The sequence below is a fragment of the Gemmatimonadota bacterium genome, from assembly GCA_040388535.1.
Lineage (GTDB): Bacteria > Gemmatimonadota > Gemmatimonadetes > Gemmatimonadales > GWC2-71-9 > Palsa-1233.
Map to the genome: position 1 here is coordinate 420,821 of JAZKBR010000001.1, position 345,360 is coordinate 766,180.

The window sequence follows — 345,360 nt, forward strand, 5'->3', positions numbered from 1 at the left end:
CACCACCGCCATTCTAGGGACGGCCGATTCGTTCTAAAGCAGCACCGCGTTCCGCCGCGCCGCGCCGCGGTCTTGCTCGAGAGCATTGCGCGCGGCCCGGCCGGCGCGATCGCACTCCATCGGATTTTCGAGCCAGCGGCACCACTGCTCCACCAGCGCAGCGACGGCGTTGTGCCGCGGGAGGCGGACCAGGCCACCGCCGGCAGCCAGCATCGCGGCGTCGCGGCTGCCGCGGTCATTCGGGCCGATGATCACCGGCCGCGACCACGCGGCAGGCTCGAGCACTGAATGAATCCCGCGGTGACCGAAGCCGCCGCCCACGTAGGCCATCGCACCCGCGGCATAGAGCTTCGAGAGCATCCCGACGCGATCGATCACGAGAATCTCCGGTTCGTCACCGGGGGCAAGTGATGCGAGCGGCACTGGCGGGCGAAGCGCGCCCGGAACGAAGGCCGCTTCGATATCGAGCAGATGCGCGAGCGTGGGCTCGTGCGGCACCAGCATCAGCCGGGCATCGGGAAAGCGCGCATGCACGTGACCCATTGCTTCCATCAAAATCTTTTCGTCTTCGGGCCAGGTGCTGCCGGCCACCAGGACATTTTGTATCGGTCCCAGTTCGACCGGAACGGGTTCATTGCTCGCGGCCCACATCACTTCCAGAACAGAATCGATTCGCGGATCACCAGTCACGGTGACCTTTTCGGGATCGCAGCCGAGGGCGATGAGCCGGGCGAGATCGGGCTCGGCGATTGCTCCGACAAAGTGGAGGGCGGCGTACCCCGGCGCGGTCAGCGATTGCGACGGCCAGCGCAGACGATTGCTGTCTGCCGAGACCGTGCCGGCCACCATCGAGACGCGACACCCCGCCGCAGCGGCCTGGGTCGCGAGTTCGGGCCAGAGATCGAGCTTGGTGAAGACGAGCAGATTCGGCCGTACAGCGCGCAGCACGCGCTGTACATCATCGGCCCGATCATAGGGCAGATATCCAGCCCACTCGGCGCCGATCGATGCCGCAAACGACTCGGCCGATGGCGAATAATGAGTGTAGATGATCTGGTCATTCGGGTTCAAGGTGCGATACGCCTCGAGCACCGCGCGCGCCTGCAATCCTTCACCCACCGATGACGCGTGGAACCAGGCCAGATCGCGGCTCATATCCCGATGCTGACTCGCCCACGCCTCGAGCGCTGCCGGCGTCGCCAGCCGAGCCGCGTGGGCTGCACGTTGCCGCGCGTCGCGCAATGCCAGCGGCACGAGTGGAACAGCGAAAGACGCGAACGCGCGATAGAGCGGAGAGGTGGGCACGGGGGGAAGGATAGCGAATGGGAGGAGGGAGGGGGGAGGTTAGGAGCCCTCCGGAGATCCCGGTGGTGCCGCGCTTGCGCGGCACCGGTCCCTGCCCCGCGACTGCTCTCGCTCAAGGGGCCCTCTGTGGTACCGCGCTCGCGCGCCACCCGTTGCGTTCGAAGCCTGCAGTCCTTCTGTCCCCTCGTCAGTCAATTCCTCCATGCCCATCGGCCGCCGACTCCCCGACTTCGACTATGCAACACCGGGATGGTACTTCGTCACGTGCGTTACCGAGGGGCGACGACAGTTGCTTGGCGAACTTGAAAAGGACGGCGTAGTGCTCAGTCGGATCGGCCGAGTCGTGGCGGATGAGTGGGAATCAACTCTCCGTGCCCGCTTCTGGATCAGCTGCACCGCGTCGGTGGTCATGCCGGATCACTTCCACGCGCTCATTGGGTGGAACGACGTCCCGACAAATCGCTGTGGGACCCTCGGTGGGCTGATGGCTCATTTCAAAGGCAACTCAATTCGCCGCTTGCGCCGGGAGCGGTTGGTGGCGCCTTGGGAAACCATCTGGCACCGCCGGTATTGGGATCAGGTCATTCGAGGGCGTCGTCAACTCGAAGCGACCGCGCGGTATATCGAGAATAATCCGGCTCAAGCGTGGCTTCGTCGATCGCAGAGACCCGTGCCGCGCTAGCGCGGCACCACCGACGGGGTTCGGCGCGGGCGATCGGGGCCTTGGCGCGGCGCGACGACCGGTGCCGCGCGAGCGCGGCACCACCGACGGGACGCTCGCGCGGTTACCCCTCCCTGAGCGCCACCGTCGGGTCGGTCGCGGCGGCACGCCGGGCCGGGAGCCAGGCGGCGAGCGTCGTCACCGACAACAACAGCACCGCCGCCGCGAGGTACGCCACCGGGTCGGTCGCACCGACGCCCACCAGGATCGCGCGCGTCAGTTGCGCGACACCGAGCGACGCAATCACGCCAATCAGCATCCCGACGCCGGTGAGCATCAGCCCCTCGCGCATCACGCCGCGCACCACATCGCCCGGGCGCGCGCCGATCGCGATCCGGATACCGATCTCGCGCGTCCGCTCGGCGACACCGAACGCCACCACGCCGTAGAGTCCGACCACGGCCTGGATCAGCCCCAGCAAGCCGATCGCGACGGCGACGATGGCGGCAATCTTCGGAAAGAGGAAGGCGAGGCCGCCCTCCAGGTGCACCTGCATCGTACGCACATCGCCGACCGGCATATCGGGATCGAGCTCGTGGACCAGGCGCCGGATCGCGAGCATCGCGGCGGTCTCGTTGCCCGGGGCAAGCAGTTCGAGTGTCATCTGCGAGCGGTAGCGCTGCGCCATCGGCATGTAGAAGTACGGCTTCGGCGATTCGTTCACGAAGGTGTATCGCCCGCTGCCCACCACCCCGACCACCGTGAACCACGCGCCGTCCTTCTCGAGACGGAACCGTCGGCCGAGGGCCGACGCCCCAGGCCAGTACTGCTTCGCCATCTGGGCATTGATCACGACCACCCGGTCAGCGCTGCTGTCATCACGGACAACGAAGTCGCGTCCTTCGAGGAGGCGGTAACCCAGCGTCGCGAAATAGTCCGGCGACACAACGTTGTAGCCGACACCAATCCGGTTGTCGGGAACCCCGATGTCGTGATCGAGATAGAGATCGTGCGAACTGTTGTTGTAACCGAGCGGGATATCTCGACTCAACGACGCCGACTTCACGCCGGGCAGGGCCCGCGCCTGGGCCAGCAAGTCGCGATAGAAGCGCTCGGTGCGGGGGCGGTCGTAGCGCAGGATCTCGGGATCGCTGGTCCCCATCACGACGCCAGCCGGACGGAAACCGAGGTCGAGCGTGGTGGCCGCCTGCACGGAGCGCGCAAAGAGCGCGGCACACACCAGCAGCACGAAGGACACCGCGACCTGCGCCCCCACCAGCAGGGTGCGCGCGACCCTTCGCTTCTTCCCACCGCTGCCACCGCGTCCACCATCCTTGAGTGTTTCCTGCAAAGGCAACCGCGCAGCATGAAGCGCCGGCGCGATGCTGGTCAGCAGCGCGGCGATCACCGCAATGCCAAGTGCCACGGGGAGTAGCCCCCACGTCGGCTCGACCGAGAAGCGCACCGGGAAATCGGTCTCCATCCGGATGCTGCTGAACGACCGCAACATCAGCCAGGTCAGCGGCGCCGCGAACACCAGGGCGAGCAGGGCCAGCACCATCGATTCAGTAACCACCAGTCGGACCATTCGCCCCGTCGTCGCACCGAGCGCACGACGCACCGCGATCTCACCGCGGCGGGCGGAGGCACGAGCCAGGAACAACCCGGCGACATTGGTACAACCGATCAGCAGCACCAGTCCGGTGAGCACCAGGAAGATCGCCGCCGCCCAGGGAATGATGCCGGACACGGCGATATCCGGCCGGGTGCGCGTCTCCCATTCAATCATCAACCGATGGCCCGGCGAGAGGTTGGCGTGCTCCTGCCGCTCCTGGGCGCTCAGCGTGACCAAGGCCGCGCGCGCGGCCGCGAGCGTGACGCCGGGTTTCAGCGTCGCCGCGACGCGTCCGTGCGAGTCGGCGGGAATGTTGCCGTCGCCACCGGTCAGCGCGAACTCGGTCGTGAACGGCAGGAAGCCCGAAGCGTGCAGCAGCGACTGTCGCATCCCGGCGTATCCGGGAGCCGCCACGCCGATCACCTGGAACGGCACACCGTTGAATTGCACCTGCTTCCCGATCACATCGCTGGCACCCGCAAACCGCGACAGCCAGAACGCGTGAGTCAGCACGACGACGCGAGCGCGCTCCGTCTCCTCCTGCTCGGTGTAGCCGCGACCAAGGAAGAGCGGCACGCCGAAGGCGCGGAAGTAGTTGCCGCTGGTAGTCTCGAACAGATTCACCGTCGGCTCGGCACTGCCGACCCGGAGACTCAGCATCGTGTTGTCGAAATAGACCGCGTCATCGAAGAGATCAGTGCGGCTCTTGATGTCGCGATAGTTGCTGTACCAGACGGAAGATGGCGTGGTGTTCGCGGCGCTCTGCTCGGCGACGACGACGAGCCGCTTCCCTTCCCTGAGCGGCAACGGTCGGAAGAGATAGCCATCGACCAGCGCCCACACGGCGAGCGTGGCCGCGATGCCGAGGGCGAGGGCGAACGCCGCCGTGAGGGCAAACGCGGGGCGATGCCAGAGCGAGCGCACCGCGAGGCGGAGGTCCTGCCGGAAGTCGATCATCTGTTCCATCCTGGTGACGGCGCGCTCGCGTCGAGAGGCGAGCTGGGTGCATTCGTGGCTGATCTGGCGGACGCTGCCGAAGCGTTCGGTGGCCGCGCGGTGTGCCGCGTCGGGCGTGAGCCCGCGGGCGCGATAGTCGGCCTCGCGCATTTCGAGATGGAAAGCGAGTTCGGCGTCGACGTCGGCGCCGCTGTCGCGCCGGAAGAGCGAGCGCAAGCGACGCCACGCCGCACCGCCAGCGCCGCGCAGCTCTTCGCGCTCAGGCGACATCGGGCGTCGCCTCGAATGCCTTGAAGATCGCCCGCGCAAACATGGTGAAGTTGTGGGTCTCGGCCTTGAGCTGGGTGCGGCCCGCGCGGGTGAGCTTGTAGAAGCGAGCCTTCCGGCCGGCATCGGAGACGCCCCATTCGCTCTCGACCCAGCCGCGACGCTCGAGACGATAGAGCGCCGGGTAGAGCGACCCTTCCTCGATCCGAAGCGCGTCGTCGGTCACGCTCTCGATCCAGCGGGCCACGCCATAGCCGTGAGTAGGGCCCCAGGTCAGGGCCTTGAGGACCAGCGCGTCGAGCGCGCCGCGAAGGAGGGTGACGGTATCGGCCACGGGGCTTCCCTTAGAGAGTCTAGGGGAGAGTACGGGGAGGCGATACCTAGGGTTTCAGGGGGAGACGGGGAGGCGGGGGAGAATGACGGTGGTGCCGCGCTCGCGCGGCACCGGTCTTCGCCTTCAACCAGACACGGCCTCAAGCGAGGCGGTAGTTCGTCAGTTCAAGGGGAACTTGGTGCAAATCGGAAACCGGTGCCGCCCAAGGGCGGCACCACCGGAAATTACGCGTCAGGACCGTTCGCGCGGCGCGAGCTAGCTCAGGGCTGAAACCCCACCCCGAACGAGAGAATCGACGGCTTCACCCCGCTGTACGACATCCGGTCATAGGCGGCGCGGATCGAGATTCCGCTCAGCAGCGTCAGATCGATCCCGCCGCTGATGCCGAAATGCGAATCGGTGCCGGTCGTGATGTTGCAGCAATCGATGTTCGGGTGTCGCAGGATGTCGATCCGCGGCGCGACCCATGGCTTGATCGAAATCCCCGGGGACGGAATCGTCGCGGCAATGCCGAGCGAGATCGGAACATGGGTGTACTTGTAGTCCCCGATAGACCAGTGCGACACTCCGGCCTGCACCATCACCCGGAGCGGAATCAGCGGGCCGCCGAAGATGCGCAGCGAGCCGCTCACGCCAGGTGCCCACACGCCGTCGCCCACTTTGGGATTGTAGCGCGCGATGGTGCCGGTGACACCGAAGAAGCCGAGACCGACCGACGCACTCGCGCCGACGGTGGTGGCCTTGCCGGCATCGGCGTTCGAGAAGCCGGCGTCGACAGCGAGGTTGATGCCGGTCGGCACGCCGTTATTCACGACGGGAAGGCCGAGCGACTGGGCGGCGGCTGGGGCGGAAACGAGCGCGCCCCCGAGCAGCGAGAGCACGAGGGCGCGAGAAAACATTTACGACTCCTGAGGTCTAGCGGAGGAAGGCGACCGTAAAGCCGATGCCGTCACGATCACCGAGCGCCGCACTGAAGCGGAGGTCGAGTCGTGGATTGATCCGGGCATCAACGCCGAAGCCAAGCGAGAAATCGGTCCCGCTGCCGTCACCGAAGATCGGCGTCAGCACCGGATGCACATACGGCACCAGCGACACGTTCGACCCTTCGAGCAGCACACGGCGTCCCATCGAGAAGCCGATCGGGAGATAGCCGACGGTGAAGCCATCGCCGCTCTGAATTCCGAGGCCGAGCGTGAACGATCCATCGAGCGGGAACGATTCGTTGTGATCGAGCACCCGGGCACGGAGATCGGCGCCGAGCAGGATGTCGGTGCCGTTGCGCCCCGAGCGATCGGTGAAGCCGCCCCGGAAGCCGAGGTCGATCTTCTTCGAGAACGAGGTGCGGTACGACCCTTCGAGGGCGAAGCCATCGCCCGGATCGGAAAGCGAGAGGCCGATCTCGCTCTTGGCGAAGGCGCGGTACGGCGCGGCGTAGATCGGCGTCCCGGTGGACTGGGCGGCGACGGAGGCCAGCGGGGCCACGGCCAGCACGGCAAATGCCGCTGCTGCGAAACGATTCTTACGCATCAGATACTCCCTGCACATGTTCGGCCAGAATGCGGACACTGTTCTGGACGACTTGCAGGAAGCCGCCTTGCACATGGAAGCGACGCACGCCGCCACCGGCCCGCACCTTGAGCTCGCCCGTGCCGAGCACCGTCATCAACGGCGCGTGATTCGCCAGGATGCCCAGTTCACCGTCGAACGCCGGCGCAATGACGGAATCCGCCTCGCCGTCGAAGACAGCGGCTTCGGGAGAGATGACCGTGACGCGCATCAACCCTGCAGCTCCTTGGCGCGCTTGATTACGTCATCAATGCCGCCCTGCATGTAGAACGCCTGCTCCGGGAGGTGGTCGAACTCGCCAGAGAGCACCCGCTCGAACGAGGCGACGGTCTCTTCGAGCTTGACGTACTTGCCCGGGAAGCCGGTGAACTGCTCGGCGACGAAGAACGGCTGCGACAGGAAGCGCTGGAGGCGACGCGCCCGGCCGACGACCAGCTTGTCTTCCTCGGAGAGCTCGTCCATGCCGAGAATTGCGATGATGTCCTGGAGCGCCTTGTAGCGCTGCAGGGTGCGCTGCAGGCCGATCGCGACGTTGTAGTGCCGCTCACCGATGAACTGCGGCGCCAGGATGCGCGAGGTCGAGTCGAGCGGGTCAACGGCCGGATAGATGCCGAGCTCGGAGATGGCGCGCGAGAGCACGACCGTCGCGTCGAGGTGGGCGAACGCCGTCGCCGGCGCCGGGTCGGTCAGGTCGTCGGCTGGAACGTAAATCGCCTGCACCGATGTGATTGAACCGTTCCGGGTCGAGGTGATCCGCTCCTGCAGGTCGCCCATCTCCGTCGCCAGCGTCGGCTGATACCCTGCCGCGCTCGGCATCCGCCCGAGCAGTGCCGACACTTCGGCACCCGCCTGGGTGAAGCGGAAGATGTTGTCGACGAAGAGCAGCACGTCCTGGCCTTCGACATCGCGGAAGTACTCGGCGATGGTGAGGCCCGACAGCCCGACGCGCAGACGCGCACCCGGCGGCTCGTTCATCTGACCGAACATCAGCGCCACGGAGCCGAGAATCCCGGCTTCCTTGAACTCGAGGTAGAGGTCGTTCCCTTCGCGCGTGCGCTCACCGACGCCGCAGAAGACCGACTTGCCGCCGTGTCCCTTCTGGACGTTGTTGATGAGCTCCTGGATGACGACGGTCTTGCCGACGCCGGCGCCGCCGAAGAGGCCGATCTTGCCGCCCTTCACGAACGGGGCGATCAGGTCGACGACCTTGATGCCGGTTTCGAGAATTTCGGTCTTCGGCTCGAGCGCCGTGAAGGCCGGCGACGGGCGGTGAATCGGCCACCGCTCGACACTCTTCTCGATGGCAGGACCGCCGTCGACCGGATCGCCAAGCACGTTGAGGATGCGTCCGAGGGCAGCGTTGCCGACCGGCACCGAGACCGCTGCGCCCGTGTCGATGGCCTGCATCCCGCGCGAGACGCCGTCCGTCGAGCTCATCGCGACCGCACGCACCTGGTTGCGTCCGATGTGCTGCTGCACCTCGGCCGTCAGCCGCACCGGCAGCGGGCCGCTGGTGTCGTCGACCGTGACGGCGTTGTAGATCTCCGGCAGCTGGTCGGGCGGGAACTCGATGTCGAGCACCGGGCCGATGATCTGGACGATGGTGCCAATGGTCTTGGTCGCGGTAGCGGTCATGAACTCTCCGTAAATCCCGAATCTCGGTGGTGCCGCGCTCGCGCGGCACCGGTCTTAACGTCGCTTGAACTTCAGTACTCCCAGCCTGCTTGAAACCGGTGCCGCGCAAGCGCGGCACCACCGGGGTCGCCGCCTACAGGGCGGCGGCCCCGCCAACGAGCTCCGCGATCTCCTGCGTGATCTGCGCCTGCCGCTGACGGTTGTACGTCCGCTTGAGCTTGTCGATCAGATCACCGGCGTTGTCGGTCGCGTTCTTCATTGCCGTCCGGCGCGCGGCCTGCTCGGCCGCCACCGTCTCCACCAGGCCGCGATAGACCATGTTGCGGACGTAGAGCGGCAGCACCTGCTCCAGCAGCGTCGCCGGATCAGGAGACAGGATGTAATCGGGGCGATACCCCTTCTTCCCCTCTTCCACCTTGTTCGCCGGTGGCTCGATCGGAAGAATGCGCACCGTGGTCGGTGGCGTGGTCAGCACGCTGATGAACTGCGACTGGATCAGCTCCACCACACCGAGATTCCCTTCGGCGTACTCGACCATCAGATCTTCGACCAGAGACGACGCGTGATCGGCCGTCGGGCGATCGCCGATGTCAGGGCGTTCGCTGCGGAACTTGCGACCGATGTAGCGGAAGAAGCCGACGCCCTTCTTGCCGACGCCGACGAGCTCGACCTGATAGCCCTCGCCCTCGAGCGCCTCGATCCGGCGGCGCGCCTCCTTGATCAGGTTGGCGTTGAAGCCACCCGCAAGGCCGCGATTCGAAGTGAGCAGGATGATGACCGCGCGCGCGGGACCACCCTTGCTCGGCGGCAACGGCCGACGCAGCAGCGGGAACTGGTCGGCGAGATCGGGCGTCACCAGGTCGGCGATGACCTGCTGCAACGCCTGCGCGTACGGGCGCGCTGCCACCACGCGATCCTGCGCGCGCTTGAGCTTGGAAGTGGCGACCAGCTCCATCGTCCGCGTGATCTTGCGCGTGTTGGTGACGGAGCGGATGCGCCCCTTGAGCGCACGATTCGTTGCCATCTTACGCCGGCGAGAACATCGGGATGAACGCTTCGATCGCCGACTTCAGCTCGGCCTCGACGTCATCGGTCAGCGCCTTCTTCTCGCGGAGCAGTTCCAGGACCTGCGTGCGCGACGTGCGCACCCACGCGAGGAAGTCTGCTTCCCACTGACGGATGTTCTTCACGTCCACCGCATCGAGGTGGCCGTTGGTGACGGCGTAGAGCGAGGCAATCTGCTCTTCGACCGGCACCGGCTGGTACTGCGGCTGCTTGAGGATCTCGACCATGCGGGCGCCGCGCGCAAGCTGACGCTGCGTGGCGGCATCGAGGTCGGAACCGAACTGCGCGAAGGCCTCGAGCTCGCGGTACTGCGCCAGCGAGAGACGCAGCGGACCGGCGACCTTCTTCATCGCCTTGATCTGGGCGTTACCACCGACGCGTGAGACCGAGATGCCGACGTCGACGGCCGGACGGACGTTGGCGTAGAAGAGGTCGGTCTGCAGGAAGATCTGACCGTCGGTGATCGAGATCACGTTGGTCGGGATGTACGCCGAGACGTCGCCGGCCTGGGTCTCGATGATCGGCAGCGCCGTCAGCGAGCCACCCGGCACCTTGATGCGCGGATCGTTCTTCGTCAGCTCCGGATCGGTGCTGATCTTGGCGGCGCGCTCGAGCAGACGGGAGTGCAGGTAGAAGATGTCGCCCGGATACGCTTCGCGGCCCGGCGGGCGGCGGAGAATCAGCGACATCTGGCGGTACGCGGCGGCCTGCTTGGAAAGGTCGTCGTACACGCAGAGGGTCGGCTTCCCCTCTTCATACATGAAGTATTCGGCGATGGCGCAGCCGGTGTATGGCGCGATGAACTGCAGCGGGGCCGGGTCGGAGGCCGAGGCGACGACGACGACGGTGTAATCCATCGCGCCGGCATCCTTCAGCTTCTGCACCACGGTGGCCACGGTCGAGCGCTTCTGCCCGATGGCGACGTAGACGCAGACAACGCCGGTGCCCTTCTGGTTGATGATCGTGTCGATCGCGATGGCGGTCTTGCCGGTGCCACGATCGCCGATGATCAGCTCGCGCTGGCCGCGGCCGATCGGAATCATCGCATCGATCGCCTTGATGCCGGTCTGCAGCGGCTCGGTCACTGGCTGACGCACGATGATGCCCGGCGCGATCATTTCGACCGGACGCGCATTCACCGTGTCGATCGGTCCGAGACCGTCCACCGGCAGGCCCAGGGCGTCGACCACGCGGCCGAGCATCTTCGGGCCGGTCTTGATCTCGAGGAGGCGGCCGGTGCAACGCACCTCATCGCCTTCCTTGAGCTTCAGGTAGTCGCCCATGATGGCGGCGCCGACCGAGTCCTGCTCGAGGTTGAGCACGAGGCCGGTGATGGTGTCGCCGGTCTCCCGCGCGGTGAACTCGAGCATTTCGCCCGCGATCGCCCGCTTGAGGCCATAGATGAGCGCGATGCCGTCCTTCACTTCGAGGACGGTGCCGACGTCATTGACGTCCATCGAGCCGAGGTCGGCTGCCTCGATCTCCTTGAGGAGAATGTCCTTCAGTTCGCCGGGGCGGAGCATCGAATCCGTCGCCATGGTACTCGGTCGGAAGAGGGGTGAATCAGGTTCCTGTACAGCTTGTGAAAATAGTCACAAAGCCACAGTCCATACAAGCCGCAGGTTACGCCCAGCCGGCCGGGGGGCCGTCTCCCTGCAGGGCCGCGGCGAGATGGCTCCCGTCGAGCAGGGCCAGCCCCCGAGCCGAGACCCCGAAGGTCCGCCGCGCGGTCCGCTGCAGCAGCGATACCGAAGAAAATCCGAGCAATTGCGCCACATCGGCGACCCGGTACCCGGGATTCCCGAGCAGCTGCCCGGCGGCCACCAGCCGGACCGCGTCGATTGCCCGCTTGAGCGAGGGCGCCCCCCCCGCTGCAAAGCTCCGGGAAAGGGTCTCTCTCCGGACCTTGAGTCTACGCGCCAGTACCGCCGTCGTGAGTCCCCCCGGAGCCCCCGTCACGACCTCGACCCAGGCCCGCTGCTGCAGTGGCTCTAGCAGGCCGAGGCGGGGGCCGAGCGGGATCAACTCCTCCTGGCGCCGGGCAGTGAGCCCGTGTCGGCGGACCAGGCGGCCGAGCACCGGCTCATCGAGCCCCTCGAGGGCGAGCGCCGCGACCCGATCGCGGTGTGCTCGCAGCACCAGGTCGGCGTCATCCGATCGCAACGGGGCATAGAGGAGGAGCGGCACCCCAGGGAAATCGCGCCGCAGCGATTGCAGCACCACGCCGCGCACCGATTCCGGTCCGAGGATGATCGCTTCGAGGATGTTGCGGGAGAGGAGTGCGGCAAGATGCGTTGGTGAACGCGCTGTCAGCAGCTTGGCAACCGATGCGGGGAGCGCTCGCCGCAACGCGAGGATCGCGGGGCGCCGCTCGAGCAGCGCGGCGACGACCGGCAGAGATCCCCTCGAAGGTGAGCGCACGCAGAAACTAGAGACTAGAGAATAGTGACTAGCGACTAGAGAGCATTACTGGCGGGGGGGATTGGTGCGGGCCGTCCCTTCGGCCGCCCCTGCCCGACCGCGACCAGGGTACGCGCCATCTCGGCGCCGCGCCGCAGCACGCCGCGGGCATTGTCGTAGCTGAGCACCTCGAGCGCCTTGTCGAGCACTTCCCAGCGCACCGCCGTGATTCCCTCATCGACCTGCGGCACCGCGTCGCCAGCCGGAGACTCGAACAGGAAGAAGTGGCAGAACTTGTGGATGTAGCGCCCGCGAAAGCGGAAGTGCCAGTCGATGATCCGGATCGGGCCCTGATGAATCAGCTGCTCGAGGCCGGTCTCTTCCCGGGTCTCGCGCATCGCCGCATCGGCGGGCGTCTCCTCGTCCTCGAGGTGCCCCTTGGGAAAGCCCCAGTGCTGATAGGAATCCCGGATCAGGAGGAAGCGCGCGGTCTGGTCGGGATCGCGTCGGAACACGATGCCGCCAGCCGAGACTTCTCGCTCTGCGCGCTTCTTGGACGCCATGAAATGCCTTTGGAATTACTGTGAATAGTTTGTCACCCTGAACGAAGTGAGGGGACAAAGTGTCGCTGTCGCCCTGAGCGCAGCGAGGGGGCGGAGCATGGTACCGCGGCGATGCCTTGCCCCCTCGCTTTGCTCAGGGCGACAACCTCACATCGGCGCTCCGCCCCCTCGCTACGCTCAGGGCGACAACTAGAAGACAGAGAAGCGGAAATACCTGCGCGGGTTAACCTGGATATCGGCGAGCAGTGTCCGCAGCTGCACCACCGTCTTCGTGGCTTCACGATAGAGCGTCGAGTCGGTCGAGAGCAACCCCAGCGTCCCCTGCCCCGACTGCAAGCGCGTCAACACACTGTCGGTACTGGTGATGATATGAACCAGGCGTTCGCGCTGATCCCGAGCAGCCACGGTGAGTTGCCGCAGGTCGCCGCTGGAGGCCTTGAGCTGTGCCGTGGCATCGCGGGCATCGTGCACCATTGCGTTGAGTTCGCCGGACGCCGTCGACGAATCGACGCGCGACAGCGTCGCCTGCAAGTGCTGGCTCGCCTTCGCGATATCATCGGAGCTGTTGGCGGCATTGCCAACCACCTTGTCCATCGCACTGGTCTGGCGCTGAGTGAAGTTCACCAGTTGATCGGCCATCCGCCGCAGGTCGCGCACCGAACCGCGAATGTCGGCAATCGATTGCGAGTCGACAGCGCCCGAGACCCGGTTCGTCACCACTGCGATGTCGCTGGCTATCCGGCTGGCCTGCGCGGTGAGCTGGCCGATGTCGGGAAGCGTCGCCCCCGGCCAGCGCCCCTTCGCGCCGATTCGTGCCTCGGCAAGTGCCTGACGCACATCGGGATCATTCGGTGCGCGTCCGGAATCAGTGACCGCGATCTGCCACTCGCCAAAGAGTGAGGCCGAGACCGCAATCGCGACCGGCTGATCGGGGATCTCGTCCGGCGCGACCATCCGCAGGTCGGTCTCGACCCAGTCGCCCTCGGCGAGCCGCACCGCTTCAACCCGCCCGACCTTCACACCGCGCAGCACCACCGGGTCGCCGGCCTTCACGCCGCCCACGGTGCGGAAGCGCGCCGTGTAGAGTGACTTCGGTCCGCGCGGCCCGATGCCACCGAGCCAGAGCGCTGCGGCGATCACGACGACAATCGCGCCGACCACCGAGGCACCCACCGTGAAGTCGCGTGACCGCGTCATTCCGGTCGCCCGTTGATGAATTGCTGGACCAGCGGATCGGTCGACGCCTGCATCTCCGCCACACTCCCCTGGGCCCGCACGCGTCCTTCGTGCAGCATCGCCAGGCGATCGCCGACGGTGAATGCCGAGCGCATATCGTGGGTCACGATCAGGGAGGTGACGCCGAGTTCATCTCGGGTTCGGCGCATCAGGAGATCCATCGTGGCGGAGGTCACTGGGTCGAGGCCGGTCGTCGGTTCGTCCCAGAGAATGTAACGCGGCTGCAAGGCGATCGCGCGGGCGATCCCCACGCGCTTGCGCATCCCGCCCGAAAGTTCGGCCGGGTGCCGCTCGAGCACATCGGGAAGGCCAACAATGCCGAGCGACCGGGTGACCCGGGCATTGATCTCGTCGGGGTCGAGTTGCTGCCGCAGCAGACCGAGGCGGATGTTCTCTTCGATGGTGAGGGAATCGAAGAGCGCAGCCGACTGGAAGACAAAGCCGATCTCGCGGCGCAGCGCCGTGAGCGCCTCGGTCTCGAGCGTCTCGACTGCGCGGCCGTCGACTTCCACCGAGCCGCTGTCGGGTCGCAGCAATCCCACGACGTGCTTGAGGGTCACGCTCTTGCCGGAGCCCGACGCACCGATGAGCACGGTGGTCTTGCCGTCGGGCACGTCGAGCGAGAATCCGTTGAGCACGACGCGACTACCGAACTGCTTGTGCACATCGAGAAAACGGATCACAGCAGCACCAGCGCCCAGAAGGCATCGAGCACCAGGATCGCTTCACAACCCAGGACCACGGCGCGCGTCGTCTCGCGACCAACGCCCTCGGCGCCGCCGGTGGTGGAGAGGCCGCGATGGGCGCCCAGCAGGGCGACGGCGAAGCCGAACGACGCGCTCTTGAGCAGGCCGAACCAGAGGTCCTTGAAGTGGTAGAAGAACTTCAGTCCCTTGGCGAACTCGAAATTGGAAAGGTCGAGCAGTGCCGTGGCCGTGATCCAACCCGCACCGATCCCGACGATCACGGCGAAGGCGGTCACCACCGGGAACATCACCGTCGCCGCGATGACCCGCGGCACCACCAGATAGGAATCGGGATTGTACGCGAGCGTCTCGAGGGCATCGACCTGTTCGGTCACCTTCATCGTGCCGATCTCGGCCGCGATGTTGGCACCGACCCTGCCGGCGAGCGCCATCCCGGTGAGGACGGGCCCAAGCTCCATCATGATCGTCTTGCCGACGAGGGCGCCGACGAAGTAGCGCGGCACCGAGCCGGTGAAGATGTACGACGCCAGCAGGGCGAGGACGATGCCGGTGAAGAGGGCGATGAAGAGCCCGATCGGCACCGACTCGACTCCGAGCCGCTGCATCTGGCCGAGGAGGAGTGGGCGCCAGGTGGCGGTGTCGCGCAGGGCACGCGCCGCGCGGCGGGTGGAGGAGCCTACGGACGAGAGGAGATTGTCGAGGGACGGCACACCCAAATGTACGACGAGGAGGGAGGAGGGAGGAGGGAGGGTGTCGCCCTGAGCGAAGCGAGGGGGTGGAGCTCCGCTCCCTCGCTTCGCTCAGGATGACACACTATCCGTCATCCATCATCCGTCATCCGTCATCCCTTCTGTTACGGCATCAACACCTTATCCACCACATGAATCACGCCATTGCTCTGCATCACGTCGGCAATCGTCACGTGCGCCACGTTTCCCTTGGCGTCTGTCACCATCACCATCTGCATCTTGCCCATCATCCCGGTGGAGAGCCAGAGCGACTCGCCCTGTACCGTCTTCACTTCGGCCTTGCCGCCGCCGGCCTTGATCGCGGCCATCACCGACTTCGCGTCCCACTTCCCGGCGACGACGTGGTAGGTCAGGATCTTGGTGAGGGTCGCCTTGTTCTCGGGCTTGAGCAGTGATTCGACCGTGCCGGCCGGGAGGGCCGCGAACGCCTCATTCGTGGGGGCGAAGACCGTGAACGGCCCCTTCCCCTTGAGAGTCTCCACCAGTCCGGCGGCCTTCACCGCAGCGACCAGCGTGGTGTGGTCCTTCGAGTTCACCGCGTTGTCGATGATGTCCTTGGTGCGGTACATCGCGGCGCCGCCGACCATCGGGTTCTGGGCCTGGGCGGCGGGAACAACGGCCAGGGTCAGCGCGGCCAGTGCCATGAAGCGAGTAAACATCTGAATTGAGCTCCGGTGCGTGTGGGAAGTTGGTGCTGCAGCGGAGTTACGACGTGACGTTGAGATTGGATCTACAGCAGGGGAAGGGGGAAGGGGGAAGGGGGAAGGGAGAGGGGAGGAGGGGCTACGCGGGCGTTGCGTCGTGGGCTCCCTCGCAGCGGCCTCATGCAGTCCCGCGCACCAGCTCTACCGTCGCTAGCGCGATCGCCGTCGGGCCAGTGCAGCCGCGGAGAGGGAGCCCACGGCGGAACGGCCGGTGCGGCTGGATGCTTGGTGCGGGATCTGGTGCGTCTCGGAGACCGGTGCCGCCCAAGGGCGGCACCGCCGGAAATACCCTACGCGGCGTAGCTCGCGAGCGCCCGCCCGACATCCCCTTCCTTGAGCCGCTTCAGCGCGCGATCGCGCAACTGGCGCACGCGCTCGCGGGTCACGCCGAGCATCGAGCCGATCTCTTCAAGGGTATGCTCGCGGCCGCCATCGAGGCCGAAGTAGAGACGCAGCACCTTCGAGTCGCGCGGCGGCAGCGTGCGCAGGGCGAGATCGATCTCTTCAGTGAGGAAGCGCTCCATCACTTCCGTTTCCGGATCGACGTAGTCCTGGCCGACGAAGCGATCGATGAGGGAGCGATCACCATCCAGGTCGAGCGGCGCGTCGAGGCGCACTTCCGCCACGTTGAGCGACGCGAGCGACTGCACCACATCGAGCGCGAGCCCGGTGGCGACGGCAAGCTCTTCGGGAGTCGGTTCGCGACGCAAATCCTGTCGCAGTGACTCGGCAGTGCGAATGATCCGCGACAGGTCGGCGGTGCGATTGAGCGGCACCCGCACGGTGCGGCCCTGGCGCGCGAGCGCGGCGAGGATCGACTGGCGAATCCACCACACGGCGTAGGAGATGAACTTCACGCCCTGGTCGGGGTCGAACTTCTTCGCCGCCGTCATCAGGCCGAGGTTCCCTTCGCCGATCAGGTCGGTGAGGGCCATGCCGCGATTCTGGTACTTCTTTGCGACCGAGATGACGAAGCGGAGATTGCGCTTGACCAGCTCCTGCATCGCCTCTTCGTCGCCCCGGCGAACGCGGCGGGCGATGGCGACTTCCTGGTCGGAGGTCAGCAGCGGGGTGCGGGAGACCTCAAAGAGGTACTGGTCGAGATTGTCGTGATCGGCGTCGCGCACGCCGAGGGAGCGGGCGGTTTCCCGTTTGCGGGGCTTCCGCTTCGCGGTGCTCTCATCCGCCAGAATCTCGGCGAGGGAGGCCTCGTCGGCGAAGGAGGTCGTCCGGGGGACGCGGGGCGCTGGAGTAAAGGCGTCGGACAAGCGATTTCCTTGACACTATTTGGCGCGCCGGATAGGTTGTCGTGCTACCTCGGCGCGCGCCCGAAGTTGAAGCGCGGCAAGGTAATGGGGGCGTAGCTCAGTTGGGAGAGCGCGTGAATGGCATTCACGAGGTCAGGGGTTCGATCCCCCTCGCCTCCACTCCCGGAGCGGTTTTGGCCGGGTCTGGAGTAGTTGCGAAGGAGGGCTGGCGCGGGTAGGTTCGGCGTCCGCTCAGGTGCTGCGGGAATAGCTCAGTTGGTAGAGCACAACCTTGCCAAGGTTGGGGTCGCGGGTTCGAGTCCCGTTTCCCGCTCTGGGTACCAAGGAATTCGAGGACTCCGAAAGGATCCTCACACGGAACGACGCGGGGTGGAGCAGTCTGGTAGCTCGCCGGGCTCATAACCCGGAGGTCGTGGGTTCAAATCCCACCCCCGCCATGCTTGATGCGACGGGCAGGAGGCCCTTGGGTCGCCTGCCCGTTGTTCGTGACCGGGCGTTTAGCTCAGTTGGTTAGAGCGCCACGTTGACATCGTGGAGGTCACAAGTTCGAGTCTTGTAACGCCCATCAAGTGCGAGAAGGGAGAAGGGAGAAGGGAGATTTCAGACGGCTAGATCGGAAATCGGGGCTGCGACCCCTTCTCCCATCTCTCTTCTCCCTTCTCTTGTAGTCTGGGTCCATAGCTCAATTGGATAGAGCATCTGACTACGGATCAGAAGGTTGGGGGTTCGACTCCCTCTGGGCCCATGAGTAAGCGCCAACCGTCGGCGCACAATGGAATAGACGGGGCGTAGCGCAGCCCGGTTAGCGCGCCTGCTTCGGGAGCAGGAGGTCCCCGGTTCAAATCCGGGCGCCCCGATGTTAAAAGTCAGTATCAACGAACGCTCCGCGAAGACCTCGCGGAGCGTTTCGTTTGCCGGGTGTAGATCGGAAGCCAATGGCCTACGCATTCACCCTTCCGTCACCGTTGCCGGAACATCGCACGAATCGCAGCTGTCCCCGCGCGACTGGCGGTCACCGAGTCACCACTTCGCATCACAATGCGCACCCGACTCCCAGGCAGGCTCTCAATCGCCCGGACGTAGTCCAGATTGACGATGTGCGATCTATGCACCCGCACGAAACGGGATCCGTCGAGTTGATTGGCCAGTCGGGAGAGACGCTCGGACGCGAGCACCCGTCGACCATCGGCGAAGACTGCGACGTAGTCATCGCAGCCTTCCAGCCGCTGGATGGCGCTGACGGGAATGACCTCCGTCCGCATCCCGATGCGTACGGGTATGTGCGCCAGCGGAGGGTGCTGCACCGGACCCTGTTGCAGGGGCACACCCTCGCCTCTCTCGTTCCGCAGGCAGATGATGCTCGCCACCGCCACGAACGCAAGGTAGACCGAGAAACCGGTGATCGCCTGCCATGGCAGTGCTTGCGAGGTCATCAGCGCATCGGCCACGCCGCGCACTCGAAATGGATTGAGCGCGTACTGGAGCCAGATCCATGCGACCACGAACACCGCCGCGCCGCCCGCGTGGCGCACGAGAAAACCGACCTGAACATCCCGTGACCACCGGGTGCGCAGCGCAATCTCCCAGACTGGAACGCCGAGCACGATGGTCAATCCGGTGGCGAGCCCTCCGATGATCATCGCCCGCTCGCCCAGCGCCCCTCGGCTTGCCGCGAACGCGGCGATCCAGCCCGGAATCAGGGGCGTCAACCCGAGTCCGAACCCTTCGTATCGCCGCCGCAAGCCGCCGACCGAGAAAACCTCACCGTTCACCGATTGAGTCATTGTCTCCTCACGCTGGTCGAACGTTGTTCAGGCGAACTCCATCCTACGAGGAAGATCAATGCGACGGTTTCGCCTGCTCATCATCGCCGCGTCCTGCGGACTCCCGATTCACGCAGCGTCGGCGCAGGCCGCTGTGGTTACCCGGCCCGATACGCTTGGTGCCGCGTTTGACGCAACCCGGACCGGCAAGGGTACACCGACGGACTACGATTTTCTCGTCGGCAGCTGGACTTTCCGCTACCAGGCTCGGGATCCGAACGATGGCAGTTACAGTCCGGTCTTCACGGGAACCTGGACGGCCGTCAAGGCGCATGACGGCCTGGTGCTGGAGGATGAGTTTGCCCGGCCGATCCCTACCGGCGGCCGGGGCATCACGATGACCTACCGCGTGTTCAATCCCAGGGACAGTGTCTGGAGTATCCAGGGAATCTTCGCCGCGCGAGGGATCTGGCAACCTGGCATCAGCTGGAGCGACGGTCACGATCGCTTCCTGGTGCAGGACAACCCCGACCGCCACACGCGGGTCCGGATCCGGTACTACCAGATCACCCCGAACCATTTCCTTTGGCGCGCGGACGGGTCTCCGGACGGCGGGAAAACGTGGATGCGCGACGTGATGCTGATCGAGGCGACGCGCGCCCGTTGATCGCACGAGTCGTGGCCTCGACCCTCGAGAGGAAGACGCCGCCCTTCGGTCTCGGGCGGCGTTTGGCGTTTCACCCCTCTTTCGTTGCGATACTACCGCCGACCGCAGCGGATCTGTTGCGCAGCCGGGGTCGCGGCTACGCCACGATTCGCCAGTACCCACCACCGCCTCGCTGGAGATTCAAGCACCACCATCCGTGCAAAGCTCGATGTCCGGCACGTCGTCTCAGGGAGCAGTCACTGTTGTTTCACACCACACCAGCGGCACGGGGCTTAACATGGCGACGACCAGAAAGAAGACACCGGCTAAGGCTCGGGTGAAGAAATCGCCGGCCAGGCGAACCGGAAGTCACACCATCAGCGCCAAGAGCATCAAGGAGAAGGGGCAGCATCTCCTGGCCGATACCAAGGATGCCATGAGCCGGGCGCTGAGCAAGCTTGAACATGCGGTGGAAGTGAAGAAGAGCCGGTCCCTCACTGTCCGCCTGCAGAAGCTCGAGAAGGCCGCACCCAAACTGGAGGCCGCGGCACGCAAGGCGCTGGAGACGGGGCTGAACAAGGCCCGGGCCGAGCTGGCAGCGGCGACCCGCAAGGTGAAAGAGGCGGAGAAGGCACTGAAGGATTTCAACGTGTCGGAGCAGAAGGTCGCGCGGGCATTCAATGCCAGGCACCGGAAATAGGGCGATCAACGGCTGTCGCAGTCGAGAGGAACATGCATGACAATCAAGAAGCTGGACCACATCAGCGTCGTCGTCGACGACCTCGCCCAGGCCGTGGCCTTTTTCACGGCCCTCGGCATGACCTCCGTCGGCGAGGCACCCATCGAGGGAGAATGGGTGGATCGCATCAACGGATTGCAAGGGATTCGCGTCAACATCGTGATGATGCGGACGCCCGATGGCCATGGCCAGCTGGAACTCACGAAATTCCACAGCCCGGAGCTGGTCACGCTCGACCCGGCGATCGCGCCGCCCAACGCCCTGGGACTCAGGAGTGTCATGTTCAACGTGGAGAACGTCGACGAAACCGTCGCTCGACTGCGCGCGCACGGCGCAACGCTCCTCGGCGAAGTGGTTCAATATGGGGATCAGTACCGGCTCTGCTACGTGCGAGGGCCTGCAGGCGTCATCGTCGCGCTCGCCGAGGCGCTTTGAGCGGCGGTCGGTCATCGATCGGCGAATCGCGATTTACTCTAAAACAGTTTGCGGCCTTGTTCGTCGCGAGGGCGATCGGATCGACCCACCGGTCAGTGCGCATCGTCCAATGTCCTCGCTGAAGATGGCAACGTCAGGTACGATATCAGACATTGCCGGCTTACGGGATTACCCCTGGGTCCTCGCCCATTCGACCGCGATATCGCCCCCGATTGACTTCATGCGGGGCAGCAAGTCAGGCGGATGTGACCAGTCGATCGGCCCCACGTCGAAGCGGTACTGGAGCGCGGCACCAACCCAGGTCCACGCGCCGAGGAAATAGCGGTACACCTGTTGCCACTCCTCACCTGCGCCGAACCCGGACTGCTGGATCGTGACCCGTGTTGCCCGCGGTGACTCAGCGGCGAGCGTGATCTGCAGAAACGTTCGTTGCGCGCGCGCCATCGGGAATTTGGGTGGCGCGTCCCACGTGGTGGTCAACATGCGCAAGGGCTCAAATGCCAGTACCACGTTCCCCTCGGCACCACGGGAACCGGGCTTCGCGTTCGGATCGAACTGTATCTGAAACTCGCCGAAGGTGCGGAGCTCGATACGGGATCCAGGCCCGAAAAACGAGCGGAGACCGCGTTCGGTTGTCCACGCGGCCCACACAGAGTCACGGGGCGCGGCGACGGTGAACTCGTACCGTACGACCGGGTCCGGCGAGGTCGAGGCTGGGCTGGCCAGCAGTGCGGCGATGATGAGGAACGACATCTGGTCAGGACTCCGCTGGTGTGAGGGTGATCCAATCGTTGAGCCAAACGAGAATGCGCGTCCAACCCTCGCGGTATCCCGCCCGATCTGCATCCGAACCAAAGCCGGTCTGGGTCACGCGCACGAGCGTGCCTCGCGGTGTCGGCAGCAGGCTGTAATCCACTCGTGTCTCGCCAGAGTCGTCCCAACTCGCGTTCCAGGTATAGGCGAGATGCCGAGGGGGATCGACCGCAAGAAAGCGTCCGCGGACCGTCATCTCCGGGGCGCCCGGGGCGGTTGCCAGGCAGATGAACTCGCCGCCAACCCGGAGGTCGACAACCCAGGTGGTGCGATACATCGCGTCGCTGCCCCACCAGCGCCGGAGTTGTTCGGGCTGCACGAGGGCCTCGAAAACGCGCGCCGGCGGCGCGGCGATCTCAAGCTCCTCAACAAGCTCGGCGGGGTTGGTCATGGCACAGCTCTCGTTCAGAAGTTTGGGTCGGATTCGACGAATGTCTTGAGTTCATGGAGCCGCGACTGCCAGTAGATCCGATAGGTGGCGATCCAGCGATCAACAAGTTGCAGGGGAGCGGGCGCGAGCGAATAGAAGCGATTGCGCCCGTCGCGGCGCTCGCGCACGAGTCGCGCACGCCGCAGGACGCGAATGTGCCGCGAGATCGCTGGACGGCTCACCTGGAAGGGCGCGGCGATGTCGCCAGCCGCCACTTCGCCTGAACGAAGTCGGGCAATGATGGCGAGGCGCGTGGGGTCGGACAACGCGCGAAAAATGGCGGCAGTACGGGCGTCCTTCATATGCGTAACCATTATATTACGCGTTTGTTGACCCTGCAAGACCCCACCGCGTGCGCCCCGTGCGGACCCGAGCAGCTGCTCAGCGAAGCCCCGGGCCTTGCGCACTTCCCCACCCGACGCTAACGTACAACCATATGGTTGCACGTTACCGTCTCGCCAATGCGGAAATCGACCTCCTCTTCCGCGCCCTCGCCGACTCCACGCGGCGCGATATCGTCGCGCGGCTCGCCGACGCCCCGGCGTCGGTCTCGACCCTCGCGGCGCGCTACGACATGTCGTTCGCGGCGGTGCAGAAGCACGTGGCCGTCCTCGAGGAGGCCGGCCTGGTCACCAAGAAGTCCCTCGGCCGGGAGCGGATCGTGACTGGCAACCCCGCACAACTCGCCCGCGCGCGCGCCGCGCTCACCCAACTCGAGGGGCTCTGGCACTCTCGATTCAGCCAGCTCGATGCCGTCCTGGCCGAGCCCACGACGAAGAGGAAATAGTCATGCCGATCACGTCGATCACCTCCGATCCCTCCATGCTGACGATGACCGTCATCGGCGAATACTTCGTGTCGGTCGAACGGCTCTGGGAGGCGTTCGCCGACCCGCGCCAGCTCGAGAAGTTCTGGGGGCCGGTCGAGTGGCCGGCGACTTTCACCCGCCACGATATGTCGGTTGGCGGTTATTCCCATTACTACATGACCGGGCCCGATGGAACACAGTCGCGCGCCTGGTTCCACTTCCTCAAGGTGGAACCGCTCAAGATGTTCGAGGTGGAAGACGGCTTCAGCAACGCCGACGGGTCGCGCAACAACGAGATGCCGGTGATGCGGATGGTCTTCAACTTCGAGCCCACGTCAAAGGGCTCCCGCTACACCCTCGTCACGCACTTCGACGATGTCGACGCGATGGAGAAGATCATCGGGATGGGAATGATGGAAGGGATCAAGTCGGCCACCAGCCAGATCGATGCGGTGGTCGCCGACCTCAGGTCATACGCCACCAATCTCCCGGCTGCAGCACAACTCCTCAACGACACACAGGTGCGGGTGAGTCGTGTGATCCGCGGCACGGTGCCGGATGTCTGGCGGGCGCATCACGAGCCCGCCCTCCTCAAGCGCTGGCTCCTCGGCCCCGATGGCTGGACGATGCCGGTCTGCCAGGTGGCGACTGCGGTGGGCGAGAGCTGGCGGAACGAGTGGGAGTCGGCTGACGGTACCCGTCGCTTCGGCTTCGAAGGTGAGCTGCTCGAAGTGGCTGCTCCTCATCGCGCCGTGACCACCGAACGAATGATGGACACCGCAGGGCCGAGCACCCACAACGTGCTGACCCTCGTTGGAGTCGGTGCCGGCACGCTCCTGACGCTGGTGATCACCTATCCGACCAAGGAACTGCGCGACATGATCCTCGGCACCGGCATGGTGGGCGGGATGGAGGCGAGCTACGCGAGGTTGGAGCGTGAGGTGCTGGCGTAGTCGCCCTGGGGGTTGTCGCCCTGAGCGCAGCGAGGGGGCGGAGCTCCGATCAAAAGTTGTCGCCCTGAGCGCAGCGAGGGGGCGGAGCATCGCTTCAGTACCAAGCTCCGCCCCCTCACTTCGTTCAGGGTGACAACCCTGAAGAAGAGCCGCGCGCCTGCCGCAGTACTTCGTAGGCAGCAATGGCCACGCTGGTCGACAGGTTGAGCGACCGCACCAGCGTCGACTTCATCGGTATCGCGACCAATCGGTCGCGATACCGTTCGCGCATCTCCAGCGGCAGCCCCACGGTCTCGCACCCGAAGACGAGCACCACTTTTTCGGCGTCACCGAGCGGCGCGTCCCAGAATGTGCGTTCGGCTTCGCTCGAGAAGAACCAGGCCTCACCGAGCGTGGGGAGCGTCTCCGCGAACGCCTCCCAGTCGGGCCACACCCGCACATCGACGTGCTCCCAGTAGTCGAGTCCTGCGCGCTTGACCTCACGCGCATCGAGACTGAAGCCCAGCGGCTCGATCAGGTGCAGCGTGGCGCCGACCGCCAGCGCGGTGCGGCCGGCGTTGCCGGTGTTCCAGTGGATTTCGGGGTGGACCAGGACGATGTGCATGGCGTCGAAGATAAAGAGTGTCGCCCTGAGCGCAGCGAGGGGGCGGAGTGCCGATCAAAGGCTGTCGCCATGAACGCAGTGAGGGGGCGGAATGCCGATCAAAGGCTGTCGCCCTGAGCGTAGCGAGGGGGCGGAACATGGAACCGCAACGATGCCTTGCCCCCTCACTTCGTTCAGGGTGACAACGCTCAGGGTGACAACTGATCCCACCCCCACTCGACGCTCAGGTCCCGCCACTCCGGGTTACTCGCCTCAATCAGTTCAAGCTTTCGGATGCGCTTCCACCGCTTCAATTCCTTCTCCCTTCGGATCGCGTCCATGATCGTCGTCGCTGCTTCGACGAGCACCAGTCGATGGATTCCGTGTTCACGAACATGAACCGATCCCTCACCGCTCCGATGCTGCTGCCACCGCCTGCAGGGGTTGGCCGTGACTCCGATGTAGAGCTCGCGTGAATCGCTCGCGAGGATGTAGACGTATCCGGTTTTGGGCATGCGGGAGGGTATGCGCGGTCATCAAGACTGCGGAGCCTGGAGACTGCGGAGAGGGGCTCCATTTTGCGAGTCGCCCTGAACGAAGTGAGGGGGCGGAGCTTGGCACCACAGCAATGCCTTGCCCCCTCACTTCGCTCAGGGTGACAGCACCTAAGGTGAGCCTTGCCCCCTCGCTGCGCTCAGGGCGACAGCACCAAAGGTGAGCCTTGCCCCCTCGCCACGCTCAGGGTGACAGCACCTAAGGTGAGCCTTGCCCCCTCGCTACGCTCAGGGCGACAGCACTAAAGGTGAGCTCCGCCCCCTCACTTCGTTCAGGGTGACAGCTCCGTCCCCTCGCTGCGCTCAGGGCGACAACCGTGGTAGTATTTCGACGTCCCCCCACCCGCCTCTCGCCGAGATTTCTGATGACGACGCACACTCGCGACGCGATGGCGACCGCACTCGTGGTATTCCTCGCGGCGGGCGGGATCTGGTGGGCAAGGAGAGCCGCCGCGGTCCAGCCACGTGCGGAAATCGGCACGGCGACGACACGACACTCGTCGCTGCACGACACCTCCCCGGCGCTGGGCACGATGTCGGTCGACCGCGCTGGCGAGGTCGATCTGGCACGAGAAGCCGAACGAGAGCTTCCGCCCGATGCTGTCGCGCCGCCCGCGGACCAAGCTGTTGAGTCGGCGCAGGAACAGCGCGACACAATCCGGATCGTCTCGCCGGCAGGAGCACGCGCGGTCGAGCAAACTTTGATGGGGACGAAGCCCGCGGCTCGACTCGTCGCCAACATCGAGGGCGCAGGTCTTGGCTTCACCGGCCCGCAGGGAAATGGCCGCGGCGGACTCGACTACTCGCTGGCCGTCGGCCCCAATCACATCGTCGCGATCGTGAACGGCGGCGGCCTCCACATCTGGACCAAGCGCGGACGGCCCGACGCGAAGAGCGGGCGCCCAATGTTTGACAGCACCGGACGCGTGCTCTACGGGCCCGTGAACGTGCGCCAGATCTGGAAAGGATTCGGCGGACAGTGCGACACGCGCGGCAGCGGCGATGCCGTGGTCCGCTATGACCAGCTCGCCAATCGCTGGCTCGTGGTTGTCCCCCTCTTCAGCCGATATCCGCACATCGCGGGTCAACAACCGTATCCCGAGATCGGCGTCCCCACGGTGAGCCGCCGCGGGCAAGCCAGCCAGCCGGGCGGCGCGCTCACGCTCGACGCCCCCGACTCCGCAGCCCAGGCTGCGAATGCGCCAGTTCGTCGACCCTCCGCCAGCACGACGGATTCTGCGGCTCGCGCTCGCGCAGCCACTCCGACTCGTCGCCCCGCCCTCCCTCCCGATGGTGTTCCACCTGCGCCGGACACTACTGTCGGCACCTACGGCATCTGCTACGCCGTGAGCACGTCCGCCGACCCGCTCGGCAGCTACTATCGCTACGAATTCATCCGGCCGTATTTCCCGGACTATCCTCGGCCCGCCATCTGGCCTGACGGTTACTACATCCCCACCAGCACCAGCGACGACTTCATCCAGAAGCACGCATGCGTGGCCGACCGTGCGAAAATGCTCAAGGGCGAGGATGCGACCGAACAGTGCATCATCGTCAACGGCATCCCGTTCCTCAACATGGCCGATCTCGACGGCACGCAATTGCCGCCCCCCGGTGCGCCGAATCCCGTGCTGGCCGCGGGCGGCAGCCAGTTGCGCGGCGCCCTCGAAGACTCGGTGCTCTATTCGTGGCAATTTCACGTCGACTGGAAAGAGCCGGCCAACACCAGGCTGACTGGTCCGGTGATGATCCCTGTGGCACCATATCACTTTCTCTGCGATGGGCAGCTGACGCAGTGTGTGCCGCAACCGGAGAACAAGACTCGACTCGACCCGCAGGGTGACAAACTGATGGCGCGGGTGACGTATCGTCGCATCGGGAATGTCGAGCACCTGCTCGCAGCGCATTCGATCAACACGTCGCTCAATGGCGGCGGAGTACGCTGGTATGAATTGCGAATCGATCGAGATCGAGCGCTGCGTCTGCATCAGCAAGGGACCTATGCGCCAGGCATGGCGAAAGACTCGCTCTATCGCTGGCTGCCGAGTGCCGCGATGGACAAGTTCGGCAACATCGGCATCGGCTATTCCTTTGGTGGCCTGCCCCACCACGTCGGGATCCGCTTCGCCGGCCGGCAACCGGGCGATCCGAAGGGTCGGCTCACTCTGGCCGAGGCGATCGTGATCGAGGGCGGAGGATCACAGACGGCCTCCCGATGGGAGGATTACACCCAGACTGCCGTCGACCCGGATGATGACTGCACCATCTGGCACGTCGGTGCCTATGTGCGGGCTGGGACTACGGCTTCCTCGTCGAGGATTTCGGCGTTCAGGATGCCGGGGTGCAAGTGAAGTCGCCCTGAACGAAGTGAGGGGGCGGAGGGCCGAATCAAGGTTGTCGCCCTGAACGAAGTGAGGGGGCGGAGGGCCGAATCCAGGTTGTCGCCCTGAACGAAGTGAGGGGGCGGAGAGCCGAATCAAGGTTGTCGCCCTGAACGAAGTGAGGGGGCGGAACATGGAACCGCCGCGATGCCTTGCCCCCTCGCTGCGCTCAGGGCGACAACACTTGGGGTGAGCTCCGCCCCCTCGCTGCGCTCAGGGCGACAGCGCTCAGGGCGACAAGGCTCAGGGTGACAACCCAACCCAGCCAGCAATCCCGACGTATCCTTCCTGACCTCCCCGTTACAGCGAACCACCAAATCGGATCTGCCATGATCTCTGCCACGAGCCGTTTCCGCGCTGCGCTCTCACTGACCGTAGCCCTTGCGCTGACACAGTTCAGCGCTGCCGCAGCCCAGAATCGCGGCGGCCCCCCCGGACCACCACCCGCTTCAGGGATCGGCCCCAACGGCAAGCTCGCCCCGATCGTGAAAGACGGGATGATGCAGCCCGTGCTCGAATTCGCCGACACCAGCCAGATCATCCGGCAGTCGCTCTGGGTCGAGACCAATTTCGACAGCGACCACGACGGCAAGCTCGATCGGGTACACGTGCAGGTCACCCGACCCGGCGCCGCCGAGAAGGCCGGGCTCAAGATCCCGACGCTGATGCTCTCATCGCCGTACATCGGGCCGACCAACGGCAACTCGGTCGATTGGGATGTCAACCAGGAGCTGGGTGCACCATCGCCGGCGCGCATCCTCACACCGTTCCGCCCCTTCAGTGACAGCATGCGCCTGAATCCGGGGCCGACCAACTGGGTGTCGCGTGGCTTCGCCGCGGTTGCGGTGGAGAATGCCGGCACCGGCCTGTCGTCCGGCTGCCCAACTGTGGGTGACGGTATCGAGAACATCACGCCGAAGTTTGCCATCGACTGGCTCAATGGCCGCGCGAAGGGATTCACCACCATCGATGGCAACGTGCAGGTGTACGCATCCTCGTGGTCGAGCGGCAAGGTCGGGATGACCGGCACGTCGTATGAAGGGACGATGCCTCTCGCCGCGGCGGTCACCGGCGTCGAGGGACTCGAGGCGATCATTCCGATCTCGCCCAACACATCGCAATACCGCTACTACCGCTCGAACGGCCTGGTCCGTTCACCCGGCGGCTACCTCGGCGAGGACGTGCACGCGTTGTACGACTTCGTTCACTCGGGTCGCGTGCGCCAGGCGTGTGACAGCATCTGGCGCGATGGCATCTTCGCCCAGGCCGATCGTCAGAGCGGCGACTACAACCAGTTCTGGGCCGATCGCGACCAGACGCCGCTGGTGAAAAACATCCACGCCGCGGTGCTCTTCGCGCACGGCTTCAACGACTGGAATGTGATGCCGGAGCATACCATCCGGATGTGGGACGCGCTCAAGAAGCGGCTCCCGTCTGCGAAGCTCTACATGAGCCAGGGTGGCCACGGCGCGCCACCGCCACAGGAGATCCAGGCCAAGTGGTGGGCCCACTATCTCTATGGCGTCAACAACGGCGTCGACACCCTGCCGCGCGTGATGATTGTGCAGTCCAACGCGGTCGCGGCGCCTGCGCCTGAGGCAGCGCCTGGCCGCCCGCGATTCACCCCGACTCCGGCGCCGGCATTCTTTTCGGATTACCCGCTTCCTGGCTCGGCCGCGGTGGAGCTGCATCTCACCAAGGGAGGCAGGGCCGTGGGCACGCTGCAGTTTGCAAAGGCGGGATCGCAGGGCAGCGAGAAGTTGACCGACGACGTCCACGTCTCTCCTGCGACGATGGCGCTTGCCGGCTCTTCGCCCAACCGCCTGCTCTACGCGCTCCCGGCGCTCAAGGAGGCCGTGCATCTCTCGGGTCGCACTGTCGTCACGCTCAAGCTTGCTGCGAGCAAGCCGGCCGTGAACCTCTCGGTATATCTGGTGACGCTGCCGTATGACTCGACGCGCATTGGCAGCGCAGGACAGGTGGGAGTGGTCACGCGTGGCTGGGCGGATCCGCAGAACTACAAGTCACTCACCAGCGACGCAGACTACACCTCCAAGGAGAAGGGCACGCCGCTCACTCCCGGCAAGTTCTACACGATGACCTTCCCGCTGCAGGCGGATGACCAGGTGATCCTCCCCGGACAGCAGCTCGCGTTGATGATTTTCTCGAGCGATGCGGGGTTCACCCTGCACCCGGCGCCGGGGAGCGAGATCACCATCGACCTCGATGGATCATCGTTCACGATTCCGGTGGTCGGTGGTACGGCGGCGCTCAAGGCCGCGCTGGGCAAGTCACCCTGAACGAAGTGAGGGGGCGGAACATCGAGTAGAGAAAGTCACCCTGAGCGAAGCGAGGGGGCGGAGCATCGTTTCAGTACGACACTCCGCCCCCTCACTGCGTTCAGGGTGACTGCGTCAGTTCTTGATGACGATGATCGGCCGCTCTTCCGGCTCCACTTCGACCGTCCGCTCAGTCTTGACGGTGGTCTCCTTCTTGTATTTGCTGTCACGGCCCAGATCGGAGTCGTGCTCGGTCTCGGTGGTCACTTCGGTTGTCTCGATAACTTTCTTGTCGTCGCTCATTGGCTGGACTCCTGCAGAATGGTGGACTTCAGGCAAGGGGACGGCGGAGCGGGGATTCCAGACACGCCAGATGCAGCATTGCGCGTGTGATGACGCGCGAGTGCCTGAATCGTCGAGGTTGCTCACTGCAACGGTCGGCGGTACCGGGGGTGGACCAATACCGTCGTGATTCGTTAAGGTGCGTTGGTCGCCGTGTTCCCCGGCTGCAGGAGAATCTGCATTGCGCCTCTCACTTCGATTCGTCGCCCCCCTGCTGATTGTCCTGGCGCTGCTCGCCTGGTTTGTGGTTCCGCTTGCCGACCAACTCACCCTGCGCTGGTTCGTCCGCGACCTCGATATCCGCTCCCACCTGATAGCCACGACGGTGGAGGATCCCCTCCAGGACCTGCTGGCGACCGGCAACCGCACGCGGATGGTGCAGTACTTCACCCGGATCGGACAGGACGAACGCCTCTACGCCCTCGCGTTCTGTCCGGCAAATGGCGACAGCCTGTTCGGGACCGCCACCTTTCCTGCCGACATCCAGTGCGGTAACCTGGCGCATTTCACGACCCTGGAAAGTCGCTTCATCACCGGCGCGCACGGACCACTCCTGGTCTCGCTGGAGCCGCTGGAATCCGGCGGGGGGACCGCCGGCACCCTGGTGCTACTGCACGATATGGGGTTTGTCGCGCGCCGGAGCGAAGAGACGCGGCAGTATCTCTTCTTCTTCATTGGCGGACTCGCGCTGGTGGTGTCCCTGATCACGGTCGTGGTCGCGCAATTGAGCTGGCGCGGCTGGGAGCGAGGCTTTCGGGCGCTCACCCGTGGTGAAGGGCTGCTGCGACCCTCGGTCGAACCCAACATGCCGGAGCTGCGCCCGATTGCGCGCGACCTCCGGGCATTGATCGCCGACCTCGAGGCCGAGCATCGCGCCCGGGACGTCGACCAGGTCACCTGGACCGTCGATACGCTGCGCGGAATCCTGCGCGACGATTTGCCGGGGCAGGAAGTGATGGTGGTATCGAATCGGGAACCGTACATCCATATGAAGACGCCGGATGGTGTTGAGGTCTGGCGACCCGCGAGCGGCCTGGTCACCGCACTCGAACCGATCATGCGGGCCTGCTCCGGGACCTGGATCGCGCACGGGAGCGGCACAGCGGACCGCGAGACGGTCGACAGCCACGATCGCATCGCCGTGCCACCCGACGCACCGAGCTATCGGCTGCGGCGCGTGTGGATGACGCCGGAAGAGGAAGCGGGATACTACTACGGCTTCGCCAACGAGGGACTCTGGCCCCTCTGCCACAACGCGCACGTGCGGCCGGTATTCCGGACCGGCGACTGGGACGAATACGTCCGGTTGAATCGTCGCTTCGCCCACGCGGTGGTCGCCGAGTCAGGCAAGCCCGATCCGATTGTCCTGGTGCAGGACTATCACTTCGCGCTCTTGCCTCGGATGATCAAGGAACTGCTTCCGGATGCAACGGTGATTGCCTTCTGGCATATCCCCTGGCCGAACCCTGAAGCGTTCGGCATCTGCCCCTGGCGCGATGAACTGCTCGACGGCATGCTTGGCAGCTCGATCCTCGGCTTCCATACCGGTTTCCACTGCAACAACTTCGTCGACACCGTTGACCGTTACCTGGAAGCGCGCGTCGATCGGGAGATGTTCACCGTCTCGTATCGCGGGAAGCTCACGGCCATCAAGCGATATCCCATTTCCATCGCGTGGCCGCCAGCCCCTGAATTGCTCGACACCACTGTCTCCGATTGTCGCACGGCCATCCGGCATCGTGACCTGTTGCCGGCCGACCACGCGGTCGGTGTCGGCGTGGATCGCCTGGACTATACCAAGGGGATCGAGGAGCGCCTGCGGGCCGTGGAACGCTTCCTGGACCTGCATCCCGCGTGGGTCGGTCGCTTCACCTTCGTGCAGATCGCGGCGCCCACACGGGTGAACATCGGGGAGTACCGGGACTACGAGAGCCGGGTCCGGGCGCTGGCCGCGCAGATCAACGCCCGGTTCGCTGGCGACCACCCGCCGGCCATCATTCTCAAGGTCGAGCACCATCAGCCGCGGCAGGTCTACGAGTACTATCGCGGCAGCGATTTCGCGCTCGTCAGCAGTCTGCATGACGGCATGAATCTGGTGGCCAAGGAGTTTGTCGCGGCGCGCGACGACGAGCGCGGGGTCCTCATTCTCAGTCAGTTCACCGGTGCCGCGCGCGATCTCCCGGAAGCAATCATCGTCAACCCGTATGACACCGAACAGTGCGCGGCGGCGATCGCGATGGCCCTGGCCATGCCCCCCTCGGAACAGCGGGTCCGGATGCGGCTCATGCGAGGCCTCATCCAGGAATTCAATGTCTACCGGTGGGCCGGACAGATGCTCATCGACGCGGCACGAATGCGACGCCACAGCCGGTTGATTGCCCGGGGAATGAACGACGACTCCCGCACCACCATCTCCGCAGCGAGATCACGGTGATTTCGCCACTGCGTCGGTCGCGGGCCCGACTCCCGCCCCCGAACCGACTGGCGACGGAAGATCGCGCCTACTTTCTGGACATCGACGGCACGCTGCTCGAAATGGCGGCCTCCCCCGGGCTGGTGCGGGTCGACCGCGACGTCCGCGATGCGATCGAGCAGCTCTTGCAGAGCGCGGGTGGTGCGGTCGCCCTGATCAGTGGCCGGACGATTGCCGACATCGATCACCTCTTTCCGTCGCATCGCGTCGCCGTCGCGGGACAGCATGGCGCCGAACGGCGCGATGCCAGCGGCGTCCGCACAACGCCTCGCGCACCGTCCCGTCTCTGGGAAGAGGTGCGCACGCAGCTGCGCGCGGTCGCGGCGCGTCACCCCGGCCTGACGGTAGAAGACAAGGGGATGTCGCTCGCCCTGCACTACCGCCGGGCCACCTCACTGGCGAGTTTCGCGCATCAATTCATGAAGTTGCTGCAGCTGGAGCTTGGGCCCGACTTCATGACCCAGCGAGGGAAGCGCGTGATCGAGCTCAAGCCGGCGGGGACGGACAAGGGGGCAGCCATCGTCGCCTTCATGTCCGAGGCGCCCTTCGCAGGCCGGGTCCCCGTCTTTCTTGGGGATGATGCCACCGATGAATACGGCTTCGATGTCGTCAACGGCCTGGCTGGTGTCTCGGTGAAAGTCGGTGCCGGCGCCACCATAGCACGGTGGCGCCTGGAGGATGTCAGCGCCGTCCGGGAGTGGCTCGAGCGAGAAATCCAGGTAACGGAGAGCGCCAGGTGAACACGCTTGATCTTGCGCTGATCGGCAACGGCACCATCGGTCCGCTGGTGGACGCCCTCGGGAGTGTCGTGTGGGGCTGTTTCCCGCGCTTCGACGGCGACCCGGTCTTCTGCTCGCTCCTGCAGGACGGCACCGTTGCGGCGGTGCCCTGGGGATCCTACTCGATCGAGTTGCTGGACCTGGACCGTCACGAGCAGGCCTACCAGGAAAACACTCCGATTCTCGTCACGCGACTCTGGGATGCGCACGGCAGCGGCGTCGAGATCACCGATTTCTGCCCCCGCTTCCGCCTGCACGACCGGGTCGTCGCCCCGATGATGCTGATCCGGACCATTCGCCCGCTCGGGGGAACACCACGCATTCGCATCCGCGTGCGCCCGGCGCGCGACCACGGCGCTGCACCAGCGCCGGTGATCTTTGGTAGCAATCACCTGCGATATCAGGGCACCGGGCTCGCGCTTCGGCTCACCTCTTCCGCGCCGGTCACGGCCCTGCTCGAGGAGCGGCCGCTGGTCGTCGATGGCCCGATCACGCTGATTCTTGGCCCCGACGAAACCATCGACGAGTCGATCAACGAACTCGGGCGGCGCCTCGCCGAACAGACGACGCAGTACTGGCGCGACTGGGTGCGCAGTCTCGCGATTCCGTATGAATGGCAGGAGGCGGTGATCCGTGCTGCCATCACCCTCAAGCTGAACACCTTCGAGGATACCGGCGCCATCGTTGCGGCAGTCACCACGTCGATCCCGGAGGCGCCGAGCAGCGGCCGCAACTGGGACTACCGCTACTGCTGGCTGCGCGACGCGTATTTCGTGGTGGGCGCACTGAACCGGCTCGGGGCGACGCGCATCATGGAGCGCTATCTCCGCTACATCGTGAACGTGGTCGCCGGGTCGCCGAACGCCGAGCTGCAGCCGGTCTATGCCGTAAATGGTGGGGTTGTCCCCGACGAAATCATCTGTGACACGCTTGCGGGTTATCGCGGCATGGGACCGGTGCGCCTCGGCAACCAGGCCTCCGCCCAGGTGCAGCATGATGTCTATGGCGCGGCGATCCTCGCCGCGAGCCAGATGTTTGCCGATCGCCGGCTGGCGCATCCCGGGGACGACGCGCTGTTCCGGTTGCTGGAACGGCTGGGAGACCGCGCGGTCGCAAGCTTCGATCAACCTGACGCCGGCATCTGGGAGCTGCGCGGCATCGCCCGCATCCACACTTACTCATCCGCGATGTGCTGGGCGGCCTCTGATCGGCTCGCCCGCATTGCGCGACGACTCGGGCTGGGTGAGCGGGCGGACCACTGGAGGGCAGAGGCGGACCGAATCCGTGACGTCATCCTCCGGCGCGCATGGAACGCCGATCTCGGGAGCTTCACCTCGACCTTCGACGGGAAAGACCTTGACGCAGCCCTGCTCCACCTGCATGCGATCGGTCTTGTCGCGGGAGACGACCCGCGCTTCATCGGCACCGTGGACGCGATCGATCGGCAGCTGCGACGGGGCGATTTTCTGTTGCGGTATGATGAGCAGGACGACTTCGGCTACATGACCAGCGCGTTCCTGGTATGTACCTTCTGGCATATCGAAGCGCTGGCGGTGATCGGACGGCACCAGCAGGCGCGGCTGCTCTTCGAGAAGGTCCTGACCTATCGCAACCGGCATGGGCTGTTCGCCGAGGACATCGATCCGGCGACGGGCGAGCAGTGGGGCAACTTTGTCCAGACCTACAGCATGGTCGGGGTGATCAATTGTGCCCAGCGCCTTTCCCGCTCCTGGGAGGACGCGCCCTGACGCGCCCGCGCGCGCCCAGGTTCTTCTCCGCAATCGCATAGAGAATCAGCAGGAAGCCCACCACACGCAGCAGGTACGCCAGGCCGCGGCGCGGATCATCGACCTCGATCAGGTCGGCCAGGGCCTGATTGAGGGCGAGCAGCAGGAATGCCCCTGCGAAGCTCAGAAAGAGCCGGTCGCGCGTCCGCCGCCAGAATTTCAGGAAGAAGACGCCGGCGATGATGTAGGTCGTCGTGACCGCTCCGGCGAGGAAGGCAATCGCGGCGCTCACCGGCGCGACTCCGACGCCGATTCCCAGATGAAGCCGTAGAGGAGGAAGAGCATTCCCACCAGGGCCGAGGCAAGACGGTAGATCCGCAAGTCGACCGACGGGATCAGGACGAGGTCGACGAAGAGGAGCACGTTGTTGATGGAGAGACCCACGAAGCAGAGGGCGCTCCAGAGCAGCAACCGGCTCCGTTGCTTGCGGTACTCGCGATAGAGAAGGAGCGTGCACAACAGGCACGTCAGGGTCGCCAGCAGGTAGAGAATGACCTTGATACTCTCCATCTAGGGCTTCCTGATCCGGAATGCATTGGCAAAAGTGTCGAGGGCCTTGGCGTCGGCGATCGCATAGATGGTGCGGATCAGGGTGACGGGCCTTTCGTTGTAGGCGCGGACGATATGCTCCGCGGCGATGGCGAGCTCCGGCGTCGAGGGCAGGTACTGGAACCCGGTCGCGGGGTCACCGACCGCGAGCCCGCACGAGCGGAGGGCATCGAGGAACCCCACCACCGTGGGCTGTGCGACGGTGGTGCCCTGCATGGCCGCCCGGACCTCCTGCAGCGACCAGACCCGGTCTGGCGACGAGGAGAGCAGGATGAATACTTCCAGTGCGTCCGTGCTCGGCACGCACGACCGCAACAGCGAGCGGACGTCCTCGCGGTCAAGATCCGCCACGCACGTCCCCTCCGCACGCGCCGGATGCCGATAGACTACTCACGGCGCCTCCCAGGTGAGCCCTCACAATGCAGATTGAACCTGCGTCGCCGCCTTGTCAACTGTGGTGCCGGTCGACCAGAGGGTGTCACCTCGCCCGGATTACGCGTCCTACATCCGGACCTCATTTCCGGCTCGCAGCCGACATCTCAACCCGGAGCATGAATATGGCGAAGAACACCATCTGCGTCTGGTACGACAAGGACGCCGAGGCGGCGGCACGGTTCTATGCCGCGACCTTTCCCGACAGCCGCGTTGACGCGGTGCACAAGGCGCCGAGCGATTATCCCAGTGGCAAGGCAGGCGACACCATCACGGTGGAGTTCACCGTCGCAGGCGTGGCCTGCGTCGGCCTGAATGGCGGTTCGTACTTCAAGCAGACCGAGGCCTTCTCGTTCCAGATCTCGACGGAAGATCAGGCCGAGACCGACCGCTACTGGAACGCGATCGTGGGCAATGGCGGCCAGGAGAGCGAATGTGGCTGGTGCAAGGACAAGTGGGGCGTCTCGTGGCAGATCACGCCCCGCGTCCTCACCGAGGCAATGGCAGCCGGCGGTGAGGAGGCCAAGCGCGCCTTCGACGCGATGATGACGATGAAGAAGATCGACGTCGCCACCATCGAGAAGGCGCGCAAAGGGTGAGCTGAGCTACTTCTTGACCATCACCTGACCACGCGTCTCGCCGTTGGGGTACTTGGCCGTGTGGACATTGACATAGGCATTGCCATTGCCGAGCAGCGTCATCAGCGAGTCGCCGGTGACGCTGGCTGTGGCGCTCATCTTGAGGTCAAAGGTTCCCTCGGCGATGGCGCCGTTCTTTCCCACACCCGACTTGATGTCGAAGGTGAAGACCGGCGGGCCCGCCACGCCGGCCGCACCGACGTGGATATGCGCCGCCGTCGCCGAACCGCTGAGACCGTTCACGCGGACGACGTAGTGGAGCTTGTTGTCTGCCACATGAAACGTGGCCGTCCCGGTAGCGCCGGAGCTGTTCGCAGGAGTTTCCTGGGAGCTCGTCATATTGGCGACGAATTCTGGAGAAGCCGCGGTGCGGGAAGCGGTGCCGGTCCAGGCGGTTCCCACGACGGCGGTGATGGCAAGAAGAATGGCTTTCGGTGACATGGGGTACTCTCGTTGAGAAGTGGTGACGGATGACAGATGACAGATGACAGATGACAGATGACGGAGGCTGCAGCCCCGAGCGCAGGGCATCTGTCATCAACCATCCGCCATCCGTCATCCTGTTTTTCAGGTCAGTATCGCAATCAGGATGATGATCGGAATCGGAACTCCGAGAAACCAGAGCAGCATCGACTTCACAGGAACCTCCAGAGATTGAGTGGGTGAGCGTCAGACGCGCTGGACCAGATCACGAGTGCGGCCACCGAGCGTCGCAGCGAGACTTGCACTGAACGCGCCGACGAGGAGGCCGAGGAAGACCCAGAGCAACGAATGGCCGACGGCATCCTTGGCCGATTCGGCGGCCTTGGCGGCCATCGCGACCACATCGCTGGCGCGCTGTTCACCGGCTGACTGCGCTACGCCGGTCTGCTGGCTGATGATCCGCCCGGCAGCGGCCTTGTCATCGCTCGCAAAGGTTGCCATCAGCAGGGTACGGGCAAGAATGCGTTCGAGCTCGCCGCGCACTTCGGGGGATGCCGGCGCGGCGGCGGGGGTGCTCGGCCGCAGCATCACATCGACGAAGTAGGCGTTGGTCGATGCTTCCTGCCTGGTGTCGGGAGGGGATGCGGAGGCACCGCCGGCGAGTACGGCCGACCCGGCCGCGAGGAATGCAATCGTGCCGCAGAGGGCGAGGCCCCACGCGAGGAAGCCGTGCACGGTATCGCGGAAGTAGGCCTCGTCGCCGTGGATGCCGAGCCAGCGATTGCGGAGGCGGCCGGCGAGGTAGCCGCCGAGACCGCCGCTGATGATCTGCATGATCACCAGCCAGGCGATTGTGGCCATGCCGATGACCTTGGTGGTGTCGCGTGGTGCCGACCATGGGGTCATCGACGAAAGGCCGAGGCCGGCGCCGAGGGCGAGGAGGATGAACGACATCGAGGCGACGACGATCGCCCCGCCGAGCACGGCGCTCCAGCTGATACCGGTACTGTAGGTGTGATCGTCGAACGCCGGGGCAGGACGCAGCCCGGTGTCGGCGAGAGACGGATAGGGAGCAGGATTCATGGGAGTGACCCAGGGTTGAAGGACCAGAGGATGCCGAGGCATCGGTGTGCTCTCGGTGACGGTCTCCTCTGCCATCGTTACACATCGCGCGTTCGCCCTGCTGTGTCGCGCGGCTCCACAGGGAGCGTCCTACTCACGAAGCGATCGGAATTTCTCCAACGTGGATGTGCAGCATGACCGACAAGACCAAGCCCGAGCCCAAGTTCGACAAGGCGAAGGAAGAGGCGAAGGAAGAGAAGGCGCAGACCATCCGGAAGCAGCACGCGCACGATGCGCCGGAGACGCGGAACACCGAGAATCGTGGCCGGACGGCGTCGAATCGGGGGAAGTGAGGAAAAGCAGGATGATGGATGACGGAGGACCGATGACCGATGACCGATGACAGATAATGGATAGGCGAGGGAACCGCTGGCGCCGGATCGGGCGGGCGCTGCTCGCGATCCTCTTCATCGGCGCGGGCATCCTGCACTTCACTCGGCCCGCTGCCTACATCGGCATCGTGCCCTCGTACCTTCCGGCGCATGCATTCCTGGTGGCTCTCAGCGGCGTCGCGGAGATTGCTGGCGGGGTCGGATTACTCATCCCCGCCACCCGTCGTGCAGCAGGCTGGGGACTGCTGCTCCTGCTCATCGCGGTCTTCCCTGCCAACATCGAGATGCTGCGACTCTATCGCGCACGCGGCGTTCCCTTCTGGGGCGAAGCGCTGCTCTGGTTGCGGTTGCCGCTGCAGCTGGTGTTGATGTGGTGGGTGTGGCGGGTGAAGGATGACCGATGACCGATGACCGATGACAGATGACAGATGACGGAGTTTGTCATCCTGAGCGGCCTGCCCTGAGCTCGTCGAAGGGTAGTGAGCCGGAGGCGAACGCAGTCGAAGGGGCGACACTCAACGGGGCAGAGATTCAGCGCCGCTCCTCATCCAGCGCCTCGGCCTCTTCCGCCACCTCGGCAGCCGCGAGGGCGCGGTCGCGGAGGGCATCGTGTGTATCCGAGTCGGAGTACTCGGCCGACAATGCAAGATCGAGTGCCACACGATAGAGCATTGGAAGGTCACTGATTGGCACCCGACCGTCGCGCTCACGACGGAAACCCTCGAGTGAGCGGAGCAGGCCGGGAAGGCCACCGACGGCCTGCAGCAATCCGTAAGCTTCCCTTGTGATCGCCTCGATGCGTACCATCGCCTTGAAATCTTCCGGGCTCCCAGTCCCGCCATACAAAAACCGATACACTCTCGCCACGTCGGGCCCGGACAGCGGGCGACCGTCAGGCAAGTCGTACAGGGTGACATTGGTTGCTTCTGGTGCCCAGGAGATGGTCACGTCGGGAATCGCGACCTGCGAAATGCGAAGCCGCCGCCCATTGGCCAGTGTGAATCGGAGAATGCCGACCTTTCGCCGGATCAGCGGTTCGAGAAAGAAGAAGTACGGGAGCATCGCGGCCATTCCGAAAAGCCCGTACTTGAGGTGGTCCCATCCGGCGACGAAGTAGAGCCAGACCGTGGCCACAAGTGCGAGGGTGGCACTGACAGGCAGCGTACCTCGCCAGGTGCGCTCACCGTACATCTTCTTGGAAAGCGCCGTGACGAACGCGACCAGCGCATAGAGCTGTATCATCCCTATCGGCACGATCCAATCGCCGTTGCTTGACCAGAAGAGCACTCCCAGGACAGCGAGCCCGGTCACTCCGAGGAGGAATGGCACCCATCGAAGCTGTCGCGCGCGTCGGTCGGCCTCTCGCTTCAGGCGCAGCGCCGCACGGCTCGGCTCGCTGTCCTCGGCAGGCGGTCCAAGTCGCAGCAGTTCCAGTCGGTCGCTGACGCGAGCTGGAGCCAAGGCAAGTTGGGGCAGCGTCGCCGGCACCGCCGATGCAAAGCGCGCTTCAATCTCCGGCAGCGCCGCGGCCGAGGCCTCGGGGCCGAGGAGGTTCCACTCCTCGCAGGAGGCGCAAATGCGCCAGACCCGGCGATGGGCCGGGTCGAAGGCGATCTTGCTGGCATCGGGGATCGAGGCGAGTTCGCGATTGGCCGCGAAGGGCTTGCCGCATGTGATGCAGGTCGAAGGGGTGGGGGGCATGCCAGGAATCTAGGGGATCTCCCGCCGCCGCGAAGACCGGTGCCGCGCAAGCGCGGCACCACCGGTCAGCTCGAGGCGAGGCAGGTATCGCCCATCGCCCATCGCCCATCGGCTAGTCCTTGATGCCGTCTCCGTTTTCGTCGCGGAAGACGTGAAACGACGCGCGGATATTCTGTTCGATTCGCGAACGACCCTGCTGCGTCAGTGTGAGCGGGTTCACGAGCGAGGCGCCCCCGTCGGCGAGGAACCAGTCGCGCACGTCGAGCTTCAACGTGAGCGCGGTGACGTCGCCGCCCGTTACCTCGATCACTTGCGGGAAGGCGATCTCGACCACCGAGGTCAGCGGAGTGGTGAACGTGAACGGAGTGGTATTGAAGGTGCCGGTTACCCTGATGCTGACGCCGGAGAAGTCGGGATTGGCCGAGAGAAAGGCGGCGTCCTTCGAACCGGCCGGCTTGTGGATCTGCAGTGTCATCTTGTCGTAGGTGCCGATCGGGACGTCAGCCGTGAAGCTCGCCGCGACTCCGGCGATGAGTGGCGGGGCGATCAACATCGGGCCAAGCCGGAGATTGGAACACTCGTCCGTGCCCGCTTCATCGGCATCGGTGCCGCTGGTTTCGTCGACCACCGGTGTCGGACAACTGCCGTTGACTCGCTGCAGCTTGATCTTCCGCGCCACCAGCTGCACATCCTCGATCAGGATGACGTCACCCCCGAGCGTGACGCTGAGGCCAGGGGCCATCAATGACGCACCGCTGCTCCCGGCCGGAATGGTTGAGAGTTTGAGGGCAACTCGCCCCGTGTTGTCGGAGGACGAAGTACCCGAACAGCCGGCGGCCGCGGCGGCAAGCAGGAGCAGCGGCGAGAGAGCTGCGAACGATCGCATGGGAGGACTCCTGAGAGGGCACTGATTGATTCCTTGGTAGTAACGCCTGCGAGGGCCTCCACCAGCACACTGACTAGAAGTCATACAGGGACGCGGGGATTCGGGAATTTGTCATCCTGAGCGAAGCGAGGGAGCCGGAGCTCCGCCCCCTCGCTTCGCTCAGGGTGACAGACTGATCCCCCTCCCTCCCTTCTCCGTTACCCGTCACCCATCACCCTCCGAAACCAACCATCCCAACGCCCGTATTGTCTAAGACTCTTAATAAAGCTCCTTTACCCGGACTTCCCCATGCCCCTCCCAGTCGTCAAAGGGACCCTCGATGTCCTCGTCCTCAAGGCCCTCTCCTGGCAGCCGATGCACGGCTTCGAGGTGACCGCCTGGCTCGAGGCCCGGAGCGGCAAGCGGCTCGCCCTCGAAGACGCCGCCCTCTATCAGGCGCTCTACCGGATGGAGAAGAAGGGGCTCGTGAAGGCCGAATGGGGTGTCACCGAGCACAATCGTCGGGCCCGCTACTACCGCGTCACAGATCTGGGTGCCGAGCAGTTGCTTCAGCAGATGAACGACTGGCTCGAGTATGCCGACACCGTGACCAGCATCCTCACTGACCCGCACCCAGCGCGCTGACCGATGCCATTTCTCCGCCCCGGGATCCGCAAACTCCTCCGCCTCGGCGATGGTCGCGAAGTAGATGACGAGATCGCGCTCCATCTCGAGTTGCGGATCGAGTCGCTGATGCGCGATGGCCTCACGCGCGAAGAGGCAGCCGCCGAAGCCGCGCGACTCTTCGCCGCGAGCGATGCATCACTCCGCGCCCTTCACGCCACCGCCAACGACCGAGACGACCGGATGCGGCTGCACGAACGCCTTGAGAGCGCGCGCCAGGACCTGCGCTACGCCGCGCGCCGCCTGCTCCGCGAGCCCGCCGTCACTCTCTTCATGGTGCTCACCCTCGCCCTCGGCATCGGCGCCAACGTCACCGCCTTTTCGCTCATCGACCGGATTCTATTGCGAGGGCCGGAGCACATCGTTGATGGCGATGGCCTCTCGCGGATCTTCCTGCACACGCAGGGGCCGCCGTTCGGCGAGCAGACGATGGGGTGGATTCCCTACCCCATCTATTCCGCACTGCGCACCTCGATGCAGGGCGCGACCGCGATGGGTGCCTATCGCGTTGACGACCGGATGATCGGTATCGGCGCCGCCGCCCGGCCACAGCGCGTCGGCACCGCCGATGGCGCGTTCTTCCCGCTGCTCGGTGTCAAGCCGCTGCTCGGGCGCTTCTTCGGTCCGGCCGACGAGGCCGAGGGTGGCGCGACGCTCGCGGTGCTGAGCGAAGCGACCTGGCGGAATGACTATGGCGCCGATCCGAATGTCGTGGGCAAGAGCTACACCTCGAGTGACATTGTGCACACGATCATCGGTGTCGCGCCGGCGGGATTCACTGGCGCGTCACTCGGCCGAGTGGATGCGTGGACGCTGATCAGCGAGAACGGCAAAGGAGCGAGCAAGCGCTCAAACAACTGGAACATCATCGTTCGTCGCAAGCCGGGTGTCACCGCCGCAGTGATTGGCAGTGAGGCCGATGCGATCCATAGCCGCAATCCGGATGTCGGCCCCAAGTGGACGCGCGACGTGAAGCTCCTCGCGGCACCGATCAGTTTCGACGACACCGCCCGCCCCGCGCTCGAGAGCGTGCTCGCGCGCTGGCTCGGCGCGATCTCGCTGATCATCCTGCTGATTACCTGCGCCAATCTCGTGAACCTGCAACTCGCGCGGCTCGCGCGTCGGCAGCAGGAGCTGGGCATTCGCGTGGCACTTGGTGCCGGGCGTTCGCGTGTGGTGCGACTGCTGGTGCTCGAAGGGATGCTGCTCGCGGGAGCTGGTGGTGCCGGGTCACTGCTGGTAGCGCGGCTCACCGAGCCTGTGCTGCGGCGGGTGCTCTTCCTCAATGCGGGGTGGAGCAGCACGGTGGTCGATGGTCGCGTGCTGCTTGCGGTGGCAGCAATCACCCTGCTCACGGCGCTGGTGGTGGGGGTGATTCCCGCGCTGCGTGCCGGCGGCACCGGATTGACTGCATCGCTCAAGAGTGGCGTGCGGGTGAGTGGTGGCCGGTCACGCGTCCGGTCGGCACTGACGGTGGTGCAGGCAGCGTTGAGTGTGCTGCTGCTGGTGGGAGCGGGGTTGTTTCTGAGGTCTCTCGCGCAGGTGCGTGCGCTCGATTTGGGCATCGATGCCGAGCATGTGATTGTGGCCGAGGCGCAATTTCCGGCGAGCGCGGGGCCGTTCGAGGAACGTTCGGCGCTCGAGCGGTCGCGCTATCGCGAGTTACTCGAGGCGGTGCGTCGCGAGCCGGGTGTGGAGCGTGCGGCGCTCACGATCGGGCTGCCGTTCTACGGGTCGTTTGGTGTGGGGATCTGGGTGCCCGGAATGGATTCGATTCCTCAATTGCCGGGGGGCGGACCGTACATCACCGCGGTGAACAGCGAGTATTTCGCGACGATGGGGACGCGTCTCGTGCGTGGCCGAGTCTTTGGTGATGCCGATCGCGAAGGGAGTGATCCGGTGGTGATTGTGGGTGAGGCGATGGCGCGGATGCTCTGGCCCGGCAAGGATGCGCTGGCGCAGTGTCTCACGCTCTTCGAGAAGACGGCGCCGTGTGCGCGGGTGGTGGGTGTCGTGGCCGACATTCATCACAGCGGCCTGCACGAAGAGGCCTCAATGCAATACTACGTCCCGATTGGTCAGGAGCGCGGCTTCAGCGGGATGTCGCTGGTGGTGCGGCCGCGGGATGGGGTGGCGTTGAGCTGGCCGGCGCTGAAGGCGACGCTGATGCGGGCGAATGCCGGCATTGCCGCGATCGATGTGAAGAAACTCGGCACGGCGCTCGACGGGGAGTTGCGGCCGTTGCGACTCGGGATGATCACCTTCGGGCTGAGCGGCGCGCTCGCGCTGGTGGTCGCCGCGCTCGGCCTCTACTCGGTGATGGCGTATATGGTCGCGTGGCGGACGCACGAGATCGGGATCCGGATGGCGCTCGGTGCGACGGAGGGGTCGGTCGCGTGGCTGGTGGTGCGCAGCGGGGCGATTCTGGCTGGCAGCGGCGTGATCATCGGGCTCGGGTTGGCGTACGCGGGGCGGAAGCTGATCCAGCCGCAGCTCTTTGATGTCTCGGGGAGTGATCCGCTGGTCTTTGGCGGGGTGGCGGCGGTGATCCTGGGGGTGGCGTTGCTGGCGGGGTGGTTGCCGGCGAGACGGGCGGCGCGGATCCGGCCGACGGAGGCGTTGCGCGCCGAGTAGCCCGGAAAGGTTGTCACCCTGAGCGAAGCGAGGGGGCGGAACTGCTTTGTCGCCCCGGGCCATCGGGCAGCCGGGTGAATGGAGAAGCGACGCCTGGGGCCCCCGAGGTCGTGTGGGCCGGACCGCAGTCGGAGCACCTCGGGCCGCACCCGTGGCGCCCAAGCCCGGCTTCGGGCATATTAGGCGCCGCAGGATTGGGGTCCGTAGCTCAGCTGGATAGAGCGCTTGCCTCCGGAGCAAGAGGTCGCGCGTTCGAATCGCGCCGGGCCCACTAACGAAGTTCATATCCCACCGTACGTTACGTTCGGTGGGATTTTGATTTCGATCTCCCACGGAACCCGTGGTGCCAAGGTGTGGTGCCAAAGTTGAGCCCGCTGCCCCGACACCCCAGATTCAATGTCCGCCAGCCGGACATCTCCCCCCATGTCAGGACCATATGGCCGCCGACCTCGTAGCAGTCGAAAAACATCTCTGGGCCGCCGCTGACGAGCTCTGGGCCAACACTGGTCTTAAGCCTGCGGAGTTCTCCACCCCCGTTCTCGGGCTCATCTTCCTGCGGTATGCGGACAAGCGGTTCACCGAACTGACTCAGACTTGGGCTAGGGAGGGGACGCCAACGGATGAGATCGAAGCCGTGGATTACCAGGCGGAAGGTGTGCTCTTTCTGCCGGACGAGGCCCGCTTCTCCCACTTGGTGGGGCTCACCGAGGGGAGCAACCTGGGCAGGGCCATCACGATTGCGATGTCGTTGGTCGAAGAGTACAACCCAGAACTGAAAGGTGTCCTCCCCCGCGGCTACAACCTCCTGCCAAATGCGACGCTGGGTGAGCTGCTCCGTTTGTTGGCGCCGTTGGACTTGGAGGGCGATGCCTTCGGAAAGGTCTACGAATACTTCTTAGGCAACTTCGCCCTTAAAGAGGGACAGAAAGGCGGGGTCTTCTACACTCCACCCAGCATAGTCAGGCTGATCGTCGAGATCCTACAGCCGTTCCACGGTCGAATCTTCGACCCTGCTTGCGGCTCAGGGGGGATGTTCGTGCAATCGGCCGCTTTCGTACAGCGCCATCAAAAGAATGCGACGCGGGAGCTCACCGTGTTCGGGACCGAGAAGGCCAGCGACACCGTGAAGCTGGCCAAGATGAATCTCGCGGTTCACGGGCTGTCAGGGGACGTCCGCGAGGCCAACACTTACTACGAGGACCCCCAGAAGGCGGTGTCGAGCAAAGGTGGTCGATTTGATTTCGTGATGGCCAACCCGCCATTCAACGTATCCGGCGTCGATAAGGACAGGCTGAAGGATGACCCCCGCTTCCTGCTTGGGCTGCCGACTACCGACAACGCGAACTACCTGTGGATCCAGCTTTTCGGGGCCAGCCTTAACCAGAACGGCCGTGCCGGCTTCGTCATGGCAAACTCAGCCGGCGATGCGCGTGGCAGCGAGCAGGACATACGCAAGAAGCTGATCCAGAGCGGAGTGGTAGACGTGATCGTCACCGTGGGCTCCAACTTTTTCTACACGGTCACACTCCCCTGCACCCTATGGTTTTTCGACCGCGCGAAGGCACGCGGGCCGCGCAGAGACAAGGTCTTGTTCATCGATGCTAGGCCGTTCTTTGTGCAGGTAAGCCGGGCCATTCGAGAGTTCGCTCCTGCGCAGTTGGAGCTCCTGGCCAACATCGTGCGACTGTACCGCGGGGAGGAACCGGAGTACGACCAAGGAAGCAAGGCGATGGTGAGCGAGCACTTCCCCGGCGCGACGTACACGGACGTTGCCGGTCTCTGCAAGGCCGCTACCCTAAATGAGATCGAGGCCAATGGTTGGAGCCTGAATCCGGGGAGGTATGTCGGCATCGGTGCTCGCGCCGCCGATGAATTCGACTTCGCAGAGCGACTCCAGGAATTGAACGAGGAGCTGCAGAAACTGGATCTGGCGGCAATTCCGCTTCGGGAAGCCATCGACCAGGGAGTACAGGAGTTGCTCGCATGAGCTGGATGCGCGGCCGGCTCGGTGATTTGGCGGATCTCTCCCTCGGGAAAATGCTCGACAAAGTAAAGAATAAGGGAGTGTTGCGCCCATACCTAGCCAACGTAAACGTGCGATGGGGAGCGTTCGACTTATCGGCACTCCGAGAAATGCGGTTCGAAGAGCGCGAGCTCGAGCGGTATGGGATTCGGAGTGGCGATATCGTGATGTGCGAGGGTGGCGAGCCGGGGCGTTGTGCCATTTGGCGCGAACAACTCCCTGGGATGATGTTGCAGAAGGCGCTGCACCGTGTGCGGGCGGGGGCCGGCATCGACCACAGATTCCTCTTCTATAGCCTGACACATAAAGGGCAGACACGGGCCCTCGACCAGTACTTCACCGGATCAACCATCAAGCACCTCCCCAACGAAAAACTGGCTCTAGTTGAAGTCGAATACCCTCCGATCGAAGAGCAGCGTCGAATCGCTGACATCCTTTCGGCTTACGACGACCTGATCGACAACAACACGAGGCGGATCGTTATCCTGGAGGAAATGGCTAAGCGCACCTTCGAGGAGTGGTTCGTCAGGTTCCGCTTCCCGGGGCACGAGCGAGTGCGAATGCGCGCTTCGGACGATGGCCTTGTTCCGGAAACCTGGGAACGATCGCATCTGAGCGATCTCTGCAAGTCCATTGAAGACGGTGATTGGGTCGAATCGAAGGATCAGGGGGGTGAGGACTTTCGGCTGCTCCAAATTTCCAACGTCGGGATCAACCGCTTCGTTGAGACAGGTAACTACCGGTTTATTTCTCGGGACACCTTCACACGGCTCCGTTGCCGCGAGATCGTGCCTGGTCAGATCCTCATTGCACGTATGCCCACTCCGATTGGTCGGGCTTGGCTCGTAACCCCGAAGCCATGGAAAATGATTACAGCAGTGGACGTAGCGATCGCTGAGGCAGAAGTCTCTCGGACGTCCCCTGAATTCCTGCTCCACTTCCTCAACTCTGAAGCGACACTCGCAGCGTTCGCAACTCAAGCATCTGGGACGACGCGACTTAGGATAACCCGTCGCCAAATCGCGGCGATGCGTGTACTGGCACCTCCACCTACGTTGGCGCACCAATTCAGCAAGGTCGTCGGCCCCATGAACGCGCTGGTCGAAGTGCTCACGAGGAGCAATGAAGAGCTTCTCGTCGCCCGCAACCTTCTGCTGCCCAAACTCATCACCGGAGAACTGGAGGTTTCTGCAATGTCGGTCTCCGGGACCAACGCCCCATGATTCCGCCTCCCGGGGTGAAGGGGGTCTCCGCAGGCTACGGCGAACTGGAGCTGGTTGAGTTGCCGGCGATCAACCTACTTAAATCCTTGGGCTGGATGTATACCAATTTATTCACCGAGACCTTCGGGGAATTGGGGAGCGAAGGGCGCCAGAGCGAGTCGCAAGTCATCCTGACCCGTCGCCTACGCGACGCGCTCGAGGTGCTGAACCCCGGGCTGCCACTCGACGCCTATGGTCAAGCGGTTGAGCAACTTGCACAGGACCGGTCCAAGCAGATCGCCGTCAATGCCAATCGTGACTTCTACCGGCTCCTGAAGGACGGCGTCAAAGTAAAGGTGCCCGACGAGCACGGCACACACAGCACCGAGACTCTCCGTGTTATTGACTGGGATGCTCCGGGCAACAACGAGTTCTTCCTCACCTCGCAAATGTGGGTCGCCGGCGACATGTATCGCCGCCGATGTGACCTCGTAGGCTTCGTCAACGGCCTGCCGTTGGTGTTCATTGAGCTCAAGCAACCGGCGGTCCCGCTGAAGAGCGCATTCGACGATAACCTGCGCGACTACCGCGGCCAGAGCATCCCGCAGCTCTTCCACCCCAATGCGTTCATCCTGCTCTCGAATGGCTCCGAGACAAAGGTTGGCACGCTGACGAGCGAGTGGGAGCACTTCTTCGACTGGAAGCGGGTGGCCGACGAAGGCGAGGTCGGAAAGGTGAGCCTGGAGCGGACACTTCGGGGATTGCTGGAACCGGGCCGGCTCCTCGACTACATCGAAAACTTCACGGTGTTCGAGGAGGGAAAGGGCGGCTGGATCAAGAAGATCGCGAAGAACCACCAACTCCTCGGCGTGAACAAGTCCATCGCGCGCCTGGTGGAGCTGCGGAAGGGCGAACGCCATGAGAGCAAGAGACTCGGGGTCTTTTGGCACACCCAGGGTTCGGGAAAGAGCCTCTCGATGGTGTTCTTCACCCAGAAGGTCCTCCGCAAAGTCTTAGGAAGTTGCACCTTCGTGATCGTCACGGATCGCGAGGAACTCGACGATCAAATCAGCAAGACCTTCAAAGCGACCGGGGCCACCTCCAAGGAGGATGTGCGGGCTACCAACGGGGACCACCTGAAGGAGCTGCTCCGCGGGAACGAGCGCTACATCTTCACCCTGATCCAGAAATTCAGGAACGAACTCGGTCGGCCCTACCCGATGCTCTCGGATCGATCGGATGTGATCGTGATTACCGACGAGGCGCACCGGAGCCAGTACGACATCTTCGCCCTCAACATGCGGAACGCACTTCCGAACGCCGGCTTTATCGGGTTCACCGGCACACCGCTCATCAAGGGAGAAGAGGAGAGGACTCGGGAGGTCTTCGGCGACTATGTCAGCGTCTACGACTTCGCCCGGTCGGTCGCCGACGGCGCGACGGTGCCACTCTACTACGAAAACCGGATCCCAGAAGTACAGCTGACCAACGCGGAGTTGAACCGGGACTTGGAACTCCTGCTGGAGGCCGCTGAGCTGGACGAGGAGCAAGAGAAGAAGCTGGAGCGGGAATTCGGACGCGAGTACCACATCATCACCCGCGAAGATCGGCTCGATGCTATTGCCAAGGATATCGTGGCCCACTTCACCGGTCGCGGATACCGTGGCAAGGCGATGATGGTATGTATCGACAAGGCGACGGCGGTCCGGATGTACGGCAAAGTCCAATTCTACTGGAAGGCCGAGGTTGCAAGGCTTATCGCCGCACAGGCTCAGGCCCTTGGGGATGCCCTCGAGGCCCTGACGGAGCGCATCCGGCTGATGGAGACCACCGATATGGCTGTGGTGGTCTCGCAGGGCCAGAATGAGGTGGCGGACCTCAAAGCCAAAGGCCTGGATATCCTCCCGCACCGGAAGCGGATGCTGAAGGAGGATATGGACGAGAAGTTCAAGGACCCAGCCGACAACCTCCGATTGGTCTTCGTTTGCGCGATGTGGATCACCGGCTTCGATGTGCCTACCTGCTCGACCATCTACCTCGATAAGCCCATGAGGGCACACACCCTGATGCAGACCATCGCCAGGGCAAACCGTGTAGCCCCCGGCAAAGAGTCGGGGCTGATCGTCGATTATATCGGCATCTTCCGGGCACTGCAGCGCGCCCTCGCCACCTATGCCCAGCCCGAGCCCGGCGAAGCGTCGTCCGAGGGCCGTGGACCGATCCTGGACAAGACCGAGCTCGTGGCCGCACTCCAATCTGCGTTGAGTGAGGCGACCGTGTTCGCCGAGCTGAGGGGGGTGCGTCTAAGCAACATCTCTCATGCGCAGGGATTCGAGCGGATCGGGCTGATTGATGACGCAGTGGAAGCCTTCCTGGCGAGCGAAGCGGAGAAGCAGAACTTCCTGCAGCTGGCGAGTCGGGTGGCCAGACTGTTCAAGGCGATCCTTCCCGACCCACTGGCCAACGAACTGGCCCCCCTCGCAGTACTCGTCGCATACATTGCCGCGAAGATTCGTTCGGAGACCGATCCGGCCGATATCTCGGATGTTATGGGCGAGGTCGAGGCTCTCCTGAACGACTCGATCGCGACTGAGGGGTACCGGATTGGGCCAGCCAGTCAGCCGGCCGCGCTGATCAACCTTTCCGAGATCGACTTTGAGGCACTGCAGGCGAAGTTCACTGCCGGTCACAAGCGCACGGAGGCAGAGAAGCTCAAGCGGCTGATCGAGGGGCAGCTCCACCAGATGCTCGCGATGAACAGCTCTCGAGTTGACCTGGCCGAGAAGTTCCAGAAACTGATCGATGAGTACAACGCCGGCAGCCGGAACATCGAACAGTTCTTCCTCGAGCTGAAGGAGTTCGCGCGGGCGCTGACCGAGGAGGACCGTCGGGCGATGGCGGAGGGGCTCAGCGAAGAGGAGCTCGCGCTCTTCGATATTCTGACCAAGCCGGAGCCGGTCCTGACCAAGGCCGAGGAAGCTGATGTGAAAAGGGTGGCCCGGGAGCTCCTTGAGACCCTGAAGCGAGAGAAACTCGTCCTCGATTGGCGAGAAAAACAGCAAGCGCGAGCCGCGGTGATGCAGACCCTGAAGCTCGAGATGCGGGGATTACCTGCGCGGTACACCCTGGAGCTGCGGAAGGCGAAGGTCGACCGGGCATACGCCCATGTGTTCGACCACTATTTCGGGGCTGGGGAGAGCGCGTACAACACACTGAGGCGAGCGGGGTAGCGTTCGCCAGAACTGTTCCCTTCGCGGCCCGGCTCGGCCAGCGAATGAGGGGGTGGTACGCGCGCGCGCGTGCGCGAGGTTCATACTCTTCGCTTGCGCGACTTCGCAGTCTGCTCCCGCCGCTTCTTCCGCAGACACTCCAATTCCCCGCAGCAGAGCCGCACCCGCCGCTTCTTGTATTCCCTGCGCGGCTGTTTCACCGCCCCCTGGTATACCGTTTCGCAATAGGCACAAACACCCAGTCGGGGGCTTCCGACGATTGCATCTTGCATGGCACCTGCCAGCGCGCCCCACGCCGCACCCGTGTAGTGAACTTCCACAAGGCCTGACTCCCCGCGCATGAGCCTCGGCCGCACCTCACCCTCTCTAGTCCAAATCTCGAACACCTCCAGGACCCGCTGAACTTGCAACGCCCTCCACGCGGCTCGAAGATCACCGCTACTACCCCGATGTTCGATGGGGAGTGGCTGATCGTGACGCTGCCAGATGCTCGTGACATCCACCGGGGAGCAGACCCGCTTAAACCGAGCGATTAAGTGTGCATCTGTATGGTTGAAGAGAAAGTCCGCAACCAGTTGAACATCCGCAGGGTCAGGCTTGAGCTTGCCAACCAAGGCCAGGTGAAGCCGGAGGGTACTGCGGACCAGTAAGGAGGCTACCACGTAGTCCTTCAGCGATTCGCGATAGACGTTGTCCGTCCCGGAGGGTCGCATCGGCAGAGGCTCGCCGAACGGAGAAATCAGCAGCCCGTGATTCTCCACAAACTGTTGCACGCCTCGACAATTACGCTCAAACGAACTGTCACGCGTGATCGCGAGAAAGTCCCTGAGGACCGTATCGGTGGCGGGCTCCGGGAGCTCATCGAAGATCGGGTAGCGTGCCGCGACCACTTCGCGGTTCGTGTCAACTTCGACCGCAAGGGGTCGAGCCCAGGGAACAGTCGGCCGAGCGGAACCGCGGGTTGCGGGAATCATCAATTCCTCACCGGGAAATACCTTTGTGATGCTGTAAGCGATACTGCGAACATATCTATCTAGCGCCCTCTCGCGCCAACCCCGAAGTTGACACGAACCCTTTACGAGGGGGGTGGCATGCAGGAGATCGAGGGGGTGATGGGATTGGTTGCTCGTCCAGATTCTGGCTCTCCCGGCGGAAAAAAGGGGCCGATCCCGCAGCACGCGAACGGCGCCTCCAATTATTGGAGATTGGCCCCCAGCGTACGGTATTGGGGGCTTATCGCCAAGACGGGCCGACGGCAAGCAAACAGTCCCCTTGTCCCATCGAGTGGAGCAATAACCTGTGCACCGGACACCTTGAGGAGGGGTGACTTTTAGAGGAGAAATAGTGAGGAGACCAAGGGGAATCACTCACGGCACATCAAGCGGTCTAACACACCAAAAGCGCACTGCACTTTGAGGCCCGCCGCGGCTATCCGGATCGTGTGCGCATCCGGGGGATTGGTAGCATAGGCAGAGGCCGTACGATAGCGCCGGACTTCGTCCAGTTCCGAAAAGATCGACTGGTCTACCTGCCGGGTTGTCGGGCTACCGTATTGATCCGTACCACCGACACTCGTGGTCAGTGTGAGCTGTCGTGCTGTCGGACATTCAGTCGCCGCGGCCCATACAGTTGATCCGATCTCGAGTGCAATCTGATTGGCATCTGTGGATCGCACCACAACTCCACGATCGATAGAAGCATTGCCTCTCCCGCAAGCATCCGAATGACTCTCGGCCGTGCCAGCACCTGAGGCTGAAGCAGCGGCCGACGGTAGCGGCTGCTCATCTCCGCTGCTCTTCTGCCCTCCGGTAGGAGCGATCAAGATAACGACGACAATAATTGTGAAAACAGCGCCGAAAACCCGCCAAAAGGACGAGCGGGTCCCCCACCCCGGTCTTCTCGTGAACGACCCTTGAGTCGGTGGCAGCACCGCATGAGGGATCGCGGTCGAGCCCTCATGAGAAATCCTTCGATTTCGCCATTGGCGCACTCCCCAACGAGCTCCGAAGCCGACGAAGGCAAAAATGACCGCGACCAGCAGTATCGGAACGATCCAGTTGGTGCTAATAGTGCTCGCGGGCGGGAAGTTGGCGGCGGGGACCGCCACCGGTAACGCCGAAGCCATGGGCGCAGCCGGGGCCGCAGTATCCCGCGCCGCGAGCTGGGTGGCCATACACGGTAAACCATCAGGCGGAATGGTGTCGGTGTGGACAGATCCATCAGCACCCACCGAATGTCGGAGGAAACCACTAGTCCGATCAGTGAGGCTGAGTGACCAGAGAAACGTTGCCACGAACGGCGATGATCCAGGACAGGCATGGGGCGAATACCACCTCGCGTCCGTCTCGGTAAACTCAGGAACACGTGGTGTGAGCACCGCTGTACCGCCGTCCCACGGCTCTACCACACCCTGCGCCTCTGCCCTGGAAGTCAAGTCCAGAATGTATATCAGCGACGCCCCATCAGCAGTGATCTCGATGGCGCCGTCGCGGACGGAAGGCATCGCTTTCCATTCAACCGCCCGGCCGGGCCGCCACTGAAATCTGAACCGCTCCTGGTTGGTAGAATCGACCGCGAATCCCCTGACGAGGGTGTCCGAAACGAAGCCGGGCATTCGCAACACCTCAATCCCAGCCAGTGTGTCTCGCTCCGACCCCACAACGGAAACCACGCGCCATACCGTGACGTCTTGACCAGCAACATCATCATGAAATTGCCGACTGGTCGAAAGCTCAACCACCCGCGGCGGACGCTGGGCGGGTGCCGGCAAAGCGACAGCGGCCGCGAGCAGCAATGCCTGGGCTGCGATGTATAGTCTGTGCGCCAAGCTAGGCTTCAGGTCCACCGGTGCTCTCCCCATCGTGCAGGTTGCTCGAAGTGAGTCGAAACGTACGCCGGGGAATCAGGACGCAATGGCAAATCCGTCAGTCTACGTTGCGACTCTCTTTGACAGGCCCGCGACGGCCGAACATTTCCTCGACAACGCACCGGGAATGGAGCCCGCCCAAGCGGCAACCCAGCGCGCAAAGCAGCGATCAAGTCGACTGAGTACGGCCCGCCTCCCTCATTCCCCTGAGAGTTCAGCACATGGGACTTGACTTTGGCGATTGCCACAAGCGCAGCGACCTGTAGCGTGCCACCTACGGAATAGGGTATGGTCACTATCTCAGCATGACCTCTAGCGCTCAACCCGTTCCGATAGCACCGAGTACGGGTCAGCGGACGAAAACGAAGAACGGAATGGGCGCCGCATCCCGTCGGAAATTGGTGAGTGCCGGGTCAAGCTCCTCACTGGGTCGCGCGATTCTCTGCCGGGCAATCACCTGAGGAGGCTCGCCTTCACGCCGGTTGGCGAAGGGATTTCCGGAGGCAAGGTGCTGTCGCCGCTTTAAGTAGGCGAGACACTCCCCGAAAGTACAAAGGACCGGACGCCACCTAGGGCTGTCGTTGGGCCGAGCAATTGCCACGGGCAGCTCTGCGCCAACGTTCTCACGGGCTACGGACCAGGGTAGGTACAGTTCGATTCACTGTAGTACCGTCTCCCAGCTGGCCGAACTCATTCAGCCCCCAGCAATAGAACTCTCCTGTCACAACTCTGCCGCACGTTTGATTGCCGCCCGCATACACAGTCACAAAAGAAAGCCCTCCGAGAACCAAGGTGGGGACGGACCGCGAGACCGTCGTACCGTCCCCGAGGGCGCCATAAAAGTTCTCTCCCCAACAGTACATTGCCCCAGCTCCGGTGATGCCACACGCTGTGCCACCTCCCGAGGCAAGACTTGTAAAGGTCAGATTACCGGCCACTCGCGTCGGGACAGATCGATCGATTGTCGTGCCATCTCCAACGGAACCCGACGAATTGGCCCCCCAACAATAGGCGACTCCGTCGAGAGTGAGCCCACAAGTGCTCGCTGAACCCGCCCGTATTTGCGAGAACCGAAGTCCACCGGCCACTGCGGTTGGAGTGGCGCGATTCTCCCGGGTACCGTCTCCGATATTCCCATACAAGAAATTCGCCCCCCAACAGTACGCCTCTCCGGTTACGATCAATCCACAAGTCGTAGGAGAACCTGAGTTCCCTGAGAGTGAAGTGAACACAAGGCCCCCTACGACAAGGGAGGGCGCAAGAATATCCTGGCTGTTACTGCCCGAACCGCTTTGGCCTACATTGTTCTGCCCCCAGCAATAGGTGCTCCCGGTGGCGGTGCGACCACAATTTGCGCCTCCTAGTGACAGTTCGACAAACGAGAGCCCTCCCGCCGTTGGGACTGGGACATCACTCCACGACGTCGTCCCGTTCCCAATTAATCCATAGTTGTTGTTCCCCCAGCAGTACGCGCTGCCGCTATTGGTGAGCCCGCACGACACTCCACCGCCCGAGTAGATACGAGCGAATACATGGTTGCCAGCTACGAGCGTCGGGATTGTTCTCGAAGTATTGGTCCCGTCTCCTAATTGGCCCCATATGTTCCACCCCCAACAGTAGCCTACCCCGCCCTGCGTCCTTCCACACGAAGTCTCTCCACCAGTGGATATGTCGACCAGCCCGGGCCTCTGCGCTACGACGAATGTTACCGCTACTTGCTGGGGGCTATTAGTTATCCCAGTCGCTGTCGAACTAATCGGAACAATTGCATTGTACGTCCCTGATGAAAGGCTGCCAGGGAGCAGCGTGAGCGTCAACCCCGCAGGCGCCGTTGTAGCCGTCAGCGCCGTGTTGAGCCACCCTGTGGGCTGGCCGGGCGCGTAAGTCACTGACCCGATACTCAGTCCATTGAGCGTACCGGAACCGCCGTTGGTGATGTTCACCACCTGCCTCCCTGGAACCGGTCCGCCAACCGTATATGTGAACGGCACAGTCGTTCGGTCCAGAGTGATGCTAGGTGACGTGGCCGCGGCGGTGGTGAAGCTGTTCGTCGCCGAGTACTGCCCTTGCGTAGTCGGCGAGGTCGAGTTGTTGAACGCCTGCACCTTCCAGTAGTAGGTCGTCCCCCCGCTCAGTGCTACGATCGCAGAGCCACCATTTGGGAAGGCGTTCGGGAGCGAATGGCTTGTCGTGGTCGTGAACCCAGCCATCAGGCATCCGGGACAGGTGCTCGCTGCTGGATCGGTAGGGAACGCGCTCGGGCTCGTCGCGATCATCAACCAGTAGCCATTTGCACCGGCGACAGCAGACCAGCTAAATGTGGGCAGAGTCGAACTTCCGGAGGTTCCGTTGGGCGGCGCCAAGAGCGATGGCGGTGGGAGAAGCCCAGGCGGCTGAGTCAGCGGAGAATAGGTGATGGCTAGGCTCTTCGTTTGGCCGGGCAGGAGCCTAACACTCGGCCCGACCCCATCGGTGCCGGACAAACTCACGGTCCGTCCCGGAAGCACGGCGGGAGTGATGGTATAGGTCGTCCCGCTGGCGCCTGGCCTGACGGAATACGAGGCGGTCAGGCCCGAGCCTGAAAGTCCGCCGGGAGTGATCGTCCAGGAGGTAGCGGTATTGGAGGTGACGTCGAGCTGCGCAGGTGTCAAAGCCGTGCAACGCGCCTTCAGCTTGTTCGCCTGGGCCTGTAGCGCCCCAATGATCACTGCCTCGGTTTCCACTTGAGCCAGATAGCTGCCTTGGATGTCATGGAGACTGAGTCCGTGTAGGACAGCCATAACAAAGAATGACGAGGAGAGCTTGTACGATGCAGAGAGGGAGTTGGACACCGAGGGCGTGGAAGCGTCGGCGATGGAGAAAAGCGAGAGGATGTCCTGCGCGACACCATCGCGAATGATCATGTCTGTAACTTGGTCACCCCAACCAATTCGGGGGCGTGGAGGAGCGATCGATACAACCCCCACACAGCTTGCAGCGACCAGAGGGGGGCTTTCAGTCTGGAGGATGCTGAGCGCTTGCTCGGTAACCAAGTTCCCCTGTGAATGTGCGATGACGATCACCGCGTTCCCAAGCAAGTACTCCGCACGGATACGATCGGCGAGTCGCCTGGCATCTTCGGTGACCCTGAGAATGGGCGGGATGAAATACTGTGTGGCGGATTCGCCGAGGTCCGCCAACGCGGTTACGCCTTGATAGGAGGCAAGGCATTGGAATGCGGCGGCAACCGAACTGAGCTGAAGCGGTAGCGCCGTGAGGCAGTTCCACGCTTGAACCGCGTCAGTGCCTTCATCGAGGCCGCTGCGATTCAGAACAAAATCGACGGTCGGGCTGGGAAACCCCGCACGAACGATCGTAGGGGTGAGGTAGTATTTTAGTGTTATCGGTGGAGACTTAGCCGGGGTGAAGACCCCATTACTGAACAAGAAGGTCACCGGAAGGGGGTCGAGCTTGCCTGCCGTGATCTTGGCCAGGGGAGCTGCCCGCAGAGGGGGGGATGACGTCGCCTTTTGAAGGCTATCCAAGATTCGGACCGAAGCCAATCGAAGCGCCTTAGCATCCCGTGCCGGGTCAAATGCGGAATTGAAAGCGGCCTGAATCCGCTGAGCTGCCTCGGCTCTGGGAAGAGTGGAATACAATTGGTCTGCCGCCGACTGAAAGGCAAAGTAGCCCGGCAGCGGATTGGAGCTCGTGAGCATCTGCCTGATTGGCGAGACGAGCGATGCTTGATCCGCAGGAGCCACCAGCAGCACCGAATCAGCAACCGCTAGCAGTCTCATGTCCCGGCTGAGCGATATAGTCCCAGTTGGCGGAACAGTTATCGTATCCCGGCGAACCAAGAGGTGCTCGTACCCCGGCTTCAATTGGAACTGGTAAGAGACTTGTGAGTTGCTCGGGTAGGAGCGCTCGCCTGTATCCGGAATAGCTACGACTCCGGGGCCGACCACCACGGTAAGGGTATTCGTGACCTGCAACACTGTGATTGTGGCAGAAGCCATCTTCCGTGGGTCAGCCTTTGCCGTGGCGACGACCGTAGCTGCGCCCGGGGCGACGCCAGTGACCACACCGCTCGCGCTCACTGTTGCGACAGGGGCGTCGCTTGTGGACCACACTACTTCGTTCGACACCCCCACACCGGCGTCTACGTGGACCGTGAGCTGGGCCGTCTCGGCAGTCTTGAGTGTAATGCTTGCCGGTGTGACTGCCACAGAATTGACGCCACCGACTGACGGCGGCGTGACCCCATCGCCACCCCCGCAGGAGGCAAGTGCACTTGCGGCACCGATGGTCGCGCACAATTGGCGCAGCACGCTCAGGCTCCTGACTCGAAAGCCGGTCACAGCGGGCTCGCTGTCTTGGGATTGATGTAGGCGGAAGGCAAAGATCGCTTCGGGCCGTCATTCCGCCGTCAAACCGCACCCCGAAGCCCCAAAACCGGATAGTGGCTCGGCCCAGCGAGCCTCGATATGAGCGGGTGTGTTGCCAATGATCACCCAAGGACATTCCGCCCCCAGGGGACGAAAACCCCCTGGGTTCGTTCGACTGAGGGCTCGGATGGCGCGAGGCGTGGTGCCGGTCCCCACGGGGTAGGAACGGTGCTCTCGTCCCCTGACCCCTCCTCCGAATTCACTGAGCGCGTAAGGATTAGACGCCCAACAGCACTCGTGGCGTGGCCTCCGGAGCATCTGCCTGATGCCCAGCAGGCCCCTTCACATATTGATAGACTCCGGCGAACCGCCGGAGATTCTTGGGCTATTCCCCCGTTCTTACGGGCAGCAAATTTGTGATTCCTGCACCCTTTTCTGGCGCGGACCAACCTCCCTAGAAGCAACTGTCTCGAGCTATGGAGTGGATACGCGAGTTGGCAGACTTCTGGAGATATTCGTCCCATCGCCCAGTTGGCCATCGCTGTTGTATCCCCAACAGTAGGCCACCCCTCCAACCGTAATCCCGCACGTGTGTCCCTCACCCCCGGTGAGCCTCGTGAACACCAAGCCGCCCGCAACCGGAGCAAATGTGCCGCGAGAGATTGTCGTTCCGTCGCCTAGCTGCCCGACACCGTTTTCGCCGGAGCAATAGGCCGTCCCCGTCGCCGCAAGACCGCAAACGAAATTCCAGCCGGCAGCGAGGCTAGTCAGTGCTGGGGCACCCGCAACTGAACTCGGTGTGGTCACCACACCGTTCCCCGGGTATATGCAGTACGCTCCCCAGCAGTAGGTCGCACCAGCTTGTGTAAGGCCCCAGGTGGAGTATTGATCCAATTGCACTTTGGCGAAGGCGACACCGCCGATTGTTAACACTGGTGCGATGCGCGGAGTTGTCGTGCCGTCCCCGAGTTGTCCATTGTTGTTCCACCCCCAGCAATAAACTGCTCCGACCGATGTTCTTCCGCAGGAATGAAACACACGTGCCTCAATCGTGGCGAAGACAAGGCCCCCCGCAACCGGGGTTGGTGTGTGGCGCTCCTGCGTTGTGCCATCGCCGAGAACACTCCCTCCCAGAGCCCCAGAAGACCCCCAGCAGTAGCCAGTTCCGACAGTCGTCACCCCGCAAGTATGTCCGCTGCCTCCAGACAGCTGTGCGAAGGCCAGTCCGCCACTAACAGGCACGGGGGTGAACTGACGATCAGCTGGCTTGCCATCGCCAAGCTGGCCCCAGCGGTCATCTCCCCAGCAGTAGGCGGCCCCAACAGATGTCAACCCACATGTATGGTATCCACCGCCGGTGAGACTGATAAACGTCAGACCGCCCGAGACCAACACGGGGGTGGTCCGGTCAGTCGCCGTGCCGTCGCCGAGCCCACCAAGTGGGTTCCCGACGCCCCAGCAATAGGCTGCTCCGGAGGCGGTCAGACCGCATGTGTGGCGGCTTCCTGCAGTGAGGCTAACGAAGGTCACCGGGGCGGCGGAAACAACTAGGCCGACCGTGATCGTTCGCGGCCCGCCAGTGAGTCCCGGCGCGGTGGAGGAGAGTTGAACCGTGGCGGAGTAGTTCCCCACCGGCAGAGATGAAGGGTTGACCGTGAGGAATAGCAAAGTGGGCGCCGTCGTGCCGGTCAACGCGGGGTTGAACCACCCCGTCGGCTGGCCTGGTGCGTAAGTCACGGAACCGATGCTGAGTCCATTAAGTAGCCCGGTTCCGCCGTTGGAGATGCTTATCACCCGGGCTGTCGGAGGAGAATTGCCTTGGGTGTGCGCGTACTGTACGATGGTGCTATCCACTGTGATGCTCGGCCCGGCGGCAACCGCTGTAGTAAAGCTCCCCACCACAGAATAAGGGCCGCCGGCGTAAAGCCCTGGGATTGTCGGCGTAAGCGCCTGGACGGTCCAGTAGTACTGTGTCCCCGGGTTTAGCGTGGTTGAAGGAGTACCCCTCGGGAAAGGGGCGGGCAAAGTGTGGCCGGTGGTGAGCGTCGTGTCCGAGATGACACAACCGGCACAGACATGCACATTCACATCGGCCGGAAGTGTACCTGGGGTAGTCGCCACGTTCAGCCAGTAGCGAGTGGCCCCGGTGACAGCTGACCAGCTGAAGGCCGTGGAAGTGGATACTCCCGTCGCGCCGTTTGTCGGTGCGATCAGCGTTGGCGTGCCGGGGAGGGGCGTCGCACTCACTGTATACGTTACGCTCACGGTGGTCGAGGCCGCTCCTACCGCGCTTAGCGGAACGGTTGCGCTATAGGTGCCGGCAGCAAGACTTGTGGTGTTCGGTCGCAGAGTCAAAGTCGATGGCGTCGTCGAGGAACTGAGCGTCGGAGTCGCCAACCACCCTGGAGTCCCGGTGTAAGTAACAGTCCCAACCGAGAGGCCGGTCAGCGAGCCCCCACCCGTTGTGATCGAGAGCAGTTGAGCGGCAGGAAGCGCTGCCCCAGTGACCGCGCTGAAGGAACTGCTTGATGGGGTGGCGACAATCGTCCCGGGGATCGGAGTAGTGATGATGAAGGTGGAGGAAGTGGCCGAGAGACCGACCGCCGTAGCACGGAGCATGTACCCTGTGCCGACCAGGTCAATAGACAAACCAGAAAATGTCGCCCTTCCGTCCACTGCGGCCGCTGTCTTCGACCCACTCAGATTCGCGCCATTCGAATTACCCAAGAGCGCAATTGTGACCTGATGAGTCGAGCTGAGGAGGCGCTGACCAGTGCCATCGCGAAGTTCCACCGTCACACTAGGACTTATCGACTGAAGGCTCGGCGTGCTGGTTGGTTGCTGGACAAAGGCAAGCGAGACAGCCCCGGCGCGTTCGATGAGCTGTTGGAGCCCCGATGCCAGTAACCCGTATAGCTGCGACTTCCCCGTCTTGAGGTCCGTGTGATCAAAGCCCGTCAGCTCGTCGTGCAGTACCGCGCCGAGTGCGCCAAACTCCTGAGGCCGGGACGAATATGTTGGAACTACTCCGTCGCTCGCACAGGCGGCAGAGGAGACCAGGCAGAGGGTGCCTGAGGTCAGCAAATACTCCAGGCTAGGAAAGCCCGAAAAGCGTCCACCAAAGGCGTACAAAGGGGTCCGTTCGCCCCGATCCAACCGGGACGTAAGAGATTGTGCTCCAGCCGACCTAATGGCCGGCTTAAAGGTCCCTAATATCCCGATTGCTCCTCCTCCGGCAACTCCAGCGAGACCGTTGGCATCCCAAAGTCCTGAAAGCGGGGTGCCAAGGTGAGGGGTGCCCAGCGAAATGATGCCCAGAATGGTTTGAGCATTTCCGAGAGGCTGGAGCTCGATGTCGATCGCTGCCTCCCTCGAGACTAGTCCCCCCATGCTGTGCCCGACAAGAACGAACTGCTTAACACCACCGGAACGTCGGGCTTCGCTATTCAACGCGGCCACGAGCTCCGCCCCCGAGTCATGGAAGTCTCGGTAGGACTGGTAGTCGAAGATGTAGACCGGGCTACTCGAGAATCGCGCATCCTCCTGCAATTTGGGGAGAAGGTCCGCGAAATAGACTTGCCCCGGCAGAGAGGCAGAGAGTCGCAACATTGGATCGATCGAGCAGGTCGAAAGGAACGGCCAGATCAGCCCGCACCGGATTCCCTGTGCGAGATAATAGGAACGCCAATCAGCGATGTTAGGTGACCACCCGTGGACGAGTACAACACCAATCTGGCTTCCGGCGCCCGAGCCACCTGGGCGTGTCAGCCGAAGCCTCCCGGAGCTGCATGGGGCGAAGAAATCAGACGGAACGCCCGACGGTGGGATCGGGCAGTTCTCCACCAAGCGGGAGAGAGCGGTTGGTGCCCGGAAGCCCGTGGAAGCTGGTGTTCCAAGGGGTGCAGCCTCCGGCGCATCGACGGCTTCAACCTCGAGCACCGCGTCTAGAGTGTCGAGACCAAAACCGGTTTTGAAATCCAGGAATCCGCCCGACGGGATCGTCAATGTGACCCGTCCCCCCGCGGCCGGGAGGACTGCGGCCCAGAAGTATCCAGAAACCCCCTTAAACTTCGCCCGGACGTAGTTGGTTGAGCCCGGCACTTGTGCGGCGCTGACCGGAAAGGAGATGACAACGCTTCCACCCTGTTGAAATGAGCCTCCATTCCCGTTCACCGGGAGCACCATTCTGATCGCACCGTTGGACTGGACCGGATAGGTGGGATCTACTGGGACGGTGTCATTCACCTGAACGGGCAACGCTCCCGAGACCGCGCCAGGGGAGAATGACACCGTTGTCCCGACTACAGTGGTCGCAACAGTCCCTCCCTGCGGGCCAATCGTTCCCGAGGACGACAAACCAACAGTGATCGTCGCCACCCCCGAGATGGTTTCGGACGTCGCAGTAACGCGAACCGGCCCCCCTGCCGAGATTGCGGTAAGGAGGCCGGTTCCGGAGACCGACGCGACGGCTGGGTTGTCCCCGGACCAGGCCACCGAGCGCCCCGTGAGGGCATTCCCCGCCGCGTCGCGCACGGTGGCCGTGAGCTGAAGCGTCGCACCAACCAGAAGCGATCCAGCATCCGGGGTGATGCTGACAGTGGCTACGGGCGACGGAGGCGGCGGAGGCGGGGGGGTGATGGGGTTGCCCCCTCCACCACAGCCGAGACCGAGGAGCAAGGCAAGACTCGGTACTAAAAAGCATGGGGCTCGGAGCATGGGGCGCCCGCTTAGGATTGGGGGGTAGAAACGTCCTAGGTTAGCCCTGCTGCGTCATTCGGCCGTCAAAGGGTACAGCGAAGTGCCGGAGTCAGACAGGTGGAGTGAAGTACTGGGAGGTAGCCAGCCGACGTGAGGCCCAATTCTGACCTGGGCTCACTCGAGCAGTTCCCGCTCACTTCGGACGCACCTACAGCGGATCGTTCAACAAAGGCGGCGATGGTGCCGAGGAGTGGTGCCAGTCCCCACGGGGTAGCACAAGCGCCCGAGTTCCCTGACCCTCCCAATTGGCTGAGTGCGTCGGTAGTTGACGCTCAACAGCACTCGTGGCTTCGCCTCCACGGCAAGAGGCGACTCGTCCACAGCGAGCGGAGAAGCGATTGCCTCCGTCGAAGCGAGCCACGCGAAGGTGCAGGGCACGATAGGGGCCAGTCACTCCGGTTGGCCGCGGTTACAAGGCGCGTGGGTAACCATGAATCGGGCGCGGCAGGAACGGGCCGAGCAAATCACCCGAGAAGCCGAGAACATGAGGCTCAATCCGCACGCCTTTACGGCGGCACGTGATGTCGCTGAGACCGTACAGGTCACGCAAGCAACTCTCAACGAGCTGAGAGCGCGCGTGAACCGCCCCTACGAGGACTTGATGACCCAGATCGGATTGCTTGGGAGCGTCCTCTCACAATTGAGTGACGGGATCGCAGCGTTACAGGCTGCTCCCGCCCGAACTACCCGAGTGAAGACGGCGGCTCCTCCACGCAAACCGAAACCCTAGAGTGGAACGCGGAATGGGCGTATCTGCTGCATGGCGAGGAATCCCCGTCGGCCCGACAGCCCGTGGTGAACTGGCGGCCTATACATGACCGGCATTCCTCCGCAGCCTCCTGCCCCCCCCACTATTCTCGATGGCGCTGTCCGCTTTTCCGATCAAGGCTTGACACTTGTCGATGAGCTCACAAGGAAAAGTCCAGACAGCCATCGCGCGATCGGTATGTATGCCGAGGGCGTCCGTGCTCTCCAGCGAGACGACGGTCCGGAATCCGTCCACGTCGCCGCATATGAGTTTCGCGAGCTGATGAGCATACTTCCCGCGATCTTGAACGTTCCTCGGGCCAGTCATGAACAATTGAACGGGCAAGCAAACGCGCTCGGGGAAGCTTGGCGCCATGCTCGCACCAACAGCGTGTGCTACCGCACCGGGGACTGGACAGGAAGCATCGACCCAGCCCTGTTGGCCTTCTTGGTTCGATGTGGCGCATTCTTTCTCTGGATGGAGCAAAACGTCCCGACGAGGCGCGCTGAGACAGCTCAGATGCTCACCCGCCTTAATCCTCCCGGGAGCCCGATGCCACCATCCGTAATGGATGTGCGGACCAGCAAATGGGCGGAGATGCTACGGTTTTTTAATGGGGTTACGCACCATGCCGACTCCGCCACGCGGCAGCGAGTGGAGGAAGAGCTAGGGCGCCTCGAAGTGTTCTTACTTGAACACTTGGTTCCAACGCCGATCGATGACGAATCCGATATCGATCAGCTGATCTCCGATGGCGAGGCTCCCGCATGATATCTGACGAGACGATCACCAAAGCGATTGCGTTGATTCAGAAGGGACCGACAAACGCGGAATATTTTTTTGAAAAACTGTCGTCCCCAGCCTGGATAGAACCGCTACGGAGGAAGAATCTCTTCGCGCCCTACCCCGCCGAGCGGCGGGGTGACATGATCTCGTTTCCATTTTGGTCGCCGGGCAAGTATCTGGTCCGAATGGCGGCGAATGCGGAAGCGCGTGGCGCAGTCGCCTCCATCCTGAAAGTGCTTCCGACTTCAGACAATCCGCGCGTGTATGAGGATGTTGCCGATGCGGCACTGGCCTTACCGCCTTCGTTGGGCGCGCAGTTAACCACAACCCTACTGGCGGGGCTCTCAGGTAAGTTTCAGTTGCTCCTACCGGGCAAGGCTGCGAAGGTGATCGTGAAACTCGCGGATGCTGGCTTCGCGTCCCAGGCGATCACGTTGGCGAGGGCCCTGTTTGCGCTCACTCCATCAACACCGGTGCCACCTGATGATGACGGCACCTCCTCATTGGTACGTGGAGAAGCGAAGGGGCGCTTTGATAGTTACGAGTATGGCGAGCTACTTGACGTGTGCGTCCCAGGCCTGGCGGCCTCGGACGCCCTTGGAACCGTGGCTCTACTGTGTGATTTGCTTGAAGTCGCTGTGGAGAGTGGCTCCCTGTCCCAAGCCGATGGGGCCGAGGACTACTCATACATCTGGCAACCGCTGATTCGAGTTGCCGAAGATCGCCGGAACAGTATCCGGAACGACCTGGTCGTCGGCCTGCGCGACGCAGGCGAGACAATCGGCAACCATGCACCTGACAGACTGCCTGCTGTCCTTGCTGAGATAGCGGGGCGGCCCACGAATGTGTTTCGGCGCATCGTCTTGCATCTGCTATCACTCTTCGGCGAACGCCTGCTGCCAGAGGTGCAGCGATGGTTGGAAGACTCTGCGGTCCGCGATGATCACGGCCTGAGACCTGAGTACAACATCTTGTTGGCGCGCTTTTTCGGCGATTTGCCTGGCATCGTGCAGCAGCACTACTTGGAATGGGTGAATGCCGGACCGGATGTCGACGAATACGTGGCATGGCGGCAACGCCTGGATGGAACCACACCTGACGAGGTCGACAAGGCCGGTTACGTCGGAGTGTGGAAGCGTGACCGGTTGGGAATCGTGCGGATGTTCTTGGGGACTGGCTCGCACGCAACGACACTTGAGCGACTAGAAGCGGAGTATGGCGCTGCTCCCGAGCCGGGGCCGCTTTCCCGCGGGGCGATGACCTGGGTCGGCGAAAGAAGCCCGCTCACCCAAGAGGAGGCGGACCAGTTGCCATGGCCTGCCCTCCTGGGGTACCTGAGGACATGGAAGCCGTCCGACGATCCCGAAGGCCCCAGCGAGGCCGGATTGGCGAACGCGGTCAGACAGAAAGCTGTAAGTGACGCAGGGGGAGCTATTGTCGCCCTCGCTCAGGCAGAGGAACTCCATGCAGCCTATGCGGTTGCGCTAGTTGAAGGCATCGCGGGAGCGAGGCGCGACGGCGCTGTCATTGATTGGGCTGGGCTGCTGGATTCCTTGTACGAAATCACCTCTGAAGCGCAGACCGCCGACGGCCTTGGCGGTAACGATCGTCAACTGGTCGGGGTGCGCCGGTCCGCCATTTCACTCGTGGAAGACGCGCTAAGCCAGACGCCGGACGTCATCCCATTCGAAAACCGAGCGCTGGTATGGAAACTGATCGTCAGAGTTACGGACGACCCTGACCCGACGCCACAGCATGAGGATCGGCACGGCGGCAACCCTCTGGACGCCCTTACACTCAGCCTAAACACTGTTCGGGGCAAAGCGTTTCACGCCGTCGCGAAGTACGCATTGTGGGTACGGCGCAATATCGCCGTGCTTTCGGGCGATACGACGACGTTCGATTCGATGCCTGAGGTGCGGGCGGTGCTCGAAAGTCATCTCGATGCGAGCAACGATCCGTCGCTGGCGGTCAGGGCGACATACGGACAGTGGTTTCCGTGGTGGGTGCTATTGGATGAGGAGTGGGCCAAGTCGCATCGAGACCTAATCTTCCCCGACGCCCAGCTGCTCCAGGAGTATTGGCACGCGGCGTGGGAGGCATACATTGTCTATTGCAGTCCCTATTCCACGATTCTGCCAATCCTGCACCCTACTTACGCGAAGGCAATCGCCGAGCTTGCCGCACCCTCGGCGTCCGCTCCGAAGCCTTTCGAGAGCCCGACTGAGCATCTAGCACAACATCTGATGGCCTATTACTGGCGGGGTGAGCTCGGGCTAGAGGAGGGAGGCTTAGTCCGTCAGTTTTTTGCCAGAGCGGCCGAGGATCACAGACGCAAAGCACTGAAGTCGATCGGATGGTCGCTCCACAGAGCGGAAAGTGCCCCGGGGGAAGAGGTGACCGCGCGGCTCCAGGCGCTATGGAACTGGCGGATGCAAGTCGACATCAGGGCGGAGCTAGGGGCGTTTGGCTCATGGTTCGGATCGGGACGCCTGGACCTTCCGTGGTCTCTGTGGACGCTCGAAACCGTCCTGTCTAAGTCAATCCTTCCCACACCTGGGCATCAAGTTGTGCAACGACTTGCCGCCATCGCACCCCAGTACCCTGCCGCTACGATTCGATGCTTGGCCTGGATGGTTGAACTAGCGTCTCACGACTGGTCCATCCATGGGTGGATAGATGAAGCACGGGTAATACTTCGGGCCGGTTTGAACTCTGACGACGATGATACCAAGGCTCGTAGCGAGCAGCTGATTCAGAAGCTCGTAGCCATGCGATATCGAGATTTCCGAACCCTGTTGGTGGAAGCGGACTCGGCTGGCCGGGAGGGTCGTGCAGACGCAGGATGACTACGGCGACTCTCGGCTGTCCCGCGCGCGTATTAGCGCCCTAAGCAATGCACTCTCGGACAGCTTCGATGGATCTCGATCACCGATCCACCCATTCAATGGGGGAAGCCCAAGCTTTGTCACCGCGCGGAACTCAACTAGCCATCGATCAGCGCCCGGCACGTGTCCAGTCGCTGTACCAACACCAGTTCCTAGCGACACGACCTCCCAGAGCGTTCCTTCGTGTTCGATTTGTCGATTCATGTATGAACTTCCAATTCGAAAGGAGTGCGTCGCGGGCGCGTGATCGTATCGCCTCACCAATCAGGTGAAATGCTGTCTCGGGGTCGGGCGGAGATACATACCGAGACTCAACGCGTCATAGCGGTTGAAAAAGGTCTCAAAATGAAAAATGTGATGGTCTCCTAAGTCGTCCGCGAGCATGATTTCGGCCTCCCCGAGCGAGCCCCCCGACTGCCCGCCGCAGTAAGCAGACACCTGCCGAAACATGGCCACCTCGGTGATCTTGCTGAACTTCGTCGCGAATGATGGTGACTGGATGAAATAGCGACATGGAGCCAATGGATTCCAGTTGGGACGCCGTCGACTCACATGGGGATGGTCGGAGATCATGCCGACCATCGGCCGATCTGTCCCTGCAAGCTCCACAAAGCGGTGCAGTGTTGTAGAGATCGTGTTTCCGAATTTCGTTCCAAGAACTTTCACCGCATCGATACACGGGGTCAGCGAGCGTGCCTCCTCGCGGAAGCGGTCTTGGAGGAACAGCAACCGCCCCGCGCCAAAGTTCGCCTCAGACTCAACTTGGTCATGGCAGTCCTGCGACAACGTGGCCACGTTGTCGCCAAGCATTGTGTCGATGTGCCACGGTAACAGGCTGTGTACTATCTCATGAGTCTCGTTCCATCGGTGTTTCTTCTCAGGAAGTGCAGCATCGAGCAAGATGCGCTTGCTGTCGGGAAGGTACAGCGCCTTGAGCGAGAGCTTACGAACAACGTCGATGACTATTGTGGGTCTACGGTAGACTTGAATACCCGCGACTCGTATTCTATTTACGACTTCGCCCAACACGCCTGGGTCATCGACTGTATAGAATGATCGGTCCAATTGCAGGAGCTCTCGAACATCCTCCAAGCGCAATGGAGGCTCGGGGTAGTCAAGCCCGCGCAAGACACGCTCGACACGCTTGTCGATGTCATTGATCGTCTTGGGTGGGAGAATGCGGTTCTTGCTCAGGTGATCATCCCGGGCTCGCCCTTTCGTTCAATATGACTACGAATGCCTCAAGCGCGGCCTGTTCTTCTCGCGTTAGAGCTGCAACGGACTCCGAGCGGGCCGCAAATCGGATAGCCTCATTGAACAGTTTCGCGTCATCAGGGGCCATTAGCCCGGAGACCTGAAGAAGTGCCCCCTGTGGAACTCGGAAGTAGGATGCGAGCTGATACACCGATCGCAACTGAGGTTTGTGCCGGGGATCTTCCTCAATGCCGACCAATTCAAATACTTCCACGTCAGCGTCGTCAGCGAGCTTCTCCAAGGTAAGCCCGTGACGACGCCGCATTAGCTGCACAAAGCGCCCAAATGCCGGATTGATGTCTTCATGTGTAGGCGGTGTATGAGGGGGGGCGTACAAAGCCGTTGGGGCACGTGCAAGCACACCCGCTCCAACCTCGGCGCCTGCCTCGAGCTGAGCCATTCGCCGGCACCATTCTTCAGTAATGTCGTGCTTCATGGTTGGTCCCCCTTTGCAACAAAGGCGTGCGCCTGATCCGAAGTCATCTCGAAGTATCGCATCCTGTATTCTGCGTCGAATCCCAGATCGGTCATGCCGCAGCTGGTCCCATAGAAGTCGTTCGCTTGCGGAAGTGAGTGGAGCCCAATTCGCCCCTTGAAGCCCTCTTCCAGGCTCAAGTCAATCGCGGCGCGCATTAGGAGAGATCCAACACCGGAATAGCGAGGTGGTTCGTACAAAAGGCGTTGGTTCCAAGGGGCGGCCTCAACGTACGAAACATACACAAGATGCTGGCCGCGTTGGCTGTCGATACGACACCGGTTCACGGCCGTATCGACCACCATCATGCCTTGAGTCATTCCTTCGCAAACAAGGCTAAATCCGCGTCGTGCTAGGACGTTTTGCAGCGCCTCCGCCTTTTTCCGCCAATTCCAGTGGCTGCTCTGCGGCTCGCGCGCGTTTGCATCCGCCTTCTTGAGCCGTTGCACCCCTTCGAGCATCGCCGGAAGCCACTCGCTTTTCCAGTCGACAATTTGCGCCTCTCCAATATTGTCGAAGAGCTCCGCCGCGACCATTTCTTGGCTTTGCAGCTTCCACAGCGAAACCGGAATGCCTCCAGTCATAGCATCATCACTTCAGCCTTGTCCTTCGTGAGTTCATGCTCGAAATACAGCTTCTCCCCCGCTTCCAGCCGCACCTCTACTAGCTGATAGAGACGAAGGGCCTGGCGCAGAACTGACGTCTTGGTCAGGTCCTTCTTCATGCAAAGGGTCTCCAACGCAAGCATCTCCGCGTCGGTCAAATTGAGCGTCATCGTCTTCTTGGCTGACATAAATGCCTCCGTATGAGAAGCAAACCTACCAGATATTCGCGGGCCAGTCAATAGTTACTAGCCATAGATTACTTGACTATTAGCTAAAACTTGGCTATATACAATTGACCGGGCAAGGGCAAAGCCAGTTGGCTGGGCCCCAAAGAGTCCGCAATCCAGGAGAAGTACCATGGCTACAGCAGAGAAGTCAGGGCCCGAGACCGCCAAAGATCAGTTCTTAGCGGTCGCCGTATCAACGACATCCGGGTTCTTCCCCGAGGAAGGATTCTCGCGGGTTCCCGCGCATCAGCCGGTGAGGCATGTGCTTGAGAAAGCAGCACACGAGCTGAAGCTCACCGACACAGAGAGTTGGATCGCAAGCGTTGCCGGTCCGACGGGTCAGCGGTTGATCGCCGTAGACAAGTCGTACCTGGAAAATGACCTGACGTGCATGGCAGAAATCGATTGGGGCCCTGCAGAGGGCGGGGGAGGCTGATTTGCACCTCCTGGTATCGCGCGCGCTTTTCGAGGAGCAGTGTGGTCGGTTGACCCCACGGCTCCTCGATGCGCGGGGCTGGTTGCTGAACACACGCGACTATCCGACCCTTGATGTCGTTTTCACCGCAAATGGTAGAACACCGTTACGGCTATGTCTCTTGTGCGACAACTGGGACGAGCAGCCGCCATCGATTTCGCTTCATTCAAGCGATGGAACTCCGTTGACGACTCTCTCGCCAGACCCTACCGGGGTTTTCAATGGCGGCGCTCATCCTGCAACGGGACGACCATTTGTCTGCATGCGTGGGTCCCGTGAGTACCACGCCCATCCGAGCCACATCGCGGAGTTGTGGGAGGGCATTCGGCGGAGCTCCGCATATGACCTTGGCGGCATTCTCACTCAACTTTGGCACGCATGGCAGAAAGGGAGCGGCTAGAAATGATTCTTTGTCCATCTCACTGCATTCATCAGACGCTTGTGAGCCTCCAGGCAAGCGCAAGAGACAGGAAAGAAGGGATCGTCCTTTGGCTCGGCCGACGAGACCGCGACAGTTCCACGGTCGTAGAAGCCTACGTCCCTGAACACGAAGCGAGAGCTGACATGTTCTGGATCCCAGCCGTAAGCATGGTCGAGCTAAAGCAAAGGATCAGAACCGACAGATTGTACATAGCAGCGCAGGTACACAGCCACCCTCGGGAGGCGTTTCATTCACCTGCGGACGACAAATGGGCAATTGTGCGACATGAGGGGGCGCTCTCGATCGTGCTTCCATACTTCGCAGAGCGGACGACTATTGACTCGTTCATGACGCATGCCAAGGTCTTCGCGCATGCCGCAGGCAATCGCTGGCAAGAACTCACGGCGTCAGAGGTGGAACTGTGCCTGAAGGTAGTCTGAACGAGAAGGCGAGGCGAGAGAATTCCCTGGCGCTTGCTGCGATGCTCGGAGTCACAGAGGGTCGGGCTAGCGAACTGCTAGGGGTCTCTGTCCTGCTAACGGTGGACAGCAAGGACAGCGCGGGCGCACAACTGGCCGACGACATCCACAGGCTGATATCACGGACGGTAAGAGCTGTCACATTTGCGACTGATCAAGATCGATTCGCGGTAGAAATCATCCTCGGCCACTCGGGCGCCCGTAGCGAAGCGCCTCAGCTATATGTGAGCATGTCAACCGAAGCGATCGTAATTGACAGCAACACACAAGAATCGGTACCCAACGTCAACGTTCATGGATTGCTCCGGCTAATCGGAGCCTGCTACGTGGTAGCCGCTGCCTTGGAGATTGCCCTCCAACCCGAACTAGCCCGGCCGGCAACATCTAGGAGAACCGTAAGATTTTCGGAGCTCGGGGTAAACCTGCAGGATTTGGAGAGTCCAATCGATCTCGGGCACGCATACCTCGCCGGAGCCGGGGCAATCGGCAACGCGTTCCTCTGGGCGACCTCCAGACTCAACATTCGAGGAACACTTGACGTCGTGGACGACGACGTAGTGAGCAGCGGCAATCTGAACCGCCAAGTCTTCTTCACCGATGGTGACGTAGGCTGGCCGAAATCAGTACGCCTTGTCGAACACGCACGAGGATTGCTTCCCGAGCTAAGCCTCCGCGCTCAGATCTGCCGTTTGCAAGATGTCCCAGAAAAGAACACAGGGCCTTGGCTTCGGCGATTGGTAGTAGCTGTGGATAGTCGGCGGGCCCGGCGACAGCTCCAGAGTGAACTTCCCGGGGAAGTCTTCGACGCCTCAACAACTGACACACGCGAAGTCATCATTCATCACAATCGCGAGCCTAGGAACACCGCCTGCCTGGAATGCATCTACTGTGCGAACGAGGCCGAATACACTAGAGAACACCACATAGCCGATTCTCTTGGTATATCAGTCGACGAAGTTCGCCGCGAGCGTGTGACAGACGCGGCTGCATCATTGATTGCCGACAGGTTTCCCACTTTCAAGGCAGAAGATATAGTCGGCATTGCATACGACTCTCTGTTCAAACAGCTCTGCGGACAAGCACTGCTTCGGGGACCGAGCGGGCGAGCGATTCTTGCGCCCTTTGCTTTCGTATCCTGCCTCGCGGGCGCGCTGCTCGCGCTCGAGATTGTGCGACGCCTCGCTCCTGGGGCGCCCGCATCTGACCTCAACTACTGGCGAGTGAGTGCTTGGACTCCCCCGATCCTAAGGCTTCAACGCGTTCGAACACAAAACGCGACCTGTGAATGCTGTTCCAACGAAGATATCGCGAGGGTTCGGGCCAATTTGTGGGGGGCCTAGAGCACGACTGCAATCCCTTCGCCCGAGGCGCGCACGGCTTGCCAAGGGAGAAGCAAACAAGCGCCAGGGCGTCCGTTTGGGTGTCCAAATAGTTACGATTTCACGCCGCATTGCGAAATCCGCTTCCCGGCAATGGGGCGGCCTTTCTCAGGAAACATCGGCATTTCAGCGTGATTGGCGTTCTAAATGGGGCCCCTCCGGAGCAAGAGCTCGCGCGTTCGAATCGCGCCGGGCCCATAGAGTTACGAGATTCCCTGGGGCGATTGTGACAGAAGTTGTGTCACGGTCGCCCCAAATCGTTGGTCGAGGGCTCCCGACCTCGGGCTTCCGTCCGCGGTTCGCACGCCGAACGATCAAGCGTTTACCCTTGAGGACACGCCACCCGGGGGCTCAAACCATGCGACGCTTCATCATCAAACTCAGCATCGCCCTGGCGATCATCTGCTTTCCAGCAGTCGCGGCGTCGGCGCAAGAGGCTCGATCGGCAGAAGGCGCGCGCGCGAGCATCGTGGAACAGCTGCAACGGGAGTACCGCGCCACCGGGATCTACCTGCTCCGGTTTGCGAACTGGAAGGATATGGCCGACTCCCTGGTAGCACTCCGGGAATGCTCTGCAGTCGAGACTACCAACTGCTACGCTACGCCCCGCAAGATCGTCGCAGTCGAAATGGTCGAGTTTCTTCCTGCCGACAGTGCCGTCGCCAATGTGTTTCGGTTCGGCAATGAACATGGGGTGAATCGAGGGTTCACGATTACTCAGGTGGCGCTGCGTTACACGGGAGATCATTGGCTGCAGGTTGGCGAAATCCAGCCGAAGCACTTCCAGCATCCTCGAACGCCACATTAGCGAGCCGTCGAGACAATGGGGTCGGGATCCCAGCCTGGCCTCGGGTGATCTCCCCTACCCAAACCGCCGAAACGCCTCCCCAATCTTCCCAATCTCCACCCCACCCAACCCCGTCGCCGCCGCCTCTTCCGGCCAATGCGCCAGCGCATCCTCGACCTCGCGCAGCACCTCCTTGCCATCGCCCGGCAGGTTGAACTTCGCCCCCACCGCGAGCAGATCGTCCCGCGTGAAGCCGTCGTCCCTCCCATTCGCGCGCATCTGATGCGTGGCGGCCCACTGGCCTCCGACCGAATAGATCAGGTCGTACGCCGGGGCCAGCGACCACTTCCCTGACTCATCCATCAGGAAGGCGAAGTTCTTGACGTGATCGTCCTGATTCCTCGCGGCGAGATTGAAAACCATCCGACGGTATCCCTCGAGCACTGCCGGCGCGCCGAGTTCCAGCTCCTGGATGGTGCGCAGGTACTCCTCGTAGCTGACCAGTTGCCGGATGTCGTAGTCGGCGTGCAGCAAGCCGCCCAAGCTATGCAGATGGAGTCGCTCGGTGCCGACACGGTCGAAGCGCTTCGTCATGAAGTGCGCATACTCGCGCTCACGCAGCAGGTGCGTCTCGGCCATCGTGATCCCGGCGCGACGCGCGAGCCTCGAGTAGGCATACTCGATTCGACCATACGGACCCGGCCGGAAATCCCTGGTCAACTCGTGCCCGCCCCTCGCGGCCGTGACGCCGTCGAACTTGATAATCCACGGCTCCTCACCACGCTCGGGCGCGGCAAAGCCCGATCGCACCCGGTCTCGCGCACGATCCCAGAGGATCAATCCCTTCGCACGCGCGCCACCTGCCGTGGCACCAACCTGCATGATCTCCGGCAGCGCAACTCTGGTGTCACCTTCGATGACACGCCGCGCCTGATCGACCAGGCTCGCGACCTCGAGTGCCTCAGTGGTGAGTTCGGGGACGCGCGTATTGGTCGGCGGCCGGAATTCGAGCGCGCCCATCCCGCGCGAACCGACGTAGAGCAATCGCTGCACGGCACTGAGCGACGCCTCCGGCCGGCCCTGCTGCTCGAAGAACTGCGTGATGATGGCATTGCCGAATGCGTCGGGGAGCGAATCGGCCAACACGCCGGGAAGGCCGAGGAACGACCGCGACCGCGCGAGTTCATCGAAGGTCTGCGGCCCGCTCCGCGTTAACGGCAGATGAATCGGAGAAATCTCGAGCCCCGAGCTGCGGAACTGCTCGGCATACTCGAATACCACCCGCCCCGACTGCGGATCCTCGGCCACCGCACCCACCTCGTGACCCCAGAGATGCACCGTGGCGACGGCACCGCGCTCTGGTGAACGAGCTCGGCGCTTAAGCGTCGGTACCGAGTCGGACATGCGCGCCGCGCCTACTCGTCCGGGCGCCCGCGAGCTTGCCGCGGAGTTCCGGCGCGCTGACGAACTCGCCCACCGAGTCGTGCCATCTGGATCGGAGAAATGGTTGGCGCCGGAAGGAACGCGTCGAGAGCCTCGAGACGTCCGAGCGCCCTCAGCAACTGCACCACCGTCATCAGTGCCGGACGACTCTCCCCTGCCTCGGCACGCCTGGCCGTGCGATAGCTGACCCCGGCAGCCAGGGCGACCTCCTCGAGCGTCCGATTCTGCTGAAGCCGGTAGCCCTGCAGCCGCTCCCCGACCTCCCGCACCACCTCGCCATCGGTCATTCGGTTGGTGATTCGCACGCTGACTCCATATAACAGGCCGTATATGGCCCTAATCAAGCAAAAATCAACAAATTAGGCCAGACGTGGCCTGTAATATAGTGAGCTAGCAACCTGGAAGTCACCCCTCAACACCCCTTCCCCCCGGCCGCGGCCAGCCGGGTCGCGGCCTTCTGCGCTTGGGGGCTCTGGCGGCCGAGCCCGCGTGCGATCCGCTGGCAGCCATCGAGCAGCAGCTGCATTCCCTCGCTCCGTTCACCGACCTGCACCAGCTCTTCACCCAGCAGGCTCTCGCCGCTGCCGATGGTCCAGTGATCGGGCGACATCGCCTTGCGCCGCACGGCCAGCGATTCGCGGAGCCCGGCCACCGCCGTGCGGTGGTCGCCGCGACCGGCGAACGCCAGCGCGCGAAGCTGCAGCGCCAGCCCGATCCCAAAGTGCGTGTCGGGAAGCGTGCCGCCACGATGACTGAGCAGCGCGTCGGCCTCGCGGATGGTGCCGTCCCAGTCTTTTCCGTCGAGCAGGAAGCCGGCGTAGTTGACCCGGATCCACGCGACGTCGGGATGATCCGCGCCCAGGCTCGCATCGAGCGACGCGAGCGACTGGTGGTAAGCGCTGTCGGCCGCGGGGCGATCGCCCGACTGCTCGTAGATAGTGGCGAGTCGGCCGAGTGCTTTGCCGATATCGGGATGTCCTTTGGGCAACTCTTTGGTGAAGATGATGAGCGCCGCGCGGGTGAGTGACTCCGCGCGTGCGAATTGTTGTTCCTGCGCGACCGTCACCCCGAGCTGGGTGAGGGCCCTGGCCGCCTCAAGCGAACCGGCTCCGTGTTGCGCCTGCTGTCGCGCGGCGACCAGCGTGAGAATGGTGTCGGCCGCGGCGAGGTCGCCACTGATCGACCGCAGCCGTGCACGCTGCGCCATCAGGTCGGTGGCTGCCGCGGTGAGGTTCGAATCCCCGCGCGCGGGCAACACCGCAATCGCGAGTCGGTAGAGGGAATCGGCCAGCTGATATTCTCCGGCGCCGTCGTACAACTGGCCAAGCTCGCGATAGGCCAGCGCAATCGGCAGCGGCTTCTCAGGCGTTCGCTGCCGCAGCACCACGACGCGCTGCAGGTGAGGCGCTGCGGCGGCATACTTGCCCAGCGCGCGATAGCTGAAGCCGATGGCCGAGCGGAGTGATGCTTCGACTTCGGGATCGAGCGCGCTGTCGCGACTGATGCTCGCCGCCGCCGAGTCGAGGACCTCGACCATCGGCACTTCCTTCCCCGCGGCCGCCGGGTCGACCGACGACAACATCGTCACCAGAAAGGCGTTGGTGCTCTCTGCCCTGGCGCGCTCGATCTGCGTATGTCGTGTTTCACGCAACGTGCTGACCAGTCCGCTCACGATCGCGATCGTCACCGCAGCCGCGGCGAGTGCTGCGCCGCGATGTCGCCGCAGAAACTTGCCGAGTCGATAGCCGCGATGGCCGCGCATCGCCTCAACCGGCAGTCCGCTCTGATGCCGGCGGAGCTCCTCGACCAGCGCATCGACCGAGGAATAGCGCTCCCCGGGCTCGGCCCGCAGCGTCCGCAGGACGATCGCATCGAGATCGCCGCGTAGCTCGCGCCTGATGGCCTCGCCATCGTTGCCCGGCCGCGTCACTCGCACCGACTGGCTCGCCATCGGCGGGTCGGTGGTGAGCACCAGCCGGGTGAGTTCGGGGTAATCCGCCCCCGCTGTCGCGAATGGGCGTGATCCGGTGAGGAGTTCGAAGAGGAGGAGGCCGAGGGCGTAGACGTCGGTCGCGGTGGTGACGGTGCCACCGGTGAGCTGCTCCGGCGCAGCGTACTCCGGCGTCAGCCCCGCTGCCCCGCCACGCGTGGCCGTCGAGTCGCTCCCACTCGCTGCCCCGGCGTCGAGCACCTTCGCGATGCCGAAATCGAGCAGCTTGACGGTGCCATCGGGCGTCACCAGGATGTTGGCCGGCTTGATGTCGCGATGCACCACGAGGTTGCGGTGGGCGTGACTGACCGCGCCACAGATCTGCCGGAAGAGCACCAGCCGTGCATCGATTGAAAGTTCACGCTCGCTGCACCAGTCGGTGATCCGGATCCCTTCCACCAGCTCCATCACCAGGAAGGGGCGACCATTGGGAAGGAGTCCGCCATCGAGCAGTGTGGCGATGTTGCGGTGATCGAGGCCGGCAAGAATCCGGCGTTCCTGCTCGAAGCGACGCACCAGATCGGGCGACATCGATCCGGCGCGCAACACCTTGATGGCGACCCGCTTGCGGAAGTCGGTGCTGGCGCGGACGCCTTCGTAGACCTCGCCCATACCACCGCGACCGAGGAGGCGTGTCACCTGATACCCGCCGACGACCGTTCCCTCCGCCAACTGCGCCCGCAGGAGATCGGCATCGACCGGGAATGAGGCGCGCCCTTCGAGAAATTCGCCCGGATCGATCGACAGCAACGCGAGTACTTCACGCTCTACTGCCGCATCGTTGCCCGCCGCCGCCCGAATGAGGGCGGCACGTTCTGCCGCTGGCGCATCCGACGCGGCGTCGAAGGCCTCACGCACCCGAACCCAGAAATCATCGCTCATAGGATGGTAGGCGGCATCTGTCACGCGAACGGGACAGGCGCCGTCTCGGAGCCCTCCATCCGCTGTCGCAGCCACGCGCGAGCAAAGTCCCAGTCCCGCTTGACGGTGCGCTCCGCCGCGCCGAGCACTACCGCGATCTCGTGCCACTCGAGACCGCCGAAGTAGCGCAATTCCACCACCCGATGCGCCCGGTCGTGCACCCTGGCCAGTCCGTCGAGTGCGTCGTCGAGCGCAATCACATCGACCAGGTCCGGACCGGAACCCACCGCGAGCTGATCGTCGAGCGGCACGGCCAGATCGCCACGGCGCTTGGCCGCGTTCCGTGCGCGGGCGTGATCGACCAGCAGGCGGCGCATCGCGCGCGAGGCGAGCGCGAGGAAGTGACCGCGATCTGTCCAGGGTGAAGCGCGATCGGCCGTGAGCTTGAGCCACGCGTCGTGGAGCAGGATGGTGGGCTGGAGGGTGTGGTCGGGGCGCTCGCCCCGCATCAGGCGCGAGGCGATGTCGTGCAGCACCTGGTAGAGCATCGGCAACAGCCGGTCACCGGCGACCTGATCGCCGTGGCGGAGCGCCTCAAGCAGCGAGGTCACCTCCGAGGAGGTGAGCGGTGAATCGGCAGGAGAAGAAATCGATTGGGCCGTGGTGGGGAGTTCCCGAAACATACCAAGCACCGACTCCCACCCGCCGTGGCACGCCGCGACCAGATCCTCCGCTATACCAACAGGAGCCCCTTGAGGTGCTCGGCGAGCACCGCCCAACCACCTACGCTGCCCACACGGTGAACTATGAAACGTCGAGATGCGATCGCTGTGCTTTCGTCGAGCGCGATGGCCCTGGTCGCCTGCGGTGGCAATACCAATCCCATCAGCCCGCCTCCTCCTCCCGGGCCGCCGCCACCGCCACCGACCGGACTCACCACCGTGTCGGGTACGCTCACCGTCCCGAGTGGATCTTCATTCTCGCCAACCGCGCTCACGGTCGCGGGGATGGGGCGGAGCACGGCCCCAACGAGTGCCGGGAGCTTCTCGCTCGGCGTGTCGCCAATCGCACCGACACTCGCGATTGCGCGCGACGCCAATGGCAACGGCATCATGGCGGGGTTTCTCGATCCGGCCACCGGGGCCGCGGCCATCACCCCGCGATCGACCGGCGTGGCTCTGGCGTGGTTTGCCATGGGCGGTCCATTCCTCCCTGCGCCCGCCAAGTCGCAAGCACTGGCCTTGCTCACGGCCGACTCGCGCCTCGATGCGCTGGGTACCGTGATCGGTCAGCGGATCGCCGCAAACCCCAAGGCCGTCGTGGATGGCGACGCCCAGATCGCTTCGGCCCTCGGCGCCCTGCTCGATGCGCTCGTCCCACCAGCAGCGATCACGGCGCCGGAGGCCCAGCTCGGCGACAACGCACCGCAAATCATCATCGCGCCGATCACCGAACAGGGGGGCGTCGCGCTCCGCACCGACGGCGTGGTCACCGGTATCGACCTCTCCAATTCGTTCCGCCGGCCGGTGAAGGTCTATGTCTATGAAGTGCGCAAGTCCACCAACGGTGTGGCAACCGACATCGTCCCTGCCAAACTCGTCGCAGGGCCGCTGTCGATGGACGAGCCGCTGAATCTCACGCCGGTGGGTGGGATTTCCGCACTCCTCAACGGCGCGAAGCCTTTCGACGCGTTCACCATCGGTCCGATTGAACTCGCGCTCGATGGCACGTCCGATGAGACGACGTTCGAAGTCGTGGTGATCGGGCCGAGTGCGAATGGGGTGACCCCGGCATTCTTTGGGGCCGCACGTTATGCCTCCCAGGTGGCCGACTGGAACGCGGCCGTTGGCGATATGTTCCTCCGGACCTACTTCATCGACACGGTGTACGCCTACGTTCTCGAGTTGAGTGGCTTCGCCTCGTTGCTGCCAACCTTGCCGTCACTGGTGCCTGCTGCATCAAATCTGCGCAACGCGCTCGGCAACCCGTTTCCCCCACTTCCGTCGGGCCCGCCGTTGCCGTCGAATGGCGTTGGGCTGCGCAACAACCTGAAGAACATCGAACAGCAGATGCAGTTCATCACCGATGGGTACGATGAATTCAAGAACGTGGGACCGTTGTCACTCGACAGCGTCGGTGCTGCGGCGATGAACCAGATCAACAAGGTCGACTGGCAGGCGTCGCTTCGCACCGGCAGCAATTTCGTCGCGAAACTCGCGTCGCCCTTCTCTGGCGCCAAGGCGAACGGTGCCCTGAGCCGGTTGTTCAGCAATCTTGCCGATGCCGATCGTGGCGTGATGTGGACGGTGACGCTGAGCAAGGCGAAGGCGACGATCAACCCGCCCTCCCCCCTGGTGGATGCCGGCGGGATCGTGGCGCTCACGCTGGCGCTGTCGTCTGACCTCACATCAACGTACGACTACGAGTGGAGCCAGAACGGCACCGGATCGGAGTTGTCGGCGAGCGATGCACCAGCGGCCGGCTCGATCACCACCAAACAGAAGAGCGTCAACCTGTCGGCAATGCCAGACCAGACGGGGGAGATCGTGGTGCAGGTGGCCGTTTACGATATTGCCACCCCGGGCCGCCGAGTCCTGGTGACGCGCGCATCGACCAAGGTGCGGATCCTGCAGCGGTCGACGATCTCGCCGAGTCCGAAGGCACTGTTCCGCGGGAACCAGCAAGTCTTCACGGTTGCGGCCGTCGGCACGCTGCCGGCGGGGGCAAAATACGTCTGGAATGTCGTCGGACAGGCTGGCACAATCGGTTCAGTTGGGCAGGTCACCACGACAGTGCCGTCGATCAACTACACCGCGGTCAACAAGGGCGACGATCAGTTGAAGGTGCAGATCACTGATGCGAGCGGTCTGTTGCTCTCCCGCAGCACGGCAGTGATCAACGTCGATCCCTCGTCGTTCTTTGAATGCACCATCGCCGGATTCTGGGATCGCGAGCGGACACCGGCGAACGGCCGCTATTTCTACGGCGATATGACTGCCCAGCGGAGCCTTGCGCCGGAGTCTGGACTCGACTGGCTGACGATCATCTGCAATATCGCGCCGGACGACACCATCGGCGTGTTTCTGGGGATCTTCGTCCCGACCAATCACGTCTTTGCTGCAGGCCAGACCTTCACTCGAATCCAGACGCCGAATGCCCCGACGGCGCGATCGTTCAACATGTTCCTGTCGGTCGACCAGAACGATGTCGAGAACTCCAACCAGAGGACACCAGAAGGGACGGGCACGTTGACGCTGACCTCCATCAACAACCGTTCGGATGGAAAAAAGGAGGGTCTCTTTTCGTTCACGCTCAGCAACGGCAGCGGAACCATCATCGGAACCACGTCGGCAGCCTGGTAGCGGCGGACGAACACGGTCGGTGTGGCTTGCGCTCCCCCGGCGCCGGCCACACCTTCTGCCGCAACCCGCCGCTCCCCTGCACCTCCGGAGAACCGTATGCGCCCGCACCGCCTGATCGCCGCCCTCGCCCTGCTCCCGCTGGCAGCAATGCCGCTGGTCGCCCAGAAGACCTTCATCTCCACTGCCGCGCTGATCGAGGTGGTGCAGACTCACAAGGCCTCGGTGCTCCGCTACATCGACGCCGCCCCGGACTCGATGCTCGGCTTCCGGCCCACGCCCGGTGTGCGGACCTTTGCAGAGCAGATAGAACACGCGGCCGGCTCCGATGCGTTGATCGCGCACCTTGCGATCACCGGTTCGATGAAGACGCCGTCCTTCGGCGACTCCGCCGTCTACCTGCACAACAAGGCCGCACTCAGGGCCTATGCTGCGGCCGCGATGGATCACAGCATCACGATGCTCCGCGGCGTGACCGAAGCCCAGATGCAGGAACCGATCGTGCAGTTCGGCAACAAGGTGACTCGTGCGCGGGGCCTGATGGAAATGCTCGATCACTTCCCCTGGACACTCGGGCAGACGGTACCGTATCTCCGACTCAACGGCGTGACACCGCCGGAGTATTCGCCCTTCTGAAGTAGCGGGGCCAGGAAGCTGGATGTGAAACGCCCCGCCGGTGAATTCGAACCGGCGGGGCGTCGTCTATTCCATCGTGCGCTACCCGACTCACTCCAACAGCACTCGCGCCCCTGGCCCGCCACAACTCTTGTCGTACAGCGCCGAGAACTGCGCCTGGTTCTTTCCGTCGAGGACGAAGACCGTCATCCGGTTCATGTAGATGAACGGCGTCATTCCTTTCGATCCACTGACGCCCGGCTTCCCGCCTAGTCGTCCGCATACGGCTGGTGGTGGCCAGGCGCCATCACGCACGGCGGGCTGCGAGACGCGCAGCGAGTCGAACAGCGCGGTCGCCGGTTTCGAGAGGAGCTGCGCCATCACTCCGCGCGCCTCCGCCAGCAGGGCTGGCGCTGCGCTCGTGCGTTCGGCGAGGGTCGAGTCGAGGCGTTGTTTCGCGAGCGCGGCGGAATCGACGGGAGCGGGCGCCGGTGAGCCGCCGCATGCGGCGACCAGGAAACCGCACGCAATCACGAGAAAAGTGTTTCGCATCGATGCCCCGTTGTGGTGACCACTCGATAGTAGCGCAAGCGACGCGGAAGCGCCGGATCCGGCACGTGCACTCCGCTTCCCTCACATCGTCTCCTCGCAAGACTCAGGAGGGACCATGTTTGGAAGCGATGTACAGACCCCGGCTCACTCATCCGCTCGGCGGGAGATCCCGATCTTTGGCCAGAGGCGTCGCCCGGGTGATGGTGAACCGACCGAAATGAGCCGCGCGCCTGGGCTCGACAACTCCACCGGCGCGTTTCCCCTCGTATCGGTGCGCGGCGCCCTTGTGGCCCTACCGATTCAGGCGACACCGCTACCGAAGCGGTCGCTGTTGCGGCTGATCCGCCGCTGGCTGTCACGGATTGTGTCATTGGGCTCACCTCCCGCGTCGCACATTGTGAAGCCGGCACCGCAAATCCCCTCGGGGCCGGTCGGGTATCGATAGCAGTGCAAGGAAGATCGGCACGGGAGGTGTCCGATGACTTTCCGCGAAGCGACCGACCATCTGCTCGGGCAGGTTGCACCAAGTGAGCTGGCATTCCGGCTCGGCATCACCGTTGAGGAATTCCTCCGCGCGAGGAACAATCCCGCGCTGATGATCGCTGGCCCAGCGGGGTGGCGCGAGACCGTGATTCATATGGCCGAAGAACGAGTGTCCTACTACACGCGGCTCATCACCCGATTACGATCGCGGTAGCGCCCAAGTCACTCGTGCCGCACCGCGGTCGCCCAGACGCCCTGCCCGATTCCCGGTCCACCCCTGTGTGCCTCTACTCATTCGAGTCCGTCCTCTTATCGCTGGCGCCTCGTGCGAGGTCGCCAGGGCAGTCGATCGACCGCCGGCCCCCTGCCGGTGCGTCCCTCGGCCGCACCGCGCGGAGAAGACCACGATGGAATGGAGCACCCACGCCAACTGCCCCGGACACCGCACCCTGACGCTGCAAGGCCAGGTGGTGATGGTTCGCCGCGAGCCCGGCCACGAGCTCGAGGCCAACACCATTCCGCGACCGTGGCCGTCGGGCCTCTACTTCAAGACCGATCAGGGCCGCGAGCAACGCTTCCTCCCGCTCGCCGACGCTGCACCTCCCAGCTGCGCCCAGCTGTTGACACTTCCCGAAATCGCGGTCGAAAGCTTCTGGGATCGCGCCGAGCAGGGGTGGCCGACTCGCGCGATGTAGCGACCGCGCGGAAACGTGGCGGAACAAGTGAGTGCAAACCGTTTACCATTCGGGATGCCGCGCCACTTCTCACGCTTCGTGCTCACCTTCGCTTGCACCCTGGCGATCACCTGCCATCCCGGCGTTGCGGCCTCGGCGCAGGAAGCGCGATCGGCCGCGGGCGCGCGTGCGAGCGTACTGGATCAGCTGCAGCGACAATACAGCGCTACCGGCATTTACCTGCTGCACATTCCAAGCATGAAGGATCTGGCAGACACGCTGATCGCCCTGCGGGAATGTTCCGCTGAAGTGACAACCGACTGTTACGCTGCACCGCGAAAGATCATTGCGATCGAGGGCGTCAGGTTCATCCCGTCCGACAGCGCAGTGGCCGATGTTTTCATTTTCGGTGACGAGCATGGCGTGGATCGCGGCTTCACGATCACCCGGATGGCGCTGCGGTACGACGGAAACCGCTGGCGACAGGTCGGCGAGATCAAGCCCACGTCCATGCAGCATCCCCGAACGCCGGACTGACCCGGCGCAAGGAAGCCGCAGTTACAAGAGCGCCCTATCGCACCACAAACGGCGACGAAAACACTGAATCGTCACCCACGATCGTGCGCAGCCGGAACGTCCCTGGCGTAGTCGGTGCGGTGAGTGGGAACGCGAACTCGGCACCCGGATTGATCGTGTAGACCGGCATGATGCAGGCCTGATTCTCGCGCGGGATTTCACTCCATCGATCCCCTACCCGCCGGTCGGTCATCACATAGCACGGCAGCCAGCCCACGCGCACAGCAACTTCGCTGTGGTTCACCAGATGAGCATCGAGCGCGGTGCCAACCGCAGCGCTGCCGGTGACCGCGAGGAAGACGCTGCCCTGATTCGCATCGGTGGGAGATCCGCCACAACCTGCGACGACTGCGGAAACGAGGACCGACGCCAGCACCGAATGAATGCGCATATCAAACTCCGAGGGGGGATACCCAACAGACCGGTGTCGGGCTCTGGAGGTCACACGGTCAATCATCCCCGGCGCGACGCAGTACCTTTCGGCACCCCTCCCTCCGAGCCATCCGCGTGCGTCACCGCATCATCCGCTTCGCTCAAACGGTCATGCTCCTGCTCGCCACGCTCGGCGTCCCTCCAACCCTCACCGCCCAGTCCGCCCCCGGCCCGCGCGCCACCACGGTCACGGTCGGACTCCGCCAACCACTTCACACGTCGGCTCCACCAGCGCAGCCCGCGATGCGCCGCTACGACAACAACGGCTGGCTCATCGGTGCCATCGGCGGTGGCATCATCGGCGCCTGGGCAGCACGCCGGACCGGGGACTATTTCACCATCATCGTCTCAGCAGTCTTGGTCGCCGCCGTCGGCTCCCTCATCGGCGGCGTCCTTGCCTCGAAGTGACCCCCGCCCCTCCCCGCCCGTACGCCCCGCACCCACTCCGCGCTGGTAGCCCTGCCCGGTTTGGGGCTATCCTTCCTGCTCTGCCCCCACAATCGAAGAGACCATCCCGTGCGCATCAGTGATATGAACTGGATGCAGGTCGACGATTATCTCAAGCACGACGACCGTGCCATCCTGCCGCTGGGCAGTACCGAACAGCACAGCTACCTCCGCCTCACCGTGGATTGCATCCTCCCCGAACGCGTCGCCGCCGAGGCCGCGGCACCCCTCGGTATCCCGGTCTTTCCGGTCCTCAGCTATGGCGTGACACCCTATTTCCGGGAGTATCCGGGCTCGATTTCGCTCCGCGTCCAGACCCATCTTGCGGTGGTGCGCGACATCCTGGACTCGATGGCGCACAGCGGATTCCGTCGCATCATGATCTGCAACGGACACGGCGGCAACGGTGCGGTGCAGCAGTTCGCTACGGAGTGGACCGCCGACAACCCGGGCTGCCGCGTCATCTTCCATAACTGGTGGAGTGCGCCCTGCACCTGGGCCAAGGTGCAGGAGCTCGATCCGGTCGCCTCGCACGGATCGTGGATGGAAAACTTCCCCTGGACCCGACTGCCAGACGTCGAGATGCCAACGGTGACCAAGGGGCCGGTGCCGCCGATGGACCGGATCCGCGCGCTCGACCCGATGGCACTCCGGAGCTTCCTCGGCGACGGCAACTTTGGCGGCCTCTATCAGCGCCCCGACAGCGAGCTCCTCGCGCTCTGGCAGGTCGCCGTCGACGAGACTCGGGCCCTCCTTGAGAGCGGCTGGGGCAGTCACTCGTGATGGCGGCACCTCCCACAAGCGCGCTTTTCTGGGGCGCCGGCGCCATCGGCGGCACGATGGCCGCGTATCTCGCGCGCGCCGGACACGATGTCACGGCCGTGGACAGTGTGGCCGAGCACGTCGATGCCATCAACGCCGCAGGGCTCACCATCACCGGCCCGATCGCCACCTTCACCGCCCGGATGCCGGCATATACCCCCGACACCCTTCGCGGCGAATGGCAGACCATCGTGCTCGCTACCAAGGCGCACCACACCGAAGCGGCAACCCAGGCACTGCTGCCACATCTTGCTCCGGGCGGCTGCGTGGTGTCGGCGCAGAACGGGCTCAACGAACTCGCCATCAGCCACGTGGTGGGCGAGGCCAGGACCGTGGGCGCATTCGTCAATTTCGGCGCCGACTATATCGAACCCGGTGTCCTCCTCTATGGCGGCCGAGGCACCGTGATGATCGGTGAGGCCTTTGGTGAGGCAGCGACCCGCGTCTCGCCGCGCGTGCTCGGACTCCGTGATGCGTGGCGCGAGTTCGACGAACGCGCCACGGCGACCCCGAACATCTGGGGCTACCTCTGGGGCAAGGAGGCCTATGGTGCGATGCTCTTCGCGACAGCACTCACCAACGAGTCGATCGCCGATGCCCTCGCCATGCCGCGCTATCGCCCGCTCTACATTGCACTCGCACGGGAGATCCTCGCGGTGGCCGCTGCGCGCGGCGTGACGCCGGAGGCGTTCGACGGCTTCGATCCGGCGGCCTACCTCCCCACCGCCGGGGCAGGGGCTGCCGTGGCATCGCTCGATCATCTCGTCGCGCACAATCGCAAATCGGCCAAGACCCACAGCGGTATCTGGCGCGACCTCGCGGTGCGGAAGCGGCCGACGGAAGTTGATGCGCAGCTCGGCATCGTGGTGACACTCGGCGCCGAGGCGGGGGTGGCGACGCCGCTCACGGCGAAGGTGGTGGAGCTGATCCACGACATCGAAGCGGAGCGTCGGCCGCTCTCGCTCGACACCCTCGACACGCTCGCGAACGCGCTCCCCTCGTGAACGTGGCATTTCAGGGGAAGCGCGTCCTGGTGACCGGCGCCGCACACGGTTTCGGACGGGCGATTGCGGTCGCGTTCGCCGAGCGCGGCGCAACCGTGCACGCCGTTGACGTGATTGAAGACGAACTGCAGGAGACGGTACGGCTCTGCCGTGAGGCCGGAGGTCGCTGCACCGCGGCGCTCCTCGATGTGCGCGACAAGGGCGCGGTGGAGCAGTTCGTCGCGAGCGTGGCGTCGGCGACTGGCGCCATCGACATCCTTGTGAACAACGCCGGCGGTGTTCTGGGCCAGGTGGGGCGCCCCCTCGAGGAGGTCAGCGCGGCAGCGTGGCAGGAGATATTTGACGTGAACGTGAGCGGCGCCTTCTACTGCTCGCAGGCGGTGGCCCCAGGAATGAAGGCCGCCCACGCCGGGCGCATCATCAACATTTCGAGTGGCGCCGGCCTCGGCATTTCGCTCACCGGCATCCAGGCCTATGCCGCGGCGAAGGCGGCGCAGATCGGTCTCACCCGGCAGCTGGCCCACGAACTCGGGCTCTACGGCATCACCGTCAATAACATCGCCCCCGGCTTCGTCCGTTCCAACGCCACTACCGAGGCGCAGTGGCAATCGTATGGCGAAGCGGGGCAGCAAGCCCTCCTCGATCGGATCGCGCTCAAGACCCTCGGCACCGTGGATGACATCGCCTGGGGCGTGCTCTTCTTCGCCTCGGAGTATGCCGGGTGGATTACCGGGCAGGTCCTCTCCATCGACGGCGGCAAGTAATGGCGCTCGACCCGGTACTCGCGCTGCTCACCTCGCGGCACGCGGCGATTCTCGACGAGTTGATCGAGTTTGCCTCGATCCCGAGCGTGAGCACCGATCCCGCACACCGTGCCGATGTGCATCGCGCCGCGGCGTTCGTTGCCTCGCGCCTCAGTGCGGCGGGGCCGCTCTCGGTGCGGACGTACGAATCGGACGGCAACCCGCTGGTCTATGCCGAATGGCTTGGAGCACCCGGCAAGCTGACGGTGCTGGTGTACGGACATTACGATGTCCAGCCGCCCGAGCCGCTGGAGAAGTGGACCTCCCCGCCGTTCGTGCCGACCCTGCGCGAGGGTCGCCTCTACGCCCGCGGCATTTCCGACGACAAGGGGCCGATGCTGATCCCGATCAAGGTCGCGGAGGCCTTTTTCGCCGCGGAAGGGCGGTTGCCAATCAACGTGAAGTTCCTGATTGAAGGGGAAGAGGAGATCGGCTCTCCCAACATCGAGCACTTCATCGCCGAGCATCGCGATCTGCTCGCGGCCGATGTCGTCCTCTCGGCCGACGGGGCGATGTGGCGAATCAACGAGCCCTCGCTCACGGTCGCGAATCGCGGCATGGCCGGTGTGGAGCTGACACTGACAGCCGCAGGCAAGGATCTGCATTCGGGGCGGCACGGCGGCAGCGTCGCCAATCCGTTGCATGCGATGGCGCAGCTGATTGCCACGTTGCATCACGCCGATGGCAGCGTGGCCGTGGCAGGTTTCTACGACCGGGTGCAGGAACTGAGTACCGCGGAACGGGCCGACATCGCGGCGTTGCCATTCGATGAGGCCGCGTATCTCGCGCAGGTCGGCGCGCCGGCAGCAGTGGGCGAGGCTGGCTACAGTACACTCGAACGCCAATGGACGCGCCCGACCCTCGAGCTCAACGGAATGTGGGGCGGCTACCAGGGGCCGGGATCGAAGACGGTGATTCCCTGCGAGGCGCACGCGAAGATCACCTGCCGGCTTGTTCCGGACCAGGATCCCCACGAGATCGTGGCACTGGTCACCAGACATCTCGAGGCCAACGTGCCGCCGGGAACCCGCCTCGTCGTGAATCCGGGGAATCACGGTACTCCCGCCGCCCATATCGCCCCCGGACATTTCGCCCTCAAGGCCGCCGGCGAGGCACTGCGCGCGGTCTACGGTGTCGATCCGCTGATTGTCCGGATGGGAGGCACCGTCCCGGTGGCCGAGCTCTTCCAGCGACTGATGGGTCTCGAATGCGTCTACTTCTCCTTCTCCACAGCCGATGAAGACTACCACGCGCCCAACGAATTCTTCCGGGTGCATCGGTTGCACGAAGGGCTCGAAGCGTGGGCCCGGTACTGGCACATCCTTGGCGAGGTGACGCGATGAGCGACGGTGAGAATTCGGCGACCTCTGCACTCGCCCAGGCCGAGGCACGAGTCGAGGCGCACAGCGCGACACTGAAGAAGGAACTTGGCGTCCGCGACCTCGCACTCACCCAGATCCTCTTCATCATCGGCCTCACCTGGATCGGCGTCGCCGGCACGCTGGGGCCTTCGCACGTGGTGATGTGGCTACTGGCGATGGTCTTCTTCTATCTGCCCATGGCCGCCGTGGTGATCTACCTCAACCAGCTGATGCCGCTCGAGGGTGGCCTCTATCAGTGGGCCAAACTCGGCTTCAATCCCACGGTCGGCTTCCTGCTGGCGTGGAATCTCTGGCTCTATGTCATTGTGTACACCTCGGAGATCGGGCTCCAGTGCGCGACCTATCTGTCGTACGCGCTCGGGCCAGGCGCGGCGTGGATGACGTCGAGCAACTGGTTCGTGGCGCTCTCCTCTGCCGTCATTCTGACCCTGATGGCCGTGGCCGCCATCATCGGGCTCTCGGTCGGAAAATGGGTACACAACACCGGCGGCATCTTCATGCTGATCATCTTCGGCATCCTGATCCTGCTGCCCTTTCTCGGGCTTGCCACGGGCACGTTGCGGGAGTTCCACCCCTTCCGCACCACGCTGCCGAAGTGGTCGCTGCTGAATCTCAATCTGCTCGGGAAGATGGGCTTCGGTGCACTTGGCGGTTTCGAGTATGTGGCGATCCTCGCGGGTGAGACGCGAGCGCCGGCGAGGTCGGTCCGGAAATCGGTGCTGATCGCCGCCCCGCTGATCGCGCTGATGTTCATTCTCGGCACCGCCACGGTGGTGGCCTATGTCCCGACCGAGCAGATCGACCTCATCGGCCCGATGCCCCAGGTGCTTCGTGCCGGGTTCGGCCCGTTCGGCATCGCCGGTCCGCTGGTGACGATCGCGATCCTGATGACGCTGGCGATGCGGGTGGCCCAGGTGAGTGTCAGCTTCACCGCGGTGACGCGCCTGCCGATGGTGGCCGGGTGGGACCGGCTGCTGCCGGCGTGGTTCTCGCGCCTGCACGAACGCCACCGGACGCCGATCAACTCGGTCATCCTCGTGGCGGTCTGTTCCTTCGCGCTCTCGCTCGTGAGCCTCATCGGCGTGGGGCGGGCCGAAGCGTTTCAGCTCCTGTTCAACGCCGGCGGCATCTTCTACGCGCTGGCGTATCTGGTGATGTTCGCAATCCCGATCATCGGGCTACGGGGAGTGACACCCAGGCCGCCGCGCTGGTTGCAGGTGGCGTCCTGGTCGGGGCTGCTGATGACGTTGCTGTACGTCGTGCTGTCGGTCTTTCCGATCATCAAGGTGGCGAGTGTTGCCACCTTCGCCTTCAAGGTCGGCAGCATGATTCTGGTGATGAATCTGGTTGGCGTCGGAATCCTGGTCGCCGCACGTCGGCGATCGACACGTTCTCCGCAGGGGGAGTAGCATGTCGCAATTCACGGGGTGGTTTCTCGGCTACCGTCGATCGCTCACGGCCGCACTGGTCCTGGTGGCGGGCACCAGCGGGTTCGCCGCACTGCAGCGGCCACCCAGGGCAGCGCTCGCGGGAGACTGGGATGTCTACATCGCGCTGAGTGCCACGCCGAAATTCGGCTTCGAGGGATGGCGCCGGATGGGGTTCGCTCACTTTGCCGGCACGGATTCCGGGAATGTCGGCTTCCTCCGGCGCCGCACTGGCCAGCCGATGCTCACCGTCAGCAAGGTGTCCGTCGCGGGTGATTCGGTGGTGCTGACGCAGGATGATCGGCTGGTGATGCGCGCCGCCTGGCACGGCGACACGCTCGCCGGACTCCAGTACACCAACGGCACAGTCCAGGATCGTCGTTACCGGCTGGTGCGTCGGGCCACACCGGCCGTGGTCGAGACGACCTATCAGGTCTGGAAGATGCCTGCCTCCGATTCGCAATACACCACCGTGGTGGACACCACCAAGCTGATGCCGACGCGCGATGGCGCCACACTCGAGACCTACATTGTGCGGCCGGTGGGTCCCGGACCCTTCGGGGTCGTGATGCAGCGTTCGCCCTACCGCGCCAGCAACCCGGCCGCCGGCCGCTGGTGGGCGTCGCACGGCTACATCTACGTCGGGCAGCTGGTGCGGGGTCGCGGCAAGTCGAGCGGAGATGTCGCCGATTTCGGTGATTACAGCAGCGACATCAAGGATGGCTACGATGCGGTCGAGTGGGCCGCGAAGCTTCCAGGAGCCAACGGCAAGGTCGGGATGATTGGCCATTCCGATGAGGGGCGGCTGGTCTGGTTCGCCGCGGTGGCGGCGCCGCCGAGTCTCGCCGCGATTGCGCCCTCGGCCGCGACCAGCGATCCGTGGCGGATCGTGCCGTATTCGTCGATGGCGTTCGGTCCGATCAATGTCGACTGGACCTGCCTGATGAAGGATCGCAATATGGCGACCAATACGGCCGAGCTCGATATCGGCGAGGCGATCACGCATCTGCCATTGTCATATCTTCCCGAGCGGCTGGGCTGCGGCCATTTGCCGCTGTGGGAACGGTGGATCTCCCACAACACGCTCGACGATTACTGGCGCCAGCACGCGGCCACCACCTTCATCGACAAGGTCAAGGCTCCGGCGCTGTCGCTGGCCGGCTGGCACGACGATGCGCGCGGCCCGCTCGACTACACCGATGCACTCCTGAAGGTGAACAATCACCCGGCCTGGCACCTGGTGATGGGTGTCCACGCGCACAAGGGTGTCGACTACGTGGCGGGAGATTTCGGACCGCAGGCGCGATACGAATACCGTGACCTCCAGCTGCGCTGGTTCGATCACTACCTGCTTGGCCGCGACAACGGCGTCGACAAGCTGCCACCGGTCGACATCTTCGTACAGGGCGACAATACCTGGCGCCAGGAAAGGGAATGGCCGCTCGCACGCGCGAAGGCCACCAACTGGTACCTGTCGTCGGGCGGGAATGCCCGCACCAGCAACGGGAACGGTGTCCTCGACACCCTGCCACCCAAGGGCGCGGCCGCCGACAGCTACAGCTACGACCCGGGGAATCCCACGCCGTACCTGATCGACTCGCGCGAGCTGGAAGAGTCGCTCAATGAGGACTACACCGTCCTCAACGCCACCCGGCAGGATGCCCTGGTGTTCACCTCCGCGCCCCTCAAGCGGCCGATCGAGATCACCGGTGAAATGTCGGCGTCGCTCTGGGCGTCGAGCGATGCCAAGGACACCGACTGGGCGATCATGCTGCTCGATGTCTTTCCTGATGGGCACGCCGAGCGGGTGCAGGACGGCCTGACGCGGGCGCGGTTCCGGAAGGGGATGGACAAGGTGGTGCCGCTGGTGCCGGGAAGTGTGGAGCGCTACGACGTCGACCTCTGGTTCACCTCCAAGGTCTTCGCGCCGGGCCACAGGCTGCGGGTGAGCGTCACATCGGCGCTCTTCCCCAAGTACGATCGCAACCTGAACACCGGCGGCAACAACGAGCGCGACTCGACTTTCGTGACGGCGCACCAGCGGATCCTGCACGATGCGGCGCATCCGTCACACCTCATCCTGCCGGTGGTGCCACGGTAGGCGGCCACCACGAATAGCCGTGGGGGCTTCGGCCCCCACCGAGGGTGCGGGAGTAACCGATGCCGCCAGTACGCCGTATGGCATCGGAACGCGCACCGCACCCTCCGGAGGTTGAATGCCCGCCCGATTGCTGCTGCTCCTCGCCTCCCTCCCGGCCACAGCATCCGCGCAACAACTCACCGCCTTCACCCACGTCCGGCTCATCGACGGTCGCGGGGGTGCTCCGATTGCCGACGCGACCGTGGTGGTGCGTGGCGACCGCATCACCGCCGCCGGCGCGGCTTCACAAGTCAGCACACCCGCCGGCGCACGCGTCATCGACGGCCGCGGCATGTCGCTGATGCCTGGCCTCGCCGATATGCACACCCACCTCTCCGGCGGCTGGGACGGCGAGACCGCCGACTGGCTCGGCGGGCGCGTCACCATGAATGCCCTGCTCTACAATGGCATCACCTCGGCGTTCGACCCGGGCGACGTGACCTCGTACGTGCGCCAGCTGCGCGAGGAGGTTCGCGCCGGGCGCCTCGCCGGCCCGCGCATCTTCTTCACCGGCCCGGTGCTTGATGGCGCCACGCCGCAGTGGCCCGACATCTCGCAACCGCTCACCACACCGGAACAGGCGTCGTTCTTCGTGCGCCAGATGAAGAGCGCCGGCGCCGTCTTCATCAAGGCCTACGGCGGCCTCACCACCGAGATGGTGAAAGTGCTCGTCGATGCCGCCGCGCGCGATTCGATGCGCGTCATCGCCGACGTCGGCCAGCGCAACGGCTCGCTCGCGGTAGCGCAAACCGGCATCGCGATCTACGCGCACACCGGCACCAGCGCGATGACCGACGAGGCGATCCGCTACATGGCGGATCACCACACCGCGACGATCACCACCCTCGCCGTCTACGAGAGCCTCTCGCGTCGCCGCTTCAAGGAGATGTCTTTCCTGCAGCAGCCGCTGATCAAGGACGTGATGAGCCCGACCTACATGTCGCAGGTCACCGCGTGGGGCCTCAAGCCGCCAACGGCGCAGGAATCACGGCTGATGGCCTTCTATAGCACGGCGTTGACGACGGCCGCCCGCAATGTGAAGCGGATGCTTGATGCCGGCATTCTCGTCGTCGCCGGCACCGATGCTCCGTGGCCCGGCCAGTACTATGGCGAGGGGCTCCACCGCGAACTCGAGTTGCTGGTCGAGGCTGGCCTCACACCACTCGAGGTGATCACTCTTGCCACCCGTAACGCCGCGCGACTGGTGAATGCCGAATCGGAATGGGGCACAGTGGAGCCAGGCAAGGTCGCCGACCTGCTGCTGGTGCGTGGTGATCCGTCGACGCAGATCGGCGACTCGCGCAACATCGTCCAGCTGATGCAGGGCGGGAAACTCATCGATCGCGCCTCGCTCCGCTACGACCCGAAGCGCGACCCCGACTACCACCCGGTGGATCTCCGGCCGCACTGAGTCGCCTCAGCTCGCGGCCTCGACCTGTACCTCCGCCGTGCCGTCGAGATCGAAGGTGACATGGAGGTGCCACGGACGACAGCAGATCTCGCAATCCTCGACATACTCCTGCACGGCGCCGCCGCTCGGGTCGAGGGTGATCTCGATCTCCTCGGCACAGTACGGGCAGCGGATCAGCGCCTCGGTGTCTGCCGGAGCGCCTTCGGGTTCGTCCGTGTCGTCATCATCAATTCCTTCATTCTCATCCCGCATGGGAAATCCCTCCTTCGTCAGGTTAATCGAAATAGCGTTTGTCTGCTCACTCGGCGTCGGAAGAGGCCGGTGAGGACCGGCTGCCGGACGAGCCCCCGATTTGCGGTGGCCGCGTTATCGTTGTGCATCCACGCACACTGATCCGCGCTGCCTTCCGCCACCCGGGGACCCTCATGGCCGTTCGTTCTGGGGCACTTCGCCTCGCCGCCCTCTTGCTCACGCTGGCGGGGTGCTCCAAGCCCGCAGCACCGCCGGTCGAAGCAGCTCCGGCGGCCGCCCCGGCCGCGCCCATTCCTTACGGCGCCAACGCCGCCGCCAGCGGCACTTTCGTTCACGACGGCGTCACCTTCTACTACGAGAGCTACGGCAGCGGCACGCCGCTGCTGCTGGTACACGGCAATGGCGGCTCCATCGGCACGATGGCCGCCCAGATCGCGCATTTCAGCAAGAGCTATCGCGTGGTCGCCATGGATTCGCGCGACCAGGGGCGCTCGACTGACAGCGACGGGCCGATCACCTACGAGAAGATGACCGACGACCTCGCTGCCCTGATCGATCACCTCAAGCTCGATTCGGTGAATGTGCTCGGCTGGAGCGATGGCGGCATTGAGGCGCTCCTCCTCGGCGTGCGCCATCCGGAGAAGGTGCGCAAGCTGGTCGCGATGGCCGCCAACCTGAATCCGTCGTCGCAGGCGATCTATCCCGAGACCGATGCCCTGGTAAAGACGATGCTTGCGGGAATGACCGACAGCGTGAAGAACACGCCGCAGGGCAAGCGCGACTTCAAGGTGACCAGCACGATGCTGAAGGAGCCGCACATCGCCCCGACCCTGCTGGGGCAGATCAAGGCGCCCACACTGGTCCTCGGCGGCGATCACGATCTCATCACGCTCGAGCATCTGGTGCTGATGTTCAACCACATTCCGAATGCCCAACTCGCGATCTTCCCGAACAGCACGCATATGGTGCCGTTCGATGACCCGGCGATGTTCAACGCCACGGTCGATCGCTTCTTCTCGACACCGTTCGTGAAGCTCGATCGGATCCCCGCCACGATGGCCTCGTTCGAGAAGCTGCTCGGCGGGCTGGCACACTGATCGGCGCCACCAACCCACTCCATCGCTGGGGCTCACCCATGCTTCATCCACGTTTGGTCGTAGCAGCATCACTCGCCCTGCTCGGCACGCTGGGGACCAGGGCTTCCGGACAACAACTCACCCCGCTCGAACGCGCCCGGATCGATAGCGCGGCAGCAGCCGTGCTCGCCGGCACCGGCGCACCGAGTGCGTCGGTCGCGGTGGTTCGTGGCGGCGTGATGGTGTACCAGCAGGCCTACGGCGAGGGCCGCGTCGGCACCCCAGCCACCACCTCGATGCGCTACGCCATCGGTTCGGTGAGCAAGCAGTTCACCGCGACGGCGCTGCTGATGCTGGCCGAGGAGGGCAAGCTCTCCCTCGACGACAAGGTGTCGCGCTGGTTCCCGAAGCTGACCGGCGCGAACGAGATCTCGCTGCGCCAGCTGCTCTCGATGACCTCGGGCTATCAGGACTACTGGCCGCAGGACTACGTCTTCACGGCGATGCAGGGTCCGACGACGGCCGCAGCAATCATGGGAAAGTGGGCGTCGCAGCCGCTCGACTTTGCACCTGGCACGCAGTGGCAGTACAGCAACACCAACTACATCATCGCCGCGGCGGTCGTCGAGAAGGTCGCTGGCGTGCCGTTCATCGATTTCCTGCGGCAGCGCATCTTTACGAAACTCGGTATGGCCTCCGTGCGTGACTTCGATGCCGGTCCGCTCGGCGCCGATGACGCCGGTGCTTTCCTGCGCAACGGCCTCGGCCCCCTGCGCGCCGCACCCAAGGAAGCGGCGCACTGGCTCTTCGGCGCCGGGCAGCTCGCGATGACTGCGCGCGACCTGGCTACCTGGGACATCGGGATGATCAAGCGCTCACTGCTGAAGCCGGCATCGTACGCCGCCCAGCAGCGCACGACCCTGCTCGCCAACGGTGTTTCGAGCGGCTATGGCCTCGGCATCAATGTCGGCATGGCCGGCGCCCGCAAGCGGCTCTCGCACGGCGGCGCGGTGTCGGGATACACCACCACCAACCTGGTCTATCCCGATGATGCCGCGGCGATCGTGGTCTTCACCAACATCTACCCTGGTGGTGCCGGTGCGTCGTCGCAGATCGCGGGGCGCATCGCGAACATCATCTTCGCAACGGTGGACACGACCGACGCTGCGGCTCGCAACATCGCCCTCGGCGTCTACCACGGCCTGATGCGCGGTACGATCGATCGCGCGCTGCTGACCGAGAACCTCAATGCCTATTTCTCTGCCCCAGTGCTCGCCGACTATGGCGCGAGCCTTGGCCCCCTCGGCGAGCCGGCCGAGTTTGCCAGCGGGGGCGGCCAGGAACTGCGTGGCGGGCTGATCATTCGCGGGTACCGGATTCGCGCGGGCAACATGACGATCAATGTCACGATGATGACTCGCCCCGATGGCAAGATCGAACAATTCCTCGTGGAACGGGCAGGGTAACGCGATGTCGAAATCCTGGAGCGTGGTTCTCCTCCCGCTGCTGACAGCCGCCTTCGCGCCAGCGCTCTCGGCGCAGGCTGCGCCATCCTCTTCTTTCCTCTACCTCTGGACCGGCTCAGCCGACTCCACCAAGCCCGACTTCCTCGCCGTGCTCGACGTCCGGCCCAAGGCAGGCCGCTACGGCAACCTGGTCGGCACGGTGCCGGTGCCAGGGCTCCACAACGAACCGCATCATACCGAGCACCAGATGGCGGCCGACAACCGGCTCTTCGCCAACGGCTTCGGCGCCGGCGAGACGTTCATCTTCGATATGAAGGATCCGGCGCACCCGAAGCTCGATGGACAATTCGGCGACATCGCCGGGATGATGCACCCGCACTCCTTCCTGCGCCTCCCTAACGGCCATGTGCTCGCGACGTTTCAGATGCAGCACGCCGGCGGCAAGATGGTGCCGGGTGGCCTTGCCGAACTCACCAATCGCGGCGCGCTGATACGCTCGGTGTCGGCGAATGCACCGGGAATCGATACCCTGATCCGCCCCTATTCGGCGGTGATCATCCCGAAACTCGACCGCATCGTCACCACCACCACCGACATGATCGGCGAGGCGGCATCGCGCTCGCTGCAGCTCTGGAGACTCTCCGACCTGAAGCTGCTGAAGACCTTCGAATTGCCGGGCGGCCCACGCGGTGACGACAACGAAGCGACCGCCGAACCGCGGCTCCTCGCCGATGGCAAGACGGTGCTGGTCTCGACCTTCAACTGCGGGCTCTATCTGCTGAGCGGGCTCGAGAGCGCCGATCCGAAAGGGACGCTGGTCGCCTCCTTTCCTCGTGCGGAGAAGGGGTACTGCGCTATCCCCGTGATCGTCGGGCACTACTACCTCGTCACGGTGCCGGCCTGGCACGCCGTGGTCTCGCTCGACATCGCGAACCCTGCCGCACCGCGTGAAGTCTCGCGCGTGGTCCTCGGCCCGAATGACGAGCCGCACTGGATTGCGGTGGAGCCGAATCACCAGCGCGTGGTGATCACCGGCTATGGCGCGATGACGAGCCGGGTGATGATGGCGAATTTCGATGAAGCCACCGGCAAGCTCACGCTCGACGAGCAGTTCCGCGACGCGGGGGCGACTACCCCCGGAGTCCGGATGGACAACAAGGTCTGGCCGCACGGCGGGAATGCAGCCGGTCTCCCGCACGGCGCCGTCTTCAGCAACCCACCTGGTGCACGGAGGTAGCGATGAAGCGGATGGCACTCGTGCTGATGGCGGCGGCGCTGACGCTGGGTTTCGTGAAGCGCGCGCCGCACCCGTATCACATTGTCTTCGATCTCTCGAGCCGCGACACCCTCGACCAGAAGATGGCGCTACGCCTGGTGGGTGAGGCGAGTTCGAACCCTGCCGCGAAGGTGGAGCTGGTGATGTATGGCAGGGGAATGGAACTGGTAATGCCCGAGCGCTCGCTCTACCTCGCGCAGGTGCAGGAGCTGCGCAAGCGCGGCAATGTGGATTTCCGGGTCTGCGAAATTGCGATGAAGAACAACCAGATCGAGAAGCGACAGCTCGCCGAGGGAATCGGCACGGTGCCAGACGGACTGTACGAGCTGGTATCGAAGCAGCAAGACGACTGGGGTTACATCAAGGTGAAGTTCTAGGGCGCGGCGTACGGACCCAGGATCTGGATCAGGTTGCCGCTGTTGTCCTTGAAGGCCACGTTCGCACGGTTGCCGTTGCGCGGCGCGTAGGGACCGAAGAAGAAGGTGATGCCGCGGGCACGGAGCCGCGCCACCGTGCTGTCGAAGTTGCTGACGATGATGCCGGCCTTGGAAATCCCGTGCTGCATCTCCGGGCGTTCCGGGCCGGCGCGCGCGCTGTCGAGCTGGATCAGTTCGACACTCAGGCCCGGGCCTTCAAGCAACACAACGCCAGCGAGCGAGCCACTGCGCGGCACGGTCATCTTGCGCGCAAGCCCCAGCCGCTCGGCGTACCACTTCGCACTCGCTTCGAGATCCGGCACCGAGAGGGCAATGAAACCGCCAGTGGCGAAGGCCATCGGGGCGGCTGGCGGCTGTTGCGCAACGGCGCCGCTGCAACAGAGCGCGGTCACCAGAAAGGCGAGGCACACAGCACGCGCGATAGTCATTGGATCTCCCCAGGGCGGCAATCGGATGCGGAGGCTGCTCGACGATTGCGCTGTACGGCCTGCGAAGTCAGCGGTTTCTCCCTTCTCTCTTCTCCCTTCTCTCTTCTCCCTTCTCCCTCACCCCTCATCTCGCGACCCTGTTGCAGCAACGAGCATGAACATATCTTCAGAGTCCCTACCCCACCACATCGGTTCGTACCGGCTCGCGCCGGTTCACCACCGGGATGCCAATGCATCTCGAGGAGGTCTGCTTGGGCGTGTCAGTTGAGTCGGTCTGTGACAAGGCGGCAGTTGCCAGCGAAACGCTCCGCCTGACCTGGTCAACCATGATGAGTGATTCTTCGGCCCAATGCGCGTCGCGTCTCGGTATCTGGAGCTGCGCTGCCCGGGGTGAACCACGCTTCACCCCGGGCGCGTGGGAATGGTCGGCCGATGAACTCCTTGCCGCGATGTGGGGCAAGTGTCTCCTTGAGCACGCCTTGCACTCCGCGACAGAAGAAACCTGACGCGCAACCGGCGGATGACTACTGGTCGCCGCCGCCGCCCTTGCCACCGCCGCCAGGCGCGACGGCCGAGGCGAGGAAGGTGGCCGGGCTGCCAACCGCACCGACCGCCACCGTTGCCCTCAGGGTGTTGGGGCCCGGGTTCGGACCGAGCGACCAGCCGCCGACCCGGGCGACGCCGTCAGCATCTGTGACGGCCGAAGCCCCGCTCAGGATTCCGCCTCCCGAGGCCACAGTAAAGGTGACTGTCACGTCGGGGACCGGTTCGAACTTCTCGTCAAGAATCCGCACGGCCGGGAGGGTGCTGACCGGGCCAGAGGGAGTGCCGAGCTGGCCATCACCGGCAAACTTGCCCATCGACAAAGTCCGACTTCCCTGAGTCGGTTTCGACGCGCAGCCAGCCAGCAACATCACGCCGGCGAGGAGTCGCATCGGACGAGCGAAAAGGATCTGCATTGGACCACTCCTGCTGGGGGATTTCAGACTGCCTGCCAACTTGGACATTACCCGGTTGGACCGGGTCAGGCTATCGTTCCGTAGCACTATCTGACCTCTCGCGTACCAAGGAAGTCACCCGCTGATGGTCGAAAATCTCGCGGTCGCGGCACTCATCGGTCTCATCGTGGGGACCGAACGTGAGTGGTCGGGCCCCGAAGCCGGACCCGGGCGGCGATTCGCCGGCCTCCGTACCTTCTTCCTCCTCGGCATTCTCGGTGGCATCGCCGGCCTGCTCATCGGCAGCGATGCCACGATTCCCGGCAGTATCCTCCTCGCCGCCGGTGCCGCTTTCAACGTGGTCGCCTATGCCCGTGCCGTCCGCGGGACCGAGTCACCGCGCGACGGCACCACCGAGGCGGCCGGACTGGTAGTCCTTGCCCTCGCGACCTTCGCGGGACTCGGCTACCTGCTCCTTGCTGCGGGGACCGGTGCGGCGGTCGTCTTCGCCCTCGGCGAGAAACAACGCCTCCACTGGCTGGTGCGACGTATCGGGCAGGAAGAGATGCACGCGGCGCTGCAGTTCCTCGTGCTCGCGCTGGTCATCCTGCCGCTGCTGCCAACCGGACCCTACGAATCATTCTGGGGTTTTCGCCCCCGGGTGCTCTGGGCGATGGTGCTGCTCCTCTCCGGGATCAACTTCGCTGGCTACCTCGCCCGACGGCTGGTGGGCCCCGGCAAGGGCTACGGCATCACCGGCGCGCTCGCGGGGCTGATATCGTCGACCGCACTCACCCTGCAGTTCTCGCGCATCAGCCGGGCTGAGCCTCAGCACGCCCGCGGCCTCGCCCTCGGCGTCATCGCCGCGTGCACCATCCTCCCCGCGCGCATCGTGCTGGTCTCGCTCGCGCTGAGCCCGGCGGTAGCGCTCCATCTGCTCTGGTATGCGGTGCCGGCCTTCGTGGTGGGGGCGGCGTGCTCAGCGTGGCTGCTGCGCAAGTCGGGATCGGCCGAGGCGGCCACCGACCCGCCGAAGAGTCCGCTGCGCCTCTGGTCGGCATTGCAGCTTGCCATCGCGTTCGAGGTGGCGTTCGTCGCGATTCGCTACGCCCAGGCGCACTTCGGTTCCAGCGGCATGGTTGGCTCGGCCCTCTTCTTCGGCGTCGCCGATCTCGATGCCCTCACCGTGTCGATGAACCGGCTCGCCGTGAACGGCGATTCGGAGATCGCGGCCGCGCGCGCCATCGGACTTGGCCTGCTCACCAACACCGTGAGCAAGATGGTGATCGCGGTCGTGGTCGGCGCGAAGGCATTCCGCAAACTCGCGGTCGGCGGGCTCCTGGTGACGGCGGTGGCCCTCGGCGCGATGCTCTGGTGGCGCTGGTAACGCGCGTCAGGGAAGCGGTGGCAGCGCCGAGAAGGCGGGTGTGAGGCCGAGCCAGTGGAACCAGGTCGCACCGGCGAGGAGGAGCAGCAGGTAGCCGATGGTGCAGACCAGCAGGCCGTACTTCACGTTGTCATTGACCGAATACTGATTGGTCCCGAAGAGGATCACATTGGGTTTGCCGCTGATCGGCAGCCCGATGACCCAGTCGATGGTAAAGGCCGCGGGAAGCGCGAGACTCACCGGATCCCACCCGAGGCCACGCGCGAGCAGGATCACGGCCGGAATCATGATCACCGTGCGCACCGTCTTCGAGGTCGAGAGCAGGTGGCTGTAGAGCATCACCGCGAGAATGATGGCGTAGGTGTAGCCAAAGCGGAGTTGCTGCAGTTGCAGGCCGTCAAAGATCCGATGGACACCCCACGCCGCCGCGCCACTCTTCTCGAGCGCCAGCCCGCCAGCGTACGCACCGGCACTGAAGATCATCAGGTGCCAGGGGATCTCGGTGTCTTCCCAGCGGATGACTCCCACCCGCGGCAACAGGGCGATGGTCGCGCCGATCATCGCGGCAATCGGTGCGCCGATCTCGAGGCCGAACCACGCCGACTGGTAGCGGTCGGTGGCCCAGAGCGCCAGCACGAATCCGAAGATCGCGATCGCGCGCCATTGCACGGCCGTCATCGGCCCCAGCTCGCGCTGTGCCGCCTTCACGGCTTGGACCCCGCCGACGATCGTCGGCGTCCGTTCGGTTGCGGCCAACGGGAAGATCCACCGCGGCCCGACTGCCCAGGCGAGGACGACGGTGAGAACCGCGATTGGCGCTGCGGCAAAGAGCCAGTCGGTGTAGTAGACGCGATGCCCGCCCAGGGTCTGGATGAATCCGACGGCCATCAGGTTCGCGGCACTCCCGGTCATCACCGTGGACGACAGGATGCTGATGGCGGTGAGGTTGAGCAGGAAGAGGTTGCGGCCGAAGTTGGTGTTCTGTTCGGCCGTGGCGCCGTAGATCGACGCGACAGCGATCATCAGCGGCAGGGTGAGCACCGTCCGCGCGGCGGTCGCCGGGATCAGCGGCGCCAGGGCCAGTTGCAGTACCACGAATGCGCCGAGGGCCCACGAGGCCCGCTGACCGAAGCGTACGATGAGCATCAGGGCGAGCCGCTTCGCGAGTCGCGTCTTCACCAGCATCGCGCTCAGCACGAATGCCATCACGTTGAGCCAGATGACATCCAGCCCGAGGACACTCATGACCCCAGTCGGCGTGTCGGCGCGAGTCAGCACCAGCAGGATCATCAGCGTGAGCGACGTCACGTGCGTCGGCACCGGCTCGGTCACCCACCAGATGAGCGCCAGAGCGAACGCCGCCGCCGCACCCTGTCCGGCGGCGGTGAGGCCGGCGGCGCGGGGTACCATCAGCAGCAGGGCAAATGCCACGACACCGAGCGGCAGACCGAGGCGTCGCATCCAGCGTTCGGTTGGCGAGGAGGGACGATGCTGCGCCGCCGAGAGCACGAACCGATCGAGCGCGAGTTGATCGGCGAGTGTCTCGGTGTCGGGCGCCGCGACCTCAGGCATCGCTGCCCCAGAGCGAGTAGGGGTGGCGCGCAAGGTTCGAGTTGAAATAGCGGGGATCGTCGGACACTTCGCGGCCTACCCAGGATGGCAGGGTGACGGTGGTGAGTTCCGTGGGCAACTCGACTTCGGCCACGATCAGCCCGGCGTTCTCGCCCTCGAAAACGTCAATCTCCCAGGTCCAGCCACCGTACAACTCGCGATAGCGCCGCTTTTCGATCAGGGGACGAATGCAGAGCTTCGCGAGCAGCGCCTCTGCATCGGTGACGGGAATGGGGTATTCGAACTCGAGCCTCGAGATCCCGCGGGTGATCCCCTTGATCGTGATGAAGCCCTGGGTCCCGGTCACCCGCACCCGGACCGTCCGGGCGGGATCGTGCGACAGATACCCCTGCCGCACGGCCATTCCCCGCGCCGGGTCCGGGCGCCAGGCGCCCGGGACGATCAGGAACTTCCGCTCGATCTCGTGTGCCATCGCGATTCAGAAGGCCAGGGCGAAGCGCGTCTGGAAGATGTTGAACTTGTCGCCCGTGACGAACGGCGCTGTGCCGAGATCGGGCTTGGCGTTCTCGTCGTTGATGACCCGGACGTAGTTGAACATCCATTTGAAGTTCGTGTTGATGTACCAGTTCAGCCCCGCGGTGTAGTTGGTCCCCTTGCCGCCGAGGATATTCACCCCAGTGGTCTTGTCGTTGAGGTCCAGCGTGCTGTAGCGCACCGCGACTTCCCACGCTCCACCCGAGCTCTTCGGATGAATCCGGTCGAACTCGCCGTCGTGCGGGAGGTACTCCTTCGTGTCATCGGTCAGGAAGAGCGAGGCGAAGGCGTAGCCGCCCTTGAACGACGCGTCGGCGAGGTTCGTCAGTCGGCGCACGGTCACCTTGGTGTACTCGCCCTGCAACGCCAGCCGCCCGAAGACCATCGCGGCCTCGGCGTTGTAGTAGCTGGTGTGATCGACGAGCCGGATCTTCCCGGTCGTGAGGAAGCGGGCCAGCGAGACATCCGTTTCGGGCCGAGCCCGGAAGCGCATCGTGTTCGTGTCCGCTCCGGTCGCGGCATCAGGGGTCCGACGGCTCAGGGCGACGCCGAAGTGCACGATGCGGCGTGGTGCCATGACTGGCGCGAAGGTCGCGCGACCGGTGATGCCGTAGCCCTCATTGCGGGCCGAGGCATCGACTTCACCAGCAGACTGACCGAAGACGCCGCCGGCGACCTGCCACTGCTTGCCCCAGCGCACGATGCCGAAGCCGATGTTGCGGTCCGGGGAGAAGTTGTCGGCGTACGAGCGTTCCATGAACGTGGTGTTCTTGGACGACGTCAGCGTCTCGAGCGAGAAGGGCTCCTTGTAATTGCCAGCCTTGAACATCATGTCCTGCAGGCCGGTGTATCCGATCCAGGCATCCTTGATCTCGACAGCATTCGCGGCAAAATCGAGGTCCACCTCGGAGTACCAGTTGGTGAAGAGCTGCGCCTTGGCGCCGATCCGGAGGCGCCGTACTTCGGCACCGCCGCCGAGTTCATTCTCGCCCCCGGAATACTTGGCGGCATCGACCTGCAGCCGGCCATCGAGCCAGTACTTGAAGGCGCCGTCGCCGCTCTGGAAGACGAGATATCCGCCGTCATAACTCCCGGGGACCGGCACGGGCGTGGTCGGCGACTGGGCGCCAAGGATGCCGACCGCGACGAGCATGGCGAGAGTCGCTGCTCGAATCGGGGTCGGGATGATCGCGTGTCGCATAGGGTTCCTCCGCTGCGTAAGTCGCGTCGGCCGGAGACAATGCCCAGGGAGAGCATGCCGGCGGACGGTTCAATTCTGCGGGAGCGGGGGCGAAGCTATCGGGAAGGCAGCGTGAAGCTTTCTTGCAGCGCCACCACGACCCAGCTCAACGTCGTGGTGGCGCGGGTCCGCTTCACACCTCGCCCCGCCCGGTATGGTGTTTCGGCAGCACCGGTGGCCTGCCGATCAGCGAATAGAGCAAACAGTTCCCGGTGAGCGCGGTCCCGAGCAGCACCAGCCCGAGCAGGCTCAGGTAACGCCAAGGCGACGGCAGCGCCCCGTAGAGGCCGAGCAGCATGATTCCGGTCAGGCCGCGCACGAGGCGCTCGGGATTCGAGACGTTGACGGTCATACCGGCATCGCCGGGACACAGTGCGCTGCGTCGAGCGACCAGCCGAGAAAGCGCTTGAGCCCCGCGACGTAATTGATGTTGCGCGCGCCGCTGAGCTGAAGTTCGGCCAGCGCCTCGTTCAGCACCGCCGGGTCATGATGCTCCAGCGCGAGGGACTCGAGCCGGGCATTCCCCGAATCGAGCGTGACGCTTTCTCCCTCGCAGGCACCGAGACGGAAGCGGCGACGAATCTTCCGGATCGGGATCACCCGTACCTCCGGAAGCGCCCGGGTGACCCAGGTGATCAGCGCGTCGGGCGTTGCGATGGTGGGGATGGTCTCCGGCTGTTCGCAGCGCCACGCGTGGCACAGCGCCAGCACCGTGTCGGGATCGAGCGGGAACTCCGCCTTGAGTGCGGGCCGCCATAGCTCGAGCCCGGCTGGCGAGGTGCGCAACAATCGTTTCACCTCGACCCGGCCTTCACGGATTTTCACATTGTCGGGCGAACGCGGCGTCAGCAGGTAGGTCTCGTGCGAGGGCGCCGTCGCCGGAGTCAGTTCGACCTGGCGCAGCAACCGGGCCCAGCGTTCCGGCTGGAAGTCGAAGGTACGCCACTCCCAGCGGAGCGGCGGCTCCGGTGCGTAGGTGCACGCAGCGGGCTCGGGTATGGCGCACGATACTGGCGTCGGAATGGCACAGGCGGACGGTTGCGGGATGGCGCAGGCATCAATCGTCATTTCCGGCACAGATAGCTCCTGATTGAGACCCTTCGAAGCTGCCCCCACGAGGCAAAAGCAATCGTGGGGCGCAGATGAAATTCCCTTCACAGCCGGGTCACTTCGTCGCGCGCTTCACCTGCCAGCGGCCGACGCGCTCGGGGATGCCATCTGCCTTCGATGTGTAGCGTCCGCGGATCTCGTCGCCGCGCACCCGGCCGATGAAGCGCGTGCGGACGAGACAATTGCAATCCGGCGCGGTGTAGGGCTCGAGTTCGCCGCCCACCTGGCCGCCCCCCACGGCGACAAACCGGATGGCGAGGAAATCCGGCGAACGGGCATGTTCCAGATGAGCCGTCGCCTGATCCCACGGCAGCGGGAAGGTGTTGTATCCCGGAACGAACATCATCACGTCACCGAAGGCCGAATCACCCCGGGCACTGATCCGGAACATGATGTGGCCGCTGCGCCGGGTATCGTCGCTGGTATAGTCACCCTGCCAGTCGCCGGCGAGTACCGCGATTTCGGTGGGCGACCCAGCCAGCGGGATTACGGTGGGCTGGTAGCGGCAGGCGGCGAGGAGAACTGCACCGCCGAGAAGCATCTGTTTGCTGGTCATCTGGCTCTCCGTGAATCGGTGTCACAGAGAGGATCGCCACTCAGGGGTGAAACGATCAGCAGATCAACATGAAAGAAGTCTTAGATCTTCGGGGTGCGCGCGTCACCGCCGCAGTTGCCTCGCCACCTCCTTCGCGATGAAGTGGTAGCCAGCGGCGTTGAAGTGCGCCCCGGCCCAGTCGAAGAGCGGCACCACCGACGCTTCGGCGAGCAACGCCGGGTGCAGATCCACCACCTCGAGTCCCGCGTCACGCGCCACAGCCACCCCACGATGCCTCGCGGCATTGAGCGAGTCGCGATAAGGCGAGAGGGTACACGGCCGACAGAAGCGGCCATCGGCCCCGAGGAAATGGGAATTGTCGGGGATCACCACGAACTCGAGGCGCCCTCCCCACGACTTGACTTCCCGGTCGGCCTCTCGCAACACCTGCTCGAACGTCGCAAAGTCATATTTCTCGTAGGAACAGCAGCGCGGCTCGGCGCGCTCCCCGGTGCGCAGCGATGGGAGGCGGAGATTGTCGCGCAGGGTCTGCAGCCGCACGACATCCGCCCACGCCACGCCGCGCAAGCGCGCCCAGAACGATGGCACGAGGCGATGTTCCGCGAGAACTGAATCGAGGCGATGCTCGAAGGCCGTATCCATTGCGGCATGGCGCGTGGCCAGCTGCTGCGAGAATGACGGGTCGAGATAGCGCTTGAGCGTCGGGTTTCGTTCCTCGAGCTTGAGGTCCTCGAAATCATTCCCCTCGGTGTACAGCCAGAGCACCAGCCGGGGCCGGCGGGGCGCGCCAAATTCCCGCAGGCGCGCGAGCTCCGCCAGCGGCCCCGATCCACCCACACCAAGGTTCAGGCTGCGAATGCCGAACTCGCGTAGCGCCGCAGCCAGGCCGCGCTCGCGCGGGAGACAGGCCCCCGCCACATACGAATCACCCAGCAAGACGGCGTCGGTCGCGGAGTCACTCCAGGTGGCATCGTCGTTGTTGTAGCCGAGGGAATCGGTACGGTAGACATCGAAGGTGCCGCTCTCATTGCAGTACACCGTCGTCGCCTTCGGTACCGAGCCCAGTGGCAGCAGCGTGTCGCGACCGACCACGAACCGGAGCGAGAGCGGACCGAGGCGGCCGGCCGCAATCGCCGGCCCGAACATCGCAGGAAACGCCGCCACTCCACCGGCACGAATCGAATCGACCAGCTCGAGACCCTTGCGACGATCGAAGGATCGCCCGGCGGCCTCAGCCGCGCGGATTGCACGCGCGGTGCCAGGGCCCGTGCCGTCGTCGAGCTGCAGGCGAACCTCGAAGAGCCAGACCGCCAGCAGCGAGAGGGCGAGGGTCAGCAGGGTTGCGAGGCGCGCCTCGGTCGATCGGCCGGCGACCACCGTGGACAGAATCGCGACGACCAGCGGCACGACGAGGTAGAGCACCAGCACGGGGGTCGCGGTGCGCACCGTGCCCATTGCGAGCCGGGCGAGGACATAGAGCACGAGGGCCGCGGCAACAGCGGCGATCGCGAGAAGCGGCAGCCGGCTGAGTCGCGCGAGACGTGGCGATTCGATTTCGGGCATGGGTCGGAAGCTACGCCCCGCCGGTGGCAGCCGGAAGGATTAGCTTAGAAGTTGAACCCCGCGACGACCGCACCAATCCGAGGCCCCATGGCAGCGAGCCCCACTGACCAGGAATCCGAATCCGCCCCCGACGACCTCGGACTCGGCAGCGTCGTGGTGCAGCGCTCCAAGGGTCGCTTCATGCGGCGCGACGGCACGCCGGGGGTGCGCAAGTACGGCCTCGGCGGTCAGTACTGGGCCCGCACCTTTCTCCGGGCCCTCGCGGCAACGTGGGTGTCGTTCTTTGTCTGGACCCTGGCGCTGATCCTGCTCGCGAACGGCGTATTCGCCGCGGCCTATTCGGCACTGGGCAGTAGCGCCATCGCCGGCACTGCCGGATTGAACGTCGATGACCCCTTCCTGCGGGCGCTCTTCTTCTCCCTCGGCATCTTCACCTCAGTCGGCACCGGCCCGATGTACGCAGTCGGGACGACGGCCAACTGGCTCGCTGCCTTCGAGTCGCTGATCGGCCTGCTCGCGATCGTTACCGTCATCGGGCTGATGCTCGCCAAGATGATGCGGCCGCGCGCACAGATCCGCTACACGCAGTCGGCAGTGATTGCCCCCTACGAGGGTGGCCGCGCCTTCATGTTCCGGATGGCCAACACCTCGCCGAGCGAACTCTTCGAGGTGTCGATGCGAGTGACCCTCTCGATCTTCGGCGACGTCGATGGCGAGCAGGTGCGCGACTTCCATCCGCTCGACCTCGAGCGCTCGTCGGTGGAATTCTTCCCACTGCACTGGACCGTGGTGCACCCGATCACCGCCGACTCGCCGCTCGCCAATATCACCCCGGAACAGTTGCGCGAACGGAAGGCCGAGTTCCTGATTCTCGCGACGGCACTGGAGGACACGTTCTCGACGAGGGTCACTTCACGCACGTCGTATCTCTGGGATGATGTGCGCTGGGATGCGAAGTTCGCCAGCATCTTCGTGGAATCGCCCGACGAGGTCATCACCATCGACGTCGAGCGCCTTGACCGGATGGACCGCCTCGCCGAGGGCACCACCCGCACGCCGGCGGCGAACGAACAGCGAGGCTAGCGCAGGCCGCCGGCGCCGATCCGGAGTGCTTCGACGTCGAGCTCGCGCTCGAGTTCGTGGAGCACCTCGTCGCTGATCGCCCCTTCGTCGCGGAGCCGGATCATCGCGCGACGCTCGGCGCGCAACAACTCGGCGCGGAGGCGGCGTCGCGATGCCGCCCCCTTCTCCTCGTCGGCGCAGGCCAGATCGAACGCCGTCCGGCGACGATACTCCTCCCGCAGCCGTTCAACTTCCTCGACCACCACCCACGGCTCGTCGGCAAGATCTTCGAGGCGCTCGACGCCGTCGCGCAACGCCTCGCGCCGCGCGTGCCGCTCCTCGATATGTGGCGTGGGGTCGATCGGAAAACGGAGCCGGCGAATCAGCGGCGCGAGGGTGAGTCCCTGCACCACCAGCGTGACAAGGATCACCACCATCGTGATCAGCAGAATCTCGGTGCGATAGGGGAAAGGCGTGCCATCGTTGAGGGCGACCGGTAGCGCGAGCGCCGACGCGAGTGAGACAATCCCGCGCATCGAGGTCCACGCCACCAGCCCCACGGCTCCGGGGCGCGGCGCCGGCTCGCTCTCGCGGATCTCGCGACTGAGCCAGCGCGGCAGCCATGTCGCGATCGGCACCCAGACCAGCCGCACCAGGATGACGATGAGGCTCACGCCGAGTGCGATAAGGCCGACGTGTCGTAACGTGGTGGCGGCGGTTGTCGTGATCAGCCCGCCGAACGACGCACCCAGCAGGACGAAGATCAGCGCGTTCATCACGAAGACCAGCACATCCCACACGGCGCGGTTCTGCAACCGGGCCAGCGGCGAGATCACGTTCGAAAAATGCTGTCGCGCATAGATCCCGCCGGCCACGCAGGCGAGCACCGCCGAGACGTGGAGCAGCTCCGCCGACATCCACGCCGCATAGGGTGCCACTAGCGACAACAGTGAGAGCGCCACTTCATCGCTGCTCCGCCGGGCAATTGCCACCACCAGCCACGAGACCATCAGACCCACGGTCACGCCGACGGCCGCGTCGATGAAGAAGCGTACCACCGCTTCTCCCATCGAGAAGTGGCCTGTCATCGCCGCGACGACGGCGGTGCGGTAGAGCACCAGGGCCGAGGCGTCGTTGACGAGTGACTCCCCTTCGAGGATCACCAGTACTTTGCGCGGCACCGGCAGGCGCTTGATGATCGCCTCGGCAGCGACAGCATCGGGGGGCGAAACAATCGCGCCGAGGGCGAGTGCCACCGCCCAGGGCACCCCAGGCAGCAGCGCATGCCCGACCACGGCAACGATCGCCGTGGTGGTGAGTACGAGCCCGATGGCGAGGAGGCCGATGGGCCGGAGGTTCTGCTTGAACTCGCGGAGGGAGGTGAAATACGCCGCGGCCCAGAGCACCGGCGGCAGGAAGACGAAAAAGACCAGGTTGGGTTCGAGGGTCGGAATCTCCTCGCTGCTGAGCAGCCCAACCAGCAGCCCGGCCCCGACCTGAAGGATCGGGGTCGGTACCGGGAGGCGCCGGGCCAGGGAGGTGACCAGGATCACCACGGCCGCGAAGCCGAGGGCCAGCATGACGGAGTGGGAGAGTTCGCTCATCTCCCCAATATTAGCTCGTGGCTAAAGCCACGGCGGAGCTCGTGGCTAAAGCCACGGCTCGGCTACTGCGGCTAAAGCCGCGAGAAGATCCCCGCAGCTCGCCGTTCCGTCACCCATCACCCTTCTCCCTTCTCCCTTCTCCCTTCTCCCTTCTCCCTTCTCCCTTCTCCCTTCTCCGCTTCCCCCTTCCCCCTTCCCCTCTTACTTCACGATCAACGCCGTCACCATCCCGAACATCCCGTGCTCGGTCTCGGCGTGCGGGAGAATGTGGCAGTGGAAGGCCCAGGTGCCGGGATTATTGCACTTCACCAGCACATCATACCGCTCGCCGGGAGCGACATTGAGCGTGTCGCACTTCCATGGCGTGGGTGTGTCCCAGCCATCCTTCGCGATCACCGTCATGTGCATCCCGTGCAGGTGCATCGGGTGGATCATCATTCCTTCGTTCATGAAGCGGATTCGCACCGTCTGTCCCAGCTTCGCCACAATCGGCTCGGTGGCCGGAAAGCCCTTGCCGTTGAGGGTGTAACCATGGGCCGAATCATTGAGCACCATCACGTAGTCGACATCGACCTTCGGCTCGCGGCCCTTGTCCCTGGGCTCCACGATGAAGGCGCCGAGGAGACCCATCCCGACCTGACGGGTGGAGTTGTGGTGCGAGTGGTACATGTGCGAACCGTAGTTCGGCACAGTGAATTCGTAGGTGAACGACTCTCCTGGCTTGATCGGCGGCTGGGTGATGAACGGCACGCCGTCCATCGCGACCGGCAACTCGAGACCGTGGAAGTGAATCGCGGTGGATTCTTCAAGCTTGTTGGTGAGATTCACGCGCACGCGATCGCCCTGGCGCACCCGGATCTGCGGACCCGGCACCTGGCCGTTATACGCCCATGCCTTCATCGTGCGGCCCGGCTCCACTTCCCAATCGATTTCTGAGCAGGTGAGATCGTACACCTTGACGCCTTTTTCCATCCTCGGCGCCATCAGCACGTTCCCCTTGCCCACGGTCTTGGCGGGGAATGCCTTGATCCCCTTCTCGTGCATAGCGTCCATCTCGTCCGCTTTCTCACGCGCGGACTTGAGGACGGGCTTCGCAGCCGGGACCGTTGCCGCCGCTGCGGTTCCCTTCTTCGTGTCGGTGTCGCACGCGGTGAGGGCGCCAGCGATTGCGGGGATCGCGAGCGCAACCGCACCTCGCGTCAGGAAGTTGCGGCGGCTGGTCTGATCAGTGGGGGTGGTCACGGCCGACATGGGTCATCCTCTCTCGGTATGCGACTGCGCTTGGCGGCCAAACGGCTCGCGGCGAACAGTCATCGTGCGTCAATGATCGGCACGGCGAGATGAAGCGACCGGTGATGATCTATGAAGATTTCTTCAGCTTTCGGCGTTGCGCAGGACGAAGCCCACGCCACGCACCGTCTGGATCAGCGGCCGGCCTGCCGCGTGATCGACCTTGCGGCGAAGATTGCCGACGTGCACGTCCACCACGTTGCTCTCGGGGTCGAAGTGCATATCCCAGACTTTCTCGAGCAGCGTGGTGCGGCGCACGACTTCGCCGGCGTGCAGGAGGAAGAACTCCAGCAGCTGGAACTCCTTGGGCGTCAGGTCGAGCGGGCGCGCATCGCAGGTGGCGCGGTGCTGCAGCCGATCGAGCGCAAGCGGCCCGAACTGGAGGACCTCAAGGCGTTCGGCTCCGCCACGACGGAGCAGTGCACGAATCCTGGCGAGGAGTTCATCGAAGCGAAACGGTTTCGCGAGGTAGTCGTCGGCACCGGCGTCGAGCCCGCGCACCACATCCTCGACCGCGTCGCGCGACGTGAGCATCAGAATGGGGGTCGCCCGCCCTTCGCGCCGCAGCTCGGTCGCGACCTGGAAGCCGTTTTTCTTCGGCAGGACGACATCGAGCAGGATCACATCGTATTCGTTGATGTGCGCGAGTGAGGTGGCCAATTCGCCATCGCTGGCGATGTCGACCACGTAGCCTTCTTCCTTCAGGCCCATCTCGATGAACCCGGCGACCTTGCGGTCGTCTTCCACGACGAGAACTCTCATGCGTCCGAAGCTAGACTCCGCAATTGAACCGGCTCACAAGTCCGTATGAAGCTCCCTTCATACTCCGGGACTCACCGGCAGTGACAGGATGAAGCAGCCCCCGCGATCGGGGACGCGGACGGCGTGGAGCTCGCCCTTGAGGAGGTTCGCCAGCCGGCGGGAGAGCGGCAGCCCGAGTCCGACCCCGCGGGTCTCGTCGGGGGCCTTGGTGACATAGATGTCGAAGATGCTCTCCAGTTCGTCCTCGGGCACTCCGGCCCCCTCGTCCTGGACTCGGAATTCGACCCGGTCGCCCACGTGGGTGAGGCTCAGCTCAACTACACTCCCTTCGGGTGCATGCCGGATGGCGTTGCCGAGCAGGTTCACGAGGATCTGCTCGACGCGCTGGTGATCGGTCTCGCAATTGGGCAGCCGGCGGGCGAGCGTGAGCTTGAGCTCGACCTGGGCCAGGTTGGCCTGCGGAGTGACGCGCCCTACGGCCCGCCGCGCCGTGGCGCTGGGTTCAACCGGCTGGATCTGCGGCTTGAGCCGGTCCTCATCGAGACGGCTCAGGTCGAGCAGGTCATTGATGAGCGCCACGGCCTGCCCGGCCGAGTCGAGGACTTCGATCGCGGCACGCGGCACCGAGGCGGGGTCCTTCCGCCGCACCAGCATCTCGGCCCAGCCAAAGGTCCCAGCCAGGGCGTTGCGTAGCTCGTGGTTCACCATCGCGAAGAAGCGCTCGCGGGTCCGGTGAAGTTGCTGCACCTCCTCGAGCAGACGGGCGCTCTCCTCGTGCAGGCGCGCGTTCTCGACGGCGGCAGCGGTCTGCGCCGCGAGCAGCATTGCGATCCGCTCATCTTCGTCGGTGAATGGCTGGCCGCCCTGCTTTTCCGTGAGATAGAGGTTCCCGAAGACGCCCCGTCGCCCCACGATCGGCACGCCGAGAAAGGAATGCATCGGCGGGTGATTGGACGGGAAGCCGAAGGAATCAGGATGGGCTGCCAGGTCGGGGAGCCGGATCACCCGCGCCTCGCGAACCACGAGGCCAAGGATGCCATGTCCCTTTGGGAGTTCGCCGATCTTCGCCTTGGTGGCCTCGTCGATGCCGCTGGTGGTGAAGCTCTCGAGCGTCCGGCCGTCGGGGGCGACGACGCCGATGGCGGCGTATTTGGCCCCGATGAGGTCGAGGGCCGTGTCGGTAACCTGCTGCAGTACGCGGTCGAGCGACACTTCGGAGGCGAGCCCGATGGTGATCTGGAGCAGGCGCTCGAGGCGGGCCTGGAAGTGTGATTCGGGTCTGCTGCGATTCGGAATGGGCTCCTCCGGGGGTCCGGAACGCCTGCAACTGGGAAAGTCGATCCGGCCGGGCTGTCGCGCAAGTGAACCGCTGGCCGCTTTCAGGCGTAGATAGCGGACAGTCGTACGATTCCCGCAGGAGGTCCCGTGTCGATTCGCCGTCTTAGCCCGTTCTTTGTGGTCGGCCTGGTCGTTGTAGCGATGGTTGCCCGTCGGAACGCGGCCGCCAGCGCCCCGCACTCGTTGCCTGACCCGGTATCTGCTGCGCCGCCCAGCGCCACCGCCGGCCGCGACTCGGTGATTTTCGCCGGTGGCTGCTTCTGGGGCGTCGAGGCGGTCTTCGAGCGAGTAAAGGGCGTGATCGACGTGACCAGTGGCTATGCCGGCGGCACCCTCAACAATCCGAGCTACGAGCGGGTCAGCGACGGCGACACCGGCCACGCCGAGTCGGTGAAGATCATCTTTGATCCGTCGGTCGTGAGCTACCCCCAGCTGTTGAAGGTCTTCTTCTCGGTCGCGCACGACCCGACCCAGCTGAACTTTCAGGGTCCCGATCACGGTACCCAGTACCGTTCGGCGATCTGGTATGCCACGCCCGAGCAACAGAAGGAGACCGCGGCCTACATCGCGCAGCTCACGCAGGCGAAGCTGTTCCAGGGGCCGATCGTGACCCAGGTAGCGAAGTGGCAGCGCTTCTGGCCGGCCGAGGGGTACCATCAGGGCTATTACGACCTGCACCCGAACCAGCCCTATATCGTCTACAATGACCGGCCCAAAGTCGAGGCGCTCAGGAAGCAGTTCCCCGCCCTCTACCACGAGAAGTAGCCCAGGGCCCGGCCGAGGGCGCTCCTAGCCGTCACGTCCGTTTGTGACGATCTTGAGGGCGCCCTTATTCGGGACCTTCCGTGACCAATCCGCTCGCCCGGCTGCAAACCGCCCTCTCCGGACGTTATCGCATCGAGCGCGAGCTCGGCGGTGGCGGGATGAGTCACGTCTATGTCGCGGAGGAGGAGGGGCTCGGCCGGAAGGTGGTCATCAAGCTGCTACCACCCGGCGCCAGCGAGGCGGTGCAGGCCGATCGGTTCCAGCGCGAGATCCAGGTCGCGGCGTCGCTGCAGCATCCGCACATCGTGCCGCTGCTGGCCGCCGGACAGATCGGTGACCTGCTCTGGTACTCGATGCCGTTTGTCGATGGTGAGTCGCTGGCCGACCGGATCTCGCGCGACGGCACCATCCCGGCGACCGAAGCGTTGCGGATCATGAGCGAAGTCGCCGATGCACTCGCGGCAGCGCACGCCCGCGGCATCGTCCACCGCGACATCAAGCCAGCCAACATCCTGCTCGCCGGGCGCCACGCGCTGGTCGCCGATTTCGGCGTGGCGAAGGCGCTCGAGGCCGGGCACAAGAGCGACACCAATCCCGGCGCCGCCTCGCTCACCACGGTGGGGATGACGCTCGGCACGCCGGCGTACATGGCACCAGAGCAGGCGGCCGCCGATCCGAATGTCGATCATCGCGCCGACATCTACGCCCTCGGCATCGTGGCGTACGAGATGCTCACCGGACGACTGCCATTCTCCGGTAGTACTCCGCAGGCGTTGCTCGCCGCGCACGTCACCACGGCGCCGATGCCGATCGCGTCACTCCGCCCTGATCTGCCGGGCCCGCTCGCCGCGCTGATCATGCGGTGCCTCGCCAAGGCACCCGGCGATCGCTGGGCCAGCGCCGGCGAACTCGTCACCGCGATCGACGGGCTCGCGACGCCTTCAGGCGGGATGGCCGGGCTCGATGGCTATGCCCATCGACGGCTGCGCAACTGGGGCACACCTCGCATCGTGATGCTGCACCTGGTGGCAACCGTGGCACTCACTGCACTGGCCTACGGCATCACGCGCGTCGCCGACCTGCCCGACTGGATCTGGCAGGGGACATTGGGCGCGATGCTCGCGGGACTGCCGGTAGTGTTGCTCGCCGGACGTACTGAACGCCAGCATGCAACAATGACGCTCGCCGGCGTGTCGGGCGTCGCGCCAGGCGCGACATCGTGGATCACCGGTCGGCGCGCGATCCGCGGCGGCATCATTGCGGTCGCCACGGTTGCCGTGGTGGCGGGGGCCTTCCTCGCGTCGCGCGCCTTCGGCGTGGGCCCGGGTGCGACGCTGCGTTCGGCCGGCAAGCTCGGTGCGACCGACAAGCTCCTCCTCGCCGACTTCGACAACAGCACCAGCGACACCACACTTGCCGCTGCGGTCGTCGAAGCGCTGCGTGTCGACCTCGGGCAGTCGCGCGCGATCAAGCTGGTCGAACCGACAGAGGTGACTCAGCTGCTCGGGTTAATGGGGCGGGCGCCTGGGCATATCGCCTCGGCCGATGCGCGCGAACTCGCGCAGCGGGTTGGTGCCAAGGCGCTGGTGACGGGCGAGATCACCTCGCTGGGCGGCGGCTATTCACTCACCGCACGGGTGGTGGCGAGCGACAGCGGTAACACCCTTGCCTCAGTGCGCGAATCGGCGGCCTCGCCGACGGAATTGCTTGCGGCCGTGAACCGGCTCTCGGCCGCGCTGCGTGAGAAGATCGGTGAGTCGCTCCACTCGATTCGCGGCAGCGAGCCGCTGGAGCAGGTCACCACGGCCTCACTCCCCGCACTTCGGCTCTACACCCAGGGAATGCGCCTTTCGAGCCTGGGGGACACCCCGGAATCACTCGCGCTGCTGGAGCAATCTGTGGCGCTCGACTCCTCGTTCGCGATGGCCTGGCGGAAGATCGCGGTGGTGCGCGGCAACATGGGGCTCGACCGTTCGTTGATCCTCGATGCCGCCCGGCGCGCCTATCGCTTTCGCGACCGCCTCCCGCCGCTTGAGCGCGCCCTCACCGAGGGGACGTACTACAACAACGTCGAGATCGACAACGACAAGGCGATCGCCGCGTTGCGTGCGGCGTTGAGCATCGACCCGGAGAATCAGACGGCCGCCAACAACCTGGCTGTCGTCCTGAATAACACCGGCCGGTACGTTGAAGCCGAGGCCGTCCTCCGGCCGGCGTTCAAGCCGGGGGCGACGCGCAACATCGCCTTGAACCTGACCTCGGCTCTGGTCGCGCAGCATCGATTGGCCGCCGCCGATTCGGTCAGCGACGAACTGCTGCGGACCACCGGCGATACCGGCAATGCCTTGTATCTCCGCGCGATGTCGTCGATGGTCGTGTCTGACTTCACTCGCAGCGACGCCGATGTTGCCGCAGCCCTCAAGCACCTGCCGCCTGGGTCGCCCCGAATCGAGCAACTCCTCACGATCCAGGCCACCACCGAAAAGATGCGGGGCCGCCTGACGACCGGACAGGCTATCCTGGAAGGGTTTGCAGCGAGGGACATCAGCAACGGCAATCCGGCCGCGGCCCTTGTCCTTCGAATCGAACGCGCATTCACCACCGTGTTCCACCTCCAGCAACCGGCCGAGGCACTGAAACAACTCGATGCCGCGCTGACGCAAACCCCGTTGGAAAAGATGCCCCCGCGAGGACGCCCGTATGGGATGATTGCAGAGGTCTACGCCTTTGCGTCGAACGCCAACGGTGTGCGGCAGATGCGTAAGGGATCGGACGCTGCCACGCCGGTGGCGGAGCGCTTTCCAGGCTATGACCCGTACTGGGATGCACTCGAGGCCGTTGCCGCTGGGAACTGGGCTGCTGCAGCGACGACGATGAAAGCTGCGTACACCGAGGGGAACTGCATTCCGTGCGGGCGCTACTACTACGCCTACGCCCTCGACCGTGCCGGGCAGCCCGACTCGGCGATCGTCGCCTGGGGGGCCGCGTTGACCAACGTGACGCTGAACCCCGACTTCGAGGAGAGTCGGATGCGCCCGTTCGCGCTGCTTCGCCTCGGCGAGATCTACGCCGACAAGGGTGACCGCAGGAAGGCGCTCGAGTATCTGCAGCAGTTCACCGCGCTCTGGAGCAACGCAGATGGCCCGCTGCAACCGATGGTGCAGCGGGCCAAGGCGCGCATCGCCGAGCTGACGAAGGAACGTCCCTAGGCGCTTACGGCAGGATCGCCTGATTGGGGTGATTCAGCCCGCGATGGCAGGTGACGCAATCGATCGTCGGCGTCTTGCCGGCACGATTCGGCGGCATCTTGGTGAGCTGCTCCTTGTTGATCTGCGTCACCATCTTGATCATCAGGCGCGTGCTCTCCTTTTCTTCCTTCTTGTCCTCGTCCCACTGACCGTTGGTGTGGCAGAAGGTGCAGCTCACCCCGAGCGCCTTGCTGTAGTTCTGGTCCATGATGGTAAGCAACGCTTCGACCGTCGTGTCCTGCAGCATCTGCACATTCGCGAAGACATCGCCGGCCTTCATCTTTTCCTTCCCGGCCAGCTTCTCCATCAGCCCCTTCACGACCTGCGCCCGGGCGATCGCCAGCGAATCGCGACGAGCCGCACGCTGTTCCGGCGTGAGCGGCACCCGACGCGGCGGACCGCCAGCGCCCGGTGGACCACCCGGAGGACCACCCTGAGCCGGGGCGGCAGCGGTAGGAGTGGGAGCAGCCGGAGCAGCAGCAACGCCGGTGCCGGCGCGCGGAGCCCCTGCGCTCGGTGTGGGAGCGGACGGAGTGGCGGCCGGATGCGCGCAGGAGCCGAGCGCGACAATAACGAGGGCCAGGCCCCAAGGGGCGAAACGACGAACCATCGATGACTCCGAAGTGCAGGATTGGGTGGAACGTTAAGTATTACTACGCATCCCGCCCACTGGAAGGTTGGAAGCGGCCTCAGCTCCCCGGAATCACCAACGCCTTGAGCACCTCGCGACCCTCGACCGCTTCGAGCGCTGCGCCGACCCGGTCGAGGGTGTAGCTCCCTCCCACCTGCTCCCGCCAGGGAATCCGGTCGCCCCATTGGGCCGCGAGGGCCACGGCACGATGAAAGTGCGAGTAGTCGCTCCCCCAGGTACCACGAATCTCGACGTGCTTCTTGTTGATCTGTCGGTGCGGATTGATCGGCGTGTCGCCGTTGTCGGCGTATTGCCCGCACACCACGACCCTGCCCCCATCGCGCACCAGGTCGAGCGCCTGCGTCACGGCCACCGGCGCACCGGCCGCCTCGATCACGACGTCGGCACCGCGCCCGCCGGTAAGTCGGCGTACTTCAGCCGCGCGATCGGCGGCCGGCATCGCGAGATCTATCGTGTGCGTGGCTCCCATCCGCTTCGCGAACTCGAGCCGGTCGGCGGGGGCTCCGATCGCGATCACTTCGCCAGCACCCGAGAGTGACGCGAACGCAATCGCCGATTGCCCCACCGGCCCGACGCCGAGGACCACCACTGACTGCCCCAGCTTGATCTCGGCACGATCGACCGTGTGCAACGCGGTCACGAGGCCGCATCCGCCACCGATGTAAGTCTCGGGGGAGAGTCCCTCCGGAATCCGCACCAGCTTGAGTCCCGGCTTCATCCAGATGGTGTCGCTCCAGCCGCCGAGCAGCCCGTCGGCGACCCCGTAGGTGATGCCGTACACCTTCCGGCGCGGGCAGCGAGTACTCTGCTTCCCCACGAGGCAGTGCCAGCAATGACCGCAGCTCTCGTGCACGTCGAGGAAGGTGACCAGGTCGCCCTCCTTGAAGGGAACGCCATCGATGTCGGTCATCGTCCCGCGAATCGCGGCGAGGTGACCGACCGAGACGTGGCCGGGTATCAACGGGAACGGTGCGCCAGCGAGCTTGCCGCGCCAGATATGGACATCGGTCCCGCAGACCTCGGAATACTGGGTCGCCAGTAGCGCCGAACCGGGCGTGAGCTCCGGCAACGGCAGGTTGCGCACAACCGGTGGCAGGTTGGGCGCGTCGAGCACGGCGGCACGAGCTGTGGCAAGAGTCATCGGGTTCCCGGCAATGGAGTCTCGCGGTAGGCGAGGAGGCGGAGCGCATTGAGAATCACCACGATGGTGCTTCCCTCGTGTCCCAGTACGGCGGGGCCGATCGGCAGGATTCCCACCGCTGCGAGCACAAGGAGCACGCTCATCGCGCCGCCGGCAATCACCAGATTCTGTCGCACGATCTGCCGGGTCGCCCGCGCGAGGCCGATGGCATAGGGCAGCCGGGCGAGGTCGTCACCCATGAGGGCGGCATCGGCGGTCTCGAGCGCCGCAGCAGTACCGGCACCACCCATCGCGATCCCCACGGTTGCTGCCGCGAGCGCCGGCGCGTCGTTGACCCCGTCGCCCACCATGACCACGCTGCCGTGTGCCTCTCGCAGGCGATGGATCGCAGCGACCTTGTCTTCCGGCAACAGCCCGGCAAGGACCTCATCCACCCCCACCTCACGACCCACGGCATCGCCAACGCCCTGATGATCGCCAGTCAGCATCACCAGCGGCGTCAGGCCGAGCGCGCGCAACGCCTTGAGCGTCGGGGGCACCGAGGCGCGCGGCGGGTCAATCAGGCCGAGCACTCCGAGCCAGCTCTCGCCGTGGCGGACGATCATCACGCTGCGGCCGCGGGCGGAGAAGTCATCGATCGCTGCCTGGATCGCGGCGGGCAAGGTGATGCCATTGTCGGTCCAGAGACGCGCCGAACCGATCGCCACGGTGCGACCGTCGAGCTGCGAGCGGACACCGCGCGCTGTCACACTCTGCAGTTCGCCCGCGTCGGCAATCACGAGGCCGTCGGCCTTCGCGCGACGCACCACCGATTGCGCCAGCGGATGCTGCGAGCGCGCCTCCACGGCCGCGGCGATTCGCAGCAGTTCGTTGACTTCGATTCCGGGCATCGGCGCGATGTCGGTCAGTTCCGGTCGCCCGCGCGTGAGTGTTCCGGTCTTGTCGAAGGCAACGGCCTGCACCCGTGCCAGTGCCTCGAGGTGCACGCCGCCCTTGATGAGGACACCGTGGCGCGCGGCCTGGGCAATGCCGGCGAGCATCGCGGCCGGTGCACCGAGTGCGAGGGCACAGGGCGACGCGGCGACGAGCACGGTCATCCCGCGATAGAGCGACGCACTCCAGGTAACATCGCCTAGTAGCGGCGGCAGAATGATCAGCAGAATGTCAGCGATGATCACGAGCGGGACGAACACCTTCTCGAACTTCTCGGTCGCGCGTTGCGTTGGTGCCTTGGCCGCCTGTGCCTCTTCGACGAGCCGCACCACGCGATCGAGAGTCCGATCACCCACCGCACGGGTCGCGGCGATGAGCAGCGAACCTTCGCCATTCACGGTGCCGGCGAAGACCTCGTCGCCCGGCTCCTTGTCGACCGGAACCGACTCGCCGGTAATGGGCGCCTGATCGACGCCCGAGTGGCCCTCGCGCACGATGCCATCGGAGGGAATCCGTTCGGCCGGGCGGATCACCACGATGTCGCCGATCCGCACCTGCTCGACCGGGACCTCGACCTCCTGCCCATCCTGGAGAATTCGCGCTCGTGACGGGGCCAGCTCAGAGAGCGCGCGAATCGCCGATCGCGCCCGATCGAGTGCGTATTCCTCGAGGGCGTTGGCGAGTGCAAAGAGGAAAAGGAGGAAGGCACCTTCGGCCCACGCGCCGACCGATGCCGCACCGATCGCCGCGATCACCATCAGGAAGTCGATGTCGAGCAGGAAGACCCCGCGGCGCAGCCCGGCCCACAGGTGTCGCACCGGTTCGCGGCCGCCAAGAACGCCGACGACGACGTACCCGGAGATGGCGACCCAGTGCACGACTTCGCCACTCCGATCGGCGACCCACGTGGTCAGCAGCAGCAGCCCTGCGGCACCGGCCCAGGCGATCCCTTCGTGTCGCGCGAGGAGCACGGCCAGACGCGTCGGCCGCGGCCCGCGCAATGTACGGTTGAGCCAACTGGTTCGATCAGGCATGGACTGAAGCTATACTATCTGGATGATGACGCTCTTTCTGGTGCTCGCCGGGCTGGTGACCGCGGCCCGACTCGGTGGCGCGCTCGCGCAGCGACTCGGTCAGCCGACCGTGCTCGGTGAGCTGCTTGTCGGCGTTCTGCTCGGACCCTCATTGCTCGGCCTTGTCCATCCCGAGGACCCTTCACTACACCTGTTGTCGGAATTCGGCGTCGTCATCCTGCTCTTCCAGATCGGGCTGCACACCGACCTGCGTCAACTCATCAAGGTGGGTGGCGCGGCGTCGGCAGTGGCTGGCGTCGGCGTCGCGGTGCCGTTCGGGCTCGGCTTTCTCGCGGCCGAACTCTTCGGGCTGACGCTGATTCCAGCGCTGGTGTGCGGCGCCGCCCTCACCGCGACCTCGGTCGGCATCTCGGCCCGCATTCTCGGCGACGTGGGCGAACTCGACTCGGTCGAAGGGCGCACCGTCCTCGGAGCGGCCGTGCTCGACGACGTAATTGGCCTGGTGATCCTCGCGGTCGTGGCGGGCATGGTCAACGGCGGCGAGATCTCCACCGTCGGCATCCTGAAAACGGTGGCGCTCGCCCTCGGTTTTCTCGTTGTCGCGATTGTGATCGGTCGATTCGTGGTGCCAAGGATCTTTGCGGCGCTCCACAACGTGCCCGTGCCGGGGACAACCGGCGCCATCGCGGTGGCATTTGCACTCGCCCTCGCGGCGATCGCCGAGAAGAGCGGGTCGGCGCCGATCATCGGGGCCTTTGCGGCGGGGCTGGTGTTGCACGAGACGCCGCAGCGTCAGGTCATCGAGGAAGCGAGTGCCGCACTCGGTCACTTCTTCGTGCCGGTCTTCTTCGTGTCGGTAGGCGCGGCGGTCGATCTCTCGGCGATGCGCGACCCGGCGGCGCTTGGGCTAGGCGGCGCGCTGCTCGCCATCGGCATTGCCGGGAAGTTCGTCGCGGGCTACGCGCCGTACTGGCTGCCGATGCGCAATGCGATGGTGGGTGTTGCGATGATTCCGCGCGGTGAGGTGGGGTTGATCTTCGCGCAGATGGGGCTCGCCACGGGCGCCCTGACGCCGGCGCTCTTCGGGGCGCTGATGATGATGGTGATCGGCACCACCATCATCACGCCGGTCTGGCTCTCGTATCTCGTGCGTGGCACTCGCGGACGTCGAGGACCCCGGTCGGACCTGGGGTCGCTCGACGACCTCGTCAGCGGCGAGCGCTGACTACGGCTTTGCCGCCCTCGGCCAGACGTTGTCGGCCGGGGTGCGGTCGGGGAAGCGGCCGCGCGGATCGAGGGTGATCTTCTCGATCGGCCGCGTGCCCAGATTCAGCGTCGCGGTGAAATTCTTCGAGCCACCAAACCAGACATCCACCGGCCAGGTCACCAGCATCGTGACACTGTCGGTCATCACGCCGTTGGCGATCTTCCGGATCGGCGCACCCTTGTTCGCGAACTGGATCTTGAGCACCACCGGCGACGGCATCTGGCCATCCTGTCGCACCGTGACCGTGGTGCGGCCGGCAGCGGTGGTGACCTTGGCAATCGAGCCGTCGACCGATTCGGTCGTGAAGAGCCAGTAGTACCAGAACCAGTCGAGGTCCTGCTTCAGCGCGCGATCCATGAAGAAGGCGTAGTCCCACGGCGACGGGTGCTTGAAGCGCCACGTCCTGGCGTATTCGCTCATCGCGCGATGCACCGCCGAGTCCCCGACGATGCCACCGAGCATCGAGAGCATCATTGGCGCCTTGAGATAGGCCTGGAAGCCGTAATTGGGGCCGCCGTAGTTGGCGTCCCACATCAGCGATCCCTCGAATTCCGATCCGCTGCTCCGGCCGTACGACTGTCCGACGTTGTCGATGTTGCCAAAGCGACCGCTGCGATCGGCATCCGAGAAGACGTTCATGTACTGGTTGAAGCCTTCATCCATCCAGCCATACCAGGTCTCGTTGACGCCGACCATCATCGGCCACCACTGATGCCCCGTCTCGTGATCGGCCGCGCCGAGCCCCGACATGATCAGTGAGGGATACTCCATGCCGCCATCCGGCCCGTCGATCACGGTCATCGTCGGGAAGGCGTACGGCATCCAGAGTTTCGAGTAGTACTCGAGTGCGTGACGGACCCGCGCCCCGGTCTGCAAGTAGGGCGTGCGGTGCCCCTCGAGATACATCACCTGAATCGGGATGAGTCCCTTCCCCGGGATGTTCGCGCGTGTGGCGTCCCAGGCATACTGATTCGAGGTGCCCCAGGCAAAGTCGGCGACCGAGTCGGCCGTGAAGTGCCAGTTGAGGCGGTCACCCGCGAGCGTGGCAACACCGGGGCCGCGCTCGGTCGACGCGAGAATCGTTCGCTGCGAATCGGACTCGAGCACGTGCGAGAGTCGCTCGCGCACCGCTGGTGTCAGCACCTGCTCGGGGTTCTGCAGCACGCCGGTCGCACCGACGACCCAGCCCGCGGGCATATCGAGCGTGACATCGAAGCGACCGAAGTTGTTGTAGAACTCCGACGGCCCGAGGTAGGGGTCGGTATCCCAGCCGCGCAGGTCATCGTAGACCGCGACGCGCGGATACCATTGCGCCACCTGGTAGAGTGAATCGCCCCAGCGTCCCATGCGGAGTCCGCGACCACCATCGGCCCGTGGCACCCGGAAACTCCACTCGATATCGAGCGTTGCGCTCCCCTTGGCGGCAATCGGCGTCGTGAGCGGAATCCGCGCCGAGGTGAGTCCGAGCTGGGGGGCGAGCTGGCGGGAGTTCACGTCGAGGGCGGTGCCATTGATGGCCAGTCGGGTGACCTTCATTCCCTCGGTGATTTCCGGAACAACTTCGCCGCGTGGCACATTGGGCGCATAGATGTTCTGGTCAAGTCGGAGTTGCACGGAGCGGAGCGCGGAGTCGCTGTTGTTGGTGATCGTTGCCGTCTCGCGCCCGGTGATCGTCGAGGTCGCGGCGTCAAAGCGGGCGTTGATGCGGTAGTCGAGGGCGAGCTGCCAGTACTTCGCGCCGGGACGTCCGGTCGAGTCGCGCGTTCCGGCGGCGTGGGCCCGGCGGATCGTGTTGGTGAGTGGCAGGTCACGCCGGATCGCCCGGTCGGGCCGTGGGGCCGGCCGGCTCTGCGCCCCGAGCAGCTGCGAGAGGCCGAACAGGCAGGTGACCAGAAGCAGCGTACCACGCGGGCGAATCATTGCGAATACTCCTGAGAGAAAGAGCGCTTCACTGCACTTCACGCAGAATGGTGCGCATCCGGATCGCCAGGCGTTCCATTTCCTGGAGACTCGTCTTCAGTTCCTCGGTCAGTCCGGCGCCATCGAGCAGCACGAGCTGGACTTCGGCAAGGAGGCCGGCAAGCGGATTGGCGAGGTCGTGACGCAGTTTGGCCAGGCGGTCGGGGTCGATCATCCTCGTCTCCGGTTCAGGGCAGGAACGGGACAGGTACGAAGGTCAGCACGAAGACTACCACACAGGCGAGTCCGAGCAGGTACCCGCCTCGCAGGACGTGACGTTCGGGGAGCACCACGTCGGGGTGCGTCCAGCGACCGCCACCGATTGCGAAGGTCAGGGCCACCCACATGTACCATAGCGGCGCACGCTGGGCGAGATAGAGCAGGGCGAGCGCCGCGACCATCGCCACGCCCTTTTGCCGACGGCCGATGAGGCCGTACCAGACGTGCCCGCCATCGAGCTGCGAGAGCGGGAGCAGGTTGAGCCCGGTAATGAAGCAGCCGACCCACCCCGCAAATGCCTCGGGCGAGAGCAGCACCGGACCGCTCCCCGGAATCAGCCAGTCACGGATCCAGTGGGTCAGGAAGGAGTCGCCAAGGGTGATCGGCCTGCCCGCAAAGAGCACCAGCGATGGGGCACCCGGCATCGGATAGGGCATCCGCTGCGACAGTTGGTACCCCCAGAGGAGGACTCCTACCGCCACGATGAATCCGGCCAACGGCCCCGCCGCTCCGACATCGAGAAGCTGGCGCCGATCATACACCGGCGAGCGGAGCCGGATGAAGGCGCCGAGGTTGCCGATGGGCGAGAGGTTGGGGGGCACCGGGATGAAGTAAGGTGGCGAAACGTCGATGGCATATCGACGAGCGGCCACATAGTGCCCCAGTTCGTGCACCAGCAGGATGGCGAGCAGCGGTGCGGCGAATTCCCAGCCGGGGAGCAGCACGTGCCAGTCCCGGCTGGCGACCAGCTTGCCGAACTCGAGGAAGGAATCAAAGGTCCCCGCCAGGCCGTGGTGGACAGCGGGATGCCAGCGTCCCAGCAATACGGCGCCAGCGCCGAGGGTACAGAGAATGGTGAGGAGAAGTAGTGCGCCGTGCCAGAGCCAGCGCTCGGGCCGGGCGGGGGCCGAACCCCGGATCAGGACGAGCGAGGTCCGGGCATTGTCAGACCAGTACCACGCGCCGGGAAAGCCGGCGAGAAAGGCGGCGAGTTCGGCCGAGGGTCCCAGGTGCTCGGGCGCGATCACGCCATCGAGGACCTCGCGGTCACCCGCGAGCGCGTGGGCGCGCCAGACGCTGAAGAATTGGCGGGGATCTGTCATTGGTGGCCTTGACGGGCGCCCGGGGGGCTCGTATCCTCTAGCCAAGCAGGCCCACCCGCACCGCAATCAAGCGTCATCTCCGCGCGATCCGCGCGCTCCTCATACGCCAGACAGCCCCATCTCTCGATCTGAATTCGCTCCGTCATTCCCGCCATCCGAACGCTCCGCGTGCGGAGAGAATGACTCGACCCGGAGAGGTCCGTGGACATAGCCGAACTGAAGCAGAAGTCCGTTGCCGAGTTGCACGTCCTGGCCGCGGAACTCAACATCACCAACTATTCCGGCCTCCGCAAGCAGGACCTGATCTTCCGGATCGAGCAGTCGCTGCTCGACAAGGATACGGTCATCCGGGGCGAGGGTGTCCTGGAAATCCTGCCCGAGGGCTACGGCTTCCTCCGGTCGCAGGACTGGAACTACCTCTATGGCCCGGACGACATCTATGTCAGCCCGAGCCAGATCAAGCGCTTCGACCTGCGGACGGGCGACACCGTCACCGGCCAGGTTCGCCCGCCGAAGGAGGGGGAGCGCTACCTCGCTCTGCTGAAGGTCGAGAGCGTCAACTATGAAGAGCCGGATCGCACCAAGAGCCGGATCGCCTTCGACAACCTGAAGCCGCGTTACCCCGATGAGCGGATCCGGCTCGAAGGGAAAGTCAGCGATCTCTCGATGCGCGTGGTCGACCTGATGTCGCCGATCGGCAAGGGACAGCGCGGGCTGATTGTCGCCCCGCCCAAGGCCGGCAAGACGATCCTGATGCAGAAGCTGGCGAACGCCATCGCCGAGAATCATCCTGAGTGCTACCTCATCGTGCTGCTGATCGATGAGCGTCCGGAAGAAGTCACCGACATGCAGGAGAACGTCCAGGCCGAAGTGATCGCCTCGACCTTCGACGAGCCGGCCGACCGCCACGTCCAGGTGGCCGACATGGTAATCGAGAAGGCGAAGCGTCTGGTAGAGCACGGCCGCGACGTGATCATCCTGCTCGACTCGATCACCCGCCTCGCCCGGGCGCACAACGTGGTCGTGCCGCACTCCGGCAAGATCCTCTCGGGTGGTGTCGACGCGAACGCACTGCAGAAGCCGAAGCGCTTCTTCGGCGCCGCCCGCAACATCGAGGGCGGCGGCTCGCTCACGATCATCGCGACGGCACTGATCGACACTGGCTCGCGCATGGACGAGGTGATCTTCGAGGAGTTCAAGGGCACCGGCAATGCCGAACTCGTCCTCGATCGCCGTCTCGCCGACCGCCGCATCTACCCGGCGATCGACATCAACAAGTCGGGCACCCGCAAGGAAGAGCTGCTGCTCAGCAAGGACGAACTCAACAAGGTCTACCTGCTGCGCAACTTCCTCGCCGACATGCCCGTCGTCGAAGCGATGGAATTCCTGCTCGGCCGGATGAAGCCGACCAAGTCGAACAAGGAATTCTTCGCCTCCATGGCGCAGTAAGATCCGCTCGCCCGGAAACATGTAAGGGCGCCGCTAGCGGCGCCCCTACACTCTCCGCCGGGTCGAAGCCTCCGCCCGCGACACGAGCAACTCACCATGCCCACCCCATATATCCCCCACCACGGCCGGGTCCTCGCCCTCGATTGGGGCACTGCGCGCATTGGGCTCGCCATCACCGACGAGACCCAGCTCATCGCTCGTCCGCTGACCACCCTCACCCGCCGCGCCGGCAAGCGTCCCCCCCTCGGCGATTTCCTGACGATCGTCGAGCGCGAGAAGCCGGTGGGCCTGGTGGTCGGTCTGCCGCTGGACGACGAAGGAGCTGAAGGGGAATCCGCGCAGGCGGCCCACGCGATGGGAGCACTCTTCGCCGAACGCGCCGGGCTGCCGATGGACCTCGTCGACGAATCGTTCTCGACCACCACCGCACTCGAAACCATCACCGCCCTCGGCAAGCGCCATCGCAACACCAGGGATGTCGTCGACGCAATTGCGGCGGCCGTGGTGCTGCAGCGCTGGCTCGAGATGCGCCGCGGCGGATCGAAGTGAGGTTCCCGCAGGCCCTGCGGGTGGCAAGCCTTGCGGCGCTGGCCGGCTGCGGCGGCAGCAACGATGCCTCGGTGAGAGTCCTGATTCCGAGCGGCGCCTCGATGCGCGTGGCCGCCGAATCGCTCGCGGCGCACCAGGTCATCGGCAACGCGAGCTGGTTCCGGCTGCGTGCGCGGATCTCCGGCCTCGACCGCAAGCTCCGGCCCGGGCTCTACGAATTCCCGGCGCGCCCGAGCACCGAGGCCGTGCTCGACAAGCTCGCGGCCGGCGACGCCTTGCACGTGAAGCTCACCCTCCCGGAAGGCGCCACCCTCTTCGACCTCGCTCGTGCCGTCGAGAGCCGGGTCGGGATTCCCCGGGCGCAGTTCCTTGCTGCCGCGCGCGATTCGGCCCTGCGAGAGGAGTTCGGCATCACGGGTGAGAGCGTCGAGGGGTGGTTGCTGCCGGAGACCTTCGACTTCCCCGCGCTGGTCGGTTCGCGGGAAATTCTCGAGCGCTATCTCGGCGCCCGGAAGTCCGCGTGGCAGCCGGAGTGGGACACTCGCGCGACCGCGGCCGGACTCAGCCGGGCGGCGCTGCTCACCCTCGCGTCAATCGTGGAAGCCGAAGCAAAACTCCCGGCCGATCGCGCGCCGATCGCCGCCGTCTATCGCAATCGACTCCGCATCGGGATGCCGCTGCAGGCCGATCCAGGGATCCAGTATGCCTGGCTCCTCCGCGATGGGACCAGGAAATCGCGGATGTACAACACCGACTACGCCTACGACTCGCCGTGGAATACCTACCTCCACCCCGGCCTCCCACCCGGCCCGATCGGCAATCCGTCCGATGCCGCGATCGAGGCGGTGCTCGCACCTGCTCCGCTGCCGTGGCTCTATTTCGTGGCCGGCGCCGACGGCGCCAGTCGCTTCTCGCGCAGCTACCAGGAACACCTGAAGACGATTCGAAAGTTGCGCAGCGAGCAGCAGTAAAAGACAGGAGAAGGGAGAAGGGAGAAGGGCATTCACTCTTCTCCCTTCTCCCTTCTCCCTTCTCCCAGGTACCCCCTCGCCGCCGCAGCAATGTCCTCCGCCATCAGTATCCCGCTCACCACCGCGACGCCCGCAAAGCCCGCCTCACTCGCAATCGCGACATCCTCCGGACGGACACCACCGATGACGACGCACGGCCGGGCACCGCTCAAGACCGCGAGCGAGCGGGCCCCATCCCAGCCGAGCGCCGCCCCGGCGTCGTGTTTGGTGGAGCTGCCGTGGAGCGGTCCTACTCCCCAGTAGTCAGCAGCTTCCCCTCGCGCGACTTCGTCGACCGACCCGACCGAGGCGCCGATCACGAATCCCGGTGGCACCAGACGGCGGGCGAGGGCCGGTGCGAGATCATCCGCGCCGAGGTGCACGCCAGCCGCGCCGACCGCGAGCGCAACATCGAGTCGATCATTCAGGAAGATCGGCACCGGGAGCGCCGCCAGCATCCGCCGCGCCAGGCCGGCGAGGGTGCGATCGTCGACCGCCTTGAGCCGGAGCTGGACCGCCGTCACGCCGCCCGCCACGGCGGCCTCGCAGAGCGGCATTGGATCGCGACCGGCGAGGACGGCATCGTCGGTCACCAGCAGGAGTCGGAGGACGTCGGCTAGATTCTCGCGCATGATGCCAGAAATCACACCCCCTCGCGCTCGCCGCGCCAGCACCGCGTGACCGCCACCGTTTCGGCCCGCGGCGCGACTCGTTGGGCCAAGGGCCACCCCTGGATCTACCGCAGCGATGTGATCGCGAGCCCCGCCGAGGCTGGTGTGGTCGCGGTGCACGATGAGCGCGGCCGCTTCCTGGGTCAGGCACTCTGCTCACCGGCCTCCGAGATCCGGCTCCGGCTCCTCGAGCGGACGGAGCGGCCGATCGACTCGACCTGGTGGCGTGAGCGACTCGCCAGTTGTCGGGCGAAGCGCGTCGGCATCGACGCCAACGCCTGGCGCGCGGTGCACGCCGAAGGTGATGGCCTCCCCGCCTTGATCGTGGATCGTTACGATCGCTGGCTAGTCGTGCAGATCCTCTCGGCGGCGCTCGAGACGCAGCGGCAGGAAATCGTTGCGGCGCTGGTCGACGTCTTCGCGCCCCAGGGGATTCTCCTCCGCAACGATGTCGCGATCCGGAAGCTCGAAGGACTCGGCGATAAGATCGAGCTGGTGCACGGCTCGGTGCCGGAACAGGTCGAGGTGCGGGAAGGAAGCGTGCGCTGGTATGCCGCGCCGTGGAGCGGGCAGAAGACCGGCGCCTTTCTCGATCAGCGCGAGAACCGGATCCTGGCGGGCGCCCTGATGCCGGAGGGTGGCACCGGCCTCGACTGCTTTGCCTATCACGGCTCCTTCGCGCTGCACCTTGCGGGGCGGGCAGGGGAGGTCACTGCTCTCGACATCTCGGCCGAGGCCCTGGCACGCGGGGCCGAGCATGCGGCGCTCAACGGCCGGGAGAACATCCGCTTCGTCGAAGCCGATGCGTTCGATATCCTGCCGGTATGGGGGAGGGAGCAGCGGCAGTTCGATGTGGTGGTGGTCGATCCGCCGGCGTTCGCCAAGTCGAAGTCGACCCTGCCGGCGGCGATGCGGGGCTACCACCAGGTCAATTCCCGGGCGATGCGTCTCGTGGCACCCGGCGGGTACCTGGTGACGGCATCGTGCTCCTTTCACGTGCACCGGCCGGAGTTCCTCGCCATGCTCGCCGACGCCGCCGCAGGGACCGGACGACGCTTCACATTGCAGGGCGTGCTCGGGCAGGCCGTGGACCATCCGGAGGTGATCACCATCCCGGAAACCGGCTACTTGAAGGGGGCCGTGCTCCGCGCGGATTGACGCGCCGCGTTCAGCTTACGACTTTGGGGTATGCTCTCCCCGCAACAACTCCTCGCCGTCGCATCTCGCCGGCGTCCCCTCCGGTCATTGCGGGAGCAATACGAGCTCTACATTCTCGACCGGATCGAGCACTACAAGAACTCGATTTCCCGCGACGAGATGATGCGACTGGCCGACGAGGCGATGAGCGACCTCGGCGACGACAGCGAACAGCAGTTCCTCCTCACCGAAGTGCTGGTGGCCACCTCCGTCGACGAGCTGATCAAGCGTCGGCTCGGCACGCCGCGTTTCGAGAGCTGGCGGAAGTCCTATCCCAAGCGGCGGGCCGCGCAGCGCGACCCGGCGAAGTGGGGTCTCGATTCGACCCACCTCGTCGCCGGCCTCGCCCCCCGGGTCGAACCGGGTGACGCCGTTCTGGTGGTCGGTGCCGGTGCCGAGTCGTGCGCCTACCTGCTCGCCGCCCACGATGCGACGGTCACCTTCCTCGACCGTGATGTCTTTGTGGTGGACCGCGCCGAGAACCGGATCGCCGTCGAATCGCTGTCATCGACCTTCGAGGGGATGTGCGTGCAGTTCGGCGACTGGGTCCCCGAGCTGCCGGCGGAGTTTGTGATGGTGGTGATCGACGCCGGGACGATTGCCGCGCTTTCTCCCACAGAACGACTCGTCCTCCTGGCCGAACTGCAGCTGCTCACCCTCCCGGGCGGACTGCACGCCCTGGTCCCCGATTCGCTTGGCACCGGACCGGAAGGATTCGCAGGGCACTACGCCACCTGGCAGCGGGAATCGCTGCCTTCGCCGGGGAAGCGGATGCGCGGGACGCCCGCTCGCGGAGCGCTCTTCGTGAAGCCGGCGATGGCGGATGCCGAACGGCGGAACGCACGCGCCTGATCGGGAGTTGGGGCCTGGGGGGAAAAGCATAGGGCCGGCAACGTGCCGGCCCTTCCTACTTGGAGCCCGCGGTGTGAACCGCGAAGCGGACTGCTTACATGGCCGCCGGCTTCGCAGCCTTCTTCGCAGCCTTCTTGCGCTTGGCAGCCTTCTTAGGACGCTTGGCCGCCTTCTTGGCGCCCTTCTTCGCGGCCTTCTTGCCACGCTTCGCGGCCTTCTTCGGACGCTTGGCCGCCTTCTTGGCGCCCTTCTTCGCGGCCTTCTTCGCCGGGCGCTTCGCGCGCTTCGCGGTCTTCTTCTTCGCAGCCTTCTTGGTAGCCATGGAGCCTCCCTGAGGAGTTGGTGGTTCGCGAGCAATCGTCGTACGCGCGTCACTCGCGGCGACGCCCCGCACCTGTGGGCGGAGTAGCGTCGGCATATACAAGATCAAAATTTTCTCACCGCGCGCAATACCCCAGCGACGCGGAACCGCTGGCGGGGCACCACCTTCCGGCGCTCGTCCACAGCTCGCCGCGGGCGCCGGCCGACGTCGGAACCACCGACGTTTGCATCCGTGCACGCGCGTGCATCGCGCAACACGTCACCACGCGCGGCGACATCGCGCGCGAGCATATCACGCGCAATGTCAATGGCGGAGCGGCTTGCGGCGTGCTCATCGCGCGAGAGTACCACAGCGCAAGGGCAGATGCGATGACACCACGCGCGGCACCGCGCCGCACGCGAGGATGCACGCGCACCGTCCCGACGAGCCCCGATTTTCCCGGATTTCGACCCGGAAACCGAATTGCACGCCAACACCGCCAAATGGTCACGAAACACTTTTTTTCCACTCTGGCGGTCCGGTGGGGGTCCTTGGGCTGGGTCGCACAGGCGTCCATATTCCGGCCGTTCTCCACCCATCAGGAACCCGATGCGCGCACTTGTGAAGCCAGCACCCGGCACTGGAATGGAACTCGTCGAGCGACCGATTCCCGCACTCGGTTCGCGTGACGTACTGATCAAAGTTCACTTCGCGGGGGTGTGCGGCACCGACCTCCACATCTGGGAATGGGATGCGTGGGCCGCCGGTCGTCTCAAACCGCCGGTGGTGATCGGGCACGAGTTCGCCGGGGAGATTGTCGAGCTCGGTCCCGAGGTGTTGCGCGAAGGCATCTTCGCCATCGGCGACCTGGTGACGGCCGAGGGCCACATCATCTGCGGCGACTGCGTCCCGTGCCGGACCGGCAACGGACATCTCTGCGTCCGCACCCAGATCATCGGCGTCGATCGCGATGGCGCCTTCGCCGATTACATCGCGATGCCGGCCTCGAACGTGATGAAACTCGGCGGCATCAGCACCGAGGTCGGCGCTATCATGGACCCGATCGGGAATGCCGTCCACACCGCGCTGGAAGGGGGCGAGGTCCCCGGCAGCACCGCGCTGGTACTGGGCTGCGGCCCGATCGGCTGTTTCGCGGTCGGCATCCTCCGCGCCGCCGGAGCCTCCCTGGTGCTCGCCTCCGATTTCAATCCGACGCGACGCGGACTCGCCACCACCATGGGCGCGCACCACGCCTTCGATCCCGCCGCCGACGACGTCGTAGCCCGGGTACGGGAACTCACCGGTGGTCTCGGCGTCGACCTCGTCTGCGAGATGAGTGGCCACCCCTCGGGACATGCGCAGGCGTTCGCCGCCGCGCGTCCGGGGGGTCGCGTGAACCTCCTCGGCACCCCGAGCCGAACGACCGAAGTGGACTTCGCGCGCGACGTCATCTTCAAGGGACTCACCCTGTACGGCGTCACCGGCCGCAAGATGTATTCGACCTGGATCCACATGACCCGGTTGCTCCGCACCGGGCAGTTCGATCCCGCCCCCGTCGTCACCCATCGCTTCCCGCTCGAACGGATTGCCGACGCGATCGGCGTCATCAAGAACGGTTCGGCCGGGAAGGTGATCCTGGAGATCGCACCGTGAGCACCAGCGGCAATTCGCCACTCGAGACCCGCCTCCGCACCGAGCTCGAACAGTTCCGTCGCGACGGTGTGTACAAGCGACTGAACCATCTCGAGTCGCCGATGGCGGCGCGGGTGAAGATGGAGGGACGTGGTGAAGTCATCATTCTCTCGTCCAACAACTATCTCGGTCTGAGCGATCATCCGGAGGTCTGCGCGGCAGGAAAAGCGGGGATCGATCAGTTCGGCGCCGGCACCGCGTCGGTCCGCTTCATCTGCGGCACCTTCACGATCCATCGCGAGCTGGAGGCTACCTGCGCCCAGCTGGTCGGGACCGAGGCGGCCCTCTCGTTCGTGAGTTGCTGGAACGCCAACGAGGCCCTCCCGGCCACCGTCCTCACCGCCGACGACCTGATCCTTTCCGACCAGCTCAATCACGCCTCGATCATCGACGGGCTCCGGCTGGCCAAGTCGATTACCAAGTGCGAGACCGGCGTCTTCCCTCACGGCGACTATGCCGAGCTCGACCGGAAGCTGGCTGCGGCCACCGACCGGAAGGTCAAGATGGTCGTCAGCGATGGCATCTTCTCGATGGAAGGGAGCATCGTGAACCTCCCCGCCCTGCTGGAGGTCTGCCGCAAGCACGACGCCGTCCTCTGGCTCGATGACTCCCACGCCACCGGGGTGCTGGGGGCCACGGGCCGCGGGACCGCCGAACATTTCGGACTCCTGGGCCAGGTGGACATCATTACGTCGACTCTCGGCAAGGCCCTCGGTGGGGCGGCCGGTGGCTTCGTGGCGGGCTCCGGGGCGCTCTGCGACTACCTCACGCAACGCGCCCGACCCCAGCTCTTTACCAATGCGCTCCCGGCCACGGTCGCCGCGTCGGCGCAGGCCGCCATCCACGTGCTCCTGGCGGAACCCGAGCGGGTTACGCGGCTGCGGGACAACGCCCGATACTTTCGGGAGCGCCTCGTGGAGCTCGGCTTTCAGCCACTCCCCGGGGAGACGCCGATCGTTCCGGTCATTCTCGGCGAGACTGCCGCCGCGATCCGGATGAGCGAGCGGCTGCTTGATGCTGGTGTCTTCGTGACCGGATTCGGCTTTCCGGTGGTACCACAGGGTCAGGCCCGGGTCCGCTGCCAGGTATCGGCGGCCCACACCCGAGCCGATCTCGATCAGGCCCTCGTGGCCTTCGAGACCGCTGGACGAGAGCTTGGCCTGATCTGAATGCCCCGGCCTGTGTTTTGCTGATTATTTCCCCGACGCCCTTTCAGGAGACCCTCCGATGACGTTCTTCCGGCGAGCCGCCACTGCCTGCGCGCTCGGGCTGCTTGTGGGCCTGCCCAATGCGGCACACGCCCAGCGCGCCGACTCGTATACGTGGAAGTTCGGCCTCGATGCCGGCTCGATGATCTTCACGACCCGCAGCCAGGATTCGAAGGTCATTCCAAGCGCCGGTGCGCATGTGATGATCATGGCGCGCCGCACCGGCCTGATGGTCGGGGTCACCGAGGGGTTCGGCTCCGATGAGCGCACCAGCGGCGGACTGATCCTCTTCAACGATCTGCGTCGCTATCAGGCCGTGCTGGTCGCCTTCCCCTTCAAGCTCGCCCTCGAGCCGTACTTCGGTGTCGGTGGTGGCGTGCTGCAGGTGGTCGGGCCGCGGGTCGATCCGGTGGTTCAGGATCCCAGCGATCGGCAGGCCCTGCTCACGCTGGCACAGGATGCCTCGAGCAGCGGTTTCATCACCGCGCTTGCCGGTGTGCAGGGACGCTGGAAGCGGCTGGCGGTCTTCGGTCAGTACCAGCTGCACAGCTCCCCGAGCGATGACAAACTGCTCAAGGGCGCGATGCACTCGGTGCATGTCGGTCTGCGCTTCGGGCTTGGCAGCGCGAAAGACGGGGTTCGCGCCGGCGGTTACTGAGTAGGCGTCAGAACTGGAAGTAGAGGAACGGACTCGTCCGATCGCCCGCGATCAGGGCGAGTGCAGCACCGAAGGCCGTCGCAACTGCGGCGGCCTTCCACCATTTCGGGGTGTAGTCCAGATCGTAGATGTTCGGTCCGAACATCCCCCATGCACCCGCCACGCCGAGTGCGCCGAGCGCGAGCCCGGCCTGCGGCACCCCGCTTCCTGTGAATCCGCTGAACATCCGCCCGAGCACCCCGATCGCCATCGTGAGATTGTCGGCGCGGAAGAAGACCCACCCGATCATCGCCAGGAATAGCATCCCGAACTGGCGCACGCGCGCAGGGAGAGCATCCCAGCCACTTCCGGCGGCACGATGCGCGCCCAGGAGGACACCGTGGTAGAAGCCCCAGATCAGGAAGGTCCAGCCGGCGCCGTGCCAGAGCCCGCCGATCAGCATCGTGAGCATCAGGTTGCGATAGACCTGCCAGGTGGTGCCGCGATTGCCACCAAAGGGGATATACAGGTAATCGCGCATGCAGGTCGACAGCGAGATGTGCCAGCGGCGCCAGAACTCGGCGGGGTCGAGCGACTTGTAGGGCGAATTGAAGTTGCGAGGGATCCGGATCCCGAAGAGGTACCCGAGGCCGACCGCCATGCTGCTGTAGCCGGCGAAGTCGAAGTAGAGCTGGAACGAGTAGCCGAGCATCGCGATCCAGAGCGCCAGCGATGAGGCCGTATGCCACTGGGCCAGCACCGGGTTCACGAACGCCGCGAGGGTATCGGCCACGATGACCTTCTCGACCATCCCGACGGTGAAGATGGTGATCCCCTGCCGAAGCCAGCGGGTGCGGCTCGCGCTGCCGATCGACTCGAAGTCCTCCTGCACCTGCTTGAACCGGACGATCGGGCCGGCCACCAGCTGCGAGAAGAGCGAGACGTAGCTCGAGAATTCCCAGAAATTGCGGGTCGGGACGATCTGGCGCCGGTACGAGTCGACGATATAGCTGATGGTGTGGAAGGTGTAGAAGGAAATGCCGATTGGCAGGATCACATCGAGGTGGGGGACCGTGACATCAAGCCCCGCCGCGTGCATCGCATCGCGGAACGCCCCGAGCCCGAAGTTTGCATATTTGAAGAAGCCGAGCAGGGTCAGGTCGACGGTCACCGGAATGATCACGCAGAGCTTCCGCTTGCGTTCGTCGTCGTTCCACCTGAGCATTCCGAGTCCGGCCGAATAGCTCACGATGGTCGAGAAGAGCATCAGGAAACAGAAACGCCAGTCCCAGTAGCCATAGAAGACGTATCCGGTGATCGAGAGCCAGATGTACCGGGAGCGGGCACTCTCCAGCAGCCAGAACACCGCATAGGTGACTGGCAGGAAAGCGAAGAGGAAGATGAAGCTATTGAACAGCATCGCGGCTCCGGAGACTCTCTGACGCGGCAGAGCGAGTGGCTTCGATGAGCGATTCCCCGAGCGAGAATCGGGCCAGTAACGGCGCGAACTGGCTGCGTCGCGGCGTCTTTGGCGTGGTGCTTCTGCTGCTGTTGCTGGTCGCCGCCGAAGCGATGGTCCGCCTCGAGGACTGGATCCGCTATCGCACTCCGCTGGGCAAATCACTCAAGGATCAGTCGGAGCTCACCGAACTCGACGCCACCGGCCGGCATCCGGTGCCCGGGAGTCGCTTCGGCAAGTGGCACATCAACGCCCTTGGCACCCGCGGTCCCGAAGCCGACTCTGCCAGGGCAGGGAGTCGCGTCCTGGTGCTTGGCGCCTCCGAGACCTTCGGCCTCTACGAGAGCGCTGACCACGAGTATCCGCGCCAGCTTGCCGACTCGCTCACCCGTGCGAGCTGCGCGGCCGACGTCCTCAACGCCGGATTCATCGGGATGTCGCTCCCGACCGTAGAGCAGGACCTCCGCCTCCGTCTGCGCGCCCTCGCACCGCGTGTGGTGGTGTACTACCCTACCCCGCCGCAGTACGCCGAAGGGATTCCTGTGGCGGCAACCCCGGATTCAAGTGGCCGGAGCATCCGCCCCGAACCGGCCTGGCACTTCCGCTTCGGGACTCGGGCCTACAACCAGCTCAAGTCGATGTTCCCGGTCCTCTCCGACTGGTTGCGCCAGCGCGATATCGCCGCCGCCCGGAAAGGGACCGCGAGCGACTGGGTCTTCCAGACCGTACCGGATTCGCAGCGCGCTGCCTTCGAGCACGACCTGCGTCGCCTCGTCGGCACCATCCACAGCATCAGAGCCACTCCGATCCTAGTCACCCACGCGAACGGGTTTGTGGCAACGCCACCGCTCGACAACAAGATATTGCGAGCGTGGGAACGTCAGTACCCTCGCGCTACCGGTGCGGCGCTGGTGCAGTTCGATTCCGTTACCGCTGGAATCATCCGGCAGGTCGCCGCCGACTCTGGCGTGGCGCTCGTCGATGCATGGCAGGGGTTCCACCAGGTGAGTGGTCGCGAGTCGTTCGCCGACTTCTCCCACTTCACCGATCGTGGCGCGGGCACGATGGCGGGGCTGCTGCGCCCCGCGGTCTCCGGAGCACTCGGATGTAAATAGACGGGCCACTGGCATACCAATGCAACGACGCTCGCCTCCGGATTCCGGTGGCGAGCGTCGTGATTTCAGACCCTTCGCGGTTCAGCTCGCGCGCGGCTTGGCTCCCTTGGCAGGCGCCGCCTTCTTCTTCGGGCCCGGTGCCGCTGCCTTCACCGCAACCTTGATGGCCTTCGGCTTGGCAGGCGCTGCCGCCTTGGCCTGCTTCTGGGCGGCCTTTTCCTTGGCCGGTGCAGCTGCCTTTGCCTGCTTGGCCCCACGCGCTGGCTTCGCGACAGGAACCGCAGCAGCGACTTCCGCAACGGCGGGGGCCGGTGTCGCCACCGGGGCTACTGCGGCGGCCGGCGGCGCGACCGGCGTGCCATTGAGGTTGATCACCCCGACCATCTGCAACTCGCCCGGACGGGCAGGCGAGCGCGCCCCGCCGCGGAAGCGCACGGCCGGCGCCGCGGGCGCCACACTCTCGACGCCATCGGCTCCCGGTGCCGAGGTCTCGACCGCCGGACGACGATGCATCGCCAGGTCCGACTTGTGCGGCGACACCTCGTAGCGATCGTTGCCCAGCGCGCGCACGTCGGCGACTTCAGCGTCATTCGCCTGACGCAGCAACTTGTCGAAGCGCGCCGTGTCGAGCAGGATGTCTTCCTTGCCGTGCAACGCGGCCATCCGCGCGCGCAGCGTCTCGCCCGAGACCGGCACCGGCAACTCGCCCAGCGCGCGGCTCATCAGGTGGAACGCCTCGGCGAGCGTGAGGCCCATCGCACTCGGCAGTGGCGCTGGCATCCCATCGGATGCCGCGGCCACGGCCGCGGCTGGCGCGACACTTCCCTCTTCACCTGGCTTGCCGCGGCCACGACCGCGACCACGACGACGCCTGCCACCGCGCTCGCCATCGGGACGCACTTCGCCCTGCGCTGCAGGCGCCGAGGCGGCCGGTGTCGCGGCAGTGGCCGCCGGCTTCGCATCGCGCGGGTTCGGGCGACCACTGCTGCGCGACGCAGGAGCAACCGGTGCCGCACCACCCTTGGCGGGCAGCGAGACTTCGAGCTGACCATTCTCCTGCTTGGTGATGGTGATGAGCCCGCGATTCGCCGCTTCCGTGACAAACTTGCTGAAGCGATTCATCCCGACGTTCTTCTCGTCGAAATTCTCGTCGATCTGCTGCATCACCTGCTTGAGGCGATCGGCGCGCATCACGTCGCCGTTGCGCTGCATCCGCTGCACCGCTTCCACCACCAGCTCCCACGGATCGCGCTGCGCGCTCGGCGCATCGCTTTCCTTGGTGAGGCCGGCAAGGTCCGAGTACGAGTAGTACTCGTCACAGTTCTGGATCAGGATGTCGCTGGCGGACTCGCGAATGCCGACGCCGATGACGTACTTGCCATACTCCTTCAGCTTCAGCACCAGCGACGAGAAATCGCTGTCACCCGAGAGCAGGATGAAGGTGCCGATCTCTGGGCGCGTGAAGACGAGTTCGACGGCATCGACCGCAAGCCGGATGTCGGTCGCGTTCTTCTTGTTGGTGCCGAAGGCGGGCGCGAAGATCAGGTCGATCGACGATTCCGACAGCGGCACGATGTACTGCGGGTAGCGGCGCCAGTCGGCGTAGGCGCGCTGGACCGAGACCTTGCCCTTGAAGATTTCGCTGTTGAGAAGGGAGCGAAGTTCCTTGGTGAGGTCGGAGCGGACGCCGAGGGTGACGTTGTCGAAATCGATGAGGAGCGCCGCGTTGGGCGCGTGGTGGGCGGCTGCCGATGGTGCAGGCGCAGGCCGGCCAACCCGATGGGCTGGATACTGGTTCACGACGATCCTGTAGTCTGGCCGTCCCCGGTCTCGGCCTCCCAGCGCGCGGGCCTCGAAAGGCGGGCGTCGCGGGGAAGCGGATGATCGAGACGGCGTTCAGTCCGGCCGGGCCCCGTTGGCCCCGCATCTCGGACAGTCGGGAAAGCTAAGGAGGGGGGGAGGCAGGAGGAAGAGCGATCGCCTCCGCTACGCCTGATGCATCGCCACGACCCGGGAGAGTTCCTGCCGCTTCACCTTGCCCGACGCCGTCATCGGGAGGGAATCGAAGAAACGCACCAGGTCGGGGACTTTGGTGGCCGCCAGGAGGTCCTGACAGAAGCGGCGGAGCTCAGGGCCGGTCACCACAGCTCCTTCGATCAGCACCACACAGGCGCAAACCAGCTCGCCCAGTACATCGTGGGGGACCCCGACCACGCAGGCCTCCTCGACCCCGGGATGGGTCCGCAGGACATCTTCGATTTCCCGCGGTGTCACCGTCTGGCCCGCCCGCACGATCACTTCCTTCCGTCGCGCGACGATCGAGACGTTGCCCTGCTCGTCGACGTGGGCGAGGTCACCAGTGAGCAGGAATCCCTCGGGCGTGAATGCGCGTGCAGTCTCCTGCGGCATCCGGTGGTAGCCCTGCATCAGGGTTGCGCTCTTCACGGCGAGTTCGCCCACGGCGTCGGCGCCGTGCAGGGTGCCGCTGCGGACGTCGACCACGCGCACGTCGAGTCCGTCCAGCGGCTTCCCCACGGTGCTGCGGCGTACTTCGGGCGTGTCGGACTTCCGGGTAATGCAAACCGTCGGGCCGGCCTCGGTGAGTCCGTAGGCCACCTCGACATTGCACCACTTGCGAATGCGATCGACCAGCGCCGGCGCGACCACACTCCCCGCCACGACACCACCGCGAAGTGAAGCGAGATCGGTCCGCGCGAAGGCCGGGTCGCGCATCAGCAATTCGAAGATCGTCGGCACGGCGGGCAAGTGGGTGACGCCCTCAGCGGCGATGAGTTGCAACGCGCTGTCGGCCTCGAATTTCGGTAGCAGGACGATGGTGGCGCCGGCCGTGATCGCCGAGAGCAGCACGCTGAGTCCGAAGACGTGGAAGAGGGGCAGCACGGAAAGCACGATTTCGTCGGAACCAAGTTCGAGGGCCGAAACCGTGGCGACGGCACAGCCCATCATCGCGCGATGGCTCAGCAGGACGCCCTTCGGCTTCCCCATCGTGCCCGAGGTGTAGAGCAGCGTGAGTGGTGCGTCGGCGTCGCTGGCAGCGTCGCGCGGCGGCTGCCGTCGACCGCGACTCACCATTTCATCGAACGGCACCGCGCGATCGTCGAACCAGCGCGCACCCGGCCCGGCATAGACAATCACGCGCAGCGAGGGGAGGTCGGGGAGGAGTTCGTCGAAGAGTTCGAGATAGTCGAGCGGCATTCCCGCTTCGGGGATGACCGCCGCCGCGACCTCGGCGTGCCGCAACTGATATTTCAGTTCGTGGTAGCCGAGCCCCGGATCGAGTGGCACCACCACGAGGCCGGCGTCGGCGGCGGCGAGCAGGGTGACGACCCATTCGAGCGAGTTGGGGAGGTCGATGGCAATCCGGTCACCGGGTTCGAGCCCTTCGGCGCGCAATCCGCGGGAGAGGGCCTGAGCGCGTTCGGCGAGTTCGGTCCACGAGATGCGCCGGTCACCATCGATGACTGCGAGACGATCACTGTGCTGGGCGACCTGCGTGGCAAGGCGTGCAGCAAGATGCGTATTCGGCAATCGGCCTCACTCCGGTTCACATCGGTGAGGCGAAAGGTAGGAGCGCCGCGCCGGAATCGGCAGGGCTTGACGCGGTCAGCCGATCAGGTCGTGCGGTCCGGCCACTGGCAGCGGGAGATTGAACGTGAAGGTGGTCCCCTCGCCCTGCATCGTGCTGACACCGAGATCGGAGCCCATCATCTCGACCAGTTTGCGGCAGATGGACAGCCCCAGTCCGGAGCCCGAGAACGCGTAGTCACCTGGCTGCTGGCGGCGGCGGAACGGTTCGAAGAGCGAATCCATCGCGGCCTCCGGAATGCCGCGGCCGGTGTCACGCACCGAGCAGACCAGCATCCCGCTCGGACCGTCAGAGAGCTTCACCTCGACGAACCCCTCGGCGGTGAACTTGAGCGCGTTGGTGGTGAGATTGAGCAGGACACGGTTGAGCGCACCAGGATGACCAATGCGTCGATCCCTCTCCGGCCCTTCGAAGCGCAGCTCGAGGCCCTTCTCTTCCGCGATCGGCAGCACGATGTCGCGAACCGATTCCAGCACGTCGGAGACTGCGAAAGGCTGCGCGTCGCGACTCACCAGACGGTCGCCGCCGCGCACGAGTTCGATGACATCACTCGCCACGGAGTTGAGACCGAACGCGGCCGAGTAGACCAGCCCGAGCTGGCGCTCCTGCAGCGGGGAGAGCGGGCCGGAGCTGCCCCGCAGCATGGTTTCGGCGAGGAAGAGAATCGAGGTCAGTGGCGAGCGCAGATCGTGGGCGACTTCAACGATCAGGTCGAGCCCGCTCGGGCCGGTCATCCGGTCCTGGAAGTGTTCCGACCAGCGCGGCTCGAGCGCAATGGCGACGAGCTCGATGTGCTTGAGCAGTGGCCGCAACCCGCCCGGCTCGACGTCGGCGTCGTGCTCGAGGAGATAGCGACGCAACAGCGTGACGACACGTCGGGCGAGTGGCGACACCGGCTCGTCACTCTCGAGGGAGCGGCCACTGGCCGAATCCTCGATGCGCGCGACGATGATGGCGATGGCGCCGGCGACTTCGCCCTGCGACACCGCATCAACCGCGAAGCGGCGCCATTCCTCGACAAGCCCATCCGCCGCCTCATCGAGACGGCGGCGGGAGACAGGATCGAGCGACACGCTACTCTCCGCGCTCGTCGCGCTGCAGCCCGTGCTTCTCCATCAGGCGATACAGCGTGGTGCGGTCGATGTTGGCCTGACGTGCGGCCTTCGACATGTTGCCCACCGCGCGAGCGATGAGGCGCGTGAGATAGTCGCGCTCGAACTGTGCGATGACCCGGTCCTTCACATCGTGGAAGGGACCGTCGAGCTGCGCCGTCGGCATGCCCACCGGCGTCGACTCGGCGTCATCATAGATCGGAATGTCACCCGGCTCGATCGGCTGATCGGGTTCCACCAGCACGGCGACATGTTCGATCACATTCTGGAGTTCGCGCACGTTACCGCGCCACGGGCGCGAGCGCAGATACTCGATACTCGCCTCGGTGAGCTTGGGCGCCCGGTCGGGCATCTGCCGATGCCGATGCCAGAACACGCCGAGGAAATGGTTTGCGAGAATCGCGATGTCTTCAGGCCGCGAACGGAGCGGCGGCAACACGATCGGCACGACCCGCAAGCGATAGAAGAGGTCGCCCCGCAGGATGCCGCGTTCGACGGCTTCCTGCGGATCACGATTGGTAGCGGAGATGAAGCGCACGTCGACCGGATCGCCGGCGGTTTCGGCACCAACCCGGCGCACCACACCATCCTGCACCACGCGCAACAGCTTCGCCTGGAGCGGAAGGGACATTTCGGTGAGCTCGTCGAGGAAGAGTGTGCTCCCGTTGGCGGTTTCGAGCAGGCCCGGCTTGTCGCGATCTGCCCCGGTGAAGGCGCCCTTCTTGTGGCCGAACACTTCCGATTCGAGCAGCGGCTCGGGGAGGGCGGCGCAGTTGATCGGCACCATCGCCTTCTTGGAACGGCGCGAGTGCTGATGGATGAACTGCGCAATGACTTCCTTGCCGGTGCCGCTCTCCCCGCTGATGAAGACCGATGCGTCAGTAGGTGCGACCTTTCGGGCCAGCTCGACGGCCTTCCGGAACGAGGGCGAAATGCCGATGAGGGCCAGGTTGTCGGAATGCGAGTGCTGCCGCATCACCTGCATCCGGAGGTCGGCGGCTTCGCGACCCTTGAGGATGGCGTGCGACGCCCGGCCGATCAGAACCTGCAAGTGCGTGGCGGAGAACGGCTTGGGGAGATAATCCCAGGCGCCCATCCGCAGTGCTTCAATGCTCGAGGTAACGCTCGGATTGCCCGTCATCACGACGACGAGGCAATCGCGGTTGGATTCCAGCGCGGCGTTGAGGATTTCCAGCCCGGGGACCTGCGACATGAAGAGGTCGACCAGAATGAGGTCGAACTGACGCCGGCGGACCAGGTCGAGGGCTTCCTCGCCGCGTCCCGCCAGAGTCACGCTATAGCCCTCACCACGGAGGACCGAGGCGCAGCTCTCCCGGAGCGTGCGCTCGTCATCAACAATGAGGATCCGGATTGACGCCTTGATATCGGCGGGAAGCGCGAGAACATCGCGTCCGGCTGGCGTATCCGATGAGCCGGTTCCTGATCCGACTCCGGTTACCGCGGTCATGGGCAAGACTCCTGAAATCGCGAGCGTGGGATCCGCTCTGCACTCCTCAAGGCGAAAAGCGTGCCGCAACTGTGGTGCTGGTACATCGAAGAAACGTCCATATTTGGCCGAATCGTTGCCGGAACGCGGCAATTGTCTCAGGAAAACCGCACCAGACTGTGGTAGCTATACTACATATATATCCCTGAACTGTCGCTCTGGGGCCTCGCAGTGCGGTATGGGGGTTGCATAGGACGGATGCGTCAGGACGTTGCGGCCGCGGGCCGCTCACTTATACGTGCAGGCCTTATGACCTCGAACCTCGCGCCGCTTTCCGGCAACCTGCCGGCGAATCCCTCCGGTTTCGGGGGGAACGGATCCTCCCCGATGACCGGGGCCAGCGGCGGCCCCCGCACCTCGCCCATCGTCCGATATCTCTCGGCTGTCCGGCGCTTCAAGTGGCTCGTCCTCCTGCTGTCGCTGGTCGGTTTTGGCGGCGGCCTGCTCGTTTCGCGGCTCCGGCCGGAGAGCTTCACGGTCCAGGCCGACATCCTGATCGCCGATGAGCCTGGCAATGCCGGCGCGATCCAGGCCGGCCCGGCATATCAGTCGGAGCAGTGGAAGGAACTCTTCGGGAACTACTTCATCGTCGAACCCGTGGCGATCTCCCGTCGGCACTACATCATCGGCCCGAAGCGGGTCGGCGCACCGCCGCTTCCCAACGGACCGAGCGGTCCCGACGCCGCCCTGTTCAATGGCTTCAACATCGATGCCGATCGGCTCACGACCGGCCTCTATGATTTCAAGGTCAGCGAGGACGGCACCCGCTGGGAGCTCGTGAACACCGCGAGCAGCCGCAAGATCGCTGGCGTCGCTGGCGACAGCGTCGGCACGACCTTCGGCTTCAAGTGGATCCCGCGACTCGAGCGCCGCTGGTTCGGCCGGACCTTCACCTTTGAAATCGTGACCCCGCGCGAAGCCGCCGACGACATCAAGGACCGGCTCAACATTGCGATGGCGTTCCGCGCCGCGCGCTTCATGCACATCACGCTGCGGGGTCAGGACGGTCCCGAGACCGCCGCGACGCTCAACGACCTGATGGCGGTCTTCGTGCAGAAGGCCGGCGAGATGAAGAAGAGCGGCCTCACCACCCAGGCGGCGATTCTCGACACCCAGCTCACCGGGGCGCAGGCGCGCCTCGAGGGTGCCCGCGGCAATCTCGAGAAGTTCAAGGTCAAGACCATCACGCTGCCGAAGGAAGACCTGCCGGTGGCTCCGGGGCTGGCCCAGACCACGCCCGGCGCGACCCAGGCCTATATCGAGAAGCGCTCCAAGGTCGAGCTGCTCCGCCGTGATCGCCGTGACCTCGCCGATGCACTTGCGCGCGCTGAAGCCGGCGACCTCGCCGTCGACCTCTTCACCGCGATCCCCACAGTGAATGCCTCGCCGGCACTGAGCGGCGTGATCAAGGAACTCGAGGCGAATGAAGCGCAGCTGCGGAACTACCGCCTCACCATGACCGACAGCGCGGTACCGATCAAGCAGACGCTGCCCAAGATCGCCGAGATCCGCAACAAGCTCCTGCCGGCATACACGCGCGCAGTGCTACGGAACCTCGACGACAACATCGCCCGTCTCGATACCGAAATCGGCAATTCAGGTCGTGAGCTGCAGGGGATTCCGCAGCGCACTATCGCCGAGAGCCGCTACCAGCTCGAGATCGATGTCGCCGCCAACATCTACAAGGTGCTGACCGATCGCTACGAGGCCGCACGCCTCGTCGAAGCGTCGGCGCAGCCCGACGTCTCGATCCTGACCCGCGCGGTCGCCGGCTCGAAGCCGACCAATAACCGCAAGGTCGTGATCGTCGGCATGGGCATCCTGATGGGGCTCGGCGCCGGCCTCGGTCTCGCCCTGCTCTTTGACGTGACCGACAAGCGGGTGCGCTACGCCGACCAGATCACCGGCGGCCTCGGCCTCACCATTCTCGGCGTCATCCCCGAGATCAAGCGCGCCAAGGGCGAAACGCCGTCGCCGGAAGAGGCGGCCCAGGTCATCGAAGCGTTCCGTACCGTGCGACTCAACCTGGCCCACACCGTGGGCGATGGCTCGCTGGTGATCACCATCTCCTCGCCGTCACCGGGTGACGGCAAGTCGCTGGTGTCGTCGAACCTCGCGCTCTCGTTCGCCGAGGCCGGGTACAACACCCTCCTCATCGACGGCGACACCCGTCGTGGAGAGCTGCACCGTACCTTCGGTGTGGAGCGTCGACCCGGCCTGCTCGATTACCTCACCGGCGAAATCAAGTTTGCCCAGCTGGTGCACAAGACGCAGCATCCGCAGCTGCAGCTGATCACCGCCGGTTCGCGCAAGCGCAACGCCCCGGAACTGCTCGGCGGCGCCGCGATGCGCGAGCTGATCAAGTCGATGCGCGAGAAGTATGAAGTGGTCATCGTCGACTCGCCGCCGCTCGGCGCCGGCATCGACCCGTTCGTCCTCAGCACGCTCACGGGCAACCTGATGCTGGTGCTCCGTGCCGGTGCCACCGAGCGCGACCTGGCCGAGGCGAAACTGCAGATCGTCGATCAGCTGCCGATCCGCCTTATCGGCGCGGTGCTCAACGACGTTCGCGCCACGATGGACGGGTACAAGTACTACTCGTACAGCTATGGCTACGGCGCAGTGGACGAAGGCGAAGATCAGGGCAAGCCGCAGCTGCTTGCCGGTGAGAAAGAGGAGTAACAAGTAGCGAGAAGGGAGAAGGGAGAAGGGAGAAGGGAGAACAACCGAAGGGCCGACATCTCATCGAGGTGTCGGCCCTAAAGTTGTCCCTTCTCCCTTCTCCCTTCTCCCTTCTCCCTTCTCAGCGGCCATTAGGCCGCTAATGCATGCACCAGCCGGTCGAGCAGCGCGTCGCCGTCACCGGTCGGCGTCGCGCCGGAAATGTCTTCGGTGAGGATCGTGGCGCGCACGGCATCGCGATCGGCCTGGTAGGCGGCTGCAAGCACTCCGCGGAAACGTTCGGCGAGATGTTCGGCGCCCTGTGCATCGGTGCCTGGCGCGACCACTGCGAACTCACCGTTGCCAAGCCGGCCGAAGGCGTCGGCAGCGCGACCCTTCTCGCGTAGCATATCGCCAGCCTGCTGCGAATGGGCACCATCGACGGCGCCCTCGAGCGACCAGGCCACGCAGGCCACGGTGCGGCCGTTGCGCCGGGCCTCGCCCAGCAGCTCCGTCGCGCGACGCGCCAGCCCGGCGCGGCTGTAGAGTCCTGATGCCGGATCAATCATCGAGTTGTGACGCAACCGTCGTACTTCGCGGTAGGACGCCGAGTAGACTCGGAGCTTGTGGAGGAGTGCTTCGGCGTCGAGGGGCTGGCCGTAGAACTCCCAGGCGCCGGCCTCGTATGCGCTCAGGCGCTGCTGGCGACCCGACGGGCCGGCGGTCGTGATCAGGATCGGCAGCGCCGTGCCGAATCGGGCGTCGGCGCGGAGCTGACGGCAGACCTCGACCCCGGAAAAGTCGGGAAGCTGCTGGTCGAGGATCACGACATCGGGATCGGAAACGTTGGCCAGGGCGAGTGTCTCCCGCGCCGTGAACGATCGCGAAACCCGGAAGCCATTGGCCACCAGGATGCTCTCGATCGCACGAGCAGTCCACTCCTGGTCGTTGGCGATCAGGACCATGGGTGCTTCGGCGGCGGCAGTCAGGGGAGCTTCAAGTGACACGGGACCCTCGCAAGGAATCGTCAGGTAGCTGGCATCGCAGCAACTGTTGCAATTAAGCAACAACTCTGTGACCGTCCGCCACGCTCATCGCCGCGGGGGTCCCGGCGCATCACGCAGGTACTGGTACAGCTAAATTGTTATACATCATTGAGTTACCGAGCACCTGGTGCGCCATGACCCAGCCTCGGCAGAGCCCTACCTCCGAGGGATAGTGCAAGGTCTCTGCCGGGGCGTCGCGGTCAGCGACGGTCCACCGGCGCCGCCGGGAAGCTGGACCACTCCCGTAGCGGTGATGCACCGCCCTGAGGCGTCCTTGCTACATATGCCGCCGATTCGACGCCACACTCGTGGCCGGGATCTTGCCTAACTGTAGGCGAGAATACCGTTTAGGCTGGCCCTGACTGGCACAGGCGCCTGAGCACGGGATGTGCTCTTCAGACGGCATCGGGGCGTCGCCCCACAAATTACCGGAGAGGGCGTGTGAGGATTCGAGCGATCGCAGTCACGATGGGAACTCTGCTGATGGCAGCGGGCACTGGCGCCCGGACGCTTGCTGCGCAGACGACCGATGCCGCGGGGACGGTCGTAAACGCCCAACGGTCGATGGTGACCCGGGCCGAACTCACTTCCGCGCTCGAAGTCATCGACCGGCAGCTCGGCTCGAGCGGCTACAGCGCCGCCCTGCGCGATGCCAAGCGGGCCGAGGCCGATGCAATCCGCTCACGCCTGGCCGAGGGCGACCTCCACGTAGGCGATCTGGTCAACATCGATCTGGTCGGCGACGTGGCAGGCCTCAAGGGGACCTACGCCGTCACTCCGATCCGGACGATCTCCCTTCCTGGTGGTGCAGAAATCCCGGTCCGGGGCGTCCTTCGCTCCGAGATGCAGGCGCACATTACCGAGCAGCTCAAGAAGTACGTCCGTGAACCGGTAGTGAAGGTCACGACCTCGATCCGGATCTCGATGTTCGGCGCGATTGGCAAGCCCGGGCTCTATTCCGCCCCGGCCGATCTCCTGCTCGGCGACGCCCTGATGACGCCCGGCGGCGGACCTGCCAACAACGCCCGGTTCGAAAAGTCGCAGATCAAGCGCGGCGACAAGGTGGTGGTGGATGGCCCGGAGTTCCAGGCCGCCATTCGTCAGGGCAAGACGCTGGACCAGTTGAACCTGCAAGCGGGAGACGAGATCATCGTCGCCGCCAAGCCCACAGGCGGCACAGTGCTCCGGATTCTGGGTGCCGTCGGCTCGATGGGCTCACTTATCTACCTTGGCACACAGATCTTCTGACCCCTGACATGCCGATACCCGCAACTTCGCCGATGGCCCACGTGAAGGAGACGCCAACCAGCCGGACGCGGTCCACCGAGAGTCGGAGCGATGAACTCGCCTCCGAACGACCGCTCTCGCGCGATGAACGCCTCATCCGGGCGCTCAACGTGGTGGTCGCGACCGTTGGCCTGATCATCACGCTGCCGATCTGGCTGCTGATTGCCATTGCCGTGAAGCTCACCTCGCGTGGGCCGATCTTCTACACCCAGACCCGGGTGGGGCTCGATCAGCGCCAGCGGATGCCGGCGCGTGACGATTCGCGTCGTCGCTCCGACATCGGCGGCAAGCCGTTCACGATCGTGAAGTTCCGCACCATGACTGTCGACGCCGAGCGTCACGGGCAGGCAGTCTGGGCGCAGGCAAACGATCAGCGCGTCACCGCCATCGGCGGCTTCCTTCGCAGTTGTCGTCTCGACGAACTGCCGCAGTTGCTGAACGTGATTCGTGGCGACATGAACCTGGTCGGCCCGCGCCCCGAGCGGCCGCAGCTGTTCACGGAATTGCGCGAGCAGATTCCCGACTACCAGCATCGCCAGCGCGTGCCGCCCGGCATCACCGGCCACGCGCAGGTGCACCTCCAGTACGATTCGTCGGTCGAGGATGTCCGCCGCAAGGTGCAGCACGACCTCGACTACATCGCCCGGCGCAGCGTATGGGAAGACCTCAAGATCATGCTCAAGACGATCCCGGTGATGCTCTTCCGGAAGGGTGGATGGTAGCGCCGGTCGCCAACGCGCCCGCGACCCTCTCCTTTCCTGATTTCGCGAAGCGCGCGGGACCCTTTGCCCGGATCGCCGGCCCGGTGTTGCTCACCGCGCTCGCGTTCGTCGTGCTCTTCCAGGATCCGGCCCGCTCGCTCGCGCGCGACTGGTGGAACGACCCCGATGCAGGCCACGGCCTGCTGCTTTTCCCGGTCTCGCTCTGGCTCGCATGGCGCGCCGGGATCGTGGCCGACGCCAGGCCAGCGCCGGGGTGGGGCACCGCCCTCATCATCGCCTCTATTCTGCTCCGCGCACTCGGCGGGCTTGCCGCCGAATTCTTCACGCAGCGCTTCTCGATCTGGCTCACCGTCGTCGGCGTCGTGGTCTTCTGCTTCGGCTGGCGGCAGGCGCGCGTCTGGTGGCTGCCGATCACGCTGATGCTGCTCTCGATCCCGCTGCCCGCACTCGTGACCAACAAGCTCGCCATTCCGCTCCAGTTCAAGGCATCGCAGCTCGGCACCGAGCTGATCAACTGGCGCAAGATCCCGGTGATGACGCGTGGCAACGTGATCCAGATCCCCGAGGGTCGGCTCTTTGTCGCCGAGGCGTGCAGCGGGCTTCGCTCGCTTACGGCACTGATTGCCCTGGGCGTGATGATCGGCGGGATGTATCTCGCCACCCTGCCCGCACGACTGCTATTGGTGCTGCTCGCGGTTCCGGTCGCGATCGCGCTCAACGGCGTGCGCATCTTCCTCACCGCCTTCCTGATGCATTTCGTCGACCCCGCCCTCGGGCGCGGCTTCATGCACGAGAGCGAAGGGTGGGCGATGTTCATGATCGCCTTCGTGTTGCTGGGAATGATTGCGTTCTGTGTGCGACTGGTGGAGCGACGGATCAGCTCTCGCAAGGTGGGCTTCGATGCGTAACTGGCAGCGGTGGATTCCCGGCGGGCTGCTCGCAGGCGGTTTCCTGCTCAACAGCACCCTGATCTCGCGTCGCTCGGGTCCCGTGGAACTGGTCGGTCCGATCGAGGCCGTGGCGCCGCAGGCGCTCGGCGTGAAGGGAACCGATCTGAGCATCAGCGACGACGAGCGTCGCGTGGCGGGGATGACGTCGTTCATGCTGCGGCAGTACCAGCCCGCCGACCGACTCCCCTTCTCGATCTACGTTGGCTACTACGACGAACAGCGACAGGGGAAGAGCATCCACTCCCCGCGCAACTGCCTGCCGGGCGCGGGATGGGAGCCGGTCGATTCCCGGCCGATGACGCTCAATACCGCGGTCGGTCCGGTGGTCGTGAATCGCTATCGCCTGGTGCGCAGCGACTCGACGGCGATGGTGTACTACTGGTACCAGGGTCGTGGGCGCGTGGCGCACGACGAGTTCCGGGTGAAGTACGAGTTGCTCCGCGACGCGGCGCTCCACGGCCGCACCGAAGAAGCGCTGGTCCGGATCGTGGTGCGCGTCGGCAAGGGCGAGGACCAGATCGAAGCCGCCGACCAGATTGCCCGCGACGTCGGCACTCAGCTCGTTGGGCAGGTCGACAAAGTTCTTCCCCGCCTCTAGCCCGGGCCGGCACACGTGAGTGCGTTGCGCCAGCTGCTCCGCCGCGGCCTCGAGGCAACGCTGCCCGCGTCCCGGTTCCTGGTTCGCGGCCCGGCTTCCGGCGCGGCCGTCGCGCTGACATTCGATGATGGCCCGCATCCTGACATCACGCCGCGGCTGCTCGATGCCCTTGCCCGCCATAGCATGCACGCGACGTTCTTCGTCGTCGGCCGCGAGGCCGAGCGCTACCCTGCCCTCGTGCAGCGCATCGTCGCCGAAGGCCATGCCATCGGCCATCACTCGTGGAGTCATTCGGAACCCTCGGCCACCAGCACCACCACGCTGATGGCGGAGGTGACCCGTTGCCGCGCGCTGCTGCGCGATCTCACCGGCGCGCCGGTCGACCGGTTCCGCCCGCCGAAGGGACAGCTCACCGTGGCCAAGCTCGCCGCGCTGCTGCGCCTGGGTCAGCGGGTGATACTCTGGTCGGAAGACCCCAAGGACTACACCCTGGGCGATGGCACGCGGCTCACCCACTGGGCCGCGACGAACGCGCTCCCGGGAGGAACAATCGCGCTGCTCCACGACACCCATCGCTGGTGCCTCGATGCGATCGCCCCACTCGCACAGCGTGCCGGTGACAGCGGAATCCAGTTCGTCAGCATCGACCGCTGGCTGCCGGTGAGCACGTGAATCGCCGGCGGCGCCTGCTGCTGGTGAGCTACCACTTCCCGCCGGTTGGTGGCGCGGGAGTGCAGCGTCCGGTGAAGTTCGCGCGCTACCTGCCCGAGTTCGGCTGGGATGTGTCGGTGCTGCAGGCCGCAAATCCCTCGGTGCCCTTGCTCGACCCTACCCTCCTCGACGAACTCTCCGCCGACACCGTGATCGAGAAGGCACGCACCTTCGAGCCATCATACGCGGCCAAGCAAGCGGTCAACATGCGCGAAGGCGCCAACACTGCAGCGACGCCGCGGCCCTCACGGCTACGCCGTCTGCTGAAGTCTGCGGCCACCGTCACATTGCAGCCCGACGCCCAGATTCTCTGGCTCCCCGATGCGGTACGCCACGGGCGGCAGCTGCTGCGCCGGCTGCCGCACGATGCCATTCTCGCGACCGCGCCGACGTATACCAATCTCCTGGTCGGCGCACTGCTCGCGAAGCACAGCGGCCTGCCGCTGATTTGCGATTATCGCGATGAATGGGACATCAGCAGCACCTACTGGGAGAACGCGCCCAAGGCGCGTCTCGCGCACGCGGTACAGGGGCGGATGCAACGCTTCGTGTTGCGGCGAAGCGCGGCGATTGTGGCCACCACCAAGGCAAGCACCGCACGCGTTGCGATGCGAGCCGGCGAGGCGGGTGTCACCCTGGTCGCGCGTTGCATCTACAACGGCTGGGACGCTGGCGATCTCGCCGAGGCCGCGCATGTGGCACCGGCGCTGCCGCGCATGCCGGGAACCTTTCGCCTCGTCTACGCCGGCACGCTCTGGAATCTCACGTCGATCGCCCCGGTGGCCGCTGCGGTCGAATTACTGGCGCGCGAATCGCCCGCGCTGGTGTCGCGTCTCGAGCTGGTCGCAGTGGGGCGGAAGACTCCCGATCAGCTGGCGCAATTGCAGCGCGTCGCCGCGGCCGGCGCCACCGTGGAGAATCTCGACTACGCCCCGCATCCGGTGGCACTCGCCACGATGACGTCGGCCGATGCCGTGCTCCTGCTCCTCTCCGATGTGCCGGGAGCGGAGCGCGTCGCTCCGGCCAAGGTCTTCGAGTACCTTGCAGTGCGCCGTCCGATTCTGGCGGTGCTCCCCGAAGGCGAAATTGCCGAGCTGGTGCGCGAGAGTGATGCCGACAGCCACCGGTTGCCAAGCGACGTGACCGGTATCGCGAGCTGGCTGCGGCACCGACTCGCAGGCAAAGTCAATGCGGCGCCAGCAGGAAACGATGCACAGATCGCGCGCTTCGAGCGCCGCGCTCTCAGTGGTGAGCTGGCCGGGCTGCTCGACGAACTCATGGCAGAGAGGGCGACGTGATCTTTCTCGAAGACCTCCGCTGCAAGGCCGAGTGGTGTTACGGCGATGTCCGGCCGAAGACGCTGCTCAAGGCCCTCCTGACCGATGGCACCTTCGCGATGGCCTGCTATCGCGCGATGGCCTGGTGTCATCGGAATCACCTTGCCCCGCTCGCGATGATCTGCAACAAGGTCAATGCCGTTTTCGGACAGTGCATCATCGGTCGCGGCGCCGAGTTCGGTCCCGGCTTTGTGCTGGTGCACTCGCAGGGCGTGGTGATCAACGGTACGGTGCGAGGTGGGGCGCGGGTCTACGTCGAGCACCAGGTCACCATCGGCGCCGAGAAGCTGCAGTCCCCGGTGCTCGGTGACCGGGTCTTCATCGGTGCCGGCGCCAAGATCATCGGCGCCATCACCATCGGCAGCGACGTGCGGATCGGCGCCAATGCCGTGGTGGTGAAGGATGTCCCGAGCCGGGTAACGGTGGGTGGCGTGCCGGCGCGGATCCTCCGGACGCACGACGGGGAGGCCCCGGATGAGGCCTCCCCGTTGAACTGATCTTTCCTTCCGCTCGGGAAGAGCTATCCCTGACCGACGATCAGGCCATCGCCCTTCTGCTTCCTGCCACTGCCCTCTTCCTTCACGCTCGCCTTCAACGCCAGCCACCCGGCCCACGCCAGCAGCAGGGCGAGCAGGAAACCCATGGCGCCGGTCTTCATCGAGGCCATGTCGAATCCCTTGATCATCTCCTGGTTGACCTGCCGCCGCACCTGGAGGAAGTCGAGTGCGAAGAAGGGGACCAGGAACGCGAAGAGGACCGCCATGACGAGGGCGAAGAGGGCTGCAATCCGTACCCCGATTCGGTAGCCGCCGAAAAGCGCGATCGCGGCAATCACGGCGAGCAGCATCGCGACCTGTGGCCCGGCGGCGAGGAGCAAGCCGTAGATCTGGAAACGCGGCTGGACCTCCCCGAGTTGCAGCGGCATCCGGGGCAGGATGACGTCCGCGAAGGGCGAGAGCGCGGCCACGACGAGGATGGTAACCAGGGCCGGGATGAGCGCCTGTGCCCGGGCGGAGAGGGTAGTGCCCGTCGAAAGCATGCGGTGACCTCAAGGAAGAGGAAAAAGGGGTGGCAACGAGGTACCGGAGCAAGTCACGGGCCGAGTGCCCCGGTTCTTGCTAGAGAGTAAGGTATATGCGAGTCCTGCACGTCACGCTATCGGCCGCCACTGGGGGGCGCCGCGACGCTATCCTCACGCTGACCGACCACCTCCGTCGGCTCGGGGTGGAATGTGGCCTGCTCGCGTTGCGAAATCCCCCAGCGGAACTCGCCCATCTGGCCCAGCAAGTCGACTACTACGAAGGACTTGAGATCGCAGGTCGCCCGACGCTACGGGAACTTGCCGATGTCCGGCGAGTCTGTCGCACGAGGCAGGTCGACCTGATCCACGCGCACGACGCCGGAAGTCAGTATGTTGCGTCGGCGCTACGGGTGGCAAACCCGTCGCTCCGCGCCGTGATGACCTTCCACCGCACCCTCGGCCTCGAGTCGGCCGGAGTGAGGGATCGGCTGCGCAACCGACTGACCCTCCCGCTCATCCACCGGGTGGTCACTGCGACCGAGGAACGGCGCCGGTTTTTCCTGACCGAGTCGCCGATGGCGGCTGACCGGGTGGAAGTCGTGCCGCTTGGGGTCGACCTGAAGACGTTCCATCCGGAACCGTCGGTCCGCGACGCCCTCCGCGCGGAGCTCGGTCTCGCCCCAGACACCATCCTCGCGCTGGCGATCGGCCATTCCGGCCCGGAGAAGGGGATCGACCAGGTGGTCGACGCCTTTGGCCTGGCGGCCGCGCGAATGAGCGATCACCCTTGGCACCTCGCCCTCCTTGGTGGCGGCTCACCCGCGCGCCTCGAGGCGCTGCATCAGTCGGCCCGCCAGCAGCTGGGTGACCGGGTCACCATCGGCGGATTCCGATCCGACATCCCGCGGTGGTTGCAGGGCGCCGACCTGCTGGTCCATGCGCCACGCCTCGAGGCCTTCGGGCTGGTGGTGGTCCAGGCGATGGCCACCGCGTTGCCGGTGATCTGCACCGCCGTCGGAGGGTTGCCGGAAATCATCGTCGACGAGGTCACCGGGCGGCTGGTGCCTTCCGGCGGCCTGTCTGCACTCGCCGACGCCATCGTCGCGCTGACCGGTGACGCCGGGGCGCGTCACCGAATGGGCGATGCCGCGCTCCTCCGTGCGCAGAGTCATTTCGGCGCACCCCTTTGCGCCGAACGCCATCTCGCGCTGTATCAGAATCTGTTTTCTCGCCGCGCCACCAGGACTGGAGCTGCCGTATGACCGAACAGGTGACCATCGTTGTCGTCCCGCGCGACCGTTTCAGCAGCGTCGAGGAGTGCACTCGCTCCATCATCGAGCATACGCCCGCGGGTTTTCGCCTCGCCTTCCTCGACTTCGGTTACTCGGTAAGCACGTTGCGGAATCTCCGGGCGCTCTGTGCCGCGGTCCCGTTCGAAATCGTCCCCTGCGGTCGGACCATCCCGATGATGGCCTTCCGCGATTATGTCGCGCGGATCTCGACCAAGTACACGTGCTGGGTCGACAATGACACCTTCGTGACCCCGGGCTGGATGACGCGGTTGCTGCAGTCGGCGGAGCAGGAGGGAATGCGCGTTATCCTCCCGCTCACCTTCGAGCGCGAAGGTCTCGACGTCGACGATCGCCACCTGACGATGCGGGTGCACGTGTCGCACTCGGAGCTGCGCAAGGTGACAGTGGAGGGGAAGGATCTGGTATTCGACTACAAGCCGTTCCGTCGGGCCGCCCGTGAGGATGTGCCGGCCGGCCCGTGGACTATCGACTTCTTCGAACTGCATACCTTCTTCGCTGAAACTGCCGTGCTGCAGCAGCTCGACTTCCCGGCCATGGTCGTCCGCGAGCATATCGATCTCGGCATCCAGCTGCATCGCCTCGGCATTCCGATCTGGTGCGAGCCGCGCGCCGAAGTGGTGTTCGACAATATCCACCTCCGGCCCACGCTGCAGGACCTGCGCTTCTTCTTCTTCCGCTGGTCCGACGAACTGGTCGAATCGAGTCATCGCGAATTCGAGAAGCGCTGGGGCTGGAACTTCTATAACGAGCAGTTCCTGAAGAACTGGGCCTTCCGGCGCCGGATCTTCTCGGTTGCCCGCTTCTGTTTCGTCCCCAACCGGATCGCCGACCTGCTCTCGCGCGCGGCCGTGAAGTATCTGCGTCCCAGGATTCCAGCCGCACTCCGAGGCGATCCGACTGACCGCTCGGTGCGCGCGCTCGGTGACGCACCACTCGGTGCCAGCGCTTGATGAGCACCTCGCGCGCGTGACCACGGCGTCGACTCCGCTGCCACCGCCGCACTTCCGGCGTGGGGCCCGCCCTGATGCGCATCAGGCCCGGCGCGCCGCGACCGTTGTCCAGCTCGCCGCGGGGCTTTCGGGGCGGGCGCTCGACTATGGCGCGGGCTGGGGCGATCTCACGGCCCGACTGGCACCGCAGTTCAGCGAGATCGAGGGGGTGGATGTCGGCACCGAGCGGGTCGAGTTTGCCGCTGCGGAATACGCTCCGATCCGGTTTGCGCAGTGCCCAACGGACGGCCTCGACTACGCCGACGCCAGTTTTGACGCGGTCTTCTCGACCGTGGTGCTGCATTTCGTCCCTTCCCCCGAACACTATCTGGCCGAATGCCATCGGGTGCTGCGGCCCGGGGGAGAACTGGTCGTTACGATCCAGAATCCCGACTCGATGTGGATGACGCTGAGTCGACTGCGCAAACCGAATCGCGGCGCGCCCGGCTGGAGCAGCGGCAGCAGCAACCAGATCAAGGTCTGGGACGGCACACTCGCCACCTTCCGCGACTGGCTCACGGCGCAGGGATTCGCCATCGAATCTCACGCCGGCTTCTACGACCCGCCGCTCGACCGGATCCGCACTCCCGCCGATGTGGTACTTGCCGCGCTCAACACGACCGGACACGTGCTCTCGCTTCCGGGCCGCTGGTCGTACGTGGGCTTCCGCTGCCGGAGGGTCTCGTGAAGCCCGCCGGCCCGCCGTGGGGTGTGGTGCACTGCGTCTTCTCCGTCGCCATCGGTGGCCAGGAGATGGTGGTGCTTTCGCTCGCTGCGAACGCCAACCGTGATCGCTTCGCGCCGCGCGTGCTCTGCCTGCATCGGGGCGGCGAACTCGCACCGCGCTTCGAGGCGCTCGGCATTCCGGTCGATGTGCTCGATCATCCGGTCGGCGGTGGTTCGCTCGGCACGCTGCGCGCGATGCACCGGTATCTGCGGCAGCACCGCCCAGCGATCCTGCATACCCACAACCCCACACCGCACCAGTTCGGCGCGCTCACCGGAGTTGCCGCTGGTGTCCCAGTGCTGGTCCATACCAAGCACGGTCGCAATCAGCTGCTCACCATCAAGGGCCAGTGGTACGAACGGATCGCCGGCCGACTCACCGATGCGCTGGTGCCGGTCTCTGAAGACGCCGCAGAAGTGGCCCGCACGGTCGATAGTGTGCCAGTCAACCGGATCCAGGTGATCCGGAACGGCATTGACCTCGGCGCGGTGCCGCCGATGCGGCCGCCGGGGGCCGCGTTCCGCGCGGTGCACGTGGCACGACTCAACGAAGTGAAGGATCAGCCGACGCTGCTGCGCGCGGCACGCCTCGTCGCGGACGCCGAGCCGCGGTTCCATCTCGATATCGTGGGTGATGGCGACGAGCGGATCGGCCTCGAACGACTGGCACACGACCTTCACCTCGACGACGTGGTGACCTTCCACGGTTTCCACGACGATGTACGGCCGATGCTCGATCACGCCGGCCTCTTCGTCCTCTCGTCGTTGAGTGAAGGGATTGCGCTGACCCTGCTCGAAGCGATGGCGGCCGGGCTCCCTGTGGTTGCCACCGACGTCGGCGGAAATCGCGAGGTGGTGATCCCGGGCGAGACCGGGCTGCTGGTGCCCTCGCGCACCCCCGAGGCCCTGGCCCAGGGAATGCTGGCCATCATCGCCGATCCGGCGCGTGCCTACGCGTTCGGGGTGGCGGGTCGCGCGCGAGTCGCGCGCGATTTCTCGCTCGACAACACCGTCAGGCAATATGAGGAGCTCTACCTGCGCCTGCTTCGCAAGCGCCTCGGCGCGGCGGCAGTCACGTGAGTGATCGCCTCGACGTGCGCGTGCGGCGCGGGCTGATCCGTGTCTATGAGGGCGGCTGGCATCGTCGGCCGGTGTTCCCCTACTGGGGTGCGCTGGAGGCATCGCAATGGTGGACTCCGGCACAACTCGCCGCGCTCCAGCTCGAGCGACTGCAGGCGCTGTTGCGCACGACGCAGGCAACCTCACCGTGGTACGCCGAACAGTGGCGCGCGATAGGCCTCGATGCCGCCGACGCGACGTCGCTCGATGCGTTCCGGCGGTGGCCGGTGATCGACCGCGATACGATTCGCGCCAATCGAGTCGCGATGCGCTCGACGACGCCCGGCACCCGGTTGATCGCGAAGGCGACGGGTGGGTCGAGTGGCGTGCCGCTGCAGTTCGACCTCGACTTCGACAGCAACGATCGCCGGATGGCCGCGTGGCACCGGGGCTACGGTTGGGCCGGAGCGGCTCCGGGCACGCGCCAGTGGTACCTCTGGGGCGTGCCGCCCAGCTCTGCAGCAGAGTGGAAGAAGAAGAAGGTGCGGCTCTACGACCGGCTCTATCGTCGGCATACCGAGAGCTGCTTCGACCTCAGTGAGGCAAACCTTCCCCGCTTCGTCGCTTCGCTCGAGTCGACCCGGCCCGACGCCATCGTGGCCTACACCAACGCGCTCTACACCTTCGCCCGGATGCTCGAGGCGAGCGGCATCACGCCGTATCGGCCGCACTCGATCGTCGTGGGTGCCGAGAAGCTGCACGACTATCAGCGAACGACCATCGAACGGGTCTTCGGCGCGCCGGTCTTCGAGACCTATGGCTCGCGTGAGTTCATGCTGATCGGAGCGGAGTGCGATTTTCACCAGGGCCTCCACCTGACAATGGAACACCTGCTGGTCGAGATCCTCGACGACGACGGCCACCCCGTGCACGAAGGTGAGGTCGGCAACGTGACCATCACCGACCTGACCAACCACGGCATGCCCTTCATCCGGTATGCCAACGGGGACCGGGCGATCGCCGGCGGGAACGCATGCGGCTGTGGTCGCGGCCTCCCCCTGCTGCGGGAAGTCACTGGCCGACGGCTCGACGTGCTGACAACACCCGATGGTCGGTCACTCCCGGGCGAATTCTTCCCGCACATCCTGAAGGAGCTTGCCTCGGTGCGTCAGTTTCAGGTGATCCAGGATGATCCCGCGGCCGTCACGGTCAGGCTGGTGGCTCCCGAATGGCGCGACAGCGACGAGGCGTGGCTCCGGCGGGAGGTGGCGGCAACGGCTGGTATCGCGCTGCGTCTCGACCTCGAGCGGGTGACCGACATTCCGCTCACCGCGGCGGGTAAATTGCAGGTAGTCGTCAATCGACTGGCGACCGCATCAACGGCGAAGGAGCAGGTATGACCACCCTCGGGGCGAATGAACCCACAGCGACCGATGTCGTCAGCGCGGTCAAGGCCGCGACGGCGAACGTCGGGCAGCGCACCAAGAGCGGTGGCTTCTCGCTCAGCAAGGCGGGTACCGGCGAGTTCGTGATGGCCGCCCTCTTCGGCCTCTATCTCGGCTATGCGGTCGTGCGCCTCCCGGAAGTGTTCGTGCAGCTGGCGATCCCGAAACTGCCAATGACGCTGCTGCTGATCTTCCTCACCTCGCTGCTCCTGCTGGTGCCCTCGAATGGCTGGGAACTGCTCTGGGCGCAATGCCGCCCGATGCGTCTTGGGGCGATCCTCCTCGGCATTGCGATCGGGACGGCACCGATCGGGATCTGGCCGAGCGAGTCGTACGACTTCATCAAGAGCCGGTACATCATCTCGGTCTCGATCTTTCTCTGCTGCATCGTCTTCCTGCGCGATCGCCGGACGTTCCGGCTCGCGGCGGCGATCTATGTGCTCTGCGTCGGTGCCGTGTCCTACAACGTGATCAAGACCTACGACCCCAACGGGCCCGTGCTCAACGAAGACGGCGATGTGATCGATCCCGCCGTCTTGGCCAGCCGTCCCGAACTGCGGCGCCTTCAGGTCGTCGGGGTCTCGCTCGACTCCAATGACTTCGGCGCCATTCTCGCCACGACCTTCCCGCTCGCGCTCTGGCTCTCGGTCGGGAATTTCCGTCGTCGGGTGTTCTGGACCGGCGTCGCCGGGCTCTTCGTCATGGCGGTTGTCCCGACGCAGTCGCGCGGCAGCATGCTCGGCTTCATGGCCGCGGCCACCGTACTCATTGGCGCCGGCGCGCGAGGATGGCGACGATGGCTCACGATCCTGTTAGTCGGGGCGGGTGTCGGCGCGTTCATACTCATGGCCACCGGTATGGGGAGTGCCGACCGCTTCAGCGATTTCGGCGCTGGCGACTACAACGTCAGCGGCAATGAAGGGCGACTCTATTTCTGGAAGCAGGGCTTCGTCTGGATGCTCAAGCGTCCGTGGGGCTACGGCATCGCCAACTTCCCGACTTACTTCGGCGAATTGAACGGCCCCGAGCGCGCGGCCCACTCCACCTGGGTGCAGTACGGCATGGAGCTGGGTGTCGCCGGCATCGTGACCTTCGTGCTCCTCTGCAAGAGTGTCGTCGGTGGACTCCGCAAGCTGCGCAAGGCCGCGGTCCAGCAGCGCGACACCGTTCCTGAGGCGAAGGACGAAGAGGTGCTCGCGGGACATATGCTGGCGGTGATGACCGGGGTGCTGGTGACCGGCTCGTTCCTCGCCAACGCCTACTACGCCCTTACCTACATGGCGCTGGGCATGGGCGCGGCCGTCCTCATTGGTACGCCGCTCAAGATGAATGTTTCCGAACCGAAAACCGAGGCACCTGTTCCAGCCGGACGGGGCGTGCTCCCGCGCCGGCGGTTGCGAGCATTCCCGCAGGCAAAGCCGGGCAGCTGAGGCGATGCGCGTCTTGCTGGTCACCGGCGTGATGCCCACGCCGTTCCGGCCAACCAAGGGGACCTTCAACGCCGCTCTCGTGGCCGGGCTGCGCGACGCGGGCGACGATGTCCGCGTGGTGGCGCCGGTCCCCTGGACCGATCGCCTCCGGGTCACGCCAGGCATGAAGCCTGATCCGACGGCGCGCTACCCGCTCTGGTTCTATCCCCCGCGACTCGCCCACGCCGGCCACCATCGCTGGATGCAGCTCACAGTGCTGCCTGCGGTGCGGCGGCTGACCCGGTCGTGGCGTCCGGATATTGTGCTGGGCTACTGGGCGCATCCCGATGGCACGGTCGCCATGGCCGCAGCTCGGGAGTTGGGCGTGCCGGGGGTGTTGCTCGTCGGTGGATCGGACATTCAGCTGCTCACGGCCGAGCCGGCGCGGCGCGCGATCATCCTTGAAACACTGCTCGCCGCCGACCGCGTGCTCGCCGTCGGAGCGCCGTTGCGGGAACGAGTCATCGCGCTCGGCGTGCCGGCGGACCGCGTCGGCGTCTTCCAGCGCGGAGTCGATGCGGCACAGTTTCATCCCGAGCACCCCGCTGCAGCTCGCGAGCGGCTCGGTCTCCCGGTCGATCGACCCATCGCCCTCTGGGTGGGCCGGATGGTTCCGGTCAAGGGACTCGAAGTCCTGCTCGATGCCTGGCCCAATGTGCGTGGGGGCAGCGCGCGACCGCTCCTGCTCCTGATTGGTGATGGCGAAGAGCGCGAAGCACTCCACCGCCGGGCCGCGTCCATGGAGGCCGAGGTCCGCTTCATCGGCAGCGTGGCACACGAGGCGCTCGCCGACTGGTACCGGGCCGCCGATGTCGTCGTACTTCCCTCGCGATCGGAAGGGATTCCCAATGTGCTGCTCGAAGGACTCGCCTGCGGCACGCCGTTCGTGGCGAGCGATGTGGGCGGCGTGAGTGAATTGCTGGAACCGCACAGTCGCGCGATTCCGCCAGGCAAAGCGGTGGCGCTCGCCGATGCCCTCTCGGCGGCGCTCGACGCGCCGGCAATGACCCGCCGCGCCGCGACCCAGGTGCTCGATCGGCGCGAGGCGATCGCTGCCTTCCGCAACGCTTTGCAGAATGTCCTGATCGAGTCGATCGAGCCGGCATCGTGAAGCTTCCCCGCAATGCCCAGCTCTGGCTGCCAGGCCTCCTGGCGGCGCGCCGACGTCAGCGACAGCATCGCTTCGACCCGGCGCGCCCGGTCACGGTCCATCTGATGTTCGCCGACCACTACGAACCGTACTGGGGGAGGCCCACCGACACGGTCGCGCGCAGCCGGGTTGATCTCTGGCAGCGCAAATGGCCCGTGATCGCCGAACGCCATCGCGATCACTCGGGCAAGCCGCCGCGATGGACGTTCTTCTATCCGCAGGAAGAGTATCGCGCCGAGCTGCTCGCGCCGCTGGCCGAGATGACCGCAGCCGGGATCGCCGACGTGGAAGTGCATATCCATCACGACGGCGAGGGAGAGCGCGACTTTCTCGACCGGATGGGCGGCTTTGTCGAGACGCTCGCGAGTCGGCACAACCTGCTGCACCTCATCGATGGCCGCCCGGGCTTCGGCTTCATTCACGGCAACTGGGCCCTCGACAATGCCCGCCCGGATGGCCGCTGGTGCGGACTCAATCACGAGCTGACACTGCTGCGCGATCTCGGCTGCTACGCTGACTTCACCTTGCCGGCAGCTCCCGACCCCTGCCAGACCCGGATTGTCAACGCGATCTACTGGGCCGTCGATGACCCGGCACGCCCGCGTTCGCATGACACTGGGGCGCTGGTGGAGCGCGGCGTCGCCAAACCGGCTGACGCCCTGCTCTGCGTCCAGGGTCCACTCACAGTGCGCCCCCACCCGCGCTACCGGCTGCTGCCGTCGCTCGAAGTCGGCGAGCTGGCGGGATATGCGGCTCCCTCGCCGGGGCGCGCCGAAGCGTGGCTCGACGCCGCACCGCGCATCGGGAACGACGTGTTCGTGAAGCTCTTCACCCACGGCGCCCCGGAGAAGAATGCCGGGCCACTCCTCGACGGTTTCATTGACCGGGTGCTGCGCGATGTGCGCGGCGCCTGCGATGCGCGCGGCTGGCAACTGTCGTTCGCGACGGCCTGGGAGTGCTACCGCGCGGTGCTCACCGCCGCGGCGCTGCCACTCCCGCCAGAGGTCGGCTCGTGAGCCGCGACCAGCTGGTCGTCGGCGACGTGACACTCGTCGCTTCCGCAGATCGCGTCACGCTCTCCGGCGACGTTGGAGTCGGCAGACTCTTCTGGTCGATGCCACCTCGGCCATCGGTCGAACTCCGCGGCGAGCCCTTCGTCGCCGCACTGCTCCTGAGTGCGATGCGGAGCGGCCGCGATCTGGTGCTGCCGCCCAATGCACCGGTCGACGCCAGCTTTCTGGCCGCGACGACCGAACTTCAGGTGATCTTCGCCCGCTGGTACACCGCACTCTCGCGGGTCGACATCGTTGCCCCGGAAATCGCCTCACGCGGAAGCGCGAGCGGCCGAATGGTCGGCTACTCCGGCGGCGTCGACAGCAGCTACAGCGTGCTCCGCGCGGCCGACGGCGCGGATGGTACGGTGCTCTTCGACGGCATCGAATACGGCGAGCCGAACCCGGCGCTGATGTCGGCGGTGGGCGCCACGCTCACGCAGGCGATGGCCGCACGACACCTGCCCCTCACGACGGTGCAGACCAACGTCAAGTCGGTTGGCCGCGCCACCGGCGGGTACTGGTCGGAATTCATCGGTGGTGCGCTCGCCTCCATTCCGCACGCGCTCGGTCTGGCCGACTACACCGTGGCCGGGAGCAATTCGTGGGAGAATCTGCGCCCCTATGGAACGCATCCCTACACCGACCCACTCTGGAGCTCGAGCACGCTCCGCATTCATCATCACGGCACGGAGGCTCTCCGGATCGAGAAGCTCGCCGCGCTCGCCCAGGCGCCGGACCTGCTGGCCGTGTTGCGCGTCTGCTTTCAGGGTGAGGACTACAACTGCGGTGTCTGCCACAAGTGCCTCCAGACATCCGCAGCACTGCGAGCACTCGGGCTCGAATCGCCCGCCATGCCGCCACTGCGTGACCCGACGCTCCTTCGTCGCCTTGTCGTGGAGCACGATGGCGACCTGGTCGACTGGGTCGAGATCCTTACCCCTGGGCTCGAGACACGTGATCCGGCACTGGCGCACGAGCTCGGCCGGCTGATGCATCGCTACCGGCTGCGGAAGGTCGTCAAGGAGCTCGACGAGGTGCTCCTGAACGGTGGTGGCCGAAAGATGTTGCGTCGGCTTGGTATGATCGGGGCTGCGCCCTGATGACGCTCGCCATCGAGGTGATCACCGAGCCCTCGCGCGTCACCGCGTTGCTCCCCGAGTGGGACGCACTGGCACTGAGTGACCCGCGCAGCTCACCGTACGACTGCGGATCGCTGGTCACCGGGCTCGGCGGAATTGTGGAACCGATTCAGGCAGCCTATCTGGTCACGGCGCGAAGCACCGATGGCGCACTGGCGGGCGTCCTGCCCTTGCGTCGCATTCCGCTCAAGACCCGCCTCGGTGGCCATCAGCTTATCGGATACACGCGCTGGCACACCTCGTACTTCGATGCCGCCGTGAACCCGGCCATTCCGGGAGTGGCCGACACCCTGGTCGCCGGGCTCGCCGAACGACATGACTGGGAACACGGCGACCTGCAATTCATTCGGCCCGATGGAAACCTCTTCCCCGCGACCGACGAGACATCGCGCACCGCGGTCGCCGCATCGCAATTGATCCGCAACGCGCATGTCGCCGGGTCGGCGAACGTGAGCGTGATGGCGCACAAGACCGCGCGCAGGCTGTCGAAGGCCGGGAGCGTCGAATTCACTGGTGCGGTGAGCCTCGGCGACCTCGAGCCGGCCGTACGGTGGTTCGCCGCGCGCCACACCGAACGCTGGCGCGATCACGGTGACTCGGCAGAGTTCGCCGAGCCGGAGGCGGTGCAGCGGCTCATCGAGGTAATGGCCCGCGCAGCCCGTGCCGGGTATGGTCGCGTCGGTACCTTGCGCGTCTCCGGTGAACTGGTCGCGGTGCACCTGGCATTTCGCTGGCGAGATACGCAATACAGCTGGCGAATGGCGCACGACGCTGCCTGGCAGCAGCTCTCGCCGGGGCGCCTGCTCCTCGCACTGATGATCGAAGATGCATTTGCCGGTGGTTGCGCCAGCTATGATCTTGGGCGGGGAACGGAAGACTACAAGCATCTCTGGGAGACCACGATGCGACCACTCTACCGAATCACTTTTCCCGGACAAAGCTGGCGCGCCAGAATCGCGGGCTTCCGGCGACGCGGCTAGCCGAATGCAGGTGCGTGTGGTCCGGACCTCGCGCGCGCTCGCCGGACTGCTCCCGGCGTGGTCAGAGCTGTTCGCGCGTGATCCACGCGGCAACGCCCGCAACGCACCGACGCTGGTGGTCGCGTTCCACCAGATGTTCCAGCCAGCGGTCTCGCCATTGGTGTTCGTAGTGAGCGATCGCCATGAGCGCATCTGCGGTGTCCTCCCGCTGGGAATTGCACGCCAACGGGTCGGTCCCCTGATCCTGCGGCGGCTGGTTCCCCTGATCCACTGGCACGCGTACTACTGCGACGCCGTCGTCATCCCGGAAGCGGGAGAGGCGGTCGGCACAGCCCTCCGCACCGCAATCCGGCAATCAGGGTGGGACCAGCTGGCGCTCCCGCACTTGCGCGCGGATTCCTGGCTGCTGGACCCGATGGTCGCACCGTTCCGCGAAATCGACTCGCTTCGCGCCACGGCCGGCCTCCCGTCGCCCCGGATCGCGCTGCCCCGCGACCCCGTGCTCCCTGGCCGCAGTGCCGTCAACATGGCGGAACGGGAAGCGAAGTTGCGGGCGTCGGGGTCGATCGAATTGGGATGGCAACTGGTGGGCCCGGGCTTTCGCGAGGCCGTGGCCGAATTCATTCGGATGCACACAGATCTCAAGACCGTGCAACAGCAAACTGCGAGCTTCCGTCACGGCACCGCGGCCCGCGATTTTCCCGCGTGGTTGTTCACTGAAGCCGAGGCGGGACGGGCGCGACTCTTTACCATCCGGCGCAACGGGGTGCTGATTGCGGCCAGCGTGGTGCTTGTCAGTCACGGCGTAGGGCACTCGTATCGGGTCGCCTGGGCTCCGGAGCTGGCGCAATTCGGCCTGGGCATCCTGCAGACCACGCGACTGATCGAAGCGTGCAGCGCGCAGGGCGATCTGTTGTTCGACATGGGACCGGGGGCCGAGCCCTACAAATTGAAGTGGCGTCCGGAAGTCACCCCGCTGACGGATCTCGCGGCGACGCGGCCCACCTGGCGGGTGCGGGGTGCGAACCACTGGTTGCGACTGCGGGGCCGCCCGCCACTTTCGTGAAGGACGACCCCGCGTCTCTATCGTCGTGACCGCAGCGAGCTAGCGATTTCGCCGTGCGCGTGCTTCCCCACCAACCGCTCCCGCCGGCTCCTTCAGCATCAATCCCTGCAGCTTCGACGCAGCCTCGGCCGAGAAGCGCACGTGGGCCCGCTCAACCCAGGCGAGCAGGTCGCCAAGATCGTAACCACCGTTGCGGTTGCCGTCGCGATCGAAGATAGTGCGCTGATCTTCCGTCAGGCCGCCCGCGCGGAAGAGTTCTTCCACGGCAATCCCCGGCTCGGGTGAGGGCACCGCCACGATCTCAAGGGTATCGACAAAGGTGCTCTTGATCGACGGGTCGCGCTGCAGCCTGATCTCGATGGAATCCACGTGGACGCCAGGCTGCAGCGTGGTGGGCAGGCGTTCCCAGATCATCCGGCCGTTGAGTTCGCCGGTGAGCGTCATCAGGCGGAACCGGCTCGAGTTGGTCGAAGCCATCCAGAGTGACGACGCTCCGTCGACAAGCGCCCCCTCAACCACCGCGGTGTCGAGCGTCGACTCCACCAGGCTCGCCGAGGTGCCGGCCGCCGTGAGGACCCGGAACTTCTTCCCCTTCGGCGTGACGGCGATCGACGAAGGCGCAGCGGCGATGCTGAGCGTGTCGACAATCATTGCTGTCGCGCCGCCGGCTACCACGCGGATGGTGTCGACGTAGGTCCCGACGCCGAGCGCAGCGCTGTTCCGGCTCCAGCGTACCCGACCGCTGCCGGTGCCACTGGCCGTCGTGAGCGTCGCCCAGCTCGCGGTACGAGCCGCGCTCCAGGTCGTCGTGCCGTTACCCGTGCCAGTGAGCGTCACCGTCGCGCTGTCGGTCGGCGTGCTGCCACCCTGGGTGATGTTGTTCCGGCGACCGGCGGGCGAGAGCGCAACGGCAATCGGGATGACCGGCACCGAGGTGATGCGCACTGTGTCATAGACCATCGCAGGCGTCGCCACACCGGCCGCCGTGACCGTGATGGTGTCGACATAGGTGCCCACGGCCAGCGCCGACACGTTCCGGCTCCACGCGACGGTACCACTGCCGGTCCCCGCGGCCGTCGTCAGCGTGGTCCAGCTCTTCCGCCTGGTTGCGCTCCACGTCGTGGTGGCAGCGTTAGTACCCGCGAGCGTGACGGTGGCCTGATCGCCTGCTGCCGCCGCACCCTGCGTGACCGAGACCATTCGCGCCGCGGGTGACAGCGCAAGGGTCACCGGGACCGGCGCGCTGGTGATCCGCAACGTGTCATACACCGTGACCGGGCTTGCCACACCGACGGCAGTGACCGTGATGGTGTCGACGTAAGTGCCGGCAGTGAGTCCGGTTGCATTCCGGCTCCACGCCACCGTGCCACTGCCGGTGCCGGCAGCCGTCGTGAGCGTGGTCCAGCTCTTCCGCTTGCTCGCCGACCACGTTGTGGTCGAGCTGTTGTCACCCGCGAGCGTGATGGCGGCCTGGTCGACCGGCGCGCTGGTACCCTGTACTACCGAGACGGTACGTGAGGTGGGTGCCACGGCGAGAGTCAGTGGCACCGGTGCAGTGGTCACGCGCAACGTGTCGTAGACATAGCCCGGCGCAGCGACTCCGACGGCGACCACCGTGATGGTGTCGACGTAGACGCCGGCGGCGAGTCCGCTGGCATTGCGGGTCCAGAACATGTTTCCGCTGCCAGTGCCGCTGGGATTCGTGAGCGTGGTCCAGCTCTTCCGCCTGGTCGCGCTCCAGTTGGTCGACGCGCTGTTGTCGCCGCTGAGCACGACACCAGAGTGATCGCCGGACGCGCTGCCGCCAACCTGGACCGTGGTGCTCCGCGAGCCTGGCGTCATCACCATCGTCACCGGAACTGCTGCTGCCGAGACGCGCAGCGTGTCGTAGAGCACGACCGGCTGCGCGACACCGACGGCCGAAACGGTGAGGGTATCGACATAGGTACCCGCGGTGAGGCCAGTGGCGTTGCGGCTCCAGCTCACGACTCCGGAGCCGGTTGCGCTGCTGTTCGTGAGCGTGGTCCAGCTCTTCCGCTTGGTGGCGCTCCACTGCGTCGCCGCACTGTTATCGCCAGCGACGGTGACAGCGGCCTGATCCGATGGCGCACTGCCACCGGCGACGACCGACACATTGCGCGACGTGGGAGCGATGGCAAGGGTGAGCGGCACTGGCGCTGCGGTCACCCGCAAGGTGTCATACACCACACTCGCCGTGGCGACGCCGACGGCAGTCACAGTGATCGTATCGACATAGGTTCCCACGGTGAGCCCGGTGGCATTGCGGCTCCACGCCACGGTGCCACTACCGGTGCCACTCCCGCCGGTCAGTGTGGTCCAGCTCTTCCGCTTCGCCGCACTCCAGATCGTGGTGAGCGCATTGTCCCCGAGCAGGGTGACACTCGCCTGATCGATCGGTGCGTTGCCGCCCTGCTGCACTGCGGCATTGCGCGAGGGCGGCGACACGGCCAGCGTGACCGGTACCGCAGCGGCGGTGACCCGCAACGTGTCATAGAGGACCTGCGGCGAACCGACGGCGCCCGCGGCCGACACGGTGAGGGTGTCGACGTAGGTGCCGACAGCAAGCCCAGTGGCGTTGCGCGTCCAGGCGAGCGTACCGCTGCCCGTGCCGCTGCCCGTCGTGAAGGTGGTCCAGCTCTTCCGCTTGGTCGCGCTCCACGCCGTGCTGCTGCCGTTGCTGCCGCTCAGCGTGATGCTGGCCTGATCGCTCGGCGCACCGTTCCCCTGCTGTACCGCGACGTTCCGCGACGTCGGGGCAATGGCGATCGTGAGCGGCAGCGGAGCTGCCGTCACGCGCAGGGTGTCGTAAATGGTGCCAGGCGATCCGGTCGCGCCCGGGGCCGTGATGCTGATCGTGTCGACGTAGGTACCGACAGCAAGCCCGGTTGCATTGCGGCTCCAGGAAACGGTGCCCGATCCGGTGCCACTCGCCGCGGTCAGTGTCGTCCAGCTCTTCCGCCTCGTAGCGGTCCAGCTGGTGCTGGAGCTGTTGGTGCCGGACAGCGTCACCGTGCCCTGATCGGCCGGTGCACTGCTGCCCTGCACCACGGATGCGTTTCGGCCTGCGGGTGACACGGCAAGCGTCAGCGGTGCCGGCGGCGGTGCCACGCCACCGATCGAATTCGCCGCGCGCACGAGGCCGTAGCCGGTGTTGTTGTCAAAGCCTGCGCCCTCGAGGTCGAGCGCGCCATCGCGGAGCTTCTGGTAGAGCTGAGCGAAGGAGAGCGACGGGAAGGCCGAAAGAATCAGTGCGGCCACACCCACCACGTGCGGCGTCGCCATCGAAGTGCCGCTCTTGCTGCCAGTGCCGCCGCCAGGCATCGTGCTGATGACGCCGACGCCCGGCGCCGAGAAGTCGACTTCCGGACCGAAGTCCGACCAGCTCGCGCGCACGTTGCTGCCATCCACAGCGGCGACGGCGATCGAATAGGCAGACGAGGCCGGGTAGAGCACCGCGCTGCCGTTGTTGCCCGACGCGGCAATGAGATAGGTCCCCTGCGCGGCGGCGGTCTGCATCGCCGCATCATACGATGGCGAGTAGGTGCCGCCGATCGAGACGTTGACGAGGCGGATGCCCTGCGTCACTGCCCACTGCAGGCCGGCGATCTGGGAAGAGGTGTAGGCGAGACAGGAACCGCCCACGTTCTCGAAGACCTTGATGGCGTAGAGCTGGGCGCGCGGTGCGACACCGACGACGCCACTGCCGTTGTCGAGAGCGGCGATGGTGCCGGCCACGTGCGTGCCGTGACCGCTGCAGACGGAGATGTCGTCGGCCCAGTCGCTGGCGACGCGCGTGACGGCGTTGTAGCCGCCGACGTAATTGAGGTCAGGATGAGTCGCGTCACCACCGGAGTCCATCGCCGCGACCTTCACGCCCTCGCCGCGATTGCCAGTGGCCCACACCGCCGGGGCGGTCACGTTGGTGACACCGTACGGGGTGGTATCGACACGGCGGTAGGCCGCCCAGCGATCCGACGGATCGAATCCGTCACCGAGGTCGGTCGGTGCCCAGAGGCGGTCGGCTTCGACGGCGGCGACGTTGGGGTCGGCGGCGAGCGCCGCGGCCTGGTCGGGGGAAATTTCCCCCATCACCATCCCGGCAAACGGAGCGCGCGAGTTTTCCCGGAGCTGGAAGCGACTGGAGAGTCGGGAAGCAATGACGGCAAGTTCGCTGGCCGAGACCGGCGGATCCCCGGCCTGCCGAAGCGCCGCGCCCCCCTGCGAAGACTGCAGCGTCACGATGACCCGGCCGCCGGAGCGGACCACGGCATCGCGGAGCGGGTTCGAGACACCCTGCGCCTGGCTGATCCCCGGAAGGGCCAGCAGCGCGAGGGTGCCGAGGCGGACGACGAGACGGGTCTTCGAGGCGAAGCTGAACTGCATACAGTGCTCTCCAATGCCATTGATCCGCCACTCCGGCGGCCTCACCCCGTGCGGGTGAGAAATTCCCTGGCGCTGGCGACTCGGCTGGCGTGGCATCGGGTGATCCCGAGGCGGTAGCTCCGTGGTTCTGCGTCCCACCCTTTCGGGTGGTTTGCTCTGGGCAGCGGCCACAACGTGGCGTCAACATATTGAGCAAAAGCTTTGCCAACTCTTACTCCCTGTAAATCATCGGCTTAAGGCTGTTTTTCTGTATGATTTCTGGTGTAGCTGTATGATTATCTTACAATCTCCTACGAGAGCTTCCGCAATTGCTCCCCTCGGCCGCATCCGGGGAGGGCGCTGTGCCGCGTGGCAGGACGCCAACGCCGCTCGGCTGGAGATAGTGTGGCGCGATTGCAACAAAGAGGGCGTGCGTGGGTGCAACGAGACCACAACCTGGCGATGCCGTCCTCGGGGATCGTGCTGACATCCCGGCCACGACCAACTCGCTAAAACATTCAAATACAACGAGTTACCAGCGGCGTCTCGGTCGCGGTTCGATCCTTGGCATGAACGGATTTCGTGGCACAGCAGGTGCGTTAGGGGAGACCGTCAAGACGATCAGACGAAAAACCCGAAACCGAATTTGACGGAGAGTTACCCCCCATGAAGCAGATCTTCCGTAATGCAGTCGGAGTGGCAGTCGCGGCGATGGCCGTGGTGGCGCCGCTCTCCGCCTCAACCGGCGACGGTCATTTCCAGCTGCTCAGCAAGGCGGCCCCGAGCGACTGGTTCAACCGGACCGGTGAATTCACGGCCTCGTACAATCCGATCACCCTGCCGACCAACACCGCCTTCTCGGTGTTCTGCGTCGACCGGACCGGCTCGATTACGCCGGGCGACAACTACGATGTCTGGGTGAGCGAGATCGCGGCTGGCCCGCTCTCGAACACCGAGCTCGGCGGCGCCGGTAACCCGGATGCTTACGAGATCTATCGTCGTCAGGCCTTCCTGGTGCAGACCTACTTCGCGATGGGTGGCAACACCGGCCTCACCGGCAGCGAGAATGACTGGCAGTTCGCGATCTGGGGCCTGAAGGAAGCGGGCGGTCTCGGCGCGACCGCAGCGAGCTTCTTCGCCGCGTTCGATGCCCAGGGCACTCTGGCGTGGAACATCATCGTGGCGACCGGCGCCCTCGGCGCAGCCGGCGCGGCGTTCGATGCAACCGACTGGCGCGTGATCACTGACGCCAGCAACGACTGCCTCAACAAGGATGGTGGCCCGGCCAAGTGCCAGGAACTGATCTTCAAGAACGGCTCGCCGCCGGAAGAGATCGTGCCGGAGCCGGCGACGATGTCGCTGCTGGCGATGGGCCTGGCGGGTATGGCCGGTGCAGGCGTCCGCCGCCGGAAGCAGAAGTAGTCCTCGCTTCAAGCTCCGACTAAATTCCCAAGCGGGCCCCGAGATCGTCGGGGCCCGCTTCGGTTTTCCGGCACCTCCCCAGCCATCGAGCGCCCGCCGCGTGACTCCCCCCGCCCCGACCATCACCGTCGTGATCCCGATGCGCAACGAGGCATCCCATATCACGGCCTGCCTCGAGTCGGTGCTGGCCTCCGCGCTGCCGGATGGCATGACGTTCGAGTTGCTGGTCCTTGACGGTGAGAGCACCGACGACTCGGCCGCACTCGTGACCGCACTCGCGGCGCGGGACCCGCGGGTGCGGCTCCTCCCCAATCCCGATCGACTCCAGGCCGCCGCGTTCAACCGCGGACTCGCGGAGGCGCGCGGCGAGTACCTTGTGCGACTCGACGCCCATTCGCTCTATGGCAACGACTACCTCGCCGAAGCCGTGCGCCTGCTCGAGAGTACCGGGGCAGCCAATGTTGGTGGATTGCAGCGCGCCACCGGCGAGGGCGTGCTGGGCCGCGCCATTGCGGCCGCAGTCTCGTCCCGTTTCGCTGCCGGCGACGCACAGTACCGTCACGCCACCGAGCCGAAATGGACCGACACGGTCTATCTCGGCGCCTGGCGCACGGCGACGGTGCGCGAACTGGGCGGCATGCATGCCGACTGGGCGGTCAACGAAGATTACGAGATGAACGTCCGCCTGCGGGCGCGCGGTGGCCGAGTGTATCTGTCGCCGACGCTGCAGTCGACCTACTTCGTCCGCGATTCACTCCCCAAGCTCGTGCGGCAGTACACCCGCTACGGCTTCTGGAAAGTGCGGACCCTCCTCCTTCACCCGGGCTCGTTGCGGTGGCGGCAGGCGATCGCGCCGCTCTTCGTGCTCTCGCTCCTCGCTACACCGTTGTTGCTGCATTATCTCGGCTGGTTCGGCGCTCTCCATCTCGCGCTCTATCTCGCGGCGAACCTCACGGCGTCGCTCCTCGTGGCACGCCAGTATGGCTGGGCCCTCCTTCCCTGCTTTCCACTGATCTTCCTCCTGATTCATTGCAGTTGGGGCAGCGGGTTCCTTGCGGGCGCCCTCTACTGGCCCTGGCAGAAGCGGTAACGTGACTCTCACACCGTGGTTCCGCCGACTCGGGCTGCTCTCGCTCGCCGCTGTTGCACTCAGCTATCTGCTCACCTGTCAGCTCGGTGACCGCATCTGGTGGGCTCTCCCCTTTCTCTTCGGCCCGCGCTGGCTGCTGGCGATGCCGCTCGTCGGTGTGGTGCCCTGGCTGCTGGTTCGACCTCGAGAGGCGTGGCTGCCGGTGTGCGTGGGTGCGGCGCTCACCTGTTTCGGCTTGCTCGACGTGCGAATCGGAACGGGTCGGCTCACGGCAGGCGCCGGTGTACCGGTGCGGGTGGTGGAGTTGAACGCCGGTGCCGGCAGTGGTGGCAACACTCCAGCGGCGAATGTCGTCGCCGAACTACAGCGGCTTTCCCCCGACGTCGCGGTCTTCGCTGAATGCGGCAATGGTCCGGTGCGTGCCGCGCTGAGTGCGCTGCCGGGATACCATTTCAAGGTGAGCGAGACGTCACTTTGCCTGTTGTCGCGCGGCGAGATTCTGGAGTGGAGCGAGCGTGACCCGATGGATATCTGGAAGGAGGGCGGCTCGGGGGCGATCGTGCGCGCGAAGGTGCAGACCGCTGCTGGCCCACTTCGCGTAGGACTGGTTCACCTCGAGACCCCGCGGGACGCGCTCGATAACTACGCCGATCTCTCTACTATCCCGACTCTTGGTGATGTCACCCGCGCCAACATCCGGCAGCGCGAGGAAGAGTCGACCAAGGCGAGGGAGTGGATCCTGCCGACGAGTGACCAGCCGACAATCGTGGTGGGTGACTTCAACCTGCCGATCGAAAGCGCGATCTTTCGTCGTCACTGGAGCGACTTGCGCGACGCGTTCAGTCGGGGCGGCCTCGGGAGTGGACACACGAAGCGGACGCGCTGGTGGGGCGTCCGCATCGACCACATTCTCACGACTTCGGAAATCGGCACCAGCCGGAGTTTTACCGGCCGGGACGTCGGATCAGATCACCTGCCACTCGTGGCGGACCTGATCATCCCTGCCCACTAGCGAATCACGACCGCGCGATAACCGGTGAGATCCTGCAGCGCGTAGCTCCCGCGCGCGGCAGCGGCGGAGACGGAGGCGCGGAGTTCGCTGGTCCGTGAGATGTCACGCAGGTGCACCTGGGCAACGGTACCATTGGCGATGGCGCCGGTCACGACCATATCGGCGCTCGAGTTGCCGACGACAGTGAAGCCGTCATAACCAACGATGCGCGCCGAATCGACACCGGGACCACTCACCGAGAGCTGTAGCGCGCCGTCATCGGCGCGGGGGGTCGCGATCTGGATGGTCAGCCAGCCAGCAGTCGGGGCCACCGGGGTGACCGGGGTGCTGCCGGTCGGGCTCTGTCCGCCGCACGCGGCGAGAACCAGGGCAGCAACGGCCAGGATGGATCGGTGGTTCGACGCGATCCGGCGGGACAGCTTGAAGGTGTAGGTCATTCGGCTACCAGCTCTTCGAGAGTGTGGACGTCATCTCGCTGGCGGCTGGGCGGGCATGCCGTCGGGATCCTCTCCGTCGGGGTAGCTCCCTGGCTCTGCGACCCCCGGTTTCCCTGGGTGTGCTCTGGGCAGCGTGCTTCGGTTTTTCGGCGGTCACGAGTGCCGCTGTTCATTTCTATGGCAATTCATGGACCGTTCTGGGCCCCCTCGGGCCTCGTGATCTAAGTATCGGACGGACAATAACTTGGCTGTAGGGTGTGGTTTAATTGACTGACTTGAAAGGTGACGAACCGTTCACTAATTTGACGATATGCCAGCGGCTCGGTCCGGCGCTATGGCGAAGCAAGGGACTGGAGTGAAGCCGAACCGATGACCGCCAGACGTGTTGCCACCGTGATCCCCGCCTACAACGCGGCCGCTTCAATCGAGGCCGCCATCGCCTCGGCCCGTGGCCAGACCCGCCCTCCAGATGAGATCATCGTGGTCGATGATGGCAGTTCCGATGCGACCGCCACCCTGGCCGAGGCGGCCGGCGGCCGTGTCATCCGGCAGGCCAATGCCGGCCCCGGCGCAGCACGGAATCGCGGCATCGCGGCCACCGATGCCGAGTGGATCGCACTGCTCGACGCGGATGACGTCTGGCGTCCGGAGCGGATCGCCAACGAACTGGTGCGAACCGATGAGCCGAAGGTGGCCGTCATCTTCTCGGGAGAGCATTTCATCGAAAAGCAGCCGCCGATGCCGCCGCCTACCATCGACTTCGATGGCCTGTGGGAGCAGAATCGGATTCCGACGAGTTCGGTGCTGATGCGACGCGCCGCCTGGGAGGCGGTCGGTGGTTTTGACGAGAGCCGTGAACTGATCGGCGTCGAGGACTACAATCTCTGGCTTCGGATCAGGAGTTCACTACGTATCTCCACTACGGCATGGAACTCTTCTACTACGGTGAGCGATTCGCCGCGCGGCAATTCCTCGCGGAAGCCGCCCGTCCCGCTCGAGCCACGATGTTGAGGGTGGTGTGACGCTCCGGCGCGTCCTGGTACTGGCGTGGCTGGCCGTGATCGCGGCCGTTACACTCACCGCTGCGCCGGACCAGGTCGATCGTATCCTCGAGACGCCGTGGTACTGTCTCGCGTGTGGCGACGCTGGCGCGACCGATGTCCTGCTGAATGTGCTGCTCTTCCTGCCGCTTGGAGTCGCCGCACGGCTGGCGGGATGGCGCTTCAACAAGACACTGCTGCTCCTGCTCCTCCTCACTATCGCGATCGAAGCCACCCAGGCCACCTGGCTCGCCGGTCGAGATGCATCGCTCAGTGACATCCTCGCGAACGGTGCTGGCGGAGTTGGCGGGTGGCTGCTGCTCCCGCAGCTGGTGGCCGCACTCAACCCCACACCACGCCTGGCACTGCGCGCCGCACTTGGGTTTCTCGTCGCAGGGGCCGGCGTCTGGGCCGCGACCGGTGTCGGACTCACCATCGCGCTGAGTCCCGCCGGGCCGTGGGTCGGACAGCCCCTTCGGCTCTGGCCCGGACATGACCGTTTTCCCGGTACGATGCAGCAGGCGAGCATGAGCGGGATTCCAGTCAGCAACGACCCGCTCCCCGGCGTGCCGGCGCAGCTCGACTCCCTCGATCTCACGCTCGACCTGACCCGCACCGGTGCCGCGATATCATCGCGGCCGATCTCGCTCCTGAGAATCGTGGATGCGCGGCAACAGCTGCAGCTCTCCGCCGGCATCAGGGGTCGCAGTCTCCTGCTTGAACATCGGGTCGCGGCAAGCAGCCTGTTACTGCGGACACCGGCCTGGCGATTCGAGGACGCCGCCATCACACCACTCACCGTGCCATGGCGATTCCACTGGTTCCGGCGCGCTGGCGCCGTGATACTCGAGAGTGGCCCCGTCGCCGGCCCCGCGCGGGAATACGTCGTGCCGCTCTCGATTGCACTCGGCTGGGCATTCGTGCATCCTTTCGCACCGCCCGTCGGCGACAGCGCCCCCTGGTGGAGCGTGCTCTGGATCGCCTGCTGGCTCGGTCCGCTCGGTTGGTTCGCCGGGGTAATGGGACTCCGCATCGCCCTGCGATTCGGCATCGCGGCCATTGGAGCAATGGCACTGGCCTCCGCCGCAACGCAGCTACCGATCCACTCCGATGAACTGCTCGTTGCCACAATGCTCTTCACGACCTTCGCCCTCTTCGGCGCCACCCAGCGGAGACGCTCGGCCCCGACAGAAATTCAATGACAGCGAGGGGCCCCGGCAAACACCGGAGCCCCTCTCTAGTCTCTAGTCTCTAGTCTCTGTCAGTTCGAAAGCGTAATATCTCCGCCACCGCGCGGCTTGAGGACCCAGGTCCCGTCGCCGCGAGGGACCAGCACTCCCTTCACGCTGATCGTGAGCCCTGGCACGAAGATGTTCGATGGCGCATTGATCAATGCGTCGAGAATTACGTCGGCGCGGACGGCCGGATTGGCGGCTTCCGCAATCCGCACCAGGAAGTCCGGCAGCGACGGCAGCGTGTCGTTGATCTTGGCGCTGGTGACCGACACCAGTGCAGCGTCGAGGGTGCCGCCCTTGGCGTTATTCGCCTCGGCGACAGTCACGGGCACCGAAACCGGCGCGGGACCTTCGCCGAGTGAGGCGAAGAGGCCGTCGATCAGCACTGGCTGACCCTGCCGCGTTCCGGTCGTGCCGAAGACACTCACCGAATCGCCGAGGTTGTTGCCGGACCGACCAGGCCGGTGACGTGAACCAGTGATCCGGATGGTCCCGGTCGCGTCCTTGATGAAGGAAGACGAATCACGGAAGAATTGCATCGCCGAGAGGACCCGACCGCGAATGAAGACACGACGACCGACGGGGAGTGCGCGTGCCTGTGCGATGGTGACTTCCGCGAACGCAAGCCGCACGGCACGAGAGCCCAGGACAGAATCGGGCTGGCCGACCAGACGAATCACCCCGCTGTCGCCAACTACCGTGGCAATCGAATCACCGAGCGCCTTGCGATCCACGGCGACACGGTAGCTGCCGAGCGGCACGGTGTCGAACGTGGCGAGCCCCTGGACACTGCTGGTCGCGATCCGAATCGTGTCGGTGCCACCGGCCGCGAGGAGCGCGACGCGGGCGCCCGCGAAGACAGTATCCGCCGTCGTGTAGCTCTGCGAACCGTCGCGATCGAGATAGACGAAGACGCCAACGGCCCCGTTCGGGAGCGATGGCAACAGCAGCTTTTCCCCGGCATTGGAGCAGGCGCCCGCAAGCGCGAGTGCGAAGACGGCAAGTGCGCGTGAGTTCCGCATGGTCAGTTCTCCACCCGGATCCCTACTCGCAGCAGGCGGCCTTCGCCGCGTCGCACGAGCAGTTTTCCGAAATTCGTATTCGCGAGGAGCGGCAACACGGTATGTCCCGTGCCATCGGTCGAGATCGTTCCGGTGGGATTCACCAGCACTGCGGCGTGATCGACGAGTCCGGTTTCGGTCGCGATCACGTTGAAGCCATCGAGCGTCAGCGCAACCCGACGGGCACCTCCCACCGGGAGCCCCACCTCGGCACGCAGATCGAGGCCGTGCACTCCCTTTTCCCGGCAGCTGTTGCGCTTCGCAAAGCCGGCGCCACTCAAGCAACTCTCGCGACCCGCGAGTTCACTCATACCGGCGATGCTGCTGCCGAGGAATGCCGGATCGTTGCCGGTGGCGCCATCGCCATTGGCATCGACACCACGCTGGAATCCCGGCGTGAACGGCAGCCCCGAACGGAAGCGATAACGCGCCGAGAGCGCGATCGGATTGGTTCCAGTGCTCCGGTATTCGGCGGTGGCCACCAGTCGGTGCGGGATATCAAGGTCCGATCGCCCGGCATCCCAGTTGGCCGCACCGCGGCCATCCGCAAACGGCGACAGGCGATCGGCAGGATCGGCGCTGAGCTGGCCGACGACGTTGTCCTGGGTCTTCGAGTAAGTGTACGAGGCCATCAGCTGAAGCCCGCGCGACACGCGATGCTCGAACCCCAGTGTCGCGGCGTAGTAGTCGCTGTAGCCCGTCGAGGAAATGCCGTAGGCGAAATCGATTTCCCGGAAGCGGTGATTCGACCCGACGGTCGGCGTGAGCAGCGCGCCATACTGCTCGAGAGTTCCCCAGATCGAGCGGCCATCACTGTTGGTCGAGAGGGGCGCCACCGAGCGATTGATATCTTCGCGACGGAGGAGGTAATCGGTGTGACCGTAGCCGCCCGTGATCGAAAACGACGTTCCGCCACCCAGGTCGTGTGTGAGCCCGAGTTCGCCCTTGAAGGTGCGGGGCGCGCGCACATCGGGGCCGTAGAAGGCGATCGATGGGCCGACGAACGGCGCCGCACTTGGCTCGCCGGTCTTCGGCCAGGCCAGTGCGCCGGTCGCCCGGCGCACACTCACGTCGCCATCGAACTGGACGACTTCGGCAAAGGTGGTGATATCGTGCTGCCCCGGCAGCAAACCAGCCTCACCGCGCAGACTGGTCCGGTTCGCGGCGTCGAGCGCCAGCGTGAAGCCACCGCGCGGCCCAACCACTTTTTGCCGGACAGGAACGAGTTGATTGTTGAGCCCCGAAGCGTCGCCCCAGATCTTGCTCTCGCCGATCAGGTCGGTTGGCAGCGCTGACTTCTGGAATCGGAATCCCGCCGAGAGCTGGAGCCGCGATGAAGCGCGCCAGTTGTCTTCCACGAAGAGCGAGAGCGTTGTCACCGAAATCTGCGGCGCGGCAGTCGCCCGCAACGCCTGATAGTAGGAACCGCGGCCGGCAGCAAAGTCGGCCGCGCTGCCGAAATCGTAGCGACCGCCACTGCCGGGCATCCAGTCGTAGGTCGATTTCCGCGATTGTGCGTTACCACCGACCTTGAAGGTGTGCTTGCCGCTGAGGAAGGTGATCGCTTCGTTCAACTCGAAGGCACTCTCCTTGAAATTGCCGGGCAACGTGCTGGCGCCACCGAAGGCGAATCCGGAATTGACGATGCCGGTGAATGGCAGGGAGGCGCCGGTCCAGTCGCGCTTACTGCTGCGCACTCCGACGCGCGACTCACTGACCCAGTCGTCGCCAGTGAGTGTCAGCGCGGCCGAGCTGGAAAAATCGCTGGCCGCGAGCTTCGAGCCCGCACCATTCACGGCTTCGGTGCCGGCCTGGAGATTCTCCTCAGTCCACGACGCGCCACCGCCTCGCACGGAGATGTCGGCACTCTTGCCGACACGGAAATCGACTCGGCCGAGCGCACTGCCACCCTTCCAGCTGCGCACGGTCGGTGAGAGCCAGGCGGAGACATCGCGCCCGCCGACGGTCTGCGCGACCGTAAGTAGCGAGGCGATTGGATCGCCAGTGCCGGCAACCAGTGGATCGGCGCTGGGCTGTTCCAGCTGGCGGTAGTCGGCGCGCAGGAACCAGGTTGCCGTATCACCCTTGAGTGCGCCGCTCATCGCGAGCCCCGCCTCCAGCGATGTGGCAGACGAATCGGCAGGGTTGTCGGCCGAAGCTCCGCCGAGTTTGGCCCCGCTGAAGGCGGCGTAGGGATGGAAACGGAAGCGACCGTCACCGCGAGCGGAAGTTGCGCTCAACAGCGCACCACCGGCGGGCCGGAATTCCACGTCCTGCGGGAAGAACGAGACCAGCGCCTGGGCAATGCCATCGCGTGACCAGAGCGGAGCCGAAGCGGCGTCACCGGGAAGGCCGGGATGCCTCAGCAGCGTCTCCTCGACACCGTCGACCATCAATCGCGAGAACCTAGGGCCCAGGCCACCGGCGCTTGCCACGAAGCCATCGCGGCCATCGCGCGGCGGATCCACGGTAGAGAACGAGCGGCTGGCATCGGTCAGATCACGACGGCGATCGAACGCGCGGAGCGCGTCGGCGTCGAGGGCATTGCCGCTGGTCGTGGCGGTGATGGTTGCATTGGCCGGTTGCTCTGTAACGCTGTTGATCGGCGGCGGACGACGGACCAGGGTGAAGCGCACTGAGGTCAGGGCGCCGGTCACGACCGCGGCATCGATCGCCCGGATGGGCTGAAATCCCAGTTGTTCGGCGAGGATGTTGTAGTGACCGACCGGAATCGAGCGCAGGTTGACCTGCCCCGCACGATCCGTCTCGAGGATGCGGAACGCGGTGCCACGATGCTCAATGGTGACCGAAACACCCCTGAGCGGGGTACCGCGATCATCCGTGACCGTGGCGACAAGGCCGCCTGCCGTAAGGCTCTGGGCGGCTAGCGAGGGCGCGGCGAGGCCCGAGAATACGGCAAAAAGGGCGACGTGGCGCAACTGGGGACCGAAGATCGGCATAGCCTTCCCGGTTCGGGGGAGATGCGGGTCGGGTAAGTAACCCGCCGGGGAATGGCTGCTGAATGTGCAGGAGGAGTGCCAGAGGGGAAAAGCAGAGCCGCCCTCCCCCGTTTAGGGGAGGGCGGCTCGACCTTCAGGCTGAGTTGCGGCCGAGGTTACTTGTTGCGGCGGCGACGGCGGTTGGCCGCCATGCCCGCGAGGCCCATCGCCAGCAGCGACATCGTGGCCGGCTCAGGGACGACGTCATCTTCGCCCTCATTGCCGCCGGTGCTGTCGTCGGTTCCGCAATACTTCGCGGTGCCGACTGCCGCATTGGAGACGCACTCGAGCGAGATCGAATTTGCGCCGACGCGCTGCGCCTTCCAGCCCCATTCGAGCGCCGTCAGGGCCGCCGCGTCGAGCGCGGTGCCACCGGTGTGGTTCAGGGTGATGACCATCCAGTCTTCATTGCCGCTGAACGTCGGGCCAGGCGAGCCGTCGCAGGTCTTGTAGTTGGTGCCGCTGCCGCCGGACGGGCCGGCGCAGGTCACCAGGCCACCGTTACCACCGGCATCCGCGCCACCGTTGAAGGTCACGCCGACGCCCGGGATCGACGTCACGAAAGACCAGTCAGCGGTGACATCGCCGCTTGCCACCCCGGCGACGCCGACGTAGTTCTGCCAGATCGCTGAGCCGAGCGTCCAGCTGCCGGCGTACCCGCCAAGCCCGAACACGCCGAAGCCCTGCAGCGAGGAAGCGATGATCTTGCTGCCGGCTGTCGAGCCGTTGAACAGGTAGACCTGCAGGTTGCCGCCGCTGAGCGCGAACTTGGCGGTGACGCAGGTCAGCGTTCCGGCCCCCGTCGAGCCGGCGCAGCGGGTCTCGGTTACGTCGGCACGAGCGGCCACCGGCGCCATCAGCGCGGCGACGCCCAGTGCCATACCAGCGAACTTCTTCATATGCTGCCTCTTCCTTCGGAATGTGAACTGCGCCAAGAAGCTGATGTCGTCGGGCTGCAACATGGAACTGGTGGAACCACCCTGTTGCGCCCGAACAACAAACTGTTACGGGGGTGCCACAGCACAAACATCGTAAGTCGTTGATTTACCGTAGCCTAGGCCACCACGAATGCTCCTCCTTGCATCTTTCGGACCAAGAAAAAGGGGGAAGGGGGAAGGGGGAAGGGGAAGGGGAAGGAGAAGGGAGAAGCGGGAAGGGTGATGGGAGTCGCCTCTAGTCTCTCATCTCCCTTCTCCCTTCTCCCTTCTCCCTTCTCCCTTCTCGCCTCTCCTCTTCTGGGGGGAGGTACATTTCGACACACCGTGACCCGGCTCTCCTTCCGCACCCGTCTCTTCCTCGCGCTCTTCGCCGTGAGTGCCATCCCTGTCGCGCTGATCAGCGGCGCGGGGCTGGTATACATCCGGACGCAGAAGCTGGTCAACGGAACTGGAAACATCCCCGATATCGTCCGGACCTGGACCACCGCCCGCAAGGAGCTGGCCCGGGTCCCCCTCTCGGACGGGGCTGCGCTCGCCGTGGCTCGACACGACTCCACGCTGACCTACGTGGTGATCGCGAGCCAACAGAAGCAGCTGCTCGCGAAGAACTTTACGGAACAGGGCCCCTTTGTCTTTGTGGCGGCGGCGCTGGTACTGCTTTTCGGCGTCGGCGTCGTCGGAGTCACTCTCTCACGACAATTCTCTGCGCCACTCGACGAGGTGGTAGACTGGACCGACCGGATCGGGCGACACGCCGAATTGCCGGACAAGGCCGAACAAAGGGCTATCCCGGAATTTTCGGCGCTCCAGGCGGCGCTCCGTGACCTTCAGCGTGGCCTCGAACAGGCTCGCCTCGTCGAACTCGAATCGGAGCGATTGCGTGCTTTCGGTGAGGTCGCGCGGCGGGTCGCCCACGAGATGAAGAATCCGCTCACCCCGATCCGGCTCGCCGTACTCCAACTCTCACGCACGGCGACGCCTGAAGCCCGCGAGGTGCTCGACATCATCGCCGTCGAGTCATCGCGGCTCGAGGCGATGGCGCGCGAATTCGCCGAGCTTGGTCGCCTTCCCGAAGGGATCGCGGCACCGGTGGACCTGCAGGAATTGCTGGTCGACCTGCTGCGAAGCGCGGTCCCGGAATCGATGACGCACGAGCTGGTGGCAAACGGCGCGCTTCCGTCGATCGAAGGGCACTACGATCCGCTGCGACGCGCCTTCAGCAACCTGCTCCGCAATGCGGTCGAGGCGTGCGAAGGGAAAGGCAACATTGCCGTGACCCTGCGGCACGTCGACAGCCAGGTCGAAGTGCAGATCAGTGACAACGGGCCGGGCATCGCGATCGCGAAGCGGGAACAGATCTTCCAGCCGTACTACACCGACAAGGGCGACGGTACCGGCCTTGGACTCGCCATCGTCCGTCAGACCATTGAACAGCACCACGGCAGTATTGCCGTCACGGACACACCCGGTGGCGGTGCCACTTTCCTCGTCCGGTTTCCCGTATGACCACGCGCATCCTGATCATCGATGACGAGACCAACATCCGCCGCATGGTGGGTGCCCTGCTCAAATCGGAAGGGTTCGAGGTCGCCGAAGCGCCCAACGGGAATGCCGGGTTGCTGGCGCTTCCCGAAGTGGAGCCCGACATCATCCTGCTCGACCTGATGATGCCGCCCGGCCCCGACGGTCTCGCGACCCTCGAAAAGATTCGCGCCGGCGACACCGAGATCCCGGTGATCATGATGAGTGGCAAGGCGCAACTCGCCGATGCCGTGCGTGCCGTGCAGATGGGCGCATTCCAGTTCCTCGAGAAACCGCTCGCTCCGGAATCGCTTCTGGTCGCACTCCGTTCGGCCGAGACGCTGGTGCGGACCCAGGCCGAGAATCGTTCGTTGCGTGCTGCCCTCGGTCCGCAGCCGGATCTCGTGGGCACCTCAGCGGAAATCGAGCTGGTGCGTCGGCTGATCGCGCAGGTCGGCCCGACTGATGCGCGCGTGCTGGTGCTGGGTGAATCCGGCACCGGCAAGGAGCTGGTCGCCAATGCCATCCATCGCCGCTCGGCGCGAGCCCGGTTGCCGTTCGTCTCGGTGAATTGCGCCGCGATTCCCCGCGACCTGGTCGAGAGCGAGATGTTCGGCCACGAACGTGGTGCCTTCACTGGCGCGACCGCGCGCCGCATCGGGCGCTTCGAACTCGCCGACACCGGCACGCTCTTCCTGGACGAAGTCGGCGACCTGCAACTCGATGCCCAGGCCAAGCTCCTGCGCGTGCTCGAGAGTGGCGAGATTCAGCGGATCGGCGCCGAGCGAAGTCAGCGCGTCGACGTGCGTGTCGTCTCGGCAACGAATCGCCGACTCGAGGAGGCCGTGGCGCAGGGTTCCTTCCGCGAGGATCTGTATTTCCGGCTCAACGTCTTTCCGATCGAGCTGCCGCCATTGCGTCAGCGCCTCGGCGACTTGCCCGAGCTGGTGATGCACCTGGCCGCCCGGCTGCGACCGCGACACCCGCCGCAGTTCACCCCCGATGCCCTCGAAGCGCTCGCACGCCACAGCTGGCCGGGGAACATCCGCGAACTCGCCAACATCGTGGAGCGTCTCGCCATCGTTGCGGGTGACGAGGTCACGGCCGAACTCGTCCCGCACGTCCTGCGCAACACGGCTGCTGCGACGCCGTCGTCGAGCGGCGATCCCTCGCCGGGCTTCGTCGACGACGGGCGCGGCCTGACCGATCGACTCGATGATCACGAACGCGGGCTGATCTCCGGAGCGCTGAGTCAGGCCAGCGGCAACATTGCCGAGGCAGCACGCATGCTGAAAACTGATCGTGGCAACCTGTATCGCCGGATGCGCCGACTCGGCATCCGCGGAGGGGTCGAATGAACCGCTTCCCGCAACTCGCTTCGCGCGCCGTCAGGCTCGCCGCCGCGGGCCTGCTCCTGACAGCGTGGCCACCACTCGCCGCGCAGGACCCGGCCCAGGTGCTCAACCTCGGGGCCCCCGCCGGCGACACGCTGCGCGGGGCGGCGCCAGACTCGGTGCTGACGCGGATCATCAACCGCTTCAATGACCCAGCCACGACCCGGCTGGAGGGGAAGCTCGATCTCGCGCCCGGCGCAAGCATGGCGGGCACGCTCGCACTCTACGGCAACCTCGCCCGGATTCAGGGCACCGTGCACGGCAGCGTGATCATCCTCAACGGCGACCTGCGAATCAGCGCGACCGGGCGGGTCGAAGGGGATATCATCGTAGTCGGCGGTCGTCTCACCGTGGCGGTGGGCGGAGTGATTACCGGCGACACGACGGTCTTCGAGCGCGCTGCGCCGGTGAGCCGGGCACCCGACGGGACCGTCATCCGGCGGAAACCCGGTCGATCACTGACCGACCTCACCACGGCGTCAGCGAGCTTCGCACTCGGTCCGGTTGCCGCGACGCTGCATCTGGGTGCCAGCGCGTACAATCGCACTGAGGGATTGCCGATCCAGTTTGGACCGAGCTTCCTCTGGCGCCCCGGTCAGAAGAACACCCTGCAACTCGACCTCAACGGAATCTTCCGCACGGCGAGCTCGGCCGATGCGAATCGACCCGACCTGGGCTGGACCGGAGCGCTCGTCCTCCGCAACGCCGGCAAGCAACCGCTCACCTTCCGCGCTGATGCTGGTTCAGTGATCGCGCCGATGACCGCACGCGCCTATTCACCCCTCGAATCCGGACTGTCGGCCTTCCTGCTTCGTCGCGACTACCGCGACTGGTTCGCCACGCGCGGCTGGGGACTCAGCGGCGAGTGGTCGCCGACCACGGCGCTCAGCGTCTCCGCGGGAATGCACCAGTCACGCGAGCGCTCGGTCAGGGCGACCGATGCTTTCTCGGTGTTCCGCAGCGGTGAACCGTGGCGCGCCAATCCGCTCATCGACGAAGGTCGCTTCCAGACCGCGAGCATCGGTCTGGGTTACGACACCCGCGACGACAAGCTCCATCCCACGTCCGGGTGGTGGCTGCGTGGCGAGCTTCGCCGGGTCACCAGCGGCGAACTCACGCCGGCCTCATTGCCGACTGAAGTTCGCGGGACGATGCCGGTTAGCGGCTACCAGTCTGATCAGCTCGATTTCGATGCGCGCTATTACCTGCGACTGAATCCGAAGAACGGCGTGCATATTCGCGCCGCAGGCGGTGGCTGGATTGGCGGGGATCCGTTGCTGGTCCAGCAGCGCCGCGCGATGGGCGGCGGCGACCCCATGGCAGGCTACGCATTCCGTTTCCTCAATTGTGACCGACGCCTTCGACCCGATGCGGCGGAGCCAGCGCTCTGTGATCGCGACCTGCTGCTGCAGGGTGAGTTCCGTCGAACGCTTGAGCTCAATTTCAACACCCGCGTTGGCGGCTATGCCTTCGGCATCCAGCGTGCCGATCTCGTGCTGTTCGGCGATCTCGGTTCGGCGTGGCTTGCCGGAGCGGGGCGTGGTCAGGTGCCCAGCAACCGGATCCAGTCAATCGGTGAGTGGCGCAGCGACGTCGGCGCCGGATTTGACGCCGGGCATTTCGGCATCTACATCGCGAAGGCTATCGCCGACCCCGAACCTCTCCGAGTCCTGTTCCGCCTTCAGCGACGCTTCTGAGCCTGCGCGTGCGCCGGTTCCTCCTCGCGGCCTGCTTGCTCGCTGGCGCCACTTCGGTGGTGTCCGCTCAGGCGCAGCCGGTGGTGGATGCCCGTCTGGGCCCAGACCGGAGCAACGGTCCGAATCCGGAATGGCGGGTCGCGAATCTCTTCGAAGAAGGGCGCTGGAAGGATGCTCTCGAGAGCGCGTACTCGATTCGGCTGGAGTGGCAGGTCAAGGCCTGGCGAAAGCGGACGATCGCCGATGCCAAGGGACCATCGCTCGCCTATTCGGTGATCATCCGGAAGCAGCCACTGCTCGAGGAATACCAGATGATCACCCAATCAGCCGGTCGACGCCCCGTCGAAAAGAGCTTCTCGACACTCGATTCGCTGAAGGTCGCTGTCAACGCCTTCGTGACCGTTCCGTTCCAGCTGAGCGAAGGCGGCAGCTGGTACTACGCGGTGCGCCTCGACATCAGCACGCTCGACGATGAAGAGCTCGCCAAGTTGCAGCGCTTCATGAACGATCCCTCCACCGGTGATCCGATCGGTGGCGGCGCAGTCACCCGTGGCGTGATGCGCCTCTTCCTGCCGACCCAGACGCTGAACGAAAGCACGCCGACGTTCACGGTTCGACCGCGCTAGACGTTCGCCCGGGAGGCTTCGCCCATGAGTTCCGCGCTGCGCTTCCTGCAACGCACCATTGCGATTGCCACCGCGGAGGATATTCCGGTGTGGCAGCAGTGGCACGACCTCTGGCGGTTCCATCGCCTCCTGGGAATGTCGCCCGGTGAGTTCGACCGCTACGACCTGTGGGATCGACGACGCCCACTCACGGAGCGGGTCGCCTATCTCTCTCACGCCGAACACCGCATCATCGAGAAGGCGGTCAATCCGGCCGATGCGGTCCGTGCACTCAACGACAAGATTCTCACGACGCAGCGACTGGTGGCGGCGGGAATCCCGATGCCGAAGCTGCTCGGGGTCATCGGCGGCATGTCGGCCACGACTGGAGCGCCGACGAGCGCGTCGATTGCGACCGCCCTCTCCGCTCTGGCCGCGGCGGCTAGCCCGGGCGGCATTGTCATCAAGCCGAATCGAGGACAGGGAGGTCACGGCGTCGAGGTCTTTCCCCGCACTGATCGGGCGGGCCTCGTACGGCCCGATGGCAGCGTGGTCTCCATCGCCGCCGTGGCAGCCATGCTCGCGAACCGGCCCGTGGCGCAATGGAAAGTCGAGGAGTGGCTGGCGCCTCACCCTGCCACGGCCCGGTTTGCGCCGGAATCGCTCGCGACGGTACGGATCCTGACCTTTCGGGCACCCGACGGTCGCATCAATGTCGGTCCGGCCACGCTCAAGTTGCCGATCGATGCGAGTGGCGTCGACAATTTTGGCGCCGGCAATCTCGCGGCGCCACTCGACCTGACAACCGGTCGCCTCGGTCCGGCAGTCCACGCCATCACCCGGGGCAAGGTTGTCGTGCACCCGCGCACGGGGGAACGAATCGAGGACGCAGTGCTGCCTCAGGTCGAGGCGCTGGTTCAGCTGGCCAGTGCCGCGGCCGAGGTCCTCAACGAGCTCACGATTCTCGGCTGGGATATCGCGCTGACCACCGACGGGCCGCGGGTGATCGAGGGCAATGCGTGGTGGAGCGAGTTGATCCTGCAGAAGCCGCATGGCCGCGGGATCGTGGCGGGGAGATTCGCCGAGTTACTGGAGGAGCACGGATTGGGGGAGCTGATCGAGAAACGCAGAAGCGAGATGAGAGATGAGAGATGAGAGATGAGAGATGAGAGACTAGAGATGAGAGACTGGAGAAAGCGGGTGTCATCCTGAGCGAAGCCCGCGAAGCGGGCGGAGTCGAGGGAGCACAGTCTCGCCGTCGAGACCACCTCCCTTCTCTAGTCTCTAGTCTCTAGTCTCTAGTCTCTAGTCTCTAGTCTCTCTAGGGGCTGAACGCCGCCAGCGCATCCTCACCATAAAATATCCGGATGTATTTCTGCTGCGCCGAGGAGAGGCGGCGGATCGCCCAGGAGAGGTGGACGAAGTGCGGTTCCATCGGCGGGCGCAGCGGGTGCATCCCGATTTCGTCGGGGAGATGGCTTCCCTTCCGGGTATTACACGACGAGCAGGCGGTCACCACATTCTGCCACGCGTTGGTTCCCCCGCGTGACTGCGGAATCACATGGTCGCGGGTGAGGCATTCGCGCGTACGCAACTCCACACTCGGCCGCGCGCAGTACTGGCAGGTGTAGCCATCGCGGGCGAAGAGGAATGTGTTGGTGACCTGGCGACGGAAGCGGCGGGGAACATGCACGAAGCGGACGAGCCTGATGATCGCAGGTTTGGGCAACCGCAGGTGTTCGCTGCGTATCGGCTCGTGGCCATCCGCCTCGACGATTTCCGCCTTGCCTTCGATGACAAGTCGGAGGGCCCGGCGCACCGGGACCATCGTGAGTGGTTCGAAAGAAGCATTGAGGGCGAGACAGCGCACCGTTCGAAGCTCCGGACGACGTTAACTAGGGATACCTAGAACGGCGCCGTGAATCAAGGCTGTCGGGGCTCGCCCGCGAGGTGCACCGCACGGCCCGCGAGCCAGGTGGCCGAAACGTCGGCAAGCGAGCTCGCCAGCACCCCCGCTTCGGGATCACCGCCTGCTGGTAAACGGATCGCCGTGAGGTCACCCCACTTCCCCACTTCGAGCGAACCGATTTCTGGTTCGAGTCCGAGCGCCTCGGCCCCACCCAGCGTAAGCGCGCGCAGTGCCGAGCTTGCATTCCACCCGGTGAGGCGCTGTGCGGCCCGTGCCTCGGCGAGGAGGTCGAGCGGTGCGACGCTCACCACCGAGTCGGTGCCGAGGCCGATGCGGAGGCCCCGGTCGAGGTAGCGCTGCATCGGGGCACCGAGCTGATGATGTCGGCGGTTGGAACGGGGACAGTGCGCCACGGCGCAGTCGTGCCGGCGCATCAGGTCGGCATCAGCATCGCTCACGTTGATGACGTGAATGCACAGCGTGCCGGGAGACAGCACGCCGTGTTCCTCGAGCCAGGCGATCGGGGAAATCGGCGATGCCGTTGGGCGGGCGATGCCACGGGCACGCCAGGAATCGGCGAAGGTGCCGCTGAAGTCGGCCAGCAACGCGCTCTCGGCCGGTGGCTCCGCGACGTGTACGGCAATGGGGAGTCCCTGGGCGCGGGCCAGTTCGGCGGCAGCCCGATAGAGCGGGCCACTCACCGTGTACGGCGCGTGGGGGGACACACCGAGCTGCACGCGGCCGGTTGCGAAGCGGCCGAGGCGTTCGAGATCGGCGCCGAAGCGAATCATCGCCGGGCCGCAGTCGTCGGGATCGGGGCCGAACACTTCGTGATGCGCGACGCCACTGCCACCGACCGACGCGAGTGCTGCAATCACCTGACCGGTGCTGCCGGTGTCACAAATAGTCGTGACGCCGCCGCGCCAGCAATCGCGGATTCCCTGCTCCGCCGCAGCGAAGAAGGCATCGTCAGACCGCGTCGCCTTGAGGGCGATGAGGTGCTTGATCCACGACCAGAAGTCCTCGTCTTCGACCAGGCCTGCGAAGCCGGTGAGTTCGAGATGCGTGTGGGTGTTGACGAAACCAGGGAGGAGTGCTGCGCCGAGCAGATCGTGCTGTTCCATCTGCTCGGTGCGGGGGACGGAGCCGTTCGGGCCAACAGCAACGATCCGCCCCGCTTCATCCAGCAGCACCGCGCCATCAGCAATCGCCGGCCCGGCGATGGGCAGGAGCCACGGCGCGCTGAGCCGCAGCATCAAGGGCCGCCGCCCGGACGGAAGGGCGAGTGCACCGGACAGAATTCCTTGGGCGCCGTTCCCGGGGCGAAGTAGCGAATCTCCCGGGTATCCTCAGGACAGAATGGTGTAGCCCGGTAGCCGGTGGTCTTGTCGATCTCGACGGGAATCGCGGTCTGTTCCGGCTGCGACCAGTCGCCCGGCGCTTTCCGGCGCTGATAGATCTCGAGCATCATCTGCGTCCACGCCGGAGCGGCGAGCTTACCGCCCTGGGCACCCGCCATGATCTTGGTGGGGCGATCGAAGCCGATCCAGACGCCGGCCACGATGTCGCGGGTAAACCCGATGTACCAGACATCGTTGTAGTCGTTGGTGGTGCCGGTTTTTCCGCCTGCAGGGAGGGTGAAGCCCGCGCGGTAGACGGCCGAGTTGGCGGTGCCATTGGTGACGACTCCACGCAGTTCTGTGGTCATCGTCCACGCGGTGTTGCCGTCGAGCACCTGATGGCTCCTCGGCTTCGGCTCCCAGAGCAGCTTGCCGTCCTTGTCTTCCACCCGGAGAATCGGGTTGGGGTCCACCCGGCTGCCGAGATTGGCAAAGGTGGTGTAGGCCGCGATCATCTCGAGCGGCTTGACCGACGCCGAGCCGAGCACGACCGAGGGCACCGCCTGAATGCGCGTGGTGAGCCCGAACTTCTGCGCCTCGGCACGCACGGCCTCGGGCCCGACCTTGAGCCCGACTCGCACCGCTACGGAATTGATCGACCTGCGGAGCGCCTCGCGAATCGTCATGGGAGCGTTGGTGAACTTGCCGTCGTAGTTCTGCGGCTCCCAGTTCGGCTGGCCGTCGGGCATCGGCACCGAGACCGGCTCGTCCATTTCGGTGTCATCGAAACTGCGTCCCGACTCGACGGCCGCGGAGTACATGATCGGCTTGAAGGTCGATCCGGGCTGACGCTCTGCTTGCACGATGCGATTGTACTTGGAGTCTTCGTAGTCGCGGCCGCCCACCATCGCGAGGATGTTGCCAGTGCGGGCCTCGAGCACGAGCACGGCGCCCTGCAGGTAGGGCGTGTTGGAGCCGCCCTCGTCGCCGTCCTGGTGCTTCTCGTTGTAATCAGCGTAGGTCTGGTGGGTAAAGCGACCGAGCTGACCGCTCTCGATCTTCTCGAGCTGGGCCTCGAGGGAGCGTTCGGCTGCGAGCTGGGCGTCGAGATCGAGCGTCGTGTAGATGCGGTAGCCGGCCTTGTAGAGATCACCACCGAAACGGGCAGTGAGGATCTGCCGCACGTATTCCACGAAGTACTGGGCGTGGGTATCGAAATCCGAACGCGAGGAGAGGGCGAGCGGATACGACTTCCAGGTCTCCGCTTCCTCGCTGGTGATGCCACCATCGGTGTGCATCAGTTCGAGCACGACGTTGCGACGCTTGACCGCATAGTCCGGATGACGCCGGGGATTGTAGGTGCCCGGTGCCTTCGGGATCGCAGCCAGCATCGCAGCCTCGGCAATGTTCAGGTCGCGCGCCGACTTCCCGAAATAGCGCTGCGATGCCGACTCCACGCCGTACGCCCCGTTGCCCAGGAAGATCTGGTTGAGGTAGAGCTCGAGGATCTTCTCCTTGCTGTAGCGCTTCTCGATTTCCATCGCGACGCGCGCCTCGCGAATCTTTCGCGCGATGCCGGAGAAGCCGCTGCGCTTGCTGCGATCGATCGACTCGGGAAAGAGATTACCCGCCAGCTGCATGGTGATGGTCGAGAACCCTTCCTTCGCGAACGACACGGCAAGGATGTTGTTCTTGATGGCGCCCAGCAGGCGAACCCAGTCGACACCGTGATGGTCGTAGAAGCGCTTGTCCTCGACCGCGATGAAGGCACTCGGAATGGTCGGCGACATCTCCTTCAGCCCGATGACCGTTCGCTTGATCAGGCCGAAGTCGGTGATCGGGCGCCCATCGGCCGCGAAGACGCGCGAGGCCTGGTCGGGGTCGTACTGGGCGAGCGGGGCCAGCGATGGGCAGGCATCGGCACCGGCGCAGGCGCGAGTCCACGCGCCGATGATCGCCATCAGCGTGAAGGCCGTGCCGGCGAGGAGGACGAGTGCGATGCGACGACGCAGGGAGGAACGGCGCCACCCATCAGCGAAGGACTTCCGCCAGCGGGAGAGCCGCCCGGGCTTCTTGGGCATGGGGTGGAAGGTATTCGACCCGGGGACGGCTTGCACGTCCGGGCGCGCGTCGGGCATCTTGCCGTGCAATGACCAACCTCCTTGAAGTCCTCCGTGCCCGGGGCATGGTCCACGATGCCACCCCCGACCTGGCCGATCGCCTCGGCCAGGGTCCCATTTCAGCGTATATCGGTTTCGATCCGACGGCGGATTCACTCCACGTCGGCAACCTGGTCCCGGTCATGGCGCTGGCCTGGCTGCAGCGGCTGGGCGGCCGCCCGCTGGTGCTGGTCGGCGGGGGTACCGGGATGGTCGGCGACCCCTCCGGCAAGCGATCCGAACGGCCGATGCTTGCAACAGAGACGGTGACGGCGAACGCCGCCGCCATCCGCACCCAACTGGCCCGATTCCTCGACTTCCATGAGGCGGCCGGCGGGGCCCGGATGGTCAACAATGCCGACTGGCTCACCGGGCTCGGGCTGCTCGAGTTCCTGCGCGACGCCGGCAAGCATTTCACCATCAACTACATGCTCCAGAAGGACGCGGTGAAGAGCCGGCTCGACAGCGGCATCTCGTTCACCGAGTTCGCCTACATGCTGGTGCAGGCGTACGACTTCGCCCATCTCGCGCGCACGGCTGGTTGTGAACTCCAGATGGGTGGCAGCGATCAGTGGGGCAACATCACCGCCGGCATCGAACTCGCCGCACGGCGGGACGGCGCCAAGCTGCACGCCCTGGTGCTGCCGCTGTTGACCACCGCCTCGGGCACCAAATTCGGCAAGAGTGAACAGGGGAACATCTGGCTCGACCCGGCGAAGACTTCGCCTTACGCGTTTCATCAGTTCTGGCTGAACGTGGAAGATGCCGATGTCGGTCGGCTGCTTCGGTTCTTCACCTTCCTGGAGCTCGACGAGATCGAAGCGATCGTGCGCGACCACGGGGCCGACCCCGGGAAGCGACAGGCGCAGCGGCGGCTCGCCGACGAGGTGACCGGCCGGATCCACGGTGCGGATGCGGTGCGCCGCGTGGCGCTCGCCGCCGGGATCCTTTTCGGGAGTGGTGATCTCGCGGCGGCCGATGAGGCGACACTCGCGATGGTCACGGCCGAGGTTCCGACGCGGGCCCTCACCCGCGGCGCGCTTGATGCAGGTGTCGGGATTATCGACGCACTGGTGGAGTGCGGACTCGCGGCCTCGAAGGGTGAGGCACGGCGAGGACTCGATGGCGGCGGTTTCTCGGTGAATGGCGTGTCGGTGGATGCCGCGAGAATCGTCACCGGCGCCGATGCCCTCCAGGGCGGCGTCGTGCTGTTACGGAAGGGCAAGCGAAACTGGGCGGCGTTGCGATTGGAGGGGTAGCTATGACAGGTCGGCGGCGGTGGCAGGGCCTTCTCACGGCGAGCATCCTGCTCGCCGCTGTCGCGTGTGCCGACGGACCCGTTGATGGTGGCGTCACACCGCCCCCGGCGGCGGTTCCTCCGCCGCCCCCACCGCCACCTCCTCCGCCACCACCGCCACCACCGCCACCGCCAACGACGGTGCCACTGCTCCTGACGGTCGCGCCCGCGACGCGCTCGGCCACGGCGCAGAGCGGCACGGCGGCACCTGCCGATTCGGCGACGATCACGGTCACGGGCGACGGCGCCGCCGCAGTCAGCTGGAGCGTCTCGCGTCGGCTCGCGCGTACGGCGCTTGTGAGCACAACGGGTTCGGGCAGCACTGTCCTGCGCTGGCAGCGAAACAGCGCCGGGCTCCCGGCCGGCATCACCGTTGATACCATCACCATTGTCGCACCAGGGGTGAGCGGCTCCCCCGCAGTGATCTTCGACACCCTCGTGATCACCACCGCGCCCGTCCCACTCGCGCTCGCCATCGGGCCGACCCACCGCAACAACACCACCGTGCAGGGAAGCCCTCTCCCGGGGGACTCCACCCTGCTCACGATCACCGGCACGGGAGCGCCAACGCTGTCGTGGAACGCCACGAAGCGGGCGACCTGGAACACCCTCAGCACCACGAGTGGCAACGGAACATCGTGGGTCTACTGGCTCCGCAATGTCACCGGACTCGGCGTCGGCACCTGGGTCGACACGATTCGCGTGACCGCATCCGGCGCCGAGGGCTCACCAGCATTCTTCTTCGACACGGTCAGGGTGACGGCGGCACCGGTGCTGCTGTCGCTGAGTGTGACGCCGCGCGGGCATCGAACCGCGATCGCAACCGGGAGCAACGCGGGCAGCGATTCGGCGCGCATCACCCTCAGTGGCGACGGGGCGGCCGCGGCCCCGTGGACGGCAACTGCTGCGCACAACTGGACCGTCATCACCGCTGGGGGCGGGAACGGCAGCGGCATGGCGCGCTGGACGCGAAACACCCAGGCGCTCCCCGCGGGAACCTGGATCGACACTATTCGGATCGTTGCCCCGGGAGCGGTCGGCTCGCCGGTGGGGATCTACGACACCGTCGTGGTGAGCACCCCGCCGCCCCCGCCGCCGCCACCACCACCGCCACCGCCTGGCGGTGAAGTCCGGCCAGACCTCGGCCTGAATGCGTCGCTGCACGGTCGGCGCTTCTTCCCCGACAACTCCGAGTGGAATCGCATCATTTCTGGCGATCCGGTGGATCCGAACTCGCTGGCAATCCTGACGCGCATCGGCCTCACGCGGCAATTGCATCCCGATTTCGGTGCGAACTACCTGGGCGGGCCGTTCGGTATCCCCTATATCGTCGTTGCCGACAATCTCCCGCGGGTGAGTGTGCCGTTTGACTATGACGACGAGAGTGATCCCGGGCCGTATCCGATTCCGGCGAGTCCGCCCATCGAACCTGGTGGCGGCGATCAGCATCTGCTGGTGATCACGCAGGATGAGTGGAAGTTGTTCGAGATCTATGCGCTGGTCGGCGGACCCGGCGGATGGAGCGGGGGGTCAGGCGCGATCTTCGACCTCACCACCGGCGCACTTCGCCCTGCGGGCTGGACGTCGGCCGATGCGGCAGGGTTGCCGATCCTGCCGGGCCTGGTGCGCTACGATGAAGTCGTGGAGGAGGGCGAGATCCGTCACGCGCTGCGCTTCACCGTGCAGAACAGTCGCAAGGCATACATCGCGCCAGCACGGCATTGGGCCTCGTCGAGCACCGATCCGCTCCGGGCCCCGATGGGGATGCGAGTGCGGTTGAAGGCGTCATTCGATATCAGCAGTTATCCGGCGGCCGCGCAGGTGATCCTGCGCGCGCTGAAGACCTATGGGATGATCGTCGCCGACAACGGCAGCGACTTCTTCCTCTCCGGCACGGCGGACGCTCGCTGGAACGATGCGGTGAACAACACCTTGAAGCAGGTGCACGCGGGGGACTTCGAGGTGATCCAGATGGTGGGAGTGGTGACGCCGTAGCCCCGGCCCTGCTACCGCGCGAGGAGCTCGCGATAGACCGCGGCCGTTTCGCGGACCATATGCTCGGCCAGGAACGATGCCCGGATCGTGAGTGAGAGTTCGCGAGCGTGTCGAGCGCCGAGTTCCCCGCCCCGCAGCAGCCGGCGCAGCCCATCGGCCATCTCGACCGGGTTCTCCGGCGGCACCAGCGTCCCGTTGACGCCGTCGGTAATCAGCTCCGCCACCCCACCGACATCCGTCGCGACCACCGGAAGCCCTTGCAAGCCCGCCTCCAGCAACACCATCGGGAACGCTTCGTCTTTCGAGCTCTGGACGTAGAGGTCGGCCGCCGCGAAGAGGGTCGCAGTGTCCGAGCGATGGCCGAGGAGGCACACGTGGTCAGTGAGTCCGAGCTCGCGCACCTGCTGTTCGAGGTGCGGACGGTTGGGCCCTTCGCCGGCAACGACCAGCGTCACTTCATCGCCGCTGTCTAGCAGCAGCCGGACTGCGGTGAGCAGGGTCGCCTGATCCTTGTACTCCATCAACGCCGCCACATTGAGCAGCACGCGCGCGTCGGCGGCCAGCCCGAGACGACGGCGCGCTTCATCACGATCGAGCACGATTTCGGACGAGGCGCTGCCGTTGTAGATCACCCGGCCACGCGGCGGACCAAGCGAGACGCCGGAAATGGCATCCCAGTCGGCGAGCGTCGCGCGCGAGACGGCGATGCCGACATCGAACGCCGCCATGTTCCGGTGACAGAGATAGCGCCATGTCCAGGAGCGAACGCGCTCCGGCGCCACCATCGACGGCGGGAAATGCAGCGTCGAGATGACAGGGCATTTCGGGCTCTGGGCACGCGCCGCGAGCGCGGCGACTTCGGCGCCGACCGACTGCACGTGGATCAGGTCGGCGGGGACGGCCGCCAGCGCCCGATGGACGAAGCGGTACTCGTCCCAGCTGCCGAGCAACCACTTGACGCTCCGTGGGGCCGCGGCGCGGTAGAGGCGCGCCACGGTCGGGAGCCAGCGGCCGGCACGACTCTTCGGTGCGTCGGCAGACAGCGCATTCGCGACTTCGCCAGGCACGTGCACGGCGACACCGAGTTCGGCGGCAGCCTGATGCCACGGCCGGCCTTCGGGCGCGACCAACGTGGCATCAAAGCCAAATGCCGGAAGGGAACGCGTCAGCTCGACGGCGTAGGTCACGATGCCGCCCCACGCCTCTTCATCGCAGAAGATGGTGACGCGTGGCCGTGAAGCGGTTGCCGGCGCCGCGGGGGGCATCAGCCGCGGAGTGCGGCGCGGAGCAGCAACTTCAGGCGCGGGGGAACCCGGCGACCGAGGAGCTGGCTGGTTTCCTGTCGCCATGCGAGATAGTGGCGCAGGCCCTGCCCCGCCGCAAGCCATCCATTGATCCAGATCGAACGATTGAGCAACCCATCGAGCGCTTCCGATTCCACTGCGGAGTGATCGGGGCTTTCGCGCTGCATCTTCACCGCAGCGCGTAGCAGCTGCGGTTCGGACCACGCGGCACGCGAGGGATCGGAGGCATTGTTGCCGTGCTCGCGACGACGCGCAGTGGCGCCATCGTGCCAGACCACTGTGCCGGTACTCGTCAGTCGCCAGAAGAAATCGACATCCTCGCCATACTCGAGTGCGGGATCAAAGAGTCCGCTGCGGTCGATGGCGGCGCGCGACGCGACCCAGCTGCTGGGCAGGATCATCGATTGACGCACCTGAATCGCGCGCAGCTCGTCGCCGAGCCGTTGCAAGCCCGGGGCAGGAAAGTCGGTCGAGATGCGTCGGAGATCGGCACGAATAAGCTCGAGGTTGCCGCCGAGGTCGGCGCCGCCATCCTTGAATCGCTCCAGGTCACCGAAGGCGAGGACGACAGAAGGATCGGAGGCAAAGGCGGGAACGAGTCGCTCGAGATGCCCCGGCAGGAAGGCGTCGTCGCCATCGAGGAAGGCGAGCAACTCTCCAGTGGCAGCCTCGATACCTCGATTGCGACTCCGACTGAGGCCGCGGTTCGGACCGTCGAGCAGGACCAGCGGGGTTGACCCACAGTGTCCGTTCCAGGCGCGCACCCGCACATTGGTGTCGTCGGTAGAGCCATCGTCGACGACGATGACCTCGTGGGCTGGACGGCGCTGTGCCGCAACGCTTGCCAGCGTCTCATCGATGAACCTGCCGACGTTGTACGCCGGTATGATCACGGAAACACGGCGCAGTTCGGTCATTGCCCTGGGGTCGACGTAGGGGGGGATCCCACCCCGTGCCGTCGTGCGGACGGGGTGACCGAAACATAGCGGGGGACGACGACTCGCGGCCACCCATAGCAGACCTGACGCGGGCCGGATTTGGCGGATCGACGATGATGGGATATCGTCCCGTCTCCCCGAATGGTCATCTCGGGGCCCCCGAGCATCGACTTCGACAGAGCACTGGGTGCGAATGCCGCAATGGCCATAACGCCTCGCGACGAGGCCGACGCAGCAAACATCGGGATGATCTGGAAGAACGCCGGCTGGCTTGGCGTCGTTCCGATTCTGCTCAACTTCGTCGCCCTCTTCAGCACGGGGTACATCACCCGCCGCGTCGGTCCGGAACAATTCGGTCGCTTCAATCTTTCGTTCTCGTTGATCACCCTGACGCTCATCGTCACCGACCTGGGGTTGCGCGCGCTCGCGGTGCGTGACCTGGCCCGAGGCGGGCGCGGCGCACGCCACGAATTGAACGATCTGCTGTCGCTCCGGCTGATGATGGCGCTCCTGGCCATGATGCTGGCGTGGCTGCTGGCGGCAGGCGCGAGCTGGTTAGGGAAGCCATCACTGGCGCATGTCATGTTGATCAGTTCGTTCGGGATTCTTCCGACCGCCCTCACCGGCACGCTGACCGATGGCTTGATCGCAAGGGACAAGGCACGTATCACCAGCGTATCGACCTTCTGGAGCGGCACGCTCTTGACGGTCGCCTCCGTGATTGCCGTGGCGATATCGCCGACGGAGCTGGCACTCGCCACCTCGTATCTCGTGGGTCCCATCGTCAACATGGCCATGCTGGCGCGCTCTTCCCGCACCCTGTACGGACCGGCCCGCCTCCGCTGGCGGCCACGCCAGTGGCGCGTGCTGGTACGCCGTGCGATTCCGTTCTATCGGATCAGCATCGTCGGCGTGGTGCTCGGCCGGATCGAGTTGCCGCTGATCGCGGCCCTGTTCGGCGACAGAATGGTGGGCTACTACAGCGCGGCGATGTCGCTGGCCGATCGCCTGAGCGCCGTGATCGACAGTGTGACGACGGCGGCGCTTCCCACCCTGATGCGACTCGGTGGGGATGCCAAGCGGATCACGAGCGTGCTCGCGCGGATCATGTACCCGTTGCTGGGGGCGCTGCTGGCGGGTGCTGTCATGGCCAGCACCGGGACGACGGCCGCCGTGAGTGTCGTCTTCGGTGCGGAGTATGCTGCGGGTGGCCCCGCGCTCGCAGTCGGCCTCTTCATCCTGCCAATGAACGCCATGAATGCGCTGATCTTCGAGGGGTTCGTCGCGCTCCGCCGTGTCGATTTCGTGGCTGGGACCATCCTTCGTGGGCAGATCGTCAATGGAGTACTCTTGCTGATCCTGGTGCCTTCGATCGGAATCATCGGCGGGCCGGTTGCAAAACTTCTCAGTGGAATGACCATCGCGCTCTCGCGGGTGGAGGCGAGCAGGAAGGCTTTCCCGGGACTTTGGTCACGGGTGTACCTTGGGCCGTTATCGCGTCGGACGCTCTGGGCGCTGCCGGTCCCCTTCCTCGTGCTGTTCGGCCATTTTCGACCGCTGGTCACGGTACTCGTTGCGGGCGGAGCGTTCCTCGTGTGGGTCGCGGCCACGGCTCGTACCAGCGGCGTCCTTGCGCTGCTGCGGCCCCGCGCCGCGCCATGATCCGTGAAGGGGAGACTTGTCATGACGAGTGAGACAGGATGAAGACGCCCGAAGGTGCGCGAACGATGTCATGGATCGCGTCCCGTGCCCTGAGTCGCCTTGTCAACGTGGTGGAGATGGAAGTGTCGGTGGCGGGGCCCCAGCCGTTCGACAGTGACCAGATGCCCACAGGCTATACTTTGCAAGTGGGCAAGGCGCCGAACCCGGCGGCGCCGTTCCCTGAAACAACGACGTATCCCGTCCATGATCAGGCGGACGCTCGACTATTCTGGCAACGGGGTGATTGTTTCCTTGCCGCGGCGCTCGAGCGAGGCGGTCCGGTGGTGGCGAGTGGATGGCTATCCACGCACCCCCGAGTGCTGCTGACCCGCAGTATTCGCGTCTACCCTGATCGCGGCGTGCTGTTTGACTTTCGCACCGACCCCAATCATCGGCGCAGAGGATTGTACACCGCGCTGCTTCTGGCGGCGCGAGCCCATGCCCCGACGCTTGGACTCACCGAATTGGTAATTGATACCCGGACGACGAACCACCCTTCCCGGATGGCGATCGCACGAGCCGGATTTCAGCGAGTGACACGACTGCGTACGGCACACCTGTTGTCGCGCTGGTGGCTCGACCTTGGGACGTGGGACGATCCGGGAACCATGCCACCTGGCCGCACCGTGTTCACTCGTTCCGCACCTCCACGAACGGACTCCGTGTGACAATCGACATCGAATCCTTGCATTCAGTGCAGCAGCTCTCGACGATCATGGATGAATGGCGGTCACTCCATGAGCATGGGGAAAACAGCAGCCCGCCGCTGCATCCCGACTGGGTCATGGCCTGGCTCGACGCATATGGCCAACAGTATTGTCCCGATGGGTCGTTACGGGTACTGACGGGCCGCTCCAACGGCAAGCTCGTGGCCGTGCTGCCTCTCTACCTTTCCTCCGAGCGCGTGGCCCGGGTTCCGGCCCGGGTGCTGAGATTCGTGTCGACGGGTGAAGCCGAATTCGAGGAAACCTGCCCGGATTACCTGGATATGCTCTGCTCGTCGGCGCATGCCACGGAGGCTTCGGCGGCGATGTGGCGGCACATCATGGCCTCAACAGACTGGCAGGCGCTGGACCTGCTCGAAATGTCGGTGAACTCCACTTTTCTTGCAGCGGCTGAGCCGCCAGGCAGTCCGACACCGCCCATCCGCCTCGACCGGGGAGAATGCCCTCGGGCCGACATAGCCCAGGGAGTCGAAGGGTTGCTGCCACAACTGTCGGCGAAGACCCGCCGCAATACCAGACGGCTGTTGCGCGATGTGGCCGCCGACAATCTCACCCTGGCAATCGCAGATACCCCCGCCTCGGCGGCGTCCGCGTTTGATGACCTCGTGGCCCTTCATACCGCGCGATGGAAGGTCGACGACAAGCCGGGAGCGTTCGAGAGTCCACGGTTCCTCACGATGCACCGGAATCTCGCACTCCAGTGGACCGAATCGGGGCGAGCAATTCTCGCGACGCTCAGGGAACAAGACCGTTCGATCGCGGTCATCTACGGTTTCACTCAAGGTCAGGAGTTCCACTTCTACCAGTGCGGAGTGACGCGAGAGCGGCTTGCCTCCGTGCATAGTCCCGGCATCGCGGCCAACCTGCTCCTGATGGATGTGCTATCGACTCGGGGGATTACGGTCTACGATTTCCTCCGGGGCGGGCAGTCCTACAAGCACGATTATCGGACCAACGGCACTCGCCTGACTCGGCTTCGCCTCCTCCGTAGTCCGCTCTTGCGCGCTGCAGACGGCGGACAACGATGGCTTCGGGAACGATATGTTCGGATCCGTGCTGCCGTTCGTGGCCGACCCAATACCCCGCCGCCAGTGAGCCCGGCTGATGGTGAATAGATGAACAAGCGCGAACTCCTGTCCAGGCTGGTGACTCGAAGCGGGCTCTGGCGGGTGCCACATCGCGGAGCGCATCGACGCCTTCTCGCCCTCTGCTATCACCGAATCGGCGATCCCTCTGGATCTCCGCTCGACCCCGGGCTATTCAGCGCGTCGGCCGAACAGTTCGATCGACAAGTCCGCTTCTTGAAGGCCAATTTCGACGTGGTCGGGCTCGATGAGCTTCCGGAAGCGTTGCGCTCGTCACGCGACAAGCCGGCCCTGATCACCTTCGACGATGGATACCGTGACAACGCCGAAGTTGCCTTTCCCATTCTGCGCGGGCATCGCGCCCCGGCAACTTTCTTCGTGACTACCGGGTTCATCGACACTCCCTCACTGGCCTGGTGGGACCTGATTGCATTGATGCTGGTGCGAGCCGGGGATCGCGCCCCAAAAATGCTGGCCAATGTATGGCAGACTTTCAGGCAGGATTCAGTTCCCTCGCCAGCGAATGCCCTGTCCAGTCTGCTTCGGATCTACAAGGGACTGCCCGGGGATCAGACATCCGCATTTCTCAGTGACTTGCGGCAGCGACTCGATCCGAACGGCGACGTGGATCAAGAGGCCAGGGCGATCGCTTCAAATCTGTGGATGGACTGGTCGATGATTCGGCACCTGAAGTCGAATGGCATGAGTGTCGGAGGACACACGGTCACGCATCCCGTCCTCGCCAGACTGACGCCTGAGGCCCAACTGGCCGAGATTGCGGGATGCCGGGCGCGTCTTGCCGAGGAGTTGAGTGAGGCACCGATCGCCATGAGCTACCCCGTGGGTTGCCGCTCATGTTTTGATGAAGTGACGCGACGCGCCATGACCGAGGCAGGCTTTGCGTACGGCTTCAGCTATTACGGCGGGACGCAGCAGCGAACCGTAGTTGACGTGCTGGATATGCATCGCACTGCGGTGGAACATGATTTCACTTTCGATCGATTCGTCGCAGTCTGCGGATGGCCTCAGCTCCTTGCCTGACGGCACAGGAGCTTCGCGCTGTTATGGCAACATCCGCGCGAGCGCTGGCACCCGGCTGAGCCAGAGACGAAGGCGCTCGGGCCACGACAGCGCCCCAAGACCGGCGGCTCCGCCCAGAAATTTTCTGGCCAGCACGAAATCTCGTACGTGGAAGCGGTCGAGCCCGTACTGCAGCAAGATTGCCCGTTCCTTCTCCCGCACCGCGGCAGGTTCGAGCGCGAAGGCCTGACCCAGCACCCGGACGTTTTCCAATTCCGCCTTCACGAAACGCTCGGTCTGCGCCGTCAGCGAAGTTGCGGTTGGGGTATAGCTGAACAGCCTCCGGTGAAGCCGCCGCACGGTCCATCCTATCCGCGTCAGCCGCAGCCACAGATGGTAGTCTTCCACGCCAATCAAGGCCCGCGATTCGTCGAAGCCGCCGACGGCTTGCCACGCGCTTCGCCGGAGGAGTGCACTCGTGGTCGAGATATGGTTTCGCTTCCAGAGGAGCTCATGGCTGATGGTCAGTTCCGGTCCCTCCAGGTCGTCGGAGCACACCACGGCAAGCTGGGGATCATCCAGGCACTCCATCTGAACTGCGACCCGGTCAGGATATGCGACGTCATCGGCATCGAGCAGAAGTATCCAGTCCGCTTCAGTCGCCAAGATACCGGTATTCCGTGCCGCACCAGGTCCGCCATTGGCCTGCCGAATCACCCGCACGCCCGTCGCCTCAGCCACCGCAGCCGTCGCGTCGGTCGAGCCGTCGTCGACCACAATGATCTCATCCAGGGGGACGGTCTGCTGCAGCAAGGAATTGATGGCATTGCCGACCACGGAGGCCGCGTTGTACGCGGGAATGACTGCGGCCAGCTTTGGGCGTCGTGACTGGCCGGTTGGAGGAGCCGTTGGCAATGGATTGGCGCTTGATGGAGAGTCCATGAGGGTCACGCCTGAGCAAGAGACATACCGTGGCTATCACACGCGCTCCCCCCGCCTCCTTTCGTTGTGCAGGGGGAGCTGTTTTCACACCGACTGGGAAGATGCTGCGATCAGGGTCGGTCGCTAGTCGATCCGAACCGGCTGGAGTTCGTTGAGCGGGACGGTGACCCGACGCCCCGCCACGCTCACCGCTGCTTCGTTGGCGTCGACTGTCGCGGTTGGCGTGGCTGGCGCCGACTGCGCGCCAGTGCACTGCAGCACCGTCACGACCACATCTGTCGCGCGCCCCGACGTCGTCACCGTCACCGCGCTACTGCTGACACCGCCGCCCTGCGCCAGGTTGTAGGTCTCGCTACCGAGCGTGACATCGCCGGGAGAAAGCACGGTACCGAAGCAGCGGAAATCACCGGCCTGACTCTGCAACCGGAACGTGTTCCCGTTCACCTGAGGCACGTCACGCATATGCCAGCGCCAGGTCTTGGGAAGCGCAGCGTTCAAGATTGTGGCCCGATCGACGATCACGAAGATGTCCTGCGATGGCAGATATGCGACCGTGCGAAGGTAGTCAGACACTGTTCGGGTGTTGGCCCACTCGTTCTGGTACCCATAGCCATTCTTCGCCTGCCCGCGCACCACCACAAGCGCATCGGTCACCACCGGCGGTGCGGTGAAGGCGCCCCCGTTGCCGGTAGAGAGGGTCTGGCCTTGTCCGCCCACCGTGAGGTTGTTGTACATCCGCGAGTCGGTTTCAATCCCGCTCTGGCTGTAGAGGTTGGCGGTGGCCGAGATCCAGAAGGAACCCTTCCAGATCATCAGCCCGTTGGCATCGCGCGCACCGGCATCTGCGGTAGGCCCCGATTCGAACGCCATCACCGTGGCGTTGGGATCAGTCCAACTCTGGCGATAGACAAAGAACCCGGCGCCAATGGCGTGATAGCTCTTTGGCAGCGTTGCCAGCGGCACGCTCGACTGCGCCGGATCATAGCGCAGCAACTCATCGGCCAGTACGGCTCCCTCGTTGAACTCTTGTGTAGGCGTCTGCCCGATCAGGTCCAGCCAGGAGTGTATTTGCCCCGCCACCTCTCCGCTCGCATTGGGGAGGGCGTAAAGCGCGTACATCCGGTCGTAGCTGTAGAGAGAGGCGCGGCTGTCGCGCGGCTGCGCTCCGAACGGCACCTTGTAGACACCGCCGGGCAAGCTCGCGTGCATCCGCCACTGCAGCGTCGCCGCGAGGAAGGAGTTCGCGAGTGGCGCACCGGACGTGAGGAAGGCATCAGCGAAGCTGCCGACGCGCCAACTGCTGTCGTAGTTGGTGCCTTCGGACCACGCGCCACCTTCGCCTTCACCATTGAAGAACGGTACCGCCAGCGTATTCCACTTGGTCAACGCGAGCGCGCGATGCCACGCCGGGCGATCGGTGCCGCTGATCGCTCCGGTGCCGGTGTCATCCCCTGCAGCGGCGAGCGCCGCCGGCCCCGTCATCATGAAGCCCCAGAAATAATTGTTCTTGACGTTGCTGGTGCCCCACGCGCCGGCGCGCGCAGGTGTCGATTGCGGCCAGGTCCAGTCGGCGCGATTCATCAGCCAGGTCGCTGCCTGCTGACGCTGCGCCACACTGAGCCCATCGTAGCACCAGTCGAGTCCCATCGTGACCAGCGGTACCATGAAGCGGACGCCGTAGCCAGAGTCGTACTTCAGGTCGTTGCTCTCGACGGCGTAGCCCGTGAGAACCACACCGGCACGAGCCGCATACCGCGCATCGCGCGTTCCGAGATAGGCAAGGCAGAGTTCGGGGAGGAGGTAGACGTCGTTGCCACCCGTGGCCGAACCCTTGGCCAGTTGACCATCGGCGGCACTCTTCACCCGCAGCCAGCGCTGGGTCCCGTTGGCAACCTGGGTCTGCAGACGCACGATCCGATCGGGGGTCATCCAGACGCGCGGATGTGCCGGCAGCCCATCGGAAAGAAGCTGACGGAAGCTCACCACCAGCGCGCCAACGCCGCCGCCTGCAAGGGTCACGGTCTGCGCGGCCGTCACCGGGCCGAAATTGCTGCCCGACACCGAGAGTCCACTCGCGCGGACCGCATACTCGCCCGGCGGAAGGGAATCGAAGCGCGTGGTGGCGGAGAAGCGACGAGTGAAACCGGCTGGCCCGGTCAGATCAATCTGGGCGGGAGCCCCTGCAGGGAGTCCGGCGACATTAATGGTGAGAGCCGAGAGCCCCGCCACCGGTCCGGTAGTGCCGACCTGCATCAAGGAGGTGTCGGCAACGCCACAGGCACAGGTCGCGATCACCTGGAACTGACCCGCGACGTTGCCCGCGGTGTACAGCCCGACCGGCGAAATTGTGCCGCCCGTGGCGGTGTAACTCAACAGCGCCGGATGATCGGCGTTGTCGGACCAGGTCACCGCCGGGACGAACTGTTGAGTGGCGCCGGTATCGACAGCAGAGGACTCCGGGGTCAGTACCAGCTGTGTCGCTGTGAACGGACCCTTGATCGTGACAAGTGCCGTGTCGGCGACGCCGCAGCCGCAGGTCGCGATGACGGTAACCAGCCCCGGCGTCTCGGGCGCACGGTAAAGTCCGGTCGAGGAAATCTCACCGCTCGATGCCGAGTAGCTCACCGACGCTGGATGCTCGTGTCCGTCCGACCACCGCGCCTTCGCCTCGAACTGCAACGTGCCGGCGAGGTCGACGGTCGTCGAGTCGGGTGTCAGAATCAGGGCGCTCGCCTGGGGACCAACCCCAGTGGAATCGACGAGATCGGACGCGCAACCGGAGATTGCTATTGCGAGCAGGAGCTGGATGAGGCGCATGTGGGGCTCTGTCAGAATGTCAGGAATCGGCTGGCGCGATGCCGTGACGTCGCGCGACTTGCCGCAGGGCAGTGTCGCCCATTCGCAGCCCTGAATGGCACGAATCGCGCCCAGGAGAATCGTTACGTTCATCCCTGCACCAGACGGCATGGAACATCAGTATCGACGCGGGTTTGCGTGAGTTGTAGCGGTCGCCTTCTAGCGTGGTGCGCCAGTCAGGTGTCGAGAAATTTCTCCCTCGCAGATAAGCCGCGAGGCGATACCTCGCGGTTCTTGCAAGAATCGAGAGCTGCCCCCTTCGAACTAGGGGATCAACTGGAAGGTGGTGATGCTTCCGGCAGGGAGCGTCGTGGTGAAGCCGGGTCCTGTCAGGGTGACCGGATCGAGGACGCGCGCCGTCTCGAAGGAGGTGGTTCGCTCTGCGGTCATCTGCAGGACGCAGGGGGCACCGGCACCGAGGGTCACCTGCACCGACTTCTCGGCCGCGCCAGTATTGAGTGCCACCACCACGATGCGATTTCCCACCAGATACGCGGTCACCAGTACGGCGGGGTCGCTGCTGGTCGCATCGACCCTCACCGACCCCGGCAGCACGAACCGCGAATACTGCCCCATGGCCCAGTACTGCTTGTTCTTGACGAAGCCGCTGTAGAGTGGGCCGGTGGAGTTCACGGTGATCAACTGCGAACCGTTGTTCTCCCACTGGCCCAGGAAGCCCCACATGTAGTCCACGGCTGAAACGTTGTAGTCGCCCAGCATTGAATGCATCGTCCGTACCCAGATGAACCAGTCGGGGTTGTACCACTCGGTCATCCAGAGCGGGAGATTGTACTGCTTCGCCAGGGCCGAGAGTTCGGCAAGCGAGCCCGTGCTGGGCTGGCTCGGTGTGCCGAATCCGGTGTAGAGATGCGTCGCAATCGCGGCGACATATTGCCGCGCCACCGGGTCGCCGAGCACCGCCTGGGCGCGCGGCAACGCGACGCCGGGGTCGGCGTCATCGGGAATCACCAGCCGGGTCGGAATCCCTTCGACGGCGAGCTTCGCGCCGAGGCGCTTCACCGCCTCGCGGATGAACTCGGGCGAGAGGCCGTTGCCGTAGCCTGGTTCGTTGAAGATCGACCAGTAGGGGAGGGCGGCTCCCTGATCGCGCCACCGCCGGATGATGGCCATCGCCCATTCGACGTACTCGGCCGGATCGCTGTGGCTCATCCAGGCCTCGCCGCCGATCGGGGCGCCGAACCAGGTGTTCAGCCCGAACGGGCGCGCCGCCTTGACGTACTCCACGTGGCCGTCGAGCCGCTTCCAGCGAAAGTCAAAGCGAGAAAGGTCCGTGACTGCCGGATCGGAATTGTCATTGGCGATCTCCACTCCGGGATCGGTGGCGTAACGCATCCGGGTGAGGTGGAGGTCGGTGTAAAGCGCAGCGAGAATGCGCGCCTGATCGGCAGCCGGAACGAGCACTGCCCCCCGCTGGGTCGCCTGATCGAAGGTGTTGGTGAGATGGGGGTCGTCGAAGAGGCGGATGGTGGTCCCGAACCCATCGATGGTCTGGCGGCGCGACTGCGAATTGACCACGACGCTCACCGCGGCCGCCGGCAGTATCCCTGCGGGCATGACGCAGGCGTTCGGCGGTGGCGGTGGCGGAGGCGTTTGTGAGACGATCGCGTCCTGACCCGAGCAGGCCGCAGCCGAGACGCAGCCGAACACAACGGCCGCGAACACGCGGCGACGAGAGAGCTTCTGGTACGCCGTAGTCGTCACGAAGACACCACTCCTGCCGGACCGAGATCCGGAACTGGGGACAGCCCGGAAAGGGAGCCGTCTGGAGACGTGGGACGGTCCCGGCGACACACTCCGAGACCCGGGATCAGAATTTTCTCAGGTATTCGATCACTTTGCGTCGCTCATCGGAATCCTTGACGCCGCCAAACGACATCCTGGTCCCTGGGGCAAACCCCATGGGGTCGCGCAGGAAGCTGTCGAGCCGCTCTGGACTCCAGCGACCGCCGACATGCCGCAGTGCGTTCGAGTATGAGTAGTCGGTGAGACTGGCGACTTCGCGGCCGAAGGCTCCTTTCAGAGTGGGGGCCAGCGCCGTGCCGATTCGTGCTGCCTCGTGACAGCCCCGACACTGTTCAAAAGCGCTCTCGGGTGTGGACCCCTGCCGTGAGCGCATCACCGTCACCATGTCGCCTTCGTCGGTCCAGATCTCGATCTCACCGTTGGCGCCTTGCACAAGATCCCGAATGCGGCGGCCGATGAAAATCTGTTCCACATAGATCGCGTGGCCATCGCGAAGCCGGGTTCGCCAGAGACTCCGGTCCTTGAGCGACGAGAGCATCAGGTCGCCCTCCCACTCCGGAAATGCGGTACCCGAGATCTCGATCAGGTTCGAGATGCCGATCGAGGGCATGAAGGCGTAAGCCGGTTCCGCGAAGGTCCCGTGGTCACGGCCTTCGGGGTTGGGCGGCCAGTAGTGCGCGCCATACTGGGTTCCGTAGGTAACCAGTGGCCAGCCGTAGTTGCGCCCAGCCACCAGGAGATTGAGCTCATCCCCACCCTGTGGGCCGTGTTCGGTTTCCCAAATCCTTCCCTGCCGATCCACCAATAACCCCTGGGGGTTGCGATGCCCTCGGGTAAACTGCTGCCACCGCCGCGTCACCGGGTCGCGCCGGAACACCTTGCCATAGTCACTCGCACTGTCCTGCGGAAAGTCCGGCACTTCGACGCCGTCGTAACCGAAGTCGCCGGTCGTGAGCAGTAGGGCGTGGTCGGCGGTGAGCGCGATCCGGCCGCCGGTCTCGATGTCGTCGAACCCTTTGGTGGGTGGCAGGCACGGCTGCGACTCGAATTCTGTCGTCCACGGCCGATCGGGCATGGTCGAGACGCCTGCGGCGGTCACTGCTGCCGAAGAGACACGCAGCGCAAAGCACTTTTCGGTGTGACGCCAGACTTCGTGGGCGAGGTAGATGCGTATCGGGGTGACGGTGGTGTCGATCGCCATGCCGGTGACCCGCAGGCGCAGCGCTGCCGCGGAGTCCGGCTGGTCGGCGAGATAGCCTGATCGGTCCATCGGCGGCGGCAGTGACAGACGCTCCGCGAGGAGAGGACTCTCGGAGGAGGCGTGCCTCATACGGAAGAGCGTGCCGCGGCCCGTGACCACGAGGTAACCCGATCCCAGCCGCACAATCGCCCCGCCGTCTCCGAGCGCCGGCCCCGTCAAACCCGGCTGTGTCCGCACCTCGAGCGTCAGCAGTCCGGTCGATATCACCTTCACCACCTCGGCAGTGGCGTCACCCGTGCGCTTGACAGTTCGCACGACAGGCACGCCAAGCGCGAGGCCGAGGAGCGTCGCGAGGGGTACCAGGATCCGACCGCGGCGATGCTCGACAGCCCGGACTGTCGCCAGCAGCACGGAGATCCCGAAACCGGTCGCAATCAGGCCGCGCGAGGCCCCGGTGTTGCCGATGGATCGGAGGGCCACCAGGGCCAGATAGGCGCTCAGGAAGACCGCCGCGGCGGACACCAGAATCCTGGGGAAGGCCGCGCGCACGCCCCGGCGGGGGAGGCGGGCGAGGTATACCGCGATGGCCAAGTGCGAGGCGGCCATGGCCCAGAGTTCGCCATAGTAGCGCGGCGGCAGGACCCAGGGGGCTTCGCCACGCTGCAACAGCGTAGCCCCACCCACCACGATCCCCGCCGCGAGGACGTCCCACAGCCACGGGACGAGTATGGCGCGGTCGGCTGAACCCTCAGGCATCTCCACCTCGTTGCAAGTGGTCACGTTGCACCAGGCGACTGATCTGGAGCAAGCTACACCACGCGCCCTGAAACCGATGCGCTCGCGCCACAGACAGGACTGAAACGTCCCGTGAGTGATGCGATTTTTCCACAGTGGCGCGTTCATTCCAGATCGTTAGCTTGCCCCCCGGTCCCCCCCCCCCGATCAATCCTTAGACACGAGTTGCCGGTGCGCAAGTTTGCACTCGGCGCAGCAGCATTGCTGTGCCTAGTTGGCTGTCAGACTGATCCGACGGCCGTCCCCGAGATGTCCAGCAGCGCCGCCCCGGCCTTGAAGGTCGCCGGCGATTCGCTCGATGGCTATATCGTCGTATTCCGGAATTCGGCAGGCGACGTCCCCGGATTGTCGCGGAACCTGGTGGCGGCGCATCATGGCGTGTTGACGCATACCTACGTCAGCGCGGTGCACGGCTTTGCCGCGCGCCTTTCGGCCGGCGAAGTCGCCTCACTCCGCAACCACCCCGACGTCGCGAGCATCGAGCGCGACCAGATCGTGAGCATCTCGGGCGTCCAGCTGTCGGCGCCGTGGGGCCTCGACCGGATTGATCAACCCGCGTTGCCGCTCAACGGGAGCTACAACTACGGGCCGACGGGTGCGGGCGTGCGAGTGTACATCCTCGACACCGGTATTCGCACCACCCATGCGGATTTCGGTGGCCGCGCCTTCAGCGCCTACACCGTGATCAACGATGGCAACGGCACCAATGATTGCAACGGACACGGCACCCATGTCTCCGGCACCGTCGGTGGCACGACGAGTGGTGTCGCGAAGGGTGTGACCTTGTATGCGGTACGCGTGCTTGATTGTAGCGGCAATGGCCTGATGTCTGGTGTCGTCGCCGGCGTCGATTGGGTTACCGCGAACGCTGTGAAGCCGGCGGTCGCGAACATGAGTCTCGGTGGCGCCGTGTCGACCGCACTCGATCAGGCAGTGCAGAACTCCATCAATGCCGGGATCACCTATGCGGTGGCCGCCGGGAACAGCGCAACCGATGCGTGCACCAGCTCGCCGGCACGCGTTCCGGCAGCGTTGACTGCAGCGGCCTCGACCAGCAACGACGACCAGGCGTCGTTCTCCAACTTCGGCACCTGCGTCGATCTCTTCGCGCCGGGTCAGGGGATCATCTCCGACTACAACACCAGCGATGTCGCGACCGCGCAGATGAGTGGCACTTCGATGGCATCGCCGCACGTTGCCGGGGTGGCCGCGCTCTATCTCCAGACCGCGCCGACCGCGACCCCCGCGGCCGTTGCCGCCGCACTCGTCAACAATGCCGTAAATGGTGCCGTGAAGTCGGTCGGTGCTGGCACGGCGAACAAGTTGCTGAACGTCTGGCTGGTCGGCGCTCCGTTGCCGCCACCACCGCCACCACCACCGCCACCGCCGCCGGTCAACAACCCGCCGGTCGCCTCCTTCACCTGGAGCTGCCCGGGCCTGACTTGCACGCTGAACGCCACCGGCTCGACCGATGACGGCTCGATCGTGAGCTATGCCTGGAACCTGGGCCGATTCCCCAATCCGACTGGCACTGGTGCGATCCTCTCGGTGACCTACCCGCACAGCGGCGACCGCACCGTCACACTCACGGTCACCGACAACGACGGCAAGAGCAGCAGCATCACCAAGATCCTGACGGTCGGCGTGGTCGTCGATAACCCGCCCGTGGCGAACTTCACCTCGAGCTGCGTCTACCTCGTCTGCACGCTGAATGGTGGTTCGTCCACCGACGACGGCAGCATCCAGAGCTACAGCTGGTCGCTGACCGGCGGCAGCCCGCTCACCGCAGTCGGCGTGGGGCCGGTCGTGACCTACCCCGCGAGCGGCACGCGCAACGTGACCCTGACCGTCACCGACAACAGCGGGAAGACCAGCAGCATCACCAAGAGCATCACGGTGACGGCGGCCCCGGTCGACAACCCGCCCGTCGCGAACTTCAGCTGGACCTGCAACTACCTCACCTGCACGCTCAACGGCGCCCTCTCCAGCGATGATGGCACCATCCAGCTCTACGGCTGGAGCCTGCCCGGTGGAACTCCTCCGACGGCAACCGGGGTGACTCCTTCGGTGTCCTACTCGACCGCCGGAGCCAAGAGCGTGACCCTCACGGTCACCGACAACAGCGGCAAGACGACCAGCGTCACCCAGACCGTCACGGTCTCGGCGCCGCCACCGCCGGTCAATAACCCACCGGTCGCCAACTTCGTCTGGAGCTGCAACGCGGCGTTCACCTGCGCCCTCGACGCCACCTCCTCGACCGATGACGGCTCGATCGTGAGCTACGCCTGGAATCTGGGCCGCTACCCGGACCCCACGGGGACCGGGGCCGTGCTCACGGTGGTCTACCCCCACAGTGGCAACCGGACGGTGACCCTGACCGTCACCGACAACGGCGGCAAGACCGCCAGCATCACGAAAACCCTCCTGCTTCCCTGAGATGGTGCGAACCTTGCTTACTTCCTGAGTCTGCCCCATCGGGGCGCCTCCACGCCCTCAGGGACTCAGGGAGCAAGCATGAAGACGGTGATCCTGGCCGGCGGGCTCGGCACCAGGCTGTCCGAGGAAACGGCTCTGCGCCCCAAACCGATGGTGGAAATCGGGGGGCGCCCGATTCTCTGGCACGTGATGTCGATCTATGCCAGCCACGGATTCCGTGAATTCGTGATCGCCTGCGGCTACCGGGGCGAGGTGATCAAGCAATATTTCCACGACTATTCCGTCCACGCGGCCGACTGGCGTATCGACCTCCAGAGTGGCGAACGGACCCAACTCAACCAGCAGGCCCCCGACTGGCGCATCCACGCGGTCGACACCGGGCTCAATACCATGACCGGTGGTCGACTCCGACGCCTCCGGCCGATGTTGCAGGACGAGACCTTTATGGTGACCTACGGCGATGGGCTGAGCGATATCGATATCGCCGCGCTTGTCGCCTTTCATCGCTCCCACGGCAAACTCGCCACCGTGACCGCCGTCCATCCCCCGGCCCGCTTCGGGGCCATGGAACTCGCTGACGATCGGGTCCGCCGCTTCTCGGAGAAACCGCAGACCGATGTCGGCTGGATCAACGGCGGCTTCTTCGTCTTCGAACCGGGCGTGCTCGACCTGCTCGAGAGCGATGAGGACTCCCTCGAGCGCCAGCCGCTGGAACGACTCGCAGCGGCAGGTGAACTGATGGCGTTCCGTCACGAAGGCTTCTGGCAGCCGATGGATACCCTGCGCGAAAAGAAGCAGCTCGACGAACTCTGGGATGGCGGCCATGCGCCGTGGGCTCCTCGCGGGTGACGGATGCGCTGAGTGCCTGGTATCGTGGCCGCCGCGTGCTGGTCACGGGACACACCGGCTTCAAGGGGTCGTGGCTGGTGGCCTGGCTGCGGCAGGCCGGTGCGATCGTCACCGGATATGCGCTGGCCCCCGAGAGTGGTGGTCCGGCGCTCTTTCGTGATGCCCGACTTGCCGAGGGAATTACCTCGCACCTCGGCGACATTCGCGACGCGGCTGCTCTCGAAGCGGCCACCTTGTCGGCGGCGCCGGAACTGGTCTTTCATCTGGCAGCGCAATCGCTGGTGCGCCGCTCGTATCGGGAGCCGCTGGAGACTTTCGCGACCAATGTGATGGGAACGGCGCACGTCCTCGAAGCAGTCCGTCAGACGCCTGAAGTCCGCGCCGTCGTGGTCGTCACCAGCGACAAGTGTTACGAGAATGACGGCAGTGGCAAGCCGCTCCACGAAGACGCCCCGATGGGCGGGCACGATCCCTACAGCGCGTCGAAGGGGTGCACCGAACTGGTAACCACCGCGTGGCGTCGCTCCTTCCTGGCCGAGCGAGGGATCGCGGTGGCATCGGCACGCGCGGGCAATGTCTTTGGCGGCGGCGACTGGGCCGAGGATCGGCTGATTCCCGATCTCGCGCGTGCGGCGGGTCGCGACGAGGTGGCGACGATCCGCCATCCCCTCGCCGTTCGACCGTGGCAGTACGTGCTCGAACCGCTGCACGGCTATCTGCTCCTCGGGCGTGCCCTCATCGAGCAGGGTGATGCCGTTGCCGAAGGGTGGAACTTCGGCCCCTCCGCCAGCGATGCGCTCACCGTGCGCGAAATCGCGGCGCGCCTTGCCAGCGTCTGGCCGCGCGTTCGAGTCCGCGAGGCGCCCGATGCCGCGGCGGTACACGAAGCACCCACGCTGACCCTCGATGCCTCGAAGGCGGCACACCGCCTCGGCTGGCATCCGCTCCTCACGCTCGATGCAGCACTCGAGCGCACTGCGGCATGGTACCGTGACGCCCTCGCCGCGCCCGACGACATCCCCGCGCTCGTGGAGCGGCACCTGGGCGCGTTCACTGACGCCATTTCTTCATCCGCCCCCGCTGCTGCGGGCGCCCGGAGCAGCTGATGACCCGTGCCCAGACCGAACCCATGCGCGTCCCCTACGGCCAGAGTGTCTACGGCGAAGAAGAGATCGCGGCCGTTGAGCGCGTGCTTCGGAGCACGACCCAGATGGGCACGAATGTGCGTGCCTTCGAAGCGCGGATCGCCGAGCTCTTTGCCAAGCAGCACGGCGTGATGGTCAACTCGGGTTCGAGTGCGCTGCAGCTCGCAGTGGAACTCCTGGCACTTCCGGCGGGCGCGGAAGTCATCACCCCTGCGCTGACTTTCGCGACCACCGTGGCACCACTGGTGCGAGCCGGGCTGACGCCGGCGTTTGTCGACGTGGAGCCGGACACGTTCAACATCGATGCCGAGCAGATCGAGGCGATGATCACGCCCGCCACCCGGGCGGTGATGGTGCCGTCACTCATCGGCAACCTTCCCGACTGGGATCGCATCGCCGCGATCGCCGTCGCGCACAACCTGATCGTCGTCGAAGACAGCGCCGACACGCTCGGCGCCACCCTGCGCGGCACCAGCACCGGGACGCGGTCGGTCATCAGCACCACGTCGTTCTACGGCTCGCACGTCATCAACTGCGCCGGCAATGGCGGGATGCTCTGCATGAACCGCGACGACTGGGCCGATGAGGCCCGCCTGCTGCGGAGCTGGGGACGATCGTCCTCGCTCTTCGTGGAGTCGGAACGGATCGAGAATCGCTTCGATGTCGATGTCGGCGGGATTCCGTACGACGCGAAGTTCGTCTTCTCGCGCCTCGGCTACAATCTCGAGCCTTCGGAAATGGGCGCGGCCTTCGGGCTGGTGCAACTCGATCGCCTCGCCGGCAACATCACCGCGCGCGATGCCAACTTCGCGGCACAGCACGCCTTTTTCTCGGAGTACGCCGAGTGGTTCATCCTGCCCCGGCAGATGAAGCAGAGCGTGACCGGGTGGCTCGCCTTCCCGATGATCGTGCGCGACAACGCGCCGTTCACGCGACGCGACCTGCAGATCCATTTCGAGAAGCAGAACATCCAGACCCGTACCGTGTTCACGGGGAACATTCTCCGGCAGCCCGGCTTCGCGCAGATCCAGCGGAAGGAAAGCGCGGCCGGCTACCCGAATGCTGATCAGGTGATGCGCGGGGGGATGCTGCTCGCGTGCCACCACGGCCTTGTCGCGGCACAGCTCGAATACATCCATGACGTCTTCCGCGGTTTTGCCGCCGGATATCGCTAGCGTGCGCCTGGCTTTCAACGGACAGCGCTTCGCCGGCCAGCGCCTTGGCGTCGGACGCTATCTCGAGTACCTGCTGCGCCACTGGGCGCGGATGCTGACGCCGGAGGAATCGGTCTCGGTATTCGTGCGCCAGCCGCTTGAGGCCGACCTCGTGGCGCTGCATCCGCGGATTGTGCCGGTACTGCTCGAATCGGCGATGTCGGGACTGCCGTGGGAGAACCTCCGGCTGCGCGGCCCGGCCTCGCGGCACGACGTCCTCTTCTGCCCCGCGTATACGGCACCGGTGGGATATCAAGGGCGGCTGGTGGTCGCCACCCATTCGGTCAATGAAGCGCAGCCTGGCGCGCATGGCTGGCGCTATCGCCAGACTTACTCCCGGCTGCACCGGCATTCGGCGCGCATTGCCGACATGGTGATCGTCCCGGCCGAATCGACGCAGGACGAAGTCGTGCGGCACTACGGAGTCAGTCGCGATCGGATCGCCGTGGTGCCCCAGGGCGCCGATGACGCCTTCCAACCGGTGACCGACCTGGCGGCACTACGCGCCGTGCGCCAGCGCTACTTCGGCGGCGACCGCCCGTATCTGCTCTTCGTTGGCAAGTGCTCCGAGCGGCGCAACATCCCGATGCTGCTCCGCGCCTTTGCCCAGCTCCGGCAGGTAGAGAAAATTCCGCACGGCCTGCTGCTCTTCGGACCGAATCACGAAGGGCTCCCGCTGGCACAGCTCTGTCAGGAACTCGGCATCAGCGATGACGTGGTACAGACCGACGGCAAGGTTGAACGTCACACCGACCTGGTGCCGATCTACGCCGGCGCCGATCTGTTCGTCCACCCGTCGGAGTTCGAGGGGTGGTCAATGACCACCGTCGAGGCGCTCGCCTGCGGCACCGCTGTGGTGGCGAGCGACCGTGGGGGCCTGGGAGAAGTCGCCCGGGGCCACGCCCTGATGGTTGAGGAGCCGTCGGTCGACGCCTTTGCCGATGCCATTGGCCGGGTCCTGCACGACAGCGCCATGCGCGCCGACCTGCAGCGTCGCGCGCGCGAGCGGGGGAAATCACTCCGCTGGGAAGTCACCACCCGAGAGACCCTCGACGTCATTCGCGACGTCGCGGCAGGTTCACGCTCATCCGAGGACTCAGCGGCATGAACACGATGACCAGCTGCCGTGCCTGCACCAGCGGCAATCTTCTGATGTACCTCCCGCTCGGCCATCACCCGGCCGCCAATGCCTTCCTGCGCCCCGATCAGCTCGGCAAGCCCGAAGCGCGCTGGCCGCTCGACACGCACGTCTGCCTCGACTGTGCCCTGATCCAGGTGCCCGACAAGCTGCCGCCCGATTTCTTCGTCGACTACCTCTACATCCCGTCGGCGTCGGCCACCATGCACGCGCACTTCAAGGAGACCGCGCGCCGCTTCAAGGAGAAGCTGATCACCGCCCCCGGACAGCGGGTGGTCGACATCGGCTGCAATGACGGCTTGCTGCTGGGCGCCTGCCGCGATGCCGGGCTCACCACCCTCGGCGTGGATCCGGCGGCGAACATCGCCGAGATGGCACGCGCGAATGGTCTCGAGGTCTTCAACGAGTATTTCACGGCCGAATCTGCCGGGCGCATCCTGGCGCAGTACGGCCCCGCGCAGGTGATCGTGACCACGAACACTTTCAATCACATCGACAACCTCCACGGCTTCGTGCAGGGCGTTGTGACGCTGCTCGCACCCGAGGGCACCTTCGTCATCGAAGTACCCCAGGCGCTCACCTGCATCGAGCAAAACGAATTCGACACCGTTTACCATGAGCATCTCTCGGTCTTCTCGGTCACCTCACTCGCGGCACTCGGCAAGTTCTTCGGGCTCCAGGTGGTTGATGTCGATGAGTTGCCGATTCACGGTGGCTCGATGCGGGTCTATCTCCGTCGGCAGGGCCCGGCGAGCCCCGTGGTGGCACAGTGGCTCGAGCGTGAACGCAATGCGGGACTGTTCGAGCCAGCCACGTATGCCGCGCACGCCGCCCGGGTCGAGTCGATCCGCACCGAGTTGATGACGCTGTTGCTCGACCTCAAACGACAGGGAAAAGTGCTTGCGGGCTACGGCGCGCCGGCCAAGGGGAATACCCTGTTGAACTACTACGGCATCGGCCCCGACCTGCTCGAGTTCCTGGCCGACCGCAATGCGCTCAAGCAGGGGCGCTGCTCACCGGGCATGCATATCCCGGTCGTCTCCCCCGATGAGATCGGGAAGCAGAAGCCGGACTATCTGCTGATCCTGGCGTGGAATTTCGGCGACGAAATCATGGCGCAACAGGAAGCCTTCCGCGCCGGTGGCGGCAAGTTCATCCTGCCGATTCCGACGCCGCGAGTGGTGGGATGACGCTGGCGGCCGGACGATGACCACGAGTAGCGCGGTACTGGTCACCGGGGCGACCGGGTTTCTCGGTTCGCACCTCGTGCATCGGCTCGTGAGCGAGGGGCGCGACGTCCATATCTACGTTCGCGAGGCAAGCGAGGGCGCCCGACTCGCCGATGTGGCAGGGCGGATCACCCGCTGGGTCGGCGACATCAACGACGCAGCGTCAGTGCTGCACGCGCTCACTGAATCTCGCGCCGAGGTCGTGCTCCATTGCGCGGGCGATACCTCGACCCGGAAATTCGACGGCGACTGGGACGCGATCGACCGCGCCATGCACGTCAACCTTTTCGGCACCCTCACCTTGCTCCGCGCGGCCGGCGAGCCCGGCGCGCAGGTGCGCCAGCTGATCCGCCTCGGTGGGCTCGAGGAGTACGGCACCGCGCCGACGCCCTGGTCCGAGGAGATGCGGGAGGAACCGTCATCGCCCTACTCGGCGAGCCAGGTGGCGGCCACCCACGCGTGTCAGGCGTTGCAGCCGCACCTCCCTTTCAGTGTGATGACGTTGCGGCCCGCCCTCGTCTACGGACCAGGTCAGTCGCGCGACTTCCTGATCCCGGCCCTGATCACGACGCTGCTCCGCGGGGGCCGCTTCCCGATGACCGACGGCCAGCAGCATCGCGACCTGATCTTCGTGCACGATCTGGTCGATGCCGTGCTCGCCGCCATGCGACACCCCGAGGTGCGCGGTGCCGTCATCAACATTTCGGCGGCGCAGGAATGGAAGATCGTCGACGTGGCACGTCAGATCGCGCGGCTCGTTGATGCCGAAGCATTGCTCGACATCGGCGCCCTGGCACAACGTCCGGGTGACCTGACCCACCTGGTGGCCCGGAACGATCTCGCGGCCGAACTGCTGGGGTGGTATCCACGGGTCTCACTGGAGGCAGGACTAGCGCAGACGGTGGCCGCCTACCGGCCTGCCCCTGCTGCGGACGCCTCAAGCTGATGTCGGGCCCGTTACGCGAGCGAATCGGCACCACCGTGTTGCCCTTCTCGGCACTGGCCATCGCCGACATGGCAGGCAAGCTGCTCGCGTTCCTCACGATTCCGATGATCACGCGTCGTTTTGGCGATGGTGGCTTCGGCAATATCGGTGTGGCGACACAACTGATGCTCTTCGCCGTGCTGGTCGGGACCTGCGGCCTCGACGTCTATTCGGTGCGGACGGTCGCGCGTGCACCGGGCACCCTCGGGCGGTGGGCCAGCACGGTGATCCTGCTGCGACTCTCGCTTGGCGCCATCGCCTACGCGGTATTGCTGGCGCTTGCGTTTCTGGTCCCGCAGTATCGTGCCGTCGCGCTACTGATCGCGGTGTTCGGCCTCTCGCTCTTCACGCGCTCGCTCTATCTCGACTGGGCGGCTCAGGCGCTGCGGGCAACACGCGTGCTCGCGAGCGCGATGTTCTCGATCCAGCTGATCTACTTCGGGCTGGTGACCCTGGCCATCACGATCGGCGCCAGCATCTGGAGTATCGCACTCGCGCAGGTCACGGCCGAAGCGCTCACGGCGGCCGGCCTCTTCTACTGGTTTCATCACCACGCCGCCGCCTTTGAGCGACCCTTGCCGCTGCGCGAATGGCCGGCCGTACTGAAGGAGTCGTCGCCGTTTGCGGGGTCGCAGGTCCTCCGCGGTGCCTCACTCGGGCTCGATCTGGTATTGCTGAGCCTCTTCGTGATTCCAAGCGCCGAGATCGGCTGGCTCAGCGGGGCGCTCAAGATCTTCCAGCTCTGCAGCGGAACCGCGGCCGTCTATTTCCTGATTCTGCTACCTCGTCTCAGCCGCAGTGCCGCCATCGGCACCGATGCGATGACGCAGGAGCTCGGTCACTCCTTCCGCGTGATCGTTCCCCTCGCGGCCGCGACCGCGGTCGGGGTCGGGTTCTTTGCGCGCCCACTGTTGCAGCTCATCGGCGGGTCGAGCAGCTTCGGCGCGGCCACGCTCAGTTTGCAAGTGCTGCTGGCCGCAGTGGTCGTCGGACTCGTCAACGGCCACTACCGCAACGCGCTCTTCGCCCTGGGTCGGCAGCACGATGATTTCCGGAACGTCACGGTGAGTTCCATCGTCCACCTGGCTCTCAAAGCCGCATTGATTCCCGCCGTCGGCATTCTCGGCATCGCTCTTGGCACGCTCGGCGGCGAGGCGGTATTGACGGCACTTGGCGCGAGGACATTGCGTCGCGCGGTTCGCCTGGCCCCGGCGTTTGCGACCCCGCTCGACACGCCCGCCCCTCCCATCATCGCAGGAGTCGACCATGATCCGTTCTGACGGCGCACCGCCACTGACCGCCGCTTCCGGAACCGACGAGTGCGCTACACCACGCGAGTTTGCCGCGATGTTCTCGGTCGCGGTCGGTTTGCGGGTGCTGGTGTTCGTGATCATGACGGTCTGGGGAGGGTTCGCGGTCCGCGACTACGCCGAGTGGGCCGACGGCAAGAGCTACCTCTGGATGGCACAGGCAATCGGCGGTGCGCCGCCCGCGTACCTGCGCGACTACGACTATCGCGTCTTTCCCGGCTTCCCTGCGCTGCTCTCGCTGGCCTTTCTGCTCAAGCTTCCGCTGGCGTGGGTCGCGTTGACGATCAACTGGCTTACGGCAGGATTGTCGGCGGTCTTTGCGGCAAAGATCTGCAGCGATCGGCGCATCGGCTGGGCAGTTGCCACCTTCACGCCGCAGTGGCTGCTCGACAGCAGCATGGCGATGACGGAGTCGATGATGGTCTGCCTCATGCTCAGCGGCGTGCTGCTGGCGCAGCGCAAGCGGGGCGTCCTCGGTGGCATCCTCTCCGGCCTGGGCGGCCTGGTCCGCCCGATGGTCTGCTTCGCTGTGATCGGACAGATGGTGCAGGACGCCTGGCAACGTCGCTGGCGGCAGGCGTTCCTCCACGGGCTTGCGGCGGCGGTTACCGTCGGTGCCGGCTACCTGATTCTGCAGCTCACGACCGGCGACGCGTTGCGCGGCCCGCGAGTCTACGCCACGCACGAATGGGCCTACGGTGGTCACATGTTTTCCCTGCCGGGCTACTCGATCTATGCCACGACGCGGTATGAGCACGTCCCGCCGTGGACCCTGGCATACATCCTGGTGCATGTGCCGATCGTGCTTGCCGCCTGCCTGATGCTGCTGGTGCGCTGGTGGCGCGAGCGCGAGAATGTCGATCCCCTGCTGTCGCTGATGGCGCCGTGGCTCTGGACGAACACGCTCTTCGTGCTCTGTGTCGGGGCGCAGTGGGGATTGCTGCAGTTTCCGCGACTGATCCTGGTCGCGCTGCTGCCCCTCCTGTGGACTTTCCGGGCCTGGCTGCCGCGACGCGCTGCGGGCTATGCGATCTTCGCGGTGATCTCGGTGTTCATCTCCGTGACGATGTTCACGCTGATCTGATGTCATCGAGCCGATAGACCAATGAGCGTGCCTGCCAGGCCCCGTCGACATCTCGACCTGATCGGGATCAACCTTGCCCTGCTGCTGATTGCCTGTGCAATCGCGACGCGCGCCCGGGCACTTCGCTTCAATGCGCTGCGGCTCCACCCGCACTGGGTGGCGACGAAGCCGAACCTGGCGCGTGCTGTCATGGGAGCAACCTATTTCCTTGAGGAGCCGCAAACCCTCGATCGAGGGCGGCTCCATCTGGGCGCCTGGTTCGGCTTTCAGGAGGTGCGCTATGACGCTCCCCTGCCATTGCGCCGACTCGAGGCGACGGTTGGCGTCGAAGCCGACGGCTATCTCATTGTGCTCCACGACATCACACCCGATGGTTTCTCCGGTGTGCGACTCAGCGCCCGGCGGGATCTGCCCAGCATTCGCTTCCGGGCCGGGCCCGGCGGCGAGTTCCTCAGCTCCGCGCCCGTTCCCCTGGCCCTCGCCCCGGGGAGCGCACATCATGTGACACTGGAGTTCGCCGACAGCGCACTGTCGATTGCAGTCGACGGACGGCTCGTCGCATCCGAACCTCATCACTCGTCGTTGCAGCAGATCGGTTTCCGCAGCGGCCAACGCGATGCCTGGGTCGATGACGTGGCATTCACCACTACCGACAATCGTGTCGTTCGAGAGGATTTCACGAATCGGCAACGAGTGAACCGGAACACCATGGTGCTGTTCGCCCTGGCGACGATCGGCCTCGGCGTCCTGACGGCGCTCGTACTCACGCTGCACCGCACTCCGGCGCGGACGGTCGGGTTGTGGCTGGTGCTCCTGAATCTCACACTGATGGTATTGGCAGCGGCCGCCTATGGCTATCAGTACTTCGTCCCCAAGCGGTACCCGTTCGAAACGGGGTCGCTCAAGCAGGATGAAAGCAGCCAGATTTCCGAAGCGCAGCACCGGACGATCCGGGAGCTGCTGCAGCGCTACCCCGCCGGCTCGCATGGTGGCGAACAGCGGCTTCTCCTGCTCGGATCGTCGCAGACCTGGGGCGCCGGCGCTTCCCGCCTTGAAGATGTCTGGGGCACCCGACTCGAAGCGTTGCTCGCTCGCCAGCTCCCCGCAGCCCACATCGTCTGCATCAACGCGGGCGTCTCGGGGTTGACGTCGCGCCAGGTGTATGGCCTGCTCGACGAACTCCTGCCACTGGCGCCGCAGGCCGCGATCATCACGCTGTCGAGCAACGACGTGGACACCGCGTCATTCCGGGCGCATCTCGATTCGATCCTCACTCGGCTCAAGCGCGCCGGCGTTGCCCCGGTGGTAGTGCTCGAGCCGAACTCCCCCGAACAAATGGCAAGCGACAGCCGACTCGGGGATATCCATATCAAGCATTCAATCCTGCGCGACGTCGCACGACAGGCGAATGTGCCAGTCGTCGACATGCAGGAATTCCTCGCTGCGAGCCAGCAACGCGGCCTGCTCTGGTGGGACTTCGTTCACCTGACCTCGTTTGGTCAGACGCTCGTTGCGCAGCACCTTGCGGAGCTGGTGCCAAACCTCCTCCCCGCCCTCGCCTCCGGGAATCCCTAGATATGCCCCAGCCCACGCAGCGACCTGCGAGTCGCGGGAAGCGCATCGTCTTCACCCTGGTGATGGTATGCCTCCCCTTCGTGCTCCTCGCGCTCATCGAAGGGACGGCCAGTTTCGCACTCTTCGCGCGCGCCGTGCGGCGTGATCGGGTGGCCGAGGAGGTACACACCGAACGGGACACCCTGCTCGGCTGGATCAATCTGCCCGATGTATCGCGCCCGGACATGTACGCCAAGGGAATCGGCCTGCACACGAACCACCAGCGCTTCAGGCATCGTGGCGAAGTGACGGCGACGCCCGCCCCAGGCACTCGGCGAGTGATCTGCTCAGGGGACTCGTTCACGCTCGGATTCGGCGTGGGTGATGCGGAGAACTGGTGCGCCCTGCTCGCCAGCGATCATCCCGGCATTGAATCGATCAACATGGGACAAGGCGGCTACGGGCTCGACCAGGCGTACCTCTGGTATTTGCGCGACGGCCTCGGGCTGCATCCTGATGTCCAGATCTTCGCGTTCATCCTCGCGGACTTCGGTCGGATGCGTTATACCCGGCTCAACGGATATCCGAAGCCCCAACTCGCGCGCTCGGGTGATACCGTTCGCGCCATTGGCGTGCCGGTGCCTTCACCTGGTCTCGGCCCGCTATTCCAACGAATGCAGAATGCTTCGCGAGGCTTGCGCACCTTCGCGCTGTTCAACGCCTTGATGGGTGATGACCCGCGCTGGAGCGACCCCGCCATCACCGACAGCGCGACCTGGGAGGTCGCCCGCGCGGCGCTCCGCGATCTGGCGCGGCGCGACAGCATCGCCGGTGTGAAGCTGGAGGTGGTCTTCCTCCCAATGGCCGATGACTACAAGGGAGAGAACGCGGTCAGGTGGCGCCGCTGGGCGAAGGCCTCGGCAGATCGTGGCGAGTTCGCCTACGTTGACCTGATTGACTCATTCCGACGAATGGCGCCCGACTCCGTTGATGCGATGTTCCTGACCGAAGATGCGATCGCCTTCCACGGCGCCGCGGGCCATTACACCGTTCGCGGCAATCGGTGGGTTGCCGACCAGCTCAACCAGCTTTCCGTTATTTCCGGCCCCGGCGATGCCGGACCTTAGCACATCGAACGCTCGTCTCCCTCAGTACTGGAGCCACACATGCGCGTCGTAGTCATCGGACTGGGCAACGCTGGTACCACGCTGCACCTGCCGGCGCTCGCCGGTCTCGCGGGGGTTGCAACCGTGGGCGCCATGGACCTCGACGCCGACCGGCGCGCGAAGGCGGCCGCCACCTTCGGCGTTCCTGTCTTCGATGATTTCGACGTGATGATGACGACCACCAAACCCGACGTCGTGATGATCGGCACGCCGCCGGACTCACACGCTGACTACTGTCTGCGATCCTTTGCCGCTGGCGCTCATGTCCTCTGCGAAAAGCCGTTCGTGGCCTCCCTTGCCGAAGCCGACACGGTGATCGCCGCCGCGCGAGCCGCTGGTCGCCGGCTCGCGCTGAACCACGAATTCCGGGAGATGCCGATCTTCCGCGCCGTGCGCGATGCCGTCGGGAGCGGAGAGAATGGCGGGCTCGTCTTCGCGCAGGTCTGGCAGCTGATGGACTTGCCGCCGTGGGCCGAACCGGGATGGCGCGGGCAGATGCTGCAGCGCACCTTGTATGAAGCGGGGGTGCACCTGGTCGATTTCCTGATGGCGTTGTTCGGGGAGCGCCCGATTTCGGTGGATGCGCGGACCTCGACCTGCGGCGTGCGGGAGGGTGAGACCGATGCGGTGGCGCTGGTCACGCTCGAGTTTTCTCGCGGTCGGTTGGCACAGATCACCCAGAACCGTTTGTGCAAGGGGGAGACGCAGTATTTCGAAGTGCGGGCGGATACCGACCGCGCCTCGATTCGCGCCTCCTTCGGTGGCCGAGCGCGAGTGATGGCCGGCCTGTTTCGCAGCACGCGTCCCAAGCTGCGCATCGAGTACGGGGTGTCTGGCATGGCGTGGCGTGAACGCGCCGGCGAGCGCGAATTTCTCGCCCGCAACCCAAAGGAGCCGGGCATGATCGCAACTCGCAATGTGATCGAGCGAACGCTGCAGGCCTTCCGCGATGGAACCGAGCCGCCCGCGTCGGGCGAGGCCGGCCGGGATGTGCTTGCCGTGATCGCTGCCGCATACCACTCGGCCGTCACTGGCACGCGTTGTCATCTCGATGAGCCCACTCTCAGCCTGCTGCACGACGTGCGACTCGGATGAGTGCTCCCCGGGTGGTGATTGCGGGGGCCGGCCTGATGGGCCGCTGGCATGCCTACGCCGCCCACCACGCCGGGGCAATCGTGGTGGCTGTTGCCGATCCGCAACTCGGCCGTGCGCAGGCGATTGCCGGAAGCGACGCACTGGCCACGCGCACCCTCGCCGACGCGCTCGAGACAACACCGGATATCGTCCACGTCTGCGCGCCGCTCGACACTCACATGGAACTCTGCCATCAGGCGCTCGCGGCCGGCTGCCACGTCATTGTCGAGAAGCCCGTCTCTCCGACGGCGCATGAAGCGGCCGAACTGGTACAGGCCGCCAGTGCTGCGGCACGGACACTCACACCCGTGCATCAGTTCATCTGTCAGGAGGGAGTTCGCCAGATCATGGCACGCCGAGGTGCGCTCGGCCCGATCCGGCATCTGGAATTTGCAACCTGCTCCGCAGGCGCCGACGGCCGGGATGACCGTGGTCGCGATCTGGTTGCCGCGGAGATTGCTCCCCACGCCTTCTCCCTGGCCCGGGCGCTGCTCGACATCGACGTCGGCGACCTGACGTGGCGACTTGATCGCGCCGGCGCCGGGGAGTGGACTTTCTCGGCAGTCACGGCCGCGGGAACGACGATCATGAGTGTGATCTCGCTCCGTGCCAGACCCACCTTCGCGACCTGTCGAGTACTGGGTGAGGGCGGCAGCGCTCTGGCCGACCTCTTCCAGGGATTTGCCACCTTCGAGCCAGCGACGGCGAGCTGCGCCTACAAGGTGATTCGGCCGGTTGCGGTGGGACTGGAGGTCGCGGGCACTTCGCTGGCCCAACTGACCAGGCGCGCGCTACGCGGGGAACGGGCGTATCCCGGGCTTCGGGCGCTCTGCGCTGATACCTACCGCGCGATCGCTGGGGGAGGCCCGGCCCCCTTCCGTGCCACCGAGGTGGCAGACGTCGCCGAGGCCCGGGATCAACTCCTCCGGCAGGTCATTCACTCCTCCTGACGTTCCACAATTTCCCTCTCGGCCAGGCGGGACCCGGTACCCCGGGTCCGGCCTGAGACTTGCTTCAGGAGCGTTAGAGCAGGATTGACGCGCCTTTACAGGACCGGGGACTTGCCGAACCGCCACAAGCACGTGCTGGGCATCTCCGCCTTCTACCACGACAGCGCTGCCTGCATCCTCCGCGATGGCGAGATCCTCGCGGCAGGGTCGGAGGAGCGGTTCACGCGCAAGAAAGGCGATGCCGACTTTCCGCACCGGGCCGTCGAGTACTGCCTCAAGACCGCGGGGATTTCGGCGTCGGAACTCGATTACGTCGGCTTCTACGACAAGCCCCTCCTCAAGTTCGAGCGGATTCTCGAGACGTATCTGGGCGTCGCCCCGCGTGGCTACCCCTCGTTCCTGAAAGCCGGGCCGCTCTGGATCAAGGAAAAGCTCTTCATGGAACGCGAGCTTCACGAGGAGCTCGGCTACGCCGGCAAGATCCACTTCGCCGAACATCACGAATCCCATGCGGCCTCCGCCTTCTTCCCTTCGCCGTTCGAGGAAGCTGCGATCCTGACGATCGACGGCGTCGGCGAATGGGCGACGGCGTCGATCGGAGTCGGGCGCGGCAACGACATCGAACTCCTGCGGGAATTGCGCTGGCCCGATTCGCTTGGGCTCCTCTACTCAGCCTTCACCTACTACACCGGCTTCAAGGTGAACTCGGGCGAATACAAGGTGATGGGGCTCGCCCCATACGGTGAGCCGAAGTATGTCGACCTGATCCTCTCCCACCTGATGAAGCTCGAAGAGGACGGTTCCTTCACGCTCGACCAGCGCTACTTCAATTATCTCGCCGGCCTCACGATGACGAGCCCGGCGTTCCACGATCTCTTCGGCGGCCCGCCGCGCCAGCCGGAATCCGCGCTGACCCAGAAGGAGATGGACCTCGCGCGATCGGTCCAGGATGTCACCGAAGAAGTGATGCTGCGGATGGCACGGACAGCGCACCGCGAAACCGGCCTCGACAACCTCTGCATGGCGGGTGGTGTCGCCCTCAACTGCGTCGGCAACGGGCGACTGCTCCGCGATGGCCCGTTCAAGCAGCTGTGGATTCAGCCGGCCGCAGGTGATGCCGGCGGGGCACTGGGTGTGGCGCAGCTGCTGTGGCACCGGACGGCCAATCAGCCGCGTCGCGTCACTCCCGGAAAGGACAGCATGAAGGGCGCCTATCTCGGGCCGCGATTCTCCGACGAGGCGATCGAGAAATATCTCGTCGCGGGCGGGGCATCGTTCGTCAAGCTTGATCGCGACGCCCTGCTGCAGACGACCGCAGCGCATCTGGCAGACGGAAAGATTGTTGGCTGGTTCAACGGCGCGATGGAATTCGGCCCGCGCTCACTCGGCTCGCGCAGTATTCTCGGCGATCCGCGCAGCCCGAAGATGCAGGCCGAAATGAACGTCAAGATCAAGTTTCGCGAGGGGTTCCGCCCCTTTGCGCCCAGCGTCCTGCGCGACCGGGTCCACGAGTGGTTCGAGCTCGACTGCGACTCCCCCTATATGCTGCTGGTCGCGCCGGTGAAGAAGGAACGGCAGGTTCCGATGTCGGCCGAGCAGCGTCGGCTCTGGGGAATCGATCGGCTCAATGTGCCGCGTTCCGACATCCCGGCCGTGACGCACGTCGACTACTCGGCGCGAGTCCAGACGGTCGCCCGCGATGTGAACCCCGACTATTACGATCTGATTGCCGAGTTTGATCGCCTGACCGGCTGCCCCGTGCTGGTGAACACGTCGTTCAATGTCCGCGGCGAACCGATCGTCTGTACGCCACAGGATGCCTATCAGTGTTTCATGCGGACCCACATCGACTATCTGGTGCTGGGCTCGTACCTGCTCGACAAGTCGAGCCAACCCGAGTGGCAAGAGAACGCCGACTGGAGGCAAGAATTCCAACTCGATTGAGTGCGAGCGAAGGTCGCAAATTCGGCCTGACCGTCGGACTCGCGTTCCTGGCCCTCGCGACCGTGGCGTGGTGGCGCGGCCGGCACACCACCGTGCTGGTGCTCGGCGGGCTGGGCGGCGTCCTCTGCCTCGCCGGCGTGCTGGTTCCGAGAAGCCTCGGTCCGATCGAGCGCGCCTGGATGGGGCTGGCACACGCCCTCTCCAGGGTCACGACGCCGATCGCGATGGCCGTGGTGTATTACGTGGTCCTCACCCCGATCGGCCTGTTACGCCGGCTGGTCGGTCGCAATCCGATGGTTCCGCCGCGTGTGGAGGCATCGTACTGGTCGCGACGCCCGATCACCAAGAGCGATCTGTCCCGACAATTCTGAGGAGGAAGCATGACTGAGAGCGGAATACTCGGCGAACTGTGGGCCTTCATGAAAGCGCGCCAGAAGTGGTGGCTCCTGCCGATCCTGGTCGTGCTGCTGCTGGTCGGCGCTCTCCTGGTCTTCGCCCAGGGATCGGCGCTGGCGCCATTCATCTACACGATCTTCTAGGCGCTGTCTCTCCCGGTCACTGCGCCGACTCGTCGCATCGAGTCGGCGCGGTGGCGCCGCACGCCCGCCAATTGCACTGCCAGCACAACCAGCGAGAGCACGGTGAATAGCGCCACCAACACCGCCCGCTGCTTTTCGAGCACCTGATACAACCCGCCGTGCAGGATCGTCAACGCCAGAATCAGGTAGGCCCACCGCTGGAGCCAGCGCCAGCGTGCTGTGCCGAGCGACCGCAGCGAGAGGTCATTCGAGATCGCGGCGAGCAGGAGCAGGAGCAGTGCGGCGACGAGCCCGGTATGATTCGCCAGCCCGAACGGATCAGCGCGCAGTCCCAGCAGGCTGCGACCGTCGGGCTGGGCCAGGAAATACATCCGCAGCCGCCCACCAAAGTGCACTGTCAGGCCGATCACGGTGTGCACCAGTCCCAGCACCGCCGACCAGATACCGAAGTCACGCCGAAGATTGAAACTGACCGGGTTCGGCCGGCTGCGGATCACGTTCAACGGACCCAGTGCGAGGGTCACCACGAGCAGCGCCAGCGCCAGATAGGCCGAGCCCAGTGAGAACCGCTCATTGATCCGACCCGGCAGCACCAGGGCAGCAGCAATAATGATGGCGGCTGAGCCGCCTGCGAGGCACAAGTGTCGGGTCAGCCGGCGGCGGCTCTCGGCCGACCACTCGGGCCGTCGTCTCCCTGGAGTCATCCGGCAAAACTAGCGCGGCCAGGCCGGATCCGGCGCCATTCTTGCCATTGGATGTGCCGTTTGCCGGATCCTGGCCCCGTTCACGGAGAGTTCGACGCGATGACCCTGGGTGCGCGCGCCACTATCCCCGAGTCCGATCGGCCCTGGTCGCGGCGATCTCTCGTGGCGCTTGCTCTGGTCATCACGGCCGGACTCGCCCTCGGATGGGTGAGCCGCTTCGGCTCGCTCACGATCTATGGCGACGACGCCGTCTACCTGACATTGTCGCATTCTCTTGCCGCCGGGCACTACCGCGACGAGTTTCTCGCTGGCACTCCGCCGCATGCGCAGTATCCGCCTGTCATGGCGATCTATCTGCTACTGGTGCGGCTCGTCGCTGGCGGCTCGCTCGCTGCCGCACTCGCCGCGAACCTGCTGCTCCTTGGGGCCACGGCGGCCCTCGTGGCCGATGCGCTTCGGCGGCTCACTACGCCGTGGCTGGGCGTGACGGCCGCGGCGATGATCGTGACCTCGCCGCAGATCTTCCAGCTGACACGAGAACTCCGCTCCGAAGTTCCCTTCCTCTTCTTCGTGGCGATCGCGCTGTGGCGTTCACTTGTCGATGGTGAACGCGCCCGGCGCTGGTATCCCGCGATCGCGATCACGGCGACGCTCGCCGCGTTTCTCACGCGGAGCGCCGGCATCGCCCTGATTCCTGCGATCGGGTGGGCGCTGCTGTTGCGTCGCGACTGGCGCCCACTGCTCGTCGGCGGCAGCGTCTCCCTGGCGGTGGTCATCGGCTGGTTCGGCTATACCAGATGGGCCACCGCGCGCACTGTGGGTCGCAGCTACGCCAGTGATTTCCTCGCCCCGCCCGCGGCAACCCATGGCGGACTGGTGAGCCACGTGGTCGGCAACGCACGGGAATACTTCAGCAAGTTTGCCGCGGTACAATTCAACCTGCCCGACATCCACGGACAGCCACTCGACAACGCCATCGAGGGCCTGCTCCTTGTGCTGGCGATCGTGACCGGATGCTGGCTGCTCCGGAAGCGCTGGGCTGCGCTCGTCGCCTACCTGCTCTTCTCGGCTGCGATTCTGCTGGCCCTGCCGTGGCCCGTGATGCGACTGCTCTCTGTACTCTTCCCCTGGCTCACGCTGACGCTGCTCTACGGCACCGCAGCGCTCGCAGCTCGTGTCGGGCTCAGGGCGGCCGTCGGAATCGCAGTGACACTCGGCGTGTTGATCTCAGCCTGCGGCCTGCGGACTCAGGTCGCCGAAGCGCGGTTGCAGGCATCGTGTCGAGGGTCGGCGCCATTTGTCGAACCACGCTGCTACACGCCCGAGGATCGCGGATACGCAGCGGCGGCGGCCTTCGCGAGGGACTCGCTCCCGCCCGACGCCGTCATCGCCGCGTCGAAGCCCGCGATCCTCTACGTCCTCTCGCAACGACAGACGCTGCCGCTCGAATTGTTCGCTCAATCCGACGCCGCGCGATTGCTGCTCCCGGCAGGCCCGGCCAGTGCCGTGCTCCTGAGCTGGCAATACCCGTATGAGAGCGAGCAGGTCGGGCCGCGCCTGAAAGATCGATGCACCTCGCTCTCGCTGCTGTTCCGCGCCGGCGACGGGACCGTGCTCCTCGGCGCAGCAAACCCGCGCGACGCGACGCGCCCCGATGCCTGTGAAGCCATCGCAGCCTTTCTTCGCAATGCTCCGGCTGAGTCGGACGACGAATCGCCGTGAGCAGAATCCAGCTCTCGGTCGTGGTCGCCGTCGCTCCAGGCCATCCCGCGCTCGTCGCCACGGTCAGATCACTCGAAGCGGCACTCACCGGCGTCGATGCCGAGATCATCGTGGTCGGAGGCGAAGCACCGGCGCGCGCGGAGCACCGGCTTGCCATGCGTCATATCACTGCTAGCGACGGCACCCTGGTGCCGGTGGCCTGGGGTGTCGGGATCGCGGCGGCTGAGGGCGACCTCGTTGCCTGCCTCAGTACCGAATTCACGGTGCATCCCGAGTGGGCGACCGCGCTGATCCCGATGCTTCGGGAGGAGGTCGTTGGGGCGGCCGGTGCCATCGCCCTCGCGCCACACTCCAGCCAGCCCAGCACGGCGATGTACCTGCTCCGTTTCGCGCCCTTTCTGCCTGGGAACGGGAGCCCGGCTCAGCGTGACAACATCCCGGGCGACGGCGCCCTCTATCGGCGTGACCGGATTCTCGAGCATCCCGACCTGCTCGCGGAGGGATTCTGGGAGATCGAGTTCCACCGCCGCTGGCTTGCGGCGGGGCACTCGCTGCTCTTTGACCCGGCCGCCATGGTCACCTTTCTCGGTCCGATTCCCCTGGCCGAGGGGATAGCGTTGCGTTACCGCCATGGGGTGACGTACGGTTCTACCATGGTGTTGCGCCATAGCAACAGCCGAATGCGACACATCCTCCTTGCCCCGGTTCTACCCTTCGTCCTGACTGGTCGGATTGCCCGCCGGTTGCGCGAGCACGGAGGCTCCCTTGCCCCGCTGGTGCGGGCCCTGCCGGCGCTGCTCGCCCTCACCGGGGCGTGGAGTGCGGGCGAAGCAATCGGCGCAATGCGGCCAACCGAGGGAGCAACGAAATGATTTCCGTCGTGCTGGCCTCGTGCCGGTCGAGCGCATTGCTCCTCGAATCGGTCGCGGCGCTCCTGCCTCAGTGCCGGCTGCTCGGTGCCGAGCTGGTCGTGGCGCGGGCCACCCCGATAGTGCCCGACCCCGAGCTTCCGGCCGGGGTTCGGGTGGTACCTTGCCCGGCCGACGCCACGATTCCCGGCCTCCGCGGTGCCGGACTCGCCGCCGCGACGGGTGATTGGGTCGCCCTGACCGAAGACAACTGCATCGCCGCATCAAACTGGCTGGTGGAACTGAGCGGTGGCTTCCCGGGCGAGGCCACGGTGGTTGGCGGAACGATGGGGAATGCGCGCCCGGCGCGCCCGATCGATGGCGGCGCTGCGTTCGCGGAGTACGGCTTCTTTGGCCCGGATCAGGTCGAGCCCAGCGCGGGGTCGGCGCCGCTCATTACCGGGGCGAATGTGGCGTACCACCGCAGCATTGTCGGGAAGGTCGCTCTCTGGGCACTTGCCGGCGATTGGGAAGATGTCATCCACGGGCGGCTAGCGAGCGAGGGAGCGCACTTCCGGGTAATGCGGCGCGCGATGGTGGAGCAGAATCTCCAGTACCAGCTCAGCGCCTTCTGCCTCGACCGCTATCAGCACGGTCGCGACTACGCCCGGGTGCGGAGTCGGGGACTCACCTTCCCCGCGCGGCTCGTCCGCGCTGCCGCCACCCCGCTCCTGCCACCAGTGCTCGGCGCACGAATCTGGCGCAGTGCGGGACGCGCAGCGCCGCAGTCGTTCGTCCGGGCGCTGCCGTATACGCTCGCCTTTCTTGCGGCCTGGGCCGCAGGTGAAGCCGTGGGCTATCTCGTTCCCCGGAGTTCCCGATGACCGAAGCGGCGCTGAGTGTCGTGGTCCCCTCTGTGAATGGCTGGGGCGACCTCGAAGGGTGCCTCGCCGCACTGGAGTCGGAACGTCGCGACGTCCCGATTGAAGTCCTGGTCGTGGAACGCGTCGGTTCGGCGGTTCGTGAGGCGACCACGACCCGCTTTCCCTGGGTCACGCTGCTCCCTGTGGGGCCCGAGCAGACCATTCCGCAGATGCGGGCGCTTGCGTTCGACCACGCCTCGGCGCCCTCCGTGGCCGTCATCGAGGATCACGTGCTGGTGCCGTCGGGCTGGGCACGGGCCTTGCTCCTTGCCCGGGAAGATGCGCAGGTAGTCGGTGGCAGTGTGCGCAACGCGGCCACGGAGACGCTGCTCGACTGGGCGGCCTTCCTCTGCGAGTACAGTCACCTCCTGCCGCCACTGGCGTCGGGGCCGAGCAGCTGGATCACCGGCAACAACACGATCTACGATCGCGCGCTGCTGCAGCAGTATCACGACACGACCCACGCCGGTCGCTGGGAGAACTACCTCCACGACCGGTTGCGGGACGATGGCATCGCGCTCATCAGCCGGCCGGATATCGTGGTCGGTCACAAGAAGCACTACACGTTCGGCGAGTACTTCTCGCAGCGCTATCTCTATGCGCGCAGCTACGCAGGCGCACGAGTGGCGGACGCTGGCGCGGCCCGGCGGCTGGCCTACGGGCTCGCCGCCTTCGCATTGCCACCGCTGCTGCTCTGGCGCACCGTCTCGCGCACGATGCGGAAGCAGGTCGACCGCTCACTGGTCTGGCGGAGTGTGCCGCTCACGGCGCTCTTTGTCTGTGCCTGGGGCGCAGGAGAAGTGATGGGGTACTGGTTTGGCGCTGGAGACTCACTCAGGAAGGTCTGCTGATGGCTGATGGTTCGTCGCCCGTTCGCGCAGTCGCACCACTCAAGCCGGGCGATCGTGTCGTGGTCATCGGAGCCGGCCCTGCGGGGCTGACGGCGGCCTATCTCCTCGCCAAGGCGGGACACCAGGTCACCGTGCTCGAAGGTGATGACATGGTCGGCGGCATCTCACGCACGGCGCAGTACCGGGGGTTCCGCTTCGACATCGGCGGCCACCGCTTCTTCACCAAGATCGCGCCAGTGCAGGCACTCTGGGAAGAAATTCTCGGCGATGATTTCATCAGCGTGCCGCGGATGTCGCGGATCCATTACGACGGCAAGTACTTCGACTATCCGCTCAAGGCGTTCAATGCCCTGAGCGGTCTCGGCATCACAAACGCGGTGCGCATCGTCCTCAGCTACATCAAGGCGCGCTTCAAACCGTCGGAAGTCGAGGAAAACTTCGAGCAGTGGGTCACCAACCGGTTCGGCAAGCGCCTCTACGAGATCTTCTTCAAGACCTACACCGAAAAGGTCTGGGGCATTCCCTGCACCGAGATCCGGGCGGAGTGGGCCGCCCAGCGCATTCAGGGACTCTCCCTCGCGCGGGCAATCCTGAACGCCACGGCACTCCAGCGCCGCGACAATTCCATCAAGAGCCTCATCAACGAGTTCCGCTACCCGCGACTCGGCCCGGGCCAGATGTGGGAAGCGTGCCGCGACCGGCTGCGCGAGATGGGAAGCCGGGTGCTGATGCAGCACTTCGTGACCGCCATCAACATGCAGGATGGCCGAGTGACCGGGGTGCGTGCGAACACGCCAGAGGGTGAGGTCACGTTCGAGGCCGACCACATCATCTCGACGACGGATGTCCGGTCGCTGGTGCGTGCCTTCGAGCCACCGGTTCCGGCGCCGGTGCGCACGGCGGCCGAGGGACTTCGCTATCGCGATTTTCTCGTCGTGGCGCTGATTCTCGAGAAGGAGCGGCTCTTCCCCGACAACTGGATCTACATCCATACGCCGGGCGTCACCGTCGGTCGCATCCAGAACTTCAACAACTGGAGCGCGGCCATGGTCCCGGAGGCAGGCCGCACCTGTCTCGGAATGGAGTACTTCTGTTTCCAGGGCGATGGCCTCTGGGAATCGAGTGACGCCGACCTCATTGCGCTGGCGACGAAGGAACTTGAGCAGCTCGATCTGGCCCCGCCCGGCCTGGTGCGCGACGGCACCGTCATCCGGATGCCCAAGGCCTACCCGATCTACGATGGCGAATACCGCGGCCACCTCGATGCGGTGCGTGACTGGATTGACCCGATCCCGAACTTGCACACCGTCGGCCGCAACGGGATGCACAAGTACAACAACCAGGACCACTCGATGCTCACGGCGATGATGGCCGTGTGGAACATGCAGGGCGCGAAGCACGACATCTGGGCCGTCAATACCGATTTCGAGTATCACGAAGAACAACGCCTTGAGACGCCGGCCGCCGAGCCCGCGACCTGATGCTTCGCATCGGCGTGGATGCCACCTGCTGGGCCAACGGACGCGGGTACGGCCGTTTCGCCCGGGAGGTCGTTCGCGAGATGGCAGCCGCCGCCCCGCAGCATCAGTTCCATTGCTATGGTGATGCTGCGGCCTTCGCCGCGATGCCCCTGCAGGGAGCCAACGTCCAGCTCATTGAAGTGCACCAGAGCGCGTCACCAGTGGACGCGGCTTCCGCCGACGGCAGTCGCGCGATTGGTGATCTGTTGCGACTTTCGCTCGCGGTGCAGCGCGACGCGCCGGATGTCTTTTTCTCGCCGTCCGTCTACACCTACTTCCCGCTGCCTCCCGGCCTGCGCGCGGTGGTGACGGTGCACGACGCAATCGCCGAACGATTTCCGGAGCTGACGCTGCCGTCGCGGCGCGCGCGCCTCTTCTGGCGCCTGAAGGTGGGGCTCGCCCTCCGGCAGGCGCGGCTGGTGCTCACCGTCTCCGATTATGCCGCGAGCGAAGTCGCGCGGGTGCACCGGGTGTCCCCGAGTCGGTTGCGGATCGCGGTCGAGGCGCCGGCCGCGTCGTACGCGCCAGCCGACGCCGCCCAGGTCGCGGAGGCCACCATTGCGGTGGGCCTTCCGGCCGGTGTGCCGTGGTTCACCTATGTCGGCGGCTTCTCGCCGCACAAGCACGTCGATCTCATCCTGCGGGCCCTCGCCGCGCTGCCCGAGGCGCACCTGCTGCTCATCGGTCGCCTCGACGGTGATGCTTTCCTCACGGTGCGGGAGCAGCTCACCGTGCTCGCCGCGGATCTCGGCCTGGCGGGGCGGGTGCACTGGACCGGATTCCTCGCCGATGCCACAGTCGCGGCGCTGCACACTGGCGCCGTTGCAACGCTGCTGCCGTCGGCCTCCGAGGGGTTCGGCCTCCCGGCAGTCGAGGCGGCGGCGTGTGGAGCAGCGGTGATCGCCACCACCGAGAGTCCGTTGCCCCAACTCCTCGCCGGCGGCGGCCGCTTTGTTGTACCGGGACAGATCGAGCCGCTGGCGAATGCGATGCGCGAGCTGCTGCACGACCTGCCGGCACGCCAGGCAGCCGGAACGGCAGCGCGGGCTGGTGCGATGGCGCTGACCTGGGAACGCACCGCCCGCGCGACGCTCGCGGCCATCGAGGAAGCGGCAGCGTGAGTGGCCTGCGGATCTGCATGCTCACGACATTCTATCCGCCGTTCAACTTCGGCGGGGACGGGATCGCGGTGCAGCGGCTCTCGCACGCGCTGGTGGCGGCGGGTCATCAGGTGACCGTGATCCACGATACCAACGCCTTCAATGCGCTGCAGCCCGCCGCGCCGCTGCACCTCCCGCTTGAAGATCGCGATGGTGACGTCAGGATTGTCCGACTGCATTCCCGTCTGGGCGCGCTCGCTCCGCTGCTGGTCCAGCAGTGCGGCGCCCCGGTAAGTCATCGTCGGCAACTGCAGCGACTGCTGGCGCCGGGTGAGTGGGATGTCGTGAACTTTCACAACGTCTCGCTGCTGGGCGCACCCGCGCTGCTCGATTACCCTCGCGATGCCGTCACTCTTTACATGGCACACGAGCACTGGCTGGTCTGCCCGACTCACGTGCTCTGGCGGCATCGCCGTGAGCGTTGCGACGAGCGGCAGTGTCTCCGCTGCGTACTGCGCCACCATCGCCCGCCACAGCTCTGGCGCCATACCGGTGCGTTGCAACGCGCCGTCGCACGACTCGATGCGGTGATCGCGATGAGCGAGTTCAGTCGCCAGAAGCATCACGCCTTCGGGCTCGCGCGCGAGATGGATGTGCTGCCGCCCTTCCTGCCACGGGAAGCAGCGCCTGTCGCGGCGCCGGGTGGCTCACCCCACCCAAGGCCGTACTTCTTCTTTGCCGGTCGCCTTGAGCGGATGAAAGGGCTCGATGATGTGCTGGAGGCATTCCGCGGCTTCGACGCCGCCGATCTGGTGATTGCGGGAGATGGCAGTCAGCGGGAACGTTGGCAGGCGATGGCGGCGGGTATGGATCACGTACACTTCCTGGGCACGATTCCCTCCGCTGCAGTGGAACGGTGGCAACAGTATGCCCTGGCGGCACTGGTCCCTTCAGTGGGCTACGAAACGTTCGGGATGGTGATTATCGAGGCGTTCCGCGTCGGGACTCCTGTCATCGCGAGACGGATCGGCCCCTTCCCCGAAATCGTGGCGACGGCCGGGGCCGGCGAACTCTTCGACGGCGCGACCGACTTGCGAGTCGCGCTGCAACGTCTCGCGACGGACACGGCCTATCGCACCTCGCTCTCGACCGCCGCCATGGCATCGCGGGAGCGCTGGAGTGCCGCCGTCGTGATTCCGAAGTATCTCGAGATCGTGGCGCGCGCCGGCCGTGCGCGCGGCCACCAACGCGTGACCGACCTCCTTCGGCAGGTCGCCTGATGCGCGCGATCCTGACCTACCACGCCATTGATCGTTCCGGCTCGGTCATCTCCGTGAGTCCGGAGGCGTTCGCCTCCCACGTGGCCTGGCTGGCGAGCGGCAGGGTGCGAGTCGTCTCGATTGCCGAGTTGCTCGCATTGCCCGAGGATTGCGACGCCGTGGCGCTCACCTTCGATGATGCGCTGGCATCGGTCGCATCAGAGGCCGCACCGCTCCTCGCCGACGCGGGGCTGCACGGAACCGTGTTTGTCGTGACGGACCACGTTGGCGGAGACAATCGTTGGCGCGGTGTCACCGACCCAGGCATTCCGGTCGCAGCAGTTCTGGACTGGGACGCACTCGGTCGCCTGGTTGAATCAGGATGGAGCGCAGGCTCCCACACGAGGACGCATCCGCACCTTCCCGAATGCAGCGATGCCGCGCTCGCTGATGAGCTCGACGGCTCCGCGGAGGCGATTGCAGCGGGGCTTGGCGTGACGCCAGACATCTTTGCCTATCCCTACGGCGATAGCGACCCGAGGTCGACGGCAGCGGTGGCGACTCGTTACGCGGCAGCCTGCACCACGGACTACTTGCCGTTCGATGCAACGCCTGACCCGGCAATGATCCCCCGACTCGATGCCTGGTACTTCCGCGATGGTTCTGCCTTCCGTGACTGGGGCTCCCGGCGTTTTCGTCGCGGCATCGCGTGGCGACATGCGTTGCGTCGGGTCCGGCGGATGATTGGATGAGCACAACGCCACGTTTCTCGGTCATCATGCCGGCGCATCAGGCCGAAGCCCTCCTCCCCGACACGCTCGGAGCCTTGCTCGCGAGCACGTTGCCGCGGTCGGAGTGGGAGCTGATCGTCGTCGACGACGCGAGCCCTGACAGCACCAGCGCCGTCGCCGCGTCGCTGGCCGATCACGTCATCACGCTCGCCGGCAAGCCCCTTGGCCCCGGTGGGGCGCGCAACGCAGCGCTGGCAACGGCGCGTGGTGCCTGGCTCATCTTCATCGACTCCGATGTGCGCGTGCACCCCGACACCTTGCAGCGAATTGCCGATGCGGTGGCGCGCGACCCCGGACTCGTGGCGCTCTTCGGCAGCTATGATCGCCAGCCGGACGCGCGCGGCGTGCTGAGTGAATACCGCAACCTGCTCCATCGTTATGTCCATCTCCGCGGTGCCGGCGAGGCCGAAACCTTCTGGGCGGGCTGCGGCGCGGTACGGCGCGATGCCTTCGAAGCGATCGGCGGCTTCGACACGGTGCGCTTTCCGCGACCGCAGATCGAGGACATCGAACTCGGCTACCGACTGCGCGACCGCGGCGGGCGGATCCTGCTCGATCCCGACATTCAGGGCACCCATCTCAAGCGCTGGCGTCTCGGCGCGATGCTGCGGACCGATTTTCGTGATCGCGGCCTGCCGTGGATGCGCCTGCTGCTGGAGCGACGCGGGCACACTGCGCCCACGCTCAATACCGGGCGCGCTGAGCAATTTCGAGTGGCCTGCGCCGGGGTGGGGCTGGCAGCACTCGTCGCGGCCCTGGTGCTGCGCAACGGCGTGCTGGGCATCATCGGCGTGCTGCTCTTCGGGGCGCTCACCATCGCCAACCTCGACACCTACCGCTGGTTTGCCGCCGAGCGAGGAGTGGGCTTTGCCGTGCTGGTGGTGCCGCTCCATCTCGCGTACTACGTAAGCAACGCGTTGGCCGCAGCCCTCGGCATCGCCCAGTACATCATCGCGCCGACGCGATCGGTGTCGAGGGCCGCGTGAGCACGCTGCCCCGGACCCTCTGCCCGCGCTGCCGTGGTGAGCTGCAAGTGACGGCTGATGCCCAGCACTGCACGAACTGCGGTCACGACTATCCCGTCGTAGCAGGAATTCCCGATCTCCGGATCGCCCCCGACCCATGGATCGATTTCGCCGACGATCGCGCCAAAGGGGTGTCGGTCGATTCGCGCGCCGCTCCCGGATTCGAGGCGGCCGTGCGAGAGTACTGGCGCCAGACTCCGGCCACCACAGCGGCGGATGCCGAACGGCATATCGATCACGTGCTGGGTGCGGCGAAGCGCTCTCGCCAGTGGCTCTCCGCGCTGCATCACGAGCCCGCGGCCGGCGAGGTCTGGCTCGACCTCGGCTGTGGCACGGCCGACCTCGCCTGTGCAGCGCCGGCCCAGGTCAGCGTGGTCGGACTCGACATCGCATTTCGATGGCTCGTCGTTGCCCGACGTCGCCTAGCCGAAGCGGGACGCACCGATCCACTCGTCTGTGGCAACGCCGAAGCCCTTCCGTACCCGGCGCAGAGTTTCGATCGCGTCATCGCGCTCGGCTTGCTCGAACATTGCGCCGACCTCGACCCGATCTTCAGTGAAGTGGCTCGCGTCCTCAAGCCGGGCGGCCGATTCCACGCGCGCGCGAGCAATCGATTTACGCTCCTGCGTGAGCCACACGTCGGAGTATGGGGCGTGGGATTCGTCCCTCGAGCGCTCGCGGATGGCTACGTGCGTGCGCTGGGCGGCAGTGGCTACCAGCATCATTCGCCTCACAGCGCTGCGGCGATCTCCGCGGCGATGCAGCGTGCCGGGTTGCGTGACATCGCCGTCACTGCAGCACAGATGCTCGGGGCGGAGGCGCATCGTCTTCCCCGGTGGCTCGCGCCCGTGGTGCCGCTCTACGACGCCGCCCGATCGAGGCCGATCGCCCGATCGCTGACCCGCCTGGTTGCGCCAATGCTGGAAGCCGAAGGAGTTGCCCCGTGACCGGTCCCCGAATTTTTGCGCCCGAGTACTACGCCAGGATGCGTGAGCTCGAGAGCGGGTCGTGGTGGAATGCCGCGATGCGCGACGTGGCCGAGCGACTCCTGTCACAGGCCCGACTTCCGGCGCAGGGTCGCCTGCTCGATGTGGGCTGCGGTTCTGGCCAGACCATGAGCTGGTTCCGCGCGCGGTGGCCGGGCTGGGAGACGCTGGGGCTCGATGTCGCGCGCGACGGGCTGGTGGCCGCGCATCGTGGCGGCGGTGAGCGGGTTGTCGGTGCCTCGGCGCTCGATCTCCCGATGCCTGATGGAAGCGTTGATGCCGTAATCACCCTCGACGTGCTCCAGCATCTTCCGCTCGACGGGGGCGACCTCCAGGCGATGCGGGAAATGCACCGGGTGCTCCGGCCGGGCGGTGTGCTCTTCATCCGGACGAATGCGCAGTCGTGGCCGCCCACGGACGATGATCCCGAGTATAAGTTCCACAAGTATCACACCGGTGAATTGCGCCGAAAGCTCGAGGCAAGCGGTTTCCTCGTTCGGCGCGTCGGCCGCGTCAATGCGTTGCTGGGCCTCGCCGAGATACCGCGAGAGTTCCGCGCCAAGCGCGCTGGTGGCGAGGGTTATGTCGGGCTGCTCGCCGAGTTGCCGAAGCGCAACCTGCTCTGGCATGCCAAGCGCGCGTGGCTGGGTGTCGAAGGAAGTGCGGTGGCGGCGGGGCTCTCGTTGCCGCTGGGACGAACGTTGGTGGCGGTCGCAGAAGCACGCACTGGAGGGAGATCGCAATGAGTTCACATTCCGCGTATCCGACCGATCCGGTCGCCCTGGCGTTCGCTCCCGCGCACAAGAGCGCGATGGGGATTGCCGTCGGCACCGTCGCCGCCCTCTCCTGTTTCCTGTTGAGCGCCGTGCCGCTGGTCCGGGGCCGACCGCCTGAACTCGAACTCGAGCTGCTGTCGCAGTACTTCTATGGCTACGACGTCTCGTGGCGTGGCGCGCTGGTGGGTGCCGCGTGGGCAGGCTTCGCCGGATTCGTGATGGGATGGTTCTTCGCCTTCCTCCGCAACGCCTTGCTGGCATTCCGACTGGTGGTGCTCACGGCGCGGGCCGAGCTGCGGCAGACGCGCGACTTCATGGATCACATCTGAACTCACCACCACCGGTGGCGCGGCCACTGCGAGGAGCATCTGGTATGACGGAGCTGACGAAGGAAGAGGAACGCGAAGTCCGGCGGGCGATTCTCCGACTCAATTCACAGGCGTGGGGCGTCTCGTTCGGGATGCTGCTCGGTCTCGGCCTCTTCATCGCGACGGTGGTGCTGGTCGTGAAGGGCGGCGAGAATGTCGGCGCGCATCTCGGACTGCTGTCAGTGTATCTCCCGGGCTACCGGGTGACCTGGCCGGGCGCATTCCTCGGGTTCGTCTACGCCTTCGTGATCGGCTATGCGCTCGGGCGGTTGGTCGGCACGGTCTACAACTGGGCTGCCTTCCCGAAGCGATAGCGGTTTGACCTTCAGCCTTCGCAGACGCTCGGCCCCCGCCCGCATCGGGGGCCGAAGGCCCCTCCGCAACACTACCCGCATTGAAGTTGGACGGCCTACTTGTGGCGTACGCGCAACAGAATCGCGGGAACAACACCACAAAACGGCGCTCTGGCATTTAGCCAAGTCATTGCTAACAAATGGTTTACATCGAGATTTTCACGGTACGTGAATTGCCCCGTCCAGTTCTTGCTCCTGCCAAAGAACTCGCTCCTCCGATCGACAGTCGGGTCGGTTTTCCGACCTGACTCGGCCGAGGGCGCCTGCGGCGGGTCCGGTTCTGCTGGCGAAGCTGTACCCCCCAACGGAGAAGTGTATGGACAACTCTGTCTTTCGAAGGCTGGCGACGGTGCTCGCCGCTGCCGGAGCGGTCGGCCTGACCGCTTGCGGTAGCGATGTCAGCCCAACTGGCACGGAGGCCGCGGCCTCCAGGCCGCAGTTCGCGGTCGGCGATCCCGTCGTTCCGGGCACCGAGCCCACAGTCGGCAAGATCGTGCTCTGCAAGACCGGCAACGTTGACGGGACCTTCACGATTGTCAACACACTGGCCAACGGCGGGGGTAACCCCACCGTGATCGCCAGCCCGGTCACCGTCCCGACCGGCACTTGCAAGGTCATCGTCGAAGACTTCGATGCCGCAAACATGGGCTCGTTCACGACGATTACCGAGACGTCTGCGGGCTTCGTGTCGGCCGCTGCGCGGTTCGCCAACATCAACGTGAATACCGGGCTCCCGGTGCCGCCGAGCGATCAGGACTACACCACCGGCGTCACCCAGCTCTTCGCGAACTCGTACCACGGCTGGCGGATCACGTACGACAATTTCGTAGCACCGCCACCGCCGCCACCGCCGCCACCGCCGCCGCCGCCACCGCCGCCGCCGCCCCCACCGCCGCCACCGCCGCCACCGCCGCCACCGGCGCTGCAGGGTTGCTCGCCGGGGTACTGGAAGAACCACAACTTCCCGGCCGGCTTTAGCAAGACGACGCTGTTCAGCTCCGTGTTCGAGAATGCGTTCCCGGGCCAGAGCATGCAGACCGTTCTGTCGACCGGTGGTGGTGGTCTCACCGCCCTGGGCCGTGCGACTGTCAGCGCCTATTTCAACGCCGTTTCGCTGGGCGTGAACAACTATGGCATGACGCCTACCGATGTCGTGAACGCGTTCAACGCCGTGTTCCCCGGCGGGAACTACGATGGTCTGAAGGCGACCTTCGAGGCGATGCAGGACGTCAACGGCCGCGTCTGTCCGAATCCGACCGGGAAGTAATTCCAGGTCGCTTCAACAGCACGACTGAACAAGCAGAACGCCGCCGCTCGGACCATCGAGCGGCGGCGTTCTGATTTTCCCCTGACCGCCTGGCACTACCCCGCGAGAAGCCCCTCAATCCGCGCCATCTCCGCGATCGTGTTGAACAGATGCGGACTCAACCGGATCGACCCCTCGCGCAACGAGCATTGCACGCCGTTGGCCTGCAGGCGCTCGTAGTGCTTCGCCACGTCTCCTGCCGGGCGCAGGCAGAGAATCGCCGAGCCGCGCGCGCCCTGTGGCGAGGTCACTCGGGCGCCGCTGCGGGCCGCCCAGTCGATCAGCGGAGCCTGCAGCGCCCGCGTATGCGCTGCAATGGCGTCGATCCCGACCTGCAGCAACAATCCCACCGAGGCATTCATCGCCGCGAAGTCCTGCACCGGCAACGTGATCAGCTCGAAGCGCCGGGCATCGGGCCACGGGCGCGGGTCGTAAGCGGTCAGGCGCGAGTAGTCATCGGTGCCCATGAACGCGGCCCACCCCGCGAAGGTCGGTTTGAGCGTGGCGCAGAGCTCCTTCCGCACATAGAGGAAGCCGGTGCCCCACGGCGAGAGGAGCCATTTCTGCGCGCCACAGGCAAGAAAATCCACCGGGGTGGCCTGTACGTCGACCGGCACGTGACCCACACCCTGAATCGCATCGACCACCAGGTAGATGTTGCGGGCACGCGTGGCTTTCGAGAGCGCCGCGAGGTCGACGGTGTATCCATTGGCAAACTGCGTCAGCGAGACCACAACGGCCTTGACCTTCGGATCGAAGAGCCGTTCGTGCAGCCGCGCCTCGTCGGGCCACCCCTCTGCCGTACGGGGAATCTTCTCGAGCGTCACCCCTTTGTGCGCGAGCGTGAGCCAGGGGTAGATATTGCTCGGAAACTCGCCATCGAAGGTGAGCACGACGTCGCCATCACCAAGCGGCAGCGCGTGAGCCGCCACGTTCAAACCCGTGGTGGTGTTGGGCATCAGCGCAATTTCACTTTCGTGCGCGTTGACGAGCCGTGCGCCGAGGTAGCGCGACTCCGAGAGAATGGCGTTGAGTCGCTCGACCGGCCACATCGCGGGCCTGGCCCGATCACGATTGGCAGCGCCGAGCACCGCCACGCTGCGCGCCGGCAACGGACCAATACTCGCGCTGTTGAGGAAGATGCCGCCATCGTTGAGGGCGCCGAACTCGATTCGCCGCAACTCGTCCAGCTGCTCGCTCATCCGCGTCTCCGTGAGGCCAGAAGATATTCCCCCTGGCGTTGCACTTGCCATTCGTCGCGCTTCACCGCGGCCTCGAACGCGTCGGTACACCCTGGTTCGAAGCGGTCGTGCAGCTCCACCAGCAGGTGGTGGACCCGCGGCAGCCACGCGTCGGCATCACCGAGTACCACGCGCTCGGCGCCTTCGATGTCGAGCTTCACCAGATCGACCGTGTCCCAGCCGAGCGTGTCGAGCAATTCACCGACGCGATACGCGCGAATGTCGGTTGCGCCAGCCGACATCTCGGCACGGAACGAATGGGCATCGGCATCGGGATTCACCACCGCGACCGACCCCGAGCTCCCCCAGAGCGCGCCGTTCCGCAGATCGATGTTCGGTCGATGCGCGCAATTCCGCCGGGCCAGGGCGAAGTTGGCGGGCTCGAGCTCGACCCCGACGATTTGCGCGTCCGGCCAGCGCGCGGCAAAGATGAGCGACGCGAGCCCGATATTGGCGCCACCGTCGACGATCCGTGCGGGCGTGCCCGCCAGCGCAAATTCGAGGTCCCCACCGATGAAGAGCTGACGGAACACTTCGATATCGCTCGAACGCGCACGAAGCAGCACCGGCACCTGCCATCCCGGGATTCGCACCGGCACGACTTCGCCCGCCGGGCGTCGATACTCGGCATCTGCGAGCGACGAGGCGACCCGAGTCCCTTCGACGACGCCGAAGCGGGCGCGCGATTGCGTCCCGTAGCGCCACATCCGGCGTGCCTTGGCGATGACTCCCACGGCTAGCGCCCTCGCTCCAGCGTCGGATCGAGGGCTTCGCGCAAACCATCACCCACGAGATTGAAGCCGAGCACGGCGACTCCGACAGCAAGTCCGGGCACCACCGATACCCACGGCGCCACCCGGATCAGGTCACGTCCTTCCGAGACCATCGAACCCCAGCTCGGCGTCGGCGGCTGCGCTCCCAGCCCGACGAACGAGAGCGCCGCCTCGGCCATGATCGCTCCGGCGATGCCCAGTGTGGCCGTGATGATCACCGGCGCCTGCACGTTCGGCAGGAGGTGACGCAGCAGGATCCAGCGATCGGTCGCGCCGAGTGCCCGCGAAGCATTGACGTAGTCGCTTCGCGCCAGCACCAACACCTGGGCCCGGACGAGGCGCGCCATCCCGGCCCAACCCACCGCACCGATCACCACGAAGATCACGGGCAGCGACGGCTTCACTGCTGCCGCGACGGCAATGAGCAGCAGCAGCGAAGGAAAGGCCAGCGTGATGTCGGCGAGGCGCATGATCAGCAGATCGATTCCCTTGCGATAGTAGCCGGCGACGAGGCCGAGGGTCACACCGAGCAGGACTGCGACGCTTTGGGACACGATGCCGACGAGGAGTGAGATGCGCGCGCCGTAGAGCACGCGGGAGAGCACGTCACGCCCCTGGGCATCAGCCCCCAGCAGGAACTTGCCGCCAGGTGGGGCGAGCGAATCGTTGGCGAGATCGCCGCGAAAGGGATCGTGCGGAGCGAGCCAGGGCGCCAGGATCGCGGCGACGATAATCACGAGCACCAGCACGACGCCAACGCGGAAGAAGAGGTCGCGACGCCAGCGACTGGTCAGCAGCGCACGGAACGGGGCCTGACTCACCGGCGGCCGAGCTCGATCGCGATGTGGCGCATATGCTGCACGACGCGCTCCCAGGTGAATTCCCGCAGGACCCGCGCACGACCCGCCGATCCGATCTGTGCTGCCAGAGACGGATCACCGAGCAGGTGACGCACGGCGTCGGTCGCCTGAAGGTGATCGGCCGGATCGACGAGGATGCCGCTTTCGCCATCGGCGACGGCATCAGCGATCCCGCCGCTGGCCCCTGCGACTACCGGCAACCCGGTTGCGGACGCCTCGACCAGCGCGATCCCGAAGCCCTCGACGTCGAGGCCCGAGAGGCGCGACAGACCGAGGTAAATCTCGCCCGACGCGAAAGCCGCCGGGAGCTCCTCGTCGGTCACGTCGGTGAGAATGTGCACCCTGTTCCCCACGCCGAGCGACTCGGCGAGGCGACGCAGCTCGGCCTCGTACGGCCCGCGCCCGACCACAGCGTAGTGCAGCTCCGGACATTGCAGCACCAGCGCCGCGAGGAGACGGATCGCGGAATCGATCCCCTTGTGCGCCACCAGACGCGCCACCGTGACGAGCCAGCGACCGTCGGGAAGACCACGCCGCGCCCGGAAAGCCGCACCAGCAGCGGGATCCGGAGCGAACCGCGCCGGGTCGGTGCCGAGGGGCACCACGCGCACGCGCGCCGCAGCCGCGGGGAGACGCAGATCGCGCAGCAGCTCGCGACAGCGTTCGGCGGTGTATTGCGATGGGGCGACATACACGGCCGCGGCATCGAGGAGCGGGCGGTAGATCTCCCGCTTGAAGCGCGACCGTTCGGTCTTCGAGCGAATCGTAAGAAGGTCACCACCGTAGACGATGATGCCGTATGGCAGACCCGTGCGCTCGAAGGCCCACTTCGCCACATAACCGGCCGGCCGGATGTTGCCGCACCAGGCGAACCGCGCCGAAGGATCGCGCGCCAGCACCGCGGCCCGTCGGGACCAGCGGAGCAGGCCGGGAACCGTCTTGAGGCGGCCCGAATCCACGTGAACCCGGTCGACCAGATTGGGGAGAGTGGCATCCGACTGTTCCCAACCTGGAAGGAGACCGGTGGAGACTCGGAGCTCGCCAGCGGGATAGCCCCGGGTGAGTTCCTCCATCCAGCGGGCGATCCCGCCACCCATCGGCGGAAAATCGTAGGCGAAGAGGAGGTCGTGTGGAAGGTTGCCTGGGGCCACGGTCCGCTTGGGCTGGGGAATCGAGAAACTTACACCGGGGCGGATCGGTTGCAGCCTGAAACTTGCCGCGCACTCCGTCCGTTTTGGCCGCGACATTCATGCACCCTCAAAGGAGCTAGTCCCAATGATCCATCGCTCGCGTCTGGCCCTCCCGCTGCTTGCTCTCCTCGCTCTGGCACCACTCCGCGCGTCGCAGGCGCAGTCGATCTCCTTCGGGATCACCGGTGGCGCGTCGCTGTCGACGTTCACGGGCGACCTGGTGGAAGACGCCAAGAACTACTCGACCTATATCGTCGGTGGTTTCGCACGCATCGGCGCGATGGGCTTCGCGGTGCAGCCCGGCCTCTACTACACCGGCAAGGGCGCCAAGAGCGAGAGCGCGAGCGGCACCACAGCTGGGACAGTGAAGCTCAACTACATCCAGGTTCCGCTCGTGCTTCGGCTGGGTATTGGCAGCGGCAAGAGCCGCCTCTATGTCGGCGCCGGTCCGGCGATCGGCTTCAAGGTGAGTTGCAAGCTCGCGCAGCCGACAACCTCCAGCTACAGCGGGACAGATTGCGCCGAAGGTGCCAGCGAGGATCCCGTGAAGTCCACCGAGGTGAGTGGTATTGTTGAAGCCGGCATCGAGTTCGGCAAGTTCTCGATCGGCGCTCGCGGCGACCTGGGCCTCACCAATGCGATCGAGTCGGTGCAGTCAGGCTCGACGTCCAATCTCGGCATCAAGACCCGCACCGTCTCGGCGGTGGCTGCAATCCGGTTCTGATTTCCCGCAGGTCCGTTCCTTCCCCCTCGCTCGGAGAGTTGCATGATTCGCAAGTTGATGTCGACAGTCGCAGTGATCACGGTAGCCGGCTTCGCGCCGCTCGCGGCCCAGGGCCATTTCGGCATTGTGGCCGGTGGTGTGAGCTCCAATATGACCGCGAGTGGCGGCGGCGCGTCGATTTCGTTCAAGTCCAGAACGGGCTTTGCCGCGGGCCTCTCGATGGTACACACCATCAGCAAGGACCTCGATTTCGCTCCCGAACTGCTCTACATCCAGAAGGGAAGCAAGTTCACCGAGGGATCGGAGGCGGCGAGCCTGAAGGTTTCGTACGTGGAACTCCCCCTGCTCTTCCGCGCCAAGTTCGGCACCGCGGGCACGCGCCCGTTCGTGATGGCGGGGCCGGCGATCGCGGTCAAGGCGTCGTGCAAGGTCTCGGGGAGTAGCGGTAACGTTTCGGTCTCATCGAACTGCGATGACGTCGACGTCAACGTCAAGAGCACCGACGTGGGCGCGATGTTCGGCGCCGGCGTTGCGGCGAAGCGGCTTTCGATCAGCGTTCGGTACGAGCTCGGCCTGACGAACGTTGCCAAGAATTCGGATCCGGGCGAATCCGTGAAGAACAAGGCCCTCCTCGCGATGGTCGGGATCTCGCTCTAACGCACCGGCGACGCTACGGATCCATCCGGGCGTCGGCAATCGGTCCAGCAGCCGGGAGTGATGCCGCAGCAGTCGGCGTCACTCCCGGATTGCGTTCCAGGGCGCGAAGGAAATCCGCGAAGCGGTATTCGACATAGCCGAGGTGCCAGATCGAACCGGGCGCCGAGGCCGAGAGGTAGATGCGGATCGCATCACGCGAGGCATCGTACAGCAACGAGCCGCGATAGAGTGAGCCACGGACCCAGTCGGCATCGCTCCGCTGCAACACGGGCGTGCGATAGGTCGTCCAGTTGACGCCGTCGGAGCTGCGGGCAAAGAAGAGGTCCCGGCCGTAGCAGCTGTAGTTCCGATTCGCCGGATAGATCGCCCAGTACTCCCCGCGTGCTGGCACCCAGGTCACATCGATGTGCCACACCGAGAAGCCGGGTTGGCGCAACCTGACCTGACGAGCCCCATCCCAGCCGGTTTCCGGGCGCGCCGGCTCGACGCCTGCCATACCGGAGCCGCGCTGCGTCATCACGCGAGTCACCCGGTTGCGACACTTGCTGGTGCCGGCATCGACGTACCACACGGCAGGCGCTTCACCGGGGCGGGCCGCAAGGGTCGGCGAGACGATGCCGTGGTTGCGACGCCGGAAGGTGACCCTCGGCAGCGTCCAGTGGCGGCCATCGCCCGAGGAAATCGCCTTGATGATGTTCTGCCCATCACGGACCTCGCGATAGATCATCACCAGCCGGTCGGCCGTCGCATCGTAGGTCAGGTCGGGATCGGAGTTGTAGCCGCTCGCGGGTTTGGCCACCACCGGATCAGGAAATCCGGCGGGCATTTCCCATTTGACCCCATCGTGGGAGACGGCAAGCGACGGGTTCTCCATCGCCTCGCTCGAACCGGGATAGGGCGTGTACGCCATCCAGTATTCCCAGCCGTGCCATGGCGCGGGGAAGCGCACCACATCGGGGTGTACCGCCTGGCCCGACCCTTCGAAGGTGGGAATCGCCAGCCGGGTGAGCGGTACCAGCGGCGTGAGGGGCAGGACGAGCGCCGCGCCGAAATCCTCGCCGAGCGGGGCGGGCTGCACCAGCGCGAGCGGCGTCTCTGCGGCGTCTCCGCACGCAGCGAGCAGCAGGCTGGCACACAACAGCACTCGTCGGAAGAGTGGCATGCACTCGCTCCCGTCACGCAAAGCATCGGTTTGTTGGGGGTACGCACCGGGGGGTGCGAGCCGAGAAGATCGCCCTGTCGCGGTTCTCGCGCAATTGTCGCGCTATCTTGAGCCCCTGATGCCGTCGCGCCACACTCTCCCCGAAGCGCCCGCAGCCGGCCCCCTGCCATGGCGACGCCTCGCCGTTGTCGGCGCGTGGGCACCGTATCGCAGCGAGGACGCCATCGTCCGTGCCGCCCGGCGCCTCGGCCTGACTTCTGAGCCCTTCGATGTACTGCGGCAGGTTCGCCGATTTGGGGGGCTGGGTCGCGCCTGGATCGGACGTACCATCGAGCGATTCGACCCCGACTTCATCCTCTGCACCCGGCACGCGTGGCTACTGGGCCCTGAGCGTCTCTCGCGTCTCCTCGACGGGCGTGCGTCGGCCTTCTGGTATTTCGATGCCCACGAAGTTCCCGGTGTCGCCGAGCTGGCCCGCCTCTGTGATGCGATGTACACCACCTACGCGAACCAGCGAGAGTATTACCGAGCGCTCGGTGTGAAGACGGTGCGCTTCCTGCCGCAGGCGCTCGACGCCGACCTCGAGAAGCCCGCGACGCGTCTGCGTGATGAGGACCGTTGCGACGTGTCGTTCGTCGGCTCAGGACAGTATCCCTACCGCTGGCCTTTGCTGGAAGAGGTCGCGCGACACTTCACCCTGCAGATTCGCGGACCCGGGTGGCAGGATGCGCCGGTCACACTTCCGGTTGTGGGAGGCGCCATCTACACCACCCGTCTTGCCGAGGTGGTTGGGGCGGCGGCGGTATCGCTAGGCGCCAACTCGGTCGCGGCACAGGATGGTGAACATGCCTCGGCGAGTGACCGGATGTGGAAGGTGATGGCGTGCGGCGGGGCCTATGTCGGCCCCTACGTCCCGGGGATCGAGGCCCTCGCTCGCGACCGGGAGCACTGTCGCTGGTATCACACCACCGACGAGTGCATTGCGGTCATCCGGGAGCTACTTGAGCATCCCGAGGAGCGCCGGGCGATGGCGCTGCGCGGCAGGGCGCACGCGCTGGCGCATCACAGCTACGACGCCCGGCTGCCGTTGCTGCTGACGGGACGCGAACAGCCGCTGGAATCCGCTGATCAGACCGGCACGTAGTTGCGATACTCGAAGGGCCGCCAGCCGGTGGTTCGCTCCACCAGATCCGACAACAGAAAGGCCGCGTGATGCCCTTGCCAGCGAACCGGTTCGATGAGACGCTCGGTGGTGCGGCGGGCCTCGATCCACGACTGCACTACGGCCGGGTGCGCCCCGACGAAGGGGCGGATCCCGGGAAACCACGGCAACAGCGGGCGCGCCTGATCCTGCTCGCGCCGCCACGGATAGATCGCGAGGTCTTCGCTCCGCTTCGCCGCCAGCGCCCAGGCGGGGCGGGCCCAGCCGTAGTGATGCATGATCGCGTCGCTCGTGGCCGACCGGATCCGTCGGTTGTCATCGCCGACGCGAAAGCCCTGCGCATCCCTGAAGGAATGGATCCGATGCTCGCTCCCCAGCCGGACCGCCCGGGTTTCGCGACGATACCAGCTCCGGTTCGCCGCAACGGTGTCGAATCCGCCATAGAAATGGCGATAGCGTACCAGGACGCCTTCGACACGCGCGTCCGCATCGCGAGCGAGGATGACATCGCGCAGCATCTCCGCGGCCCCGTCCGCGAGGACCTCATCGGCCTGGATGTAAATCCCCCAGGGCGAGCGGCACGCGGCCATCGCGCGCTGGGTCTCGTCCGCGAGCATCGCCGGGCCGCGGGTGAAGTCCCAGGTGGTATCGAGAATCCGGATCCGCGGATCGCCGATGGCGAGCACACGATCGCGGGTGTCGTCCTCGGAAGCGCCGACGTTCACGACCACCTCGCGCACCACGGGGAGCAGCGAGCGAATGCTCGCCTCCAGCGGGAAGTCGAGGATGGTGGCGTTGCGGACCATGGTGAAGCCGGATATATCCATCGCGCTCAAACTCCACCAACCGCGGCCTGATGGCAAGCACACTCCACATCGCCCTCTATCACCCGGCCCGCCTGCCAGTCCGGAAATACGGCGGGACCGAGCGCGTCGTGGTCTGGCTGGCGCGCGGCCTGGCCGAGCTGGGGCACAAAGTCACTCTCCTCGCCGCCCCGGGCAGTCAGGTCGCCGAGGCGACGCTGGTTCCGGTGGACCCGAAGGTCTCGGCCATTCCTGGCGGCCCCGATCTCACGCCGCTGCTTCCGCGCGGCGTCGACATCCTGCACGCGCACGTGCCGCTGCAACGGCCACCGCAGGGTGTTCCCTTCCTGTGGACCTTTCACGGGAATGGTGAAACCGGACGGAAATTTCCCGAGAGCACGGTGGCGCTGTCGGCGAATCACGCCGCGCGACACGGCATTTCCCGCTGGGTGCACAACGGGCTCGATCCGGCGGAATACCAGTTCCTCCCCGTCAAGCAGGACTTCGACCTCTTCCTCGGTCGGCTGCATACGGTCAAGGGATGGCGCTGGGCAGTGGAAGGAGCGCGCGAATGCAATCGCAAACTGGTGGTTGCCGGCGGATGGCGACCGTCGTTGCGACCGGGGCTCCGGTTCGTCGGCGAGATCGGCGGATCGGAAAAGGTCCAGCTGCTCGCGGACGCCGCCTGTCTCTGGGTGCCTGCCCTGTGGGATGAGCCGTTCGGACTCACGACGATCGAGGCGATGGTCTCCGGCACGCCGGTACTCGGCACGCGCCGCGGCGCGTTGCCAGAGGTAATCACCGCACAGAGCGGAGCGATGGGAGACACCCTCGAGGAGCTGGTGTCGTTGCGAGCGGGGCTCGCCACGCTCGACCCCGAAGGCGTTCGCGCGCGCGTGCTCGAGGCGTTCACCCACCGGGTGATGGCCGAACGCTACGTCGAGCTCTATCGGGGAGTGAGCGGCCGAGGCTGATCGAGGAGGAGCTGGCGAAGCCGGTGCATGTAGGTGTGGTCCTGCAGCGCCCGCGCGCGCGCGGCCGCGCCAATACGTTCGGCCTCACCCGGATTCTCGAGCAGGTCGCGCACACGATGCTTCAGGTCCGCCGCATCGCGGAAGACGACCACTTCCCGGTCGGGCTGGAAGGCACGCGGCAGATCGCCGCGATCATCGACCACCTGCGCCGCTCCCATGGCCGCCAGTTCAAACACGCGCTGGTTGCACGACGCCTCGCGCGGATCACCCTCGACCGCGACATGATGAATGTTGATCGCGACGCTCGCCCCCGCGTACGCCTTGACGTAGGCGTCGGTGCTCGGTGCCTCGCCGCGGCAATAGTCCCGCAGCGCTGTCTTGCGCCATCCCGGTCCCCAGACGGCGAGCCCGAACTCGACCAATTCGCTCAGCAGCCGTTCACGGCGCGGTGTCGCAGCCCCGGCGAAGACGACATTGGCGCGGTACTGGTCCTTGGTGCGGATCGGGCGATAGATCGACGGATCGGCCGCGCGCGAGAGGACATCGACCGTGCGACCGAGGCGCTCGTGAATTTCCGCCGCGACGTCGGTACCGATGGCATAGATATGATCGTAGGGCCTGGCCAGCAGCGTCGCACTCGACACGGTACGCAGGTCATCGGGAAGCCAGTTGATCCAGCGGGCCCGCGAGCGGCCGCGCAGCTTGTCGACCAGGGACTCCTCGAGCGGATCGCCGCCGAGCACCAGCACCAGCTCGGGATCCTGGTCATCGAGCACCTTCTCGAGCCGCTTGCTCAGGTCGCCGGCGCGGAAGCGCTGCAGCAGCGACGGCTTCGCGTTGAGGTCGAAGGTCGCGACGCGCGCGCCGAGCCGTTCGAGCGCGCGGCGCTGCTGGGCCGAGTGCGCGTGGCCGGCATCATCAAATTCTGCTACGAAGAGCACCGAACGTTCGGTGGTCACGCCATCACCTCGGCAGCGGAGAACTGCAGGTCGTGGAGGCGGCGGTAGAGGCCGCCCTGGGCATGCAATACCTGGTGCGATCCGGACTCGATCACTCGCCCACCATCAAGGACGAGGATGCGGTCGGCATCGCGCACCGTGGCGAGCCGATGGGCGATCACCAGCACGGTCCGATCCTGCATCAGTCGGTCGATGGCTTCCTGCACGAGTCGCTCCGATTCGGTGTCCAGGGCGCTGGTGGCCTCATCGAGAATCAGTATCGGCGCGTCGCGGAGCAGCGCCCTGGCAATGGCGATCCGCTGCCGCTGCCCTCCCGAGAGACGCGTTCCGCGCTCGCCGACCACGGTGTTGTAGCCGTCGGGGAGGGCGTCGATGAACTCGTGGGCATTCGCCGCGCGTGCCGCCACCTCGACATCCACATCGGAGGCATCCGGACGCCCGTAGGCGATGTTGGCCCGCACGGTGTCGTGCAGCAGCACCGTGTCCTGGCTCACGACGGCGATATGGGACCGCAACGAGGCGCGCGAGAGGGCGGTCAGCGGCACGCCATCGAGGCGGATCTCCCCCTGCTGCGGATCGTAGAAGCGCGGCACGAGTTCGAGCAAGGTCGTCTTCCCCGCGCCGCTCGGACCCACGAGAGCGACGACCTCTCCCTTGGCCACCCGGAAGGTCACATCCTGCAGCACCGGCCGCTCGGCGTCATAGCCGAAGCTCACCCGATCGAAGTGGAGATCGGTTGCGAAGGTCGCGGCGGGTGCGTCCGGCGCGTCGATCTCGGCGGCCGGGATGTCGAGAATGTTGAAGATCCGCTCGGCACTCGCTTCGGCGATCGCAAGTTGCGACGGAACCTGAGTGATCGCCTTGATGGGCGAAAGCAGGCGCGCGGCCGTCACCAGGAACGCGATCGCTTCGGGGCCGTTGAGCACGACGCGCGATACATCCTGGTTCGCTGAAGCCCAGAGGATCAGCATGATCACCGCGCCGCCGAACAGCTCACTCACCGGGGAAGTGAGTAGCGCGAATCGCTGCGTGCGTACGTAGCCCTTCCGGTAGCGTTCGGCCTGCCGGTCGAACGCGGCCGATTCCGTGGGCTCGGCCCCGAACGCGCGAATCAGCTTCATCGCGCCGAGGCGTTCGGTGATGGTGGCGGTGAGTTCGCCGCGCTCGTGGGTGAATGCGCGTGAATGGCGCTTCAGCCGCGCCTGCAGCAGCCGGACGCCGATCACCAGGATCGGCGCGAGCAACAGGACACCGAGCGTGAGTCGCGGCGAGAGTGCCACCATCACGGCGAGCATCGTCAGGATCGCAATGAAATTCTGGAAGAACGCCGCGAGCACCGCCACCACGATCTGCTTCACCTGATCGGCGTCACTGACGAGCCCGGTGGCGAGCTGGCCGCCGCGGGTCCGCTGGAAGACGCCGAGGTCGAGTCGCAACAGGTGCTGCCAGAGCCGCACGCGGAGATCCTTGACCACACCTTCCTGCACCAGCACCGAGAGATATGCGGCGACGTAGGTCGCGACGATCTTGACGGCCAGGGCGCCGAGGAAGATGCCGACCAGTCGTAGCGTGGCGACATCGCGCGGGACGCCATCCACGATCGGGCCGAGCACTCGGCCGAGGGTGCGCCCCAGCCAGGTATTGCTGCCGCCGAAGCTATCGTTCCCCGGGAACTGCAGCTTGAGGATCGGAATGAGCAGTGCCGCCGTGGCGCCATCAAGCACCGAGCCCACGAGAGCCGCGCCAAGCCCGACGATGAAGAGTCGTCGCTGCGGGCGCAACAGGGCAAAGAGGCGCGTGCGCACCCCCGGGCGATACCTCAACTGCGCCTCGGCATCAGTAGCGCGACCGGCAGGACCACCTCTTCAGGCGAGACGCCGCCGTGCAGGAAGGCACCGCGATAGCGCGCCTGATATTCCCGCAGCTTGGTCGGATAGACGAAGAAGCGATCGCCGGTCGCGAGCAGCATCCTGGTGCCTGGTGTGCGCGCGGGGAGTCCCCATCCCTTGAGGTCATCGACGACGATCGCGCCCTCGGGGTCATCGATGCGAAGATCTTCGCCGAACTTGAAGCGCAGGTTCGCCGTGGCATCACGCCGGGCGAAGATGGTGGTCGGCGTGTGACAGTGGATCGACCCGTGATCGGTGGTGAGCAGCACCGGCACCTTGCGTCGTTCGGCTTCCTTGAGCGCCTCGAAGAGCGCGGAACGCTCAAACCACGTGCGCGTGAGGGCACGCAATGCCGGCGTATCGCGGGCGACCTCGAAGAGCGCCTCGTTTTCAGTACGACCGTGGGTGAGCTGGTCGATGAAGTTGAACACCAGCGCGGTCACCCCGTCGTGCGACAGGTGCCCGGAGAGCCGACGCAGCATCGCCTCGCCATCCGCGGCCGAGAACATCTTTTCGTACGACACCGGTACGTCGCGCCCGAGCAGATCGCGCAGCTGTTCGGCGAGCAGCGGCCCTTCGTGGGCATTGAGTGACGAGTCGTCGTTCTCGTCCCACCAGGTCGGATGGCGCGCCACCAGCTCGGCCGGATAGAGGCCCGAGAAGATCGCGTTCCGGCTGTAGGGTGTGGCAGTGGGGAGGATGGAGAAGTAGTGATCGACCTCGACGTCGAAATGGCGTTCCACGAGGGGCCGGATCATTGCCCACTGATCGAGGCGGAGGCAATCGACCACGACGAGCATCACGCGACCGTGCGACTCGAGGGTCGGACGCACGAACTCCGATACGACGTCGACCGAGAGCGGTGGACGATCGCCACCACCCTCGGAGAGCCAGCGCGGATAATTATTGCGGATGAAGCGCGCGAAATCCTGGCGCACGCCGGATTGCAGTGTGCGCAGCGCCTCGGTGAGGCCGGGTTCGTCGGCCTGGCCGAGGCGCACTTCCCACTCGGCAAGTTCGGCGACGAGCTCGACCCACTCGCGCCAGGCCAGCGTCTCGCCACGACGACCCTCGAGCTCGCGGAACCGGGTGACGAAGTCGCGCGAGAGTCGCTGCTGGCGAATGCGATCGCCTTCGAGCAGTCGCGTCACCACCGAGAGCACTTGCCGCGGTGAGACCGGTTTGGTGAGGTAGTCCGCGATCTCGGCGCCGATGGCGTCGCGCAGAGTCTCGGGTTCTTCCGACTTGGTGACCATCACCACCGGCATCGAACCGTCGATGAGGCGCAACATCGGCACCAGATCGAGGCCGCGGGTGCCCGGCATCTGCTCGTCGAGGAGCACCACGCCGTACGGCTGGCGGCGGAGCAGGGCGAGTGCGTCGTCGCCGTTGGTGGCGCGCTCCACGGTGAAGCCCTGCTGCTCGAGGAAGAGCACCTGGGAATCCAGCGAGGCGATTTCGTCATCTACCCACAGAATGCTGCGCGGTCTGGCCATAGGGTAAGGTAGGACGCCGCTTGGGGCCGCGACAACACGGACGCCGGCCTTAGATTCCTTCCGTGCCTGCCGCCCCACCCGCGATCCTCCTCGTCCGCTTCTCCTCGATCGGCGATCTGCTCCTCACCACGCCCCTGCTCCGGGTCCTCCGGGCGCGGCATCCCGGTGCCAGGATCTCGTTCGTGGTGCGCGAGGATATGGCCGAGACGCTGCGTCACAATCCGCGCCTCACCGAGTTGATCACCTGGCGGCGGGGGGATTCGCTCCCGGAGCTGGCCCGCCGGCTCAAGGCCACCGAGTGGACGCACCGGCTCGATCTGCACGGCTCGCTCCGCTCCCACGCGCTCCGACAGCTCGTCGGCGGCCGCTGGACCGGATACCCCAAGCACCGGTGGCGTCGCGCCATGCTGGTTCGGTCGGGAGCGGCTCGAGGCGGCGCGCTCGGTCCGGTGGCCGAACGCTACTTTGCGGCCGCTGCCGACCTCGACGTGACTCCCGATGGCGGATCGCCCGAGTTCTTCACGACCCGCGAGGCGGAGCGGGAGGCCGACACCTTTCTGGCCGAGCGCGGGCTCGGGACCCGGCGCACCCTGATCGCCTTTGCTCCCGGCGCAGCGCACTTCACCAAGAGGTGGCCGCTCGATCGCTGGGAAGCGCTGATGCGCCGGATCCGCTCGAATGCCGATGTGGTGATTCTCGGCGGACCCGGCGACCGGGCGGCGGCGGAAGCGATTGCGGCGGTCGGGGGTGACGCAGCAGCGAGCGCGGCAGGGAGTTTTTCGCTGACCGGAACGGCCGCACTGCTCAAGCGTTCCCGAGCGCTGGTCAGCTGCGACACTGGCGTCCTGCACCTCGCGACGGCCGTCGGGACGCCACTGGTCGGGCTCTATGGGCCGACGGTCGAGGAGTTCGGCTTCTTCCCCTACCGGGCGCGAGCGACCGTCCTCCAGCGCGAACTCAGTTGCCGTCCGTGCAGCACGCACGGAGGGCCAGTCTGTCCGCTCGGGCACCACCGCTGCATGACCGAGATCACACCGGAGGAGGTCGCCGCCGCGGTCGCCTCGTTGCCACGATGAGCGACTGGGACCCGCCCCTCCTGCTGCTCACCGAGCTGCAGCGACGCTTCGAACGGGGTCCGAAGCGCGAGGGGGCTTTCGCGGTGTGGCTGGTGGTGCGGATGGCGCTGGAGGTCGGGCGGGCCGAGGTTCCGGCCGACAAGCAGGATCGCAAGCGCCTGATGTTGCTCTCCCAGCGACTGGCGCCGCTGGCGGTGCCGCGCTCCCTGGCTCGCGGTCTCACGACCGCGCTGGGTCACCTTGAGGAGCTGACGCCCAACAGTGCCCGGGTCGCGCTGGCACAGTTGGTCGCGCCCGCCCGGGATGCCCTCGGAGCTGATGCCGGTGAGGCCGTGGCCCAGGCGGCGGTGTTGCTCCCGTCCCGAGCCGGGTGGCGCGCCCCGGCCTCCTGATCAGCTTCAGGGCTTCTTGGGCACCGGCTTCGGAGCGGAGGCATCCTTCGCCGCGCCCGCAATCGTGACCATCGTCCCCGCGTCGCCGTTCTTCTGCACCGCGACCCACATCGAGGGTCCGTCCTGCTCGACGTAGAACGAGGTAACGCCGCCATTGGCCGACTCGTTGATGAGTCGATACGGCTCCTTGCCGAGCAGGTCGCGGTAATACGACAGGACGCTGTCGACCGAAACGTGCGTGGTAAAGAGGAACTGCATCGCCTCTTTGCTGCTTTCGGTCGTCAGCGGGGTAGCGTCGGGAGGCACCGGAAGATTCGGGAGCACCTTGCCCACCGGTGGCCGCTCGGGCTCCTGCACTGCGGGGGGCTTTTGCTGGCAGGCCCCAAGGGAGGCTGCCGCGAACAACAGTGTTGCGAAGATGGAATAGCGCATGGCCGAACCGTACCATCCGAGCAGGACCGGTGCAAGCCGGGGCGCGGGGCGAGCGCGCACATTGCCGCGCCCCCAGCCGGCGGCTAAGATCCCGGCATGACCGCAGGAGGGAGCTATGGCTGGACACAGTAAATGGAAGACCATCAAGCGGAAGAAGGCGATCACCGACTCCCGCCGGGCCTCGACCTGGACCAAGCTGATCCGGGAAATCACCGTCGCGGCGAAGGCCGGCGGCGGCGATCCGAACAGCAATGCGCGGCTCCGGAAGGCGGTCGACGACGGCAAGGCGGGCAACATGCCCGGCGAGAACATCGAGCGCGCCATCAAGAAGGGCACCGGTGAACTCGAGGGTGTGAGCTACGAAGAGGTGATGTACGAGGGGTACGGTCCCGGCGGCTCGGCGATCCTGATCGACGGCTCCACCGACAACCCCAATCGCACCGTCGCCGATATCCGCCACGCCTTTTCGCGCAACCACGGCAACCTCGGCGCGACCAATTCGGTAGCGTGGATGTTCGATCGCAAGGGACTGATCATTCTCGTGGCCGGCAAGCGTTCCGAGGATCAGGCCATGGAAGACGCGCTCGATGCCGGCGCCAGCGACTTCACGTCGGACGGCGAGTTCTTCGTGGTCAGCACGGAGCCGAACTCGTTCCACTCGGTGAGCGACGCCCTGCGCGCCAAGGGGTACGAGATCGACTCCTCGGAGATCGCGATGGTGGCGAAGAACCTGGTGAAGCTCGACGCCGCCGATGGCGCCAAGCTGGTCAAGCTCATCGAAGTGCTCGACGAGCTCGACGACGTCTCGATGGTGTTCACGAATGTCGACATGGACGCCCTCGATCTCGACGAGGACGACGCCTGACTTCCCCCCGGTCGCTGACCGTGCTCGGCATCGACCCGGGCACCGCGACGATGGGCTACGGCGTGGTGAGTGGTATCGCGGGCAAACCCCCGCGGTTGCTGGAATGCGGCGTGGTACGAACACGGGCCGGTGAACTTCTCTCCGACCGGCTCAGCGTGATTTTCGACGGGGTCACCGAATTGCTGCAGCGCCACCGCCCCGACGCCGTCGCGGTTGAAGGTCTCTTCCACGGCCGCAACGCACGGAGTGCGCTGATCCTCGGTCACGCCCGCGGCGTCGTGCTGCTGGCAGCGGCACGCGGCGGACTCGTTCCCGCCGAGATCTCCCCTGCCGAAGTGAAGCGCGCCGTCACCGGCACTGGTGCCGCGAGCAAGGCGCAAGTCGCGGCGATGGTGACGCGGCTGTTGCATCTCGTGGCCGCCCCATCGCCTGCGGATGCCGCCGATGGCGTGGCGATCGCACTCACCCATTTCATGCGCCTCGGCATCACGCCGCGGCCGGGCGGAGTGGCGCGGTGATCGCACTCGTCGAAGGCATCCTTGCCGTACGTGATCCGTCGGGGATCGTGATCGCGACGCCCGGCGGGATCGGCTACCAGGTGGAAGTGCCGCTCGGGGTGTTTGAACGGCTCCCGGCCGTGGGCCAGCGGCTGCAGCTCCACACCGAACTCGTGGTGCGCGAAGATGCCTGGGCGCTCTTCGGCTTCGACACTCCACTCGAACGTACGGTGTTCCGCCGACTCCTGGGCGCCTCCGGCGTTGGGGCGCGGATCGCGCTCGCGATGCTCTCGGCCCTCGGTCCCGACCGTACGGTGCGCGCGATTCGGGAGAAAGACCTCGCGGTCCTCTCCAGCGTGCCGGGGATCGGCAAGAAGAAGGCCGAGCGTTTGGTGCTCGAGCTTGGTGACCGCCTCGACGACCTGCCCGTGACGATCAGCGCCGGTGCCGCGGTCGCAGCGACACCCTCGGCTGATGCCGTGCGCGCATTGGGGGCCCTCGGCTACCCGGCAGCGGCCGCCGAGGCCGCGGTGCGCGCGGCCATCGAAGGTGGTGCCCCGCTGGAGACTGCCGCGCTGGTGCGGCGGGCCCTTACCGATCTGACCAGGACGTAACGCCTATGTGGTCGACTTCCCGCCCAGCCCGGACTGCCGAGTGGCAGTGCACCCGCTGCGGCGTCACCAACCGGAAACAGGTCGATGTCGATGCCACCGAGGTGCGCGATCGCTGCGTGACCTGTGGCCTCGCGCACATCGTCCGCGTCGATGCGTCGCCCGTGCGCTGGCGCGCGGTGGCGGCCTGACCGCCATGGGCGATCGGCTCGAGGTGACGACCCCGGCAGTGCTCCCCGACGAAGGGATCAACGAGAACGCGCTGCGTCCGTCGCGTCTCGATGAGTTCGTCGGGCAGCCGCAGGTGCGCACCTCGCTCCAGATCGCCATCGATGCCGCGCGCAAGCGCGGCGACCAGCTCGATCACGTGCTCTTCTTCGGGCCGCCCGGCCTCGGCAAGACCACGCTTGCCATGCTGATGGCACGCGAGATGGGCGTGCAGTGCCGCACCACGTCGGGTCCCGTGCTCGAGAAGCCAGGCGATCTGGTCGGACTGCTCACGTCCCTCGGCCCCGGTGACATCCTGTTCATCGACGAGATTCATCGCCTCCGCCCGCAGCTCGAGGAGTTCCTTTACCCGGCGATGGAGGATTTCCGCGTCGATGTCCGATTGAGCGACGGACCCCACGCACAGACGCTGCCGATGAACGTCGAGCGCTTCACGCTGATCGGCGCCACCACACGCTTCGGCCTGCTGACGCCGCCGATGCGCGCGCGCTTCGGACTGGTCGAGCGGCTGCACTTCTATCCCACCGAGGATCTCGCGGCCATCGTGACGCGTTCGGCCAAGGTCCTTGGCATTTCGATCGCGGAGCACGGCGCAGCAGAAATTGCCCGGCGGTCACGCGGTACACCGCGTGTAGCCAACCGGCTGTTGCGGCGCGTGCGAGACTACGCCGAAGTGCGCGCCGATGGCGTGATTACCTCGGACGTGGCCGCCGCCGCGCTGGCACGGCTCAACGTGGACCAGTTCGGCCTCGACGACATGGATAACCGGATCCTCGCCACCATTATCGAGAAGTTCGATGGCGGACCGGTCGGCCTGAGCACCATCGCCGCATCGGTCGGCGAAGACGCCGCGACGCTCGAAGAAGTATACGAGCCGTATCTGCTGCAGCAGGGATTTCTCGAGCGAACGTCGCGCGGACGCGTCGCCACCGCCCACGCGTGGCGTCGCCTCGGCCTCACGCCGCCGCAACGACCCGACAGCCAGCCCTCCCTGCTCGATGGCTGAGCGGCAGTGGACCGCCAGCGACTTCGACTACCCGCTTCCTCCCGACCTTGTTGCGCAGGTGCCCAGCGGGGTGAGGGGCCAGTCGCGGCTGCTGGTTGTCGAGCGCGCGGAGGTGGGTGCGACGCTGGCGCCGCGCCCCACACTGGACTCCACGTTCAGCGACCTACCCTCGCTGATGGCCCCCGGCGATTTGCTCGTGGTCAACGCCACCCGCGTCCGTCACGCGCGCCTGCTGGGAACCCGCCCGGGAGGCGGGCCCGCGGAGATCCTGCTGATTCATCCGGCCACCGACGATCGCTGGGTCGCCATGGGGAAGCCGGGTCGCGCAATGCAGCCAGGAAAGCAGATTCTGCTGGGTGATGGCGTGGCAGTCGAAACCGTTGCGGTGCTCGACGACGGCATGCGCGAGGTGCGCTTCGTGGGGGCGACGGCCGCCGATGCGATTGCACGATTCGGCCGCTTGCCGCTGCCACCCTACATCGATCGCGACCCGACCGCCGACGACGAGACGCGTTACCAGACCGTCTACGCCGATCGCGAAGGAAGTGTCGCGGCCCCAACCGCGGGACTTCACTTCACCACGGAGATGCTCGCGGCGATTCGCGAGCGCGGAGTGGCGATTGCCGAGCTCGATCTCGAGGTGGGCCCGGGAACGTTCCGCCCGGTCGAAGGTGAGGCGATCACGGAACACGTGATGCACGCCGAGCGTTTCGAAATTCCGGTGACGCTGGCCGACGCGATCGTCGCATGCCGGCAACGCGGCGGGAGCGTGTGGGCTGTGGGCACCACTGTGGTTCGCGCTCTCGAGAGTGCCGCGCGCGACGATGGCACGGTGACACCGGGCCACGCGGAGACCCGTCTGATGATCACCCCCGGCTACCACTTTCGTGTGGTCGATCGGCTGATCACGAATTTTCACCTGCCCCGATCTACCCTGTTGATGCTGGTTGCAGCGGTTGCAGGCTACGAAACGACCATGGCCGCCTACCGCCACGCCGTGGCTGAGCGGTACCGGTTCTACAGTTATGGCGACGCGATGTGCATCCTGTGAGGAGCTTCCCATGAGCAATCCGACCCCTTACGTCACCGAAACGCTCGCACTTCTGGGCGATCTGGATCCACTTGTCGTCCTCGCCGAGACGCCGGACTACATCCTGGCGCAGGTCGAGGAACTCGAGGAAGAGCAATTTCACATTCCCGAAGGCCCCGGCAAGTGGTCGCTCGCGCAGGTCTTCATGCATCTCGCTGATGCCGAGATCGCCTTCGGCTGGCGCGCGCGACTGATGCTCACGCAGGAAAATCCGCCGATGCACGGTTGGGACGAGGGTGCCTGGATGACGCGCTTCGACGGTGCCAATACCGACCCGGAGCAAGCGCTCGACACCTTCCTCACACTGCGCGACTGGAACATGCGCGTCTGGCAGGCGGCCACCGCCGCCGACCTCGGTCGCATGGGGATCCACTCGGAGCGCGGCCCCGAATCATTCGACCTGTTGCGTCGAATGACAGCCGGGCACGACCTGCGGCACCGGCGCCAGGTTGATCGCATCGTGGCGAGCCTGCGCTGAGTGTTTGAATTTTCGCTCCAGGGCACGTCGGGCCGCGCGCGCGCGGGCACCCTCACCCTCCCGCACGGCACGGTGCAGACGCCGTGCTTCATGCCGGTGGGCACCCGTGGTGCCGTGCGCGGCCTGCATCCCGACGAAGTGCGTGGCGCTGGCGCGCAGATCATCCTCGGCAACACCTACCATCTGCACCTCCGTCCGGGCGAGGAGGTCGTGGCGCAGATGGGAGGGTTGCACAAGTTCAGCACCTGGGATCGTCCGATGCTCACCGACTCGGGCGGATTTCAGGTCTTCTCGCTGAGCGGGATGCGGAAGCTCGACGAAAACGGTGTCGAGTTCGTCTCGCACATCGATGGCTCGCGGCACCACCTGTCGCCGGAATCGTCGATGGAGATCCAGTGGGCGCTGGGCGCCGATGTCGCGATGGCGTTCGATCATCTCCTTCCCGGCCAGTCGACCCACGCCGATGCCCGGGACGCGATGCAGCGGACCTTGCGCTGGCTCGAACGCTCACGGCGCCGGCACGATGAGCTCGCTGCCGGCGGCCCCCCGAAGCAGACCCTCTGGCCGATCGTCCAGGGCGGGACCCACGACGATCTCCGACTCGCTTCGCTGGAAGGGATTCTCGAGCAGGGGCCCTGGACCGGCGTCGCGATCGGCGGACTCTCGGTGGGTGAGACCAAACCGGCGATGCATCACGTTCTCGACGTGCTCGCGCCGAGCCTGCCGGCCGAGCGGCCGCGTTATCTTATGGGCGTAGGATTCCCCGACGACCTGCTTGAAGGGATCGCCCGGGGGGTCGACATGTTCGACTGCGTCGCCGCGACGCGCAATGGCCGACACGGCAGTGCGTGGACGGCCGACGGCAAGGTGCAGGTGCGGGGAGCGCCACTGCGGCTCGATGAGGGGCCGCTCGATCCCGAATGCGATTGTGAGGGGTGCACGCGCTTCTCGCGAGCCTACCTCCGCCATCTCTTCGTCGCCGAGGAACAACTCGGGCCGCGGCTGGTGTCGATCCACAATCTGCGCTTCCTCATTCGCCTCGCCGACACGGCGCGTGAGCGGATTCTCGATGGGACGTTCGAACCGTGGGCTGCCGCGTGGCGGGAGCGCTACTTCGCCAAAGGAAAAGGGAAATGAACAATCAGATGACCGTGCTGCTCATTCAGGTGCTCGCGATCGGCGGGGTGTTCTACTTCTTCATCATCCGGCCGCAGAGCGCCGCACGGAAGAAGGCGGAGGAGATGTTGGCGGCCCTGAAGAAGGGCGATGACGTGACCACCGCCGGCGGGATCGTCGGCAAGGTCACCGCCGTGAAGGACAACCTGGTCACGATCGAGAGCGGGACGGCATCGCTCGTGGTCGAGCGCTCGCGCATCGTCCGGGTCGGCAACCAGAGCGCCCCGAACACGGCGGCCTGATGGCGGTCCTCGATATCCACCTTCTGGGCTCGCCCGTGTTGCGGCAGCGCGCCGACGAGATCACCACGGTGGACGATGACGTGCGCGCCCTGATCGACAACATGTTCGAGACGATGGGCGTTGCCATGGGCGTGGGCCTCGCCGCCAACCAGATCGGCGTCGCGCGGCGCATCGCGGTCATCAATGCCGAAGGGCACACCTTCGCGATGATCAACCCGCAGATCGTCGCGGAGGAGGGAAAGGCGACGGCCGAAGAAGGGTGCCTTTCGATTCCGGAAGCGTTCGCCGAAGTCACCCGGCCCGAGCGCGTGACGCTCGAGGCGCTGGACGAAGAAGGGAAGCCGTTCCGGGTCGAAGCGGCTGGTCTGGTAGCCCGCGCGATCCAGCACGAGATCGATCACCTCGATGGCATTCTCTTCATCGATCATCTCTCGCCGATGAAGCGACAGCTGCTCGTGACGCGCTGGAAGAAGGACAACCGTGGCGAGTCCCTCACGCGCACGCCGCGGCCCGAGGAGTCGGAAGCCACGGACTGATGCGCGTCCTCTTCTTCGGGACGCCGGACTTCGCGGTTCCGTCCCTCCAGGCCCTGCTCGCTGCCGGTATTGATGTCACCCTCGTGGTGACACAGCCGGATCACGGGCAGGGTCACTTGCATCGCACCCCGCGGCCGCCCGCCGTGAAGCTCGTCGCCGAGGCCGCCGGACTCCCCATCGCGCAGCCCGAACGTCCGCGGGGCGACGACTTCTATCAGCAGCTGCGCGACGCGAACGCCGACCTCGGCGTGGTGGTCGCCTACGGGCACCTGCTGCGCCCCGAGTTGCTCGCCATTCCTCGCCTCGGCTTCGTCAACGTGCACGCGTCGCTGCTACCGCGCTGGCGAGGCGCTGCACCGATTCACTGGGCACTCCTCTCGGGCGACGAAGAAACCGGCGTCAGCATCATGCGGGTCGAGGCGGGGCTTGATACTGGTGCGGTCTGGCACACCAGGGCGCACCGCGTGCGTCCCACCGACACCACCGGCCTGCTCTTCAGTGAACTCGCGACGCTTGGTGCCGAAGCATTGATCGAGGCGCTCCCGCTCATCGCCAGCGAGATGCCGCCGACGCCACAGGACGACCACGCGGCTACCATTGCTCCCAAGGTTGCGCGGGAGATCGCGCGCATCGACTGGCGCGAACCGGCCAGGGCGGTCTCGTGCCGAATCCGCGCGATGGATCCTCGACCCGGCGCGTGGGCAACCATCGCGGGCCACGAGATGAAGCTGTTCGGTCCTCGAGTCGTCGAGTCGAAGGTGGCTGCCGCCGGCACGCTGATGGAGACCGATCATCACCTCGTGGTGGCGTGCGGCAGTGGCGCGCTCGAAATTGCCGAAGTGCAGCCTTCGGGCAAGCGGCGGATGAGTGCCGTTGACTGGATCCGCGGCAGTGGCGTGGCACCCGGAGCCCGCTTCGAATGAGGCCACTGCCCCGCGTCCTCGCGTTCAGCGATGATCGCGTGGCAGCGCTCGAGGATTTCGGGATCCGCGCCGCAGCGATCGCGGCGGTCGGATCCGCTGCCGGGTTGGTGGCCAGGTTGCCTGGCGGCACCGCCGATCAGCTGTCGGCGCTCGCGCTCCGCTGCGCGTCGCTGGTGCGCCCCCCCGAGGCCGCGCTCTTCGTGACCGGGCGGGTGGATATTGCGATGGCGGCTGGGGCGAGCGGGACGATTCTCCGGGAAAGAGATCTCGGGATCGAAGACGCGCGCCGCGTCACGGCCGCAGGGGCGCCGCTCGCGGCGTCCCGATCTCCGCACCAGCGGGCGCTCTGGCTCCTTCGGTCCGTCCATTCCGTGGAGTCCGCCCGGGCCGCGATCACCGAAGGCGCCGACGGCCTGATTCTCGGCTCGATCTGGGCTACCGCCTCGCATCCCGGCCGGGCACCGGTCGGGGTCGCCCTCCTGCGAGAGGTCGTCGCCCTCGGCCTCCCGACCTTTGCGATCGGAGGCGTCACCCCGGAGCGTTCCCGCGAGGTGCAGAAGGCCGGCGCCTGGGGCGTCGCCGCCATCGGCGCCCTGTGGGACGCGCCAGATCCCTATCTTGCCACCCGGGCGCTGCTCGCCCCGTGGCTGACTGCCTGAACCGGAAACGAACGATGCAACTCACGATCAATGGCGATCCGCGCGAGATTCCCGACGCGCTCAATGTCGAAGCCCTGCTGCAGCACCTCGAACTCGACCCGCGCGCGGTCGTGGTCGAACTCAACCGTGTGATCATCCGCCGGCCCGCAATCGCGAGCACCACGCTCAGCGAAAACGACAGCGTCGAGATCGTGCATTTCGTGGGGGGTGGCTGAATGCTCGAGATCGGCGGCGTCACCTTCCGGTCGCGACTGATGGTCGGCACCGGCAAGTATCGCAACAACGACGAGATGGTCCAGGCGATCGCGGCCTCAGGGGCCGCAGTCGTCACGGTCGCCGTGCGTCGCGTCTCGCTCGACCGCAGCGACGAAGGCGGCATCCTGCACCACCTCGATCCGAAGCAGTACTTCCTGCTCTCGAATACCGCGGGCTGCTACTCGGCGGATGAGGCGATCCGCTACGCGCGCCTCGCGCGCGAGGCCGGTTTCAACGATTTCGTCAAGCTGGAAGTCATCGGCGACAAGGAGACGCTCCTTCCCGATACCGCGGGACTGCTGGTCGCGACCAAGGTACTCGCCGACGAAGGCTTCAAGGTGCTCGCCTACACCAATGACGACCTGATCACCGCACTGCGTCTCGAAGAGGCCGGTGCCGTCGCGGTGATGCCGCTGGCTTCGCCGATCGGATCGGGACTCGGGCTGCTGAACCCGTATTTCATTCGCACGATCAAGTCGCGACTGCGCGTGCCCGTGATTGTCGATGCCGGCGTGGGGACCGCGTCCGACGCCTGCCTGGTGATGGAACAGGGTGTCGACGGGATCCTGATGAACACCGCGCTCGCCGAAGCGACCAATCCGGTCCTGATGGCCGAGGCGATGCGGCTAGGCGTCGACGCGGGGCGCGCATCGTACCTCGCGGGGCGGATGCCGCGTCGCGAAGTGGCGGTGCCGTCGAGCCCCACCAGCGGGATGCTGCGCTGAGCGACACCGGCCTTCCGCCGCGGCGCGCTGCACTGGGGATGATGGCCGCAGTGCGTCGCGGCGTGCCATTCGATGTCGCGCTGGATCGTGGCCTCGCCGCGCTCCCTGAACGCGACAAGCGACTCGCTCACGAACTCGCGGCCGGCATCCTGCGGCAATCAGGCGCGCTCGACCAGGTCATTGCGCCGTTCGTGCCGCGCGGGATCAGCTCGGTGGCACCCGAACTGCTCGACGTGCTGCGTCTCGGTGCCTACCAGCTGCGCCATCTCGAACGCGTGCCACCACACGCGGCCGTCGCGACGAGCGTGGCGCTCGCCCGCGAAGTCCTCGGCGAACGCGCGGCTGGGTTCGCGAATGCGGTGCTGCGCCGAGTATCCGAACTCGGTCCTGATGCGCCGACTGACCAGGCCGTCGATCTGATTTCGCAACTCGCTGCAACGTGGTCGCATCCGGCGTGGCTGGTGGCACGCTGGCTCGAGCGATTCGGCGCGGCCGACACCGAAGCGCTGCTCGAATGGAACAACACTCACCCCGCCCTGGTGGTGCAGCCGGCGCGCGGTGGATCGGGCGACCTCGAGCGGCTCTTTCGTGACGAAGATGTCCGCTCATTCGCGGCCCCGTATGGCGCTGGCATCGTTGTCGACGCCACGCGTCCGGAACGACTCCCCGGCTTCGATCGCGGGATGTTCTATGTCCAGGACCCGGCGCAGGCAATGGTCCTTCGCTTCGCCGACTTTGCACCGGGCGCCCTGGTCTTCGACGCCTGCGCAGCCCCCGGCGGCAAGACGCTCGGACTCGCCCGCAACGCGGTCGGGGTCGTGGCGGCCGACGCATCACGCCGCCGGCTACAGCGGCTGCGCGAAAATCTCCGCCGCGCGGGACACGGACACGAATTTCCACTGGTGGCCGACGCGCTGCACCCGCCGGTTCGCCCGGTCGCGGCCTACCTCCTCGATGCGCCCTGTCTTGGCACCGGGACCTTCGCCCGGCACCCCGATGCCCGGCTGCGGGTGACAGCCGAAGCACTCACCCGTCTGGCCCAGGAGCAGGCCGCGCTGCTCGATGCAGCAGCCGATCGAGTGGCCCCAGGCGGGGTGCTATGTTACGCCACCTGCTCGCTGGAACCGGAAGAAGATGCCAGCCAGGTGGAGGCTTTTCTGGCGCGCCATCGCGATTTCCGCCGTGAACCGACTGCTGCAGTTCCGAGTGAATTGCTCTCGGCCGACGGCGATCTCGAAGTCCTGCCGCAACGGCATGGGATGGACGGCGCGTTCGCGGCACGACTGGTTCGCATCGCATGATCGGTGAATGGTGGCGTTCGCGAGAGCGCAAACCGCTGCTGGTGGGAATCGGCGTCGTTCTCGCGGCGGCCTTCGCGGGATACCTCGCGACCTGCGCCATCTATCCGGCGCAGATTCTCGCCGACAATGTCGTGGTGCCGGCGCTGCGCGGGCTCGACAGCACGGCCGCGATTGCGAAGCTCGCCGAGCTCGGATTGCGCGGCCGGGTCGCCGACGATATCACCGATCCGCTGGTGGCGCCGGGTCAGGTGTCGTGGCAATCGCCCGCACCGGAAACGGTCTTGCCGGCCGATGCGGTGGTGCGGCTGGGGGTCTCGTCAGGACGACCGCCGATCGTCATCCCTGACCTCGTCGACCTGCCGATCGACCTGGCGCGCACCGTAGTGGCAGCCGCCGGACTCGTGGTCGGATCGGTCGACACGGTGACCGAAGCGACCGAATACGGGACCGTGGTGCGCCAGTCGCCATCAGCCGGCTTGCCGGGCACCCCGCAGCGCCCCGTCGACCTCACCGTGAGTCGCGGTGCCGCTTCGGTGCGAGTGCCCGAGCTGGTGGGTCTGACGCTGATCGCCGCACGCGACCGACTCGCGGCCCAAGGGCTCCGCGTCGGGGTGATCGATCAGCGATTCGAAGGGAAGGCCGGGAGCGTGCTGGCGCAGTCGCCGGCCCCCGGTGAACTGGTGACAAAGGAGAGTGGCGTGAACCTGACCATCAGCGGAGCGATGCCGTGACCCTCCGGATCGCGCCAAGCGTGCTGAGCACCGATCTCGGTCGACTGCGCGAACAGATCGCCGAGGCGGAAGCTGGCGGCGCCGACTGGCTGCACGTCGACGTGATGGATGGCAACTTCGTGCCGAACATCTCGTTCGGGGCGCCCATGATCAAGGCGCTGAAGAAGTACAGCACCCTGCCGCTCGATGTACATCTGATGGTCGAGCGCCCGGAGCAATACATCGCCGAGTACGCTGACCTCGGCGCGTCGGTCTTCTCGTTTCACCCCGAGGCCACCATCCACGTGCAGCGACAGCTCGCCGCCGTGCGCGAGCGCGGGATGAAGGCCGGACTGGTGCTGAACCCCGGGACGCCGCTGGGCATTCTCGAGGAGGTCGTCGACGATGTCGACCTCGTCCTGCTGATGACCGTGAACCCGGGCTTCGGTGGCCAGAGCTACCTCCCGGGATCGACCCGGAAGTTGCGTCGCATCGCGGCACTGCTGGCGCATTACGAGCGCGCACCCGTGCTCGAGGTCGATGGTGGCATTACCACCCAGACGATTGCGACGCCATATGGCGCCGGCGCCGACACCTTCGTGGCGGGCACCGCCGTCTTCGGCCAACCCGATATCGCCGAAGCGGTGCGAGCGCTTCGACGCGCCGCGCTGCCGCGGAGCTGATGATGCGACGGCAATGGCTGCTGGTGGGACTCATCCTCGTGACGCTCGGCATCGGCACCTGGGCGCTGGTGCGCTTCAGCGGGCAAACCGCCATCGGGGTCGGGCAGATCGCGCCGGGCTTCACCGCGAAGGATCTCACCTCCGGCAAGCGTGTCTCGTTCGACAGCAGCTATCGCGGCAAGGTGACGCTCGTCAACGTCTGGGCAACCTGGTGCGAGCCGTGCAAGGAAGAAATTCCGGCGATGGACTCGCTCTACCAGGTCATGGGACCGAAGGGATTCAAGATCGCGGCTGTCAGCATCGATCGCGGTGGTGAAGCCGTGGTGAAGCAATTCGCGAAGGACTACCACATCTCCTTCGATGTGCTCCACGACCCCAGTGGCGAGATCGAACGGATCTACCAGACCACCGGTGTGCCCGAGAGTTTTCTCGTCGGACGTGACGGCCGGATCGTGCGGATCATGCTGCGCGGTTACACCTGGAACTCGGCGGCGAGTCGCCGCGTGGTGGAAGAATTGCTGGCCACACCCGCCAGCTGACAGGGGAGCACTGACATCGTGAATCGGCAATGGCTCTGGGTAGGTGCGATCGTCGCAGGACTCGGCGTGGGTGCGTGGGCGCTCACGCGCTACGCGTCGCCACCTGATGGCGCCCAGCTCGGTCAGCGCGCCCCCGATTTCAAGGTGGTCAACCCGGCCACCCACGACAGCGTCTCGCTTCGCGCGAATTACGCCGGTCACGTGACCCTCATCAATGTGTGGGCGACCTGGTGCGGGCCCTGCCGCAAGGAGATGCCGTCAATGGAGCGGCTCTATCAGGCGTACAAGGATCGTGGCTTCCGGATCGCGGCCGTCAGTGTCGACGAAGGCGACGACGCCGCCGTGCTCGCGTTCGGCAAGGAGCTGCAACTCAGCTTCGACCTGCTGCACGACCAGAGCGGCCTCATCCAGCAGACCTACCAGACAATGGGAGTGCCACAGAGTTGGCTGGTGGATGGCAATGGCCGCATCGTTTACGTCGGGATCGGTGGCGAGATGTGGGACAGCGCCGAACAGAAGGCCCGCATCGAAGCGCTGCTCGGAAGTCGCTGAGGTGCGCGTGCTCGCCCTTGAGACCTCCTGCGACGAAACCTCCGCCGCCGTCGTACGTCGCGAGGGAGCGCGGGTGCATCTCGAAGGATTGGCGATTCTGTCACAGGACATCCACCGGATCTTCGGTGGTGTGGTTCCCGAGCTCGCCTCCCGGGCCCATCTCGGCACCGTAGGTCCAGTGGTAGACCTGGCGCTCAAGGAAGCCGGAGCAACGCTTGCCACCATCGACGCGATCGCGGTGACGCGTGGCCCGGGGCTGCTCGGCGCGCTGCTCGTCGGGGTGACCTGGGCGAAGACGCTCGCCTGGCGTGAGCGGCTGCCGCTGATCGGAGTGCACCACCTCGAAGGGCATCTCTTCGCCCCGACGCTGGAGCTCGACGATGTCGAGCCACCGTTCACCGCACTGCTCGTCAGCGGTGGCCATACGATGCTGCTCGATGTGCCGGCGTGGGGCGAGTATCACCTCCTCGGCCAGACGCGCGACGATGCCGTGGGCGAAGCATTCGACAAGGTGGGCACGTTGCTCGGCCTCGACTACCCGGCCGGTGCCGCGATGGAGCGACTCGCCGCGACGGGCGATCCGAAGCGCTTCACCTTTCCTCGCCCGTTGCTCAAGGGCGTGGCCGAAGCAGATCAGTTTGCGTTCTCGTTCAGCGGCCTCAAGACGGCGGTGTTGCGCGCGGTGCAGCAGAGCGCCGATCTCGAGACCGACCGGGCGAGTCTCGCCCGCGGCTTTCAGGACGCGGCAATCGAGGTGCTGGTGCGCAAGACGATGCACGCGGCCCAGGAATTCAACCGGCCGCTGGTCGTGCTCGGTGGTGGCGTCGCGAGCAGCCGGGCACTCGCCGAGGCAATGCGCAGCGCGGCAGGCGGTCGCGCCCGGATTGCGGTGGCCTCGCCGCGTCTCAACACCGACAACGCCGCGATGATTGGCGCCGCCGGGAGCTGGCGGCTCGCCCGCGGCGAGCACCACGGTGTCGACCTCGACGCCCGCGACCATTTTCCGCTACCCGGCCTCGAGCCCGCACCCGGAGTCGCTTCATGATCATCGCGCATCCGCTCAACTTCCACACGCCGGCCATTTTCGGGCTGCGATCGATCGAGATCACCGGCTACGGCGTGATGATGATGTGCTGCTTTCTGGTCGGCGGCTGGCTCATCGATCGCGAGTGCCGGCGCAACAAATTCGCCTCCGACTACGCCGGGGACATGATCCTCGCCGCGCTGGTAGGTGGCATTGTCGGCGCGAAGCTCTGGTATGTCGCGCTGCACGGACCGGGCGCACTGCTGACGCGCGGCGGGCTGGTCTATTACGGCGGCTTTGTGGGCGGCACGCTCGCCGTGATCCTCAACGGCTGGCGGCGCGATGTGCCGCTGCGCTGGACAGCACAGCTCTGCGCGCCGGCACTCGCAGCGGCGTATGCGGTGGGCCGCGTCGGCTGCTATCTCGTGGGCGACGACTACGGCAGGCCCACGTCGCTCCCCTGGGCGGTCGCGTTTCCCGAGGGGCTGCCGCGCACCACCGCTGGTGCGATGCAGGCCGAATTCGGACTGCCGATTCCGCCCGGCGCCACCGCCGACACGCTGCTCGCGGTGCATCCAACGCAGCTGTACGAAATCGCGATGATGCTGGTGGTATTCGCGGTGCTCTGGCGCTGGCGCGCGCAGGTACGCGGCACGGGGTGGCTCTTCGGCGCGTATCTCGTCTTCGCGGGGCTCGAGCGATTCACGGTGGAATTCTTTCGCGCGAAGGACGATCGCTTCTTCGCGGGACTCACGCTCGCGCAGCTTTTTTCCATCGCGCTGGTCACGATTGGCGCGACCCTGATCGCCCGCTGGTCGCCCCTGCCGAACCCCGCTCCTGGGGCCTGGCTGGAGGGTGGAAAAGGGACCCTTGACAGCGCCCCTAGGAGGCCCTAGGTTTTTCCCTAGTCGGTGGCCACAACGGCACCACGCGAGAAAGTCCCAGGACGAAGAAGGGTGAAGCGAACACACCTGTTCGTCTTCGTATACTCAGGGGGCGTTCTGGGACCTCCCAAACAAAACGGCCCGCCAGTGATGGCGGGCCGTTTTGTTGTATCGATCGACGGCGACTGAAGTCGCCGCTCGGCCTGCGCTTATCGCTGCTTCGCGATGTCTTCCGCGCTCGCCTCGACCACGGCTTCCTTGAGACGCTCGACTTCGCCGCGCAGCGCTGCCAGATCCCCTTCCATCCGCTCCAGTGAGCGCAGCATGGCCACTTCGCGGCCGGGGCCTTCCGTGACAGCCGAGAGGACGACCGGGGCCGCCAGCGGGGCGCTGGGGGCCTCGGTGCGCTTGCGCGCCTCTGCGGGACGCTGGACCAGGAAGAGGTAGCCAACAGCGACAATGGCAAGCGTGGCGAGAATGCCCTGCGCCAGCAACGATTCGAGGGTCGGGTAGATCCCCAGCGCCGGCCACCGTGGCCAGCCGAGGAGGATCGTGGTCGGCACGGCGCCGCCCGCCTGCAGCTCGGCGATCGCCTTCCCCGCAAAGACAAAGGCCGTGTAGTAGAGGAAGCCACTCGTGACCGCAAAGAACGGCTTGAGCGGGAGCTTCACGCCCCACTTGTTGATCGCGACGTACACCACCGCGAGCGCGATACTGCCGACGAGGATCCCCAACGTGACCGGCCAGAAGGTGCCGCCGACCTCACCCCCGGACACGTAGAGCGCCTTGTAGAAGAGCACCGTCTCGAAGCCTTCGCGATAGACGGCGAGGAATGCGGCCGACGCCAGCGCGAACGCCGAGCCACCGGTAACGGCGACCTGCACGCGCTCCTTCACGAAGGCAGTCCACTTGGCGACTTCCATCTTCGACAGCAGCCAGTAGCTCACGTAGAAGAGCACGCCGACCGCTGCGACCATCGTGAAGCCTTCCATTGACTCGCGATGCGCCGGCGAAAGCACGAAGACGGTCTCGAGCAGCACGGCGGTGAGCAACGAGAGGAGCACCGCGGCACCGACGCCGATATGGATGTCGCGCTTCCGGTGCCCGGCGCCGGTCTTGACGAGGAAGGCCATCAGCGCGCCGATGATCAGGATCGCCTCGAGCCCTTCGCGGAGCATGATGACCAGCGACTGGAGAAAGAGATTCGTCGGCGAGAGGGTGTCACCGACCACCCGTTCGGCCTGCTCGAGCGAGGCCGCGAGCTCACGCTGCACGCCATCGAGTTCTGCCGGCGTGGCACCACCGGCGACCCGGGTCCGCAGCGTCGCGAAAGTCGCTTCGAGCGTGGTCGCGAGTTCGGGGCGCTTGGCGCGCACAGTGCGTTCGACCTTCTCGAAGGCGAGATAGGCATCAAAGGCGGCCGAGACCGCTTCCTGATGGCTTCCTGCTGCTGCCAGTTCGCCAGCCTCCTTCACCTTGCCACGCACCGCGGTAAATACCTGCGCCGTCACCGCGGCATCATCACCCGCGGGCTGAAAGGCACGCACGGCGGCGAGTCGCGCCGGCGAGGCCACCGGACCAAGCTCGGCCAGCACCTGGTCATCGGAGAGCTTCGCCACGGCGGGGAATGCGCGGAGCGAGGTGGGCACCTCTCCAGCGGGCTTCGCCTGCCGGAGGGTGGCCGCATAGAGTGCCAGGGCCCAGCGATCGTCCGCCGAGAGCCGCGTCTCGAACGAAGGCATCGCGGTACCGGCCACGCCGATAGTGACCCGCTGATAGAACGCCAGCGGCGACACGTCGTGTAGTGCAGCGTAATTGGTGAGGTTGGTCGGAACCGGCGTCAGGGCACGGGCCGCTGGGCCATCGCCCCGGCCGGCATCACCGTGACAAGCGCGACACTCGCGGGCGTACAGTTCGGCACCACGAGCGAGCGAGGGCGTGTGTTCCGGGATCTCTACCAGAACCACCCGCAGTCCGATCGCGAGCGCATCGGTCATCCGCTTGATGCCGGCATCGACCGAATCCGGTGCGCCGATCCGCCCGACCAGCAGAAGCACCCGGTCGAGATCCGCCTCGGTGGCCGCGGCAACCGACGCCGGCAGCAGCTTCGCGGTGCGCTTGGCTTCAGTGAGGAAGAGCTTTGCTTCGTCGACTTCAGCCGCTGCAACCACCCGCCCGCCAACCACGCCGATCCGGTACTCCTGAGCCGCAAGCTGCGCTGACGCCGCGATGCGCCGCGCGACGGCCGCCGAATCCGTAGTCGTCATCGAGCCCGTGAGGGCAAGCAGGATGGTTGTCGCCTGAATGAGAATCATTATCAAACGCTTTTTTGAAGTCGGGAAATACTAGAGGCCACCCGTCGGGATTGCTACCCCTCGAGGATCGCGACGGCCGCCGCGACGTCGCGGCTATGGGAGAGGGAGAGGTGAATGGTGACCCGGTGCGGCCGGAGCAGTTCGGCAGCCCGGCCAGTCAACTCGACTTCCGGCCGGCCGTCGGGGAGGCGACGGACCCCGATCTCGCGCCAGCCCACGGCCCGTGCTCCGGGGAGCACCTGCAGCGCCTTGTAGACAGCCTCCTTGGCCGCCAGCCGCGCCGCGAACGCGGGGGCCGGGTCGCCGAGCGACTCGACATACTCTCGCTCGAAATCGGTAAGGGTCCGATCAAGAATCCTCCCGCCGTGGCGAGCCAGCAGGGCCCGCGCCCGCGGCAACTCGACCACGTCGAGACCTACGGCGACTATGGCCATGGCAACGACCAGAACGCCCGGCTCACCGGCGCAAACCACGCCGGCGCCGGCAACTGACCGCCGAGCCAGCCGGCCACGAGCAGGCCAACGACGACAATCACCCCGGCCGCTATCCAGAACGGCTGCATCGGTCGTCGCCACGCCGCGATTTCATCGGCCAGCGCTCGCCACCTCGCGGCATCGACAGAAGCGACACGCTCGGCCCCCTCCCAGCCGGTCGTGACCGCGAGTGCCCGCGCCCGTCGCGAGGCCGGGTCATCGGGCACCCCTTCGAGCCGCTCCAGTGCCATCCCCTCGGCCAGCAGTCGCTGCAGCAGTGCATCCGCCACTTCGGCGTCGGGGAGCAAGGCCGCGAGTCGCTTGCCAGGAAAGCGCGCGTGGGCGGCGGCGCTGCGCATGATGGCCTCAGCGTCTCCGAGCACGCGCATACGCAACGACCGGACGGCGCCCTCGAAGGCTTCCCGCCAGGCGGCGTGCTCCATCGTGCCTGCGCCCTTCGCGGAGACGAGCGCGTCAAGCAACGCCAGCCGGACGTCGTCGTAGGGCGTCTTGCGCGCTGGGTCGGCGAGACGACCGAGATCAGGAGCGAGCGGTTCAGTCATCGTGGCCAATGGGCCGGCATTTCGTCGGGAGATTCGAGCGCGAGCCTTGCCGGGTGCCCGTTCCGGGCCGCGAACTGCGCCGCGAACACCGCCAGCGGTTCCGCGCTGAAGCTCGCTCGGTCGAGTCCGGTCACGACGATTGCCGCTTCGATTGAATCGCGATCGCCCTCGACCTCGACGAGCGTGTCGCCGTCGGGGTACCACTCGAGTCGCACCATCGCTCCGCCGACATCGAACACCTCGACGTAGCGATCAATGGCGTGGATCACTTCGAAGCGGAGTTGCCGCAGCAGCGTCGCAGCGGGCGCACCGCCCGAGAGCATGCTCTCCACTTCGGGTCGCGCCTTGTAACCGTGCAGATCGACGGTGGTCGCACCCTTCCAGCCGAGCACTTCGTGCACCGAGCCGTCGGCCTGCTGATAGGAACGCACCCGCACTACTTCGTCGGCGAGCGCAAACTCGCCGCCGCGATCGAAGCGACGGTCGAGCATTCGCCCGGCAAACGAGGGCCGATGGCCCGCGTCGCTGAGCCGACGACGCAGCGCGTCGGCATCGGGCACCACTGCCTTCAATTCGAGTTCTAGCAGAGGAGTGCCTCCATCACGGCCGCGGTATCGGTAAAGGTCTCGAACGAACGATATGCCCCGGCGGCATCAAGCTCGGCCACCGAATAGGAGCCGGTCGCGACCCCGATGGCACGCGCGCCAATGGAAGCGCCGCAGGTCACGTCAGCCGGCGTGTCGCCCAGGATCACGACATCGTGGCCTGACGGAAGATGACCAAGGAATGCTTCAGCGCGCGCGGCGGCGATCGGCGGCAAGTCGGGGCGGTGCCCGCTGTCGGAGCCAAATGCGCCGAGGGCAAAGCGGTCGAAGGCGAGCCCGGCCGCAGCCAGCTTGAGACGCGCTCCGGGAACGATGTTTCCGGTCAGGAGCCCCACCAGCACATCGTCGCGCAGCTCGAGTGCCGCGAGCAATTCGGTGATCCCAGGCAGCGTGCGCACCAGATGACCGCGCTCGCCGAGCACCCGCTCGAGATGGTTCACGTAGCGGCTCAGGAGAAAATCAGTCTGTTCCGGCGTAGCGCGATCAGGAGCACCGGCCGCGTGATAGAGCTCGCGCACGATCTGCGGATCAGTCTTGCCGTCGAAGCGTACTGACTCGAAGAACGAGGTATCGGCAAACTCCTCGGCGAAGGCGGCCTCGATGGCTCGCCGGCCGGCGGAGGCGCTCAGCAGCAGCGTGCCGTCGATATCGAAGAGTACCAGCCGTTTCATCAGGCGAGTCGGCGGATGCCGACGAGCCGGGCGCGTAGCGGTGCGGCGCGACTTCCGATGCCCCAGGGCTCGAGGGTGACCTGCCCCGTTTCGACGGTGCTGTGGACGATATGCTCGTCGGGGGCCAGTATCGCGACGTGCGTGATGGCACTGCTGTCGGCGCCACGGAAGAAGGCGAGATCGCCACGACGGCGTTCGATGAAGTCGACCTCGGTACCGTACTCGATCTGGTCACGGGCATCGCGCGAAATCGGGACGCCGCGTGCGAGGAAGGTGGTCTGCACCAGCCCCGAGCAGTCGATCCCGGATGCGGTGATGCCACCCCAGAGGTACGGCGAGCCGGCGAACTCGCGCCACGCCCAGGCATCGGGGAAATCGTTCTGCGCATCGGAGACGACGTTGTAGTACGGACGCACCCGGCCGGCCAGCACCGTCGCGGCCGATCCATCGGGGAGGCGGACCCGATCGGGGCCTTCGATCACGAGTCGCGAACGATGTGGCGCGCGCAAGGCGACACCAACACTGTCTTCGAGTAGCGCGCCCTCGGACCAGCCGGAAACACCGAGCCACTGCTCGGCCTCGCTGAAATCCACGTGCCGCACGTAACCCTCGTGAATCCACCCTTCGTAGTCGTCCACGACGGTGCGAACGCGGAGCATCCGGCCTTCGTGGCCGAGCACCTCGGCGCCCTCACCCAGCACCATCTGGGAGACTTGTTCGGTAGCGAGTGTTGGTCCGGCGAGAAGTGGAGCGACAGCCTTGGTGACCAGAATTGCTTTCACGCCGATTGATCCTTTGCGGCACAGGTTCGGCAGCGGGTGACGCCGCGAATGGTGCAGACGAGACAGAGAAAGGTGCCACACACCTCGCACGGGTACCCTTCGGAGGCGCGATCTTCGCGACCGCACGCGCGACAGATCATCGCATCGCGTTCCGTAATGGGTGGGCGCTGGTGTGTGGTCGCCATCAGTGTGGAATCGCGTAACGCTTGATCTTGGCGATCAAGGTGGCCCGGGAGATGCCCAGTTCCTGCGCCGCGCGGGTCCGGTTTCCGCCGTGATGCTTGAGCGTCCGGTCGATATGCATCCGCTCCACCTCCTCCATCGTCAGCGGCGTGTGCCGCCGATCGAACGGCCCCGAGCGTGCGCGGAACTCTCCCGGCAGATGCTCGGCCCCGATCTGTGGCTGACCGCGTGCCAGCAGCAGCGCGCGTTCGAGCACGTTACGCATCTCGCGCACATTCCCCGGCCAGCCGTGATGCAGCAGGCGATCGAAGGCATCGTCCGAAATCTTCGTTGGCGCGCCCGGCATCGACGGCGCCAGCTCCCGGAGGAAGCGGCGGATCAAGGTAAGAATATCATCCTGACCCCGGTCGCGAAGGGGCGGCACCTCGAGTGGCATCACGTTGAGCCGGTAGTACAGGTCTTCGCGGAATCGTCCCGATTCGACCATCGTCGACAGCGATCGCGAGGTCGCGGCGACGACCCGGATATCCACCGGAATTTCCCGGGTCCCACCCGCACGCCGGAACGCCCGCTGTTCAAGCACGGCGTCGATCTTGGCCTGCAACTCCAACGGCAAGTCGGCGACTTCGTCGAGAAAGAGGGTGCCGCCGTCCGCAACCTCGAGCAGCCCCTGCCGTCGCGCCCCTCCCTCAGGAGTGTCGACCGTCTGTTCCCGACCGAAGAGTTCGAGGTCGAGCCAGCTCGCGTCGCCGGTGCCGCAGGCGACCTCGATGAACGGCGCGCTCGAGCGCGGCGAGAGATCGTGCAGCAGACGGGCCGCCCATCGCTTGCCGCTGCCGCTCTCCCCGTGAATGAGGACCGCCGTACGATCGTTGCGGGCCAGGACCGAGAGCTGGTGCGCAAACTCGCGCATCACCACGGAGCCACCAAGCGAATCGAGGCCGTCGGTGGTGGCGCTCTGGCCGATGAGGGTCCGGTTGACCCGGCGAAGTCGGACCTTCTCGGCAGCGCGGGTGACCGCAGCGCCGAGGTGCTCGAGGTCGACCGGCTTGACGAGGAAGTTTTCGGCGCCGGCCTGCATCGCCTGCACCGCAGTGGCAATGGCGGCATCGCCGGTCATCATGATGACCGCGGTATCGCGAGTGCGGAATTGTTCGAGGACTTCGAGGCCGTCCATTCCGGGAAGGCCGAGGTCAAGCAGGACCACGTCGGGGCGGGCACGATCGAAGGTGACCAGGCCAGCTTCGCCGCTGAGTTCCGTGAAGACATCCCAGCCGCGATGCTCGAAATACGCGCCGATATTCTTCAGCAGCGTCACGTCGTCGTCGATCAGGAGCAGCGATTCGGTCATGGGGTCGGCACGTCGTTCGGGGTGGCGGAAGCTAAGCCGGACGTCCAATAACTTACCACTTCATTTCGGGGAGGGGCCCGTCAGCCGGGATGCGCCACCCGGATCGCCCCCGGGACCACGGTGGCCACGAACGGGGTCTCGCCCCCGGCCTCGCCGTCCAACTGCACTGGCTGCGGGCCCTCCAGCGTCCGGACCGAGATTTCCTTCCCCCGCGCATAGCCCACGAAGACGTCCTTGCCGTAGGTGCCGGAAGCATCGCGGAGGAGGTCCCAGACCGCTCGGACGCTCCCCCCAACCGAATTGGATTGGAACACCACCAGGTCGAGCAGGCCGTCTTCCGGAGAGATGCCCTGACCCAGCCGGATGATCGGCGGGATGATGTCGCCGCAATTGGCCACCAGCAGCATCGCGGCGTCGAGTTGCGTCACCGAGCCATCGACAGTGATCTCGTAGGGGACGCTGCGAACCTGGGGCAGCACCCGGAGCGTGGTGGCGAAGTAGGCCATCATTCCCCATTTGTGCTTCTGCCGCGAGGGCGTCTCGGTCATCACCCGCGCATCGGCGCCGGCCCCGCACGCGACGGCGAAGTAGTGGGTGCCGTCGTACCGTTCCATCCGACCGAGATCGAGCGGGCGGACGCTGCCCCGCAGGATCGCATCGATCGCTTTGACCGGATTGTTCGGGAGCTTGAGATTTCCTGCGAGCAGATTGCCGGTGCCGCCGGGAATGACTCCGAGCGTGACATCGGTGCCGACCAGCGCCGCGGCCGCCTGCATCGTGGTACCATCGCCGCCGAAGACCGCGACCATGTCGACGCCACTGCTGACACCATACTCCGACAGCTTCCTTGCATCCCCCGGACCACCTGTGGCGAGGGTTTCGAGTTCCCACCCTGCTGTGCGAAAGACCTGTTCGATTCCCTTGACCGCCGCGGCCGCCGTACGCGCAGCGTTGGGATTCGCAATCAACAACGCCTTGGCCAATTAATAGTCCTTCTGCCAGAGCAGACCCGCACCGAGCTGGTAGCGGCTTTGGATATTGAAGACATCACTGGTGCGGCACGACTGGAGTGGTTCCGCTGTCGCCTGGGCGCGCCAGGTCTTCGAGAAGCGGTACTCGAGCGTCGCGCCGAAATTCTTCCCCGAGAAGCTCTGTTTCGCGCCACCAAAACAGCCGCCGGCGGTCGCGGTGACGAACCATTTGGATCCGATCTGTCGGCCGACCGCGAGCTGCGTCAGGTTCGACCCGCCAGTATAGCCCCCGTTAAGGAATCCGGGGCGGATCTCGAAGAGGTCGAATCCGAGTTCATTTCCGAGCGAGCGCTGAAACTCGTTGGAAAGCGCGGTTCCCAGCAGGGCCATCCCGGTCTGCACCGCCTGCGACACCCCATTGGATTGTCCGCCCGCGACCTGAAACTCACTCCGCCCGAAGATCAGGTAGGACACCAGGTCGCGTTCGGCGATGCTCCTCCCCGGGCTCGTGAGGGAGAGGCTCGGCACCAGAATCGAGCCACCGATCTTGGCCACGATGGGAATTTCCTCGCCGTCGACGGTGCGGACGACGTGTCGTGCCTGGAGGTCGAGCAAGGCGTTCAGGTCGGGGGTGCCGAGGTACCGCACCGTACCACGTTCGATGGTGAAGTCGCGACTCACCGGCCCGATCTTGAGGGTGTAGGTCCCCCGCGGTGCGTTGAACTCACCGTCGAGGCGGTATTGCTTGCGCAACTTGTTGACTGTGACCTGTCCTTCAAGTTGCACGTTTGCCTCGGAGCTGCGCAGCCAGACCTCACTCCCGACCTGGAAGGTCAGGTTGCGGATCTCGAGCGAATCGAGGAAGCGGCTCTGGAACGCGGCGCCCAGGCTCTGTCGCCGGAACGCCGTGGTGTCGACGAGATCGAGATTCTCAGGGTCCTCGAGGTCGACGATTCGCTTGGTGACCAGGTCGGCGAAGTAGAGCACGCTCCCCGAGAGCGTCCCATCGCCGGTGAGAACCGGACGCTCGATCGGCCCCCGCAGCAGGAAGGAACCGGTCGGGCGCAGCCGCAGGTAATCCGGGACATCCATCACCAGGAAGCCCTGCGAGTTGAAGCGCAGGTCAAGATTCGGCTGCGTCAGCCCCACGAACCGGATGCCCCCCTTGATGTCGATGTCGCCCTCGCCACTGCTCATCAGCAGCGTGTCGACCACCAGCGAATCGCCACTGAAGCGGGCGACCCCTTCGATCGGCCCGTAGCGCACGCCGAGACTTGGCAGCGTCATCCGTCCTTCGTGGATTGCCAGCGAACCATCGAGACGGGGAGCAGCCCATGTGCCGGTTGCGCGCATATCCAGGGCCATCGTCCCCTTCGTGTCCTTGATCGACGGCGTGAAGGCCTCGAGCACCAGGAGATCCACCGAGTCGGCACTGGCGGTGATCTCGAGCGGGCCGGGCAGCTTCCGCTCGGTCCGCTTCGCGAGCGCGAGGTCGAGCGGCAGCGCGACATCGACTTCCAGAATCGGGTCGCCGGTGCGCCAGAAGGAGAGGCGCGACCGCAGCTTCTGCTCCTGATAGTCGAACACCGCACGCATCATCGGCGCCCGCACGTCACCAACGACCGGACCCGCGACGCCCATGCTGCCGCGCATCAGCGGGAGGTCGCGCGTACCGGTGAGATGCAGGTCGAGTGACGCGAGGCCGGAGATGGTGCTCGCCTCGGCATTGAGCAGGTTGAACACATCGCTCAGCTGCAACCCAACCACACTCGCGGTGAGATCACCGGCCCCGCCACCGGGCACCACGCCCACCATCGTGAAGGCGCCACTGCCATCGGTGGTATGCATCGCGAGAGTATCGGCGAGCGTGACTCCGCGGTCGGTGATGGTCATCCGCGCCGGACGCACCAGCTGCCACTGCTGTACCGGCAGGCCGAGTGTCAGGGAGTCGAGTTGCAGGGTCGAAACATCACCGCGTGAAAGCCAGGCGCCGCCACCAGCGAAATGCGCGCGATGCATCCGGGCGTTCCCGGCGAGCAACAGGGAATCGGGACGGCCCGACAGCCTTACCCGGACCGAATCGATCACCCGGGCACCCATCGAGAGCGTGTCGATGGTCGCGTTGAGCGTGATCCCATTGGCACCGAGCGAATCGGCGGTGAACATCCCGGACATCGCAGTGACCCGCCAGCTGTCGAGCAGCAGGTCCTCGACCTCGAAGGTCCCGGCGACGGTCGCGTTGTCCAGCGAGCCATGCACCGTGAGCGCCGCGCGAGCGAGGCCGTCGAGGATGTGCGGGTGAAGGGTGTCGGCGGCGACGCCGAGTGTCGCCCGTGCGAGGGAATCGAAGGCGGCGAGTGACGAGGCCGCACCGGTAACGCGCAGCGTGCCCGAATCGGGTGCGGCGTACCCGATGGTGCCGGCCGCGTCGACGCGCCCGTCGGGCCAGAGCACGGTGGCGGTGTCAACGGTGATGAGGCCGTCGGCCGCGCGGAATCCGGCCATGATGGCCTGGAAGGTGACGCCGCCCACGCGCGACTGATCAAAATTCACCGTCATCCGGCCGCGCGGCGGGATCAGGGAGTCGATCGTTCCGCTCACGACGATTCGCCCATTGAGCGCGCTCGACGTTCCCTTCCCCGTCATCGCGGCGATGTCGGCACGCTGCAGATCCACCACCAGCGAGTCGGCGCCGAAGCGCGGCGGCATCAAGGTCACCTTCCCTTTGGCCACGATATGCCCGACCTCTCCCGAGAGATCGGCGTTGAGATCAAGTGATTCGAGCGAGCCGTTGGCCACGACATGTCCGGTGAGGCCACCAAGCGCCGCGAGCTGGGGATACCCGGAGCGCAATGCGTTGAACGAGAGCTGGTCGAAATCGGCATCGAGCGCGAGCCCGAGCACCGGATTGCGAGTGTCGAAGCGAACGGCGCCTACCATCCGCGAGAGTGCCGCGTTCGGCGCGCGGTGTTCGACGGTCCCCTGAAAGCGCGCATTCTGCCATGAGCCGTCGAGGTGACCCACCAGGTGGAGATCACCCGGAATGATGATCGCTGGCACCAGGCGGTTCACCGTCCCGAGTGCGATCACCGACTCGTCAAGCCGGAACCCCTCGAATACGGCGCCTTCGGCGCCGCCGAAATGGATCAGCCCATTGATCACGAAGTGGGAACGGGGGGTACCCGCCACCAGCGCGTCGGCGAACCAGAGATCGCCTCCGAGCGTGAGGCCATCGAGGAAGCCGTTCGCGAGCAGGCGACCGTTGAGGGTGCCCGCGACCGGCAGGGTATCGAGATAGGGACGCATCACCCGCACCGGCACATTCCGCAGCGCGAGATCGAGGTCGCGCATGCCGAGGCCGCGGGCGTTGTCGACGATCGCCACCAGCTTGCCGGTGGCAGAGGTGTCACCGGCACCGAGCGTCAGATGCGTCAGCGCATAGTCGGTGCGAGTGCCGCTGCTGGACTTGGCCACGACCCGACCGCTTCCCTTCCAGTCGGGGAAGTCGGGTGAAATCCAGTGCAGATCCGCGAGATCGACTCGCCGCGCGTCGAGTGCGAAATCGAAGAGAATGGTGTCGCGAGGCCAGCGCACGGCGCCGCCGCCACGGACGCTCGTCCCCGGCAGATCGGCGTGTTCGAGCGTAAACCGCAACGAATCGTGGGCGGTCAGGATCTCGCCCTTGAGGTCGGTGAGGGTGAGCTTCGGGTCGCCGAGCTCAGCAGCAAGCGACGCGATCTGGGCGAGAATCGGCTCGTGCGCGGGCGTCGACAGCCGCAGATAAGGAATCGAGGCCGTGAAGTGCTTCGCGGTATACACCCGCACCAGACCGTCGACACCAGGGCGGATGTCAGGCTGGTTGGGCGCGGCCGCGTTACGCGAGGCGGGGAGCTTCGGTGGCCGAGCGGTGGTGGGTGCGTCGACCCGGATATCGCCGTCGTGGATCGCGACGCTGCGGAATTCGACCAGCGGCGGGGCGCTGTTGCTTGGCTTCCCCGACGCGACGCGGAAGACTTCCTCGTAGTTCCAGCGCCCACGCTGCAAGCGCACCAGGTGAATCAGTGGTTTCTCGAGCCGCAGTTCGCTCATCACGATCCGGCCGGCGAGGAGCTCGGGGAGGATGTAGCGCGCCTCGATTTCGGGGGCCTGCAACACCACGCCGCCCAGCGAATCATGAATCGTCACATCACGGAGCACGATGTGATTAAGGATGTTGCCGCCGAGCGAGCCGATATGAATCCGCCCAGCGACACTGCCGGTGAGGTAGGCAGTGGCGAGGCGCGCCGAGAGGGCACGTCCGGGCGTGGTCCAGAGCAGCGCCACTACAGTCCCCGCGATCGTCGCGAGGACGACCGCGGGCGGCAGCAGCAGCCCGGCCGTGATCCGGTGGACCCAGCGTCGCATCTAGAAGGCCTGCCCCACGGAGAAGTGCAGCGTGTAATTCCTGCCGCGATCCTTCACGTAGTCGGGCCGCACCTGAATCAGTTCGCCCGTGATGCTGTTGGCCGAATAGAGCGTGCCGGCCTGGAGCTTGTAGGGGTTGTAGCCGACATCAAAGCGGATCGGCCCGAGCGGCGAGGCAAAGCGGAGGCCGACACCCGGCGTCACCCGGACCACGGCATTGTTGCCGCCTTCCCAGAGCGCACCCGCATCGACAAAGGCCGCAAAGCGAAGGCGTTGCGACAGCACCGGCGAGGGCAGTCGCAGCTCGAGGTTCGCCACGGCGATGCGGTCACCGCCGGTCGCGGCGACGCGCACCAGAGCGGCGTCGGGCTCGCCGGCCTCGTTGAACGAGGAATCCCGGGCGACATAGACCACCGGACCAAGTTCGTTGCGATCGAAGCCGCGCACGTCGTTGGGGCCGCCAGCGTAGAAACGCTGATCCGGTGGCACAAAGTTGGCGGTCGTCCCGCTCGCGAGATTGATCTTCGGCGCGTAGACCGCACCGCCGCGCAGGTGACTCGCGAGCACGATGCTCCGCGTCAACGGAAGGTAGAACGAGGCGTCGCCCACGACGCGCCAGAACTGCTGTCGATCGGAACTGCCGATGAAGCGCGACGAGACGGTGGCCTCGATCGACATCAGTGATCCGCGGGACGGATCGAGGAGATTGTTGACTCGCTGCCGGACCGCGCTGAGCGTGAGCGTCGCGAGCACCCGTCGCTCGCGCAGCTGATCGATATCCTTGGCGACGCAGGCGTTGAAGAAGGCACAGAAGCTCACCGCGTTGGCCGACGTGGTCCCGTAGGCAAATCGATAGGTCAGCGACACCGGGATCCGGGCGTAGGTCTCCCGCGTGATCGCCGCCGACGCACCGATTTCGTCGCGCAGATAGACCTTGTATTCACTGCGACGTTCCGTGAACGCCGACAGCAACAGCGAGTTATCTGGCGAGAGAAAGCCGTTGCGGCGAAGTGACAGGGTCAGTCCGTAGTTTGCCAGTCGGGACCCGACCGAGTCCTCGCGCAGCGACGAGCAGATATTCCGCTCTGCACCAAACCCGAGCGGCGAACCGACGCCGATCTTCGAGACATGTCCCGAGAGATCGACGATCTTGCCGCCGCCGAGCGCATTGCGCGCCGTCCACCCCGCACCGGCCCGGAAACAATCGGTCGTGGCATAGCCCAGCGACGCCTGGGCGCGATGCATCGCCCCTTCCTGTACCGTCACCAGCAGCGGGACGCGAGTGCTCGAATCGGAAAACCTGGTGCTGTCGATCGCCACGCTCGCGAACCGGAAGAGTTCGGAGCCGTAGAGCGCCCGCTGCGACCGATAGATCTCTTCCTGCCGGTAGGGTTGTCCGGCGTGCGCCGTCAGCAGCGAAGCGATGTAGCCGGAGTCGACCTGCTTGTATCCCACCACATGGATGTCGCTGAAGACGGCGGGAGTGCCCGGTCGTGCTTCGAGGATGACCTGCGCCGTCCGCAACGTGTCGTTCACCACGAAGCGACCCGAGACGAGCGCATTGGGGTAGCCGCTATTGCTCAGCCGCGTGACCAGGGTGTCCCTGGAAGCCTCGAGGACATAGCGTGAGAAGACGTCACCCTTGGCGAGCGGGAGATCGAGCGTGAGTTCCTTCCGGTCCGCCTCGGCGAGCGAGTCGAGCCCCGCAAACTCGAGCGTCTCGACCCGCACCGGCAATCCTTCGGTGATCTTGAAGGTGATGTAGATGTCCTGGTCGGTCCGGCGAACCACCGTGTCGACCTTGACGTCGAGGTAGCCGCTGCGGCGATAGACCAGCTGCACCCGCAGAATGTCGCGAAGGAAGTCCTGCTGGTTGAAGAGCCGCTTCTGGCCAAGCCCGAGCCAGCGGAACGCACTCCAGCGCGCGAACGCCGACGAGTTCGTCGTCGCGATCGCCGCTGCGAGGGTGGTGGCATCGACGGCGTGGTTGCCGGAGAACGAGAGTCCCCGGATGACCAGTTGCGACGATTGCGCCGCAACCGGCACCGGAGCGCTCGCGCCCAGGGCGACCGCCACAAGACCCCCCTGAAGCAGCCGCCGTGTGCCGCTGCTCCACCCGCTTGACCCGCCGATTGACCGCATTGTCTAAATCTGGTTTCTTGAAGGGGTTACGCCAACCTTCTCGCTGTCTCGATGTCCCGCCGGAGCCCGATGTCCCGTCCGCTCGTTGCGCTGCTGGGACTGCTCGTCACCGCCTGCGGCAGTGGCATCCCCAAGGGCCTGACCTATTACTGGTCCGGGGACCCGCGCTCACTGGACCCGGCACTCTCTACGGACGTTCCGACGGGCGAGGCGGTCACACTCCTTTTCGATAACCTGACCCAGTTCGACCCCGAAGGGGCCGTGGTGCCGGGGCTGGCCACCCGCTGGTGGCCCTCACCTGACGGGAAGACCTGGACCTTCCGGCTCCGCGCCGGCGTGGTCTTCAGCGATGGACGCCCGCTCGGTGTGGCCGCGATCGAAGCCTCATTCCTCCGGGCATTGCGGATGCGGAAGGAGGGCGGCCGGATCTGGCCCCTGCTCCCTATCGACGGTTCAACCGCGGTGGCGGACTCCGGCGCCGAACACCTTCGGGGCCTCGCTGTACTCGACGATTCGACCATCGCATTCACCCTCACCGAACCGCTCAACATCTTCCCCAAGCTGATCGCGATGCCGGTCGCGGCGATCGTGCCGACCCCGACCGCCGAGGAATTCGGGGAGCATCCGGTCGGGAGCGGCCCCTGGAAGTTCGTGTCGTGGTCGCACGACGACCTGGTCGTCTTCGCGCGGAATCCCCGCTGGTGGGGCGCACCCATCTCGGCTGATACCCTGCGGGTCCGGATCATCCCCGAGACGTTCACCCAGGCGGCTGAGTACGAGTCGGGCCGGCTCTCGGTGGTGGAAATTCCGGCAGGCGAAAGCCAGCGCTGGGATGAAACGCACGGCGCCGAGCTGCAGCGACGACCGGCGATTCGCGCGGTCTATGTCGCGATGAATACCACGCGCGGCCCGCTCACCGATGTGCGGGTGCGCCGGGCGATCAATCACGCCGTGAATGTGCCGGCGATCCTCGACCGGGTGATTCACAACCGGGGGGTGCTCGCGGCCGGCACGATCCCGCCAGGCCTCGATGGCTACGACTCCACTCGGAAGCGCTATCAGTATGACCCCGCCCTCGCGCGTCGGCTGCTCGCCGAGGCCGGCCACGCCACCGACCTGAAGCTGCAGCTCTGGCGCTCGCAACGGGCCGACTTCGCGCGGATCGCGCAGGCGATCCAGGCCGACCTCGAGCGCGTCGGCGTGGCGCTCGAAATCGTCGAGCGCGATGCCTCGACCGCACGCGCCACCGCGCGCAAGGGCGACGCCGATCTCTTCCTCGCCGACTGGTGGGCCGACTACCCTGACGGCGAGAACTTCACCTACCCGCTTTTTCATTCGAGCAACGCGGGCACCGGTGGCAACTACGCCTTCGTGAAGAATCCCCAGCTCGACTCGATGCTGGTGCGCGCCCGCGCGACACCGGACTCACTCGAGAAGCGCCGGTTGCTGACGGAGATCGATGCCCGGGTCTTCGACCTCGCACCCTGGCTCTTCTGCTGGTTTCCCACCGATGTCTGGGCGATGCGGCCCGAGGTGCACGGCTGGAAGTATCCCGCCGTCTTCACCGGACAGCGCTGGACCACCGTGACCCTCGATCGATGATTCGCTACATCGCGCTCCGCCTGCTGCTGCTGATCCCGACGCTGCTCGGCGTGCTCGCCGTCACCTTCGCGCTGCTCTACCTCGCGCCCGGCGACCCGGTGGCCGCGATTGTCGGCGAGCGCGCCGACAGTGCCACGGTAGCGCGTGTGCGGCAGGAACTCCGACTCGATGACCCGGTACCGCTTCGGTTCGTGCGCTACGCCGGTGGCGTAGTTCGCGGCGATCTGGGTCGCAGCTATATCACCCGACGGCCGATCGTGCGCGAGCTGGCGCAACGCTTTCCCGCCACGCTTCGCCTTGCCGGAGCAGCGATGCTGATCGCGATCTGTTTCGGCTTGAGCATCGGCATTCTTGGCGCTCTGCGGCCAGGTTCGTGGGCCGACCGAATCGCGACCCTTGGCGCCTATCTCGGGATCTCTTTTCCGGTCTACTGGGTCGGTTTGCTGCTGATCCTGGGCTTCGCTGTGACGCTGCGCTGGTTTCCACCCTCGGGGTACGGCGGCCTGCTCTTCCTGGTACTCCCCGCGATCACCCTGGGGATGCGATCGGTCGCGTTCCTGGCCCGGATGACGCGCTCGGCCATGCGTGAAGTGCTCGGCAGCGACCTGGTCCGGACCGCCCGCGCGAAGGGGCTCAGCGAGCGGCGCGTGGTCCTCCGCCACGCCCTCGGCAATGCGCTGTTGCCGATCATCACCGTGATCGGGCTCGACTTCGGTTCGTACCTCACTGGCTCGATCCTCACCGAGACGATCTTTTCGTGGCCAGGTGTTGGCCGGTATGTCCTCACCGCCATCGACAAGCGCGACCTGCCGGCGATTCAGGGGAGTATCCTCTTTCTGTCGCTGGTGTTCGTCCTCGCCAACCTGCTCACCGACCTCTGCTACGCCGCCGCCGACCCACGAGTCGCCTATGACTAAGCGTGCCCTGCTCCTGCTCGCCGCCGCCGTGACCCTCACCGGCGCGCTGCCGGCCCAGTCGCTCACCAAGCGCCTCGATGCCCGGCTCGATGCGCCGGGACTCGATCGCCTCCTCTGGGGCGTCGCTGTCACCGACACCAACGGCAAACTTCTCTACGGTCGCAACGCCGATCGGCTCTTCATTCCGGCGAGCAACACGAAGCTGCTGGTAAGCGCCGTGGCCACGGCGTTACTGGGCCCCGACTTCACCGTGCGGACGTCGCTCTACGGGACCGGCCCGATCAGCAACGGAGTGTTGCAAGGCGACCTGGTGCTGTACGGCCGTGGCGACCCGACCTTCTCGCGCCGCTGCTACCGCGCCGATACCACGACCGCCAACGCCTGCGACAGCGATGCATTCAGCCGATTGCACGACCTCGCGGTGCAGCTCCGCTTTCGCGGCGTCACCGTCGTGGCGGGGGACCTGATCGGGGATGGCTCCTGGTTCGATGAAGAGCTGATCCACCCGAGCTGGGAAATTGGCGACCTCACCTGGTGGTATGCCGCACCGGTGAGCGGGCTTGGCTTCAACGACAATTCGTACGATGTCCACGAGGCACCGGGCGACTCCGCCGGTGCACCGGCGCGGATCACTTTCTTTCCCGACCTTGGCGCGGCCACGATCGACAATCGTGCCGAGACCGGGATTCGCGGCGCGCGGCGCAGCTTCGATGTCTCGCGCTCACTCGATGGCAACAGCTACCTCGCCGCCGGGGTGATCCCCGCGGGCGCTGGTGCGCGCACCGAATACGCCGCAGTGGTCGACCCCAATCGCTTCACCGCGCTCGCCCTGCGCCGCGAACTGCTGGCCCAGGGCATCACGATCCGTGGTGCCACCCGGTCCACCGTGGATTCGCTCGCGTTCGCGCACGCGCGGGCCACGACCGCTCTCGCCGCCGTCACCTCCCGGCCGTTTCGTGAGTGGGTCTACCCGATTCTCAACAGCTCGCAGAACTGGTACGCCGAGATGACGCTGAAGCAACTCGGCAAGCGTTTCGGCGGGGTTGGCTCGTGGCGTGAGGGGCTGCGGGTCGAGCGACGCTTCCTGATCGACTCCATGCAGATCGATTCGACCCAGTTCCAGGTCGAGGATGGCTCCGGCCTCGCGGCCAACAACCTCGTCACCCCGCTCGCATTCACGAAGCTGTTGCGTTTCATGCGCGCGCATCCCAACTTCGCCGCATTCGAAGCCGCCCTGCCGGTAGCGGGGAAGAGCGGCACCATCAAGTCGCGATTTGTCGGCACCCCGATGGACGGACACGTGCGCGCCAAGACGGGGAGCATCTCGCGTGTGAATTCGCTGAGCGGATTTGTCGACCGCCCCGATGGCTCGTTGCTGATCTTCTCGATCCAGGCCAACCACCAGACGATTGGCGGGAGCCGGATGCTCGCAGCGATCGACTCCGTCGTGGTAGAAATGGGCAAGACCAAGGGAAAGAAGCCGTGACCATCGCTCCATCCGCGCTGCGTGTCGCCATCGTCGGTTCCGGCCCCTCCGGCTTCTACGCCGCTGAATCGCTCCAGAAGGCCGGCGCAGGCGTGCAAGTCGATCTCTTCGACCGGCTGCCGACGCCCTATGGGCTGGTGCGCGGCGGCGTGGCCCCCGATCACCCCAAGATCAAGTCGGTCACGCGGGTCTTCGACCGGATCGCGGCCCAGCCCGGATTCCGCTATCTCGGGCACGTGGTCGTCGGCGAAGACGTTTCCGTCGCCGAGCTGCGCGACTATTACGACGCGGTGATCCTCGCCTATGGCGCGCAGACCGATCGCCACCTCGGTATTCCGGGCGAACGGCTCCCAGGAAGTCACGCGGCAACGGAACTCGTCGGCTGGTACAACGGTCATCCCGACTACGTCGAGCGCCAGTTCGATCTCACCCAGCGCGCCGCCGCGATCATCGGTCTCGGCAATGTCGCGATGGATGTGACCCGCATCCTGGCGAAGTCATCCGATGCCCTCGCCACAACCGACCTTGCCGCGCACGCCCTCGCCGCGCTGCGCGACACACGCCTCGAGACGCTGCACATCATCGGCCGTCGTGGGCCGGTGCAGGCCGCCTGCACGACGCCCGAGTTGCGCGAGCTGGGTGAAATCGAGGGAGTCGACGTGATTGTCGATCCGCGCGACCTCGAGCTCGATCCGGTCAGCGCGGCGCAACTCGCCGGCGGCGATGATCGCACCGCGGAGAAGAATCTGGAAATTCTTCGCGCCTGGGCGGGGCGCGGCAGCACCGGTGCCACCCGACGGATCGTCTTCCACTTCAATGCCTCGCCGGTGGAAATCCAAGGTGAGCACCACGTCACCGGAATGCGCCTGGTGCGGAATCGACTCGAGCCCGACGGTCGCGGCGATGTCCGCGCGGTCGCCACCGACGAGTATCAGGCGTTGCCGCTCGGGCTGGTCTTCCGCTCGGTCGGCTATCGTGGAGTCGCCCTGGACGGCGCACCGTTTGATGAGAAGCGCGGGGTGATCCCCAACGTCGGCGGCCGGGTAGTCGAGTCGGCCGATAGTGCCACCACGGTGCGAGGACTCTACGTCTGCGGCTGGATCAAGCGTGGGCCCCAGGGCGTGATCGGCACGAACAAGTCCGATGCCGCCGAGACGGTGGATCACCTGATTGCCGACGCTGCCACGGGTCGGCTCGAGACCGGGCGCACGGTCGCCGCAATTGACGAATTGCTGGCTGAGCGGGGGGTCCGGGTCACCGACTGGAAGGACTGGCTGCAGCTTGACCGCGAAGAACAGGCCCGGGGCGCACCAGCTGGCCGACCGCGCGAAAAGGTGACCCAGGTAGCGGAGATGCTCGCACTCGTCGGCAAGTAGCGCGTCCCAGCCACTATCTTCCGGCCATGTCCTTCAAGATCTACACGCGCACCGGCGACGCAGGCGAAACCGGACTGTTCGGCGGTGGTCGCGTCTCCAAGGATCATCCGCGTGTCGCCGCCTATGGTGACATCGACGAACTGAATTCGGTCCTCGGGATGGTGCGCGCCACGGCCCCCACCGACCTCTACGACGCGCTGCTCGAGACCATCCAGCGCGATCTCTTCGCCATTGGCGGCCACCTCGCGACGCCTGATCCCGAACGCGTTCGCAAGGCGCTCGAGAAGGCCGAACTCTCCCCCGACCGGGTGACCGAGTTCGAGCGGGTGATGGATGAAGCCGATGTCGAACTCACTCCGCTCAAGGCCTTCATCCTGCCAGGCGGCGCCCCCAAGGCGGCCGTGCTGCACCTTGCCCGCACCGTCTGCCGACGGGCCGAGCGCAGCATTGTCCATCTCGCGGCCTCGAGTGAAGTCCCCGAACTCTTCATCGTCTACGTCAATCGACTCTCCGATCTGCTCTTCACGCTGGCTCGGCTGGCGAACCATCGCGCCGGTCTCGAGGATGTCACCTGGTAGGCTCGGTCACCATTCAGCATCGCGCGGGGAGCTATCCCGTCGTCGTGCACGACGGGGCCGTTGCCGAGCTCGCCCGCCTGGTCGCGCGACACCATCCCGGGAAGCGCGCTGTCGTGATCAGCGACAGCAACGTTGCCGCACTCCTCCCCTCCCCGTTGCCTGCGGCGGTCCGCCTTACCTTCCCCGCCGGTGAGCGCCACAAGACGCGCGAGAGCTGGCGCACGCTGAGCGATCAGTTGCTGGCACTGGAGCTCGGTCGAGACACCGTGCTGATCGCCTGTGGCGGCGGTGTCACCACCGACCTGGTCGGGTTTGTCGCCGCGACGTACCTCCGTGGCGTGCCGTGGATCGCTGTACCGACCACCACGCTGGCGATGGTCGACGCCGCTGTCGGCGGGAAGACCGGAGTCGACACCGCAAGCGGCAAGAACCTCATCGGCGCGATCCACCATCCCGATGCGGTGCTGGTCGACCCTTCCCTGCTGGCGCCACTGCCGGAGCGGAACTTTCGCGAAGGGCTCGCTGAAGCGGTCAAGCACGCAGCGATCCTCGACGCCGACCACGGCCAGTGGCTTCGCAGCCACACCGACGCGATTGCCCGGCGCGACGTCGCCACGCTGACCTCACTGCTCCTGCGCAGCATCGAACTGAAGGCCGGCATCGTCTCGGCGGATGAATTCGAGTCGGGGGCGCGGGCGATCCTCAATGCCGGGCACACCGTGGCACACGCGCTCGAGCAGGTAACCGGTTACAGCATCCCGCACGGCGAGGCCGTGGCCATCGGGCTCGTGCTCGAAACGCGCTGCGCCGAGCAGATGGGCGTATGTGCTGCGGGGACTGCCGAGACGATCGCCGATCTCCTCCGCTCACTGCACTTGCCGGTCTCGTGGCCGGCCGGCATTGACGCCGACGCCCTGCTGGCGGCGATGCGCAGCGACAAGAAGAATCGCAGCGGTGTGGTGCGTGCTGCGTTGCTCAAGTCCTTTGGTGAAGTCGCGCGGGACGGCGACTCGTGGACGGTTCCGCTCGATCTGGAAGTCATTCGCTCGCTGGTGTAGGTGTGCGGTTCGTGGGCTCGGCGCAGGAGCCGCGGTCGTCGGATCAGGATCCGCGCGTCCGCGATTCGGTCGCGACCGGCGGCGGGCGCTACCGCCCGCTCGGCGGTCGCGCCTGCGAATCGCTCGCCGGCGCAGAGAGCGCCGGCTATGGACGCGCTCCCTACTGATCCTCCTCCCGCGGCCCCCGCACCGAGCCCCCATGAGTGAGTGCTTTCTGTGACTTCCCGGGAGATTCGCGGGCGTTGCGCCGTGGGTCCCTCTGAGCGGCCTCATGAAGGCGCGAGCGGAGTCTATGGAGTCGCTAGCGTGATGTCCGTCGGCGTAATGCAGCCGCGGAGAGGGAGCCCACGGCGCGACGCCCGATCACACCTGTGCTGAAAAACACGACTTACCAACAAAGCGCCCGACGCCGAGCGATGAGGGAGGCTATGCGAGACAAGGACTTACCACGTTTGCCCACAGAAAGGTGCAAAACTGCCCTGTGGAGAGTGTGCACGAAACGGCTAAGTGATAGCAGCGTAAGTCATTGCAATGTTTATGTTTAGGCCCTCTTGACAGATCCGCAGGACACCCCATCTTGCGGGTGCTGTCCGAGAATCATCCCATACCAAAACCCAATTGCCGAATGGGCCACTAATGCCCCGTCGCACCCGCCGTCTCCCGGAACGGGCCCGCGTGCCCTTGGCCGCGGCCGAGTCGTTCGAACAGTATTTGCGCGACATCAAAGACCTCCCGATGATCACCAATATCGAAGAGGAGCGAGCCCTGGCGCGGAAGGCGCGCGAGGGATGTCCCGATGCTGCCGAACGGCTGGTCACCGCCAATCTCCGGTTCGTGATCGCCTTCGTGAAGCGCTATCAGGGGCACGGCCTCGATCTCGGCGATCTGGTGGCCATCGGCAACGAAGGATTGCTCCGGGCCGTGCGCAAGTTCGATCCGGATCGCGGCGTGAAATTCATCTCGTATGCCGTCTGGTGGGTGCGACAGGCCGTGCTGAAGGCGCTGGCCGAGCAGACCCGGTCGGTCCGTTTCCCACTCAACCAGAACACCGCCGTGGTGCGCTTCGCCAAGGCGCAGGGGTTGCTGGCCCAGGAGATCGGCCGCACACCGACCGACGAAGAGCTCTCGGTCGCGCTCAACATGCCGCTCGAAGATGTGCGCGACGCCAAGCGCCTCTTCGTGACCGAGGTTTCGCTCGATGCCCCGGTCGACACCGGCGACAATCGTTCCGCCTCCCTGGGCGAGCGCATCCCCCTCGGCGAGGGCGGCGAGATCGAGTCCAACACCGACGAAGTGCTGCGGCGGGATTTCATCGACCGGCTCTTCCGTCGCTACCTCACTCCTCGTGAGCGCCGGATCCTCTCGCTCTACTACGGGCTCGATCCGAAAGAAGAGGCCCGCACGCTCGAAGAGATCGGCGAAGCGCTCGGGGTCACCCGCGAACGGATTCGTCAACTGCGTGAGCGCGCCTTCGCCAAGCTCCGCGCCTGTCCCGAGGTCCAGCATCTGGGAGAGTTCCGGGCCGCCTAGATTGCAGGGATGAGCAACGCCATTGCCGCCTCGATTGCCGCCGCCATCGGCCCGGATGCTGTCCGGACTGATGTCGGCGGTCGCATTATCACCACCCCGCCATCGATCGAATCGCTGGCCCATCTGCTCGGCCTCGCCTACGACGGCGGCTGGAGTGTCGCCGTGACCGGCGCGGGGACCTGGCAGGTCAACGATGCGCCAGCGACGCTTACGATCTCGACGCGCGCGCTCGACCAGGTCGTCCGGGGCGTCCGGCCCAAGTGGACCGTGACCGTTCAAGGGGGCATGTCGCTGGACGCGCTGACCCGGACCCTGCAGAGCCAGGGCGCGGCGCTCTGGATCGATCCACCCGGTCGGGCCGATCGCAGCATCGGTTCGGTCGTGGCCACGGGCACCCTGGGCCCGATGCTCGTGCCGCTCATCGATCAGGTCAAGGCGCTCACAGTGGTGAGCGGCGATGGCCGGGTTCTCCGCCTCACCAACAACCAGCCTGGTGGGCCGTCGCTCGCGGAACAGCTCCGTCCGCATGTCGGAGGCTTCGGCGCATTCGGCGTGATTGCCGAGGTGGAAATCCTTGCGCGTGAATCGGTGCAGATCGACCAGACCTTCGTCACCACGGGTGATCGCGATCGTCTCACGGCATCGGCGAATGACTTCGAAGCGGTCTCCGCCGGAGTGAGCGCCGCCGAAGTCCTCTCGCCTGCCCTTGCCGCTCAATCGGAATGGCTGCTCGCGGTTCGGCATCTCCACGACCCCGACCGGTGGCACGCGGTGGCACGCGACGAGGCGATGGCCCGCTCACCTGGTCTGGTCTGGCGCGAGCTCACTCCTGCCGACGCGAGTCAGCTCTGGAACAGCTCCGCCCGGGCGATGTCATCGGCCCCGGTGACCTTCCGACTCGCTGCCACGGCCCCGGGGTTCGATGAGACGCTCGACCTGGTGATTGCACGAATGGGCGAAGGCGTGCTCTCGGCAACGCCTGCCACGGGCTCGCTCCGCTGGTGCGGCGAGGCCACCCGAGAGCAGTTGCGGCTGCTGCGCACCGAGCTGGCCGCGCGAGAGATCCCGCTCACGATCGAACGGGCGCCTTGGGCCATTCGAGGCTCGCTCGGCCATCTCGGCGCCTTTCACGAGGGTGTAGGAGGCGTGGTGGACCGCCTGCGTGAGTCTTTCGATCCCGGTGGCATCCTCTGCCCCGCGCTGCAGCCGGCCGAGTCGGGGAGCTGATGCGCGGAATATGTTTCGATTTCAACGGCGTCATCGTCGACGACGAGCGCCATCATTGCCTCGCGGTGATCTCGACGCTGGCGGAATACGGCATCATGCTCGACCGCGCGGGCTACTATCGCGACTACCTCGGCTTCGATGACGAGGGCTGCTTCCGGCACGCGTGGGCGGGAGCCCGGCTCCAGCTGAGCGATGCCCTGCTGGGCGATCTCGTGGCGCAGAAGGGCGAGCGATACCGCGCCCTGCTCGACGCCGACCTCACACTCGTGCCGGGGATCCAGCCGTTCGTGCATGCGCTCACCGCGGCCGGGATCCGGCTGGTCGTCGTCTCCGCGGCGCGCCGCTGGGAGATCGACCACGTCCTCGCGATTGCCGGCTTGAGTCACGCCTTTGCCGGGATCGTGTCGGCAGAGGATGTTTCGCGCACCAAACCCGACCCGGAAGGCTATCTCCGCGGGCTCGCCGTACTGGACCTGCCCGCAAGTCAGTGCGTCGTCATCGAGGACTCGCTCCCCGGACTGCGCGCGGGACGCAGCGCCGGCATGCGAGTGGCGATGCTTACCACTTCGCACTCGCACGGCACGCTTGCCGCGCAGCTCCCCGACCTGATCTGGGACGACTACACCGACCGCACCCCCGAGGAGTTGCCGTGGAACCGATCATCGTCCTGAACTCGGCAGAACTTCATGCACTTGAGAGCGAGCGCTCGGTGATCCCGGTGGACGTTGCCGTCTTTCATCTTGCCGGGAGTGCTGTCGCCGATTGCCTGCAGGGCGTGCTCACCAACGATGTGATCAAGGGTGGCGAAGATGCGCTACTGTGGGGCGCGGTGCTCACACCGAAGGGGATGATCATCAGCGACGTGTGGGTGCGCCGTCGCGGCGCCGAGGCGTGGGTGATGGTGCCGATGGCCGCGCGGGAGACGCTGCAGCAGCTCTTTACTCGATCGTTCCCGCCGCGACTCGCCAAGGCGCGCGATGTGACCGACACGATGTCGGTGCGCTGGCTCATAGGCGGGGCGCCAGAAGCGCTGGCCGAGGCCGACCTCATTCGCCCGCGTGACGCGGCGCCGTTCGCCGCCTTGCTTCTCACGGAGGCGCCGGGCCGCGACGAGGCGCGGCTTGCCGAGGCTGGCTGGCACCTGCGTCCTGCTGCCTGGGCTGATGCGCTTCGCGTTCTCGAAGGGTGGCCAACGCTCGGGCGCGAAATCGACGAGAAGACGCTGCCGCAGGAAGTGCGCTTCGACGAGTTGCAGGGTGTCCGGTATGACAAGGGGTGTTACACCGGCCAGGAAACCGTGGCGCGACTCCACTTCCGCGGCCACGCGAATCGTGCGCTGGTAGGCTTGCGCTGGAGTGACGGACAGCGACCGGTGAGCGCGGCGGTGCATCTTGGAGAACGTGAGGTTGGCACCGTGCGCACGCTGGCACATTTCGGCGATGAATGGCTCGGACTGGGAATCCTGCGTCGTGATGTGAGTGTCGGCACGGAGGTGATTGCCGGCGGCGCCAACGCGCTGGTGGTGGCGTTACCGTTTGATGAAGCCGAGGCAGCCCTGGCGTAAATGCGCGACGCCCCGGACAGTGATGTCCGGGGCGTCGGGGTGCGACAGTTACCGAACGACGAGCTTACGGCTTCGGAGCCGGGGCCATCGAGTCCTTCTTCGCGACCATCGAGTCGTGCTTCGCGACCATCGTGTCGTGCTTCGCCATCATCGTGTCGGCGGTCGCGGCCGGAGCCGGAGCTGCCATCGTCGCGGTGGTGTCCGTGGTCTCTGCCTTCTTCTCGCCGCACGCTGCAACGGCCACAACAGCCGCCACCATCAAGAACTTCCGCATCGCCTCTCCCCTGGTTGTGATGACTGTGGTCACCTTGTGGTCACCGAAGCCGTTACCGTGTATCGGCCACTGTCGCCCAGTGCACCGGCCACCAAGTTAGGGGCCTGACGGCCGCTGTCAAGAAGCTAACCCCATTCGGTGTCAGAACTTCCGGCCAGAATGGCCGCCGAAAAGCGGGTTTTGAGGGCCGGAAACCCGAAGCCGGGGGGTCCTGCGTATCATCCCATACTACCTGAACGCCCCCCAACCGGGAGTCCGTCATGTCCACGCATCCCAGCACCCTTGGCGACCTCCGGCAGAGCCGCTGGGGCGAGTCAGCCCTCTGCGGTCGCTCGGTTCGCGACGAGATCCGGACCAATCTGCTGGCGCGGATGCGTTCGGGCGGGGCGCTCTTTCCCGGGATCGTTGGCTACGAGGAAACCATCGAGCCACAGCTCGTGAACGCCCTGCTGGCCCGGCACGACTTCATCCTGCTGGGCACCCGCGGGCAGGCCAAGTCCCGACTGCTGCGTGGCCTGGTGGGATACCTCGACGAGGTCATCCCCATCGTGGCGGGGAGCGAGATCAACGACGACCCGTTCGCTCCAATCTCGAAATTCGCCCGCGACCTGATCGCCGCCTATGGCGATGCCACGCCGATCGACTGGCTTCCCCGGGAACAACGCTTCGTCGAGAAGCTGGCGACACCCGACGTGACGATTGCCGACATCATCGGCGATCTGGACCCGATCAAGGCGGCACGTGGTGGGCACATCCTTAGCAGCGAGCTGACGATGCACTTCGGGCTGCTCCCGCGTGCCAACCGCGGCATCTTCGCGCTGAACGAGCTGCCGGATCTCTCGGGCAAGATTCAGGTCGGGCTCTTCAACATCATGCAGGAAGGTGACGTCCAGATCAAAGGCTATCCGGTCCGGCTCCCGCTCGACGTGCTCCTCGCGTTCACGGCGAACCCCGAGGACTACACCGCCCGCGGCAAGATCATCACCCCGCTCAAGGACCGTATCGGATCGGAGATTCGTACCCATTACCCCGATCGGGTCGAGCTGGGGATGGCGATCACCGTTCAGGAGGCATGGCTCCAGCGCGATGGCAGTCCGGTGACGATTCCCGACCTGGTGGCCGAACTGGTCGAACGGGTGGCGTTCGAGGCACGCAACGACAAGCGCGTCGACAAGCGCTCCGGTGTCAGTCAGCGCCTGCCGATCTCGCTCCTCGAAGTCGTCGCCAGCAATGCGGAACGGCGCGTGCTCGCGGTACACGACAGTCGCGTGGTGGCGCGAGTGAGTGACGTCTATGCCGGGCTCCCCGCAATCACGGGGAAGCTGGAGCTTGAGTATGAGGGGGAGCTGCAAGGCGGCGACGCCGTGGCACGAGAGCTCATTCGTCGGGCGGCGGGCGCGGTCTTCGAAGAACGAGCGGGCGACGCGGAAGTCGAGGGGATCGTCGCCTGGTTCGACCAGGGCGGCGCCCTCAAGGTCGGGGCCGAGGAGAAGACCGAGACCTGCTGGCTCGGCTTCCAGCTGGTGCCGGGACTCTTCGAGCTGGTGCACATCTGGGAGCTGGCGCCAATCGACGACAAGGAGCTCACCGTGGTGGCCTGCGAACTGGTGCTCGAAGCGCTCGCGGCGCGGCAACGCATCACGCGGAGCGATGAGAGTGGGTGGCAGCGAGTGAGATCGTCGCGGAGGCGGGAGCAGTGAAACGATGGGCGACCCGGGCGCCGCAGTGAGCGAGACGGTGATCACTCCCGAGGTGATCACCGGTGGTTCCACGATACTGCCTGACCCCGAAACCATCGCACGGAGCAGAACCACATACCGACGGCTGCGGGAGACGACGCCGGACAACGGAAACGCTCACCGAAGCTCCGGCCGGCCCGCGAAGCGAATCCCGACGCCGAAGAACGGTCCCGCCTGCTCTTCCACCCGAAGGTTCGTCCCCCAGGGATCATCGAAGCGCTCGTAGCGCCAGCCAACAATGGCGTAGAGGGGAAGATTCTTTGGTGCTTGCCCCAGCAAGCTCCCCTCGGCGTCGAAACCCAGGAACTTCAGCGCCTTGGTCGACCCATTCTTCACATTGGCGAACCGCCCACCGGCGGCGAGCGACACCAGCAGTCGACTCCCCCCGATACCCCACTGCGATCGCGCCCCTGCCCGATACAGCATCTGTTTCTTTGTGGCTAGCGGATCGGCATCGGAAGTCGCGATTCGCCGCGCCACGCCACCCTCCATGCTCAAGCCAGTTGAGCCGATCAGGAGCCGAGCCTCCTGCAGGGAATATTTCTTCCCTACCACCTGGTCCGACTGGTCGAACTCGCCCGAGATCGAGCGGACGTAAACACCGATGTTGGACGCCCGGACGTACAATTCGGCCCCAGAGAGCGTCCCGGACCCGGGGGGCGCGGTCGCGCCACTTGCGACCGACGTTCGTCGGGCCGGAGAAGTCACCAGCCCGATGCGCGCTTCGCCCTTGTAGGACTCGACCGGCGGGAACGCCTCGATCACCTGCGCTCCAACGCGGGCGAGCGGGAGACACAGCAGCGAGAGCAGCACCGCGCGATTCACTGTTCCTCCTGCGCAAAGTAGGCGAGGCCACGATACGCCACCCTGGCGTTGGCATTGGATGCAACGAGATTGTCTCGCTGGATGACCCAGGCCTTCCTGGCTGCGTCATTCGCTGCTGCATTGGGAACGATCACACGTCCACGATCGAGGTACCAGGAAAGCGCCGTCGTCAGAATCCCAAGGCCGACCCCCCAACCGCTTGCCCGCGAGTCCGGTTTCACATTCGCATCCTTTAACGACGGGGAGCGGTAGGCGCGAACACTGGCATAGACGAAGCCGCCGATCACGATGCCGGAAATCACGGACCGTGCCCGGGCTGGCGCGGTCCGTTCCGGTCGGAGAGTCGTTGCATCAAGCGCCTGCGGAACACTCTGCAACTGCACCGGGGGCGTCTGCAGGGTCATCCGGTAGGACAAGAGGATGCGATCACCGCTTTCCGGCTCGATGGCAGTAATCACGACCCGGTAGGCGCCGCTCGCGTAGTGCGGCTGGTCTGTCACCACGGGCGCGAAGCGCAAGGTGCCCCGTTCCGTCGGTCCTACCGAGTCCACAAGTTCCCCGATACTCGGATCACCGGCGCGAACGACGCGAAGGGTGAAGGCCGCAGGACGCGTGGCGAACGCCTCGAACGTGAGGGTTCCACTCACTCCCGAAATCACGGCGCTATCCGGGACGCTGGCGTTGGCGCCGAAAGTCGTTCGCCGAGCGAAGGCGAGCAGGGAGTCGAGGCCCCTCCACGTCATCGTGCGCGGGAGTGGCGCCGTCGGCGCAACTCGCACGAGCGCGCGGAGCGCAGCCATGGCGCTGTCGCCAAACTGCTCGCGCTCCCCCGCCGGGAAACGCGAGGCCGCTGCGAGTTGAAGCGCCTGCAGCCGCTGGTTGCGGCGCAAGCCAGGGAGCCCTAGGGTGAGGCGGGCAATGGAATCGGCAGCGTGGTAATTCAGGTCATCAAACGAGCGCCGCCCGGTGGTGAGGAGATCCTGGGTAGGGTCATCTCCCTGTGCGACAGCACTCATCGCCACGCAGGCGCAAATCAAAACTCCAAACATGGACCGTCGGACTGCCTCCTTGATCTCCATCGACAGGCTCCAGGGTGAGAGGGTCGTACGCAACGAGCCACCAATTCACGTCAGGGCGGGCACTCCGCATTGCGGCGCACGCGCCGGGTCTCGCCGGGAAGCAGCACGAGCTGATCGGTCCGGCTGGTGCAGCCCGGTTGATTGCTGCTCACGCGGAGCGTCACGGTCCCAGCGGGTACCACGAGATCGACGAACGCACCGGAAATGCTGATGGGCTGGGTGGAGCCGTTCACGTATACGAAGGTTCCAGGCAAGGCGGACATGATCGAGAGCGTCGCTGTGGTTGCGACAGGAGGACGTGGGGGTCCCCCAAGTGAGTCCTGCTTCGATGCAGTCGCCTGAGGTGACTCACGGTGTTCTGCCATGTCCTGCGCGGGCGCGGGCACGCGCGATTTCGTCGTGGCAGGATCGCGACCAGGTTTCTCCCGGTCACGCGCGACGAGCGAAAGAGGAGGCGAACGATGCGCTGCCGTGTCGGGCGCGGTGACCGGTGCTGGCGCCGGCGGCGGAATCGTCAGCGGTTCGCTCTGGAGCTGCGGCTGCAGGGCGTTGCCGATGCTGGACTCCGCTGGCGTCGAGCTGACGCCGATAGCGGTCAGGATCCTTGCTCGTGCGGAGGGAATCGCCACAAGGGTGGAGCCGATCATGACCAGTACCGAAACAAGCCCGGCGATACGCCTCGGGGCCCGCTGCTGACGTGATCGACGTGGTGCCGGCGGCAGCTTGCGAAGGGAGGGCGCCTCGCCCGTCGAGGCAATTTCTGTCGCTGCGATTTTGACGATCGACAGATCAGGCCACCGCTCCTCCGGATCAAGCGCCATCATGCGGTGGATGAGCATGGCGAGGTCGCGAGGGCATGCCGGGTCCATTTCCGTCACCGATGGGGGTGGGCGCGTCACCTGTGCCGCGACCAGCTCACCTGGCGAATCACCGGGAAACGGCCGCGCCCCCGTGATGCATTCGTAGGCCACGACCCCAAGCGAATACTGGTCGGCCGTGGCAGTCAGCGAACGATCGGCTGCGAGCTGCTCCGGACTCATGTATCCGAGTGTACCGACCGTCATCCCCGTCTCGGTGAGTGACGTCTTGCCAACAATCTTCGCAATTCCGAAGTCGGTGATCACCAGGTAGTCGGTGGATGCATCAATCAGCAGGTTCGAGGGCTTGATATCACGATGGATCACGCCCTGTGCGTGCGCGAACGCCAGGGCATCAGCGGCCTGTGCGAGGTATCGTGCCACGCGGGATTCGTCGAGCGGGCCTTGCTGCAGGAGCGTTTCGAGCGATTCGCCAGGAACGAAGTCCATCTCGAACCAGAGGATGTCGCCATCCTCTCCACGCGCGTGGACACCAATGATGTGAGGATGGCGGAGCTGGGCCACCGCGACGGCCTCAGTGCGGAACCGCTCGGCCATCCCGTCTTCATACCCCTTCTCGGGGCGCATGACCTTGATCGCGACCAGCCGTTGAAAGTCCAGGTTCTCCGCCAGATAGACGACGGCCATCCCCCCGAAGCCGAGTTCACGGATGATCTGGTATCTGCCACTTAAGGCCTGCTGCACCTGATTGCGCAGGCGAGCTCGAACCGCGGGGACGGGTGAAGTGTCCATGCTGCTGCTGGGAGGCCTCACGAAGGGCTGCACAGGGGGAGCACCAACGCTACCCACCCTGGGACCAAACCCGGGTGGGGACCTAAGGTAGAGCCTAGTCCAACTGCGTTAGTTGGCCGTTATTTGTGGGGTTGTCGGCTGCCCAGCGGGTCGCCGCTGGGGTCGTGCGGGACGCCGGGGCGCGCTTAGGCGCCTACCGCTGCGACGACAATCCCCGCACACCGAGGCAACCCGAGCCACTCGGTATTCAGCGTCAGGTGGTAGCTGCGCGGGTCAGTCCAGTCGCGATTGTAGTACTGGCGATGGTAACGCGATCGGTGAGCATCGGTGTCGCGCACTCGCTTCTCCGCTTCCTCACGGGTGGTCGCATCGCGGGCCGCAATCACACCCACCCGGTAGCCGAGTGACGCGACCAGCTTGACGTGGAGGGTGTCCTCGCGCTTGCCGATGACGGCGGAGGCGGCACGCCCCACCAGGACCGCGTGATCGACGGCGGCCTCGGCCACGACCTGCTCGGTGATCCGCACCAGCCGAGCCTCCTCCGCTTCGGGGAGTTCGACGGCAGTCGGTGTGAGTAGTTCCGGCGTCGCCACGGTGAGCGCCCGCGCCACGCGTTCGGCGAAGGTCGGCCCGCGCTCCTCCTTTTCGCGCACCTCAGCGGGCGTCATTCCCGCGCGCGCGGCGACTTCCTCGACCAGTTGATTGTCGACGACTCGCCAGCCGAGGCGATCGGAGACGAGGCGAGCGAGGGTCGAGCCACCCGCACCGAACTCACGCGAAATGGTGATCAGCATTCATGCCTCCCTGGCCACCCACAGTTGCTTGCGCAGCAGGAACGTGCCGACAAATCCGATCAATGCATTGAGCAGGAAACTCCAGGCGACGCCGAAGTGCTCGGCGATGAACCCCGACTGGAACGCCCCCAGCGGCGCAAGTCCGAGCACCACGAACGAATAGACCGCCATCACCCGGCCCCGCAGTTCCGACGGCGCCGCGAGCTGCAGCTCGGTGGCGGTCGCGATCCCTTGTCCGGCCATCGCGGCGCCGGCCAGCGCGAGCGCCAGCAGTGCCGGCCAGGGCGAGCGGATCACCGCCAGCAGCATCGTCGCGGTCGCGAGCGTGAAGGAGGCGATCACCGAGGTGCGCAGCCGCGAAATCCGGTTGCCGAGCGCGCCCATGGCGATCGCACCGATCGCCGCCCCGACGCCGACCGCCGCCGTGAGCGCGCCATAGCCCCGAGAGCCGACGTGCAGCGCGTTACGGGCGTACACCGAGAGCATCGGGACGAAGGAACCCGCGAAGACGGTGAGCAACATCATCTGCCACGACAATGCCGCCAGTGTCGGCCGCGACTGGATGAAGCGCAGTCCGGTGAATACCGAAGGACGCTCGATGGCAGGGCGCGGCAGGTGCGGGGTCGTGATCCGGGAGAGGCCGATCAGGACGGCCACGTAGCTGAGCGCATTCACGGCGAACGCGGCTCCGGGCCCGGCCGTCGCGACAACCACGCCGGCGATCGCCGGACCGATGACACGGGCGAGGTTGTAGGTCGTGCTGTTGATCGCCGCTGCTGAAATCAGATCTTCGGGCGGGACCAGCTCCACGAGGAAGGCCTGCCGGGCGGGAACCTCGAACGCCGTCGCCAGTCCGAAGAGCACCGCGAGCCCCCAGATCCACTGGACCGTGACATGGCCAGTGAGCGTGAGCCCCGCGAGCGCGGCTGCTTCGAACAGCATCACCGTTTGCAGTAGCATCACAAAGCGACGCTTGTCGACCCGGTCGGCGACGACGCCGCCGTAGAGGGTCAGAAAGAGGATCGGCAGCGTCGCGAGCGTGGTGGTCACGCCCACGGCGAAAGCGGAATGGGTCAGTTCGAGGACCAGCCACCCCTGGGCAATCGACTGCATCCAGGTGCCGATCAGCGAGATCCCCTGGCCCGTGAGGAAGCGGCGGAAATCGATGTGCCGAAGCGCCCGGGCCGGCCCGTGATAGACGCCACGGCTGATCTCTCGCAGCGGCTCAAGCGCACGATCGATCAGGGAGGTGGCCGGGGAGGGCATTGTTCCAAGCTAACCCCAACCGAAGGAGTGGTGGGGACGCGCATTGAACCTCCCCGTCCCGTGGGGTACCATCCATGGATGCGCTACACCACCTACTCCCGGTACCTGGCCGGCATGGCCGATCAGGTCAACCTGCAATCGCTGCTCGATGATCTCGGCGATTTCCTGTTGCAGTCAGGATTCGATGGCACACCCTGGTGGGGCGATTCTGCGGAGGGCGAGGGTGAGCGCAACACGGCTGACCTGCGCCAGGCAATTCTCAAGGCGCTGATGGAATCAGGGCAACTCACTCCCGAGATGCTCCGGGCGCTCCGCGGCGAGTCTAGCGGCGATGCGGCGAAGGATGCGCAGGTCGAGCAGGATCTCGCCGAGATGCTTGACCGGATCATTCAGCGCCTCGTGGACGAAGGGTATCTCAAACTCGAGGGCACCCCGGAGCGCGTCCCCGACACGGGTCTGCCGGGCGGCGAAGCGCGCGCCGCTGCGCGCACCGTGCGATTCGATGTGACCGAAAAAGGAGCCGACTTCCTCGGCTACAAGACGCTCAAGGAACTGCTCGGCGCCCTGGGGAAATCCGCAATCGGGGCGCACGAGACGACTCACCTGGCGACCAGCAACGAGGCCGAAGCAGCGAGCCGCCCCTACGAGTTCGGCGACGTGCTCAACCTCGATGTTCCCGCGACGCTCGCATCGGCCATCGCGCGACATGGTCTCGGTGTGCCGATTCCGCTCGACTACCGCGACCTGATGGTGGTGCAGTCGGAGTATCGATCATCGGCGGCCACGGTGCTGATGCTCGACTGCTCCCATTCGATGATCCTCTACGGCGAAGATCGCTTCACCCCCGCCAAGCGGGTCGCGCTGGCACTGACCCACCTGATTCGCACCCAGTACCCCGGCGATTCGATCCGGGTGGTGCTCTTCCACGATTCCGCCGAAGAGATTCCTGTCTCGGCGCTCGCGAATGTGAAGGTCGGGCCGTGGCACACCAACACCGCTGGCGGGCTCGCGCTCGCCCGGCGCCTGCTGGCCGGCCAGAAGCAGGAGATGAAGCAGATCGTGATGATCACCGACGGCAAACCGTCAGCAATCACGTTGCCTGATGGACGGATCTATGTGAATTCGATGGGGCTCGACCCGAGCATCCTCAAGGCGACCTTCGCCGAGGTGGCTGCCTGCCGGCGCAGCGGCATCCTTATCAATACTTTCATGCTCGCGCGCGACCGGGCACTCGTGGATTTCGTCAAGCAGGTCTCGCAGATCTGCCGCGGCAAGGCCTACTTCGCCAATCCGATGACGCTGGGGCAGTTCCTGCTGATGGATTTTCTCAAGGGGAAGAGTCGCCGCGTCGCCTGAAGCGCTTCACGAAAGAAAGCGCTCGCCCCACTCCTGCACCGTCAGGAGCCGCCACAGCTCCTTCATCGGCTGGCCGCGTCGGAAGGCGTCGAAGTGCTGCCGGACGACGCCCGCATTGAGCAACCCGAGATCGTCCACGCTGCGCGAATGGAGCATATCGCCAATCGCGTCGCCCTGCGGACCGCGGAACCATGCTCGTACTGGCGTGGCATACCCCTTCTTGTCGGTCCGATCGACCACGGAGGCCGGTAGCGCGTCGCGAACAGCCTCGCGGAGGATCCGCTTGGTCACGCCCCCGGAGAGCTTGGCCGACGCCGGCAGGTTTCGCGCGTAGGACACCATCGACATCGTGATGTAGGGCACCCGGCTTTCGATGCCGAACGCCATCGAGAAACGATCCTCGGCCTGAAGGAGCATCGGCAGGCGGGTGACGTGAAAGTCGCTGCGCAGGTGGCTCTCGAGGCTCCAGAAGCCGCGGCGCACCACGGCCCCGTCAACATCGTGCGCCGAGTCGCGCAGCAGCGGCCCGAGCGAATCGGTGTTCCAGCTCCGCGCCTTGCCGAAGACGCGCGCCCCGCGGCGCGCCCATCCGGGCCACACCGGCCCGAGCAGACTGCGCGCCATGCGCGCCTCAGACAGCGACTGGTGGGTCGCCTCGGCCCGAAGCTCGGCGGCTCCGAGGCGCCACTGCCCGGAGCGGAAAAGTTGTCGCAGGTAGGAGGGGTAGTAATAGGGGTATCCGCCGAACAACTCATCGGCTCCCTGGCCATTGATGACCACCTTGATTCCGTGCGCCGCGACCAGTTGCATCACGTGCCACCAGCTGTACACGGCCTCACCCCACACCGGCTCCTCGAAGTGCCACACCGTCTGCCGCAATACATCGAGCGCATCCGATCCGTCGGGCTCGTGTTCGTGATGGATTACCGTGGGGTAACGCTGCAGCACGTCCTGCACGAACCGGCGCTCATCGAGCTCGGTGCCGGGATACACTACCGAGAAGGTATGCAGTGAGTAGGGAAGTTTCGGCGCGGCGATCGCGACGAGCGCACTCGAATCGATGCCACCGCTCAGGCAGGCCCCCACCGGGACATCACTGCGCAAATGCAGATCAACACTCGCATCGAGCAACCGCCGCAACGTCGCCGGGGAGTCATCTTTCGGCGCTGCCGCCATCTCGGCCGCATCGTCGAGCCACTGGGTTTCGGTGACGCTCTCGGCGCGCACGGTGAGCCGGCAGCCAGGAGGCAACTGCTTCACCTCGCGCAGGGTCGTCGCGTGCAGGTCGGTGCGCATCTGGTAAATCGCGAGTGACGCGAGGGTCGAGACATCAGGCGTGCGCAGCGGCAAGAGCGGCAGCAGCGCCTTCAGCTCGGAGCCGAACCCGAAGGTGGAGCCGACGGTCGCGTGATAGCATGGCTTGATGCCGTAGCGGTCGCGCACCAGTTCGAGTTGTTGCCGCCGGGCGTCCCACAGCGCGAAGGCCCACATCCCGCGAAACCGGTGAATCGCATCGGCACCCCAAGCATGCCACGCGTGGAGGATGACCTCAGTGTCGCTCTTGCTGCGGAAGATGTAGCCGCGCCCCTCGAGTTCCCGGCCGAGCTCGAGGTAGTTGTAGATCTCGCCGTTGAAGACGATCCGCAAGGAACCATCGGCATTGGCCATCGGCTGATGGCCGGCAGGGGAGAGATCGATGATGCTGAGGCGAAGATGGCCGAGGGCGAGTCCGCCCTCTAGCCACCGGCCGGCATCATCGGGACCGCGATGCCGGATGGCGTGACACATCCGCTCCAGCAGTGCGGGGTCGGCAGCGCGCCCATCTCGTTGCCAGAACCCCGCAATGCCACACACTAGCGGTAGACGACCGTCTTCACGCGCTTCCCGGCCGGGAGGCTCGCCCCATCAGGAACCCCGTTGATGATCGCGAGCGTCTGCGCCGAGACGGCGCCGTTGCTCTGTTGTGCCAGTGTTGCCACCGGCGTCGCGCGAGGAAGCGTCACGATCCGGAGGTACTTGCGCTGCTGGAACTGCTGGCTGGCAGACGTGGGCCCGAATGACCGGAGCACCTGAGTGATCGCACCGCCCTGCTGCCCCCAGCTCGAGGCGAGCGCGAGGCCGAGGAACTGGAAGACCTGACCGTTGTGCTGCAGGAAGAGCACGCTGCCCCGCAGTTGCTGGCCGTCCTGAGTCGCCGCGGTGAAATCCGCGGTGACGGCCGGCACGCCATTGACCGTGGTGCGCTGGGCGCCGGGTGAGGTCAGCCCCTGCTGCGCCAGAAACGCCTGCGCGGCCGCATCCACCGTGCTCTGCTGTGCCCCCGACAAGGAGACCTGCGCCGTGCCGTTGGGCTCGGCCATGGCGACCTGGGCGAGCGTGTTCGACGTCTGCCAGCCCTGCGGCACCATGAACTGGAACTTCAGGCCCGGATGCAGGAAGCGACCGTTCTCGAAATATCCCTGTTCCGGATCTTCGCCGAAGAGCAGGCCATCGATGCGGGTGAGGAACCGATCGCGATCGGAGTGCAATCGCGACGGATTGCTCACGGTGTCGGCCCACGCCTGCGTCTTCTGCACGCGCGAGCCCGGATCAGGGTGGGTCGAGAGGAAGTTCGGCATGCCATTCCCCCCGCTCACGGCGCTGAGCCGCTCGAGGGTGCGGAAGGTGTTTGGCATTTCGCGCACGTCGTACAGCTGCTTGAGCGAATACCGATGACCGAGCTGGTCGGCCTGGCTTTCGTCATTGCGCGAGAACTTGAGGAAGTAGAGTGACGCGGCAGTCCCGGCGAGCTGTCCGGCCACACCACCGGCGACCTTCGGCGCGGCGATCGCGCCGGCCATCAACCCGACCTGGGCGAGCTGCTGCTGCGAGAGCATCGCGACGGTGTGTTTGGCGGTGACGTGTCCGATCTCGTGACCCACCACGGCAGCCAGCTCGGCTTCGGAATTGAGATAGGTCAGGATGCCGCGGGTGATGAAGATGAACCCGCCAGGCGCCGCGAAGGCGTTCACCATCGGGTCATCGATGACGTGGAACTCCCACGGCAGCGCGGGTCGTTCGGACGCCGCGGCCATCTGCTTGCCGATGCCGGCGACGTACTGCTCCAGCGTCGCGTCGGCGATGAAACCACTCTCCTGTCGGGCACGAGTCACTTCGGCGCGCCCCATCTCGATCTCCTGTGCTTCGGAGACGAGGGAGAGCTGACTCTTGCCTGTGACGGGGTTGGTAGCGCACGCGGCGACGAGGAGGACGGAACCCACGATGAAGTTTCGCATTGGCCTGTGGGTGAGAGATGAGCGTATCATAGTGATCCAGATGACGAACTCGCCAGAGCAACCGACACGCAGCGCGTGGACCGGATGGACCCCGGCGGCGGGCCTCCCCCTCCCCGGGAGCCCCCCTCCTGCCGATCACCGCATCGCCTTCGTGCTGCGGCTGGGCCATTCCCTGCATACCGCCGGCTATGCCGCTCACCGGCTCGAGGAGGCCCTCGAGCTCGCTAGCGACCAGCTGGGGCTGCGCGGCCAGTTCTTCTCGACGCCGACGTCGATCATGGCATCGTTCGGGCCCCAGGACGACCAGCGGACCTTCCTGATCCGGGTCGAGCCGGGCGAATCGAACCTCGGCCAGCTCGCGCAGGCGGATGAGGTCACCCGCGAGGTCCTCAACGGCGTACTCACTCCGCTCGAGGGAGCGACGCGGCTCGAACAGCTCGAAACCGTGCCGCCGCGCTACCCGACCTGGCTCAGCACGACTGCCTTCGCCGTCATCTCCGGCAGTTCGGCACGCTTTCTTGGCGGTGGCTGGCACGAGATGCTGGCCGGGCTCGCGATCGGACTGGTGATCGGGCTCCTTGCGATCCTTGCGGGTCGCGTGAGCAGTCTTGGTCGGGTCTTCGAGCCGATCGCTGCGCTCGCCGCTTCGTTCCTCGCCGCGTCACTGGCCGCCGCAGGGCTGCCGATGTCGGTCTTCCTCGCCACACTGGCTGGTGTGATCGTCCTGATTCCAGGGCTGATGCTGACCACCGCGATGACGGAACTCTCGACCCGCCACCTCGCCTCGGGGACGGCTCGCTTCATGGGAGCGCTGGTCCTGCTGATGGGGATCGCCTTCGGTATCGCGCTGGGTACCCGGATCGCGACCCTCGCCTTCGGCACGATTCCGTCGGCCGCCATTGAGCCTCTCCCCGACTGGACCCTCTACCTCTCGCTGCTGATCTCACCGCTCGCCTTCGTGGTGTTGCTCAAGGCAGAGCTGCGCGACGCGGGATGGATCGTGCTGGCGGGAGTACTCTCGTTTGCGGGGGCGTTCTACGGTCAGCGGACGCTAGGCCCCGAACTCGGCGCCTTTGGCGGCGCACTGGTGGCGGGCTTCTTCAGCAACTGGTATGCGCGAGTCACTGATCGACCGGCACAGATCACCATGGTCCCCGGGCTCCTGCTCCTGGTGCCCGGAAGCGTCGGCCTCCGGGCACTGACGTCGTTTGTTGACAGCAAGACGACGTCAGGGGTCGATGGTGCCTTTCGGATGGTGCTCATCGCCGTCTCGCTAGTGGCGGGCACCCTCATTGCCAACATCGTCTCGCCCCGCCGGAAGCTGATGACGTGAACAGAGAGACTAGAGACTAGCGACTAGAGACTAGAGAATTGAACCTGTCATCCTGAGCGTAGCGACCGAAGGTCGCGAAGTCGAAGGAGCTGCCCTCAGAATGACACCGATTTCTCTAGTCTCTAATCTCTAGTCTCTAGTCTCTAGTCTCTACCACCCGCTATTGAACCCCCGCATCAACACCGTCTGTCCGGGCACCGGCACCGGCGGCGTCGCCAAGGTGCCAAGTGACGCGAGTGGTGGACGGATGCTCTGCGGCGTCTGCAGCAACTTCTCCCAGGTGATGACCTGTCCGGTGTAGGCGGCCTCGCGGCCCATGATCGCCGTCAGCGTGCTCTCGGCGATGCGGCGCGCCTCGTTGAGCGGCTTGCCGGAGCGGATGCTGGCGACGAGGTCGCGGTGCTCCTCGACATAGGGGAGGATGTTGCCGGCGGTACTCCACTTCCACGCCTTCTTTCCTTCGATCCGATCGTAGCCGTTGGAGGTTCCCTTGCTGCCGACGAAGCGCTCGCCGACATTCGATGCGGTGCCGTCCTGCTGCCGGCACATCGAGTTGATGCGCACACCACCAGGGTATTCGTACTCGATCGCGAAGTGGTCGAAGATGTGGCCGTAGTCCGGTGAGGTGCGGGCCTGGCGACCCCCGACACCCATCGCCCGCACCGGCACCGCGCCCATCACCCAGTTGGCCACATCGAGATTGTGCACGTGCTGTTCGACGATGTGATCGCCGCTGAGCCAGGTGAAGTAGAGCCAGTTGCGCAGCTGCCACTCGGCGTCGCTCCACTCCGGCTTGCGCGGAAAATTCCAGAGCCCGCCCTGATTCCAGTACACCGAGCCGGCAATGAGGTCGCCGATCTGGCCATCGTGAATCCGGCTGATGGTTTCGATGTAGCGCGGATCGTGACGACGCTGGGTGCCGCACACCACGGCGAGCCCCTTCGCCCTGGCGGCCTCGCCCGAGGCAATCACGGAGAGGGCGCCGACGACATCGACCGCCACCGGCTTCTCCATGAAGACGTGCTTCCCGGCCGCGACGGCCGCCGCGAGATGGTCGGCGCGAAAGGCGGGCGGTGTCGCGAGGATCACGAGGTCGATGTCGCTCGCCAGGACCTGACGGAACGCATCAAGCCCGGTGAACGAGTGCTCGGGAGTCACCCGGTACTTCGCCGCAAATCCGGCATCGGTGGTTGCGATCTTCGCGAACTGTTCGCGCGCACTCGCGAGGTGATCGGGGAAGAGGTCGCCCATCGCGACCAGCGAGACGTTTTCACTGGCCATCAGCGCGTCACGCACCGCGCCGGTACCGCGACCACCACAGCCGATCACCCCGATGCGAATCGGGTCGGCGTCGGGCCGGCCCACACCGAAGGCGCGACGCGGAAGTCTGAGCGCTGCCGCGGCAGCGCCAGTGACCTGCACAAACGTTCGACGATCTACACTCACGGGACCCTCACGAGGCGAATACCGGTAAAGGGGGCATCGGACAACCACCAGCGACTCTTGGGAATCTGCGGATCAGTCTGGTTCCAGGTCGGATCCTGCCGGACACTCGATGCGGTCGTGATCTGCGCGGCCGGATCACGATAGCTGCCGCCGCGCACCGCAAAACTGCTGTCGGCCGTGGTGACCCACTCTGCCACATTACCGAAGAGATCCTCCACACCGATCCGGTCATTGAGCTTCTGCCCGACGGCGTGCGTCTGTCCCTCGGCATTCTCGCGGGTCCACGCAGTGGCATCGAGCCGCTGCTTGCTCAGCGGCGCCGTGCCGAAGGCGAGCTCTGCCGCGTGGGTCCACTCGGCGTCGGTCGCGATGCGATAGGTGTGGCCGGTCTTCTGCGAAATCCAGCGCGCAAAGGCCTCGGCTGCCGTTGCCGTCATCCCGATTGCGGGGAAGCCGGCGTGGCCGTAGCCCTTGTCGGGAGCGCCATAGGGGCGCGAGGGCCGCGCAGAGATGTCAATCTTGGGCCGCTCCTCGCGCGCGACATCGAGCCGGAAGGCGAAGATGTCGTAGATGTCCCAGGTGATCTCGGTCTTGGCCATCCAGAATGCCGGGACGTTGATCTTCACTGGCCCCGTGGCCGTGTTCATCGTGATCGTGCCGGCCGGCACGGGCAGCATGACAAACGACAGCAAGGCGCCGGGAATCGTGTCCGTGTACGGCACGAAGCGCTCAGCGCCCTGTGCCGACGCGGTCCTAGCGATCGCGACCAGGAGGCTCGTCACCAGCAGGGCGCGCGTGTGTCGGGATACTTTCATGGGATATGCGATCGGGACGATGGAAGGTTCGACGCATCGTGGCCACCGCCGCGATGTTCCTCAAGTTGCACCCACTCCCTGCAATTGCACAGGGGCCACGGCAGGAGTATCGGCAACTGCACCTCGGCGTCGAGGTCCGGTTAGTGCTGGCCACTGCCGACCGCCCCAATGCCGACGCCGCCGCACGGGACGCCTACGCAACGATCGCCGCGCTGGAGCAGATCCTCTCCGACTGGCGCCCCACCAGCGAGGTCTGCCGACTCGCTGCACGTCACGGCGTCTGGCTGCCGGTGAGCGGCCCGCTCTATCAGGTCACGGCGCGCTCCCTCGCCGTGGCGAGGGCAAGTGGCGGAGCCTTCGACCCGACCGTCGGACCGCTGGTGGCGCTGTGGCGCGAAGCGCGCGCTCGCGGTGCCGTCCCCGACGACCGTGCCATCGCGCGGGCGCGAGCTTCCGTGGGATGGCGGCGAGTCCATCTTGACCCTCACCGACAGGCCATCAAGCTCGACCGGCCCGGAATGGACCTCGACTTCGGTGGCATCGCCAAGGGATTCATCCTCGACAGTGCCCGCACGGTGCTGCGCCACCTCGGGTTCGCCAGCGTGATGCTCGATGCGGGGGGTGACGTTGTCCTCGGCGACGCCCCACCGGGTGAGTCGGGGTGGCGCGTTGCAGTATCGACGCCCCGAGGGGACAGCACGATCGTGCTGGCAGGTGTTGCCGTCGGCACCTCGGGCCCGAGCGCGCAACACCTCGATGTCGGGGGAGTGCGCTACTCGCACGTTATCGATCCGCGAACTGGTCGCGCGCTCACCGCGCCCACCCAGGCCACGGTGATTCATCGATTCGGCGTGATGTCTGACGCGCTCTCCACCATGATCACTGTGCTCGGGGCCAAGCGTGGCAGCAACGTGGCACGGGCGCTTGGCGCGATCGAGCTCTTCGTCAGCGACTCACCGATGCCGTGACTACATCCGCCCTTCGACGATGGTGGCGAGTTCCCCCACCGCAACGAAGGGGAGCCCGGGAGACGCGTCGAGCCCCACGAGCAGGACCGGCAATCCTGAATCCATCAGGACCCAGCCGTTATTGGTCCAACGGAACGCCTCACCGTGCGCTCCCACGATGTAGGTGTGCTCCGCCACTCCGCGCACCGCACGCACTGCGTCCACGAAGGGGGGTGGCAGCACCAGCCACTCGTTGCCAGTCCAGTGCAATACCGTGCCATCTTCGCCGACAATCCAGACATCGCGCGACGAGCGACTCCACACGCCGCGAAGGAGGGCGTTGCTCGGCACCGTGACGCGCTGCCAGCGTCCTCCATCGAAGTGCAAAGCCGTGCCACTGTCGCCGACGGCCCAGACGTCGTTCCAGCTGGTACCCCAGACGTGCCGAAGGAAGTTCGTGGTCGGGGTACCGAGCTTCCGCCACGCGCCGCCTTCATATGCCAGCGCGGTGCCTTCGGCACCTACGATCATCGCGCGACCATCGGGAGCCCACCACACCGAACGAAGCAGCCCGGAATAGGGCGACGCTTCGCGTTGCCAGTTGAGCCCATCGAACCGCAAGATGGTACCGCTATCTCCCACGACGAGACGCGCACTCGAGGAAGGTCCCGCGATGCCATAGAGCGATGCCGTGGTCGGCAACGACGCTGCTTCCCAGATACCGGCACTGTTGCGGGCGTAGGCGAGACCACCTTGCCCCACGGCGAGCGCGCGACCATCCGCCGGCGCGTGAACCGCGTAGAGCACGCCACCTTCGAGTGTCGGCCGCCAGCCCGCGCGATCATCGAGCACCGTGCCGAACCATCCCGCAGCGAAGCGCCGGCCACCCGCGCCGGTGATCGCTCGCAGGTTTTCACGCGGCGATGCCGTGGGAACGATGCTCCAGGTCACTCCGTCGCCCGACAGCAATCGCCCGCCGTCACCAGCAGCGTAGAAGCGGCCCGCTCCATCACTCCACACGGCGAAGAGTGTCAGGCCGGTGGGTGACGGCACCTTTCGCCAGATATTGTTCTCGCGCACCACGATGGTCCCGGCTCGCCCCACTGCCACGATTCGTCCGGCGCCGTCGCCGGCGACCGCAAAGAGTCCCTCGGTCGTAGGTGAAGCCACCGCACGCCACGACCCTGTGGTGCAGCATTCGAGAATGACACCGCCCTGGCCAACGGCCACGAGAGCATCTTCGCTGGTGCCCCAGATCCCCCAGATCTCGGCGGGTAGCGGCGTCGGCATCAGCGCCCAGCGTCCATTCGTCCGGCGCATGATGGCGCCGCCATTCCCGACGGCCCAGACGCGATCGCGATCGAGTCCCCAGACATCGAGCCAGGTTACCCCCGGCAGCAAGGGCTCGCCTTCCCAGGCGGTGCCAACTCGATGAAAGAGGTTGCCCGCACTCCCGACGGCGAGCAGGTCGGTGGTGTCGGCGCCCCAGATTCCGGTAATCGTTTCGCCGGTCTCGATCGATTCCGAACGCCAGGAAGTGCCATCCCACGACAGGATCACACCGGCCTGTCCGCCGACCCAGAGACGTGTCGCCGACGCGGCCCACGCTGCAAGCAGCGAGACGTTCGTCGGGCCGTTGCGGATGGCGGCGATTTCAGTGACCGGGGTGGTAGCTGGAGGCGTCGGTGCAACTGCGTCACTGCTGCAGGCCGCCAGAAGCGCGAGGGCGGCAAGGAGGGGGGTACCCGGCTTCACTCTCCAGCTGCCTCCGCTCGACCGAGCAACGCGAGGATGTGCGCCCGCTGGAATGCATAGAGGAGCGCACCGAAGGCGGTGGCCGCGAGTGTGACGACGAGGGCCGCGACGTCACGTGGCGCCTCGTTGAACCGCGTCAGCACAGCGAAGAGGAGGGCGGCGACCAGCATCGGTGCGAGCATCGTGCGCGGCAGCAGTTCTTCACGACGACCACGCCATTCGGCGACGAGATACCCCAGCAGTGTGAAGCCGGCGCCGCGCTCGAGCCAGCGGAGGATGGTGACGCGGGCGATCTCGCCACTCCCGGCGTGATAGAGCTCACCACCACTCCGCGCGAGTGCCGTCAGGTAGAGCACGACGAGCGGCAGCAACAGCCGGACGACCTGGGGCTCAAGTCGACGATCGTGTCGTACGGCGCCGCGCCAAAGGAGCCGTGCCGCGAAGGTGACCAGCACCACCAGTAGCGCGCCGGTCAGGACGGCGGTGGGAGCTGCACGCATTGCTGGAATCGCCCCGAGCAGGTACCAGAAGATCGCCGCGACGCCGAGCCCGGCAGAGAACACGTGCTCGCGTCCTTCGAGCTCCGCCTGACCGGTGCTATCACTCGCCGCGACCGCCGCGAGGGCGAGTGCACCAGCACTCACCAGCGGCACCAGCGCCCAGAGCCGGTCCGGTGAGCCACCGGTGGCCAGCCCGTCGAGCCACATCAGCGGAACCAGCAGGTAGACAAACCCCATCAGCGGCAGGTCGAGCAGCAGCCGCCCGATCAGCGTGCGCCCCTCGCCGAGTCTGCGACCCACCAGGTCGGAGAGGAAAGCACCGCTCCAGGCACCGAGCCCGTTGGCGGCCAGGTCACTTGCGGTCGAGTAACGCGGCGCCAGGAAGAGCTGCGCCGTTTCAATCGAGCCGCTCAGCAACAACCCCGCGAGCAGCACCACGATGGTGCTCCCGCGCGAGAGGGCCGGAATGCGCCGGGCAATGAAGCCGAACGGCAGGAAGAGGACGATGTTCAGCAGCAGATCGCTCAGCCAGCCGGTATCCAGCACCATCCACGAGGCGTGGAAGACCGCCGGAACCTGGAACTGGAACGGCGCGAGCGTGATGGCGCCGACGACCAGCGCGAGGTAGCCGGTGAGGAGGAGGCCCAGACGGCGGCCGGTGCGGAAGGCGAGGAGGTCGGTGATCCGGGAAAGCTACGAGGAAATCGGCCGGTCCGGGCGCAGGAGGACTCCCGCACGGTCAGCCACTGGACAGCAAGATACCTTGACGATATGATTGTGATATCACTTCTACTGGAAGGGTTCCATGGTACGTGAAATCGAACGGAATGCGGTCAACGGTCTGGTGGTGCAGGTCGCCCTCCTCGCCGGGTATGCCGCCGTTGGCTACACCTTCTTCACCGGGGCCGAGAGCCAGAATCCCGCCATCATCATTCCCGCGATGATCGCCTTCGTGCTGCTGATGATCATCCAGGGCGGCATCTTCTCGGTGCAGCCGAATCAGGCACGAGTGCTGACGCTGTTCGGCACCTATGTCGGGTCGGTGAAGACGTCGGGCCTCTGGTGGGCCAACCCCTTCTACAAGAAGCAGGCGATCTCGCTCCGGGTCCGGAACTTCGAGACCGCCAAGCTCAAGGTGAACGACAACGGTTCCAACCCGATCGAGATCGGGGCGATTGTCGTGTGGCAGGTCGTCGATTCGGCCGAGGCGCTGTTCGAGGTCGACAACTACGAGGACTACGTCCGGGTCCAGAGCGAGTCGGCCGTGCGATCACTCGCGACGCAATACCCGTATGACTCCAACAGCGACGAAGTCCGGTCGCTGAGTCACAATGCCGCCGACATCTCCGACCAACTCGCCAGCGAAGTCCAGGCGCGGTTGTCGAAGGCCGGGATGAAAGTGCTCGAGGCGCGGCTGGCGCACCTGGCGTATGCGCCGGAAATCGCCAACGCGATGCTTCGACGTCAGCAGGCGAGTGCCATCATTGCGGCGCGGACGTTGATCGTCGAAGGTGCCGTATCGATGGTCGACATGGCGCTCAAGCTGATTGACGAGAAGGGGATGGTGAAGCTGGACGAGGAGCGCAAGGCGGCGATGGTGTCGAACCTGCTGGTCACGCTCTGCGCCGAACAGCCGATGCAGCCGGTGGTGAACACCGGTTCGCTCTACACCTGAGTCTGATGTGAGCGAGCGCAAGTCGCTTCTCCTCCGCCTCGACCCAGGGCTTCACACCGCGATGCAGCGGTGGGCGGCGGACGACTTGCGCTCGCTCAATGCCCAGATCGAATTCCTGCTTCGGCGAGCGCTGCGCGAGTCCGGGCGCAGCGCTGCCGAAAGCGATCGAGGAGAGCCCGATATCAGCTCGGCGGAATCTCCTTGAGCCACTGCTTCACGCCACCATGACTCGAGCAGCTGCCGCTACGGTGCTGGCTCTGCGAATAGGTCCCATCGTTGCAGAGGGCGCTGGCGCCAGCCGGTGATCCGGGAATTGCCCGGGTCGGCACCTGGGGCGCGGCCGTTGGCGCGGCGCGGGACGATGGCGTCGCCCGCGGCGGAGCCGGGGTCGGCGCCGGCGCTGCAGTGGCCGCACCGAACCATTCCTTCACACCACCATGATTCGAGCACGCGCCGCTCTTGCTCTTCGCGGCCGTGGTCGTGCCGTCCGCGCAGCGGCCAGTCGCGTTCGCCGCAGCGGTCGTCGGTGCCATTCTCGCCGCCGGGGTTGCAGGCGCCGAACTGCGAGGCGATGGTGTCGCCTTGGGTGGCGTCGCCGCCGCAGTAGCCGCGGGACCGTACCACTCTTTCACACCACCATGATTCGAGCAGGCGCCGCTCTTGCTCTTGGCGCTGGTGCTGGTGCCGTCACCGCACTTGCCGGTGGCACCGGCAGTCGCCTGAGCGGCAAGGGGTGCTGCGGCGAGAAAGAGGCCGAGCACAAGGGCGGACATTCGGGAATGCGACACGGGATTCTCCAGGGCGAGGAAACGGGGCGGAGCGTCGCGGGGGACGAACCTCCGCCCTAAGGACGTACACCCCGAAAGGCGAACCCGTCAATGGCGGCGGGTTACTTTCCGACGCCAACCTCGACACGAGCAAACCATGAAAACCGACGCCCGGCGCCTGGAGCGCCTGCGGGTCGACATCTTTGCCCAACCCGACGACCTCGCTCGCGCGGTGGCAGAGCGGATCGCCGCCCTTATCCGCGAGCGAACCGCCTCCGGGCTCCCCTGCGTCCTCGGCCTTGCCACCGGCTCCACCCCCGTCGGGGTGTACCACGAACTGGTCCGGATGCACCGCGATGAAGGGCTGTCGTTTCGGGGTGTGACGACCTTCAACCTCGACGAATACTGGCCGATGTCGCCAGACTCGATTCACAGCTACCACCGTTTCATGCGCGAGCATCTCTTCGACCTGGTCGATCTCGACCCGGCCCGCACCCACCTTCCGCCGGGCGAAGGGTCGCGTGATCAGGTGGCCGATGCCTGCGCCGCCTACGAGACTGCGATTCGGGCCGCCGGCGGCATTGATCTCCAGCTGCTCGGCATCGGCAAGACCGGCCATATCGGCTTCAACGAACCGGGCTCGGGCGCCGACTCGCGCACTCGGCTCATCACGCTCGACACGCTCACCCGTCGCGACGCCGCCGCCGATTTCTTCGGGGAGCAGAACGTGCCGCGCGAGGCGATCACGATGGGTGTCGCCTCCATTCTCGAGGCGCGCGAGATCTGCCTCCTCGCGACCGGCGAGCACAAGGCAACCATTCTGCGCCGCGCCATCGAGGGTGAGATCGACCATCAGGTGGCGGCGACCTTCCTGCAACGGCACCAGAGCGTCACGGTCTACTGCGACAGTGCGGCCGCCGCCGAACTGACTCGCATCGCGACGCCGTGGCTTGTGGACGAAGTGGCCTGGACCACCGAGCTTGCGATTCGCGCCGTGACATGGCTTTCGCGCAGCGTGGGCCGCGCGATCCTCAAGCTCACCGAGAGCGACTACATCGAGCACCACCTCGCATCGCTTCTGTCGCTCTACGGCGCACCGGGCGTGGTGAACGGACTGGTCTTCAACGCCCTCGGCGCGAAGATCCGTGGCCGATCGAAGCTTCCGCGTCAGCAGAAGGTGATCTGTTTCTCACCGCACCCCGACGATGACGTCATCTCCGCCGGCGGCATCCTGCGCAAGCTCACCCTCAATGAGAACCACATCGTCGTTGCCTACATGACGAGCGGCAATATTGCCGTCTTCGATCACGACGTGCTCCGCTATGTCGATGTGCTCGAGCGCCTCGCGGCGGACGAACATCTTGGTCGTCGCAATGTCGATACGCTGGCAGCGCGAGTCCGGAAATTCCTCGCCGCCAAGGCGCCAGGAGAAGTCGATATCCCCGAAGTGCTCGACCTCAAGCGGATCATTCGCGAGGCCGAGGCCGTGAGTGGCATCGAGACGATCGGGCTGCATCGCGAGAACGCCCGTTTCCTCAACCTGCCGTTCTATCGCACCGGCAAGGTGAAGAAGGACCCGGTCGGTCCGGCGGATGTCGCGGTGGTGCGCGCCCTGCTCGAGTCGGAGCGTCCCGACCTGCTGCTCGTGGCAGGCGATCTCTCCGACCCGCACGGCACCCATCGCCTCTGCAAGGACGCCATCGACCTCGCCCTCGCGGAACTCTATCCTGGTGCGGTCGGTCGACCCGACGTCTGGCTCTATCGCGGCGCGTGGCAGGAATGGCCGATCACCGAAGCCACATGGCTGGTGCCGCTGGCACAGGAAGAATTGCGCCTCAAGATCCAGGCGATCTTCAAGCATCAGACCCAGAAGGACTCGGCACCATTTCCTGGTGCCGATGAGCGGGAATTCTGGCAGCGCGTGGAGAGTCGCAACAAGGAAACCGCGGCGATCGTCGATCGACTCGGCCTGGCCGAGTACTTCGCGATGGAGGCCTACGTCGTCGCCTGAGCGGGGAGCAGGTGCAGCTGTTCGAGCAGTGCTGGCAGGTCGGCGATGCTGGCGATGAGCTGGTCGTGTGGCTGTGCCTCGAGCACCTCACGCGCGTGTCCGCCGCTGAGGACGCCGACCACCAGACCACATCGCGCCATCGTCCCTTCCTGCAGATCGGCGGCAGTGTCGCCGACCTTCGCGACAGCGGCTGCAGGAAGATCACCGGCCCCCTTCCGCAGCAATTCGATCGCATCCGGCCAGGGTCGCGCGCGTTTCACCTCATCACTTGCAACGGTGGTATTTACCGGTGAATCGGGTCCGACCCACCCCATCCGCGCGAGCACGACGTCGAGCACATCGCGGGTGAAACCAGTGGCGATCGCGACCCGGATCCCGGCGGCACGCAATGCCCGGAAGGTGTCGGTGGCGCCAGTCACTTCGCGAACGGCGGGATCATCGCGATACCAGCGTCGCATCCGCGCCGCGAAGTCGGCGTGCAATGATTCGACCCGGTCGAGAAGTTCATCGCGACCGTGGCCCTCGAGCAGGGTCCGGATGGCCGTGCGCTTGGGAAGCCCAGCCACGCCCTCGAGTGCGCCCTCGCGCAGTTCCAGACCCGCGCCAGCGAGGACCTCTCGCAAGTTCCGCCGGACGACCCCGCCACCATCATGCACCGTCGTCCCGGACAGGTCGAAGACTACCAGCCGAATTGTCACGCAGGCTCCCTGTTCTGGCGCATTGGCGCTCCTCTGGCGGACACGATAGCTTCCCCGGCAGCAGCGGATCAACTTACCCCGAAGCAGGAAGGCGGTGGGAGATGAGCGAAGTTCTCGGAACGGTGATGGCTGAGCTCGATCGTCCTGGCGCGCTCGCGAGCATCGCCGCCAAGCTCGGAGTCGATGAGACCCAGGCTCGGCAGGCCGTGGAGAGTGCCCTTCCCGTGCTCCTGGGCGGTCTCGCTCGCAACGCGCAGAATGGCGAAGGTGCATCCTCGCTGCTCGCCGCACTCGACAAGGACCACGACGGTTCGGTACTCGACGACATCGGCGACCTGCTCAGCTCGGGCGGCGGAGCCGCTGGGAGCGGGATTCTCGGCCACATCTTCGGCGACCGTCAGGGACAGGTGCAGGATGGGCTCGGCCAGGCGACTGGAATCGGCGGTCAGGGGATGGGCCAGCTACTCTCCATGCTCGCGCCGCTGGTGATGGGCGCGCTCGGCCGCGTCAAGAATCAGGGCGGGCTCGATGCCGACGGCCTCCAGCAAACCCTCAACCGCGAAGGGGCGGCGATCACCGCGAACGCGCCCGGGCTGATGCAGGGGATGATGCGACTGCTCGATCGGAACCAGGATGGCTCGGCCCTCGACGACATCGCCGGCATGGTCGGCGGACTCTTTCGCAAACCCTCTTGACCCACTGACCTCAGGAATTCGACTTCCCATGCACACGCGCTCACGTCTCTTCTCACTGGCACTCCTCGCCGCGCTCGCCGCCTGCGGCAAGACGGATTCTCCCGAAGCTGCTGCCGACAGCCTGCTCGCGGCCGCCCCGGTGGTCCCCAAGACTCCGCATGTGGTGGGCTTCGACATCGGCCGGCAGATCGATTCGACCGGCCGGCTCACCGGCGGCACCACCGACAAATTCGCAGCGGGCGACACGATCGTCGTTTCGATTCGTGCGCAGTTCACCAAGGATGGCGATGAGGTGAGTGGCCGCCTGCGGAAAGGCACGCAGATGATCGACTCGCTCGGCGTCAAGCTGACCGCCCCCGATTCGACCGGCTTCTCGATCGTCTCGCTACGGTTCGCGCAGGCCAGGGCGTGGGCGCCCGGCCTCTATCAGGTCGAGACGTTCCTCGGCTCCGCTTCCCAGGGCATCAAGGAGATCACGGTACACTAGCACGCGAGTGACGATGGACCCAGCGGTGGAGGAGCCCCTCCACCGCACCGCCCAGCACCAGGATCCCCAGCGCAAAGGCGACGCCCACCATCGCCAGCCGCCACTGCCCCAGCCCGCACGCTAGCCCCAGCACCGCCGTCACCCAGATCGACGCCGCGGTGGTCAGACCAGTGATCGCCCCCTCGTCATCCCGACGGAGAATGACGCCGGCGCCGAGAAAGCCGATTCCCGTCATCACGCCCTGCGCGATGCGTGAGACCGCGTCGGGTCCTCCTCCGCCAAGCTCCACGCTCGCAATCGCGGCGACCGAAGCCCCGAGCCCCACGAGCGCGAGGGTCCGCAGGCCAGCGGGTTTGTGCTTGAGCTCGCGATTGAGTCCGAGCAGTGAACCTACCAGGGCCGCAGCACCCAGCCGCAACGCGATATCATCTCCCGGCATTGGCACCGGCGAATTACCGGTCAATGCCGCGATGTACTCCGGTGACCAGCTGCGCCTTGAGGGCGCCCGAAGGACATTTCGCCACTGCGGCAAGCACTGCCGCAGGATCTGCGAGTTCGGGTCGCACCCAGCGTGGCCGGGTCACATCGAACACCGGTGGCAGCGTCCGCAGGCACACGCCGGAATGTTGACAGATATTCGGGTCGAAGGTGACCCGGATATTCGGCGTTTCGTATACCTGAAGGGGTTTTTCAATCATTCGGCTCGACTCCACGTGCAGGGGCGGGTCGCTGGGGCTGCCCCACAAGAATCCCCACCCCCGCCCGCCACGGCAAGGCCGGAGATTCGATGTCCAACTGTCGGTGGCGTCGTCCCGACCGCCCCGGTACACTGCATCCATGACCACCGCGATCTCGCTGCCACCCCGCAAGACCCTGCTCCGCGCCGTCACCGAGCGTGACCCTGCCTGGGACGGCCTCTTCGTCTTCGCCGTGAGCACCACGGGGATCGCTTGCCGACCGGTCTGTCCGTCACGGCGTGCGAAGCCGGAGCACGTGGAATTCTTTGCGTCACTCGACCAGGCCTGCGCGGCCGGGTTCCGGCCGTGCCTGCGGTGCCGACCAGAGCTCGGCGCGGCCGAACCGGAATGGATGCCCCGCCTCACCGAACTGATGGCCGCGAGTCGCGACGACCGGATCACGGATGCCGATCTCACCAGCGCTGGGCTCGATCCGGTTCGCATTCGACGACACTTCCGCCGTCATCACGGCATCACCTTTCACGCCTGGGCACGGGGACAGAAAGTGGCCAACGCGCAACGACGCCTGAAGCAGGGAGACTCGCTCGATCGCGTCATCATCGAGTCGGGGTACGAATCACATAGCGGCTTCCGCGAAGCCTTCGGTCGCCTCGTGGGTGCCCCCCCAGGCCGCGCACGCGGCGGTGAACCGGTGGTGGCGGTCTCGTTCCAGTCGCCGCTCGGCTCGCTCGTCGCGGCTGCCGTCGACGATGGAGTCTGCCTGCTGGAGTTCGGCGACATCGACCGGCTCGAGCAGCAGGCGCCGCGCCTTCGCAAATGGTTCAACGGGCCGATTGTCGCGGGGCATCACCCGCATCTCGAACAGCTGCAACGCGAACTCGAGGAATACTTCGCCGGCTCCCGCCAGGAGTTCTCGGTGCCGCTCGTGGTGCGCGGCGCGCCCTTCGAACTCGGCGTCTGGGCACAGCTGCAGCAAATCCCCTATGGCGAGACCCGCTCCTACGCCGATATCGCGCGCGCGGTCGACAACCCCAAGGCGGTGCGCGCTGTGGGGAGCGCCAATGGTCGCAATCGGCTGGCGATCGTGATTCCCTGTCATCGCGTCGTCAACGCCGACGGACGCCTCGGCGGCTACGGTGGCGGGCTGTGGCGGAAGGTGCGGCTGCTGGAGATTGAAGGGGTGAGGCCGAAGGGATGACAGACAGATGACGGATGACGGATGACAGATGCAGGTAGTGGATGGTCGGCGGACCTTCATCCTGTGCAGAGGCGGAACGTCAGCCACGCCAATCCATCATCTGTCATCTGTCATCTGTCATCTGTCATCTGTCATCTTCTATCGAAGTATCAACTTCACACCAGCCACCACCAGCACCGTCGCCAGCGTCCCGCGCAACGCTGCGCCACCGAGTCTCCGACTGCCGAGTTGCGAGCCGATGATACCGCCGAGTACGGCAGCGATGGCCCACAGCACGATCGGGGTCGGCAACGCATCGAGGTGCGCGCCCTGCCCGAGCAACCCCGCCGCCGAATTCACCAGGATGAACGCGGCCGAGGTCGCTGCAGTTGTGCGGAGGTCGGCCCATCCTGCCATCAGCAGAAGTGGTGATAGAAAAATCCCGCCTCCGACGCCTGTAAGCCCCGAGAGCAAACCGAGGAAGCATCCCGCCACAAAGGCGAGCGGTCGTGGCGCCTCGCGCCGGACGGTGTCGTCCGCGCGCAACGTAATCACGAAGCGCAGTGCCGAGAGAAGCAGCACCACGCCGACAATGACGCGGTACCAGTTGCCGGGGAGAGCGAGTCGGCCGCCGAGATACGCCGCCGGGACCGAGCCGAGGGCGAAGGGCCAGAAGAGGGACCAGCGGAAATAGCCGGCGCGGGCGAACTGCACCGTGCCGATCGCGGCCACGAGCAGGTTCAGCACCAGCGCCGCCGGGCGCATGCTCGACGGCGCGGTACCGAGAAAAGCCATCACCGCCAGGTAGCCTGAGGCACCGGCGTGACCCACCGCGCTGTAGAGCAGCGCGGCGATGAAGATCAGCGCGGCGCCGATGCTGCCGGCTTCCCGCCGGAATGCCACTCGGGCCGGGGACCATCGGCCAGATGACGCACGGCTTCCGCCGCCGCGCGCGTCACTGCCGTCATGTGAGCAAAATCCACCTTGTCGACGTCATCGCCGGCGTGATGGTAGTCGGTGTGCAGGTTGAACGTCGAGAGTGTGTGCGCCACGATCCCGCGGACCGCGAAGCCGTAGTTGTCACTGCGCTGGAAGAAGTTCTGCGACGGCCGTGGGTCGGGCACGATGGCAATGCCATACTGCTTGAGCATGTCGCCCATCGTCGATCGCTCGTAGCCGGTGAGCCACGCCTTGCCTGGGCCGCCTGCGAGCGAATCGGGACGGCCGATCATCTCGACCTCGAGTCCGGCCACGATCCGCTCGAGCGGGATCGTCGGATGGGCAAGGAAGTAGCGCGTGCCGACCAGCCCCATCTCCTCACCGGTCATGTTCGCGAAGACCACGGTGCGCTTCGGCTTCGGCCCGGCCAGCAGGTGCCGCGCGACTTCCAGCACTGCCACGGTGCCCGAGGCATCATCATCGGCACCGTTGTAGATCGAGTCGCCATTTTCCGGCCGACCAATGCCGAGGTGATCGTAGTGCGACAGCACGATGATCACTTCGTTTTTGAGGACCGGGTCGCTTCCCGGGATCATCCCGATCACGTTGCGCGTGACCCGACGGCGATCGGCAGGCACGGTGTCGACGTCCTTGAACGTGGGCAGGGCCGCGATCCGCTGTGGCACCTGTTGCGTGACCGGCGCGGCGCCCGGCGTCGGCTTGCAGCTGCGTGCCTTGCTGATCGAGTCGACAATGCAAGTCTGCGGCACCGTCTGCCGCGTGGTCGCCGGCCGGAGGTAGACCGGCACCAGCTGCGAGTAGCTCTTGTCATCGCCGCCCGGCTTGAGCCCGATCCGCTTCATCTCGGCTATCAGGAAGCGCGCGGCGCGCTCACCGCCCGGCGTGCCGGTCCCGCGCCCTTCCATCGAGTCGTGCGCGAGGGTGCGCAGCAGCCGCTCGACATTGGCGCGGTCGGGGTCGGTACCGGGAGCGGCACTGCGCGCGCCGGACCCGGCACACGCCGCAAGGAGCACCATCGCAATCAGGGTAGCGCGAGTAGTCACGAACAACTCCTGGAGGGAAGAACGGAAGCTCAGCGAACCACGGCGATCGCCGTTATCTCGATGCGACAGCCCGGCTTGAGATTGGCGGCACCGACAATGGCACGCGCAGGACGATGATTGCCGAAACGGCTCACGCAGACCGCGTTCACCGGCGCCCAGTCATCACGAGTCAGCACGAAGATGGTGAGCGAGAGCACCTGATCGAGCCCACTCCCGGCCGCCTGCAGAATCGCGGCAATATTGTCGAGCGTCCGCTCGGCCTGCAGCGTGATGTCGTCGGAGACGACCTGGCCCGTTGCGGGATCGAGCGGAAGTTGCCCCGAGACATAGGCCAGTCCGTTGTGTACCACGGCCTGACTGTAGTGCCCGCCGGCACGCGGTGCATTGTCGCTATTGATGAATTGCATCGTCACGGCTTCGATACTCCCGAGCGCTTGAGGATGGCACGGACCGAATCGATCGGCAGGGCGGTGATGGTACCGCCGCGCGCGCTGACCGACGTCGCCTGCAACAGCGAGTTGTAGATCGCCTCTTCCGTCGCCTCGATCGTTGCCTCGAACACGGGCGAGACGGCGTCGTCGCCGAGGGTCTGCAGGTTCCGCGTGTTGCCATCGGCGGGGCGTCGACGAACCAGTGGCGACGTCGAGAAGGCGATGACGTAATCTCCCGAGCCGTTGGAGCCATCAGCGCCGGTCCGCGCGAGGCCCATCATGCCGCGCGCCGCCACACGCGCAAGCTGGCGTTCGGAAAGCGGCGCGTCGGTCGCGACCACGATGATCACGGATCCATCACCGCGTTCGCGCAACAGCGCGTTGCGGTAGGAGAAGCGTCCGAGAGCCTGGCCGATCGGCGCCCCCATCATCTGCAGGACGCCGCCGAAGTTGGTCTGCACCAGCACGCCGACGGTGAAGCCGCCGAGCGAGGCCGGAAGCTTCCGCGACGAAGTGCCGATCCCACCCTTCCACCCGAAGGCGATTGTTCCGGTTCCGGCGCCGACACTCCCTTCGGCGACGGGCCCGTCGGAGGCGCTCTCGAGCGCGTGCACGACATCAGCCGGCGTGATCGGCCGGAGCCGGATGGCGTTGAGGCCGCCGTCGTTCGTCTCGGCGACGACCGGGTTGATCGACCGCACCTGCTCCATCCCTGGTCGGGCGAGCAACCACGCGACCATCGCATCGGCAGCGCGCCATACACAGAGGGTACAGGTCAGCAGGATCGGCGTCTCGAGTTCACCGAGCTCGCCGACTTGCGTGCTGCCGAGCAGTTTGCCGAAGCCGTTGCCGACGTGGATTGCCGCAGGCACGCGCTCCCGAAAGAGATCGCCGCCGTGTGGCAGGATTGCGGTGACACCGGTGTGGATCGAGTCGCCGGAAATCACAGTGCTCTGCCCCACTCGCACTCCCGTCACATCGGTGATCGCATTGAGCGCGCCGGGCGCGAAGATACCGGGTGCCACGCCGAGGTCACGTGCTCGTGGACGGGCCTGGCCGATGAGCAGCGCAGGGCAGCAGAGCAGGAAGGCGAAGAGGAGCCGCATCAGCGCACCGCGTTGGGTCCGGCACCGAGCAGCACGCAGATACCGACCAGCGAGAGCGCGGCGACCCCGATCACGGGCGAATCCATGTTCATCAGCGCGAGTGGAGCGCCAAGGGCGAGGCCCACGAAGCCGCCGATCGCTCCCCCCTTCCGACGATCGCCATCGAGCCAGCCGCGCTCGACGAGAATCCGGATCGCGACCAGCACCGCAAGCGTGCCGACGATTGTGGCCGAGAGAAAGAGTCCCTGACGTCCGAAGAAGTTGCCGATGAAAGCGCCGATGATGGCACCGGCGGTGGTCACGAGCCAGGCGACGAGTGCAACCCGAAGATGACGCATCAGGGGAAGATGCCACCCGAGGGGGGGAAAGACGAGGGCGGCTCGCCTTCGAGCCGCCCTCTCCCATTCGTCACCGGCAGACCCTCACTTGAGGGTGAGTTCCTGCACCATTCCGTGCTTCATGTGCTCCTTGCCGTCCTTGGCATCCGGCAGGAAGCAGATCAGCGCGTAGCTGCCCGCCGTGAGGTTGAGCGTGGCGTAGTTGTCGATTCCGGCCTGAGCCGGAGCGACACCACCAACCACCTGCGCCGGCGGCGGACCGTTCAGCTTTTCGGCCCAGGCGGCGAGATCCTTGACCGTCTTCCCTGGCGCGAGCTTCCAGATGACCAGCTCGTGCGGCTGACCCGGAGCGGTCGTGAACTTCACGACGTGGCGGCCGGTGGTCAGCGGCTTGGAGAAGGTCCAGGTGTAGTCGGCCATTGACGCCGTGAGGTCGGCCGTCGGCAACGGGGCCGGCGCCTTGCTCGGTGTCACCGTGAAGGGCTTCATCATCCCCTTCGCAATGTGTGGGGCGCCGTCAGGACCGGGAACCATGCAGATCCAGACATAGTTGCCGGCCGCCAGGTTCAAGGTGACTTCCGAACCTTCCTGCGGCCCGCCCAGCATCGTCGCCCAGGTGGGCGGGGGACCGGGCTTCGCCAGAGCCGCGACCAGATCAGTGGCGCTCTTGCCCGCGGCGAGCTTGATCAGCATCCCGTGATGCGGATTCTTGCCCAGATTGACGCCCTTGAAGGTGACCGCACCCGCAGGCAGGGTCGCCGGTGCATCGAACGAGAAATCGTGGAAGCCAATCGTGACCACTGGCGGCGCCGGGGCCGGGGCGGCCACCAGAGGGAACCAGAGCAAGGCGAGTGCAGGACGCAAACCGAACATTGGGACCAACCTCCAAAATGAGTTCCGGAAATATCAGCCCCGAATCGTAATGCTGTCACCGGCCGCTCCGAGCGCCAGCAGCGGCACCCCGAGGCAGCCACCGATCCACATCCAGGTCGGGTGGGGGATGGCCATCAGGTTGAGCACCACAATGGTCGTGAAGAGCACCGTGAAGACGATCACTGCGCCGACCTTTCCCCCGAGCCGCGCCGCCGTCCTGCCACCGGCGTAGGCCCCGAGCAGCCAGCCCCCGAGCACGAGGAGCATCGCCGAGAAGGGAATCTCACCCGCCTCGATGGCCTTCTTGAGCTGATCGGCGTCGAGAGTATTCGTCCCGGCGGGGACGGGCATCATCCGGCCCGAGAGCGTCTCGACGAGAAAGACAATGCACCACGCCACCGCAAGCGCCGCGAGTACCGCGTAGATCCGTCGGCCAACATTCGACATGGGACCACCTCCACCTGAGAGAAACCCCCGCACGCGCCGCCATCTCAGCGGAGCAACGGGCCGAGCAGCGAAACCGCTCCGATGATCACCGCCGTCCCGATCACGTCGAGAATCAGTCCGGCGCGCATCATCATCGACAGCGGAACGACCCCCGAACCGTACACGATCGCGTTGCACGGAGTCGAGACCGGGAGCATGAATCCGAGCGACGCCCCCATCGTGGCCCCCAGGGCCGGGAGCAGCGGGTCGACATGGGCGGCCCGCGCAATCGCAATGACGACCGGGACCACCATGTTGGCCGAGGCGGTGTTGGATGTAGTCTCGGACAACAACACCGCCACTATCGTCGCGGCACAGAGCAGACCGAACGGCCCGCTCGGGAGCAGCGAGGTCGCACTGCGCCCGATCACCTCCGCGAGACCAGTCTGGAACGCCAGCGTCCCGAGTGCAAAGCCGCCGCCATAGAGGAGCACCACGCCCCAGTCGATCTTCGTGGCCTCACGCCAGGTGATCGCCCGCCCCCCCGCCTCACCCGGGAGGAGGAAGAGCAGGATGGCACCAAGGATCGCGACGACACCCTCTGGAAGACGCGCAGCGACCGCGAGTGTTGTGGGGTGCCGGTCGCCCAGCACGACAGCAAGGACGCCTGGCAGGACCCAGAGCGCCACTGTTACCCCGAAGGCCAGACGAGTCGAGCGCTGTCCGCGGGTCCACGGACCGAGCGCCGCGCGGCCCGCCTCAACGACCTCCCGACCCCCCGGAAGGACACGCACCCCGGCTGGCGAAAGGAAGTTGATCAACACGAACAGCACGGCGAAGAGAATCAGCACGGTCGGGATGCCGACGAGCATCCACGAGAAGAAGGGAATCTCGACCCCGAGCTGTCCGCGGATGAAGCCGAGTCCGATGACGTTGGGCGGCGTTCCGACGGGTGTTGCGAGCCCGCCGATCGACGCCGCAAATGAGGTCATCAGCATCAGGCCACACGCCCACATCGGGTTGAGGACGCTCGGCTCGCCGTCCTTCTTCTGGTAGAGCACCCGGAGAATCGAGAGGCCGATGCCGAACATCATCGCGGTCGTGGCGGTGTTGGAAATCCAGCCGCTGATCGCGGCGGTCACGGCGCCAAAACCCAGCAGGATCCGGGCGGGTGACGCGCCGATCCATCGCCGCGAGAGCACGGCAAACGCCATCCGTCGGTCGAGACCGTGATGAAAGATTGCCTGCGCCAGGATGAACGACCCGATGAAGAGAAACATCAACGGATCGGCGAACGGCGCGAAGACCGCCTTCGCGGGTGCCACATTCAGCACGACGCAGAGCGAGGCGCCGAGGAGCGCGGTGACCGGCATCGGGAGGGATTCGCAGACCCAGAAGATCACCACCGCGATCATCACCGACGCGAGTCGATGTGCCTCGGGAGTCAGCGACGGAAGTTCGGCGAGGGCCACCGCGAGGGCGGCAGTCGGTGCGAGCACGAAACCGGCGCGACGGCGCAGCCGGTCGAACCGTGCCTCGCCGAGGCTGAATGCGAGCGAGACCTCCTCGGTATCGCTCAACGGTCGGCGAAGGTGTCGCAGTTACCCATGTCGCCGCTGTCGAAGCCGCGCCGGAACCAGCGCGCTCGATCTGCCGACGAACCATGGGTCCACGATTCCGGATGCACGGCCCCTTCCGACATCCGTTGCAGGCGGTCGTCACCCACCGCGGCCGCAGCGGCGAGCCCCTCTTCAATGTCGCCAGCATCGAGATGGCCTTCCTTCGCGGCGGTGTGCCCCCAGATGCCGGCGTAACAGTCGGCCTGCAGTTCGAGCCTGACCGAGAGCGCGTTGGCCTGACCGGGCTGCTGCGACTGCACCTCGCGCACCTTTGCTTCGGTTCCCATCATCGCCTGCACGTGGTGGCCGATCTCGTGCGCGAGCACGTAGGCCTCGGCGAAGTCGCCTGGCGCGCCGAACTTCTCCTCGAGCTCCCGATAAAATCCGAGATCGATATACACCTTCTGATCGCCGGGGCAGTAAAACGGTCCCGAGGCCGACTGGGCGAGACCGCACGCCGACTCGACCTGATCGCGAAAGAGCACCAGTTTGGCGTCCTGCCAGCTGCCGCCCTGATTCGGGACCTCCGCGGCCCAGTATTTCTGGGCATCATCGAGGACGAAGGAGACGAACTGGACCGTCTTCTCCTCGCTCGAATCGTTCAGGGCCACACCGGCCGAGGTGGTGACCGCTCCCGACCCCTGCAGCTCGCTGAGCAGGGTGAGCGGATTCTGCTTGGTGACCAGGGCAACAATGACGACCAGGACCACTCCACCAATGCCGAGACCGCCGAGGCCGGGGCCACGAAGGCCTCCGCCACCACGTTGATCTTCGAGATTGGAGGAACGGCCCATCGGGTTCCAGCGCATGGCGGGCTCCTCCCAGGATTACTTTCCGGGGGCATTTGGGACGTTTTGAAACAAAGGGCGGCTTCCAAATGTAAGACGAACGGAACCTACTGGAGCAACATCATGCAGCTCGTTTCGCGCGGCACCCTGGGGGCCCTGACCCTCGCGCTGACCCTCTCACCTGCCCCGGCAACGGCGCAGTTCGGCAAGCTGGTCAAGAAGGCCAAGGAGGCGGCCGGGATCGACAAGCCCGTCGGCACGGCAGCCGGCAGCGCCCAAGCCCCGGCCGGACCGGTGCGGGTCAACCCCGCTTTCGAACTCACCGCCGCCAACCTCGACCGGTTCACCACGGCGCTTGCGGCTGAGCGCGTGGGGCGGCAGGAACAGCTCAAGATCATCGCGTCGATCAAGTCACCGGCGGTGTATGCCACCTGCTCGCAGAACGTGGCGATGTCCCCCGGCTACCAGAAGATCTACAACAGCTACCTCGAAAACTCGCCCAAGGCGACAACTCCCGAGGCGATGAATGATGTCGCCAAAAAATTTGCCGAGGACGCCGCGGCGTACATGACGGCGAAATGCGGCGCCAATCCGGGTGGCTATCCCGAGTCGCAGCGGGAGAGCATGGTTCGCAGCAAGGGATACGCTGCCGGCCTGGAGCGGAGCGGTCTCGACGGACGAACGTACGCCGTGCTCAAGGAACGGATCATCCCCTTCTGCAGTGCCGATGCGGCGACTCGCGCGGCCGCCGATGTCCGGATCCCGGGCCAGGGGCGCAACATCTACTTCGTCTACCTGCCCAGTGAGACCGCGAATCTGGCGCCGCGTTGCGATGCGCTGCTTGCGGCCCTGCAAGCGGTGAGCTGACGACAATGCTGGCGTCGGGGTGGACGCTCGCCCTCGCGCTTGCGTCGGTGATTCCGTGGCGTGAAGTCCAGCCCGGCCTCGAGCGCGCCGAATTTCTTGCTGCGCGCTCGGGGCCGTTGTCCCGAGTGCGCATCGTGGCGCTGCGCCTCGACCCGTGCCGGGTTCGTCTCGAGCTGGTGGAGCGGAGCCGCGATGAAGGAACGCTGGGCGCGTGGGCAGTCGATTCCCTGCCGGATCAGGCGATGCTGGCCTTCAACGCCGGTCAGTTCCGAGGCGGGGCACCCTGGGGCTGGCACGTCCGCGACGGCGTCGAGGTGCAACCTCCCGGAAGCGGAACACTGGCAATGGCGATCACCCTCGGCGCATCTGGCCGGGTGTCACTTGTCACGCCGGCAGAAATCCCGGCGCTGCGAACCAACGTGCGAGCGGCGTTCCAGTCGTATCCCACACTGCTTGTCGACAGCGTGCCGCCGCGCGAACTGCGCGCTCCGGGCCGCGGTGTCGACCTCATGCACCGCGACTCGCGACTCGCCCTCGGCACCACCAGTTCGGGACAGGTTCTCCTGCTGCTGACGCGCTTCGAGGCAGTGGCCGGCATCGGATCCACACTCCCCTATGGCCCGACCATTCCCGAACTCGCGACGCTGATGCGCCGCCTCGGTGCGACGCGCGCGGTCGGCCTCGATGGTGGACTCTCGAGTCAGCTCGCGATGCGAGAGCGTTCGGGTGCGCTGGTGAAGTGGACGAACTGGAGACTGGTGCCGATGGGGGTGGTGGGGCGTGCCGTGACGAAGTGCTATGGATGATGGATGACAGATGACAGATGACAGATGAGTTGGTCTCGGCGGTGAGAGGGTGCTCCCTCGACTTCGCCCGCTTCGCGGGCTACGCTCAGGATGACAGCATCGCCCATCCATCATCCATCATCCATCATCCATCATCTGTCATCTGTCATCTGTCATCCATCATCTGTCATCCATCATCCCTTCCAGTTTCCGCTTCACCCCCGGCCACTCGTCATCCACAATGCTGAAATAGACGGTATCCCGGGTCCGCCCGCCTTCCGTGCGCGCGTGCTTGCGGAGGGTTCCTTCCTCCTTCGCTCCGATCCTGAGCATGGCATTGCGAGAGCGGTGATTCAACGCATCGGTCTTGAGTTCGACACGACCGCAGCCGAGCGTTTCGAAGGCGTGGGTCAGCATCAGATATTTCGCATCGGTATTGACGCCGCTGCGCTGCCACTCGGGTGCGACCCAGGTCCACCCGATTTCGACGCGACCGTCGAACGCTGAATAGTTGCCGTAGCGCGTCGATCCCGCGATCCGGCCGCTGGCGCGCTCGATGGTCACAAACGGCAAGGCGCGACCGGCGTGTTGTTCCACGAGTGCCGACTCGATCCAGCGCTGGAGATCGTCTCGCGATTCCAGGCGTGATACCGTCAGCGCCCAGAGGTCGGGATGGAGCGCGACTTCGGCGAGCAGCTCGAAGTGGTCGAGGGTCAGCGGCTCGAGACGGACGACCCGCCCCTCGAGCGTGACCGGAGTGAGCGGCGGGCTCATCGGGGAATGTGGAAGAGCCGGCCCCAGCGGGTGGCTGTGAAGAACGGTAGCGGCCGATAGCTGCCGGCATCCCACGAGTAATAAATGATGATCGGCGTGCCGCGCACATTCTTCCGAGGGACGAAGCCCCAGAAGCGCGAGTCGCGCGAGTGATCGCGATTGTCACCCATCATCCAGAGCGAATCGGGCGGCACGAGCAGCGGACCCCAGTCGTGGACATCGGGGAGGTAGTTCGCCTTGTCGGCCCCGATGTAGTGCGGCAAATGCAGCGTCCGCATTTCGGCGCGCGTGCCCGGATCGAGCTTGTTGTCGGGCTCGAGCTGCTGTGCGTACGGTTCCTCGAGCGCCTTGCCGTTCCGGTAGAGCACACCAGTCTTCATCTCGAGGGTGTCGCCCGGCAACCCGATGAGGCGCTTGACCAGCGTCGAATCTTCAATCGGCGAAATGAAGACCACGATGTCGCCGTGCTTCGGATTGCGCACGGCGGGCATATGCGCGTTGATGAACGGCACCTTGGCGCCGAAGAGGAACTTGTTGACGAAGAGCACGTCGCCCACGAGGAGCGTCGACTCCATGCTGGGAGAAGGAATGAAGTAGGCCTGTACCAGGAAGGTGCTGAGCACCAGCCAGATCCCCAGGGCCCAGGCCGCGGCCCGGACCCACTCCAACACCTTCTTCCCAGTGCTGTTCACGACTTGACCACCGCGGCATACCGCTGACGGAGTTTGGCAACCTTGGGCGCAATCATCGCTGCACAATACGCCCGACTGGGGTTCCGCTGGAAGTACTGCTGATGGTACTCCTCCGCCGGCCAGAACCGTTCCAGCGGTGCAACCTCGGTCACGATCGGGTCGTCGAAGGTCGCGTCCGCGGTCAGGGCGGCGATGACCTCGCGGGCGATCACGGCCTGCGCCGGGGTCGTGGTGAAGATCACCGACCGGTACTGGGTGCCGCTGTCGGGGCCTTGCCGATTGAGGGTGGTCGGGTCGTGGAAGGCAAAGAAGAGCTCCACCAGCTCGCGGTACGACCGAACGGCCGGGTCGAAGGTGACTTCGATCACCTCGGCGTGCCCGGTCGCTCCGGAACAGACCTGCTCATAGCTCGGCGCCGGCCGCGGACCACCCGAATAGCCGGACACCACGCGATCAACTCCCTCGAGTCGCTCGAAGATCGCCTCGAGACACCAGAAACAACCGCCACCAAAGACGGCAGTCTCACGATTTGTGCTGGACATATATCACTCCTGTAGATCGAATCCTGCGCCGGATATAAGGTTTCCGGCCTCCCAGAAGTTCCGGCGGGGAGCGGGCGGCTCAGGGCAGCGCGAAGTCCCAGCTGGCCACCCGCCCCGGCCCGAAACGGAGCCGGGAGTGGCCGCCGAAACGGAGCGACGGATTGGCTTCGGCCTCGCGGACCAGGGAGAACTCGAGTCGGCGCAGTCCAGGCCGCTCCCAGGCAGGAATCAGCCGCAGGGTGAACGACGGGAAGCGGACGATCGCCCCCTCGCCCTCACGGATCACCTCGACGTTCAGCCGCTCCATCGCGCGCACGAAGCGGGTGATGTCATCGACCGGGATCGCCATGGTTGCCCCGGTGATATCGGAGAGCAGGCGCGTCGGGTCGAAGCGATCGGCAAGGAACCGGTCGCGTCCGCGGTCGCTGTCGGGGAGCGAATCCTTGCGACTCTGTGAACGTGCCGCGTCGAGCGCGTACTCCATCACCCAGAGCGTCGCGCGTCGCGATGTCGCGTCGGCGCCACCAGGTCGGAAGGTGTGGTAGAACGGTTCGCTCTGTGGCGGCGTGCCGCGACGTTCGGTCGCGGTATCAAACGGCGCACCAAGTCCGCTGAAGCGCTGCGCGATCGACGCGATCGCGCCCGGTGTCTCGACGCCCAGGGCGATGCCGACATCGCCCAACTGGGCTGTCTCGAGACCGTGCGGGTCAAAGAGTTCGAGATAGGTGTGCTTGCCGAACCAGACGAGCGGCATCTTGCCGCGAGACGCAGCGAACTGCGCCAGCAGGAACGGCGATGCGGCCACGTCCGCAAAGGTGGCCGAGTCGAGTACGGCGGACAGGTGGTTCAGCAGCACGGGCGCCGCCGGGCCCTGTGCGGCCAGCGTGCGGGTGGTGCAGAGCGTGAGCAACAGCAGCAGCGTCCGTCTCATGAGGCCTTCTCCGCGGCGTCCGTGGCGCCGCGCCCGCGCGCCAGGAACGCGACCAGCGCGTTTGCCAGCGTCTCGAGACGCGCGTCGCTCAAATCGTCGTCTGGCGGCAGGCGCTTCCCCGCAACGGCCCACTCGATGTCGGTCCACCGACTCACGACCGCCCCGCCGGACTGGCGCGCGGCCTCGATCCAGATCACACGTTCCTCGCCATCCCACGCGAGACGGAGGCGAATGTCGCCCAGCGCGTACTCGGCCGATGCGCTGGCCTCACTCCCCTCGGCATACTCACGCGCGACCACCCGGAACCCGTGCGCTTCGAAGAGCGGGCCGAGGAAGATGGAGGCGCGTGTGAATGGTTCGGAGGGGGTGTGTCCGGTCACGCGCTGGCCGCCTCGCGTTCGCTGCGCGGAAAGCGGCGCATCCACCGCTCGACTTCCACCAGCCAGGCCTGAATGAACTTGCGCGTCGACTCGTCGGTGAGCTTGAGGTTGGCGTCCATCTTGTCCTGAACCCGCGACACCAGCACCTGGGGAAACGGAAGGCAGGGCGAGTTCAAGGTGGCCAGCGTCTGGCGTGTGGCGGCTTGTGAGCGCGTGGTGCCGATCAAGCCGTTGCTGCCACCGAGGATCGCGCTGGGCACACCATAGAAGGCGTGTGGCGTGCCACGCGACAGCCAATCGAGGGTGTTCTTGAGCACACCGGGAATACCGTGATTGTATTCCGGCGTCGCCATCACCACGCCGTCCGACGCGCGAATGGCACGATGGAGTGCGAGCACCGCCTCGGGTGTTCCCTGCTCTTCCACGTCTTCATTGAAGAGCGGGATGTCGGCGATGCTGTGAATCGTGATGCGCACGGTGGCGGGCAACATCGTCACGACCTCGCGCAGCAGGGCACTGTTGTACGAGGCCGCACGCAGCGATCCCGAGAAGCCAACCAGGTGCAGCACTTCACCACTCATCACGCGCTCCAGTCCGCCCGGGGATCGGGCAAGGGGGTCAATCGTGCTTCAATCGCCGCGCGCTGCGATTCGAATTGCGGCGGCAGGATGATTCGCTTGCCGAGTTCGGCCACTGGCGAATCGATGGTAAAGCCAGGCCCCTTCGACGCCAGCTCGAAGAGTACGCCGCTTGGCTCGCGATAGTAGATCGAGCGAAAGTAGTGACGATCGATCACCGGCGTCGACGACACCCCGGCCTGGTGGAGTCGCTGCAGCCAGCTGTCGTGCTCCGCCATTTCCGTGGCCCAGGCCACGTGGTGTACCGTGCCCCCACCCTGCCGGCCGGGGAGATCGGGTGGCGGATCGTAAGCGATGGTCCCGACGCGCGAGGTGCCCTCGAGCTCCCACTCCTGCTCACCCACCAGCTCCGCGCCCATCACCCCTTCGAGCAGCTGTCGCGTGGCGGTAGTCCGGGCACCATAGGCCCGCACGCCCTCGAAGCCCGCGATCGCAAAGGCGTGGGGAATTTCCCGATGCTCGGCAATCAAGGGCGCGTCGGTCACGTCCTGCACCACCAGTTCGAGGCCGAGTCCTTCCGGGTCGGCGAACTGGAGGTGACGACCATGCCGGGTGCTGCTGATGTTCTCGGCGGCCAGACGAGCGGCCCAGAAATCGAGCGCGGCGTCCGACATCACCCGGAAGGTGATCCGGTGGACCATTCCCGCCCCCGCGCGGCCCGGCAGTGCGCCCGGGTACTCGAAGAAGGTCAGGTCGGAGCCTGGCGAGCCGACTTCGTCGGCGTAGAAGAGGTGGTAGACGGTGGGGTCGTCCTGGTTCACGCTCTTGGCCACGAGCCGGAGGCCGAGCACCCGGGTATAGAAATCGAGATTGCCCGGGGCATCTCCCGTGATACAGGAGATGTGGTGAATCCCGTCGAGTCGCATGTTGGTTTCCATCAGCCTTTCCTCTTCTTGGTGGGCGCCCGATGCGCCGCTTCTCGTGCCAGTAGAACCCAGGGAGCGAGCGCCTCGGCATCCTCGAGCAGCTCCCCCGGCACGGCGAAATACCCCATCGCCGACCCATCCGCCCCGAACGGGTGGAAGGCCGGCCAGCCGGCGGCGACGAACTGATCGCGGTTCTGCCGGTCGCCCTTGAGGTAGACGATATCGTCATCAATCAGGGCGAAGGTGCCTTCGGTCGTCGCGACGCTCACCCCGCCAAACATCGCGCGCGCTCTGGCCCCGGGGGCGCTCCGCCCGAGCTGTTCCAGCGCGTAGTCTCGAAAACCGGGAGTCACGGCCACAAGTTCCCCCAGAGGAAAAATCCGTCAGGGGAACGTACTTCCGGGCCTCCCCTGGGGCACCCCGGCCGGCCCCCCACCCCCCTTCCTATTGCGCAAACCGGCAATCTGTTGTTGCTTAGAGGCTACGGTCACTACACCCGACGGGGTGCAGGCAGGCTTCAGGGGACGCTATCAGGGGATCGGCGTTCAGCCGGTCCCCTTGGTTTTTCCGACCGTACGCACTGCACGGCAAGAGCTGTACACTGTGGAAGCCGACCCCGCCGCGAGGGTATGATCGCGAAACTGTAGTCGGTCAGCACGGCATCGTCCGGACTCCGATTACACCATCCAGGAGTAGGACAGCATGCGTACGACCGGCACCGTGAAGTGGTTCAACGACGCGAAGGGCTTCGGATTCATCACCCCCGAGAATGGCGAAAAGGATTGCTTCGTCCATCACTCGGCCATCCAGGCTCAGGGCTTCAAGTCGCTTACCGAAGGTGAGCGCGTTGAGTTCGATATCGTTCAGGGCCAGAAGGGCCCGGCGGCAGAGAACGTCGTGAAGCTCGGCCGCTAAGGCCAAGCGTCGGGGCGTTCGAGCCACGACACCGGACGGGCGCCTCACGAAAGTGGGGCGCCCGTTTCGCATCTAACAGATCCCACCTTCCATTACGATTTCCCGCGACGCTTTGCAGTTCCTGCACAACTCCGTCACGCGCCTCGCGTAGAGCACTCGGATCGACCGGCGACATTCCGCCGGTCGCACGCGATCTCCAACCGAGTGAGTGCGCATGCGCGGTGCGACCCGTATCACCCAATTGCTCATTGTTGCGCTTCTGCCGTGCGCCCTTGCGGCACAGGAGCCGATCGCGATCACGCGGATCACGACCCCCATCACGCTGGATGGCCACAGTGATGAGGCGGCGTGGCAAGGGGTCGCACCATTCTCGCTGACGACCTACCTGCCGGTGGCTGGCAAGCGACCGACCGACAGCAGCGAGGTCCGGCTCGCGTACGATGACGAGTACCTCTACGCTTCGGCCCGGTTCTTTGTCGCGAACGGCAGCGAGATCCAGAGTTCCTCGCTCAGCCGCGACGAACTCAACAACGCCGACGATCGCTTCCGGCTGATGTTCGACACCTTCAATGACGGCCGGACCGGCGTGGGGTTCCTGGTGACCCCGACGGGAGCGAAGTCCGACTACGACATGACCGACGACGGGCATTTCAGCAACAGCTGGAACACGTACTGGGATGCGGCAGTGAGTCGCGATGCCCGTGGGTGGTATGCCGAGATGCGGATCCCGTGGTCGAGCCTCCGGTTCCGGCCGGAGAATGGTCGGGTGACGATGGGGCTGATCGCGCTGCGCGTCTCGGCAAAGAAGAACGAATGGGCCACCTATCCATCCTTGCCGTCGACGATGGCCAACGCACTGTGGCGCGCGTCACTGGCGCAGAAGATTTCATTCGAAGGCGTCAAGCCGCACGCCCCGCTCTACCTGACGCCATATGTGCTGGGCGGTTCGAGCCGCAAGGCCGTCCTCCCCGCCGGCGGCGCCGCCTTCGATCACGAGGTCAGCAACAGCGCGCATTTCGGCGGAGACCTCAAGTACCGGGTCGGCGATGCGCTCACTCTCGACGTCACGGCGAATACTGACTTCGCCCAGGTCGAGGCCGACAACCAGCAGGTGAACCTCAGCCGATTCTCGCTCTTCTTCCCCGAGAAGCGCCAGTTCTTTCTCGAGCGCGCGGGGAGCTTCAACTTCAGCACCGGCAACGGCAACCAGCTCTTCTACAGCAGACGGATCGGCCTCGCCGACGACGGGACACCGCGAACACTCTACGGCGGCGCACGACTGGTCGGCAGTGTCGGTTCGCTCGACCTCGGAGCGATGAATCTCCAGGTTGATGCCGGCAATGGCGAGAGTGAGAATGTCGGCGTGCTGCGCGCCCGTCAGGCCGTCTTCAACCCCGGCTCCTACATCGGTGGCATCGTCACCAGCCGGCTTAGCAACGGCCACCATAACGCCGTGTATGGTCTCGATGCGCTGGTGCATCCGTTCGGCAACGACTACGTGACCGTGCAAGGCGCCCAGAGCAACGACGACGTGACCGGCAGCGGCAGGGACGCTTCACAACTCCGGGTAGAGTGGGAACGACGTGCCTCGCAGGGGCTGATCTACGCGATATCGGGGAAGTGGTCGGGGAAGGACTTCAACCCCGGGCTCGGGTTCGAGGAACGTCAGGACTACTCGATGCAGGACCTCGAACTCGACTACAACTGGATCAGCAAGAAGGGATATTCGCTGGCCCCCTCCTTCTACGGTCGAGTGTATCGCCGCAACTCAGATGGTGCAGTCGATTCGCGGATGCTCTATCCGTATATCAACTTCGGCCTGCCCTCCGGTTTCAACGGCTGGGTTGCGTGGATCGGCTCACGGGAGAACCTCACGGAGGCGTTGCCACTATCGAGCACGGTCATCGTCCCCGCAGGAAAGCACGACTTCGGCGTCTGGGAATTGCACCTGGTTGGTCCGACCGGTTCGAAGCTGAGCTACGTGCTGAATGCCACGACCGGCTCCTTCTACGATGGTCGGCAGACATTCGTGCACTGGACGCCCAACCTGAATCTGTCGTCGCACTTCGCCGTGGGCGGCGACGTGCAAGTCAACCGGATTCGCTTCCCGTCACGCGACGAGCGGCTCAACGCCGATCTCTATCGCCTCAAACTGCAGACGGCGTGGAACACGAGACTCTCGGCGGCGACCTTCGTGCAATACAATCACGCAGGGAAGCTCGCCGTAGGAAATGTCCGCGTGCGCTATCAGTTCGCCGAAGGAAGTGACCTCTACCTGGTCTACAACGACCGGCTCAACGTGGACCGGATGCGTCTCATGCCGGCACAACCCGAGCTGCCGTTGTCGCAGGAGCGGACGCTGCTGGTGAAGTACACGAGGACGTTTATTCGGTGAACGTCGATCGTCGATCGTCGATGGATGATCGATGATGGATGATCGATGATGGATGATGGATGACGGATGTCGCCTCGGCTCGGCGCGGGGGCCGCGGGAGGAGTATCAGTAGGGAGCGCGTTCATAGCCGGCGCTCTTTGCGCCGGCGAGCGATTCGCAGGAGCGTCCGCCGAGCGGGCGGCAGCGCCCGCCGCCGGTCGCGACCGAATCGCGGACGCGCGGATCCTGAGCCGACGACCGCGGCTCCTGCGCC

Annotated in this window: 314 protein-coding genes, 7 tRNA genes and 1 riboswitch; of the genes, 181 read left to right on the forward strand and 140 right to left on the reverse strand. The window is 65.5% G+C overall.

Features of this window, described 5'->3' with window-relative positions:
* Nucleotides 1–33 precede the first annotated feature (33 nt).
* The 16 genes from V4558_01955 to V4558_02030 form a co-directional block, all read right to left on the reverse strand.
* Complete coding sequence (locus V4558_01955) at nucleotides 34–1,305, reverse strand: glycosyltransferase N-terminal domain-containing protein (GenBank protein MES2304239.1); 1,272 nt, start codon at nucleotides 1,303–1,305, stop codon at nucleotides 34–36.
* 785 nt (nucleotides 1,306–2,090) lie between these two features.
* Nucleotides 2,091–4,808 (reverse strand): ABC transporter permease, encoded by a 2,718-nt coding sequence (locus V4558_01960; protein MES2304240.1) that lies wholly within the window; start codon nucleotides 4,806–4,808, stop codon nucleotides 2,091–2,093.
* Entirely contained in the window at nucleotides 4,798–5,139 is a 342-nt protein-coding gene (locus tag V4558_01965; protein ID MES2304241.1) for a PadR family transcriptional regulator, read from the reverse strand. The genes V4558_01960 and V4558_01965 overlap by 11 nt, the downstream gene beginning before the upstream one ends.
* A gap of 260 nt (nucleotides 5,140–5,399) precedes the next feature.
* Nucleotides 5,400–6,038 (reverse strand): hypothetical protein, encoded by a 639-nt coding sequence (locus V4558_01970; GenBank protein ID MES2304242.1) that lies wholly within the window; start codon nucleotides 6,036–6,038, stop codon nucleotides 5,400–5,402.
* Nucleotides 6,039–6,054: 16 nt separating this feature from the next.
* A complete protein-coding gene (locus V4558_01975; protein ID MES2304243.1) occupies nucleotides 6,055–6,666 on the reverse strand; it encodes a hypothetical protein in 612 nt (203 codons plus the stop codon).
* Nucleotides 6,659–6,916 carry an ATP synthase F1 subunit epsilon gene (gene atpC / locus V4558_01980; GenBank protein MES2304244.1) on the reverse strand — a complete coding sequence of 86 codons (258 nt, stop codon included), beginning with the start codon at nucleotides 6,914–6,916 and terminating at the stop codon, nucleotides 6,659–6,661. The genes V4558_01975 and atpC overlap by 8 nt, the downstream gene beginning before the upstream one ends.
* Nucleotides 6,916–8,340 carry a F0F1 ATP synthase subunit beta gene (atpD, locus tag V4558_01985; GenBank protein ID MES2304245.1) on the reverse strand — a complete coding sequence of 475 codons (1,425 nt, stop codon included), beginning with the start codon at nucleotides 8,338–8,340 and terminating at the stop codon, nucleotides 6,916–6,918. Before atpD ends, atpC begins: the two co-directional genes overlap by 1 nt.
* 133 nt (nucleotides 8,341–8,473) lie before the next feature.
* On the reverse strand, nucleotides 8,474–9,364 hold the full coding sequence (atpG, locus tag V4558_01990; GenBank protein MES2304246.1) for an ATP synthase F1 subunit gamma: 891 nt from the start codon (nucleotides 9,362–9,364) through the stop codon (nucleotides 8,474–8,476).
* 1 nt (nucleotide 9,365) lies between these two features.
* Nucleotides 9,366–10,943 carry a F0F1 ATP synthase subunit alpha gene (atpA, locus tag V4558_01995; GenBank protein ID MES2304247.1) on the reverse strand — a complete coding sequence of 526 codons (1,578 nt, stop codon included), beginning with the start codon at nucleotides 10,941–10,943 and terminating at the stop codon, nucleotides 9,366–9,368.
* A gap of 85 nt (nucleotides 10,944–11,028) precedes the next feature.
* Complete coding sequence (locus V4558_02000) at nucleotides 11,029–11,826, reverse strand: helix-turn-helix domain-containing protein (protein ID MES2304248.1); 798 nt, start codon at nucleotides 11,824–11,826, stop codon at nucleotides 11,029–11,031.
* 35 nt (nucleotides 11,827–11,861) lie between these two features.
* Nucleotides 11,862–12,368, reverse strand: coding sequence for an NUDIX domain-containing protein (locus V4558_02005; GenBank protein ID MES2304249.1), 507 nt, complete (start codon nucleotides 12,366–12,368; stop codon nucleotides 11,862–11,864).
* A 189-nt stretch (nucleotides 12,369–12,557) separates the two neighbouring features.
* Nucleotides 12,558–13,565 carry an MlaD family protein gene (locus V4558_02010; GenBank protein ID MES2304250.1) on the reverse strand — a complete coding sequence of 336 codons (1,008 nt, stop codon included), beginning with the start codon at nucleotides 13,563–13,565 and terminating at the stop codon, nucleotides 12,558–12,560.
* Complete coding sequence (locus V4558_02015; GenBank protein MES2304251.1) at nucleotides 13,562–14,287, reverse strand: ATP-binding cassette domain-containing protein; 726 nt, start codon at nucleotides 14,285–14,287, stop codon at nucleotides 13,562–13,564. Before V4558_02015 ends, V4558_02010 begins: the two co-directional genes overlap by 4 nt.
* Nucleotides 14,284–15,021, reverse strand: a complete 738-nt coding sequence (locus V4558_02020; protein MES2304252.1) for an ABC transporter permease — start codon at nucleotides 15,019–15,021, stop codon at nucleotides 14,284–14,286. The genes V4558_02015 and V4558_02020 overlap by 4 nt, the downstream gene beginning before the upstream one ends.
* Before the next feature lie 143 nt (nucleotides 15,022–15,164).
* Nucleotides 15,165–15,719 carry a fasciclin domain-containing protein gene (locus V4558_02025; GenBank protein MES2304253.1) on the reverse strand — a complete coding sequence of 185 codons (555 nt, stop codon included), beginning with the start codon at nucleotides 15,717–15,719 and terminating at the stop codon, nucleotides 15,165–15,167.
* Between the two features lie 335 nt (nucleotides 15,720–16,054).
* Nucleotides 16,055–17,032 (reverse strand): RNA polymerase sigma factor RpoD/SigA, encoded by a 978-nt coding sequence (locus tag V4558_02030; GenBank protein ID MES2304254.1) that lies wholly within the window; start codon nucleotides 17,030–17,032, stop codon nucleotides 16,055–16,057.
* An 86-nt stretch (nucleotides 17,033–17,118) separates the two neighbouring features.
* On the opposite strand from V4558_02030, the gene V4558_02035 reads away from it, so the two are divergent.
* The 6 genes from V4558_02035 (at nucleotide 17,119) to V4558_02060 (ending at nucleotide 17,889) form a co-directional block, all read left to right on the forward strand.
* Nucleotides 17,119–17,191: transfer RNA gene (locus V4558_02035), tRNA-Ala, on the forward strand.
* An 81-nt stretch (nucleotides 17,192–17,272) separates the two neighbouring features.
* Nucleotides 17,273–17,345, forward strand: a tRNA-Gly gene (locus V4558_02040).
* A gap of 50 nt (nucleotides 17,346–17,395) precedes the next feature.
* Nucleotides 17,396–17,469 (forward strand) — tRNA-Met (locus V4558_02045).
* 54 nt (nucleotides 17,470–17,523) lie between these two features.
* Nucleotides 17,524–17,597 (forward strand) — tRNA-Val (locus V4558_02050).
* A 106-nt stretch (nucleotides 17,598–17,703) separates the two neighbouring features.
* Nucleotides 17,704–17,777: transfer RNA gene (locus tag V4558_02055), tRNA-Arg, on the forward strand.
* A 37-nt stretch (nucleotides 17,778–17,814) separates the two neighbouring features.
* Nucleotides 17,815–17,889: transfer RNA gene (locus V4558_02060), tRNA-Pro, on the forward strand.
* A gap of 102 nt (nucleotides 17,890–17,991) precedes the next feature.
* Here V4558_02060 and V4558_02065 read toward each other — a convergent pair.
* Complete coding sequence (locus tag V4558_02065; protein MES2304255.1) at nucleotides 17,992–18,816, reverse strand: LytTR family DNA-binding domain-containing protein; 825 nt, start codon at nucleotides 18,814–18,816, stop codon at nucleotides 17,992–17,994.
* Nucleotides 18,817–18,874: 58 nt separating this feature from the next.
* On the opposite strand from V4558_02065, the gene V4558_02070 reads away from it, so the two are divergent.
* The 3 genes from V4558_02070 to V4558_02080 all read left to right on the forward strand — a co-directional run bounded on the left by V4558_02070 (nucleotide 18,875) and on the right by V4558_02080 (nucleotide 20,615).
* Complete coding sequence (locus V4558_02070) at nucleotides 18,875–19,462, forward strand: hypothetical protein (GenBank protein MES2304256.1); 588 nt, start codon at nucleotides 18,875–18,877, stop codon at nucleotides 19,460–19,462.
* 208 nt (nucleotides 19,463–19,670) lie between these two features.
* Complete coding sequence (locus V4558_02075; protein ID MES2304257.1) at nucleotides 19,671–20,141, forward strand: hypothetical protein; 471 nt, start codon at nucleotides 19,671–19,673, stop codon at nucleotides 20,139–20,141.
* Between the two features lie 36 nt (nucleotides 20,142–20,177).
* Nucleotides 20,178–20,615: a VOC family protein gene (locus V4558_02080; protein MES2304258.1), complete on the forward strand. Its 438-nt coding sequence runs from the start codon at nucleotides 20,178–20,180 to the stop codon at nucleotides 20,613–20,615.
* Between the two features lie 168 nt (nucleotides 20,616–20,783).
* Here V4558_02080 and V4558_02085 read toward each other — a convergent pair whose 3' ends face one another.
* From V4558_02085 to V4558_02095, 3 genes are read right to left on the reverse strand one after another with little or no spacing between them, the layout of a single operon-like run.
* Nucleotides 20,784–21,368 (reverse strand): SRPBCC domain-containing protein, encoded by a 585-nt coding sequence (locus tag V4558_02085; GenBank protein MES2304259.1) that lies wholly within the window; start codon nucleotides 21,366–21,368, stop codon nucleotides 20,784–20,786.
* A gap of 4 nt (nucleotides 21,369–21,372) precedes the next feature.
* Nucleotides 21,373–21,819, reverse strand: coding sequence for an SRPBCC domain-containing protein (locus V4558_02090; protein MES2304260.1), 447 nt, complete (start codon nucleotides 21,817–21,819; stop codon nucleotides 21,373–21,375).
* Between the two features lie 14 nt (nucleotides 21,820–21,833).
* The gene (locus V4558_02095; GenBank protein ID MES2304261.1) at nucleotides 21,834–22,160 is read right to left on the reverse strand and encodes a metalloregulator ArsR/SmtB family transcription factor; all 327 of its coding nucleotides are present in this window, start codon (nucleotides 22,158–22,160) and stop codon (nucleotides 21,834–21,836) included.
* A 134-nt stretch (nucleotides 22,161–22,294) separates the two neighbouring features.
* On the opposite strand from V4558_02095, the gene V4558_02100 reads away from it, so the two are divergent.
* Both V4558_02100 and V4558_02105 read left to right on the forward strand, forming a co-directional pair.
* The gene (locus V4558_02100) at nucleotides 22,295–22,645 is read left to right on the forward strand and encodes a metalloregulator ArsR/SmtB family transcription factor (GenBank protein ID MES2304262.1); all 351 of its coding nucleotides are present in this window, start codon (nucleotides 22,295–22,297) and stop codon (nucleotides 22,643–22,645) included.
* Nucleotides 22,646–22,647: 2 nt separating this feature from the next.
* The gene (locus tag V4558_02105) at nucleotides 22,648–23,619 is read left to right on the forward strand and encodes an SRPBCC family protein (protein ID MES2304263.1); all 972 of its coding nucleotides are present in this window, start codon (nucleotides 22,648–22,650) and stop codon (nucleotides 23,617–23,619) included.
* 124 nt (nucleotides 23,620–23,743) lie between these two features.
* Here V4558_02105 and V4558_02110 read toward each other — a convergent pair whose 3' ends face one another.
* Nucleotides 23,744–24,223: a tRNA (cytidine(34)-2'-O)-methyltransferase gene (locus V4558_02110; protein ID MES2304264.1), complete on the reverse strand. Its 480-nt coding sequence runs from the start codon at nucleotides 24,221–24,223 to the stop codon at nucleotides 23,744–23,746.
* A 188-nt stretch (nucleotides 24,224–24,411) separates the two neighbouring features.
* The gene (locus V4558_02115; GenBank protein ID MES2304265.1) at nucleotides 24,412–24,717 is read right to left on the reverse strand and encodes a GIY-YIG nuclease family protein; all 306 of its coding nucleotides are present in this window, start codon (nucleotides 24,715–24,717) and stop codon (nucleotides 24,412–24,414) included.
* Nucleotides 24,718–25,121: 404 nt separating this feature from the next.
* Between V4558_02115 and V4558_02120 the strand changes: the two genes are divergently transcribed.
* On the forward strand, nucleotides 25,122–27,107 hold the full coding sequence (locus tag V4558_02120; protein ID MES2304266.1) for a hypothetical protein: 1,986 nt from the start codon (nucleotides 25,122–25,124) through the stop codon (nucleotides 27,105–27,107).
* Between the two features lie 359 nt (nucleotides 27,108–27,466).
* Entirely contained in the window at nucleotides 27,467–29,437 is a 1,971-nt protein-coding gene (locus V4558_02125; protein MES2304267.1) for a Xaa-Pro dipeptidyl-peptidase, read from the forward strand.
* A gap of 114 nt (nucleotides 29,438–29,551) precedes the next feature.
* Here the strand turns inward: V4558_02125 and V4558_02130 are convergent, their stop codons facing one another.
* Nucleotides 29,552–29,719, reverse strand: a complete 168-nt coding sequence (locus V4558_02130; protein MES2304268.1) for a hypothetical protein — start codon at nucleotides 29,717–29,719, stop codon at nucleotides 29,552–29,554.
* A gap of 220 nt (nucleotides 29,720–29,939) precedes the next feature.
* Between V4558_02130 and V4558_02135 the strand changes: the two genes are divergently transcribed.
* Genes V4558_02135 through V4558_02145 form a run of 3 tightly spaced genes read left to right on the forward strand, consistent with a single transcriptional unit; the run spans nucleotide 29,940 to nucleotide 34,758 of the window.
* On the forward strand, nucleotides 29,940–32,192 hold the full coding sequence (locus V4558_02135; GenBank protein ID MES2304269.1) for a trehalose-6-phosphate synthase: 2,253 nt from the start codon (nucleotides 29,940–29,942) through the stop codon (nucleotides 32,190–32,192).
* Nucleotides 32,189–32,971, forward strand: coding sequence for a trehalose-phosphatase (otsB, locus tag V4558_02140; GenBank protein ID MES2304270.1), 783 nt, complete (start codon nucleotides 32,189–32,191; stop codon nucleotides 32,969–32,971). The genes V4558_02135 and otsB overlap by 4 nt, the downstream gene beginning before the upstream one ends.
* A complete protein-coding gene (locus V4558_02145) occupies nucleotides 32,968–34,758 on the forward strand; it encodes a glycoside hydrolase family 15 protein (protein ID MES2304271.1) in 1,791 nt (596 codons plus the stop codon). The genes otsB and V4558_02145 overlap by 4 nt, the downstream gene beginning before the upstream one ends.
* Here V4558_02145 and V4558_02150 read toward each other — a convergent pair.
* From V4558_02150 to V4558_02160, 3 genes are read right to left on the reverse strand one after another with little or no spacing between them, the layout of a single operon-like run.
* Entirely contained in the window at nucleotides 34,712–35,029 is a 318-nt protein-coding gene (locus V4558_02150; protein MES2304272.1) for a DUF5985 family protein, read from the reverse strand. The genes V4558_02145 and V4558_02150 overlap by 47 nt on opposite strands.
* Nucleotides 35,026–35,307, reverse strand: coding sequence for a DUF5985 family protein (locus tag V4558_02155; GenBank protein ID MES2304273.1), 282 nt, complete (start codon nucleotides 35,305–35,307; stop codon nucleotides 35,026–35,028). Before V4558_02155 ends, V4558_02150 begins: the two co-directional genes overlap by 4 nt.
* On the reverse strand, nucleotides 35,308–35,697 hold the full coding sequence (locus V4558_02160) for a hypothetical protein (protein MES2304274.1): 390 nt from the start codon (nucleotides 35,695–35,697) through the stop codon (nucleotides 35,308–35,310). It abuts the gene before it with no gap.
* 200 nt (nucleotides 35,698–35,897) lie between these two features.
* Between V4558_02160 and V4558_02165 the strand changes: the two genes are divergently transcribed.
* Nucleotides 35,898–36,377: a VOC family protein gene (locus tag V4558_02165; protein ID MES2304275.1), complete on the forward strand. Its 480-nt coding sequence runs from the start codon at nucleotides 35,898–35,900 to the stop codon at nucleotides 36,375–36,377.
* Nucleotides 36,378–36,383: 6 nt separating this feature from the next.
* On the opposite strand, the gene V4558_02170 is transcribed toward V4558_02165, so the two are convergent.
* Both V4558_02170 and V4558_02175 read right to left on the reverse strand, forming a co-directional pair.
* Nucleotides 36,384–36,857 carry a CHRD domain-containing protein gene (locus V4558_02170; protein MES2304276.1) on the reverse strand — a complete coding sequence of 158 codons (474 nt, stop codon included), beginning with the start codon at nucleotides 36,855–36,857 and terminating at the stop codon, nucleotides 36,384–36,386.
* A 228-nt stretch (nucleotides 36,858–37,085) separates the two neighbouring features.
* Nucleotides 37,086–37,922, reverse strand: coding sequence for a hypothetical protein (locus tag V4558_02175; protein MES2304277.1), 837 nt, complete (start codon nucleotides 37,920–37,922; stop codon nucleotides 37,086–37,088).
* A 173-nt stretch (nucleotides 37,923–38,095) separates the two neighbouring features.
* Between V4558_02175 and V4558_02180 the strand changes: the two genes are divergently transcribed.
* Both V4558_02180 and V4558_02185 read left to right on the forward strand, forming a co-directional pair.
* Entirely contained in the window at nucleotides 38,096–38,254 is a 159-nt protein-coding gene (locus V4558_02180) for a hypothetical protein (protein MES2304278.1), read from the forward strand.
* Nucleotides 38,255–38,310: 56 nt separating this feature from the next.
* The gene (locus V4558_02185; protein MES2304279.1) at nucleotides 38,311–38,697 is read left to right on the forward strand and encodes a DoxX family membrane protein; all 387 of its coding nucleotides are present in this window, start codon (nucleotides 38,311–38,313) and stop codon (nucleotides 38,695–38,697) included.
* A 127-nt stretch (nucleotides 38,698–38,824) separates the two neighbouring features.
* Here the strand turns inward: V4558_02185 and V4558_02190 are convergent, their stop codons facing one another.
* Both V4558_02190 and V4558_02195 read right to left on the reverse strand, forming a co-directional pair.
* On the reverse strand, nucleotides 38,825–39,994 hold the full coding sequence (locus V4558_02190; GenBank protein MES2304280.1) for a hypothetical protein: 1,170 nt from the start codon (nucleotides 39,992–39,994) through the stop codon (nucleotides 38,825–38,827).
* A gap of 112 nt (nucleotides 39,995–40,106) precedes the next feature.
* Nucleotides 40,107–40,880: a hypothetical protein gene (locus V4558_02195; protein ID MES2304281.1), complete on the reverse strand. Its 774-nt coding sequence runs from the start codon at nucleotides 40,878–40,880 to the stop codon at nucleotides 40,107–40,109.
* A 288-nt stretch (nucleotides 40,881–41,168) separates the two neighbouring features.
* Between V4558_02195 and V4558_02200 the strand changes: the two genes are divergently transcribed.
* The 6 genes from V4558_02200 (at nucleotide 41,169) to V4558_02225 (ending at nucleotide 50,632) form a co-directional block, all read left to right on the forward strand.
* Nucleotides 41,169–41,504, forward strand: coding sequence for a PadR family transcriptional regulator (locus V4558_02200; protein MES2304282.1), 336 nt, complete (start codon nucleotides 41,169–41,171; stop codon nucleotides 41,502–41,504).
* A 3-nt stretch (nucleotides 41,505–41,507) separates the two neighbouring features.
* On the forward strand, nucleotides 41,508–44,177 hold the full coding sequence (locus V4558_02205) for an ABC transporter permease (protein MES2304283.1): 2,670 nt from the start codon (nucleotides 41,508–41,510) through the stop codon (nucleotides 44,175–44,177).
* Between the two features lie 197 nt (nucleotides 44,178–44,374).
* Nucleotides 44,375–44,448 (forward strand) — tRNA-Arg (locus tag V4558_02210).
* A gap of 165 nt (nucleotides 44,449–44,613) precedes the next feature.
* Nucleotides 44,614–46,164, forward strand: coding sequence for a class I SAM-dependent DNA methyltransferase (locus V4558_02215; GenBank protein MES2304284.1), 1,551 nt, complete (start codon nucleotides 44,614–44,616; stop codon nucleotides 46,162–46,164).
* Nucleotides 46,161–47,423: a restriction endonuclease subunit S gene (locus V4558_02220; protein MES2304285.1), complete on the forward strand. Its 1,263-nt coding sequence runs from the start codon at nucleotides 46,161–46,163 to the stop codon at nucleotides 47,421–47,423. The genes V4558_02215 and V4558_02220 overlap by 4 nt, the downstream gene beginning before the upstream one ends.
* Nucleotides 47,420–50,632, forward strand: a complete 3,213-nt coding sequence (locus V4558_02225) for a type I restriction endonuclease subunit R (GenBank protein MES2304286.1) — start codon at nucleotides 47,420–47,422, stop codon at nucleotides 50,630–50,632. Before V4558_02220 ends, V4558_02225 begins: the two co-directional genes overlap by 4 nt.
* Nucleotides 50,633–50,712: 80 nt before the next feature.
* Here the strand turns inward: V4558_02225 and V4558_02230 are convergent, their stop codons facing one another.
* Together V4558_02230 and V4558_02235 are read right to left on the reverse strand one after the other, a co-directional pair.
* Nucleotides 50,713–51,606 carry a hypothetical protein gene (locus V4558_02230; protein ID MES2304287.1) on the reverse strand — a complete coding sequence of 298 codons (894 nt, stop codon included), beginning with the start codon at nucleotides 51,604–51,606 and terminating at the stop codon, nucleotides 50,713–50,715.
* 389 nt (nucleotides 51,607–51,995) lie between these two features.
* The gene (locus V4558_02235) at nucleotides 51,996–53,246 is read right to left on the reverse strand and encodes a hypothetical protein (protein ID MES2304288.1); all 1,251 of its coding nucleotides are present in this window, start codon (nucleotides 53,244–53,246) and stop codon (nucleotides 51,996–51,998) included.
* Between the two features lie 6,765 nt (nucleotides 53,247–60,011).
* On the opposite strand from V4558_02235, the gene V4558_02240 reads away from it, so the two are divergent.
* The 3 genes from V4558_02240 (at nucleotide 60,012) to V4558_02250 (ending at nucleotide 67,006) form a co-directional block, all read left to right on the forward strand.
* On the forward strand, nucleotides 60,012–60,179 hold the full coding sequence (locus V4558_02240) for a hypothetical protein (protein MES2304289.1): 168 nt from the start codon (nucleotides 60,012–60,014) through the stop codon (nucleotides 60,177–60,179).
* 3,258 nt (nucleotides 60,180–63,437) lie between these two features.
* Nucleotides 63,438–64,142: a hypothetical protein gene (locus V4558_02245; protein MES2304290.1), complete on the forward strand. Its 705-nt coding sequence runs from the start codon at nucleotides 63,438–63,440 to the stop codon at nucleotides 64,140–64,142.
* The gene (locus V4558_02250) at nucleotides 64,139–67,006 is read left to right on the forward strand and encodes a hypothetical protein (protein MES2304291.1); all 2,868 of its coding nucleotides are present in this window, start codon (nucleotides 64,139–64,141) and stop codon (nucleotides 67,004–67,006) included. Before V4558_02245 ends, V4558_02250 begins: the two co-directional genes overlap by 4 nt.
* Before the next feature lie 303 nt (nucleotides 67,007–67,309).
* On the opposite strand, the gene V4558_02255 is transcribed toward V4558_02250, so the two are convergent.
* From V4558_02255 to V4558_02270, 4 genes are all read right to left on the reverse strand, one after another.
* Nucleotides 67,310–68,074 carry an ImmA/IrrE family metallo-endopeptidase gene (locus V4558_02255; protein ID MES2304292.1) on the reverse strand — a complete coding sequence of 255 codons (765 nt, stop codon included), beginning with the start codon at nucleotides 68,072–68,074 and terminating at the stop codon, nucleotides 67,310–67,312.
* Nucleotides 68,075–68,243: 169 nt separating this feature from the next.
* A complete protein-coding gene (locus V4558_02260; GenBank protein ID MES2304293.1) occupies nucleotides 68,244–68,735 on the reverse strand; it encodes a helix-turn-helix transcriptional regulator in 492 nt (163 codons plus the stop codon).
* Entirely contained in the window at nucleotides 68,732–69,358 is a 627-nt protein-coding gene (locus V4558_02265) for a GNAT family N-acetyltransferase (GenBank protein ID MES2304294.1), read from the reverse strand. Before V4558_02265 ends, V4558_02260 begins: the two co-directional genes overlap by 4 nt.
* The gene (locus V4558_02270) at nucleotides 69,355–69,567 is read right to left on the reverse strand and encodes a transcriptional regulator (GenBank protein ID MES2304295.1); all 213 of its coding nucleotides are present in this window, start codon (nucleotides 69,565–69,567) and stop codon (nucleotides 69,355–69,357) included. Before V4558_02270 ends, V4558_02265 begins: the two co-directional genes overlap by 4 nt.
* A gap of 698 nt (nucleotides 69,568–70,265) precedes the next feature.
* On the opposite strand from V4558_02270, the gene V4558_02275 reads away from it, so the two are divergent.
* From V4558_02275 to V4558_02285, 3 genes are all read left to right on the forward strand, one after another.
* The gene (locus V4558_02275) at nucleotides 70,266–70,481 is read left to right on the forward strand and encodes a putative metal-binding protein (protein MES2304296.1); all 216 of its coding nucleotides are present in this window, start codon (nucleotides 70,266–70,268) and stop codon (nucleotides 70,479–70,481) included.
* Nucleotides 70,482–70,923: 442 nt separating this feature from the next.
* Nucleotides 70,924–72,321, forward strand: coding sequence for a ThiF family adenylyltransferase (locus V4558_02280; protein ID MES2304297.1), 1,398 nt, complete (start codon nucleotides 70,924–70,926; stop codon nucleotides 72,319–72,321).
* A gap of 397 nt (nucleotides 72,322–72,718) precedes the next feature.
* Nucleotides 72,719–73,168, forward strand: coding sequence for a hypothetical protein (locus tag V4558_02285; GenBank protein MES2304298.1), 450 nt, complete (start codon nucleotides 72,719–72,721; stop codon nucleotides 73,166–73,168).
* Nucleotides 73,169–73,222: 54 nt separating this feature from the next.
* On the opposite strand, the gene V4558_02290 is transcribed toward V4558_02285, so the two are convergent.
* From V4558_02290 to V4558_02305, 4 genes are all read right to left on the reverse strand, one after another.
* Complete coding sequence (locus V4558_02290; GenBank protein MES2304299.1) at nucleotides 73,223–74,551, reverse strand: type II toxin-antitoxin system HipA family toxin; 1,329 nt, start codon at nucleotides 74,549–74,551, stop codon at nucleotides 73,223–73,225.
* 11 nt (nucleotides 74,552–74,562) lie between these two features.
* The gene (locus V4558_02295; protein MES2304300.1) at nucleotides 74,563–74,895 is read right to left on the reverse strand and encodes a helix-turn-helix transcriptional regulator; all 333 of its coding nucleotides are present in this window, start codon (nucleotides 74,893–74,895) and stop codon (nucleotides 74,563–74,565) included.
* Between the two features lie 107 nt (nucleotides 74,896–75,002).
* Nucleotides 75,003–77,462: a serine/threonine-protein kinase gene (locus tag V4558_02300; GenBank protein ID MES2304301.1), complete on the reverse strand. Its 2,460-nt coding sequence runs from the start codon at nucleotides 77,460–77,462 to the stop codon at nucleotides 75,003–75,005.
* Nucleotides 77,463–77,482: 20 nt separating this feature from the next.
* Entirely contained in the window at nucleotides 77,483–78,124 is a 642-nt protein-coding gene (locus V4558_02305) for an ECF-type sigma factor (protein ID MES2304302.1), read from the reverse strand.
* A gap of 123 nt (nucleotides 78,125–78,247) precedes the next feature.
* On the opposite strand from V4558_02305, the gene V4558_02310 reads away from it, so the two are divergent.
* Nucleotides 78,248–80,803, forward strand: a complete 2,556-nt coding sequence (locus V4558_02310) for a hypothetical protein (GenBank protein ID MES2304303.1) — start codon at nucleotides 78,248–78,250, stop codon at nucleotides 80,801–80,803.
* A 96-nt stretch (nucleotides 80,804–80,899) separates the two neighbouring features.
* The gene (locus tag V4558_02315) at nucleotides 80,900–81,436 is read left to right on the forward strand and encodes a DinB family protein (GenBank protein MES2304304.1); all 537 of its coding nucleotides are present in this window, start codon (nucleotides 80,900–80,902) and stop codon (nucleotides 81,434–81,436) included.
* Between the two features lie 90 nt (nucleotides 81,437–81,526).
* Here V4558_02315 and V4558_02320 read toward each other — a convergent pair whose 3' ends face one another.
* Nucleotides 81,527–81,967: a hypothetical protein gene (locus tag V4558_02320; protein ID MES2304305.1), complete on the reverse strand. Its 441-nt coding sequence runs from the start codon at nucleotides 81,965–81,967 to the stop codon at nucleotides 81,527–81,529.
* 217 nt (nucleotides 81,968–82,184) lie between these two features.
* Between V4558_02320 and V4558_02325 the strand changes: the two genes are divergently transcribed.
* The 4 genes from V4558_02325 to V4558_02340 all read left to right on the forward strand — a co-directional run bounded on the left by V4558_02325 (nucleotide 82,185) and on the right by V4558_02340 (nucleotide 83,661).
* The gene (locus V4558_02325) at nucleotides 82,185–82,412 is read left to right on the forward strand and encodes a hypothetical protein (GenBank protein ID MES2304306.1); all 228 of its coding nucleotides are present in this window, start codon (nucleotides 82,185–82,187) and stop codon (nucleotides 82,410–82,412) included.
* Nucleotides 82,413–82,445: 33 nt separating this feature from the next.
* The gene (locus V4558_02330) at nucleotides 82,446–82,664 is read left to right on the forward strand and encodes a hypothetical protein (protein MES2304307.1); all 219 of its coding nucleotides are present in this window, start codon (nucleotides 82,446–82,448) and stop codon (nucleotides 82,662–82,664) included.
* Between the two features lie 193 nt (nucleotides 82,665–82,857).
* Nucleotides 82,858–83,145 (forward strand): hypothetical protein, encoded by a 288-nt coding sequence (locus tag V4558_02335; GenBank protein ID MES2304308.1) that lies wholly within the window; start codon nucleotides 82,858–82,860, stop codon nucleotides 83,143–83,145.
* Between the two features lie 54 nt (nucleotides 83,146–83,199).
* Nucleotides 83,200–83,661 (forward strand): hypothetical protein, encoded by a 462-nt coding sequence (locus V4558_02340; protein ID MES2304309.1) that lies wholly within the window; start codon nucleotides 83,200–83,202, stop codon nucleotides 83,659–83,661.
* A gap of 34 nt (nucleotides 83,662–83,695) precedes the next feature.
* On the opposite strand, the gene V4558_02345 is transcribed toward V4558_02340, so the two are convergent.
* Nucleotides 83,696–84,091, reverse strand: a complete 396-nt coding sequence (locus V4558_02345; GenBank protein ID MES2304310.1) for a hypothetical protein — start codon at nucleotides 84,089–84,091, stop codon at nucleotides 83,696–83,698.
* A 116-nt stretch (nucleotides 84,092–84,207) separates the two neighbouring features.
* On the opposite strand from V4558_02345, the gene V4558_02350 reads away from it, so the two are divergent.
* The 8 genes from V4558_02350 (at nucleotide 84,208) to V4558_02385 (ending at nucleotide 93,568) form a co-directional block, all read left to right on the forward strand.
* On the forward strand, nucleotides 84,208–84,540 hold the full coding sequence (locus tag V4558_02350; protein MES2304311.1) for a hypothetical protein: 333 nt from the start codon (nucleotides 84,208–84,210) through the stop codon (nucleotides 84,538–84,540).
* Between the two features lie 108 nt (nucleotides 84,541–84,648).
* Nucleotides 84,649–85,362, forward strand: a complete 714-nt coding sequence (locus V4558_02355) for a creatininase family protein (protein MES2304312.1) — start codon at nucleotides 84,649–84,651, stop codon at nucleotides 85,360–85,362.
* Nucleotides 85,362–86,405: a 2-dehydropantoate 2-reductase gene (locus V4558_02360; protein MES2304313.1), complete on the forward strand. Its 1,044-nt coding sequence runs from the start codon at nucleotides 85,362–85,364 to the stop codon at nucleotides 86,403–86,405. Before V4558_02355 ends, V4558_02360 begins: the two co-directional genes overlap by 1 nt.
* Complete coding sequence (locus V4558_02365; GenBank protein ID MES2304314.1) at nucleotides 86,402–87,169, forward strand: SDR family oxidoreductase; 768 nt, start codon at nucleotides 86,402–86,404, stop codon at nucleotides 87,167–87,169. The genes V4558_02360 and V4558_02365 overlap by 4 nt, the downstream gene beginning before the upstream one ends.
* A complete protein-coding gene (locus V4558_02370; GenBank protein ID MES2304315.1) occupies nucleotides 87,169–88,551 on the forward strand; it encodes a dipeptidase in 1,383 nt (460 codons plus the stop codon). Before V4558_02365 ends, V4558_02370 begins: the two co-directional genes overlap by 1 nt.
* Nucleotides 88,548–89,999, forward strand: coding sequence for an APC family permease (locus V4558_02375; GenBank protein ID MES2304316.1), 1,452 nt, complete (start codon nucleotides 88,548–88,550; stop codon nucleotides 89,997–89,999). Before V4558_02370 ends, V4558_02375 begins: the two co-directional genes overlap by 4 nt.
* Nucleotide 90,000: 1 nt before the next feature.
* Nucleotides 90,001–92,118 (forward strand): CocE/NonD family hydrolase, encoded by a 2,118-nt coding sequence (locus tag V4558_02380; protein MES2304317.1) that lies wholly within the window; start codon nucleotides 90,001–90,003, stop codon nucleotides 92,116–92,118.
* 115 nt (nucleotides 92,119–92,233) lie between these two features.
* A complete protein-coding gene (locus V4558_02385; GenBank protein MES2304318.1) occupies nucleotides 92,234–93,568 on the forward strand; it encodes an amidohydrolase family protein in 1,335 nt (444 codons plus the stop codon).
* 6 nt (nucleotides 93,569–93,574) lie between these two features.
* Here the strand turns inward: V4558_02385 and V4558_02390 are convergent, their stop codons facing one another.
* The gene (locus V4558_02390) at nucleotides 93,575–93,820 is read right to left on the reverse strand and encodes a CPXCG motif-containing cysteine-rich protein (protein MES2304319.1); all 246 of its coding nucleotides are present in this window, start codon (nucleotides 93,818–93,820) and stop codon (nucleotides 93,575–93,577) included.
* Nucleotides 93,821–93,993: 173 nt separating this feature from the next.
* Here V4558_02390 and V4558_02395 point away from each other — a divergent pair, with 173 nt between their 5' ends.
* From V4558_02395 to V4558_02410, 4 genes are read left to right on the forward strand one after another with little or no spacing between them, the layout of a single operon-like run.
* Nucleotides 93,994–94,917: an alpha/beta hydrolase gene (locus tag V4558_02395; protein MES2304320.1), complete on the forward strand. Its 924-nt coding sequence runs from the start codon at nucleotides 93,994–93,996 to the stop codon at nucleotides 94,915–94,917.
* Between the two features lie 38 nt (nucleotides 94,918–94,955).
* Complete coding sequence (locus V4558_02400; GenBank protein MES2304321.1) at nucleotides 94,956–96,362, forward strand: serine hydrolase domain-containing protein; 1,407 nt, start codon at nucleotides 94,956–94,958, stop codon at nucleotides 96,360–96,362.
* A gap of 4 nt (nucleotides 96,363–96,366) precedes the next feature.
* Nucleotides 96,367–97,599, forward strand: coding sequence for a hypothetical protein (locus V4558_02405; GenBank protein ID MES2304322.1), 1,233 nt, complete (start codon nucleotides 96,367–96,369; stop codon nucleotides 97,597–97,599).
* Nucleotides 97,600–97,601: 2 nt separating this feature from the next.
* Complete coding sequence (locus V4558_02410; protein ID MES2304323.1) at nucleotides 97,602–98,015, forward strand: DsrE family protein; 414 nt, start codon at nucleotides 97,602–97,604, stop codon at nucleotides 98,013–98,015.
* Here the strand turns inward: V4558_02410 and V4558_02415 are convergent.
* Complete coding sequence (locus V4558_02415) at nucleotides 98,012–98,503, reverse strand: VOC family protein (GenBank protein ID MES2304324.1); 492 nt, start codon at nucleotides 98,501–98,503, stop codon at nucleotides 98,012–98,014. The genes V4558_02410 and V4558_02415 overlap by 4 nt on opposite strands.
* A gap of 257 nt (nucleotides 98,504–98,760) precedes the next feature.
* Here V4558_02415 and V4558_02420 point away from each other — a divergent pair, with 257 nt between their 5' ends.
* The gene (locus V4558_02420; GenBank protein MES2304325.1) at nucleotides 98,761–99,009 is read left to right on the forward strand and encodes a hypothetical protein; all 249 of its coding nucleotides are present in this window, start codon (nucleotides 98,761–98,763) and stop codon (nucleotides 99,007–99,009) included.
* An 18-nt stretch (nucleotides 99,010–99,027) separates the two neighbouring features.
* On the opposite strand, the gene V4558_02425 is transcribed toward V4558_02420, so the two are convergent.
* Nucleotides 99,028–99,462, reverse strand: a complete 435-nt coding sequence (locus V4558_02425) for a hypothetical protein (protein MES2304326.1) — start codon at nucleotides 99,460–99,462, stop codon at nucleotides 99,028–99,030.
* A gap of 124 nt (nucleotides 99,463–99,586) precedes the next feature.
* On the opposite strand from V4558_02425, the gene V4558_02430 reads away from it, so the two are divergent.
* Complete coding sequence (locus tag V4558_02430) at nucleotides 99,587–100,828, forward strand: MgtC/SapB family protein (GenBank protein ID MES2304327.1); 1,242 nt, start codon at nucleotides 99,587–99,589, stop codon at nucleotides 100,826–100,828.
* A 6-nt stretch (nucleotides 100,829–100,834) separates the two neighbouring features.
* On the opposite strand, the gene V4558_02435 is transcribed toward V4558_02430, so the two are convergent.
* The 7 genes from V4558_02435 to V4558_02465 form a co-directional block, all read right to left on the reverse strand.
* Entirely contained in the window at nucleotides 100,835–102,400 is a 1,566-nt protein-coding gene (locus V4558_02435; GenBank protein ID MES2304328.1) for an SLC13 family permease, read from the reverse strand.
* Complete coding sequence (locus tag V4558_02440) at nucleotides 102,393–102,872, reverse strand: CYTH domain-containing protein (protein ID MES2304329.1); 480 nt, start codon at nucleotides 102,870–102,872, stop codon at nucleotides 102,393–102,395. The genes V4558_02435 and V4558_02440 overlap by 8 nt, the downstream gene beginning before the upstream one ends.
* A 6-nt stretch (nucleotides 102,873–102,878) precedes the next feature.
* Nucleotides 102,879–104,135: a porin gene (locus tag V4558_02445; GenBank protein MES2304330.1), complete on the reverse strand. Its 1,257-nt coding sequence runs from the start codon at nucleotides 104,133–104,135 to the stop codon at nucleotides 102,879–102,881.
* 172 nt (nucleotides 104,136–104,307) lie between these two features.
* Nucleotides 104,308–104,526 carry a YgaP-like transmembrane domain gene (locus tag V4558_02450; protein ID MES2304331.1) on the reverse strand — a complete coding sequence of 73 codons (219 nt, stop codon included), beginning with the start codon at nucleotides 104,524–104,526 and terminating at the stop codon, nucleotides 104,308–104,310.
* Nucleotides 104,523–105,242, reverse strand: coding sequence for a hypothetical protein (locus V4558_02455; protein ID MES2304332.1), 720 nt, complete (start codon nucleotides 105,240–105,242; stop codon nucleotides 104,523–104,525). Before V4558_02455 ends, V4558_02450 begins: the two co-directional genes overlap by 4 nt.
* Before the next feature lie 97 nt (nucleotides 105,243–105,339).
* Entirely contained in the window at nucleotides 105,340–105,840 is a 501-nt protein-coding gene (locus V4558_02460) for a hypothetical protein (GenBank protein ID MES2304333.1), read from the reverse strand.
* 102 nt (nucleotides 105,841–105,942) lie between these two features.
* Nucleotides 105,943–107,403 carry a hypothetical protein gene (locus V4558_02465; protein MES2304334.1) on the reverse strand — a complete coding sequence of 487 codons (1,461 nt, stop codon included), beginning with the start codon at nucleotides 107,401–107,403 and terminating at the stop codon, nucleotides 105,943–105,945.
* An 87-nt stretch (nucleotides 107,404–107,490) separates the two neighbouring features.
* On the opposite strand from V4558_02465, the gene V4558_02470 reads away from it, so the two are divergent.
* Entirely contained in the window at nucleotides 107,491–108,486 is a 996-nt protein-coding gene (locus tag V4558_02470; protein MES2304335.1) for a hypothetical protein, read from the forward strand.
* Here the strand turns inward: V4558_02470 and V4558_02475 are convergent.
* From V4558_02475 to V4558_02490, 4 genes are all read right to left on the reverse strand, one after another.
* Entirely contained in the window at nucleotides 108,483–110,069 is a 1,587-nt protein-coding gene (locus tag V4558_02475; GenBank protein MES2304336.1) for a Na+/H+ antiporter, read from the reverse strand. The genes V4558_02470 and V4558_02475 overlap by 4 nt on opposite strands.
* A gap of 201 nt (nucleotides 110,070–110,270) precedes the next feature.
* Nucleotides 110,271–111,320, reverse strand: a complete 1,050-nt coding sequence (locus tag V4558_02480) for a multicopper oxidase domain-containing protein (protein ID MES2304337.1) — start codon at nucleotides 111,318–111,320, stop codon at nucleotides 110,271–110,273.
* A gap of 123 nt (nucleotides 111,321–111,443) precedes the next feature.
* A complete protein-coding gene (locus V4558_02485; protein ID MES2304338.1) occupies nucleotides 111,444–112,121 on the reverse strand; it encodes a response regulator transcription factor in 678 nt (225 codons plus the stop codon).
* Nucleotides 112,122–112,178: 57 nt separating this feature from the next.
* Complete coding sequence (locus V4558_02490; GenBank protein MES2304339.1) at nucleotides 112,179–113,333, reverse strand: ATP-binding protein; 1,155 nt, start codon at nucleotides 113,331–113,333, stop codon at nucleotides 112,179–112,181.
* A gap of 213 nt (nucleotides 113,334–113,546) precedes the next feature.
* Here V4558_02490 and msrA (V4558_02495) point away from each other — a divergent pair, with 213 nt between their 5' ends.
* Together msrA (V4558_02495) and V4558_02500 are read left to right on the forward strand one after the other, a co-directional pair.
* The gene (gene msrA, locus V4558_02495) at nucleotides 113,547–114,224 is read left to right on the forward strand and encodes a peptide-methionine (S)-S-oxide reductase MsrA (protein ID MES2304340.1); all 678 of its coding nucleotides are present in this window, start codon (nucleotides 113,547–113,549) and stop codon (nucleotides 114,222–114,224) included.
* A gap of 80 nt (nucleotides 114,225–114,304) precedes the next feature.
* Nucleotides 114,305–117,433 (forward strand): protein kinase, encoded by a 3,129-nt coding sequence (locus tag V4558_02500; protein MES2304341.1) that lies wholly within the window; start codon nucleotides 114,305–114,307, stop codon nucleotides 117,431–117,433.
* Between the two features lie 4 nt (nucleotides 117,434–117,437).
* On the opposite strand, the gene V4558_02505 is transcribed toward V4558_02500, so the two are convergent.
* The 3 genes from V4558_02505 to V4558_02515 form a co-directional block, all read right to left on the reverse strand.
* Nucleotides 117,438–118,082: a c-type cytochrome gene (locus V4558_02505; protein MES2304342.1), complete on the reverse strand. Its 645-nt coding sequence runs from the start codon at nucleotides 118,080–118,082 to the stop codon at nucleotides 117,438–117,440.
* A 79-nt stretch (nucleotides 118,083–118,161) separates the two neighbouring features.
* Nucleotides 118,162–119,265: a zinc-binding dehydrogenase gene (locus V4558_02510; GenBank protein MES2304343.1), complete on the reverse strand. Its 1,104-nt coding sequence runs from the start codon at nucleotides 119,263–119,265 to the stop codon at nucleotides 118,162–118,164.
* On the reverse strand, nucleotides 119,262–121,232 hold the full coding sequence (locus V4558_02515) for a heavy metal translocating P-type ATPase (protein ID MES2304344.1): 1,971 nt from the start codon (nucleotides 121,230–121,232) through the stop codon (nucleotides 119,262–119,264). The genes V4558_02510 and V4558_02515 overlap by 4 nt, the downstream gene beginning before the upstream one ends.
* A gap of 22 nt (nucleotides 121,233–121,254) precedes the next feature.
* On the opposite strand from V4558_02515, the gene V4558_02520 reads away from it, so the two are divergent.
* Nucleotides 121,255–122,457, forward strand: coding sequence for a cation:proton antiporter (locus tag V4558_02520; GenBank protein MES2304345.1), 1,203 nt, complete (start codon nucleotides 121,255–121,257; stop codon nucleotides 122,455–122,457).
* On the opposite strand, the gene V4558_02525 is transcribed toward V4558_02520, so the two are convergent.
* From V4558_02525 to V4558_02535, 3 genes are read right to left on the reverse strand one after another with little or no spacing between them, the layout of a single operon-like run.
* Complete coding sequence (locus V4558_02525) at nucleotides 122,458–124,419, reverse strand: M1 family metallopeptidase (GenBank protein MES2304346.1); 1,962 nt, start codon at nucleotides 124,417–124,419, stop codon at nucleotides 122,458–122,460.
* A 28-nt stretch (nucleotides 124,420–124,447) separates the two neighbouring features.
* A complete protein-coding gene (locus V4558_02530) occupies nucleotides 124,448–124,633 on the reverse strand; it encodes a histidine kinase dimerization/phospho-acceptor domain-containing protein (GenBank protein MES2304347.1) in 186 nt (61 codons plus the stop codon).
* Between the two features lie 13 nt (nucleotides 124,634–124,646).
* Complete coding sequence (locus V4558_02535; GenBank protein ID MES2304348.1) at nucleotides 124,647–125,780, reverse strand: site-2 protease family protein; 1,134 nt, start codon at nucleotides 125,778–125,780, stop codon at nucleotides 124,647–124,649.
* Between the two features lie 201 nt (nucleotides 125,781–125,981).
* Between V4558_02535 and rho the strand changes: the two genes are divergently transcribed.
* The 3 genes from rho to mltG all read left to right on the forward strand — a co-directional run bounded on the left by rho (nucleotide 125,982) and on the right by mltG (nucleotide 128,749).
* Nucleotides 125,982–127,229, forward strand: a complete 1,248-nt coding sequence (rho, locus tag V4558_02540) for a transcription termination factor Rho (protein MES2304349.1) — start codon at nucleotides 125,982–125,984, stop codon at nucleotides 127,227–127,229.
* Nucleotides 127,230–127,325: 96 nt separating this feature from the next.
* Entirely contained in the window at nucleotides 127,326–127,778 is a 453-nt protein-coding gene (gene ruvX / locus V4558_02545; GenBank protein MES2304350.1) for a Holliday junction resolvase RuvX, read from the forward strand.
* Entirely contained in the window at nucleotides 127,775–128,749 is a 975-nt protein-coding gene (gene mltG / locus V4558_02550; GenBank protein MES2304351.1) for an endolytic transglycosylase MltG, read from the forward strand. Before ruvX ends, mltG begins: the two co-directional genes overlap by 4 nt.
* A gap of 32 nt (nucleotides 128,750–128,781) precedes the next feature.
* Here mltG and V4558_02555 read toward each other — a convergent pair whose 3' ends face one another.
* Nucleotides 128,782–129,420 (reverse strand): thiamine phosphate synthase, encoded by a 639-nt coding sequence (locus V4558_02555; GenBank protein MES2304352.1) that lies wholly within the window; start codon nucleotides 129,418–129,420, stop codon nucleotides 128,782–128,784.
* A 45-nt stretch (nucleotides 129,421–129,465) separates the two neighbouring features.
* Between V4558_02555 and V4558_02560 the strand changes: the two genes are divergently transcribed.
* Nucleotides 129,466–130,617, forward strand: coding sequence for a class I SAM-dependent rRNA methyltransferase (locus V4558_02560; protein MES2304353.1), 1,152 nt, complete (start codon nucleotides 129,466–129,468; stop codon nucleotides 130,615–130,617).
* A gap of 30 nt (nucleotides 130,618–130,647) precedes the next feature.
* Entirely contained in the window at nucleotides 130,648–131,508 is an 861-nt protein-coding gene (locus V4558_02565) for a hypothetical protein (protein MES2304354.1), read from the forward strand.
* Nucleotides 131,509–131,602: 94 nt separating this feature from the next.
* On the opposite strand, the gene V4558_02570 is transcribed toward V4558_02565, so the two are convergent.
* Both V4558_02570 and V4558_02575 read right to left on the reverse strand, forming a co-directional pair.
* A complete protein-coding gene (locus V4558_02570; GenBank protein ID MES2304355.1) occupies nucleotides 131,603–131,830 on the reverse strand; it encodes a hypothetical protein in 228 nt (75 codons plus the stop codon).
* A gap of 104 nt (nucleotides 131,831–131,934) precedes the next feature.
* Complete coding sequence (locus tag V4558_02575) at nucleotides 131,935–132,180, reverse strand: hypothetical protein (protein ID MES2304356.1); 246 nt, start codon at nucleotides 132,178–132,180, stop codon at nucleotides 131,935–131,937.
* A gap of 238 nt (nucleotides 132,181–132,418) precedes the next feature.
* On the opposite strand from V4558_02575, the gene tdh reads away from it, so the two are divergent.
* The 3 genes from tdh to V4558_02590 are packed head-to-tail and all read left to right on the forward strand — an operon-like array spanning nucleotide 132,419 to nucleotide 135,367.
* The gene (gene tdh, locus V4558_02580) at nucleotides 132,419–133,462 is read left to right on the forward strand and encodes an L-threonine 3-dehydrogenase (protein MES2304357.1); all 1,044 of its coding nucleotides are present in this window, start codon (nucleotides 132,419–132,421) and stop codon (nucleotides 133,460–133,462) included.
* On the forward strand, nucleotides 133,459–134,670 hold the full coding sequence (locus V4558_02585; protein MES2304358.1) for a glycine C-acetyltransferase: 1,212 nt from the start codon (nucleotides 133,459–133,461) through the stop codon (nucleotides 134,668–134,670). The genes tdh and V4558_02585 overlap by 4 nt, the downstream gene beginning before the upstream one ends.
* A 58-nt stretch (nucleotides 134,671–134,728) precedes the next feature.
* On the forward strand, nucleotides 134,729–135,367 hold the full coding sequence (locus tag V4558_02590) for a hypothetical protein (protein ID MES2304359.1): 639 nt from the start codon (nucleotides 134,729–134,731) through the stop codon (nucleotides 135,365–135,367).
* 7 nt (nucleotides 135,368–135,374) lie between these two features.
* On the opposite strand, the gene V4558_02595 is transcribed toward V4558_02590, so the two are convergent.
* The gene (locus tag V4558_02595) at nucleotides 135,375–136,766 is read right to left on the reverse strand and encodes an MBOAT family O-acyltransferase (GenBank protein ID MES2304360.1); all 1,392 of its coding nucleotides are present in this window, start codon (nucleotides 136,764–136,766) and stop codon (nucleotides 135,375–135,377) included.
* A gap of 44 nt (nucleotides 136,767–136,810) precedes the next feature.
* Here V4558_02595 and V4558_02600 point away from each other — a divergent pair, with 44 nt between their 5' ends.
* Complete coding sequence (locus V4558_02600; protein MES2304361.1) at nucleotides 136,811–137,920, forward strand: SGNH/GDSL hydrolase family protein; 1,110 nt, start codon at nucleotides 136,811–136,813, stop codon at nucleotides 137,918–137,920.
* Nucleotides 137,921–138,001: 81 nt separating this feature from the next.
* Here V4558_02600 and V4558_02605 read toward each other — a convergent pair whose 3' ends face one another.
* From V4558_02605 to V4558_02620, 4 genes are all read right to left on the reverse strand, one after another.
* Complete coding sequence (locus tag V4558_02605; GenBank protein MES2304362.1) at nucleotides 138,002–139,720, reverse strand: NYN domain-containing protein; 1,719 nt, start codon at nucleotides 139,718–139,720, stop codon at nucleotides 138,002–138,004.
* Nucleotides 139,721–139,906: 186 nt separating this feature from the next.
* Nucleotides 139,907–141,469: an AMP-binding protein gene (locus tag V4558_02610; GenBank protein MES2304363.1), complete on the reverse strand. Its 1,563-nt coding sequence runs from the start codon at nucleotides 141,467–141,469 to the stop codon at nucleotides 139,907–139,909.
* Between the two features lie 75 nt (nucleotides 141,470–141,544).
* Nucleotides 141,545–142,600: a HAMP domain-containing sensor histidine kinase gene (locus V4558_02615; GenBank protein MES2304364.1), complete on the reverse strand. Its 1,056-nt coding sequence runs from the start codon at nucleotides 142,598–142,600 to the stop codon at nucleotides 141,545–141,547.
* 1 nt (nucleotide 142,601) lies between these two features.
* Entirely contained in the window at nucleotides 142,602–144,107 is a 1,506-nt protein-coding gene (locus V4558_02620) for a sigma-54 dependent transcriptional regulator (GenBank protein MES2304365.1), read from the reverse strand.
* 366 nt (nucleotides 144,108–144,473) lie between these two features.
* Here V4558_02620 and V4558_02625 point away from each other — a divergent pair, with 366 nt between their 5' ends.
* The gene (locus V4558_02625; GenBank protein MES2304366.1) at nucleotides 144,474–146,828 is read left to right on the forward strand and encodes a polysaccharide biosynthesis tyrosine autokinase; all 2,355 of its coding nucleotides are present in this window, start codon (nucleotides 144,474–144,476) and stop codon (nucleotides 146,826–146,828) included.
* 131 nt (nucleotides 146,829–146,959) lie between these two features.
* On the opposite strand, the gene V4558_02630 is transcribed toward V4558_02625, so the two are convergent.
* Nucleotides 146,960–147,814 carry a response regulator gene (locus V4558_02630; GenBank protein ID MES2304367.1) on the reverse strand — a complete coding sequence of 285 codons (855 nt, stop codon included), beginning with the start codon at nucleotides 147,812–147,814 and terminating at the stop codon, nucleotides 146,960–146,962.
* A 480-nt stretch (nucleotides 147,815–148,294) separates the two neighbouring features.
* On the opposite strand from V4558_02630, the gene V4558_02635 reads away from it, so the two are divergent.
* The 7 genes from V4558_02635 to V4558_02665 are packed head-to-tail and all read left to right on the forward strand — an operon-like array spanning nucleotide 148,295 to nucleotide 153,955.
* Nucleotides 148,295–149,101: a polysaccharide biosynthesis/export family protein gene (locus tag V4558_02635; GenBank protein MES2304368.1), complete on the forward strand. Its 807-nt coding sequence runs from the start codon at nucleotides 148,295–148,297 to the stop codon at nucleotides 149,099–149,101.
* Nucleotides 149,102–149,109: 8 nt separating this feature from the next.
* On the forward strand, nucleotides 149,110–149,862 hold the full coding sequence (locus V4558_02640; protein ID MES2304369.1) for a sugar transferase: 753 nt from the start codon (nucleotides 149,110–149,112) through the stop codon (nucleotides 149,860–149,862).
* A complete protein-coding gene (xrt, locus tag V4558_02645) occupies nucleotides 149,856–150,770 on the forward strand; it encodes an exosortase (protein MES2304370.1) in 915 nt (304 codons plus the stop codon). The genes V4558_02640 and xrt overlap by 7 nt, the downstream gene beginning before the upstream one ends.
* The gene (locus tag V4558_02650; GenBank protein MES2304371.1) at nucleotides 150,763–151,410 is read left to right on the forward strand and encodes an exosortase C-terminal domain/associated protein EpsI; all 648 of its coding nucleotides are present in this window, start codon (nucleotides 150,763–150,765) and stop codon (nucleotides 151,408–151,410) included. The genes xrt and V4558_02650 overlap by 8 nt, the downstream gene beginning before the upstream one ends.
* Nucleotides 151,411–151,425: 15 nt before the next feature.
* The gene (locus V4558_02655; GenBank protein ID MES2304372.1) at nucleotides 151,426–152,082 is read left to right on the forward strand and encodes a polysaccharide deacetylase family protein; all 657 of its coding nucleotides are present in this window, start codon (nucleotides 151,426–151,428) and stop codon (nucleotides 152,080–152,082) included.
* Nucleotides 152,079–153,419, forward strand: coding sequence for a hypothetical protein (locus V4558_02660; protein ID MES2304373.1), 1,341 nt, complete (start codon nucleotides 152,079–152,081; stop codon nucleotides 153,417–153,419). The genes V4558_02655 and V4558_02660 overlap by 4 nt, the downstream gene beginning before the upstream one ends.
* Nucleotides 153,416–153,955 carry a serine acetyltransferase gene (locus tag V4558_02665; GenBank protein MES2304374.1) on the forward strand — a complete coding sequence of 180 codons (540 nt, stop codon included), beginning with the start codon at nucleotides 153,416–153,418 and terminating at the stop codon, nucleotides 153,953–153,955. The genes V4558_02660 and V4558_02665 overlap by 4 nt, the downstream gene beginning before the upstream one ends.
* Nucleotides 153,956–153,978: 23 nt before the next feature.
* Here V4558_02665 and V4558_02670 read toward each other — a convergent pair whose 3' ends face one another.
* A complete protein-coding gene (locus V4558_02670) occupies nucleotides 153,979–154,497 on the reverse strand; it encodes a hypothetical protein (protein MES2304375.1) in 519 nt (172 codons plus the stop codon).
* Between the two features lie 95 nt (nucleotides 154,498–154,592).
* Here V4558_02670 and V4558_02675 point away from each other — a divergent pair, with 95 nt between their 5' ends.
* Genes V4558_02675 through V4558_02725 form a run of 11 tightly spaced genes read left to right on the forward strand, consistent with a single transcriptional unit; the run spans nucleotide 154,593 to nucleotide 166,870 of the window.
* Nucleotides 154,593–155,741, forward strand: coding sequence for a glycosyltransferase family 4 protein (locus V4558_02675; protein ID MES2304376.1), 1,149 nt, complete (start codon nucleotides 154,593–154,595; stop codon nucleotides 155,739–155,741).
* Nucleotides 155,738–156,742 carry a glycosyltransferase gene (locus V4558_02680; GenBank protein ID MES2304377.1) on the forward strand — a complete coding sequence of 335 codons (1,005 nt, stop codon included), beginning with the start codon at nucleotides 155,738–155,740 and terminating at the stop codon, nucleotides 156,740–156,742. The genes V4558_02675 and V4558_02680 overlap by 4 nt, the downstream gene beginning before the upstream one ends.
* Nucleotides 156,729–157,469, forward strand: a complete 741-nt coding sequence (locus tag V4558_02685; protein MES2304378.1) for a class I SAM-dependent methyltransferase — start codon at nucleotides 156,729–156,731, stop codon at nucleotides 157,467–157,469. The genes V4558_02680 and V4558_02685 overlap by 14 nt, the downstream gene beginning before the upstream one ends.
* Complete coding sequence (locus V4558_02690; GenBank protein ID MES2304379.1) at nucleotides 157,466–158,587, forward strand: glycosyltransferase; 1,122 nt, start codon at nucleotides 157,466–157,468, stop codon at nucleotides 158,585–158,587. Before V4558_02685 ends, V4558_02690 begins: the two co-directional genes overlap by 4 nt.
* Entirely contained in the window at nucleotides 158,584–159,966 is a 1,383-nt protein-coding gene (locus V4558_02695; GenBank protein ID MES2304380.1) for a phenylacetate--CoA ligase family protein, read from the forward strand. The genes V4558_02690 and V4558_02695 overlap by 4 nt, the downstream gene beginning before the upstream one ends.
* The gene (locus tag V4558_02700; protein MES2304381.1) at nucleotides 159,963–161,441 is read left to right on the forward strand and encodes an O-antigen ligase family protein; all 1,479 of its coding nucleotides are present in this window, start codon (nucleotides 159,963–159,965) and stop codon (nucleotides 161,439–161,441) included. The genes V4558_02695 and V4558_02700 overlap by 4 nt, the downstream gene beginning before the upstream one ends.
* A 4-nt stretch (nucleotides 161,442–161,445) precedes the next feature.
* Entirely contained in the window at nucleotides 161,446–162,591 is a 1,146-nt protein-coding gene (locus V4558_02705) for a glycosyltransferase (GenBank protein ID MES2304382.1), read from the forward strand.
* Nucleotides 162,588–163,646 (forward strand): hypothetical protein, encoded by a 1,059-nt coding sequence (locus V4558_02710; GenBank protein MES2304383.1) that lies wholly within the window; start codon nucleotides 162,588–162,590, stop codon nucleotides 163,644–163,646. Before V4558_02705 ends, V4558_02710 begins: the two co-directional genes overlap by 4 nt.
* Nucleotides 163,643–164,785 (forward strand): hypothetical protein, encoded by a 1,143-nt coding sequence (locus V4558_02715; GenBank protein ID MES2304384.1) that lies wholly within the window; start codon nucleotides 163,643–163,645, stop codon nucleotides 164,783–164,785. The genes V4558_02710 and V4558_02715 overlap by 4 nt, the downstream gene beginning before the upstream one ends.
* A complete protein-coding gene (locus V4558_02720; protein ID MES2304385.1) occupies nucleotides 164,785–165,804 on the forward strand; it encodes a GNAT family N-acetyltransferase in 1,020 nt (339 codons plus the stop codon). Before V4558_02715 ends, V4558_02720 begins: the two co-directional genes overlap by 1 nt.
* Nucleotides 165,805–165,814: 10 nt before the next feature.
* Nucleotides 165,815–166,870 carry a GNAT family N-acetyltransferase gene (locus V4558_02725; GenBank protein ID MES2304386.1) on the forward strand — a complete coding sequence of 352 codons (1,056 nt, stop codon included), beginning with the start codon at nucleotides 165,815–165,817 and terminating at the stop codon, nucleotides 166,868–166,870.
* A gap of 39 nt (nucleotides 166,871–166,909) precedes the next feature.
* Here the strand turns inward: V4558_02725 and V4558_02730 are convergent, their stop codons facing one another.
* Nucleotides 166,910–171,274 carry a S8 family peptidase gene (locus V4558_02730; protein MES2304387.1) on the reverse strand — a complete coding sequence of 1,455 codons (4,365 nt, stop codon included), beginning with the start codon at nucleotides 171,272–171,274 and terminating at the stop codon, nucleotides 166,910–166,912.
* 71 nt (nucleotides 171,275–171,345) lie between these two features.
* A riboswitch (cyclic di-GMP riboswitch) is annotated at nucleotides 171,346–171,440 on the reverse strand.
* 479 nt (nucleotides 171,441–171,919) lie between these two features.
* On the opposite strand from V4558_02730, the gene V4558_02735 reads away from it, so the two are divergent.
* The 3 genes from V4558_02735 to V4558_02745 all read left to right on the forward strand — a co-directional run bounded on the left by V4558_02735 (nucleotide 171,920) and on the right by V4558_02745 (nucleotide 174,777).
* The gene (locus V4558_02735; protein ID MES2304388.1) at nucleotides 171,920–172,675 is read left to right on the forward strand and encodes a PEP-CTERM sorting domain-containing protein; all 756 of its coding nucleotides are present in this window, start codon (nucleotides 171,920–171,922) and stop codon (nucleotides 172,673–172,675) included.
* A 100-nt stretch (nucleotides 172,676–172,775) separates the two neighbouring features.
* Complete coding sequence (locus V4558_02740) at nucleotides 172,776–173,765, forward strand: glycosyltransferase family 2 protein (GenBank protein MES2304389.1); 990 nt, start codon at nucleotides 172,776–172,778, stop codon at nucleotides 173,763–173,765.
* 1 nt (nucleotide 173,766) lies between these two features.
* Complete coding sequence (locus V4558_02745) at nucleotides 173,767–174,777, forward strand: endonuclease/exonuclease/phosphatase family protein (GenBank protein ID MES2304390.1); 1,011 nt, start codon at nucleotides 173,767–173,769, stop codon at nucleotides 174,775–174,777.
* On the opposite strand, the gene V4558_02750 is transcribed toward V4558_02745, so the two are convergent.
* Complete coding sequence (locus tag V4558_02750; protein ID MES2304391.1) at nucleotides 174,774–175,214, reverse strand: hypothetical protein; 441 nt, start codon at nucleotides 175,212–175,214, stop codon at nucleotides 174,774–174,776. The two genes, V4558_02745 and V4558_02750, sit on opposite strands and share 4 nt — an antisense overlap.
* A gap of 369 nt (nucleotides 175,215–175,583) precedes the next feature.
* On the opposite strand from V4558_02750, the gene V4558_02755 reads away from it, so the two are divergent.
* Both V4558_02755 and V4558_02760 read left to right on the forward strand, forming a co-directional pair.
* Nucleotides 175,584–176,225 (forward strand): glycosyltransferase family A protein, encoded by a 642-nt coding sequence (locus tag V4558_02755; protein MES2304392.1) that lies wholly within the window; start codon nucleotides 175,584–175,586, stop codon nucleotides 176,223–176,225.
* 7 nt (nucleotides 176,226–176,232) lie between these two features.
* Entirely contained in the window at nucleotides 176,233–177,456 is a 1,224-nt protein-coding gene (locus V4558_02760; GenBank protein MES2304393.1) for a VanZ family protein, read from the forward strand.
* Nucleotides 177,457–177,515: 59 nt separating this feature from the next.
* Here V4558_02760 and V4558_02765 read toward each other — a convergent pair whose 3' ends face one another.
* The 3 genes from V4558_02765 to V4558_02775 form a co-directional block, all read right to left on the reverse strand.
* Entirely contained in the window at nucleotides 177,516–178,511 is a 996-nt protein-coding gene (locus tag V4558_02765; protein ID MES2304394.1) for a hypothetical protein, read from the reverse strand.
* A gap of 2 nt (nucleotides 178,512–178,513) precedes the next feature.
* On the reverse strand, nucleotides 178,514–181,489 hold the full coding sequence (locus V4558_02770) for a carboxypeptidase regulatory-like domain-containing protein (GenBank protein MES2304395.1): 2,976 nt from the start codon (nucleotides 181,487–181,489) through the stop codon (nucleotides 178,514–178,516).
* A 176-nt stretch (nucleotides 181,490–181,665) separates the two neighbouring features.
* Nucleotides 181,666–182,448: a PEP-CTERM sorting domain-containing protein gene (locus V4558_02775; GenBank protein MES2304396.1), complete on the reverse strand. Its 783-nt coding sequence runs from the start codon at nucleotides 182,446–182,448 to the stop codon at nucleotides 181,666–181,668.
* A gap of 363 nt (nucleotides 182,449–182,811) precedes the next feature.
* Between V4558_02775 and V4558_02780 the strand changes: the two genes are divergently transcribed.
* The 5 genes from V4558_02780 to V4558_02800 are packed head-to-tail and all read left to right on the forward strand — an operon-like array spanning nucleotide 182,812 to nucleotide 188,859.
* A complete protein-coding gene (locus V4558_02780; GenBank protein MES2304397.1) occupies nucleotides 182,812–183,993 on the forward strand; it encodes a HAMP domain-containing sensor histidine kinase in 1,182 nt (393 codons plus the stop codon).
* Nucleotides 183,990–185,366 carry a sigma-54 dependent transcriptional regulator gene (locus tag V4558_02785; GenBank protein MES2304398.1) on the forward strand — a complete coding sequence of 459 codons (1,377 nt, stop codon included), beginning with the start codon at nucleotides 183,990–183,992 and terminating at the stop codon, nucleotides 185,364–185,366. The genes V4558_02780 and V4558_02785 overlap by 4 nt, the downstream gene beginning before the upstream one ends.
* Complete coding sequence (locus V4558_02790) at nucleotides 185,363–187,099, forward strand: BamA/TamA family outer membrane protein (GenBank protein ID MES2304399.1); 1,737 nt, start codon at nucleotides 185,363–185,365, stop codon at nucleotides 187,097–187,099. The genes V4558_02785 and V4558_02790 overlap by 4 nt, the downstream gene beginning before the upstream one ends.
* A gap of 8 nt (nucleotides 187,100–187,107) precedes the next feature.
* Nucleotides 187,108–187,725, forward strand: coding sequence for a hypothetical protein (locus tag V4558_02795; protein MES2304400.1), 618 nt, complete (start codon nucleotides 187,108–187,110; stop codon nucleotides 187,723–187,725).
* Between the two features lie 24 nt (nucleotides 187,726–187,749).
* Nucleotides 187,750–188,859, forward strand: a complete 1,110-nt coding sequence (locus tag V4558_02800; protein MES2304401.1) for a sugar-transfer associated ATP-grasp domain-containing protein — start codon at nucleotides 187,750–187,752, stop codon at nucleotides 188,857–188,859.
* 166 nt (nucleotides 188,860–189,025) lie between these two features.
* Here V4558_02800 and V4558_02805 read toward each other — a convergent pair whose 3' ends face one another.
* Genes V4558_02805 through V4558_02815 form a run of 3 tightly spaced genes read right to left on the reverse strand, consistent with a single transcriptional unit; the run spans nucleotide 189,026 to nucleotide 193,034 of the window.
* A complete protein-coding gene (locus V4558_02805) occupies nucleotides 189,026–189,574 on the reverse strand; it encodes an HNH endonuclease (GenBank protein ID MES2304402.1) in 549 nt (182 codons plus the stop codon).
* Nucleotides 189,575–189,627: 53 nt separating this feature from the next.
* Nucleotides 189,628–190,869 (reverse strand): amidohydrolase family protein, encoded by a 1,242-nt coding sequence (locus V4558_02810; protein ID MES2304403.1) that lies wholly within the window; start codon nucleotides 190,867–190,869, stop codon nucleotides 189,628–189,630.
* The gene (locus V4558_02815) at nucleotides 190,869–193,034 is read right to left on the reverse strand and encodes a PBP1A family penicillin-binding protein (GenBank protein ID MES2304404.1); all 2,166 of its coding nucleotides are present in this window, start codon (nucleotides 193,032–193,034) and stop codon (nucleotides 190,869–190,871) included. The genes V4558_02810 and V4558_02815 overlap by 1 nt, the downstream gene beginning before the upstream one ends.
* 68 nt (nucleotides 193,035–193,102) lie before the next feature.
* Between V4558_02815 and tyrS the strand changes: the two genes are divergently transcribed.
* Together tyrS and V4558_02825 are read left to right on the forward strand one after the other, a co-directional pair.
* A complete protein-coding gene (gene tyrS, locus V4558_02820) occupies nucleotides 193,103–194,371 on the forward strand; it encodes a tyrosine--tRNA ligase (GenBank protein ID MES2304405.1) in 1,269 nt (422 codons plus the stop codon).
* Between the two features lie 2 nt (nucleotides 194,372–194,373).
* Nucleotides 194,374–196,404 carry a hypothetical protein gene (locus V4558_02825; protein MES2304406.1) on the forward strand — a complete coding sequence of 677 codons (2,031 nt, stop codon included), beginning with the start codon at nucleotides 194,374–194,376 and terminating at the stop codon, nucleotides 196,402–196,404.
* Between the two features lie 11 nt (nucleotides 196,405–196,415).
* Here V4558_02825 and V4558_02830 read toward each other — a convergent pair whose 3' ends face one another.
* Both V4558_02830 and V4558_02835 read right to left on the reverse strand, forming a co-directional pair.
* Entirely contained in the window at nucleotides 196,416–197,669 is a 1,254-nt protein-coding gene (locus V4558_02830; GenBank protein ID MES2304407.1) for a glycosyltransferase, read from the reverse strand.
* A complete protein-coding gene (locus V4558_02835; protein MES2304408.1) occupies nucleotides 197,669–198,625 on the reverse strand; it encodes a glycosyltransferase in 957 nt (318 codons plus the stop codon). Before V4558_02835 ends, V4558_02830 begins: the two co-directional genes overlap by 1 nt.
* Nucleotides 198,626–198,847: 222 nt before the next feature.
* Between V4558_02835 and V4558_02840 the strand changes: the two genes are divergently transcribed.
* From V4558_02840 to V4558_02855, 4 genes are all read left to right on the forward strand, one after another.
* The gene (locus tag V4558_02840; GenBank protein ID MES2304409.1) at nucleotides 198,848–200,308 is read left to right on the forward strand and encodes an oligosaccharide flippase family protein; all 1,461 of its coding nucleotides are present in this window, start codon (nucleotides 198,848–198,850) and stop codon (nucleotides 200,306–200,308) included.
* Between the two features lie 38 nt (nucleotides 200,309–200,346).
* On the forward strand, nucleotides 200,347–201,015 hold the full coding sequence (locus tag V4558_02845; GenBank protein MES2304410.1) for a GNAT family N-acetyltransferase: 669 nt from the start codon (nucleotides 200,347–200,349) through the stop codon (nucleotides 201,013–201,015).
* Nucleotides 201,012–202,187, forward strand: coding sequence for a GNAT family N-acetyltransferase (locus V4558_02850; protein ID MES2304411.1), 1,176 nt, complete (start codon nucleotides 201,012–201,014; stop codon nucleotides 202,185–202,187). The genes V4558_02845 and V4558_02850 overlap by 4 nt, the downstream gene beginning before the upstream one ends.
* A gap of 186 nt (nucleotides 202,188–202,373) precedes the next feature.
* Nucleotides 202,374–203,198 (forward strand): polysaccharide deacetylase family protein, encoded by an 825-nt coding sequence (locus V4558_02855; GenBank protein ID MES2304412.1) that lies wholly within the window; start codon nucleotides 202,374–202,376, stop codon nucleotides 203,196–203,198.
* 21 nt (nucleotides 203,199–203,219) lie between these two features.
* On the opposite strand, the gene V4558_02860 is transcribed toward V4558_02855, so the two are convergent.
* From V4558_02860 to V4558_02875, 4 genes are all read right to left on the reverse strand, one after another.
* Entirely contained in the window at nucleotides 203,220–204,119 is a 900-nt protein-coding gene (locus tag V4558_02860; protein ID MES2304413.1) for a glycosyltransferase family A protein, read from the reverse strand.
* Between the two features lie 123 nt (nucleotides 204,120–204,242).
* Nucleotides 204,243–207,068 (reverse strand): hypothetical protein, encoded by a 2,826-nt coding sequence (locus tag V4558_02865; protein ID MES2304414.1) that lies wholly within the window; start codon nucleotides 207,066–207,068, stop codon nucleotides 204,243–204,245.
* Between the two features lie 171 nt (nucleotides 207,069–207,239).
* Complete coding sequence (locus tag V4558_02870) at nucleotides 207,240–208,697, reverse strand: glycoside hydrolase family 30 beta sandwich domain-containing protein (protein MES2304415.1); 1,458 nt, start codon at nucleotides 208,695–208,697, stop codon at nucleotides 207,240–207,242.
* A gap of 106 nt (nucleotides 208,698–208,803) precedes the next feature.
* Nucleotides 208,804–210,696, reverse strand: a complete 1,893-nt coding sequence (locus V4558_02875; GenBank protein MES2304416.1) for a PQQ-dependent sugar dehydrogenase — start codon at nucleotides 210,694–210,696, stop codon at nucleotides 208,804–208,806.
* A 210-nt stretch (nucleotides 210,697–210,906) separates the two neighbouring features.
* Here V4558_02875 and V4558_02880 point away from each other — a divergent pair, with 210 nt between their 5' ends.
* The 16 genes from V4558_02880 to V4558_02955 all read left to right on the forward strand — a co-directional run bounded on the left by V4558_02880 (nucleotide 210,907) and on the right by V4558_02955 (nucleotide 229,412).
* A complete protein-coding gene (locus tag V4558_02880) occupies nucleotides 210,907–213,171 on the forward strand; it encodes a PKD domain-containing protein (protein MES2304417.1) in 2,265 nt (754 codons plus the stop codon).
* Nucleotides 213,172–213,249: 78 nt separating this feature from the next.
* Nucleotides 213,250–214,020 carry a glucose-1-phosphate cytidylyltransferase gene (gene rfbF / locus V4558_02885; GenBank protein MES2304418.1) on the forward strand — a complete coding sequence of 257 codons (771 nt, stop codon included), beginning with the start codon at nucleotides 213,250–213,252 and terminating at the stop codon, nucleotides 214,018–214,020.
* A complete protein-coding gene (gene rfbG, locus V4558_02890) occupies nucleotides 214,017–215,126 on the forward strand; it encodes a CDP-glucose 4,6-dehydratase (GenBank protein ID MES2304419.1) in 1,110 nt (369 codons plus the stop codon). Before rfbF ends, rfbG begins: the two co-directional genes overlap by 4 nt.
* Before the next feature lie 23 nt (nucleotides 215,127–215,149).
* Entirely contained in the window at nucleotides 215,150–216,340 is a 1,191-nt protein-coding gene (locus V4558_02895; GenBank protein MES2304420.1) for an aminotransferase class I/II-fold pyridoxal phosphate-dependent enzyme, read from the forward strand.
* Between the two features lies 1 nt (nucleotide 216,341).
* Entirely contained in the window at nucleotides 216,342–217,487 is a 1,146-nt protein-coding gene (locus V4558_02900) for a glycosyltransferase family 1 protein (GenBank protein ID MES2304421.1), read from the forward strand.
* Nucleotides 217,484–218,707 carry a class I SAM-dependent methyltransferase gene (locus V4558_02905; protein MES2304422.1) on the forward strand — a complete coding sequence of 408 codons (1,224 nt, stop codon included), beginning with the start codon at nucleotides 217,484–217,486 and terminating at the stop codon, nucleotides 218,705–218,707. Before V4558_02900 ends, V4558_02905 begins: the two co-directional genes overlap by 4 nt.
* 16 nt (nucleotides 218,708–218,723) lie before the next feature.
* Nucleotides 218,724–219,692: an SDR family NAD(P)-dependent oxidoreductase gene (locus V4558_02910; GenBank protein ID MES2304423.1), complete on the forward strand. Its 969-nt coding sequence runs from the start codon at nucleotides 218,724–218,726 to the stop codon at nucleotides 219,690–219,692.
* Entirely contained in the window at nucleotides 219,692–221,011 is a 1,320-nt protein-coding gene (locus V4558_02915) for an oligosaccharide flippase family protein (protein ID MES2304424.1), read from the forward strand. The genes V4558_02910 and V4558_02915 overlap by 1 nt, the downstream gene beginning before the upstream one ends.
* On the forward strand, nucleotides 220,998–222,125 hold the full coding sequence (locus V4558_02920) for a hypothetical protein (protein ID MES2304425.1): 1,128 nt from the start codon (nucleotides 220,998–221,000) through the stop codon (nucleotides 222,123–222,125). Before V4558_02915 ends, V4558_02920 begins: the two co-directional genes overlap by 14 nt.
* 21 nt (nucleotides 222,126–222,146) lie before the next feature.
* Nucleotides 222,147–223,700: a GDSL-type esterase/lipase family protein gene (locus V4558_02925; GenBank protein MES2304426.1), complete on the forward strand. Its 1,554-nt coding sequence runs from the start codon at nucleotides 222,147–222,149 to the stop codon at nucleotides 223,698–223,700.
* Between the two features lie 2 nt (nucleotides 223,701–223,702).
* The gene (locus tag V4558_02930; protein ID MES2304427.1) at nucleotides 223,703–224,806 is read left to right on the forward strand and encodes a hypothetical protein; all 1,104 of its coding nucleotides are present in this window, start codon (nucleotides 223,703–223,705) and stop codon (nucleotides 224,804–224,806) included.
* 39 nt (nucleotides 224,807–224,845) lie between these two features.
* On the forward strand, nucleotides 224,846–225,940 hold the full coding sequence (locus tag V4558_02935; protein ID MES2304428.1) for a Gfo/Idh/MocA family oxidoreductase: 1,095 nt from the start codon (nucleotides 224,846–224,848) through the stop codon (nucleotides 225,938–225,940).
* A complete protein-coding gene (locus tag V4558_02940) occupies nucleotides 225,937–226,929 on the forward strand; it encodes a Gfo/Idh/MocA family oxidoreductase (GenBank protein MES2304429.1) in 993 nt (330 codons plus the stop codon). Before V4558_02935 ends, V4558_02940 begins: the two co-directional genes overlap by 4 nt.
* Nucleotides 226,930–227,040: 111 nt before the next feature.
* Nucleotides 227,041–228,873: a carbamoyltransferase gene (locus V4558_02945; GenBank protein MES2304430.1), complete on the forward strand. Its 1,833-nt coding sequence runs from the start codon at nucleotides 227,041–227,043 to the stop codon at nucleotides 228,871–228,873.
* Nucleotides 228,870–229,244, forward strand: coding sequence for an SxtJ family membrane protein (locus V4558_02950; protein ID MES2304431.1), 375 nt, complete (start codon nucleotides 228,870–228,872; stop codon nucleotides 229,242–229,244). Before V4558_02945 ends, V4558_02950 begins: the two co-directional genes overlap by 4 nt.
* Before the next feature lie 9 nt (nucleotides 229,245–229,253).
* On the forward strand, nucleotides 229,254–229,412 hold the full coding sequence (locus tag V4558_02955; GenBank protein MES2304432.1) for a DUF5989 family protein: 159 nt from the start codon (nucleotides 229,254–229,256) through the stop codon (nucleotides 229,410–229,412).
* On the opposite strand, the gene V4558_02960 is transcribed toward V4558_02955, so the two are convergent.
* Nucleotides 229,409–230,116, reverse strand: a complete 708-nt coding sequence (locus V4558_02960) for a ferric reductase-like transmembrane domain-containing protein (GenBank protein MES2304433.1) — start codon at nucleotides 230,114–230,116, stop codon at nucleotides 229,409–229,411. The two genes, V4558_02955 and V4558_02960, sit on opposite strands and share 4 nt — an antisense overlap.
* A gap of 99 nt (nucleotides 230,117–230,215) precedes the next feature.
* Here V4558_02960 and V4558_02965 point away from each other — a divergent pair, with 99 nt between their 5' ends.
* The 14 genes from V4558_02965 to V4558_03030 all read left to right on the forward strand — a co-directional run bounded on the left by V4558_02965 (nucleotide 230,216) and on the right by V4558_03030 (nucleotide 243,905).
* Nucleotides 230,216–231,838: a glycosyltransferase family 39 protein gene (locus tag V4558_02965; GenBank protein ID MES2304434.1), complete on the forward strand. Its 1,623-nt coding sequence runs from the start codon at nucleotides 230,216–230,218 to the stop codon at nucleotides 231,836–231,838.
* The gene (locus V4558_02970; protein ID MES2304435.1) at nucleotides 231,835–232,710 is read left to right on the forward strand and encodes a hypothetical protein; all 876 of its coding nucleotides are present in this window, start codon (nucleotides 231,835–231,837) and stop codon (nucleotides 232,708–232,710) included. Before V4558_02965 ends, V4558_02970 begins: the two co-directional genes overlap by 4 nt.
* Nucleotides 232,707–233,570 (forward strand): hypothetical protein, encoded by an 864-nt coding sequence (locus V4558_02975; protein ID MES2304436.1) that lies wholly within the window; start codon nucleotides 232,707–232,709, stop codon nucleotides 233,568–233,570. The genes V4558_02970 and V4558_02975 overlap by 4 nt, the downstream gene beginning before the upstream one ends.
* Nucleotides 233,567–234,460 carry a glycosyl transferase gene (locus tag V4558_02980; GenBank protein ID MES2304437.1) on the forward strand — a complete coding sequence of 298 codons (894 nt, stop codon included), beginning with the start codon at nucleotides 233,567–233,569 and terminating at the stop codon, nucleotides 234,458–234,460. The genes V4558_02975 and V4558_02980 overlap by 4 nt, the downstream gene beginning before the upstream one ends.
* The gene (locus V4558_02985; protein ID MES2304438.1) at nucleotides 234,460–235,941 is read left to right on the forward strand and encodes an NAD(P)/FAD-dependent oxidoreductase; all 1,482 of its coding nucleotides are present in this window, start codon (nucleotides 234,460–234,462) and stop codon (nucleotides 235,939–235,941) included. Before V4558_02980 ends, V4558_02985 begins: the two co-directional genes overlap by 1 nt.
* A complete protein-coding gene (locus tag V4558_02990; GenBank protein MES2304439.1) occupies nucleotides 235,941–237,101 on the forward strand; it encodes a glycosyltransferase in 1,161 nt (386 codons plus the stop codon). Before V4558_02985 ends, V4558_02990 begins: the two co-directional genes overlap by 1 nt.
* Nucleotides 237,098–238,360 carry a glycosyltransferase family 4 protein gene (locus V4558_02995; GenBank protein ID MES2304440.1) on the forward strand — a complete coding sequence of 421 codons (1,263 nt, stop codon included), beginning with the start codon at nucleotides 237,098–237,100 and terminating at the stop codon, nucleotides 238,358–238,360. The genes V4558_02990 and V4558_02995 overlap by 4 nt, the downstream gene beginning before the upstream one ends.
* Entirely contained in the window at nucleotides 238,360–239,091 is a 732-nt protein-coding gene (locus V4558_03000; GenBank protein MES2304441.1) for a polysaccharide deacetylase family protein, read from the forward strand. The genes V4558_02995 and V4558_03000 overlap by 1 nt, the downstream gene beginning before the upstream one ends.
* Nucleotides 239,088–240,116, forward strand: coding sequence for a glycosyltransferase family 2 protein (locus tag V4558_03005; GenBank protein MES2304442.1), 1,029 nt, complete (start codon nucleotides 239,088–239,090; stop codon nucleotides 240,114–240,116). Before V4558_03000 ends, V4558_03005 begins: the two co-directional genes overlap by 4 nt.
* Nucleotides 240,113–241,102, forward strand: a complete 990-nt coding sequence (locus V4558_03010; protein MES2304443.1) for a methyltransferase domain-containing protein — start codon at nucleotides 240,113–240,115, stop codon at nucleotides 241,100–241,102. Before V4558_03005 ends, V4558_03010 begins: the two co-directional genes overlap by 4 nt.
* A complete protein-coding gene (locus tag V4558_03015) occupies nucleotides 241,099–241,887 on the forward strand; it encodes a class I SAM-dependent methyltransferase (GenBank protein MES2304444.1) in 789 nt (262 codons plus the stop codon). The genes V4558_03010 and V4558_03015 overlap by 4 nt, the downstream gene beginning before the upstream one ends.
* Nucleotides 241,884–242,246 (forward strand): hypothetical protein, encoded by a 363-nt coding sequence (locus tag V4558_03020; protein MES2304445.1) that lies wholly within the window; start codon nucleotides 241,884–241,886, stop codon nucleotides 242,244–242,246. Before V4558_03015 ends, V4558_03020 begins: the two co-directional genes overlap by 4 nt.
* Nucleotides 242,247–242,290: 44 nt before the next feature.
* A complete protein-coding gene (locus tag V4558_03025; GenBank protein ID MES2304446.1) occupies nucleotides 242,291–242,599 on the forward strand; it encodes a hypothetical protein in 309 nt (102 codons plus the stop codon).
* Between the two features lie 355 nt (nucleotides 242,600–242,954).
* The gene (locus V4558_03030; protein MES2304447.1) at nucleotides 242,955–243,905 is read left to right on the forward strand and encodes a hypothetical protein; all 951 of its coding nucleotides are present in this window, start codon (nucleotides 242,955–242,957) and stop codon (nucleotides 243,903–243,905) included.
* Between the two features lie 95 nt (nucleotides 243,906–244,000).
* On the opposite strand, the gene V4558_03035 is transcribed toward V4558_03030, so the two are convergent.
* From V4558_03035 to V4558_03050, 4 genes are read right to left on the reverse strand one after another with little or no spacing between them, the layout of a single operon-like run.
* Nucleotides 244,001–245,146 carry an aminotransferase class V-fold PLP-dependent enzyme gene (locus V4558_03035; GenBank protein MES2304448.1) on the reverse strand — a complete coding sequence of 382 codons (1,146 nt, stop codon included), beginning with the start codon at nucleotides 245,144–245,146 and terminating at the stop codon, nucleotides 244,001–244,003.
* Nucleotides 245,143–245,919, reverse strand: coding sequence for an FkbM family methyltransferase (locus tag V4558_03040; protein ID MES2304449.1), 777 nt, complete (start codon nucleotides 245,917–245,919; stop codon nucleotides 245,143–245,145). Before V4558_03040 ends, V4558_03035 begins: the two co-directional genes overlap by 4 nt.
* Nucleotides 245,920–245,921: 2 nt before the next feature.
* Nucleotides 245,922–246,779 carry an ABC transporter permease gene (locus V4558_03045; GenBank protein ID MES2304450.1) on the reverse strand — a complete coding sequence of 286 codons (858 nt, stop codon included), beginning with the start codon at nucleotides 246,777–246,779 and terminating at the stop codon, nucleotides 245,922–245,924.
* A complete protein-coding gene (locus tag V4558_03050; protein ID MES2304451.1) occupies nucleotides 246,776–247,969 on the reverse strand; it encodes a glycosyltransferase family 4 protein in 1,194 nt (397 codons plus the stop codon). Before V4558_03050 ends, V4558_03045 begins: the two co-directional genes overlap by 4 nt.
* Nucleotides 247,970–248,093: 124 nt before the next feature.
* On the opposite strand from V4558_03050, the gene V4558_03055 reads away from it, so the two are divergent.
* Nucleotides 248,094–248,732: a porin family protein gene (locus V4558_03055; GenBank protein ID MES2304452.1), complete on the forward strand. Its 639-nt coding sequence runs from the start codon at nucleotides 248,094–248,096 to the stop codon at nucleotides 248,730–248,732.
* A 42-nt stretch (nucleotides 248,733–248,774) separates the two neighbouring features.
* Nucleotides 248,775–249,389, forward strand: a complete 615-nt coding sequence (locus V4558_03060; GenBank protein MES2304453.1) for a porin family protein — start codon at nucleotides 248,775–248,777, stop codon at nucleotides 249,387–249,389.
* A 13-nt stretch (nucleotides 249,390–249,402) separates the two neighbouring features.
* On the opposite strand, the gene V4558_03065 is transcribed toward V4558_03060, so the two are convergent.
* Nucleotides 249,403–250,551, reverse strand: coding sequence for a hypothetical protein (locus V4558_03065; protein ID MES2304454.1), 1,149 nt, complete (start codon nucleotides 250,549–250,551; stop codon nucleotides 249,403–249,405).
* Nucleotides 250,552–250,669: 118 nt separating this feature from the next.
* On the opposite strand from V4558_03065, the gene V4558_03070 reads away from it, so the two are divergent.
* Nucleotides 250,670–251,695, forward strand: a complete 1,026-nt coding sequence (locus V4558_03070) for a glycosyltransferase (protein MES2304455.1) — start codon at nucleotides 250,670–250,672, stop codon at nucleotides 251,693–251,695.
* Here V4558_03070 and V4558_03075 read toward each other — a convergent pair.
* Complete coding sequence (locus V4558_03075; protein ID MES2304456.1) at nucleotides 251,680–252,540, reverse strand: hypothetical protein; 861 nt, start codon at nucleotides 252,538–252,540, stop codon at nucleotides 251,680–251,682. The two genes, V4558_03070 and V4558_03075, sit on opposite strands and share 16 nt — an antisense overlap.
* A 29-nt stretch (nucleotides 252,541–252,569) precedes the next feature.
* Between V4558_03075 and V4558_03080 the strand changes: the two genes are divergently transcribed.
* Nucleotides 252,570–253,490, forward strand: coding sequence for a glycosyltransferase (locus V4558_03080; GenBank protein ID MES2304457.1), 921 nt, complete (start codon nucleotides 252,570–252,572; stop codon nucleotides 253,488–253,490).
* Here the strand turns inward: V4558_03080 and V4558_03085 are convergent.
* The 3 genes from V4558_03085 to V4558_03095 are packed head-to-tail and all read right to left on the reverse strand — an operon-like array spanning nucleotide 253,463 to nucleotide 257,834.
* Nucleotides 253,463–254,449 carry a glycosyltransferase gene (locus tag V4558_03085; GenBank protein ID MES2304458.1) on the reverse strand — a complete coding sequence of 329 codons (987 nt, stop codon included), beginning with the start codon at nucleotides 254,447–254,449 and terminating at the stop codon, nucleotides 253,463–253,465. The two genes, V4558_03080 and V4558_03085, sit on opposite strands and share 28 nt — an antisense overlap.
* Nucleotides 254,446–256,254, reverse strand: a complete 1,809-nt coding sequence (locus tag V4558_03090) for an ABC transporter ATP-binding protein (GenBank protein MES2304459.1) — start codon at nucleotides 256,252–256,254, stop codon at nucleotides 254,446–254,448. The genes V4558_03085 and V4558_03090 overlap by 4 nt, the downstream gene beginning before the upstream one ends.
* Before the next feature lie 14 nt (nucleotides 256,255–256,268).
* Entirely contained in the window at nucleotides 256,269–257,834 is a 1,566-nt protein-coding gene (locus V4558_03095; GenBank protein ID MES2304460.1) for a response regulator, read from the reverse strand.
* Nucleotides 257,835–257,896: 62 nt separating this feature from the next.
* Here V4558_03095 and V4558_03100 point away from each other — a divergent pair, with 62 nt between their 5' ends.
* Nucleotides 257,897–258,910, forward strand: coding sequence for a glycosyltransferase family 9 protein (locus tag V4558_03100; protein MES2304461.1), 1,014 nt, complete (start codon nucleotides 257,897–257,899; stop codon nucleotides 258,908–258,910).
* Nucleotides 258,907–259,302, forward strand: coding sequence for a hypothetical protein (locus V4558_03105; protein ID MES2304462.1), 396 nt, complete (start codon nucleotides 258,907–258,909; stop codon nucleotides 259,300–259,302). The genes V4558_03100 and V4558_03105 overlap by 4 nt, the downstream gene beginning before the upstream one ends.
* A gap of 6 nt (nucleotides 259,303–259,308) precedes the next feature.
* Here the strand turns inward: V4558_03105 and V4558_03110 are convergent, their stop codons facing one another.
* Nucleotides 259,309–259,734, reverse strand: coding sequence for a hypothetical protein (locus V4558_03110; GenBank protein ID MES2304463.1), 426 nt, complete (start codon nucleotides 259,732–259,734; stop codon nucleotides 259,309–259,311).
* A 115-nt stretch (nucleotides 259,735–259,849) separates the two neighbouring features.
* Here V4558_03110 and V4558_03115 point away from each other — a divergent pair, with 115 nt between their 5' ends.
* From V4558_03115 to V4558_03215, 21 genes are read left to right on the forward strand one after another with little or no spacing between them, the layout of a single operon-like run.
* The gene (locus V4558_03115) at nucleotides 259,850–260,599 is read left to right on the forward strand and encodes a YebC/PmpR family DNA-binding transcriptional regulator (GenBank protein ID MES2304464.1); all 750 of its coding nucleotides are present in this window, start codon (nucleotides 259,850–259,852) and stop codon (nucleotides 260,597–260,599) included.
* A 20-nt stretch (nucleotides 260,600–260,619) separates the two neighbouring features.
* The gene (gene ruvC / locus V4558_03120; GenBank protein MES2304465.1) at nucleotides 260,620–261,117 is read left to right on the forward strand and encodes a crossover junction endodeoxyribonuclease RuvC; all 498 of its coding nucleotides are present in this window, start codon (nucleotides 260,620–260,622) and stop codon (nucleotides 261,115–261,117) included.
* The gene (ruvA, locus tag V4558_03125) at nucleotides 261,114–261,710 is read left to right on the forward strand and encodes a Holliday junction branch migration protein RuvA (protein ID MES2304466.1); all 597 of its coding nucleotides are present in this window, start codon (nucleotides 261,114–261,116) and stop codon (nucleotides 261,708–261,710) included. Before ruvC ends, ruvA begins: the two co-directional genes overlap by 4 nt.
* Nucleotides 261,711–261,715: 5 nt before the next feature.
* A complete protein-coding gene (locus V4558_03130; protein MES2304467.1) occupies nucleotides 261,716–261,898 on the forward strand; it encodes a hypothetical protein in 183 nt (60 codons plus the stop codon).
* Between the two features lie 5 nt (nucleotides 261,899–261,903).
* Nucleotides 261,904–262,941, forward strand: a complete 1,038-nt coding sequence (gene ruvB, locus V4558_03135) for a Holliday junction branch migration DNA helicase RuvB (GenBank protein MES2304468.1) — start codon at nucleotides 261,904–261,906, stop codon at nucleotides 262,939–262,941.
* Nucleotides 262,934–263,992: a tRNA preQ1(34) S-adenosylmethionine ribosyltransferase-isomerase QueA gene (gene queA / locus V4558_03140; protein ID MES2304469.1), complete on the forward strand. Its 1,059-nt coding sequence runs from the start codon at nucleotides 262,934–262,936 to the stop codon at nucleotides 263,990–263,992. Before ruvB ends, queA begins: the two co-directional genes overlap by 8 nt.
* Before the next feature lie 10 nt (nucleotides 263,993–264,002).
* The gene (locus V4558_03145; GenBank protein ID MES2304470.1) at nucleotides 264,003–264,509 is read left to right on the forward strand and encodes a DinB family protein; all 507 of its coding nucleotides are present in this window, start codon (nucleotides 264,003–264,005) and stop codon (nucleotides 264,507–264,509) included.
* Nucleotides 264,510–265,646, forward strand: a complete 1,137-nt coding sequence (tgt, locus tag V4558_03150) for a tRNA guanosine(34) transglycosylase Tgt (protein ID MES2304471.1) — start codon at nucleotides 264,510–264,512, stop codon at nucleotides 265,644–265,646.
* A complete protein-coding gene (yajC, locus tag V4558_03155) occupies nucleotides 265,643–265,927 on the forward strand; it encodes a preprotein translocase subunit YajC (protein MES2304472.1) in 285 nt (94 codons plus the stop codon). Before tgt ends, yajC begins: the two co-directional genes overlap by 4 nt.
* Complete coding sequence (def, locus tag V4558_03160; GenBank protein ID MES2304473.1) at nucleotides 265,927–266,463, forward strand: peptide deformylase; 537 nt, start codon at nucleotides 265,927–265,929, stop codon at nucleotides 266,461–266,463. Before yajC ends, def begins: the two co-directional genes overlap by 1 nt.
* Nucleotides 266,463–267,386 carry a methionyl-tRNA formyltransferase gene (gene fmt / locus V4558_03165; GenBank protein ID MES2304474.1) on the forward strand — a complete coding sequence of 308 codons (924 nt, stop codon included), beginning with the start codon at nucleotides 266,463–266,465 and terminating at the stop codon, nucleotides 267,384–267,386. Before def ends, fmt begins: the two co-directional genes overlap by 1 nt.
* Nucleotides 267,383–268,045: a thiamine phosphate synthase gene (locus V4558_03170; GenBank protein ID MES2304475.1), complete on the forward strand. Its 663-nt coding sequence runs from the start codon at nucleotides 267,383–267,385 to the stop codon at nucleotides 268,043–268,045. Before fmt ends, V4558_03170 begins: the two co-directional genes overlap by 4 nt.
* A 14-nt stretch (nucleotides 268,046–268,059) precedes the next feature.
* Entirely contained in the window at nucleotides 268,060–268,260 is a 201-nt protein-coding gene (thiS, locus tag V4558_03175; protein ID MES2304476.1) for a sulfur carrier protein ThiS, read from the forward strand.
* The gene (locus V4558_03180; GenBank protein MES2304477.1) at nucleotides 268,261–269,025 is read left to right on the forward strand and encodes a thiazole synthase; all 765 of its coding nucleotides are present in this window, start codon (nucleotides 268,261–268,263) and stop codon (nucleotides 269,023–269,025) included.
* Nucleotides 269,026–269,063: 38 nt separating this feature from the next.
* On the forward strand, nucleotides 269,064–270,326 hold the full coding sequence (locus tag V4558_03185; GenBank protein MES2304478.1) for a transcription antitermination factor NusB: 1,263 nt from the start codon (nucleotides 269,064–269,066) through the stop codon (nucleotides 270,324–270,326).
* Complete coding sequence (locus tag V4558_03190; GenBank protein MES2304479.1) at nucleotides 270,323–271,057, forward strand: PASTA domain-containing protein; 735 nt, start codon at nucleotides 270,323–270,325, stop codon at nucleotides 271,055–271,057. The genes V4558_03185 and V4558_03190 overlap by 4 nt, the downstream gene beginning before the upstream one ends.
* The gene (gene rpe, locus V4558_03195) at nucleotides 271,054–271,719 is read left to right on the forward strand and encodes a ribulose-phosphate 3-epimerase (GenBank protein MES2304480.1); all 666 of its coding nucleotides are present in this window, start codon (nucleotides 271,054–271,056) and stop codon (nucleotides 271,717–271,719) included. The genes V4558_03190 and rpe overlap by 4 nt, the downstream gene beginning before the upstream one ends.
* 2 nt (nucleotides 271,720–271,721) lie before the next feature.
* On the forward strand, nucleotides 271,722–272,258 hold the full coding sequence (locus V4558_03200) for a TlpA disulfide reductase family protein (GenBank protein ID MES2304481.1): 537 nt from the start codon (nucleotides 271,722–271,724) through the stop codon (nucleotides 272,256–272,258).
* An 18-nt stretch (nucleotides 272,259–272,276) separates the two neighbouring features.
* A complete protein-coding gene (locus V4558_03205) occupies nucleotides 272,277–272,810 on the forward strand; it encodes a TlpA disulfide reductase family protein (GenBank protein MES2304482.1) in 534 nt (177 codons plus the stop codon).
* 7 nt (nucleotides 272,811–272,817) lie between these two features.
* The gene (gene tsaD, locus V4558_03210; protein ID MES2304483.1) at nucleotides 272,818–273,855 is read left to right on the forward strand and encodes a tRNA (adenosine(37)-N6)-threonylcarbamoyltransferase complex transferase subunit TsaD; all 1,038 of its coding nucleotides are present in this window, start codon (nucleotides 272,818–272,820) and stop codon (nucleotides 273,853–273,855) included.
* Complete coding sequence (locus tag V4558_03215) at nucleotides 273,852–274,730, forward strand: prolipoprotein diacylglyceryl transferase (protein MES2304484.1); 879 nt, start codon at nucleotides 273,852–273,854, stop codon at nucleotides 274,728–274,730. Before tsaD ends, V4558_03215 begins: the two co-directional genes overlap by 4 nt.
* A gap of 197 nt (nucleotides 274,731–274,927) precedes the next feature.
* On the opposite strand, the gene V4558_03220 is transcribed toward V4558_03215, so the two are convergent.
* From V4558_03220 to V4558_03265, 10 genes are all read right to left on the reverse strand, one after another.
* On the reverse strand, nucleotides 274,928–277,033 hold the full coding sequence (locus tag V4558_03220) for an FTR1 family protein (protein MES2304485.1): 2,106 nt from the start codon (nucleotides 277,031–277,033) through the stop codon (nucleotides 274,928–274,930).
* A gap of 53 nt (nucleotides 277,034–277,086) precedes the next feature.
* Nucleotides 277,087–277,467: a holo-ACP synthase gene (acpS, locus tag V4558_03225; GenBank protein ID MES2304486.1), complete on the reverse strand. Its 381-nt coding sequence runs from the start codon at nucleotides 277,465–277,467 to the stop codon at nucleotides 277,087–277,089.
* Nucleotides 277,458–278,069 (reverse strand): hypothetical protein, encoded by a 612-nt coding sequence (locus V4558_03230; protein ID MES2304487.1) that lies wholly within the window; start codon nucleotides 278,067–278,069, stop codon nucleotides 277,458–277,460. Before V4558_03230 ends, acpS begins: the two co-directional genes overlap by 10 nt.
* Nucleotides 278,066–278,629, reverse strand: coding sequence for a hypothetical protein (locus V4558_03235; GenBank protein MES2304488.1), 564 nt, complete (start codon nucleotides 278,627–278,629; stop codon nucleotides 278,066–278,068). Before V4558_03235 ends, V4558_03230 begins: the two co-directional genes overlap by 4 nt.
* A 20-nt stretch (nucleotides 278,630–278,649) precedes the next feature.
* Nucleotides 278,650–279,345 carry an HAD family hydrolase gene (locus V4558_03240; GenBank protein ID MES2304489.1) on the reverse strand — a complete coding sequence of 232 codons (696 nt, stop codon included), beginning with the start codon at nucleotides 279,343–279,345 and terminating at the stop codon, nucleotides 278,650–278,652.
* Nucleotides 279,345–280,127, reverse strand: a complete 783-nt coding sequence (locus tag V4558_03245; GenBank protein MES2304490.1) for an NlpC/P60 family protein — start codon at nucleotides 280,125–280,127, stop codon at nucleotides 279,345–279,347. Before V4558_03245 ends, V4558_03240 begins: the two co-directional genes overlap by 1 nt.
* A gap of 184 nt (nucleotides 280,128–280,311) precedes the next feature.
* On the reverse strand, nucleotides 280,312–281,661 hold the full coding sequence (locus tag V4558_03250) for a sigma-54 dependent transcriptional regulator (protein MES2304491.1): 1,350 nt from the start codon (nucleotides 281,659–281,661) through the stop codon (nucleotides 280,312–280,314).
* Between the two features lie 80 nt (nucleotides 281,662–281,741).
* The gene (locus V4558_03255) at nucleotides 281,742–282,644 is read right to left on the reverse strand and encodes a diacylglycerol kinase family protein (GenBank protein MES2304492.1); all 903 of its coding nucleotides are present in this window, start codon (nucleotides 282,642–282,644) and stop codon (nucleotides 281,742–281,744) included.
* Nucleotides 282,645–287,036, reverse strand: coding sequence for a translocation/assembly module TamB domain-containing protein (locus V4558_03260; protein ID MES2304493.1), 4,392 nt, complete (start codon nucleotides 287,034–287,036; stop codon nucleotides 282,645–282,647).
* The gene (locus tag V4558_03265; protein ID MES2304494.1) at nucleotides 287,037–289,112 is read right to left on the reverse strand and encodes a BamA/TamA family outer membrane protein; all 2,076 of its coding nucleotides are present in this window, start codon (nucleotides 289,110–289,112) and stop codon (nucleotides 287,037–287,039) included.
* Between the two features lie 135 nt (nucleotides 289,113–289,247).
* On the opposite strand from V4558_03265, the gene V4558_03270 reads away from it, so the two are divergent.
* The 11 genes from V4558_03270 to V4558_03320 all read left to right on the forward strand — a co-directional run bounded on the left by V4558_03270 (nucleotide 289,248) and on the right by V4558_03320 (nucleotide 300,516).
* On the forward strand, nucleotides 289,248–290,780 hold the full coding sequence (locus tag V4558_03270; GenBank protein MES2304495.1) for an ABC transporter substrate-binding protein: 1,533 nt from the start codon (nucleotides 289,248–289,250) through the stop codon (nucleotides 290,778–290,780).
* Nucleotides 290,777–291,697: an ABC transporter permease gene (locus V4558_03275; GenBank protein MES2304496.1), complete on the forward strand. Its 921-nt coding sequence runs from the start codon at nucleotides 290,777–290,779 to the stop codon at nucleotides 291,695–291,697. The genes V4558_03270 and V4558_03275 overlap by 4 nt, the downstream gene beginning before the upstream one ends.
* Nucleotides 291,690–293,183, forward strand: coding sequence for a D-alanyl-D-alanine carboxypeptidase/D-alanyl-D-alanine-endopeptidase (dacB, locus tag V4558_03280; GenBank protein ID MES2304497.1), 1,494 nt, complete (start codon nucleotides 291,690–291,692; stop codon nucleotides 293,181–293,183). Before V4558_03275 ends, dacB begins: the two co-directional genes overlap by 8 nt.
* Nucleotides 293,180–294,559 carry an FAD-dependent oxidoreductase gene (locus tag V4558_03285; protein ID MES2304498.1) on the forward strand — a complete coding sequence of 460 codons (1,380 nt, stop codon included), beginning with the start codon at nucleotides 293,180–293,182 and terminating at the stop codon, nucleotides 294,557–294,559. Before dacB ends, V4558_03285 begins: the two co-directional genes overlap by 4 nt.
* 26 nt (nucleotides 294,560–294,585) lie before the next feature.
* Complete coding sequence (locus V4558_03290; protein MES2304499.1) at nucleotides 294,586–295,137, forward strand: cob(I)yrinic acid a,c-diamide adenosyltransferase; 552 nt, start codon at nucleotides 294,586–294,588, stop codon at nucleotides 295,135–295,137.
* 44 nt (nucleotides 295,138–295,181) lie between these two features.
* Nucleotides 295,182–296,195 (forward strand): 3-dehydroquinate synthase, encoded by a 1,014-nt coding sequence (aroB, locus tag V4558_03295; protein MES2304500.1) that lies wholly within the window; start codon nucleotides 295,182–295,184, stop codon nucleotides 296,193–296,195.
* Nucleotides 296,196–296,197: 2 nt separating this feature from the next.
* Nucleotides 296,198–296,362 carry a hypothetical protein gene (locus tag V4558_03300; GenBank protein ID MES2304501.1) on the forward strand — a complete coding sequence of 55 codons (165 nt, stop codon included), beginning with the start codon at nucleotides 296,198–296,200 and terminating at the stop codon, nucleotides 296,360–296,362.
* 568 nt (nucleotides 296,363–296,930) lie between these two features.
* Nucleotides 296,931–297,725 carry an RNA polymerase sigma factor RpoD/SigA gene (locus tag V4558_03305; protein MES2304502.1) on the forward strand — a complete coding sequence of 265 codons (795 nt, stop codon included), beginning with the start codon at nucleotides 296,931–296,933 and terminating at the stop codon, nucleotides 297,723–297,725.
* A gap of 9 nt (nucleotides 297,726–297,734) precedes the next feature.
* On the forward strand, nucleotides 297,735–298,952 hold the full coding sequence (locus V4558_03310; protein MES2304503.1) for an FAD-binding protein: 1,218 nt from the start codon (nucleotides 297,735–297,737) through the stop codon (nucleotides 298,950–298,952).
* Complete coding sequence (locus tag V4558_03315) at nucleotides 298,952–299,623, forward strand: HAD family phosphatase (protein ID MES2304504.1); 672 nt, start codon at nucleotides 298,952–298,954, stop codon at nucleotides 299,621–299,623. The genes V4558_03310 and V4558_03315 overlap by 1 nt, the downstream gene beginning before the upstream one ends.
* Nucleotides 299,602–300,516 (forward strand): hypothetical protein, encoded by a 915-nt coding sequence (locus V4558_03320; GenBank protein MES2304505.1) that lies wholly within the window; start codon nucleotides 299,602–299,604, stop codon nucleotides 300,514–300,516. The genes V4558_03315 and V4558_03320 overlap by 22 nt, the downstream gene beginning before the upstream one ends.
* A 64-nt stretch (nucleotides 300,517–300,580) precedes the next feature.
* On the opposite strand, the gene V4558_03325 is transcribed toward V4558_03320, so the two are convergent.
* Nucleotides 300,581–300,790: a hypothetical protein gene (locus tag V4558_03325; protein ID MES2304506.1), complete on the reverse strand. Its 210-nt coding sequence runs from the start codon at nucleotides 300,788–300,790 to the stop codon at nucleotides 300,581–300,583.
* Between the two features lie 260 nt (nucleotides 300,791–301,050).
* Between V4558_03325 and V4558_03330 the strand changes: the two genes are divergently transcribed.
* On the forward strand, nucleotides 301,051–302,490 hold the full coding sequence (locus V4558_03330; protein MES2304507.1) for a magnesium chelatase: 1,440 nt from the start codon (nucleotides 301,051–301,053) through the stop codon (nucleotides 302,488–302,490).
* A 156-nt stretch (nucleotides 302,491–302,646) separates the two neighbouring features.
* Here V4558_03330 and V4558_03335 read toward each other — a convergent pair whose 3' ends face one another.
* From V4558_03335 to V4558_03355, 5 genes are all read right to left on the reverse strand, one after another.
* On the reverse strand, nucleotides 302,647–303,354 hold the full coding sequence (locus V4558_03335; GenBank protein MES2304508.1) for a hypothetical protein: 708 nt from the start codon (nucleotides 303,352–303,354) through the stop codon (nucleotides 302,647–302,649).
* Complete coding sequence (locus V4558_03340) at nucleotides 303,351–304,370, reverse strand: hypothetical protein (protein ID MES2304509.1); 1,020 nt, start codon at nucleotides 304,368–304,370, stop codon at nucleotides 303,351–303,353. The genes V4558_03335 and V4558_03340 overlap by 4 nt, the downstream gene beginning before the upstream one ends.
* Nucleotides 304,371–304,483: 113 nt before the next feature.
* Nucleotides 304,484–306,043 carry a serine/threonine-protein kinase gene (locus V4558_03345; GenBank protein ID MES2304510.1) on the reverse strand — a complete coding sequence of 520 codons (1,560 nt, stop codon included), beginning with the start codon at nucleotides 306,041–306,043 and terminating at the stop codon, nucleotides 304,484–304,486.
* A gap of 185 nt (nucleotides 306,044–306,228) precedes the next feature.
* A complete protein-coding gene (locus V4558_03350) occupies nucleotides 306,229–306,837 on the reverse strand; it encodes a cytidylate kinase-like family protein (protein ID MES2304511.1) in 609 nt (202 codons plus the stop codon).
* Nucleotides 306,838–308,103, reverse strand: coding sequence for an MFS transporter (locus V4558_03355; protein MES2304512.1), 1,266 nt, complete (start codon nucleotides 308,101–308,103; stop codon nucleotides 306,838–306,840). It lies immediately after the preceding gene.
* A gap of 78 nt (nucleotides 308,104–308,181) precedes the next feature.
* On the opposite strand from V4558_03355, the gene V4558_03360 reads away from it, so the two are divergent.
* Nucleotides 308,182–309,459, forward strand: a complete 1,278-nt coding sequence (locus V4558_03360) for a VWA domain-containing protein (GenBank protein ID MES2304513.1) — start codon at nucleotides 308,182–308,184, stop codon at nucleotides 309,457–309,459.
* A 6-nt stretch (nucleotides 309,460–309,465) separates the two neighbouring features.
* On the opposite strand, the gene asnB is transcribed toward V4558_03360, so the two are convergent.
* Nucleotides 309,466–311,313 (reverse strand): asparagine synthase (glutamine-hydrolyzing), encoded by a 1,848-nt coding sequence (asnB, locus tag V4558_03365; protein MES2304514.1) that lies wholly within the window; start codon nucleotides 311,311–311,313, stop codon nucleotides 309,466–309,468.
* The gene (locus V4558_03370; GenBank protein MES2304515.1) at nucleotides 311,313–312,734 is read right to left on the reverse strand and encodes a M48 family metalloprotease; all 1,422 of its coding nucleotides are present in this window, start codon (nucleotides 312,732–312,734) and stop codon (nucleotides 311,313–311,315) included. The genes asnB and V4558_03370 overlap by 1 nt, the downstream gene beginning before the upstream one ends.
* 40 nt (nucleotides 312,735–312,774) lie before the next feature.
* Between V4558_03370 and V4558_03375 the strand changes: the two genes are divergently transcribed.
* Nucleotides 312,775–314,067 carry a threonine/serine exporter family protein gene (locus V4558_03375; GenBank protein MES2304516.1) on the forward strand — a complete coding sequence of 431 codons (1,293 nt, stop codon included), beginning with the start codon at nucleotides 312,775–312,777 and terminating at the stop codon, nucleotides 314,065–314,067.
* 150 nt (nucleotides 314,068–314,217) lie between these two features.
* On the opposite strand, the gene V4558_03380 is transcribed toward V4558_03375, so the two are convergent.
* Both V4558_03380 and V4558_03385 read right to left on the reverse strand, forming a co-directional pair.
* Nucleotides 314,218–315,513, reverse strand: coding sequence for a Gfo/Idh/MocA family oxidoreductase (locus tag V4558_03380; GenBank protein ID MES2304517.1), 1,296 nt, complete (start codon nucleotides 315,511–315,513; stop codon nucleotides 314,218–314,220).
* Complete coding sequence (locus V4558_03385) at nucleotides 315,510–316,328, reverse strand: SUMF1/EgtB/PvdO family nonheme iron enzyme (protein ID MES2304518.1); 819 nt, start codon at nucleotides 316,326–316,328, stop codon at nucleotides 315,510–315,512. Before V4558_03385 ends, V4558_03380 begins: the two co-directional genes overlap by 4 nt.
* 5 nt (nucleotides 316,329–316,333) lie before the next feature.
* On the opposite strand from V4558_03385, the gene V4558_03390 reads away from it, so the two are divergent.
* Nucleotides 316,334–317,296 carry an FAD:protein FMN transferase gene (locus tag V4558_03390; protein MES2304519.1) on the forward strand — a complete coding sequence of 321 codons (963 nt, stop codon included), beginning with the start codon at nucleotides 316,334–316,336 and terminating at the stop codon, nucleotides 317,294–317,296.
* Here the strand turns inward: V4558_03390 and V4558_03395 are convergent, their stop codons facing one another.
* Together V4558_03395 and V4558_03400 are read right to left on the reverse strand one after the other, a co-directional pair.
* The gene (locus tag V4558_03395; protein MES2304520.1) at nucleotides 317,297–319,030 is read right to left on the reverse strand and encodes a hypothetical protein; all 1,734 of its coding nucleotides are present in this window, start codon (nucleotides 319,028–319,030) and stop codon (nucleotides 317,297–317,299) included.
* On the reverse strand, nucleotides 319,027–320,079 hold the full coding sequence (locus V4558_03400; protein MES2304521.1) for a VanZ family protein: 1,053 nt from the start codon (nucleotides 320,077–320,079) through the stop codon (nucleotides 319,027–319,029). The genes V4558_03395 and V4558_03400 overlap by 4 nt, the downstream gene beginning before the upstream one ends.
* Nucleotides 320,080–320,088: 9 nt before the next feature.
* Between V4558_03400 and V4558_03405 the strand changes: the two genes are divergently transcribed.
* On the forward strand, nucleotides 320,089–320,346 hold the full coding sequence (locus V4558_03405) for a hypothetical protein (protein ID MES2304522.1): 258 nt from the start codon (nucleotides 320,089–320,091) through the stop codon (nucleotides 320,344–320,346).
* On the forward strand, nucleotides 320,336–321,205 hold the full coding sequence (locus V4558_03410; GenBank protein MES2304523.1) for an SPFH domain-containing protein: 870 nt from the start codon (nucleotides 320,336–320,338) through the stop codon (nucleotides 321,203–321,205). Before V4558_03405 ends, V4558_03410 begins: the two co-directional genes overlap by 11 nt.
* A gap of 182 nt (nucleotides 321,206–321,387) precedes the next feature.
* Here the strand turns inward: V4558_03410 and V4558_03415 are convergent, their stop codons facing one another.
* Nucleotides 321,388–321,978 (reverse strand): DUF3761 domain-containing protein, encoded by a 591-nt coding sequence (locus tag V4558_03415; GenBank protein ID MES2304524.1) that lies wholly within the window; start codon nucleotides 321,976–321,978, stop codon nucleotides 321,388–321,390.
* Nucleotides 321,979–322,129: 151 nt separating this feature from the next.
* On the opposite strand from V4558_03415, the gene nagB reads away from it, so the two are divergent.
* Nucleotides 322,130–323,983 carry a glucosamine-6-phosphate deaminase gene (gene nagB / locus V4558_03420; GenBank protein ID MES2304525.1) on the forward strand — a complete coding sequence of 618 codons (1,854 nt, stop codon included), beginning with the start codon at nucleotides 322,130–322,132 and terminating at the stop codon, nucleotides 323,981–323,983.
* Here nagB and V4558_03425 read toward each other — a convergent pair.
* Entirely contained in the window at nucleotides 323,968–324,681 is a 714-nt protein-coding gene (locus V4558_03425; GenBank protein MES2304526.1) for an HAD family hydrolase, read from the reverse strand. The two genes, nagB and V4558_03425, sit on opposite strands and share 16 nt — an antisense overlap.
* Nucleotides 324,682–324,782: 101 nt before the next feature.
* Between V4558_03425 and V4558_03430 the strand changes: the two genes are divergently transcribed.
* Nucleotides 324,783–325,376 carry a DUF937 domain-containing protein gene (locus V4558_03430; GenBank protein MES2304527.1) on the forward strand — a complete coding sequence of 198 codons (594 nt, stop codon included), beginning with the start codon at nucleotides 324,783–324,785 and terminating at the stop codon, nucleotides 325,374–325,376.
* A 28-nt stretch (nucleotides 325,377–325,404) separates the two neighbouring features.
* Nucleotides 325,405–325,863 (forward strand): hypothetical protein, encoded by a 459-nt coding sequence (locus tag V4558_03435; GenBank protein MES2304528.1) that lies wholly within the window; start codon nucleotides 325,405–325,407, stop codon nucleotides 325,861–325,863.
* On the opposite strand, the gene V4558_03440 is transcribed toward V4558_03435, so the two are convergent.
* Entirely contained in the window at nucleotides 325,850–326,326 is a 477-nt protein-coding gene (locus V4558_03440; GenBank protein MES2304529.1) for an MgtC/SapB family protein, read from the reverse strand. The genes V4558_03435 and V4558_03440 overlap by 14 nt on opposite strands.
* Nucleotides 326,316–326,561, reverse strand: a complete 246-nt coding sequence (locus tag V4558_03445) for a (4Fe-4S)-binding protein (protein MES2304530.1) — start codon at nucleotides 326,559–326,561, stop codon at nucleotides 326,316–326,318. The genes V4558_03440 and V4558_03445 overlap by 11 nt, the downstream gene beginning before the upstream one ends.
* 139 nt (nucleotides 326,562–326,700) lie before the next feature.
* Between V4558_03445 and V4558_03450 the strand changes: the two genes are divergently transcribed.
* Complete coding sequence (locus V4558_03450; protein ID MES2304531.1) at nucleotides 326,701–327,759, forward strand: methylated-DNA--[protein]-cysteine S-methyltransferase; 1,059 nt, start codon at nucleotides 326,701–326,703, stop codon at nucleotides 327,757–327,759.
* Between the two features lie 138 nt (nucleotides 327,760–327,897).
* On the opposite strand, the gene V4558_03455 is transcribed toward V4558_03450, so the two are convergent.
* The 9 genes from V4558_03455 to V4558_03495 all read right to left on the reverse strand — a co-directional run bounded on the left by V4558_03455 (nucleotide 327,898) and on the right by V4558_03495 (nucleotide 335,343).
* Complete coding sequence (locus V4558_03455; protein ID MES2304532.1) at nucleotides 327,898–328,641, reverse strand: sulfite exporter TauE/SafE family protein; 744 nt, start codon at nucleotides 328,639–328,641, stop codon at nucleotides 327,898–327,900.
* Entirely contained in the window at nucleotides 328,599–329,741 is a 1,143-nt protein-coding gene (locus V4558_03460; GenBank protein MES2304533.1) for a M20/M25/M40 family metallo-hydrolase, read from the reverse strand. The genes V4558_03455 and V4558_03460 overlap by 43 nt, the downstream gene beginning before the upstream one ends.
* A gap of 29 nt (nucleotides 329,742–329,770) precedes the next feature.
* A complete protein-coding gene (locus tag V4558_03465) occupies nucleotides 329,771–330,148 on the reverse strand; it encodes a Rid family detoxifying hydrolase (protein MES2304534.1) in 378 nt (125 codons plus the stop codon).
* A 2-nt stretch (nucleotides 330,149–330,150) separates the two neighbouring features.
* Nucleotides 330,151–331,278: a P1 family peptidase gene (locus tag V4558_03470; GenBank protein ID MES2304535.1), complete on the reverse strand. Its 1,128-nt coding sequence runs from the start codon at nucleotides 331,276–331,278 to the stop codon at nucleotides 330,151–330,153.
* Complete coding sequence (locus tag V4558_03475) at nucleotides 331,278–331,616, reverse strand: hypothetical protein (protein MES2304536.1); 339 nt, start codon at nucleotides 331,614–331,616, stop codon at nucleotides 331,278–331,280. Before V4558_03475 ends, V4558_03470 begins: the two co-directional genes overlap by 1 nt.
* An 84-nt stretch (nucleotides 331,617–331,700) precedes the next feature.
* Entirely contained in the window at nucleotides 331,701–332,489 is a 789-nt protein-coding gene (locus V4558_03480) for a hypothetical protein (GenBank protein MES2304537.1), read from the reverse strand.
* A 33-nt stretch (nucleotides 332,490–332,522) separates the two neighbouring features.
* The gene (locus V4558_03485; protein ID MES2304538.1) at nucleotides 332,523–332,936 is read right to left on the reverse strand and encodes a hypothetical protein; all 414 of its coding nucleotides are present in this window, start codon (nucleotides 332,934–332,936) and stop codon (nucleotides 332,523–332,525) included.
* A 44-nt stretch (nucleotides 332,937–332,980) separates the two neighbouring features.
* Nucleotides 332,981–334,495, reverse strand: coding sequence for a DASS family sodium-coupled anion symporter (locus tag V4558_03490; protein MES2304539.1), 1,515 nt, complete (start codon nucleotides 334,493–334,495; stop codon nucleotides 332,981–332,983).
* The gene (locus V4558_03495; protein ID MES2304540.1) at nucleotides 334,492–335,343 is read right to left on the reverse strand and encodes a neutral zinc metallopeptidase; all 852 of its coding nucleotides are present in this window, start codon (nucleotides 335,341–335,343) and stop codon (nucleotides 334,492–334,494) included. Before V4558_03495 ends, V4558_03490 begins: the two co-directional genes overlap by 4 nt.
* Nucleotides 335,344–335,445: 102 nt before the next feature.
* On the opposite strand from V4558_03495, the gene V4558_03500 reads away from it, so the two are divergent.
* Together V4558_03500 and V4558_03505 are read left to right on the forward strand one after the other, a co-directional pair.
* Nucleotides 335,446–336,189 carry a hypothetical protein gene (locus tag V4558_03500; GenBank protein MES2304541.1) on the forward strand — a complete coding sequence of 248 codons (744 nt, stop codon included), beginning with the start codon at nucleotides 335,446–335,448 and terminating at the stop codon, nucleotides 336,187–336,189.
* Nucleotides 336,190–336,194: 5 nt separating this feature from the next.
* Entirely contained in the window at nucleotides 336,195–336,995 is an 801-nt protein-coding gene (locus V4558_03505) for a phosphodiester glycosidase family protein (GenBank protein MES2304542.1), read from the forward strand.
* A 159-nt stretch (nucleotides 336,996–337,154) separates the two neighbouring features.
* On the opposite strand, the gene V4558_03510 is transcribed toward V4558_03505, so the two are convergent.
* From V4558_03510 to V4558_03545, 8 genes are all read right to left on the reverse strand, one after another.
* Nucleotides 337,155–337,748, reverse strand: coding sequence for a GNAT family protein (locus tag V4558_03510; GenBank protein MES2304543.1), 594 nt, complete (start codon nucleotides 337,746–337,748; stop codon nucleotides 337,155–337,157).
* Nucleotides 337,745–338,440: a signal peptidase I gene (lepB, locus tag V4558_03515; protein ID MES2304544.1), complete on the reverse strand. Its 696-nt coding sequence runs from the start codon at nucleotides 338,438–338,440 to the stop codon at nucleotides 337,745–337,747. The genes V4558_03510 and lepB overlap by 4 nt, the downstream gene beginning before the upstream one ends.
* Entirely contained in the window at nucleotides 338,437–338,982 is a 546-nt protein-coding gene (gene msrA / locus V4558_03520; GenBank protein MES2304545.1) for a peptide-methionine (S)-S-oxide reductase MsrA, read from the reverse strand. Before msrA (V4558_03520) ends, lepB begins: the two co-directional genes overlap by 4 nt.
* 79 nt (nucleotides 338,983–339,061) lie before the next feature.
* On the reverse strand, nucleotides 339,062–339,913 hold the full coding sequence (locus V4558_03525) for a DUF5829 family protein (protein MES2304546.1): 852 nt from the start codon (nucleotides 339,911–339,913) through the stop codon (nucleotides 339,062–339,064).
* The gene (locus V4558_03530) at nucleotides 339,910–340,293 is read right to left on the reverse strand and encodes a hypothetical protein (protein ID MES2304547.1); all 384 of its coding nucleotides are present in this window, start codon (nucleotides 340,291–340,293) and stop codon (nucleotides 339,910–339,912) included. Before V4558_03530 ends, V4558_03525 begins: the two co-directional genes overlap by 4 nt.
* Nucleotides 340,290–340,874 (reverse strand): NADPH-dependent FMN reductase, encoded by a 585-nt coding sequence (locus tag V4558_03535; GenBank protein ID MES2304548.1) that lies wholly within the window; start codon nucleotides 340,872–340,874, stop codon nucleotides 340,290–340,292. Before V4558_03535 ends, V4558_03530 begins: the two co-directional genes overlap by 4 nt.
* Nucleotides 340,874–341,809: a VOC family protein gene (locus V4558_03540; protein MES2304549.1), complete on the reverse strand. Its 936-nt coding sequence runs from the start codon at nucleotides 341,807–341,809 to the stop codon at nucleotides 340,874–340,876. The genes V4558_03535 and V4558_03540 overlap by 1 nt, the downstream gene beginning before the upstream one ends.
* Nucleotides 341,809–342,150, reverse strand: coding sequence for a TfoX/Sxy family protein (locus V4558_03545; protein ID MES2304550.1), 342 nt, complete (start codon nucleotides 342,148–342,150; stop codon nucleotides 341,809–341,811). The genes V4558_03540 and V4558_03545 overlap by 1 nt, the downstream gene beginning before the upstream one ends.
* Before the next feature lie 349 nt (nucleotides 342,151–342,499).
* Between V4558_03545 and V4558_03550 the strand changes: the two genes are divergently transcribed.
* Together V4558_03550 and V4558_03555 are read left to right on the forward strand one after the other, a co-directional pair.
* A complete protein-coding gene (locus V4558_03550) occupies nucleotides 342,500–342,712 on the forward strand; it encodes a cold-shock protein (GenBank protein ID MES2304551.1) in 213 nt (70 codons plus the stop codon).
* 214 nt (nucleotides 342,713–342,926) lie between these two features.
* Entirely contained in the window at nucleotides 342,927–345,107 is a 2,181-nt protein-coding gene (locus tag V4558_03555; GenBank protein ID MES2304552.1) for a DUF5916 domain-containing protein, read from the forward strand.
* Nucleotides 345,108–345,360: the final 253 nt, after the last annotated feature.

What these genes read in the sequence shown, in the direction of transcription:
- V4558_02235 (MES2304288.1), bottom strand. Translation starts at nt 53,246, where the DNA reads ATGCCCGGCTTCGTTTCGGACACCCTCGTCAGGGGATTCGCGGTCGAT.
- V4558_03075 (MES2304456.1), bottom strand. Translation starts at nt 252,540, where the DNA reads ATGGATATATCCGGCTTCACCATGGTCCGCAACGCCACCATCCTCGAC.
- V4558_02430 (MES2304327.1), top strand. Translation starts at nt 99,587, where the DNA reads ATGGTCGAAAATCTCGCGGTCGCGGCACTCATCGGTCTCATCGTGGGG.
- V4558_02025 (MES2304253.1), bottom strand. Translation starts at nt 15,719, where the DNA reads ATGTTTACTCGCTTCATGGCACTGGCCGCGCTGACCCTGGCCGTTGTT.
- V4558_02290 (MES2304299.1), bottom strand. Translation starts at nt 74,551, where the DNA reads ATGTCCGACTCGGTACCGACGCTTAAGCGCCGAGCTCGTTCACCAGAG.
- V4558_02955 (MES2304432.1), top strand. Translation starts at nt 229,254, where the DNA reads ATGACTGAGAGCGGAATACTCGGCGAACTGTGGGCCTTCATGAAAGCG.
- V4558_02395 (MES2304320.1), top strand. Translation starts at nt 93,994, where the DNA reads ATGGCCGTTCGTTCTGGGGCACTTCGCCTCGCCGCCCTCTTGCTCACG.
- V4558_02650 (MES2304371.1), top strand. Translation starts at nt 150,763, where the DNA reads ATGCGTAACTGGCAGCGGTGGATTCCCGGCGGGCTGCTCGCAGGCGGT.
- V4558_02260 (MES2304293.1), bottom strand. Translation starts at nt 68,735, where the DNA reads ATGAAGCACGACATTACTGAAGAATGGTGCCGGCGAATGGCTCAGCTC.
- V4558_02475 (MES2304336.1), bottom strand. Translation starts at nt 110,069, where the DNA reads ATGAGCGAACTCTCCCACTCCGTCATGCTGGCCCTCGGCTTCGCGGCC.
- V4558_02530 (MES2304347.1), bottom strand. Translation starts at nt 124,633, where the DNA reads ATGATCGACCCCGACCGCCTGGCCAAACTGCGTCACGACCTCGCCAAT.
- V4558_02270 (MES2304295.1), bottom strand. Translation starts at nt 69,567, where the DNA reads ATGTCAGCCAAGAAGACGATGACGCTCAATTTGACCGACGCGGAGATG.
- V4558_03065 (MES2304454.1), bottom strand. Translation starts at nt 250,551, where the DNA reads ATGCCACTCTTCCGACGAGTGCTGTTGTGTGCCAGCCTGCTGCTCGCT.
- V4558_02910 (MES2304423.1), top strand. Translation starts at nt 218,724, where the DNA reads ATGACCACGAGTAGCGCGGTACTGGTCACCGGGGCGACCGGGTTTCTC.
- V4558_03505 (MES2304542.1), top strand. Translation starts at nt 336,195, where the DNA reads ATGCTGGCGTCGGGGTGGACGCTCGCCCTCGCGCTTGCGTCGGTGATT.
- V4558_03450 (MES2304531.1), top strand. Translation starts at nt 326,701, where the DNA reads ATGACCACCGCGATCTCGCTGCCACCCCGCAAGACCCTGCTCCGCGCC.
- tyrS (MES2304405.1), top strand. Translation starts at nt 193,103, where the DNA reads ATGACCAACCTCCTTGAAGTCCTCCGTGCCCGGGGCATGGTCCACGAT.
- V4558_02565 (MES2304354.1), top strand. Translation starts at nt 130,648, where the DNA reads ATGCTCTCCCCGCAACAACTCCTCGCCGTCGCATCTCGCCGGCGTCCC.
- V4558_02400 (MES2304321.1), top strand. Translation starts at nt 94,956, where the DNA reads ATGCTTCATCCACGTTTGGTCGTAGCAGCATCACTCGCCCTGCTCGGC.
- V4558_03535 (MES2304548.1), bottom strand. Translation starts at nt 340,874, where the DNA reads ATGAGTGGTGAAGTGCTGCACCTGGTTGGCTTCTCGGGATCGCTGCGT.
- V4558_03485 (MES2304538.1), bottom strand. Translation starts at nt 332,936, where the DNA reads ATGTCGAATGTTGGCCGACGGATCTACGCGGTACTCGCGGCGCTTGCG.
- V4558_02405 (MES2304322.1), top strand. Translation starts at nt 96,367, where the DNA reads ATGTCGAAATCCTGGAGCGTGGTTCTCCTCCCGCTGCTGACAGCCGCC.
- V4558_02800 (MES2304401.1), top strand. Translation starts at nt 187,750, where the DNA reads ATGAGTTCCGCGCTGCGCTTCCTGCAACGCACCATTGCGATTGCCACC.
- V4558_02390 (MES2304319.1), bottom strand. Translation starts at nt 93,820, where the DNA reads ATGCGGGATGAGAATGAAGGAATTGATGATGACGACACGGACGAACCC.
- V4558_03495 (MES2304540.1), bottom strand. Translation starts at nt 335,343, where the DNA reads ATGCGCTGGAACCCGATGGGCCGTTCCTCCAATCTCGAAGATCAACGT.
- V4558_02785 (MES2304398.1), top strand. Translation starts at nt 183,990, where the DNA reads ATGACCACGCGCATCCTGATCATCGATGACGAGACCAACATCCGCCGC.
- V4558_03435 (MES2304528.1), top strand. Translation starts at nt 325,405, where the DNA reads ATGCACACGCGCTCACGTCTCTTCTCACTGGCACTCCTCGCCGCGCTC.
- V4558_02815 (MES2304404.1), bottom strand. Translation starts at nt 193,034, where the DNA reads ATGCCCAAGAAGCCCGGGCGGCTCTCCCGCTGGCGGAAGTCCTTCGCT.
- V4558_03145 (MES2304470.1), top strand. Translation starts at nt 264,003, where the DNA reads ATGAGCAATCCGACCCCTTACGTCACCGAAACGCTCGCACTTCTGGGC.
- V4558_03465 (MES2304534.1), bottom strand. Translation starts at nt 330,148, where the DNA reads ATGCAATTCATCAATAGCGACAATGCACCGCGTGCCGGCGGGCACTAC.
- V4558_02470 (MES2304335.1), top strand. Translation starts at nt 107,491, where the DNA reads ATGGCAGCGAGCCCCACTGACCAGGAATCCGAATCCGCCCCCGACGAC.
- V4558_02735 (MES2304388.1), top strand. Translation starts at nt 171,920, where the DNA reads ATGAAGCAGATCTTCCGTAATGCAGTCGGAGTGGCAGTCGCGGCGATG.
- V4558_02755 (MES2304392.1), top strand. Translation starts at nt 175,584, where the DNA reads ATGACCGCCAGACGTGTTGCCACCGTGATCCCCGCCTACAACGCGGCC.
- V4558_02825 (MES2304406.1), top strand. Translation starts at nt 194,374, where the DNA reads ATGACAGGTCGGCGGCGGTGGCAGGGCCTTCTCACGGCGAGCATCCTG.
- V4558_02375 (MES2304316.1), top strand. Translation starts at nt 88,548, where the DNA reads ATGAGCGACGGTGAGAATTCGGCGACCTCTGCACTCGCCCAGGCCGAG.
- acpS (MES2304486.1), bottom strand. Translation starts at nt 277,467, where the DNA reads ATGGCCATAGTCGCCGTAGGTCTCGACGTGGTCGAGTTGCCGCGGGCG.
- V4558_03215 (MES2304484.1), top strand. Translation starts at nt 273,852, where the DNA reads ATGATCATCGCGCATCCGCTCAACTTCCACACGCCGGCCATTTTCGGG.
- V4558_02415 (MES2304324.1), bottom strand. Translation starts at nt 98,503, where the DNA reads ATGACTATCGCGCGTGCTGTGTGCCTCGCCTTTCTGGTGACCGCGCTC.
- V4558_02720 (MES2304385.1), top strand. Translation starts at nt 164,785, where the DNA reads ATGACGCTCGCCATCGAGGTGATCACCGAGCCCTCGCGCGTCACCGCG.
- V4558_02100 (MES2304262.1), top strand. Translation starts at nt 22,295, where the DNA reads ATGGTTGCACGTTACCGTCTCGCCAATGCGGAAATCGACCTCCTCTTC.
- V4558_03340 (MES2304509.1), bottom strand. Translation starts at nt 304,370, where the DNA reads ATGAGTGCTGTCGCACAGGGAGATGACCCTACCCAGGATCTCCTCACC.
- V4558_02410 (MES2304323.1), top strand. Translation starts at nt 97,602, where the DNA reads ATGAAGCGGATGGCACTCGTGCTGATGGCGGCGGCGCTGACGCTGGGT.
- V4558_02680 (MES2304377.1), top strand. Translation starts at nt 155,738, where the DNA reads ATGACCGAACAGGTGACCATCGTTGTCGTCCCGCGCGACCGTTTCAGC.
- V4558_03500 (MES2304541.1), top strand. Translation starts at nt 335,446, where the DNA reads ATGCAGCTCGTTTCGCGCGGCACCCTGGGGGCCCTGACCCTCGCGCTG.
- V4558_02325 (MES2304306.1), top strand. Translation starts at nt 82,185, where the DNA reads ATGAGCCGCGCGCCTGGGCTCGACAACTCCACCGGCGCGTTTCCCCTC.
- V4558_02840 (MES2304409.1), top strand. Translation starts at nt 198,848, where the DNA reads ATGGCCATAACGCCTCGCGACGAGGCCGACGCAGCAAACATCGGGATG.
- V4558_02590 (MES2304359.1), top strand. Translation starts at nt 134,729, where the DNA reads ATGACGTTCTTCCGGCGAGCCGCCACTGCCTGCGCGCTCGGGCTGCTT.
- V4558_03110 (MES2304463.1), bottom strand. Translation starts at nt 259,734, where the DNA reads ATGCGCTATTCCATCTTCGCAACACTGTTGTTCGCGGCAGCCTCCCTT.
- V4558_02985 (MES2304438.1), top strand. Translation starts at nt 234,460, where the DNA reads ATGGCTGATGGTTCGTCGCCCGTTCGCGCAGTCGCACCACTCAAGCCG.
- V4558_02175 (MES2304277.1), bottom strand. Translation starts at nt 37,922, where the DNA reads ATGAATCCTGCTCCCTATCCGTCTCTCGCCGACACCGGGCTGCGTCCT.
- atpC (MES2304244.1), bottom strand. Translation starts at nt 6,916, where the DNA reads ATGCGCGTCACGGTCATCTCTCCCGAAGCCGCTGTCTTCGACGGCGAG.
- V4558_02345 (MES2304310.1), bottom strand. Translation starts at nt 84,091, where the DNA reads ATGCGCATTCATTCGGTGCTGGCGTCGGTCCTCGTTTCCGCAGTCGTC.
- atpG (MES2304246.1), bottom strand. Translation starts at nt 9,364, where the DNA reads ATGGCAACGAATCGTGCGCTCAAGGGGCGCATCCGCTCCGTCACCAAC.
- V4558_02075 (MES2304257.1), top strand. Translation starts at nt 19,671, where the DNA reads ATGTCCGGCACGTCGTCTCAGGGAGCAGTCACTGTTGTTTCACACCAC.
- V4558_02535 (MES2304348.1), bottom strand. Translation starts at nt 125,780, where the DNA reads ATGACAGATCCCCGCCAATTCTTCAGCGTCTGGCGCGCCCACGCGCTC.
- V4558_02185 (MES2304279.1), top strand. Translation starts at nt 38,311, where the DNA reads ATGGATAGGCGAGGGAACCGCTGGCGCCGGATCGGGCGGGCGCTGCTC.
- V4558_02105 (MES2304263.1), top strand. Translation starts at nt 22,648, where the DNA reads ATGCCGATCACGTCGATCACCTCCGATCCCTCCATGCTGACGATGACC.
- V4558_02080 (MES2304258.1), top strand. Translation starts at nt 20,178, where the DNA reads ATGACAATCAAGAAGCTGGACCACATCAGCGTCGTCGTCGACGACCTC.
- V4558_03400 (MES2304521.1), bottom strand. Translation starts at nt 320,079, where the DNA reads ATGGTGCTGGATACCGGCTGGCTGAGCGATCTGCTGCTGAACATCGTC.
- V4558_02125 (MES2304267.1), top strand. Translation starts at nt 27,467, where the DNA reads ATGATCTCTGCCACGAGCCGTTTCCGCGCTGCGCTCTCACTGACCGTA.
- V4558_02965 (MES2304434.1), top strand. Translation starts at nt 230,216, where the DNA reads ATGACCCTGGGTGCGCGCGCCACTATCCCCGAGTCCGATCGGCCCTGG.
- V4558_03240 (MES2304489.1), bottom strand. Translation starts at nt 279,345, where the DNA reads ATGAAACGGCTGGTACTCTTCGATATCGACGGCACGCTGCTGCTGAGC.
- V4558_03510 (MES2304543.1), bottom strand. Translation starts at nt 337,748, where the DNA reads ATGAGCCCGCCGCTCACTCCGGTCACGCTCGAGGGGCGGGTCGTCCGT.
- V4558_02180 (MES2304278.1), top strand. Translation starts at nt 38,096, where the DNA reads ATGACCGACAAGACCAAGCCCGAGCCCAAGTTCGACAAGGCGAAGGAA.
- V4558_03470 (MES2304535.1), bottom strand. Translation starts at nt 331,278, where the DNA reads ATGCGGCTCCTCTTCGCCTTCCTGCTCTGCTGCCCTGCGCTGCTCATC.
- V4558_03185 (MES2304478.1), top strand. Translation starts at nt 269,064, where the DNA reads ATGATGGCCGCAGTGCGTCGCGGCGTGCCATTCGATGTCGCGCTGGAT.
- V4558_02935 (MES2304428.1), top strand. Translation starts at nt 224,846, where the DNA reads ATGCGCGTCGTAGTCATCGGACTGGGCAACGCTGGTACCACGCTGCAC.
- V4558_03025 (MES2304446.1), top strand. Translation starts at nt 242,291, where the DNA reads ATGACGGAGCTGACGAAGGAAGAGGAACGCGAAGTCCGGCGGGCGATT.
- V4558_03370 (MES2304515.1), bottom strand. Translation starts at nt 312,734, where the DNA reads ATGCGAAACTTCATCGTGGGTTCCGTCCTCCTCGTCGCCGCGTGCGCT.
- V4558_03310 (MES2304503.1), top strand. Translation starts at nt 297,735, where the DNA reads ATGAGCAACGCCATTGCCGCCTCGATTGCCGCCGCCATCGGCCCGGAT.
- V4558_03200 (MES2304481.1), top strand. Translation starts at nt 271,722, where the DNA reads ATGCGACGGCAATGGCTGCTGGTGGGACTCATCCTCGTGACGCTCGGC.
- V4558_02555 (MES2304352.1), bottom strand. Translation starts at nt 129,420, where the DNA reads ATGCGCGAGAATCTAGCCGACGTCCTCCGACTCCTGCTGGTGACCGAC.
- V4558_03130 (MES2304467.1), top strand. Translation starts at nt 261,716, where the DNA reads ATGTGGTCGACTTCCCGCCCAGCCCGGACTGCCGAGTGGCAGTGCACC.
- V4558_02205 (MES2304283.1), top strand. Translation starts at nt 41,508, where the DNA reads ATGCCATTTCTCCGCCCCGGGATCCGCAAACTCCTCCGCCTCGGCGAT.
- V4558_03315 (MES2304504.1), top strand. Translation starts at nt 298,952, where the DNA reads ATGCGCGGAATATGTTTCGATTTCAACGGCGTCATCGTCGACGACGAG.
- V4558_02790 (MES2304399.1), top strand. Translation starts at nt 185,363, where the DNA reads ATGAACCGCTTCCCGCAACTCGCTTCGCGCGCCGTCAGGCTCGCCGCC.
- V4558_01970 (MES2304242.1), bottom strand. Translation starts at nt 6,038, where the DNA reads ATGTTTTCTCGCGCCCTCGTGCTCTCGCTGCTCGGGGGCGCGCTCGTT.
- V4558_02620 (MES2304365.1), bottom strand. Translation starts at nt 144,107, where the DNA reads ATGACCGCGGTAACCGGAGTCGGATCAGGAACCGGCTCATCGGATACG.
- dacB (MES2304497.1), top strand. Translation starts at nt 291,690, where the DNA reads ATGACTAAGCGTGCCCTGCTCCTGCTCGCCGCCGCCGTGACCCTCACC.
- V4558_03250 (MES2304491.1), bottom strand. Translation starts at nt 281,661, where the DNA reads ATGACCGAATCGCTGCTCCTGATCGACGACGACGTGACGCTGCTGAAG.
- V4558_02510 (MES2304343.1), bottom strand. Translation starts at nt 119,265, where the DNA reads ATGACTCTTGCCACAGCTCGTGCCGCCGTGCTCGACGCGCCCAACCTG.
- V4558_02220 (MES2304285.1), top strand. Translation starts at nt 46,161, where the DNA reads ATGAGCTGGATGCGCGGCCGGCTCGGTGATTTGGCGGATCTCTCCCTC.
- V4558_02520 (MES2304345.1), top strand. Translation starts at nt 121,255, where the DNA reads ATGATGACGCTCTTTCTGGTGCTCGCCGGGCTGGTGACCGCGGCCCGA.
- V4558_03060 (MES2304453.1), top strand. Translation starts at nt 248,775, where the DNA reads ATGATTCGCAAGTTGATGTCGACAGTCGCAGTGATCACGGTAGCCGGC.
- V4558_02675 (MES2304376.1), top strand. Translation starts at nt 154,593, where the DNA reads ATGCGAGTCCTGCACGTCACGCTATCGGCCGCCACTGGGGGGCGCCGC.
- V4558_03525 (MES2304546.1), bottom strand. Translation starts at nt 339,913, where the DNA reads ATGAGACGGACGCTGCTGCTGTTGCTCACGCTCTGCACCACCCGCACG.
- V4558_03220 (MES2304485.1), bottom strand. Translation starts at nt 277,033, where the DNA reads ATGATTCTCATTCAGGCGACAACCATCCTGCTTGCCCTCACGGGCTCG.
- V4558_02865 (MES2304414.1), bottom strand. Translation starts at nt 207,068, where the DNA reads ATGAACGTAACGATTCTCCTGGGCGCGATTCGTGCCATTCAGGGCTGC.
- V4558_02065 (MES2304255.1), bottom strand. Translation starts at nt 18,816, where the DNA reads ATGACTCAATCGGTGAACGGTGAGGTTTTCTCGGTCGGCGGCTTGCGG.
- V4558_02640 (MES2304369.1), top strand. Translation starts at nt 149,110, where the DNA reads ATGCCGATACCCGCAACTTCGCCGATGGCCCACGTGAAGGAGACGCCA.
- V4558_02525 (MES2304346.1), bottom strand. Translation starts at nt 124,419, where the DNA reads ATGATTCGCCCGCGTGGTACGCTGCTTCTGGTCACCTGCCTGTTCGGC.
- V4558_02845 (MES2304410.1), top strand. Translation starts at nt 200,347, where the DNA reads ATGAAGACGCCCGAAGGTGCGCGAACGATGTCATGGATCGCGTCCCGT.
- V4558_02155 (MES2304273.1), bottom strand. Translation starts at nt 35,307, where the DNA reads ATGGAGAGTATCAAGGTCATTCTCTACCTGCTGGCGACCCTGACGTGC.
- V4558_03005 (MES2304442.1), top strand. Translation starts at nt 239,088, where the DNA reads ATGAGCACAACGCCACGTTTCTCGGTCATCATGCCGGCGCATCAGGCC.
- V4558_02090 (MES2304260.1), bottom strand. Translation starts at nt 21,819, where the DNA reads ATGACCAACCCCGCCGAGCTTGTTGAGGAGCTTGAGATCGCCGCGCCG.
- V4558_03555 (MES2304552.1), top strand. Translation starts at nt 342,927, where the DNA reads ATGCGCGGTGCGACCCGTATCACCCAATTGCTCATTGTTGCGCTTCTG.
- yajC (MES2304472.1), top strand. Translation starts at nt 265,643, where the DNA reads ATGAACAATCAGATGACCGTGCTGCTCATTCAGGTGCTCGCGATCGGC.
- V4558_03170 (MES2304475.1), top strand. Translation starts at nt 267,383, where the DNA reads ATGAGGCCACTGCCCCGCGTCCTCGCGTTCAGCGATGATCGCGTGGCA.
- V4558_03030 (MES2304447.1), top strand. Translation starts at nt 242,955, where the DNA reads ATGGACAACTCTGTCTTTCGAAGGCTGGCGACGGTGCTCGCCGCTGCC.
- V4558_02370 (MES2304315.1), top strand. Translation starts at nt 87,169, where the DNA reads ATGGCGCTCGACCCGGTACTCGCGCTGCTCACCTCGCGGCACGCGGCG.
- V4558_03350 (MES2304511.1), bottom strand. Translation starts at nt 306,837, where the DNA reads ATGCTGATCACCATTTCGCGTGAGTTCGGTGCGGGTGGCTCGACCCTC.
- V4558_02195 (MES2304281.1), bottom strand. Translation starts at nt 40,880, where the DNA reads ATGCGATCGTTCGCAGCTCTCTCGCCGCTGCTCCTGCTTGCCGCCGCG.
- V4558_02455 (MES2304332.1), bottom strand. Translation starts at nt 105,242, where the DNA reads ATGACGATTGATGCCTGCGCCATCCCGCAACCGTCCGCCTGTGCCATT.
- V4558_02920 (MES2304425.1), top strand. Translation starts at nt 220,998, where the DNA reads ATGATCCGTTCTGACGGCGCACCGCCACTGACCGCCGCTTCCGGAACC.
- V4558_02250 (MES2304291.1), top strand. Translation starts at nt 64,139, where the DNA reads ATGATATCTGACGAGACGATCACCAAAGCGATTGCGTTGATTCAGAAG.
- V4558_02165 (MES2304275.1), top strand. Translation starts at nt 35,898, where the DNA reads ATGAATATGGCGAAGAACACCATCTGCGTCTGGTACGACAAGGACGCC.
- V4558_02170 (MES2304276.1), bottom strand. Translation starts at nt 36,857, where the DNA reads ATGTCACCGAAAGCCATTCTTCTTGCCATCACCGCCGTCGTGGGAACC.
- V4558_02070 (MES2304256.1), top strand. Translation starts at nt 18,875, where the DNA reads ATGCGACGGTTTCGCCTGCTCATCATCGCCGCGTCCTGCGGACTCCCG.
- V4558_02670 (MES2304375.1), bottom strand. Translation starts at nt 154,497, where the DNA reads ATGCTTTCGACGGGCACTACCCTCTCCGCCCGGGCACAGGCGCTCATC.
- V4558_02905 (MES2304422.1), top strand. Translation starts at nt 217,484, where the DNA reads ATGAACACGATGACCAGCTGCCGTGCCTGCACCAGCGGCAATCTTCTG.
- rfbF (MES2304418.1), top strand. Translation starts at nt 213,250, where the DNA reads ATGAAGACGGTGATCCTGGCCGGCGGGCTCGGCACCAGGCTGTCCGAG.
- V4558_02940 (MES2304429.1), top strand. Translation starts at nt 225,937, where the DNA reads ATGAGTGCTCCCCGGGTGGTGATTGCGGGGGCCGGCCTGATGGGCCGC.
- V4558_02570 (MES2304355.1), bottom strand. Translation starts at nt 131,830, where the DNA reads ATGGCTACCAAGAAGGCTGCGAAGAAGAAGACCGCGAAGCGCGCGAAG.
- queA (MES2304469.1), top strand. Translation starts at nt 262,934, where the DNA reads ATGGCTGAGCGGCAGTGGACCGCCAGCGACTTCGACTACCCGCTTCCT.
- V4558_02320 (MES2304305.1), bottom strand. Translation starts at nt 81,967, where the DNA reads ATGCGAAACACTTTTCTCGTGATTGCGTGCGGTTTCCTGGTCGCCGCA.
- V4558_02360 (MES2304313.1), top strand. Translation starts at nt 85,362, where the DNA reads ATGGCGGCACCTCCCACAAGCGCGCTTTTCTGGGGCGCCGGCGCCATC.
- V4558_01960 (MES2304240.1), bottom strand. Translation starts at nt 4,808, where the DNA reads ATGTCGCCTGAGCGCGAAGAGCTGCGCGGCGCTGGCGGTGCGGCGTGG.
- V4558_01975 (MES2304243.1), bottom strand. Translation starts at nt 6,666, where the DNA reads ATGCGTAAGAATCGTTTCGCAGCAGCGGCATTTGCCGTGCTGGCCGTG.
- V4558_03080 (MES2304457.1), top strand. Translation starts at nt 252,570, where the DNA reads ATGGCAAGCACACTCCACATCGCCCTCTATCACCCGGCCCGCCTGCCA.
- V4558_02265 (MES2304294.1), bottom strand. Translation starts at nt 69,358, where the DNA reads ATGACTGGAGGCATTCCGGTTTCGCTGTGGAAGCTGCAAAGCCAAGAA.
- V4558_02485 (MES2304338.1), bottom strand. Translation starts at nt 112,121, where the DNA reads ATGAGAGTTCTCGTCGTGGAAGACGACCGCAAGGTCGCCGGGTTCATC.
- V4558_02810 (MES2304403.1), bottom strand. Translation starts at nt 190,869, where the DNA reads ATGCTGCGGCTCAGCGCGCCGTGGCTCCTGCCCATCGCCGGGCCGGCG.
- V4558_02625 (MES2304366.1), top strand. Translation starts at nt 144,474, where the DNA reads ATGACCGGGGCCAGCGGCGGCCCCCGCACCTCGCCCATCGTCCGATAT.
- V4558_03180 (MES2304477.1), top strand. Translation starts at nt 268,261, where the DNA reads ATGCTCGAGATCGGCGGCGTCACCTTCCGGTCGCGACTGATGGTCGGC.
- V4558_02450 (MES2304331.1), bottom strand. Translation starts at nt 104,526, where the DNA reads ATGACCGTCAACGTCTCGAATCCCGAGCGCCTCGTGCGCGGCCTGACC.
- V4558_03480 (MES2304537.1), bottom strand. Translation starts at nt 332,489, where the DNA reads ATGTTCGGTTTGCGTCCTGCACTCGCCTTGCTCTGGTTCCCTCTGGTG.
- V4558_03290 (MES2304499.1), top strand. Translation starts at nt 294,586, where the DNA reads ATGTCCTTCAAGATCTACACGCGCACCGGCGACGCAGGCGAAACCGGA.
- V4558_03550 (MES2304551.1), top strand. Translation starts at nt 342,500, where the DNA reads ATGCGTACGACCGGCACCGTGAAGTGGTTCAACGACGCGAAGGGCTTC.
- V4558_02730 (MES2304387.1), bottom strand. Translation starts at nt 171,274, where the DNA reads ATGCAGTTCAGCTTCGCCTCGAAGACCCGTCTCGTCGTCCGCCTCGGC.
- V4558_02385 (MES2304318.1), top strand. Translation starts at nt 92,234, where the DNA reads ATGCCCGCCCGATTGCTGCTGCTCCTCGCCTCCCTCCCGGCCACAGCA.
- V4558_02085 (MES2304259.1), bottom strand. Translation starts at nt 21,368, where the DNA reads ATGTCGTTCCTCATCATCGCCGCACTGCTGGCCAGCCCAGCCTCGACC.
- V4558_02460 (MES2304333.1), bottom strand. Translation starts at nt 105,840, where the DNA reads ATGACCAGCAAACAGATGCTTCTCGGCGGTGCAGTTCTCCTCGCCGCC.
- def (MES2304473.1), top strand. Translation starts at nt 265,927, where the DNA reads ATGGCGGTCCTCGATATCCACCTTCTGGGCTCGCCCGTGTTGCGGCAG.
- V4558_03430 (MES2304527.1), top strand. Translation starts at nt 324,783, where the DNA reads ATGAGCGAAGTTCTCGGAACGGTGATGGCTGAGCTCGATCGTCCTGGC.
- V4558_03095 (MES2304460.1), bottom strand. Translation starts at nt 257,834, where the DNA reads ATGGCCAGACCGCGCAGCATTCTGTGGGTAGATGACGAAATCGCCTCG.
- V4558_03275 (MES2304496.1), top strand. Translation starts at nt 290,777, where the DNA reads ATGATTCGCTACATCGCGCTCCGCCTGCTGCTGCTGATCCCGACGCTG.
- V4558_02915 (MES2304424.1), top strand. Translation starts at nt 219,692, where the DNA reads ATGTCGGGCCCGTTACGCGAGCGAATCGGCACCACCGTGTTGCCCTTC.
- V4558_02775 (MES2304396.1), bottom strand. Translation starts at nt 182,448, where the DNA reads ATGAAGAAGTTCGCTGGTATGGCACTGGGCGTCGCCGCGCTGATGGCG.
- V4558_02425 (MES2304326.1), bottom strand. Translation starts at nt 99,462, where the DNA reads ATGCAGATCCTTTTCGCTCGTCCGATGCGACTCCTCGCCGGCGTGATG.
- V4558_02340 (MES2304309.1), top strand. Translation starts at nt 83,200, where the DNA reads ATGCCGCGCCACTTCTCACGCTTCGTGCTCACCTTCGCTTGCACCCTG.
- V4558_03305 (MES2304502.1), top strand. Translation starts at nt 296,931, where the DNA reads ATGATCACCAATATCGAAGAGGAGCGAGCCCTGGCGCGGAAGGCGCGC.
- V4558_02960 (MES2304433.1), bottom strand. Translation starts at nt 230,116, where the DNA reads ATGACTCCAGGGAGACGACGGCCCGAGTGGTCGGCCGAGAGCCGCCGC.
- V4558_02230 (MES2304287.1), bottom strand. Translation starts at nt 51,606, where the DNA reads ATGATTCCCGCAACCCGCGGTTCCGCTCGGCCGACTGTTCCCTGGGCT.
- V4558_02120 (MES2304266.1), top strand. Translation starts at nt 25,122, where the DNA reads ATGACGACGCACACTCGCGACGCGATGGCGACCGCACTCGTGGTATTC.
- fmt (MES2304474.1), top strand. Translation starts at nt 266,463, where the DNA reads ATGCGCGTCCTCTTCTTCGGGACGCCGGACTTCGCGGTTCCGTCCCTC.
- ruvB (MES2304468.1), top strand. Translation starts at nt 261,904, where the DNA reads ATGGGCGATCGGCTCGAGGTGACGACCCCGGCAGTGCTCCCCGACGAA.
- V4558_02110 (MES2304264.1), bottom strand. Translation starts at nt 24,223, where the DNA reads ATGCACATCGTCCTGGTCCACCCCGAAATCCACTGGAACACCGGCAAC.
- xrt (MES2304370.1), top strand. Translation starts at nt 149,856, where the DNA reads ATGGTAGCGCCGGTCGCCAACGCGCCCGCGACCCTCTCCTTTCCTGAT.
- V4558_02200 (MES2304282.1), top strand. Translation starts at nt 41,169, where the DNA reads ATGCCCCTCCCAGTCGTCAAAGGGACCCTCGATGTCCTCGTCCTCAAG.
- V4558_03260 (MES2304493.1), bottom strand. Translation starts at nt 287,036, where the DNA reads ATGCGACGCTGGGTCCACCGGATCACGGCCGGGCTGCTGCTGCCGCCC.
- V4558_02305 (MES2304302.1), bottom strand. Translation starts at nt 78,124, where the DNA reads ATGTTTCGGGAACTCCCCACCACGGCCCAATCGATTTCTTCTCCTGCC.
- V4558_02705 (MES2304382.1), top strand. Translation starts at nt 161,446, where the DNA reads ATGCGCGTCTTGCTGGTCACCGGCGTGATGCCCACGCCGTTCCGGCCA.
- V4558_03055 (MES2304452.1), top strand. Translation starts at nt 248,094, where the DNA reads ATGATCCATCGCTCGCGTCTGGCCCTCCCGCTGCTTGCTCTCCTCGCT.
- atpD (MES2304245.1), bottom strand. Translation starts at nt 8,340, where the DNA reads ATGACCGCTACCGCGACCAAGACCATTGGCACCATCGTCCAGATCATC.
- ruvX (MES2304350.1), top strand. Translation starts at nt 127,326, where the DNA reads ATGCCCACCCCATATATCCCCCACCACGGCCGGGTCCTCGCCCTCGAT.
- V4558_02860 (MES2304413.1), bottom strand. Translation starts at nt 204,119, where the DNA reads ATGGACTCTCCATCAAGCGCCAATCCATTGCCAACGGCTCCTCCAACC.
- V4558_02750 (MES2304391.1), bottom strand. Translation starts at nt 175,214, where the DNA reads ATGACCTACACCTTCAAGCTGTCCCGCCGGATCGCGTCGAACCACCGA.
- V4558_02505 (MES2304342.1), bottom strand. Translation starts at nt 118,082, where the DNA reads ATGGTTCGTCGTTTCGCCCCTTGGGGCCTGGCCCTCGTTATTGTCGCG.
- V4558_02700 (MES2304381.1), top strand. Translation starts at nt 159,963, where the DNA reads ATGACCACCCTCGGGGCGAATGAACCCACAGCGACCGATGTCGTCAGC.
- V4558_03105 (MES2304462.1), top strand. Translation starts at nt 258,907, where the DNA reads ATGAGCGACTGGGACCCGCCCCTCCTGCTGCTCACCGAGCTGCAGCGA.
- V4558_02925 (MES2304426.1), top strand. Translation starts at nt 222,147, where the DNA reads ATGAGCGTGCCTGCCAGGCCCCGTCGACATCTCGACCTGATCGGGATC.
- V4558_02835 (MES2304408.1), bottom strand. Translation starts at nt 198,625, where the DNA reads ATGACCGAACTGCGCCGTGTTTCCGTGATCATACCGGCGTACAACGTC.
- V4558_03355 (MES2304512.1), bottom strand. Translation starts at nt 308,103, where the DNA reads ATGCCCTCCCCGGCCACCTCCCTGATCGATCGTGCGCTTGAGCCGCTG.
- V4558_03540 (MES2304549.1), bottom strand. Translation starts at nt 341,809, where the DNA reads ATGGAAACCAACATGCGACTCGACGGGATTCACCACATCTCCTGTATC.
- atpA (MES2304247.1), bottom strand. Translation starts at nt 10,943, where the DNA reads ATGGCGACGGATTCGATGCTCCGCCCCGGCGAACTGAAGGACATTCTC.
- V4558_03325 (MES2304506.1), bottom strand. Translation starts at nt 300,790, where the DNA reads ATGCGGAAGTTCTTGATGGTGGCGGCTGTTGTGGCCGTTGCAGCGTGC.
- V4558_02980 (MES2304437.1), top strand. Translation starts at nt 233,567, where the DNA reads ATGACCGAAGCGGCGCTGAGTGTCGTGGTCCCCTCTGTGAATGGCTGG.
- V4558_03445 (MES2304530.1), bottom strand. Translation starts at nt 326,561, where the DNA reads ATGATTGAAAAACCCCTTCAGGTATACGAAACGCCGAATATCCGGGTC.
- V4558_02300 (MES2304301.1), bottom strand. Translation starts at nt 77,462, where the DNA reads ATGAGCGATGATTTCTGGGTTCGGGTGCGTGAGGCCTTCGACGCCGCG.
- V4558_03390 (MES2304519.1), top strand. Translation starts at nt 316,334, where the DNA reads ATGCGATCGGGACGATGGAAGGTTCGACGCATCGTGGCCACCGCCGCG.
- V4558_02190 (MES2304280.1), bottom strand. Translation starts at nt 39,994, where the DNA reads ATGCCCCCCACCCCTTCGACCTGCATCACATGCGGCAAGCCCTTCGCG.
- V4558_02830 (MES2304407.1), bottom strand. Translation starts at nt 197,669, where the DNA reads ATGCCCCCCGCGGCGCCGGCAACCGCTTCACGGCCACGCGTCACCATC.
- V4558_02130 (MES2304268.1), bottom strand. Translation starts at nt 29,719, where the DNA reads ATGAGCGACGACAAGAAAGTTATCGAGACAACCGAAGTGACCACCGAG.
- V4558_02380 (MES2304317.1), top strand. Translation starts at nt 90,001, where the DNA reads ATGTCGCAATTCACGGGGTGGTTTCTCGGCTACCGTCGATCGCTCACG.
- V4558_03070 (MES2304455.1), top strand. Translation starts at nt 250,670, where the DNA reads ATGCCGTCGCGCCACACTCTCCCCGAAGCGCCCGCAGCCGGCCCCCTG.
- V4558_02600 (MES2304361.1), top strand. Translation starts at nt 136,811, where the DNA reads ATGAGCGATTCCCCGAGCGAGAATCGGGCCAGTAACGGCGCGAACTGG.
- V4558_03230 (MES2304487.1), bottom strand. Translation starts at nt 278,069, where the DNA reads ATGACTGAACCGCTCGCTCCTGATCTCGGTCGTCTCGCCGACCCAGCG.
- V4558_03035 (MES2304448.1), bottom strand. Translation starts at nt 245,146, where the DNA reads ATGAGCGAGCAGCTGGACGAGTTGCGGCGAATCGAGTTCGGCGCCCTC.
- V4558_03475 (MES2304536.1), bottom strand. Translation starts at nt 331,616, where the DNA reads ATGCGTCATCTTCGGGTTGCACTCGTCGCCTGGCTCGTGACCACCGCC.
- V4558_03020 (MES2304445.1), top strand. Translation starts at nt 241,884, where the DNA reads ATGAGTTCACATTCCGCGTATCCGACCGATCCGGTCGCCCTGGCGTTC.
- msrA (MES2304545.1), bottom strand. Translation starts at nt 338,982, where the DNA reads ATGTCCAGCACAAATCGTGAGACTGCCGTCTTTGGTGGCGGTTGTTTC.
- V4558_03385 (MES2304518.1), bottom strand. Translation starts at nt 316,328, where the DNA reads ATGAAAGTATCCCGACACACGCGCGCCCTGCTGGTGACGAGCCTCCTG.
- V4558_03330 (MES2304507.1), top strand. Translation starts at nt 301,051, where the DNA reads ATGTCCACGCATCCCAGCACCCTTGGCGACCTCCGGCAGAGCCGCTGG.
- V4558_03115 (MES2304464.1), top strand. Translation starts at nt 259,850, where the DNA reads ATGGCTGGACACAGTAAATGGAAGACCATCAAGCGGAAGAAGGCGATC.
- V4558_03410 (MES2304523.1), top strand. Translation starts at nt 320,336, where the DNA reads ATGGTACGTGAAATCGAACGGAATGCGGTCAACGGTCTGGTGGTGCAG.
- V4558_02005 (MES2304249.1), bottom strand. Translation starts at nt 12,368, where the DNA reads ATGGCGTCCAAGAAGCGCGCAGAGCGAGAAGTCTCGGCTGGCGGCATC.
- V4558_03270 (MES2304495.1), top strand. Translation starts at nt 289,248, where the DNA reads ATGTCCCGTCCGCTCGTTGCGCTGCTGGGACTGCTCGTCACCGCCTGC.
- V4558_02095 (MES2304261.1), bottom strand. Translation starts at nt 22,160, where the DNA reads ATGAAGGACGCCCGTACTGCCGCCATTTTTCGCGCGTTGTCCGACCCC.
- V4558_02930 (MES2304427.1), top strand. Translation starts at nt 223,703, where the DNA reads ATGCCCCAGCCCACGCAGCGACCTGCGAGTCGCGGGAAGCGCATCGTC.
- V4558_02480 (MES2304337.1), bottom strand. Translation starts at nt 111,320, where the DNA reads ATGTCGGCCGTGACCACCCCCACTGATCAGACCAGCCGCCGCAACTTC.
- V4558_02330 (MES2304307.1), top strand. Translation starts at nt 82,446, where the DNA reads ATGACTTTCCGCGAAGCGACCGACCATCTGCTCGGGCAGGTTGCACCA.
- V4558_03345 (MES2304510.1), bottom strand. Translation starts at nt 306,043, where the DNA reads ATGGACACTTCACCCGTCCCCGCGGTTCGAGCTCGCCTGCGCAATCAG.
- V4558_02465 (MES2304334.1), bottom strand. Translation starts at nt 107,403, where the DNA reads ATGCCCGAAATCGAATCGCCACGTCTCGCGCGACTCAGCCGGCTGCCG.
- V4558_03360 (MES2304513.1), top strand. Translation starts at nt 308,182, where the DNA reads ATGCGCTACACCACCTACTCCCGGTACCTGGCCGGCATGGCCGATCAG.
- tdh (MES2304357.1), top strand. Translation starts at nt 132,419, where the DNA reads ATGCGCGCACTTGTGAAGCCAGCACCCGGCACTGGAATGGAACTCGTC.
- V4558_02895 (MES2304420.1), top strand. Translation starts at nt 215,150, where the DNA reads ATGCGCGTCCCCTACGGCCAGAGTGTCTACGGCGAAGAAGAGATCGCG.
- V4558_03415 (MES2304524.1), bottom strand. Translation starts at nt 321,978, where the DNA reads ATGTCCGCCCTTGTGCTCGGCCTCTTTCTCGCCGCAGCACCCCTTGCC.
- V4558_02335 (MES2304308.1), top strand. Translation starts at nt 82,858, where the DNA reads ATGGAATGGAGCACCCACGCCAACTGCCCCGGACACCGCACCCTGACG.
- V4558_02245 (MES2304290.1), top strand. Translation starts at nt 63,438, where the DNA reads ATGACCGGCATTCCTCCGCAGCCTCCTGCCCCCCCCACTATTCTCGAT.
- V4558_02435 (MES2304328.1), bottom strand. Translation starts at nt 102,400, where the DNA reads ATGCCTGAGGTCGCGGCGCCCGACACCGAGACACTCGCCGATCAACTC.
- V4558_02225 (MES2304286.1), top strand. Translation starts at nt 47,420, where the DNA reads ATGATTCCGCCTCCCGGGGTGAAGGGGGTCTCCGCAGGCTACGGCGAA.
- V4558_03375 (MES2304516.1), top strand. Translation starts at nt 312,775, where the DNA reads ATGACGAACTCGCCAGAGCAACCGACACGCAGCGCGTGGACCGGATGG.
- V4558_02440 (MES2304329.1), bottom strand. Translation starts at nt 102,872, where the DNA reads ATGGCACACGAGATCGAGCGGAAGTTCCTGATCGTCCCGGGCGCCTGG.
- thiS (MES2304476.1), top strand. Translation starts at nt 268,060, where the DNA reads ATGCAACTCACGATCAATGGCGATCCGCGCGAGATTCCCGACGCGCTC.
- V4558_03000 (MES2304441.1), top strand. Translation starts at nt 238,360, where the DNA reads ATGCGCGCGATCCTGACCTACCACGCCATTGATCGTTCCGGCTCGGTC.
- V4558_02310 (MES2304303.1), top strand. Translation starts at nt 78,248, where the DNA reads ATGAAACGTCGAGATGCGATCGCTGTGCTTTCGTCGAGCGCGATGGCC.
- V4558_02445 (MES2304330.1), bottom strand. Translation starts at nt 104,135, where the DNA reads ATGCGACACGCGATCATCCCGACCCCGATTCGAGCAGCGACTCTCGCC.
- V4558_02595 (MES2304360.1), bottom strand. Translation starts at nt 136,766, where the DNA reads ATGCTGTTCAATAGCTTCATCTTCCTCTTCGCTTTCCTGCCAGTCACC.
- V4558_02115 (MES2304265.1), bottom strand. Translation starts at nt 24,717, where the DNA reads ATGCCCAAAACCGGATACGTCTACATCCTCGCGAGCGATTCACGCGAG.
- V4558_02515 (MES2304344.1), bottom strand. Translation starts at nt 121,232, where the DNA reads ATGCCTGATCGAACCAGTTGGCTCAACCGTACATTGCGCGGGCCGCGG.
- V4558_02975 (MES2304436.1), top strand. Translation starts at nt 232,707, where the DNA reads ATGATTTCCGTCGTGCTGGCCTCGTGCCGGTCGAGCGCATTGCTCCTC.
- V4558_02010 (MES2304250.1), bottom strand. Translation starts at nt 13,565, where the DNA reads ATGACGCGGTCACGCGACTTCACGGTGGGTGCCTCGGTGGTCGGCGCG.
- V4558_02875 (MES2304416.1), bottom strand. Translation starts at nt 210,696, where the DNA reads ATGCCTGAGGGTTCAGCCGACCGCGCCATACTCGTCCCGTGGCTGTGG.
- nagB (MES2304525.1), top strand. Translation starts at nt 322,130, where the DNA reads ATGAAAACCGACGCCCGGCGCCTGGAGCGCCTGCGGGTCGACATCTTT.
- V4558_02215 (MES2304284.1), top strand. Translation starts at nt 44,614, where the DNA reads ATGGCCGCCGACCTCGTAGCAGTCGAAAAACATCTCTGGGCCGCCGCT.
- V4558_02765 (MES2304394.1), bottom strand. Translation starts at nt 178,511, where the DNA reads ATGCGGAACTCACGCGCACTTGCCGTCTTCGCACTCGCGCTTGCGGGC.
- V4558_02285 (MES2304298.1), top strand. Translation starts at nt 72,719, where the DNA reads ATGCGACGCTTCATCATCAAACTCAGCATCGCCCTGGCGATCATCTGC.
- V4558_03190 (MES2304479.1), top strand. Translation starts at nt 270,323, where the DNA reads ATGATCGGTGAATGGTGGCGTTCGCGAGAGCGCAAACCGCTGCTGGTG.
- V4558_02315 (MES2304304.1), top strand. Translation starts at nt 80,900, where the DNA reads ATGCGCCCGCACCGCCTGATCGCCGCCCTCGCCCTGCTCCCGCTGGCA.
- V4558_02990 (MES2304439.1), top strand. Translation starts at nt 235,941, where the DNA reads ATGCTTCGCATCGGCGTGGATGCCACCTGCTGGGCCAACGGACGCGGG.